Annotated in this window: 427 protein-coding genes, 8 tRNA genes, 6 rRNA genes, 2 other RNA genes, 6 pseudogenes, 2 riboswitches and 1 other annotated feature (2 of these 452 only partly in view); of the genes and pseudogenes, 168 read left to right on the forward strand and 281 right to left on the reverse strand. The window is 36.8% G+C overall.

Annotation, left to right across the window (positions count from 1 at the left end):
* The 8 genes from NSS74_RS22050 to NSS74_RS22085 all read right to left on the reverse strand — a co-directional run.
* Positions 1–618: the 5' portion of a response regulator transcription factor gene (locus tag NSS74_RS22050; protein WP_002143716.1), read on the reverse strand. Its footprint begins 60 nt before the window's first position; only the first 618 of its 678 coding nucleotides appear in the window; the start codon lies at positions 616–618; the stop codon falls past the left edge of the window.
* Between the two features lie 382 nt (positions 619–1000).
* Positions 1001–1355: a transfer-messenger RNA gene (gene ssrA / locus NSS74_RS22055) on the reverse strand.
* 125 nt (positions 1356–1480) lie between these two features.
* Complete coding sequence (smpB, locus tag NSS74_RS22060) at positions 1481–1948, reverse strand: SsrA-binding protein (protein WP_002034685.1); 468 nt, start codon at positions 1946–1948, stop codon at positions 1481–1483.
* Positions 1949–2040: 92 nt separating this feature from the next.
* Entirely contained in the window at positions 2041–4473 is a 2433-nt protein-coding gene (gene rnr / locus NSS74_RS22065; protein WP_418904573.1) for a ribonuclease R, read from the reverse strand.
* Between the two features lie 222 nt (positions 4474–4695).
* Positions 4696–5436 carry an alpha/beta hydrolase gene (locus tag NSS74_RS22070; protein WP_162836430.1) on the reverse strand — a complete coding sequence of 247 codons (741 nt, stop codon included), beginning with the start codon at positions 5434–5436 and terminating at the stop codon, positions 4696–4698.
* Between the two features lie 161 nt (positions 5437–5597).
* Complete coding sequence (gene secG / locus NSS74_RS22075) at positions 5598–5831, reverse strand: preprotein translocase subunit SecG (RefSeq protein ID WP_002016062.1); 234 nt, start codon at positions 5829–5831, stop codon at positions 5598–5600.
* A gap of 94 nt (positions 5832–5925) precedes the next feature.
* Positions 5926–6618: an LrgB family protein gene (locus NSS74_RS22080; RefSeq protein WP_002129877.1), complete on the reverse strand. Its 693-nt coding sequence runs from the start codon at positions 6616–6618 to the stop codon at positions 5926–5928.
* Complete coding sequence (locus NSS74_RS22085) at positions 6615–6992, reverse strand: CidA/LrgA family holin-like protein (protein ID WP_002016064.1); 378 nt, start codon at positions 6990–6992, stop codon at positions 6615–6617. The genes NSS74_RS22080 and NSS74_RS22085 overlap by 4 nt, the downstream gene beginning before the upstream one ends.
* Positions 6993–7278: 286 nt before the next feature.
* Between NSS74_RS22085 and NSS74_RS22090 the strand changes: the two genes are divergently transcribed.
* Entirely contained in the window at positions 7279–8229 is a 951-nt protein-coding gene (locus NSS74_RS22090; RefSeq protein ID WP_340814327.1) for a nucleoside hydrolase, read from the forward strand.
* Between the two features lie 50 nt (positions 8230–8279).
* Here NSS74_RS22090 and eno read toward each other — a convergent pair whose 3' ends face one another.
* The 11 genes from eno to NSS74_RS22145 all read right to left on the reverse strand — a co-directional run bounded on the left by eno (position 8280) and on the right by NSS74_RS22145 (position 18811).
* On the reverse strand, positions 8280–9575 hold the full coding sequence (gene eno, locus NSS74_RS22095; protein WP_000103948.1) for a phosphopyruvate hydratase: 1296 nt from the start codon (positions 9573–9575) through the stop codon (positions 8280–8282).
* Between the two features lie 30 nt (positions 9576–9605).
* Complete coding sequence (gene gpmI, locus NSS74_RS22100) at positions 9606–11135, reverse strand: 2,3-bisphosphoglycerate-independent phosphoglycerate mutase (protein ID WP_002129880.1); 1530 nt, start codon at positions 11133–11135, stop codon at positions 9606–9608.
* The gene (gene tpiA, locus NSS74_RS22105; RefSeq protein WP_002159914.1) at positions 11132–11887 is read right to left on the reverse strand and encodes a triose-phosphate isomerase; all 756 of its coding nucleotides are present in this window, start codon (positions 11885–11887) and stop codon (positions 11132–11134) included. The genes gpmI and tpiA overlap by 4 nt, the downstream gene beginning before the upstream one ends.
* A 32-nt stretch (positions 11888–11919) precedes the next feature.
* Entirely contained in the window at positions 11920–13104 is a 1185-nt protein-coding gene (locus tag NSS74_RS22110; RefSeq protein WP_002016070.1) for a phosphoglycerate kinase, read from the reverse strand.
* Positions 13105–13243: 139 nt separating this feature from the next.
* Positions 13244–14248: a type I glyceraldehyde-3-phosphate dehydrogenase gene (gene gap / locus NSS74_RS22115; protein WP_002016071.1), complete on the reverse strand. Its 1005-nt coding sequence runs from the start codon at positions 14246–14248 to the stop codon at positions 13244–13246.
* 26 nt (positions 14249–14274) lie between these two features.
* Entirely contained in the window at positions 14275–15303 is a 1029-nt protein-coding gene (cggR, locus tag NSS74_RS22120; RefSeq protein WP_002089545.1) for a gapA transcriptional regulator CggR, read from the reverse strand.
* Between the two features lie 135 nt (positions 15304–15438).
* Positions 15439–15684, reverse strand: a complete 246-nt coding sequence (locus tag NSS74_RS22125; RefSeq protein ID WP_002143722.1) for a glutaredoxin family protein — start codon at positions 15682–15684, stop codon at positions 15439–15441.
* 9 nt (positions 15685–15693) lie between these two features.
* The gene (gene rpoN / locus NSS74_RS22130) at positions 15694–17001 is read right to left on the reverse strand and encodes an RNA polymerase factor sigma-54 (protein WP_002129881.1); all 1308 of its coding nucleotides are present in this window, start codon (positions 16999–17001) and stop codon (positions 15694–15696) included.
* Between the two features lie 510 nt (positions 17002–17511).
* Positions 17512–17778, reverse strand: coding sequence for a hypothetical protein (locus NSS74_RS22135; RefSeq protein WP_002143723.1), 267 nt, complete (start codon positions 17776–17778; stop codon positions 17512–17514).
* A 400-nt stretch (positions 17779–18178) separates the two neighbouring features.
* A tRNA-Arg gene (locus NSS74_RS22140) sits at positions 18179–18254 on the reverse strand.
* A gap of 356 nt (positions 18255–18610) precedes the next feature.
* Positions 18611–18811, reverse strand: coding sequence for a hypothetical protein (locus tag NSS74_RS22145; protein WP_002129884.1), 201 nt, complete (start codon positions 18809–18811; stop codon positions 18611–18613).
* A gap of 911 nt (positions 18812–19722) precedes the next feature.
* Between NSS74_RS22145 and NSS74_RS22150 the strand changes: the two genes are divergently transcribed.
* The 8 genes from NSS74_RS22150 to clpP all read left to right on the forward strand — a co-directional run bounded on the left by NSS74_RS22150 (position 19723) and on the right by clpP (position 24321).
* Positions 19723–19929, forward strand: a complete 207-nt coding sequence (locus NSS74_RS22150; protein WP_000216167.1) for a DUF1657 domain-containing protein — start codon at positions 19723–19725, stop codon at positions 19927–19929.
* Positions 19930–20035: 106 nt separating this feature from the next.
* Positions 20036–20524, forward strand: coding sequence for a YhcN/YlaJ family sporulation lipoprotein (locus tag NSS74_RS22155; RefSeq protein WP_002143725.1), 489 nt, complete (start codon positions 20036–20038; stop codon positions 20522–20524).
* 28 nt (positions 20525–20552) lie between these two features.
* On the forward strand, positions 20553–21029 hold the full coding sequence (spoVAC, locus tag NSS74_RS22160) for a stage V sporulation protein AC (RefSeq protein WP_002034730.1): 477 nt from the start codon (positions 20553–20555) through the stop codon (positions 21027–21029).
* Entirely contained in the window at positions 21030–22046 is a 1017-nt protein-coding gene (spoVAD, locus tag NSS74_RS22165; protein ID WP_000938981.1) for a stage V sporulation protein AD, read from the forward strand. It abuts the gene before it with no gap.
* The gene (spoVAE, locus tag NSS74_RS22170) at positions 22043–22393 is read left to right on the forward strand and encodes a stage V sporulation protein AE (protein ID WP_000575919.1); all 351 of its coding nucleotides are present in this window, start codon (positions 22043–22045) and stop codon (positions 22391–22393) included. The genes spoVAD and spoVAE overlap by 4 nt, the downstream gene beginning before the upstream one ends.
* Positions 22394–22402: 9 nt before the next feature.
* Positions 22403–22609 (forward strand): DUF1657 domain-containing protein, encoded by a 207-nt coding sequence (locus NSS74_RS22175; RefSeq protein ID WP_002034728.1) that lies wholly within the window; start codon positions 22403–22405, stop codon positions 22607–22609.
* Positions 22610–22629: 20 nt separating this feature from the next.
* Positions 22630–23499, forward strand: coding sequence for a DUF421 domain-containing protein (locus NSS74_RS22180; protein ID WP_002016080.1), 870 nt, complete (start codon positions 22630–22632; stop codon positions 23497–23499).
* Between the two features lie 240 nt (positions 23500–23739).
* Positions 23740–24321 carry an ATP-dependent Clp endopeptidase proteolytic subunit ClpP gene (gene clpP, locus NSS74_RS22185; protein WP_001049163.1) on the forward strand — a complete coding sequence of 194 codons (582 nt, stop codon included), beginning with the start codon at positions 23740–23742 and terminating at the stop codon, positions 24319–24321.
* Between the two features lie 523 nt (positions 24322–24844).
* Here clpP and NSS74_RS22190 read toward each other — a convergent pair.
* From NSS74_RS22190 to NSS74_RS22305, 24 genes are all read right to left on the reverse strand, one after another.
* Complete coding sequence (locus tag NSS74_RS22190; RefSeq protein WP_002016081.1) at positions 24845–25093, reverse strand: HPr family phosphocarrier protein; 249 nt, start codon at positions 25091–25093, stop codon at positions 24845–24847.
* 23 nt (positions 25094–25116) lie between these two features.
* Positions 25117–26067: a DNA-binding protein WhiA gene (gene whiA, locus NSS74_RS22195; RefSeq protein WP_002016082.1), complete on the reverse strand. Its 951-nt coding sequence runs from the start codon at positions 26065–26067 to the stop codon at positions 25117–25119.
* A gap of 88 nt (positions 26068–26155) precedes the next feature.
* Positions 26156–27109: a gluconeogenesis factor YvcK family protein gene (locus tag NSS74_RS22200; RefSeq protein WP_002016083.1), complete on the reverse strand. Its 954-nt coding sequence runs from the start codon at positions 27107–27109 to the stop codon at positions 26156–26158.
* A gap of 3 nt (positions 27110–27112) precedes the next feature.
* On the reverse strand, positions 27113–27994 hold the full coding sequence (gene rapZ, locus NSS74_RS22205) for an RNase adapter RapZ (RefSeq protein WP_002016084.1): 882 nt from the start codon (positions 27992–27994) through the stop codon (positions 27113–27115).
* Positions 27995–28014: 20 nt separating this feature from the next.
* Positions 28015–28473, reverse strand: coding sequence for an NUDIX hydrolase (locus NSS74_RS22210; RefSeq protein ID WP_002124062.1), 459 nt, complete (start codon positions 28471–28473; stop codon positions 28015–28017).
* A 215-nt stretch (positions 28474–28688) separates the two neighbouring features.
* Positions 28689–29495 (reverse strand): DUF368 domain-containing protein, encoded by an 807-nt coding sequence (locus NSS74_RS22215; protein WP_061673727.1) that lies wholly within the window; start codon positions 29493–29495, stop codon positions 28689–28691.
* 160 nt (positions 29496–29655) lie between these two features.
* On the reverse strand, positions 29656–30612 hold the full coding sequence (trxB, locus tag NSS74_RS22220) for a thioredoxin-disulfide reductase (protein WP_002143727.1): 957 nt from the start codon (positions 30610–30612) through the stop codon (positions 29656–29658).
* An 84-nt stretch (positions 30613–30696) separates the two neighbouring features.
* Entirely contained in the window at positions 30697–32208 is a 1512-nt protein-coding gene (locus tag NSS74_RS22225; RefSeq protein ID WP_002143728.1) for a tetratricopeptide repeat protein, read from the reverse strand.
* A 145-nt stretch (positions 32209–32353) separates the two neighbouring features.
* Positions 32354–32860, reverse strand: coding sequence for an acyltransferase (locus NSS74_RS22230; RefSeq protein WP_002139159.1), 507 nt, complete (start codon positions 32858–32860; stop codon positions 32354–32356).
* 53 nt (positions 32861–32913) lie between these two features.
* Positions 32914–33561: a pyrophosphatase PpaX gene (gene ppaX, locus NSS74_RS22235; protein ID WP_002089567.1), complete on the reverse strand. Its 648-nt coding sequence runs from the start codon at positions 33559–33561 to the stop codon at positions 32914–32916.
* A gap of 66 nt (positions 33562–33627) precedes the next feature.
* Positions 33628–34440, reverse strand: coding sequence for a prolipoprotein diacylglyceryl transferase (gene lgt, locus NSS74_RS22240; RefSeq protein WP_002034719.1), 813 nt, complete (start codon positions 34438–34440; stop codon positions 33628–33630).
* Positions 34441–34464: 24 nt separating this feature from the next.
* On the reverse strand, positions 34465–35394 hold the full coding sequence (gene hprK / locus NSS74_RS22245; RefSeq protein WP_002016091.1) for an HPr(Ser) kinase/phosphatase: 930 nt from the start codon (positions 35392–35394) through the stop codon (positions 34465–34467).
* A 156-nt stretch (positions 35395–35550) separates the two neighbouring features.
* On the reverse strand, positions 35551–35931 hold the full coding sequence (locus tag NSS74_RS22250) for a phage holin family protein (RefSeq protein ID WP_002089574.1): 381 nt from the start codon (positions 35929–35931) through the stop codon (positions 35551–35553).
* Positions 35932–36117: 186 nt separating this feature from the next.
* A complete protein-coding gene (gene uvrA, locus NSS74_RS22255; protein ID WP_002016096.1) occupies positions 36118–38988 on the reverse strand; it encodes an excinuclease ABC subunit UvrA in 2871 nt (956 codons plus the stop codon).
* A gap of 5 nt (positions 38989–38993) precedes the next feature.
* Positions 38994–40970 (reverse strand): excinuclease ABC subunit B, encoded by a 1977-nt coding sequence (gene uvrB, locus NSS74_RS22260; protein ID WP_002016097.1) that lies wholly within the window; start codon positions 40968–40970, stop codon positions 38994–38996.
* A 151-nt stretch (positions 40971–41121) separates the two neighbouring features.
* The gene (locus NSS74_RS22265; protein WP_080118320.1) at positions 41122–41553 is read right to left on the reverse strand and encodes a DUF4362 domain-containing protein; all 432 of its coding nucleotides are present in this window, start codon (positions 41551–41553) and stop codon (positions 41122–41124) included.
* A gap of 47 nt (positions 41554–41600) precedes the next feature.
* Positions 41601–42221 (reverse strand): hypothetical protein, encoded by a 621-nt coding sequence (locus tag NSS74_RS22270; RefSeq protein ID WP_016102252.1) that lies wholly within the window; start codon positions 42219–42221, stop codon positions 41601–41603.
* The gene (locus NSS74_RS22275) at positions 42218–42979 is read right to left on the reverse strand and encodes a MerR family transcriptional regulator (RefSeq protein ID WP_016102253.1); all 762 of its coding nucleotides are present in this window, start codon (positions 42977–42979) and stop codon (positions 42218–42220) included. Before NSS74_RS22275 ends, NSS74_RS22270 begins: the two co-directional genes overlap by 4 nt.
* A gap of 100 nt (positions 42980–43079) precedes the next feature.
* Positions 43080–43307, reverse strand: coding sequence for a hypothetical protein (locus NSS74_RS22280; RefSeq protein ID WP_002034710.1), 228 nt, complete (start codon positions 43305–43307; stop codon positions 43080–43082).
* A gap of 16 nt (positions 43308–43323) precedes the next feature.
* On the reverse strand, positions 43324–43644 hold the full coding sequence (locus NSS74_RS22285; RefSeq protein ID WP_229193955.1) for an ATPase: 321 nt from the start codon (positions 43642–43644) through the stop codon (positions 43324–43326).
* A gap of 68 nt (positions 43645–43712) precedes the next feature.
* Positions 43713–43934, reverse strand: coding sequence for a hypothetical protein (locus NSS74_RS22290; RefSeq protein ID WP_201063983.1), 222 nt, complete (start codon positions 43932–43934; stop codon positions 43713–43715).
* A 17-nt stretch (positions 43935–43951) separates the two neighbouring features.
* Complete coding sequence (locus NSS74_RS22295; RefSeq protein WP_016102256.1) at positions 43952–44341, reverse strand: hypothetical protein; 390 nt, start codon at positions 44339–44341, stop codon at positions 43952–43954.
* A gap of 11 nt (positions 44342–44352) precedes the next feature.
* Complete coding sequence (locus tag NSS74_RS22300) at positions 44353–44550, reverse strand: helix-turn-helix transcriptional regulator (protein WP_002016109.1); 198 nt, start codon at positions 44548–44550, stop codon at positions 44353–44355.
* 124 nt (positions 44551–44674) lie between these two features.
* Positions 44675–45697, reverse strand: coding sequence for a YeiH family protein (locus tag NSS74_RS22305; RefSeq protein WP_002068312.1), 1023 nt, complete (start codon positions 45695–45697; stop codon positions 44675–44677).
* A gap of 152 nt (positions 45698–45849) precedes the next feature.
* Between NSS74_RS22305 and NSS74_RS22310 the strand changes: the two genes are divergently transcribed.
* The 4 genes from NSS74_RS22310 to abc-f all read left to right on the forward strand — a co-directional run bounded on the left by NSS74_RS22310 (position 45850) and on the right by abc-f (position 49612).
* Positions 45850–46743: a LysR family transcriptional regulator gene (locus NSS74_RS22310; protein WP_002034705.1), complete on the forward strand. Its 894-nt coding sequence runs from the start codon at positions 45850–45852 to the stop codon at positions 46741–46743.
* Positions 46744–46794: 51 nt separating this feature from the next.
* Entirely contained in the window at positions 46795–47163 is a 369-nt protein-coding gene (locus NSS74_RS22315) for a MerR family transcriptional regulator (RefSeq protein WP_002016114.1), read from the forward strand.
* Positions 47164–47167: 4 nt separating this feature from the next.
* Entirely contained in the window at positions 47168–47713 is a 546-nt protein-coding gene (locus NSS74_RS22320; protein ID WP_002016115.1) for a flavodoxin family protein, read from the forward strand.
* 264 nt (positions 47714–47977) lie between these two features.
* Positions 47978–49612: a ribosomal protection-like ABC-F family protein gene (gene abc-f / locus NSS74_RS22325; RefSeq protein WP_340814331.1), complete on the forward strand. Its 1635-nt coding sequence runs from the start codon at positions 47978–47980 to the stop codon at positions 49610–49612.
* 283 nt (positions 49613–49895) lie between these two features.
* Here the strand turns inward: abc-f and NSS74_RS22330 are convergent, their stop codons facing one another.
* From NSS74_RS22330 to NSS74_RS22375, 10 genes and pseudogenes are all read right to left on the reverse strand, one after another.
* On the reverse strand, positions 49896–50207 hold the full coding sequence (locus NSS74_RS22330; protein WP_144512976.1) for a heavy metal-binding domain-containing protein: 312 nt from the start codon (positions 50205–50207) through the stop codon (positions 49896–49898).
* 65 nt (positions 50208–50272) lie between these two features.
* Positions 50273–51988, reverse strand: coding sequence for an ABC transporter ATP-binding protein (locus NSS74_RS22335; RefSeq protein WP_012261982.1), 1716 nt, complete (start codon positions 51986–51988; stop codon positions 50273–50275).
* A 128-nt stretch (positions 51989–52116) separates the two neighbouring features.
* The gene (locus tag NSS74_RS22340; RefSeq protein ID WP_012261983.1) at positions 52117–53301 is read right to left on the reverse strand and encodes a PDZ domain-containing protein; all 1185 of its coding nucleotides are present in this window, start codon (positions 53299–53301) and stop codon (positions 52117–52119) included.
* A gap of 95 nt (positions 53302–53396) precedes the next feature.
* Positions 53397–54833, reverse strand: a complete 1437-nt coding sequence (locus tag NSS74_RS22345; protein ID WP_012261984.1) for a S41 family peptidase — start codon at positions 54831–54833, stop codon at positions 53397–53399.
* A 118-nt stretch (positions 54834–54951) separates the two neighbouring features.
* Positions 54952–55845, reverse strand: a complete 894-nt coding sequence (gene ftsX / locus NSS74_RS22350) for a permease-like cell division protein FtsX (RefSeq protein WP_002089596.1) — start codon at positions 55843–55845, stop codon at positions 54952–54954.
* The gene (gene ftsE, locus NSS74_RS22355) at positions 55835–56521 is read right to left on the reverse strand and encodes a cell division ATP-binding protein FtsE (protein ID WP_002016128.1); all 687 of its coding nucleotides are present in this window, start codon (positions 56519–56521) and stop codon (positions 55835–55837) included. The genes ftsX and ftsE overlap by 11 nt, the downstream gene beginning before the upstream one ends.
* A gap of 323 nt (positions 56522–56844) precedes the next feature.
* A complete protein-coding gene (gene cccB / locus NSS74_RS22360; RefSeq protein ID WP_002016129.1) occupies positions 56845–57168 on the reverse strand; it encodes a cytochrome c551 in 324 nt (107 codons plus the stop codon).
* A gap of 456 nt (positions 57169–57624) precedes the next feature.
* A protein-coding gene (gene prfB / locus NSS74_RS22365; protein WP_100248371.1) for a peptide chain release factor 2 occupies positions 57625–58723 on the reverse strand; the annotation gives its coding sequence in 2 pieces (ribosomal slippage) (positions 57625–58650 and positions 58652–58723; 1098 coding nt in all).
* A 143-nt stretch (positions 58724–58866) separates the two neighbouring features.
* Positions 58867–61374 carry a preprotein translocase subunit SecA gene (gene secA / locus NSS74_RS22370; RefSeq protein WP_002034761.1) on the reverse strand — a complete coding sequence of 836 codons (2508 nt, stop codon included), beginning with the start codon at positions 61372–61374 and terminating at the stop codon, positions 58867–58869.
* Between the two features lie 254 nt (positions 61375–61628).
* Positions 61629–61733 (reverse strand): annotated as a pseudogene (locus tag NSS74_RS22375) (helix-turn-helix transcriptional regulator); the annotation flags it as partial.
* On the opposite strand from NSS74_RS22375, the gene NSS74_RS22380 reads away from it, so the two are divergent.
* Positions 61693–62061, forward strand: coding sequence for a VOC family protein (locus NSS74_RS22380; RefSeq protein WP_227590941.1), 369 nt, complete (start codon positions 61693–61695; stop codon positions 62059–62061). The pseudogene NSS74_RS22375 and the gene NSS74_RS22380 sit on opposite strands and share 41 nt — an antisense overlap.
* A gap of 103 nt (positions 62062–62164) precedes the next feature.
* Here NSS74_RS22380 and hpf read toward each other — a convergent pair whose 3' ends face one another.
* From hpf to NSS74_RS22415, 7 genes are all read right to left on the reverse strand, one after another.
* The gene (gene hpf / locus NSS74_RS22385) at positions 62165–62707 is read right to left on the reverse strand and encodes a ribosome hibernation-promoting factor, HPF/YfiA family (protein ID WP_002034758.1); all 543 of its coding nucleotides are present in this window, start codon (positions 62705–62707) and stop codon (positions 62165–62167) included.
* A 320-nt stretch (positions 62708–63027) separates the two neighbouring features.
* The gene (cspC, locus tag NSS74_RS22390; protein WP_002034757.1) at positions 63028–63225 is read right to left on the reverse strand and encodes a cold shock protein CspC; all 198 of its coding nucleotides are present in this window, start codon (positions 63223–63225) and stop codon (positions 63028–63030) included.
* Positions 63226–63351: 126 nt separating this feature from the next.
* A complete protein-coding gene (locus tag NSS74_RS22395) occupies positions 63352–64056 on the reverse strand; it encodes a ComF family protein (RefSeq protein WP_340814332.1) in 705 nt (234 codons plus the stop codon).
* Positions 64056–65405 (reverse strand): ATP-dependent helicase ComFA, encoded by a 1350-nt coding sequence (gene comFA, locus NSS74_RS22400; RefSeq protein ID WP_340814333.1) that lies wholly within the window; start codon positions 65403–65405, stop codon positions 64056–64058. The genes NSS74_RS22395 and comFA overlap by 1 nt, the downstream gene beginning before the upstream one ends.
* 130 nt (positions 65406–65535) lie before the next feature.
* The gene (locus NSS74_RS22405; protein WP_340814334.1) at positions 65536–66849 is read right to left on the reverse strand and encodes a C40 family peptidase; all 1314 of its coding nucleotides are present in this window, start codon (positions 66847–66849) and stop codon (positions 65536–65538) included.
* A gap of 264 nt (positions 66850–67113) precedes the next feature.
* Positions 67114–67428, reverse strand: coding sequence for a winged helix-turn-helix transcriptional regulator (locus NSS74_RS22410; protein ID WP_002089608.1), 315 nt, complete (start codon positions 67426–67428; stop codon positions 67114–67116).
* A gap of 162 nt (positions 67429–67590) precedes the next feature.
* Positions 67591–68433, reverse strand: coding sequence for a DegV family protein (locus NSS74_RS22415; RefSeq protein ID WP_002143753.1), 843 nt, complete (start codon positions 68431–68433; stop codon positions 67591–67593).
* A 238-nt stretch (positions 68434–68671) separates the two neighbouring features.
* Between NSS74_RS22415 and NSS74_RS22420 the strand changes: the two genes are divergently transcribed.
* A complete protein-coding gene (locus NSS74_RS22420) occupies positions 68672–69307 on the forward strand; it encodes a YigZ family protein (RefSeq protein ID WP_061689030.1) in 636 nt (211 codons plus the stop codon).
* A gap of 74 nt (positions 69308–69381) precedes the next feature.
* On the forward strand, positions 69382–70509 hold the full coding sequence (locus NSS74_RS22425; protein ID WP_002016146.1) for an LCP family protein: 1128 nt from the start codon (positions 69382–69384) through the stop codon (positions 70507–70509).
* A 53-nt stretch (positions 70510–70562) separates the two neighbouring features.
* Here NSS74_RS22425 and wecB read toward each other — a convergent pair whose 3' ends face one another.
* The gene (wecB, locus tag NSS74_RS22430) at positions 70563–71678 is read right to left on the reverse strand and encodes a non-hydrolyzing UDP-N-acetylglucosamine 2-epimerase (protein ID WP_002034751.1); all 1116 of its coding nucleotides are present in this window, start codon (positions 71676–71678) and stop codon (positions 70563–70565) included.
* A gap of 75 nt (positions 71679–71753) precedes the next feature.
* Positions 71754–73124 (reverse strand): UDP-glucose dehydrogenase family protein, encoded by a 1371-nt coding sequence (locus NSS74_RS22435; protein WP_340814335.1) that lies wholly within the window; start codon positions 73122–73124, stop codon positions 71754–71756.
* Positions 73125–73574: 450 nt separating this feature from the next.
* Between NSS74_RS22435 and NSS74_RS22440 the strand changes: the two genes are divergently transcribed.
* The 3 genes from NSS74_RS22440 (at position 73575) to NSS74_RS22450 (ending at position 78531) form a co-directional block, all read left to right on the forward strand.
* Positions 73575–74648, forward strand: a complete 1074-nt coding sequence (locus NSS74_RS22440; RefSeq protein ID WP_012261991.1) for a glycosyltransferase family 4 protein — start codon at positions 73575–73577, stop codon at positions 74646–74648.
* A gap of 208 nt (positions 74649–74856) precedes the next feature.
* Complete coding sequence (locus tag NSS74_RS22445) at positions 74857–75594, forward strand: polysaccharide deacetylase family protein (RefSeq protein WP_012261992.1); 738 nt, start codon at positions 74857–74859, stop codon at positions 75592–75594.
* A gap of 258 nt (positions 75595–75852) precedes the next feature.
* Positions 75853–78531, forward strand: coding sequence for a PRD domain-containing protein (locus tag NSS74_RS22450; RefSeq protein ID WP_340814336.1), 2679 nt, complete (start codon positions 75853–75855; stop codon positions 78529–78531).
* A gap of 159 nt (positions 78532–78690) precedes the next feature.
* Here NSS74_RS22450 and exsM read toward each other — a convergent pair whose 3' ends face one another.
* Positions 78691–79104: an exosporium regulatory protein ExsM gene (exsM, locus tag NSS74_RS22455; RefSeq protein WP_002144845.1), complete on the reverse strand. Its 414-nt coding sequence runs from the start codon at positions 79102–79104 to the stop codon at positions 78691–78693.
* A gap of 352 nt (positions 79105–79456) precedes the next feature.
* Between exsM and NSS74_RS22460 the strand changes: the two are divergent.
* The 3 genes and pseudogenes from NSS74_RS22460 to NSS74_RS22470 all read left to right on the forward strand — a co-directional run.
* Positions 79457–79582 (forward strand): annotated as a pseudogene (locus NSS74_RS22460) (IS607 family transposase); the annotation flags it as partial.
* Positions 79579–80736 carry an RNA-guided endonuclease InsQ/TnpB family protein gene (locus NSS74_RS22465; protein WP_445661829.1) on the forward strand — a complete coding sequence of 386 codons (1158 nt, stop codon included), beginning with the start codon at positions 79579–79581 and terminating at the stop codon, positions 80734–80736. The pseudogene NSS74_RS22460 and the gene NSS74_RS22465, both read left to right, overlap by 4 nt.
* A 155-nt stretch (positions 80737–80891) precedes the next feature.
* Positions 80892–82073 carry a chromate transporter gene (locus tag NSS74_RS22470; RefSeq protein WP_340814337.1) on the forward strand — a complete coding sequence of 394 codons (1182 nt, stop codon included), beginning with the start codon at positions 80892–80894 and terminating at the stop codon, positions 82071–82073.
* 40 nt (positions 82074–82113) lie between these two features.
* Here NSS74_RS22470 and chbG read toward each other — a convergent pair whose 3' ends face one another.
* The 8 genes from chbG to NSS74_RS22510 all read right to left on the reverse strand — a co-directional run bounded on the left by chbG (position 82114) and on the right by NSS74_RS22510 (position 88584).
* Positions 82114–82818 (reverse strand): chitin disaccharide deacetylase, encoded by a 705-nt coding sequence (gene chbG, locus NSS74_RS22475; RefSeq protein ID WP_340814338.1) that lies wholly within the window; start codon positions 82816–82818, stop codon positions 82114–82116.
* Positions 82819–82866: 48 nt separating this feature from the next.
* Complete coding sequence (gene celF, locus NSS74_RS22480) at positions 82867–84192, reverse strand: 6-phospho-beta-glucosidase (protein ID WP_000145757.1); 1326 nt, start codon at positions 84190–84192, stop codon at positions 82867–82869.
* Between the two features lie 3 nt (positions 84193–84195).
* Positions 84196–84519 carry a PTS lactose/cellobiose transporter subunit IIA gene (locus NSS74_RS22485; RefSeq protein ID WP_000989054.1) on the reverse strand — a complete coding sequence of 108 codons (324 nt, stop codon included), beginning with the start codon at positions 84517–84519 and terminating at the stop codon, positions 84196–84198.
* A gap of 183 nt (positions 84520–84702) precedes the next feature.
* A complete protein-coding gene (celB, locus tag NSS74_RS22490) occupies positions 84703–86010 on the reverse strand; it encodes a PTS cellobiose transporter subunit IIC (protein ID WP_012261997.1) in 1308 nt (435 codons plus the stop codon).
* 16 nt (positions 86011–86026) lie between these two features.
* Positions 86027–86329, reverse strand: a complete 303-nt coding sequence (locus NSS74_RS22495; protein ID WP_002089627.1) for a PTS sugar transporter subunit IIB — start codon at positions 86327–86329, stop codon at positions 86027–86029.
* Positions 86330–86638: 309 nt separating this feature from the next.
* Positions 86639–86956 carry a PTS lactose/cellobiose transporter subunit IIA gene (locus NSS74_RS22500; RefSeq protein ID WP_002016162.1) on the reverse strand — a complete coding sequence of 106 codons (318 nt, stop codon included), beginning with the start codon at positions 86954–86956 and terminating at the stop codon, positions 86639–86641.
* A 9-nt stretch (positions 86957–86965) separates the two neighbouring features.
* A complete protein-coding gene (celB, locus tag NSS74_RS22505) occupies positions 86966–88267 on the reverse strand; it encodes a PTS cellobiose transporter subunit IIC (protein WP_340814342.1) in 1302 nt (433 codons plus the stop codon).
* A gap of 14 nt (positions 88268–88281) precedes the next feature.
* Positions 88282–88584 carry a PTS sugar transporter subunit IIB gene (locus tag NSS74_RS22510; protein WP_002139105.1) on the reverse strand — a complete coding sequence of 101 codons (303 nt, stop codon included), beginning with the start codon at positions 88582–88584 and terminating at the stop codon, positions 88282–88284.
* 224 nt (positions 88585–88808) lie between these two features.
* On the opposite strand from NSS74_RS22510, the gene NSS74_RS22515 reads away from it, so the two are divergent.
* The 5 genes and pseudogenes from NSS74_RS22515 (at position 88809) to NSS74_RS22535 (ending at position 93630) form a co-directional block, all read left to right on the forward strand.
* A complete protein-coding gene (locus NSS74_RS22515) occupies positions 88809–90026 on the forward strand; it encodes a dicarboxylate/amino acid:cation symporter (RefSeq protein WP_002139104.1) in 1218 nt (405 codons plus the stop codon).
* 413 nt (positions 90027–90439) lie between these two features.
* Positions 90440–90586: pseudogene (locus tag NSS74_RS28010) on the forward strand (IS607 family transposase); the annotation flags it as partial.
* Positions 90583–91740 carry an RNA-guided endonuclease InsQ/TnpB family protein gene (locus tag NSS74_RS22525; RefSeq protein WP_372488497.1) on the forward strand — a complete coding sequence of 386 codons (1158 nt, stop codon included), beginning with the start codon at positions 90583–90585 and terminating at the stop codon, positions 91738–91740. The pseudogene NSS74_RS28010 and the gene NSS74_RS22525, both read left to right, overlap by 4 nt.
* Before the next feature lie 156 nt (positions 91741–91896).
* Positions 91897–93054, forward strand: coding sequence for an acyltransferase (locus NSS74_RS22530; RefSeq protein WP_340814345.1), 1158 nt, complete (start codon positions 91897–91899; stop codon positions 93052–93054).
* A gap of 195 nt (positions 93055–93249) precedes the next feature.
* Positions 93250–93630, forward strand: coding sequence for a VOC family protein (locus NSS74_RS22535; protein ID WP_340814347.1), 381 nt, complete (start codon positions 93250–93252; stop codon positions 93628–93630).
* A gap of 57 nt (positions 93631–93687) precedes the next feature.
* Here NSS74_RS22535 and NSS74_RS22540 read toward each other — a convergent pair whose 3' ends face one another.
* The gene (locus NSS74_RS22540) at positions 93688–95688 is read right to left on the reverse strand and encodes a YhgE/Pip domain-containing protein (protein ID WP_340814348.1); all 2001 of its coding nucleotides are present in this window, start codon (positions 95686–95688) and stop codon (positions 93688–93690) included.
* A gap of 135 nt (positions 95689–95823) precedes the next feature.
* On the opposite strand from NSS74_RS22540, the gene NSS74_RS22545 reads away from it, so the two are divergent.
* The gene (locus NSS74_RS22545) at positions 95824–96708 is read left to right on the forward strand and encodes a LysR family transcriptional regulator (RefSeq protein WP_002129960.1); all 885 of its coding nucleotides are present in this window, start codon (positions 95824–95826) and stop codon (positions 96706–96708) included.
* A gap of 67 nt (positions 96709–96775) precedes the next feature.
* Here the strand turns inward: NSS74_RS22545 and NSS74_RS22550 are convergent, their stop codons facing one another.
* Positions 96776–97861, reverse strand: coding sequence for a transcriptional regulator (locus tag NSS74_RS22550; RefSeq protein ID WP_340814349.1), 1086 nt, complete (start codon positions 97859–97861; stop codon positions 96776–96778).
* Positions 97862–97950: 89 nt separating this feature from the next.
* Positions 97951–98100 (reverse strand): hypothetical protein, encoded by a 150-nt coding sequence (locus tag NSS74_RS22555; RefSeq protein WP_002016173.1) that lies wholly within the window; start codon positions 98098–98100, stop codon positions 97951–97953.
* Between the two features lie 252 nt (positions 98101–98352).
* Between NSS74_RS22555 and cydA the strand changes: the two genes are divergently transcribed.
* From cydA to NSS74_RS22570, 3 genes are all read left to right on the forward strand, one after another.
* On the forward strand, positions 98353–99708 hold the full coding sequence (cydA, locus tag NSS74_RS22560) for a cytochrome ubiquinol oxidase subunit I (protein ID WP_159147259.1): 1356 nt from the start codon (positions 98353–98355) through the stop codon (positions 99706–99708).
* A complete protein-coding gene (locus NSS74_RS22565; protein WP_002089640.1) occupies positions 99701–100726 on the forward strand; it encodes a cytochrome d ubiquinol oxidase subunit II in 1026 nt (341 codons plus the stop codon). The genes cydA and NSS74_RS22565 overlap by 8 nt, the downstream gene beginning before the upstream one ends.
* Before the next feature lie 219 nt (positions 100727–100945).
* Entirely contained in the window at positions 100946–102304 is a 1359-nt protein-coding gene (locus NSS74_RS22570) for an arsenic transporter (protein ID WP_340814351.1), read from the forward strand.
* Between the two features lie 251 nt (positions 102305–102555).
* Here NSS74_RS22570 and thiC read toward each other — a convergent pair whose 3' ends face one another.
* Positions 102556–104316 carry a phosphomethylpyrimidine synthase ThiC gene (gene thiC / locus NSS74_RS22575; protein WP_002068339.1) on the reverse strand — a complete coding sequence of 587 codons (1761 nt, stop codon included), beginning with the start codon at positions 104314–104316 and terminating at the stop codon, positions 102556–102558.
* A 112-nt stretch (positions 104317–104428) separates the two neighbouring features.
* Positions 104429–104544, reverse strand: a riboswitch (TPP riboswitch).
* 71 nt (positions 104545–104615) lie between these two features.
* Positions 104616–106277, reverse strand: a complete 1662-nt coding sequence (gene lldP / locus NSS74_RS22580; RefSeq protein WP_002016180.1) for an L-lactate permease — start codon at positions 106275–106277, stop codon at positions 104616–104618.
* A gap of 287 nt (positions 106278–106564) precedes the next feature.
* On the opposite strand from lldP, the gene NSS74_RS22585 reads away from it, so the two are divergent.
* Positions 106565–106882 (forward strand): DUF4870 domain-containing protein, encoded by a 318-nt coding sequence (locus tag NSS74_RS22585; protein WP_340814352.1) that lies wholly within the window; start codon positions 106565–106567, stop codon positions 106880–106882.
* A gap of 146 nt (positions 106883–107028) precedes the next feature.
* Here NSS74_RS22585 and NSS74_RS22590 read toward each other — a convergent pair whose 3' ends face one another.
* Positions 107029–107520: a metal-binding protein gene (locus NSS74_RS22590; protein WP_012262000.1), complete on the reverse strand. Its 492-nt coding sequence runs from the start codon at positions 107518–107520 to the stop codon at positions 107029–107031.
* A gap of 50 nt (positions 107521–107570) precedes the next feature.
* Positions 107571–107936 carry a YkvA family protein gene (locus NSS74_RS22595; RefSeq protein WP_002016186.1) on the reverse strand — a complete coding sequence of 122 codons (366 nt, stop codon included), beginning with the start codon at positions 107934–107936 and terminating at the stop codon, positions 107571–107573.
* Positions 107937–108486: 550 nt separating this feature from the next.
* On the opposite strand from NSS74_RS22595, the gene NSS74_RS22600 reads away from it, so the two are divergent.
* From NSS74_RS22600 to NSS74_RS22625, 6 genes are all read left to right on the forward strand, one after another.
* Positions 108487–110415, forward strand: a complete 1929-nt coding sequence (locus NSS74_RS22600) for an LTA synthase family protein (protein WP_012262002.1) — start codon at positions 108487–108489, stop codon at positions 110413–110415.
* Positions 110416–110990: 575 nt separating this feature from the next.
* Positions 110991–111875, forward strand: a complete 885-nt coding sequence (locus NSS74_RS22605) for a D-amino-acid transaminase (protein ID WP_002016184.1) — start codon at positions 110991–110993, stop codon at positions 111873–111875.
* Between the two features lie 211 nt (positions 111876–112086).
* Positions 112087–113832, forward strand: a complete 1746-nt coding sequence (locus NSS74_RS22610; protein ID WP_002167372.1) for a C40 family peptidase — start codon at positions 112087–112089, stop codon at positions 113830–113832.
* 362 nt (positions 113833–114194) lie between these two features.
* Entirely contained in the window at positions 114195–115406 is a 1212-nt protein-coding gene (locus tag NSS74_RS22615) for a NupC/NupG family nucleoside CNT transporter (RefSeq protein WP_340814354.1), read from the forward strand.
* Between the two features lie 260 nt (positions 115407–115666).
* Complete coding sequence (locus NSS74_RS22620) at positions 115667–116422, forward strand: diguanylate cyclase domain-containing protein (protein WP_201053373.1); 756 nt, start codon at positions 115667–115669, stop codon at positions 116420–116422.
* The gene (locus NSS74_RS22625; protein ID WP_340814356.1) at positions 116419–117720 is read left to right on the forward strand and encodes a glycosyltransferase family 2 protein; all 1302 of its coding nucleotides are present in this window, start codon (positions 116419–116421) and stop codon (positions 117718–117720) included. Before NSS74_RS22620 ends, NSS74_RS22625 begins: the two co-directional genes overlap by 4 nt.
* A gap of 155 nt (positions 117721–117875) precedes the next feature.
* On the opposite strand, the gene NSS74_RS22630 is transcribed toward NSS74_RS22625, so the two are convergent.
* Entirely contained in the window at positions 117876–118010 is a 135-nt protein-coding gene (locus NSS74_RS22630) for a hypothetical protein (RefSeq protein ID WP_002068447.1), read from the reverse strand.
* 306 nt (positions 118011–118316) lie between these two features.
* Positions 118317–119831: a glycine betaine transporter OpuD gene (gene opuD, locus NSS74_RS22635; protein WP_340814358.1), complete on the reverse strand. Its 1515-nt coding sequence runs from the start codon at positions 119829–119831 to the stop codon at positions 118317–118319.
* A gap of 677 nt (positions 119832–120508) precedes the next feature.
* Here opuD and NSS74_RS22640 point away from each other — a divergent pair.
* Together NSS74_RS22640 and NSS74_RS22645 are read left to right on the forward strand one after the other, a co-directional pair.
* Entirely contained in the window at positions 120509–121387 is an 879-nt protein-coding gene (locus NSS74_RS22640) for a cell wall-binding protein EntA (RefSeq protein ID WP_002167369.1), read from the forward strand.
* An 85-nt stretch (positions 121388–121472) separates the two neighbouring features.
* On the forward strand, positions 121473–121775 hold the full coding sequence (locus NSS74_RS22645) for a DUF3910 family protein (protein WP_002034795.1): 303 nt from the start codon (positions 121473–121475) through the stop codon (positions 121773–121775).
* Positions 121776–121966: 191 nt separating this feature from the next.
* On the opposite strand, the gene NSS74_RS22650 is transcribed toward NSS74_RS22645, so the two are convergent.
* Genes NSS74_RS22650 through NSS74_RS22660 form a run of 3 tightly spaced genes read right to left on the reverse strand, consistent with a single transcriptional unit; the run spans position 121967 to position 125407 of the window.
* Positions 121967–123346 carry a zinc ribbon domain-containing protein gene (locus NSS74_RS22650; RefSeq protein ID WP_078421823.1) on the reverse strand — a complete coding sequence of 460 codons (1380 nt, stop codon included), beginning with the start codon at positions 123344–123346 and terminating at the stop codon, positions 121967–121969.
* Between the two features lie 13 nt (positions 123347–123359).
* On the reverse strand, positions 123360–124913 hold the full coding sequence (locus NSS74_RS22655) for a hypothetical protein (RefSeq protein WP_340814361.1): 1554 nt from the start codon (positions 124911–124913) through the stop codon (positions 123360–123362).
* A gap of 5 nt (positions 124914–124918) precedes the next feature.
* Positions 124919–125407, reverse strand: coding sequence for a zinc ribbon domain-containing protein (locus NSS74_RS22660; protein WP_340814363.1), 489 nt, complete (start codon positions 125405–125407; stop codon positions 124919–124921).
* 158 nt (positions 125408–125565) lie between these two features.
* On the opposite strand from NSS74_RS22660, the gene NSS74_RS22665 reads away from it, so the two are divergent.
* Both NSS74_RS22665 and NSS74_RS22670 read left to right on the forward strand, forming a co-directional pair.
* A complete protein-coding gene (locus tag NSS74_RS22665; RefSeq protein WP_215588618.1) occupies positions 125566–127185 on the forward strand; it encodes an SWIM zinc finger family protein in 1620 nt (539 codons plus the stop codon).
* Complete coding sequence (locus NSS74_RS22670) at positions 127169–129925, forward strand: DEAD/DEAH box helicase (protein ID WP_002129993.1); 2757 nt, start codon at positions 127169–127171, stop codon at positions 129923–129925. Before NSS74_RS22665 ends, NSS74_RS22670 begins: the two co-directional genes overlap by 17 nt.
* A gap of 64 nt (positions 129926–129989) precedes the next feature.
* Here the strand turns inward: NSS74_RS22670 and NSS74_RS22675 are convergent, their stop codons facing one another.
* Positions 129990–130475, reverse strand: coding sequence for a VanZ family protein (locus NSS74_RS22675; protein WP_002143802.1), 486 nt, complete (start codon positions 130473–130475; stop codon positions 129990–129992).
* A gap of 111 nt (positions 130476–130586) precedes the next feature.
* Here NSS74_RS22675 and NSS74_RS22680 point away from each other — a divergent pair, with 111 nt between their 5' ends.
* Together NSS74_RS22680 and NSS74_RS22685 are read left to right on the forward strand one after the other, a co-directional pair.
* Positions 130587–130811, forward strand: coding sequence for a DUF1659 domain-containing protein (locus NSS74_RS22680; protein ID WP_002016256.1), 225 nt, complete (start codon positions 130587–130589; stop codon positions 130809–130811).
* 21 nt (positions 130812–130832) lie between these two features.
* Entirely contained in the window at positions 130833–131048 is a 216-nt protein-coding gene (locus NSS74_RS22685) for a DUF2922 domain-containing protein (protein WP_002034804.1), read from the forward strand.
* Between the two features lie 20 nt (positions 131049–131068).
* Here NSS74_RS22685 and NSS74_RS22690 read toward each other — a convergent pair whose 3' ends face one another.
* Positions 131069–131467 (reverse strand): DUF4359 domain-containing protein, encoded by a 399-nt coding sequence (locus tag NSS74_RS22690; RefSeq protein ID WP_002034805.1) that lies wholly within the window; start codon positions 131465–131467, stop codon positions 131069–131071.
* Positions 131468–131661: 194 nt separating this feature from the next.
* Between NSS74_RS22690 and NSS74_RS22695 the strand changes: the two genes are divergently transcribed.
* Entirely contained in the window at positions 131662–132168 is a 507-nt protein-coding gene (locus NSS74_RS22695; RefSeq protein ID WP_340814367.1) for a competence protein ComK, read from the forward strand.
* Between the two features lie 54 nt (positions 132169–132222).
* Here the strand turns inward: NSS74_RS22695 and NSS74_RS22700 are convergent, their stop codons facing one another.
* The 47 genes from NSS74_RS22700 to nuoA form a co-directional block, all read right to left on the reverse strand.
* A complete protein-coding gene (locus NSS74_RS22700; protein WP_002034807.1) occupies positions 132223–132693 on the reverse strand; it encodes a sigma-70 family RNA polymerase sigma factor in 471 nt (156 codons plus the stop codon).
* 213 nt (positions 132694–132906) lie between these two features.
* Positions 132907–133575: a Yip1 family protein gene (locus NSS74_RS22705; RefSeq protein ID WP_098635171.1), complete on the reverse strand. Its 669-nt coding sequence runs from the start codon at positions 133573–133575 to the stop codon at positions 132907–132909.
* A 127-nt stretch (positions 133576–133702) separates the two neighbouring features.
* Positions 133703–134902 carry an ABC transporter permease gene (locus tag NSS74_RS22710; RefSeq protein ID WP_340814368.1) on the reverse strand — a complete coding sequence of 400 codons (1200 nt, stop codon included), beginning with the start codon at positions 134900–134902 and terminating at the stop codon, positions 133703–133705.
* Positions 134899–135579: an ABC transporter ATP-binding protein gene (locus NSS74_RS22715; protein ID WP_016121077.1), complete on the reverse strand. Its 681-nt coding sequence runs from the start codon at positions 135577–135579 to the stop codon at positions 134899–134901. The genes NSS74_RS22710 and NSS74_RS22715 overlap by 4 nt, the downstream gene beginning before the upstream one ends.
* Positions 135576–136760: an efflux RND transporter periplasmic adaptor subunit gene (locus NSS74_RS22720; RefSeq protein WP_340814369.1), complete on the reverse strand. Its 1185-nt coding sequence runs from the start codon at positions 136758–136760 to the stop codon at positions 135576–135578. The genes NSS74_RS22715 and NSS74_RS22720 overlap by 4 nt, the downstream gene beginning before the upstream one ends.
* A gap of 249 nt (positions 136761–137009) precedes the next feature.
* Complete coding sequence (locus NSS74_RS22725; RefSeq protein WP_340814370.1) at positions 137010–138344, reverse strand: MFS transporter; 1335 nt, start codon at positions 138342–138344, stop codon at positions 137010–137012.
* 19 nt (positions 138345–138363) lie between these two features.
* On the reverse strand, positions 138364–139398 hold the full coding sequence (locus NSS74_RS22730) for an ABC transporter substrate-binding protein (protein WP_340814371.1): 1035 nt from the start codon (positions 139396–139398) through the stop codon (positions 138364–138366).
* Positions 139395–140177 (reverse strand): DUF3919 family protein, encoded by a 783-nt coding sequence (locus NSS74_RS22735; RefSeq protein WP_340814372.1) that lies wholly within the window; start codon positions 140175–140177, stop codon positions 139395–139397. Before NSS74_RS22735 ends, NSS74_RS22730 begins: the two co-directional genes overlap by 4 nt.
* Positions 140178–140243: 66 nt before the next feature.
* The gene (locus NSS74_RS22740; RefSeq protein ID WP_002034822.1) at positions 140244–141674 is read right to left on the reverse strand and encodes a HAMP domain-containing sensor histidine kinase; all 1431 of its coding nucleotides are present in this window, start codon (positions 141672–141674) and stop codon (positions 140244–140246) included.
* Between the two features lie 11 nt (positions 141675–141685).
* On the reverse strand, positions 141686–142357 hold the full coding sequence (locus tag NSS74_RS22745; protein ID WP_002166430.1) for a response regulator transcription factor: 672 nt from the start codon (positions 142355–142357) through the stop codon (positions 141686–141688).
* A 112-nt stretch (positions 142358–142469) separates the two neighbouring features.
* A complete protein-coding gene (locus NSS74_RS22750) occupies positions 142470–143300 on the reverse strand; it encodes an SGNH/GDSL hydrolase family protein (protein WP_340814373.1) in 831 nt (276 codons plus the stop codon).
* A 99-nt stretch (positions 143301–143399) separates the two neighbouring features.
* A complete protein-coding gene (gene tagU / locus NSS74_RS22755) occupies positions 143400–144308 on the reverse strand; it encodes a polyisoprenyl-teichoic acid--peptidoglycan teichoic acid transferase TagU (protein ID WP_445661830.1) in 909 nt (302 codons plus the stop codon).
* 133 nt (positions 144309–144441) lie between these two features.
* Positions 144442–145464: a UDP-glucose 4-epimerase GalE gene (gene galE, locus NSS74_RS22760; RefSeq protein WP_340814374.1), complete on the reverse strand. Its 1023-nt coding sequence runs from the start codon at positions 145462–145464 to the stop codon at positions 144442–144444.
* Positions 145465–145701: 237 nt separating this feature from the next.
* Positions 145702–147024 carry a UDP-glucose dehydrogenase family protein gene (locus NSS74_RS22765; protein WP_147740010.1) on the reverse strand — a complete coding sequence of 441 codons (1323 nt, stop codon included), beginning with the start codon at positions 147022–147024 and terminating at the stop codon, positions 145702–145704.
* Between the two features lie 61 nt (positions 147025–147085).
* Entirely contained in the window at positions 147086–147874 is a 789-nt protein-coding gene (locus NSS74_RS22770; RefSeq protein WP_088291057.1) for a glycosyltransferase family 2 protein, read from the reverse strand.
* Positions 147875–147906: 32 nt separating this feature from the next.
* Entirely contained in the window at positions 147907–148713 is an 807-nt protein-coding gene (locus tag NSS74_RS22775; RefSeq protein WP_340814375.1) for a glycosyltransferase, read from the reverse strand.
* Positions 148714–148729: 16 nt separating this feature from the next.
* Positions 148730–149944, reverse strand: a complete 1215-nt coding sequence (locus tag NSS74_RS22780) for an O-antigen ligase family protein (RefSeq protein ID WP_088291055.1) — start codon at positions 149942–149944, stop codon at positions 148730–148732.
* A 2-nt stretch (positions 149945–149946) separates the two neighbouring features.
* On the reverse strand, positions 149947–151365 hold the full coding sequence (locus NSS74_RS22785; RefSeq protein ID WP_088291054.1) for a flippase: 1419 nt from the start codon (positions 151363–151365) through the stop codon (positions 149947–149949).
* 47 nt (positions 151366–151412) lie between these two features.
* Entirely contained in the window at positions 151413–152072 is a 660-nt protein-coding gene (locus NSS74_RS22790; protein ID WP_340814377.1) for a sugar transferase, read from the reverse strand.
* A gap of 18 nt (positions 152073–152090) precedes the next feature.
* Positions 152091–152969: a UTP--glucose-1-phosphate uridylyltransferase BpsC gene (bpsC, locus tag NSS74_RS22795; RefSeq protein ID WP_131246486.1), complete on the reverse strand. Its 879-nt coding sequence runs from the start codon at positions 152967–152969 to the stop codon at positions 152091–152093.
* A gap of 250 nt (positions 152970–153219) precedes the next feature.
* Entirely contained in the window at positions 153220–153987 is a 768-nt protein-coding gene (locus tag NSS74_RS22800; RefSeq protein WP_088291051.1) for a tyrosine-protein phosphatase, read from the reverse strand.
* A gap of 109 nt (positions 153988–154096) precedes the next feature.
* Positions 154097–154801, reverse strand: a complete 705-nt coding sequence (locus NSS74_RS22805; protein ID WP_340814378.1) for a CpsD/CapB family tyrosine-protein kinase — start codon at positions 154799–154801, stop codon at positions 154097–154099.
* Positions 154791–155534, reverse strand: coding sequence for a YveK family protein (locus NSS74_RS22810; protein WP_340814379.1), 744 nt, complete (start codon positions 155532–155534; stop codon positions 154791–154793). Before NSS74_RS22810 ends, NSS74_RS22805 begins: the two co-directional genes overlap by 11 nt.
* Positions 155535–155809: 275 nt before the next feature.
* Positions 155810–156487, reverse strand: coding sequence for a CpsD/CapB family tyrosine-protein kinase (locus tag NSS74_RS22815; protein WP_002143847.1), 678 nt, complete (start codon positions 156485–156487; stop codon positions 155810–155812).
* 365 nt (positions 156488–156852) lie between these two features.
* Complete coding sequence (gene fabZ / locus NSS74_RS22820; protein ID WP_000931959.1) at positions 156853–157287, reverse strand: 3-hydroxyacyl-ACP dehydratase FabZ; 435 nt, start codon at positions 157285–157287, stop codon at positions 156853–156855.
* Between the two features lie 645 nt (positions 157288–157932).
* Positions 157933–158934: a rod shape-determining protein gene (locus tag NSS74_RS22825; RefSeq protein ID WP_002130035.1), complete on the reverse strand. Its 1002-nt coding sequence runs from the start codon at positions 158932–158934 to the stop codon at positions 157933–157935.
* A 161-nt stretch (positions 158935–159095) separates the two neighbouring features.
* Entirely contained in the window at positions 159096–159368 is a 273-nt protein-coding gene (gene spoIIID / locus NSS74_RS22830) for a sporulation transcriptional regulator SpoIIID (RefSeq protein WP_002089714.1), read from the reverse strand.
* Between the two features lie 309 nt (positions 159369–159677).
* The gene (locus NSS74_RS22835) at positions 159678–159812 is read right to left on the reverse strand and encodes a hypothetical protein (RefSeq protein WP_002016211.1); all 135 of its coding nucleotides are present in this window, start codon (positions 159810–159812) and stop codon (positions 159678–159680) included.
* Between the two features lie 293 nt (positions 159813–160105).
* Positions 160106–161089, reverse strand: a complete 984-nt coding sequence (locus tag NSS74_RS22840; protein ID WP_215588637.1) for a M23 family metallopeptidase — start codon at positions 161087–161089, stop codon at positions 160106–160108.
* A 162-nt stretch (positions 161090–161251) separates the two neighbouring features.
* Positions 161252–161956 (reverse strand): ABC transporter permease, encoded by a 705-nt coding sequence (locus NSS74_RS22845; protein ID WP_002143850.1) that lies wholly within the window; start codon positions 161954–161956, stop codon positions 161252–161254.
* Entirely contained in the window at positions 161956–162798 is an 843-nt protein-coding gene (locus NSS74_RS22850; protein ID WP_002143851.1) for an ABC transporter ATP-binding protein, read from the reverse strand. Before NSS74_RS22850 ends, NSS74_RS22845 begins: the two co-directional genes overlap by 1 nt.
* Positions 162799–162977: 179 nt before the next feature.
* A complete protein-coding gene (locus NSS74_RS22855) occupies positions 162978–163985 on the reverse strand; it encodes a LytTR family transcriptional regulator DNA-binding domain-containing protein (RefSeq protein WP_002143852.1) in 1008 nt (335 codons plus the stop codon).
* 102 nt (positions 163986–164087) lie between these two features.
* Complete coding sequence (gene spoIID / locus NSS74_RS22860) at positions 164088–165107, reverse strand: stage II sporulation protein D (protein WP_002130041.1); 1020 nt, start codon at positions 165105–165107, stop codon at positions 164088–164090.
* A gap of 253 nt (positions 165108–165360) precedes the next feature.
* The gene (gene murA / locus NSS74_RS22865; protein ID WP_002068497.1) at positions 165361–166665 is read right to left on the reverse strand and encodes a UDP-N-acetylglucosamine 1-carboxyvinyltransferase; all 1305 of its coding nucleotides are present in this window, start codon (positions 166663–166665) and stop codon (positions 165361–165363) included.
* A gap of 39 nt (positions 166666–166704) precedes the next feature.
* Positions 166705–167409 carry a YwmB family TATA-box binding protein gene (locus tag NSS74_RS22870; protein ID WP_002139032.1) on the reverse strand — a complete coding sequence of 235 codons (705 nt, stop codon included), beginning with the start codon at positions 167407–167409 and terminating at the stop codon, positions 166705–166707.
* Between the two features lie 51 nt (positions 167410–167460).
* Positions 167461–167697, reverse strand: a complete 237-nt coding sequence (locus NSS74_RS22875; protein ID WP_002016201.1) for a DUF1146 family protein — start codon at positions 167695–167697, stop codon at positions 167461–167463.
* A gap of 208 nt (positions 167698–167905) precedes the next feature.
* The gene (gene nuoN / locus NSS74_RS22880; RefSeq protein ID WP_002143854.1) at positions 167906–169420 is read right to left on the reverse strand and encodes an NADH-quinone oxidoreductase subunit NuoN; all 1515 of its coding nucleotides are present in this window, start codon (positions 169418–169420) and stop codon (positions 167906–167908) included.
* Between the two features lie 7 nt (positions 169421–169427).
* Entirely contained in the window at positions 169428–170930 is a 1503-nt protein-coding gene (locus NSS74_RS22885; RefSeq protein WP_002143856.1) for an NADH-quinone oxidoreductase subunit M, read from the reverse strand.
* Positions 170927–172789: an NADH-quinone oxidoreductase subunit L gene (gene nuoL / locus NSS74_RS22890; RefSeq protein WP_215588639.1), complete on the reverse strand. Its 1863-nt coding sequence runs from the start codon at positions 172787–172789 to the stop codon at positions 170927–170929. Before nuoL ends, NSS74_RS22885 begins: the two co-directional genes overlap by 4 nt.
* 29 nt (positions 172790–172818) lie before the next feature.
* Positions 172819–173133, reverse strand: coding sequence for an NADH-quinone oxidoreductase subunit NuoK (gene nuoK / locus NSS74_RS22895; protein WP_000100081.1), 315 nt, complete (start codon positions 173131–173133; stop codon positions 172819–172821).
* Positions 173126–173650, reverse strand: a complete 525-nt coding sequence (locus NSS74_RS22900; protein WP_001012819.1) for an NADH-quinone oxidoreductase subunit J — start codon at positions 173648–173650, stop codon at positions 173126–173128. The genes nuoK and NSS74_RS22900 overlap by 8 nt, the downstream gene beginning before the upstream one ends.
* Positions 173647–174066 (reverse strand): NADH-quinone oxidoreductase subunit NuoI, encoded by a 420-nt coding sequence (gene nuoI, locus NSS74_RS22905; RefSeq protein WP_002016193.1) that lies wholly within the window; start codon positions 174064–174066, stop codon positions 173647–173649. Before nuoI ends, NSS74_RS22900 begins: the two co-directional genes overlap by 4 nt.
* Before the next feature lie 25 nt (positions 174067–174091).
* Entirely contained in the window at positions 174092–175093 is a 1002-nt protein-coding gene (gene nuoH, locus NSS74_RS22910) for an NADH-quinone oxidoreductase subunit NuoH (protein ID WP_002143859.1), read from the reverse strand.
* Positions 175093–176193: an NADH-quinone oxidoreductase subunit NuoD gene (nuoD, locus tag NSS74_RS22915; protein WP_002143861.1), complete on the reverse strand. Its 1101-nt coding sequence runs from the start codon at positions 176191–176193 to the stop codon at positions 175093–175095. Before nuoD ends, nuoH begins: the two co-directional genes overlap by 1 nt.
* A gap of 3 nt (positions 176194–176196) precedes the next feature.
* On the reverse strand, positions 176197–177660 hold the full coding sequence (locus NSS74_RS22920) for an NADH-quinone oxidoreductase subunit C (RefSeq protein ID WP_340814382.1): 1464 nt from the start codon (positions 177658–177660) through the stop codon (positions 176197–176199).
* Positions 177657–178175 (reverse strand): NADH-quinone oxidoreductase subunit NuoB, encoded by a 519-nt coding sequence (gene nuoB, locus NSS74_RS22925; protein ID WP_088040472.1) that lies wholly within the window; start codon positions 178173–178175, stop codon positions 177657–177659. Before nuoB ends, NSS74_RS22920 begins: the two co-directional genes overlap by 4 nt.
* On the reverse strand, positions 178166–178534 hold the full coding sequence (gene nuoA / locus NSS74_RS22930) for an NADH-quinone oxidoreductase subunit NuoA (RefSeq protein ID WP_000179270.1): 369 nt from the start codon (positions 178532–178534) through the stop codon (positions 178166–178168). Before nuoA ends, nuoB begins: the two co-directional genes overlap by 10 nt.
* 306 nt (positions 178535–178840) lie before the next feature.
* Here nuoA and NSS74_RS22935 point away from each other — a divergent pair, with 306 nt between their 5' ends.
* The gene (locus NSS74_RS22935; RefSeq protein WP_215560116.1) at positions 178841–181570 is read left to right on the forward strand and encodes an EAL domain-containing protein; all 2730 of its coding nucleotides are present in this window, start codon (positions 178841–178843) and stop codon (positions 181568–181570) included.
* A gap of 17 nt (positions 181571–181587) precedes the next feature.
* On the opposite strand, the gene NSS74_RS22940 is transcribed toward NSS74_RS22935, so the two are convergent.
* The 19 genes from NSS74_RS22940 to NSS74_RS23030 form a co-directional block, all read right to left on the reverse strand.
* Complete coding sequence (locus NSS74_RS22940; protein WP_061688678.1) at positions 181588–182241, reverse strand: DUF975 family protein; 654 nt, start codon at positions 182239–182241, stop codon at positions 181588–181590.
* A 44-nt stretch (positions 182242–182285) separates the two neighbouring features.
* Entirely contained in the window at positions 182286–183071 is a 786-nt protein-coding gene (locus NSS74_RS22945; protein WP_002016277.1) for a DUF975 family protein, read from the reverse strand.
* A gap of 184 nt (positions 183072–183255) precedes the next feature.
* Positions 183256–183657 (reverse strand): F0F1 ATP synthase subunit epsilon, encoded by a 402-nt coding sequence (gene atpC / locus NSS74_RS22950; RefSeq protein ID WP_002016279.1) that lies wholly within the window; start codon positions 183655–183657, stop codon positions 183256–183258.
* A 20-nt stretch (positions 183658–183677) separates the two neighbouring features.
* On the reverse strand, positions 183678–185087 hold the full coding sequence (gene atpD / locus NSS74_RS22955) for a F0F1 ATP synthase subunit beta (protein ID WP_002016281.1): 1410 nt from the start codon (positions 185085–185087) through the stop codon (positions 183678–183680).
* A 245-nt stretch (positions 185088–185332) separates the two neighbouring features.
* Positions 185333–186193, reverse strand: a complete 861-nt coding sequence (atpG, locus tag NSS74_RS22960; RefSeq protein WP_012262046.1) for a F0F1 ATP synthase subunit gamma — start codon at positions 186191–186193, stop codon at positions 185333–185335.
* A gap of 205 nt (positions 186194–186398) precedes the next feature.
* Positions 186399–187907, reverse strand: a complete 1509-nt coding sequence (atpA, locus tag NSS74_RS22965) for a F0F1 ATP synthase subunit alpha (RefSeq protein WP_002016284.1) — start codon at positions 187905–187907, stop codon at positions 186399–186401.
* 11 nt (positions 187908–187918) lie between these two features.
* The gene (gene atpH, locus NSS74_RS22970; protein WP_002130060.1) at positions 187919–188461 is read right to left on the reverse strand and encodes a F0F1 ATP synthase subunit delta; all 543 of its coding nucleotides are present in this window, start codon (positions 188459–188461) and stop codon (positions 187919–187921) included.
* Entirely contained in the window at positions 188458–188964 is a 507-nt protein-coding gene (gene atpF, locus NSS74_RS22975; RefSeq protein ID WP_002016287.1) for a F0F1 ATP synthase subunit B, read from the reverse strand. The genes atpH and atpF overlap by 4 nt, the downstream gene beginning before the upstream one ends.
* A gap of 129 nt (positions 188965–189093) precedes the next feature.
* Positions 189094–189312, reverse strand: coding sequence for a F0F1 ATP synthase subunit C (gene atpE / locus NSS74_RS22980; RefSeq protein WP_000052064.1), 219 nt, complete (start codon positions 189310–189312; stop codon positions 189094–189096).
* 56 nt (positions 189313–189368) lie between these two features.
* Positions 189369–190088, reverse strand: a complete 720-nt coding sequence (gene atpB / locus NSS74_RS22985; protein ID WP_000399874.1) for a F0F1 ATP synthase subunit A — start codon at positions 190086–190088, stop codon at positions 189369–189371.
* Between the two features lie 7 nt (positions 190089–190095).
* The gene (locus NSS74_RS22990) at positions 190096–190488 is read right to left on the reverse strand and encodes an ATP synthase subunit I (protein ID WP_002016288.1); all 393 of its coding nucleotides are present in this window, start codon (positions 190486–190488) and stop codon (positions 190096–190098) included.
* Positions 190488–190712, reverse strand: a complete 225-nt coding sequence (locus NSS74_RS22995; protein ID WP_002089742.1) for an AtpZ/AtpI family protein — start codon at positions 190710–190712, stop codon at positions 190488–190490. Before NSS74_RS22995 ends, NSS74_RS22990 begins: the two co-directional genes overlap by 1 nt.
* A gap of 26 nt (positions 190713–190738) precedes the next feature.
* Positions 190739–190852 (reverse strand): DUF4024 domain-containing protein, encoded by a 114-nt coding sequence (locus NSS74_RS23000; protein WP_000232963.1) that lies wholly within the window; start codon positions 190850–190852, stop codon positions 190739–190741.
* A gap of 375 nt (positions 190853–191227) precedes the next feature.
* Positions 191228–191857 carry a uracil phosphoribosyltransferase gene (gene upp / locus NSS74_RS23005; RefSeq protein ID WP_000517533.1) on the reverse strand — a complete coding sequence of 210 codons (630 nt, stop codon included), beginning with the start codon at positions 191855–191857 and terminating at the stop codon, positions 191228–191230.
* A 272-nt stretch (positions 191858–192129) separates the two neighbouring features.
* Complete coding sequence (glyA, locus tag NSS74_RS23010) at positions 192130–193371, reverse strand: serine hydroxymethyltransferase (protein WP_002143868.1); 1242 nt, start codon at positions 193369–193371, stop codon at positions 192130–192132.
* Positions 193372–193624: 253 nt separating this feature from the next.
* Positions 193625–194197 (reverse strand): TIGR01440 family protein, encoded by a 573-nt coding sequence (locus NSS74_RS23015; protein WP_002143870.1) that lies wholly within the window; start codon positions 194195–194197, stop codon positions 193625–193627.
* A 66-nt stretch (positions 194198–194263) separates the two neighbouring features.
* Positions 194264–194707: a ribose 5-phosphate isomerase B gene (rpiB, locus tag NSS74_RS23020; protein WP_000869917.1), complete on the reverse strand. Its 444-nt coding sequence runs from the start codon at positions 194705–194707 to the stop codon at positions 194264–194266.
* Between the two features lie 96 nt (positions 194708–194803).
* The gene (locus tag NSS74_RS23025) at positions 194804–195244 is read right to left on the reverse strand and encodes a low molecular weight protein arginine phosphatase (protein ID WP_002143871.1); all 441 of its coding nucleotides are present in this window, start codon (positions 195242–195244) and stop codon (positions 194804–194806) included.
* Between the two features lie 311 nt (positions 195245–195555).
* Positions 195556–196053 (reverse strand): PTS sugar transporter subunit IIA, encoded by a 498-nt coding sequence (locus NSS74_RS23030; RefSeq protein WP_002016294.1) that lies wholly within the window; start codon positions 196051–196053, stop codon positions 195556–195558.
* Positions 196054–196440: 387 nt separating this feature from the next.
* Here NSS74_RS23030 and NSS74_RS23035 point away from each other — a divergent pair, with 387 nt between their 5' ends.
* Positions 196441–196827 (forward strand): DoxX family protein, encoded by a 387-nt coding sequence (locus NSS74_RS23035; RefSeq protein ID WP_002068579.1) that lies wholly within the window; start codon positions 196441–196443, stop codon positions 196825–196827.
* 167 nt (positions 196828–196994) lie between these two features.
* Positions 196995–197606: a flavin reductase family protein gene (locus tag NSS74_RS23040; protein ID WP_002034901.1), complete on the forward strand. Its 612-nt coding sequence runs from the start codon at positions 196995–196997 to the stop codon at positions 197604–197606.
* A 439-nt stretch (positions 197607–198045) separates the two neighbouring features.
* On the opposite strand, the gene NSS74_RS23045 is transcribed toward NSS74_RS23040, so the two are convergent.
* The 14 genes from NSS74_RS23045 to spo0F all read right to left on the reverse strand — a co-directional run bounded on the left by NSS74_RS23045 (position 198046) and on the right by spo0F (position 211879).
* Positions 198046–198324 (reverse strand): DUF3935 domain-containing protein, encoded by a 279-nt coding sequence (locus NSS74_RS23045; protein WP_002034899.1) that lies wholly within the window; start codon positions 198322–198324, stop codon positions 198046–198048.
* Between the two features lie 232 nt (positions 198325–198556).
* On the reverse strand, positions 198557–199105 hold the full coding sequence (locus NSS74_RS23050) for a manganese efflux pump MntP (RefSeq protein ID WP_002016298.1): 549 nt from the start codon (positions 199103–199105) through the stop codon (positions 198557–198559).
* Between the two features lie 77 nt (positions 199106–199182).
* Positions 199183–200223, reverse strand: coding sequence for an L-threonylcarbamoyladenylate synthase (locus NSS74_RS23055; RefSeq protein WP_002016299.1), 1041 nt, complete (start codon positions 200221–200223; stop codon positions 199183–199185).
* Positions 200224–200331: 108 nt separating this feature from the next.
* On the reverse strand, positions 200332–200790 hold the full coding sequence (locus tag NSS74_RS23060) for a mechanosensitive ion channel protein (RefSeq protein WP_002034898.1): 459 nt from the start codon (positions 200788–200790) through the stop codon (positions 200332–200334).
* A 49-nt stretch (positions 200791–200839) separates the two neighbouring features.
* The gene (gene spoIIR, locus NSS74_RS23065; RefSeq protein WP_002130069.1) at positions 200840–201700 is read right to left on the reverse strand and encodes a stage II sporulation protein R; all 861 of its coding nucleotides are present in this window, start codon (positions 201698–201700) and stop codon (positions 200840–200842) included.
* A 400-nt stretch (positions 201701–202100) separates the two neighbouring features.
* Complete coding sequence (gene prmC / locus NSS74_RS23070; RefSeq protein WP_002143879.1) at positions 202101–202952, reverse strand: peptide chain release factor N(5)-glutamine methyltransferase; 852 nt, start codon at positions 202950–202952, stop codon at positions 202101–202103.
* Positions 202952–204019, reverse strand: coding sequence for a peptide chain release factor 1 (gene prfA / locus NSS74_RS23075; protein WP_002139009.1), 1068 nt, complete (start codon positions 204017–204019; stop codon positions 202952–202954). Before prfA ends, prmC begins: the two co-directional genes overlap by 1 nt.
* 229 nt (positions 204020–204248) lie before the next feature.
* Positions 204249–204833: a thymidine kinase gene (locus tag NSS74_RS23080; RefSeq protein WP_002016305.1), complete on the reverse strand. Its 585-nt coding sequence runs from the start codon at positions 204831–204833 to the stop codon at positions 204249–204251.
* Between the two features lie 110 nt (positions 204834–204943).
* On the reverse strand, positions 204944–205189 hold the full coding sequence (locus NSS74_RS23085; RefSeq protein WP_000643447.1) for a type B 50S ribosomal protein L31: 246 nt from the start codon (positions 205187–205189) through the stop codon (positions 204944–204946).
* 690 nt (positions 205190–205879) lie between these two features.
* Positions 205880–207151 carry a transcription termination factor Rho gene (gene rho / locus NSS74_RS23090; RefSeq protein WP_002016308.1) on the reverse strand — a complete coding sequence of 424 codons (1272 nt, stop codon included), beginning with the start codon at positions 207149–207151 and terminating at the stop codon, positions 205880–205882.
* 504 nt (positions 207152–207655) lie between these two features.
* A complete protein-coding gene (glpX, locus tag NSS74_RS23095; RefSeq protein WP_002016310.1) occupies positions 207656–208621 on the reverse strand; it encodes a class II fructose-bisphosphatase in 966 nt (321 codons plus the stop codon).
* Between the two features lie 183 nt (positions 208622–208804).
* Positions 208805–210094: a UDP-N-acetylglucosamine 1-carboxyvinyltransferase gene (murA, locus tag NSS74_RS23100; RefSeq protein ID WP_002034893.1), complete on the reverse strand. Its 1290-nt coding sequence runs from the start codon at positions 210092–210094 to the stop codon at positions 208805–208807.
* 347 nt (positions 210095–210441) lie between these two features.
* The gene (locus NSS74_RS23105) at positions 210442–211299 is read right to left on the reverse strand and encodes a class II fructose-bisphosphate aldolase (RefSeq protein ID WP_002016312.1); all 858 of its coding nucleotides are present in this window, start codon (positions 211297–211299) and stop codon (positions 210442–210444) included.
* A 211-nt stretch (positions 211300–211510) separates the two neighbouring features.
* Positions 211511–211879, reverse strand: a complete 369-nt coding sequence (spo0F, locus tag NSS74_RS23110) for a sporulation initiation phosphotransferase Spo0F (RefSeq protein ID WP_000398592.1) — start codon at positions 211877–211879, stop codon at positions 211511–211513.
* A gap of 202 nt (positions 211880–212081) precedes the next feature.
* Here spo0F and NSS74_RS23115 point away from each other — a divergent pair, with 202 nt between their 5' ends.
* Positions 212082–212606 (forward strand): DUF2529 domain-containing protein, encoded by a 525-nt coding sequence (locus NSS74_RS23115; RefSeq protein WP_002143880.1) that lies wholly within the window; start codon positions 212082–212084, stop codon positions 212604–212606.
* A gap of 32 nt (positions 212607–212638) precedes the next feature.
* Here NSS74_RS23115 and pyrG read toward each other — a convergent pair whose 3' ends face one another.
* From pyrG to NSS74_RS23155, 8 genes are all read right to left on the reverse strand, one after another.
* Entirely contained in the window at positions 212639–214246 is a 1608-nt protein-coding gene (pyrG, locus tag NSS74_RS23120; protein ID WP_002016314.1) for a CTP synthase, read from the reverse strand.
* A 257-nt stretch (positions 214247–214503) separates the two neighbouring features.
* Positions 214504–215031, reverse strand: coding sequence for a DNA-directed RNA polymerase subunit delta (rpoE, locus tag NSS74_RS23125; protein ID WP_002143883.1), 528 nt, complete (start codon positions 215029–215031; stop codon positions 214504–214506).
* Between the two features lie 165 nt (positions 215032–215196).
* On the reverse strand, positions 215197–215826 hold the full coding sequence (locus NSS74_RS23130; protein WP_002034889.1) for a TetR/AcrR family transcriptional regulator: 630 nt from the start codon (positions 215824–215826) through the stop codon (positions 215197–215199).
* A gap of 64 nt (positions 215827–215890) precedes the next feature.
* Positions 215891–217030: an acyl-CoA dehydrogenase AcdA gene (acdA, locus tag NSS74_RS23135; protein ID WP_002016320.1), complete on the reverse strand. Its 1140-nt coding sequence runs from the start codon at positions 217028–217030 to the stop codon at positions 215891–215893.
* A gap of 22 nt (positions 217031–217052) precedes the next feature.
* Complete coding sequence (locus tag NSS74_RS23140; protein WP_001009066.1) at positions 217053–218183, reverse strand: acyl-CoA dehydrogenase; 1131 nt, start codon at positions 218181–218183, stop codon at positions 217053–217055.
* 72 nt (positions 218184–218255) lie between these two features.
* Positions 218256–219107: a 3-hydroxybutyryl-CoA dehydrogenase gene (locus NSS74_RS23145; protein WP_340814385.1), complete on the reverse strand. Its 852-nt coding sequence runs from the start codon at positions 219105–219107 to the stop codon at positions 218256–218258.
* A gap of 49 nt (positions 219108–219156) precedes the next feature.
* A complete protein-coding gene (locus tag NSS74_RS23150; RefSeq protein ID WP_080118323.1) occupies positions 219157–220440 on the reverse strand; it encodes an acetyl-CoA C-acetyltransferase in 1284 nt (427 codons plus the stop codon).
* Positions 220441–220449: 9 nt separating this feature from the next.
* Positions 220450–222561: a heterodisulfide reductase-related iron-sulfur binding cluster gene (locus NSS74_RS23155; protein WP_002130078.1), complete on the reverse strand. Its 2112-nt coding sequence runs from the start codon at positions 222559–222561 to the stop codon at positions 220450–220452.
* 390 nt (positions 222562–222951) lie between these two features.
* On the opposite strand from NSS74_RS23155, the gene cls reads away from it, so the two are divergent.
* From cls to NSS74_RS23170, 3 genes are all read left to right on the forward strand, one after another.
* Positions 222952–224145 (forward strand): cardiolipin synthase, encoded by a 1194-nt coding sequence (cls, locus tag NSS74_RS23160; protein ID WP_012262052.1) that lies wholly within the window; start codon positions 222952–222954, stop codon positions 224143–224145.
* Between the two features lie 33 nt (positions 224146–224178).
* Entirely contained in the window at positions 224179–225132 is a 954-nt protein-coding gene (uvsE, locus tag NSS74_RS23165; RefSeq protein WP_002143890.1) for a UV DNA damage repair endonuclease UvsE, read from the forward strand.
* Between the two features lie 128 nt (positions 225133–225260).
* Positions 225261–227939 carry a DUF4084 domain-containing protein gene (locus NSS74_RS23170; RefSeq protein ID WP_340814387.1) on the forward strand — a complete coding sequence of 893 codons (2679 nt, stop codon included), beginning with the start codon at positions 225261–225263 and terminating at the stop codon, positions 227937–227939.
* A gap of 16 nt (positions 227940–227955) precedes the next feature.
* Here NSS74_RS23170 and NSS74_RS23175 read toward each other — a convergent pair whose 3' ends face one another.
* Both NSS74_RS23175 and NSS74_RS23180 read right to left on the reverse strand, forming a co-directional pair.
* Positions 227956–228102: a quorum-sensing peptide PapR gene (locus NSS74_RS23175; protein WP_340814388.1), complete on the reverse strand. Its 147-nt coding sequence runs from the start codon at positions 228100–228102 to the stop codon at positions 227956–227958.
* Between the two features lie 88 nt (positions 228103–228190).
* A complete protein-coding gene (locus NSS74_RS23180) occupies positions 228191–229048 on the reverse strand; it encodes a helix-turn-helix domain-containing protein (RefSeq protein ID WP_044438295.1) in 858 nt (285 codons plus the stop codon).
* 170 nt (positions 229049–229218) lie between these two features.
* On the opposite strand from NSS74_RS23180, the gene NSS74_RS23185 reads away from it, so the two are divergent.
* Positions 229219–230979 carry a M4 family metallopeptidase gene (locus tag NSS74_RS23185; protein ID WP_340814390.1) on the forward strand — a complete coding sequence of 587 codons (1761 nt, stop codon included), beginning with the start codon at positions 229219–229221 and terminating at the stop codon, positions 230977–230979.
* Between the two features lie 38 nt (positions 230980–231017).
* On the opposite strand, the gene NSS74_RS23190 is transcribed toward NSS74_RS23185, so the two are convergent.
* From NSS74_RS23190 to NSS74_RS23205, 4 genes are read right to left on the reverse strand one after another with little or no spacing between them, the layout of a single operon-like run.
* Positions 231018–231620 (reverse strand): response regulator transcription factor, encoded by a 603-nt coding sequence (locus NSS74_RS23190; RefSeq protein WP_002089785.1) that lies wholly within the window; start codon positions 231618–231620, stop codon positions 231018–231020.
* Positions 231617–232747 (reverse strand): sensor histidine kinase, encoded by a 1131-nt coding sequence (locus NSS74_RS23195; protein WP_002143897.1) that lies wholly within the window; start codon positions 232745–232747, stop codon positions 231617–231619. Before NSS74_RS23195 ends, NSS74_RS23190 begins: the two co-directional genes overlap by 4 nt.
* Complete coding sequence (locus NSS74_RS23200) at positions 232748–233482, reverse strand: ABC transporter permease (RefSeq protein ID WP_002143898.1); 735 nt, start codon at positions 233480–233482, stop codon at positions 232748–232750.
* The gene (locus NSS74_RS23205; protein WP_002143899.1) at positions 233479–234381 is read right to left on the reverse strand and encodes an ABC transporter ATP-binding protein; all 903 of its coding nucleotides are present in this window, start codon (positions 234379–234381) and stop codon (positions 233479–233481) included. The genes NSS74_RS23200 and NSS74_RS23205 overlap by 4 nt, the downstream gene beginning before the upstream one ends.
* Positions 234382–234538: 157 nt before the next feature.
* Between NSS74_RS23205 and map the strand changes: the two genes are divergently transcribed.
* The 3 genes and pseudogenes from map to NSS74_RS23220 form a co-directional block, all read left to right on the forward strand.
* On the forward strand, positions 234539–235333 hold the full coding sequence (gene map / locus NSS74_RS23210; protein ID WP_016121123.1) for a type I methionyl aminopeptidase: 795 nt from the start codon (positions 234539–234541) through the stop codon (positions 235331–235333).
* A gap of 527 nt (positions 235334–235860) precedes the next feature.
* The gene (locus NSS74_RS23215) at positions 235861–237258 is read left to right on the forward strand and encodes a M28 family metallopeptidase (RefSeq protein ID WP_002143900.1); all 1398 of its coding nucleotides are present in this window, start codon (positions 235861–235863) and stop codon (positions 237256–237258) included.
* A 328-nt stretch (positions 237259–237586) separates the two neighbouring features.
* Positions 237587–237756 (forward strand): annotated as a pseudogene (locus tag NSS74_RS23220) (type I methionyl aminopeptidase); the annotation flags it as partial.
* Positions 237757–237943: 187 nt separating this feature from the next.
* Here the strand turns inward: NSS74_RS23220 and NSS74_RS23225 are convergent.
* The 3 genes from NSS74_RS23225 to NSS74_RS23235 all read right to left on the reverse strand — a co-directional run bounded on the left by NSS74_RS23225 (position 237944) and on the right by NSS74_RS23235 (position 247641).
* The gene (locus NSS74_RS23225; RefSeq protein WP_340814396.1) at positions 237944–243958 is read right to left on the reverse strand and encodes a Cna B-type domain-containing protein; all 6015 of its coding nucleotides are present in this window, start codon (positions 243956–243958) and stop codon (positions 237944–237946) included.
* 1575 nt (positions 243959–245533) lie between these two features.
* Positions 245534–247204, reverse strand: coding sequence for an arginine--tRNA ligase (gene argS, locus NSS74_RS23230; RefSeq protein ID WP_012262060.1), 1671 nt, complete (start codon positions 247202–247204; stop codon positions 245534–245536).
* Positions 247204–247641: a DUF1934 domain-containing protein gene (locus NSS74_RS23235; protein ID WP_002089794.1), complete on the reverse strand. Its 438-nt coding sequence runs from the start codon at positions 247639–247641 to the stop codon at positions 247204–247206. The genes argS and NSS74_RS23235 overlap by 1 nt, the downstream gene beginning before the upstream one ends.
* Positions 247642–247843: 202 nt before the next feature.
* On the opposite strand from NSS74_RS23235, the pseudogene NSS74_RS23240 reads away from it, so the two are divergent.
* A pseudogene (locus tag NSS74_RS23240) lies at positions 247844–248830 on the forward strand (S66 family peptidase).
* A gap of 25 nt (positions 248831–248855) precedes the next feature.
* Here NSS74_RS23240 and NSS74_RS23245 read toward each other — a convergent pair.
* Entirely contained in the window at positions 248856–249218 is a 363-nt protein-coding gene (locus NSS74_RS23245; RefSeq protein WP_002130097.1) for a YxeA family protein, read from the reverse strand.
* A gap of 234 nt (positions 249219–249452) precedes the next feature.
* On the opposite strand from NSS74_RS23245, the gene NSS74_RS23250 reads away from it, so the two are divergent.
* On the forward strand, positions 249453–250490 hold the full coding sequence (locus NSS74_RS23250; protein ID WP_002130098.1) for a PTS sugar transporter subunit IIC: 1038 nt from the start codon (positions 249453–249455) through the stop codon (positions 250488–250490).
* A gap of 540 nt (positions 250491–251030) precedes the next feature.
* On the opposite strand, the gene speB is transcribed toward NSS74_RS23250, so the two are convergent.
* From speB to NSS74_RS23270, 4 genes are all read right to left on the reverse strand, one after another.
* On the reverse strand, positions 251031–251903 hold the full coding sequence (gene speB, locus NSS74_RS23255) for an agmatinase (RefSeq protein WP_002016350.1): 873 nt from the start codon (positions 251901–251903) through the stop codon (positions 251031–251033).
* Positions 251904–252121: 218 nt separating this feature from the next.
* Complete coding sequence (speE, locus tag NSS74_RS23260) at positions 252122–252949, reverse strand: polyamine aminopropyltransferase (RefSeq protein WP_000424693.1); 828 nt, start codon at positions 252947–252949, stop codon at positions 252122–252124.
* Positions 252950–253135: 186 nt separating this feature from the next.
* Positions 253136–254299 (reverse strand): MFS transporter, encoded by a 1164-nt coding sequence (locus tag NSS74_RS23265; RefSeq protein ID WP_002143906.1) that lies wholly within the window; start codon positions 254297–254299, stop codon positions 253136–253138.
* Positions 254300–254304: 5 nt separating this feature from the next.
* Positions 254305–254712, reverse strand: coding sequence for a MerR family transcriptional regulator (locus NSS74_RS23270; RefSeq protein WP_002016353.1), 408 nt, complete (start codon positions 254710–254712; stop codon positions 254305–254307).
* A gap of 150 nt (positions 254713–254862) precedes the next feature.
* On the opposite strand from NSS74_RS23270, the gene NSS74_RS23275 reads away from it, so the two are divergent.
* Both NSS74_RS23275 and NSS74_RS23280 read left to right on the forward strand, forming a co-directional pair.
* Positions 254863–255588 (forward strand): glycerophosphodiester phosphodiesterase, encoded by a 726-nt coding sequence (locus NSS74_RS23275; protein WP_002034922.1) that lies wholly within the window; start codon positions 254863–254865, stop codon positions 255586–255588.
* 100 nt (positions 255589–255688) lie between these two features.
* Complete coding sequence (locus tag NSS74_RS23280; protein ID WP_002143907.1) at positions 255689–257740, forward strand: transglycosylase domain-containing protein; 2052 nt, start codon at positions 255689–255691, stop codon at positions 257738–257740.
* A gap of 32 nt (positions 257741–257772) precedes the next feature.
* Here the strand turns inward: NSS74_RS23280 and NSS74_RS23285 are convergent, their stop codons facing one another.
* Positions 257773–258282, reverse strand: coding sequence for a YwhD family protein (locus NSS74_RS23285; protein WP_002016357.1), 510 nt, complete (start codon positions 258280–258282; stop codon positions 257773–257775).
* Positions 258283–258307: 25 nt separating this feature from the next.
* Complete coding sequence (locus NSS74_RS23290) at positions 258308–258982, reverse strand: site-2 protease family protein (protein ID WP_002016358.1); 675 nt, start codon at positions 258980–258982, stop codon at positions 258308–258310.
* 112 nt (positions 258983–259094) lie between these two features.
* On the opposite strand from NSS74_RS23290, the gene NSS74_RS23295 reads away from it, so the two are divergent.
* Positions 259095–259280 (forward strand): 2-hydroxymuconate tautomerase, encoded by a 186-nt coding sequence (locus NSS74_RS23295; protein WP_001147171.1) that lies wholly within the window; start codon positions 259095–259097, stop codon positions 259278–259280.
* Between the two features lie 39 nt (positions 259281–259319).
* On the opposite strand, the gene NSS74_RS23300 is transcribed toward NSS74_RS23295, so the two are convergent.
* The 6 genes from NSS74_RS23300 to NSS74_RS23325 form a co-directional block, all read right to left on the reverse strand.
* A complete protein-coding gene (locus tag NSS74_RS23300) occupies positions 259320–260624 on the reverse strand; it encodes an HD domain-containing protein (protein WP_002143908.1) in 1305 nt (434 codons plus the stop codon).
* 145 nt (positions 260625–260769) lie between these two features.
* Positions 260770–261708, reverse strand: coding sequence for an ABC transporter substrate-binding protein (locus NSS74_RS23305; protein WP_002138981.1), 939 nt, complete (start codon positions 261706–261708; stop codon positions 260770–260772).
* Positions 261709–261909: 201 nt separating this feature from the next.
* Positions 261910–262722 carry an ABC transporter ATP-binding protein gene (locus NSS74_RS23310; protein WP_002034935.1) on the reverse strand — a complete coding sequence of 271 codons (813 nt, stop codon included), beginning with the start codon at positions 262720–262722 and terminating at the stop codon, positions 261910–261912.
* A 15-nt stretch (positions 262723–262737) separates the two neighbouring features.
* Positions 262738–263754 (reverse strand): FecCD family ABC transporter permease, encoded by a 1017-nt coding sequence (locus tag NSS74_RS23315; protein WP_002143910.1) that lies wholly within the window; start codon positions 263752–263754, stop codon positions 262738–262740.
* Positions 263751–264806: a FecCD family ABC transporter permease gene (locus NSS74_RS23320; RefSeq protein WP_000388282.1), complete on the reverse strand. Its 1056-nt coding sequence runs from the start codon at positions 264804–264806 to the stop codon at positions 263751–263753. Before NSS74_RS23320 ends, NSS74_RS23315 begins: the two co-directional genes overlap by 4 nt.
* A gap of 237 nt (positions 264807–265043) precedes the next feature.
* Positions 265044–265268, reverse strand: coding sequence for a DUF1450 domain-containing protein (locus tag NSS74_RS23325; protein WP_000526075.1), 225 nt, complete (start codon positions 265266–265268; stop codon positions 265044–265046).
* Positions 265269–265557: 289 nt separating this feature from the next.
* On the opposite strand from NSS74_RS23325, the gene NSS74_RS23330 reads away from it, so the two are divergent.
* Complete coding sequence (locus NSS74_RS23330) at positions 265558–266253, forward strand: RsfA family transcriptional regulator (RefSeq protein ID WP_002016365.1); 696 nt, start codon at positions 265558–265560, stop codon at positions 266251–266253.
* A 127-nt stretch (positions 266254–266380) separates the two neighbouring features.
* Positions 266381–267226, forward strand: coding sequence for a lipoate--protein ligase family protein (locus tag NSS74_RS23335; RefSeq protein WP_002034931.1), 846 nt, complete (start codon positions 266381–266383; stop codon positions 267224–267226).
* Positions 267227–267295: 69 nt separating this feature from the next.
* On the opposite strand, the gene pta is transcribed toward NSS74_RS23335, so the two are convergent.
* Complete coding sequence (gene pta / locus NSS74_RS23340; RefSeq protein ID WP_000067219.1) at positions 267296–268267, reverse strand: phosphate acetyltransferase; 972 nt, start codon at positions 268265–268267, stop codon at positions 267296–267298.
* A 278-nt stretch (positions 268268–268545) separates the two neighbouring features.
* Between pta and hemQ the strand changes: the two genes are divergently transcribed.
* The 4 genes from hemQ (at position 268546) to gerQ (ending at position 271825) form a co-directional block, all read left to right on the forward strand.
* On the forward strand, positions 268546–269289 hold the full coding sequence (hemQ, locus tag NSS74_RS23345) for a hydrogen peroxide-dependent heme synthase (RefSeq protein ID WP_001287592.1): 744 nt from the start codon (positions 268546–268548) through the stop codon (positions 269287–269289).
* Positions 269290–269484: 195 nt separating this feature from the next.
* Positions 269485–270762 (forward strand): serine hydrolase, encoded by a 1278-nt coding sequence (locus NSS74_RS23350; protein WP_040963142.1) that lies wholly within the window; start codon positions 269485–269487, stop codon positions 270760–270762.
* Positions 270763–270937: 175 nt separating this feature from the next.
* A complete protein-coding gene (gene cwlJ / locus NSS74_RS23355; protein WP_000538158.1) occupies positions 270938–271360 on the forward strand; it encodes a cell wall hydrolase CwlJ in 423 nt (140 codons plus the stop codon).
* A gap of 27 nt (positions 271361–271387) precedes the next feature.
* Positions 271388–271825 carry a spore coat protein GerQ gene (gene gerQ, locus NSS74_RS23360; RefSeq protein WP_002143914.1) on the forward strand — a complete coding sequence of 146 codons (438 nt, stop codon included), beginning with the start codon at positions 271388–271390 and terminating at the stop codon, positions 271823–271825.
* A gap of 31 nt (positions 271826–271856) precedes the next feature.
* Here gerQ and NSS74_RS23365 read toward each other — a convergent pair whose 3' ends face one another.
* From NSS74_RS23365 to NSS74_RS23375, 3 genes are all read right to left on the reverse strand, one after another.
* Positions 271857–272225, reverse strand: a complete 369-nt coding sequence (locus NSS74_RS23365; RefSeq protein WP_002016371.1) for a DUF423 domain-containing protein — start codon at positions 272223–272225, stop codon at positions 271857–271859.
* A 63-nt stretch (positions 272226–272288) separates the two neighbouring features.
* On the reverse strand, positions 272289–272576 hold the full coding sequence (locus tag NSS74_RS23370) for a YwdI family protein (RefSeq protein WP_001198367.1): 288 nt from the start codon (positions 272574–272576) through the stop codon (positions 272289–272291).
* A 6-nt stretch (positions 272577–272582) separates the two neighbouring features.
* Complete coding sequence (locus NSS74_RS23375) at positions 272583–273575, reverse strand: potassium channel family protein (RefSeq protein ID WP_002143915.1); 993 nt, start codon at positions 273573–273575, stop codon at positions 272583–272585.
* Between the two features lie 95 nt (positions 273576–273670).
* On the opposite strand from NSS74_RS23375, the gene NSS74_RS23380 reads away from it, so the two are divergent.
* The 3 genes from NSS74_RS23380 (at position 273671) to NSS74_RS23390 (ending at position 276484) form a co-directional block, all read left to right on the forward strand.
* On the forward strand, positions 273671–274954 hold the full coding sequence (locus tag NSS74_RS23380) for a purine/pyrimidine permease (RefSeq protein WP_002143916.1): 1284 nt from the start codon (positions 273671–273673) through the stop codon (positions 274952–274954).
* Between the two features lie 205 nt (positions 274955–275159).
* Positions 275160–275981 (forward strand): Cof-type HAD-IIB family hydrolase, encoded by an 822-nt coding sequence (locus NSS74_RS23385; protein ID WP_002143917.1) that lies wholly within the window; start codon positions 275160–275162, stop codon positions 275979–275981.
* A 209-nt stretch (positions 275982–276190) separates the two neighbouring features.
* On the forward strand, positions 276191–276484 hold the full coding sequence (locus tag NSS74_RS23390) for a DUF3817 domain-containing protein (RefSeq protein ID WP_000953390.1): 294 nt from the start codon (positions 276191–276193) through the stop codon (positions 276482–276484).
* 38 nt (positions 276485–276522) lie between these two features.
* Here the strand turns inward: NSS74_RS23390 and NSS74_RS23395 are convergent, their stop codons facing one another.
* Genes NSS74_RS23395 through NSS74_RS23415 form a run of 5 tightly spaced genes read right to left on the reverse strand, consistent with a single transcriptional unit; the run spans position 276523 to position 280988 of the window.
* Complete coding sequence (locus NSS74_RS23395) at positions 276523–277200, reverse strand: uracil-DNA glycosylase (RefSeq protein WP_340814401.1); 678 nt, start codon at positions 277198–277200, stop codon at positions 276523–276525.
* A 19-nt stretch (positions 277201–277219) separates the two neighbouring features.
* Positions 277220–278212 (reverse strand): ABC transporter permease, encoded by a 993-nt coding sequence (locus NSS74_RS23400; protein ID WP_002089839.1) that lies wholly within the window; start codon positions 278210–278212, stop codon positions 277220–277222.
* A complete protein-coding gene (locus tag NSS74_RS23405; RefSeq protein WP_002089840.1) occupies positions 278205–279122 on the reverse strand; it encodes an ABC transporter ATP-binding protein in 918 nt (305 codons plus the stop codon). The genes NSS74_RS23400 and NSS74_RS23405 overlap by 8 nt, the downstream gene beginning before the upstream one ends.
* Positions 279119–280000 carry an SGNH/GDSL hydrolase family protein gene (locus NSS74_RS23410; protein WP_016102326.1) on the reverse strand — a complete coding sequence of 294 codons (882 nt, stop codon included), beginning with the start codon at positions 279998–280000 and terminating at the stop codon, positions 279119–279121. Before NSS74_RS23410 ends, NSS74_RS23405 begins: the two co-directional genes overlap by 4 nt.
* A 10-nt stretch (positions 280001–280010) precedes the next feature.
* Positions 280011–280988, reverse strand: a complete 978-nt coding sequence (locus tag NSS74_RS23415) for a LacI family DNA-binding transcriptional regulator (protein WP_340814403.1) — start codon at positions 280986–280988, stop codon at positions 280011–280013.
* Between the two features lie 98 nt (positions 280989–281086).
* Here NSS74_RS23415 and NSS74_RS23420 point away from each other — a divergent pair, with 98 nt between their 5' ends.
* Positions 281087–281713 (forward strand): YczE/YyaS/YitT family protein, encoded by a 627-nt coding sequence (locus tag NSS74_RS23420; protein ID WP_159147346.1) that lies wholly within the window; start codon positions 281087–281089, stop codon positions 281711–281713.
* A gap of 29 nt (positions 281714–281742) precedes the next feature.
* On the opposite strand, the gene NSS74_RS23425 is transcribed toward NSS74_RS23420, so the two are convergent.
* The 3 genes from NSS74_RS23425 to NSS74_RS23435 form a co-directional block, all read right to left on the reverse strand.
* On the reverse strand, positions 281743–283038 hold the full coding sequence (locus NSS74_RS23425) for a homoserine dehydrogenase (protein ID WP_002130122.1): 1296 nt from the start codon (positions 283036–283038) through the stop codon (positions 281743–281745).
* 141 nt (positions 283039–283179) lie between these two features.
* Positions 283180–284085 (reverse strand): homoserine O-acetyltransferase MetA, encoded by a 906-nt coding sequence (gene metA / locus NSS74_RS23430; RefSeq protein ID WP_002143920.1) that lies wholly within the window; start codon positions 284083–284085, stop codon positions 283180–283182.
* A complete protein-coding gene (locus NSS74_RS23435; RefSeq protein WP_340814404.1) occupies positions 284069–285367 on the reverse strand; it encodes a bifunctional O-acetylhomoserine aminocarboxypropyltransferase/cysteine synthase in 1299 nt (432 codons plus the stop codon). The genes metA and NSS74_RS23435 overlap by 17 nt, the downstream gene beginning before the upstream one ends.
* 91 nt (positions 285368–285458) lie before the next feature.
* Positions 285459–285563, reverse strand: a riboswitch (SAM riboswitch).
* Between the two features lie 319 nt (positions 285564–285882).
* On the opposite strand from NSS74_RS23435, the gene NSS74_RS23440 reads away from it, so the two are divergent.
* Positions 285883–287112, forward strand: coding sequence for a chloride channel protein (locus tag NSS74_RS23440; RefSeq protein ID WP_012262067.1), 1230 nt, complete (start codon positions 285883–285885; stop codon positions 287110–287112).
* A gap of 43 nt (positions 287113–287155) precedes the next feature.
* Here NSS74_RS23440 and NSS74_RS23445 read toward each other — a convergent pair whose 3' ends face one another.
* The gene (locus NSS74_RS23445; RefSeq protein WP_002143922.1) at positions 287156–287851 is read right to left on the reverse strand and encodes a YjjG family noncanonical pyrimidine nucleotidase; all 696 of its coding nucleotides are present in this window, start codon (positions 287849–287851) and stop codon (positions 287156–287158) included.
* Positions 287852–287958: 107 nt separating this feature from the next.
* Here NSS74_RS23445 and NSS74_RS23450 point away from each other — a divergent pair, with 107 nt between their 5' ends.
* The gene (locus NSS74_RS23450) at positions 287959–288630 is read left to right on the forward strand and encodes a transcriptional regulator YeiL (protein WP_002034954.1); all 672 of its coding nucleotides are present in this window, start codon (positions 287959–287961) and stop codon (positions 288628–288630) included.
* A gap of 64 nt (positions 288631–288694) precedes the next feature.
* Here NSS74_RS23450 and NSS74_RS23455 read toward each other — a convergent pair whose 3' ends face one another.
* From NSS74_RS23455 to NSS74_RS23465, 3 genes are all read right to left on the reverse strand, one after another.
* Entirely contained in the window at positions 288695–289321 is a 627-nt protein-coding gene (locus NSS74_RS23455; RefSeq protein ID WP_002143924.1) for an FMN-dependent NADH-azoreductase, read from the reverse strand.
* Positions 289322–289512: 191 nt separating this feature from the next.
* Positions 289513–290160, reverse strand: coding sequence for a response regulator (locus tag NSS74_RS23460; protein WP_002016393.1), 648 nt, complete (start codon positions 290158–290160; stop codon positions 289513–289515).
* Between the two features lie 20 nt (positions 290161–290180).
* Positions 290181–291752 carry a GAF domain-containing sensor histidine kinase gene (locus tag NSS74_RS23465; RefSeq protein ID WP_340814406.1) on the reverse strand — a complete coding sequence of 524 codons (1572 nt, stop codon included), beginning with the start codon at positions 291750–291752 and terminating at the stop codon, positions 290181–290183.
* A gap of 134 nt (positions 291753–291886) precedes the next feature.
* On the opposite strand from NSS74_RS23465, the gene pdxK reads away from it, so the two are divergent.
* The gene (gene pdxK, locus NSS74_RS23470) at positions 291887–292711 is read left to right on the forward strand and encodes a pyridoxine/pyridoxal/pyridoxamine kinase (RefSeq protein WP_002016397.1); all 825 of its coding nucleotides are present in this window, start codon (positions 291887–291889) and stop codon (positions 292709–292711) included.
* 111 nt (positions 292712–292822) lie between these two features.
* Here pdxK and NSS74_RS23475 read toward each other — a convergent pair whose 3' ends face one another.
* The 8 genes from NSS74_RS23475 to NSS74_RS23510 all read right to left on the reverse strand — a co-directional run bounded on the left by NSS74_RS23475 (position 292823) and on the right by NSS74_RS23510 (position 302117).
* Entirely contained in the window at positions 292823–293878 is a 1056-nt protein-coding gene (locus NSS74_RS23475; RefSeq protein WP_340814407.1) for a diguanylate cyclase, read from the reverse strand.
* A gap of 147 nt (positions 293879–294025) precedes the next feature.
* Positions 294026–294229, reverse strand: coding sequence for a YbdD/YjiX family protein (locus NSS74_RS23480; RefSeq protein ID WP_002130134.1), 204 nt, complete (start codon positions 294227–294229; stop codon positions 294026–294028).
* A complete protein-coding gene (cstA, locus tag NSS74_RS23485) occupies positions 294222–296297 on the reverse strand; it encodes a carbon starvation protein CstA (protein ID WP_002089870.1) in 2076 nt (691 codons plus the stop codon). The genes NSS74_RS23480 and cstA overlap by 8 nt, the downstream gene beginning before the upstream one ends.
* Positions 296298–296419: 122 nt before the next feature.
* Entirely contained in the window at positions 296420–297136 is a 717-nt protein-coding gene (locus NSS74_RS23490; RefSeq protein WP_002089871.1) for a LytR/AlgR family response regulator transcription factor, read from the reverse strand.
* Positions 297137–297344: 208 nt separating this feature from the next.
* Positions 297345–298544, reverse strand: coding sequence for an MFS transporter (locus tag NSS74_RS23495; protein ID WP_002016404.1), 1200 nt, complete (start codon positions 298542–298544; stop codon positions 297345–297347).
* Between the two features lie 154 nt (positions 298545–298698).
* On the reverse strand, positions 298699–299439 hold the full coding sequence (locus NSS74_RS23500) for a WecB/TagA/CpsF family glycosyltransferase (protein WP_002016406.1): 741 nt from the start codon (positions 299437–299439) through the stop codon (positions 298699–298701).
* Between the two features lie 21 nt (positions 299440–299460).
* Positions 299461–300570, reverse strand: a complete 1110-nt coding sequence (locus NSS74_RS23505) for a glycosyltransferase family 4 protein (RefSeq protein ID WP_002089874.1) — start codon at positions 300568–300570, stop codon at positions 299461–299463.
* A gap of 95 nt (positions 300571–300665) precedes the next feature.
* Positions 300666–302117 (reverse strand): O-antigen ligase family protein, encoded by a 1452-nt coding sequence (locus tag NSS74_RS23510; protein WP_016102330.1) that lies wholly within the window; start codon positions 302115–302117, stop codon positions 300666–300668.
* Positions 302118–302612: 495 nt separating this feature from the next.
* On the opposite strand from NSS74_RS23510, the gene NSS74_RS23515 reads away from it, so the two are divergent.
* From NSS74_RS23515 to NSS74_RS28020, 3 genes and pseudogenes are all read left to right on the forward strand, one after another.
* Positions 302613–303245 carry a trimeric intracellular cation channel family protein gene (locus NSS74_RS23515; protein WP_002016412.1) on the forward strand — a complete coding sequence of 211 codons (633 nt, stop codon included), beginning with the start codon at positions 302613–302615 and terminating at the stop codon, positions 303243–303245.
* Positions 303246–303486: 241 nt separating this feature from the next.
* Positions 303487–303864 (forward strand): annotated as a pseudogene (locus NSS74_RS28015) (protoglobin family protein); the annotation flags it as partial.
* On the forward strand, positions 303862–304668 hold the full coding sequence (locus NSS74_RS28020; RefSeq protein WP_370458378.1) for a methyl-accepting chemotaxis protein: 807 nt from the start codon (positions 303862–303864) through the stop codon (positions 304666–304668). The pseudogene NSS74_RS28015 and the gene NSS74_RS28020, both read left to right, overlap by 3 nt.
* Before the next feature lie 91 nt (positions 304669–304759).
* On the opposite strand, the gene NSS74_RS23525 is transcribed toward NSS74_RS28020, so the two are convergent.
* Complete coding sequence (locus NSS74_RS23525; RefSeq protein WP_061690315.1) at positions 304760–306073, reverse strand: ArnT family glycosyltransferase; 1314 nt, start codon at positions 306071–306073, stop codon at positions 304760–304762.
* Between the two features lie 366 nt (positions 306074–306439).
* Between NSS74_RS23525 and NSS74_RS23530 the strand changes: the two genes are divergently transcribed.
* The 6 genes from NSS74_RS23530 to NSS74_RS23555 all read left to right on the forward strand — a co-directional run bounded on the left by NSS74_RS23530 (position 306440) and on the right by NSS74_RS23555 (position 312813).
* Positions 306440–306952, forward strand: a complete 513-nt coding sequence (locus NSS74_RS23530) for an acyl-CoA thioesterase (RefSeq protein ID WP_000412118.1) — start codon at positions 306440–306442, stop codon at positions 306950–306952.
* A gap of 218 nt (positions 306953–307170) precedes the next feature.
* A complete protein-coding gene (locus tag NSS74_RS23535) occupies positions 307171–307899 on the forward strand; it encodes a glycosyltransferase family 2 protein (RefSeq protein ID WP_002143936.1) in 729 nt (242 codons plus the stop codon).
* A gap of 6 nt (positions 307900–307905) precedes the next feature.
* Entirely contained in the window at positions 307906–308250 is a 345-nt protein-coding gene (locus tag NSS74_RS23540) for a DUF2304 domain-containing protein (RefSeq protein WP_061673839.1), read from the forward strand.
* Positions 308251–308481: 231 nt separating this feature from the next.
* Positions 308482–309462 carry a glycosyltransferase family 2 protein gene (locus tag NSS74_RS23545; protein ID WP_061690314.1) on the forward strand — a complete coding sequence of 327 codons (981 nt, stop codon included), beginning with the start codon at positions 308482–308484 and terminating at the stop codon, positions 309460–309462.
* A 93-nt stretch (positions 309463–309555) separates the two neighbouring features.
* On the forward strand, positions 309556–310977 hold the full coding sequence (locus NSS74_RS23550) for an oligosaccharide flippase family protein (protein ID WP_002191338.1): 1422 nt from the start codon (positions 309556–309558) through the stop codon (positions 310975–310977).
* Between the two features lie 282 nt (positions 310978–311259).
* Positions 311260–312813, forward strand: coding sequence for an ABC-F family ATP-binding cassette domain-containing protein (locus tag NSS74_RS23555; RefSeq protein WP_016102337.1), 1554 nt, complete (start codon positions 311260–311262; stop codon positions 312811–312813).
* A gap of 23 nt (positions 312814–312836) precedes the next feature.
* Here NSS74_RS23555 and NSS74_RS23560 read toward each other — a convergent pair whose 3' ends face one another.
* On the reverse strand, positions 312837–313718 hold the full coding sequence (locus NSS74_RS23560; RefSeq protein WP_016096444.1) for a TetR/AcrR family transcriptional regulator: 882 nt from the start codon (positions 313716–313718) through the stop codon (positions 312837–312839).
* A gap of 299 nt (positions 313719–314017) precedes the next feature.
* Between NSS74_RS23560 and NSS74_RS23565 the strand changes: the two genes are divergently transcribed.
* Positions 314018–317134: an efflux RND transporter permease subunit gene (locus NSS74_RS23565; RefSeq protein WP_061690313.1), complete on the forward strand. Its 3117-nt coding sequence runs from the start codon at positions 314018–314020 to the stop codon at positions 317132–317134.
* 25 nt (positions 317135–317159) lie between these two features.
* Here the strand turns inward: NSS74_RS23565 and msrB are convergent, their stop codons facing one another.
* The 6 genes from msrB to lytS all read right to left on the reverse strand — a co-directional run bounded on the left by msrB (position 317160) and on the right by lytS (position 323374).
* Positions 317160–318125, reverse strand: coding sequence for a peptide-methionine (R)-S-oxide reductase MsrB (msrB, locus tag NSS74_RS23570; RefSeq protein WP_061690312.1), 966 nt, complete (start codon positions 318123–318125; stop codon positions 317160–317162).
* Positions 318126–318216: 91 nt separating this feature from the next.
* A complete protein-coding gene (locus NSS74_RS23575; RefSeq protein WP_002089894.1) occupies positions 318217–319260 on the reverse strand; it encodes an AI-2E family transporter in 1044 nt (347 codons plus the stop codon).
* A 334-nt stretch (positions 319261–319594) separates the two neighbouring features.
* A complete protein-coding gene (lrgB, locus tag NSS74_RS23580; protein ID WP_000168872.1) occupies positions 319595–320287 on the reverse strand; it encodes an antiholin-like protein LrgB in 693 nt (230 codons plus the stop codon).
* A gap of 34 nt (positions 320288–320321) precedes the next feature.
* Complete coding sequence (gene lrgA / locus NSS74_RS23585; RefSeq protein WP_002068680.1) at positions 320322–320753, reverse strand: antiholin-like murein hydrolase modulator LrgA; 432 nt, start codon at positions 320751–320753, stop codon at positions 320322–320324.
* Positions 320754–320886: 133 nt separating this feature from the next.
* Positions 320887–321627 carry a LytR/AlgR family response regulator transcription factor gene (locus NSS74_RS23590; RefSeq protein WP_002130151.1) on the reverse strand — a complete coding sequence of 247 codons (741 nt, stop codon included), beginning with the start codon at positions 321625–321627 and terminating at the stop codon, positions 320887–320889.
* Positions 321605–323374 (reverse strand): two-component system sensor histidine kinase LytS, encoded by a 1770-nt coding sequence (lytS, locus tag NSS74_RS23595; RefSeq protein WP_061673846.1) that lies wholly within the window; start codon positions 323372–323374, stop codon positions 321605–321607. Before lytS ends, NSS74_RS23590 begins: the two co-directional genes overlap by 23 nt.
* 328 nt (positions 323375–323702) lie before the next feature.
* Between lytS and NSS74_RS23600 the strand changes: the two genes are divergently transcribed.
* Entirely contained in the window at positions 323703–325001 is a 1299-nt protein-coding gene (locus NSS74_RS23600) for an MFS transporter (RefSeq protein WP_002089901.1), read from the forward strand.
* Positions 325002–325120: 119 nt separating this feature from the next.
* Here NSS74_RS23600 and NSS74_RS23605 read toward each other — a convergent pair whose 3' ends face one another.
* Both NSS74_RS23605 and NSS74_RS23610 read right to left on the reverse strand, forming a co-directional pair.
* Positions 325121–326689, reverse strand: a complete 1569-nt coding sequence (locus tag NSS74_RS23605; protein ID WP_149191113.1) for a BCCT family transporter — start codon at positions 326687–326689, stop codon at positions 325121–325123.
* Between the two features lie 363 nt (positions 326690–327052).
* A complete protein-coding gene (locus tag NSS74_RS23610) occupies positions 327053–328123 on the reverse strand; it encodes a nitric oxide synthase oxygenase (RefSeq protein ID WP_012262084.1) in 1071 nt (356 codons plus the stop codon).
* A 218-nt stretch (positions 328124–328341) separates the two neighbouring features.
* On the opposite strand from NSS74_RS23610, the gene sodA reads away from it, so the two are divergent.
* Positions 328342–328968, forward strand: coding sequence for a superoxide dismutase [Mn] (gene sodA, locus NSS74_RS23615; protein WP_061690311.1), 627 nt, complete (start codon positions 328342–328344; stop codon positions 328966–328968).
* Between the two features lie 88 nt (positions 328969–329056).
* On the opposite strand, the gene NSS74_RS23620 is transcribed toward sodA, so the two are convergent.
* A complete protein-coding gene (locus NSS74_RS23620; RefSeq protein ID WP_187770540.1) occupies positions 329057–330001 on the reverse strand; it encodes an NAD-dependent epimerase/dehydratase family protein in 945 nt (314 codons plus the stop codon).
* Positions 330002–330044: 43 nt separating this feature from the next.
* Positions 330045–330635: an AmiS/UreI family transporter gene (locus NSS74_RS23625; RefSeq protein ID WP_061673851.1), complete on the reverse strand. Its 591-nt coding sequence runs from the start codon at positions 330633–330635 to the stop codon at positions 330045–330047.
* A gap of 523 nt (positions 330636–331158) precedes the next feature.
* Between NSS74_RS23625 and NSS74_RS23630 the strand changes: the two genes are divergently transcribed.
* Positions 331159–331560: a hypothetical protein gene (locus NSS74_RS23630; RefSeq protein WP_002143948.1), complete on the forward strand. Its 402-nt coding sequence runs from the start codon at positions 331159–331161 to the stop codon at positions 331558–331560.
* A gap of 118 nt (positions 331561–331678) precedes the next feature.
* On the opposite strand, the gene NSS74_RS23635 is transcribed toward NSS74_RS23630, so the two are convergent.
* The gene (locus tag NSS74_RS23635; RefSeq protein WP_149191115.1) at positions 331679–332497 is read right to left on the reverse strand and encodes an endo alpha-1,4 polygalactosaminidase; all 819 of its coding nucleotides are present in this window, start codon (positions 332495–332497) and stop codon (positions 331679–331681) included.
* A 297-nt stretch (positions 332498–332794) separates the two neighbouring features.
* Here NSS74_RS23635 and NSS74_RS23640 point away from each other — a divergent pair, with 297 nt between their 5' ends.
* From NSS74_RS23640 to pelG, 5 genes are read left to right on the forward strand one after another with little or no spacing between them, the layout of a single operon-like run.
* On the forward strand, positions 332795–334018 hold the full coding sequence (locus tag NSS74_RS23640) for a nucleoside-diphosphate sugar epimerase (protein WP_061690308.1): 1224 nt from the start codon (positions 332795–332797) through the stop codon (positions 334016–334018).
* Positions 334018–334938, forward strand: a complete 921-nt coding sequence (locus NSS74_RS23645; protein WP_002035014.1) for a tetratricopeptide repeat protein — start codon at positions 334018–334020, stop codon at positions 334936–334938. The genes NSS74_RS23640 and NSS74_RS23645 overlap by 1 nt, the downstream gene beginning before the upstream one ends.
* Positions 334922–336754, forward strand: coding sequence for a DUF2194 domain-containing protein (locus NSS74_RS23650; RefSeq protein WP_061690307.1), 1833 nt, complete (start codon positions 334922–334924; stop codon positions 336752–336754). Before NSS74_RS23645 ends, NSS74_RS23650 begins: the two co-directional genes overlap by 17 nt.
* Before the next feature lie 3 nt (positions 336755–336757).
* Positions 336758–338179: a GT4 family glycosyltransferase PelF gene (pelF, locus tag NSS74_RS23655; RefSeq protein WP_061673855.1), complete on the forward strand. Its 1422-nt coding sequence runs from the start codon at positions 336758–336760 to the stop codon at positions 338177–338179.
* Positions 338167–339624, forward strand: a complete 1458-nt coding sequence (pelG, locus tag NSS74_RS23660) for an exopolysaccharide Pel transporter PelG (RefSeq protein WP_002167287.1) — start codon at positions 338167–338169, stop codon at positions 339622–339624. The genes pelF and pelG overlap by 13 nt, the downstream gene beginning before the upstream one ends.
* Positions 339625–339673: 49 nt before the next feature.
* Here pelG and galE (NSS74_RS23665) read toward each other — a convergent pair whose 3' ends face one another.
* Complete coding sequence (gene galE, locus NSS74_RS23665) at positions 339674–340690, reverse strand: UDP-glucose 4-epimerase GalE (RefSeq protein WP_340814415.1); 1017 nt, start codon at positions 340688–340690, stop codon at positions 339674–339676.
* A gap of 183 nt (positions 340691–340873) precedes the next feature.
* Positions 340874–341521, reverse strand: a complete 648-nt coding sequence (trhA, locus tag NSS74_RS23670; protein WP_002016441.1) for a PAQR family membrane homeostasis protein TrhA — start codon at positions 341519–341521, stop codon at positions 340874–340876.
* 164 nt (positions 341522–341685) lie between these two features.
* Here trhA and NSS74_RS23675 point away from each other — a divergent pair, with 164 nt between their 5' ends.
* On the forward strand, positions 341686–342246 hold the full coding sequence (locus NSS74_RS23675; protein ID WP_002035007.1) for a DUF1836 domain-containing protein: 561 nt from the start codon (positions 341686–341688) through the stop codon (positions 342244–342246).
* 45 nt (positions 342247–342291) lie between these two features.
* Here NSS74_RS23675 and NSS74_RS23680 read toward each other — a convergent pair whose 3' ends face one another.
* Together NSS74_RS23680 and NSS74_RS23685 are read right to left on the reverse strand one after the other, a co-directional pair.
* Positions 342292–343737, reverse strand: a complete 1446-nt coding sequence (locus tag NSS74_RS23680) for a DEAD/DEAH box helicase (RefSeq protein WP_061690305.1) — start codon at positions 343735–343737, stop codon at positions 342292–342294.
* A gap of 229 nt (positions 343738–343966) precedes the next feature.
* The gene (locus NSS74_RS23685) at positions 343967–344998 is read right to left on the reverse strand and encodes an acyltransferase (RefSeq protein WP_061673858.1); all 1032 of its coding nucleotides are present in this window, start codon (positions 344996–344998) and stop codon (positions 343967–343969) included.
* A 238-nt stretch (positions 344999–345236) separates the two neighbouring features.
* Here NSS74_RS23685 and guaC point away from each other — a divergent pair, with 238 nt between their 5' ends.
* Positions 345237–346220 carry a GMP reductase gene (gene guaC, locus NSS74_RS23690; protein WP_061690304.1) on the forward strand — a complete coding sequence of 328 codons (984 nt, stop codon included), beginning with the start codon at positions 345237–345239 and terminating at the stop codon, positions 346218–346220.
* A gap of 138 nt (positions 346221–346358) precedes the next feature.
* Positions 346359–348176 carry an oligoendopeptidase F gene (pepF, locus tag NSS74_RS23695; RefSeq protein WP_215600831.1) on the forward strand — a complete coding sequence of 606 codons (1818 nt, stop codon included), beginning with the start codon at positions 346359–346361 and terminating at the stop codon, positions 348174–348176.
* A gap of 36 nt (positions 348177–348212) precedes the next feature.
* Here pepF and NSS74_RS23700 read toward each other — a convergent pair whose 3' ends face one another.
* From NSS74_RS23700 to NSS74_RS23730, 7 genes are all read right to left on the reverse strand, one after another.
* Positions 348213–349091, reverse strand: coding sequence for a radical SAM/SPASM domain-containing protein (locus tag NSS74_RS23700; RefSeq protein ID WP_002016446.1), 879 nt, complete (start codon positions 349089–349091; stop codon positions 348213–348215).
* Between the two features lie 184 nt (positions 349092–349275).
* Positions 349276–350844 (reverse strand): recombinase family protein, encoded by a 1569-nt coding sequence (locus tag NSS74_RS23705; protein WP_340814417.1) that lies wholly within the window; start codon positions 350842–350844, stop codon positions 349276–349278.
* 15 nt (positions 350845–350859) lie between these two features.
* A complete protein-coding gene (locus tag NSS74_RS23710) occupies positions 350860–351012 on the reverse strand; it encodes a hypothetical protein (protein ID WP_162531939.1) in 153 nt (50 codons plus the stop codon).
* A gap of 30 nt (positions 351013–351042) precedes the next feature.
* Entirely contained in the window at positions 351043–351819 is a 777-nt protein-coding gene (locus NSS74_RS23715) for a recombinase family protein (RefSeq protein ID WP_340814419.1), read from the reverse strand.
* 263 nt (positions 351820–352082) lie between these two features.
* Positions 352083–352829 (reverse strand): rolling circle replication-associated protein, encoded by a 747-nt coding sequence (locus NSS74_RS23720; protein ID WP_340814421.1) that lies wholly within the window; start codon positions 352827–352829, stop codon positions 352083–352085.
* 181 nt (positions 352830–353010) lie between these two features.
* Positions 353011–353466 carry a hypothetical protein gene (locus NSS74_RS23725; RefSeq protein ID WP_000229936.1) on the reverse strand — a complete coding sequence of 152 codons (456 nt, stop codon included), beginning with the start codon at positions 353464–353466 and terminating at the stop codon, positions 353011–353013.
* Positions 353467–353740: 274 nt separating this feature from the next.
* Positions 353741–354634 (reverse strand): ankyrin repeat domain-containing protein, encoded by an 894-nt coding sequence (locus NSS74_RS23730; RefSeq protein ID WP_340814422.1) that lies wholly within the window; start codon positions 354632–354634, stop codon positions 353741–353743.
* A 247-nt stretch (positions 354635–354881) separates the two neighbouring features.
* On the opposite strand from NSS74_RS23730, the gene NSS74_RS23735 reads away from it, so the two are divergent.
* From NSS74_RS23735 to NSS74_RS23745, 3 genes are all read left to right on the forward strand, one after another.
* Positions 354882–355106 carry a helix-turn-helix domain-containing protein gene (locus tag NSS74_RS23735; protein ID WP_000163334.1) on the forward strand — a complete coding sequence of 75 codons (225 nt, stop codon included), beginning with the start codon at positions 354882–354884 and terminating at the stop codon, positions 355104–355106.
* A 164-nt stretch (positions 355107–355270) separates the two neighbouring features.
* The gene (locus NSS74_RS23740; RefSeq protein ID WP_000401553.1) at positions 355271–356575 is read left to right on the forward strand and encodes a hypothetical protein; all 1305 of its coding nucleotides are present in this window, start codon (positions 355271–355273) and stop codon (positions 356573–356575) included.
* Positions 356523–357743, forward strand: a complete 1221-nt coding sequence (locus NSS74_RS23745) for an SIR2 family protein (RefSeq protein ID WP_000923739.1) — start codon at positions 356523–356525, stop codon at positions 357741–357743. The genes NSS74_RS23740 and NSS74_RS23745 overlap by 53 nt, the downstream gene beginning before the upstream one ends.
* Positions 357744–357872: 129 nt before the next feature.
* On the opposite strand, the gene rlmH is transcribed toward NSS74_RS23745, so the two are convergent.
* From rlmH to NSS74_RS23860, 23 genes are all read right to left on the reverse strand, one after another.
* Entirely contained in the window at positions 357873–358352 is a 480-nt protein-coding gene (rlmH, locus tag NSS74_RS23750; RefSeq protein ID WP_002130178.1) for a 23S rRNA (pseudouridine(1915)-N(3))-methyltransferase RlmH, read from the reverse strand.
* A gap of 59 nt (positions 358353–358411) precedes the next feature.
* Positions 358412–358597 carry a CxxH/CxxC protein gene (locus NSS74_RS23755; RefSeq protein ID WP_002035001.1) on the reverse strand — a complete coding sequence of 62 codons (186 nt, stop codon included), beginning with the start codon at positions 358595–358597 and terminating at the stop codon, positions 358412–358414.
* 53 nt (positions 358598–358650) lie between these two features.
* The gene (locus tag NSS74_RS23760) at positions 358651–359838 is read right to left on the reverse strand and encodes a S1C family serine protease (RefSeq protein WP_061690302.1); all 1188 of its coding nucleotides are present in this window, start codon (positions 359836–359838) and stop codon (positions 358651–358653) included.
* 63 nt (positions 359839–359901) lie between these two features.
* A complete protein-coding gene (locus NSS74_RS23765) occupies positions 359902–360696 on the reverse strand; it encodes an MBL fold metallo-hydrolase (RefSeq protein WP_002143955.1) in 795 nt (264 codons plus the stop codon).
* The gene (locus tag NSS74_RS23770; RefSeq protein WP_340814425.1) at positions 360680–361516 is read right to left on the reverse strand and encodes a two-component system regulatory protein YycI; all 837 of its coding nucleotides are present in this window, start codon (positions 361514–361516) and stop codon (positions 360680–360682) included. The genes NSS74_RS23765 and NSS74_RS23770 overlap by 17 nt, the downstream gene beginning before the upstream one ends.
* Positions 361497–362834: a YycH family regulatory protein gene (locus NSS74_RS23775; RefSeq protein ID WP_002143957.1), complete on the reverse strand. Its 1338-nt coding sequence runs from the start codon at positions 362832–362834 to the stop codon at positions 361497–361499. Before NSS74_RS23775 ends, NSS74_RS23770 begins: the two co-directional genes overlap by 20 nt.
* A complete protein-coding gene (walK, locus tag NSS74_RS23780) occupies positions 362831–364666 on the reverse strand; it encodes a cell wall metabolism sensor histidine kinase WalK (RefSeq protein ID WP_002143958.1) in 1836 nt (611 codons plus the stop codon). The genes NSS74_RS23775 and walK overlap by 4 nt, the downstream gene beginning before the upstream one ends.
* A 3-nt stretch (positions 364667–364669) precedes the next feature.
* The gene (walR, locus tag NSS74_RS23785) at positions 364670–365377 is read right to left on the reverse strand and encodes a cell wall metabolism DNA-binding response regulator WalR (protein WP_000971867.1); all 708 of its coding nucleotides are present in this window, start codon (positions 365375–365377) and stop codon (positions 364670–364672) included.
* A 282-nt stretch (positions 365378–365659) separates the two neighbouring features.
* Positions 365660–365732, reverse strand: a tRNA-Phe gene (locus NSS74_RS23790).
* 41 nt (positions 365733–365773) lie between these two features.
* Positions 365774–365849 (reverse strand) — tRNA-Asp (locus NSS74_RS23795).
* 22 nt (positions 365850–365871) lie between these two features.
* A tRNA-Glu gene (locus NSS74_RS23800) sits at positions 365872–365943 on the reverse strand.
* A gap of 13 nt (positions 365944–365956) precedes the next feature.
* Positions 365957–366032 (reverse strand) — tRNA-Lys (locus NSS74_RS23805).
* 154 nt (positions 366033–366186) lie between these two features.
* Positions 366187–367476: an adenylosuccinate synthase gene (locus tag NSS74_RS23810; protein WP_002034994.1), complete on the reverse strand. Its 1290-nt coding sequence runs from the start codon at positions 367474–367476 to the stop codon at positions 366187–366189.
* A 215-nt stretch (positions 367477–367691) separates the two neighbouring features.
* A complete protein-coding gene (gene dnaB / locus NSS74_RS23815) occupies positions 367692–369053 on the reverse strand; it encodes a replicative DNA helicase (RefSeq protein ID WP_340814426.1) in 1362 nt (453 codons plus the stop codon).
* Positions 369054–369080: 27 nt separating this feature from the next.
* A complete protein-coding gene (gene rplI, locus NSS74_RS23820; RefSeq protein WP_002130186.1) occupies positions 369081–369527 on the reverse strand; it encodes a 50S ribosomal protein L9 in 447 nt (148 codons plus the stop codon).
* Positions 369524–371497: a DHH family phosphoesterase gene (locus tag NSS74_RS23825; RefSeq protein WP_061675567.1), complete on the reverse strand. Its 1974-nt coding sequence runs from the start codon at positions 371495–371497 to the stop codon at positions 369524–369526. The genes rplI and NSS74_RS23825 overlap by 4 nt, the downstream gene beginning before the upstream one ends.
* 78 nt (positions 371498–371575) lie before the next feature.
* The gene (locus NSS74_RS23830; RefSeq protein ID WP_340814428.1) at positions 371576–372511 is read right to left on the reverse strand and encodes a YybS family protein; all 936 of its coding nucleotides are present in this window, start codon (positions 372509–372511) and stop codon (positions 371576–371578) included.
* An 80-nt stretch (positions 372512–372591) separates the two neighbouring features.
* Positions 372592–372825: a 30S ribosomal protein S18 gene (gene rpsR, locus NSS74_RS23835; protein ID WP_000918874.1), complete on the reverse strand. Its 234-nt coding sequence runs from the start codon at positions 372823–372825 to the stop codon at positions 372592–372594.
* A gap of 44 nt (positions 372826–372869) precedes the next feature.
* Complete coding sequence (gene ssb / locus NSS74_RS23840) at positions 372870–373409, reverse strand: single-stranded DNA-binding protein (RefSeq protein WP_016121164.1); 540 nt, start codon at positions 373407–373409, stop codon at positions 372870–372872.
* Between the two features lie 26 nt (positions 373410–373435).
* Positions 373436–373726, reverse strand: a complete 291-nt coding sequence (gene rpsF, locus NSS74_RS23845) for a 30S ribosomal protein S6 (RefSeq protein WP_001233782.1) — start codon at positions 373724–373726, stop codon at positions 373436–373438.
* A gap of 191 nt (positions 373727–373917) precedes the next feature.
* Complete coding sequence (ychF, locus tag NSS74_RS23850; RefSeq protein ID WP_002089951.1) at positions 373918–375018, reverse strand: redox-regulated ATPase YchF; 1101 nt, start codon at positions 375016–375018, stop codon at positions 373918–373920.
* A gap of 115 nt (positions 375019–375133) precedes the next feature.
* The gene (locus NSS74_RS23855; protein WP_000436054.1) at positions 375134–375331 is read right to left on the reverse strand and encodes a DUF951 domain-containing protein; all 198 of its coding nucleotides are present in this window, start codon (positions 375329–375331) and stop codon (positions 375134–375136) included.
* 20 nt (positions 375332–375351) lie between these two features.
* On the reverse strand, positions 375352–376209 hold the full coding sequence (locus tag NSS74_RS23860) for a mechanosensitive ion channel family protein (protein ID WP_002016466.1): 858 nt from the start codon (positions 376207–376209) through the stop codon (positions 375352–375354).
* A gap of 260 nt (positions 376210–376469) precedes the next feature.
* On the opposite strand from NSS74_RS23860, the gene yyaC reads away from it, so the two are divergent.
* Complete coding sequence (gene yyaC, locus NSS74_RS23865; RefSeq protein ID WP_002089953.1) at positions 376470–377066, forward strand: spore protease YyaC; 597 nt, start codon at positions 376470–376472, stop codon at positions 377064–377066.
* Between the two features lie 20 nt (positions 377067–377086).
* On the opposite strand, the gene spo0J is transcribed toward yyaC, so the two are convergent.
* The 10 genes from spo0J to rpmH all read right to left on the reverse strand — a co-directional run bounded on the left by spo0J (position 377087) and on the right by rpmH (position 386143).
* Positions 377087–377938 carry a stage 0 sporulation protein Spo0J gene (gene spo0J / locus NSS74_RS23870; protein WP_170935246.1) on the reverse strand — a complete coding sequence of 284 codons (852 nt, stop codon included), beginning with the start codon at positions 377936–377938 and terminating at the stop codon, positions 377087–377089.
* Complete coding sequence (soj, locus tag NSS74_RS23875) at positions 377931–378692, reverse strand: sporulation initiation inhibitor protein Soj (RefSeq protein ID WP_002016469.1); 762 nt, start codon at positions 378690–378692, stop codon at positions 377931–377933. Before soj ends, spo0J begins: the two co-directional genes overlap by 8 nt.
* 186 nt (positions 378693–378878) lie before the next feature.
* Positions 378879–379751, reverse strand: coding sequence for a nucleoid occlusion protein (gene noc / locus NSS74_RS23880; protein WP_002016471.1), 873 nt, complete (start codon positions 379749–379751; stop codon positions 378879–378881).
* Positions 379752–379856: 105 nt separating this feature from the next.
* Positions 379857–380576 carry a 16S rRNA (guanine(527)-N(7))-methyltransferase RsmG gene (rsmG, locus tag NSS74_RS23885; RefSeq protein ID WP_002016472.1) on the reverse strand — a complete coding sequence of 240 codons (720 nt, stop codon included), beginning with the start codon at positions 380574–380576 and terminating at the stop codon, positions 379857–379859.
* A gap of 22 nt (positions 380577–380598) precedes the next feature.
* Complete coding sequence (mnmG, locus tag NSS74_RS23890; protein ID WP_002016474.1) at positions 380599–382488, reverse strand: tRNA uridine-5-carboxymethylaminomethyl(34) synthesis enzyme MnmG; 1890 nt, start codon at positions 382486–382488, stop codon at positions 380599–380601.
* Between the two features lie 58 nt (positions 382489–382546).
* Positions 382547–383923, reverse strand: a complete 1377-nt coding sequence (mnmE, locus tag NSS74_RS23895; RefSeq protein WP_002034990.1) for a tRNA uridine-5-carboxymethylaminomethyl(34) synthesis GTPase MnmE — start codon at positions 383921–383923, stop codon at positions 382547–382549.
* A gap of 227 nt (positions 383924–384150) precedes the next feature.
* Positions 384151–384768 carry an RNA-binding cell elongation regulator Jag/EloR gene (gene jag, locus NSS74_RS23900; protein WP_002130196.1) on the reverse strand — a complete coding sequence of 206 codons (618 nt, stop codon included), beginning with the start codon at positions 384766–384768 and terminating at the stop codon, positions 384151–384153.
* Positions 384765–385532, reverse strand: coding sequence for a YidC family membrane integrase SpoIIIJ (gene spoIIIJ, locus NSS74_RS23905; protein WP_002089960.1), 768 nt, complete (start codon positions 385530–385532; stop codon positions 384765–384767). Before spoIIIJ ends, jag begins: the two co-directional genes overlap by 4 nt.
* 52 nt (positions 385533–385584) lie before the next feature.
* On the reverse strand, positions 385585–385932 hold the full coding sequence (gene rnpA, locus NSS74_RS23910) for a ribonuclease P protein component (protein ID WP_002089963.1): 348 nt from the start codon (positions 385930–385932) through the stop codon (positions 385585–385587).
* A gap of 76 nt (positions 385933–386008) precedes the next feature.
* Positions 386009–386143 carry a 50S ribosomal protein L34 gene (gene rpmH / locus NSS74_RS23915; RefSeq protein ID WP_002068706.1) on the reverse strand — a complete coding sequence of 45 codons (135 nt, stop codon included), beginning with the start codon at positions 386141–386143 and terminating at the stop codon, positions 386009–386011.
* Positions 386144–386706: 563 nt separating this feature from the next.
* Between rpmH and dnaA the strand changes: the two genes are divergently transcribed.
* The 9 genes from dnaA to rrf (NSS74_RS23960) all read left to right on the forward strand — a co-directional run bounded on the left by dnaA (position 386707) and on the right by rrf (NSS74_RS23960) (position 400406).
* Positions 386707–388047 carry a chromosomal replication initiator protein DnaA gene (dnaA, locus tag NSS74_RS23920; RefSeq protein ID WP_002016481.1) on the forward strand — a complete coding sequence of 447 codons (1341 nt, stop codon included), beginning with the start codon at positions 386707–386709 and terminating at the stop codon, positions 388045–388047.
* Positions 388048–388229: 182 nt separating this feature from the next.
* Positions 388230–389375, forward strand: a complete 1146-nt coding sequence (gene dnaN, locus NSS74_RS23925; RefSeq protein WP_002034988.1) for a DNA polymerase III subunit beta — start codon at positions 388230–388232, stop codon at positions 389373–389375.
* Positions 389376–389503: 128 nt separating this feature from the next.
* Positions 389504–389716, forward strand: a complete 213-nt coding sequence (gene yaaA, locus NSS74_RS23930; RefSeq protein ID WP_002016484.1) for a S4 domain-containing protein YaaA — start codon at positions 389504–389506, stop codon at positions 389714–389716.
* 12 nt (positions 389717–389728) lie between these two features.
* Positions 389729–390856, forward strand: a complete 1128-nt coding sequence (recF, locus tag NSS74_RS23935) for a DNA replication/repair protein RecF (RefSeq protein ID WP_340814430.1) — start codon at positions 389729–389731, stop codon at positions 390854–390856.
* 38 nt (positions 390857–390894) lie between these two features.
* The gene (gene gyrB / locus NSS74_RS23940; protein WP_002034986.1) at positions 390895–392817 is read left to right on the forward strand and encodes a DNA topoisomerase (ATP-hydrolyzing) subunit B; all 1923 of its coding nucleotides are present in this window, start codon (positions 390895–390897) and stop codon (positions 392815–392817) included.
* Positions 392818–392905: 88 nt separating this feature from the next.
* On the forward strand, positions 392906–395377 hold the full coding sequence (gyrA, locus tag NSS74_RS23945; protein WP_002016488.1) for a DNA gyrase subunit A: 2472 nt from the start codon (positions 392906–392908) through the stop codon (positions 395375–395377).
* Between the two features lie 243 nt (positions 395378–395620).
* Positions 395621–397172 (forward strand): 16S ribosomal RNA (locus NSS74_RS23950).
* Between the two features lie 146 nt (positions 397173–397318).
* Positions 397319–400240: ribosomal RNA gene (locus NSS74_RS23955) — 23S ribosomal RNA — on the forward strand.
* A 50-nt stretch (positions 400241–400290) separates the two neighbouring features.
* Positions 400291–400406 (forward strand): 5S ribosomal RNA (rrf, locus tag NSS74_RS23960).
* The 16S, 23S and 5S rRNA genes sit together here, the layout of an rRNA operon.
* Positions 400407–400441: 35 nt before the next feature.
* Here the strand turns inward: rrf (NSS74_RS23960) and NSS74_RS23965 are convergent.
* Entirely contained in the window at positions 400442–401443 is a 1002-nt protein-coding gene (locus tag NSS74_RS23965; RefSeq protein ID WP_002009610.1) for a YaaC family protein, read from the reverse strand.
* 115 nt (positions 401444–401558) lie between these two features.
* Between NSS74_RS23965 and guaB the strand changes: the two genes are divergently transcribed.
* From guaB to NSS74_RS24000, 7 genes are all read left to right on the forward strand, one after another.
* Positions 401559–403022, forward strand: a complete 1464-nt coding sequence (gene guaB, locus NSS74_RS23970; RefSeq protein WP_002107266.1) for an IMP dehydrogenase — start codon at positions 401559–401561, stop codon at positions 403020–403022.
* Between the two features lie 113 nt (positions 403023–403135).
* Positions 403136–404443: a serine hydrolase gene (locus NSS74_RS23975; RefSeq protein WP_149191117.1), complete on the forward strand. Its 1308-nt coding sequence runs from the start codon at positions 403136–403138 to the stop codon at positions 404441–404443.
* A gap of 160 nt (positions 404444–404603) precedes the next feature.
* A complete protein-coding gene (gene pdxS, locus NSS74_RS23980) occupies positions 404604–405491 on the forward strand; it encodes a pyridoxal 5'-phosphate synthase lyase subunit PdxS (protein ID WP_002009615.1) in 888 nt (295 codons plus the stop codon).
* Between the two features lie 18 nt (positions 405492–405509).
* Entirely contained in the window at positions 405510–406100 is a 591-nt protein-coding gene (pdxT, locus tag NSS74_RS23985; protein ID WP_061675963.1) for a pyridoxal 5'-phosphate synthase glutaminase subunit PdxT, read from the forward strand.
* A 54-nt stretch (positions 406101–406154) separates the two neighbouring features.
* Positions 406155–406375, forward strand: a binding site (T-box leader).
* A gap of 51 nt (positions 406376–406426) precedes the next feature.
* Complete coding sequence (gene serS / locus NSS74_RS23990) at positions 406427–407701, forward strand: serine--tRNA ligase (protein ID WP_002009617.1); 1275 nt, start codon at positions 406427–406429, stop codon at positions 407699–407701.
* A gap of 154 nt (positions 407702–407855) precedes the next feature.
* Positions 407856–407948: transfer RNA gene (locus tag NSS74_RS23995), tRNA-Ser, on the forward strand.
* Positions 407949–408114: 166 nt separating this feature from the next.
* On the forward strand, positions 408115–408510 hold the full coding sequence (locus tag NSS74_RS24000; protein ID WP_002029297.1) for a DUF3797 domain-containing protein: 396 nt from the start codon (positions 408115–408117) through the stop codon (positions 408508–408510).
* A 35-nt stretch (positions 408511–408545) separates the two neighbouring features.
* Here the strand turns inward: NSS74_RS24000 and NSS74_RS24005 are convergent, their stop codons facing one another.
* The 3 genes from NSS74_RS24005 to NSS74_RS24015 all read right to left on the reverse strand — a co-directional run bounded on the left by NSS74_RS24005 (position 408546) and on the right by NSS74_RS24015 (position 410515).
* Complete coding sequence (locus NSS74_RS24005) at positions 408546–409214, reverse strand: deoxynucleoside kinase (RefSeq protein WP_002009620.1); 669 nt, start codon at positions 409212–409214, stop codon at positions 408546–408548.
* Positions 409215–409216: 2 nt separating this feature from the next.
* Positions 409217–409852, reverse strand: a complete 636-nt coding sequence (locus NSS74_RS24010) for a deoxynucleoside kinase (protein WP_002009621.1) — start codon at positions 409850–409852, stop codon at positions 409217–409219.
* 123 nt (positions 409853–409975) lie between these two features.
* Positions 409976–410515: an isochorismatase family cysteine hydrolase gene (locus tag NSS74_RS24015; RefSeq protein WP_002009622.1), complete on the reverse strand. Its 540-nt coding sequence runs from the start codon at positions 410513–410515 to the stop codon at positions 409976–409978.
* Between the two features lie 106 nt (positions 410516–410621).
* On the opposite strand from NSS74_RS24015, the gene tadA reads away from it, so the two are divergent.
* The 19 genes from tadA (at position 410622) to rsmI (ending at position 426723) form a co-directional block, all read left to right on the forward strand.
* The gene (tadA, locus tag NSS74_RS24020; RefSeq protein ID WP_002029304.1) at positions 410622–411116 is read left to right on the forward strand and encodes a tRNA adenosine(34) deaminase TadA; all 495 of its coding nucleotides are present in this window, start codon (positions 410622–410624) and stop codon (positions 411114–411116) included.
* 78 nt (positions 411117–411194) lie between these two features.
* An RNA gene (gene ffs / locus NSS74_RS24025) (signal recognition particle sRNA large type) lies at positions 411195–411459 on the forward strand.
* A 132-nt stretch (positions 411460–411591) separates the two neighbouring features.
* Positions 411592–413280, forward strand: a complete 1689-nt coding sequence (dnaX, locus tag NSS74_RS24030; RefSeq protein ID WP_340814431.1) for a DNA polymerase III subunit gamma/tau — start codon at positions 411592–411594, stop codon at positions 413278–413280.
* Positions 413281–413305: 25 nt separating this feature from the next.
* A complete protein-coding gene (locus NSS74_RS24035) occupies positions 413306–413632 on the forward strand; it encodes a YbaB/EbfC family nucleoid-associated protein (RefSeq protein WP_170935248.1) in 327 nt (108 codons plus the stop codon).
* A 14-nt stretch (positions 413633–413646) separates the two neighbouring features.
* Complete coding sequence (gene recR, locus NSS74_RS24040) at positions 413647–414243, forward strand: recombination protein RecR (protein WP_002009629.1); 597 nt, start codon at positions 413647–413649, stop codon at positions 414241–414243.
* A 14-nt stretch (positions 414244–414257) separates the two neighbouring features.
* On the forward strand, positions 414258–414479 hold the full coding sequence (locus NSS74_RS24045; protein ID WP_002009631.1) for a YaaL family protein: 222 nt from the start codon (positions 414258–414260) through the stop codon (positions 414477–414479).
* 262 nt (positions 414480–414741) lie between these two features.
* The gene (locus tag NSS74_RS24050) at positions 414742–415011 is read left to right on the forward strand and encodes a pro-sigmaK processing inhibitor BofA family protein (protein ID WP_002009632.1); all 270 of its coding nucleotides are present in this window, start codon (positions 414742–414744) and stop codon (positions 415009–415011) included.
* Between the two features lie 219 nt (positions 415012–415230).
* Positions 415231–416782 (forward strand): 16S ribosomal RNA (locus tag NSS74_RS24055).
* 146 nt (positions 416783–416928) lie between these two features.
* Positions 416929–419850, forward strand: a 23S ribosomal RNA gene (locus NSS74_RS24060).
* Between the two features lie 50 nt (positions 419851–419900).
* Positions 419901–420016, forward strand: a 5S ribosomal RNA gene (gene rrf / locus NSS74_RS24065).
* 199 nt (positions 420017–420215) lie between these two features.
* Positions 420216–420395, forward strand: coding sequence for a sigma factor G inhibitor Gin (locus NSS74_RS24070; protein ID WP_002130199.1), 180 nt, complete (start codon positions 420216–420218; stop codon positions 420393–420395).
* A 79-nt stretch (positions 420396–420474) separates the two neighbouring features.
* Positions 420475–421896, forward strand: a complete 1422-nt coding sequence (locus NSS74_RS24075; protein WP_340814434.1) for an aminotransferase class I/II-fold pyridoxal phosphate-dependent enzyme — start codon at positions 420475–420477, stop codon at positions 421894–421896.
* A gap of 1 nt (position 421897) precedes the next feature.
* Positions 421898–422524 (forward strand): dTMP kinase, encoded by a 627-nt coding sequence (gene tmk, locus NSS74_RS24080; RefSeq protein ID WP_002009634.1) that lies wholly within the window; start codon positions 421898–421900, stop codon positions 422522–422524.
* 35 nt (positions 422525–422559) lie between these two features.
* Complete coding sequence (holB, locus tag NSS74_RS24085) at positions 422560–423543, forward strand: DNA polymerase III subunit delta' (protein WP_159147370.1); 984 nt, start codon at positions 422560–422562, stop codon at positions 423541–423543.
* A gap of 5 nt (positions 423544–423548) precedes the next feature.
* Positions 423549–424376: a PSP1 domain-containing protein gene (locus tag NSS74_RS24090; RefSeq protein ID WP_002009637.1), complete on the forward strand. Its 828-nt coding sequence runs from the start codon at positions 423549–423551 to the stop codon at positions 424374–424376.
* Between the two features lie 14 nt (positions 424377–424390).
* Positions 424391–424741 (forward strand): DNA replication initiation control protein YabA, encoded by a 351-nt coding sequence (gene yabA / locus NSS74_RS24095; RefSeq protein WP_002009639.1) that lies wholly within the window; start codon positions 424391–424393, stop codon positions 424739–424741.
* A gap of 120 nt (positions 424742–424861) precedes the next feature.
* Positions 424862–425602, forward strand: a complete 741-nt coding sequence (locus NSS74_RS24100) for a tRNA1(Val) (adenine(37)-N6)-methyltransferase (protein ID WP_002029328.1) — start codon at positions 424862–424864, stop codon at positions 425600–425602.
* Positions 425589–425879: a GIY-YIG nuclease family protein gene (locus NSS74_RS24105; protein ID WP_002130207.1), complete on the forward strand. Its 291-nt coding sequence runs from the start codon at positions 425589–425591 to the stop codon at positions 425877–425879. Before NSS74_RS24100 ends, NSS74_RS24105 begins: the two co-directional genes overlap by 14 nt.
* Positions 425848–426723, forward strand: a complete 876-nt coding sequence (gene rsmI / locus NSS74_RS24110) for a 16S rRNA (cytidine(1402)-2'-O)-methyltransferase (RefSeq protein WP_340814436.1) — start codon at positions 425848–425850, stop codon at positions 426721–426723. The genes NSS74_RS24105 and rsmI overlap by 32 nt, the downstream gene beginning before the upstream one ends.
* Before the next feature lie 20 nt (positions 426724–426743).
* On the opposite strand, the gene NSS74_RS24115 is transcribed toward rsmI, so the two are convergent.
* Positions 426744–427028 (reverse strand): AbrB/MazE/SpoVT family DNA-binding domain-containing protein, encoded by a 285-nt coding sequence (locus NSS74_RS24115; protein WP_000843037.1) that lies wholly within the window; start codon positions 427026–427028, stop codon positions 426744–426746.
* A gap of 521 nt (positions 427029–427549) precedes the next feature.
* Between NSS74_RS24115 and metG the strand changes: the two genes are divergently transcribed.
* From metG to trpE, 34 genes are all read left to right on the forward strand, one after another.
* The gene (gene metG / locus NSS74_RS24120; protein WP_061689480.1) at positions 427550–429532 is read left to right on the forward strand and encodes a methionine--tRNA ligase; all 1983 of its coding nucleotides are present in this window, start codon (positions 427550–427552) and stop codon (positions 429530–429532) included.
* Between the two features lie 165 nt (positions 429533–429697).
* Positions 429698–430465, forward strand: coding sequence for a TatD family hydrolase (locus NSS74_RS24125; RefSeq protein ID WP_002009645.1), 768 nt, complete (start codon positions 429698–429700; stop codon positions 430463–430465).
* Positions 430466–430725: 260 nt separating this feature from the next.
* Entirely contained in the window at positions 430726–431283 is a 558-nt protein-coding gene (gene rnmV, locus NSS74_RS24130; RefSeq protein WP_002029323.1) for a ribonuclease M5, read from the forward strand.
* Positions 431280–432158: a 16S rRNA (adenine(1518)-N(6)/adenine(1519)-N(6))-dimethyltransferase RsmA gene (gene rsmA, locus NSS74_RS24135; protein WP_002091590.1), complete on the forward strand. Its 879-nt coding sequence runs from the start codon at positions 431280–431282 to the stop codon at positions 432156–432158. The genes rnmV and rsmA overlap by 4 nt, the downstream gene beginning before the upstream one ends.
* A gap of 110 nt (positions 432159–432268) precedes the next feature.
* On the forward strand, positions 432269–433132 hold the full coding sequence (gene yabG, locus NSS74_RS24140; RefSeq protein ID WP_002009651.1) for a sporulation peptidase YabG: 864 nt from the start codon (positions 432269–432271) through the stop codon (positions 433130–433132).
* 238 nt (positions 433133–433370) lie between these two features.
* Positions 433371–433634, forward strand: a complete 264-nt coding sequence (veg, locus tag NSS74_RS24145) for a biofilm formation stimulator Veg (RefSeq protein WP_002009653.1) — start codon at positions 433371–433373, stop codon at positions 433632–433634.
* A 91-nt stretch (positions 433635–433725) separates the two neighbouring features.
* Positions 433726–433905 carry an acid-soluble spore protein SspF gene (gene sspF / locus NSS74_RS24150; protein ID WP_002094215.1) on the forward strand — a complete coding sequence of 60 codons (180 nt, stop codon included), beginning with the start codon at positions 433726–433728 and terminating at the stop codon, positions 433903–433905.
* Positions 433906–434101: 196 nt separating this feature from the next.
* Complete coding sequence (ispE, locus tag NSS74_RS24155; RefSeq protein WP_149190073.1) at positions 434102–434971, forward strand: 4-(cytidine 5'-diphospho)-2-C-methyl-D-erythritol kinase; 870 nt, start codon at positions 434102–434104, stop codon at positions 434969–434971.
* Positions 434972–435025: 54 nt separating this feature from the next.
* On the forward strand, positions 435026–435874 hold the full coding sequence (purR, locus tag NSS74_RS24160) for a pur operon repressor (RefSeq protein WP_002091587.1): 849 nt from the start codon (positions 435026–435028) through the stop codon (positions 435872–435874).
* Between the two features lie 123 nt (positions 435875–435997).
* Positions 435998–436372 (forward strand): RidA family protein, encoded by a 375-nt coding sequence (locus NSS74_RS24165; RefSeq protein WP_000869819.1) that lies wholly within the window; start codon positions 435998–436000, stop codon positions 436370–436372.
* A gap of 152 nt (positions 436373–436524) precedes the next feature.
* Positions 436525–436818: a septation regulator SpoVG gene (spoVG, locus tag NSS74_RS24170; protein WP_000454042.1), complete on the forward strand. Its 294-nt coding sequence runs from the start codon at positions 436525–436527 to the stop codon at positions 436816–436818.
* A 325-nt stretch (positions 436819–437143) separates the two neighbouring features.
* Positions 437144–438523, forward strand: coding sequence for a bifunctional UDP-N-acetylglucosamine diphosphorylase/glucosamine-1-phosphate N-acetyltransferase GlmU (gene glmU / locus NSS74_RS24175; protein WP_002091584.1), 1380 nt, complete (start codon positions 437144–437146; stop codon positions 438521–438523).
* Between the two features lie 18 nt (positions 438524–438541).
* Positions 438542–439495, forward strand: coding sequence for a ribose-phosphate diphosphokinase (locus tag NSS74_RS24180; RefSeq protein ID WP_002091580.1), 954 nt, complete (start codon positions 438542–438544; stop codon positions 439493–439495).
* 72 nt (positions 439496–439567) lie between these two features.
* A complete protein-coding gene (gene pth, locus NSS74_RS24185; RefSeq protein ID WP_002144538.1) occupies positions 439568–440128 on the forward strand; it encodes an aminoacyl-tRNA hydrolase in 561 nt (186 codons plus the stop codon).
* Between the two features lie 70 nt (positions 440129–440198).
* Positions 440199–440423 carry an anti-sigma-F factor Fin family protein gene (locus NSS74_RS24190; RefSeq protein ID WP_002091576.1) on the forward strand — a complete coding sequence of 75 codons (225 nt, stop codon included), beginning with the start codon at positions 440199–440201 and terminating at the stop codon, positions 440421–440423.
* A 105-nt stretch (positions 440424–440528) separates the two neighbouring features.
* Positions 440529–444059 carry a transcription-repair coupling factor gene (gene mfd, locus NSS74_RS24195; protein ID WP_061675097.1) on the forward strand — a complete coding sequence of 1177 codons (3531 nt, stop codon included), beginning with the start codon at positions 440529–440531 and terminating at the stop codon, positions 444057–444059.
* 135 nt (positions 444060–444194) lie between these two features.
* On the forward strand, positions 444195–444731 hold the full coding sequence (gene spoVT, locus NSS74_RS24200; protein WP_002009670.1) for a stage V sporulation protein T: 537 nt from the start codon (positions 444195–444197) through the stop codon (positions 444729–444731).
* Between the two features lie 231 nt (positions 444732–444962).
* Entirely contained in the window at positions 444963–446564 is a 1602-nt protein-coding gene (locus NSS74_RS24205; RefSeq protein ID WP_002029318.1) for a putative polysaccharide biosynthesis protein, read from the forward strand.
* Between the two features lie 12 nt (positions 446565–446576).
* A complete protein-coding gene (mazG, locus tag NSS74_RS24210) occupies positions 446577–448037 on the forward strand; it encodes a nucleoside triphosphate pyrophosphohydrolase (RefSeq protein WP_002009675.1) in 1461 nt (486 codons plus the stop codon).
* Between the two features lie 14 nt (positions 448038–448051).
* Positions 448052–448327, forward strand: coding sequence for an RNA-binding S4 domain-containing protein (locus NSS74_RS24215; protein ID WP_002009677.1), 276 nt, complete (start codon positions 448052–448054; stop codon positions 448325–448327).
* A gap of 58 nt (positions 448328–448385) precedes the next feature.
* On the forward strand, positions 448386–448694 hold the full coding sequence (gene yabP, locus NSS74_RS24220; protein WP_001059101.1) for a sporulation protein YabP: 309 nt from the start codon (positions 448386–448388) through the stop codon (positions 448692–448694).
* A complete protein-coding gene (gene yabQ, locus NSS74_RS24225; RefSeq protein WP_002091573.1) occupies positions 448691–449344 on the forward strand; it encodes a spore cortex biosynthesis protein YabQ in 654 nt (217 codons plus the stop codon). Before yabP ends, yabQ begins: the two co-directional genes overlap by 4 nt.
* Complete coding sequence (gene divIC / locus NSS74_RS24230; protein WP_002091572.1) at positions 449341–449700, forward strand: cell division protein DivIC; 360 nt, start codon at positions 449341–449343, stop codon at positions 449698–449700. Before yabQ ends, divIC begins: the two co-directional genes overlap by 4 nt.
* 87 nt (positions 449701–449787) lie before the next feature.
* Positions 449788–450273 (forward strand): S1 domain-containing RNA-binding protein, encoded by a 486-nt coding sequence (locus NSS74_RS24235; protein WP_002009683.1) that lies wholly within the window; start codon positions 449788–449790, stop codon positions 450271–450273.
* Between the two features lie 159 nt (positions 450274–450432).
* Positions 450433–450506, forward strand: a tRNA-Met gene (locus NSS74_RS24240).
* A 13-nt stretch (positions 450507–450519) separates the two neighbouring features.
* Positions 450520–450591 (forward strand) — tRNA-Glu (locus NSS74_RS24245).
* Positions 450592–450852: 261 nt separating this feature from the next.
* The gene (spoIIE, locus tag NSS74_RS24250; protein ID WP_002091571.1) at positions 450853–453324 is read left to right on the forward strand and encodes a stage II sporulation protein E; all 2472 of its coding nucleotides are present in this window, start codon (positions 450853–450855) and stop codon (positions 453322–453324) included.
* Between the two features lie 203 nt (positions 453325–453527).
* Positions 453528–454958, forward strand: a complete 1431-nt coding sequence (gene tilS / locus NSS74_RS24255) for a tRNA lysidine(34) synthetase TilS (RefSeq protein WP_002107305.1) — start codon at positions 453528–453530, stop codon at positions 454956–454958.
* Complete coding sequence (hpt, locus tag NSS74_RS24260; RefSeq protein WP_002124550.1) at positions 454955–455497, forward strand: hypoxanthine phosphoribosyltransferase; 543 nt, start codon at positions 454955–454957, stop codon at positions 455495–455497. Before tilS ends, hpt begins: the two co-directional genes overlap by 4 nt.
* Positions 455498–455582: 85 nt before the next feature.
* A complete protein-coding gene (gene ftsH, locus NSS74_RS24265) occupies positions 455583–457484 on the forward strand; it encodes an ATP-dependent zinc metalloprotease FtsH (protein WP_002091565.1) in 1902 nt (633 codons plus the stop codon).
* A 221-nt stretch (positions 457485–457705) separates the two neighbouring features.
* Entirely contained in the window at positions 457706–458494 is a 789-nt protein-coding gene (locus NSS74_RS24270; protein WP_002009692.1) for a type III pantothenate kinase, read from the forward strand.
* A 6-nt stretch (positions 458495–458500) separates the two neighbouring features.
* A complete protein-coding gene (gene hslO, locus NSS74_RS24275) occupies positions 458501–459376 on the forward strand; it encodes a redox-regulated molecular chaperone HslO (protein ID WP_002009693.1) in 876 nt (291 codons plus the stop codon).
* A gap of 117 nt (positions 459377–459493) precedes the next feature.
* Positions 459494–460417 (forward strand): cysteine synthase A, encoded by a 924-nt coding sequence (cysK, locus tag NSS74_RS24280; protein ID WP_002130221.1) that lies wholly within the window; start codon positions 459494–459496, stop codon positions 460415–460417.
* A gap of 223 nt (positions 460418–460640) precedes the next feature.
* Positions 460641–461373, forward strand: the 5' portion of a protein-coding gene (trpE, locus tag NSS74_RS24285) for an anthranilate synthase component I (protein ID WP_061689483.1). Its footprint extends 665 nt past the window's final position; only the first 733 of its 1398 coding nucleotides appear in the window; the start codon lies at positions 460641–460643; the stop codon falls past the right edge of the window.

Here is a 461373-nt window from a genome sequence, read left to right on the forward strand (position 1 = left end):
GCACTTTAACTTTTTTCTTACATACCCAATATATAAATCCACTACATTGGGATTGACTACTACGTTATATCCCCAAACCTGGTTCAAAAGCATTTCACGGCTCAATATTGTATTTTTATTCTTGATTAAAAATACAAGTAAATCGTACTCGCGCTTAGTAAGCGTGAGATTTTTACCACCTTTTTTTACAATATGGCTAGATGCATCAACAAAGAGATCTTTAAACTGAAAAAAGTTTGTCTCATTTTGCTGGATACAGTCACTTCTCCTTAAAATAGCTTGAACCCTTGCTACTAATTCTTCTTTCACAAATGGTTTTCTAATATAATCATCTGCTCCTGCTTGTAGCCCTGCTATGCAATCCTTGCTAGAAATATTGTCGGTCACAATAATTATCGGTGTCGTTTTAACAAGTCGTATTTGTCTACAAATTTCTGGCCCCGATATACTTAACGAATCCCAATCCAATATGATAATATCCCAATCTTGTTCATATACTATATTTAAACCTTGGTTTTCATTGTGAAGTTTTAAAATGAAATAGCCCTCTTGCGTTAGACCGCTTACGATTTTCTTTGCAAAAGACCGTTCATTCTTAATTACTAACACCTGCTTCACCGATGGTTCACCTCTACTTCAATATAACTTAGTTGGATAAAAAGTTATCCCCAAAAAATAATTTAAGACTTATAAATATTAAATCCCTAAAAAAAGCCGTTATAACGGTTTATTAGGAGAACTCTATATAATCTTACAATAGATATGGATGAAAACACAAAATATATGAAGATTTAAATACATATTATTTAATCATTAAGAGCAACTATATTATCTAGTTGCTTATTATCAATAACTATTCATTCAGTTTCTGTTTCAAGGGTACCGTCCTCAACTTAAGCATTTTATAAAACCACAAAACAAAAAGAACCATCCCCCCGCCACTCTGGCAAAGTTATGGTTCATATCATACAAAATAAAAAACCACCAAACAGTTATGTATTGGTGGAGACGGTGGGAGTCGAACCCACGTCCAAAAATATCGGCACTTAAGCTTCTACGAGTGTAGTCGATATATTAGCATTTCGCGAACTCTTCGGCCTATCGACAGGCTTCCAAGTTGCTAGTCTGATTGTTCTCTTCCTTCGCCCTCAGACGGCGAACTCCGGCGTAGTCCACTTAGTTTGAGTCCCTTACCCTACCACATGGACGATGGAGGGAGGAACCTTTAGTGCAATTAAGCAGCTAAAGAAAGATTGTTTTGTTTGCCAATTATAGGCTTTGACGTTTTAACGAGGCCGATCCCCTCGACTCGCAACCTAAGCTCGAACTATCCCTGTCGAATCCGTAACGTCCCCATGATAAAAATGGAGCATACGAAGAAATATCGTGATAGCTACTAAGAGCTGTTTTTCAATGTGCAACAATCTTACATAAGTTATTATATCATACGCGCGCCGTTTTACAAATGTAAATATCTGTATTACATCTTTTGACGATCACGGAACACGCGTGCAATTTCACGTTTAGCTTCTTTCTCTTTTAAATCGTGACGCTTATCATATTGCTTCTTACCTTTTGCTAAACCAAGTGCCATTTTCGCAAATCCATTTTTCAAATAGATTCTAACTGGAACTAATGCATATCCTGTTTCTTTTGCGTAACCTGCTAGCTTATCAATTTCTTTTTTATGAAGAAGTAACTTCCTTGTACGTAGCGGATCGTGATTGAAACGATTCCCTTGTTCATATGTATTAATATGCATATTATGAACCCATACTTCACCGTTATGTATACGTGCAAACGCATCTTTCAAGTTCACGCGTCCAGCGCGAATCGACTTAATTTCCGTTCCTTGAAGGACAAGCCCTACTTCGTATGTTTCTTCGATGAAATAATCATGAAATGCTTTTTTATTTTGCGCAATAACCTTACCTGTACCCTTTGGCATATAACGTCCCTCCTCTATTTTTACCATTGTAACAAATGTAAACAAAAAGCGAAAGTGGCTCGCTCAGAATGTAAGGCGAAGCCACTCTTTTCTTACTTGCGCTTTTTCTTTTTCTTCTTGAATCCTGGTACATTTTCAAAGAATCCTTTTTTCTTCTTACCATTACCATTACTATTACCATCTTTTTTCCCTGGCTGACTAGCGGATGTGGATGCAGATGCAGATGCAGATGCTTTTCCTTTTCCTTGTCCACCACGATCAAACTTTCTTCCTGTGCCGCGTTCACCACCGCGCTCATTACTACGTTCGCTACGTCCACCGCGTTTCTTTCTGCCTGTTCTTGGCTGTTCAATCACAACTGGACGATCTTTGAACTTACGACGAGGTGTGCCTTTCATGCCAACGATTTCAAAGTCGATTGCGCGCTCGTCTTTATTTACGTTAATAACACGAATTGTAATTTCGTCACCGATGCGGAATACGTTACCTGTACGTTCTCCGATCATCGCAAAATGTTTTTCGTCATAACGGTAGTAATCATCTGTTAAATAGCTAACGTGTACAAGACCTTCAATTGTATTTGGAAGCTCTACGAATAAACCGAAGTTTGTTACAGAGCTAATCATACCGTCATACTCTTCACCGATCTTATCGACCATATACTCTGCTTTTTTCATTTCGTCTGTTTCACGCTCTGCTTCAACAGCGCGGCGTTCCATATTAGAAGAGTGCTCTGCAATCTCAGGTAAGTTTTCACGCCATTTCGCTTGCGTTTCGTTGTCTACTTTACCATTAATGATGTATTCACGAATCAATCTATGAACAATCGTATCTGGGTAACGACGAATTGGCGATGTGAAATGCGTGTAGAACTCAGTTGATAAACCAAAATGTCCTAAGCTGTTCGAGTCGTAACGTGCTTGCTTCATAGAACGAAGCATAACTGTTGAAATGACTATTTCTTCCGGCTGACCTTGAACCATTTCAAGAATTTGCTGCAATGCACGAGGGTGTATTTCATTCGCACGTCCCTTTACTGCATATCCGAAGTTTGTTACAAACTCGAAGAAACGCTCAAGCTTATCTTCTTTCGGATCTTCATGGACACGGTACATAAACGGTACGTTCATCCAGTGGAAATGCTCCGCTACTGTTTCGTTCGCAACAAGCATAAACTCTTCAATTAACTTCTCTGATACAGAACGATCACGCATTACAACATCAGTCGGTTTTCCTTCTTCATCTACTAGTACTTTCGCTTCTTTAAAGTCAAAGTCAATCGCACCACGGCGCATACGTTTTTCACGTAAAATTTGTGCTAACTGCCCCATTTCTTTAAACATTGGCACTAGCGGCTCGTAACGTTCAATTAGCGCTTCGTCTTCATCTTCTAAAATGCTTCTTACGTCAGCATACGTCATACGCTCTGTCGTTTTAATTACACTTTGGAAAATCTCGTGTTTTACAACATCACCTAGATTGTTGATTTCCATTTCACAAGATAGTGTCAGACGGTCTACTTTCGGATTTAATGAACAAATACCGTTTGATAAACGATGCGGAATCATCGGAATTACACGGTCTACAAGATATACACTCGTTGCTCTCTCTGCTGCTTCAACATCAATTGGAGAACCTTCTTGAACGTAATGACTTACATCCGCAATATGAACACCAAGCTTATAGTTACCGTTCTCAAGCTTCGTTACTGTAACAGCGTCATCTAAGTCTTTCGCATCCGCACCATCAATTGTAACAATCATTTGATCACGTAAATCACGACGATCTTTTATATCTTCTTCTGAAATCGTTTCTGGTACACTGTTTGCATGCTCCATCACTTCTTCAGGGAATGCTAAAGGTAAATGATGTTTATGAATGACAGATAAAATATCTACTCCTGGGTCATTTTTATGACCTAGAATTTGAATAACTTCACCTTCTGCGCTTAAACGGTTCTCTGGGTAGCCCGTAATTTTCACAACTACTTTATGGCCTTCTACAGCGCCCATAGATGCACTTTTCAAGATAAAAATGTCACTTGTCCAGCGTTTATTATCAGGTATAACAAATCCAAAGTTCTTTGACTCTGTATATGTACCAACTAGTTCCTTCGTTCCACGCTCTAAAATACGAACAATCGCGCCTTCTTGGCGTGATCCACTTGATTGTGCGCTAACACGTGCTAATACTGTATCACCATGAAGTGCACCATTTAATTCTGTCGGCGGGATGAAAAGATCATCATCTCCTGTTTTCTTCTCTTCTGGAACGACGAACGCAAAACCACGTGCGTGCCCAATTAATTTACCGCGTACTAAATTCATTTTTTCTGGAAGACCGTAGCGGTTACTACGTGTGCGGATAACAAGCCCCTTCTCCTCCATCATTACAAGTGCCTTTACGAAATCTTTAAAGCCCTCAGAGCCTTCGATTCCAAATGCCGATTCTAATTCTTGTATCGTTAACGGTTTATACGCTTCTTCCCTCATAAATAATAACAACTTATCAATATGTTCTTGCATGATTTCTTCCAAGCAGAAATACCTCCTTTAAACCCTTATATTATTTAGTGTATCCGAAAGATGGGGGATGTATAAAGTGAAACTTTAATCATCTCCCAATGATTTTTTACAGCTTTCATAAAGTGTAACTTTAACCAGTGGTTTTTTGTCCGTCCCCACTGATTATTAGCCCACAAATAGCGGGATAAAAATTCCCTTATGAAAAAAAGAGGCAACTAGACCTTACCAATCTAGTTGCTCCAAGAAGTTATATACATCCTCATGTAGCACATCACGTTCTTTATCAAGTGTAATGACATGCGTAGAGTCTTCATACCATTTAATGTCTTTTAACGTAGATTCTACACCGTTATAAATAATGTTAGCACTATCTGTATTAATCATCTCATCATGACGTGCTTGTACAACGAATGTTGGAGCATAAATCATATCAACATTATTGCGTACGTCACGAATCAACTCCTGTAATGCTTTTAATGTATTCATTGGTGTCTGTTTAAATTCAAACATTTCCTGCTCAATTCGTTCTGGTGATTTTTGCTCACGCTTTTTATATTCGCGGGCATATGCCAATATACCTTGGTACATAATTTCTTCACTTTTAATGTACATCGGTGCACACATTGGTACAACACCTAAAATCGGTAATGTATAAGCAAGTTTTAATGAGAATACTCCGCCTAATGATAATCCAACCGCAGCTATTTTCTCGTAACCTTGATCTTTTAAATGCTGGTAGGCATTCATTACATCTTTCCACCAGTCTTCAGGACCTGTATGAACAAGCTCTTCTGGTGGTACACCGTGTCCTTTATAAATTGGCGCATGACAAGTATAGCCTTTCTTCTCTAAGAAACGCCCTAGCATGCGTACGTCAGCTGAGTTCCCTGTGAATCCATGTAATAATAAAACAGCGCGGTCTCCACCTTCAAATGTAAATGGTTTTGGAGATGCTAATTTCATCATGTACTTCTCCTCTTTCTCTTCTGTAATCTAGTCGTATTCTTTCTATTCTTAGTGTACCATATTTATAATTCTATAATCTAATTAGAAACTTTTTTTGAATAACAAATCAAAAAAAGAAGAACCATTAGCATAATCCGCTAACGCTTCTTCTTTTAATTTTATAAATTTAAGTACGTAACACCAATTGTTAGTACGAAGAATAGTACAGCTAAGACAACTGTAACACGGTTTAATACCGCTTCAATTCCACGTGCTTTTTGCTTACCAAACAATTGCTCTGCACCACCTGAAATAGCGCCTGAAAGGCCTGAGCTATTACTAGACTGCATAAGTACCATAACAATCATTAAAATCGATACAATAATAAGTAAAACTGATAATAACGTATGCACTTGGCGTACCTCCTACAAAGATTCAGTTATTTTAAATGTAGCATAAATCCTATAGAAAAGCGAGAGCTATAGAATCGCTCTCGCTTTTCTTCTATTACATGAACATCATTGCGAATAACGGTCCAAGCAAACATGTCAAAATTGCTGTTAATGTCATTGTTACCGATCCAATAACACCTTCATGCTCATTATTTTTCATCGCTCTCATAACACCCATAATATGAGACGCACATCCAAAGCCAATCCCTTTACCAACTGAGTTTGTAACACGGCTCCATTTTAATAAAATTGGTCCTGAAATCGTTCCAGTAATCCCTGCGATAACGACGAATGCTGCTGTTAAGGACGGGACACCACCAACTTGTTCAGATACACTCATCGCAACTGGCATTGTCACTGATTTTGGTAAAGAAGATAAAATTAAGCTTTTATCTGTTCCCATAAGTGTGGCGATAGCAAAATCACTTGCAATAGCAACTGTTGTACCTACTAATACACCACCAGCAATTGGTACAACATATTTTTGCAGAACATGACGTTGTTTATAAAGCGGGATTGCAAATGCTACAACACCTGGTCCTAGTAGCTTCGCAATCCAGCCACCACCACTTTCCATATAATTTTGATATGGTATATCAAGCATTATAAATAAGAAAGCCATTAATCCTGTTGCAACAAGCATTGGAATGGTAAATGGTGTTGGAAATAATTTGTAGATTTTTTTAGATAATTGATATAATAGCACCGTAAAAAGAACCCAACCGATTCCGATTAATATTTGGCTCATTGTGTCTCTTTTTCCTTTCTATTCGCAAGATATTGTCCTGTATGTCCTGCGACAATAATAATTAAAAACGTACTCGCTACAACTGTAATGAAAAGGGAAATTCCTTTACTCATAAAAAAAGCACCGTAATTCATTAAGCCAAGCGTTGGCGGAATTAATAAAAACGGCATAATAGCAACGAGTGTTTCTGCTCCTAAATCAAACCATTTCACTGGAAGTACTTTTAGGCTAAGCAAAACAAGTAGGAGGAACATCCCAATCAAACTTCCTGGAATCGGAAGATTCAACATTTCTTGCACCCAATTTCCAACCATATAAAATACATAAAGAGCAGCAATTTGGACAAGAATCTTTGTAAGTTTCATGTTCATCATCCCTCATGTTTATACGATCTTCTGTTAATATCCTTATCATAGTATAAATTGTAAAAACCTGCAATTTATCAAATCGACAACGAAAACCCACTATATTATACGCTTACACCCTTGATATGACTGCGTTTCCTAATGTGATTTATGTCAAAAACCTTGACCTAATATATAAAGTTTATATTTTCTGAATTTTGATGGTTATTATTTTAATAAAACAAAATCCTTCACTCCATTTTTATTCTGCCTTCTCTCTAGCACACATATATATATAAAGATAGGTGGTGAACGCATGTCTAAAAAAATTCTCATTTTTTGTGATCCTGGAATCGACGATGCGATAGCCCTCCTCCTCGCATTCTTTATCGATGAAATTGAAATTATTGGGATTGTCGCTGATTACGGCAATGTTCCAAAAGAAATGGCCGTACAAAATGCTCATTTTCTTAAACAAAAATCAAGAAATAGAGATATGAAAATATTTGGTGGTTCAGACCGTCCTCTCAATGGAGGTCCACCCGCTTTTTTTACTAATATTCACGGTAAAGAAGGGTTAGGCCCAATCATCCCAAATGAAAAGTTACAAAACGGGGAAATGGAGAATTTTTTTGAAGTTATCCCTCTTATCGAGCAGTATAAAGACGAACTAATCATTGTAAGTTTAGGGCGACTCACTTCCCTAGCTGCTTTATTTATTTTATGTAAAAACTTAATGCAGCAAATTAAATCTTATTATGTAATGGGTGGTTCCTTTCTGCACCCAGGTAATGTAACTCCCGTATCAGAAGCGAATTTTTATGGCGATCCAATCGCGGCTAACATTGCATTACAATCTGCATCCAACATGTACATATACCCGTTAAATGTAACTCAGTATTCCATCGTTACACCTGATATGGCTGAATATATTGAGGCGAAAGGAAAGGCTTCTCTCGTCAAACCTCTATTCGATCATTACTACTATGGATATTACGAAAAAATTTTACCACAATTAAAAGGCTGCCCTTTTCATGACACGATACCGATATTAGCTTTACTTGATAATTCTATGTTTACCTACTACAAATCACCAATTACCGTCATGACCGAATCTTACGCTCAAGGAGCAAGCATCGGTGATTTCCGCTCTTTAGTAGGATCAAGCCCATTCACCAATCGGCCCTCGCAGCAAATTGCTATCGATTTTGATTATAATCTCTTCTTTAAATACTTCATGTCACTTATGACAGACGAACAATTTTAGCAAAAAAAAACAGACCGTGATTTCTCACGGTCTGTCGTTATTTTCTACAATTATCGTTTGATGTTGTAGAAAGATTTGATACCATCGTAAACAGCGATTTCGCCTAGTTCGTCTTCGATGCGTAGTAATTGGTTGTACTTAGCAATACGGTCAGTACGGCTCATAGAACCAGTTTTGATTTGGCCAGCGTTAGTTGCAACTGCGATGTCAGCGATTGTAGCATCTTCAGTTTCACCAGAACGGTGAGATACAACTGCTGTGTAACCAGCACGTTTAGCCATTTCGATAGCTTCGAAAGTCTCAGTTAAAGTACCGATTTGGTTAACTTTAATTAAGATTGAGTTAGAGATACCTTTTTCGATACCTTCAGCAAGTTTTTGCGTGTTAGTTACGAATAAGTCGTCACCAACTAATTGTACTTTATCACCGATACGCTCAGTTAATAATTTGTGACCATCCCAGTCGTTTTCGTCTAAACCATCTTCAATAGAGATGATTGGGAAGTCTTTGCAAAGCTCTTCGTAGAAATCAACCATTTCTGCAGAAGTTAAGCCAGTACGGCCTTCGCCTGCAAGGTCATATTTACCAGTTTCTTTGTTGTAGAACTCAGAAGAAGCAACGTCCATTCCTAAGAATACGTTCTCGCCAGCTTTGTAACCAGCTTTTTCGATAGCTTCGATGATGACTTCTAATGCTTCACGGTTAGAACCAAGGTTTGGAGCGAATCCACCTTCGTCACCTACTGCAGTGTTAAGACCTTTGTCATGTAATACAGCTTTAAGTGCATGGAATACTTCAGCACCCATACGGATTGATTCTTTGAATGTTGGAGCACCAACTGGTAAGATCATGAACTCTTGGAAGTCAACGTTGTTATCAGCGTGAGAACCACCGTTGATGATGTTCATCATTGGAGTTGGTAATTGTTTTGCATTGAATCCACCAAGGTAACGGTATAATGGAAGACCTACGAAGTCAGCTGCTGCGTGAGCTACTGCCATAGATACACCAAGGATAGCGTTAGCGCCTAGTTTACCTTTGTTTGGAGTGCCATCTAATTCGATCATAGCACGGTCGATACCAGCTTGGTCAGTTACGTCGAAACCAACGATTTCTGGAGCAATTGCTTCGTTAACGTTGTTTACTGCGTTAAGAACACCTTTACCAAGGTAACGAGATTTGTCACCGTCACGTAATTCTACTGCTTCGTGCTCACCAGTAGATGCACCACTTGGTACGATAGCGCGTCCGAATGCGCCGCTTTCTGTGTAAACTTCTACTTCTACAGTTGGGTTACCACGAGAGTCAAGGACTTCGCGAGCATAAACATCAATAATTGTTGACATAATAAATTCTCTCCTTTTTATATAAGCAAATTATTTAATAATTGTTTTACCTGTCATTTCTTTCGGTTGTTCCACATTTAAAAGTGTAAGCATTGTTGGGGCGATATCTCCTAAAATACCACCTTCACGAAGCTCTACATCATTTTTTGTAACGATGAAAGGAACCGGGTTAGTTGTATGAGCTGTCATTGGTCCACCTTCAGCAGTTAACTCCTGATCGGCATTACCATGGTCAGCAGTAATAAGTGCTACACCATCTTTTGCAAGAATCGCTTCTACAACTTTTCCTAAACATTCGTCAGTTGCTTCTACTGCTTTAATTGTTGGTTCCATCATCCCAGAATGGCCAACCATATCACAGTTTGCAAAGTTAAGAATGATAACATCATGTTTATCATTTTCGATGTCATTTACTAAAGCGTCCGTTACTTCATAAATGCTCATTTCAGGTTTCAAGTCATATGTTGCAACCTTCGGTGAGTTAATTAAAATACGCTCTTCTCCTGGGAATTCAGCCTCACGACCACCGCTAAAGAAGAATGTAACGTGCGGATACTTTTCAGTTTCCGCGATGCGAAGTTGCTTTAATCCCGCTTGCGCAACAACTTCACCTAATGTGTTATCAAGGTTCATTGGCTTGAATGCCACGTAACCATCTACAGTTTCACTGAAATGTGTCATACAAACGAACTCAGGAATGTGAGGTACTTTTTCACCACGATCGAACTCACGGAAGTCTTCGTTTGTAAATACACGAGCAATTTGGATTGCACGGTCTGGACGGAAGTTATAGAAGATAACTGCATCATCATTATTGATTGTTGCAACTGGCGTGTCATCTTCGTTAACAATTACAGATGGCAATACGAATTCATCATGAATACCATTTGCATAAGAGTCTTCTACACACTCTTCTGCTGATTTATAAGTAGGGCCTTCACCATTCACCATAGCACGGTAACATTTTTCTACGCGATCCCAGCGCTTGTCACGGTCCATGGAGTAATAACGACCAGAGATAGTCGCGAATTGTCCTACTCCTGTTTCTTTAATTACTTCATTTGTTGCATCGATATAACCTTTTGCTGTTTGTGGTCCAACATCGCGGCCATCTAAGAAGGCATGGATATATACTTTCTCCACGCCTTCTTTTGCTGCTAAGCGAAGAAGAGCAAACATATGGTTCATGTGACTGTGCACACCACCATCAGAAAGTAAACCGAATAAATGAAGAGCAGTACCTTTTTCTTTCACGCTTTTAATTGCATTTTGGAAAGTTTCGTTCTGATCGAACTCACCTTCACGAATTGCAACGTTTACGCGTGTTAAGCTTTGATATACGATGCGGCCAGCACCGATATTTAAGTGACCAACCTCTGAGTTACCCATTTGACCTGCTGGAAGACCTACTTCCTCACCAGAAGCTGTAAGCGTTGTGTGAGGGAATTTGTTCCAGTAACCATCAAAATTAGGTTTCTTAGCTTGTGCTACAGCATTCCCGTAAGTTTCTTCACGTAGTCCGAAACCATCAAGAATGATTAAAGCTGTTGGCTTTCTCATTTTACCGCCCCCAGAAGACCTAAGAACGAAGCAGGCTCTAAGCTAGCACCGCCAACTAAAGCGCCGTCGATGTCAGATTGTGCCATATACTCTTTAATGTTTTCTGGTTTTACGCTACCGCCGTATTGAATACGAACAGCTTCTGCAGCTTCTGGAGAAACAGCTTCTGCAACAACTTTACGGATGTGCGCACATACTTCATTTGCATCTGCAGAAGAAGAAGATTTACCTGTACCGATAGCCCAGATTGGCTCATAAGCGATAACAGTTACTTTAACTTGCTCTTCTGTTAAACCTGCAAGTGCTTTTGTTACTTGACCTGCTACTAGATCAAATGTTTTTCCGCTTTCGCGCTCTTCTAAAGTCTCACCACAACAAACGATTGGTGTTAAACCATGTTCAAATGCTGCAAGAGTCTTTTTGTTTACTGATTCGTCTGTTTCAGCAAACATTTCACGACGCTCAGAGTGGCCAAGTACTACGTAGCCTACTTTTAAGTCGCTAAGTGCTACTGGGCTAATTTCGCCAGTGAATGCACCATTTTTTTCGAAGTGCATGTTTTGTGCACCTACTTGTAAGTCAGTTCCTTCAGCCTTAGCTACTAAGCGCTCTAAGAATAGAGCTGGAGAGCAAACTACTGCATCAACAGCTGAAGCTGCTGGGATTTGACCTTTAACTTCCTCTACGAAGCTAACTGCTTCAGCTAGAGTTTTATTCATTTTCCAGTTACCTGCGATAATTGGTTTACGCATGCTTTGCACCGTCCTTTTTCTTTGGCTGCTACTTATTTGTCGTTAAGACAAACTACACCTGGAAGCTCTTTACCTTCCATGAATTCTAATGACGCACCGCCGCCAGTAGAAATGTGGCTCATTTTATCAGCCATACCGAATTTTTCAACAGCTGCTGCAGAGTCACCACCGCCGATAACAGAGTATGTATCTTCTGCATCTGCTAATGCTTGCCCTACTGCTTTTGTACCTTCTGCGAATGGAGTCATTTCGAATACACCCATTGGTCCATTCCATACAACAAGCTTAGAGTTTTTAATTACATCTGCATAAATTTCACGTGTTTTAGGACCGATGTCCACGCCTTCCCATGTAGAAGGGATAGAGTCGATACCAACGATTTGAGTTGTTGCAGTTTCAGAGAATTCCTCTGTGATTACAACATCAACTGGCATATAGAAGTTTACGCCTTTTTCTTTTGCAAGTTGCATAAATTCTTTAGCTAGTTCAATTTTGTCGTTTTCACATAGAGATAGACCAATTTCATGACCTAATGCTTTAACGAATGTGTAAGCAAGTCCGCCACCGATGATTAAGTTATCTACTTTGTCTAATAGATGACGAATTACACCGATTTTATCTTTTACTTTCGCACCACCGATGATAGCTGTGAATGGACGTTCTGGGTTAGAAAGTGCTTTACCTAATACATCTAACTCTTTTTCCATTAATAAACCAGATACTGCTGGTAGGTAGTCTGCGATTCCTGCTGTAGAAGCATGAGCACGGTGAGCTGCACCGAATGCATCGTTTACGAAGATATCAGCAAGAGCTGCAAATTCTTTCGCAAGTTCTGCATCGTTCTTTTCTTCGCCCGCATAGAAACGTACGTTTTCAAGAACTAATACGTCGCCTTCGTTCATTGCTGCAACCATTTCTTGTGCAACTGGTCCGAATGCTTCGTCCGCTTTTTTAACATCTTTACCAAGAAGCTCGCCTAAACGTGCTGCTACTGGAGTAAGACGTAATTCTTCTACTGCTTGACCTTTTGGACGGCCTAAATGACTTGCTAAAATTACTTTCGCACCTTGCTCTATTAAATATTGAATTGTAGGAAGAGCTGCACGGATACGAGTTTCATCTGTAATTTTGCCTTCTTTCATAGGTACGTTGAAATCAACGCGGCAAAATACACGCTTACCTTTTAAATCTACGTCACGAATTGATTTTTTGTTCATTGGATTTCCCTCCGACTACTAGTTAGGATTGACAAAACCCATTCAAAAGCTTAACACATTTGCTTCTAAAACGAAAGAAGAGAGAGAGGGAACAAACCCTCTCCCTCGTTTTGTCATTGATTGCTTATATACTTAAGAATTAAAGACCTTTAGAAGTCATGTATGCAGCTAGGTCTACTACGCGGTTAGAGTAACCAGTTTCGTTATCGTACCAAGAAAGTACTTTAACCATGTTACCTTCCATTACCATTGTAGATAATGCATCGATTGTAGAAGAAGCTGTACATCCGTTATAGTCGATAGATACTAATGGCTCTTCGCTGTATCCAAGGATACCTTTTAATTCGCCTTCAGAAGCTGCTTTGAATGCTGCGTTTACATCTTCAACTGTTACTTCTTTGTCAAGTTCAACAACTAAGTCAACAAGAGAAACGTTAGCAGTTGGAACACGTACAGCGCCGCCGTTTAATTTACCTTTAAGTTCTGGTAATACTAATGCTACAGCTTTAGCAGCACCAGTAGATGTTGGGATCATGTTTTCAGCTGCTGCACGAGCACGACGTAAATCTTTGTGTGGTAAGTCTAAGATTTGTTGGTCGTTAGTGTAAGAGTGAATTGTTGTCATCATTCCGCGTTTTACGCCGAATTTTTCGTTTAATACTTTAGCGAATGGAGCTAGACAGTTTGTAGTACAAGAAGCATTAGATACTACGTTGTGGTTAGCTGCATCGTATTGTTCGTGGTTAACACCCATAACTACAGTGATATCTTCGTCAGAAGCTGGAGCTGAGATGATAACTTTCTTAACTGATCCACCTAAGTGTTTCTCAGCGTCTGATTTTTTAGTGAAACGGCCAGTAGATTCTACTACTACTTCTACTCCGTAGTCGCTCCATGGTAATTGAGCTGGGTCACGCTCAGCGATAACTTTAATTTCTTTACCGTTAACAACGATGCTGTTTTCGTTAGCAGATACTTCTGCATTTAAAGTTCCGTGAACTGTATCATATTTTAAAAGGTGAGCTAATGTTTTAGCATCTGTTAAGTCGTTGATTGCTACTACTTCTACCTCAGAGTTGTTAAGAGCTGCGCGGAATACGTTACGTCCGATACGTCCAAATCCATTAATACCAATTTTAGTCATTTAAATTTCCTCCTTGGGGGATTATATTAAAGGGTAATACCCTTTGTTAATTGTTTTGCTGCACCTTCATCTGTAATTAGAATTGAAGTGTGCCCTTGCTTTATTACAGCCTGTATTGCTTTTGCTTTTGAAGAACCTCCAGCGACTGCGACAACGTGAGATACATGTTGTAAATCTTCAAGTTGCATACCAACTGTTCTTACTTTATGAACAACATTTCCTTGTTCATTAAAGTAGTAACCGAAAGCTTCGCCAACTGCTTCGCTTGCCTGAATCTTTAACCAATCTGCTTCTGAAGTATTTCTGCGACGTGCCATTGTTAACGCATCACCAATTCCATGAATGACGATATTGGAAGATCGAATCAACTCAAGAACTTCTTTCACGGAGGGCTCTGTTACAATAGACGCATATGCTTCGCTACTAACGTGATCCGGAACATACAATAAGCGATAATTACTCATCGTATTTTGTGCCATTTTGGCGCAAATGGTATTGGCTTCTAACTCGACACCTTCTCCAATTCCACCACGTGCTGGGACAAATAGCATATGTAAATCTTTGCAATCAAGTTGCATCATGTCCGCAGCAGCAGCTAGCGTAGTTCCTCCAGCCACAGCAACGATATTATTCACTGTCAGACGGTCTTTTATACAAGTCACACAAGCACGGCCCATCTCCAGTTTGACCCAAGGTGATTCATCACTATCACCAGGGACAACGAAAACTTCATCCAAGTCTAATGTTTCCTTAAGTTGTTTTTCTAAAACCTTTAACCCGGAAATTTCTTTCATAAAGTCTTCCAAAGCAAGAACTAAAGCTGTTCCTTCTTCTGTCAAAGTCATTCCAGAAGAAGCGACGTGAACTAAGTTTTGTTCTTTCAAAACTTGAACTTCACTTCGCAATACTCGTTCTGTCATACCGAGACTTGCAGATAAGTTTCTTCTTCCAATCGGCTGCATAAGCCTAATGTACTGAAGCACTTGCATTCTCGTTTGCATAACAGGTAGCAGATCAGGTAATAATTTTTTTGTGTTCTGAATCCATGAGCGCATATCTTTTCTCCTCACTGCATCGGTTCATTTCCCTTCGTGGTCACTTTATGTCCCGTAGTGACATTTTGTGTCCCACTTAGGTTAAAAAAATAATCCCTGCTACGTGTATTATTGTAACAGGAGACAGAAACTTATTCAACTCTTAACTGCATTCTTTATATAGTTTATTATGACACCTTTGTGAATGTTACCATATTCCACTTGTCTTCCGCCTATTTCTACAACAGGAATCATTAGATGGTATTTCTCTAAAAGGTCATTATCTTCATATATATCTATTTCCTCAATTTGAAAAGAATATTCATATTGTACTTCTTTTAAAACTTGTTTCGCCTTCACGCAAAGACCACAATCTTTTTTTGTATATAGTACAACCTTCATCTTCTTCACCTATCCAATTGTTTTTCTTAGAGACGAAGCAGGAATATGCATTTGTTCTCTATACTTCGCAACCGTTCTTCGAGAAATAACGATTTCATGCTCTTCTTCTAATAATTTTGAAATCTTTTGATCCGAAAGTGGCTTTTTCTTATTTTCTGCTCCAACAAGCGTTTGAATGAATTGTTTCACACGCTTTGTAGAAACCGCCTCATCTTCCGTCGTAGAAATAGAATTACTAAAGAATGATTTCATCTCAAATAAACCGTACGGCGTTTGCACATATTTATTACGCGTTGCACGACTAATTGTAGACTCATGCACACCTAACTCTTCCGCCACCTCTTTTAATGCAAGTGGTTTTAAATACTCTGGACCTCCCCAGAAGAAATCATGCTGTTTTTCCATAATAATATTCATCACTTGTAAGAGTGTTTGTTTTCTCTGTTTCAAACTGCGCATAATCCATTGCACATGCTGATACTTCTCCGATACGTAAGAAGCCACTTCACTTTCACTATTATTTAGTAACGCACTATACTCAGAGTGAATTTCAATTCTTGGCATATTTCTCTCATTCATCTGTAAAACGAGATGATCGCCATCTTTTTTTACCGCCATATCAGGCACAATATAAAGTGGTTTATCAGAAGAAAATGCAAGACCTGGTTTCGGCTGCAATGATGTAATACAGTTCACCGCATCCTGTAATTCCTCGTTGGTACACTTCAACACTTGAACGAGCTTTCGCCAATCTTTCTTAACGAAATAATTAAAATGATCATCTATAATTTCTTCCGCTAACCCATTCCTTCTTTGTAAGCGCTTCAATTGGATTGATAGACATTCCTGAATATTACGCGCACCTACCCCTGCTGGCTCTAACGATTGAACAAGCTCCACGGAACAGTCCACTACATCAATTGGCGCAGAAAGAAGCTCTGATAACTCTTCATTTGTTTCTTGTAAATAGCCATTTCCATCCATGTTCATAATAATGAAAGAAGCTGCTTTTCGCTCTTCTTCATCTATTTTATAATACTGTAGTTGATTTAATAAATGTTGCTGAATCGTTGTAGAATCCACACTGTAGATTTCCATTTGATTCTCGACTTGTTTGCGGGTACTTTTACTTGTGTTAGAGCTCTTTTTCTTCTCCCTCTCAAAACCACCTAACTCAATAAGGGGATTCTCTAACGATTGCTCATACAAAAACTCCGATAATTCTTGTACATTATACTGGAGCATTGTAATCGCTTGCCTTAACTCTTGTGTCATTGCCAAACGTAAGCTTTGTTCTTGTAAAAGACTTGCCTTCAAACTAATCTCCCCCTTGTTTCTATTGTACAATAAGTTTGGTAAAAGGAGAATCCTCACGCAGACACCCATTCCAAAATATTATTAATTTATATGTATTAATGAGATTTAGATCTTACAACCGAAATTTGAATAATATTGAAAGAAAATAATAACGCATAAAAATTATTACCACATACTAATAGTAAATCTTATTATCAGATATAACAAGTGATAATAAAAAAAGGTCTGAACTTATACTTGTAAGTTCAGACCTTTTTTACAATGGCGAGTACATATCGAATATTACACGTTTCTTCACCATTGTCGCATTTTCATTTGATAGATTAATTCCGTTCGTATCCTCTACGAGTACCACACGCACCAAATTCACAGCGTTGCGATTTGCTATAAAGATACTTTCTTGTTTATCTGCTTTGTGTAATTTTCGAATTGTGACTTGGATTACCTCTGAGTTCTTTTTCCAGGGTCTATTCGTACAAGTGAACAACATTTATGACATGTACTTTTTACTTAACTGCAATAAATACCTAGCGATGCCGTTATCTTATAAACTTCATTGAAATTTTCATCTTCCATGAAGACCTCCATGATTTCAGGTATTCCTTTTGCATACGCAACTAACATTTCGAATGCATCATCTTTCGTTATCTTGTGACGAGTCACACTACTGTTGTGATGTTCCATCGTTACATAATAGACCTTTTCTCCGCACTCCTCTTCTTCAATACATGTAAGAAACGATTTTATTTCAAATAGCTTGCGAGAACCTTTTTTCATTCTTCTTCTCCTTCATAACGGTCAAGAAAGTCCGATAATGCCAACGAAAGATGATCACTTTTATTAAACTTCAGCTTACTGGCAAAGACGGCTAGCCTGCCCCTATTGCTTTGTGAATCACTACTATCTTACGTGTCATATCTTCGTTCAGCAACTTAACAATACGCTTGTGCAATATATCTCGTTACAATTTCTTTTAGTGCTAAAATCTGTTCTGATTTGAATTGCATTTCACTCTTTAATTCTTTTCATAACGAAAAACCCCCTATACACGATTATTTCTAATCACATACAAGGGGTTTTTTTAGATTTGCTATTAATTTTCAACACGTTCTTCACGCTATTATGTGCTATTTACTCAATACTTTTAAATAGAACACATCACAACAACAATACATAACGCGCCCAGAGGGATTCGAACCCCCGGCAGACGTGGTACCGGAAACCACCGCTCTATCCGACTGAGCTATGGGCGCATGAGATTATGATAATATCAACGGTTTGCTTCCGTCTTCTTCCGATTTGTTCTTACCGAAAGTTAAACGTAGGATACGAACACCAACACGTAGACGTTCGCTTCTTTACATATGGATATTATATCCTGACGCTAACCTAATACGCAAGCATAAAAACCTCTTCTACACTAGCTTTAGCGCGCAGTTTTCCTTCTTTCGTTCCCCCTTAATCTACTTAAATCGAAATAGAACGCATATAGGCTCATAACTTCATCATATTAAATCTAATCGTCTAGAATTACATCTCTCGGCATCGCACTTTTCGCATATAGTCTATAAAAAAAAGACAGGCGAAGTGATGCCCGCCCATCTCCGCACTATTTTATATATTTTGATCGCAGGCTAAATATATCTTCCCCTTCACGAATGCCTGCCGATCCCTTCCTCACATTTTTTACGACAGTCCAATTCGGGTTAGTTTCATCACCTATGTTCTGTACTGTAAAGTTGCCGTCACCATATTCTCGGTGACCTTCTGCCAATTTCTCCGTTAAATCATTCTCTTTTGATCTCACCATCTTTGCGCCATCTCCCTTTTTATACAACCCTCTTAAACTGTCCAACCGATCACACGTCCAGTCAATTGGAGATCCTCGTTTTCCGCTTCGATTAATTTTAACACACTGTCGGGGGTAAGTTCCGATAACGGCTGCCCAATCGCATTAGAAACGTTATTTTCTTTGATAGTAGAAACTCGGCGAGGATTGGGTAAAAGACAATTCGCTGGGCTACGTCAGGACTTCGCGAGAGATCAACCCCCTGATTTAAAAATCACAAATACTATCTCTAAGGGACTCCTGCGACGGCTCAGCGGGGTGGCTTGGAGGGTTCGGAAAATTTTCGTTTGGGTTGGCTTGTGGTGAATAGCGTATTCATTTTGATGAATGACGAATACAACATAAATGACTTTTGTTACTTTCGACTTTCTCTTCTAAACGTTGATTTAAAAGAATTCGCAAGACTTTCGATGAACAAAACAATTCGTAAATGTTTTATGCATTAAAAGAAACGTTGATTTAATAACGTTCTTCTTTCGTGAATGACTTCGATTGAATGAATAAGATAATGAAGATATTATTTTTTTAAAACTGGATACATCTTTTTTTTACTATACAAGAAAATTTTATTTTAAATTGAAAATAACTACAAGAATAGAAATATATATATTTTATCGATGTGTTTTTTGTGAATAATTAGAAATTTAGCCTCATGTAATTTTCAGTTACTTTTTAATCTTCAACAGGTAACATACCTACATCATGAATTACATATCATCCTCTTCCATCTTATAAAGCGCCACTATAACAAAGAATTCATTGACGCTTGAATCAAAGCTTCAACTTCAAAAACCTAAATTTTCCAATCATAAATTCACCCAAACCCACAAATTATAATCTTTGAATTGATATTCCAAAGGGGGCTTCATTCAATGACTGTAATTACAAAACTAAAGCAAACTGTTTCTGGATTAAAAAGTGCACAAGCTAGCTTAGAGGGATTCGCTCTTGATACGGATAACCAACAAGCAAAGCAACTTTTCCAAACAGCTGCGCAGCAAACACAAACAATTATTGATTCTTTAAACCCACGTGTTGAAGAAGTCCAGCAAGAAGAACCACAATACACACAGCAATAACCAAAGGTGCCATTGTATCTAATGGTACACAATTTGAGAAAAAGGGTGATATGCAATCATCCTTTTTTCTCAAATTACATAATGCAATAGAAATGGAATGATTATAATGCGAAAACTCGGAATCATAACCGCGTTATTTATGCTCCTATTCGGTTCACTTACCGGATGTGATAATAGCCCGTTAGATAAAAAAGTAAAGAAAGAAGAAGCTAAGCGAACAGATGAGAAAAAGGGCCCTAAATTAACAAAAATGAGTACAGAATCCTTTAATCAATCTATATCGCAAGAAGCTAAGAAAAAAGCTCTCACTATAGAGGGAATTACAGAAGCCACCGCAGTTAATACAAATTTAGATCTTTACATAGCCGTTAAACCTGAACATCACGAAAGATTTGGTTTAAAGCCTTTAAGAAGTAAATTAAAAAAGAAGCTAAGTGATGAAAACCCTACTTTCGATATTCGTGTAAGTACAGACAAAAAGATCTTTATGCTCATAGAAGAACTTGAAAACAAAATTAAGAAAAAGAAAGTGAGTAAGGATGGCATTAAAGAACAGTTAAAACTCATTCAATCAGAAATGGGATCTAATATTTAAGCTTTCTAAAAGAGAAGGAAGGATTCAAATGTCTAGTAAAGATAAAAATTTAACACCTGTACAACAAGAATATAAAAAATTCGAACAACAGCGCGAACCGAAGCGCCCCGTTTTAAAAAATTGTATAAAAGCTTTTTTCGTCGGGGGATTAATTTGTCTAATAGGCCAACTGATTTCCACCTTTTATATTACGTACTTTGATTTCACTGAAAGATCTGCCGGGAACCCTACCGTTGCAACTCTTATTTTTATCTCCATGCTACTAACGGGATTTGGCGTCTACGATCGCCTCGGACAATTTGCTGGTGCTGGTACCGCAGTTCCCGTTACTGGATTTGGTAACTCTGTTATTGCCGCGTGTATTGAACACCGTACAGAAGGGTTCGTTCTCGGCGTTGGTGGTAACATGTTTAAACTAGCAGGATCGGTCATCTTATTTGGCGTATTTTCAGCTTTTGTCATCGCTCTTATTAAAACGATTCTCTTTCAATGGGGAGGGCTGTAAATGTTACAAGGACACCGAACATGGGTATTCGAAAACAAACCAGTTATCATCTCAACAGGTGTAGTCGGTGGCCCATTTGAGGCAAATGGAAAAATTCCTGAAGACTTCGATACCCTGCATGAAGATTTATGGCTCGGACAAGATTCTTACGAAAAGGCGCATAAAATTTTATTTGAAGAAGCTTGTAGCCGCGCTACCGAAAAGGCAAAGCTCCGTAAAGACGATATTCAATTCGTACTCGCAGGGGATTTAATTAACCAAATAACTCCAACGAGCTTTGCATGCCGCACACTCGGAACACCTTATCTCGGTTTATTCGGCGCCTGTTCTACCTCTATGGAAGGCTTAGCACTCGGCGCAAGTATCGTAAATGCAAAAGGTGCAAAGTATTTATTAACTGGGGCATCAAGTCATAACGCTGCGGTAGAAAAACAATTCCGCTATCCAACTGAATATGGTGGTCAAAAACCTCCTACGGCTCAGTGGACAGTGACCGGTGCAGGCGCGGCTATTTTAAGCGACACTGGATATGGTCCACAAGTAACATCGGCCACCATTGGACGAGTTATTGATATGGGACTAACAGATCCTTTTAATATGGGTGGTGCGATGGCGCCAGCTGCTGTCGATACGATTGAAGCTCATTTACGCGAACGACAAATTGACGCCTCTTATTACGACTTAATCGTAACAGGTGACCTTGGACATGTCGGTCGCGAAATCGCTTACGACCTACTACATAAACATGGAACAAAGGTAAAGAGCGAGCAATTTCAAGATTGCGGAATCATCATTTATAGAGAAGGTCAACCTGTCATAGCTGGTGGAAGTGGTCCCGGCTGTTCAGCAACAGTCGTATACGGACATTTATTAAACCGAATGAAAAGAGGAGAATTCAAGAAAATACTTGTCGTTGCGACAGGCGCTTTACTATCTCCACTTACATTCCAACAAGAAGAAACGATTCCGTGCATCGCTCACGCTGTTTCGATTGAATTTGGAGGTGCAACGCAATGATTTTTTTCTGGGCTTTCGTCATTGGTGGACTCATATGCGTAATCGGACAGCTTATGTTTGATGTCGGCAAACTAACCCCCGCTCATACGATGGCAACACTCGTTGTTGCTGGAGCTATATTAGATGGATTCAATCTGTATGAACCATTAATCGACTTTGCAGGCGCTGGGGCAACTGTACCTATTACAAGTTTCGGTAATGCCCTCGTTCATGGCGCGATGGAGGAAGCAGCCAAACATGGCATCGTCGGCGTTATTACCGGCATGTTTAAAGTAACGAGTGCTGGTGTATCAGCTGCCATTATTTTCGGCTTCATTGGAGCATTGCTATTCAAACCGAAAGGATAAGGTGTTCGTATGACAGTTATCGCTAGCGTTAAAACCTGCCTTGCCAGTGTAAGGGGCGCTCAAGCAAGTTTAAGCTCCCTTTCACTAAATTCACAGGACGCGGAATCAAAACGTGTATTTCATGAATGTATGTTAGAAATGGACAGCATCATCACCGATTTACAGAATAGAGTTTCAGTATTAGAACGTGAAGAACCTCAATATAAAGGGTTTTAAGTAGACTGGAGGAAATGACTATGTCTCACCTGCCGGAATGGACACTTGTCATTCTTCGCTCTGTATTCATATTAATTATTTTATTCGCTATTACGAAATGGTTAGGAAAAAGACAAATCTCTCAGCTCTCCTTTTTTGAATACATAGCCGGAATGACAATCGGTGACATCGCTGCCCAAGTATCTACAGGGCTTGATTCAAAATTTTTCCACGGCGTCTTTGCGATACTCATTTTCGCTGTGGTACCTTTTTTCACTGGAATCCTCTCTTTAAAGAACAAAACAGCTCGAGATTTTTTTGAAGGAAAATCTACCGTATTAATAAAAGATGGCAAAATACTTGAAGATAATTTAAAGAAAGAAAAGTATACAAGTGATGAATTACTTGAGCTTCTCAGAGGAAAAAATGCGTTCAGCGTAGCTGATGTTGAATTTGCTGTACTAGAACCGAGCGGTGAATTAAATGTATTATTAAAGAAAGATCGCCAACCACTTACAGCAAAAGATATCAGCTTAAAAGTGCCAAACGAAAAAGAACCGCAAACTGTTATTATGGATGGAAATGTATTAGATGAACCTCTTTCTGCTAGCGGGCATAATCGCGCTTGGTTACATTCTGAGCTAGAAAAACTCGGTGTTGTCATTGAAAATGTCTTTCTTGGTCAAGTTGATTCATACGGACAACTTACTATCGACATCTATAATGATAAACTCCAAATGCCTTCTCCTCAAAACAAGCCTTTACTATTGGCATCCTTAAAGAAATGCAATGCAGATCTTGAATTATTCTCTTTAGAAACGAAATCAAAATCAGCGAGTGATATGTATAGTAAAAACGCAAAACAAATCGAGAAAATCTTAAATAAAGTAACCTATCTGTTAAAAGAATAAAAAATGAAAGAACGCTTCTATACAAAAGGCGTTCTTTTGCCTTTCCCACACCATTAATCACGTTTAAATTTATGTAATTCGGTTATGATGTTGAAGATACATAAGCAGGGAATTTTAAAAACATAGCGAATAAATCATGATACAACTACATATTTTTTGATTTAAAGTGGTTTCGTTTGACCTTCATTGACCATAATTGTATTATAAGACTAAGAAAGCTTTTAAAGGAGGAAATAACAGATGAATTTAATTCCTACAGTAATTGAACAAACAAATCGTGGAGAACGCGCTTACGATATTTACTCTCGACTATTAAAAGATCGCATCATTATGCTTGGTAGCGCAATTGATGACAACGTAGCAAACTCAATCGTTTCCCAGCTTTTATTCTTGGAATCTCAAGATCCAGAAAAAGATATTCACATTTACATCAACAGCCCTGGTGGTTCTATCACAGCTGGTATGGCAATTTACGATACAATGCAGTTTATTAAACCACAAGTATCAACAATCTGTATCGGTATGGCTGCATCTATGGGTGCATTCTTACTTGCAGCAGGTGAAAAAGGAAAACGTTACGCACTTCCAAACAGTGAAGTTATGATTCACCAACCACTTGGCGGAGCACAAGGTCAAGCGACTGAAATCGAAATCGCTGCAAAACGTATCCTATTCTTACGTGAAAAATTAAACCAAATTCTTGCTGACCGCACAGGTCAACCACTTGAAGTTCTACAACGCGACACAGACCGCGACAACTTCATGACAGCAGAAAGAGCTCTAGAATACGGCTTAATCGATAAGATCTTTACAAATCGTTAATACTTAAAAGCGGAAGTGGCTCGTTCAGAATCGCAGGGCGTTGGAGCTTTTACATCCGAGGCGCTTTTTGCCTCGAATGTAAAAGCGAAACGACCGGAGATTCTAGCCACTGGAGCTGGATATACTTAAAAGCGGAAGCGGCTCGTTCAGAATGAGAGGGGGATGGAGCTTCTGACAAAGAGGTGCTTTTTACCTCGACGGAAGAAGCGAAGCCACCGACCATTCTAGCCGCTGGAGCTGGATACATCTATAAGCGGAAGCGCCCTATTACAGGGCGCTTTTTTTATTATGTACAAGGGTATCACATACCCCACCTAGTATCTAATCCAATATATCGGTGATTTTTCAATTTTATCGACCACAACTCAAATTATATCGGCGTTTCGACACAACTTATCGACTTACCGACCATTCCCGACAAGCGCGAACCAGCTATATACCCACCGATCATTCGTTATCACACCAACCACGCACCCCACAAACAGAAAAATAAAAAAAGCTATCGCACATTCGCGATAACCCTTTATTGTACATATGCAGTTAATGCTTCCAAAGCCTCTTCTGCATCTGAACCTTCTGTTGTGATTGTAATCATGCTACCAGTTCCGATTGCTAAGCTCATAATCCCCATTATGCTCTTTGCATTCACTGTCTTTCCATCTTTCTCGATGAAGATATCCGCATGAAAGCGATTTGCCTCTTGTACAAACAACGCAGCCGGACGTGCTTGTAAGCCGTTTTTTAATGCCACTTTAACCAGTTTTTGAACCACAGCTCCATTTCCCCTTTAACCTTTTATTTTTTTGCTACTGTTTCCCCCGCGCGTAATTTCTCTGCAATTTCATCGATTTTACGCAAACGATGATTAATACCCGATTTACTAATTTTCCCCCCGGATACCATCTCACCTAACTCTTTCAATGTTACATCTTGATAATCTCTTCGTAACTGTGCAATTTCTCTTAATTTATCTGGCAAAATATCAAGCCCCACCGTCTCATCAATATAGCGGATGTTCTCAATTTGCCTTAGCGCTGCACCAATTGTTTTATTTAAATTAGCTGTTTCGCAGTTAACTAAACGATTTACTGAATTACGCATATCGCGAACAATTCGAATATCTTCAAATCTTAAAAGTGCATTATGAGCACCTATAATATTTAAAAACTCTGTAATTTTTTCAGCTTCTTTCAAATACGTAATGTACCCTTTTCTTCTTTCCAACGTCTTACTATTTAAATCAAATCCGTTCATCAGTTCACATATAGAATCATTATGTTCCTTATATAACGAAAAGATCTCTAAATGATAAGATGATGTTTCTGGGTTATTTACTGAACCACCTGCTAAAAATGCACCGCGTAAATACGATCGTTTACAACATTTCTTCTCGATTAATTCCTGCGATATATTTCGAATAAACGAAAAGTCATCTCGAACAATGTGAAGATCTGCTAATATTTCGCGAGACTTCTCAACAAGCCGCACGATATATACATTATTTTTCTTCAATCGCATTTTTTTACGAACAAGTAATTCTACCGTCACATCATATCCTTTTTTCAAAAGCGTATAAATCCTTCTTGCAATTGCTGCATTTTCCGTTTGAATATCGATAGATAGGCGACGGTTTGAAAAAGAAAGCGATCCGTTCATTCGAAGCAACGCCGATAATTCTGATTTCTCGCAGCATTCCTTCATTTCAAGGTTGGTCAACTCTTTCTTTGTTTCTGATGCAAATGACACAGTCAACACCTCCTTATACTATTACTTTGGAACAAAAATCTTGTCCTATATGAATGAGGAGCGTTACCTCAAATGAGGCAACGCACATTTATAACAATGAATATAAAATAGAAGCTAACTTTAATGTATCATGTCTTACAACACGATCATCATATTTCGCTAATCGATCTTGAATGATTTCGATATTATGTTCAGCAAAACGATTTGTATCCAGTGCAACTGGTTCCGACATCTCTTCCTCATATAACTTACGTAATTCACGAGGAATATCACGATTATTTACAATCGCAGTGTCGATAAATGGTTTACCTAAATGATCATGTAACGCCTGCACATGATCAAATGCAGTATAACCCTTCGTTTCGCCCGCTTGCGTCATAACATTACATACATATACCTTCTTCGCTTTTGCAGCAAGAACAGCGTCTCCAATTTTGTTAACAACTAAATTCGGTAATATACTTGTGTACAGACTTCCTGGACCGAAAACAAGCAAATCAGCTCGTTTAATTTCCGTCAACGTTTCACATAACGGTTCTACATCTTCTGGAGTTAAAAAGACACGATTAATCTTCTTCCCGAAATGAGGAATCTTTGATTCACCTGTTACAATTTCTCCATCTTCTAATTCTGCATGAAGTACCGCACTTTGATTCGCTGCTGGTAATACACGTCCTCTGACATTTAATACTTTACTCGTTTCCGTAATCGCGTGGTAAAAGTCTCCTGTAATCGAAGTCATACCTGCCAATAGTAAATTTCCTAACGCATGCCCTTTCAGTCCGTCTCCAGTTGTAAAACGGTGCTGAAATAAAGCCTCCACTAATGGTTCTACATCCGATAACGCAACAAGTACGTTACGAATATCACCTGGAGGTGGAATTTCTAGCTCATCACGTAGTCTACCTGAACTGCCTCCATCGTCGGCTACTGTTACAACTGCTGTAATATCAACAGGATATTGTTTTAATCCCCTTAATAAAACAGAAAGTCCAGTTCCACCTCCCATGATAACAATTTTAGGTTTTCTCTCTTTTTTCATCCCTTAATGGCCCTTTCTCTTCTCCACATCACGATGAGATACATGAACGCTATACTCTGGTTTCAAATGTTTCCCAAGGTACTCTGTAAGCGTAACAGAACGATGTTGCCCACCTGTACATCCAATCGCAATTACAAGTTGACTCTTACCTTCTCTTTTATAATGAGGCAGCATGAAAGTGATAAGATCCGTCAATTTCTCTAAAAACTTATGTGTTTCATTAAATTTCAACACATACGACGAAACTTCTTCATCCAGTCCTGTTAATGGCTTCATATGTGGAATATAATATGGATTTGGTAAAAAACGAACATCAAATACTAAATCAGCATCAATTGGAATTCCGTACTTAAATCCAAATGACATAACATTTACACGAAATGCTTGCTCAGTTTCTGTTGAGAATAAGTGAACAATTTTTTCTCGTAATTCTTTCGGTTTCAAATCAGATGTATCAAGCACAATATTCGCTCGTGCCTTCATATCAGTTAAGAGACCACGCTCAGCTTCAATTCCCTTTAACGGCAAGCCAGTTGGCGCAAGTGGATGCGAACGTCTCGTTTCTTTATAACGAGTTACAAGTGTGCTATCTTTCGCATCTAAAAATAAAATATGAGGAATAATCCATGTACGTTCTGATAAATCATCAAGCGCTCCCCATAAATATTCAAAAAACTCTCGGCCACGTAAATCAATACCGAGTGCCACTTTATTCATTTTACCTTTTGAATCTGCCATAAGTTCAATAAACTTCGGCAATAACATCGGTGGTAAATTATCTACACAAAAATATCCTAAATCTTCGAAACTTTGTAACGCTACCGTCTTTCCAGCTCCAGACATCCCTGTAATAATTACCATTTTTATATCATTATTCTCTGTCATCGTATCCTCTCCTTGCAGGTTTAACTCGGATCTAATCGATATGAAAGCAACTCAAAATCTGGGGTATATACAAATGTACCGTAGATTATACCATTCCCTTTAATTAAATAATCAATAATGTGATAATCTCCTGGTGCCATTGCTAAATCATCAATTTTATCAAATGTATGCCAACCAATGATGCCTTCTTCGCTCTCTAATTTGTTTTCTCCTGCAAAATCTGTTGCTAAAAAGGAGAACATCATCCATTCAGAAACAACTTTATCACCTTCTTGGATGACAAAAGTGAAGACCCCTTTTAATGCTGGATTCTTTAAATAAATACCTGTTTCTTCACGATACTCGCGAACAACGGTATCTCTTACTGTCTCACCACGCTCCATTTTCCCGCCCGGTGCAACCCACCAATTCCGGCGAGGTTTTTGGAGTAAGAGTACTTCATTATCTCTAATTAACACACAGTTTGTCACTCTTTGCATGTTTCTTCACCTCAGCTACTTGCAGCAAAATTTCTCACTGCATACTCATTTCATTATACTATCAAAAACAGTTTGCTACAACGAAGGTGCCAGTCCCCTTTCGCTAAGCAATTGTAAAAATTCTTTCTGTAACAAGCAATCAAAATACCTTACTTCCCATGAATAGCACATAAAAATCCCCTTAACGATTTTTATCGTTAAGGGGATTAAAACACTTATTTCTTACCGAAATAAGTAACAACCGCAAATCCTAAAATAAAAGTAATAATTGAACTTACAATTGAAATTCCACCAGTCGGAATGCCAGGGAACACAATGACAATCGACCCGATAACGAGCCCAATAATTGCCGCAAATGTCATACTTTTATAACGATCTAACAAATAACTAATTCCTTTACTACTTACAACAAATCCGGCCATCACGCCGGCACCGATAACCACGATTAACGGTAAATTGAGTGTAGTTAAAGCGTTAATTGCTGTTGGATACACACCAATAATTAATAAAATAAATGATCCACTAATTCCAGGAAGAAGCATAGCCATACTAGCCATCCATCCTGCGAAAAATAAACCAATTGCATTTAAAATTGTTAACGTCGTAATCGGGTCAGCTGCCTGATCTGGTTTAAAGAATGCTGTTATTGCAACAAGAATTGCTGCAATTATTAATAAGACAATATGACTACCTTTAAACGTTGCCTTTGCATCAGCTTCTCTCATTAACATCGGTAATATACTAATAATTAAACCGAGAAAGAAAAATTGAGTCGGTTCATAATGATTTGCTAATAAATATTTAATAACGTGACTTAACGTTAGAAAAGCTGCCGCTACACCAGCTGCAAGTGGGATTAAAAACGCTAAATGTTTTTTCCATTCACGACTAAAGAATCCGCTAATTGCTGCGAGCAATTGTTCATAAATTCCCAACACAACAGCGATTGTTCCGCCGCTCACACCAGGAATTAAATCACTAACGCCCATACAAAATCCACGATATATATTACGCCATTCCATACTGAATAAATTCCTCATTTCTTATAGTAATTTTTCCCGTAAATTCTAGTATAACAATAAGAATCATTATATTCTTAATTGTTTTTGACAATAGTTTGACATTTGGACAAAAAAAGAAAGCCACCTATCGGTAGCTTTCTTCTCAAAAGGAAAAATAACCTTATTTTTCTGTTACAGTCTTTAGTTCCTCTACTAACTCTTCTATATAATGCTGTGCACTCTGTGCTGCAATACTACCATCGCCTGTTGCCGTTACAATTTGACGAAGCATTTTTTCACGAACATCACCAGCTGCGAAAATACCAGGAACTTTCGTTTCCATACGCTCGTTCGTTTCAACATAACCATTTTCATTTGTAATACCTAGCTCAACAAACGGTTTTGATAATGGTAACATACCGATGTATATGAAAACGCCGTCAGTTTTAACTTCTTGTTCTTCTCCGCTGTTTACATCTACAAGTGTTACGCTTCCTACTTTACCATTTGCATCGTTAATTTCTTTTATAGTGTGATTCCAAATGAAATCTACTTTCTCATTTTGGAAAGCACGATCTTGTAAAATTTTCTGTGCACGAAGAGTGTCACGACGGTGAACGATCGTTACTTTTGATGCGAAGCGTGTTAAGAACACACCCTCTTCAACAGCAGAATCTCCGCCGCCAATAACAACAAGTTCTTTCCCTTTAAAGAATGCACCATCACATACTGCACAATATGATACACCGCGGCCGCCAAGTTCTGTTTCACCTGGCACACCAATTTTTTTATACTCTGCACCGCTTGAAACGATAATTGCACGTGCTTTATATTCTTTTTTACCAGCAATAATTGTTTTGTACTCTTTACCATCGATGATTGCTTTCACATCACCGTATGCATATTCAGCACCAAATTTCTTCGCATGCTCAAACATTTTATTTGATAAGTCTGGTCCTAAAATAGACTCATAACCTGGATAGTTCTCTACATCTTCTGTATTTGCCATTTGTCCACCTGGAATACCACGCTCAAGCATCAGTGTGCTTAAATTCGCACGAGATGTATATACCGCAGCTGTCATACCAGCTGGTCCTGCACCAATAATAATGACATCATAAATTTTTTCTTCTGACACACTATTCACTCCCATTCATTCATACACATTAAGTTACCCTCATTATACTGTTAGCATCATTTTTTTCCCAATGATTTGCCTACCCTACGTGTGCGTGCGCTTAACAGCCTGCACATACTTTCGTACAGTCGCTACAGATACATTATATACATCACCAAGCTCTGCCTGTGTCATCTTATTTCTTTGTTCGCCGCGCACAATGTATTCAATTGCCGCTGACCAACCGTACACATTTGTAAAAGTCGCTCCAGATGTATATAAACGTATGAACGTGCAAAACCAAAAATTCAAACACTCTTCGATTAATTCATCGTCTTTTTTCGTATAATTGTATAATGCATCCGCGATTCGTACGCACTTTTCAAATTGCTGTAAATCAGCTGGGATGCTTTTATGACTATTAAGTAAAAAGAAATATTTTGCAAGTTGCGATACGATTGGAACACCATTTTTCGCTTGCGTTACATCAAAGAAGAATCCAACCTTCTCTGGTGTTGACAATTCATTCATTAAATATAAAGCTAGCATTTTCTCTTCTAGCGTCGTACTTTGCTGAAATGATTTTCGTAACTCTTCAAATAAAAGATTTTGTCCTTCATCTGCTAAATTCAGTGCATTCCACGGTTCTTTTCCTTTTTTATCAGGATGCAATTCTACAACATGTTGCCACATTTTTTCAGCTACTTGCTGTTCCTTCACCATATACGCAGAGTATGCAAACCAGTAATAAAAACTGACGTCTCCTTCGTACCCTTGACGCTTTAATACTTTGAACCATTTATATGCAGGTTCAAAATGACCAATTGTTGCAAGCGTTGTTCCAAGTTTCAAACGATGCTCAAATGAAATTGGATATACCGAAACTAACTGCCCCGCTAATGACTCTACTTGCTTATGCTCTCCAATTGAATATAGAAAAATAAGCGTATTACAAAGCGCATGCATATTACCAGGATTTTTCTCTAAAATCATTTCTGTTAACTTAAGCGCTTGATCTACATTACCTGATTGAAAATGTGCAATCGCTAAATTATTATGTCCTGACCAAAATTCTGGATATTCTTTCGTAACAACTTCTAGTGTAGCAATCGCCTCTTCTAATTGTCCGTTACGAATGTAGCGGTTCGCTTCTTCTTGCATAACAATTAGCTCATCTTCATCCTCAATCTCTTCCGCACCCATTGCATCTTCTTCCATAATCTCAAGCAATTCTAATGTATCTTCTACAAATTCCTTCTCTTCCGCAACTTCTAAATATCGCTCTGCATACTTCTTCGCCTGTTGAAACAAGCCCATATATGCATAATTATTTGAAATAAAATAATAGCATTGCTCAAGTTCAGGATTGGATCTAACAAGCTTTAGAAATATCTGATTCGACTCTTGATATTCACCAGATTCAGATAATGCTATTGCTAGTTGGCATAAAATAAACGGCTCCTTCTCGCTTTGTGCTGCTCTTCGAAAATATTTAATTGCATCTTGCAATTTTTGCCCTTTATAAGCCCTCATCCCTTTTTTATAAAAGAAGTCCGCTAACTGATTAAAAGAGATAACTTGTCCGTTCTCCTTATATATTCTTTGATTTTTCCCCATATATCCTCCAGTTTTTTGTTTTCTTCGTTCACACATTCTTCTATCTATAAGTATAAACGATTCCGTAAAAAACAAAACAGTATATTATAATCAATTATTTCCTTTTTATTCATAAAAAGAGAAGGGAAATGTTACATTTTTAACATCAACCTTCTCTAGTGGCCATTTCCTCTTTCGTATAAATAATACGCATCGGATTCCCGCCTACGAAAGCGCCGCCTGGTACATCTTTATGGACAAGTGTGCCTGCAGAAACGATAGCTCCATCTCCAATTGTCACACCTGGTAAAATTGTCGTATTCGCTCCAATCATAACTTCATTCCCTATGACGATTTCTCCGAGCCGATACTCACGAATTAAATATTCATGCGCTAAAAGCGTTGTATTATAGCCGATAATTGAATTGTCTCCCACAGTAATCTTTTCTGGAAACATAATATCTGGCATTACCATAAGTGCAAACGACGTTTTCTTTCCTACTTCCATCCGTAAAAACGTGCGATATAACCAATTCTTTACGGATAAAAATGGCGTGTAACGTGCGATTTGGATGATAATAAAATTTTTCATTACCTTCCAAAAAGAAACTGTTTTATACACATTCCACAATGAATTTTCTCCTGAAACAGGATAGCGCGTTGTCCGTCGCACTGAACTCTCTCCTCTACTTATATAAAGTGACACTTTAACCGGCAGGAATCTTACTACCCGTTAATGCGGGACAAAATCGGTAGTAAATCACTCATTTTATCTAGCACATAATCTGGTTTATACGCTTCTAAATACGCTCTACCTTTCAATGTCCATGAAACCGCTACTGTTTTCGTACCTGCATTTTGTCCACCGACGATATCATGATGATTATCACCAACCATCAATGTTTCTTCTGGCTTTGCATCTAATAATTTCAATGCTTTTTGAAGTGGTTCTGGATGTGGTTTCACATGTTCCACATCATCAATCGTCACGACAACATCAAAAAACTGATCAAGTTTCGAAAGCTTTAATCCCATTTCAACCGTCTGTCTCGCTTTCGTTGTAACGATGCCGATCTTATAACCTTGCTTCTTCAATTCTTGAACTGTTTCATATACAGTTTCATACTCTTCCACTAATTCATCATGATGCTCATGATTAAATTGACGATAACATGTAATCATCTCTTCAACCTTACTTGCATCAATCTTACTAAAAGTATCATGCAAAGATGGACCGATAAATGGCAATACATCTTCACGCTTATACTGATTAGAATAATAGTGATTTAACGTATGTAAAAAAGAAGAGATAATAAGTTCATTTGTATTAATTAACGTTCCATCTAAATCAAATAACACTGTATTTATTTTCATCGTCCTTAATCCTTTCATTACCTGAATATGAAAGAAGCAGCATCTTATATAAGATGCTACTTTTCTCTAATTTTCTAAATATCTTTTATCAGCTTGCCCCATTTTTCGTCTCACAATAATGAAAATGATAGAAATAACAACAATTCCAATAGACATTACTTGCGCAATACGAAGTGGTCCTAACATTAAACTATCTGTACGCAAACCTTCTACGAAGAAGCGTCCCACTGAATACCAAATTAAATATGTGAAGAATAATTCACCACGGCGTAAATTCACTTTTCGTAACGCGAGTAGTAAAATAACACCTGCAAAGTTCCATAATGATTCATATAAAAACGTTGGGTGATAATACACACCATCAATGTACATTTGATTAATAATGAAATCTGGTAAATGAAGACCTTCCAAAAACTGTCTCGTTACTTCATCACCATGCGCCTCTTGGTTCATAAAGTTTCCCCATCGGCCAATTGCTTGTCCTAGTAAAATACTCGGCGCAGCAATATCCGCTAACTTCCAGAATGAAAGCCCGCGTCGTTTCGCAAAAAGGATTCCTGTAATAACAGCCCCGATTAAACCACCATGAATCGCCAAACCACCTTGACGAATATTAATAATTTGACTCGGATTTTGCGAATAATATTCCCATTCAAAAATGACATAATACATTCTCGCAAAAAGAATGGCAATTGGTACTGCGATTAATACAAGGTCGATAAATGTATCTTTGTGAATACCAAGCCTTTCTCCCTCGCGAGTTGCTAGCCAAAGACCTAATAGCACACCTGTACCGATAATAACCCCATACCAATAAACAGGGAACGGCCCAAGTTGGACTGCTATACGGTCAAGCTGTGGTACAGAACCTAACAGCATATATATGACCTCCCTCTCCAGAGTCTACTCTTGATTTCCTAACTCAATCGCACTCATTAATCGTTCAGAGAACTGTTGTGCCGCATTGACTCCCATACGTTTTAATCTGAAGTTCATCGCTGCTACTTCAATAATAACAGCCAAGTTTCGACCAGGACGAACTGGAAGTGTAATCTTCGTAAGTTCTGTATCAATAATCTTCATCTTCTCTTCATCAAGACCTAAGCGATCATAATTTTTCTTTTGATCCCAAATTTCAAGATTAATAACAAGTGTAATACGTTTATAATTTCGTACTGCCCCTGCACCGAATAACGTCATTACGTTAATGATACCTAGACCACGAATTTCTAATAAGTGCTCAATTAAATCAGGTGAGCTCCCTACTAATGTATCTTCATCTTCTTGACGAATTTCTACGCTATCATCCGCAACAAGGCGGTGACCACGCTTTACAAGTTCAAGCGCTGTCTCACTTTTCCCGACACCACTTTGACCTGTAATTAAAACACCAACACCATAAATATCTACTAACACACCATGAACAGCTGTTGTTGGCGCTAACTTACCTTCTAAATAGTTTGTTAAACGACTTGATAATCTCGTCGTCGTTTGAGCAGAACGTAATAAAGGCACGCCTGATTCACGTGATGCTTGTAATAACTCATCCGGTACATCTTGATTACGAGTTACAATAATACAAGGCGTCTCCTCAGTACAAAGCGCTTTCATTCTCTCTTGCTTTTGCTCTGTCGTTAACGTATCAAAGAACGTAAGCTCCGTTTTTCCAAGAAGCTGCACGCGATCAGCTGGATAATATGTAAAAAATCCTGCCATTTCAATTCCAGGTCGCGATAAATCACTCGTATCAATCGGACGATGAATCCCTTCTTCACCACTTACTAACTCCAATTGAAATTGTTCAATTAAATCTTTTGTCCTTACTTTCGGCATATGTATAAACCTCCACTCCGCTGCGGGTTCAGTCTCATTTGATGTAAAATTCCATTCTATCGGATATTGTACCATTTTTTTCTTGAAACAAGAAACTCGGTTTCTAATAAATAGAAAAAAACATTTCATATGAATCATGAAATGTTTTTCTTTTTGTCATTTTCTCTTTTTTTCATGTAATGGTTCAACAATTACTTTTTCAATTATCATATTAAAAATAGAAATACAAATTGCCGCAACAATCGCTACACCAAATCCAGATATATTAAAGGCGTCCCCTAATAACGAATCCGTCATCTTTAACGTAATCGCATTAATAACAATTAAGAAGAAACCGAAAGTTACAAGAGTAATCGGTAGCGTAATTAAAATTAAAAGCGGCTTTACAAATACGTTTAAAATCGCCAATATAATACTCGCAATAATTGCAGTTTGTATATTTGCTATGTAAAATGCGTCTGGTGCAACCCCTTTTAAAAGTCCGGATACAGCGATTAACACAACGCTATTTACAAGAAGTGATACAATCCATCTCATTTCCTTACACATCCTTTTAACATATATATTTCATCATACGCTAATAGATAATAAACGCAAGTAACATACATACACTTATATCAACTTATTCTATCCTTCATGCTTGTATACCTACTAACAACCTTACCAGTTTTCCTTAGTGAAATAAAAACCAAGTGCAATTCCCACTCGGTTTTTATTAACAACTTATTGTGATAACTCTACTTCTTTTATTTTCTCTTTCATTCTTGCTTTATCACGATCTAAAATCTCTTTTAAATACTTACCTGTATAAGAGCGCTCTTCTTTCACTACTTGCTCTGGCGTTCCAGAAGCAACGATTTGTCCGCCTTTGTCTCCGCCTTCTGGTCCAAGGTCAATAATATAATCAGCTGTTTTAATAACATCTAAATTATGCTCAATTACAAGTACCGTCTCACCACTCTCAACAAGACGTTGCAACACTTCTAGAAGGCGTGCAATATCATGTGCATGTAAGCCAGTCGTTGGCTCATCTAAAATGTATAACGTACGCCCTGTAGAACGACGATGTAATTCAGAAGCTAATTTCACACGCTGCGCCTCACCACCTGATAACGTCGTAGCTGGTTGTCCTAATTTCATATAACCAAGCCCTACATCTACAAGCGTTTGAAGTTTACGCTTAATTTTCGGGATATTAGCAAAGAACTCTACCCCATCTTCAATTGTCATCCCTAACACTTCAGAAATATTCTTATCTTTATATTTCACTTCTAACGTTTCACGATTGTAACGTTTACCGTGACAAACTTCACACGGAACATACACGTCTGGTAAGAAATGCATTTCGATTTTAATAATTCCATCACCACGGCACGCTTCACAACGGCCGCCTTTTACGTTAAAGCTGAAACGTCCTTTTTGATACCCACGTACTTTCGCTTCATTCGTGTGCGCAAATACATCACGAATATCATCAAATACGCCAGTGTATGTCGCCGGATTTGAACGTGGTGTACGCCCGATTGGTGATTGATCAATATCAATCACTTTATCTAACTGCTCAAGACCTTTAATTTCTTTATGAGCCCCTGGCTTCGCTTTCGCTTTATATAGCTTTTGAGCTAATGATTTGTATAGTACTTCATTAATTATCGTACTTTTTCCAGAGCCAGATACGCCTGTTACTGCTACAAATGTTCCTAGAGGGAATGACATTTTCGCATTCTTTAAGTTATTTTCTTTCGCACCGACAATCTCCACTTTACGTCCGTCACCTTTACGTCTTTCAAGTGGTACCGGAATAAACTCTTTACCGCTTAAATATTTCCCAGTTAATGAATTCTCGTCTTGCATAACTTCAGCTGGTGTACCTGCTGATACAACTTGACCACCATGAATACCTGCACCAGGTCCGATATCAAGTAAATAATCAGCAGCCATCATCGTATCTTCATCATGCTCAACAACAATTAACGTATTTCCTAAATCACGCATTTCCTGCAATGTACGAATAAGACGATCATTATCACGCTGATGCAAACCAATAGAAGGCTCATCAAGAATGTAAAGTACGCCAGTAAGGCGAGAACCAATTTGTGTCGCTAAGCGAATACGCTGCGCCTCACCACCTGATAAAGTTCCTGCGGCACGACTTAACGTTAAATAATCTAAACCGACGTTCACTAAGAACCCAACACGTTCCTGAATTTCTCTTAAAATTAAATGAGCAATTTTTTGTTGTTTCTCCGTTAACTCAACAGTTGAGAAGAACTCCTGTACTTCTTGAACAGAATATTTCGTTACATCGGCAATCGTTTTATCACCAACGAAAACAGCTAGACTCTCAGGCTTTAAGCGTCCACCTTTACACTTCGGACAAGCTTGCTCTGCCATATATTTCTCCATCTGCTCACGAATATAATCAGAACTCGTCTCACGATAACGACGCTCAATATTCGGAATAACACCTTCAAATAAAATTTCATTTTCCTTTACTTGACCAAATTCATTCACATAGCGGAAATAAAGCTTCTCTTCCCCGCTTCCGTACAGCACTTTATCAAATAAATCCTTCGGTATATCTTTCACCGGCATATCCATATCGATGCCGTAATGATTACACACAGATTTTAATAATTGCGGGTAATATTGTGAACTTGTCGGTTCCCAAGGAGCAATCGCATGTTCATTTAATGATACATCCCAGTTCGGAATAACAAGTTCTAAATCTACCTCTAACTTCGATCCAAGTCCATCACAAGAAGGACACGCGCCGAACGGACTATTAAACGAGAACATGCGCGGCTCTAATTCTCCGATTGAAAAACCACAATGTGGACAAGCATGATGTTCACTAAATAGAAGTTCTTCCTCTCCCATTACATCGATTAAAACTCGGCCCCCGCCAAGCTTTAAAGCACTTTCTAGTGAATCTGCAAGTCGGCTTGCAATTCCTTCTTTCACAACAATACGGTCAATAACAACTTCAATTGAATGCTTCTTATTTTTTTCTAAAGTAATCTCTTCCGATACATCCAGCATCTCTCCATCAACGCGCACACGAACATAACCTTGCTTCTTAATATCTTCTAATACTTTCGCATGCGCACCTTTACGCCCTGACACGATAGGCGCTAGCACTTGTAACTTCGTACGTTCAGGATATTCAAGAACACGGTCTACCATCTGTTCCACTGTTTGTGATGTAATTTCAATTCCATGATTCGGACAAATCGGCGTACCAATTCGTGCAAATAATAAACGTAAATAATCATAAATCTCCGTTACCGTTCCAACCGTTGAACGAGGATTACGACTCGTCGTTTTTTGATCAATTGAAATCGCTGGAGATAAACCTTCAATCATATCAACATCCGGCTTATCCATTTGCCCTAAAAACTGGCGCGCATACGCAGATAAAGATTCCACGTATCTACGCTGCCCTTCTGCATAAATCGTATCGAATGCTAACGATGATTTCCCCGAACCAGACAATCCCGTCACAACAACAAGCTGATTTCTCGGAATGGTTACGTCAATATTTTTTAAATTATGCGCTCTAGCACCTTTTACAACAATAAAATCTTTACTCACTCTTTTCACCCTTCCGCTTTTAATTCTAATAGTAAATCTCTTAATTCAGCTGCACGCTCGAAATCTAATGCCTTTGCTGCTTCTTTCATCTCTGCTTCCATCTTCGCAATTGTATTTTCACGTTCTTTTTTCGTCATCTTCTTAGCTGGTGTTGCTTCATATATTTCCGTATCCTCAGCTGCTGTTGTCGCACGAATAACGTCACGTACTCCTTTTTGAATCGTTTTCGGCGTAATACCATGCTTTTCATTGTAAGCTTCTTGTATACTACGACGACGCTGTGTTTCTTCAATTGCAATTCCCATTGATCTCGTTATGCGATCTGCGTACATAATAACGCGGCCGTTTGCATTACGCGCCGCACGACCAATTGTTTGAATTAATGAACGCTCTGAACGTAGGAACCCTTCCTTATCTGCATCTAAAATAGCTACAAGTGATACTTCTGGAATATCTAATCCTTCTCGTAATAAGTTAATACCGACAAGTACATCAAACTTACCAAGGCGAAGATCACGGATAATTTCAATACGCTCTAATGTTTTAATTTCAGAGTGAAGATAATTCACTTTAATTCCTACATCTTTTAAATAGTCCGTTAAATCCTCTGACATTTTCTTCGTTAAAGTCGTAATTAATACACGTTCATTTTTCGCAATCCGGTCATGGATTTCTCCTAATAAATCATCTATTTGTCCTTCAATTGGTCGTATATCAATTGGTGGATCTAAAAGCCCTGTTGGACGAATAATTTGTTCTATTGCTTTCGGTGACTGCTCTAACTCGTACGGTCCTGGCGTTGCCGAAACGTAAATAACTTGATTCGTTTTCTCTTCAAACTCATCAAACGTGAGCGGTCTATTATCTAAAGCTGATGGCAGACGGAATCCATGATCAACAAGCACTTGCTTACGTGCTTGGTCCCCGTTATACATCGCTCTTACTTGCGGAACCGATACGTGCGACTCATCCATAACGATTAAGAAATCCTCTGGAAAATAATCTAAAAGCGTATACGGCGTTGAACCTGCTGGACGAAGTGTTAAATGACGGGAATAGTTTTCAATCCCTGAACAAAAGCCCATCTCGCGCATCATTTCTAAATCATAACGCGTTCGCTGTTCTATGCGCTGCGCCTCTAACAACTTACCGTTATCATTTAATTCTTTTAAACGCTCTTCTAATTCTTTTTCAATATTTTCAATAGCGACCTTCAGCTTTTCTTCACGTGTAACGAAGTGAGATGCCGGGAAGATTGCTACATGATCACGTTCTGCTAATACTTCACCCGTTAATGCATTTACTTCTCGAATACGATCTATTTCATCCCCAAAAAATTCAATTCGAATACAATGCTCATCAAGTGATGCGGGGAAGATTTCAACTACATCTCCGCGCACACGGAATGTACCACGCTTAAAATCAATATCATTACGTCCATACTGTACATCAACAAGTTCACGAAGCAATTGATTGCGGTCCTTTTCCATACCAACTCGAAGCGAAACAACTAACTCGCGGTATTCTTCCGGAGAACCTAAACCGTATATGCACGAAACACTCGCAACGATAATAACATCATCTCTTTCAAATAAAGAAGACGTTGCCGAGTGGCGTAATTTATCAATTTCATCGTTAATTTGCGCATCTTTTTCAATAAACGTATCCGTATGTGGTACGTACGCTTCTGGCTGATAATAATCGTAATAACTAACAAAATACTCCACAGAATTGTTAGGAAAGAAATCTTTCAGCTCACTATATAACTGTCCTGCTAACGTTTTATTATGAGCCATTACAAGTGTTGGCTTCTGCACTTCTTTAATGACATTTGAAATCGTAAATGTCTTACCCGTTCCTGTCGCTCCAAGCAACACTTGCTTTTTCTTTCCACTATTAATTCCCTCTACAAGCTTCTCTATCGCTCCCGGCTGATCACCTTGCGGGGAATACTCTGAGATAATTTCAAATGGATGTTCCAACTAAAAACCGACCTCCTCATAAAAATCTGTATTATTATTTTACCACGAATGCCCATAAAAAACCTAAAAAAACGAACAGATATTCGGTAAAGTTTTCGACAAGTTATATATAGAAAAAGGAAGGAATAAATACTTCCTTCCTCTACTAACTCTATTTTTTAAGTACATATAATAAGTCATATCCATTGCGCCCATTTTCATTCGTACAATCTATTAACCTATATGAAGTTTCTGATTCACGTTGCTCTTTAACAATCCTTTTACAACTATCTTTATGTAACCCTTTATGGTCACCAGCAAATTGATCTTGTCTATTATCTAACACATAAAGTATATCTTTCTCACTATGCTCTAACGTTTGAAAAATCGGGTCACCTTCATGTGTATACTGTACAATTCTTATTTTATCAACTTCCCCTTGTTCCACATTCCAAACGAACTTCTCGAATTTATCTAGATTAGAAATTTCCGCCCCCTTTGCAACGACATCATTCTTCTTATCAATTGCACTGTTAGGTTGTGAACATGCTACTAAACTAAAGAGAAATAAGCATATAAAACCTGTTCTTTTTCCTATCGTTATCCTCTCCTATACAAACTATTGGTATACTAGAAAAAAGCTACTTTCCTCTATGAAAGTAGCTTCTTATTTCCTTTCTCCTTCTTCGGAAAAATAACATATGAAAATGAAATCGCAGTATCCGCTAAAAGAATAATAGCCCACACTTGGCTTACACGGCTTGCTGCTTTATTTAAAACGATTCCTGACTCTAACCAATTCCCCCACTGTTCTACTGGAATAAGCCCATACATGAAGAAAAAGAATATATGAACAGCAATAAACAAAATAAGATGTAAAATCCAATTTTTTATTTCCTGCTTCGCATGCGCCATCCCTGTTACTTCAAGTGGTTCTTCGATAATAGGCGCCGGTTCATTCCGCCACTTCGCAACTAATTTTTGTACATATATATCTAATTTCTTCAAATCCTTTTTCCCATAAAAAACTGCATATAATAAAATGATTACCGTAATGATTTGAAAATTAGAGAACTTCCCTGTTTGATAGTAGTCCACTACTCCTAAAGTTAAAATAAACACTTCATTTACAAGTAGCACAATCCCCATAATAAAACTTGCCTTTTTCAAGCGAAATCCATACCTTAGTAAAAAGAATCCGATAGCTGATAACCAAAATACAATCTCTGCCCCAATTAAAAAATACCAACGATATTCTGCAAGTATACTCATTTATCCCTCTCCCTTTCGTCATATATACGAAAAGCCTCATCCATATATAATAGAAGCTCTTCTTCAATTGGATACATACTCATTTTCTGTGAATCTTCTTTTGACTTTCTTACTTCCCACAATTTATCTAAAAATGCTTCATCACCATTTGCCATCTCTAAACACTTCTGCATTAATTTCTTTGTTGCGCCTTGTACCTCATCACATGATGCTTCCTTACCGTCTTTCATAAAGTTACGTAGTTGCTTTAATAAATTTACCCATTCTAAAACATTCGGGTCTTCTTCACTCATGTTCGGCAAATTATGAAGCAACTTTTGTTCTCCCTTAGAAAAAACTTCATTTTGAAACATCTCACGTATTCGCGGAGACTGTTTCGAAAGCTGAATGAGTTCAAACATAACTTTCCAATCCAGTTCTCCCTCCACATCTACTGAATAAACAACTGCCTGTAAAATACGTTCCATTCGATTAAATTTTTTCTGTTCTTCCTGTACAAATCTAAGTTGCTTTTCAAGCAATACTTTTAAATTGAGCTCATCCGTTATTAACATATTCGTAATCTCTTTTAATGAAAAACCCATTTCTTTTAAAAATAAAATTTGCTGCAAACGAACAACATCTCTCTCGCTATATAACCGATGTCCTCCATCAGTTTTCCCACTCGGCTTTAATAAATCAATTTGATCATAATAACGTAACGTCCTTACTGTAACCCCTGTTTCCCTCGTTAGTTCTTGAATTGAAATCAACTCCATCACCTCTTCTCCTTCATTATAAAAGGTGACGTAACGTAACTTTCAAGTAGTTTGTAAAAAAAATACAAAAAGCTATTTATACCTTTTGTATAAACAGCTTTTATGGAAATAACCCCTTTTGTATAGCACGCCCACAAAATAAAATAATTGCCCCTACAACAACACTTGTTGCTGTTTTATGATAATGCGCTAAAATTAATAAATAGTATGATAAACCTACAGCACCAATCATAATACATACACTTGGCACTGGATTACGAGAGAAGTTTTGTATTCCCCAAAACAAAGCAAAAATAGCCGTAGCGACACATAATACCGGTAATCCCATCCCAGTTCCCCTTTTTCTATCTATTCCTTGTTGCTAACACACTCGTCGATGCCATACTTATTAATAAACCCAAAATAGCAATATATAATAACTCATTTACATGTACTACTTGCCTATCTAAATACTTATTTACACAAAGATACATAATGAACAAAAAAACGCAGCTTGTAATACAAATCGTAAAATATGACTTCATATTGTTCACAACTCGCTCATCAATTGACGGTACTCTCTCTTCTTTCAAACGCTTCTGTTCTCTATATTCCGAAATGCCATATAAAATGACTAGTGCTACATTCGATATGAAGATCGTTCCCCACGTAATACTTAAAATCATTAAACTCACATTTAAAACAAGACCCGCTAAAAACAAACTTCCTATGAACCGTATAATATCTTACTTACTCATACATGATCAGCCTCTTTTTGATTTCTATATTTCCATTTCGGCCAATAGTTCACAAAGAAATAAACAAACTGTCCTAATACAAATAAAACAAACGGCATGCCCGCATTTCCATAAATAATTAAATTATACAAACTCCATACCGCTAAACTCATTGTTAAAAACAACCCTAAATATTTAAACGCTTTATCCGATTGAAATCTCTCAAATTCATCTTGCATTTTCATTCCTCCTATCGTTATGCTCGTTTTCCCGCCATTACTCCTATGATGAGACTACCAGCAAATAAGAAACTACATACAATGAATATTTCTGGAATCGGTATAGTAATTCGCCCTATCGCTTTGCTTGCAACAATATAAACAATAAGCAAAAGAAATGCGAATATAAATGAGACATTTACATACTTTTTTATATTTTCATTTACCCGCTCATCTATATCTGGAAGTTCTTCTTTTTTGTACTTCCGCTTTTTGTAATTCGTATACAATATCAGAAATACAATTGCTAAAATGTTACTAACTATAAGCGATAACATCGGTATGGATGGGTCCATAATACGAACTAAAACGTCCCCTCCACATAATCCTAAGACCGTAGCGATATACAACTTTTTAGTATCGTTCATTTTCTCTCCCCTTACTCCAGCGTAAATATTTCCTCCACCTTCATTCCAAAATATTTGGCGATTTTTAGGGATAACTCTAGACTTGGGTTATAGTGGTGGTTCTCAATCGCCACGATTGTCTGCCGCGTCACTTGCATCGCCTTTGCCATTTCAATTTGCGTTATATGATGTTGTTTTCGCAATTCTTTAATTTTATTTTTCACACCCATAGGCTCCACCTTCGAAAGTAAAGATATCTTTACTTTAATTATAAATATTTTCCAAATCTAAGTAAAGATATCTTTACAAAAAAAGGTAAAAAAAAGAGACATCTATAAGATGCCTCTTTTTTTGCTACATAAATCCTAACGCATACACAAGAACATACCCAAGAACAGATAAGCAAACCGAGCCAATCAACCCTGCCACAAATGCCCTACTTCCTAATTTGCGGAACGTTTTAAACTCTACATTTAAACCTAGCCCTGCCATTGCCATTGCAATAAGCATGTACGCAATTACTACAATATACCCGGCAACAACTTCTGGGATAATCCCAATCGAATGCACCGCACTCATTGCTAAAAATCCGAAGATGAACCAAGGAATCGGAAGGTCGCGCCACGATCTTTTTTCCTTGCTTTCCTCGCTCTTACCAAACCATAATCCAATTAAAATCGCTACTGGCACAAGCATCGCTACGCGCGTTAACTTCACAATAACCGCGATGTCTACAGCCGTGCTACCTCCTGGCGCTGCAGCCGCGATAACGTGAGCAATTTCGTGCAGCGTCGCACCTGAGAACACCCCGTAACCGTAGGGTGAGAAGCCAAGCACTGGGTATAATAGCGTATAAATAAGTGTAAATATTGTACCTAAAATTGCAATAATTGCTGCCCCAACTGCCGTTTCCTCATCTTTCGCTTTCACTTGCGGTGCAATTGCCACGACCGCTGCAGCTCCGCAAATTGCCGTCCCACATGCTGTTAAAATTCCAAGTTTCTGTTCTACTTTAAATACTTTCGTTAGTCCATATACAACGAAAATTGTAAATGTAATAACAACCGCTGCGATGACCAATACTTTCGGCCCCGCCTTCGCAATATCTACAAGATTTAACCGCATTCCAAGTAAAATGATCCCAAAGCGTAGCAACTTCTTACTCGCAAAGTTCGTTCCCACTATCGCTTCTTGAGGAATCCCGATTGCCGCGCGCCAAACCATCCCGATTAGAATAGCGATTACTAATTGTCCCATAATATTTAAAAATGGAAGCTCTGCTAAATATTTCGCGGCGATTGCGATTAATAACGTAATCCCAATACCTTGCGAAAATCCAAAGCCCTTCTTCTTTTGTATAACAAGTGTTTGTTCCACTTTGTACCACCCCAATAATCGTATTGGAACATGCATGTTCTTTCTAGTTACATTATAAGAGAGTTTTAATAATAAGTTTAATATCAATATTGAATCCCTATCATCAGAAATACTTATGATAAAATAAAAGCAAAAATAAAGGGGCCTAACAAATGAACGTCGACATTTTAAAGATTTTTGTTACTGTCGTTGAACAAAAACATTTTTCGCGTGCTGCGGAACTATTAAACCTTTCACAACCTGGCGTTAGTATGCACATTCGCAACTTGGAAAATGAATTTGGGACTACACTTATTCAGCGCTCCCCAAAGCACGTCCAAGTTACGGAAGCTGGAAACATATTATACATACACGCAAAGCAGATGCTCTCACTTTATGAAGATGCAAAACAGGAAATTAATGCGCTGCATAACGTCGTAACAGGAACACTTCGCATCGGCGCTAGCTTTACAATTGGCGAATACTTACTTCCAAAAATACTTGCGCGCTTTGCCAATGAAAATGCACACGTCGAAGTTCATACATTTATCTCCAATACGGAAGAAGTTTTGCAAAGCCTCCGCTCTAATCAAATTGATATCGGCTTAGTGGAAGGCCAAGTCGTGTACGCTGACGTAGATGTTGAAACTTTTATGCAAGATGAAATGAAACTCGTCGTCCCGCCAAACCACCCATTGCTCCATATCAAGGGGATTAACGAAAATGCATTGCAAGACCAAGTCTGGGTATTAAGGGAGAGCGGCTCTGGCACACGTGCCTATAGCGATCGATTTATACACCAACATCATTTAAAAATGAAACGCTTCTTTACATTTAGCAGTATTCAAAGCGTGAAGGAAGCCGTTGCAGCCGGTCTTGGCATCGCCATCCTTTCAGATTGGACTGTTCGAAAAGAACTATTAGCAAAAGAACTATTCCACATCCCTGTTCCGAACGAAGAGCTAATCCGTCCATTCTCCATCGTGCGCGGCAAATATTTTATCCCGTCTAAAGCTATTCAAGTCTTTTTAAAACACGTAGATTCTTTTGCGAAAAAACAGAGTTGACCTTCACATTAGTGTGAAGGTTTACAATACATGTAAAAGGAGTGAAACGCATTGCGAATTGGAGAGTTATCAAAAGAAACTGGGGTTAGCGAAAGGGCACTAAGACATTATGAAGAAAAGGGATTACTCCCTTCGAAACGCCTAGCAAATGGCTACCGTGATTTTGATGAAAGTGCAATCGAAAAAGTAGAGCTGATTCAAATGTACTTGCAAATCGGCTTAAATTTAGAAGAAACAGAACGCATGCTACGTTGCCTTGAAATCGAGCCCCATCTTTACGAAAATCCGTGTAGTAGTATCCTTGCACTTTACGAAGACAAACTTGATGAGGTAACGAAGCAAATCACATTACTTTCCAACATTCAAACGAATTTACAAAAACACGTTTCACTCCTAAAACAAGCAAAAGAAAAGGGATGATTACATGTTTGTTATACATGGCAGTTCAAGACAAAACGGAAATACGGAAGCTTTAACACATATGGTGATTGATGGGATTGAAACAGAACAAATTTACTTGCGTGATCATATCGTCCACCCAATCATAGATCAGCGCCATGATGTAGAAGGATTTCAACCTGTAAATGATGACTACGAGCAGTTAACCAAACGCATGCTAGAGCACGACACGATTATCTTCGCTACACCGCTATACTGGTACGGAATGAGCGGCCACATGAAGAACTTCGTTGATCGCTGGTCACAAAGCTTGCGTAATAAATCTCTTCATTTCAAAGAAAAAATGAAAGGCAAAAAAATGTACGTTGTCATCGTTGGCGGAGACAGTCCAAAACTGAAAGCATTGCCGCTTATCGCCCAGTTTCAATATATCTTTGATTTTGTTGGTTCATCATTTGAAGGGTATATTATTGGGGATGCGAATGGACTAGATGAAATCAAGAACGATGCTGAAGCGCTGGCAAAAGCACAATTGTATAATAATAAATTCAAAAATAGCACACAGAAATAAGTTTGACAAATCCATTTGTATGCGCATACAATAAAAATAATATTATGAAAGGAAGGTACTTTGACCAATGAAGTTCTAATTCTCTTATTTATTTCATCCATCACAAATAGTGAACAAAAATGATGAAAACTAGCAGAGGATTAGTCTGTCCATTTGTCGATACTTTCTTTCGATACGATCATGTAAAAAATCGTTTATTTATGTACGATTTTTACATTGAAGGGCGACATTTATCCTCTCTAGTGAAACTAGGGAGGTTTTTTTATGACTATTTTAATCGCACGTAATATCGAAAAGAGCTTTGGTGATCGCACCATATTTACGTTACCATCACTAGAAATTCAAGCAAACGATCGTATAGGAATTGTCGGAGTCAACGGAGCTGGAAAATCTACGTTATTACAAATATTAAGTAAAGAAATAGAAGCTGACAAAGGCACAGTAACTCATCATAGTTCTATCGCCATTATCCCACAGCTTAGCGAGGGGATACCGGAAACCGCTTCTTCCCTCGCTAAGGGCAAATGGAATATTTCAAACGTCGCAAATTCAATGAGCGGCGGTGAACGAATGCGCCTAAAGATCGCCCATGCCCTCGAACAAGATGCAGGCATTCTATTTGCTGACGAGCCAACAAGTCACTTAGATATGTTCGGTACAGAGCAATTAGAAAAGGCACTTTTATCTTATAAAGGTGCACTTGTTTTAATATCGCATGATCGTGATCTTTTAGATGCCATATGTACAAAAATCATCGAAGTTGAAGACGGTACTATTCAAGAATATAAAGGTAATTATTCAAACTATCGAAAGCAAAAAGAACGTGAGCGAATACAAAAGGAAGCAGAATATGATCAATATATACAAGAAAAAAATCGGTTAGAACAGTCAATTTCACAAAGAAAGCAACGTGCTTCTAGCATGACAAAAATCCCAACACGGTTCAGTTCATCTGAATCTAAACTTTATAAGTGCAGCGGGGCTCATGGGCAAGAAAATGTTAGCAAAGTAGCGAAAGCACTAGAAAAACGCCTTGAAAAGTTGGAACAGAAAGAAAAACCGAAGGACTTTTCTCAAGCTCAGTTTGACGTACAATACCACACACCAATTCATAGTAAAGCAGTTGTTCAATTTAATAAAACAACGAAGAAAATAGGCGATCGCACACTATTTAAAAATATGAATGGAACAATTGTCCCTGGGGCAAAACTTGCTATTTTAGGGGAAAACGGAAGCGGAAAAACAACTTTGTTCAAAATGCTTCTCGCGAACGAGCGTGGCATTCAGCTTTCGAAAAGTTGTAAAATTGGATACTTTGAACAAACATTATCTATTTTAAAAACAGATAAAACAATTTTAGAAAACGTTCTAGAAGAAACAAACTATACAGAATCGTTCGTTCGAACAATACTTGCAAGGCTCCTATTCCGCCGTGAAGATGTTCATAAACCTGTGCACATCTTAAGTGGTGGAGAACGCATGAAGGTTGCACTCGCAAAAGTATTTTTAGGAAACTATAATATGCTTCTGCTCGACGAACCGACAAACTATTTAGACTTGGCAACGCAAGAAGAATTAGAAAGCATGTTACAGGAGTATCCTGGTACAATACTTTTCATTAGCCATGACCGTGCCTTTATTCGTTCTGTTGCAAACCATATTCTACAAGTAGATGAGAGCGAACCAAGAATATTCCACGGCAATTACGAGCAATACACAAAAAGAACCACCCAAGCTTCTGTAAACGTTACTGAACAAGAATTATTGCGATTACAAACAAAATTAACAGAAATCATCAGCCGGATTTCTATCCCAAATCAGCATGATGACATCACATTTCTCGAACAAGAATACGAAAAATTATTAGTTCGAATTCGGCAGTGTAAAGAAGCGCTCTAATGTCTTCCCCATATATCGACGGGACCTTCCACATTTCCCAAGAAATATCGAGGCTTCGACATAGAATATCACCCTACCTATCATGTTAGACACAATAACAACAAAAAGCCGTGCACCAGCACGGCTTTTCACTTTATCCCGCTATTTGTGGGCAGTAAGACTCCCACCTCAAAATTCGGCTTGAGCAAAGAAATTAGGTGGGAGCCCTGCTGCCCGTAAACGCCCGATTGGTGAGGGCTAATAATCAGTGGGGGATGAACCCCCCACTGATTAAAGTTTCACTTTATATACGGATAGCAGTCCCGCTCACCGCAACCATTAGCATTCCTTCGCGAACTACTTCGTAGTCCACATCGATACCAACAATGGCGTTCGCATTTTTTTGTCTTGCGAGAGTTTTCATCTCTTCCATTGCAATGTCGCGCGCTTCTTTTAATTTACTTTCGTAGGCGCCTGCGCGACCACCGACAACGTCACGGACAGAAGCGAAAAGGTCACGCACGATATTCGCACCCATGATTGCTTCGCCATTAACGATATCGATATACTCAATAATTTCTTTCCCTTGAATTGTAGAAGTTGTTGTTACAATCATGCTTTATAGCCTCCCATATAAGATTTCCACTTACTTATGGTGCACTAATTCAGCAGAAATTATATTTACGAACTAAACTGCGCCTCATACAATCGGCTGTAACCCTCGCCTCGTTTGATTAGTTCCTCATGTGAACCTTGTTCTGCAATACCGTCTTTATTTACAACGACGATGCGATCTGCATTTTTAATCGTTGCAAGCCTGTGAGCGATAACTAATGTTGTACGGCCAACAGATAGTTCTGCAAGTGATTTTTGGATAGCAAGTTCTGTCTCTGTATCTAGCGCAGAAGTTGCTTCATCTAAAATTAAAATTGGCGGGTTCTTCAAGAACATACGGGCAATTGCTAAGCGCTGCTTTTGTCCTCCTGAAAGTTTCACACCACGCTCACCGATAACTGTATCTAAACCGTCTGGTTGCGAGTATATTAAGTCCTCTAGCTGAGCACGTTTTACCGCCTGCCAAATTTCAGACTCTGAAGCTTTTAAGTTTCCGTAAGCGATATTTTCACGAATTGTTCCTGAGAATAAGAAAACATCTTGCTGTACAATTCCGATTTGCTTACGAAGTGACGATAACGTCATCTCTTTGGTGTCAATGCCATCAATTTGAATTGATCCAGATGAGTGTTCATAAAAACGAGGTAATAAACTACATAGTGTTGTTTTCCCTGCCCCTGATGGTCCAACGAAAGCAACTGTTTCACCTGCATGTATTTTCAAACTAATATCGTTTAAAATCGGCTCTTTATTTTCATATCCGAACGTGATGTTATTGTATTGAATATCGCCGTGTACATGTTTAACTTCTATTGCATCTTTAGAATCTACAATATCCGGCTCTGTTTCCAGAAGTTCTACATATCTTTTAAAACCAGCGATTCCTTTCGGATAACTTTCAATAACCGCATTAATTTTTTCAATTGGGCGGAAGAAAATATTCGTTAATAAAACGAATCCAATAAATCCACCGTACGTTAATTCACCTTGCAGAACAAACCATGTACCACATATTAATACAAAGAGTGTTACAAGACGCATCAGCATATAACTAATCGATGAATTTAACGCCATAATTTTATACGCCATTAATTTTGTTGTACGGAAACGAGCATTATTTACAGCAAATTGCTCTTTCTCAAACTTTTCATTTCCGAATGCTTGTACAACGCGGATACCACCTACATTGTTCTCGATACATGCATTGAAATCAGCAACGTCTGAGAATAAACGTCTAAACGTACCTGTCATTTTTTTATTGAAGTAAAGTGCCAACCATAATAAGAACGGGATTACGAAGAATGTTAGAAGTGCTAACTTCCAGTTAATCATCATCATAAATGAAAATGCTCCAACTAAAGTCATAATGGCAATGAATAAATCTTCTGGTCCATGGTGAGCAATTTCCCCAATTTCCATTAAATCGTTTGTAAGACGTGAAATTAAATGACCTGTTTTATTATTATCAAAAAATCTGAATGATAGCTTTTGAATGTGATCAAATAATTTCTGCCTCATATCTGTTTCAATGTTAACCCCAAGCATATGTCCCCAATATGTAACGACATATTGCAAACCTGCATTTAACACATAAACTACGAACAAGCCGAAACAAGCCCATAAAATAAGCGTCCAATTTTGTCCTGGTAATAACTTATCAATAAATTGATTTACGATAAGCGGGAAACCAAGTTCGAGTAAACCTGCAATAACTGCACAGGAAAAATCGAGTACGAATAAACCTTTGTACGGTTTATAGTAAGAAAAAAATTTACGTAGCATATCTTTCCTCCCTTTTCCAAATTAAAAGACTCTCTAAATGATAACCATTATCAAATAATTATTCAAGTTATCCGTCTATGAAACTAAAAAAACCTTCATCTATATTTGATGAAGGTTTCCATTTTATTTTATATAGCTTCCGAATCCCACTCGTGCTCTTGCTGAACAAATACAACACCTAATTCATGATGTCCCCCGGCGTATAATGCTGTTTGAGCAAGACGAAGCTCACCATTTGTATCTACTACTTCTAATTTACAAAACGCTCCGGTCGTCTTCGTTTGAAGCGCGTCATAAAACTCTTCGGTACTTCTTGGAATGATTCCATTTACTTTCGTAATAACTTCTCCAGGCTTTAAATTCATCTCTGCCCCAATTGTATTAGGAATTGTATCTAACACAACAAGTCCATCATTACGTGCGGCAAAGTATGCTGGTCTTTTCTCGTCTGCAATTTTCTCTTGCATCGAGATTGTAAAGCGTCCAAGCATTGCGACTCCCATCGCGATAATTGCGAATACGTGCCACCAGTAACTTGCGATACCTAAAACGAGTACGAGCCCCGCTAAACCATAGACACGTCTTCCTGTAAATAATAAAGCTTCCGTCGGCTCATAACTTCTAACCTTTCTCATAAATCCAATTAAAAATGGAACGAGGAATAAAGAGTATGTAGTCGAACCTATTGAAACGACAGGCCACCAAGAAATAAATCCTGTCACCGCGTCTCCTGGTATAAGAATAAATACTGGTACAAGCCATAAACGATTGGATTCATGTAGTCCAATTCGTAGCCCACGCTTACCTTTGTTAATTTTTGGCGTAGAATAACGAACTGCATTTTTAGAGATTAATAAACCCTCTACAACGAGCATAACGCCTAGTAAAATAGCAAGGGATACAATCGTACCCTCTTCACCTTCTCCAAGCTGTAAGAAGGAAACTGGCATCTTAGACGATAACAACACGAGTGCAATCGCGATTCCGAAAGTATAAGCTACAGATAAATATCGATACATAGCAGTTAATCCAAATAATAACGTCCAAAGTAAAACTGCCCATAAACTCGCTTTTGAAACAACAAGCCCGAGTCCAATCGTAATAATAGATACGATTAATCCGTACCCAATACCTGCAAATAGAGTTGTTCGTAGTTCAAACCAAATATCATATACTTTAAAAGAAAAATCTTTTCGTTCTCGTAATATACGTAAGTATCCAACGAAGATACTACTAATTAAAAATACATAGACAGCAGGGTGTAAGAAAAAACGTCCAACTGCTCGTAGTATTTCAAAAAGCCATGCCTCCACGAATTCATTCACCACCATTTATATCATTTTTTCTTTTTATCTTATCATATTTAACACATAAAAAAATACAGGCATCAAAGTGCCTGTATTCTTTCTTATTTCGCTATTAATTTCAATGCCGTCTGTAATTGTAAATCATTTTCTCCAGAACGGATTTTTTCAATGATTTTAGTTTGAATCGCTTCAGCTGTCTTTTTATCGAGTTGTCCTGTTGCTTCCATCTCATTCGCATTCTGGAATGCTTTTAGTGCTGATTCTGTCTCTTTGCTAAAGTATCCATCTTCACGTCCTGGTACATATCCTAAGCTCTTAAGCATTTCTTGCGCGTGTTTTACTTGTACATCATTTGAATTGTATGAAAGTGTCTTTTCAATTTGAATTGGTGTTGCATGATAATAATCTGGTTGCTTCACTTCTACAGTTGGCGCGATTCCTTTTTTATGAATCCAATTGCCATCTGGTGTTAACCATTTAAACATTGTTAATTTAATGTTGCTGCCATCTTTAAATGGAACAGCCTGCTGAACAGTACCTTTACCAAACGTTTTTTCACCAATTAAATCGTATCCTTCTCCTTCTTTTAGCGCACCAGCTAAAATCTCTGAAGCAGAAGCACTTCCGTTATCAATTAATACTGAAATTGGATATGACTTTCTCTCTTTCAGTTCCGTAGAGAATTTCTTCTTCTCACCATTTCGCTGTTCTACTTGTAGCATTGGCTTTTTATCTGTCATGATGTCTCCTAGTATATCTTCTACACTATTTAAATAACCGCCAGGATTACCACGCACGTCAATAACTAAGCCTTTTATGTTTTTCTTCTCTAGCTCTTTTAACTGATCCTTAAATTCTTTCGCAGTATTTTCAGCGAAAGAAGTAATTTGCATATAACCGATATCTTTTCCGCTATCTTGCTTTACGGAACTAAATACAGTGAAAATCGGAATCTTTTCACGCTTAATTTTAAATTCTATCGGATCAGCCACTCCTGCGCGCTTAATTTCAATTGCAACAGTCGTTCCTTTTTTACCACGAATTTTTAATACTGCTTCTTCACGTGATAAATCTTTCACACTATTTCCATCTACAGATAAAATTTGGTCATTCGGTTTAATTCCTATCTTTTCTGCTGGTGAACCTTTAATTGGCGATACGATAATAAGCTTACCGTCCGTCTTGTTCACTTCAGCTCCAATCCCTTCAAGTTCAGGATCCAGTGACTGACTAAACTGTTTTGCCGTTTCTTTATCCATATACGTGGAATAAGGGTCCTTCAGCGTAGACAACATTCCCTGTATCGCACCTTCGACTAATTTGTCGTCTTTCACGTCTTCCACATAACGTGAATCAATTAGTGCATACGCCTCATTAATCTTTACCAAATTCCCTTGCGCTGTGCCAGCATTACCATTCGATACTGTTTGCGTTACATACGCTGGGTTTATCCCAAACCAGTACATACCACCAAACATCCCGCCAGCACCAATTAAAAATGCAACAACCATTCCAATAATTGCAACTCTACGTTTCAATGCGGAATTCCCCTTTCCAGAACACACAGGTGGTGTAGCAAAAGGCATCACACGATGTGTGATGCCTTTACCTATTTCTACTATATGATAAGCTTGTACGAATTATGTTTGCAACTTTTTATACTTTTAAGAAGCGACGAATTGACATTACACTTCCCCACATACCGATTAATGCACCGATTAACATTAATAAACCAGCTAATTGGAATACGAATGGGTTGTATGGTAGAAGCTCGAAAATTGTTCCGCCAAGTTTTTCATTAAACACACCTTGCAACGAATTATACATAACTAAAATTAGGCCAATTGGAATAATTGATCCTAATACTCCTAGGAATAATCCCTCTAACAAGAACGGCCAACGAATAAACCAGTTTGTTGCACCAACAAGTTTCATAATTTCAATCTCAGTACTACGAGCATAAATTGTAATTTTAATTGTGTTAGAGATTAAGAACATCGCTGTGAATAGAAGACCCGCAATTAACGCAATCCCGATGTTACGACCAGTTTTTACAGTATCAAATAATTTTTCAACTTGACCTTTACCGTATTGAACATTACTTACAAACTGCATTTTCTCAATCTTTTTCGCAATTGTTGCCGTATCTGTTGGTTCTTTCGCCTTTACAACAAATACGTTTTTCAGTGGGTTATCTTGCTCAAATAACTCGAACGTTTTTCCACTATCGCCTAAGCTTTTAATTAAACGTTTCAACTCTTCTTCTTTAGAAGAATATTTAATAGAATCTACTTTCGCAATTTTACTCATATCTTCTTCTAATTTCTTTTGATCAGCTTCTTTTGCTGCTGGATCAACATGCACACGAATTTCTACATCTTGCTCTACTTTCGTCGCAAAATGGTTCATATTCATAATCGCTGTCAAAAAGACACCTACAAGTAATAATGTAACTGTTACTGCACTTACAGAAGCAAATGTCATCCATCCGTTACGGGATAGATTTTTCACACCTTCTCGCAAATGTCGACTAAGGGTTTTAGCCTTCATATCCGTATCCTCCCTCAATCTCGTCTCGAACAATTCTTCCGCCTTCAATTGCAATTACACGATGACGAATTGTATTTACGATATCTGCGTTATGTGTCGCCATAACAATCGTTGTACCACGCTCATTAATACGTTTGAAAATCTTCATAATATCAAGAGCTGTTTCAATATCTAAGTTACCTGTTGGCTCATCGGCAATTACAACCTTTGGCTTATTTACAATCGCTCTTGCAATCGCCACACGTTGTTGCTCTCCGCCCGAAAGCTCATTTGGAAGTGCATCGGCACGCTCTTCAAGACCAACAAGACCTAACACTTCTGTAACGCGCTCACGAATCGCTTCCTTCTCTTCTTCAATTACTTCTAAAGCAAACGCAACATTCTCATATACCGTTAATTTAGGTAGCAATTTAAAATCTTGGAAAATTACGCCTAATTGACGACGGAAATACGGAACATCTCTTTCTGCTAATGTTTCAATTACAAGTCCATTTACATTAATTGATCCTGTAGATGGCTTCTCTTCACGATACATCATTTTAATAAATGTAGATTTTCCGGCTCCACTCGGTCCAACTACGTATACGAATTCACCTTGTTTAATGTTAACTGTGAGACCAGCAATGGCTTTCATACCATTTGGGTACTCCTTATAAACATTCGTCATTTTTATCATTATTTATCACCCAATACTTAATGATTTTTTTAGAAATACTTTTCTGTACATTTGAAAATAAAAGAAAAACCTTTATTTTCATTCGACCATTCTTGTTGAAGGTAGCTTCCATACATGCTTTTTATTAGCAACGCTACTCTATGTAATATATTTCATCAAAATTCTACAAACCCCATTGTAACATCAATCGGTTTCCAATTCGGATACAATTTTGTTACAGTTATGTTACATCCTAATAAAAGGTAAACGAGCTCATGTAATTACTTAACTCGAAACACTTTTCGGTCAAGTTATACAATCAGCTCGTTTATTAATTACGTTTCTTATTTATGCTCCGCTAACCATTCAGCTACTTTTTTCGCATCTTCACCTTGAATAATTCCTGGTGACATTGAACCGCGGCCTTTTTCAATAATCTTTTCAATCTCTGCTGCGTCATATTTCTGTCCTACTTTTCGTAAATCTGGTCCAGTTGCTCCTGATAAATCTTTAGCGTGACAACCTATACAACTTTTTTGGTAAATTTGCTCTGCGCTATCTGTGCTTGCAGATTGTTTTGATGGTTTACTCTCTTCTTTATTTCCACATGCTCCTAAAGCAAAAACGACTGACGTCCCCAGCGTAATAGCCAACAATTTCTTTTTCACTTCTATCGCTCCCCATTGTTGATATTCTTTTCATTCATAACTAGGCAATAGTTTTCATAACACATTCAATATTCATTATAAGCATTATCTTTATATAGAAAAACTAAGGTGTATTTCATATTTTTCACAAATATAGTGAGAAGCCTAATAAAATAAGCTTTCATAAATTGTTTCAATTCTGTGAACACCTTAGAAAGTTCTATAAAGAGCCTTTTTCTCCAATCAAAACTGAGAAATTCTATATAAAGTCCTACTCTATTACCTCTTTGTTTTACTATTCTCTACCTTTTACAAAACAATATACGGCATTGTATTCTACATATAATCTCATCAAAAAGAGAAGTTGTCGTTTCCAACTTCTCTTCCTCTTTATTTCATCAATATAAATAAGATAAGCCTCTTTATATCCTCTTGGACCTCAGCATGTGCCAACAATTCTGTTGGCTTTTTCTCTTATTAAATACGAGAACGTAAATACGCATCAATAAACGGATTAATTTCCCCATCCATAACTGCTTGTACGTTACCAACTTCTGTATTTGTACGATGGTCTTTCACAAGAGAATACGGGTGGAATACGTAAGAACGGATTTGGCTTCCCCATCCAATTTCTTTTTGCTCCCCGCGAATCTCATCTAATTGTGCTTGTTGTTCTTCTAATTTCTTTTGATATAATTTCGCTTTTAGCATTTTCATCGCATGCTCACGGTTTTTAATTTGAGAACGCTCTGACTGACATGTTACAACCGTATTTGTTGGTAGATGAGTTATACGAACTGCTGAATCTGTCGTATTAACGTGCTGTCCACCTGCACCACTTGCACGATACGTATCTATTTTCAAATCTTCTGTACGCACTTCAATTTCAACTTCATCATTGAATTCAGGTACAACTTCACAAGATACGAACGATGTATGACGACGACCTGAAGAATCGAACGGTGAAATACGTACAAGACGATGTACACCTTTCTCCGCTTTCAAGTAACCGTAAGCGTTATGACCTTTAATCAATAATGTAACACTCTTAATACCAGCTTCATCGCCCGGTAAGTAATCAACCGTTTCTACTTTAAACCTACGTTTTTCAGCCCAGCGCGTGTACATACGTAATAACATAGAACCCCAGTCTTGTGACTCTGTTCCACCCGCACCTGGGTGTAATTCTAAAATAGCGTTATTTTTATCATAAGGATCGCTTAATAGTAACTGCAGCTCGTACTCATTCATTTCTTGAATTAAAGTTTTCACTTCAGATTCTAGTTCCTCATGTAAATCTTCATCATACTCTTCTTTAAGTAAGTCATGCGTCATTTCTAAGTTTTCGAACGTCTCATCTAACTGACGGAACCTTCCAACCATATCTTTCAGCGCATTCGCTTCATTAATTACAGCTTGTGCGCCTTGTTGGTCATCCCAAAATCCTGCGCCCATCATCGTTTCTTCTAATTCTGCAATTTGTTTTTCCTTAGTAGGAAGGTCAAAGAGACCCCCTAAAAGCCGCTAATCTCTTAGCCATTTTTTCTAATTCTTGCCTAATTTCTACTAATTCCATTTCCTTCACCTCTATGTAATTGCTGTTACTTTCATATGAAAACAAGGGAAACTCTCTCCGCTTATTACGGAGAGAGTTTAATCCTTTTCATTATACATTTTTGATGTAAAAATTTGCAAAGCAGTCTAAATTACAGTTTCTTATTACTGCCCAATGCCACAACAGTTTTTATATTTCTTGCCACTACCACATTTACATAAATCGTTGCGTCCCATTTGGTCACCTTTTACAACCGGTTTTTTCTTCGCGTCTTCGCCATCGCTTGATGGATGAACAGCTTCACCTTGAACAACTTCTTGACGCTCTAAGTTTTGCTCAATTTCAGCTTTCATAATGTAACGAGAGATTTCCTCTTCAATAGAAGCGATCATCGACTCGAACATTGCGAATCCTTCCATTTGGTATTCACGAAGTGGATCGATTTGTCCGTAAGCACGTAAATGAATACCTTCACGAAGATGATCCATTGCATCGATATGATCTGTCCACTTCGTATCTACAACACGGAATACAACAACCTTTTCGAATTCACGCGTCTGCTCTTCAGGTAGAAGCTTCTCTCTTTCGTTATAACGCTCTAACAATTTCGCGATAATTGATTCGCTCATTTCTTCTGGAGCAAGGCGACGTAACTCTTCTTCTTTTACATCTCCTTCTTCAAGAAGGTTCGTATTTAAGTAATCGACAAGACCTTTAATGCTCCAATCTTCTTCGATTTCTTCTTGCGTATGAAGTGCAACAGCACGTTCTATCGTAGATTTCATCATACCTTCAATAATACTGCGTAAGTTCTCTGAATCCATTACTTCTTGACGCTGTTTATAAATTACTTCACGTTGTTGACGAAGTACATCGTCGTATTGCAATAGCTGCTTACGTGCATCATAGTTATTTCCTTCCACACGTTTTTGTGCAGATTCTACAGCACGAGAAACCATTTTACTTTCGATTGGCTGTGAATCATCCATACCAAGGCGATCCATCATCGCTTTCATATTGTCAGAACCGAAGCGGCGCATTAGTTCATCTTCCATTGATAAGTAGAACTGTGTTACACCAGGGTCCCCTTGACGACCAGAACGACCACGTAACTGATTATCAATACGACGACTTTCGTGACGCTCTGTACCGATAACTGCTAGGCCAACGTTTCTAATATCGTCGCCTAACTTAATATCCGTACCACGACCAGCCATATTCGTCGCGATTGTTACAGCGCCTTTCATACCAGCTTCTGCAATGATATCTGCTTCACGCGCATGGTTTTTTGCATTTAAGATATTATGACGTACACCTTTACGTGTTAACATTTTTGAAATAAGCTCTGACGTTTCAATTGCAACTGTACCAACAAGAATAGGTTGCCCTTGCTTATGACGATTTACAATATCCTCAACAACTGCATTGAATTTACCTTCCATTGATTTGAAGATTAAATCAGCACGATCATCACGAATAATATCTTTATTCGTTGGAATTACGATAACATTCATATTGTAAATACTACGGAATTCTTCTTCTTCCGTTTTCGCTGTACCAGTCATACCAGATAATTTTTCGTACATACGGAAGTAGTTTTGGAACGTAATTGTTGCAAGCGTCATACTTTCATTTTGAATTTCTACGCCTTCTTTTGCTTCAATAGCTTGATGTAAACCTTCGCTATAACGACGACCTTTCATAAGACGACCAGTGAATTGGTCTACGATTACGATTTCGCCTTCTTGTACAACATAATCTGTATCAAGGTGCATAACAACGTGTGCACGAAGCGCCTGATTAATATGGTGAAGAAGTGCTACATGTTTTAAATCGAATAAGTTATCGATATGGAAAGCTTTCTCAGCTTTCGTAATACCATCTTCTGTTAACATTACATTTTTCGTTTTCACATCAAATGAATATTCTTTTTCATTTTCTAATGTACGAACGAATGCATTTGCAAACATGTATAGCTCTGCTGATTTTTGAGCTTGTCCCGAAATAATAAGCGGCGTACGTGCTTCATCGACTAAAATAGAATCGACTTCATCGATGATAGCAAAATTAAGTGGACGCTGAACGCACTGCTCTCTATATAACACCATGTTGTCACGTAAGTAATCGAACCCAAGCTCGTTATTTGTGCTATACGTAATATCAGCAGCATAAGCAGCTTGTTTCTCTTCACGTGACATACTATTTAAGTTAATCCCTACAGTTAGGCCAAGGAACTCATGAAGTTGTCCCATTTCGCTCGCATCACGTTGCGCTAAATATTCATTGACTGTAACAACGTGAACACCTTTTCCTGTTAATGCGTTTAAATATACAGGTAAAGTAGATGTTAACGTTTTACCTTCACCTGTTTTCATCTCAGAGATATTTCCTTCATGTAAGGCGATACCACCCATTAGCTGTACGCCATATGGACGCATTCCAAGAACACGATTCGCTGCTTCACGAACAACCGCAAAAGCTTCAGGAAGTAGATCATCTACTGTCTCACCTTTTGTTAGACGTTCTTTAAATTCAATCGTCTTTCCTTTTAATTGTTCATCAGTTAGCGGCTTAATAGATGATTCTAATGCATCAATTTGCTCCACTGTCTTCTGCATACGTTTAATTTGGCGTTGGTTGACATCAAATACCTTTTTTAAAATACCGATCATAGGAAATACGCTCCTCTTTTATTAAAATAAAACTTCCGATTGCTTTCTTTTTCTCTTTACAATCAGTCGTTATAAAAATCAAATTTATGTTATGCCAATTTTTCTCCTAATTTAAAAAGCTAAAATGTATAAACCTAATGATAATTGTAACACTTGTCTTATAACTATGACAACAATCGTCCAAATGTCGAGCCGTAGATTCAGAAAAAGTTTTTATTTTATTTTATTTCTTCCAACAAACTACTATCTCTTCGTTACAAATTTTGTATTAAATCTAAGTAGTATTCTTTCAAGTTCTCTTTTAAAGAAGATGGCTCAATTATTTTTATAGTTTTACCAAAACTAGCTAGATATGAAATGAAAGAAATAGATCCGAATTTCACGTATAAAGAAAGCCAAGAACATTATATTACCCATTCCGTTTTACAAATTGGCACTAATAAAATTATGATTGCAGAACAGGCAGTGGATTCCACACGCCCTTGGCAATTAAGTAATAGCTCATCATTATGCATTCAATCTAAAGATTTCCAAACCATTGAAGCACTCTATCACAATCTAATTCAACATGATGAGGTTTATATTTTAACACCTTTTGAAAAAAACTCCTTCAGCCCTGGTTACGCCATTGTGCGAGATCCTTTTGGAATAGTAATACAATTGACCGTTACAAAACATGACTTCTAAATTTCATTACGAATAAGCCATTTAAATTCATATCAATATTACAAGATAGGAAGGCAAAAACATATAAAAAAAGCGCAGCCATTTCGGCTGCGCTTTTGAATGATTATTTAGTTTCGATTAAACCATATTTCCCATCTTTACGGCCATATACAACATTAGTTTCATTTGTATCAGCATTTGTGAAGACGAAGAAACTATGTCCTAGCATATCCATTTGCAAGATCGCTTCTTCAACGTCCATCGGTTTTAAATCGAATCGTTTTGTACGTACAAGTTCTAATTCATCCTCTTCTACCGCATCCAGAACAGCTACTGCTTCTGGAAGGATAAAGTTAGTTTTCACAGAACCTTTCTCACGTAATTTACGGTTTACTTTTGTTTTATGTTTACGAATTTGTCGCTCAATTTTATCAACTACTAAATCAATCGCAGCGTACATATCGCTATTTGTTTCTTCTGCACGAAGTAATAAATCTGTAAATGGAATTGTTACCTCGATACGTTGCTTGTCAGAGTATACTTTTAAATTAACCTTAATCTCTGGGAATGTATCAAAATAACGTTCTAATTTACTTAGTTTTTTCTCTACATATTCCTTTAATGCTGGAGTTACTTCAATATTTTCACCACGAATGTTGAATTTCATAGATGAATTCCTCCTTTCAAGCCTATGTACTATAATTTCGACATTGGCTTAAAAACTCCTTCTAATTTTTTTGAAAAATTAGTGAAATTGCGATTTTTTTATCGTTTTTTGTTGAAATGAAAAGATGCATCGTTTCTATCTTTATTTTATCCTATTAACATCATGAATAACGAATGTAACTGTGGACAATTAGTTACAGAAAAGAAACAACTTTTTGACAACTTACCCACAACAAAAAAGCCCTTGTTACGAGCAAGAGCTTTCGCCATCTATATAATGCTGCTAAAAATACAGCTCTATCTTTTCCAAAAACTTAATTTTTACAGTTTCACAACATTATCCGCTTGTGGCCCACGTGCTCCATCAACAATATCAAACTCCACTTGTTGACCTTCTTCTAACGACTTATACCCATCTTGTTGAATAGCAGAAAAATGAACAAACACATCGTCACCATCCTCACGCTCAATAAACCCAAATCCCTTTTCTGCATTGAACCATTTTACTCGTCCTTGCATGTTCATTCCATTCCCTTCACTCTTAAAATCAGGGCATTCGCCCCATATTCTGACTATAGCGAATGACAAGACTGTAAGTCAAAGAAGACCTGTCGTCTTTTTATTACTCCTTTCGACATTCACATATTAACCTCTGCAAAGCGTCAAACAAGAAACCTCTCTCGCTCCTCGATCATACAAAAGGCTTCCAATTTGCCTAACAGTAATTCCTGTCGTATACACATCATCCACGATTAAAACATGTTGCTCATGAAACATCTCTTCTCCCTGAAAATAAAAAGGATTAACTCCCGATATCCTTTCTTTACGCTTCTTCTTACTTTGTTTTTCTGTTTCTATTCTTCTTAATGATGTACAAAACATTTTGATAGGCAAACAAGAAGCTAGTAACTCCGCTTGATTAAAACCACGCTCGTATTCTCGCTCTTCACTAAGAGGAACCGGAATTGCAACTGAAACATTCGCAAAATATTTTTGAAAAAGACTTCGAAAAGGCTGATGAAAAATATGCACTAATTCAGCATCTCCTCGAAATTTAAACTGTGCTAATATTTCTTTCATCCCTTCATCATACACATGCAACGAACGATTTATGAGAGACGGAAACCCCTGCTCGTTCGTCCACCTTATGCAGTCCATACAAATATCCCCGTTTTTATATTCAGCTGGTACAAGTTCTAAAGGCCGACCACACTCCTTGCAAATATCTCCTATAATATAGGAAAGTTTTTGCTCACATCTATCACATATATACTTTTTATGAGGCTTAACAAAAAAAGTGTACCAACTAATCGCATATGAAATATACTCATCACAAAGTAGACAATGCATCAATCTATCAATCCTTGTTCTTTAGCATTCTTATTCATACTTTGAATATGTTTTTTCGCACGCACCATCGCCTCTGTCTTTCCATAATGAAAATAGATAACATCTCCATGCGGTTCATCAGAGCTTCTGCCAGCACGCCCTGCAATTTGAACGAGAGCACTTTCTGAAAATATTTCTTCCTCAGCTCCTAAAACTGCAACTTGTAAATTTTTCACAGTTACTCCTCGTTCCAAAATCGTCGTTGTAACTAATAAAGGGATTTCTCCTTTTCTGAAAGCTGCTACCTTCTCTTTTCTCGCCGAATCTTCTGCATGCACACCGTCAATTTGATTGTTTAATGATTTTAATAACTGGCTAATTTCTTCTACATATCGCACATGAGGAACAAATAGAAAAATGGGGTATCGTTTCGATAAGTACAGATTTAACCATTGTAATAAAGCACGAGGAATTTTTTTACGTATAAGACCCTTTTTCCAATTTCCGCACCACCGAAATATCGGAACTGGCAATGGATGACGATGGTATCGTCCTGAAATAATAACCCCTTTTTGCTTACCACTTCGCAACTTACGCTTCCACTTTTCATCTGGAGTTGCAGTTAAATAAATACGTGCTGCCTTCTCTTTCATCGCTTCGTTTACTGCATACTGCAACATCTTATCTGCATGATACGGAAAAGCATCTATCTCATCTACAATCATGACATGGAACGCCCTATAATAACGTAACAATTGATGTGTAGTTGCAACGATTAACGCCGCATCTTTTTCTCGGTCTAAACTCCCTCCGTATAAAGCAGCTACATTTATATTTGGAAACACTTCTTGTAATCTTGGTGCTAATTCAAGTACAACGTCCGTTCTCGGCGTTGCAATACAAACTCTTTCTCCCTTTTGTAGTGCCTCTGCAATTCCGCGAAACAACATTTCTGTTTTTCCAGCCCCGCACACCGCCCAAATAAAAAATGATTCTTTCTGCTTAACAGCGTCAACGACACTTTGCGCAGCTAACTCCTGACCGTCAGACAAAATGCCTTCCCACTGTAACGGATTCAAATAACTTTCTCCGCTTATTTCAGCAATCCCGCGAACAAGTACAGTACATTCACTTACCCTGCCCATCGTTATACATTTCCGGCAATACGTACATACTTCATTGCACCTTTTACATAGCAATGATGCAAATAGTCGCTGCTCTATATTTCCGCAGCGCTGACACATATATTTTGAAGACTTCTTAATTACCCCTTGTACACAAACGACGTCTCGATTCCTTTTCAAATGATCCAATTTATCCTGCAAATCTGAAGAGAGTTCTTCTAACAGTAACTGTCTACCAGCTAACATCATCAATAGCCACCTCCAGCACTACTATAAATCCTGCTCTTTATCTCGTAAAAACTCAAAAAAGCCGATAACCTACTTATAAAATAGTAAGCTATCGACTTTATACACGTTTTTTATTCAATTATAAATCCTATAATCTACCGTAACCTAAGAAATGTTTTTGGTTGTAGCTACTGCTTAAGCTAGCGTAAGCAATCCCTTTATCACCAGCATGAATCATTTGGTCGTTACCAACGTAAATACCGATGTGAGATGGACCTGCTTTATAAGTACCTTGGAAGAATACTAAATCTCCAGGTTGTGGGCTACTTACTTTCGAAACTGAGTTCCAGTAACCTGCAACGTCTTGACGACCTACACCATAAATGTAAGAAATAAATCCACTACAGTCAAAACCACCGTTTGATGGAGATGCACTTCCCCAAACATATGGCTTACCTAAGTATTGTTGCGCTTTACCAATTACGCCAGGAGCCGGAGTTGGACCTGGTACTGGCTCTGGTTTTTTATTTTCTTGTTTAGGTGTCTCTTTTTTAGGCTCTTCTTTTTTAGGCTCTTCTTTTTGAGCTTGTCCACCATTGTTTGCTGGAGCGGCTTGCTCTGCTGGCACTGCAGCAGGTGCTTGTTGAACTTGTGCTTCTTTAGCAGCTTGCTCTGCTTGTTTTTGAGCAGCAGCTTCTTGTGCAGCTTTTTCTTGCGCTTCTTTTTCAGCGATTTGTTGTAATTTTAATGCCTGTTGTTCAAGCTCTTTCAATTGACCTTCCGTACTTGTCATTGTAGTTACAACTGTATCCATTTTACCGCTTAAATCGTTTACTGCTGTTGCTTTTTTCTCTTTTTCAACGTCAAGTTCTTTCTTAGCAGTTTCAATTTGAGCTTGTGCTTCTTTTAATTCTTTTTGTTTTTCTTTTACTGTCTCAACATCTTTTTTCACGCTCGTTTGATCTTCTTGTTGTGTTTTCATGATATCTTCGTCAGATTCCATAATTTTAGACACAGAAGCTAAACGATCAACTAAATCTGCAACGTTTTTAGAGTTTACAAGAACTTCTGTTACAATGTTCGTATTTGGCTGTTCTTGTAGTGCAACTAAACGTTTTCTTAATAACTCTTCACGTTTTGCAATCTTTGTTTGTAGTTCTGCAATATCTTTATTTTTATTTTCGATTAATTGCTCAGTATCAGAAACTTTTTTTGTTGTTTCATCAAGTTTTGAAGCGTTCTCTTGAACAGACTTATCCAAACCTTGGATTGTTTTGTTTAAGTCATTCATTTGTTTTTGTAATTCATCACGTTCTTGTTGTTGTTTATGTAAAGTATCATTTTGTGTGTTAATTTGTGATTTCACGTCAGAAATTTTATCTTCTGCAAATACATTTGGTGTTAGCCCAGAAAACATTAACCCTGCAACTAATGCGCAAGATGCCATTTTTAGCTTTTTCATTTTATTTTTTACACCGCTTTCTTTTTTTCATTTTCCGTATATAACCTATTAAAATTTATACCATAATTCGGGAGTTTTTTTGCTAATGTTACGGTTTTGTAAAATAAATGTAATATTAAATTTATCTCTATAGCAAAGTATATCTAAATTTGTATATATATGTAGAATTTCAAGAGCCTTACACCGTTTTTTATAGGATTGAAAAAAAACGTAAGGGAACCCCTTACGTTTTGAAAATACTCCAATATGAATGAAATAGAAACATTACTTCATCCATTTCTCAGCCCAATTTTGGACCTCATCCATAACACTTTCCAACGCTTTCCCTTTATCAGTTACACCGTACTCTATTCTAACTGGTACTTCTGGGTAAACATTACGAACTACAATACCTTCGCCTTCTAATTCCTTTAAACGTTCTGACAACATACGATCGCTCATATTCGGTATAATATCTGCGATTTCTCTGAAACGTTTCGGCTCTTCGAGCAAAGATTTAATAATTAAGCCAGTCCATTTCTTACTAAGCATTGTAAAAGCTGACTCAAACTTTGGACATAAACAAGAATTATGCTCCATATGTTTCACCTCTCTTCTATTATAATATAGTTTCTTGTAAAAAGTAAGTAATAAAACTTTCCTCATTATTTAATTTTACATACATTTTACCATTTCCAAATATTAACTTGTCAAATCCCCGTAAAAAAACCCTCTTCAAGTAAGAGAGCTTTTATATCTTTATCACTTCGTATACCAACCTAAACCAAGCGCACCTTCACCTAAATGCGTCCCAATTACAGCTCCGAAATAACTCGTACGAATTGTAACATGAGGGTATATCTCTTCTAATTCTTGTTTCCATTCATTAGCTTCCTCTTCACGATTCGCATGAATAATAACAGCTTCCATAGGCACACCTTTATTCGCCTGCTCATCAAAGATTTCAACGATACGCTTTAACGCTTTTTTACGCGTACGAATTTTTTCGAATGGAATAATTACTTTATCTCTAAAGTATAATACTGGTTTTACTTGTAACAAACTACCGATGAAAGCTTGTGCACTATTTAATCTTCCACCACGTTGTAAATGATGTAAATCATCCACTACAAAATAAGCATCCATCGTTTTCTTCATTTCATCAAAGCGAGCGATAATCTCTTCTGGGGCTTTCCCTTCACTTACTAATTTTGCCCCTTCACGCACGTAAAACCCTTGTACTTCACAACTAATTTCAGAGTCGTACGTATATACATCAATACCATCTACCATCTGTCCAGCTGCCGTTGCTGTTTGATATGTACCACTAATTCCACTGGAAAGGTGAATGCTAATAACTGCATCATATTCTTTAGATAACTCTTCATATAACTCTAAAAACTTTCCAATTGCTGGTTGCGAAGTTTTCGGAAGTTCCTCTTGTTCACGTACCTTTATATAAAAATCATTTGCTGAAACTTCAGCCTCTTCTTGATAAGATTCCGTTCCAAACACAACGTTTAATGGAATCATATATATATTGAGTTCGTCACGAATATGCTTCGGTATATATGCTGTACTATCGGTAACAATAGCTGTTTTCATTTTCGTACCTGCCTTATAAAAAATTTTTATCCCCTAATTTTACACGAAAACTAGAAAAGGTGCATCCATACATAAAAATGCCGGTTAGAAACTACAATCACTCGTTCGACAAATTACAACAAAAAGATAAAATACTCACCAAAAATTTCAACATATTTGTAAAAAATGTTTGAATATAAAAACGCTCGCTTTTAAAATGTAAAGTACTAGTTATTTTGAAAGATAGGGGCGTATACCATTGTTATTACAATATTTAACAATAAAAGGCTATGGAGAGCACGAAATTGTGATTCAAAAATCAAGATTCATTTGCTATGTGAATCGCGCCACAACGGAAGAGGAAGCTCAAACATTTATACAAAAAATAAAAAAACAGCATTGGAATGCAACACATAATTGTTCCGCATATTTAATCGGTGAACAAGATCAAATTCAAAAGGCAAACGATGACGGCGAACCGAGCGGCACAGCTGGTGTACCTATGTTAGAAGTATTAAAAAAGCGAGGTCTAAAGGATACTGTCGTTGTCGTCACGCGCTATTTTGGTGGCATTAAACTTGGTGCTGGTGGATTAATTCGTGCATATGGAAAATGTACAAGTGAAGGACTTAATCACGTAGGCGTTGTTGAGCGAAAACTAATGCGCGTTATGGAAACAGAAATTGATTACACATTGCTTGGCAAAGTTGAAAATGAATTACGTAATTCAGAATATAACATTAAAGATATACATTATCTAGAAAACGTCACATTCGATACGTATGTAGAAGAAAATCGAAAACAAACATTTACAGATTGGATGATTGAATTAACAAACGGGAAGTGTACAATTAAAGAAGGAGATATGTTGTACTTAGAACAAGGTGTTATCTAAGAATAGCTAACTTATCGCCTTTAAAGATTAATGTAGTGAATTAATTCCCTACAAATGAACTAAGGAGATTATATATGGAAGAACGTTATTATCATCTCCAAAATAGCAGAATAAAAAAGAAACGTAGAAGAAAGTTTTTCTTCTTTCTTATTTTCGCATTTTTATTTGGTAGCGTAGGACTTTATATGTTAAATTCCTACACTTCTCTCATGGGGATGTACAGTGGATTTAGCCGTGAAAAATCTAAATTACGAGCAGAAGATGTGGAAATCACAAAAAAACCTTTCACAATACTAATTATGGGTATTGAGGATTACGCAACAGATGGTCAAAACGGCCGAACAGATTCACTCATGTTCGCGACAGTTAATCCCAACTCAAAAAAGGTTTCACTTATGAGTATCCCACGCGATTCTCGTGTTAAGATTGTTGGCAAAAATAAAGAAGACAAAATTAACGCTGCCCATGCTTACGGTGGAGAAAAAATGGCAATCGACACCGTCGAAGAGTTTTTAAAAGTTCCTGTTGATCATTATATTAAAATTGATTTCCAAGGATTTAAAGGTATCGTTGATGCTGTTGACGGTATTACCGTTGATGTCCCCTTCGATTTCTGGGAACGCTCTGACGTGGATTACTATAAAAAAATCCAATTTAAACAAGGTCAACAGAACTTAAATGGTGAAGAAGCACTCGCATACGTCCGTATGCGAAAGCAAGATCCTAACGGTGATTATGGTCGAGCTGCTAGACAAAGACAAGTACTGGCTGCTGTTGCCCAAAAGCTAAACTCTGCTTCTACCGTATTTAAAATTAAAGATTTAACAAAGGTAGTTGGAAAATATATAAAAACCGATATTCCTATTTCAGACGGACTTGCTCTTTACAATAAAATCTCTGGATTCGACCCTTCTACAATACAAACGTTAAAACTTGAAGGAGAAGACAGAAAAATTGGCGGTATTTATTACTTCCTTCCAGATCCAATCAGTGTAGAGACTGTACGTAACGAAATTGAAAAGGAAATAGGAGAAAAAGCAAAAGTTCCAACAGAGACTACGAAAAATGAGAATACAAATTCCGATTCAAATTCTAACTCCAGCGCAAAAGCAAAGAAGGAGCCGAGTGAGAACAAAACACCACCTCCTCCTCCCCCTTCTACAAATGCTCATGCAGAGTGGATTATGAGGAATCATGAATAAAAAAAGAGCCAAATCGTATACGATTTGGCTCTTTTTATTTCACGCAATTGTTGTTACTTCTTAAAGTGTTGTAAAATCGCTTCTACAATACGCTCAGATGCACGACCATCGCCGTAAGGGTTAGATGCTTTCGTCATCTTATCATGAGCTTCTTTATCAGATAACAACTCATCAGCAAGACCAAAGATTGTCTCTTCATCTGTTCCTGCTAATTTCAGCGTACCTGCTTCGATACCTTCTGGGCGTTCCGTCGTATCACGAAGGACAAGGACTGGCACACCTAGTGATGGTGCTTCCTCTTGTACACCACCAGAATCAGTTAACATTAAGTATGAACGAGCTGCAACGTTATGGAAATCAATTACATCTAACGGCTCAATTAAATGAATACGGCTATGCTCGCCTAAAATATCATTCGCTATTTCGCGAACAACAGGATTCATATGAACAGGGTATACAACTTGTACATCTTCGTGCTTATCAACAAGACGCTTAATTGCACGGAACATATTGCGCATTGGTTCTCCTAAATTTTCACGACGGTGTGCTGTCATAAGTACAAGACGATCATTTCCAAGTTTCTCTAACACCGAATGGCTATAAGTTTCTTTTACAGTTGTCTTCAGTGCATCGATCGCTGTATTTCCTGTTACGAAAATGCGTGACTCATCTTTATTTTCTTTTTGTAAGTTCGTTGCTGATTTTGTTGTAGGTGAGAAATGAAGATCCGCCATTACACCTGTTAGTTGGCGATTCATCTCTTCTGGATATGGAGAATACTTATCCCATGTACGAAGTCCTGCTTCAACATGTCCTACTGGAATTTGATTATAGAAAGCAGCTAAGCTTGCAATAAATGTCGTCGTTGTATCACCATGCACAAGTACGATATCAGGCTTCGCTTCTTTCATTACTTTATCTAAACCTTCTAAACCACGTGTTGTAATATCGATTAACGTTTGACGATCTTTCATGATATTCAAATCGAAATCTGGCGTAATTCCAAAGATATTTAATACTTGATCTAACATTTGACGGTGTTGTGCTGTTACAGTCACAATTGATTCAATCTTTTCTGGGTGCTTTTGCAACTCTAATACAAGAGGGGCCATTTTAATTGCTTCTGGTCGTGTCCCGAAAATTGTCATTACTTTTAAACGTTCAGTCATTTCATTGCCTCTTTTCTTTCACTAGTTAAAACTTCTATTATCGCATATAAAAATATGCATGTGAAAATACATTTTTTAACGAGCCTGAGAAACATTACTATTACAGACGTCTTTTCGCCCAACTGAGTAATAATCTAATCCATGCTTCTCGGCATCCTCATTAGTATAACAATTTCTCCCATCAAATAGAATAGGTTCCCTCATAAGCTGTGCATACTTTTCTAGCGGATAATTTCGAATTGATTCCCATTCTGTTACGATAAAAACTGCATGCGCCTCTCTAATCGATTCATCTATACACTCAGCGTATCGTATCGTATTTCCAAATAAACTTCTTACATTTTGAATAGCTTGTGGGTCATATAAAACCACATCCGCACCCATATTAATTAATTCTTCTATCATAATAAGAGATGGTGCTTCCCTAATATCGTCAGTATTCGGTTTGAATGCTGCACCAAGAACCGCAATTCGCTTCTTCTTCATACCTATAATTTTCTTCGCTTTTTCAACTAACAACAACTGTTGTTTATTATTCACTTCAATGACTGCTTTCAACAAGCGAAAATCATGAGAAACATTCCCTGCAATTTGCACAAGTGCTTTCGTATCTTTTGGAAAACAAGATCCTCCATATCCGATGCCTGCATTTAAAAAAGATGCACCAATTCTCTTATCCATCCCCATCCCTGTAGCTACATCTACTATATCTGCACCCACTTGCTCACATATATTAGAAATTTCATTAATAAAACTAATCTTCGTAGCTAAAAAAGCATTAGATGCATATTTAATCATCTCAGCACTTCGAATATCTGTAATATACGTTTGTAAGCTTAATTTGCTGTACAAATTCTCTACTTTCCTTGCCGCTTCTTCACTACATGATCCAATTACGATACGATCACCATGAAAAAAATCATAAATACCAGAACCTTCTCTTAAAAACTCTGGATTCGATACAATATATAATTCATGTCTACCTTGTAGTTTCCCCTCAATCCATTCTCTCATTACATCATTTGTCCCTACAGGAACCGTACTTTTCGTAACAACAATAATATCGTTATTCACATATGTTCCAATATCATCACAAGCACTACGAATATACGTTAAATCTGCTGTTCCATCTAATAAAGATGGCGTTCCAACTGCAATAAATATAAACTCTACATCATTAAATGCCGTTGATTTACTTGCTGTAAAAGTTAAATGATTATTCTCGTATGCTTCATTTATTAATTCATTTAATCCACATTCATAAATAGGTAACTCGCCTTGTTTAATCCGTTCAATTTTCCCACTATTTATATCGAAACATGTGACTGAATGTCCCAATCTCGCCAATCCTACTCCTGTAATCAATCCAACATATCCGGTACCTATTATCGTAATTTTCATTTTCTTTTCGCACAGGAATATACATAAGAAAATATACGAATACACAGAACTCCCCCTGCGCTTCCCCCTCTCACACTAAGAATGAGAAAACTCTTTCACTTCTTTATTATATGAATCGTTTTTTTATTATTTTTTAAGATTTTGTAAAGTTAAATGATGCAATATATACAAAATGTAAATTCCCACAATTTAACACGGAACTTACTCATTTTACGTGCAACACTTATAATACTGAAACAAAAGTCATCGCTATATGAGAGGGGAGTACAATGTCATATTACAAGACACAATATGAGATCAACCTTCTCTAAGGACACAACATTCCATATCCAATTGTCATATATTCTATTCACTGCCCTTTACAGCCAAAAGAAAAAAAGATTGAATTCTAATCTTTTTGTGATACCATATGTTATGAGCCTGTAAATAAACATCATAATTTTCAGATAAATAAGATTGAAAAAATTACGTTAAACTATAAAGGGTGGGGTATTAATGGACTCACAAGTGATTTATGCCATTTTGGCATCTTTCATCACTGTACTCGTCGTTACTCCTTTAGTTATTAAATTAGCTTTCAAAATAGGAGCAACAGACAAGCCAAATGCGCGTAAAGTACACCAAAAAATTATGCCTCGTCTTGGCGGGTTAGCAATTTTCATCGGTGTAGCCGTAGGATTTGTTGTCGGTGGATTGTACGAACAAAGAATGTTATCGATAACTTTAGGTGCTATCATCATTGTTATCATCGGGATTTTAGATGATATGTACGAACTATCTGCGAGGGTAAAATTCGGTGGACAACTATTAGTTGCCATCATGATTGTCAAAAGTGGATTATTAGTGCAAGTATTATATATTCCAATTTTCGGAGATACTGAACTCGGATGGCTTGCTTATCCAATTACTGTATTTTGGATTGTAGGTATTACAAATGCCATCAACTTAATTGATGGATTAGATGGATTATCCGCAGGGATTTCATCTATCGTACTTGCAACGCTAGCATATATGGCCTTCACTAGCCCATGGGGTACTGGAGCAGCTATTATATTACCTCTAGCACTGATTACATTAGCAAGTACAATTGGATTTTTATTCTACAACTTCCATCCAGCAAAAATTTTCATGGGAGATACAGGAGCACTATTTTTAGGATACTGTATTTCTGTTATATCGTTACTTGGATTATACAAAAGCGTAACGTTATTCAGTTTTATCGTTCCAATCATTATTTTAGGTGTACCTATATTTGATACGACATTTGCAATTATCCGCCGTATCGTAAATAAAAAGCCTATTTCAGCACCTGATAAATCGCATTTACATCACCGTTTGCTTGCAATGGGATTCTCTCATCGTAAAACGGTACTAATTATTTACGCATTGGGTATTTTCTTTAGTGTAAATGCAATTATTTTCAGTAGTGCAACATTATGGTTATCCATTATTCTTCTTTTCATTTTAATCTTCTTTACAGAAATCATTGCTGAAGTAATCGGTCTTGTACACGAACGTTACAAACCAATTATTTCCTTCTATAAAAAAGTGAAAAAACGCGAAGACTAATTGTAGTATAGCCTTTACTATTATGAAATATTCAAATAGCATCCTCTTTTCATAAGAGGATGCTATTTTTTATTTTTTAATCCTTATTCCCCATTTCCAAAATATAGATTGTTTGAGAGTGCCTCTATTGGAGAAAGATATACGTATAACGAAAAAAGTATCAAATTTTCATTTTTACATCTTGATTGTCAAACTGAGGGTGAATGTTATGATCAAGCGATTACTTCAATGTATAATTTTATTTTTAACTATTACTATGTACGCATCATCGAATACAAAAGCAACTACAGACATTCAAGTAAAAGATTACCAAAGTACTCAAACTACCTCTCCTACAACAAAAATTGCGTACTTAACATTTGATGACGGACCAAATAAATACACACCACAAATTTTAAATATTTTAAAAGAGAAGAACGGAAAAGCAACTTTCTTCGTTATTGGCGGAAAGGTGCCACATTATAAAAAAACGATGGAGCGATTGATTAAAGATGGACATTATATCGGTCTCCATAGTATGTCACATGATGTAAAACGTCTTTATACTGGCGATCCATCTGTTTTAATTGCAGAAATGGAGCAAACCCAAAACATTGTCCAGCAAGTTACACATTTAAATACACATCTCGTTCGGGTCCCATACGGTAGCATGCCTTACTTAAAAAAGAATTACCGTGACGCACTCGTATCTGCCCAGTATAAAATGTGGGATTGGACAATTGATACATATGACTGGAAAAGCTATGATAATCCTTCCGCAATACTAGAAAGAGTACGAAATCAAAGCGATGAACAAGTAGAGGTTATTTTAATGCATGATTCTAGTGTCACAGTGCAAATACTCCCAAAAGTAATTGATTATTTACACTCACAAGGATATAAACTACTTCCCTACAATCCATCTTCCCATCTTGAAGTGAATTTTTGGAAAGACACAAGATTGTAACAGCTTTAGTGCCTATGTACTAAAGCTGTTTTACCCCGCTATTTGCCGGCCAGTAAGACTCCCACCTCAAAATTCAGCTGGAACAAAGAAGTTAGGTGGGAGTCGGGCTGCCCGTAAACGCCCGATTGGTGAAGGCTAATAATCAGTGGGAATGAACAAAAACCCCACTGATTAAAGTTTCACTTTATTTTTCTCTTCCCACACTTCTCATTTTTGTGTAGAATTTTAAATAGTGATGAAGTTTCGAGGTGAATAGAAATGAAACGAATAGATCTCATTTTTAACGCAATACAAAAAGGGAATTATACAGAAGGTATAACAGCATCAGAACTCGCTACACTTCTACAGCTAGACCGTGCAAATGTTAGTAGCGATTTAAACAAGCTTGTGAAAGATAATCGTTTATTAAAAACGATTACACGCCCTGTCCGTTTTTATATAGAAACGAACACTTCATTGGAAACGCATTCAACAAAGGGCACTTCATTAGATACATTTGCTATTGAAAATACAAGCCTAAAAATTGCAATTGAAAAAGCAAAAGCTTCTATTCTCTATCCTCCAAACGGTATGCATACTTTACTACTTGGAGAAACAGGTGTCGGAAAATCGATGTTCGCTTCTTTAATGCACGAATACGCAATTGAAGTGGAACAACTTCCAAAAGATGCACCTTTTATCGTCTTTAACTGTGCTGATTATGCAAACAATCCACAACTACTACTTGGACAGTTATTTGGGATAAAAAAAGGAGCTTACACAGGTGCCAGTGATCAAAAAGGGTTAATTGAAAAAGCACATGAAGGAATCCTCTTCTTAGATGAAGTACATCGCCTTCCTCCAGAAGGACAAGAGATGCTCTTCACATTTATTGATCGCGGAGTATACCGCCGCCTTGGAGAAACGGAAAATGAACGTAAAGCACGAGTGTTGATTATTACTGCAACAACCGAAGAACCAAATTCATTTTTATTAAAAACATTTACAAGACGTATTCCGATGACCGTTACGCTTCCACCACTTCGTGAGCGAACACATAAAGAACGGTTTGCTTTACTACAACTATTTTTTACAAATGAAGCAATTCGTCTAAGGAAAGAGATTCATGTTAGTCCAAATACAATGCGTGCTTTCGTCTTTTACAATTGTCCAAATAACATCGGTCAATTGAAAACGGACGTACAAATTGCCTGTGCGAAAGCTTATTCTGATTTCGTAACAAAAAAACGTGATTCTGTCTGTGTTTCAAGTACAGATTTACCTTGGTATATGAAAGAAGGATTATTTATTGAAAGAAAGAGCCGTCATCTATATCAAATACCAAATGAAACATTTGTATTTACAGGTGATGAAGGTTGGAGTAAACATACAATAAAACCCGAAGGAAGTCGCTCTTCTATTTACGATTATATTGATTATAAATATGAAGAACTTCAAGCACGCGGCATTGAAGAGGAAGAATTAGAATTACTAATAGAAAATGATATTCAAAGCTTTTTCGTCCAATACTTTAACCAAATATCTAAAAAAACAAGTCATGAAAATGTTTTTAAAATTGTGGATCGTAATATCGTTTCCGTATGTGAAAAAATTGCGGAACTAGCTGAAAAATATTTATCTAAAACTTTCGATGAAAAAGTATTTCTCGCTTTAAGTTTACATGTACAGACAACTCTACAACGTTTACAGGGCGGGAAACAAATTCACCACCCACAATTAAATCAAATTCGTACGAAATATAAAGAAGCTTTTTCCGTAGCTATGCAATGTATTCAGCTATTAGAAGAAGAATTACAAATAACAATACCTATTGATGAAGCTGGCTTTTTAACAATGTTCTTCGTTGTTGATCCAATTCCTGCCTCACAAACAGAAGTAAAAGTATTAATATTAGCACACGGTAATGGTATCGCAACAGAAATGGCAAACGTTGCAAACGAACTTCTCGGTATTGATGAAGTAACTGGTATCGATATGCCCTTGCATGAATCACCAAAAGACTTCTTAGAGCGTGTTAAAGTGTATATGAAAACACTTCAAAATGTAAACGGGCTTCTCTTACTTGTTGATATGGGATCTCTCGCTTATATTGGTGATATATTAGAAACTGAATTCAAAATTCCTGTACGTGTTCTTTCCATGACGAGCACACCACACGCACTAGAAGCAGCTCGAAAAGCTCAGCTTGGCTATTCATTAGATGCACTATACGAAACAGTTAAGAACTTAACGCCGTTCTATTTAAACGTACAGGAAGAAAAGAAAAAGCCACTATCGCCAATGAAATCCGTGATTTTAACAGCTTGTTTAACCGGCGAAGGAAGTGCTTTAGCAATTCAAAAAATGTTAGAGAACTATTTACGCTTTGATAAAGACTTAATTGAAATTATTCCGATTAGCATCGTTCATGAAAAAGATTTAACGAAAATGATCGAGAACATAAAAAAAGAGCGTAATATCATTTGTATCGTCACGAATTTCGATATGCAAATACCTTGCTTAACATATCATTTCCAAGACATTGTGAACTACACAGCTATTCAACCAATTCAAGAATTGATTACGTATGAAGAAACATATGCAAAAATGGCTGATATTCTTGAACAACAAATGCAGCGTAACGATGGAGCATTACTTATTAAAACAATTCGTTATGCATTAAATACAATTCAAGAATTGATTTCTTTACAGCTAACTCCCGACAGTTTAATGGGTGTGATTTTGCATATGAGCTGCATGGTTGACCGTCTTCAAAAAGGTGAAAGTCTCCTCCCTCATCCTGATAAAGAGAAACGAAGACAAGATGAGTACTGGATGTATATGAAAGTGAAAAAAGCATTGCAACCTATTGAAAATACATTTGAAATACAAATCCCAGATGACGAAGTATTTTATGTAATGGACTTCTTCATCAAAAATCAACCTGTAAAAAGTTAAACTAGGCAATATTTTAGAGTAGTACCTAATACGTAGTAAGTGAAATTATATCGGCGATTCGACATAGGATATCGACTTACCGACAATAATTGATAAACATGGCACCCATTATAATTAGAAAAGGCTGTTCCAAAATGTTTTTTTGGACAGCCTTTTCTCTTACTTCTTTACTTCCCTTATTCTCCCTCTTATTTCTCCCTTTTTATTAGATTTCGTATTAACATTTACATATACATTTGCTTGCATTATCTCTTGAAACAAGCTGTCAAGTGCTCTCCCCTGTAAAGGCCCTTCAAAATCCTCCACTTTAGCTACACCAGTAACGACTCCTTCATTCACACTAATTCCTTGCTCTAACGGACCAAACAAACTTAAAATAACTGGACCAATTTGATTCGCTTTTCCTAAATGAATTTGGCATGACGTGATTTTTTTTATGTTTTTTAATATGACCCGATATTGCAACTTCTTTAAATCTTCACTAAAAATGAGCTCTGTTACACCGTAAGCTTCTGTATTTACAGGAGGTACTTCCCTCTTCCCTGTTAACCTAGCAAAGAAATGTGTTGTCATACGGGCATTCTCCTCATATAAATTTCCCAGCACCACTTCTACTACTTTATGGTTTAGACATAATCATTTATGACTTTTTCAAATTTTAATTACAACTAAAAGATTCACAAAATCTTTACATAGAAATCATTTCATTCACTTTACTGCCTCTTGTATAATGCACTTAGAAAAACATTCTAGGAGAATTATACAGTAATCGAAAAAGCGAACGATTATAGACATATGTATTAAAATGTAATTATGTAACAATATGAACCAAAAGAATTTCCAGAAGTTTTCAACGTACCTATTAGACCATTGCAAAGTTGGGATAACCAAGTTGTTTTAACTGCTTACCAAAACCCAAAAGGTAAATAAAAAATTATCTCCACAAGAAGAACTTGTTCAAGATTTGATATCTATCATTCATGTATGTAGTTGTAGGGTATATGGATTGAGAAAATACAAAAAGAACATGGTGGGTGATAAAAAGTTATGAGAAGAGCCTATTTGATAGAGATTAAACCGACAAATGAACAAATAACCAAGATCAATCAAACGATTGGGGTATGTAGGTATGTTTACAATCTGTATATCTCTAAAACCAAAGAGAGGTATGAATCCGAGGGAAAGTTTCTGAGTGGATATGACTTTTCTAAATGGTTAAACAATGTCTATACAAAAGAATGTGATCAATGGATTAAAGAAGTATCTAGTAAAGCGATAAAACAGGCAATTATGAATGGAGATACGGCTTTTAAAAGATTTTTTAAGGGCTTATCTGGATTTCCCCGTCATAAGAAAAAGAAGAATCAAGATGTGAAGTGCTATTTTCCTAAAAACAACAAAACGGACTTGGCAGTAGAAAGACATAGAGTAAAAGTCCCAACGATTGGTTGGGTGAGATTAAAGGAGTATGGTTATATCCCGAAAAATGGGATTGTAAAAAGTGGAACGATATGTAAAAGGGCAGGGAGATATTTTGTATCTGTGCTTTGCGAATTGGAAGAAAGAGCAACGAAACCAACACTTAATGAAACAGGTTTAGGTATTGATTTAGGGTTGAAGGATTTCGCTACACGTAGCGATGGTATCGTTCATGAAAACATCAACAAAACAATAAGCGTAAAAAGGATAGAAAAGCGGTTAAAACGTGAGCAACGCTCTTTATCGCGTAAATTTGAAAATGTAAAAAAGAGAGGTGAAACATCTGCTACGAACAAAAGAGCGAATATAGATAAAAACATTCTTAGGGTGCAAAAACTACATGTTCGGCTAACCAATATCCGACTAGAGTATGTAAAGTCTATTGTAAATGATGTGGTGAAAACCAAGCCAACGTTTATTACAGTGGAAGATTTGAATGTGAAAGGTATGATGAAGAATAAACATCTATCTAAAGCAGTTGCTGGGCAATGTTTTTATACATTTAAAACATTGCTATTGACGAAATGTGAAGAATATGGAATCAAACTACGTCAAGTAGACAGGTTCTATCCATCGTCAAAGTTATGTTCGTGCTGTGGTCAAAAGAAATTATACTTAAAGCTATCTGACCGGGTATATACATGTGAATGTGGAAATGTAATGGATAGAGATTTGAACGCATCAATCAACCTTTTACAAGCAAAAAAATATACAATACTAACGTAAATAAATTGTATATATGTACGGTGGGCTACATCGGAATTTACGCCTGTGGAGTGTTATAGCAAACTGTAGTAGCGAATGATTGGCGAGACAGGACACATAGAAGCAGGAATACTCTAAGAATATACATTTGTCTATATCTTTAGTAGCAGGAAATTTTGAAAAATAATAACTACTCTTTCCAATCATTAATAGAGATTTTTCTCGTATCATTTAAATTAGGACTTACTTCATTTGGTGGTCCCGTCGCCCATCTTGGTTATTTTCATCATGAATACGTGCAAAAAAGAAAATGGATGGATGAACGAAGTTACGGAGACTTAGTAGCGCTATGTCAATTCCTTCCTGGCCCTGCTAGCAGCCAAGTCGGTATGGGAGTTGGCTTATTACGCGGCGGATTATTAGGAGCTATTATTTCATGGATCGGATTCACTCTCCCATCTGTGCTCGTTTTAGTTTTCTTCGCTTCATTTCTTAACCAATTCGAGCTTGGAAGTACTGGCTGGATTCACGGACTGAAACTTGTAGCGGTCGCAATTGTCGCTCATGCAATATGGGGAATGGCTCAAAAGTTAACACCAGACCGAAACCGTGCAACAATCGCAATTGCAACTGCCGCAATCGCCCTATTATGGCCAAGTAGCTGGACACAAGTAATTCTCATTATAGTATCTGGTTTCATCGGTTGGTTTTTATATCGTGGCCAGCCAGTTAGCCAAGCTCATAAAATAAACGTACCTATTTCAAAAATGGTAGCCATATCTTGTCTCGTCTTATTCTTCGGACTATTAATACTGTTACCAATGTTACGACCATACTCTTATTTCATCTCTTTATTTGACAGCTTCTATCGCTCTGGTGCACTTGTATTTGGCGGAGGGCATGTCGTACTTCCTCTTCTTGAAAGTGAGTTTGTACAAAACGGGATGATGACAAAAGAACAATTTCTTGCTGGATACGGATTAACACAAGCAGTGCCAGGGCCACTATTTACATTCGCTTCTTATATAGGAGCAGTGCTAAATGGAACCGCCGGAGCAGTTGTTGCAACGATCGCTATCTTTCTTCCTGCCTTCCTGCTCGTTGTTGGCGTTTTACCATTTTGGGACAGTGTAAGGAGAGTATCTTACATACAAGGTGCACTACTTGGAGTAAACGCAGCCGTTGTCGGCATTTTACTTGCAGCTTTTTATGATCCAATTTGGACGAGTACAATTATGAATTCTGTAGATTTCGTTTTTGCTTCTCTTCTATTTTGCTTACTCGCTTTTTTGAAAACACCACCTTGGGTTATCGTTATAATCGGGGCCTTCGGTGGATATGTTCTATCCATTTTGTAAGCAAAAAAAACGACGGCCCCATTTAGCCGTCGTTTTCCTATTAAAATTTCACAAGCTCCATTCCCTCAGGAAGCTCACTCTCCGTTAAAATACGCAACTCTTTCACGCGATCCATTACGTAAGAAGAACGTTTCACAAGCTCTGGGTCAATATAAGCTGGATGCACCATAATTTCTACCGTTTGCTCGTCCTGCACTCTTTCCTTTAACTTCACAAAGTAATCTTCCGTCACACCGTCAGCGTAAAAGTCACTGTAAAACACATCTGAAAATGGGCGCACCGCTCGCTCTTCTTCACAACGACGAATTGGAACATTATATTTACTTGCTAATCTCTCAAGAACGTCGTGTAAAAGCGGTAATCCATGCACGTGATGATGACTATCTAAATGAGTTGGTGTTAATCCGTAAGATAAAAACTTCTCAATTTGAGCAGTCCATTCTTTTTCTACCTCTTCTGGATTTATATTTCCTTCCCATACAACACTTTGTTTATGAAACAATCCATCGCTACTTACAAGTGATGGAACGTCTTTAAGAAGTGGTTCTCCTGCCGTTAATACGAGATGAACTCCTATCCCTAACGTTTTATACTCTTTCGCTAAGCGTACGGCATGCTCTGTCCCTGGCATATTCATCATCATCGTCGTTGAATTTACAAGTCCATTTATATGTCCATCAATAATGCCGTAATTTGTACCTTCTGTAAGACCAAAATCATCTGCGTTTACAATTAACTTAATCATCGTAATACCTCCTAATAGAATAAAAAAAGCGGGCTAAATAGCGCCGCTTTATTTCTCTACCTTTTTGAAGAACTGCGGAAGATATTCTTTATGTGCTTCCAACATTTCATCTAAAATTTGTTTTGCAACTTTATCTGATGGTACAAGTGGATTAATTGTCATAGCAAGCAGCGCTTTATGATAATCTCCTGTAACAGCAGCTTCAATTGTTGTGCGCTCAAATGATTTAATTTGTTGTACTAAACCGCGAACTGGTACGGGAAGATCTCCGACCGCAATTGGTTTTGGACCCTCTTTCGTAATAATACAGTTCACTTCAACAGCAGAATCATGTGGTAAGCTTGCAATTGTTCCATTGTTTCGTGTATTAACAGGCTGGATATCACCTTTATTATTGTAAATAGACGTAATTAAGCTACATGCTGCGTCACTATAATAAGCGCCGCCACGTTTTTCTAATTGTGGTGGTTTAATATCTAAGTTCGGATCTTTATATAGCTCGAATAAATCGTCTTCTAATTGTTTTACTACTTCTGCACGTGTACCTTTTTCAACCGAAGCTTCTTTCTCTTCTTCTAACATTTCACGTGTTTTGTAGTAATAACGATGGTATGGACATGGAATTGCACGAAGACCGCGAATAAAGTCTGGCTCCCAGTTAAGTGCTGCAATATTTTCCATCGTAATTTGCTTTTCTGGATCTGTTACAAGCTCTAACACACGATCCATTACACTTACGCCATCTAAATATACATCTAATCCGTATACCATGTGATTTAAACCTGCGAAATCAACGTGTACCCGGCTTGCATCTACTTCAAGTAATCTCGCAAGACCCATACGAATTCCAATTGGAACGTTACACAGACCAACTACTCGTTGAATGTTCGTGTAGCGAAGGACAGCTTCTGTTACCATACCAGCTGGGTTCGCAAAGTTAATTAACCATGCATTCGGACAAAGCTCCTCCATATCCTTACAAATATCTAAAATAACAGGAATCGTTCTCAGCGCTTTGAATAAACCACCAGGACCATTCGTTTCCTGACCAATTACATCATATTTTAATGGGATTGCTTCATCTTTTGCACGAGCTTCTAATAAACCTACGCGAAGCTGCGTTGTTACGAAGTCAGCATCTTTTAATGCTTCACGACGATCAAGTGTTAAATGTACCTCGATTGGTAAACCAGATTTTTTCACCATACGTTTCGCTAAGTTACCAACGATTTCCAACTTTTCTTTTCCTGCCTCAATATCTACTAACCAAATTTCACGAACAGGAAGCTCATCATAACGTTTAATAAATCCTTCAATTAATTCTGGTGTATAACTAGATCCACCGCCGATTGTAGCAATTTTAATTCCAGTCATGCTTTATTCCCCTTTCGCTTCTAACTTTTTATAAAGATCAATAAATTCTGCCGCTAATTCTTTTACCGTAATAGAATTCATTAAATGATCTTGCGCATGAATTAAAAGAACACTAATCTCTGTTTTTTCCCCTCTTGCTTCTGATTGTATGAGCTCTGTTTGGAAATGATGCGCTTCATTAATCGCTTCTTTCGCCTTTACCATCGCTTCATCAGCTTCTGCCATTTTCCCCTGTTTGGCGAATTGCAGTGCCTCCATTGCAAAGCTTCGTGCATTACCGCTATTTAAAATCAATTGGAATGGAATTTGTTCTGCTGTAGTCATCATAATTACCGCCCTCTCTATTATGGTTCAACCGATTTAAATACCCCTTCAGTTTGAACATTGCTATTAAATTATTATTTTATGAATGATAGTTTGGTGTTCTTGTAGATGGGTCTCATCTTTTTGAACATGATATAAAGGTGATTGTTCTCACAGATAATGTTACCTGTGAGAACAATTACTATGTTACATAGGTACAGAGTTGTTATTTCCTTGTGCTGCTGCTTTTTCAGTACGAACAACAGAACGGTCAGATAATACAACGAATGGATAGTAGATTACCATCGCAATTACAAAGTTGAATAACTGTAGAATTGCACCTGAAAGATGTCCACCTGTTACAAGATAACCACTAATAATTGGTGGTGTTGCCCATGGAATCATCACAACTGTTTTTGGTACCCAACCAATAGATAGAGCTGTATAAGAAGTAATTACTAATACAATTGGTGTTAGGATAAACGGTAAGAATAAAATTGGATTTAAAATAATTGGTGTACCAAAGATTACTGGTTCGTTAATATTGAATGCACCTGGTCCAATTGATAAGCGAGATACACCGCGTAATTGTGCACTTTTTGCTACAAGTAATACGACCACTAAGAACGCTAATGTTGCACCAGAACCACCAAGATATACAAAAGTATCAAAGAATGGTTTTGTAATAATGTTTGGAACATCAAATGCAGATGTACCACCTTGGAATAACTTCATATTTTTCTCTAATGCCGGTAAGTATAATGGCTCAATAATACCACCAACGATATTTGGCCCATGTAAACCGAAGAACCAAAGAAGATGAACAAGGAGTACAATGACAATTGCACTTGGTAATGTCCCTGCTAAACTTTGCAGTGGTGATTGAATCGTATTAAAGATAAATTCATGAACACTTGTACCAGCTAATTTCACTGCTAATTGAATACCTGCAACTGCTGTTAAGATAACAAATGCTGGAACTATAGCTGCGAAAGATCTTAAAACTGCTGGTGGTACTCCATCAGGCATTTTAAAAGTAATGTTTCTTTGTACAAAGAAACGGAATACCTCAGTAACAAGGAGTGCCACGATAATTGCTACAAATAGCCCTTGTGCCCCTGTCCAAGCTAAGTTCAATCCGCCTTCTTTCGGTGTTGTTGGCGTAAGAATAATTAACGCACCAAATGAAATAATACCTGCTGACAAACCATCAACGCCGTAAGATTTTGCTAAGTTATAACTTGTTGTAAATGCTATGATTAGTGCTAGAATTGCGAAAGAACCAGTCCACATTCCACCGCCAACTTGTTTCCACGTTTCACCAAACAAACCTTTCATGAACTCTTGGAAAGCTTCAGACGGAAAACCATTAATTAGTGATGCCAATGCACCAACTAAAATAAGTGGCATAACTGCAATAAATCCATCACGGATCGCAGCTAAGTGACGTTGCGATCCGATTTTACCAGCGACAGGAACAATATACTTCTCCATAAATGCAATAAATTTTTGCATTTCGCTTCCCCCCTAATTATTTTTTAAGTGTTAATGCGTGATCTAAAACTGCTTCTCCATTCATCATGCCGTAGTGCATTGAGTTAATAACATCGACTCCAACATTTTTCTCATCGGCAAGCGTTTTCATTGTAGAAAGCATGTAACGAACTTGTGGTCCTAGTAATAATACATCTGCTTGATCGATATTGTTTTTTACTGCATCCCCAGATACAGCCCAAATTTTACCTTCTAGACCACGAGCTTTTGCAGCCGCTTCCATTTTTGTAACTAGTAAACTTGTAGACATCCCTGCTGAACAACATAATAAAATATTCATTTATAAATCCCCCTTGTGTAGTATAAAAATTTTATGTTTTATTTATTTTTCTTTACGCTATTTATTATTGCAATTAGCGTGCCAACTTTTCAAAACGCCTAAAATCAGCGTTTTTTCGAGTGATTTCTTTGTGTGTTACCGCTTTCAATCAGTGTGTCCCCCAGAAAACACACAGTGTGTTATAAAACACCTCACTTTTAACACATAACTGTATGAAAATAGATTAGTGTTTAGTTGTCTAGTTGTGTTTAAACAAAAAAAACACTAAATTATTTTTTAACACATAAAAAAACCTTGCCTAAGCAAGGTTCATTCATCCACCGACATCTTCCTATATAATTCTACAAACTCACTCGCCAATTCCTTCACCGTAATTGCGTTCATTAAATGATCTTGTGCATGCACCATCAAAAGGGTAACTTCGGTTTTTTCCCCGGCAGCCTCTTTCTGTATGAGCTCTGTTTGTAAGCGATGCGCCTCTTGCAATTCATTTAAAGCTTCTTGTAGTTTCGCTTCTGCTTCCTGAAATTCACCGCGCTTTGCACAATCAATTGCTTCCATTGAGCAGCTTCTCGCATTACCACCATGTAAAATTAAGTGAAAAGCTTTCGTCTCTATCGTATCCATTTTAGTTCTTTACTCCCCCTTTTCTTCCGCTACTTTTTGTTTATCCCATATTTTTAAGAACGGTAAGTAAATAAAGAATGCAAGTGCAAAGTTAACAAGTTGTAAAACAACACCTGAAATTTTCCCGCCTGATCCTAAATATCCACTAAAAAGAATAGGTGTCGTCCAAGGTACCGCCGCTCCGCTCGGACGTGCGACCCATCCCCATTCCATTGCAAAGTAAGAAACAATCGTTAACACAACTGGAACCAATATAAATGGAATAAGTAAAATTGGATTCATTACAATCGGCATACCAAAAGTTACCATTTCATTAATATTAAATATACCAGGCGCAATTGACAATCGCCCTAAACTTTTTAATTGCTGACTTCGCGCAAATAGTAACATTCCTACAACTAAAGCGAGTGTTGCACCAGAACCACCCATATAAATCCATAAATCAAAAAACTGTGCGGTAATCGTATTCGGTACATCTTGCCCTGCTTGGAAAGCAACTCGGTTTTGATCCATTAACGACAACCAAACGGGGCTCATTACACCACCAACAATAGTAGCGCCATGAATTCCACAAGACCAAAGAACATGAACGAGAATAACTGCTATTATTGCGCCCCAAAGACTAGCACCAAGTACACTGAGTGGTTCCTGTAAAATTTGCCCCACAATATTATGGATACTGCCAAAAGAAGTATTTTCTATAATTAAGCGCAAAATCCAAATAACCGTTACAACAATAAAACCTGGAACAAGTGCCGCAAATGAACGTGTCACAGCTGGTGGAACTGTCTCCGGCATCTTTATAATCATCTTTTTTTGTACAATAAACCGATAAAGTTCAGTAGATATAATTGCAATAATCATCGCTACAAATAAACCTTGGCTTCCCATTAGCGCCGCTGGGATTGCTCCATCTACAATCACACTTTCCTTCGTGCTTGGTATAATATATGCAACTTGAAATGGAGTTGCAAGCAAGAAGGTTACAAGCGATAATGCACCAGATGCTAAAGCATCTACTTTATAATACTCACCAAGTCTGTAAGCGATTCCAAAAACAGCTATTAAAGCCATTATATTAAAAGTTGCACTAACTGGATACCCTAAAGCTCTCTGCCAATTCTCACCAAATAAACCTGCCATAAAATCATTATATCCTGGTATTGGTAATGCACTAACAATAAGGAAAAATGATCCAATAATTAAGAAAGGCATCGTTAAAATAATTCCATCACGAATAGCCTGCAAATGCCTCTGCTCTGCAACCTTTCCTGCCACTGGCATCACATATTTCTCTAAAAACCCTATCATCTATCCCACTCTCCTCATGGTTTCATGGACAAAGCTGCTTGTAAGATAGCCTCTCCATTACAAAGTCCGTAATGGACGGATTGAATGACATCAACAGGTATTCCCTTCTCCTTACATAATTCTTTCATTTTCGGTAATAAATAACGTACTTGCGGTCCAAGTAAAAGTACATCTGCAGTATCAATATGATTTCGCACTTCTGAACCTGATACAGCCCAAATCTTTACCTCTATCCCTCTTGCCTCTGCTGCTTTCTCCATTTTTGTAACAATCAAACTGGAAGACATTCCCGCTGCACAGCAAAGTAAAATATTCATCTCGCTCCCCTCCCCCTTTTTCCAAACCTAAGTTATGGTGTAGCCCTTGCCACCACTAGGTTACAAATATATATGTCTAGATTTCTAACTGTATGCCGAGCTTAAAAACAAAAATTTCTCGGTTTTCACGCTATTCCATCTATCCGTATTTTCCTAGTAAAGAAGTCTCTAACTCGCTATAATGATTCAGTATGATTTTTTATAATCGATAGGAGGGTATATTTATGAAGGCATATCGCTTTCCGCTTATTTTATTATCTTCTATCCTAATTGGTGGTTTCATTGGTTATTTCATGGGTGCCGATGCAGTTGCTTTAAAGCCGCTTGGTGACATTTTCTTAAACTTAATGTTTACGATTGTTGTACCTTTAGTATTCTTTAGCATCGCGTCATCTATTGCTAATATGGATGGATTAAAACGTTTCGGTAAAATTATGTCTAGTATGGCTGGAACTTTCTTATTTACAAGTATTTTAGCTGCTATTTTTATGATTATTATCGTGAAAGTATTCCCGCCAGCACAAGGTGTTGTATTAGAACTAACGCAGCCTGATAAAGCTGAAAAAGCAGTTAGCGTTGCTGATCAAATTGTTGGTATCATAACAGTATCAGACTTTTCAAAGTTACTATCTCGCGAGAACATGTTAGCTCTTATTTTCTTCTCTATCTTAATGGGGGTTGCAACTTCAGCAGTTGGTGAAAAAGGGAAACCATTCGCTACATTCCTACAAGCTGGTGCAGAAATTTCAATGAAAGTTGTATCTTTCATTATGTACTACGCTCCAATCGGACTAGCTGCCTACTTCGCAGCATTAGTTGGTGAATTCGGACCACAACTTCTTGGAACTTACTTCCGAGCAGCAATGGTATACTATCCAGCTTCTCTTATTTACTTCTTTGTATTCTTTACATTCTATGCGTACCTTGCAGGTCGCAAACAAGGTGTACAAGTATTTTGGAAGAACATGGTCTCTCCTACAGTTACATCACTTGCAACTTGTAGTAGTGCCGCAAGTATTCCATCGAACTTAGAAGCAACGAAGAAAATGGGTATTTCTTCTGACGTTCGTGAAACAGTTGTCCTTCTTGGATCTACACTTCATAAAGACGGATCTGTTTTAGGCGGGGTATTAAAAATTGCTTTCTTATTCGGTATTTTCAACATGGAATTCGAAGGACCGAAAACATTAGCAATCGCACTTGTCGTTTCTCTATTAGTAGGAACAGTAATGGGTGCTATTCCAGGCGGCGGTATGATTGGGGAAATGTTAATCGTTTCTCTATACGGATTCCCACCAGAAGCATTGCCAATTATCGCAGCAATTAGTACAATCATCGATCCTCCTGCAACAGTGTTAAACGTAACAGGAGATAACGCTTGTGCCGTAATGACAGCTCGCCTTGTAGAAGGTAAAAACTGGATCAAAAATAAATTTGCTTAATATATAGAAAGAGGATGCTCCTAACAAGCATCCTCTTTTTTGTTGTGATAGATATATTGGAATAATCGTTGATATATTTAAAGTTGTGATACATATATTTCGAAATAATCCATTCCGCCACAAATTTGTTATAATCTTCACAAATACTCCACACCTATCATCCATTCTCCGTACTATAATCATGTATGGAAAAGGAGTTAAATACAGTTATATGAAATATACAAAAATATATTATAATTTACCTATGCAGTAATATAAAACAAAAGAGTTTGCTGAAATAATCAATGTCTCTGTAAGAACTTTACAGATGCGGGGGAATAAGGGTGTATTGACCACTTACTGAAACCCTAAAGAAAAAACATTATACAGATAAACAGTATAAAGACTACCTGAGATAGGTTCATACGTTTTTGGTAGAGACTATTGTTGTAACGAATGAAAAATTATCTTCACAGGAAGAGCCTATTCAAGATTTACTACCTATCTTTCATGTATGCAGTTGTATAATTTACGGGTTAAGGAAATACAAAAAGAAAATACCGGAGGATGAAGATTTATGAAAAGAGCATATCTAATAGAAATCCATCCGACAAAAGAACAAATAACCCAAATAAATCAGACGATTGGTGTGTGTAGGTATGTTTACAACCTGTATATCTCTAAAAACAAAGAGTTGTATGAAGCAGAAGGAAAGTTTCTAAGTGGGTATGACTTTTCAAAATGGTTGAACAATGTCTATACAAAAGAATGTGATCAATGGATAAAAGAAGTATCCAGTAAAGCTGTAAAACAAGCGATTATGAACGGGGATAAAGCTTTTAAGCGATTTTTTAAAGGTTTATCTAAATTCCCACGATATAAGAAAAAGAAAAAACAAGATGTGAAGTGCTATTTTCCTAAAAACAACAAAACTGATTGGACAGTAGAAAGGCATAGAGTAAAAATCCCGACAATGGGTTGGGTAAGGTTAAAAGAATATGGATATATCCCTAAAAGTGCAAATGTAAAAAGTGGCACAGTATATCAAAGAGCAGGAAGGTACTTTGTATCTGTTCTTTGCGAATTGGAAGAAATAAAAGCAAAGCCAACACTTAATTCAACAGGTTTAGGGATTGATTTAGGAGTGAAGGATTTTGCTACACGTAGCGATGGTATCGTTCACAAAAACATCAACAAAACAATAAAAGTAAAAAAGATAGAAAAACGATTAAAGCGTGAACAACGCTCTTTAGCACGTAAATTTGAACATCTAAAAAAGAGAGGTGAAAAATCTGTTACTAATAAAAGAGTGAATATAGATAAAAATGTTCTTAGAGTACAAAAGCTATGTGCTCGATTAGCGACTATTCGAATAGAGTATGTAAAGTCTATTGTAACGAATGTGGTGAAAACCAAGCCAACGTTTATTACAGTCGAAGATTTGAATGTGAAAGGTATGCTGAAGAATAAACATCTATCTAAAACAATTGCCAAGCAGTCTTTTTATACTTTTAAAACGTGGCTTTTGACGAAATGTGAGGAATACGGAATTGAATTACGTCAAGTAAACCGGTTTTATCCCTCGTCAAAGTTATGCTCATGTTGCGGTCAAAAGAAAGCAGATTTAAAACTGTCTGACCGGGTATATACATGTGAATGTGGCAATGTAATGGATAGAGATTTGAACGCAGCGATCAATCTTTTACAAGCAAAAGAATATACAATACTAACGTAAATAGATTGTATATATGTACGGTGGGCTACATCGGAATTTACGCCTGTGGAGTGTCACAACGAACTGTAGTAGCGAGTTAGTGGCGAGGCAGGGCACGGAGAAGCAGGAATACTCTGAGAATATATTTGTCTATATTTTTAGTAGCAGATGGATACAATGACTCAAAGTGCACCAGAATTCAAAGTTTTGCAAAGCATTGCATTTCTTGCTGTCGTTTTGCAAAGTTCCTTATTATATACAATGAATCAAGGAAATGTCTTACTCGAGCAATCCCTCATTATGGGCATGCTATTTAATCTTGCAAAATTTTCAGCACCTGCATTCATATTTATCGTCGGCTTCCATTTAATTCGGCAATATACGAAGCAACTCGTTTACAAAGAGTATATTTATGAAAAATCCACACATTTACTCATCCCTTATTTCTTTTGGTCTATTCTTTATCTATTAACAACAAACGATGTCATTACACTACAAGGCGGAATAAAAAGTTTATTACTCGGAACAGCTGCACCTCATCTTTGGTACGTTATTATGATGTTCCAAATTCACTTATTGTTCCCGTTACTATGCACACTATTTTATTGGTTTCAAAAACGAACAGAAAATAAAAAAGACATATATAAATATATGACCATTTTCGCTTGTCTATATTTCTTCTTAATGTGGTATTCTTCTCACTACATTTTTAATGGAGAGAAACTGACTAGTTCAACCATTTTACATTATACAGATCGTTCCTTCTTCTTCTACTCATTCTATTTCGTCATGGGAGGAATAGCTGCTGTATCATTAAAAACTTGGCGTATATTTGTCATGAAACATATTCCGCTTATCACAATACTATTTTTCATCTTATTTTTATTCATCAATTATGAGTTATTTAGTTTTTACGGCGCCAATTCTATTCATTTAACGGTTTCTACTTATTTAAAACCGTCCATGTTTTTATATATTGTTTGTGAAATTATGATACTGTACGTGTTATCTATTACAATTGTACAGCGACGTGGTTTCTTATATAAAGCTTTACGTTTTATCGGGAATTACACGTATGGCGCTTATCTAGCTCATTTTTTCTTCTTACAACTATGTACAAAATTTCTTTCTTTATTTACATTGCAAGAAAACACAATATTATATAGCCTATTATTATTTATACTAACGGCCACATTCTCTATTTCAGCAATGGTCATTTGCAGCATACTACCATTTCATACGTGGATTACAGGGCCTTCCCCTACAACAAATATGAAATGGGCGAAGATTGTACTTCGGAAAAATCACGAAAAGGTATTCAAACCATATCTTTGATATAATAAAGTGAAACTTTAATCAGTGGAGGGGTTCTTCATCCCCCACTGATTATCAGCCCTCACCAATCGGGCATTTACGGGCAGCCCGATCCCCACTTAACTTCTTTTCTTTTGCTGAATTTTGAGGTAGGGGTCTTACTGCCCGTTAATGCGGGATAGTATTTCATATAAGAAAAGAAAGCAGGAGACACCTATGATCAATCAAATTGGACAAATTATGTTATATGTAAATAACCAAGATAAATCAGTACAATTTTGGACAGAAACAGTAGGATTCCAAATTATTGCGGAAGAGAATAACGGACAAGGGTTTCGCTGGATTGAAATTGCGCCGGCAAAAGAAGCCGGAACAAGCATCGTCCTTCACGATAAAGCGTTAATCGCGAAGATGCAACCTGAATTAAACTTAAATACCCCTTCACTTATGTTCTTCTCTAATAACTTAGATCAACTGTATAAAGATCTTTCTGAGAAAAATGTTACAGTTGGACAAGTTGTAGATTTACCTACAGGTAGAGCATTCAACTTTGCTGATAATGAAAATAATTACTTTGCGGTAATGGAAAAGAAATAAGAAAAAGCTATCCGAAAAGGTCGTAATAAAACCTTTTATCCGGATAGCTTCTTTATATTATGAAACTTGCTCTGCATTCGTTTCCTTATGCCGTATATGACTCGTGATCCAAGCAATTCCGCCAGCAACAACGAGATAGCATAACAATATTAAAATTTGCATTTGTAATTGCGACCAATCGCCTAAAGAAATCACATCTTGTAACCCTCTAAGAGAATGAGACATTGGGAGAAATTGTCCAATTTTGCTAAGAACAGCTATATTTAATTCTCCTGGGAAAGTACCCCCGCTCGTCGCTAATTGCAGGACGAGAAGCGTTACTGCTAAGAACTTTCCAACAAGACCAAATACCGTTACTAACATAAGAATAAATGTCATGAACGTAAAGGAAATAATAATACTTGATAAAACAAAGAGTGGCACACTTGCAACTTCTAATTTCATAACTCCTAGCACAGCCACATCCACAAGTAATGCTTGAATAAGTCCAATTAAATATACCAATCCTAGTTTATTAATAAAATGTACTGTTCCGCTTACCTTCATATTTTGTCTACGGCCAAGAGGTAAAATATTCGATGCCATAATTCCGCCAACATAAAATGCCAGTGATAAAAAGTATGGTGCAATACCTGAACCGTAGTTAGGCACATCAGAAACTGTCGACTTCACTAATTGAACCGGCTCTGAGAACATCGTATTGCGTGCATCATCATTGCGAACATCCGCTATCTTCTCTGCGCCCTCTCCCAATTTCGTAGAAAGTTCTTTCGCACCATCGTCAAGTTTAACAAGTCCGTTCGTTAACTTATCAGCACCATGATTCAGCTCTGTTCCGCCACTCGCAAGGTGATTTACACCTTCTTGTAATGATGTAAATCCATTTCCCCACTTCATAAATCCATCAGCTAAATTCGAAGTACCATCTGCTATCTTTTTCGTTCCAGCGGTAGCTTCGTTTAACTTAACTCCGAATGTATTCATGCCTTCCTCAATCTTATGCTGACCATCAGTAAGCTTCCGCGCACCTTGTGTCAATTGTTGTTGGCTATTATTTAAAGTGTTTGTTGCTTTAGCTAATCCGTTAGAAGTAGCAATGATCTTTTGAAAAGCAGGATCTTGCTGCACTTCTGGATGACTTTTCACGTACTCTTCTAATTGTTGTTTTACACTATTTGCTGCATTGTCCGCTTTCACTTGCCCTTCAGCAAGTTTCTCACTTCCGTTCACCCATTCATTTGTACCAGCACTTAATTCACTAACTCCTGATTGTAAAGACTTCTCACCCTGTGCTAGCAGCTCCATACCATTATGAAGTGATGTCGCTCCCTGACTAAGCTCATTTGCTCCCCCAGTTAAGGCCGATTGGCTAGAAGCAAGTTTTTCACTTCCCTCTTTCACTTTTGATGTCCCGTCACTTAAACGATGAATACCATCTGCAAGCTGATTCGCCCCATTTTTTGCATCCGTCGTTCCTTCATGTAACTTCTCAGCGCCATTTCTTGCATCACTCAACCCTTGTGCCAAATCTTGAAACTTTGAAAAGACACCTTCTGTATAAGATTTCGTAATACTATTTGAGATTTTTGTTTTCATATTTTCAACAGCTGTCGTTCCAATTTGAGCTGCTACAAAGTTTTTCCCTGGATTTACTTTGTACTGCAGCCTCGCCGGCTCTGGTTTCTCATCCATTAGTGTACTTACCTTTTTAGAGAACTCCTCCGGAATCGTAACCACCATATAATACTTATCTTCTTTTAGCCCTTCATCAGCATCTTTTTCTGATACGAAATGAAACTCCAATTCCTTATTCTCTTTTAAATTTTTAACAAAATCGTCTCCAGCCTGGATTGTTTTTTCATCCATCACAGCACCCTTATCTAAATTAACAACTGCAACAGGTAATTTATCTAATTTTCCGTACGGATCCCAATATCCAGCTAAGAAGAATCCTGAATAAATTAAAGGAACGATTAATAAAAAAATTAAAGCGATACGTCCATGTTTATGGTTCCACATCGCCTTCCAATCTTTAAATATAAGTTGAATTCCCTTCATGAAACATACTCCTTCTCCTAATTTAACACCCTTCGAATGGTTTAACAGATTTACTATACACGTCACTTTCCATACTGTATAATACATCTTTAATTATCAATTCATTCCTTTTGGTCTATAGAAAGGAGATTCGAAGTGGAACTTCTTCAATTAAAATACTTTCAGACAGTCGCACGACTAGAACATATGACAAAAGCAGCTGAAGAATTGCATATCGCGCAGCCTTCACTCAGTAAAACAATCGCTAGACTAGAAAAGGACTTAGGCGTCCCCTTATTTGATCGCCAAGGTCGACAGATTACATTAAACTCTTTCGGCAAAGTATTTTTAAAACGAGTAGAGCGCATTTTTCATGAATTAAGTGAAGGGGAAAGAGAAATTAAAGATTTAGCTGAATTACAACAAGGCTCTATTACACTTGCAGTTTCTATTCCAAGAATATTACCCGAGCTACTCGGTTCTTTTTTACTAGAACATCCTAACGTTCGATTCCAACAATTTCTCGCATCTACTCCTTCTATGAAACGGCAACTAGATAATATGGAAATTGATTTTTGTATCTCCTCTGTACCAATTGAAGGCGAGGAAATGGTTTGGGAACCACTTATCACAGAAGAAATTTTCTTAGCTGTTCCTTCAGGACATCGGTTATCAAACCGCGAAAGTATCTATTTGCATGAAGTAAAAGACGAATCGTTTATTAGTATGAACACTGGTTACGGATTTCGGCACTTAACAGATGAATTTTGTAAAAAAGCTGGTTTCACTCCACATATCGCTTTTGAAGTAGATGAACCAACCGTGATTAGCGATCTCATTAAGCAAGGTCTTGGCATCGCCTTTGTCCCAAGTTTAACTTTATTAAAAAACTCTACTTTAGCATCAAATAAGTTACGTATTATTGAACCTAATTGCGAACGAACTATCGGCTTAAGTTGGTCGAAGAAGCGCTATTTATCAAACACCGCCCAGCAATTTCGTGAATTCGTGATTGATTACTTCTCCAATATTAGGGCGTAAAATTATATCGCTTTACAAACAAATAACGACACAAATAGAAGGTACCATCCCCATAGGATGGCACCTTCTATTTTTTACTCTTATCCAATTCCATTTCCGCTAAAAGCGGCAATACGTTATCGAAAATATGCGTATTATTATTCTCACCTGTTACATATCCACCATAATATCTACTAAATACATTATCATTTCGGAATGTAGTCATCCGCTCATATAATTCCTTCGCAAACTTTGTATCACCTGTTTGTAGTACGTACAAAATTGTTAATCCGTAAGATGCTGGTGATTCATAGTTCACAGCTTGTTTTCCCGTTTCTAAGTTATAACGACCGTATAACTTTCCATCTTCGCGAAATTTCTTCTTTATAAATTCCAAATAAGCATCTGATGAAAGACTGCCTAAACTGCGATGATAAGCAACGTATGATTGATCAATAAGATTCACTTCTTTATCGTACGTAAATGTCCCATCATCTTTATACTCTTTCGGGAATGCCCAGCCCTGCCTTGGGTAATCCGCTAAAAACTGAACAACTTCCTGATACTGCTGTGCAGAAATTTTTCCATACTTTTTCATATAAGAGAATGCATGCGGATTTATGTAAGATGTTGTTGCAAAGTTATTTTGTTTTCCTGTATCTGCATCGTAATAATCAACGTAATAATTACCTTTTTTATTATAACGAAGTACAGAATCACTCAATTGATCTGCAAGGTTTTTATAGCGATCTTCCTTGTATATTTCATAAGCACGATATAATTGTTCTATAATACGAAGATCATCGATAAGTGCATTAGTAGCTGACTGCATTTCTCCCTTTTCAGAGATTTTCCATATAACGATGCGATCCTTGTGTACAAAGTTATTTTGAATAACCTTCACTTGTTCATCAAATAAAGCTTGCTCATCTTTATCAAGTGTATATTGTAGCCATAACCCTGCAGATTCTGATAAAGCTTCACGGCCCTTCGCTTCACCCTTACCTGCCTTTGTATCCTCTAAGCGATACGTTGCAAGTGTTCCATTTTCATTCACCATATGTCGTAAAATAAAATGCTCGGTACGATTTCCTTGTAAAGCTGACCAAAATACAACTCCACCTAAAGCGATTAAGAGAATAACCCCAATCCCTATATATAAACGTTTTCGCAAGCTTTTCACCTCCTTTTAAGGCTAACCTTAATTTTACCAGAACATACGCAAATATAAAAAAGACAATCCTTTAGATTGTCTCTCCCACCTTATCCTTCGCAAGCCTCTTTAGAAGGTCTATATAGCGATTCCACAAGTCGATCATATTCACGACGCGTAATTTCTTTATTATACAACTTTAATAACAAATCTCTATGCTCTCTTGAAAATGCCATTTTTTTAATGACTTCAGGATACATAAAACACCCTCTCCATTTCACATAAACTTCTTCATCCCGGAAATAGAACTTACGTTCGCATAAAAGATTATAAAAGATTCAGCCCTAAAAAACAAATAAAATATTACTAAACATCAATTTCTTTCTTTTTAGAATATTTAAACACTATATTACCGTACTCATTTTTTAAATACATATATATTTTTAGTAGTTTTTTGAATAAATTTTCCAATTCAATCAGAAAATAATGGCAAAAAGAAGGGGAGTATACATATGGATACCGTAACATTAGCAAGGGCATTTTTTGGTTCTTCATTAGCATTCCACATTATCTTTGCAACGCTTGGAGTCGGGCTTTCTTTAATGATTTTTATAAGTGAAATACTCTATCACTGGAAGAAAGATTCCGACTATGCCATTATGGCAAAAAGATGGACAAAGGCTTTTGCTATCCTTCTCGGTGTAGCAATTCCAACTGGAACAATTGTTGGTGTACAAATTTCACTTCTTTGGCCTGGTTTCGCCAAAATTGTTGGGCAAGTTATTTCCGTTCCATTTCAAATTGAGATTTTCGCCTTCTTTTTAGAGGCTTTATTCATGTCTATTTACGTATATGCGGCTGATAAACTACCTCCAGTTATGAGATTAATCTCGCTATTTTTCGTTATGATTGGCGCCACTGCATCCGCCGTGCTTATTACATCGGCAAACACATGGATGAATACACCTGCGGGCTTTTCAATGAATCCAGATGGCTCAGTTTTTAACGTTGATCCGTGGAAAGCTTTCTTTAATCCGAGCTTTGGCACAAGTGCATTCCACGTCGTTATTACGGCCTATACAACTGGAGCAGCTGTTATCGCTTCTATCGCTGGATTTAAATTATTAAAGAAAAATTTAAGCGCTCGTGAAATTGCTTACCATAAAAAAGGATTACTGTTAGGGCTTGTCGTTACATTTATCACAGGTGCTACGATGTGGCTTTCAGGACACGAATCTGCTATTGCCTTACATAAACATTCACCTGAAAAACTAGCATCTGCTGAAGCTTTGTTTGAAACAACATCACACGCGCCTTTATCGATTGGCGGGATTGTGGACCCTAACACACTTGAACTAAACTATGCCCTTGAAATTCCGAACATGCTTAGCTTATTAGTGGGACTAGACCCTAACACCGTTGTAAAAGGGCTAAATGAATTCCCGCAAGAAACGTGGCCACCATTTTACACACATACACTATTCAACTTAATGGTCGGCACTGCTGCCTTTACCTTTGCAGTTGCAGCTATTGCCCTCTTATATTGGTACTTTGTTTACCGAAAAAAAGGAGTAGAGTTACCGAAGTGGCTTCTTTGGGGAGCTGCCGCCTGTGGACCCGTTATGTTGCTCGGTATTGAATTCGGATGGATTTTTAGTTGTAGTGGTCGTCAGCCATGGACAATTTATGGCATGCAACGCACGGTAGATGCTTCTACGCGCGCTGATTTCGTCGGTCCTTTATTTGTTTTATTCATCATTTTATATATCGGACTTGGTATTTTAACCGTCTTTGTACTACGGACATTCTTTAAGAAACATCCGTTAAAGAATGATTTACATCACGAAGGAGGCGATTCTCGTGCATGAGGAAAGCATTGCAATCATCATCTTATGGGCTCTTATTTTCGTATATAGCATATTAGGATCTATTGATTTTGGAGCTGGTTTTTGGGGCATGGTATACGCTAAACACCCGACGCTTGCTGCCAAGCTTGCTAATCGGTACTTATCACCAACTTGGGAAGTAACGAATACGTTTCTTGTCTTTGTCGTCGTTGCTTTTCTCGGTTTCTTCCCAAAAGCGGCCTTTACCCTTGCAACCGTTATGTTTGTACCAGTTATGTTAATTTTAGTACTCGTTGCGATTCGTAGTACATTTATGGTATTTGCTTACTCCCTGCCAAAATACCAACACCTTCTTCGGATTATTTCAGGTATTACCGGGCTCTTAATCCCAGCTCTATTAATTACCGTTCTGCCAGTTACAGAAGGTGCCTATATTACGATGTCTGAAGGAAAAGAAGTGCTCCTTTACGGAAAACTTCTTTCTAGTCCCGTTATTTATTGTTATATGCTCTTCGGACTAACTTCGGAACTATTTCTATCATCTCTCTTTCTTGCTGATTTTGCTAGGGAACAAGGTTCTGAAGATACGTACCGAATTTATAGAAGAAATGCCATCATACTTGGTCCTGCAACGCTCGTGACTGCTATTATCGCTCTCGTTGTAATGGACCCTGAAACACACTGGCTTATGCAAGGACTAATAAAGCAATTCCCATGGTTTACAGTCTCTATCATTTTATTTGTTATCGGATACTCTTCCCTTTGGTGGACAAATAAGAAATATGGCACACTAGGCTTTCCTCGCATTGCAGTTTTAGCTGTCGTCGCTCAATATGCATTTGCAAGCTACGCTTACGGCGTCGCCCATTTACCTTATATCATTTACCCGGACGTAACTGTATTTACAAGCTTTACGACGGTCGAAACATTCTATGCACTTCTTATTCTTTACGCAATCGGGATTGCAATTTTACTACCAGGATTTATTTTCTTCTGGAATTTATTCTTAAAAGATCGAACATTTTTAAAGGAAAAATAGTAAATTAGGGGCATTCACACATAGAATGCCCCTAATTTATTAGACTCCTCTCCTAATAGTTATTACACTACTACTTATACTTGCCTTATTGCTCAAAATACACATATTCACTAGATTAAGGTAGATGCCTAGTTCTTCTTATTTTATTTTGAATATAATGCTATATAAACTTGAGACAAGCTACATTTGTTCAAGGGAAAATAGAAAGGTAGGTTAAATATGAGCATTGAAATATGGATTACTATTATTGTATTCTTCTTAACGATGATTATTATCTTTTGGCGCCCTCGTGGTTTAAATGAGGCGTGGCCGGCAGCAGTCGGCGCTAGCATTATCCTCATTACTGGACTTGTATCAAAACCAGACGTCATAGACATTATAAGTAAAATCGGCGGTGCCTCTATAACGATATTAGCGACCATCGTTATGGCGGTTATATTAGAAAGCTTCGGCTTCTTCCACTGGTCCGCAGCGAAACTCGCAAATTTAGCGAAAGGTTCCGGACGACGCCTATACTGGTACATTCAATTACTATGTTTTCTTATGACTCTTTTATTTAATAATGACGGTAGTATTTTAATTACAACACCGATTTTGATTTTACTTCTGAAAAACCTTCAATTAAAACCTCATCAACAAATCCCTTATTTATTAAGCGGTGCTTTAATTGCCACTGCATCTAGTGCACCAATCGGTGTAAGTAATATCGTAAACTTAATCGCATTAAATATTGTTAATATGACTCTTTATATGCATACAGCTATGATGTTTGTACCTGCAACACTAGGACTACTGTTTATGTCATGGCTCATGTATACAGTTTTAAAGAAAAAACTTCCAGAAAGATTACCTGTTTCTTCATATGATATTGAAGAAATTTTCTTCACGAAAAACTTCCATCCGTTAAAAGGACAAAATTCTGTTAATACGAAACAAAAACGTACGAAATTCATGTTAAAAGTATTAGGCTTCGTCTTCCTTATGCGCTGTCTTCTATTCGTTGCATCCTTCTTATCGATTCCAATCGAAATTGTTGCCGTACTCGGTTCACTCGTTCTTCTCATCTGGAGATGGTACTACTTACGAACAAACCCAGTCGATATTTTGAAAAAGACACCGTGGCACATTTTAATTTTCGCTTTCTCTATGTATGTAATTATTTACGGGCTTCATAACGCAGGGTTAACAGCGGCACTTGTAAGTTGGCTCGAACCAGTTGTAAGTCAGCATCTACTCTATGCCAGCTTTGCAATGGGCGGACTCGTTTCCCTCCTCTCTAACGTCTTCAATAACCACCCTGCACTTATGATTGGTACAATCACATTAACAGAAATGGGACTAGATCCAGTCACATTAAAAACTATCTATCTCGCAAATATCATCGGTAGTGACATCGGTTCACTATTATTACCAATCGGTACACTAGCTTCCCTCATTTGGATGTATATCTTAAGACAAAACAAAATTAAAGTGAAATGGAAAGATTATTTAAGCGTATCTCTCATCGTAATCCCACTCACAACAGTCGTCACATTATTCCTCTTATACTACTGGGTACAATTATTCTTCACCTTATAAAGTGAAACTTTATAAGGTGGGTGGGTGTTCATCCCCCACTGATTATTAGCCCGCACCAATCGGGCGTTTACGGGCAGTTTATCTCCCACCTAACTTCTTTGCTCCAGCCGAATTTTGAGGTGGGAGTTTTACTGCCCACAAATAGCGGGATAGACGACAGAAGCCCCCTTTGCTACCGTCTTAGCAAAGGGGGCTTCTTCTATATTTAAGTTAGGTACAGTGTGATCAATCAAGTAAAGAGGTGTAACGTATTATTGATATAAGTGACTACCAGTTTCTTTGAATTCTACCGCTTTCTCTTTCATTCCTTTTTCAATTGCTTCTGTCGTTTCTAAGTCATTTTCTTTCGCATATTCACGAATATCATGTGAAATTCTCATACTACAAAACTTTGGGCCACACATTGAACAGAAATGCGCTGTTTTCGCCCCTTCTGCTGGCAACGTTTCATCATGGTACTCCATCGCGCGTTCAGGATCTAAAGATAAATTAAATTGGTCGCGCCAACGGAATTCAAATCGTGCTTTTGAAAGTGCATCATCACGCTGATGAGCCGTTTTATGCCCTTTCGCAAGATCGGCTGCATGCGCAGCGATTTTGTACGTAATAACCCCTTCGCGAACATCATCTTTGTTCGGTAAACCTAAATGTTCTTTCGGGGTTACATAACAAAGCATCGCCGTTCCAAACCAGCCGATCATCGCAGCACCAATCGCTGAAGTAATATGATCATAACCTGGTGCAATATCTGTCGTTAACGGCCCAAGTGTATAGAACGGCGCACCCTGACAAATATCAAGTTCTTTCTCCATATTTTCTTTAATTAAATGCATCGGTACATGCCCAGGTCCTTCAATCATAACTTGCACATCATGTTTCCAAGCGATTTTTGTTAATTCACCAAGTGTCTCAAGCTCAGAAAACTGCGCTTCGTCATTTGCATCTGCAATAGAACCTGGACGTAATCCATCTCCAAGAGAAAACGAAACATCGTACTGCTTCATAATTTCACAAATCTCTTCAAAGTGAGTATATAGGAAGTTTTCTTTATGATGGAATAAACACCACTGCGCCATAATCGAACCACCGCGCGAAACAATACCTGTCATACGCTTTGCAGTAATTGGAATGTAACGAAGTAATACACCAGCGTGAATCGTGAAGTAATCAACGCCTTGCTCCGCCTGCTCAATTAACGTATCACGATACACTTCCCACGTTAAATCCTCTGCAATTCCGTTTACTTTTTCAAGCGCTTGATAAATTGGCACAGTTCCAACTGGTACCGGAGCATTACGAATAATCCACTCACGTGTTGTATGAATGTTTTTACCTGTAGATAAATCCATAATCGTATCTGCACCCCAGCGAGTCGCCCACGTCATCTTCTCTACTTCTTCTGCAATAGAAGACGATACAGCAGAGTTTCCGATATTTGCATTTACCTTCACGTGAAAATTACGTCCAATTATCATCGGTTCCGCTTCAGGATGGTTAATGTTCGCCGGCAAAATCGCACGACCTTCTGCAATCTCCTTACGAACAAATTCAGGCTCTACCCCTTCACGAATCGCAACATATTCCATCTCAGACGTAATAATGCCATTACGCGCATAATGCATTTGCGAAACATTTGCACCTTGCTTCGCTCTAAGCGGCTTACGATCCATTTGCGGGAAAACAGGTGTATGTTTTGAAGCCACTTTCACACCGTCATCCTCAGGTTTAATTTCGCGTCCTTCATAAGCTTCCACATCACCACGCCCCAAGGTCCAAGAGTGGCGCGGCGCCTGCAACCCTTTTTCCAGCTCCACTTTATACTCTGGATCTGTATAAGGTCCACTCGTATCATACACACGGATTGGCGGATTTTGAACACCGTTCGTATCGCTTTGTTCAATCTCGCGCATTGGTACTTTCATACCTTCACGTGTTCCATCCACATACACTTTCTTACTTCCTGGTAAACTCGATTTCAATTCAATTTGCTCAGCTGAAACAGACTGTTTCATAACCTTTGTTGCCCCCCTGTTCGTGACAAGGACGAGATATGGCCAGCGCATGCCAAAATAAAAAGAGCCAGGTCCATAAAAGAATAAGGACCTGGCTCATAAAGGCATAATTATGTAAAGCCGTTAACTTCCCTACGCTGGTACGAGCCAGATCAGGTCCAAAGGGTTAAGAAGTTCACACGCTTCTCTCTCAGCCTACGCATACGTTAGGCACCCCTAGTTTATCACTGATTTAATTTTCAATACTTTCCCATCATACACTATAATCTGAAAAATGCAAAGTTTATTTCTTTTGTTGTTTACGGAATCATCCAAGTTAAATAATAAGCCTGCACATACGTCATAATCCCAACAATAGTAACGAAGAATAAACTATGCTTCAATGTAAAGCGGAACAAATCTGACTCTTTCCCAGCAAGTCCAACTGCCGCACAAGCAATCGCAATTGATTGCGGAGAAATCATTTTACCTGTTACACCGCCCGTTGTATTTGCTGCAACAAGAAGCACTTCAGATACACCGACTTGCTGCGCTGTAATTGCTTGTAAATTCGAGAACAGTGCGTTCGCTGACGTATCTGATCCTGTTAAGAATACGCCAATCCATCCTAAGAATGGTGAGAAGAACGGGAATAATCCGCCAGTTCCTGCAAGTGCTAACGCTAATGTAGAAGATAGACCAGAATAATTTGCGATAAATGCGAATCCTAATACGAATCCAATAGATAAAATTGGCATTTTTAGTTCGTTTAACGTTTCTTTAAATGTTGCTACTGCATCTTTTGCACTCATTTTCAAAATAAAGATAGAAATGATACAAGCAATTAAAATTGCTGTTCCAGTCGCTGATAAAATATCTAATTTCAAGATTGCTTCATAAGGTGTTGGTTTATTTACAATTGGCTCTGCTTTCATTACTAAATTGTGCAAGCTTGGAACTTCAAATTTAAATACGAGACTTTCTAAAGCGCCGCCCGGAGCGAATAACGCTTTAAAGAAACTCTGGCTCCAGATGACTACCATCACAGTCAAAATAATGAACGGAGACCACGCTTTTACTACTTTTCCTACCGTTAGTTTCGGCATAGATGTCGCCGTCGTCGTTGCTGCTACTTCACTATTCGCTTGCTTAGTTTGATAAATTTCTTTCGGCTGCCAAACTTTTAAAAATAGCGATAAACTTACTAAACTTACAAGCGCTGACGTAATATCCGGAAGTTCTGGTCCTAAAAACGTCGCTGTAATAAACTGTGTAATTGCAAATGAACTACCCGCTACAAATAAAGCAGGCCACGTTTGTTTTACTCCTTTAAAGCCATCCATTAAAAATACGATAAAGAACGGAACAAATAAAGATAAGAACGGTAATTGATGCCCAGCCATTTGTCCAATTTTATGCGGATCAATGCCTGTCACTTGTCCAGCAACTGTAATCGGAATCCCCATCGCTCCGAACGCTACTGGTGCAGTATTTGCGATTAAACAAAGACCTGCTGCATATAAAGGATTTAGCCCAAGGCCTGCCAGAAGCGCTGCCGTAATCGCTACTGGTGCACCAAATCCTGCTGCCCCTTCCAAAAATGCTCCAAATGAAAATCCGATTAAAATAACGAGTAAACGATGGTCATTCGTAATGGATAATACAGATGCACGAATGACATCAAATTGACCTGTTTTCACAGAAATTTTATATAAAAATACTGACATAATGATAATCCACGCAATTGGCCATAATCCGTATAAGAAACCGTATCCGGTCGCTGCCATTGCCATTGTGAATGGCATTTTATACGCAAATAACGCCACCAAAATCGTTAATACAACTGTAATAAATCCTGCCACATACCCCTTCATGCGGAAAACCGCTAAAGCTAAGAAAAAAAAGATGATTGGAATAAGTGCGACTGCTGCTGAAATCCAAATGTTACCGAACGGATCGTAAACTTGTGTCCATGTGTTCATTGTTCTCTCCCCCTAAAGAATCCCCTTTTAAATAAGATATAACCTTATCAATAGACTACCAGGTCATCATACCTTTAAGTCTAAAAAATACAAAACGTTTAAGAAAACGTTTTCAATAATTTTATCACAACAATTTTCATTTAAAAAGATTTTTTTGAAAATTTCATTATTTAAAAAGGAAATCTTACAAAAGCGTCACGTTTTTGTAATGTTAATCGATAGGAAGGTTGCCAAATTTATCGCATACTAAAAGTATAACAACGGACATTACTTATGAGGTGATATATATGAACGGAAACAAAATATTAGCAGCTTTATCATACTTTAGTGTATTATTTGCACCTATCTTATTCCCTATTATCGTGTGGATTGTGGGCGATTCTGAAACGAAACCACATGCGAAACGTGCTCTATGGACACATATCGTTCCAAGCATCGCTTCATTTATTGGATTAGTTATTTTAGGAATTATGGGCATCGGATCTGGTCAACCAGACGTAACACTTGGAATTGGAGCAATCATCGTCTTATGCATTTGCGGAATCATTAGCTTATACTACTTCATTTGGAATATCGTGAAAGGTATTAAAGTACTGAAAGCTTAGTTTTAAACAAGCGTTTGATTAAAAAGAAACTGTCCAAAAATTGATGTCGCATGATCATAAATGAAATTTTATCGGCGATTCAACAAGAATAACCTACCTATTAATAACAAAAAAACCGTCCCAAAATACCTTTTGGGACGGTTTTTTTATCTTTTGCGTTTCTTCTTTTTTCTCATCATTTTCTTTCGGCGCGTATTCGCTTTATCCGCTATAATGTGGAGCGTACTCGCCACAACAATCCCCATTACAAACGTTACAATTTCAACCTCGTGTTCCTTCGCAATTTCTATTAAATTTCCACCGAATGCGATTATATTTAATAGGAATAAAAACGGAGAAAACACGATTAACATGTATGCAATACGAATAATATCACCAATTATAATCGTATGTGTGAAGAAGGAACGATGGGGCATTACGCTCCTATATGGATACCAAAAAATGCGGAGGAATCCCCATTTATTATACGCATTACTGTACGTATCTAAATCCGGTGTTAGAAATGAAGTACCTACTAAAAAGCCAATTGCAAAAGTTAATAAAAAATCAAAACTTGTTAATCCATACGAAAAGAGCACAAACAAAACAACCGGAAGGGATATTAAGTTTATTTTCGTATGCGTTCTTCCTGATGGCATAATGCACTTCCTCGCTTACGTTCGCCCTGTCATCCTATGACAGTTCTCACCTATTGATCTAATTTTTGATCGATAAATGATGTGTCTATATCCGAACCAAACCATTCTGCCAACTTCACTCGTGCCTTATCTTTCACATCTTCATTTACGTATATCGATGCTTGTAATAGTGCGGCCATTAACGCACCTAAATCATCCGTATAACCGACTCCAGCAATGAAATCTGGAATGGCATCAATCGGTGCAATGAAATAAGCAAGTGCTCCGATTACAATAATTTTCACTCGTTTTGGAACATCCGGTCTTTGCAACACGTAAAACAACAATAAACTCGCATAGATTACCGACTGCCCTGCCTGCTTCGCAACATGTTTTATTTTCTTCCAAAACGCTTCAACTGAAAATTTTTGTTTCATTCAAAAGCCTCCCTATTTTCAAAAGAAATAAGCTACAATATGTTATGTTATCAGTAAAAGTTCATCAAAATTACACATAATCTATCAATGAAATTTCATTGTAACAAACAAAACCAAAAAGAACAAGTGTTCGTTAATTTTTTCGTATTTTCCTTCATATAATAGTTTTCTAGACAACCACTTAAAGATTTCTATTCCATATTTCTCAACCAAAAAACTTTCAATTCCGCTTAACATTCTTTTCTATTTTTGTTATATTTTCTAGTTGACGAGCCTATAAACGAATGTTAAAGTTTTCTCTGGTAGTGACAAATCACATACAAAAAATGTAAAATGTTATAGTGTTTCTCAGAAATGAATTTTGTTGTATAATACAGAAATGACGTTATGCTTATGAGCAGCACAAGAAACCAAAAAGGGTATGCATAGTTAAAGTCGTATATGGGTGAATATAGAAACTCTAATTATGACCAAGAAAACTATGTATTTTTTATTTTAACATTTTTCGCTCCAAAATCGACCAAGCCTGATAGAGAAAGGGTGGAAATGAATGAAAGAAACCATGAAATCACAATTTCAAAATGTGCGTTTCACTTTATTCGTAGCTTTGGCCGTATGGCTAAAAACCTACATCATTACACGCACTAGCTTCGATTTAAAACTTGAATCTTTCATGCAAGAATTCATTTTATTCATTAGTCCATTAGCAGCATCATTACTGTTTGTGGGTCTTGCATTATTTGCAAAAGGGAAAAAACGTAACTATATAGCACTAGGAATTAACTTTATCTTAACGTTCATTCTTGTTGGTAACGTAATGTTCTACGGATTCTACAATGACTTCGTTACTTTACCAGTATTAGGACAAACGTCTAATTTCGGAAGTTTAGGTTCTAGTGTGAAAGAATTATTTAACTACAAAATCATCCTTGCATTTGCGGATATTATCGTATTCTTCGTTCTATTGAAGAAGAAGAAAGATTTTGCACCGACAGAACGTGTAGCACGTCCGATGCGTTCTCTATACTTCGTGTCAACGGTTGCTATTTTCTGCGTAAACCTAGGATTTGCAGAAGCTGAGCGTCCAGAACTATTAACACGTTCATTCGACCGCGTTATGCTTGTTAAAAACCTAGGATTATATGTACACCAAGCATACGATCTTGGCTTACAAGCAAAATCAAGTTCACAAAAAGCGTTTGCTGATAGTAGTAAATTGCAAGAAGCAGAAAACTATGTGAAAACAACACAAAGTAAACCAGATCCAAATATGTTTGGTACTGCAAAAGGGAAAAACGTAATTGTTGTCTCTCTTGAATCATTACAAACATTCTTAATTGGTGCGCAAGTTAACGGACAAGAAGTTACACCATTCCTAAACCAATTTGCGAAAGAAAGTTATTACTTCGATAACTTCTTCCATCAAACTGGGCAAGGTAAAACGTCTGATGCTGAATTCTTAGTAGATACTTCAATGTATCCACTAGACCGTGGTGCTGTATTCTTCACACACGGTAATAACGAATATACAGCAACTCCAGAAATTTTGCGTCAGCAAGGATATCACACATCAGTATTCCACGCGAATAACGCAACGTTCTGGAACCGTAACATTATGTATCCGGCACTTGGTTATGATCGTTACTACAACGAGCTTGACTACAAAATTACGCCAGAAACAAAATTAAATTGGGGATTAAAAGATATCGAATACTTCGATCAATCTATCGATATGTTAAAAGAAGTGAAGCAACCGTTCTATACTCGCTTCCTTACTTTAACAAACCATTACCCATTCACTTATGATGACAGTACGAAATTAATCGATGAATACAATTCTGGTGATGGCGTATTTGACCGTTACATGGTAACTGCTCGCTATTTAGACGAAGCAATGAAACACTTTATTGAGCGTCTAAAAGCAGAAGGTATTTACGACAACTCAGTTATCGTATTCTACGGTGATCACTATGGTATTTCTGAAAACCATAACCGTGCAATGGCACAGTTCTTAGGAAAAGAAGAAATCACTACATTTGACCATATGAACTTACAAAAAACACCGATGTTTATTCACGTTCCAGGTCAAAAAGAAGGTAAAACAATTTCAAAACCAACTGGTGAAATTGACATTAAGCCAACAATTCTAAACCTACTTGGTGTAGATTCTACGAATCAAATTCAATTCGGTCATGATGTATTCTCACCAGAAAATAAAGGATTCGTTGTTCTTCGTGACGGTAGCTTCGTTACAGATAAGTACATGTACACGAACAGTACATTCTACGACCGTACTACTGGCGAAGTTGTGCAATTACCGAAAGAAGAATCTCAACCACTAATTGATCGTGCCCAAAATGAATTGAACATGTCTGACAAAATCATTGAAGGTGACTTACTTCGCTTCTCTGAAAGTAACAAGATCAAAACTGGTGAAGTAAAGACAGCTATTAAAGAAGAAAAGAAGAGCGCTGAGTAATCTCAGCCTCTTTTTTTATTTTCTGCTATCCTTCCTCTCCTATTCATTAACTTTAAAATTACATAACCTTCACCTAATATTTACACCACATTAACGAAACATCTTTATAATAAAATATGTAAACAAGGTTCCACATATTTCTTATCTCTCATCTTCAATAAGATCCCTTAGAGAAATGTGTGCATCATTTGTTTTCAACTTTCTTATAATTGTCTTTCCAAGTGTTTTGTTTGCATAAATGAAACCTTTAAAGACGATGTCCCTATGAATGATAGCTACCCTCCTTGTGCAGCATTCCATACGAATGTTGCTTTTTTTTTTCAAAAAGCAGGATTCTTATTTCTCATTTCCGAATTTGTATATACAAAATGCTATAAAGTGAAACTTTAATCAGTGGGTGTTTTGTTCATCCCCCACTGATTATTAGCCCTCACCAATCGGGCGTTTACGGGCAGTTAATGCAGGATAAATCACCACTACTTCTCTGTGATTTACAAAATACATATACGTCATATGTATAGAATTGCTTACATAAAAATTACTATAGTGATTTTTATTCATGTACTAACGAAAGGATGGGACGAAAATTGGCATACGAAAGATTTGTACTATGGAATGATGCAGTTATTGATACAACAAAACATCGCGCGTACATAGAACTTGAAGAAAGAGGTTTACAATTTGGTGATGGCGTCTATGAAGTTATTCGCCTTTATAACGGAAACTTTCACTTATTAGACCCACATTTAACAAGATTATATCGATCCCTTGAAGAAATAGAATTATCACTTCCTTTCTCAAAAGCCGAACTCATCATCTTACTCTACAAATTAATTGAAAACAATAATTTCCACGAAGACGGAACAATTTACTTACAAGTATCTCGTGGTGTACAAGCTCGAGCACATGCATTTTCATATGACATATCTCCGACAATCTATGCTTATATTTCAAAAAAAGAAAGACCATCTTTATGGATTGAATACGGTGTACGTGCTATATCAGAACCTGATACACGCTGGCTCCGCTGTGATATTAAATCGTTAAATTTATTACCAAATGTATTAGCTTATACGAAAGCTGAACGCAAAGGTTGTAAAGAAGCACTTCTCGTACGAAATGGTATTGTAACTGAAGGTAGCCACTCTAACTTCTTTCTTATAAAAAACGGAACACTGTATACGCATCCAGCCAATCACCTTATTTTAAACGGCATTATTCGTCAGTACGTCCTTTCTTTAGCTAACACTCTTCAACTTCCTGTAAAGGAAGAGCTTTTCAGCGTTCGCGATGTTTATCAAGCAGATGAATGCTTCTTTACGGGAACGACTATTGAAATTTTACCGATGACCCATCTCGATGGAACTGCGATTCAAGATGGTCAAGTTGGCCCTATCACCAAATTACTACAAAGGTCATTTTCTCAAAGCCTTTTAAAATCCAACAGCACATCTTCCTAAATACGAATAATCTTCTCATTTTCCACATCAAATATATGTATTTAAATGGAAATCAAGGTGCAGATTTATACCTTGATTTTTTTTTTGTAACCTTTTTGTCATATTCAGATTACCACATAAGTCTTGACAGTAATCGACATGCTCTTTAGAATTTTTAACAGTTGGTAAATATTTCTTCACTACATTACAGACAGAAAGGAATCGACAAATTATGAAAAAATACCTTGCCGGTCTTGCGGCAGTGTCTGTAGCAGGAGGAGCAGCCCCTACACTTGATAGCGTTCAAGCTGCCCCTGAACAAAATACACAAAAAGCTGCTACACAAACTGTCCAAGCTTCCGCATCAAACAATTCATCATATACGGTGAATGCTAGCGTACTACACGTTCGTGCAGGATCAAGTACTTCTCACGACGTCATCTCTCGCGTTTATAATGGTCAATCATTAAACGTAATTGGAGAAGAAAATGGTTGGTTCAAAATTAACGTTAATGGACAAACTGGTTTTGTTAGTGGCGAGTTTGTATCAAAAAACGGAGCAACGAATAACAATGTAAGCACAGGTGGAAACAATAAAGTTACTGCTGATGTATTACGTGTACGTACAGCTCCTAACACTTCTAGTTCTGTTTCAGGACGTGTATATGAAGGACAAACTTTAAACGTAATTGGAGAAGAAAATGGTTGGGTGAAAATCAACCATAACGGACAAACTGGTTATGTTAGTAGCCAATTTGTATCAGGCGCTTCTTCAAATACTGGCTCTACAAGCAATAACAACAATAGTAACAATGAAGCAACTGTTCAACCAGCAAGTGGAAACTATACAGTAAATGTATCTTCCCTTCGCGTTCGTACAGGTCCTAGCACTTCTCATCCAACTGTAGGTTCTGTTAAACAAGGACAAGTAGTACAAGTTGTAGGCGAAGTTCAAGATTGGTTCAAAATCAATTACGCGGGACAAACTGCTTACTTAAGCAAGGACTACGTAACAAAAGGCGGTTCTAACGAAAACGTCACTCAAGGTAACAACCAAGAGCAAAATAATAATGGAACTGTTCAAACTGGTGGTACTTACGTTGTTAACGCAACATCTCTACGTGTTCGTACAGGCCCTGCAGCTTACCATAGTGTAATTGGCGGCGTGTTAAATGGTACAACATTAAACGTAGTTGGATCTGAAAACGGCTGGTTTAAAGTAAACTACCAAGGAAAAACAGGCTATGTTAGTAGCGAATTTGTAAAATTCGTTAAAGGTGGCACAGCTACTCCTGAACAACCGAAACAGCCTGAACAGCCAAAACAACCTGATCAAGGTGCAATTGGCGACTACTACATTAATGCTTCTGCGCTAAATGTACGTAGCGGCGAAGGTACAAATTATAGAATCATAGGCGCACTCCCACAAGGACAGAAGGTTCAAGTAATCTCTGAAAACTCTGGATGGAGCAAAATTAACTACAACGGTCAAACTGGTTACATCGGAACACGTTTCCTATCTAAAACACCAGTTGGTGGCGCAGTAGATAATAAGCCTAACGACAACCAAAATAACAATCAAAATAATAACAACAATAATAATACTAATAATAGCGGTGACAGTTCTTCTCTACTTGCATACGCGAAATCTATGCAAGGCGTACCATACGTTTGGGGCGGTACTTCTGCTAATGGTGTTGACTGCAGTGGTTACATCTACCACGTATTTAAGAAATTTGGTCATAACATTAGCCGCCAAAGTGTTGCTGGATATTGGAGCAGCTTACCACAAACTTCAAGTCCACAACCTGGAGACTTAATTTATTTCAAAGATACTTATAAAGCAGGTCCTTCTCACATGGGTATCTACCTTGGCGGGGGATCATTCATCCAATCCGGAGATAAAGGTGTAGCAATCGCTTCATTAAACAACTCTTATTGGAAAAGCCATTTCTTAGGGTATACGAAAGCACCTTAAGTTATAGTTTCAGAGCCTTCTAGTTTACTAGAAGGCTCTTTTTAAAAGACTCAACATAGTAATCCCCTTTCATTCTCTCTACGAAAAAATTATGCGTTCATTCTCCTATTTCATACACTATATTCTATTGAAATTGCCCAAAACGTTATCATAATGAATATATTTCAACAAAAAACATAACCTATTTCATGTCTATTCATTTTATATGTGTTTTTTCAAAGAATTTTCTTTTTATTTAAACTTTTCGTTAGACGTTTGACCTCCGATGTCCATTATGATAAGTTACTTAAGATGTTATATTCGCAAAAGTATAGACAACTGGTTTATACACTTTTTTACTATGAGGAAGGAGCATACACTGCATGAATGTTTTATGGGGAATTGGCGGCGTGATTGGAGTATTAGCAATTGCTTTCTTACTATCTTCTAACCGCAAAGCTATTAATTGGCGCACAATTTTAATCGCGCTAGCATTACAAATGACATTTTCATTTATCGTATTGCGATGGGATGCTGGAAAAGCAGGCTTAAAAGTTGCTGCTGACGGCGTTCAAGGATTAATTAATTTTTCTTACGAGGGAATTAGGTTCGTTGCTGGGGATTTAGTCAACGCAAAAGGCCCTTGGGGATTTGTTTTCGTTATTCAAGCACTACTTCCAATTGTATTTATTAGTTCATTAGTTGCAATCTTATATTACTTAGGTATTATGCAGAAATTTGTTAGTATCGTTGGTGGTGCATTAAGTAAACTTCTTGGAACTTCTAAGGCAGAAAGCTTAAATGCAGTAACAACTGTATTTTTAGGACAAACAGAAGCACCAATTTTAATTAAACCATACTTAGCACGTTTAACTAACAGTGAATTCTTCACTATTATGGTAAGTGGTATGACCGCTGTTGCCGGATCAGTTCTTGTCGGCTATGCAGCAATGGGTATTCCGTTAGAACATTTATTAGCAGCTGCAATTATGGCAGCTCCATCAAGTTTATTAATTGCAAAACTAATTATGCCAGAAACAGAAAAAGTAGATAATAACGTTCAACTTTCAACAGAGCGTGAAGACGCAAACGTTATCGATGCAGCTGCACGCGGTGCATCTGAAGGTATACAACTTGTTATTAACGTAGCTGCAATGCTAATGGCTTTCATCGCATTAATCGCTTTATTAAATGGCTTATTAGGATTGGTTGGTTCTTTGTTCGATATTAAACTTAGCCTTGATTTAATCTTCGGTTACTTATTATCACCATTTGCAATCTTAATCGGGGTTTCTCCAGGTGAAGCTATACAAGCAGCAAGCTTTATCGGTCAAAAACTTGCAATCAACGAATTCGTTGCATACGCAAACTTAGGACCACACATGGCAGAGTTCTCTGCAAAAACAAATATGATTTTAACATTTGCAATCTGTGGTTTTGCAAACTTCTCTTCTATCGCAATTCAATTAGGTGTAACAGGAACGTTAGCTCCTACTCGCCGTAAACAAATTGCACAATTAGGGATTAAAGCAGTTATCGCTGGTACACTAGCGAACTTCTTAAACGCAGCAGTCGCAGGTATGATGTTCCTATAAACTCATGTAAAGTCTCCTCTTTTAAAGAGGAGGCTTTTTTATATAACATAAATATAATTTTCGTATATATTAAATACTTTATGTATAGATGTATAGACGCTATGTTACAATAATTAGTATGTCTGTTTATTTTTTCTTATAAAAGAGGGATACTACTTGATGTATCTCGCCCCAAAAAACTTCCAGCTACATGGTCATTTCTTAATAATTGTGCATACTACAAATATCCAGCACGAATTATTTTTAAGGAGGAAAGTTTCGTGAAAGATAAGTCCTATAAAGTCCTCTCTATGTGGATTTTACAAATTTTATTTTATTTTACTACTGTACATGTGACGAAATATGAGCACGCGCTCATTTTTACAATTATATATGTCATCATAAATGTACTATTCTTATTTTTACCTGATAAAACAGCATTTATTTTCTTCATACTGGGAACAATCATTTCAGTATTCTATTTATTTTATCAAGCGTGGCTTCACTTATGGAGTACATCAGATCAATGGGAATATATTATTACCCACTTCCTGATGGCAGCTAACTTCTTCATTGTTTATATTTCAACCCATCTATTAAAAAAGGTTATCCTTAAAAATAAAGAGTTAACTGAACGGGTAAGAGTGCTTGAGCAATACATTGGAGAATCAAAATTATTAACAAGACAAGAATTCGAAAGACGACAAGCTTTATTAACAACTGCGATGAATCGTCGTAATGAAACAGGCATTATCATTTTCTTTGATTTCACTTCCTTTAGTAAATATACGAAAGAAAGTGTCATGGATCGTGTAGCTTCATTATTAGTTGATACAGTCAGAGCTGACTTTGACCTTGCTGCTGAATATGACAGCAACACATTAGTTATTTTATTACAAAATACAAATGAAGCCGGTGCTGACATTGTAATGAACCGTCTACATCCAAAAATGGCACAATGGCTTGCTGCTGAAGCAATTCAAGATATTAAAATAAAACGAGAACAAATCAATACAAAAGGACATATCACATTATGATGACACTCGTTATGCTTCTTTTATTTATTTTGTTTTGTGTACTTGTTTTCTGGATCAGCATCACATTTTCAATTAAATATGTATTGATTTTTACGGCCTTCCTATTCTCTGGTTTACTCGTTTATTACTCTTTCTTAACAATTGCGGGTTTAATTCATCGAAATAGTAAACGAAAAGATCGTACGCTAGAACATTATCCAAGTGTAGATATTTTAATACCTGCCCATAATGAAGGGGTTGTTATTAAAGATACATTAGAAGCAATGGCAAAGATTGAATACCCAGGCAAACTAAACGTTTATTTATTAAACGATAACTCTCAAGATGAAACACCTGAAATTGGAGATGATTTCGACAAAGCTTATGCTCATATTCATCACATTCGTGTACCACCTGGCGAACCGAAAGGAAAATCGCGTGTATTAAACTACGGCCTTAGCATTTCGGATGGTGAATATTTCTGTGTTTACGATGCAGATAATCAACCTGAACCACATGCACTGCGAATGCTCGTAGAACATGCTGAAACAACAAAGGATGCCGTTGGAGCAGTTGGACACGTTCGTACAGTAAATGAGAAAAGAAACTGGCTTACACGAATGATTTCATTAGAATTTCAGATTTTCCAGCTCCTTATGCAATCTGGACGCTGGCTATTATTCCAAACAGGTTCACTAACCGGAACAAACATGCTTCTTCGTCGTTCCGCATTAGAAGAACTTGGCGGCTATGATCCTTATGCAATTGCAGAGGATGCCGAATTAACATTAAGAATTACCCAAAAGGGCTATCTCTTACCAATCGTCCCGGAATCGATTACATGGGAACAAGAACCTGAACATTTAAAAATCCTTATAAAACAGCGGACACGTTGGCTTCAAGGAAACTTATACATTTTAGAAAAAATGTTTTCTTCGTTAAGCTTCTTTAAAGGAAAACTTCTCGTCCATTCCTTACAACAAGTTTTAGTGTATGTCGTATTTTGGCTATTCCTAATCATTTCAAACGTTTGGTTTGTAATTGGACTGCTCGGCATATTCCAAATTCAATATAGCATTCCATTACTATTTATGTGGTATGTCGCATATATTACATATGTTTCTCAATTATTTAGTGCCCAGAGCGTCGAACGAACCTTTACACCGACCAATATTTTCATAAGCGTCATTATGTACTTTACGTACGCACAGCTCTTTACGTATTTGTTTATTCGCAGTCTCATTCTTTACTTACGTGCAAAGAGCAAGAAACAAGTAATTGGTTGGGATAAAACAGTACGATTTAAAAAAGAAAAATAGATTTCATTAAAAAATAAGCACAGAGCGCCGTATGCTCTGTGCTTATTTTTTACCGTAATACTATATATATCAGACAATACCCCTTAGCTGAAAGTTATTTCACGTCCATCCCCCAACGAACGATCGACCTTCATTTATATACGAAAAAGTGATTGCTATTTTTGTAGAACCAATTGCTTCTCTTGATGCTCTTTACGAGTTTCAGTCTTTGGTTCCGTGCTTTCTTGGGCATTTCGATGTGCCACACGTTTCAAACAAATATGCTTCCACTTTCTTTCGTAACGTTTCATTATTCTAGTTGTCCCCCTTGAATGCGCTTTAAAACTATTTGAAATCGCTTACAGGAAATAATATAGCACATATACATAAAAGTAACAACACATTTCCGACATATTTTTGTCAAAAATATGAATATAATGTGTAAAATATCGGATATTGTCGAACTATATCGATTTTTCTTTTTAAATTACCGATATCTATAGTATTCCGTAACAAAGTAATGCTTTTCCTACAATAGTATAGAACAGTGAAAAAGGACTGCCGAATGTCGGCAGTCCTAATACTATTTATATATACAGAATTTTTTTCTTCTATTATTAATGTTGTTTCATGCGTCCTTCTTTTTGCAACTCTTTAAATAGTGCTGCAATCATAAAGAAAATAACAAATACGAACGGGAAGGCCGCAATAATCGACGCAGTTTGCAGCGCCTCTAATCCTCCGACATACAATAAGATCGAAGCTAACGCCGCTAGAACAATACCCCAAACCATTTTAATACGATTTGGTGGGTTTAAGCTACCATGTGTCGTTAACATCGCTAGAACAAACGTAGCAGAGTCTGCCGATGTAATAAAGAATGTTGAAATAAGTAAAATAGCTAACACACATAAAGCCGGTCCTATACTACCCATTTGGTCTAACATAGCAAACAATCCTACTTCTGTGCCCATTTCTTTAATTTGTCCATATATATTTGCACCATCAAATAGCTCCATGTGAATACCTGTTCCTCCGAAAACAGAGAACCAAAGCGCACCAATTACTGTTGGTACGAGTAACACACCAACAACAAATTCACGAATTGTACGCCCGCGTGACACACGAGCAATAAACGTACCTACGAATGGTGACCATGCAATCCACCATGCCCAGTAGAAAATTGTCCATGACTGAATCCATTGATTTCCGCCTTCATTTAATGGACTTAAACGGAAACTCATACTTGGCAATTCTTGAATGTATGAACCGATTGTTGAAGTGAAATAATTCATAATAAAGTTTGTTGGACCTGCAAATAATACAATTATCATAAGTGCAAACGCTAAAATAATATTCGCATTACTTAAATATTTAATTCCTTTATCGAGTCCCGTTTGCGCAGATAGCATATAAAGAACAGTTACAATTCCGATGATTACTAGCTGTGTCGGTAATGAGTTTGGAATGGATGTTAAATAACTAACACCACCCGCAATTTGCTTTGCCCCAAGTCCTAATGATGTCGCCACACCAAATACTGTTGCAAACACAGCTAGAACATCAAACATATGGGCAATACGGCTATGTTCACCGCCTTTAAATAGCGGACCGACCGCCGCACTAATTGTACTTGCTCTTCCTTTTCTAAATGTAAAATACGCAATACATAATGCTACAAGTGCATATAATCCCCACGGATGTAATCCCCAATGGAAAAATGAGAAACGAAGTGCAAGGCGTGCACTCTCTTCAGTCGCACTCTCTCCAAACGGAGGTGTGTATAAATGGTTCATCGGTTCTGCGACGCCCCAGAAAACCAAACCGATTCCCATACCGGCACTAAATAACATAGCAAACCATGTCATATAACTATAATCAGGTTCATCATCATCTTTACCTAAACGAATCGAACCGTACTTAGAAACAATTAAGAAAATAGCAATTCCTAAGAAAATAGAAACGGAAATAATATAGAACCATCCAAACTTACTAACTAACGCAGCTTGAATTACAGTCGTTACATTTCCTAAGCTACCTTTTCCAATAATAGATTCGGGAATAATCCCCCAAAGTGTAAATGCAATACATAATGTTAATGAGACAATAAATGTTTTCGTCAGTTTCCTCATCAAATCCCCCTTCGTATGTTTCATTTCTTGTAAAAATCATAAATTCCGATATGTTAAATCGGATAGAAAACCATAGTTTTTTGTGGTGATTTTCTTTCGGCTCTCTCAAGTTTGCCTTCACCAATTAGAGTTCTTATGGACAGCCTTACCTTCCGTACAACCTTTCCACTCTGCAAGAGCTACAAGATTGGAATACTACTGTCAAATTGTGTGAGAAAAATACGGATGGGAAGAGATTTTCCCAAAAAAGGATGTGTTACAGTTTTAAAAAAGGGCAGATTTATTCTTTACAACCCTTTCTTCTTGTAACAATTATGCGGTTTTTTGCTAGTATATAGCGCGTGTTTATAACTTCACAAACGAGATGTTTATGTTTATATAACTATATTACCCATAAAACGGTAAAATACTCAAGGAATGTAACTGTATAGTAATCATTATGTAACACCCCTGTAATATTTTTATTTGCACCGAAAAAAATATGTTGTATTAAATATTTTGAATATAACTAGAAACCTACTAATTATATGGAATGAAAAACGCTTTCCTCTCATTCTAGCTATATTACAAAGTGTTAACGACTTATTACGAATGGTTTGTAATTGTGTGTTTTCCAAAAATCCGAAAAAATCTGTTGCTATAATGAGGACACGAAAACAAACGCAATGGAGGCTATCATGAAAAAATTAATTGGAATAGCAACAGCAGCAGTTTTTGGTCTTGGGATTTTCACCGCATCTGCTAATGCAGAAACTGTTGTAACAACAGACGTACTAAACGTACGAGAAAACCCTACTACTGAATCAAAAGTTGTCGGTAAATTACAGAATGGTCATAAATTAGATGTTCTAAATACAGAAAACGGATGGTCACAAATCAAATTAGATGGTAAAGACGCATTCGTAAGTGCAGAGTTTACAAAGAACTCTTACTATGTAACAGCTAACGTATTAAATGTACGTGCTGAAGCGAACACAAACTCAGAAATTCTTGGAACGCTTAAGAAAGACGATATGATCGAAACAACGAACCAAGTACAAAATGAGTGGTTACAATTTGAATATAATGGGAAAACAGCTTATGTTCACGTTCCTTTCTTAACAGGTACAGCACCTGTTATCGAGAAACAAGAACAACCTGCTCCTGCTAAAACTGTAGCACCAGCTAAAGCTCAAGCACCTGCAGCACAAGCAAAACCAGCTGCTAAGCCTGCTGTGAAAGCTGCTGAGACTAGCACACCTTCTGGTGGTCGTGAGTTAACAGTTGTAGCTACTGCATATACAGCTCACCCAAGTGAAAACGGTGGCACATACGGCGGCCGTGTATTAACTGCAATGGGTCATGACTTAACAGCGAACCCAAACATGAAAATGATCGCTGTTGACCCGAAAGTAATCCCATTAGGATCTAAAGTATGGGTAGAAGGTTACGGAGAAGCTATCGCTGGAGATACTGGCGGTGCAATTAAAGGTAACCGTATCGACATCCTACTTGGATCAGATAGCGCTGCTCAAAAATGGGGACGCAAAACTGTTAAAGTGAAAATTTTAAAATAACCAATGACTGCTAAATTACAGCCGGTTCTCTTTATTGAGAGCTGGCTTTTATTTTTTATATAATACATATAAGGAGGTGACGTCCATGAATTTACAAGCTAAGGTAGACTGGGTCGGTACACCAAAGCCGTACATATATAAAGATGATGTAACATATGATGCAATCGCAATTGACTTCTCACTAACAAACGATGACAATCGCTATAAATTAATTGTGCTCAAGTCTGAAGAAAATACACATTACAAACTCGTACAATACGGAATAAAACCAGGCTCTCAAAAACCATTCCCTATTGATATTCCATTCGAGCAAGAAATGCTACCGCTCATAAAGCAAATATTAAATGATCCATATGTACAAGCGATATTAAAGGAAGCCCGCTTCTAATTGCAAAAAAGGATATCACCTATTAGAATTTCCCAACTAGGTGATATCCTTTTTACTTTCCCTTGAACACGAGTAGAGAAAATTATATCAACGGTTCAACATGGAATATCGATTTACCGTCAAAGATTGACAATAACGGCAAGCTACCTAAAGAAAGAGGCTGTTCAAAATTGAACAGCCTCTTTCTTATATTAATGAGTCGGACCAGATACTTCCTCTGATTTCAGCGTATTATTCGCTCCAAGAGAATGGTACAATATCTTTCCATTTCCATTAACAGTAACGATATGGTCATTATTAAAGCTCTTGAATTTTACAGAGCCGTCACCGTAACGAATATGATATTCTTCATATGTCGTTACTTTATATTTCGTTGCACTTTGACGTTCTACATTGCGAATATTCATTGTCAATAAATCTTCTGTAATTCCTTTTTTGTGTAGATATTGTAAGTAATCACGGTCTTCCTTATACGATTTCCCGCTCTTATCATAATCATTTTCAATTAAACTAAAATCGTTTAATGCAATTGCACGCACGTTATTATAAATATGATTTTGTACAAAATCTCCAACCGCTGAACTAGAAGCTTCTTTTGGGAACTTTAAGTAATATGTACTTTGATCTCCAACTTTAATACTTTCAGATTTCATCACACCAAATTCAGCGTTTTTCTCTAAATGTACTTCTACCGTTTCATCCGTTGGTACAGGACCAAGTTTATAACTTCCGTAATTTAACTTTCCACGTTTCTTGCCATTAACAAATACAGTTGCATCATTTTCATCAGATGAAATGGTTACATAATTTCCTTCAAGTGATAAATTCACTTCTACTGTCCCATTCTTTTCATCTGCTAAATCCACTTCTTTTTCTGTCTCTAATTCAGCAAGTTCCGTCTTCGCCTTTGCCTTTACAACATAAGCACCCGGGAAGTATGGACCTAATTCTTTCGAAGTTTTATCACTAGAAAGCTCTGTTTCTTTTTTATCATTCACATATATTTCAGCATTCTTTGCAGTTGTGCTAACATTCATGTAATACGACTTCATGCTGAACTTATACTTCGGATACAAGAACCATTCTTTCCCGTCTTCTATAATTTTCCCATCTTTAAAAGATGCTTTATCACTTGCTAACTTTTGATCTACTGTCTCTCTTTGCAAATATGATAACAGTTCTTTATTATAAGAAGGATTCTCTTTTAAATAACGGATATACGCCTTAATATCTTCTGTCTTAACCTTTAAGGTTGGATCGTCTACTTTCAAAATCTCATCGATTGCATTCACATCTTTATTTTGGAATGCTTCAATCATTGCATTTACTTGCTTTTCCTTCGAAAACTTGCTCGCACCGAATTTATATGCGCCAAACAAAATAGCAAAAACAATGACAAAACCTATAAGTAAAAACATGTTCTTCTTACTTTTCACTGACTTTGTTTCTCTACGCATTTCTGAGTGAGAAGAAGCTGTTTGATCAGCAATTTCTTCTACTTTACTTCCGCAATCAGGACAAAAGTTCAAATGATCCGCAACTTGTTTATTGCATGTTCCACAAAACTTCAAGTATTTCTCCCCCTTATTTTTTCACTAATTTCATACCCGCGAATGTTAATACGTAAGAAATAAGAAAACTACCTACTATTAAATATAGCGTGTTACTTTGAATAGATAATATCGGTCCAGAAATTCCAGCGAACTCCTTCATAATTTCCTTACTTCCTGAAGCTGTAATATGAATTTTTGCTAATCCATTTATACAAAGCATCATCACTGTATAAACAGCACTAAACACTGCTATAGTTACGTACATATTTCGCATACGATATTGAGCCAATTTCATTCCAGCCCTAACTAGTAGAATACATGGTAGAAGAATTAATAATCCCCACCAATGTAAATACGAATTAAAATCATCAATATCTTTTATACGATCAGCACTAGCACCATTAGCGATTTCCAGGTCTTTTAAAGACGTACCCTGTATTGATATGCCTGACATATACGATACATGCAGTGGCCCTTTTTCGACTGAATATCTATGCATTTCTCTCTCCATATTTCCCCACTCAATTTCAGTTGGAGAAAGGTGGGCCATATTCCACATGAAAGGTGTTGCTTCTAAAGAAAGTAATACTTTATACGCCTTCTCTGGAAAATCAATTGGACCCATTGATTTTGAACTACTAAATAAAATCGTAATAAGTATAATACCAAATGTAATAAGTAGTCCTTTCAAAACAGTCACTATACTATAATAAATAGACGTTACATACGGGACAAACTGACTAGTAGAAGAAAGCATACGATGCGGTCCTGCTTCAATACTCATACCAATAAAGCTGAATAATAGGCCAAATATAATACCAAACAATAAACTAACAACATGAGAATATACAACATCAATAGTCATCGTTTGATAGAAATAAGAAATAGATGTAGAAGAACTTGCTATAAAGCTTACAATACATAAGAAAATACCGTATATCATGCCAATTACACATGATGTCATGAACTTCTCTCGCCAACTAATTGAAGGTTTGTTTCTTTCAACAAAAAATCCACTTCCACCTAATATAAGTGCCGGAATAGTTACCAAGATGAATAATGGCATATGAAGAAGGAATGACATCGTGTATGCCCCGCTCCCGCTAATTTCAATACCTATTAAATGACACATTAAAATTAATGGTGCTATACCAATAAATGATTGATTAATGGTAGTCATATTCAACATACCATCCGTATTTCTAACCGCTGTCTCCACTACATCATTTATAGCAGAATCTATTATTAAACTGCCAATGAAGCCTGCAATGAACATACATACAATTGCAAAAGCACCACCGAATAATCCTTTTTTCAGCATACTTCCTGATGCATTTACATGTAATTGCGCTCCTGCATTTGGTAATTTCATGTTCGATTCTTTTCGGGCGACTCCTAATAAAGAATCACCGCATTTCTCACAATATGTAGCATATTCTTTACTTTCCTGTCCACATGTTCGGCAATACTTCGAAGATTGCGGGACTAACATAACATGGCTATCTATACTATCCGTACTTGAGCCGTCATGTGTACAATAGTTTACTGCCTCAGGCTGTTCTAAACCGCAAATTTTACAATACATGTTCCTCACTCCTTACTTTGCTTCATACCACATGCTGGACAGAATGTAGCTTCCGTTGCAATTTGTTCACCACATGAAGAACATGCTTCTTTTTCAATATTTTTTGATTGAAGGAGTAACTCATTTTCTTTACCACACTGCCCGCAAAATTTATCATTTAATGATAATGGACCACCGCAACTACACTGTCCTTTTTGTTCTTGTCTCTGTAAATTAGAAATTTGTCTGCGCGTGTTATAAATAGCAACATCAAGCTCTTGCACTGGTGCTACAATAGCTTTCAACAAATCTATTCGAACTTCATCATCACGAAGTTGCATATATACCGTTTGACCAAGTTCAAGTAAAATTTCAGTTTTTCCTTGTAACTTCTCTTGTGTAATCTTCTTTAATTGCGCCATTTCCTGTGCTACTTGCAACTTCATCTTGCCTTGCTCAATTCCCTCTTGCAACTTATTCATGCCATTACCAAACTTCGATTGTAAATCTGACAAACAAATTCTCTCCTTTTAATTACATAGTAATATACAAAATTAACATTATATATATTACCATGATTTTCTAATTGTGTAATTAGAATTTCATTTTTTCTGTTTTGAGCATTTTTTGTTTATAATGGTAAAGGAAAGAAATCTGTGTACGGAGGAATATTATGCTGCAAGACTCAATTAAGAAAGATGAAATTATGATGATTGCGAATGAGTTCGTTCAAGGGCTTGATCCACAGCAAGTTGCTGATCAAGAGCATGTCGCTACAGCTCGGCAACTATATCGTAGTGGTGTTGTCTATAACGTTGACTTTGATGGCTATACGCTATCCGGAACTGTAAATGCTGAAGGCAGTGTATATAGTGTTCACATTCCGATTCGTAATGTCACTGAAAGCTATTGCGATTGCTTCGCGCCAACGCAATGTCAGCATATGCTTGCTGTGTTACTATCTGCAGCTTCTAGTTTTGGGCAAGTAGGAGATGTATTAACTTTATTCAAAAATAATACAAAACCTTCTCTTCCTCCTATTCGAACTGCACGACAAGTATTGCAATCATCAGCTTTTGAAGAAATGGATTATAAAAGTTGGCAAACATACTTTGAAAATGAATATGAATCATTTAAAAAAGAACAAGCGCGGCTCACTTATAAACAAATGTATTTTCTTATGAGTCTTTTTACAGACTTCTATACAAAATTAGAACGGAAAGCTCCGCGCATCGTTGCTATTCATGAATTATTTAAGTTGCACGCGGCACTTTATTGCTTTCAAAAATTATTAGAAGAAATTCAAGAATTTGAAGCAAACAAACTATATTCTTATCACCAACCAGTTAACGTCGTTCGCCTATTCGTTGATAAAGTTGAATCTACCGTTAGGGACCTAAAAACAGAGACGATTCCAGAAGAATCCAAACCGATTTTAGAAGAAACAGCGCGGCTCATACATGAATCATTCTTCTCTACCGATGCCTATACACAAGAGCGATTCTTCATTTATCGTCACGTATGGGGTGAACTGTTAAGAACAGAGGAGCAGCTACAAGAAGAAAAAAAACGAATCGATACTAAAATCAATCCACTTTCCAAAGCATTAGCATCTTCTCACCTGCTCTTTTTAAACGGTGAAGATGTATCGGCAATGGAATTACTGGAAAAACAGCCTTCTTCTGTTGTGAGCCTTTACTTCTATTGGTTAGAAGAGTTATTAAGTGCGATGGAGTGGGACCGCGGGAAAGATTGGCTTTCCTTTACTTATAAACAAGTAAAAGAAACGATAACGGAACAAGAAAATACCGTCTTCATACAAGATATCGTTCGATTATTTGTGATGATGTATGAGACATATGCAACGCATACGAATGAACAAGCGGGATTAGAAATGATTTTACAAGAACTATTACCGTATAGTTTCACAAATTATGAACAATATGTACTTGCGAAGAAACAATATCATGCATGGACGGAACTTCAGCTCTTATATGGATTCGAAGTAATCGAACTTTTGAAAGAACCATTGAAAGATATTGAAAAAGAAGCGCCCGAAGCAGCACTTCCTCTTTATCACCATGCCGCAATGGAAGCAATTGAAGAGCGAAATCGCAAATCATATAAACGTGCCGTTCGTTACTTAAAGAAATTACGTATGCTTTATAAACGACTGAAGCGAACTGATGAATGGGATGCTTTCATTATTCATATCGCTAACTTACATTCACGTCTGCGTGCGCTACAAGAGGAATTACGGAGAGGAAAATTAATCGATGATCATACAAACTGAAGTAACAATTAGGCTCCAGCACGTTAGTCAAGGTTGGTTCCTTTGGGGAGAAGATGATAGCGGTACGCTCTTATCCGTAGCAACTTGGAAAAAAAATGCATTCGCATGGCACTCTACTTCTTTCTACGGAACGTTTTTAAAAGAAGCAACGTATGAGGGAAAACAAGGCGTTATGTTAACGAATGCACAGGCATTTGAATACATCGCAAATAAACCGATGAATTCATTTGCAAATATGCAAATGAACGGTCCTATTACGGCACTTACAAAGGACGCAAGTGAATTATGGGACGCTTTCGTCAGCGGCAGCTTCGCACCTGACATGAAGCATTGGTCTCAGCAGCCATCTTGGAAAGTTCAGAATACTTCAATTGAAGATGACATGTTAGCATCTCTTTTCTCTGCCGCTGTGAACGAAAGTATTTTGCAAGATGCTCGCTCAAATGACGGATGGGAAGATGCAAAGAGACTATACGAACATTACGACTTTACGAAAAGGCAATTGGAAGCAGCACTACATGAAGAGGATTGGCTTCGAAAAATTGGTTACATTGAAGATGACCTTCCATTTACAGTCGGCTTAAGACTACAAGAACCGCAAGAAGAACTTGAAATGTGGAAGCTTGAAACAATCGTTACACCAAAACGTGGTGCACATCGCATATATGTATATGAAAGTATCGATTCCTTACCAAAACGATGGCACGATTACGAAGAACGGATCCTTGAAACACAAGAAGGATTCAGTAAGCTCGTACCGTGGCTAAAAGAGGACGACAAGTTCCGAGAAGAACTCTTTGAAACGGAAGCTTGGAACTTCTTAACCGAAGCAAGTAATGAATTACTGGCAGCAGGTATTACAATTTTACTACCATCATGGTGGCAAAATTTAAAAGCAACAAAACCGAGGTTGCGTGTACAGCTGAAGCAAAGTACAGCACAAACACAGTCTTTCTTCGGCATGAATACGCTCGTTAATTTCGACTGGCGCATTTCAACGGACGGAATTGATTTATCAGAAAGCGAATTTTTCGAACTCGTTGAACAAAACAAACGTCTTTTCAATTTAAATGGTCAATGGATGAGACTTGATCCTGCCTTTATTGAAGAAGTAAAAAAACTAATGCACCGTGCCGATAAATATGGACTTGAAATGAAAGATGTGTTGCAGCAACATTTATCTAATACGGCAGAAACAGAAATTGTAGAAGACGATAGTCCGTTTACCGATATTGAAATCGAGCTAGATGGATATTACGAAGAGCTTTTCCAAAAACTTCTACACATTGGAGATATTCCAAAAGTAGATGTACCATCTTCGCTACAAGCAACACTCCGTCCGTATCAACAACACGGTGTTGAGTGGTTACTATACTTACGAAAGCTTGGATTTGGAGCGTTATTAGCCGATGATATGGGACTCGGAAAAAGTATTCAAACGATAACTTACTTACTATACGCTAAAGAAAACAATCTCCAAACAGGTCCTGCATTAATTGTGGCACCAACATCAGTCCTTGGAAATTGGCAAAAAGAATTTGAGCGTTTCGCACCAAGCTTACGTGTTCAGTTACACTATGGAAGTAACCGATCTAAGGATGAGTCATTTAAAGATTTTCTTCAATCAGCAGATGTTATATTAACTTCTTATGCATTAGCTCAGCTTGATGAAGAAGAACTTAGTACGTTATGCTGGGACGCTGTTATTTTAGACGAAGCACAAAATATAAAAAACCCACATACGAAACAGTCGAAAGCAGTAAGAAACCTACAAGCAAATCACAAAATTGCTTTAACCGGTACACCGATGGAAAACCGACTTGCTGAGCTTTGGTCTATTTTCGACTTTATCAATCATGGGTATCTCGGAAGCTTAGGACAATTCCAGCGCCGCTTCGTCACACCGATTGAAAAGGACCGCGATGAAGGAAAAATCCAGCAAGTTCAGCGGTTTATCTCGCCGTTTTTACTGCGTCGTACGAAGAAAGATCAAACGGTCGCATTAAACTTGCCAGATAAACAAGAACAGAAAGCTTATTGTCCACTAACTGGCGAACAAGCTTCCTTATATGAACAACTTGTTCAAGATACATTACAAAATGTAGAAGGATTAAGCGGAATTGAAAGACGCGGATTTATATTACTTATGCTGAACAAGCTAAAACAAATTTGTAATCACCCAGCCCTTTATTTGAAAGAAGAAGAACCACAAAATATCGTCGAGCGCTCTATGAAAACAAAAACGGTAATGGAGCTCATCGAAAATATAAAAGACCAAAATGAAAGTTGCTTAATCTTCACTCAGTACATTGGCATGGGGAACATGCTAAAAAGTATGTTAGAAGAAACATTCGGTCAGCGCGTCCTCTTCTTAAACGGGAGCGTACCGAAGAAAGAGCGTGACAAGATGATTGAGCAGTTCCAAAACGGAACGTATGACATCTTCATCTTATCGTTAAAGGCCGGCGGAACAGGATTAAACTTAACTGCCGCCAACCATGTTATTCACTATGACCGTTGGTGGAATCCAGCTGTAGAAAACCAAGCAACAGACCGTGCTTATCGCATCGGTCAAAAACGCTTCGTTCACGTTCATAAGCTTATTACAACGGGAACACTTGAAGAGAAGATTGATGAAATGTTAGAACGAAAACAATCATTAAACAACGCCGTCATTACAAGCGATAGTTGGATGACCGAACTATCAACCGACGAACTAAAAGAATTACTTGGCGTATAAAGTGAAGGCTTTTACGGGCAGTTAATGCGGGATAAATGAAAAAGGAGCAAATCTCTAACTGAGATTAGCTCCTTTTTCTATTCCAAAACCAATTGCTTATTATAATTCCTGTTAACCCGCCGCACGTATCAAGCAATGAATCTTGCCACATCGGTGTACGGTCCCCCGTAAACCATTGATGAATTTCATCAAATGTTGCATACCCCGCAACGAAAAGGAGGGCGTATGCAAAGCACCTTTTTCTCGAATGACCCGATCGATGAAAAGCATAATACGTCAATGAACCGAGCATAAAGAACACCATAAAATGAGCACCTTTACGAAGGAAAAACTCAACAAATCCACCTACACCTTTATTTGCGATACTAACAGGTGTACCTCCCCCATAATCGATAGATACCCATGAAAAATGCTCTTTCACAAACTCAGCATTTACATATTGCTCAATATCCGAGCGCATATCCTGTTTTTTATATGGCTGTGCTGAAGAATAGAAAATAATCCCCATCCATAGTAATACAGGAATCCAAAATAACCATTTACGATTCATTCTCCCGAAAACCCCTCTCTTAGTCTTTTAAGAGTACCAAAAAAAAGAAAAAATTTCACGCCAAAACATGACATTTACACCCTATTTATAAAGTGAAAGGGGGTGATAAACATGGCAGTTGAAACAATCGTAATGGATTTAACTTTACGCCTTGTATTAAACGGAGGATTAGACAAAAACGGTAAAACAGTTTTTAAGAACAAACAATTCAAACGTGTGAAAACAAATGCAGATTTAGGAAAAGTACATGAAGTAGCACGTGCTCTTGCTTCACTACAACAATCATCACTTCACGCTGTACAACTTGTAAGCACGTCAGATCTTTCTAATCTATAATTAAAAAGGAGGGAATAAAGCATGCAAGTACTAGAGTTAATTTTCGTGAAAGAAGATGGAAAAACAGTTGCCTTTTCTATCGAAAATCCCATCACACCAGTAAATGAACTAGTCGTAAATCAAGTAATGGATACCATTCTTTCTTCATCTGTATTTTCATCAATTAGTGAAAATACTCGTAAAAAAGGGGCTCGCCTCATAGAAAAAAACGTATCTGAAGTTCAGATTACTCCGTAAATCAAAAAGACGAATCTGCATTATTTTGCAGATTCGTCTTTTTTCTTCGGCATTTCAATTGGAATAAAGATGTTTGAAAAACCAACACAAACATACTTATAATTCTCTCCGCCTAAATCAAACTCTGTCGTATATGTTGAGAAGAAAATATAATCATTTCGCTTTGTATAATGCTCAATTAATAATCCAACTTGTGGTTCAACATACTTATTTGCTAATTTCTTTCCCGCTGATGCTAGATCGCCAAGTATACCCTCTTTGTTTTCTTTCTCAACCTCTTCTAGCTTCTTACTCACATCATTACGCTTCATAAATTGTTTTGCTGCCCAATCCGTATATTCTCCCTTACCCGGATTACTGTTTGCTAAATAAACTAAGAGAACAACAGCTAGAGCCATAATAATATACTTTTTCTTCATGCTATATCACCGCCTACTCTTTTCTATTTTCATATATATGTACAAGCGATGCAAATTAGAAAGACTATCATCTATTGATTGTAAACGAACCGTAAAAATTTACAATACGAAACAAAAGATTAATAATAATTTTACATAATTCGTATATAATTATATTCGGAATAACAATTTTTATAAGGGAGGATTTTAGAATCATGGATAATGAGAATGATATTTTTATTTCTAGTTCTACAATGATGCTCGAACCTTGCAAACACCCTTATTACCGGACAAAAATTATCGACAGTAGCGGAAACCCTCTGCACTCTTGCCAAACAGCTATCCAACTCATAAAGAAATCTTGTCTAACACATGTTCATTCTACTTATCAAGGTAGACGTCATGCAGTCCAAATAAACTTTAAGCTCAAACAAAATGTTCCAATTCCAATTAATCACAAAGAATATATTTGCGTTTTCCCAACAGAATCTCCTTCTTCTCCAAGCTGCATTTGGTTGTTCTATAACCATATAGATGAGATAGAGTTTTCCAAAAAAACTAACAAAGCTAACATTCATTTTTTTAACGGAACTACCATAACAATACAAATAGGTTCTCATAAGTTACAGCAACAATTTTTGAAAGCTGGACATGTATTATCCCGAATGAACATAAAAGATTCACTACACTCAAAAACCCTCTTGCCACATTTACTGCCTTAAAATAAATAGAATGGAAGGCAATATTTCTCTTGCCTTCCATTCTACTTATTATTCTTATCCCCTTACACTATCCCTCATTTTCTCAAGCGCTTGTCGATATACCCATCTCACTTGATAGTACGTCATCCCCATTTCAGAAGCTATCTCCCCCATATTTTTCCCTGTAAAAAATCGCTCTGAAATGATGTGCTTCTCCTTCTCATCTAACACACTCATAAAGTCCTTCGCTCTCGTTCCCACATCTTCACACTCAAATCGTTCCTCATACTCATCGGTGCATACATACCTCTCTTGCACTACACATTCTTTCTCCAATCTTCCCAATATATAACCACGTACTGTTACGACAGCATAAGCAGGAAAACTCCCTTTCTCCTCCTCATACCTTTCATAAGCATGCCAAAGACCAATTAAACCACATTGATAATACTCTTCATAATCTTGGTAAATATTTAACCTCTTTATTTGATTTACAATCATACCTTCATACAAAACAACCGTATCTGCAAAAGTCGCTGGCTTCACACAGTGCCCGTTTCTAAAAGGTATACCTCTTAAGTATTCCGCGGTACCTCTACAATATAAAATGAGAAAGGAAATTTCATTGTGGATAATTTCAAATACTGCTGCTGGAATTTGAAATTACACTAGGCAGTATTTTAAATTCTGTTTGAGGTATTTGAAATAGGAGTAAAAATAAAAAAGGTGACTCTAGGAAGAGTCACCTTTTTTATTTTATTATTGGAACATACCTTTTACCGCACCAAATCCAATAGTTAAGATAAAGAAGACAACCATAAGAATTGTTGCTTTCTTTTTACTTAAACCAGCCGTAATTTGAAGACCTAACCATGTAATAACAAATCCCCAAATTGTGAACACTTCAATATTATTTGCAATACCTTTTGCAACACCACCGCTTGAAGCGAAAATCGGTCCTAAACCAGTATACATTTCTTGTCCTGATCCGCCTAAAACAAGTGCTAAAACTGTGTTTATTAATAAACCAAGTAATGAAATAATGCTTGAGTACACACTGATTGTTAATAATTTCTTATAAGAAGTATCATTGCTCATTAACATCATAAATATTTTATACACTGCTGCACTAATAAAGAAACTAATCGCCATACCAATAGCACCAAATACTGCACCCGTACCAAACGACATTATAGGTGTAACGCTAACACCCAAATCCTTATTCATCTTAATCGCCTCAGGGGTTAGGGAGTACACATAAGCAGCAAGGCCTGCAACAAGTCCACCTAATAAAACAAGTATCCAAAATGCACCCCATACCGCATTACTCGTCTTCATTCTCTCAAACTGTAAACCAGGAGAAGTAATCATTCCAAATAATGATGGCTTCTCTCCTTCAACCTTTTGCGTATTCAAATTCGCTTCCATTATAACGCCTCCTTCTATTTATATAACCCGTTCTAACGGGCGGTTCACATCCTCATTTAGAGGCTACGAACCGCCCACTAGAACGGTAATGTGTAGTAGAGACTCCCTTCTCTACTACACTAATAATTTACTCATAACGAAGTGCTTCAATTGGATCTAATTTCGCAGCTTTGTTCGCTGGAATTAATCCGAAGATAATACCTAGTGTCATAGAGAACAATACTCCCCCAACGACAACTTCCCATGAAACGAGCGGTGGCCACTTCGCAAATGTGGAAACGATATATGCCCCGCCATACCCAAGACCAATTCCGATTAAACCACCTAGAAGCGTTAGCATAACTGCTTCAATTAAAAACTGTAATAAAATTTTACTACGTGTTGCTCCAAGTGCCTTACGCACCCCAATTTCACGTGTACGCTCTGTTACAGATACGAGCATGATGTTCATTACACCGATACCACCAACGACTAATGAAATACCAGCGATACCGCCGATGATCATCGTCATAATATTAGTCATTTTTGAAATACCTTCTTGAAGTTCTTTTAAATTCATAACCTCGTATTTACCAGTTGCATCACTCGGTTTACGACTATTTAAGACATCTGCAGCTTTTTTACCTGCTTTTTCTAGATTATCTACATTTTTTGCTTGAACAGAAATATTTTGAATTTCATCTTTTCCATACAGTGTCGGCCATAATGAAATTGGAACTAGTGCTTCTGATGGTCCCATTCCCATAAACTCGTTATCTGATTTATAGACACCAATAATTTGCATCGGTTGACCTTTCATTTCAATAATTTTACCGACTGGATTGGCATCCTTAAACACCTTTTCTTCCATTTGTTTACTAATCATGACAACATTATTACCTTGATCCACATCTGATTCTTGTAAAGAACGTCCCTTTAACAACTTTACTTTATTTACTGCAAAGTACTCACTGTCTAATCCAGTAATATTCACCATTTCTATTTTATCTTCAATATCAAGTGGTTCCATACTTGAATTTGTTGTTACAACATGTGCGATATCTGGAATTTTTTTAATTTCAAAAATATCTTCTTCAGTTATCTTCGGTGCTTCTATCATCCCCATACCAAAAGGATCATTCATATCGGCACTATAATGAATCGGAACCGTTTGATTACCTGACCCAACAAATTGAGATTTCAGTGCAGCTTCCCCGCCTTGCCCAATCGCAACGACGGTAATAATAGAACCAACACCGATAATAATTCCAAGCATCGTCAGAGCTGAGCGTAGTTTATGAGCTAAAATAGAAGATAAGGCAATTTTCATACTATCTAGTAAGCTCATACCGCACACCTTCTATCTTCTGTAATTTTCCCATCTCGCAACACAATACGGCGGGAAGAATAAGCAGCTACTTCCTCTTCATGCGTAACCATAACAATCGTCGTACCTTCTGCATTGAGCTTCGTGAAAATATCCATAACTTGTGCACCAGACTTCGTATCAAGTGCACCTGTCGGCTCATCGGCCATAATAAACGTTGGATTATTTGCAATCGATCTCGCAATCGCTACACGTTGCTTCTGTCCACCTGATAACTCACTAGGTAAATGATGGACTCTATCTGATAATCCAACTTTCCCAAGCGCTTCAAGGGCTCTCTGACGACGCTCTGCTTTCTTCACCCCACCGTAGATGAGCGGAAGTTCAACGTTTTCCACTGCGGAAAGACGCGGCAGCAAATTAAAGTGCTGGAACACAAAGCCGATATATTCATTACGAATTAAAGCTAGTTTTGACTCGTCTGCTGTTAAGATATTCACATCATTCAACATATATTCACCTTCTGTTGGACGATCTAAACAACCGATAATATTCATAAGCGTTGATTTACCAGAACCAGACGGTCCCATAATAGAAACGAACTCACCGCTTTGAATTGTTAAACTAATACCATGTAAAATCGGCACTGCCAATTTTCCTTGATAATATGTTTTAGCAATATTATTTAACGTAATCATTTCTCTTTCACTTCCATTCCGTCATACACGTCGTCGGAAGGATTTTTAACCACCTTTTGCCCCACTGTTGCGCCTTCAGTAATCTCTGTCCAATCTCCATCAGTAGAACCTTTTTTCACATTTTGTTTACGAAGCTTTCCTTTGTCTTCGATATAAACAAATGCATCTTCGCCTTTTTCTACAATGCTCTTACTTGGAACAGCAATCATCGTCTTATTCTCTAAATTTACTTGCAGAGAAACGTGATAACCTGGAGATAAACCATCTTGGCTATCAAGACTTGCTTTATATGTATATTGAGACATATTTTGAGTTCCCTCACCAGCGGCTTGAGCCATCTCTGCACTCGTTGGGAATTCACTTACTTCCGTAATCTTACCTGTCCACTTCTTCTTATTATTTGCTTTCGCAGTTACAGTGAACGTTTGATCTTTTTGAATTTGTGACTTTTGAAGCTCTGTTAAAGTCCCTTGAACCTGGAACGGGTCTTTAGAAGCAACTTGTAAAAACGCCTTTCCTTGACCACCTAATGCCTGAGATGAACTTTGTGCCGCATCTTTGTCTAACTTTTGTACAACACCAGTGAAATTACTATAAATCGTAAGTTCTTTCTGTTTTTTACTTAACTCTTCTTTTTGTAACTTCCCTTTTTCTTTCTCAAGATCAGTTGTTTTCTGAGCCATTTCTAACTCACTCACTTGCTCTTCCATTGGGTCTGTTACTTCTTTCCCAGCCCCACTATCTTTTACCTTCTTAATTTCTTTCTTCAATGAATCAATCTTCTTTTTCCCTTGATCATAACGCATATCAGCCATCTTCTGATCAAGCTCAGCTTGCTTCATTTGAAGATTAATTTCTTCATTATCATAAGAGAATAATTTCGTTCCTTTTTCTACCTCTTGTCCTTCTTTCACTGCAATATCTTTCACTTTTCCTTTAGTCGGATCTGCATAGAAACTTTCAATATTCCCTGGCTTCACCTGACCCGAAATTAACTTCGTATTATTAAGCTTACGCTCTGTCACTTTCTCAAAGCTCACAGCCTCATTCGTCGCTGTACCTTTCTTCTTACCTTGCATAACAAAAATATTAACTGCTGCTACAATAACAATTAGTGCAATAACTCCGATGATAATCCATTTCTTCTTCTTGTTTGGAGTACGAACCGTATTTGGTAACATATTCTCTCTCCTTTTATATCTTAATAGTTTAATAGATATTTAATTGTATAAAACTTTCGGAAAATTGCATCCCCACTTACATTGTTACACTCATTTTACAAAGTTTTACACAATCATTTATATTGTAACAAAAATACCAATGATTAGAAATATGACATTCTATCTTTTAAGATAGTTTTAAGGAAAGGTTTCCTTATATAAAAAAAAGCGATCCAAAATAATGATTGGATCGCTTTTCTAAATAAACTATTACGCTACTTTAGGAGTTTTTCTCTCATGTCCACGTTGAACGATAAATAAGAATACTGTTGATAAAATACCGCCTGCTAATAGTAAGATGAAGCAGCCATCCCAGCCAGAACGATCAACAATAACACCAATTGCTGCGTTTGCTACAAGACTTCCGCCTACATAACCGAACAGACCACACATACCAACTGTTGTACCTACTGCAAATTTCGGTACTAATTCCATCGCACTTAAACCGATTAAAAACTGTGGTACGTAAATTAAACAACCGATAATAGAAACTGCAATACTTACAACAAGTACGCTAGATGCTTGCCAATATACAACCGTACCAACAACAACTCCGGCCATACTCATAATACATAATGGCATACGTTTTCCTTTAAATAACTTATCACTTAAAAGACCAACGATTAATGAACTTGGAATTGCCATACCTTCAAAAATCGCGTATGCAGCATGCGCTTCTGCTTTTGAAAAACCTTTAACTGTCGTTAAATAAAGCGGAACCCAGTTAATAACACCGAAACGAATTAAGTAAACAAATGCATTTGCAATACATAAATACCAAACGAACTTATTTGTCACTACATATTTCATTAAAATTTCTTTTGGTGACATCTTATTAGCATTATCTGCTTTTTCAAGATTTTCATAATCATTACGATACTCATCAATTGGAGGAAGACCTTCAGATTCTGGTGTATCCTTCGCATTAATCCAAACAAGAACTGCAATTACCATTGCGATAATCGCTGGGAAAATAAATACCCCGCCCTGCCAATGATTTTCACCGAAAATACCTACACCAATTCCGACAAGGGGCGGTACTAGCATTCCACCAACGTTATGTGAAATATTCCAAATACCTGTTTTCGTACCACGTTCTTTCTTCGAGAACCATTTCGTCATAACGATACTACAAGGTGGTGCTCCCATACCTTGTACAATACCATTTAAGACAAGTAATGTAACAATCATCCCAAATGAAGATGCAAAGCCGAAGCAAATATTTACAAGCCCTGATAAGAATAATCCGACTGCGATAAAGCGCTGGGCGAAAGCTTTATCGGATAAATTCCCCATAAAGAACTTACTAAATCCATAAACAATTGCCATTACTGAACCTAGCAATCCAATTTCAGCTGTACTAAAACCATATTCTTGTACTAAATACGTACTTGATAACGTAAAGTTACTGCGAACTAAATAATAAGCAGCATACCCAACTGAAATTCCCATTAGCACACGAATACGTAATAATTTGTATACCCTGTCAATCATATCTGCCGGCAATCTCTCAATTGCAGGTGCTGGCTTAAGCCATTTAAACATATTCTTTCGTCTCCTTTTCTCACCGCTGAGAGAGACGCTGTCTATTCCATATCTCGATTATTCCACTATTTGATATATTTTTGTTCGTCCTTCTAACTGGCTGACCTTCTATCTCTTTCTGATTCTTCGCAAACATCGTTGGTACGCCAAACGAAACTTTTTCTAAAATGTGCCCCGCTTCTTCTGATAAACAATAATCAATAAATAAGTCCGCTATAAAACCACTCGGTGCACGCTTCAATTTCGAAATCGCATTAACAGATAAGCCTGTTTGCTCAGGTTCATTACTTACAATAGGAAAGCCTTGTTTCTGAAGCATTCTCTGATCTCCCGCAAAATTGATGCCTATCATATATTCACCGCTCGCAACCAGTTCTGCGGGCATATAACCATTCACCGTTACTTCACCAACTTGCCTTGCAAGATTCTTAACATACTCTTTCGCTTCTTCTTCACCTAAAGTATCAATAAGTGATTGAAACAAAGTATATGCTGTGCCGGAAACATTTGGATCAGGCATTGCAATCTTACCCGTATATACCGGATCTAATAAATCTTGCCACCTTGATGGATAGGGAAGACCGAGCGGCGCTATTTCTTCATTCCACCGCTCTTTATTAATCGCGATTGCCAGTTTCTCCACTTCATAACCGTACCAATAGCCATCTTTATCTTTAACAGTCTTTGAAATACGATTCGCATGCTGGGTCGTAACAGGAATAGAAAGGTTCTTTTGCTTCATCATCTGATGCGCATCTACTGTACCGCCAATAATAATATCCGCCTTCGGATTTCCAGCTTCCTCTTCTACTCTCCGAAGAAGTTCTTCTGTCGATAGACGAATAAATTCATATGTACACCCGCGTTGTTTACAAAATGACGAAAGCAAAGCTTCACCAACTTCCTCGCGGGCCGCTACATACGCAACGAGATGACGATCATCCAAAATAGGGAGACCACTTTTATTATATTTAATAGAGGTTGTATCTCGAGAGCAACTAGACATCGCTCCTCCGATTACTAGCAAAAAGAAGAAAAAGGCTATCTTTCTCATGACACACTCTCCTTTACAAGGGATTCTGCTAGGGAGCCCTTCATATACATGACATTCCCGTTATTATCACCGAGATATTGCACAACAAAGTACGATGGATACACAGAAATAGTTAGAATATCCTCCCGCTCATTCTTTACACGTTTGCCTGTTTTATAGGCAGTAATATAAGCAATCGGCTCATTCTGTGATTGTAATAATTTCTGAATTTCTCCGTAATCTGTAATTTGCTTTGCGTATCGAATAGAATCAAATATTTGCGTAAGATCTATAGTACGTATTACATCCCCTTGCCTCACTACAACTTCCTTTGCCTCCGCAAAGAAATTACTAATGCGCTCTGGTGTATAATACAGACTTAACAAATACGTTTGAAATGCTGAGATCATCGGATCCGTGCCATTCTTTCCGTATACATTAGCCTCGTACTGGAACAAGTCACCTACTGCAAAAGTACGTTTATGTCCATTCAAGTACGTTACTTCTCCAGTAAATACTTGTTCTTGATTCCTCGCTTCTCTCGGTTCTATTCGAATTCGGTCAAAGAATGAAACAATCGTATGCAAACGAACTTCATCCGTTACAACAATTTCTCCCCACTTCTCATGCCTTACTTTCACTTCAGTAGGAAGGGATTCATTCACTCTTTGTAAAACGGCTTGTTTGTCATCCACAATTGTGATTCGATTATATATTTGCTTCTCAATAACATAAAACAAAATAAGAGAAACGATCATACAAAAGACAAACATAAGAATTTGAAATGATAGCCTTTTCATTTCTGCCTACCTCCAAGATAAAAAAACGTTGTTTCGAAAATACCGCATAATTGTTTCATAAATGTATCATTTAACCGCTTTCAAGTTTTTTATGTCTTCCATCCGTCTCGGAAGTAAAAATGTAATGCATATTGTAGTTCCCATTTCTTCACTACTCTCAATTCGCATACTTCCGCCTTGCTTCTTCATAATCTCCTGACAAATGTATAAGCCATAGCCATTCCCGTAACTTGAAGGAAGCACCTTACCTTCCGGAGACTCATTCCATTCTGCAAGCACACCTTCATCCATACCAATACCATCATCATGAACAAAAACTTTCGCTTCCTGCTCATTTATAATTACATTCATACGAACTTGCGTAGCATCACTATATTTAATCGCATTATCAAGCACATTCAAGAAAATTTGCTTCGTCTTATCAAAATCCGCAACGACGTGTACTTCTGTTAACTCATTCATAACTTCAATTTCAAACTGCTGCAACCTAAGTTTCACAATCGAAACCGCTTCTTCTGCCAATTCTTTAATATTCACGACTGTAGGTGACACTTCAAACGTACTCTTCCCGTACTTTGAAGACTTAAGTAATTCCTCTACAAGTGATAATAGACGCTCACTTTCTACAGACACATAACGGAGGCTCTCCTGCACATCCTCCTTCGACTGCAACTTCGGAATTAAATCCACATAACCGATAATCGCTGTTAGCGGTGTTTTCAGCTCATGCGTAATGCGGTCCAAGAAATCTTTCTGTTTCTCTTTCTCTTCCTTCAGCTGCTTAATATGCAGCTCAATCCCATCAGCCATCGCATTAAAGGACGCTGAAAGCTGCGCAATTTCCACATACTCATTCAGCTCAATCTTACTTTCATAATCTCCATTCGCAAGCCGATATGCCATTTGCCTTAACTGATCAATTGGTTTATGAAGAGACTTCGCCAAACGAATCGCAAAGAAAATACCAGCAGCTACTAAACAAAGCGACGTCATTAAAAACGTCCAACTCACATTTGTTAAAACTTCCTTCTCATCCGTTAACTCATTTATAAAACGAATACTCCCAATGACATCGTTTCCATAATAAACCGGACTTGAAAACAAAAGAATCGGAGCTGGGTCTCCCTCCTCGAAAACATAAGATTTCTTTCCCTTCAAAGAACTCTCAATGTCAATATTCCGATGAAGTAACGCTCCTTTTTGTGTATCTGCAACAACATCTCCATTCTTCCCAATCATCTGCACCCGGACATCCATTCGCTTCGCTAAATACGAAGCAATTAAAAGCGAATTAGGACCTAACGTCTCAACTTCTGCTTCTTTCTCTAAATAATTCATCGTATAAATTTGCGCTTCCACACTTAACTTTTCTAAGGAATCTGCCGCATTATGATACACATTCTTCTCCAGTGCAATATAAACAACCGCATACAAAAGAACAAGAATTGGAATCAACAACCCAACTATTCCAAACACCATATTTCGTTTTAAAGACATATCATCACCTTTTAGCAATCAAGCTTATACCCAACACCATAAATTGTCTTAATATACTCCCCGCTCGCGCCGAGTTTCTTCCGAAGCCTTTGCACCATAATATCAACCGCTCTCGTATTTCCGATATACTCAAACCCCCATACCTTCTCTAATAGCTCATCTCTCATGAATACACGCTGCGGATTCGAAACAAACAACTGACATAAATTAAACTCTCGGTACGTTAACTGAATCTCCTGCCCACTCACATGAAGCTTTCGTTCCTTTGGACAAATAAGTAAATCACCAGCCCCAATCACCTCATGATTTAAAGGAACCTCCTTCTTCTTCACGCGCCGCGCCATATTCTTCACCCGAAGAATAAGCTCCGCATAATTAAAAGGCTTCGTCACATAATCATCAGCTCCAAGCTGAAGACCAAGTAACTTATCATTCATCTGACTCTTCGCTGTCAACATAAGCACCGGAATATCACGCTCCTTCTCTCTGAATAAACGTAACAACTCATACCCATCCGTATCAGGAAGCATCACATCTAAAATAAGTACATCCGGCTGCTCATTCCATCTCTCTAAAGCTTCTCTCCCATCAGCCGCCGTCAATACTTCATACCCTTCCATCTCTAACTGCATCCGAATCAAATTACGAATACTCGATTCATCATCTACTACAAGTATTTTCATCATTCTCCTCCTTCCACCCTGTATTATAGTACAGTTTAGTATAGCAAAAATAAAACAAAAAAAGAGAGGGTATTGTCGAACATATTTTGTCGACGATACCCTCTCTCATTTATTATTTAGCCACAAAATAATCCGTTACATATTGTGCCCAAACTTCATGTCCCTTAGCACTTGGGAAACCGAACTCTGTTTGTAAGTACGGTAAAATCGCTTTCGTTGTTGCATCAGGCCAAGCTCCCCAATGATCAACATATGTATAACCATTTTGCGTTGCAAATTGTTTTAAAGCTTCAATCGCTTTCGGATAATTCTTCGCACCATACACTGGGTTTGATGGTTGAATCATAATTGTAGCGCCTTTTGCACTAGTAGAAAGTGCTTGCACAAACTTCTGTGTACTCGCTACAGAATTTCCATTACCAGTTTTTCCGTTGTCGGTAATAAATGGTGGTTCAAATAAAATTACATCCGGATTGTCTTTCGCAATCTCTTTATCGCGTTTATTCGTGATTAATTCCTCTGTACTTTCACCCTTATATTCCTTTAACGTCACATTCCATAACCCTTTACCGTAAGAAGCCTCTAAATTAGCAGTGAACTTAGCTACCCAAGCATCTTTTTCAGATGAAGAAGCTTCATCACCAACAATAACAAGATTTACTGCCTTCTTATCCTGAGCAGCTTTCTTTAACTTCTCTTTCACTGCATCTGGCAAGTTCTTTGCGTATGCTTCATTAAAAGATGACTTTGCATCTTGTTTTTTCTCTTCTTTTTTCTCTTCCTTCTTCGCTCCGCTATCTTTCACTTCAGCCTTTGTTTTCGTTACTTCACTCGTTTGCCCTGTTGCATTCGCAACCTTCTTATTCCAATATAGTTTACCGCTCACAACCGAAGCAATAAACAATACAAAAATAAATAGGACAACTACTGCTTTCTTATTCATCGATTCACCTCATCTATTAATCTCACAATATATAATACTAATATAAATCTACGCAAAAATAAACCCAACTCCTTCCAAAGGAGTTGGGTTTATTACATATTACTTAGCCAATTCAAGATGTGCTTTTAACTTATTCGTTAAATCTTGTTTTGCTGCATCTGGAACATAGTAGTACCAAATACCGTCAGCGGCTTTGTGACCGTCACCTGGGATTTGGATATCCTCACTGTTCTGCAGACAATTCTTATAATTCTTTTGCATATCAAACATTTGATCTTGCGTTAAGTTTGTTTTCACATTCTTTTGAATCGCTGTAAGTACATCACCATAACTGGATAAAGAAGAGAAGCTTGCGCCTTTCTTAATAACAGCCTGCATCACTTGACGTTGACGCATTTGACGACCGAAATCGCCGCGAGGGTCTTCTTTACGCATACGTGTGAATGCTAGTGCTTGGTCACCTGTTAGGTGAATATTTCCTTTTTGGAAGTGCTTCCCTTCAAGAGAGAACTCTAAATCATTATTAACATCGACACCGCCAACTGCATCTACGATATCTTTAAATCCTTCCATATTCACTTCAATATAGTAATTGATAGGAACATTTAAGAATTTTTCTACAGTCGCTACAGACATATCTACGCCACCAAATGCATACGCATGGTTAATCTTATCACTTTTCCCTTTTCCAACGATTTCTGTATATGTATCACGAGGGATACTTACTGTTTTCATTGAATTATTTTTAGGGTTTAACGTGATGACCATTAAAGAATCTGAACGGCCTTTATCTTCACCGCGTTCATCCGCTCCTAGTAATAGGATAGATACAGGCTCAGAATTACTAATTTTTTCTTCTTGTTTATTACCTTGATCACGCTTTAATGGTTTATGAACTTCATCTAATGTTTTTGAAACAGAAGAGTATATATTATAAGCGTAGACTCCTCCACCTATAATTAGTACTCCTATAATCCCTAATATCCAAAATAGGATTTTCTTTTTCATAGTTTTAACCTTCCTTCTTCAGGCGCTACTATCAAATTATTATGATGTCAAAATACATTATACATGCAATTGACTTTTGAAGCCAAAGCATATTGATAACTTGATAAAAATTTCGCACCATTTAACGAATCTTCTAGTTAATAACTTCTTGATACCCATTCTTATTCCCAGATTGCCATCTCCAAGAGTCTGCACACATTTCTTCTAATCCGCGTAGTGCTTCCCATCCTAATTCACGCTTCGCTTTCGATGCATCTGCAAAACATACTGCAACATCACCAGAGCGACGCTCCGTAATTTTATAAGGAACTTCTTTGCCCGAAACCTTTTCAAATGCTTCAACCATTTCCAACACACTATAACCAGTACCTGTACCGAGATTGTATGCATCTATCCCAGTAGTGCCAAGTACCTTTTCAAGCGCCTTTACATGGCCATTTGCTAAGTCTACAACATGAATATAATCACGGACACCTGTGCCATCTTTTGTTGGATAGTCATTTCCAAATACACTTAATTCCTCTAACTTCCCTACTGCTACTTGCGTTACATATGGCATTAAGTTATTTGGAATTCCGTTTGGATCTTCTCCAATACGTCCACTTTCATGTGCACCAAATGGGTTGAAATAACGAAGTAATGCAATACTCCATCCTACATCCGCAAATGCTACGTCACGCATAATTTGTTCAATCATTAATTTCGTTTGACCATATGGATTCGTTGCACTTAATGGAAACTCCTCCGTAATTGGTGATGTTTCTGGAATACCATACACTGTTGCAGACGAACTGAAGATCATCTTCTTCACATCATGCTTCTGCATCACTTCACATAGCATTAGTGTGCTTGTAATGTTGTTATGATAATACGTTAACGGAATTTCTACTGATTCCCCTACAGCCTTAAAGCCTGCAAAGTGAATAACAGCTTCAATTGTATTTTCTTCAAAAATCGTATCAAGTGCTTCTCGATTTAAAATATCTTCTTTATAAAATTTAAACTGTTTTCCTGTTATCTCTGTCACTCGATTTATAGACTCTGCTGAGCTATTCGAAAGATTATCTACTACTATAATTTCGTAACCGTTTTTTAGTAATTCTACGCATGTATGACTACCAATATATCCTGCTCCACCTGTTACAAGTATTGCCATAATTACAAACCTCCCCTTTACTAAGAAGTATCATTACACTAAACACATAGGAATTTTATTTTATAAAAAGCAAACTATATATCCACAAATGTAAATTGTAGCCTCTTATAATTAAAATTAACCAAGTTATTATTAATAAATAACTTGGTTAATAATAACTAGGTTAATAAAAATAATTCTTTTATTTAAAAACAAGCTATTCTTAAAGCTACTTATTTCTTCAAATTAGAATATATATTATAAAACAACCTTTTCTCGAACTATCGCTGGTCTTCCTACTGAATAGTAGTCTACATCAAATTTCTTTACATATTCTAAACCATGACAATTACGTCCATCAAAGATGATAGGTTTTTTCATTAATTCAATATATTTTTCAATAGGGAATGCTTTTATATCATCCCATTCGGTTACAATAAGCGTTACATCCGCATTTGTTACCGCCTCTTCAACAGAAGATACATACTGTACTTCGTTAGGTAATATTTTTCTTGCGTTTTCAATTGCAATTGGGTCATAGGCTACAACTTTCGCTCCCAATTCTACTAAATCACTTGCAATAACAATAGACGCGGCTTCTCTCATATCATCAGTATTTGGTTTAAAAGCTAATCCAAGCATAGCGATTTGCTTGCCTTTTATATCACCTAATATATCCTTCACCTTTTCAACTAGAGATGCTTGTTGGTTGTTATTCACTGTAATAACTGATTTTAACAAGTCAAAATCATGCTCTACATTACCAGCAATTTGTATTAAAGCATGTGTATCTTTCGGAAAACAAGAACCACCATATCCAATACCTGCTTTTAAAAATTGTGTACCGATTCTTTTATCTAATCCCATACCATTTGCCACATGCTCTACATCTGCACCTAATTTTTCGCAAATATTAGCAATTTCATTAATAAAGCTAATCTTTGTCGCTAAAAATGCATTTGCTGCATATTTAATCATTTCAGAACTCTTAATTGATGTTTTAAAAACTGGTACGTTAAATGGTCTGTTTACTTCTTCCATAATATTTGCAGTTTCTGCATCATCCGTGCCAATAACTATTCGATCTCCATAGAAACTATCTTGAATTGCCGAACCTTCTCTTAAAAATTCTGGATTCGATACCATGCTGATTTTTACATCTGCTTTTAAATTTTGATGTATTAAATTTTTCACATGATCATTCGTTCCAACCGGAACTGTACTTTTAATTACTACAATCGTATCCTTTGTAAGGTTGTGCGCAATATCTAATGCAACTTGTTCTATATATTTTAAATTAGCTGAGCCATCTGCTCGCTGTGGTGTACCTACCGCTATATAAATAATATCGGCCTTTTCAACTCCCTGGCGACAGTCTGTTGTAAATAAAAGTCTATTTTCTTTAATATTTTTACTCATTAATTCATCTAAACCAGGTTCATATATCGGTGAAATTCCTTCTTTCATTTTCGCAACTTTACTTTCATCAATATCAATACATGTTACGCGATGCCCAATATCCGATAAACACACTCCTGTTACTAGTCCTACATAACCTGTACCAAAAATAGCAATATTCATTTTATATCCTCCTTAGTTATTAACAAAAAAAAGCCTTTTTGAAAAAAAGACTTTTTAAAACTTATTTAACAAAGTGCTTTACAACTCCGTTTAACGCATAATTTCCAAAACACCAAGCAGATTTCAAAATACTCAATCCTTCGATTTCTCTATATAACTTCCAATTCATTTTAGCCATTTTGAATTTTTTACTAGAAATAGAGTTTTCAACTTTTCTATACTTAGATAAAACTTCATCTAAACCATAGGCATAATGGCCTTGTCTTAATATTTTCAGCCATGTTGCAGTATCCTGACGGGTTCTAATGTTAGGCATTTGTACTTTCCCCAACTTCTCAATATCCAACATAACCGTTAAACATCCAATTATTGTATTTTTTAATAATCCATTATAATTAATTTTCTCTGGCACATGCACAACCTTATCAGTGAGAGTACCATCTTGATTCATAATTTGATAACTAGTAAATGAAAAAGCTATATTATTATTCTGCATAAAAGCTAATTGCTTTTCTAGTTTTTCTGGTAGCCATAAATCATCACTGTCCAAGAATGCTATGTACTTTCCTTTTGCACAATTAATACCAGTATTCCTCGCTATCGCCGCTCCACCATTTTCTTCCAATTCAATTAACCGGATGCGATCGTCTTTTTTTATTTCTTCTTTTATTAATTCACAAGTATTATCTTTTGAAACATCATCTACAATAATCATTTCCCATTTTTTGTAAGTTTGAGATTGAACTGATTGAATTGTTTCTTTAATAAAGGAACTTGCGTTATAAGATGGGGTAACAATTGAAACAAGTGGTTGAAACTCTTTTTTAATCTCCCTTGAATTTACTTCCATTTTAATACTGCTCCTTTAAATCTATTTTGATATTACTGTTTAAAATCTAACAATTCTTTTAAACTTTTTCTAAATGAAGAAATGGGTTTTTCAGTTATAGAAAATTTTCTTAAGAGAAAGACAGTTAACATACATATAGCAGGTATAGTCCCTCTCATCCTCTTAAATAACGGTCCTTTCCCTATAAACGTCCTAGAACTAATTAACTTAGTTTCTGATGTTTTCTTTTTATGGAAAACAATAATTTGATTAATATAAGATACCTTGTATTTCTTTTGTAGCAGATCAGCCAATAATATATTCTCTTCCCCTGATGGATATTGCGCACCTAATCCAAATCGTTCATCAAAATTCAAATTTTCTTTTTTAACCTTATTCAGATTGATAAAGAATTCTATAGATGAGATTTTTAAAACCCCACGAAAGTCTAAAACATCTACTGAATTCTGTCGGTAGGCCTTATAATATTGCTCACTCTCTGGATCAAAAATTTGAAAACTTAGTGCCTCAACATCTCTATTTTCAAATTCTTTCACGACCAATCCAAGCGCATTTTCAGGATACCAACAGTCATCATCTGAAAAAGTTACAATCCCCCCTGTAATATGCTTTATCCCTTCATTTCTAGCAAAGGATAAACCTTTTCTATTTAATTTAATTTGCTTGTACTTAAAGTTACTTAGTGTAAGAATTTTTTCTAATTCATCATGATTACCTTGTGTAACAAAAACTACCTCAAACTCTTTGTATATTTGTTTATTCAAACTAACAATTAGTCTTTTGAACTCTTCTTCTCTCTCCCCTAATGTTGGAAGTATTAAGCTAATTTTATTGTTCACCAGCTACTGTACACCTCTACTTAATAATAGGTTTACCATTATTTTTATTATTGATTTTTTCCACATTCAAACACTTCCATAGTATAGCTAAATATAAAAAGAATGCTTCATTAATTATTACTGATAAAGTCATCATAAGAATAAAGTATCCCACTAATGTCGTAAGTAAATATGGATATTTTTTATACAAACTATTTTTTAATACTGTAAACATTATAAAAAGGCAAAAGATTGTATACAACGTGATACCAATTAATCCTGATTCCGTAAGAACTTCTAGAAAAGTATTATGCATATACATTTCTTTACCATAAAAATACAAATTATATTGTGGGAAGTTAAAAGCCCCGATCCCAAAAACTGGAGAATCTAACATATAACCTAATCCCCTTGACCATAAATCTAAGCGTCCACTTCCTCCATCACTTGTTGTAGAGTTTGCACGCTCAAGTATAATTGACAATAAATCGATGGAGAACCAATTTTCTACTATATAAAAAATAATAGGCGTTATTAATAACGCAATAAAGGATAACTTAAATAATACTTTGGGTTTACTTGTTAGCACATAAATAACCCCTACAAAAAATAGTGCTAAAAATGCTCCTCTTGAAAAAGTCAAAAGGCACGTGGTAACAGATAGCATTAATCCTATCTTGTTCTTCAAACCATCTAAATTATGGATATAAAAACATACAAAAAGCATATTATAAAAGACAAAAAGATTCGGATCACTTAAAAGTCCAACTAATCGGGGCGTATTACGATCCATTAATAAGCCATATACTTCAATTTGATTACCAACAAGATGAAAATTTAAACTCACAATTCCAATTAAGTATAAAATTATACTTATAAGATTAAATAAAATCCCTGCACTAGCTATACTTAATTGAATCTCGTTTATGGAGTAACCATCCAAAATAAACTTAAACATGAAATAACTTCCGAATATAATTATAACTCCCAGTATCATTCTGAAGCTGGCATTTGGAAATTTAGCAATTATCGCAGTACTACTATAATAAAAATAAAACAAAATCATTATTACTTCATATGTATATAATTTATGCATATAAAATCGATGTAAACTAAAAATCAGTACAAAAGCTATAAGAATCATATACGGTTTTAGCGAAAATCCAATATCTAAACTATATCTTCCTAGCATAACTGAAAAGACCAGTAAAAAAAGGAGAACCGTACTTCTTTTTTTATCAACTACTTTCATAATCAAACCTCTACATTTCTTTTCTTTTGAATATACTTCATTAATCTGGCTCTTAGTTCCTTATCTAGTAACACAATTAATGATACTACTGATAATAGATTGATTAGAGCTGCGGTTATAGGAAACGTATTTAAATAAAAAGCTGATGTTAATGTAAAAGCTATAAATACCGAAAAATAAGGTACCATAATTTTTATTATCAATTCTTTTTTATTAGGATTAAACACAATAAATCCTAATAACATAATTATTTCTATAGAAACTGCAGCAGTGGCACCACCTACCACTCCAAATTTAAGACTAAAAACATAATATAAAACTATTCCTAATAATACAGCTAAAAATTGTGTAATAGTACGTTTTGATTGAAGATTTCTTGTCGTTAAACCATCTGCTAAAGGAAAATTAAAACTTTGTAAAAATAACATAAGAGATAAAATTTTCAATCCAATTGCTGCTGCCCCCCACTCTTCACCAAATACAATTTCTACTATGATGTTAGATAAATGAAATAATGGAATACAAAGGCATATGCCCATTAAACCCATTATCTTTACTTGTAAAAAGTTTAATTCTTTATGTTTTATTAAATCTTTTGAATTATAATACCTAAATAAAACTGGATAAAAGGCCCCTGCAACTACCCCTGGAATCTGATATAATGCTGCTGGAATCCTATAAGCAACTGAAAAATTACCTAGTTCATTTAATGATACTGTTTTCTCTAATACTAATGGTCCCAGTTGAGGTAATATCATAATTAATAATCCACTAATAATAAATGCAGGTACTCCAGTTAATAAATTCTTATCAAATTCACTTGAAAAACGCAAAGAATTTTTAGTAAACAACATATATAACCCATATATTCCAGCTATAACATAAGAACATCCATATAAAAATGCAATACTATTAAGGTCAAACTTGCATAGCATTCCTAACACAACAAAGAAAACTGATAATACTGCTGATAACGTCCTAATTTTGGCAATTTGCTTCATTTCTTCTTTAAGTTGAAAATATACTACCGATATACTTTGCATAGATAAACCAATAACAGTTGGCAGTACTAGTAGAAACATTACTTTTGAAAGATTACCTTTACTATAAAGAAAATATATGATAACAGTTGATGCTAATAAAGTGATAATCAGTAACATCACCCTCATTTTAATATAAGTTGACATCACTATAGAATCATCTTTTTTTCCTTTTGAACCTTCTCTTAAAACAACATTACTTAATCCTACATCAGTAAAGTACCCCGCGACCATAGAAAAGGCAACCGCTACACTAAATGCACCGTATTCTTTTGCTCCCAAATAGCTTGCTAAGATAATTATTGAAAAAGCATTAACTGCTCTAGTAAATGCTGTACTAAAAAATAAGTAAAATATATTTTTTATAATTGAACTATTCAAGCATCTTCACCACAATCTTTGTTCTTTTTAAACCAATATAATACTTATTATCTGGCGCCGTCACCTGTAATAACAACTCTAACTGTTTTAATAATAATTTTAAAATCCAAGATTATACTTGCATGATTGATATAATAAACATCTAAGTTTAATTTTTCTTTCGGCGTAACTTCATAACCACCATTTACTTGTGCCCATCCAGTCAATCCTGGTTTGACTTCTAATCTTTTCTTAAATCCAGGTATATCTCTTTCAAATTTCTCCGTAAATATCGGTCTTTCTGGTCTCGGTCCTACAAGAGACATCTCACCCTTTAAAATATTAAATAATTGTGGTAACTCATCAATCCTCGTTTTACGAATAAATAATCCTATTTTTGTAACACGTGGATCATTCTTTTCTGCCCACTTTGCCCCATTTTTTTCTGCATCATTCCGCATGGAGCGTAATTTAATAACTCTAAATCTCTTCCCGTTCAATCCTAATCTTTCTTGTAGGTAAAAAGGAGACCCTGGAGATTCTAAAACAATAAGTATACTAAATATCAATATAACAGGCATCAATACAATTAATCCTACTAAAGAAAACATAAAATCTAATAAATACTTAATTCCTAAAAAGATTTTAGATTGATTACTTTCTACTTGAATAGTTTGAGCATCAGATGTAATTCGATACTCCCTCGCTATATTTTCACCAGTCTTCATATTCCCTCTCCCCTACAATTATTTGATTACTTCTTTATGTACTAGTTCATCCATATATTCCATGAGTTGTTCTTTCAATTCTTCATTTTGAAGTGCCATCTCAATCGTCGTCTTAATAAACCCAAACTTCTCTCCAACATCATAACGAGTTCCTTCAAAGTCATACGCAAACACTCGTTGAATTTCATTTAAACGCTGAATCGCATCTGTTAATTGAATTTCTCCACCTGCACCTGTTTGTTGATTCTCAAGAAACATAAAAATTTCTGGTGTTAATACGTAACGGCCCATAATTGCTAAATTCGATGGTGCCGTGCCTTCTTCTGGTTTCTCTACAAATTGACGTACTTGATAACGACGATTATTTTGTTCAACTGGATCAATGATGCCGTAACGATGTGTCTCATTTTCTGGTACTGTTTGTACACCGATTACAGATGATTGTGTACCTTCATATTGATCCATCAACTGACGTAAACAAGGTGTTTCAGCCTGTACAATATCATCACCCAGTAATACCGCGAATGGCTCGTTTCCAATAAATTTACGTGCGCACCATACTGCATGTCCTAACCCTTTTGGTTCTTTTTGTCTTATGTAATGAATGTTAATTTTTGAAGAAGCTTGTACTTTCTCAAGCATTTCGTGCTTCCCTTTTTCTAAAAGGTTTTGTTCTAACTCAAAAGAATGATCAAAATGATCTTCAATTGCACGTTTTCCTTTTCCAGTAACAATAATAATATCTTCAATCCCTGATTCTATCGCTTCTTCTACTATGTATTGAATTGTTGGTTTATCGACGATAGGTAACATTTCTTTCGGCATTGCTTTCGTTGCTGGTAAAAACCTTGTCCCAAGACCAGCAGCGGGTATAATTGCTTTTCTGACTTTTTTCAAATCTAGTCCCCCCAAAAGAACATTGTTTCATCTATATGTAGCAATAACAAAAACCCTACCTATAAAGTCATTTTTATAACTCCATAGGTAGAGTTTCTAATAGAACTAAATTTATGGGCATCCAACCCATCCTCACGCCATACTCCCGACGACAAGCGTCTAAGGTAGGTTCGAAATAAAAATTTCTACCCACAGCACGACCGAGTGCCCCCATTGATAATGGTTAGGAGACATCACCCAAACTCTTCAATTAAAAAATACCAAACAATTTTTTACGACGAATTTGTTCTGGATCTTCTTTATAAATTGCTTTTCCGCTAATTAATAAATACGGATTCTCTTTTAAATCACTCATAACGTTCATTCCGAATTCTTTTCCGATTAATTCGTAACTTTCCGCTAGATGAAATCCTCTTGATGTTGTGTTATGTGCATCTGACGCGATCATATGCGTTAAATTATGTTCAACAAGTTGTAGTGAGAATTTTTTTATCTTTTTGCCGAACTTCCCCAGCAAACTTCCTGCCGTCACTTGTGTTAATGCACCCTTACTTACAAGGCTGTATAACTTATCTGGCCGCTCGATTAACTCGGCATTGCGTTCTGGATGAACGATAATTGGGATCATTCCTTTAACACGTAGTTCATATAATAGTTGCTCTGCATAGCGAGGTACGTGATTGGATGGAAACTCAATTAATATGTATTTATTCGTTTCGTTTAAAGTAACGATTTTACTAGCTTCATAGTCTTCTAATAAATCACCATATAACCTGACCTCTTGCCCTGGTAAAATTTTCAGTGGAATTTCATTTTGTTGTAGTTCATCATTTAGTTGTTTTACTTGATGAATAATTGAAGTACTTTCATTTGTATATTTCCCGTTTTGATGGTGTGGTGTTGCGACGATTGTATGTATTCCTTCTTGGACAGCCTTTTGTGCCATGGCCAGACTATCTGTTACTGTTTGTGCACCATCATCGATGCCAGGTAAAATGTGACAATGTAAATCAATCATTTGTTTCATCCTCCCTCTCTCATATAAAAATCTTTTTTCCTTTGAATATGAGTTATCTCATATTCAAAGGAAAAAAGGAGATATGTTCTTGCCATATCTCACTTTTTAATTAGTTCGCACCGTAGTAATAATATAAGCCTTGCTCACGTTCACGATCGTTTAGAACAACGCCTAACAATTTACCTTTTGCAGATTCTAATAATCCTTTTGCTTTTACCGCTGTTTCTTTTTCTGTCGATTCACTACGAACGACAAGAATAGATGCATCACATACATTCGCCATAATTTGTGCGTCTGTTACAGCTAAAATTGGCGGTAAATCAAAAATAACTAAATCGTACATACTATACGCTTGCCCAAGAAGTTCTTTCATCGATTTCGAACCTAACAATTCCGCCGGATTTGGTGGGATTGGACCACACGCTAAAAAGTGTAAATTATCAACTAATGTCGTTTGTACACACTTCTCTAACCGTTCACTATGTGATAATACATTCGTTAATCCGAAAATATTATCAACTTGGAACATTTGATGCATCGCTGGTTTACGCATATCTGCATCAATTAATAATACTTTCTTTCCTTGTTGAGCAAAAACAACTGCCATATTCGCTGTTGTCGTCGTTTTCCCTTCACTTGGGTTAGCAGACGTTACCATTAACGAATGTAAATTCGTATCAACAGATGCAAATTCGATATTCGTTCGAATATTACGATATTGTTCTGAAATTGGTGATTTCGGTTGTTGATGAGCAATTAATTGACGACGTTGACGATGATTTTGTTTCTTTTTAAATAAACTATTAAGAGCCAATTGTTTGTCCCCTCACTTTTCTTGATGATGGAGCATGTGATTTCACGCTTGCTGTTTCTTCATCCATACGTGCTACAATACCTAACACCGGTAAGCCCAGTAAGCTTTCTACATCTTCTTCTTTTTTCACTGTGTTATCTAAGTATTCTAGTAAGAATGCAAGACCAACTGAAGCCATTAATCCAACAACGAAAGCAATTACTACGTTTAACATCGGGCGTGGTTTAATTGGAGATTGATTTTCCGCAACTTCTGCTTTTGACAATACAGTTACGTTATCAACATTCATAATTTTTGCAACTTCACCTTTAAATACATCTGCTGTTGCATTTGCAATATCACGAGCTAACTTCGGATTTTTATCCTCCGCTGTAACAGAAATGACCTGTGAGTCTTTTTCGTTTGCAACATTAATCTTTCCTGTTAAAGCTTGTGCAGTCATATTTAAATGTAATTTTTCATTCACTTGGTCTAAGACTACTGGACTTTTAATAATGACCTTATATGTATTCGTTAATTGAATATTTGTTTGAATTTCACCAGCTTGAATCATTGCACCTTCTTGCTTTTTCTGGTTAACAAGAATTTGCGTTGAAGATTGGTAGATTGGTGTCATGAAGAAGAAGCTAATGATAGCACTTACAATAGCTGCACCAAAGGCGATTACGAGGATCATTGCTAAACGTTTTTTTAAAATATAAAATAACTCTTTTAAACTAATTGTTTCTTCCATAAGTCCCTCCAACTTTCTAAAATTTGCACATAAGAAAAATTATAACATATAATCTTACATTTTTTTATTTTAGTCATATCTATGTTCTTTTGTTATTTGAAAACATATATAATCTTACAAAATAATCTTAAATATGACAACACATTCCATCAATTTTACAAAATTCCTATTATATCATTTTTTTTATATAATTAAATATATAATTTTAAAATAATTCAAAAAAACTGGTAACAACACTTACCAGCTTTAAAAATTACTATTTTACACATTATTTTCTAATAATATCCATATTGTTTTTGTTCTTCCTTTTTATCATTTAAAACGACGCCAAGTAGTTTTCCAGATGCTTTATCTAATATTTGTTTCGCCTTTATCAGTTTATCTTTTTCTGTTTTTTCACTACGAGCTACTAATACAACTCCATCGCATTTGTTTGCAAGTATTTGCGCGTCTGTAACCGCCAGCACAGGAGGCGTATCGATTAGAATGACGTCGAACATCTTATATGCCTCTAAAAGCATTTCGTCCATTTTACGGTATCCTAGTAGTTCTGCAGGGTTTGGCGGAATTGGGCCTGCTGGCATGACATATACATTATCTATATCTGTTTTTTGAATACATTGCATAAACGAAGCCTGTCCTGATAATAAATTTGTTAAACCATTTGGATTGTGAACCGCAAATAAGTTTTGTAATGTCGGCTTACGTAAGTCCGCCCCAATTAACAATACTTTTTTCCCTTGTTGACCGAAAACAACTGCTAGATTAGAAATAGTCGTTGTTTTCCCGTCTCCTGGATCTGCTGAAGTGACAATAATAGAACGAATATGGTTATCTACAGATGTAAATTCAATGTTCGTACGAATGTTACGGTATTGTTCTGTAATACGTGATTTAGGCTCTTTATGTGTAATTAATTGTCGTAATGGTTTTCTTTTCTTTCTTCCGAACATGTTCTAGTCTCCTTTTTCAAAATGCGACCTTTTCCCTTTTTCTCTTTTATGCTCGATATGCTACGCCTATTTTTCATTTACTTCTACCGTTAAATTTCCCCATTACTTTCCTCTACAGTTCATCATAACGAATCATAATAACCTTTGTCCTATCTCATAACCTCTATAATGTGACAACGACATCTCTATTTTTGTCGCACTATCATTTATCTTAATTTCAAGATATTCACATCGCTATTATATACAAACTTCCATTCATTTACAATTAAAATTCTGATTACTCTGCATTTTAATATTTCAAACAAAAAATATAGTAATTAAAAAAATCCTTCTGCATATTACAGAAGGATTTTTTTAATTACTATCTATTCTTTCTTATCACCAATTGCAAATGTAATTTCAGCTTCGCATGCAACTTCGCCATCTACTGTTGCGATTGCTTTTCCTTTTCCGATTGGGCCACGTACGCGCGTCATTTCTACTTCTAAACGAAGTTGATCACCTGGGCGCACTTGTTTTTTGAAGCGGCAGTTGTCGATGCCTGCGAAGAAAGCAAGTCTCCCGCGGTTTTCTTCTTTCTTTAATACAGCAACTGCACCAACTTGCGCTAATGCTTCTACAATAAGTACACCAGGCATAACTGCATAATCTGGGAAGTGCCCATTAAAGAACTCCTCGTTTGCAGATACATTTTTAATTCCAACCGCTCTTTTTCCCTCATCCACTTCTAATATTTTATCAACAAGTAAAAACGGATAGCGGTGTGGAATGATTTCTTTAATTTGTTCTATATTTAGCATGTAACAATCGCCCCTTTTGTAATATTGGTCTTACCACTTGGACATATTGTTATTATCCCATTTTGTTTATTATTTGTCATTATAAAGTGAAACTTTAATCAGTGGGGGGTCCATCCCCCACTGATTATTAGTTGAACCAATCAGGCTTTTACGGGCAGTTGATCTCCCACCTAACTCCCTTGCATTCGCCGAATTTTGAGGCGGGAGTCTTACTGCCCGTTAATGCGGGGTAAAGTACTACTTTACTTCCAATTATAAAAAAATGCATACACTCTATTCCATTAAAATAGTTGCACTTCTCAGCAACTGACACGGAGGTAGAAAAGAGTGTATGCCCAAATTAGGGAAAGGCAATATGTATTTGAACATTTTTTGCCTTAATGTCGTATTCGACTCATTATATTACAAACGTTTTCAAATATGAAAATATTAAATTTAACCATATATATGAATATTTTACCTGTTTTCTCTATTTTTCTTTATTTTCCTTCCATTTTCTCAATAAATTAAAAAAATATAAAAATATAAAGATATAAAAAAATAAAAAGGACCAAGGTTTGATACCTTAGTCCTTCTCACTTTATCCCGATTGGTGAAGGCTAATAATCAGCGGGGGATGAACCTCCCACTGATTAAAGTTTCACTTTATTTCAATGCACGACGTGGTAATTTATCGATATTCTCTAACATAATACCTGTACCAATAGCAACACATTGCATTGGGTTTTCAGCGATTAATACTGGTACCTTTAATTCTTCTGCTAGAAGCATGTCGATACCGTGTAATAAAGCTCCACCGCCTGTTAGAATAACACCGCGGTCGATAATGTCCGCAGATAGTTCTGGTGGTGTGCGCTCTAGTACGCCTTTTGCAGCTTGTACAATGATAGCTGCGTCTTCTTTTAGTGCTTCTGTAATCTCTTCAGAGCATACTGTAATTGTACGTGGTAAACCTGTTACCATGTCACGTCCGCGAATTTCAAGCTCTTCACTACGTGCACCTGGGAATACTGTACCAACTTTAATTTTAATATTTTCTGAAGTACGTTCTCCAATTAATAGCTTATACTTACGTTTAACGTAGTTTAAGATTTCCATATCAAACTTATCGCCAGCCATTTTGATAGAGGAAGAGGTAACAATATCACCCATAGAAAGTACGGCAATATCTGTTGTACCTCCACCAATATCAACAACCATGTTTCCGCTTGGCTGGAAGATTTCCATACCAGCACCAACTGCGGCTACTTTTGGTTCTTCTTCTAAAAATACTGTTTTACCACCTGAACGTTCAGCAGCCTCACGAATTGCTTTTTGCTCTACAGATGTGATATTTGTTGGACAGCAAATTAAAATGCGAGGTTTTGAAAAGAAGCTCTTCACGTCCAATTTGTTAATGAAATACTTTAACATTGCTTCTGTAATTTCGAAATCTGCGATTACACCATCTTTAAGCGGACGAATTGCTACAATATTACCAGGTGTACGTCCCACCATACTTCTTGCTTCTTCACCTACTGCTAATACTTTTCCACTATTACGATCAATTGCCACAACAGATGGCTCATTTAATACAATACCCTTACCTTTAACATGAATTAATACGTTAGCCGTACCTAGGTCAATTCCGATATCTCGCGCAAACATTCCCGTCATTTCCTCCTCGATATTCAAAATCAGGTTACACCCGAATTCTTTTACACCTAATTTCTGATTTTATCATAAATTTAACAGAAACGTAATATTCGCAAAAAGAATTCTTCTGAAAAATATTACCGAATTCACAAGGAATGTTTGCTATTTTAGATTTATTGGCGCACAGGGTTTTCTGTATCTTCTTTTCGGTACTTTTGCTTTGTTGCTTCTCCACCTCTTAAATGACGAATAGACTTATGATAATCAAGAATTTCTTTCACTTCATTTGCCAGCTCTGGATTAATTTCTGGCAAACGTTCTGTTAAATCTTTATGGACTGTACTCTTTGATACCCCAAACTCCTTTGCGATTACACGCACTGTCTTTCTTGTCTCCACGATATACTTGCCAATCTTGATAGTTCTCTCTTTGATGTAATCGTGCACACCACTCGCCTCCCTAAATTGGATGTGAGAAGTGTGAAATGAGACTCGCTGCATACGACTATGAAGTAAATGTGAGTGCTGTTTGTAAGCGTTAAACATTCTTGGATTTATAATGAAATGATTCACGATTTCTCACCTCAAACACTCTCTTTGCATTGGTTTATACCATTGTATTGCCCGCACTACTGATATATGCTACATGTTCACTATTTTTGCGGACTAAGTTAAGAAAAATTACGTTTTTTTGTGAGAAATACGTTAACGATGACAATTATGGCGAAAAAAAGTGACACCTCTTTATAAAAGGTGTCACTCTTCTCTTTCATATTCTTCTTCTAACAACTGATGGTGGGGGACTTCTTTCTTACCGGCAATATAATAATATAAAGCGAATAAAACAAACAATAAAATGATAGCAATCGACAGAACAGATAAAAATGACACAGTATCCCCTCCCTTTTGTAATATATATTCGAGAATCTCGTCATTTTTCCTTGTTATTGCAACTTTTTTCTCGAAATTGATTATTTTTATATAAAAATAAAGTGAAGCTTTAATCAGAGGGGGTTTTGTTCATCCCCCACTGATTATTAGTTGAACCAATCGGGCGTTTACGGGCAGTAAGACTCCCACCTAACTTCTTTGCTCCAGCTGAATTTTGAGGTGGGAGTCTTACTGCCCCAAATAGCGGGATAAAAAAATCAGCTCTCCTAATGAGAACTGATTTTTTTACTTTATTATTCTTGTGAAGAAGAACCGTTAGATGATTCTGTAGAACCATTCGTTGATTTTTCTTCTTTTTGAGATTTTTCATCTTGTTTGCCGTTCGTCTCTTTATCACTAGTCGAACCGCTTGTTGATTTCTCTTCTTTTTGAGATTTCTCATCTTGTTTGCCGTTCGTCTCTTTATCACTAGTCGAGCCGCTTGTTGATTTCTCTTCTTTTTGAGACTTATCTTCTGGTTTCGTGCTTGTTGACTTTTCTTCTTTTTGAGATTTGTCATCAGCTTTTTTACCAGAAGCATTTGTCGCCTTTGCAGCACCTGCATCAGCTTTAATTTCTGCTACTGATTTATTTAAATAACGCTCAGGGTTCACAGCCACATTGTCTTTACGTACTTCAAAGTGAACGTAAGAACCTGCATCTTTATTCATTGCATTTAGACCTGATTTTCCTAACACTTCACCTTGCGCGACTCTTGCACCTTTTTCTACTTTCAAACTGCCTAAGCTTTGATAAGATGCTGCTACACCATTTCCACTATCTACTGTTACAACATAACCAAGAAGTGAATCTTTTTCAGCTTTCGTTACTGTACCACTTAAAGCAGCTGTAACATCAAATTCTTTTCCGTTTTTCGCAGCAATGTCAATTCCTTTATTCGGGGAATATGTGTTGTTATAAAAGACAAGTGCTTTTTCTTGTTCCGCCTCTGATGCTGCATCTTCATAGAATTTCTTCTGTACTACTACTTCTGCATTTACTGCAGCTGGCATTTTCACTACTTCTGAAGATTTTGTTACTGGTACTGCCGGATCTTCCGTTTGTGTATACGGTGTTGCTTGATCTTGGTTCGGAGCTTTCTTTGGATTAGCTCCCTGGAACCATAGCGCAACCATTAAGATTACCGCTGCACAAGCAATGTATAGTGCCGGAAACACCCATCTTTTTTGAAATAAATGTACTACTTTTTGCGACTTTTTACTATTTCTTCCTCGCATTCCATCATCACCTCAGCAATCATTTTGAACAATATTCACTCATCCTATACTACCTATAACTAATTACTTTTCGACAAAATCTGTAAAAATATGTATAGGAATTGCGAAATTTCCGAGGAAATGATAGAAAAAGGAAAAAACTGAGCACTTTTGGCTCAGTTTTTAGTCTAATTGTTTCTTTTTATATACGATTAAACATACAATAAGCGAAATGATAAGCCAAACTGCAATATTTAATACATGCCCACCAATACTACTAAATCCTGCCCCACCTACTAAGCTGTTAATTGCTTTTACAATATGAGATGTTGGAAGATATTCAATCATCGTCTTAATTATTTTATTTTCAACTAGTGACTCAAATTGTACAGCTAAATACATCGTCATTAAAATAGGCATTCCAATTAATGATGTTTGTGGTACAGAAGATGCAAGTAATCCGATCATTGTTCCAAGCACGATAAATAAAATAGTTCCACATAGGAATATCAATCCTACCAATGGAAGATTGATATTTAACTGATCTAAAATGAATAAATTTGCAATACAAATGACCATCGTCAGACCCGCTGTTAATAAACTCTTTCCAAGAAGAACTTCAACAGATGATGCTGGGGATAACATTAACACACGTAGTGTATGTTTTTCTTTTTCTTCTGCAATTACCATAGATTGAACAAAGCCTGCGACAAATAGGAAGGCCGTTATAGTAGTAGTGCCTAACATTTCCTTTCCCGCTCCAAATCTGCTAAATAAAAATGAAAATATAATTGGTAAAAATGCCATTAACAACACTTGTGAATTCGTCTTAAAATCTTGTACTTCTTTTCTAAAAATAGCTGATACACGTCTCATTGAAAATGTCATTATAATCCCCTCCCAGTAACTTCAATAAAGATATCACCTAAAGTTGGTTCGTGTGAATGAATGGATAGTAATTCTCCTTTGTTCATCCATTCTGAAATACGTTTTGCACCTAATTCGTCTTTTTTCACTGTTTCTTTTTGTTTATCTTTTAACACAACTTGTATTTGATCTTTCGCGTACTTTAATCGCAAGTTTTCTGGTGTATCAAGCGCTACAATTTCTCCGCCGCACAGAAAGGCAATACGGTTACAAAGCGTCTCTGCCTCGTCCATGTTGTGCGTCGTTAAGAAAATGGTTGTTCCTTCTTTATTTAAGTCTTTTAAGATTTTATGAATGTTTTGCACATTTACTGGATCAAGTGCAGATGTTGGTTCATCTAAGAAGAGGATATCTGGTTTATGAAGAATTGCTCTCGCTAGTGTGACACGCTGCTTCATTCCTTTTGATAATTTTTTCACTTGTGTTTTTTTATCATCCAATAAGTTCACTTGTGCTAACACTTCATCAATTCGTTCTTTTTTGCAATCGTATAAGTCACAAAATAATAGTAAGTTATCATAAATGCTAAGTCTTTCGTATAAGCCGCTATTGTCTGTTAAAATGCCGATTCGTTTGTAATCGATGCTGCTTGGTCCTGTAATGTCTTTCCCCAACACTCGTACCGTTCCAATACTATGAAGCAATTGAGATGTTAATATTTTTACGGTTGTCGTTTTTCCAGATCCACTCGGTCCGAGGAATCCAAAGATTTCTCCTTGCTTTACCTCAATATTTACATTTCGAAGGGCCGTTTTTCCATCGAAACTTTTCATTACATCTTTCATTTCAATTGCCAATGTCATTTCGTCATCCCCTTTGTTTTTCTTTTATAGATGAAATTTACTTTCGCAAGTTTCGATTTGATTGTTTCGCTTTTCTTGACTCAATCATATGAAAAACAAAGGGTTTACGCAGTAAAATACCAGTAAAAGGAGTATTTCTACTGTTGAATGAATCGTATTTTGAGCTTATCGGAGCATTTTTATATCCCAATTACACCTTTTAACTCATCCATTCTTCCTTTTGAAAGCGGGATTGAACTTTTTCTTTCGTCATCCAAAATTAAACTAAAACTATTACGTGTCCACGTAATGACTTCTCGTACTCTTTGTAAATTAACGAGGTACGAGCGATGACATCTGAAGAACCCGAATCCTGTTAATCTCACTTCTAGTTCACTTAATGTTAATGCACATACGAAATCACCTTCGCGCACATGAATATGTGTCACTCCATTTTGTGTTTCAATGAAATGGATTTCCATCGGATCCAGTAAAATGATTTTATCATTCACTTTCGCTGGTATCCTTTCTAATTTCATTTGCGGAATCATTTGAATGACCTTTTCTTCGTCAACTTCTTTCACTTCTTCTTGCTCAATTTCTACCTTTTTCACACCATTGTTATTTAATATGTATACATCTTCTGTTAGCGAGAGCGCATCTGATAAAAAAGATGACGTAATAAAAATCGCCTTTCCTTGCTCTTTCATTTTCATAATCGCTTTTCGAATAATAATCGTACTCTCTGTATCGACATTTTGCTCCGGCTCTTCCAAAATAACTAAATCTGGATTATGAATCATAACTCGCCCGATATGAAGGCGACGTTTCTCTGAAAATGACAGTTTTTCTATTTTAACGTTCAACTTATCTAGGAGACCGACATATTGTACTACTTCTTCCATACTCATGTTAGATTCATAAAGCCCTAATATAAACTTGAAGTACTCCCTCACCTTCAAACGATCGTATGCTTCATCTTTCAAAAAACAAAAGCCGATGCGGGAATAATTCTTCTTTCCAATCGCTGTGCCTTCAAATAGTACATTGCCAGTTGAAGCTGCTTCTTCACCGATAATGATGCGGTGCAACACTTTAGCTGTATGATTATTGCATTGCAAAACAACACATTGTCCTTTTTCAACCTCCAGTTCAATTGCCGGTAACTGGTTCGTCTTCCCTACCTGTTTCAACTCCAGTAGCGCCATTCTGTCTCCCCCAAATGTTTTTCCCTAATTATACCAAATGATTAATGGAAGATTATGATATTTTAAACAAAAAAGAAGTAGGTATCAGGAAACCCCTGACACCTACTTCTTCACCATCAATTTTCCTTCATAATCATTCATCGTCTTTATTTCAATGCCTTTATAGTAATGAGCGACTATCTCTGTATATTTCTTACCTTCCGCTGCCATACCATTCGCACCGTACTGGCTCATACCGACGCCGTGACCGAATCCTTTCGTTGTAACGGTGATGTTATCCCCTTCTTGTTTCCACGTAAAGTCTGAGGAGCGTAAATCTAACTTTTCACGAACTTGTTTTCCTGTTAATGTTTTCCCTTGGAACTCTACATCCTTTACTCGCTTTCCTTCCGTAAGGTCTTTAATATTACCAACCTTTCCGTTTGCTAGTACTTTCACACCGAGACGTTTTTGAAAATCAGCTACTGTGAATTTTTGCTCACTCGTAAATTTTGGAGAGGCTTGATCCCACGGACTATCTACGCTTTTCAAGTACGGATAATCATTTCCCCAATAATCAGCTGCATTTTCTGTTCGTCCGTTACTCGTTGAGAAGAAGGATGCTGAAATTGGTTTTCCATCATACGTTAAAACTTGTCCTGCGGTTTGCGAAACGGCTTCCTCAATTTTCTTTAAATTATTTTCGTAGTTATTACCCCATTGTTTCTTCAATTCCTCTTTGCTTTTGTACACTTGATCTTTCACTGTATCTATCACATCCGCGTTGTTTTTCTTACCTCCGCTTAGCATACGCTGCACTACAAATGTTCTTGCTGCTAATGCCTGCGCCTTTAGCGCCTCTATTTCAAAGCTGGCATTCATCTCAGAAGCTACTACACCGGCCACATACTCCTCCATAGGTAATGTTTCTACCTTCTTCTGCTGATCACGATATACAGCAACTTGAACCGCTGTATCCACTTTCCCTGGAGCTGGTATACTTTCTATCGCTGGAGGAGTTTTAGAAGCTGCTTCTTCCCCTACTTTTGCTTTCGCAAACGGAATAACAAGAGCAGCAGGTACAATGATAACGAGCGCTATTAAGAGCGCTACTGTAATGAAAAGTGGCTTTGAAAATTTCATCCTATTCCCCCAATATAAAGTTGGATTCCTTTCATTCTTATGGAAATACGGGATCTTTTAGAACATACTTGGGGGTATCGATATAAAGTGAAACTATAATCAGTGGGGTTTTACTGAACGCAAATAGTGGAATAAAACAAAAATTTTCTAAATATTTTCACTGAGACGTGCATAAGTATGGAATTTATTGACTATAACAGTAATAACCCAAAAAAAATAGCCCCTATGTCAAAAGACATAGAGACTACTTCAATTAAGCGTGAAGATCAGAAACTTCTTGTTCTTTCACTTCTTCTACTTTTTCGTTTACACGTTCAATAGTTGCACCTAATGCAGCTAATTTCTTATGGAAGTCTACATAACCGCGGTCAAGATGTTTTAACTCTGTTACACGAGTATAACCTTCTGATACTAAACCAGCTAAGATTAATGCTGCTGCAGCACGTAAATCAGTTGCGCCAACTTCAGCTCCTTGCAAGCTACTTGGACCGTTCATAATTACAGAACGACCTTCGATTTTAATATCAGCATTCATACGACGGAATTCTTCAACGTGCATAAAGCGGTTTTCGAATACCGTTTCTGTAATCATACTTGTTCCATCAGCATGTAGTAATAATGCCATCATTTGTGATTGCATGTCTGTTGGGAAACCTGGATGAGGCATAGTTTTAATATCAACCGCTTTTAACTTATCTGGGCCGATAACACGTACACCTTCATTTTCCTCAATAATTTTAACACCCATTTCTTCCATTTTCGCTGTAATTGAGCGTAAATGTTCAGGCACAGCATTTTCAATTAAGATGTCTCCACCCGTAATTGCCGCTGCAACCATGAATGTTCCTGCTTCAATACGGTCAGGAATAATAGGGTGGTTTGCACCATATAATTTTTCAACGCCTTCAATACGAATCGTTCCAGTTCCAGCTCCGCGTACTTTCGCTCCCATTGCATTTAAGAAGTTAGCTAAGTCAACGATTTCTGGCTCTTTCGCTGCGTTTTCAAGGACTGTTGTCCCTTTTGCTAATGTAGCTGCAGACATAATGTTTTCTGTCGCGCCTACGCTTGGGAAGTCTAAATAAATTTTAGCTCCTTTTAGTTCGCCCTCTACGTGTGCCTCAACAAATCCGTTACCAACTTTTACTTTCGCTCCCATTGCTTCGAAGCCTTTTAAATGTTGGTCAATTGGACGTGAACCAATTGCACATCCACCAGGAAGTGCAATACGAGCACGACCGTTACGTGCTAATAATGGTCCCATTACTTGAACAGATGCACGCATCTTACGTACATACTCAAATGGTGCTTCAATGTTTAATTCTTTAGAAGAATCGATTGTTACTTGGTTATTTTCAAATACGACTTCAGCATTTAAATGACGTAATACCTCGTTAATTGTGTATACATCAGATAATACTGGTACTTCAGATAGTACATTCTTTCCGTCACTCGCTAATAGGGCTGCAGCGATTATAGGTAATACAGCATTTTTTGCGCCCTCAACACGCACTGTGCCGCTTAACCGCTTTCCGCCACGGACGATGATCTTTTCCAAATTATTCCCCTCCGTGTCCTTTTTTCAGTATCTATTCACTCAATACTCAGAAGTTATGATCGGTGTGCCAACCACAATTGTATCTTTGTTGTTTGTAGAACGTATTGCTATTTGCACATTTATTTTCTCTCTATTTGTTGAAAGAGCGTCATTCCACTTTTTATTATATGCGGAGACTGATACAAATGCTCTTTCTTCTATCTGTTCGATCGCTCTTGCTGAAAGATCTTTCAAAACCTGATTGGTTTTATTTTGCAAAACACCTTCAATCTTATCATTCAGTACACCTTGAACACAAGTGTAAATTATAGGTTTTTCACTAAAAATTTTATCCATGTTCTGAACGTACTTCGGGTCCCATTTCGCCCCGCTCACTTCAAAAATAATAAAAGTGTTTTCTTTAGTATTTTCCTTACTCCAAGTTACTACTATTCGTTCTTCATGTGAAGAAGATTTTTTATAGGATGTAGCCTTATATCCATCTGGAGATTGTTCTAATTCCCAACTTTCGATGTTTGCCTCTTCCTTCACATCGTTTAACAATTTTTGAAACGTATGTATATTAGAAATTGTTTTCGTTTCTCGCGCTAACCATGACCACCGCTCTACTTTTGCATCGTTCTTCTCTAAAGCTGCAATCATGCTCTCCATTTTCTGTTCGTCGCTTATAGGTTTCATCTCTTTATATCCAACCAAAAATAAAACAACACTTACGATAACGATAAGAATGGCTTTAAACTTCAATTTCATCCCCTCCTATCCCCATTGTTAACGGAGATATGAGGTTCTATACACTTACTTTACTAAATACGTTAAACTCTTTGAATAGCCTAAATAATCAAGGAAAAAGTTACTTACAGATGTCCCAATTGCAATTGTAATTAGGATAAGTAATACTCTCGTCTGCATCACTTTTCCAGACTTCATTAAGCGCTCAATGTGAATACCTTGTAAGGCCCACCACGTAATGGTAATAAACAATAAATGCGAAACAATGGCAATCAGTGCTTGTTGCCCTAAAAGATGTGCCAAAAAATCGACCCCTTTTTTTGCTTGGCTACTACTTACGCAAAATGTAAAAAACGATACCATAAATAAGTAGGAGCCACACTTTTTCAAACGCAAATAAGCATCTTACATCGTAATTTTCTCTCGGAAAACATATACCTATAGACGTTTTCATTTGCTGTTACTCCAAAATAAAAAGCGTAGAGTACGGACTCTACACCTTTTATTTCCACTATTGTACCACGTTCCCCAAGAAGAAGAAATCCTTCATTAATGGAAAATGTTCATAAAAGAAATTGTAACCAATCATCGGCATAATCCCTAGTATTACAATTGAAATTGCGCAAAGACTCATGACAATCTTTATATTTAACGGTAATCGGAGCTTTTCTTCTGTCTCTCCCTTGCGGAAAAACATTTGCTGTAATATTCGGAAATAATATATGAATGAAATAACCGTCGTCCCCATCATAATAGAAGCTAATACGTAATGAGCAGGTTCAACATGAAGTGCCCCTAAAAAAATGTTAATTTTTCCGATGAAACCTGCTGTCCCCGGTATTCCAGCTAACGATAAAATAAAGACCGTCATCACTATAGCTGTAAAGGGGGATCGCTTATATAACCCTGTAAAAATCGTCATGTTTTCCTTATCATTTTGTAAGATTAATCCGTGGATGATTGCAAATGCTCCTATATTCATAAGCATATATGCAAGCATATAAAACCACATACTATCCATCGTAAACTGCGATAGCGCTACAAGAGGGACTAGCAAATACCCAGCATGCGCGATACCTGAATAGGCAAATAGACGTTTTACGTTGTATTGCTTTAATGCTACTACGTTCCCAACAATCATCGTAATACTAGCTAGTACCGCAATGTATATACTCATACGCCCGTACAAAGATTGTGCGTCTCCTTGGATTGCCACACCTGCAAACACCATAAGAAACAAACGCGTAATGAGTAGAAAACCAGCAATTTTAGAAATCGTTCCGAGAAAAGCAGTGACAGGTGTAGCCGCTCCCTCATACACATCTGGTGCCCACATATGAAATGGCACTGTTGCAATTTTGAATGAGAGTCCAACGAGCAAAAGTAGAAATGCGAGGGCTAACAATAACTGAATGCCCCCGGCCAATCCTTGCGTAAATGCCTTTTGCATTTCCACTATGTTGGTCGACCCTGTAATACCGTATAAATAGCTCATTCCAAAGAGTGTAATTGCTGTTCCAATTCCTCCGTTAATGACATATTTCATTGCAGCCTCATTCGATGCGCGGTTTCTTTTTCGGATTCCTACTAAAATATAGGAAGAAAGCGAAAGCAACTCTAAACCAACGAACAATGTGATGAAATCAACGCTAGAAGCCATGAACATCGCTCCAAGAAGCGCCATTAAAAACAAATAATAATATTCTCCTTTATCTTGAATAGGCTCCTTCTTGTCATCGCTTATTGCCATACATAAAACGAGAGCTGCTCCGCCTAATAACAACGTTTTAAATCCTTTTGAAAATCCATCTAGTACAAACGATCCATTTAAAATATCTCCTGCCGGTTCGCTATATAGCGTCATTAATGACACTATCGCTAACAAGGCAGCGGCAATTGCACCAATCGCAACGTACCTATGGTTCAGCTTAAAAAACAAATCACATATGGAAAGAAGGATGGCTGCCCCGAGAATAATGAATTCTGGTACCATGAGATGCCATGATAAGCTAAGTAACGTGTTCATATCCATCCTACTTCACCCCCAATGTTTTCAATGTAGTTTGAAGTGGATCCCCTAGTAGTTCTGGCATTACCCCAATTGCAATAATACAAACGATAAGCACTATAACAGGAATGTACTCCCATCCGTGTATATCAGATTTCGCTTCCCATTCTTTCTTACCAAATGTCACTTGAAGTGTCGCTCTTAATACGTATACAGCGGTTAAAATAATTCCAAGTACACCTGCGGCGGCGATAACCGGTTTCCCTTGGAATAAACCGAGAAAGGCAAGGAATTCGCTAATAAATCCAGACATCCCTGGCATTCCAAGCGATGCCATACCGCCCGCTAAGAAGAAACCACTAAGCACTGGAACACTTTTTGCGAGTCCACCAAGTGCTGTAATATCCGAAGTCCCGAAACGCTCTTCAATAATGCCAAGCAAGAAGAAGAGCAAGGCCGCAATTAAACCGTGAGACACAACTTGGAACAATGCCCCTTGTGTACCTGGTGCATTTAACGCCGCAAGCCCCATTAATACAATGCCCATATGCGAAATACTAGAGTAAGCAAGTACCTTTCTAAAGTCCGTTTGGATGAGTGCTAGAAAGGCCCCATACAATAAATTAATTACCCCTAAAATCGCAATTAGCGTTGCAAAATCACGAAAATATTCTGGGAATAATCCTTTCCCGAAGCGAACAATACCGTACGCGCCAATCTTCAGCAAAACCCCCGCGTGAAGCATAACTACAGCGGGATGCGCTTCTATGTGTACATTGACCATCCAGCGATGCAAAGGGAAAACAGGGAGTTTAATCGCAAAAGCAATCATTATGGCAAGAAACAAGCCGAACTGTACGCTACTTGAGACAGCCATTCCTCCCCCAGCGCCTACACTCGTTAATATTTCTTTAAGCTCCGCAATATTTGTTGTACCTGTTTTCGCAAATAAAACCGAGAAAACGATAAGTAAAATAGCTGATCCAATACCGTTATATATTAAATAACTATATGCAGCCTTTTCACTCGACAATTTCCCCCACTTGCCAATTAATAAAAACATTGGTGGCAACGTAATCTCAAAGAACATGAAGAACAACATTAAATTTTGAGCAGCGAAGACACCGAGCATACCTATTTCTAACATGAGTAACAGCATGTAGAATGCTTTCAAATTTCTTTTAATAGAAAATGCCGCAATAGCTGCAAGCATCGCTAGAAGGGCTGTGAGCACCATCATTACAAGCGATAAACCATCAATGCCGAGCTCGTAATAAATTGAAAACCACCTTTTGTCCACTGCTGTGAAATCCCCAAATTTAATCCATTTCACTTTTTCATCAAATATCGATAAGCTCTTTCCTGAAGCGTATGTACAAGCAAGGACGGTAGCAATTCCAAATGGAAGCGCCGTTCCGAATAAACCAAGCGCCTGCACTGTACGCGATTCTCGTTTCGGCGTTAATAAAAGCAAGAGAATTCCTAAAAGCGGGGAAAAAATGAAGAACGTTAATAGCAATCCATTCACCGTAAATCCCCTCCCGTATATAACAAAATAATTAGGAGCACTGCGAGCGAAACTGCTGTTACAGTTCCATACACTTGTACATTCCCGTTTTGAAGCCGCGATCCTAGTCCACTCATACCTTTAACGAGTCCAGCAATTAAAACTGCGATTCCTTCTACAACGTATACTTCAAATAAGCGAAGCACATGAGCGATTCCTTTCGTAATAGGAAGTACTGCCGCATTGTATAGTTCATCCACATAATATTTTTCTTTCAAAAGGTTATAAAAAGACGTCCCTTCTCCGCCGGCCCAATCTCTAGAGATAGATTTCTTGCCATATATGAAATATGCGAGGGCAATTCCCGCAAATGAAACGAGCGTCGCAACAACCATAATCCAAACAGGTCCATGCACTTCCTTCACCTGGAATCCTATATCTTTCGTAAGCCAATCCCCAAGAAACGTTCCGAACCACGGTGTATTTATATAACCGGCCACTACCGCAAGAACACCAAGGACAATCATCGGATACGTCATGGTGCGAGGTGATTCATGCACCTCTTCCTTCGTCTTCGTTTCCCCTGTAAAAACAAGAAAGTATAGACGGAACATATAAAACGCTGTTAGAAATGCCGCAATTACTGCTAAAACGAATAGAAAGTAATTGCCATTCATCCAAGCCGCCGCTAAAATTTCATCTTTACTAAAAAATCCGGAAAGCAGAGGAACACCACTAATTGCAAGTGTGCCTATTAAAAATAGTGCACCGGTTACTTTCATCTTTTTCTGTAAACCGCCCATTTTATTAATGTTTTGCGTATTGACTGCATGAATTACACTTCCTGCTGCCAGAAACAATAACGCTTTAAAAAAGGCGTGTGTCGTTAAGTGAAAGATACCAGCTACATAACCAGCCGAGCCTAGCGCAAGCATCATATACCCGAGCTGACTAACTGTAGAGTAAGCAAGAACCCTCTTAATATCAGTTTGCACTAGACCGATAGAGGCCGCAAAGATTGCGGTGAAAGCCCCAACGATTGCCACAGTTTGCATCGCTACCGCACTTGCTGAAAATAGCGGGAACATCGTCGCTACTAAATATACGCCGGCTGCAACCATCGTTGCCGCGTGAATAAGCGCCGAAACAGGCGTCGGTCCTTCCATTGCATCTGGCAACCATGTATGAAGCGGGAACTGACCCGATTTCCCCATCGCACCGATAAAAATTAATATCGCCGTTATTGTAATCATAGAAGGAGAGAGGTCGCCCGTATGAATCGCTTTAAAAATCGCGTCATATTCAAAACTACCTGCGTGCCAAAAAATTAATATCATCCCAATAAATAGCCCAACATCCCCAATGCGTGTCATAATAAAAGCCTTTTTCGCAGCAGCCTTCGCTTCTTCTTTAAAGAAATAAAAACCGATAAGTAAAAACGAACCAAGGCCGACTAACTCCCAAAATATATAAAGCTGTAATAAATTCGTCGATATAACTAGCCCAAGCATCGCAAAGGTAAAGAGCCCTAAATATGCATAAAAGGTTGGTAATCTGGTGTCACCTTTCATATAACCTTTTGAGTACACATGTACAAGAAAACTCACAAGTGTAACGATAAACAACATTAAAGCCCCTAATGCGGTAACTTCAAAACCAAATGATATATCTATATCTCCTACCCTAAGCCATACCCACTTATGCTTCACTGCCTCGGATGAAAATCGTTCTATTAGTACCACTACCGCGGATATAAAGGAGAGAAAGGTAAAGAAAATACCTAGTACACTACTTCCCTCTCTAATTTTCTTCCCGAACACAATAAGTAACAAAAACGAAACAAGCGGGAAAAGCGGTATGAGCCATGCATAATCGATCATTGTTTCCTTCCCCCTTTTCGGTCACAATGCTATCCTTTGAGCGTATCCATCTCATCTACATGAACTGTCGGGCGATTACGGTACAAAGCAATCAAAATTGCAAGACCTACCGCTGCCTCCGCTGCCGCTACAGACATCGTAAACAGCGAAAAAATTTGTCCTGTTAAATTCGGAAACAAGCCTAATTTACTAAACGCTACTAGATTTAAATTGGCGGCGTTTAACATCAATTCGATACAAACTAGTACAATTACTGTATTTCGCTTTGTTAAAGCTCCAAATAAGCCGATGCAAAACAAAATAATCGCAAGTGTTAAATACGCAGAAGCCGGAACGCTACTCATGGGAATCCTCCTCTCCCTCATCCTTCTTCGCAAGGATAATCGCTCCTACAAGTGCTACAAGTAAAATAACTGAGGTTAATTCGAATGGAATAATATATTTTGAATAGAGAAGTGTACCGATTTGAAGTGTGTTATTTTCATGGAGAGGTAAACTTCCTTGTGTGCTTTGATTTGAAAAATCGATACTATTAACAGCGAAATACATAACTGCTCCAAATGCTACAACCGCAAAGAAGATAATCCATTTTCGAAGAGTAAGGCGCGATTCATTTTCCGCGTTATGTTTCGTTAACATAATGCCAAAAATCATAATAATAGTGATTGCACCAGAGTAAAGTAAAATTTGTGCCACTCCGATAAATTCGGCTGATAAGAGAAAGTACAAACCCGCAATGCTAAGGAACGTAAGCACAAGGGCCAGCATCATATGCATTACTTTCGTTAAATTCAGCATAAGAACGCCGCCAATAATCGCAGACAAGGATAATATAAAGAAAGCTACAAACTCGCCGTTCATGCTTTATTCTCCTTCCTGATGTTCTCGTCGTTCTCGTCAAGCCACTGCAAATTTTTAAATAAATCATCACGTGAATACTCTGCAAGTTCAAAGTTATTTGTCATTACAATCGCCTCTGTCGGGCAAACTTCTGTACATAAATCGCAAAGAATACAAATTTCAAAATTAATATCATACGTGTCGATAATTTTCCCTTTTTTCGTAGGATCAGGATGTTTTTTTCCTGTTAATTGAATGCAATCTGTCGGACAAATGTTGGAACACTGATTACAAACAATACATTTCTCTGGATAAAACTTTTGAATACCTCGAAATCGGTCTGGTAATGGCAACGGTTGATTTGGATAATCATACGTCACCTTTTTCTTACTCAAATTACTAAGCGTATATTTTAACCCTTTAAATAGTCCTTTCATCTCTTACTGGCACCCCCTTTATAGATTAGAAGAATAGCTCCTTAATCAATGCCGTTAAGAAAATATTTGCAAGTGCGATTGGTAATAATATTTTCCAACCAAACTCCATTAACTGGTCACCTCTTATGCGCGGGAACGTAACGCGGAACCAAATTAATAGAAAGACCACACTGCTGAATTTCAAAGCAAACCATACGGCTCCTGGAATAAACCCAAGGAACATAACTGGATTCCAGCCTCCTAAAAAGAGTACTGTAATTAAAGATGACATCCCGAAGAAATACACATACTCTGAAAGCATGAAAAACGCCCAGCGAAAACCTGAGTATTCCGTATGGTATCCTGAAACAAGTTCTGACTCCGCTTCGGGTAAATCAAACGGTGTCCTATTTAACTCTGCAACTGCCGCGATTAAGAAAATGACGAAACCGATTGGCTGTGCGAAAATGTACCATACCTTTTCCTGCGCCGCTACAATTTCATTCAAGTTAAGACTACCAGCTAACAAAACGACGCCAATTACACTCATCACAAGTGGAATCTCATAAGAAATCATTTGCGCTGCCGCACGCATCCCTCCTAAAAGGGAATATTTATTATTTGATGCCCATCCCCCAGTTACGACGCCGATCGTCGTAATCCCAGAGACAGCAATGTAATACAGCAATCCTACGCCAATATCCGCAAACTGAAATTTATCAGTAAACGGGATAACCGCAAGCACCATAAATGCTGGTGCGAATGCAATAACAGGAGCTAATATAAACAACGGTTTATCTGCAGCTTTCGGAATACTATCTTCTTTTAATAATAGTTTCAAAACATCAGCTACCGTTTGGAGTAAACCGAACCGGCCCCCAACTTGGTTTGGTCCAATCCGTCCTTGCATAAATCCCATCACTTTCCGTTCTGCCAAAATACCGTATGTAACGAAGCCAAGGACTGCAAATAATAGAAGCACCGCTAACCCGAAAAAAATGAAGAAATTCGTCCAGCTTGAAGGTGATTGTAAGAGCGTCTCAATCATTAGCCGTCAACCTCCCCAAGTACAATATCAACCCCACCTAAAATCGTAATTAAATTGGCGATGTTTTCACCTTTCAATAACTTCGGTAAGATTTGCAAATTATAAAAAGACGGTCTGCGAAATTTCAAGCGGTACGGCTCTTTCTTTCCATCACTAGCAATATAACAGCCAATCTCTCCCCGCGGTGACTCTATACGGACGAACGCTTCTCCCTTAGGTGCTTTAATAATTTTCGGCACTTTCGCCAGCACAGCGCCGTCTTTCGGGAACTGCTCGACTGCTTGCTCAATAATTTTTAATGACTCCTCAATTTCCTTCATCCGGCAAACGTAGCGGTCCCAAGCATCTCCCGTGCTCCCAACAGGAACATCAAAGTCAAAACGATCATAAATAGAATACGGCTCATCTTTGCGAAGATCCCAGTGGACTCCCGTGCACCGCAAATTTGCGCCGCTTAATGAATACGAGATCGCCTCTTCCGCGCTATATACGCCAACGCCTTTCACACGATTTAAGAAAATTTCATTTCCGCTAACAAGGTCGTGATACCCTTCCAACTGCTCCCTCATATACGGAACAAACTCTTTCACCTTTTCAATCCAGCCGTCTGGCGCATCCCACTTCACGCCGCCGACTCTCATATAGTTGAAAGTAAGCCTTGCACCGCACAATTCACTTAATAAATTTATAATCATCTCTCGTTCACGGAAGGCATATAAAAATGGACTAACCGCTCCTATATCAAGCAGGTTCGTTCCCCACCAGACGAGATGGCTCGCAACCCTCCCAAGCTCCATCGCAAGCACCCGTAAATATTCAGCACGCTCTGGAATCTCAAGATCCATCATCGTCTCTACAGCGTGGCAAAGGACGTAATTATTCGTCATTGCTGATAAATAGTCCATTCGATCTGTATACGGGATAATTTGTGTATATTGCAAGCTCTCAGCTATCTTTTCTGTTCCGCGATGCAAATATCCGATAACCGGTGTAGCCTCTTTAATAATTTCCCCGTCAATCTTAATTACAAGCCGAAACACACCATGTGTACTCGGATGCTGCGGCCCTACATTTAAGAGCATCTCTTCCGTACGAATCACAAGCTACACCTCCACATCATACGGTTCATAATCCTTCCTAAGCGGATACCCCACCCAATCATCCGGCATTAAAATGCGAGATAAATTAGGATGACCTTCAAATACAATACCGAGCAAATCATACGCTTCGCGCTCCGGCCAATCTGCCCCTTTCCAAAGCGGCGTCACCGATTTTACTTGCGGCGCTTCCCTATCCAGCTTTACCTTCACTGCTACTGACTGTTTCTTTCCATATGAAAATAAATGAACGTATACTTCCATATGTGTCACAAAATCCGTCGCATGTAGCTCTGACATATAATCAAAAGCAAGTCCCTCATGCAATCGCATTAACTCCATCACTTCATAATATTTCGAAGGCTCCGCCACAAGCGTTGGAACATCTTTTGAAAGCTTATTAATATAGGAATCTACTAATGCATATTCTCCTAACCTCTCCTTAACAACCTCCACATAGCGATTTAAATATGGTTGGTTAACTGATGGTTCTTCCTGCTGCAGTTCGTCTTCTATCTTATTTACAGATCCCTTTGCCCTTGCCGCAGCAGCGGCTTTCGCGGCTGCAATTGCCTTCGCTTTCTCATCTCCAGAATCCCCCTCACCTTGTGAGGCTTTCTGCTTCGCTAACGCTGCTGCTTTTGCTTTTGCAGCTGCTACAGCCTTTGCCTTCGCTTTAGCTTTTTCTTCGTCCGTTACTTCTTCTGATCCTTCTCGCTTCTGCTTTGCTAATACCGCTGCTTTTGCTTTTGCGGCTGCTGCAGCTTTCGCCTTTGCTTTGGCTTTTTCTTCGTCCGTTACTTCTTCTGATCCTTCTCGCTTCTGCTTCGCTAATACCGCTGCTTTTGCTTTTGCGGCTGCTGCAGCTTTCGCCTTTGCTTTGGCTTTTTCTTCGTCCGTTACTTCTTCTGATCCTTCTCGCTTTTGCTTCGCTAATACCGCTGCTTTTGCTTTTGCGGCTGCTGCGGCTTTCGCCTTTGCTTTGGCTTTTTCTTCGTCCGTTACTTCTTCTGACCCTTCTCGCTTTTGCTTTGCTAATACCGCTACTTTTTCTTTTGCGGCTGCGGCTGCTGCAGCTTTCGCCTTCGCTTTGACTTTTTCTTCATCCGTTACTTCTTCTGATCCTTCTCGCTTTTGCTTCGCTAATGCCGCTGCTTTTGCTTTTGCGGCTGCTGCAGCTTTCGCCTTTGCTTTGGCTTTTTCTTCATCCGTTACTTCTTCTGATCCTTCTCGCTTTTGCTTCGCTAATGCCGCTGCTTTTGCTTTTGCAGCTGCTGCGGCCTTTGCCTTCGCTTCTTCTACATTAATCCCCTTATCTTTTGGTAGCGCTTTCTCTTTTTCTCGATGTTCTCCTTCAAGTTTAGACATTTCCGCCCCATGTTTCGCAGCAAGACGTTTTCGCGCTTCCTCTTTCGCATGACGGGCTGCTTCTCTTTTCATGCTTTCTAAGTCTTTATTTGGATCACTCATTTATTCGTCACCTGCTTCCCGGTCCTCGCCTCGTAACGAATTTTTTCTTTTAATTTATTAATTCCATAAATTAAAGCAGCAGGATTTGGAGGGCATCCAGGAATATACACATCAACTGGTACAATTTGATCTACACCTTTCACAACAGCATACGAATTCACATACGGACCACCGGCCGTTGCACAAGATCCCATCGCAATTACCCACTTCGGTTCAGGCATTTGATCATATAGGCGCCGAACAATAGGTGCCATTTTCTTCGTTACCGTTCCTGACACAATCATGACGTCCGATTGTCTTGGTGAAGTCCGAAAAAATGACCCAAATCGATCTAAATCGTAATGTGATGAGCCTACTCCCATCATTTCAATCGCACAGCATGCCAGTCCAAATGTCATCGGCCATAAAGAGTTGCTCCGCGCCCATCCCTTCAACTGTTCCAATGTAGAAAAAAAGATATTCCTTTCTAATTCCGCTCGCTCCTGTGGGTTTAATTCCTCAAAATTTATAACCATTGTAACACCTTCTTTTTCCAAGCATACGCTAATCCAACTAGCAACATCACAACAAAAATGAGCATTTCAATCAGTGCAAATAAACCAAGCTTGTCATATGCAACAGCCCATGGGTATAAAAATAAAGTTTCTACATCAAAGATGACGAACAATAAAGCGAAAATGTAATAACGAGCATGAAACCGAATATTTGCATCATGAAAAGGCTCAATTCCACTCTCATACGTCGTCGCTTTCGCTGCACTCGGTTTGTTTGGACGCAGCATTTTCCCTAATGTAAGAGCCACTACCGGCAGCAATATACCTAATAGCAAGAAAATCAAAACGATCATATAACTATTTTCATATACACTTGCCATTGTGAAACCCTCCCCCCTGAATTAAGAACAAGTTCACATAGTAAACAATATGTCTTACTTGCATCATTTATTATTTTTAAATTTTTCTAAATAATGCAACTATTTAATTCATTATAGCAAACTTCAAATTCCTATGTCGATATATTGGGAACAGAAACAACAATTAATACTTGCTGAGCAAATCTATTTTTACAACTCATTATAAATGTGTAAAATAAATATAGAAATTCTATATGTTTTCAAGCAATCATAAAAAACATAAACTACAAAAAGGTGGTTCTTATGTATATACAGTGGGTGATATAAATGAAAAAACAAACACATGTAAGTATTCTTATAAGCATTTCATTGTTGTATATAGCTATTCATTACGTATCAATGTCCTTTTTATATGAGTACGCACTCCCATTTCAAATATTAACTGGAATAAGTACCATATTAATTGATATTACAATTTGCAGTTATATATTTTATTTTTCAAATATAAAACAAGGGTTATCTCGTTTGTTTTGGATAACATTAACTATCGGATCCTTCTCTTATTTCATCGGCGATATAGTAGTTGCTTATCAACGCTTAATTCTGCATGACTACTATACATTCGTTGATCCATCAGACTTTTTTTACTTATTATTTTTAATTAGCTTTGCATTTGCCTTTCTATATGAAATTATTTATGGCCGAGATTTATTGGAACAGCTTTTTACGATATGTGATATTTGTATTATTGTTACTGCTCAATTTACTTTAAGCTACTATTTACTTATTGAAAGAACCATTCATATTTTTACAACATCATATATCGACATGTTTGTTCAACTCACGTATCCAATGGCTGATTTACTCTTTCTTTTAATAGGAATCAACCTTTTATTCAGACCATTATCCTTACTACCAAAGCAAGTTGGTGCTCTTCTTGGCAGTGCTTTAATTTTGTATGCTACTACGGATTCTATTTATGCTTATATAAAATACTTCCAGCCTGAGCACTCTATGTTCACAGTTGCTCCATTCTATCAAGTAACCTTATTATTGGTAGCAATCGCTTGTATACTTCACACAAAAGAGCCCGAAAAACAAGAACAAATATTACTAACGCCTCAATTTGGTGAATCAATCCGATTATCATTACCGTATATTTCTGTCGTGATGCTTATTGTTTTTATATTGGTCGAAAATGTTTTTGCACCTATCGTAGTAATTGGACTTATGGTAACTTTCGCCTTCGTTCTCATACGCCATATGTTAGTTCGAAGACAAAATAAAATATTATTGCTAGCACAAATGCAATTCAGCTTAGAACTCGAGAAACAAATCGAACTACGTACAGAAGATTTAGTAGAACAAAAAAATGAGTTATATCATAACCAACAAATGTTTAAATCTTTATACGAGCATCATCCAGATCCAATTTTCACATTAGATTTGTACGGTAATTTTCTCAATGTGAACAACGCTGGAACTACTTTACTCGGTTATCAAACGAATGAATTATTAAACCAACCATACTATTCACTTATGTATGAAGAAGATTTAGAAGAAATCATTACTGCCTTTCATCACGTGAAAAAAGGGAAATCTATTTCTTTAGAAATACGGGCATATCATAAAAATAGAGATATTTACTACTTACATGTTACAGCTGTTCCCATCTTTTTAAAGGAACATATTTCTGGGGCCTATTTAATGATTAAAGATATTACAGAAAGCAAGCAGCAACAAGAGCAAATTAATTTCCTAGCATATCATGATACTTTAACGGAACTTGCAAATCGCCGTTCATTTCATCTGCAGTTAGAACAAGCAATTGTACGAGCAAAACTATCGAAAAGACCTTTTGCTGTTATGTTTCTCGATTTAGACCGTTTTAAAGTTATTAACGATACTCTCGGTCACCGGGTAGGAGATCTTCTTTTAATTGCTGTAGCAAAAAGACTAGAACGAATATCGACGTCAAATATGAAACTTGCTCGGTTAGCTGGGGATGAGTTCACAATTCTTATAGAAGATTATAAAGAAGATAGAGATGTACAAAAAATAGCTGACATGATTGTACTATCTATGAATGAGCCATTCGAAATTGAAAATCAACATTTACAAATCTCGCCAAGTATCGGGATTGCAATATACCCAGAAGCAGGCGAAGATCCGTTATCTATTTTACAACATGCTGATATGGCCATGTACGAAACCAAAAATAAAGGAAAGAATGGTAGCTCACTTTATACGAAAGAGTTATATAAAAAAATGGAGCGAAAAGCTCGAATTGAAAAAGATTTACCACTTGCTTTAGTAAATAAAGAATTCTTTCTCGTCTATCAACCACAAGTTGACATTACAACGAATAAAATCATCGGTGCCGAAGCCTTAATCCGTTGGAAACATCCACTATTAGGTGACATTTCACCATGTGAGTTCATTCCAATTGTGGAAGAGACTCCGCAGGTCATCCCACTTGGGCATTGGGTGCTACGAGAGTCTTGTCGTCAACTAAAAATATGGCAAAGTTTTGGATACACAAACTTAAAAATGAGTGTCAATTTATCAGCCAAAGAATTTCAACAAAATCAATTAATCGAAAATATTTCACAAATACTAAAGGACGTTAAAATTGACCCGAAAGATGTAACACTTGAACTAACAGAACGAATTGCGATGATTGATGAAAAAGAAACATTATCGAGACTAAAGCAATTAAAAGAATATGGTATTCAAACGTCCATTGATGACTTCGGTACCGGCTACTCTTCTCTTGCTTATTTATCAATTTTCCCTATCGATACATTAAAAGTACCAAAAGAATTTACACAACTAGCCGATCATCGGCCTGAAGAAAGAGCCATCGTTTCCACTATCCTTTCCCTTGCAAATACTTTAAATCTCTCTGTCGTTGCTGAAGGAATTGAAACAGAAAAACAGCTTAAATTTCTGCAAAAAAACAACTGTAAATACATGCAAGGTTACTATTTCAGTAAACCTCTAACAAGTAAACAGTTTATAAAATTTCTACAAAAAACACCCAGTATGAACCAATAGTTCACACTGGGTGTTTTTTAAAGTGTCGGAATTCTTTTTTCGTAATATTCTTCTGCAATCTCTTCGTAAAAAGCTGCTGTCGTTGTATAAAAATATGGAATCAACCATAAAAATCCAATCCCTAATGTAATACAACTTAATATAAACCAGCCAATAAAACTTAAACATAAAATGAAATACTCCATCTTATGTCCAGCCATCATACGACGACTTTCTGTAATAGCTTGATTTATTGAATACTCAGGATGATCATTTATAATAAAATACGTCATCGCATAAGAAAATGATTTAATAATGCCTGGAATAATAAATAGTAAACACCATAAGAAAATATAAATGTTCACTACTATATATAATAAAAATGACTTTATAAACTTACTTCCTTCTGTAAACCATCTAAATATATGCCCAATACGCGCTTCTTTTTCACGAATTATATGCAGTGCTAAACAATAACCCCCTAGCGTTAAAGGCCCCACCAGCAATATTGTAATAACCTCTATTGAAAGTGAGCTGTTCACTTCTTTCCACTCCCAAACCTGAGAGAGAAGGAACTGAATACTAAAACTAAAAGCTGAAGTAAGAATCGAAATAAGTAATGTTGCCCCAACAGCTAAGCCCCATTTTCCTTCCAGTGAATCTAGCGCTTCTCCTTTTAAATCACTAATCATACTTAACCTCCTATACGTAATAATTCTATTAGTATAGCACGTCCCTACTGCAATTCACCTTTTGCAATATAGCGATAAAAATGCGCTGTCGTTGTACCTACATATGGACTAAGCCAAAGAAATCCTATTCCAAGAGTAAGAATTGCTAAAATAGCCCATCCTATGAAGCTAAGCCATAAAAGAAATAAATCTAGTTTATGCCCCTTCATAAAGTTCTTACTTTCTTTCATCGCCTGTGAAACGCTATAATCTGGATTTTCAACCATAACATAATACGTCATCGCATAAGAAAAATACATCACAATCATTACAACAATCGAAATAGCTAATAGTACAAAGAAAGCGATTGTTAACGATACATTCCCTTCCTCACCAAAAAACGCGAATACACCTAGTAACAACATCGGAATCCACGTACCTGTATATAACAAAATCGCAAGCATAGCCCACATTGTTTTCATCATTCTTTTAAAGCCACGAAATCCTTCAAATAAATAATCTACTCTAGCATCTTCTCGTTTACTAATTTGTAGCAACACATTCGTATAACCGTATGATGTAATACCATAAGATGCATTACTCAAAATGATCATTATGCAATAAAAAATTCCAAATGTAATACCTGCCCCGACTGATATTGCTTCCTCTTCAATTGAACCCGCTAAACCAACAACTAAGAAAAATATAATAATTCCTGGAATTAAAAGTATAAGCATTGCAGCCATTGAAACAACATAACTTAAAATAATATGTAAAATCGTTGATCCAACACCTAGTCCCCATTTTCCCTTTAAAGAGTACAATGCTTCTCGTTTCATTTCACCGATCATTTGTTCATCTCCTTTATGAAATATAAATTGTTATATATTTTCTACTTATACAAACAATAATATAATTATACCAATTTTGTAAGTTTATTCTATATATTAAATTGAGTTTCAGCTTCGACATTTAAATAAAACACATCTATGCATAACAAAAAATCCGTAAAGGCAAGAGCCCTTACGGATTTTTTTACTTCATATCAGAAACGTTTAAACGGTTCACAGCACGCTGCAAAGCCATTTCTGCACGTCTAAAGTCAACATGCGCTTGTTTATCTTGCATACGTTGCTCAGCGCGACGTTTCGATTCATTTGCACGATGGATATCGATATGGTTTGCTTCTTCAGCAGATGATGATAACACAGTTACTTTATCTGGACGAACTTCGATAAAGCCACCGCTTACTGCTACATAATCAGTGTGCCCACCATTTTTCAGACGGACCGCACTAATTTTTAAAGGTGCAACAGTTGGAATGTGACCTGGTAAGATCCCCATTTCCCCACTCTCTGCTTTTACGCTTACCATTTCTACTTCTTTTTCGTAAACCGGTCCATCAGGAGTTACAATACTGACTGGAAATGTCTTCATAATTCGTCCCTCCTAAGGCCTTACGCCATCATTTTCTTCGCGTTTTCAATAACTTCTTCAATGCTACCAACAAGACGGAACGCATCTTCTGGAAGGTCATCATATTTTCCTTCTAGAATTTCTTTGAAACCACTAACTGTATTTTTTACAGGTACGTAAGAACCTTTTTGACCTGTAAACTGTTCAGCTACGTGGAAGTTTTGTGATAAGAAGAATTGAATACGACGAGCACGATGTACAACTAACTTATCTTCTTCAGATAACTCATCCATACCTAAGATAGCGATGATATCTTGAAGCTCTTTATAACGCTGTAAAGTTTGCTGTACTTGACGAGCTACTCCATAATGCTCTTCTCCTACGATTTCTGGAGAAAGCGCACGAGATGTAGATGCTAATGGATCTACGGCTGGGTAAATACCCATTTGTGTTAAACGACGCTCTAAGTTTGTTGTTGCATCTAAGTGAGCGAACGTTGTAGCTGGTGCTGGATCCGTATAGTCATCGGCTGGTACGTATACCGCTTGGATAGACGTGATAGATCCTTTATTTGTAGATGTAATACGCTCTTGTAATTGACCCATTTCTGTTGCAAGTGTTGGCTGGTAACCTACCGCAGATGGCATACGACCAAGAAGGGCAGATACTTCAGAACCCGCTTGCGTGAAACGGAAGATGTTATCGATGAACAATAGTACGTCTTGTCCTTGCTCATCACGGAAATGTTCAGCCATTGTTAAACCTGTTAATGCAACACGTTGACGTGCTCCAGGTGGCTCGTTCATTTGTCCGAATACCATCGCAGTTTTCTTAATTACGCCAGAATCGCTCATTTCGTGGTATAAGTCGTTACCTTCACGAGTACGCTCACCTACACCAGCGAATACAGAGATACCACCGTGCTCTTGTGCGATGTTGTTAATTAATTCCTGAATTAATACTGTTTTACCTACACCGGCACCACCGAATAGACCGATCTTACCACCCTTAATGTAAGGAGCAAGTAAGTCTACTACTTTAATACCAGTTTCAAGAATTTCTACTTTAGTAGATAACTCTTCGAATGCAGGCGCTTGACGGTGAATTGGATCACGACGTACATCCGCAGGAACATCACCATCTAAGTCAATTGCATCACCTAATACGTTAAATACACGACCAAGTGTTACATCACCAACTGGTACAGAGATTGCTTTACCAGTATCTTCTACTTCTGTGCCACGAACAAGTCCATCTGTGGAAGACATTGCAACTGTACGAACTGTGTCATCACCTAAATGAAGTGCAACTTCAAATGTTAAGTTAATGCTTGCTCCGTTTTCGTTGCTTTGTTTTACCGTAAGGGCGTTGTAGATTTCTGGTAGCTTTCCGCCATCAAACTTAACGTCTACAACCGGACCCATGATTTGCGTAACGCGCCCTTTATTCATCGGGTTCCCTCCTAGCTTTCTTTTAATTAGCCAGCTTTCTAAGAGAAGTCGGCTTTTAATTTTTATTAGTTTATAGCTTATGCGACTCTCCTGTTCTGGACGAACCGCTTCCGCTTTTTATTGAATCTAGCTCCAGCGGTTAGAATGTTCGGTGGCTTCGCTTTTTCCTGCGAGGCACAAATCGCCTCTACGTCAAAAGCTCCATCCCCCTCTCATTCTGAACGAACCGCCTACGCTTTTTAATACTATTCTAACGCTGCTACTCCACCAACGATTTCCGTAATTTCTTGCGTAATCGCTGCTTGACGCGCACGGTTGAATGAAAGTGTAAGTGAATCGATAACTTCCATTGCGTTGTCTGTAGCACTCTTCATTGCTGTCATACGCGCCGCGTGCTCACTTGCTTTACCGTCTAGTAATGCACCGTACACTAAGCTTTCTGCGTATTGTGGCAATAATACTTTTAAAATTTCTTCTTCAGAAGGTTCGAATTCATAAGCTGTCGTCGGTTTATCAGACGCCACATCCGTAAGCGGTAAAATTTTATTTTCCGTTACTTCTTGTGAAATTTTACTTACATAATGATTGTAGTAAATATACAGCTCATCATAAGCACCATCTGCGAACATCGCAATTGCTCGAGAAGCAATATCTTTAATATCAGTAAATGATGGGTGGTCAGATAATCCAACTACTTCATCAATGATGTTAAAGCCGCGACGTTTTAAATAATCACGTCCTAGTCGTCCAAGCACAATAATTGAATATTGGTTTGAATCCATATTATGACGTTCACGAATTACGTTACTTACTGTACGTAATACGTTACTGTTATAACCACCTGCTAGTCCGCGATCAGATGTAATAACGATGTACCCTGTACGCTTTACAGGACGCGAATTTAGCATTGGATGATTAATCCCTTTACTTCCTTGCGCAATGCTCGCTACTACTTCTTGAATCTTTTCCATATACGGAACGAAAGATTTAGCATTTTGTTCTGCACGGTTTAACTTAGATGCAGATACCATCTCCATCGCTTTCGTAATTTGACTCGTTTTCTTTGTCGAGTTAATCTTCGCTTTTATATCGCGTAAAGATGCCACAGGTTTTCACCACCTTTTTTCCGGAAGTTGGCACGATTAGTAAGAATCCTCTTCCTAATCTACGTTGCAAGATATTCTTGCTCATGATTGAAGGAAAAGAATAGGTGCACCTACTCTTTTCCTTTACATAACCGTCAGCAATCTCAAAAGCTGAGATGCCTTTTATATGATCTAGCTAAGCCACAGTCGACTTCACTTTTAATTATTATTCAGAAGCTACGAATACTTTTTTAAATCCGTTAATTGCTGCTGCAAATTTGTCGTCATCCGCAAGTTTCTTAGTTGTGCGAATTTCGCTTAATAAGTCAGTTGCATTTGAATCTAACCAAGCATGGAATTCTTCTTCGAAACGAGTGATATCTACTACTGGGATATCATCTAGGAATCCACGTGTTAAAGCGTAAAGAATGATAACTTGTTTCTCTACACGTAACGGTTTGTGTAATCCTTGTTTTAATACCTCAACTGTACGAGCACCACGGTTTAATTTCGCTTGTGTTGCTTTATCAAGGTCAGAACCGAACTGAGCGAACGCTTCTAACTCACGATAAGATGCAAGGTCAAGACGAAGTGTACCTGATACTTTACTCATCGCTTTAATCTGAGCTGATCCACCTACACGAGATACAGAAGTACCCGCATCGATTGCTGGACGTACGCCAGAGAAGAATAGGTCAGATTGTAAGAAGATTTGTCCATCCGTAATAGAAATTACGTTTGTTGGGATGTAAGCTGATACGTCCCCTGCTTGTGTTTCGATGAAAGGTAGTGCAGTTAAAGAACCGCCGCCTCTTGCATCACTTAATTTTGCTGCACGCTCTAATAAGCGAGAATGTAAGTAGAATACATCCCCTGGATATGCTTCACGACCTGGAGGACGACGTAATAGTAATGAAAGCTCACGGTAAGCCGCTGCTTGTTTTGATAAGTCATCATATACTACTAATACGTGTTTACCATTGTACATGAACTCTTCACCCATTGTTACACCAGCGTAAGGAGCTAGGTATAATAATGGAGCTGGTTGAGAAGCTGATGCAGTTACAACGATTGTGTAATCTAATGCACCGTGCTTACGTAGTGTTTCTACTACGTTACGTACTGTTGATTCTTTTTGTCCGATAGCTACATAGATACAAATCATATCTTCATCTTTTTGGTTAATGATCGTATCAAGTGCAACTGCTGTTTTACCTGTTTGGCGGTCACCGATGATTAACTCACGTTGACCACGGCCAATTGGTACAAGAGCATCGATTGCTTTAATACCTGTTTGAAGTGGCTCATGAACAGATTTACGATCCATTACACCTGGTGCTGGACTTTCGATTGGACGAGTGTTTGTTGTATTGATTGGGCCTAAACCATCAACTGGTTGACCTAATGGGTTTACAACACGACCGATTAGTTCTTTTCCTACTGGTACTTGCATGATGCGACCAGTACGACGAACTTCGTCACCTTCACGGATTTCTGTGTAAGGTCCTAAAATAATGATACCTACGTTGTTTTCCTCTAAGTTTTGTGCTAGTCCCATAACGCCATTAGAGAACTCTACAAGTTCACCAGCCATAACGTTATCAAGACCATGAGCACGCGCAATACCGTCACCGACTTGGATAACTGTACCAACATCACTAACTTCGATTTCAGACTGATAGTTCTCGATTTGTTGCTTTATCAGTGCGCTAATTTCTTCAGCTCTGATGCTCATGTGCTTCACCCCTATCTATTCTTCATTAATTCACGCTGAATACGTGCTAATTTTCCTTGTAAGCTTCCGTCGTAAATGCGATTTCCAATACGTACTTTAATGCCGCCTAGTAAATCTTCATCCACAACATTTTTCACGCGAATTGCATCTTTTCCTGTTTTTTTTGCAAATGCTTCTGCAATGTTAAGTTTTTCTTCTTCCGATAGAAGACGAATAGAATATACAGTTGCATCCGCTACGTTACGTTCTTCATTAGCAAGAACAACATATTCATTTGCAATTTCAGGTAGGATATCAATACGCTTGTTATCAATTAAAATATATAACGTATTTAAAATAGATTCAGAAACAGATGCGAATACGTTTGCAAGAAACGTTTTCTTCTGCTCTTTTGAAATGTTCGGTTGCGTTAAAAAGCTATGTAGTTCTCCGTTCTTTGTAAAAACGTTTTGTACAAGGCGTAATTCCTCTTCAAACATTTCTAATACGTGTTTTTCTTTTGCAATTTTGAAAAGAGCGACAGCATAACGTTTTGCTACAATCCCATTGCTCATCGCGCTTCTCCTACTTCTTTAATATAATCGCGAATTAACTTCACTTGATCTTCTTCTTTTAATTCTTTTTCAATTACTTTAGAAGCAATATGAACAGATAAAGAAGCAACTTGTTCTTGTAAAGCAGCAATCGCTTGCTCTTTTTCGCGTTGAATTTCTTGTACAGCAGATGTTTTAATTGATTCTGCTTCTTCTTTCGCAGCAGCAACAATAACATCCTTTTGATCTACAGCTTGTTTCTTCGCTCTTTCGATTAACTCTTGTGCTTCAACACGCGATTGTTTTAACATTTCACGTTGTTCTTCTACTAATTTCTTCGCTTCAGCATTACTTCTTTCTGCAGCGTCGATTTCATTAGTAACATGCTCTTCACGTTCTTTCATAATTCCCATTAAAGGACCCCACGCGAATTTGCGTAGCATTACTAATAGAAGTAAGAAAATGAACAATGTATAAGCAATCGTTCCAAATGGAATGGAAGCCCCTAATAATAAAGTTGGCACAAGGATTCACTCCCTTCAAAATATCTAAATTGATCATATGAAAAAAAAAGACATACGTTTCGTTCATAAAGCAATGGCGAAGAAAGTTCGGAAAAACACTCTTCGCCATCTATGTAAGGGGAGTCTCCCTTATTTGTTCATTACGATGAAAGCAATAACTACACCGATAATTGGAAGTGCCTCAACTAATGCAACCCCGATGAACATAATTGTTTGAAGTGCGCCTTTTAATTCTGGTTGACGAGCAACACCTTCGATTGTACGTGATACGATAAGACCGTTACCAATACCTGCACCTAATGCTGATAAACCAATTGCAATTGCAGCTGCGATTACACCTAAACTCATTTAATTTGTCCTCCTTTGTATTATAAAAAAATAAATTTTTTCTTACTTAAATTATATTAATGGTCATGGCTTACTTTATGAGCCATATAAACCATCGTTAACATTACGAAAATAAATGACTGGATTGAACCAACGAATACGCTGAATCCCATCCATGCTAACATCGGTACAAGTGCACCTAATGCTCCTAAGAATGATGCCCCACCTAACTTAGCAAGTAATCCTAATAAGATTTCACCTGCGTAAATGTTACCAAATAAACGAAGACCTAACGTTAATGTGTTAGCAAACTCCTCAATAACCTTTAATGGGAATAAGAATTTCATAGGTTGGAAATAACCTTTAACATATTCTTTCGTACCCTTCATCTTAATTCCATAATAATGGGTGAGGGTAACTACCATCACGGCTAATGTTAATGCAACTGCTGGATCAGACGTTGGTGATCTCCACCATGCAATATGTTCGCCAGCCTCAACTGTTGAATACATGAATGGTAAACCAAGGAAGTTCGATACGATGATAAACATGATGAGCGTAACGCCAAGCGTTAAGAAACGTCCACCTGTTTTCCAATCCATCGTACTATTGATAATCCCTTTCACGAAGTCAAACACCCATTCCATGAAATTTTGCATCCCGGTTGGGCGAAGCGCTAAGCTGCGAGTTCCGATAACAGCGATTAAGAAAACAATAACTGCTGCTACAGTAACCATCATAACTGATGACAAATCGAACGTTAAACCTAGAAATTCAACTAATTTACCGTGTTCCACTAGTAATTCACCTCTCTTCCCTGCTCGTATACTCTAAATAAAGAAAATCTATGATCATGACAAGGTATCCTGTCAGCAATCCTACACCTAAGCCCCACATCGCAATTAACTCTTGATATTTGGCTGCAAATAAAATTAATAACCCAATCGTGGCGAATCTTGAATATGTACTTACCGCTGTCGCCTTAAACTTCACGTTTTCTCCATTTGTTACGCGATCTAATAGCTTGTCTGTTCTACGTGCAATGATGCGCAAACTAAGAAAACTGAAAATCGTTCCGATAATCAGTCCAAGAAATACATCCTTGTAAGAGGTAATTCCCCATCCTAGCACTAGAAGCGCAAGCAAGTAGTACATATATTTCTTTTGTCGTTGGACAAGTCCATGTACGTCTATCATCATTGCTCTCCCGAATAGTAATGTTGAATGAGTCGAATCATTGCGTATACCCCTGTTCCTAACCCGAGTAATAACCCTATAATAAGAAACAACGGAAACGTTCCAACCTTATTATCAATCCATTGCCCACCAAAGATTCCGATAAGAATAGAACCAACTAACTGAGCAAGTATTCCTGACATTAAAGCATACGCTTTTATATGGCTGCGATCGTTTTTTTGCAAGGATTCATCCCTCCAATATGTAACCCTCATTCACGATGTGTTAATAATAACTCATTTTTCTGCATAAATTCTATACAAAATAAAAAGTTTACATTTTCGTCACGGAATAGATGCATTTTTGTCACTGAAAGCCCTACCATCTATCCCCGTTGTTAGCATACAATAGGGTATTAACAGTGTCAACGAGAAATCGTAAAAAATCAAAAAATTTGAGTATTAGGCATTTCCTCCCAAAAATGAAAACGTTCCCCTTCTAAATACTGGTTAGAGATATGCAATTTCTAACAGTTTTCTCTTTATAATAGAAGAAAATGTTCACAAGTTTGTCACTATTATATTTTTAAGATATAGCGCTTTCCTTCCATAATATAGTGTCCCCGAGACGTAAGACTTCTATATTATATGTGATGTGTATATAACTTATGTTGTATATACCCTGTATATTTATCTCCCCCTCCCCCGTGCGCTGAGGGCGAAAAAAAAACGAGCGGGGAATCCCCCTCTCGTCTGTTGTCTTACTTCGTTCCGAATAAACGGTCACCAGCATCACCAAGACCTGGAACTACATAACCATGGTCATTTAACTTCTCATCTAATGCCGCTACATAAATATCAACATCAGGATGCTCTTCCTGCACTACTTTTACTCCTTCTGGAGCAGCTACGATACACATTAATTTAATTTGCTTTGCACCGCGCTTTTTCAGAGAATTAATTGCTTCAGCCGCAGAACCACCTGTTGCTAGCATCGGATCTAGTACGATAAAGTCACGCTCTTCTACATCCGTTGGAAGTTTCACATAGTATTCTACCGGTTGCAATGTTTTAGGGTCACGGTATAAACCAACGTGTCCTACTTTTGCTGCTGGAATTAATTTCAGAATTCCATCAACCATTCCTAAACCTGCACGTAAAATCGGAATTAAACCAAGTTTTTTACCAGCGATCACTTTTGTTGTCGCTTTGCTTACAGGCGTTTCAATTTCAATGTCTTCAAGTGGAAGGTCACGAGTAATCTCGAAAGCCATTAAGCTTGCTACTTCGTCCACTAATTCACGAAAATCTTTCGTACCTGTATTCTTATCGCGAATATATGTAATCTTATGTTGAATTAACGGGTGATCAAATACATACAGTTTTCCCATGTGAATCTCTCCTTTAGATGATATTCATGCGTTTACACGCTTCTTTACACTATTTACGATTGTAAAGAAAACGCTACTAATATTCAAGGGCAAATTTGGCAAAATCATGATTTTGCGATGAATCTATCTAGTATCTTTACCAATTATGGGAGCTGTATCCTTCATTATATCGCCAAAATTTATTCATCATTTGTATACATACTTTAAAAATAATATATGTCCACAAAAAAGACTGCCAAAACAATTACGTTTCAGCAGTCTTTTTCAATCTATTATAGATCTGTATACATTGAGAATTTGCTCGTTAACGCTTCTACACGCTTACTTGCTTCTTCTAATGCAACTTCATTCTCATGATTTTTTAATGTATAAGCAATAAGTGCCGCAATTTCATCCATTTCTTCTAAACCGAAACCACGAGATGTTACAGCTGCTGTACCGATACGTACGCCGCTTGTTACAAATGGGCTTGCTGTTTCAAACGGAATTGTATTTTTGTTCACTGTAATACCAACTTCATCTAATACGTGCTCTGCTACTTTACCTGTAATTTCCAAGTTACGAACATCAATTAAGATTAAATGATTGTCTGTTCCACCAGAAACAAGTGTAAGTCCTTCCTTTTGAAGGCCTTCAGCTAAGCGGTTCGCATTATTAATGATATGTTGTGCATATGTTTTAAACTCATCTTGTAGTGTCTCACCAAATGCAACAGCTTTTGCAGCAATTACGTGCATAAGTGGGCCACCTTGAATACCAGGGAAGATTGATTTATCAATTTGTTTTGCAAATTGCTCTTCACATAAAATCATACCGCCACGTGGGCCACGTAATGTTTTATGTGTTGTCGTTGTAACGAAATGTGCATGTGGTACTGGGTTTGGATGTAAACCAGCAGCTACTAAACCAGCGATATGTGCCATATCAACCATAAAGTATGCACCCACTTCATCTGCAATCTCACGGAATCGTTTGAAATCGATAACACGAGGATATGCACTTGCACCTGCAACGATTAATTTTGGTTTATGTTCTTTCGCTTTTGCTAATACATCATCGTAATTAATACGGTGAGATTCAGCATCCACGCCATATTCTACGAAATTATATTGTACTCCACTGAAGTTAACAGGGCTTCCGTGTGTTAAGTGACCACCATGAGATAAATTCATACCAAGTACTGTATCGCCTTGCTCTAAAATCGTAAAGTATACTGCCATGTTCGCTTGTGCACCAGAATGTGGTTGAACATTTACATGCTCTGCGCCAAAAATTTCTTTCGCGCGATCACGTGCGATATCTTCTACTACGTCTACGTGTTCACAACCACCATAGTAACGTTTTCCAGGATATCCTTCAGCATACTTATTCGTTAGAACAGAACCTTGCGCCTCCATTACTGCTTCACTTACGAAGTTTTCCGAAGCAATTAACTCGATCTTTGAACGCTGTCTTCCTAGTTCTGCCTCAATTGCAGCAAATACCTTTTCATCTTGACGTTTTAAATGATTCACCAAAATCCCCCTTTTCTGAACGAATTACATCAATTCCCAATAGTTTTTTCTCATTTATTCAGAAAAAACGAAAATTCAGGTTGTAATTCTTTCGAACCTTCATGTTTTCAACTACATTCTAACATGACTTTCTATATCATAAAAGAAAAAAAAAGACCAAAATTGGTCTTTTCTTTCTTCTATTATAAAGTCAGACCACATACCTTTTACCTTTCGATATACAGCTGTTATAAGACTTTATAATTTTTCATGTTTAACGGCAAGGAATAGCTTCTTCATTTGCCGAATAAACGGCACGTGCTCCACCTATTAGTTTCCCACGTGTTTTCGCCATCGTTACATGCGCACTTCCTATTTCCTTCACACTTGTACGAACCGGTACAGCTACATGCTTTAAATGCATACCGATAAATGTATCGCCGATATCCATTCCTGCATCTGCTTTAATAAACTCAATTACTACCGGATCTTTAAAATTGTGATACGCATACGTCGCTAATGCACCACCTGCTGATCTAACAGGCGTAACTGTTACAATTTCAAATTGATATTTCATCGCTACATCTCTCTCAACTACTAAAGCACGATTTAAATGCTCACAACATTGAAACGCCAATTCAATACCTGTTCTCTCTTGAAATTGTTTTAACTCAGAAAAAATCGCCTCTGCCACTTCCATCGTTCCTGATGTTCCAATTCTTTCACCTAGCACTTCGCTCGTGCTACACCCCACTACAAAAATTTGACCACTTTGCAGCGTGGCTTGTTCTTGGAAATCAGAAAGCGACATTTGTAGCTGTTCTCTTACCTTTACGATTTCTGTCATTACGCCTCTTCCTTTCACAGGTTGGTTCACCAAATTATATTTCATACTACTTATAGTTAGAATCTATTACTTTGTTTCGTACGTTTTAATTTTTCCTACTCGGTTTTCGTGACGGCCACCTTCATAGTCAGTTGTTAGCCAAATTTTCGCGATATCACGCGCTAGACCAGCTCCAATTACACGCTCGCCCATCGCTAACATGTTAGTGTCATTATGCTCTCTCGTCGCTTTCGCACTGAAAGTATCATGAACTAATGCACAACGAATACCATTTACTTTGTTTGCTGCGATTGACATACCAATGCCTGTCCCGCAAACTAAAATACCACGATCCACTTCACCATTCGCGACCATTTCTGCTGCTGGAAACGCAAAATCAGGGTAATCAACAGAACCAGCTTCACATTCACAACCTAAATCAATATATTCAATATTTAACTCTTCTAATAAACTTACAAGTTCTTTACGGATATTCATACCGCCGTGATCAGATGCTACTACTACTTTCATTTTTACCCCTCCGAAGTTTCAATCAATTATCTTCATTTCACACTCGCTACCTTAATGGAACAAAGTGATCTCCAATATCGTATTATACACGAAACATCAACCTTCTGAATGCTTTTTCAGTAAAGTTTGTACAAGTTTTTCCATCTCTTCTAACGTTTCTTTATAAATAGAAAGCGATCCGCCAAATGGATCTGAAATATCCTTACTTATACCCTTAGTTAATCCATATAATGTATCCAATTTCTTTTCCACGCTCGGATAATACCCAAGTACAATTTGCTTATGGTTTTCCGTCATTGTTACTACAATATCCGCCCAATCAACCAAAGTATCGTTTACCTGCTGCGCGGCATGATCGATTACAATTCCTTTTTCAGCTAAAGCTTCCTTTGCATGTATCGACACATCGCTTCCAGGATAGGCGAAAACACCAGCAGATTGCACTTCAAATTTACCTTCTCCATAATGACGAAGCAAAGCCTCAGCCATCGGACTACGGCATGTATTTCCAGTGCAAACAAATAACACCCGTTTCATCTAAACCCACCCCTTTTTTTCTGTTTCCTACATTTATCCCGATTGGTGAAGGCTAATAATCAGCGGGGGATGAACACCCTCCACTGATTAAAGTTTCACTTTATCATAGCGTACATTAGAATAGAACAAAAGAAATGTGAGCATACGAAAGGCGCATTTCTCTTATATTTTTTCTAAGAAAAATGCGCCTTATCCACATATATGAAACCCTATTTCCAAGTGCCCAAAGTATTTTACCATACATAATGAACACACTACGAAACAAAATAAGGAATCCATTTCATATGAAACGGATTCCTTCTATCAAATAATTATTTCATTGTAACTTTCATTACTTCTGTTGAACCTTTTGTAGCTGTTACACCTACAGTTGTCTTAATAGACTCAGCTGCATCTGTGTTTGTAATAACGATTGGAGTAATTGTGCTTTTCGCTTTTTCACGAATTAATTCTAAGTCGAATGAGATTAATTTATCTCCAGCTTTTACAGCTTGTCCTTCAGAAACGTGAGCTTCGAAACCTTCACCTTCCATTTTTACAGTTTCTAATCCAACGTGGATTAAAATTTCTGTACCGTTTTTCGCTTTAATTCCAATAGCATGTTTCGTGTGGAATAATTGTACGATTTCACCATCAACTGGAGATACAACTACACCTTCAGTAGGATCGATCGCAACACCGTCACCCATCATACGACCAGCGAATACTGGATCTGGTACTTCTTCAATATTTTTCACTGCTCCAGTTAATGGAGCTACGATTGTTTCTTCATTTGTTTTTGAACCAAAACCGAATAATTTTTTAAACATAGGATAGTCCTCCTTATAATTTACCTAAAAGTTTATAGGGCAATCTCTATTCAAGATCGAAATACACGTAAGACTTCATACTTCGAATGTTATACTGTAAAAACTCTTTCGAAATAAATCATGTCATTACTACTAGACTCTTATTGTAGCGCTTCACAAAATTCCAGTCAATTCTGATTGTCTGAATAACAATGAGAAGTTAACTTCTACTTATATTTTCTCTTTTTTTCACTTACTTGTCTAGAGGTCTTTACTACATTTTATTTTTTGTTGTTAATTTGTAAAATTCCTTTCAAATTTTTGTTGAAATCCACTTGACTAAAGTAAGTAACTATTTTATTATTACTTACATAAGGTAAGTTAATAACTTTTAGGAGGTTTTTTAAAATGATGGATATCGGTCTTCTTATTATTCGTCTTATTATAGGAATTACATTCATGGGTCATGGTGCTCAAAAATTATTTGGTTGGTTCGGCGGTTACGGCTTAAAGGGAACTGGCGGCTGGATGGAGTCAATCGGCTTACGTCCTGGTGTATTTATGGCATTTATGGCTGGCGCAACTGAACTATTAGGTGGTTTCTTATTCGCAGCAGGTATTTTCACTGTAGTTGGTTCATTATTTATCGTAGGAACAATGTTAGTAGCAATTTTCACAGTTCACGGAAAAAATGGTTACTGGGTAACACAAAACGGATTCGAATATAATTTAATGTTAATCGCTGTCGCTATCGGTGTAGCTTTAATTGGACCTGGCGCTTACGTTTTACTTTAATATTTATCTCTATTTCAAGATATTTACCAAAAAAGAGATTACTTCAGTACAATCGAGGTAATCTCTTTTTTTTACATCATCAAAAAAATATTATTTTCAGCAGGAGATTCCCATTGATATCTTGTAAAGGAACAATAAGTATTCATATTTAGAAAGGGGATTACAACATGTTATCCATTAATCCAAACGAACAAACTGAAAAAGATAATTACAAATTACTAACAGGAAGTATCATTCCACGTCCTGTTGCATTCGTTACTTCTGTAACTAAAGATGGCGTATTGAACGGTGCGCCATATAGTTATTTCAATATCGTCGCTGCCAATCCACCACTTATCTCAGTTTCAGTACAACGCAAAGAAGGAAAACCGAAAGACACTTCCAGAAACGCAATAGAAAAAGGGGAATTTGTCGTACATATTTCTGATGAATCTTACGTAGAAGCGATCAACGAAACAGCAGCGAACCTACCTCCTAATGAAAGTGAAATCGAATTAGCAAAACTAACACCGATTGACAGTGATGTCATTTCAGTACCAGGGGTTAAAGAAGCAAACATTCGAATGGAGTGCATATTAGAACGCGCTATCCCACTCGGCGGAACCGAAGACTCGCCAGCTTGTGACCTACTAATCGGCCGCGTCGTTCGCTTTCACGTCGCTGAACACTTATACGAAAACGGCCGAATTCACGCCGAAGAACTAAAACCAATAAGCCGCCTAGCAGGACACAACTACGCAAAACTAGGAGAACAATTTGAATTAGTGAGGCCTATCTAAAAGTGGAGGCGACTCGTTCAGCTCTGACCAGCTAAGGTTCTTTCGTCCTAAAGGCGCTTTTTGCCTTTCGGGCGGAAGGTTCTTAGATGCGAAGAGCTAGTCGCCGGAACTGGATATCACACCCTAAAGGCGGAAGCGGCTCGCTCAGAATGAGAGGGGGATGGAGCTCCTTCCTGCGAGGCGCTTTTTGCCTCGCAGGAAGGCGCGAAGCCACCGACAATTCTAGCCGCTGGAGCTGGATACATTTAAAAGCGGAACCGACTGCCCAGGCCCGGTGGCTAAGGTTCTTCCTCACAGAAGATGCTTTTTATCTTCTCGTGGGGAAGGTTCTTAGACTCAAGGGCCTAGGAGGTGAAGCTGGCCACTGGAACTGGCTACCACCGAAAAGCTCCTGCTTCATCACTCAAACATAAACCCCCCGCTGAAAGCGGGGGATTTTTTATCGTAATTCTTCGTTCTTCTCCTCTAATGCCGGGAATTTCTCTTTTTTAGATCTACCAAGCTTTATTACAAAGAAATATAAGGAAAGTAACGTAATAAGGAAAACAATTAAAAACGGGTACGGAGAATAAAAAGTACGCGCCGCCTCCGATTTTCCTGCAACAAACTTCAATGACTCAATATCTAAAAACTCAGCAAACATTTGTACACCGAGCATACTGAACCAAAAAACAAAAAAACTAATAATAATACCAAAAACTTGCTTCAATCTCGTCATTCATCTCATCCTTTCTATATTTGTAATTTTTTAGTGTGATTAATATAGTACAAACGAAACTATGCACAGAAAGGAACTATCTCACCATTCACGAATTAACTTAATCCAACCTAACATCGAAATTTGCAAAATAACCCCCAATATTATAAGTCTTCTTAGCCATCGAGGAAAGAAGGTTAAAAGCTTAACATACCATTCCAATAGCTTGTTCATAATTCCCTCCTACATAAAATTATATAGGAAAAAGGAGATACAATCCAAACCCAACAAGAATAATACCACCTACTATTTCACCGTATGTGCCAAGTATATTTTTGGCATGGCTACCAAGCAATAAACCCATCCAAGCCAGTAACATACTTATTAGTCCGAACAATAATATCGTAATAATTGTCTCTGCTCCGTAAATTCCAAGACTAAGACCTACTGAAAAACTATCTATACTGACACCAAATGCAAATACAAATAAACTAATTCCAATTGGAGCAGTTCTAGTCTCTTCCCCTTCTAAAATAGACGAATATACGATATAGAACCCTAGCCCAATTAATAAAATAGCTCCTGCAAAATTTGCGACATCCCCATACCTCTCTGATAGAAAACGTCCTAGTACCATTCCGATAAATGGCATAATAATATGAAATATCCCAATCGTCATACCTATATAAAGGATTTGTCTTAACTTTAATGTTACCATCCCCATACCGAGGCTCACTGAAAATGCATCCATCCCCAGGGCAAATGCCATAATTATTAAAGGTATTAATTGTTCAAGTGTCATTCATATCCCCCCTCGGACGTGCTACTTCACAATATGCTTATCCGAGGAGAAATATTCTGTTTGCTAAAGGTACATTATCATTCAATAATAATCTGATGTCCCGCAGCTTTTGTTAAACGATTCATAATTGCATTTCCTATGCCTTCATTCGGGAATGATTCACTAAAAATAACATCTACTTCACTTGCATCAAACGTTCTAAGCACATCATATAACTTAGTCGCAACGCTGGCTAAATCGCTTCGCACACCACAAGACAATACAACATCTGCACTATACACATGCTGATACTCTTCTGTCGTTAATACACCTACTTTAAATCCTTCTTTCTTTTTCTCATCCACAATACGTTGAATAAACTCACGGGACCCTTCAACAATACTAAGTGGCGCTTTCGGTGCATAATGTGTATATTTCATTCCAGGTGATTTTGGTTTTTCTTTCTCATCCTTTAAAGCTGGATCTAAAGAAACATTTCCTATCACGGCCTCTAATTGCTCCTTCGTAATCCCACCTGGACGTAAAATCGTCGGAACCTCGCTCGTACAATCAATTACAGTTGATTCAACGCCTACTCCTGTTGCCCCGCCATCAACAATACCAGCAATTTTCCCATTTAAATCTTCATACACATGAGAAGCTAACGTTGGACTTGGGCGTCCTGAACGATTCGCACTCGGTGCTGCAACAGGCACGTTTGCCTCTTCAATAAGGGCGAGCGCTACTGGATGATCTGGCATCCTCACTCCGACTGTATTAAGTCCTGCCGTAACCCTCTCTGAAATCCCTTTTTTTCTCGGTAAAATGATTGTTAATGGTCCTGGCCAAAAATGCTCCATTAACTTTTCTGCAACCGGCGGAATTTCTCTTACGATACCATCTAACTGAGATTTTGTTCCTATGTGGACAATCAGTGGATTATCGCTCGGCCTCCCTTTCGCTTCAAAAATTTTCGCTATCGCTTCATCATCCATTGCGTTTGCTCCTAACCCATATACCGTTTCCGTTGGGAAGGCCACCGCTTCATTTTCTCTTAATAATCTCGCTGCTTCTTTTAATTGTGGATAATATTTTTTTCTTTCCACAACATTATCCACAACCCACATATTTGTATGCATTTTTTCCCACGTCCTTTTCTACCATGAAATACTTGTCTATTTTTAGTTTACTATGAGATTTATCCAAAAGACAAACAAGGTTTATCCACAAAATGTGGATAAACCTTGTTAATCCGTGGATAACTTTGTGAATAGCTGACAATTTAGTATTATTGCATTTAGCTCTTTTATATTTTTACAAAAGTGTTCTAACTGTCGAATTTCCTCTGGCACTTCCTCTTTCTCTACAATGACAAAGTTAAAAAACTGAAAGATGGTCACAGATTGTGGATGATTTGTGAGTAAGTACAATTGTCGAATATCTTTTTCTTTCATATACTGCAAAAACATCTCGAAAAAATATAAGAAAGTCTGTTTATCCACATTAGGTGTGAATAAACAAGAACGGATAAGTGCATTTTCTCCACTTTGTTCATATCCAATTACCGCTCGTATTTCTCCCGCCTCTTCCAAGATCATAAATTGTGCGTACAACTCATTTATTTTATCATCTTTTTTATTAGCTTGTCCGAAAAAAGAATGTAATCTTTCTACATCTGCTTTCGTAGCAAAATACACGTTCTTCATAGTAAATCCCTCCTCATTGATATATATGAGGAAGGATTTATTAATAGCACTATTTAGAGAATAAAGATGTAAAAGCTTCGACGATAAATAATTTAACCTCTGGTTTCTCTTCCTCTTCTACTGTTACATATTCATTTTGCTTTTCTTGTTTTTGCTCCACAGGTTTCTCCACTTTTTCCACAGTTTTTGTTTCTACTTTTTTTACAGGCTGTTCTTCTACTTGTGTTTCGTGTTTTACTACTTTCTTTTCCTGTGCTGTTACTTTTTCAGCTTTTTCCGGCTTTACTACTTTCTTTTCTTTCACCTTATCCTCTTTCTTCTCCGGTACATCCACTACTTCCTCATCTAGTTGTCTCACCTGCTCCTCTTCAGGAGATTCAGCTTTCACAACATGTTCTTCTTTCCTTACAGCTGTACCACTTGAAAAATCTAAGAAACACATCGGTGGAAATAATACACACCACCAGTTTGCACCTTCACCTTTTCCAATTGTAATAAGTACCGCTTCATATTCTCCTGCCGGATAAATAAAATTCCCATATACCTTTGTAGGAAACTTCACATTCTTACCGAATTTCACTTGAAACGCCTCTTTACTTCCTTCTCTTTTCAGTGTATTTGCCACTGTCTTTTCAATTTCAGGAATATGATTTTGAATTACTTTTCGAGCTTCTTCAAATGACGTTAAATCCGCTACCCATCCATCAATTTGCGCTTTTACTTCATCGCGTACTTTACGCTTTAACGCCTGATCTTTATCGGAATCACTATTAGCTAAAATACGTAATCGAACGGCCTCTTTCGGAATAACAGTAGGCCCTTTTGCATCAGCTTTCATATATCCAAACTGCACAAGTAACTGTGCACCAATTAATAATAAAAGAAAGTAAGCAATAACTTGTTTTTTCATTTCCTCCACCGTCCCCTCTAGAAACAGTGTGGACAGACTTTCATCTTTCTAAACTATTAAATTCGAAATCTATATGAATTTTTGTAACTAATCAGCCACTCTATGAAAAACCGACAGAAAAACATTTTTTTAAATAGACGAGAGGGACTGGCTATGTACAGGAGCGGTCAGGGCCTTTTCCTGCCACGCGCAAAGTTTTAAAACAAAGAAAGCTAGCAAAGTGTATGTCCATTTTTATCTTCGTGGCAGCAATCTATATGCTGAAAAATGAAAATAACTTTCTATAGGTAATAAGAGGCGTATTTTCTCTGGAATAATACCCCTTACCAAAATTCTAAATAAAATGTATGGCTGAGTAGTTACGAATTTTTCATACAAAAAATAGAGTAAGGCTTATGCCTTACTCCATCTCTGCAAATACCATGCGATCTTTTCCATTAATATCAAATACAACTTCAACTTGAGCGCGCGGGAAAGTTTGCTGTAATAATGCTTTCACATCTTCACCTTGCCCTACACCAATTTCAAACGCCACAATCGCCTTTTTCTGTAATACATTCGGCAATTCTTCCATAAAACGACGATAGAAATCTAGTCCATCTTCACCACCAACAAGCGCACGCTTCGGCTCATGCTCCTTCACAACAGTAGAAAGACCACGCCAATCTTCCTCTGGTATGTACGGAGGATTGGAAACAACAACATCTAACTTCTGACCTGTTTCATAAAACGGAGACAGTAAATCGCCGTGATAGAAAGTTACATCCGCCCCTAAAGTTTTTGCATTTTCTTTTGCAACTTCAATCGACTCCTGTGCGATATCTACTGTATACACATGAAGATTTTTATTTTCTAAAGCGAGCGTAATAGAAATCGCTCCACTACCTGTTCCAATATCCGCTATGTGAAGCTCCTCATTACCGAAATGGCGCTCAATTCTCTCTAGCACTCCAACTATAAGTTCCTCTGTTTCCGGTCTTGGTATCAATACCTCTTCATTTACAAAGAATGATCGGCCATAAAACATTTCATAACCGAGCATATATTGGATCGGAATACCTTCTACATGGTTGTGGATAAATTCTGCAAAACTTTTCTCTTGTTCCGCAGTTATTTCTTCACGCATATTCATGAGCATTCCGGTTCTGTTTGTCTTTAATACATGACAAAGGACAATTTCTCCCGCATTTTCATCTCGTCCATTTTCCTGTAAAAAAGAAGAAGCCCATTTCAGGGCTTCATAGACACGCATTACTCAGCTGCCTCCATCTTTTGCGCCTGATCTTCCATCACTAAGGCATTGATGAAATCATCTAACTTACCTTGTAGGATTTGATCTAGCTTTTGAATCGTTAAACCGATTCGATGGTCTGTAACACGGTTTTGCGGGAAGTTATACGTACGAATACGCTCTGAACGATCTCCCGTACCAACAGCTTGTTTACGGTTTTGATCATACTCAGCTTGCGCTTCTTGTCTAAATTTATCATAAACACGTGCGCGTAATACTTTCATCGCTTTTTCTTTATTCTTAATTTGTGATTTCTCATCCTGACAAGATACAACTACACCAGTCGGTAAATGTGTTAAACGTACCGCTGACATCGTTGTATTAACGCTTTGTCCACCAGGACCACTAGAAGCAAACGTATCAACACGAACATCTTTTTCATGAATATTAATTTCTACTTCTTCTGCCTCTGGTAGTACAGCTACAGTTGCTGTAGATGTATGAATACGTCCACCAGATTCCGTTTCAGGAACACGTTGTACACGGTGAGCACCATTCTCGAATTTCAGCTTCGCGAAAGCACCTTTACCATTAATCATAAAGATAATCTCTTTATATCCACCTAACTCTGTATAGCTCGCTTCGATAATTTCAGTTTTCCAACCTTGCACCTCAGCATAACGGCTATACATACGATATAAATCACCAGCAAATAAAGCTGCCTCGTCACCACCAGCAGCGCCACGAACCTCAACGATAACGTTTTTATCATCATTAGGGTCTTTTGGAACAAGTAAAATTTTCAGACGTTCTGATAATGTTTTCTCTTGTCCTTCTAATTCAGAAACCTCTTCTTTTACCATATCACGCATATCAGCGTCTAACTTATCTTCTAACATTGCTTTTGCATCTCGTAATTGCTCACGAACATCTTTATACTCACGGTACACCTCTACCGTGTCCTGAATATCAGATTGCTCTTTTGAATACTCACGAAGCTTATTTGTATCGCTAATAACCTCTGGGTCACTTAACAATTCATTCAACTTCTCATAACGATTTTCTACAGCTTGCAAACGATCTAACACACCATTCACCTCTACATCCTAGTATCTAATACAAATAGTATATGGTACTTAATCAAAAAAACGCAAATTATATTTAAAAGCGCAAGTGGCTTGTTCAGAATCGCAGGACATTGGAACTCTCGGCCTTGAAGCGCTTTTGCTTCGAGCGAGAGAGTGAAATGGCCGGAGATTCTTGCCACCAATCTTCATCTATTTTCGAAAAAAACCCGCTCTACATAGCGAGTTTCACTTATCTTTGTTTTGTAGGTACTGCATGACAATGACGACAACGTGGTTCATACGATTCTGAAGCCCCAACTAAAATAATTGGATCATCAAATGCCGCTGGTTCTCCATCGATTAAACGTTGCGTACGACTTGCAGGAGATCCACATTCAGAACAAACTGCCTGCAATTTAGTTACATGTTCAGCAATCGCCATCAGCTGAGGAACTTGTCCAAATGGTAGACCACGGAAATCTTGGTCTAATCCAGCTACAATGACACGATAGCCACGATTTGCCAATACTTGCACCACTTCCACAATGTCCCCATCAAAAAATTGTACCTCATCGATTGCAATAACATCCATTTCTTCTGTTACATGGTTAAATATATCTTTTGAAGCTGAAACAGGAACTGCTTTAACCTTTAATCCATTATGTGATACAACATCTTCTTCACTATAACGATTATCAATACATGGTTTAAATACAATCGCATGTTGTTTCGCAAATTGTGTACGGCGTATACGGCGGATGAGCTCTTCTGATTTCCCAGAAAACATACTCCCGCAAATCACTTCAATCCAACCATTTTGATTCATTAAGTACATTGAGCTCTCCTTTCATCTACTTTCCTAATCCAAAGTAGGGTAAAGGTTTAATATTTTCGCAAAAAAAACAGACAAGCGAATACATACACTTGCCTGTTTTATGTTCTTTATTACTTGATGCCGTATTTCTTATTGAAGCGGTCAACACGTCCGTCTGCAGTAGCAAACTTCTGACGTCCAGTGTAGAATGGGTGAGAATCAGAACTGATCTCAATTTTTAGTAATGGATAAGTGTTACCATCTTCCCACTCAACAGTTTCGCTAGAGCCTTTTGTAGACCCGCTTAAGAATTTGAAGCCAGTGTTCGTGTCCATAAATACAACTTTATTGTAATTTGGATGGATTCCTGCTTTCATTCTTTTCATCTCCTTCCGCCCTGAATCATTTTCGAAACAGAGTTTTTCATCTTCAGCTGCTTACACAACTATATTGATGAAACACATATGATGAAATTATAACAAGGCTAACTCCATTTTGCAACTACCTGTTTTTGTCTTTTTAAAAATTAAAAGCACAAGCGGCTCGTTCAGAATCCAGGTCACTTCAAGCTCTCGACCAAGAAGCGCTTTTTGCTTCGACCGAGAGAGCGAAATGGCCGGAGATTCTAGCCGCTGGAGCTGGATATACCTAAAAGCACAAGCTGCTCGTTCAAAATCCAGGTCACTTCAAGCTCTCGACCTTGAAGCGCTTTTTGCTTCGACCGAGAGAGCGAAATGGCCGGAAATTCTAGCCGCTGGAGCTGGATATACCTAAAAGCACAAGCTGCTCGTTCAGAATGAGAGGGGGATGGAGCTTCTGACGTAGAGGCGCTTTTTGCCTCGTAGGAAGACGCGAAGCCACCGACCATTCTAGCCGCTGGAGATGGAACTAGATACACCTTAAAGCGCAAGCGGCTCGCCCAGAATCGTAGGGCACTTCAAGCTCTCAATCCAAATATGATTTCCATCTTAAAAAACAAATTTTTTCCATATATTACTCTCTAATATTCCCTTAAAAACATAAAAAACTCGCTTACTACGAAATAAGCGAGTCCCCATCTCTTCCCTTTACTTAGTGGTTACATACCTTTTTGAGTCTGCAACAATGTTTTGTAAAAATTCTTCATTTGTCTTTGTTTGACGAAGTTTACGTAAGAAGCCTTCAACAAAGTCTGGTGTATCACGCATTGTTTTACGAATACCCCACAGCTTGTCTAAATGTTCTTTCGGAATTAATAGGTCTTCTTTACGCGTACCAGAGCGACGAATATCAATCGCTGGGAAGATACGGCGCTCAGCTAATGAGCGATCTAAGTGAAGTTCCATATTTCCAGTTCCTTTAAACTCCTCGTAAATTACATCATCCATACGAGACCCTGTATCAACAAGCGCTGTTGCTAAAATCGTTAGGCTACCGCCCTCTTCGATATTACGCGCAGCCCCAAAGAAACGCTTCGGTCTATGAAAAGCAGCAGGATCAATACCACCCGATAAGGTTCTACCACTTGGCGGAATAACAAGGTTGTAAGCACGCGCTAAACGGGTAATACTATCCATTAAAATGACAACGTCCCTTTTATGTTCTACAAGACGCATTGCACGCTCTAATACAAGCTCCGCTACTTTAATATGATTCTCTGGCACTTCATCAAAAGTAGAACTTACAACATCACCTTTAACAGAACGTTCAATATCTGTTACTTCCTCTGGACGCTCATCAATTAAAAGTACAATTAATTCTGCTTCCGGATGATTTGTTGTGACACTGTGTGCAATTTCTTTTAACAGACTTGTTTTACCAGCCTTTGGAGGCGCAACAATTAAACCACGTTGTCCAAATCCAACTGGTGCGATTAAATCCATGATGCGTGTCGGTAACTTTTTCGTTTCCGTCTCCAATTTCATTTGGCGATCTGGGTATAACGGTGTTAATGCAGGGAAATGTACACGCTCTTTTGCTGAGTCTGGATCATCTCCATTTACAGCTTCAACTTGTAGCAATCCAAAATAGCGCTCATTTTCTTTCGGAGGTCGTACTTTACCAGAAACCTTATCTCCATTACGTAAATCGAAACGACGAATTTGCGAAGCCGAGATATAAATATCTTCTGAGCTTGGAGAATAATTGATAGGACGTAAGAATCCAAATCCTTCTGATTGAATAATTTCTAATACGCCTTCCATGAAAAAGAAACCTTCTTTTTCTGCTCGAGCTTTTAAGATAGAGAAGATTAGCTCTTTTTTCGTTAACTTGCTGTAATACGAAATCTTAAATTCCTTCGCAAGCTCGTATAACTCTTTTAATTTCATGTTTTCTAATGCTGCAATTGACAAATTCATTCAGACACCACACTTTAACTTTATTCTCTTTTCACATGGGTAAAGGGAAAAATACGGAAGGCAAATAAATAATAATGAAAGGCAATAAGTTCAAGTAGGATAATATTCACTATTGTAACCCTTTTATCTAGTTTTAATCAATACGTTGAAACACAAATACAAGAAGCGAAGACAAGAAAATTTGTCTTCGCCTTTTCATATTTCTTTCTTTTTTCTACTCACCTGATTTTAAGGCAGAATAGATAAGGCATTTCTGCTTTTATTTAATCCAGTTCCAGCGGCTAGAATCTCCGGTCATTTCACCCCTTCCTGTGAGGCAAAAAGCGCCTCTTCGTCAGGAGTTTGAAGTGCCCTGCGATTCTGAACGAGCCGCTTGCACTTTTTATTTAATCCAGCTTCAGCAGCTAGAATGGTCGGTGGCTTCACTTCTTCCTGCGAGGCAAAAAGCGCCTCTACGTCTGAAGCTCCATCCCCCTCCCATTCTGAACGAGCTGCTTACGCTTTTTATTTAATAACCAAATTCGGTTTTTTATTTAAGCTATGGCGGCCGTCTACGAAGCGTACTGTGCCTGATTTTGCACGCATAACAAGGGATTGTGTTGTTCCGACGCTACCTTTAAATTGAACGCCTCGTAATAGTTCTCCGTCTGTTACACCTGTTGCTGCAAAGATTGCATCGTCACCTTTTACTAAGTCTTCCATACGAAGGATACGATTGATATCTTCAATACCCATTCTTTTACAACGAGCTAGTTCAGCTTCGTTTTGAGGTAAGAGCTTCCCGTGAATTTCTCCACCTAAGCATTTTAATGCGACCGCAGCTAATACACCTTCAGGTGCTCCACCAGAACCGAATAGAATATCTACACCAGTACGGTCAAATGCTGTATTGATTGCTCCAGCTACATCTCCATCGTTAATTAATTTAATACGAGCACCAGCTTTACGAATTTCTTCGATAATTGCTTGATGACGTGGACGGTTTAAAACTGTCGCTACAACATCTTCGATATCTTTATTTTTCGCTTTCGCAACTGCACGTAAGTTGTCGATAATAGGTGCGTCAATATCAACTGCACCAACTGCTTCTGGACCAACCGCTATTTTATCCATGTACATGTCAGGAGCATGTAACAAATTGCCGTGATCTGCAATTGCAATAACAGCAAGCGCATTCCAGCCGCCAGCCGCTACGATATTTGTCCCTTCTAAAGGATCAACTGCAACGTCTACGCGTGGTCCATATCCTGTACCCAATTTTTCTCCGATATATAGCATTGGCGCTTCATCCATTTCACCTTCGCCAATTACAACTGTACCTTTCATCGGAATTGTATCAAATACATCACGCATAGCAGATGTTGCTGCACCATCTGCCTCATCTTTTTTTCCGCGCCCCATCCAACGCGCTGATGATAATGCCGCAGCCTCTGTTACACGTACTAACTCCATAGATAAACTTCTTTCCACGATAATCCCTCTCCTTTAAGCCTTTATATTTCTGCCGTATTTTGTGAACCTTATTTTTCTATAAAGTGTACTTCCGTTAGTAGTGATTCTTCGCTCCCCATTAACGGAAGTATCACCACCTTATCCCGATTGGTGAGGGTTAATAATCGACGTGGGATACCCCATACTGATTAAAGTTTCACTTTATGCATTCTTCATTTCTTCAATTTCTTGCTTTGTCATTTGTTCTCGCCAAATGTTTGCACCAAGCCCTTTAAGCTTGTCTACTATATTTTCGTAACCTCGATCAATATGATCAAGTCCCGTTACTTCTGTAATGCCATCTGCCATTAAACCCGCAATAACAAGGGATGCACCAGCTCGTAGGTCACTCGCTTTCACCTTCGCACCTTGCAATAAAACTGGTCCAGTCACAATTGCTGAACGGCCTTCTACTTTAATTTGCGCGTTCATACGGCGCAATTCATCAATATGCTTGAAACGTGCGCTGTAAATTGTATCAGTTACAACTCCTGTTCCATGCGCTTTTGTTAAAAGCGTTGTAAACGGCTGTTGTAAATCCGTTGGAAACCCTGGATATACAAGCGTTTTTACATCAACTACTTTTAACCTTCTATTGCCGTTCACTGTAATTTGGTCATCGTTCGTTTCAATTTGAACACCAGCTTCTCTTAGCTTCGCAGTAACGGATTCTAAATGCTGAGGAATAACATTATCAACTGTTACTTCTCCTCCTGATGCTGCTCCTAAAATCATATACGTACCAGCTTCAATACGGTCTGGAATAATAGTGTGGTGACAACCGTGCAGTGAATCCACACCATCAATTCGGATTACGTCTGTACCAGCACCTTTAATACGTGCTCCCATACTCGTTAACAATGTAGCTACATCAATAATCTCTGGTTCTTTCGCTGCATTTTCAATAACAGTTCTACCTTTCGCTCGTACAGCCGCTAGCATAATATTAATCGTAGCTCCTACACTAACAACATCTAAATAAATACGTGCCCCACGTAGTTCGTCTGCTCTTAAATAAATGGCACCTTGTTCATTTGTAACATATGCCCCTAACGCTTCAAACCCTTTAATATGCTGATCAATCGGTCGTGGCCCTAAATGACATCCACCTGGAAGCCCAATAACAGCTTTTTTAAAACGGCCAAGCATTGCACCCATTAAATAATAAGAGGCGCGCAATTTTTTCACTTTTCCATTTGGTAAAGGCATCGCAACCATGTTAGAAGGATCGACTACCATCTCTTCTTCCTGCCCATAAGTTACTTTCCCTCCAATTTCCTCTAGTAAGTCTCCTAACATTTTCACGTCCGAAATATTAGGAACACCCCCAATAGTTACTGGAGTATCTGCTAAAATTGTCGCTGGAATTAGTGCAACAGCACTGTTCTTTGCACCACTCACACGAATCGTTCCATTTAAAGCTCTTCCGCCTTCAATTAGCAACTTTTCCATATTGAGCTCCCTTCTTGTGAATGTATTTATCTTCTACTTCTTTATAAGAAGTAGAAGATTCCCCCTTAAGAATCTCAATCACTCTTTCCATCCTGAAACTCAATAAGTAGAAAACCATCACCTGTAGCTCCCCTGCTATACAAATAGATGAAGATTAACTATTCATCGAATCAAATTACTCAATTCAGATACTTACCACATTTATTAATAGGACTATGCACATTATTTTCTATATTCGCAAACCAAAAATTCACTTTATAAAATCTTTAGACTTGTTCGCGCTTTCATTATACAACGAAAGGAAACCGTCTAAAAGACTAGACGGTTTCCAAAACGGAATTTTATTCTTACGCTTTACCGTTAGAACCGAACTCACGCATTTTACCAGCAACAGTTGCTTTGATAGCGTCGCGGCCAGGTCCAATATATTTACGAGGATCGTAAACTTCTTGGTCTTTGTTTAATGCTTCACGAACAGCTTTTGTAAACTCAATTTGGTTCTCAGTGTTTACGTTAATTTTTGAAGTACCTAAAGAAATAGCTTTTACGATATCAGCAGTTGGGATACCAGTACCACCGTGTAATACTAAAGGTACGCCAGTGAAGTCACGAACTTGTTCCATTTCAGCGAATCCTAAGTTAGGCTCACCTTTGTAAGGACCGTGTACAGAACCTAAAGCTGGAGCTAGGCAATCGATACCTGTTGCTTCAACAAGGTGCTTACACTCTGCTGGATCAGCGTAAATTACGCCTTCAGCGATGATGTCGTCTTCTTGTCCGCCAACTGTTCCAAGCTCAGCTTCAACAGATACGTTACGAGCGTGTGCGTATTCTACCACTTTTTTAGTAGTTTCAACGTTTTCATCGAATGGGTGGTGAGAAGCGTCGATCATTACAGATGTGAAACCTGCATCAATTGCTTCTTTACATTTTTCGAAGCTTGAACCATGGTCAAGGTGAATCGCTACAGGAACAGAAATGTTCATTTCTTCGATTAAAGCTTTAACCATAGCTACAACTGTTTTGAAACCAGTCATATGACGAGCTGCACCCTCAGATACACCTAAGATTACAGGAGATTTTTCTTCTTCCGCAGCAGCTAAGATAGCTTGAGTCCACTCTAAGTTGTTCATGTTGAATTGACCAACTGCGTATTTTCCTTCTAGTGCTGTGTTTAGCATTTCTTTCATAGAAACTAAAGGCATGGTGAATCCTCCTAAAAAACGTTTTTTGTATCCGATAAATTCTTATCGCTGGTAGTATGACCAGAATAAGGTAAAATATGTATATTTACATACCGGACTTCTTTCTACACTCAATAGGATAACAACTTGTACTCAAAAACTCAACTGTATTCACCTGCTCAACAGTCCATGTAAACGCTTTTTTCCATATTTTTTATAAAAAATTCACTTTTTACGCCTCTACAGCAAGCTGATCTCTCACTGCTTGACGAATCTCATCAATATCAAACGGTTTAGCAAAGTGCATTAAAGCTCCTAAATCTTTCGCTTCTTGAATCATATCCAATTCTCCATAAGCAGTCATTAAAATCACTTTAATACTCTCATCAATTTCTTTTACATGTTTTAAAATCTCTATACCATCCATACCTGGGATTTTCATATCTAACACTACTAAATCTGGATTATCTTTTTTCACGATATCTAAAGCTTGAAATCCATTCGCTGCTTGGAACGTCTGATAACCTTCTTTTTGGAACACTTCATGCAATAAAACACGAATGCCATATTGATCATCAACGATTAAAATTTTCCCTTCCATAACTCCCAACCTTTCTGTGTAAGTACAAGATTTAAAGCTTCTTATATCTTATCGGTTTATTTTCGCTACTCTTTGCCAAATCCCTTCCTATTCTTTCTTATTTTACCGTTTACTATTTCGTTATGCTACCCTACGATTTCCCCTTTCTAAAAAAAATGAGCTATAATGGGAACCGGCTAGCACGAAAGAAAGGAGCAACAACATGTTAAAAATTTTCTCGACTCAATTAAGTGGATATTTCTCCAGAATTTCTCAAAAAGAGGAAATGAATATAGAAGATAGCGCTCGTCTACTTGCCCAGGCGTTAGTTGGCGACGGCTTCATTTACTTGCATGGTACAAACGAAATGGAGGGTATTGTTTCAGAAGCATTATTTGGCGCCGAACCAATGAAACAAGCAAAACGTTTAATAGAAAACGGTGAACCGGCGGCAGTGACTTCTGCGGACCGCGTACTTCTTATTAGTCGTTTTTCGACAGATGAAGAAATTATAAAAACCGCGAAAAAACTTCATGAAGAAGGCCAATCTATCGTTGGAATCTCGGCTATTCAAGAAGGTGTTGAATCACTGGAACAATATACAGATGTACATATTGATACAAAGCTGTTAAAAGGTCTTATTCCAGATGATGAAGGTAACCGCTATGGGTTCCCAAGTTTAATTATAGCTTTATTTGCTTATCACGGATTGAAATTTACAATTGATGAAATGTTAAACGAATATTAAAAAAAGCGCCCTATTTCAGGCGCTTTTTTTTATTACTTGCTCTCTTTATTCGTAATAGAAGCACTTACGAAGTCATGGAACAATGGTTGTGGACGGTTTGGACGAGATACAAGTTCTGGATGGAACTGTGCTGCCACGAACCAAGGGTGATCTTGTAATTCAATAATTTCCACTAGACGACCGTCTGGGCTTGTACCAGAGAATACAAATCCTGCTTTTTCCATATCTGGACGGAATTGATTGTTGAACTCATAACGATGACGATGACGCTCATATACAACCGGCTCATTGTAAGCATTGTAAGCATTTGTTTCTTCAGCAAGCTTACATGGGTATAGACCAAGGCGAAGTGTACCACCTAAATCTTCTACATCTTTTTGTTCTGGTAATAAATCGATAATTGCATAAGGTGTGTCAGGATTAATTTCAGAAGAGTTAGCTCCTTCTAATCCTAATACGTTACGTGCAAATTCGATTGATGCAAGTTGCATACCTAGGCAAATTCCTAAGAATGGAACTTTGTTTTCACGGGCATATTGAATTGCAACGATTTTACCTTCTACACCACGATCGCCGAAGCCACCTGGTACAAGGATACCATCTGTATCGCCAACTAATTCTTTTACGTTCTCTGCTGTTACGTGCTCAGCATTTACCCATTTCACTTCTACATCTGTGTCGAATGAATAACCTGCATGACGAAGCGCTTCTACAACAGAAATGTATGCATCTTGAAGCTCTACGTATTTACCAACAAGAGCGATTTTTGTTTTCTTAGAAAGGTTACGTACTTTATTAACTAGCGCAGTCCAATCTGTCATATCTGCAGCTGGATTGTCTAACTTCAAGTGATCACAAACGATTTGGTCCATGTTTTGTTCTTGAAGAGATAATGGAACCGCATATAAAGTATCTGCATCGCGTGCTTCGATAACTGCTTTTGTATCGATGTCACAGAATAATGCAAGCTTGTCTTTCATGTCCTGAGAAACAGGTAGTTCTGTACGAACAACGATAATATTTGGTTGAATACCTAAGCTGCGAAGCTCTTTAACGCTATGTTGCGTTGGTTTTGTTTTCATTTCACCCGCTGCTTTTAAGTACGGGATTAACGTACAGTGAATGTACATTACATTGTCACGACCGATGTCGCTCTTAATTTGACGAATTGCTTCTAAGAATGGTAGAGACTCGATATCACCAACAGTTCCACCGATTTCTGTAATAACAACGTCGGCATTTGTTTCGCGACCAGAACGATATACACGTTCTTTAATTTCGTTAGTAATGTGAGGAATAACTTGAACTGTTCCTCCTAAATATTCACCACGACGCTCTTTTTGAAGAACTGAAGAGTAAATTTTACCTGTTGTTACGTTGCTGTATTTATTTAAGTTGATGTCAATAAAACGCTCATAGTGACCTAGGTCTAAGTCCGTTTCTGCACCATCATCTGTTACGAATACCTCACCGTGTTGGTAGGGGCTCATAGTCCCTGGGTCTACGTTAATGTATGGATCAAACTTTTGAATAGTTACGTTTAAACCACGATTCTTTAAAAGTCTTCCAAGAGATGCTGCTGTAATACCTTTACCTAAAGACGATACTACACCGCCTGTTACAAAAATATACTTAGTCATGAAAAAGCTCCCTCCTATTTTGCTGTTATATAATCACCGTTGCAAAGCGCAACGTATGTAGATAACACTGTATCCATCTTATTGTTAGACTCTTTTTATTTTCTAAACAAAAAACAAAAAAGAAAATTGCTCCCCTCATCACATAAAGTAATAAGTAGGGAGCAATTTTCTTTTATATTTACACTTTAAAAGTATTATCGTCTTTTTTTAAAGAGCCCAAAAATGATTCTACATGGACGATAATGAAAAGTCAAGAACTACCGCTCTTCCTCTTCTTCTTCTTCAGTTTCATCATACTCAAGTTCTTCTTCTGCGAAGTCTTCATTATCTTCTTCTAAATCATCAAGATCATCATCTTCATCATCTGCGTCTTCGTCTTCAAGAACTTTGTCCAAATCTACTACATCTTCTTCTACTTCTTCTTCTACTTCTTCTACATCATCTTCTTCAATGTAGTCGTCAAAACCGTCTTCTTCAACTTTGCGTTTCTTCTTCGGTTTTGGCTGAGGCAGAATTTCTTCATCAATTTGCTCATATGGGTACCAGCTACGTAGCCCCCAACGATTTTCTCCTAAATTAATGAAACGTCCATCGATGTTTAAATCTGTATAAAATTGTGCGAGTTTCGTATTAACTTGCCCTTGAGATAGTCCCAGCACTTGAGCGATTTCTTGAACCAACTCGTTGAATGTCGTTGCTTGTCTTTTATTCCCTAAAACACTATGTACAACTTCAATCATTGAACATTCTTTTAGCTCTTCTGGTGAATATTGCTTAAAACCCACTTATGCGGCACTTCCTTTCTTCAAATATAAGCTTATATATAACGGTCTGCTTAAAAAAATCCATACTATTCATTATAAACAAAAGTCGCACAAATATGCTACAAAAAAAACGGGAAACTTTTATCGCGCTATTTACGGGCAATAAAATTATAATTTGTCCATTCTTTATTTCGGAGACATATGTGCTCCTTGCAGTACATACCTAATTTGCATTTCTGTATATTCTTCGAGAGTATACAGTTTTTGCAGGGCCCAACGTCTAAATCCCCACATTTGTCCTTGTATGAAAATATTATGTGCAAGAAGCTGTATTTCCTTTTTATTTAGTGTAAATGTCCCATTTTCCGTACACTGCTCTAAAATATCCTCAAACATCCCGACCATTTGAAACTCTTTTTCTAATACATATGGGAGTGATTCCTTCGGTAAAAAACGTACCTCTTGATACATAATTAATACTTCTTCTTGCAATTCATCCATCACTTTAAAATAATTCATTATCGCTATCTTTAAGCTTTCTATACTTCCCTTCTCTGTACACACTACTTCCTCTAACCGCTCTTTTACATGTTCATAAATACTATCACAAACTAAATATAATACATCATCTTTTGTGCGAATATACTCATAAAGTGTTCCGATACTAAATCCAGCCGCTTTCGCAATTTCTCTCGTTGTTGTACGCGGGAATCCTTTTTGCTTAAACAGCTGCACCGCACCTTTAATCATTTGTTCACGTCTTAACGCAACTAATTTTTCATCTTTCACTGACGCATGTACATTATGTTTAACCATCCCTTCACCTCTCTCTATTATTTTTGGAAGTAAAAAGCGTAGGAAAATACCTACGCTTTTGTTCCTACTTCGTTAACATACGAGAAATTACAAGCCTTTGAATCTCTTGTGTTCCCTCATATATTTGTGTAATCTTTGCATCGCGCATATAACGCTCTACTGGATAATCTTTCGTATAACCATAACCACCAAATACTTGTACCGCTTCAGTCGTCACCTTCATCGCTGTATCACCTGCAAATACTTTTGACATCGCTGACTCTTTCCCATACGGAAGCCCTTCAGATTCAAGCCAAGCCGCTTGATATGTTAAAAGACGCGCTGCCTCTACATCCGTTGCCATATCCGCAAGTTTAAAGCCAATTCCTTGTTGCGCCGCAATTGGCTTCCCAAACTGATGACGTTCTCTTGCATATTCTACAGAAGCATCTAAAGCGGATTGTGCAATACCGACTGCTTGTGCCGCAATACCATTACGGCCGCCATCTAATGTCTGCATCGCAACTTTAAATCCTTGGCCCTCTTCCCCTAGTAAATTCTCTACAGGAATACGGCAGTCTTCAAATATAATTTCAGTTGTTGGCGAAGAACGAATCCCCAGCTTACTTTCCTTCTTCCCAACCGAAAATCCTAGCGTATCACTCTCCACAATAAATGCACTCGTGCCGCGCTGCTTCGAATCAGGATCTGTTAATGCAAAAACAACATAAATATCAGCAATACCGCCATTTGTAATAAAGATTTTCGAACCATTTAAAATGTAATGGTCTCCATCTCGTTTTGCAGTCGTCCTCATTCCACCAGCATCTGATCCAGAGCTTGGTTCTGTTAAGCCATATGCACCAATTTTCTTCCCTTCAGCCATTGGGCGCAAAAACTTTTGTTTTTGCTCTTCCGTTCCAAATTTAAAAATTGGCCATCCAGCAAGTGAAGTATGTGCAGACAACGTTACACCTGTAGAAGCACAAACGCGGGATAATTCTTCAACGGCAATTACATACGCCAAGTAATCGCTTCCAATTCCGCCGTATTCTTCAGGCCACGGAATACCGGTTAAACCAAGCTCTGCCATTTGATCGAATAAAGCGCGATCAAATCGCTCTTCCTCATCACGCTCTGCTGCTGTCGGTGCTACTTCATTCCTTGCAAAATCCCGAACCATTTTTCTTATCATTTCATGTTCTTCTGATAATTTAAAATGCATTCCCGTCTCCCCCTCTGCCTTTTTATAAAGCTCGACTAATTACAAGCTTTTGTATTTCGCTCGTTCCTTCATATATTTGCGTGATCTTCGCATCACGGAAAAATCTTTCTACTGGATAATCTTTCGTATAACCGTAACCGCCAAATACTTGCACCGCTTCAATCGCAACTTCAACGGCCGTCTTAGAAGCAAATAATTTCGCAATAGAAGCTTCTTTACCGCATGGTAACCCTTGTGCTCTTAGCGATGCCGCTCTGTATACAAGTAATCGCGCTGCTTCTACGCTAGTCGCCATATCTGCAAGTTTGAATCCGATTCCTTGCTGCGCCGCAATTGGCTTGCCGAATTGCTCGCGCTCTTTCGCATAATCAATCGCACATGCAAGCGCCGCTTCCGCGATTCCTAATGCCTGTGCTCCGATCCCAATTCGTCCAACATCTAAATTCGCCATTGCCACCTTAAATCCTTGTCCTTCTTCACCAAGTAAATTCTCGGCCGGTACTTTCATATCTTCAAACGTAAGTTGTACTGTACGAGAACCAAGAAGACCCATCTTATGCTCATCTTTTCCGATGATTAAGCCTGGTGTATCTTTCTCTACTATAAATGCAGAAATACCACTTTTCCCCGCCTCTGGATTTGTAGAAGCGAATACAATGTATGTACTTGCTTCACCACCATTTGTAATAAAGACTTTCGATCCATTAATGATGTAGTGATCGCCCTTTTTTACAGCTCTTGATTTCAAACTACCTGCATCTGATCCTGCATTCGGTTCTGTTAGAGCAAATGCGCCTAAATATTCACCAGTCGCCAATTTAGAAACATATTTCTGCTTCTGTTCTTCTGTTCCGAAGTATAAAATCGGATTCATTCCAACTGACGTATGTACAGCTAAAATTACACCAACCGTTGCACTTACCTTTGAAATTTCCTCAATTGCTAGAATGTAAGAAATAAAATCCATTTCTGCCCCGCCATATTTTGCAGGTGCTGGAATACCCATTAGTCCAAGCTCACCCATCTTTTGCAAAATCTCTTTCGGGAACACCCCTTGTTCCATACTAGGAACAAAGGGAGCTATTTCCTTCTGTGCAAAATCTCGAACCATTTTCCTCATCATTTGTTGCTCTTCAGTAAAGTGAAAATTCATGTACTTCGCCTCCGTTTGCTATATATCTTTTTAACAATCTGGTAAGACCACTACTTCAATAAAGGGAGGCCTTTATTCGTAAACGTAGAAACCACGACCCGTTTTACGTCCTAACCATCCTGCATTCACATACTTACGTAATAATGGACATGGGCGATATTTACTATCTCCTAATCCTTCATGCAACACTTCCATAATGTATAAACACGTATCTAAACCGATAAAGTCAGCTAACGTAAGAGGTCCCATCGGATGATTCATACCGAGTTTCATTACTTCATCAATCGCTTCTTTCGTCGCTACTCCTTCGTATAACGTATAAATCGCTTCGTTAATCATCGGTAATAAAATACGGTTCGATACAAACCCTGGGAAATCATTTACTTCAACTGGCACTTTCTCGATTTTTTTCGTAATATCCTCAATCGTTTCGTACACTGCATCATCTGTAGCTAAACCACGAATAATTTCAACGAGTTTCATAACTGGAACTGGATTCATAAAGTGCATGCCGATTACTTTCTCAGGACGTTTCGTTACCGCTGCAATTTCCGTAATTGGTAACGATGACGTATTCGTCGCTAAAATTGCGTGTTCTGGAGCGATTTCATCTAAATTCGCAAAAATTTTCTTTTTAATATCCATTTTTTCAACAGCTGCTTCAATAATAAGATCAGCTTCTTTGACACTATTTAAATCGAGCGTCCATGTAAGACGATTTAAAGTCGCATCTTTCTCTTCTTCCTTCATACGGCCTTTTTCTACTTGGCGGGCTAAATTTTTCGAAATAACAGCTAGCCCTCTATCTAATTGCTCTTGCTTTAAATCTTGCACTTTCACATCATAGCCTGCCATTGCACACACTTGTGCGATACCTGAACCCATTTGCCCTGCACCGATTACAACAATCTTTTGTACACTCATTTTTTCTTCCCCCTTAATTGTTAATAAACTATATATCTTCTAATCTTAATTAGTGAACTTCAATCATCACTGCATCACCTTGACCGCCACCGCTACAAATAGAAGCAATTCCAATTCCGCCGCCGCGCTGCTTCAGTGCATGGATAAGTGTAACGATAATACGTGCTCCGCTCGCTCCAATTGGATGCCCCATTGCTACAGCACCGCCATTTACATTCAATTTTTCCGGATCGATCCCTGCGATTTCTGTACTTGCAATTGCTACAGCCGCAAATGCCTCATTGATTTCAAATAGATCTATGTCTTCAATTGTCTTACCTGTCTTTTTCAGCAATTCATTAATTGCATAACCTGGCGTTCTTGGGAAATCCTTCGATTCTACCGCAATCGCCGTATGCGCCAAAATTGTCGCTAATGGTTTTCTTCCTTCTTGCTTCGCTCTGTCCTCGCTCATTAATACAAGTGCAGCACCGCCATCATTTAGTCCCGGAGCATTACCTGCTGTCACCGCTGACGTCTTATCAAATACAGGCTTTAATTTCGCTAATTTTTCAATCGTTGTATCCGCGCGTGGCGCCTCATCCTTAGCCACGACGATAGGATCGCCTTTTCTTTGCTGAATTGTTACTGGTACAATCTCCTCTTCAAAACGCCCTTCTTTATGTGCCGAAACCGCACGTTGATGGCTACGATATGCCCATTCATCTTGTGCTTCGCGAGAGATTCCATCTTCCTTCGCAACTTCTCCGCCATAAACACCCATGTGTATACCTGAAAATGCGCACGTTAAACCGTCTGCAACGTTTAAATCGATAACTTCGTTGTTACCCATTCTGTATCCCCATCTTGCCCCTCGTAAAATGTAAGGGCTGTTACTCATCGATTCCATTCCACCAGCTACAATCAGTGATTGGTCACCAGTGCGAATAATTTGATCTGCTAACGTAACTGCGCGAAGCCCTGATGCACAAACTTTATTTACTGTTTCTGTCTGCACTTCCCAAGGAATGCCGGCCGCTCTTGCTGCTTGGCGTGATGGAATTTGTCCTTGCCCTCCTTGGATAACCGTTCCAAATATAACTTCTTCAACATCACTAGCGGAAACATTCGCCCTTTCAAGCGCTGCCTTAATTACGATTCCTCCAAGCTCTGTTGCTTTCACGTCTTTTAAAGTTCCTCCAAATTTTCCAACCGGTGTTCTTGCAGCACTTAAAATAACTGTTTTACTCATGTTTCTTTCCCCCATTTCTTTTTTTAGCACCGAGCGCTCGCTCGGTATCCTTGCGCCTAGAAGAGGTGCAATTATTGCACCTCTTTCTAAATTTGAATGTATTCCTACAAACTACATTGCTTCTTTCTTCTGTCCGATAACTGAGCGTTCTAAAATCTCTGTTACGTCCAAAGTTTGAACTGTTTCTTCAACTTCTTTCGCTTTCGTGCCGTCACTAATCATCGTTAAGCAATACGGGCATCCTGTACCGATAATTGACGGCTGTACAGCTAGCGCTTGTTCTGTACGAGCAACGTTAATACGAGAACCTGTCGTTTCTTCCATCCACATTAGGCCGCCACCCGCACCACAGCACATTCCCGTTTCACGGTTACGCGCCATTTCTACAAGGTTTACACCTGGAATTGCTTTTAGAATATCGCGCGGCGCTTCGTATACTTCGTTGTATCTTCCTAAGTAACAGGAATCATGGTACGTAACTGTCTCTTCAATAGAATGGACAGGTTTTAAACGACCTTCCTTCACCCACTGGGCTAGTAATTCTGTATGATGATAGACTTCTGCTTGTAAGCCAAAGTCCGGGTACTCATTTTTAAAAGTGTTATAAGCATGAGGGTCAATCGTAACGATTTTCTTCACTCCTGCTTTTTCAAATTCTTCAATATTTTTAGTCGCCATTTCCTGGAATACAAATTCATTTCCAAGGCGGCGCGGTGTATCACCAGAGTTCTTTTCCTTATTACCAAGAATTGCGAATGAAATGCCTGCTTCATTCATTAGCTTCGCAAATGATATCGCAATCTTCTGACTGCGATTGTCATACGAACCCATTGATCCGACCCAGAATAAGTATTCAAACTCTTCGCCAGCTTTTGATTTCTCCTTTACAGTTGGAACTGTTACTTCATCGTCACCTTGGCGCCATGTTTCACGCTCTTTACGGTTCAGTCCCCACGGATTACCTTGACGCTCAATGTTTGTCATTGCACGCTGCGCTTCCGCGTCCATTTTTCCTTCTGTTAAAACGAGATAGCGGCGTAAATCAATAATTTTGTCAACATGCTCATTCATAACTGGGCACTGGTCCTCACAGTTACGGCACGTTGTACACGCCCAAATCTCTTCTTCTGTAATAACGTCTCCGATTAAACTTGGGTCGTACGCTAGCGCTGTAGCCGCTGATTCTTGTTGTCCTTTTCCAGCTGCCATCATCGCTAACTGATTTCCTTGTGTATTATTAAAAGCAACAACTGGAACCCACGGTGCTTTTGATGTTACCGCTGCTCCTTTATCAGTTAAATGATCACGAAGTTTTAAAATTAAATCCATCGGTGATAACATTTTCCCTGTTCCTGTTGCCGGACACATATTTGTACAACGACCACATTCGACGCAGGAATATAAGTCGATAAGTTGATTTTGTCTAAAGTCTTCAATTTTACCAACACCGAATGTTTCTTGTGTTTCATCTTCAAAATCAATTTTTTCAAGTTTTCCCGGATTTGAAAGACGACCAAAAAACACGTTAACTGGTCCAGCAATTAAATGCGCATGTTTTGATTGTGGAACATAAACTAAAAACGTTAACAAAATTAGTAAATGCACCCACCAAGAGAAATAGAACACTGAAATGGCTACGGTTTCATTTAATCCCGAGAAAACGTAAGCGATTGCAGAAGCGATCGGTTCACTCCATGAAAGCTCCTCGCCGTGCCATATAATTCCCATCCCATTACCAAGTAGCACAGAAATCATTAAGCCACCAATAAAGATAAGAACAAGGCCTGATTTAAAATTACGTTTCAAACGAACAAGCTTTTCAATATAGCGTCTATGAAAAGCCCAAAAGACTGCAATTAAAATAACGAGTGTGACAATTTCCTGGAAGAATGTAAATGCAGGGTATAGTGGTCCAAGTGGAAGATGCGATCCTGGTGCAAGTCCTTTCCAAACGAAGTCAATTGCTCCAAATTGGACAAGAATAAATCCGTAAAAGAACATAACGTGAATGATGCCGCTCTTTTTATCTTTCAGCAGCTTTTTCTGACCGAAAACATTGACCTTAAGAAGATCCCAACGCTCTTTAAAACGACGGTCAAATTCGATCTTTTTTCCTAATTGTATGTAGGCCATCCTTGTTCGTATAAGATATACAAACAAATACCCCGCATAAGCAATAACAGCAATGGCAGCCAGCCAATTAATGATTAGTAAGCTATTCATTTTATGCTACCCCTCTCTTTGTAAGCTCTCTTTATTTTTTAGAATCTTCTAAAATATATAATTTTCTGAATTATATCCCCTATTCCCATTATATAATGAGTGAGCATTCAGTCAACAGTTTTTTGTTATACAACAACACATTTTTTAATAAAGCTGTTTATTTCGGTGAAACTATAAAGTGAAACTTTAATCAGTAGAGAGCTGTTTATTCCCTACTGATTATTAGCCCTCACCAATCGGACTTTTACGGGCGGCCGAATCCCAACCAACTTCTTTGCTTTAACCCAATTTTGAGGTGGGAGTCTTACTGCCCGCAAATAGCGGGATACAGTGAAATTTTGATTTGTAAAAAATTGATGGTGAAAAGACCGTGAAGGAGGGAATTTACTTATGTTTTTCTTATCTCTCTTGTTATTAGGCAGCGCTCTCTGGATTACAATCGACCTTTCATATGGGAGAATTGTTCATTTAAAGCGTGTACGTTCTCGTTCTTTCCCTTTACGTCAAAGTGATTTTCGCCTTTATACATACGGAAATGATCTATACGATGCTCTCTTTACTGATATAAAACAAGCTAAACACCATGTGCACGTTTTATTTTTTATTGTAAAAAACGATGATATAAGTCGTACGTTTTTAAAGTTACTTATCGATAAAGCACAAGAAGGAATTGAAGTAAGACTTTTACTCGACCGGTTTGGAAGTCATTATTTATCAAAAGAAGCGATTTACTCCCTACAAAAACATGGTGTCTCTTTTTCATTTTGTCATAAAGTGAAATTTCCTTTTCCTTTCTTTTCTGCAAATCAAAGAAACCATAGAAAAATTACAGTTATTGACGGGAAAATTGGTTATATTGGTGGATTTAACATTGGCGAGGAATATTTAGGGCATAATCAAAGGTTAGGGTTATGGCGAGATTATCATTTACGTCTTACAGGAGAAGGGATACAAGATTTACAAAAACAATTTTTACATGATTGGCTCGACGATACAGACCAAAATTTATTAGATTCATCTCTTTATTTTCCTATGCAACAACCAGGGACCATTCTACATCGTTTCATCCCTACTGATGGTGCCTATTTACAAAATACATTTTTACATTTAATCGAAAGCGCGAAAAAAGAACTCTTTATCGGTACACCATATTTTATTCCTGGAAAAAAAATTATGAATGCATTATTAAAAGCGCGAAAACGTGGGGTTCAAATAACTATTCTCGTTCCACAAAAAGCTGATCACGCCCTCGTTCGAGAAGCAAAATTCCCATATTGCCGAAAGTTAATACAAGCTGGTTGTAATATTTACGCTTTTCAGCAAGGATTTTTCCACGCAAAAATTATTATAGTAGACGATCATACTTGTGATATCGGAACTGCTAATTTCGATATGAGAAGTATATATATTAACCATGAAATCAATTGCCTTTTATACGATAAACATTTCATACAAGAAGTAAAACGTAAATTCGAGGAAGATTTGGAACGCTCCTTATTACTTTCCTTCGAAGATGTCAATCCTCTCTCCATTATCGATAGAGGAAAGGAATGGATAGGAACGCTACTCGCGTTCTTTTTATAGAGAAATTTCAAGGGCCAATGAGGTGCATCACATATGATAATTCGATTTGGATATGTCTCACATGCTACGGCATTATGGGACTGTTCGCCTGCCAAAACAATGACATTTACAAGCTGGAAAAAGCTAAAAAAACAAGAGCGTGAAGATAAATTATATAATGTTACACTGCAAAATCTAGAACACACAATACGCATCCTTCATTACAATATTGCACACGAAATTCCATTATATCGTTTATCATCTTCTATCGTCCCGCTTGCAACACATCCTGAAGTTGAATTTGATTACATTCAAATATTTGCTCCACTATGGCGTAAAATAGGAGCATTAATTCAAGAACACAATTTACGCGTAAGTTTTCACCCAAACCAATTCACACTATTTACAAGCGACAAACCACATATTACAACTAATGCAATTACAGATATGACCTATCATTATAACGTGTTAAATGCTATGGGAATTGCAGATTCTTCCTACATTAATATCCATGTAGGTGGCGCGTATGGAAATAAGGAAAAGGCAATCGAACGTTTTCATGAAAACATACAAAAACTCCCTTACCATATAAAAAGACAAATGACCCTTGAAAATGACGATAAAACGTATACAACTTCTGAAACTTTGGCTATTTGTCAAAAAGAAAAAATCCCTTTCGTGTTCGATTATCATCATCACATAGCGAACCTTTGTAATGAACCGCTAGAAGAATTGCTTCCTATGATATTTAAAACTTGGTCACATACAAATGTCCTTCCTAAAGTTCATATTTCTTCTCCTAGATCAGAAAAAGAATTTAGGGCCCACGCAGATTATATTGATTTAGAATTTATTAAACCCTTTTTACACATTACAAAAAAAATTAATCATAATTTTGATATTATGATTGAAAGTAAACAGAAAGATTTAGCAATGCTACAATTAATATGTGAACTATCCTCTATAAGAGGAATAAAAAGAATAAATAGCGCAACATTGCAATGGTAAATTGTAATGTTGCGCTATTTTTTTCAAAAAAAGTAATTTTCCTAGTAAAAAACACCCTATTTTATATGCTATGATTGGAATTAGCATTTTCCACCTGCGATTCAACTTTATTGAAACGGAGTCATAATATGATTAATCAAAAAAAATATGTACACTTTGTCATGATGTATATAATTATATTTTTTCTTTGGATATTCCTTATTCCTAAGAGCTTGAATATAAAAGAAATTGGCATTCTCTTCTTATTTTGTTTTGCTACACTCTTTTCTTGCTATTGCCTATATAAAGCAATTAAGAAAATGAAGCGCGGTGACAAACTATTTTGGGTTTTAGTACTATGCACTTGCCTATGTGGATTGACAATGGAGATAACTTTATTTCTTCATTCACTTTCTATATATGATCAAGTCATATTCTCATATAAGGCGTTGCCCTTTTTCATCGTACAATATATTTTACTCTTCTCTGGCTTTGCTATAAAGTTCATAAAACATTACTCAATTAGAGGCCTTGCTCAATTTTCATTCGATAGCATCTTTATTGTTATTATGAATATTTATTTTACCTTAACTTTTATTTTGGATCTTTCAAGCTTTCGTATGTTAACAACAGATACCTGGGTTTTAATTGGATACTTTATTGCACAATCATTAGTAATTTACGCCGTTATTAGCCTATATAGAAGAGAACAATATTCTTCTAGCAGAATTTCATTAATTATCGGCTTTACTATCATACTTGTGTACGGATATATACATCTGTTTCAATTAAACGCAGGGATGGAAACTTCTTCTGAAGTCTCTTACTTAATACATACTGCTTCAATTTTATTAATTGGTTTGTCTTCCATACTATACATTTTAGATAAACCAATACAGCATAAAACGAAAACAAAGTATTATCGATTTGATTATGTGCGCTTTATATTACCTTATTTTAGTATAATCATTACTTTTTCTTTTATTGTCTTTCAACCTTGGGATGATAAATTCATGTTAATCGGTCTAGTATTATCACTCATCTTATTATTCCTACGACAACTTTATATGTGGAAAGATAATCAAGCACTAATCGATACGTATGAACAGTTGACTACACAACTAGAAGGCAAAGTGGAAGAAGGCGTATCTGCCCTATCAAAAAGTGAACAACGTTATAAATCTTTATTCGAAGATCATCCTGATGCTGTTTTTTCTTTAAATATGAATGGGATTTTTCAACAATCTAATAAGGCTTGTGAAAGTTTATTTACAGCCTATTATTGTGAAGTAACAAGCTATTCTCTTCAACACTTCATTGATCCACAAGATCATGAATTATTGAAGAAATCTTTACAAATTACAAAAGAAGGTAGACCACAAACTCTAGAAATTCGTACAAAAGAAAAAGAAGGATATTATTATCACCTTCACATTACATTCATCCCTATTTTTATAAATAAGGAAGTTGTTGGGATGTTTGGTATAGCACGTGATATTACAACTTTATATGAAAAACAAAAGCAAGTAGAGCATATGGCTTTCCATGATGCACTTACAGGACTACCGAATCGCCGGAAATTCGAAAAAGATTTAAAAACGATTTTAAATACAGCTCAAAACACCACTAATGACGTTGCGGTCATGTTCCTCGACTTAGATCGATTTAAAAAAATTAACGATCGACTCGGCCATGATGTCGGAGATTTATTATTAATTGAAGTAGCAAAAAGATTACGTGGATGTTTGCGTTCAAAAGATATCGTTGCCCGCCAAGGCGGAGATGAATTTACGATTCTATTACCAGATATGTACTCTGAAAAAAGTGCTTCTTTTATGGCTGAACAAATTTTAACTATTTTAAATAAGCCTTACTTTATTAAAGATGAAGAACTTTCTGTTACACCGAGTATCGGAATTGCGATGTACCCTGACTACGGAACCGATGTAACCGAATTAATGAAAAATGCAGATATGGCTATGTATCGAGCAAAGGCTAATGGAAAAAATAGATTTATTTTCTTCTCAAAAGAAATGAGTATTGCGCAAAATGAAATACACTTCCTAGAAGGTGAACTTTCAAAAGCTCTACAACAAAATGAATTTTTCCTTGAATATCAACCACAAGTAAATACAAAAACAAAACAAATTATCGGTTTTGAGGCATTAATTCGCTGGAAACATCCAAAACTCGGAATTGTATCGCCTGCCCAATTCATTCCTCTAGCAGAGGAAACAGGATTTATTATTGAACTTGGTAATTGGATTTTACGTACCGCCTGCTTAGAAGCAAAAAAGTGGCATAACCAAGGATTTTCTCACTTAAAGGTTGGTGTAAATTTATCTGTTGTTCAATTCAATCACGCAGATTTAATATCAACTATTTCAAAAGTCTTGGAAGAAACCGAACTAAAGCCGGAAGCGCTAGATATTGAGATTACAGAAAGTATCGCGATTAATCAAAATCATTCTGTAATTGCTAAACTAGAAGAACTTCAAAATCTTGGTATTCAAATTTCAATTGATGATTTTGGAACTGGTTATAGTTCTTTAGCTTATTTAACGAAATATCCAATCAATACATTAAAAATTGCTCGAGAATTTATTTGTGGAATTACAAATAGCCCTTTAGAAGAAGCGATTATCGCTTCCATTATTAAGCTATCGAAAGAATTAAATTTAGAGGTTATTGCGGAAGGTGTAGAAACAGAAGAACAATGGAAGTTTTTACACGAGCAAAACTGTGACCACATTCAAGGATTCCTCTTTAGCAAACCTGTTTCTAGTAAAGATGTTTGGATGTTACTCCATAAAAAAACAACCGTCTAAGTAAGACGGTTGCTTTTTAATACTCAAAAGGCATATCTGAAGCTAATTGTACCTCTTGATCATTATGAGAAATTACTTGGCTTTTCTCTAAAGCTATATCTGCTAATGAAATACCCCATGCCATCGCTAACGTTAATAGACTACCAATAAGTAGTTTTTTCATATTCCATCACCCACATTTTTCTTTTAATATATCATGAAAATTTATCCATATCGTATGCAATTATGCATATCTATTTTTTAGGTCGTTTTTATTTCTTCATTTTTTTTATAAGCGTTTCTTTATACGCATGCATTTCTAATATATCGAAAAAGAAACAAGCTTTTTCATAAGCATCTTCAATCTCTGCCCCATCATACTCTAGCTTTTCTAAGCATTCACCTTTTTGATAGTATAACTGTCCAATCAATGCCATACTATTAATTCGACATGATATTTCAATGGCTTTATTTATTTGATAAAGTGCTTCTTCATATTGATTATCTAAGTATAATGTTTTTGCATGATTATGTCTTACCTTCACATCAAACTCTTTATTTTCAGGCAATGCCTCTAATTGCTTTAATATACCTTCAAATAACTCCATACCCTTCTTAAAATAACCATTTTCAGCATAAATATTTGCAATTGCATTTTCTATATAAAGTTTTTGATACACGTCTATTCCAGTTAACTGTTGATTTAGTAGCTTTTTTAGCTCCAGAATACAATATTCATAATCAATCTTCTTTAGCACATACGCAGATACATGATATTGCCATTGAAGAAACTGCTGAAACTCAGGATGATATTCTTCCTTTTTCAGTTCATTCCATACTTTATTATATATTTCTTTATATTTCTTTTGCTTACAAAGCATAATAATTTGATCTTTTAACTGCTTTTTCCTCTCGATATCAGAATAAATGAGTACCTCATAAAAATGAATAATGGGAACTTGTAACTTTGCTGCAATACCTTGCAATATATCCATACTTGGGTATACCGCGCCCGACTCAATTCTGCTCACCTCCGATTGATGACATACATTATCGGAGAGTTGTTTCTGTGTTAATCCTCTCATTCCCCTAATTTTCTTTATTTCGCTTCCTAGTTTTTCTGCGTGCATACTTGCTCACCGTCCCATTATAACAATCTAATTTTTTAAGTTGTCATACCACTACAATAATGTGCATTCGACAATTTTTGATATGAAATAATGCATAATATATATAAAATTCGGCAAATTCCTCATACAATTCATCTCACATACACAATACAAGATTAGGAGTGTTATAGATGAATTATAGAAAACTTGCTAGTGCTTTCGTTACATTCGGTCTTCTTTGTCCTTTATCAACAGAAGTTATTCACGCTCAAGAATTAGATAAAAATGAAGTAAAAGTTGAAATTGCTCAGCCTGGTTTAACAATCGGAAAATTAACACAACCTCAAAACGATACAAAAGAGAATATTGCTAAAAAGTATTTAAAAGGTGAGGTAAATGGGGCTAAAGCTCAACAAGAGCAAGTTACTACTGAAAAGAATGTCGATTTTCAACCTACAAATAAAGAAACAAAAGAAAATCAAACCGAATTACGCCTTGCACAAACATACAAAAACTATAAAGTATATGGTCAAGATCTCATTGTAAAAGTAGATAAAAATGGAGTAATTACAACTGTTAGTGGTAAAGTTTCCCAAAATTTAGACCAACAACTTAATCTTACTATAACAAATTTTTTGTCGAAAAATGAAGTAAAATCTAAATTACGCAATATACTTCAAATTCCAAGTGATGCGACAGAAACAGAATTTTCTAGCGAAACGGTAGTTTATAAGAAAAAAGATGGCTACTATACATACGCAACGGTCCTTACATTTACTTATGAAAACAATGAACAAGTTATAAACGGAAATGCAATCATGGACTTACAAACTGGTGAAGTACTTTTCCAAGAAAAGTTTATTAAAAATAAAGAGAATAAAACTATTAATCAAGTAACAGCACCTAAACTATCACCAGCGAAAGAACAAGGAACTGGGAAAAATGCGCTACAAGAAAATGTATTATTTAATATTGCGAAAGGCTCTGATGGAAAATTTTATTTAGCTGATTTATCCCGCGGAAATGGTATTTATATTTACAACGCAAACTACGCTGATTCCCTTGGTGGCGATAGCCAAGCTGGTTATCCAGGGACACTTATTTCAAGCGATAACTCTAACTTCTTAGATAAAGAAGCAGCTGGTGTTATGAAAAATATGAGTGATATTTACGACTATTTTAAGAAAGAACATAATCTGAAAAGTTACGATAATAAAGACTCAAAAGTTGTTGCTAGCGTCCACGGATTTGATTCTACTGAAGTTAGTGATGGTGTAAAAGAAAACTATGTAAATGCATTTTGGCATCCAGGTTGGAATCAAATGGTCTTTGGTGACGGGCTAAATGGAAAATTAACCTCTGCTCTTGACGTAACAGCTCATGAATTTGGACATGCTGTATTTAGTGGTACGACGAAAAATAAAATTGTGCGATATCCAAGTGCTGAAACATCTGCGCTAAATGAAGGTCTAGCAGATTTTTGGGGTACACAAATAGAATATTACGTAAAGAAAGATAAAGGAAATTGGATTATGGGTGATACGTTAGGTGGTCTAACAATTCGTGACATCCCAGGGGAAATTGGTGACGGCGGCAACAAACTATACACAAACTTAAAAGATTTCTATAATGATGGAAATGATCAAGAATCTCACGTGAATTCTGGAATTATCAGCCATGTATTATATCAATTAGCTGAAGGTAAAACGTATAACGGTATATCTGTTCAAAGACAAGGAAATGAAAAAGTAAGTAAAGTTGTTATGCGTGCATTGCAAAACTACGCAACTTCAGCAGAAGATTTTGAATCACTTCAATCTCACATTGTACAAGCTGCAAAAGACTTATATGGTAATATGACAGCAACAGAATTCGAAAAGGCTTTCCAAGCACATGGATATAAGGCTCTAGCAAAAATTAGTAAAGTAGTAGAAGTACAACAAGGAAAATAAGCAAAAAAGAAGTTTACCACTCATAGGTAAACTTCTTTTTATATCCATCCCTTTTCTTCCGCAATTGTAATTGCCTCAATTCTATTTTTCGCTTCCAGTTTTGCTAATACTTCAGAAATATAATTACGCACTGTACCAGGCGAAAGATAGAGCATCTTAGCAATTTCATTTGTAGTCTTTCCTTCTTTCGCAAGTACCAGCACTTCTTTTTCACGATCTGATAGCGGATTTTGTTCCTGCCATAAGCCAAACATTAGCTCCTGCGAAATTTCTCGCTTCCCTTTCATGACATTTCGAATTGCTGAAGCTAAGTCCTCGCTTGGGCTATCCTTTAATAAATACCCGTGAACACCAGTTTTCATTGCCCGTTCAAAATAACCTGGTCGTGCAAATGTTGTTAAAATCATTACTTTACAAGGTGACTTTTCCTTCTTCAGCGCTTCAGCAACATCTAAACCACTTTGAATCGGCATTTCAATATCCATAATACTTATATCAGGCCTTAGCGATTCGATTAATTTTAACGCCTCTTCCCCATTCGCAGCCTGACCAACTACTTCAATATCATCCTCTAGATCAAGCAGGGCTCCTAACGCACCACGAAGCATTCGCTGATCTTCTGCAATAATAATTCGAATCATGCCCTCACCTCATCTTTTCCTGTTCTAATAACAACTGGTACTTTTACTATTAATAGTGTCCCTGGATTTATCGTACCCAGTTCAACAAACCCATCAATAAGGGCGATCCGCTCCTTCATACCGCGAATACCGTTTCCATCATGATTTTGATTTTCCAAACCTACGCCATTATCCTCTACTTTCAAAATCAGTTCACCTTGCGATTCTAATACAGATACAATGCACTCCGTCGCCTTACTATGCTTTACAATATTCGTAACTGCCTCACGCAAACACATTCCTAAAATATTTTGTTCAATTGGTGATAACGAACTAGAATTAGCTTCTTGTTTTACTTCTAATTCAATATTAGCCGCTTGTAAAATTGCTTTTATTTGCTCAAGTTCTTCTTCCACTGTAATCATACGCATATCAGAAATTAACTCGCGCAGTTGTTTTAAAGCAGTACGAGATGTTTGCGTAATCTCCTTCGCCTCTATACTTGCGCGTTCTGGATTCTTCACAATCAATTTCTCCACAAGCTGACTTTTTAAAGTAATAAGAGATAACGTATGCCCTAACGTATCATGAAGATCTCTTGCGATTCGCTGCCGTTCCTCACGTTTTACTAAGTCTTTAATTTGTTCGTTTGCTTCGTTTAGTTGATTCCTTAACATCTTTTTCTGATTAAAATTACGCATTCCAAATGGCGTAAGAAGCATTAAAATAAACATCGGAACGATATTCACTAAACTCGGGATTGTTAGTTGATTAACATTTACAAATATAAAAGCTCCAAGCATTACAACTAATAAACATAACAACACACGAAATGCCTTCTTACTTGGCGCAAATCCCATCGCACTCGCCGTAAAATATCCGAACAATATCATGAAGGGATTATAAAATAAAGCAAATGAGAATGTGAGCACCATTTGAATACACGCCCACAAAATGAACGTTTTGTTAACAAAATAAAGTTGACGGTATGTGACGGTGAAGACTATCAACATACCGATCCCTATTACAAGCTTCCATCCTGATACTTGCGTTAAATTATAGATTGGAAATAATAAATACACGAGCCACATATACGGGAAGAAACCCATCTGTTTCGGAAAAACTTCAAACCTCTTCTTCTCTATCATTTATACCGCTTCCTGTCTTTTTCTTATATATATTGATACTACAACAAATATAAGGAAATAACCTCCTAGTACCGCGATATTTTCCCATCCAATTGATTTTCCAGCTACAATATCCCATGCCCCGCTACCAAAATGATATGTTGGTGTCCATTCTCCAATGGTTCTTAATACTTTTGGGAATACTTCAATTGGCATCCATAATCCGCCAACTACAGCTAAGCTCATATTTAAAATATTAGCCAGGCCAGCAGCTGCATCCGCCTTTTTGATCGAACCTATTACTGTTCCGAGTGCTAAAAATGGTGTCACGCCTAATAATAACCATAATCCGGCACCAATCCATTGGCCTATCGTTAACTCAACATTATTAATTAATATTCCTGCCATAAAAATAACTAAGATTGAAAAAGCATTCACTACTGTTTGAGCAATAATTTTAGCTGCTAAATATGCGCCCTCTGGAAGCGGTGTAATTTTTAACAAATGTGTCCATCCTTGCCCTTTTTCCTGAGAAAGTCTCACACCGAAACTAAAAAGGGCAGTCCCTACAATACTGAAAGTCGCCATTGAAATTAAATAATGTGCTTTCCATGCATCTCCGTTTTGCGGGACTTGAATAACATTTGTAAAGATGTAATAAAACATAACTGGCATTAATAATGAGAAAAAGATGAATAATTTATTGCGGAACGTACGTAAAACCTCTATTTTACATTGCATCCATAGTGCTCTCATGCGATTTCCCCCTTCTGATTTGCGACAAACTGTTCAAATGCTTCATCGAGGCTTCCACGTTCAACTGAAACGTCTGTTACAGGTAGATTCCTCTGATAAATTGCTTGTAAAGTGGCATCTGTATCTTCCGTCGTTAAAGTGAAGCGCCCTTCATTTGACTGTACTTCTGTTACATGCGGTAATTCCTTTAGTAAACTCTTAGGAATTTTCTCTTTCGAATAAAACGAGATTGTTTTTCGAGAAATCGTCGCTTTCATCTCATCTGGTGTGCCATCTGCGATAATCTTTCCGTTCGCAAATAATAAAATTCGATCTGCTAGTGCATCCGCTTCTTCTAAATAATGTGTTGTTAAAATAATCGTTTTCCCTTCACTTGCTAACTTTCGAATCGTTTCCCAAAACACTTTTCGAGACGTAATGTCCATCCCTACAGTTGGTTCATCTAAAAATAATAAATCTGGATTTCCCGCAAGTGCGAGTGCAAAATTCAACCTTCTCTTTTGACCACCTGATAACTTTTCACATCTTTGCTTTCGCTCTGATTCTAAATTCGATAGCTGAAGTAATGTTTCTTTCGCTACTGGATTCGTATAATAACTACGGAATAACTCAATTGCCTCTTCTACTGTGATGCTGTCAATAACGCTTACTTCTTGCAACATCGCACCGAGGCTATTACGAACATCTCTATGCTTCGGGCTCTTTCCAAATATCGAAACATTCCCTTCTGTCGGATCTTTTAATCCGAGCATCATTGAAATTGTCGTTGTTTTCCCCGCACCATTTGGGCCGAGTAATGCTACTATTTGCCCTTTATTTACATGAAATGAAACGTTATTTACTGCTTTTTTATGTTTAAATGTTTTAGAAACACCATTTACTTCAATAATCTTTTCCATCTCTCCACCCCCGCCGTTTCTTATATTTACATTGTATGCGTTGGAAAAGTTAGGAAACAGTATGATGCGTCATGACATCCATATGACAATTGTCATGTATTCTTTATGAGAGGAATCAGCCTGCATACCGCATGCGAGTAGCAGTACAAAAACAAACATGATACAATCGGATAAGACATATATTCGAGGAAGGACAGTGGTTTTCATGATTATTCGTAATGAACAAGATTTAGAAGGTTTACGAAAAATCGGCCGCATCGTTGCACTTGCACGCGAAGAAATGAAAAAACAAGCGAAGCCAGGTATGACAACGAAAGAGCTTGATTTAATTGGTAAAAAAGTATTAGACGAGAACGGTGCTATTTCAGCGCCTGAAAAAGAATATAAATTCCCAGGTGTAACTTGCATTAGTGTAAACGAAGAAGTTGCTCACGGTATTCCAAGCGATCGCGTATTAAAAGAAGGCGATTTAGTAAACGTAGACGTATCGGCTGCACTTGACGGATATTATGCAGATACAGGTATCTCATTTGTTCTTGGCGACGATGAAGAAAAAGAAAAACTTTGCCAAGCAGCAGTAGACTCATTTTGGGAAGCAATGAAAAAAGTAAAAGCTGGCTCAAAACAAAATCAAATTGGTCGTGCTGTTTCTAACTTTGCACATAAAAGTGGATATAACGTTATTCAAAACTTAACTGGTCACGGTATTGGTCTTAGCTTACACGAAGCTCCAAACCACATTTTAAGCTACTATGATCCAATGGATAATGCGCTTCTAAAAGACGGCCTTGTTATCGCTGTAGAACCATTCATCTCTATGAAAGCTGATCATATCATTGAGCGCGGTGATGATGGTTGGACATTCGTTACACCAGATAAAAGCCTTGTTGCACAATGTGAACATACAGTTGTCGTCACTCGTGGCGAGCCAATTATTTTAACTCAACTATAATCAAAAATAGCCGTTTTGTAGATTCCTTCTACTAAAGCGGCTGTTTTTGATTATGTAACATCCCTATAAACAGAAAGCTTATAAAAATAAAAAGGTGATACATCAAAGTATCACCTTTTTAACGGGGTGAGGCTGTCCAAAAGTACGGAAAACTCTTGAACAGCCTCGTATTTTCATATGGATGCCTTACATATATCACTGATGATAATTATGAAATGCGGAAACATAGTTATCATCACATGATTCAAACAAAAGAAAAGAAATCCTATAACGGATCTCTTTTCCCTACATAATCTAAAGTTTGGGTACACTAGATTCATGCAATGTAGGAGCCTTCAAAACAGAAAGCGATCCTTCATTTAAAATGATAGCATACATATCTCCGCTAAAAATATGCAAATATGCATATAGCGTTTTTTATTTCTCAACATACATTTATTGAAAATTCATACATATAAAGGTAAAATATAGTCGTTATCCGTCTTCTTTTGTCAGTCAGAGAGAATAGAAGAATGGGAGAGGAAAAAATGAGAAAATCACTGAAACAAAAAATAGTAAGCTCCTTGCTTGCTGTATCACTCGCCGTTAGCTTAGCTCCAATCGGGCAAGCAAAAGCTGATTCCACGTCAGAAATTACACAGACTCCACCTATTACAAAACAAGTTGATGCAAACCGCGCCATCGAGCATATCCGTTTCTTATCCGAAACAATCGGTCCCCGTCCGGGTGGTACAAAATCAGAAGAATGGGCTTCTCGCTATGTTGGTATGAAGCTTAAATCAATGGGATATGAAGTAGAGTATCAGCCCTTTCAAGTGCCGGATCAATACGTTGGATTTATCGAATCACCATTAGGGACAAAGCGTAATTGGCAAGCTGGTGCTGCTCCAAATGCACTAATTTCTACAGAAGCTGTTACAGCTCCACTTATCTTTGTTCAAGGTGGTACAAAATTAGACGATATTCCAAATGAGGTAAACGGAAAAATTGTTTTATTCGAAAGAGGTGCAACAGTAGCAGATTATAATAAACAGGTTGAAAATGCTGTTAGTAAAGGGGCAAAAGGTGTTCTTTTATACAGCTTAATTGGCGGACGCGGAAACTATGGACAAACTTTCAATCCTCGCTTAACTAAAAAACAGTCTATCCCTGTCTTCGGTTTTGCTTATGCTCAAGGAAATGCATTTAAAGAAGAAATCGCTAAAAAAGGAACAACAATTCTTTCCCTAAAAGCGAGACATGAATCTAATTTAACATCTCTAAATGTTATTGCTAAAAAGAAACCCAAAAATAGTACAGGTAATGAAAAAGCTGTCGTTGTAAGTTCACACTATGATAGTGTCGTTGGAGCACCTGGGGCAAATGATAATGCTTCTGGTACAGGATTAATATTAGAACTAGCTCGTGCTTTTCAAAATGTAGAAACTGATAAAGAAGTCCGCTTTATCGCTTTTGGTTCTGAAGAAACTGGTTTACTCGGTTCTGAATATTACGTAGAAAACTTATCACAAAAAGAACGTAATCGTATTTTAGGTGTCTTCAACGCTGACATGGTTGCAACAAATTATGATAAAGCAAAGAATTTATATGCAATGACTCCTGATGGCTCAACAAACATTGTAACAGTTGCTGCCTTACAAGCAGGTAAACAATTAAATAATGATCTCGTTCTTCAAGGGAAATTTGGCTCTAGTGATCACGTACCATTTGCTGAAGTTGGTATTCCTTCTGCACTATTTATTTGGATGGGCGTAGATAGTTGGAATCCATTAATCTATCATATTGAAAAGGTATATCACACGCCTCAAGATAACGTATTTGAGAACATTTCACCAGAACGTATGAAAATGGCATTGGAGGTCATTGGTACAGGCGTCTATAATAGCCTTCAACCTACCGTGAAAACAGGACAAAAAGCTGCTTAATACTATTTCAAGCCACCGATTAATCGGTGGCTTTTATTGAGAAAAAATAAATATGCATAAAAGCATATTTATTACATGGTATTATCCTGTATAATTAAAATCGTAATATATAAATAGAAACACATTTATTACATAGCATTATCATGCAGAATAAAAATTGTAATAATATTGATTACATCTAATAAAGAGTTTTTCTAATTATAAGAAAATTATTCTTGCAGTTGTGTGAACTTTAACTTGAATTTCAGGAATTAATGTTTTTATTCCTGAAATAAACGTTGCAGCAGCTACTCAAGAACAAAGCTTTCCAAAATACTATTTCTAAATTAGCCATAAGAATGGCTATGCATTCATCTAAAACTTAATGGAACATGGTCATTGACCTTAAATTACATGAGATAGGACACCACATTCTAAGCTTATGATAATAGACTTCTTAAAAGCAGCTTTATTATCGCTTTAGAGCCGCTTATCTCTATGAAAGCTGACCATATTATTGGGCCGTTGATTGAGTCCAACTTGAAACTGTTCTCTTTTTTCTATAAAAAAAACCCTTCAGGTTGCATTCTTCCCTTCACTTTATCGTGAAGTTTTTGAATACTTACCTAAAGGGCGTAATATCAATAGTAATTTTTCAACTTGTCTGCTACTCAGATTACGGTTTAATCAATAATCTAAAGCTTTTTTATTCTTTTATTCGCTGACGAGCAAATAGAATTCCACCTAAAAGGAACAATACCATACCGCCAAGAATTGAAATCATTTCTGCTGATGTTCCTCCTGTGTTAGGAAGTAATGTTGGCTTATCATTTTCTGTAGTAGGTGGAACTTTTGAATCGCTATTTTTGTCTGTATTTGTGTTTGGATCTGTACCTGGATCTTTTGGATTTGTGCTTGGATCTTTTGGATCTGTACTTGGATCTTTTGGATCTACACCTGGTTCGTCCTTGATTTTTGTATTCGTGATGTCATAACCATTTACTTCGGATTTGTATCCCGCTACTGGTTGTTCTTTCACTTCATACTTGTACGCCTTACCTTCAGCATCATATGCTGCTAAATCTTTAAATTCATATTTCCAATCACTTGCTGTACTCACTTCTTGTGTTGCGATTACTTGGCCACTTTGTAGTAAGTCTACTTTAATCATTGAAGGACGTTCTTTCGCATTATCGTCTTTCCACGTTTTCGTTCCTTCTACTTTTGTTTGACCAACCTTTGTATTCGTGATGTCATAACCATGTACTTCTGTTTGATATCCGTCTACTGCTTGTTCTTTCACTTCATACTTGTATGCTTTTCCGTCTGCATCATATGCTGCTAAATCTTTAAATTCATATTTCCAGCCTGTTGCTTTGCTTACTTCTTGCGTCGCAATCACTTTACCGCTTTGTAGTAAGTCTACTTTAATTGCTTTCGGACGATCTTTCGCATTATCGTCTTTCCACATTTTTGTTCCTTCTACTTTTGTTTGGCTTACTTTTGTATTCGTGATGTCATATCCTTTGACTTCGGATTGATATCCATCTACTGGTTGCTCTTTCACTTCATACTTATATGCTTTTCCTTCAGCATCATATGCCGCTAAATCTGTAAACACATATTTCCATTCGCTTGCTGCGCTCACTTCTTGTGTTGCGATTACTTGGCCATTTTGTAGTAAGTCTACTTTAATCATTGAAGGACGATCTTTCGCATTATCGTCTTTCCATGTCTTCGTTCCTTCTACTTTTGTTTGGCCTACTTTTGTATTTGTGATGTCATTACCTTTGACTTTTGATTGATATCCGTCTACTGCTTGTTCTTTCACTTCATACTTGTAAGCTACACCATTCTCATCATATGCTGCTAAATCTTTAAACGCATATTTCCATTCGCTTGCTGCGCTCACTTCTTTTGTTGCGATTACTTGGCCATTTTGTAGTAAGTCTACTTTGATCATTGAAGGACGATCTTTCGCATTATCGTCTTTCCATGTCTTCGTTCCTTCTACTTCTATTTGGCCTACTTTTGTATTTGTGATGTCATTACCGTTTACCTTAGATTTGTATCCGTCTACCGGTTGTTCTTTCACTTTATACTCGTAAGCTACACCGTTTGTATCGTATGCTTGTAGGTTTTCAAATGTGTACTTCCAATTTGTTGCTGCTGTTACTTCTTTTGTGTTTACTACTTTACCATTTTGTAGTAAGTCTACTTTAATTGCTTTCGGACGATCTGTTGCGTTGTTATCGTTCCAAGTCTTTGTTCCTTCTACTTTCGTTTCGCCTACTTTTGTATTTGTGATGTCATATCCTTTGACTGCGGATTGATATCCATCTACTGCTTGTTCTTTCACTTCATACTTATATGCCTTACCTTCAGCATCGTATGCCGCTAAATCTTTGAATTCATATTTCCAGCCTGTCACTTCTGTTACTTCTTGTGTTGCGATTACTTGGCCATTTTGTAGTAAGTCTACTTTAATCATCGTCGGACGATCTTTCGCATTATCGTCTTTCCACGTTTTCGTTCCTTCTACTTTTGTTTGACCAACTTTAGTATTCGTGATGTCATAACCATGTACTCCTGTTTGATATCCGTCTACTGCTTGTTCTTTTACTTCATACTTGTATGCTACTCCGTTTGCATCGTATGCTTGTAGGTTTTCAAATGTGTACTTCCAATTTGTTGCTTTGCTTACTTCTTTTGTGTCTACTACTTTACCATTTTGTAGTAAATCTACTTTAATCATTGTTGGACGATTTTTCGCATTATCGTCTTTCCATGTTTTCGTTCCTTCTACTTTCGTCTTGCTTACTTTTGTATTCGTAATGTCATATCCTTTGACTGCGGATTGATATCCGTCTACTGGTTGTTCTTTTACTTCATACTTATATGCCTTACCTTCGGTATCGTATGCCACTAAATCTGTAAACGCATATTTCCATTCGCTTGCTGCACTTACTTCTTTTGTATCGATTACCTTGCCATTCTGTAGTAGGTCGACTTTGATTGTTTCTGGACGCCCTTCACCGTTTCCGTCCTTCCATACCTTCGTTCCTTCTACTTTTGTTTGACCAACCTTTGTATTCGTGATGTCATTACCGTTTACTTCTGTTTGATATCCGTCTACTGCTTGTTCTTTCACTTCATACTTGTATGCCTTACCTTCGGCATCATATGCCGCTAAATCTTTGAATTCATATTTCCAACCTTTTTCCGCTGTTACTTCTTGCGTTGCGATTACTTGGCCATTTTGTAGTAAGTCTACTTTAATCATCGTCGGACGATTTTTCGCATTATCATCCTTCCACGTTTTCGTTCCTTCTACTTTTGTTTTGCCTACTTTTGTATTCGTGATGTCATTACCGTTTACTTCCGATTGATATCCGTCTACTGCTTGTTCTTTCACTTTATACTCGTAAGCTACTCCGTTTGCATCGTATGCTTGTAGGTTTTCAAATGTGTACTTCCAATTTGTTACTTCTGTTACTTCTTTTGTGTCTACTACTTTACCATTTTGTAGTAAGTCTACTTTAATCATCGTCGGACGATCTGTTGCATTGTTATCGTTCCAAGTCTTTGTTCCTTCTACTTTCGTTTCGCCTACTTTTGTATTTGTGATGTCATTACCTTTGACTTCCGATTTATATCCATCTACTGCTTGTTCTTTCACTTTATACTCGTAAGCTACTCCGTTTGCATCGTATGCTTGTAGGTTTTCAAATGTGTACTTCCAATTTGTTGCTTCTGTTACTTCTTTTGTGTCTACTACTTTACCGTTTTGTAGTAAATCTACTTTAATCATCGTCGGACGATCTGTTGCGTTGTTATCGTTCCAAGTCTTTGTTCCTTCTACTTTCGTTTCGCCTACTTTTGTATTCGTGATGTCATAACTGCTTACGCTAGATTTATATCCCGCAATCGGTTGTTCTTTCACTTCATACTGATAAGCTACTCCACTCGCATCGTATGCTTCTAAATCTGCAAATATATATTTCCAACCCATTACTGCTAGTACATCTTGTGTTTTGATTACGTTACCGTTTTGTAGTAAGTCTACTTTGATCATTGCCGGACGGTCTATTGCATTTCCGTCTTTCCACGTCTTTGTTCCTTCTACTGTCAATTTTGCTACTTTTGTGTTTGTAATGTTGTAGCCATTTACTTCCGATTTATATCCCGCTACTGGATGCTCTTTTACTGTGTACGTATAAGGAACACCATTTGCATCATATCGTGCTAAGTCTGCAAATGTATAATTCCAACTGGTTGCTTCTGTTACATCTTGTGTTTGAATTACATTGCCATTTTGCAATAAGTCTACTTTGATTGTTGTTGGTCGATCTGATGCATTGTTGTCATTCCAAGTTTTCGTTCCTGCTACTGTTGTTTTTGCATCTTTTGTATTCGTAATGTCATATCCTTTTACTTCGGATTGATATCCATCTACTGCTTGTTCTTTCACTTCATACTTGTACGCTTTTCCTTCGGCATCATATGCCGCTAAATCTTTGAATTCATACTTCCAACCGCTTGCTTCTGTTACTTCTTGCGTTGCGATTACTTTATCGTTTTGTAGTAAGTCTACTTTGATTGTTTTCGGACGATCCGGTGAATTGTTATCCTTCCACGTTTTCGTTCCTTCTACTTTTGTTTGACCTACTTTTGTATTTGTAATGTCATAACCTTTTACTTCGTATTGATATCCGTCTACTGCTTGTTCTTTCACTTCATACTTGTTTGCCTTACCTTCGGCATCGTATGCCGCTAAATCTTTGAATTCATATTTCCAACCTGTTGCTTCTGTTACTTCTTGTGTTGCGATTACTTGGCCATTTTGTAGTAAGTCTACTTTAATCATCGTCGGACGATCTTTCGCATTATCATCCTTCCACGTTTTCGTTCCTTCTACTTTCGTCTTGCCTACTTTTGTATTCGTGATGTCATAACCTTTTACTTCTGTTTGATATCCATCTACTGCTTGTTCTTTCACTTCATACTTATATGCCTTACCTTCGGCATCATATGCCGCTAAATCTTTGAACTCATACTTCCAACCGCTTGCTTCTGTTACTTCTTGCGTTGCGATTACTTGGCCATTTTGTAGTAAGTCTACTTTAATCATATTCGGACGATTTTCCGCATTTCCGTCCTTCCATGTTTTCGTTCCTTCTACTTTGGTTGTTTGTACCACTTTTGTATTTGTAATGTCATAACCATTTACTTCTGTTGTGTATCCATCTATCGGTTGTTCTTTTACTTCATACTTGTACGCCACTCCATTTGCATCATAGACTGCTAGGTTGTCAAATTTGTATTTCCAACCATCTGCCGCTGTTACTTCTTTTGTGTCTACTATTTTCTCATTTTGTAGTAATTCTACTTTGATTGAACTTGGACGATCTTTCTCGTTATCGCCTTTCCACATCTTCGTTCCTGAAACAGATGTAGTTTTCACTTTATTTGGAATATCCAGTTCGACTCCATTTTCATCATCTGATTTTATTTCAAACTCTACTTTTTTCTGAGGATCGAAATCAATATAGTCTGGAGCTGAAACCTCTTGTACATAATATTTACCTGGTGATAATTGAGGAGTTTCAACTATCCCTTTTTCATTTGTTTTATATTCGCCCCCAACTTGTTCACCAGACTCTTTATACAACTTAAACGAAACATTCGGGATTACTTTTTCTTTATTTCCTTCAATATGTTTAACAATTTTCAGCTTTCCTTTTGGAACCTTGTTACCGGTAGCACCACCGCTAGCTTCCATATTTTCGACTGGGTAACTGCCCGATTCATTAACTGGCTCTTTGTTCCAAACTTGGTAATCAATCGTATAATCATTCTTAAAAAACTCTTGCTTCTTCCCTGCTTCCGTTATAGTAGAGCTATAACCAATCGAAAAGGCGGCAAGACGTGCTTTATCCTTATTAAGCACAACTTTAAATGATCTGTCACCAGTAAAGGTAATCGTTCCGTAACCTTGCTTTTCAAACTCTTGTAGCGTTAAATATCGATTACCTAGGTAATTATCTACACTTATATAGAAACTATCCTTATTAAGTGTTTGACCTTCCTGTAAATTATCAGTCACAACAATATCACGACTTAACTCTTCTTTATTTAAATTTATATTCAAGAACCAACGTACTTCATTGTCCTTACCTGAGTTCATATCACCAGTTTTATAAAAAAACGGTGGCTTTCCAGGATCTGTGCCACCACCACTACTTGGACCGGTAATTGTTACAGACTGCTTATCTACAGTTGTACCGAAATTAGTTTCAATCTCTTTCTTTTGATCCGTTCCTACATTAGTAGCTTCCACGAAAAAGTTTAAATACCCTTGAATATTTTCATATGTATCCACTTTATCATTAAATGTACATACCACAGTACCTGCTGTAACTTTACAAGTACCATAGTCATTTAATGGAAACTCTCTATCTAATCCTTTTAATTCTGGAGGCAGTGTTAATGTTAGTGTGTCTCCAGGCTTCAGCCTAAGTCCATCTTTTTCACTGAAGTTTACAGTTACTTTAGTCCTTTCTGTGGTACTTAGATTTGTTTTACCAATCTGAAAACTATCCACAAGTCCTGCTGTGTTTAGCTCTTGTGCATTTGCTACTATAGGTAAAAGACTTTGACCTATAGTAAACATAAAAATCATTATAATCGAAAAAATCGAAGTAACTCTTTTTAAATACATATTTTATGTTATCCTCCTATAAAATTAAAAATAGATAGATCCTGGTACAAGCATACTATGACAAAGATTCTACTATTCAATGTCATTAAGCCACTTTACTAAAACTTGTTTGACAGCTATTATCATCTTTTTCTCTTTTTCAATCCTTCTACTACTTAAAAAATTGCAGTTTGACTTTTATATAGATTCATCTAATTTCTCCGACATTTTATTTATCGTATATACTGTTTAACAAAAACAGATACAGGACAAATTTTGATAAAGGAATTCAAATTACAAATACCCATGAACGAACAAACAACTTCAAAGTCAGAAGAAGACCACTCAACAAGCACTCACGATAAAACTCATGACGGTCATTGTCTTATTATGCTGTAGAGTTTCCGAAATTTCTCCATACCAACGCAAACGTTTGCTCTATAAATGCAAAAATTTCATTGTCGACAAGTATGGAAGAGCTACTTCACAGTAAATATGCATTTGGTCAACTTCCTTACTTATCCTCATAAAGAATAACAAGAAGTACAATCTATAATCGAATTTAGCATATCAGCCGAAGAAGGTTACGACTGTGAAACATGCTAGGATACTCGTATTCTAAAAGATGTTATTGAAGATGCATTTTCTGCCATTATAAGTTGAGGTGAAATTGGCCATATGTTAAAACGTTTTGTGTTTAGTTACACAGCCGACCTACACACCGAAACAAGTAGAACAAGAATCGTTCCACCGCCAGCATTATATAATTAAAAACGCTCTGGATGAAGTATTGTTTGCCTATGCAAGATGAAAGTCATATTCTCCAAATTTGAATACAGTGGACCGAATTTGGGGGTAACTAAAAAAGAGTATGATTGTCAACTGATTTCATGTAAATCGTATAGAAATACGAAATTCAGCCTTTTCATTTTTGGAGTATATAAATGAGTGTCGAGAAAAAAACCTTTTCCTAATGGGTTCCATGGCTATGTCGAAGAATTAAAATGAGCTTATATATGATGATAATATCAAAACCGAGAAATTTATATCCTTTCATTATTTTTTATCAAATCATGAAACCTTTAATTGTACTATATGTACTATTTTAAACATACCACCCCTAGTTTCTTGACTAAGTTGGAAGTTTTCAAGATTAATTACTAATTGTTTAAATACTTGGTTAGATGAATTGTTCTTTTAGTATTTGGCATAGCTGTAACAATGTTTTTTACAACAATCACACCATTTTCTAGTAACATTCCACCAACTAATAATACATATATGGATTTTTGATAATCTTACCCCCAACAGTCTATTATTCTAGAATCGTTCCTAAAAATCAATAGTTAATTGGTATTTTACTATTTTCACTCCATCACCATAACATATATTTGTCACATGTATTTAGATTAGAAAATTGGCACAGAAAAAGAGATAGCTTTGCCATCTCTTTTTCTGTTTCAACTTCCCCTTATCAAGCCACACGACTTTTCGGTGCTCTTCTTTCTTTGACTTCTGATCAGTCTATAGACTGATCAGAAGTTTATATATCAACTTGTATATCAATTCTAAACAAAAATAGACATCTTTTCTTTATTACATTTTTTCTGGTGCAGATACTCCTACGATTGCTAATGCATTTTGAAGTGTCGTGCGTACTGCTTTCATTAATTCGTAACGAGCTTTACTTAATTCTAAGTTATCTTGGTTTAATACTTTTTCTGCATTGTAGAAGCTGTGTAATGCTGCAGCTAATTCAAATGCATAGCTTGTAATGCGGTGTGGCAGACGTTTTTGCGCTGCATCCGCAACTACAGCTGGGAATTCACCAAGTTTTTTCAGTAACTCTACTTCTTTCTCAGAAGTAACAAGTTTGTAATTTACGTCTCCGCCTGTAGCTAATCCTAACTCTTCACCTTGACGAAGGATACTGCATACACGAGCATGTGCATATTGTGCATAGTATACTGGGTTTTCATTAGATTTTGATACAGCTAAGTCCATATCGAAGTCTAAATGAGAATCACCGCTACGCATTGCGAAGAAGTATCGCATTGCGTCCACGCCTACTTCTTCCATAAGCTCACGAAGTGTAACTGCTTTACCTGTACGCTTACTCATTTTCATTTTTTCACCATTTTGGTACAGTTGTACCATTTGGATGATTTCTACTTCAAGTGTTTCTTTATCGTAACCTAGTGCTTGAATAGCAGCTTTCATACGAGGAATGTAACCGTGGTGGTCAGCACCCCAAATGTTGATTAGCTTATCGAAACCACGCTCTAATTTATCACGGTGATAAGCGATATCTGGCGTTAAGTATGTGTAAGAACCGTCATTTTTAATTAATACACGGTTTTTGTCGTCACCGTAAGTCATTGAACGGAACCAAGTTGCTCCGCCTTCTTCAAAGATTTCGTCACGCTGTTTTAATACAGCAAGAGCCTGATCAATTTTTCCGTTTTTGTATAATGATGTTTCTGAGAACCACACATCGAAGTTAACACGGAAGCTTGCTAAATCTTTTTGAAGTTTTGCTAACTCATATTTTAAACCGTATGAACGATAGAATTCATAGCTTTCTTCTGCATCAGCTTTTGCATAACGATCGCCAAACTCTTCAGCTAAGCGTTTACCGATTCCAATGATGTCCGCACCATGGTAACCGTCTTCTGGCATTTCTTTCTCTAAACCTAAAGCTTGCATGTAACGAGCTTCAACAGAAAGAGCTAAGTTATGAATTTGGTTACCAGCATCATTAATGTAGTACTCACGAGATACATCATATCCTGCTTTTGCTAATACGTTACATAAAGTGTCACCTACTGCCGCACCACGCGCATGTCCTAAGTGAAGATCGCCTGTTGGATTCGCAGATACGAACTCAATTTGTACTTTTTCACCTTTACCAGTATTCGTTTCACCGTATGCTTCACCAGCGTTGACGATTGTTGGGATTAAGTCTGTTAAGTAGCTATTATCCATGTAGAAGTTAATGAAACCTGGACCAGCGATTTCAATTTTTTCAATAGAAGCTTTTGCTTTATCGAAGTTTGCAACTAAGTCTTCTGCAATCATACGAGGTGCTTTTTTCGCAACGCGTGCAAGTTGCATTGCCATATTTGTAGAGAAGTCACCATTTGTTTTATCTTTTGGAGATTCTAATACAACGTTTGGAATTTGTTCTTCTGTCGCTAGTTCTGCCTTTAATACAGCAGCTTGAATTTCTTCTTTAATCAATCCTTTTACTTGTTCTAAAGAATTCATTATTTTGCCTCCTTCAAATTAAGTGTAATTGTATATCTGCCAGCTTCTTGTTCACTTAGAAGCAATGCGTACGTTAAGAAGAGTTGTCCTTTTTTCTTTTCATCCGACCATTTAAAAAGAACGTTATCAGTTTTCGTTTGCAATGCAAACGTACCAAGTTCACTCGTATACGTACCAGTTGTCCATTCACCTTTCACATGCGTCTGACGCATAGAAATAGCACCTGAACGCATAATGAGAACTTGTTCATCTTGAATTTTAATAATTGTTTTCACTTCGCCTTGTTCGTTCGGCTCTTGGAATGTTATATATGTACCTTGACCTTTTACATAGTATTGACCATTTGCTTCAAAAGCAACGGTTTCCTTCCTCGCCCCTTCACGGATTTCTGTTACGAAATGAACGTGTACCGGCAAGCCTGCAAGTTGTTTCTTCACGTCTTGCACACCCTTCAAATGTTATAGATATTAAATACTACTTATAATAAATCACTTTTCCTATCATATCAAAAAAAGACTCTGTCTGTCTGCTGAAAAATCAGGAAAACTCCTTTTCAAAAAATAATTCACCTTCACTTTATTTCATATGTTAAAATATTTTTTAAATCTAAATATTCTTTCATTTAAAGGGGTGAATTTGGTGCTACCAACAAAATTAAAAAAAGGTGATGAAATAAGGGTTATTTCACCATCTTGTAGTTTAAGTATTGTCTCAAATGAAAACAGAGACCTTGCTATAAAAAGATTAACCGACATAGGCTTTCAAGTTACATTCTCAAAATATGCTGATGAGATAGATCGATTCGCTTCCTCTTCTATTTCTTCACGAGTTCAAGACCTCCACGAAGCATTTAGAGATCCTAATGTAAAAGCTATTTTGACGACACTTGGCGGATACAACTCTAATGGTTAATTGAAACATCTCGATTATGATTTAATTCGAGAAAATCCGAAAATTTTCTGCGGTTATTCTGATATTACCGCTTTAAGTAACGCGATTTATGCTAAAACAGGCTTAGTTACATATTCAGGTCCTCACTTCTCTTCATTTGGAATGGAGAAAGGGCTCGATTATACGACCGATTACTTTTTAAAGTGCTTAACTTCTCATGAACCTATTGAAATACTACCAGCTGAAACTTGGAGCGATGACTCTTGGTATATGGATCAAGAAAATCGAGAATTTATTAAAAATGAAGGATATGTTTCAATTCAAGAAGGGGAAGCGATGGGAGATATTATTGGTGGCAATATGAGTACATTTAATTTACTGCAAGGTACACCATATATGCCAAGCTTACAGGGCAAAATTTTATTTCTTGAAGAGGATAGTTTAACAGGAAAATCTACCCTAAAAACTTTTGATCGATATTTACATTCTCTTATGCAGCAACCTGACTTTGAACATGTAAAAGGCATTCTTATAGGACGAATGCAAAAAGGAGCAGAATGTATGATAGAGGACATTCAAGAAATGATTGCTTCAAAGCCTGAACTTGCTCATATCCCTATTATTGCGAATGCCAGTTTCGGACATACAACTCCAATCTTTACTTTCCCAATTGGCGGAAGGGCAAAAATCATTTCTAATAAAGAAAGTTCAGCTATCACCATTTTAACGCACTAAAAAAGGAGCGAACGATTCGCTCCTTTTATGGTTTTTCTATTTTTTGCAACGCTTTTTGCGGGATTGATTCTTTCGAGATTTCAGCCCATCCTTTTCCCTGCATACCTTTTGCATAAATTTTTATAAAAGCACCCGTATGCAATTCACGGTTCACCATTCTTTTAATAACTTGTAACTTTCCATCTTCTGTATACCCTTTAAATGTATACAAATATTCATCGTCTTTTTTCTCACTTTTATCTATAACAGCATAATAATCTTGTATTTCTTTATTTGAAAAGAAGTTGTCTACAAAAGCATGCACACCTTCTGTTTTCGTGTTTAAATAATATGCTGTTCCACCTAAAATAATGGCGAACACAGCTAAAACTTTAATTACCAATTTCATAAATGCGCCTCCTGTTTGCACTGCTTTCTCACTAGCCGTATGTCTATACCTGTATTATACGAAAAAAGGCATACTATACTCTATCGAAATGCCTTACACTTTCCTTACATTATTGTAAGAGTTTTTCACCTTACAGCGATTTCCCAATAAAAAATTTTTCCGTTTAACAAACTTTTATATTATTATTGAATGATACAAATTTTTATTACAAAAATCAAAGGAGACAATTTTCAAATGGCTATCTTGCAAGGTTTAGCACTATTACTTGTTGTACTTTGTCTATTTACACTTTTCAGTTACCGTGCGCCTTACGGAATGAAAGCAATGGGCGCTTTAGCTAATGCAGCAATCGCAAGTTTTCTTATTGAAGCATTTCACCGTTATATTGGTGGAGAAATGTTTCATAATGACTTTTTACAATCAGTAGGAGTAGCTTCTGGTAGCATGAGCGGTGTCGCAGCGGCAATTTTAGTCGCATTAGCAATCGGTGTCTCACCCGTATACGCTGTTTTAATCGGTATCGCTACTAGCGGATTCGGTATTTTACCAGGATTTTTCGCTGGATACGTTTGTGCCTTCGTCGTGAAGTTTCTCGAAAAGAAATTACCAGCTGGTGTAGAGTTTTTAGCAATCCTATTTATCGCTGCACCAATTTCACGCGGAATGGCCATGCTTATGGATCCACTCGTTAACGCAACACTTGGTAAAATCGGTTCTATGATTTCAGTTGCAACTACAGAAAGTCCTATCATTATGGGTATTATGCTTGGTGGATTAATAACAGTTATTTCTACATCTCCATTAAGTTCTATGGCACTAACTGCAATGCTTGGATTAACTGGTTTACCAATGGCAATTGGTAGTCTTGCCGTAGCAGCTTCTGCCCCAATGAACTTCATTTTCTTTAAACGACTAAAAATCTGTTCAAAGAAAGATACAATCGCCGTGGCAATCGAGCCGTTAACACAGGCCGATGTTGTCTCAGCAAATCCAATTCCTATCTATATGACAAACTTTGTTGGCGGTGCGCTTGCCGGTATTATTACGTCGCTGTTCCAGCTCGTTAATAATGCACCAGGGACAGCATCACCAATTCCAGGACTTCTCGTACTGTTCGGATTTAATGATGTAATAAAAGTAACGATTGCTGCCGTATTATGTGGAATCGTTACCACTATTGTTGGATACGTCGGTTCCATTGTGTTCCGCAAATATCCAATCCGTTCTGCTGATGAAATTCGCGGAATTACTTCGGAAGAGAAAGTTGCGTAAAGAAAGGGAGCTATTCTCATCGTTTGAGAATAGCTCTTTTTTATGTCGCATGACGGTAAGTGAAATTATATTGAACACAACTCCGCATATATCGACTTAACTACTAAATAAGACAATAATAACCTACCTATTAATAAAAGAAGCCGGCTCAAAACACTTTTTGAGTCGGCTTCACTTTTACTTTATCCAGCTACAGCGGCTAGAATGATCGGTGGCTTCGCTTCTTCCTTCGAGACAAAAAACGCCTCTACGTCTGAAGCTCCATCCCCCTCACATTCTGAGCGAGCCGCTTGCGCTTTTATTTTATCCAGCTACAGCGACTAGAATGATTGGTGGCTTCGCTTCTTCCTTCGAGGCAAAAAACGCCTCTACGTCTGAAGCTCCATCCCCCTCACATTCTGAGCGAGCCGCTTGCGCTTTTATTTTATCCAGCTACAGCAGCTAGAATCTCCGGCCATTTCACACTCTCGTTCGAAGCCAAAAGCGCTTCTCGGTCGAGCGTTCCAATGACCTGCGATTCTGAGCGAGCTGCCTACGCTTTTATTTAACCCAACCGAGCAGCATTTCCCGCACGAATTTGCTTGCTGCGATTGGTGTTTGATCACTATGATCGTAGACTGGAGCTACTTCTACTAAGTCTGCTCCGACTACTTTTATATTTGAATTTGCAATTGCTACGATGGACTCTAATAGTTCTTTAGATGTGATACCTCCAGCTTCTAATGTTCCTGTTCCAGGAGCGTGAGCTGGGTCTAATACGTCGATGTCAATTGTGACATAGACTGGGCGTCCTGCAAGTTTCGGTAATACTTCCTTTAACGGTTCTAATACGTCAAATTTATATAAGTTCATACCTACTTCTTTTGCCCATTCGAATTCTTCCTTCATTCCAGAACGAATACCGAAAGAATATACGTTTTCCGGACCAATTAAATCGCACACTTTACGAATTGGTGTAGAGTGGGATAAAGGCTCTCCCTCATATGACTCACGTAAGTCAGTATGAGCATCCATATGGATGATTGCTAAATCCGGATATTTTTTTGCCATTGCCTTAAAAATTGGCCAAGACACTAAGTGCTCTCCGCCGAGACCTAGTGGAAACTTACCGGCATCTAATAGTTTTGTTACATATTCTTCAATCATGTCTATGCTGCGCTGTGGATTCCCAAATGGTAATGGGATATCACCCGCATCAAAATATTTTACCTCTTCTAGTTCACGATCTAAATACGGACTATATTCTTCAAGACCGATTGATACTTCACGAATACGTGCAGGGCCAAAGCGAGATCCTGGACGGAAACTTACTGTCCAATCCATAGGCATCCCGTAAATAACTGCCTCTGACTCTTCAAAACTTGGATGACTTTTAATAAATACTTTACCTGAATAAGCTTCATCAAAACGCATATTCTTTTCCTCCTTATGTGGAACTTAAGGTATCCCAACCTTTCACTATTTCTCAAATTTGGAGCGCATTGCTCCTCTTTCTCGATTTACCTGGGCCTTCTTGTTATCACAAGAAGACTACTTCATTTGTAGCAGTGTAAGTAACTAGCATGTTCAAGCCTTCTAGACAAACACCTTAAATGAGTTACTTACACTTTATTTATTTCAATTTAACGCTCTTACTTAATTAAATCGCCAACAAATTTCGGTAATGCGAATGCTGCATTGTGTAATTCTTTTGTGTAATATTTCGTTTCGATTTCATGGAAACGCTCTTCACTTACTTCTAATGGATCATGTTTTTTAGATCCGATTGTGAACGTCCAAAGTCCACTTGGATACGTCGGAATGTTTGCTGTGTATAGACGAGTAATTGGGAAAATCTCTTTTACGTCTTTAAACACAGTTGTAATTAGTTCTGGTGTAAACCAAGGGTTGTCCGTTTGAGCAACGAAAATACCATCTTCTTTTAACGCTTTAGAAATTCCAGCGTAGAAGCCTTTTGTAAATAGGTTTACTGCTGGGCCTACTGGCTCAGTAGAATCTACCATAATTACGTCATATTCATTTTCGCTTTCTGCGATGTGTAGGAAACCGTCTCCTACTTTTACTTCTACACGCTCATCATCTAATGCGCCTGCAATTGATGGTAAGTATTGTTTAGAGTACTCAATTACTTTTCCATCAATTTCAACAAGAGTTGCTTTCTTTACGCTTGGGTGTTTTAATACTTCACGAATAACACCACCATCGCCACCACCTACTACTAATACGTTTTCAGGGTTTGGATGTGTAAATAAAGGTACGTGCGCTACCATTTCATGATAAACGAACTCGTCCTTTTCTGTTGTCATAACCATGCCATCTAAAATAAGCATGTTTCCGAACTCTTCCGTTTCAACCATATCAAGTTTTTGAAATTCTGTTTGCTCCGTATGTAATGTGCGGTTAATACGCGCCGTAATTCCAAAATGCTTTGTTTGTTTTTCAGTGAACCATAGTTCCATCGTACAATCACGCCTTTCAATGCAAATTTATAATAGGGACATCATTAATGTCCCCTAACAAAAATAAAACAAAACATCCAAAAAGTATAGTTAAAAGTACAAAAATACCGAAAATATATTTTAGTCAGAGGGTTCTAACATATATGTGAAAAGGGATTGCTCTGTAATAGGAAAGAAAACCCTTTCTTAAGAAAGGGTTTTTGTCTCTATTTCTACCGGTTTACGAATCGGAATTAAGATCATTACGCAACCAACTAACACAACAATTCCACCGACTAAAAACGGACTTTGTGGTGAAACTGTATGACCGATGACTCCTGATAAAATTGGAGCAATCGCGCCCCCTAACCAACGAACGAAGTTATAAACACCTGATGTAACAGATCTTTCATAAGGTGAAATATCCATTACATAACTTGTAAATAACGCGTTATTTAAGCCTGATGCTAATCCTGATAGAACGATTAACACGATTTGTAACCACATAATTTTAACGAAGAATAGTGCAATTAAGAAAATCGCAAATACGAGTAAACTACCTTTTAACAATGCTTTTGGTTCATATTTACCTTCTAGCTTATGCGCTAAAATTGCTGATCCGTAAGCTAATGCTAATCCCCATCCGCAAAATACAAATCCTAATTGAATAGCAGATAAATGCATAATAAGTGGCGAATATGCTAACACGACGAAAAATCCGTAGTAATATAACATCCCGGAAATGGCACCTTGCATAAACGGTTTATACTTCACCAGGTTAAGTAATTCTCCTACGCCTGCCGCTTTACGCTTCACTTTTCGCTCCGGCTCTTTTACAAAAAAGAAAACTAAAATAAATGCTAAAGAAATTAAAATACTCGTCGCAAAAAATGGGTAACGCCAAGAATGTCCACCTAATATACCGCCTAACAATGGGCCACCTGCCATCCCTAAACCGATAGCTGCTTCATATAATCCTACTGCTTCATGAACTTCTTTACTTAATGCAATTAATAATGTCATCGCCGTTGCGAAGAACATCGCATTTCCTAATCCCCACCCCGCGCGGAAAAGAGATAATTGAGCAATCGTTTGCGATATACCACATATAAATGCAAATACAGTTACAATCGCAAGACCGATCGTCATCATTCGTTTATCACCAAATCTTGATGCAAATATTCCAGCTGGTAACATCATAATTGCCATCGTTAAAATATAAGCTGTAAATAACATCTCGACTTGCCAATGCGAAGCACCAATTTGTTCAGCAATACTTGGTAAAATTGGGTCGACTACTCCTATACCTGAAAAGGCAAGGAAGGTAGCCACCACTGTAATCAATCTCCCTAATTTTTGTTTGCTCTCCATTTTGATTACTCTCCTTTTGTATTCTCTAAAAATGTAACTGCACGGCTTAAACTATCCTCTAGCTCTGCCTTAACACGCTGCATTTGCTCCATTTTTTCGTCTAACGTTTGCACTTGTTTTTCAAGCATCTCTTTAATTTCTTGAATCACTTCACGGTCACGCGGATTCTCACTATTTCTTCTTTGTTCCATTCTTTCTTTTAACGATAAGAAATGTTGCATTTCTTGAAGCGTAATTCCTAGTACTTCTTTCGCTTCCACAATCCTTTTAATTCTCGCAATGTCCTCGTCTGTATACAGGCGAATATTCCCTTCACTGCGTTCTGGGGGATGAATTAAACCAATTTCCTCATAATAACGAAGTGTACGCTTTGTTAAACCAACTTGCTTTGTTACTTCATCGATTTTATACATGTGTATTCCTCCCTTCATCGATTATTACATTTTACGTTAACGTTAACTTTTGTGCAACTGTTATACTTTTGTAAATGTTTGTCATATGAATTGTATTTTTCTCAAAGCAGTTTCATAATAAAAGAAAAGAGATGATAAGGAGATTTCCACATGAATAAACCACTTATTTTCGCTCATCGCGGGGTAAAAGGAACACACCCAGAAAATACGATGATTGCCTTCCAAGAGGCTGAACGCATTAGTGCTCACGGAATTGAACTTGATGTTCATCTATCAAAAGATGGTGAACTAGTTGTTATTCATGATGAAACGGTGGACCGCACAACAAATGGCGTGGGACTTGTTTCTGAGAAAACTGTAGAGGAATTACAAGCTTTAGATGCTGGTAGCCATAAAGATCCTTCTTTTCATGAGGCGAAAATCCCAACATTACGAGAAGTATTTATTTGGCTCTCTACAACAAATTTACAACTTAACATTGAATTAAAAACAGATGTTCTTCATTATCCAAATATTGAAGAAAAAGTTGTTGCTCTTGTTCGTGAATATCATCTATCCAATCAAATTGTATTTTCATCATTTAACCACGATTCCGTTTCATTATTAGCAGAAATTGCTCCAGAAATTCCAAGAGCGATTTTGTACGATACACCACTTGCAGATCCTATTGCTGAAGCAAAAAGGCGCGAGGCGACTGGATTACATCCAAACTTTCAATTATTAACGAAAGAGTTTGTCCAATTAGCACAGGGGCAAGGATACGTTTTTCGTCCTTACACTATTAATGAATATAAAGATTTACAAACTATGATTGACTATGGTGTAGATGTCATCATTACCGATTGGCCAGCACGTGCCTTTGAGCTCCTTTCTTAATTGAAGGGGCTTTTTTGTTTTCAAAATTTCATTGTTTAAAATAAACGAAAACCCTCAATACTAATACAATAATGCTTGTATTAATGAGGGGCTGAAAAAGATGGATCAAACTATGAATCCAAAACTTAAAAAATATAAACGTCTTTTCTTCACCGTAATGTTTTCTTGTGTTCTTTTTTTCGTTTTTTCCTTTTTTATTATCATTATAGCTGCAAAAATTATGGGGCCTCCCCCTGTTGCAGTGCCGCAAACGAGTGTCTTTTACGCTAATGATGACACTGTTATAGGACAAAGTAATGAAACACAAAAGCGCTATAATGTATCTCTTGATGAAATTTCTCCTTATGTAAAAGAGGCAACACTATCTATTGAAGATCAACGATTCTACAAACATCATGGATTTGATATAAAGCGCATTGTTGGTGCCATTGTTGCCGATTTAAAAGCAATGGCAAAAGTACAAGGTGCTAGTACTATTACACAACAGTATGCTCGTAACCTATACTTAGATCATGATAAAACGTGGAAGCGTAAACTATTAGAGGCAATGTATACCGTTCGCCTTGAAGTGAACTATAATAAAAATCATATTTTAGAAGGATATTTAAATACAATTTATTACGGGCATGGTGCTTACGGAATCGAAGCTGCTTCTCGCCTGTATTTCGATAAAACTGCAAAAGAATTAACATTAGCAGAAGCTAGTATGCTCGCAGGCATTCCGAAAGGACCTAGCTTTTACTCTCCCTTTTTAAAAGAGGAGCGTGCTAAAGGGCGTCAATCTCTCATACTAGATGAAATGGTAGAACAAGGTTATATTACAAAACAGCAAGCTGCCTCGGCAAAAAAGGAACCGCTAACTTTCGCCTCATTAGATACGAAAAAAGTGGCAGAGGTCGCACCTTATTTCCAAGATGCTGTACAAGCTTCTCTTCTTCGGGATATCGGATTAGATGAGCAAGCCTTACAGCGAGGTGGCTTACGTATTTATACAACGCTAGACCCTAAATTACAATCTGTAGCAGAGCAAGCTGTAAAAAATCATATACCTGAAACAACAAACATCCAAACTGCCCTCGTCTCTATGAATCCAAAAACGGGTGAAGTGGCTGCCCTTGTTGGTGGAACTGATTATAATACGAGTCAATTTAACAGAGCTACACAAGCCGCTCGTCAGCCCGGCTCTACATTTAAGCCATTCCTATATTACGCAGCCTTAGAACGAGGATTCACCCCTGCTACGCGCTTAAAAAGCGAATACACTGTATTCACTTTAGGTGACGGTGTTTCCAAATATAAACCGAAAAATTATAAAAACTATTATGCAGACGACTTTGTGACAATGGCACAAGCACTCGCTGTTTCTGATAACGTATATGCTGTGAAGACAAATCTATTTTTAGGCGAAGACATTCTTACAAAAACAGCGAAGCAATTCGGTATTACTAGCGCATTAAAAGATGTTCCGTCTCTTGCTCTCGGCACATCTCCTGTAAAACCAATTGAAATGGTCAATGCTTATAGCATGTTTGCAAACGGCGGGAAAGAAGTAAAACCAATCTTTATAAGGCGCATCGTTGATCATGAAGGAAATATGCTATACGACGCTCATTTAGAAAGTAAACAAGTTCTAGATAAAAGCAAAGCCTTTGTGATGGAAGAAATGATGGCAGGTATGTTTAATAAAAAACTAAGCAGTTATGCCGCTGTGACCGGTCAATCGATGTTATCAAAACTATCAAGAACATATGCTGGAAAGTCTGGTTCTACAGAAACTGATAGTTGGATGATTGGATTTACCCCGCAGCTCGTAACAGGGGTTTGGATTGGATACGATCAACCTAAATCCATTTCAAACGTAGCAGAACAAGGATACGCAAAAAAAATATGGACCGATACAATGGAAAAAGGATTAGATGGACAGCCTAAACAAGAGTTCAAACAACCAGCAGATGTTGTTGCAGTCGATGTTAATCCTGAAAACGGTAAGATTGCTACAAAAAATTGTCCCATTTCTGTGAAAATGTATTTCGCAAAAGGTACAGAGCCAACAGAGTATTGTATGGATCACGTTGATGATAAGGAAGAGTTCGAAAAGGTTAGTGAAGAGAAGAAAAAGGCGGGTTGGTGGAAAAAATATCTCCCGTGGTAAAAAAATAGCTGACGGAAATCCGTCAGCTATTTTTATTCGCCTAATAATGCGTGGCGCAATTCTTCACTAGATTCGTTCCAAATTGCTTCATTATGCTCTTTTAAGAATGTACCAAGTACTTTTTTAGATGATTCATCCATATGATCAATCATGATGTGACGCTTTAGTGATTTATCCATTTTATTTACATGCTCTGGAAGTGATTTATATCCGCGGCGAATTTCACGATCAACTGTCATTTCACAGGCTGTTGCACCTGCGTAATAAGCACCGTTTGGTGTTCTTTCAATTGTTACCCAAACAAGCCAAAACGGTTTTCCGTTTGGAACTTCATCTTTATTTGTTAAAAACTTAATTCCTTTTTCTACTGTACTACGCGCATGCATCGCACCGATATCAACGAACGCAGTTTTCTCTAATACATCAACAAATACAGGAGAAATATTTTCTAAACTTAATGCCCCAACGCCAAAACCACCATGTCCATCTGTTGAATCATTTTTCACGATATTAAAACCGATTTTTTTCTTTTTCTCTGTCATATGTAAACTCCTCCTCGCTTAATGATTAAAAAAGCCTGAAAATAGGCGCAATGATATTTTGTAAAAATACTAATACATATGGAATAACAACATTGAAAATAGGTTGAATTGTGTAATTGCTAAGCGGTGTAATAACAAGAATTAATAACGCAATTGATCCATACTTTTCATACTGTGTCATTTTCGCACGAATATTTGCTGGTGCTAAATCTTCCACAACGCGATAACCATCAAGTGGCGGGATTGGTAATAAATTAAATACAAGTAAAACAATATTAAGCATAATAAAAATTTGGAAAAATTGATCCAGCGTATCTGCTACTGCAAGTGGCATCGCATCTAACACACCAAACGTTATTAAGCTATACCAAATAATTAAACCAATTGCACTTAAGATAAGATTACTTATCGGTCCCGCAATAGAAACTAATATTCCCGCAAGACGCGGTCTTTTAAAGTTATACGGATTAACAGGTACTGGTCTTGCCCAACCGAATCCAAGAATTAGTACAGCAATCATACCGATAGGATCTAAATGAGCCATCGGTGATAATGTTAAACGTCCTTGCTTTTTCGCTGTATCGTCTCCAAATTTATATGCAACATACGCATGTGCAAATTCATGCACAGATAGCGCAATAATAATTGCCATTGCTACCAATGGAATTTGTTGCAATGGGTATCTAAATAACTGATCCATAACTCATCTCCTCTTCCATATGTCAAAAAAAGAAATTATTTGTTTTTCCGATTGTTCTTCCTCATAATCCGCTATAATAAGAGTGTAACTTACATAAAAGGAGCGATTATACATGCCATACGTAACAGTGAAAATGCTAGAAGGACGCACAGAAGAACAAAAGAAAGCTCTTGCTGAGAAAGTAACAGCAGCAGTAAGCGAAACAACTGGTGCTCCTGAAGAAAACATCGTTGTTTTCATCGAAGAAATGTCTAAAAACCATTATGCAGTTGGCGGAAAACGCTTAAGCGACAAATAATTTCAAGTTTTTTCATAAGAAGCAGCTCTTTGCTGCTTCTTATTTCTTTCCTTCTAACAACTCGATAATTCTCTCTTTATATTTTCCTTTTCTTCCATCTTCATAGATTAAATCATGCGGATAGAATAGCTTTTGATCCGTTCGCTTCTTACCTGTAATCGCCTCAACAATATCCGATTCACGCGAAAGCTCTCTAAGTTCCCCGTTCGGCATAAGAAGTAAGATTGGCAGACGCTCTTCTTCTTCTCCTGCGCGGTAAAAGTCATACGGTAAATCCGATGTTGAATCCACAACTAAGTAATACTCTGGATCGAGTCCAATCTTTTTAAATAAGCTACTTAGCTCCATCCAATTATCTAAACCGTGCTTATCTGTAAACTCTACATATTTAAATAGATTTCGATTCATAAAACGGCGGCATAAGTCACTTAAAATCGGATCTTCTTCGTCTTGCCATACTTGGAAGTAATAATACATTACGTTCTCGTCTAACTTTAAATAATCCTCTACTGTCACTTCTTCTTCAAATAAAGAATAGAAATGAACAGGATGATTTTTAAACGCATAATACTTCTCATGCAGTGATTTAGCTCGGTGTAAAATCTTCGTTAAAATTACTTCTGCACTACGTGTTACCGGATGAAAATATACTTGCCAATACATTTGATAACGGCTCATAATATAATGCTCTACAGCATGCATACCACTATTTTTAATGACAACTTGATTACCGTACGGGCGCATGACACGCAGTATACGTTCCATATCAAAGTTTCCATACTTTACACCAGTAAAATATGCATCTCTTAATAAATAATCCATACGATCGGCATCAATTTGGCTCGAAATCATACTAATCGCTAATTTATTAGTAGATGTTTTCGCAATTACATCTGCTACCTTTTGCGGGAAATCCTTATCCACACGGCTTAACACACGATTAATTTCCGTATCACCAACGATAATCTTTTGCGTAAATTTCTCATGATCTAACGAAAATACTTTTTCAAACGAGTGAGAAAATGGGCCGTGACCGACATCATGAAGTAATGACGCACATAAACATAACAATCTATCTTCAGCATTCCAGTTCGGTCTGCCATCAAACACATCATCAATCATACGACGAATAATTTCATATACACCTAACGAATGAGTAAAGCGACTATGCTCTGCACCGTGAAATGTAAAAAATGTCGTACCAAGCTGCTTAATACGGCGCAAGCGTTGAAATTCTTTCGTTCCGATTAAATCCCAAATAACGCGATCACGCACGTGTACATATTTATGTACTGGGTCTTTAAACACTTTTGTTTCGCTGAGTTTGTCGTTTAAATATACCACTTTCCGACATCCCCCTTTCTTTACTGCATTCTTACTATATATTATAAACGATATAGGAAACAGAAAGAAATGAAAGACTATATTAATTCCTGTTATATAAAGAAAAATCACCTTTACCAAAGCAAAGGTGATTTTTCTTTATATATTATTTTCCTAAAATGAACTCAGTAACTTCGTCTAGGATCATTTCTTTACCTAGTGGGAAGTATCCTTTGTTTACATCTTCATTACTGATTGTAAATACATGGTTGTTTTTAACAGCGTTCATATTTTTCCAAATTGATTCTTCTTGGAATTCTTTTAGACGCTGAGAACCGTCACCAGTTGTAAATACGAATAAGTAATCTGGGTTGTAATCAATTAAAGCTTCTTTTTGTATTTGTACTAACGGTTTATCAGTTGGTGTACCTTTAACTGCTGGTAATTTTAAATCACCAAAGATTACGCTACCGTAACCGTAGTCACCGTATACACGGAATGCATTTGGATATGCAGCCATTTTCATGAATGTTGCATCGCCAGTTTTAGCAACGATTTTATCATGTAATTTGCTTGCTTTTTCATCATACTTTTTGAACCATTCTTTTGTTTCTTTCTCTTTACCGAAGATTTGACCTACTTCTTCGAATTTTGGACGCCATTGGTCTAATGGAGTTTTTAACATAACTGTTGGTGCAATTTTAGATAATTGATCATAAATCTTTTCTTGACGATTGTTTACAATAATTAAATCTGGTTTTGCAGCAGCCACTGCTTCGATGTTAATTTTATCGCCCCACGCAGAACCAACCGGTTTTACATCTTTCAATTTCTTCTCAATATGTGAATCAATTTTTTCTTGTGTTGTATTTGCAGTAATAATCGGTTTCATACCGAAAATTAATAATTCTTCTGTTGAACCACTAAGGTCAGCAATTTTCTTTGGATTTGCAGGAATTTTAATTTCCCCTTTTGCGTGTTGTACAGTGCGCTCTTCAGTTTTCGCATCTGCTTTCTTTTCTTCTTCTTTGTTAGAACAAGCTGCAAATAGTACAGAAGTAACAACTAGTACCATTGCTAATAGTGCCATTTTAAAATTCTTCATATTCCGACTCCTTCTAGCTGTATTTCTCTTATAATTTGCATGTAACTATAAGAAACAAAACAACATTTAATTAATATATTTTTATTAATTGTTGTTTATAACCCGTTCTAACGGGCGTTCAACTTCCCATCCGTGGGTAAGAAGCTCAACGTCCATTAGAACTCCCCCTCTCACCTCTTTAAGAGGGGGAAATTCTATTAATTATGCTTTTTTACGCAATTGATTATTAATCATCGCTAAATCGTATGTTAAACAAATTGGTTTACAGTTTACTGGACATGGAACGATTTGCGCTTCAATCTCAAATACGTTACGAAGTGTTTCACTCGTCATAACTTCATCTGGCGTTCCTTGTTTCATTAACTTACCTGCTTTTAATGCAATCATATGATCAGAGAAACGAGAAGCATGATTTAAATCGTGAATAACCATAACAATCGTTCTGCCTTCTTCTTTGTTTAACTTCTTCAGTAAGTTTAATATCTCAAGTTGATGAGCCATATCTAAGTATGTTGTTGGTTCATCTAACACAAGTAAATCTGTTCCTTGTGCAAGAGCCATCGCAATCCATACACGTTGACGTTGACCACCTGATAAAGCTTCTGCTGGACGATTTGCGAATTCTGTCATCCCCGTCACTTCAAGTGCCCAATGAATGTAGCGATAATCCTCTTCTTTCAATGTTCCAAATCCTTTTTGATGAGGAAAACGTCCATATGAAACAAGTTCAAACACAGTAAGGCCTGTTGGCACTTCTGCAGTTTGTGGTAAAATCGCCATTTTCTTTGCGATTTCTTTCGTTGGCTGTTTCTCAATTGCTTTTCCATCAAGATAAACAGTACCTCGTTTTGCTTTCAAAATACGAGAAGCCGTTTTTAATAATGTGGATTTCCCACAACCATTTGGTCCAATAATCGTTGTAATTTGTCCTTCCGGAATTTCAACTGTTAATCCATCTATAATTAACCCTTCATTATACCCAACAGATACCGCATCAACTGCTAAAGTTGCCATACAAAAAGCCTCCCTTTATTTTGTCCTCATAAGTAAATATATGAAATATGGTGCGCCAATTACAGAAATAACAAGACCGACCGGTATTTCTGAAGTTGGTAACACACTTCTTGAAATTACATCTGCAAATAAAAGCAAGAACGTTCCTATTAATGCAGCCGTTGGTAACATAATTTGATGTTTACCACCAACGAGGCGTCTCGCTAAATGCGGAGCCATTAAACCGATAAAACCAATGCCTCCCGCCACCGCAACAGATGCACCAGCTAAACAAACTGCAATAAATAATAATTTACGTCTTTCCTTTTCTACGTTTACACCAAGGCCAACTGCTGTAGAGTCGCCTAAATTCATTACATTTAATATGTGCGCTTTACTAATGGCAAGTGGTAAGAAAATAATCATCCATGGGAGTACACTTAGTACGAACTTCCAATCTGTTCCCCATAAACTTCCTGCCAACCAAATCGTTGCAAAACGGAAGTCGTTAGATGTCATCTTCATAGAGAAAATTAAACTAACCGCACCAAATCCGGCTGCAACAGCGATACCAACAAGAATTAATCGAGTTGATGAAACACCGTCTTTCCATGCTAGTAAATAAATAATAATCGCTGCTAATATCGCACCAACTAGCGCGAAGAATGGAAGGATAAATACAGATAAAAATGTACCAGTTCCAACTTTTCCAAAGAAAAAGTAGACGAATACAACAACTGTTAATCCCGCTCCGGCGTTAATACCTATAATACCTGGATCAGCAAGTGGGTTTCGTGATAGCCCTTGCAAAATTGCACCTGACATAGCTAATGCAGAACCAACTAATATAGCAATAACCATACGCGGCATACGAAATTCAAATAAAATAACAGATTGATCTTCTGCACCCAATCCAACCAATGACTTTAATACATCTATTGGAGGAATTTTAAATGTTCCTGTATTTAAACTTATTAAAAATACACCAACAATTAATCCTACTAAAATCGTTAAAATAGAAACGTTCTTTTTTGTTAAGACGCTCGTCCTCACATCTTTCCTCTCCCTTCATTACGTGCTAAGTAGAGGAAGAATGGCACCCCAATTAGCGCTGTAATTGCTCCAATTGGCGTTTCAAATGGTGGATTAATAACGCGAGATAACATATCTGCACATTCAATTAGCAATCCACCTAAGACCGCAGAACATGGAATAACCCATCTATAATCTGAGCCTACAAGGAAACGAGTCATATGCGGAATTACAAGTCCAACAAATCCAACTGATCCTGCCATAGAAACCGCAGAACCTGTTAATACAAGAACAAGTACTGTTCCGATAAATTTAATTAATGTCGTATTCTGACCAAGTCCAATCGCAATTTCTTCACCAAAGCTTAAAATTGTGATATATCTCGACATCATAATTGCTATAATGAGACAAACAAGACCAATCGGTACTAACATATTAATACTTTGCCATTTCACTCCGGCAACACCGCCTGCATTCCACATACTTACCTCTTGGGCAAGGTTGAAATACAATGCAATTCCAGATGAAATTGCCCCTAATAAAGCACTAATTGCTGCACCTGCTAAAGCTAATTTTACAGGCGTTAATCCACCTGGTGAAGAAGACCCAATACCATATACAATGCTCGCTCCAAACGCAGCTCCAATAAAAGATGCGATAACAAACATTAAATAAGGTGAATTAGGGAAGAATGCATACATAATTGCAATTCCGAATACAGCACCATCTGTAATCCCCATTAACGATGGAGATGCAAGTGGATTTCGTGTCATACCTTGCATAATTGCACCTGATACCGCTAAAAAAGCACCTGCAACTACGCCCCCTATTGCTCTAGGCATGCGAAGTTCTTGAATTACGTTATGGTGCGTTATGGAACCATCAAACTGAAATACAGCTTGCCAAACGGTCTTTAAACTAATATCTGCTGCACCAAACGAAATAGAAACTGCCATACTTAAAGCTAACAAAATTGTGCCTGCTATTAAAATAATAGAAGCAACGAGCGGTCTGCTCTTAATCTCTTTAACATTCACATCTTGCTGTTCTATACTCCTTGCGCTCGCTTCCATCCCTCAACCATCCTAACCAACAACATATATTTAATAAAATGAAATTTATTCTCAAATAATAATAAAAAAATTAGGTGAATTGACCTTTTTCGTGATAATGATTATCAGAATCAGACACTTTCTATTCTACCTACCACGTCAAAAGACTGTCAACCATTATTTTGAAATACGAATTCATACAAAACGCTATCTTATGGACATAAAAAAAGAAGAGTAATCTGTTCACTCTTCTTTTTCTTACTTATTTAATTTTGCTTCAATTTTTACAATTAATTCGTCTTCTGTTGGAGCCGCAACTGGACGATTATTTACAAACGCGAATGATTTTTTACGACCAGGGCCACAGTAAGACTGACATGCAACCTCAATCGTTGCACATGAATCTACTTTTTTTAACTTCGGAATCAACGTTTTAACGTTCGTTGCCTGACAATCATCACACACACGAAATTCGTTTCCCATTATATATAACACTTCCTCTATTTTAAACTTTTCACAAGTACATTTAAAAATAAACACTAAATGGTATTTTACCGCTCTTTGAAGCTTGTTGCAAGTCTCCGGGCGTAGCTCTATTCCTATATAAAGCTACCTATTTTTTATATTTTCTCCTTCAAAAGCTTTCATCATTCATAGCCATATTTCTTCTCTTCATTGAAATCTACCATATTTTTAAAAGCTTTGTATAAAAGCTCATTTTTTTGCCCATTATAAAAATAGGAAGTTCATAAAAAGAAAGGGAGTTGAATCTATGAAAGTAAGACAAGATGCTTGGACAGACGAGGACGATTTATTACTTGCTGAAACGGTGCTTCGCCATGTTCGAGAAGGAAGTACTCAATTAAATGCTTTTGAAGAAGTAGGAGATCAGTTAAATCGCACATCTGCTGCTTGTGGTTTCCGCTGGAATGCTGTTGTTCGCTATAGCTATGAACAAGCTCTTCAACTAGCAAAAAAACATCGTAAAGATAAAATGCGTGCTGCGGGCGGTGAACAGACAAAAAAACGTTTGCTTTACACACCACCAGCTTCAGCGGCGGCGATAACTGATTATGAAGAACACGTACCGTATGAAACAGCTGTTCAATATACAGAAGCTACTCCATATCAAAAGCCGACTGTCCCTGCTCCAAAAAGCTCAATAACAATGCAAGATGTTATTTACTTTTTACAAACAGTTGGATCTTCAAATATAAAAGTAACAGCTCTTGAAAACGAGAATACGAGATTGAAACAAGAAATTAAAACGCAAATCCTGCGAAATGAAGAACTAGAAAAGAAACTAGAAAAATTAGAACAACAATCTCATACTGTACAAGAGGATTACGAAACACTTATGAATATTATGAACCGTGCTCGTAAATTAGCAGTAATGGATGATGAGGAACGCTCACAAACATCTTTCCGCATGGATCGAAACGGTAACTTAGAAAAAATTGCAGAATAAAAAGGATGCATGCAATGCATCCTTTTTATTCTTTCACCTCTAAACTTCCCTTTATATATGAAAAAACCCCTTTCTACATTTTTTGCTATAATAGAGATTGTCATTTTAAAAATAAGGGGTTAGTTATATGAGCAATTCCCGTTCGATTTTATCTCAGCCAGAGTGGCGTATTGTAGATCAGTCTAGTTTAGGACCAACTTTCCATGCACTTCAGTCATTCGCAATGGATGACACGTTATGCACAAGTATTGGAAATGGTCTATCCGCTGCAACAATGCGCTCTTGGGTTCATCACAATACAATTGTTCTTGGCATTCAAGATTCACGCCTACCACATTTAGAAGAAGGTATTTCCTTTTTAAAAGAAAACGACTTCAATGTTATCGTTCGTAATTCTGGTGGACTTGCTGTCGTACTTGATGAAGGTGTTTTAAACGTATCACTTTTATTCCAAGAAACAGAAAAGGGTATCGATATCGACCTTGGATACGATACGATGTGGCATTTAATTAAGGAAATGTTAAAAGATTACGATGTTACTATCGAAGCAAAAGAAATTGTTGGTTCTTATTGTCCTGGTAGCTACGATTTGAGCATTCGCAATCAAAAATTTGCTGGTATTTCTCAGCGTCGTATTCGCGGAGGCGTTGCTGTACAAATTTACTTATGTGCGACAGGAAGCGGATCTGAGCGTGCCGCACTCGTTCGTGATTTTTACAACGTAGCAATTCAAGGCGAAGAAACAAGATTTACGTATCCCGAAATTGTACCGAGTACGATGGCTTCACTATCTGAATTACTTGGCGAAACAATTACAGTGCAAGATTTAATGATGCGCCTTTTAAAAACGTTGCAACAATTCACTCCAAAGTTAACATCATCTCAGCTAACAGTAGATGAAGTTCCTTTATATGAGACGAATTTACAACGTATTATTGACCGTAATAATAAGGCACTTGGTTTAGAAAAATAGAAACCAAAAAGACCACCCTCATTTCAAAAGAAATAGGATGGTCTTTTTTCATATTAATTCGTTATAGAATTAAAGTGCTTGAGCTGCTGTAATTAAAGCTAACTTGTACACTTCTTCTTCGTTACATCCACGAGACAGATCATTTACAGGCATATTTAAACCTTGTAAGATTGGTCCTACTGCTTCGAAGTTACCTAAGCGTTGAGCGATTTTGTAGCCGATATTACCAGCTTCTAAGCTTGGGAATACGAATACGTTAGCATCACCTTTAATTGTAGAACCTGGAGCTTTCTTCTCAGCTACAGATGGTACGAATGCAGCATCGAATTGGAATTCTCCATCTAAAGTTAATTCAGGAGCCATTTCTTTTGCAATGCGAGTTGCTTCTACAACTTTTTCTGTTTCTGGAGATTTCGCAGAACCTTTTGTAGAGAAGCTTAACATAGCAACGCGTGGGTCAATACCGAATAGTTCAGCAGTTTTCGCACTTTCGATACCAATTTCAGCTAAATCTTGGCTGTTTGGTGCAATGTTAATTGCGCAATCAGCGAATACATACTTCTCTTCTTCACGTACCATGATGAATACGCCTGAAGTTTTTGTAACGCCTGGTTTTGTTTTAATAATTTGAAGTGCTGGACGAACTGTATCAGCTGTAGAGTGAGCTGCACCACTTACTAAACCTTGTGCTTTGCCCATGTATACAAGCATCGTACCGAAGTAGTTTTCGTCTTTAAGGATTTTGCGAGCATCTTCTTCTGTTGCTTTACCTTTACGGCGTTCAACGAAAGATGCTACCATTGCATCCATTTCTTCGTATGTAGCTGGGTCATAAATATCAACGCCTGCTAATGTTAAGTTCATGCTAGCTGCTTTTGCGCTAATTTCTTCTTTATTACCAACTAAGATTGGTTTTACTAACTCTTCTTTTGCTAAACGCTCTGCAGCGCCTAAAATTCTTTCATCAGTTCCTTCAGGAAGTACGATAGAAATGCCTTTTCCTTGAACTTTTTCTTTTACTGTTGTAAATAAGTTGCTCACGAATAAACCCTCCTACATATGTTAAAAAACTCTATCTTTAAGAATACTGCTTTTCCTCTATATTTTAAACTTATAGCTCCCAAAAAATAGATAAAATGAAAATGATTATATTTTCATAAAATTCAGCATAGAAATAAAGCCCCTTTAAGCCTTATCTCCTCCTATTTTCAAGTAAATTTAAGTGTGACAATTTTATGCGCTGAAACTTTATGTAGATGTTTTTAATCCTATATATGCTATAGTTAACGTGTAAAATATCATTAACTGAGGTGAATAGAATGAGTGAAGCAACAACAACGTTAGATGGCTGGTATTGTTTACATGATTTACGTTCTATTGATTGGGCAGCATGGAAAACATTATCTAGTGACGAACGCGGACAAGCAGTGTCTGAATTTTTAAATGTCGTTGAAAAATGGAACGAAGTAGCTACTGCAAAAAAAGGCAGTCATGCAATGTATACAGTTGTTGGTCAAAAAGCAGATATTATGCTTATGATCTTACGTCCAACAATGGAAGAGTTAAATGAAATCGAAACAGAATTAAATAAAACAACATTAGCTGAATATTTAGTTCCTGCATATTCTTACGTATCTGTTGTTGAACTAAGCAACTACCTTCCAGCTGATGAAGACCCATACCAAAACCCACAAATCTTAGCTCGCTTATATCCTGAGTTACCAAAAGCAAATCATATTTGCTTCTATCCAATGGACAAGCGTCGCCAAGGTGATGACAACTGGTACATGCTTCCTATGGAAGAACGTAAAAAAATGATGTACAGTCACAGTAAAATCGGTCGCCAATACGCAGGGAAAGTACGCCAAGTAATTTCAGGATCAGTCGGATTCGACGATTTCGAGTGGGGCGTAACATTATTCGCTGACGATGTTCTTCAATTTAAGAAGCTTATATATGAAATGCGCTTCGATGAAGTAAGTGCCCGTTACGGTGAATTCGGTACATTCTTCGTTGGGAACATTTTACCAGACGAAAAAGTAGAGAAATTTTTACACATATAATAATGAAAAAGGAACGAATTTCGTTCCTTTTTTTATTATCCTCTATATTTACCCACAAAAAACTTCTTTTCTCTGCAAATTTGAATAAAAATCGACAAATTCTTTTCAATTTCCTTACAAAATTGTAACCTTTCTATATCCAAATTTATGCTAAAATGGTACGAGCTATATGCTAATAACGATGCGAAGGTGATAATGTATATGAAGAAAATCTTGTCTATTTTACTAGTGTCTCTATTGTCAATTTCTTCCTTAGGAGTAACAACATCCCATGCAGAAGAAAAAATACATATAGAGGCAGCTGCTGCACTGCTATTTGATGCGGATACAGGAAAAATACTGCATGAACAAAATCCAGATGAATTACTAGCTATCGCTAGTATGTCAAAATTAATTGTTATTTATGCCGTATTAGAAGCAATTAAAGAAGGAAAAATCACTTGGGATACGAAAGTAACTATTTCTGATTACGCTTATGAAGTTTCACGTAATAATGAATTCTCTAACGTGCCGTTCGAAAAAGGACGTCAATATACTGTAAGAGAATTATACCATTCTATCGTTATCTTCTCTGCAAATGGATCTAGTATTGCTTTAGCAGAATTACTTGCAGGAAGTGAAAAGAACTTCTTAAATCTCGCAAATGAACATGCGAAAAAACTAGGGTTAAAGAAATATAAATTTGTAAACGCTACTGGGTTAAATAACGCTGATTTAAAAGGAAAACATCCTGAAGGAACTGATCCGAATGGAGAAAACTCCATGTCAGCTCGCGATATGGGTATTCTTTCAAAAACAATTATTACAAAGTATCCAGAAATGCTAGAGGATACAAAACAAAGATTTAGAAACTTCCCAGATAATCATCCAAAACCAATTCGTATGGAAAATTGGAACTGGATGTTACCAGGTGCTGCTTTCTCTTATGAAGGAGCAGATGGTTTAAAAACAGGAAGTTCCGATACAGCTGGGTATGGTTTTACCATTACAGCAAAACGCGGTGATTTACGTCTTATATCTGTTATTATTAAAACGAAATCAATGGACGAACGTTTCACAGAATCTCGCGCATTAATTGAATATGGATTTAATAACTTCGAAAAACAGAAATTAAAAATAGATAAAAACAACAAAATTTCTGTAGTAAAAGGAAAAGAAGACTACGTAACAGTTGCACCAGAAAAAGAAGTGACAGTAGTTACTACAAAAGGTAGCAAATCATCTTACAAAATTTCTACTGAAGCAGATAAATCACTTGCTGAAGATGGGCATTTAGTTGCTCCTATTAAGAAAGATGCAAAGGTAGGTTCAATCGTCTTAGAACCAACTGATAAATATGGTTTCTTAGACGGAAATAAAAGTATAAAAGTTACTGCAAAAGCGACTGAAGAAGTAGAAAAAGCAAATTGGTTCGTATTAACAATGCGTTCAATTGGCGATTTCTTCTCAAACTTATGGTCTAAAGTATTTTAATGATGAAAAGCTAGCTCACGCTAGCTTTTTTTATTTTCCCCTCTAGATGTAAAACTTCGTTTGGTTGTCATATCTGCGTCCTTTTTCTCATACGTATGAACTAGTAATTGTTCCACACTTCATCTAGAAATGAACCTCTTTCTACAAGGCATTCCAAAAAGAGAGGTGACACATAATGGGTGTTATCGCGTATAACGAAGAAGATGTTAAGTTATTAGCTAGACTGATGCGTGCTGAAGCCGAAGGAGAAGGCCAACAAGGGATGTTAATGGTCGGAAACGTTGGGGTAAATCGTGTCCGCGGAAATTGTTTAGATTTCAAAAAAATACGTAATTTACGTCAAATGGTTTATCAAAATCCTGGTGGTTTTGAAGCAACTCAAAAAGGGTATTTTTATCAACGAGCGAGAGAACAAGATATTGCCTTAGCCCGCCGGACAATTCAGGGACAACGTTTTTGGCCCGCCAACTTCGCCTTATGGTTCTTTAGACCTGAAGGTCCTTGCCCACCAACTTGGTATGACCAACAAAATTCTGGTCGCTTTAAAAAACACTGCTTCTTCCAACCATCTGGTGGAGATTGTCCAGGCGTATATTAAGGAATGAAAATGAGGAGGGATTTTTGAATGACACAGCAACAAAACCCGTACTACGGAACAGGTTTTTATCAACCATCTGGAACTTATGTGCAACCGCAACAAATGACCCCACAGCAGCAGCAACAGCAACAACAACAGCAAGCGATGCAACAACAAGCTGCTCAAGCTCAACTTGCAGTTTCTCAAGGTATGTTACCACTAGAGCAATCGTATATTGAAAACATCCTTCGTTTAAATAAGGGTAAGCCAGCTACAGTTGTAATGACTTATGAACGCGGTAGTTCGCTTGGTACACAATCTTATACAGGGATCATCGAGGCAGCTGGCCGTGATCATATCGTAATTAGTGAGCCGAAATCTGGAAAACGCTTTTTACTACTAATGATTTATTTAGATTATGTAGAATTCCCAGGAGAAATTACGTATTTACCTGGTCAACAAGCAACTTATGCTCCAAGACCATAAAAAAAAGCTGGCGAATGCCAGCTTTTGTTTTTTATAACCCTTTTACAACTGCAGTTCCGACTAGAATCCACGCCACAATAAACGCTACACCACCAAGGGGTGTAATTGGGCCAAAGAATTTAATACCTGTTGTACTTAATGCATAAAGACTGCCTGAGAACATAATAATCCCAGCTACCATAAGCCAACCCGCAGTGCTTAAAAGTGATGATTGCATTTTGTCCATTAATAGAGCAACTACGAATAAGCCACCTGCATGAAACATTTGATATGTAACGCCCGTCTTCCACACTTCTAACATTTTTGCAGAAATTTTATTTTCTAAACCATGTGCTCCAAAAGCCCCTAATGCAACAGATAGCCCCGCTGCAATACAACCTAGTAAAAAGAAAATTTTCATCTTAATTCCCCTTTTTATTTTTATCATAAGCAATTTTCACATATAATCCAAACGATTTAATCCCTAAAAATCAAATAAAGAATTACCATTTGCACCTTCTTCTTTTATATACACAGGTTCTCCAGAAACTGGCATAACCGGTTGAACTGTTGTTATAGGCTGAGATCCGATTATTTGTGATTGAACTTGTGGTTCTCTATACGTAGAAGGCTCAACTTGTTCATCTAATAATAAATCACATAATGCACGCACAACTAATAAATGCTCTTTTGATTTTTGTCCTTCACTACTTTTTGCCTTTGCAATTTCACTCGCCATTTTATTTAAAACCTTATCGCTAGATACTTGCATTCTTTGTCACCTCTTACTTTGTAGTTCTTTCTCAAATTGCCCCAGTTTCTCCACTGAACCAAATACTATTATCATATCATGTTCTTGCAGTTTTTCCTGCCCCGTTGGATTATGGATAATATACCCATCCCTTAAAATCGCTAAAATTGTTACATCAAATTGATTTCTCACATTACTCTCTAATAACGATTTACTAGCTAAGATAGAATCTTTACCAACTTGAATTTCTTCAATTACAAATGATTGCTCTATTCCATACAATACTGTATCAATATAATGAACTGTTAACGGATTCGCAATACCTTTTGCGATATGAATCCCTGCCATACTAGATGGATTAATAACCTTATTTGCACCAGCGCGCCGTAATTTCTCTTCTGTTTCTGGCTTTTCAGCTCTTGCTACAATTTTAATTGTATCATTAAGCCCTCTTGCCGTTAATGTAATAAATACATTTTCAGCATCGTTTGCTACGATAGCAACTAGACCGGCTGCCTTCGAAATTCCGGCATTATGTAACACTTGATCTTCAGTTGCATCCCCATGTACATATAAAAGCTTTTCCTGTTCGAATATACTTTCATCTTTATCCACAACTACAAATGGGATTTTCTTTTCCTTTAATTCATGTACAACTTGAAGCCCTACTCTTCCACAACCACATACTATAATATGCTTTTGTAACTGTGCTATTTGTTTATCCATCTTCTTCCTCCGCACTGCATGAAATAAGTTACCCTCAATGATCATAGCTGCAACTACCCCCATTGCATACGTAACGATACCGACGCCAACAGGTATAATAAGGAGCGCAAAAAATTTCCCCGCCTGTGTTATAGGCACTACATCACCATATCCAACCGTTAATACAGTAATCATCGTCATCCAAAATGCTTGAAACAAGCTAATCTCTTCAATTGTCATAAATCCTATCGTCCCTAGAATTACAACAAAGGTCATACATATAACTGCTATCCATAATTGCTTACGTGCATTCATATTATATTTCAACTCTTTTCTCTATCTACAATCTTTGCCAAAGGAAATGAAATACCTATATACTAGAAACGGAATCTATGAAAGAGGTTGATATAATGAAGCTATTTCTTTCTGCCTTACAATGGGCACTATTTATTTTAGCTGGAAGTCTTATTGTACCAATTAGTGTCGCAACTAGTTACGGCCTTGACGGCACTGAAGCTATCGCGTTTGTACAAAGAACATTATTTGTTCTCGGTTTTGCCGGCCTACTGCAAGCTATATTTGGGCATAAACTTCCTATTCAAGAAGGTCCCGCAGGCCTTTGGTGGGGAATTTTCTCCCTGTATGCAAGTTTAGGCGTCGTATTATTTGGATCAAGTAATGAAACACTTAAGGTCCTTCAGTACGCTTTCCTACTAAGCGGAATTATTTGTATTATTCTTAGTGTTTTTGGACTTATCGATAAACTAGTTCGCTACTTTACACCTACAGTAATTGGAACGTATTTATTCCTTCTTGTCGCACAACTTAGTGGCTCCTTCTTAAAAGGTATGTTTGGCCTTGATGGACAACATACGGAAGTACAGCCAAAGGTATTTATTCTTTCACTCATTGTTATTTTACTATCTTTTTTCATTATGAAGCTACCTATTATTGGACGATATTCCGTTCTTTTCAGTATCGTCTGCGGCTGGATATTATTTGCGTGCTTCGGATTATCTAATCCAGTAACACCTGTGACAGATATAATTCGTCTTCCATCTCTATTTGTTTTTGGAATGCCTCGCATTGAATGGAACATGGCAATTACGGTAGTTTTCGTCACACTATTACTTCTAACAAATATGTTAGCAAGTATTCGCGTTGTACAAAAGGTTGTTTCTAAGTATGAAGAAGGTGCTGCTCCAGATCGCTTCAAACAAGCTGGCATTATAACAGGAATAAATCAATTGCTAGGCGGTCTATTTTCAGCCATTGGTCCTGTTGCCATTTCTGGATCCGCAGGATTTATTGCAACGACAAATATTTATAAACGCCTCCCATTTATGTTAGGGTCAAGCTTTATCATTCTTGTTAGTATATTCCCAAAGATTACTTCATTCTTTGCAGCAATCCCCGTCGCAGTTGGGTATGCTGCGATTTACCCTGTATTTGCAAGCATGATTGGTCTCGCCTTTCGCGAATATGACACTGTACAAAATAAAGAAAAATTATTTAAAGTAGCAGGTCTTTCAATCTTTACGGGAATCGGAGTTATGTTCGTTCCAGCCGGAGCATTTTCTACGCTGCCGCCATTTTTAGCATCTTTTTTAAGTAACGGTCTTGTTCTTGGATCTGTAATGGCTATCTTGCTGGAAATACTATTTTCTCGTTCGCACGAAAAACAACTATCGTAAATTGGAAAACTTCCATTATTGCACTCTACCTTTAGAGTTGTTACGATAATGATAAATTATCATGGGCAACACGCTCATGATAATTTATACTAACAATGCAGAACTTCTCCTAATTTCATGTAAAGAGGTTCGATGTCTTACTATATATTCCCCAATATCTTCATAAAAATTTATTTCTATTCCAACAAAGAAAGGGATTTTCTATATGACTTATAAAATGATTGTTTTAGATTTAGATGATACTTTATTACGCGACGACCATACAATTTCCCCTCGTACGAAAGAGGCTTTAATGACAGCACAAGAGCAAGGAGTTAAAGTTGTACTTGCTTCTGGGCGCCCAACGTTTGGTATGCGCAATGTTGCAAAAGAACTTCGTTTAGAGGAATACGGTAGCTTCATTCTATCTTTTAACGGCGCAAAAATTATTAACTGTAAAACAAATGAAGAAATCTTCAGTAGCACGCTATCTCCTGAAATCGTTCACAACCTATTTGAAATTAGTAAAACTGAAGATGTATGGATTCATACTTATATTGGCGATGATATCGTAACAGAAGAAAATAATCCTTATACTAAAATTGAGGGCGAAATTACTGGCATGCCGATTATTGAAGTAGATGATTTTAAAACTGCTGTTAAAGAACCTGTAGTAAAAGTATTAATGAATAAAGAAGCTGAACGCCTTGTTGAAGTAGAAAAGAAACTACAAAAACAACTAGAAGGTCAATTAAGCGTTATGCGCTCTAAACCATTCTTCTTAGAATTTACTGAACATGGTGTTACGAAAGGAACGAGCTTAAACCAATTAATCCAAAAACTTGGTATTAAACGCGAAGAAGTTATCGCAATGGGCGATAGCTATAACGACCAAGCAATGATTGAATTCGCTGGTCTTGGCGTTGCGATGGGCAATGCACCAGATGATATTAAAGAAATTGCAAATTATGTAACAGATACAAATATGAACGATGGCGTTGCAAAAGTTGTAGAGAAATTCGTTTTAAAAACGGAAGTACTTGTTTAATATTTTCATTCATAAAACCTATTTGAAGTCAAACACTTCAAATAGGTTTTTATTTAAATTGCAATGCTTTTGTGACTATATTTTGAACTTTGCACTATTCTCGTAGTGTAAACTTTCTTTTTGTATATAATTAAACAAAATAGACTATTTCATTTTGAAAAAGAATACAAATTTACTATATACAAGCGTACATTAAAGGAGGCTACTTCATGTTATCTACACCAATCGGAAGATTAAGAGCAATCGGCTTAATTGAGGGGATTTCTTTCCTATTACTATTATTTGTAGCAATGCCATTAAAATATTTTGCAGGGTTTGCAACAGCTGTTAAAATTACAGGCATGGCTCATGGCGTTTTATTTATTCTATTCATCTTTGCAGTAATTCAAGTAACAATCGTACACCGTAAATCAATTTTATGGGCACTTGGGGCATTCGTTTCATCAGTTATCCCATTCGGTACTTTTGTACTAGATGCAAAACTAAAGAACGAACAACAATAATAAAAAGGTAGTTAACAACTGTTAACTACCTTTTCTATTTATAAATTTGGAATTTCCCAATCAATTTCTCTTTCGCCCATATTAGCTAAAATCGTATTTACTTTAGAGTACGGCTTACTTCCAAAGAAACCTCGTCTTGCTGATAATGGACTTGGATGTACAGACTCGATAATACGATGACTCGTATTCGTAATTAACTTTTTCTTCGCCTGAGCATGGCGTCCCCATAATATGAAAATAACTGGCTTTTCACGTTCATTTAATAGCTCAATTACGCGATCTGTGAAATGCTCCCATCCTTTTCCTTTATGAGAATTCGCCTCACCTTGACGAACCGTTAACACAGTATTTAATAGTAAAACCCCTTGCTCCGTCCATTTTACTAAATAACCATTATTCGGAATTTCATAACCGTATTCATCTCGAAGTTCTTTGTACATATTTAGCAATGATGGCGGCGTTTTAATACCAGGTTGTACCGAAAAGCTTAAACCATGCGCTTGATTCGGTCCATGATATGGGTCTTGTCCTAAAATAACGACCTTTGTATTTTCATAACTTGTATACTGAAGAGCGTTAAAAATATCTTCTACCTTTGGATAAATCACATGCTCCTCATACTCTTCTTTTAAAAAGTTAGCTAAATTTTGATAGTATTCTTTCTCAAATTCTGGCCCCAGTAATGGTCCCCAATCATTCTGCAAAATGTTTTCCATGCCTTCACTTCCTATCCAATTAATTCACCATATCCTGCCTTGTAAATACTACAAACGAAATGATAAGAGATACTACTGCCCAAACCGTTAAATTTATTAAAGAAAATCCCATTGATAATCCTTGTAATGCAGGCAGTTTTCCTGATAAATAATCCGTTAGCGATAAGTTGACACTAAAAATGTATTTCGCACCTTCCCAAGACGTTGCGAATGAACTTAAAATGCCGCCTGCAATTAACGCAGCTAACATAACGCCCATACCAGCTGGTGTATTACGAATTAAAACAGAGACCATAAATGATATAGTTCCAACAACGATAGCAACAAACCAAGCTAGTCCGTACGCCATTAAAATGTATTGCCACTGCGGAATAAGGTGTACAAAGTTTGTATTTAACGTTTCCTTATCAATGACGAATCCTGTTAACACAGGTAAATTCCATCCAGAGTATCCAAATACAAGCCCTGATAATGCGTAAGCAAACAAACCGACAAGAAGCAATATGAGCGAAATGAAAAATAACATCGTCACATATTTACTAAGGAGTATTTTCCAGCGCCGAATTGGCCTCGTCAGAAGCATTTTCATCGTACCATCGCTTCGTTCTCCTGAAACAATATCAATGGCGACAATCATAACGAGCAATGGAATAAATAAGGTTATTCCTTGTTCAATAAACGCCCTCACAAATGTCGGTGCTCCTGGCGCAGTCGGATTAATATTATGATCTAAATAATATTGTTGTTGTTCCACTCTTACTTTTAACCAATCTCGCCATTCTTCTGGCAATCTAGAATTGTTCAAGCGGTTTTGTGAATCAACAATTTGTTGCTGTAATGATACTTTCCAATCGGTCGTACCAAGCCTTTTTTGCGTCGTTTCTATTTCACGATACTGAGCATACACAAAAAGTGGAATCAAGATTGCTAAAATAAGCATGACAACAACAATTCGTTTCTTACGATAAATCTTTTCTGATTCATTTAAAACTAGATTCGCAAATTCACGCATGTTGCTCACCCCTTGTGAGTTCAATAAATAAATCTTCTAGCGTAAATACAAGCTCTTTGACGCTATGTACATCTATCCCGTTTTCTACAAAATGCTTATTCCAAACATTAATAGACGCAACATCCATACGACATAATAAACGCTCATCTTCTACACTAACTTCCTCTATCTCTTCAGCAGCGTCTAACATGTCTTTCGCTTTGGAAATCGGTGTAACGACCCATTCCACACGATCACTCGCTGTTTTGATCAACTCTTCAATAGGTGCAACTGTTATCATTTTTCCTTTATGAATAATAGCAACACGGTCGCATATCAGTTGCACTTCACTTAGCAAGTGACTCGAAATAAATACACTCATATTTTCTTCTTTTACAAGCTTATGTATAAATTCCCTAAGTTCTCTAATCCCAGCTGGATCTAAACCATTCGTCGGTTCATCTAATATGAGCAATTTCGGGTTTCCAAGTAGCGCCTGTGCAATTCCAAGGCGCTGCTTCATACCAAGGGAGTATGTTTTTACCTTATCGTGAATACGCTCATCTAAATGAACCATTTTTGCAATTTCAATAATACGTTCATCTGATATATCACCAAGCATGCGCGCAAATTGCTTTAAGTTTTCCCATCCCGTTAAATATGTATAAAGCTCTGGGTTTTCAACTATACTTCCAATTTGACGCATCGCTTCTCTGAAATTTTCCTTAATAGAATAACCACCGATAGAAATAGTACCTTCTGTCGCTTTAATCAGTCCGACTAACATTCGAATTGTTGTCGTTTTCCCGGCTCCGTTCGGTCCTAAAAAGCCAAACACTTCTCCTTGTTTTACATCAAATGAAATGTCCTCTACAAGCGTCTTCTTTCCAATTACCTTCTTCAAGTCTCGTACAGAAAGTATCGTCGTCATTTTATCCCTCCTTGCTCTAGTTTTAATTTACTTACGACGTTTTGGACTAATCGCTCTGCCATATATGTGTAGCCTACTTCATTCGGATGAAAATGATCGGAGTATAATAAATCTTTCCCACGATTTTGGAATAAATCAAATGTCGGTGTAATATATACATTTTTATCATTTAATGCTAACTTCTCTAAAGAAGCATTCCAATCAACAACAATATTTGATGAACCTCTTAAATCTTCTACATCCTCAAAAGGATTGTATAAACCTAGCCAAAAAATAGGACTATCTGTGTTTAATTTACGAATTTCTTCTATAATTTTCTTCGCTTCATTTTGAAACGTTTCCGTATCAGGACGATACGTCTCTAAATCTATCTTTCCGAGCGATTCCCATCCTGGGAATAAATCATTTCCTCCAATTGTTAAAACAATTACATCTGCTTGCTTAATTGAATATTGAGCTCCGCTGCTTTCGATTTGTTTTAATAAATCAGGCATTTTCGCACCACTAACTGCCAAATTGCTTAGTGCAACTTTTTGTTTATAATCTTTTTGTAAATTCTCTTTCATTCGTCCAATATAGCCAATTCCTTCTTTATCACCAACGCCGCGCGTTAACGAATCACCTAAACTAACTACTTGTAACGTTCCGGTTTTCTTTTTCTCTTTTTCCACTACGTCAGTCTTCGTAATTAATTTTGAAGCTTTCGGATTTAATACATCATTTACACCCGAAACAAAACCGTATGCAAATAAACAGAAAGACGCAATTGTAATGAGTAGAATTACTTTTACTAATTTTGATCTCATATTAAAACCCCTTTTAGCCCCTATAGATTGTCCATAATTATACCAAACGAATTTTCGAAAAGCGATTTTCACACCTTCTCTATTATGTCGTTTCCCTATCTACCAAATTTGGTAATAACTCTACATGTTTCACATCTATTTCCTCATCATTAATCTTTTCATATAATAATTCAAATGCCTTTACACCAACATTTTTACTAGAATGCGAAATCGTCGTAATACCTAATATATTTGCCATCTCTTGATCATCACATCCGATAATCGTAATATCCTCTGGGATACGAATTCCTTGTTTTTTCGCCTCCGTTACCATTCCTGCAGCAATATGATTGCAAGATACAAGAAAAGCCGTCGGTTTTACAGACATACGAGCCCATTCCCTGACTACATTGCGCCCATCTTCCACCGTAAAACAGCCCTTAAACTTCCAGGCATCTAACGGTGTTACAACAATCTGTTGAAGTGAATCCTCATACGCTTTTTTTCGCCTCTGGCTATTAATACTATTACTTCTTCCAATGCAATATCCGATACGTGTATGACCAGCATCTATTAAGCTTTTCATCCCGCGCAAAAATACTTTGTAGTAATCAATATGTACACTCGAAATGAAATTCGAATCTATTTCTTCACACATCACAATTGGACCAAACTTCGTATACTCTTCAAGTTTTTCCTTACTATTTGTCCGTGAACATATAATTACTCCATCAAGCTTTTTCATTTTTAACATATGTAAAATTTCAAGCTCTTTTTCTTCGCTATAATTTGTCTGGCAAAGCATCATATTATAATTGTTCTTTGCGGTTTCCTTTGATATCCCCCCAATAATGGCACTGTAATATTGATCATTTACGTGCGGCAATAACACGCCAATTACATTCGTTTTTCCTTTCACTAAATGAATCGCATTCACATTTTGCGTATAATTTAATTCTTCAATAATCGCTAAAATCTCTTTTCGTTTCTGTTCATTCACATACGGATGATTATTGAGTACACGTGAAACAGTTGAAACAGATACACCAGCAAGTTCAGCAATCTTTCTTATATTAGTCATCTCATTCTCCCCTTCCCCTCAAAAATTCTCGCTTGACCTGGTAAGCTTTCCACAGTATATCCTTTCTTAGCAAATACATTTTGAAAGGATATACAACTATGCTTCGATTCAAACTAGAATATATATTTTTCATTGGCGGTTTACTCATTCTCGCCATCGGTATTAATATGATGACGACAATTACTTCCTTTGGACTTAGCCCTTATGATTCCTTCTTTATTGCACTATATCAAAATTTTGGGATAAGTATTGGTTTTTGGATTTTCATGATTAACTTTGTTTTTACCCTGATCGTACTCTTTTGGGACAAAAAACAAATTACAATCGGCACAATTGTCACAATGATTCTTATTTCTCTTTTTGTTGATTGGGTTGGTTCTATTACGACTATTATGGACATTATCCGCTCTCTTCCAAAATATATAACACTTGTTTGCGGAAATCTATTCGTCGGAGCCGGAATTGGTCTTTACGTCTCTACTAACCTTTGCGCAGCACCTCAAGAGGCCTTCGTTTTAACTGTTGCTGAGAAAAAGAAATGGACATTTAGAAGAACAGAAATTTCATTAGCTTTTTTATTTTTAACATTAAGCTTCTTATTAGATGGGCCAATCTATTTTGGAACAATTATCTTATCCTTTACAACAGGTTGGATTATTCAAGCTTTTATTCAAGTTGGTACGCAAATTTTAAATAGAAAAAAACCTATTAAGCAAGCCCCTTAATAGGTTTTTTCGTTTTATTAGAAGAGATACTACTTAGCATCTCCTTCAATTCGATAATTTGCTTTCACACAATCTATTTCTTCATACGATTGCAATGTATGTAGAATGTACTCATAATCCGCAAGAGAAGCACGATGCGTTACGATTACGATTTCTGCTTTCCCTTTCTCTTCAAGTGGCATTTGAATAATCTTTTCAAAACTAACACCGCGCTCAGAGAACAATGATGTGATTTTTGCAAACACACCAATTTCGTCTTTCACATGAAGTCTTAAAAACTTTTTCACAACAATTTCATCTGGCTCTTTTAGTACCTTTTGATATTGCGGGACTACCGCACTATTTCCGTTTACACCAAGCCTAATATTTTGCATTACAGCAACTAGGTCAGAAACAACAGCTGTCGCTGTCGGTAAACTTCCTGCTCCCGGTCCATAAAACATCGTTTCTCCTACCGCTTCACCATACACATAGACAGCATTATATTCATTTTGCACTGCCGCAAGAGGGTGTGCATTTGGAAGTAAAGTTGGCTCAACTGTAACCTCTAATTTCTCGCCATCTCGCTTTGCAAGACCAATTAATTTAATTGTATAGCCTAAGCTCTTACTATATTCAATATCTTCTGCTGTAATAGAAGTAATTCCTTTTACCTTCACATCTCCAAGCTCTACATTTGTAGAGAAACCGAGGGTAGCCAAAATCGTCATTTTTCTTGCTGCATCTAAACCTTCTACGTCTGATGTTGGATCTGCTTCTGCAAATCCAAGCTGCTGAGCTTCTTTTAACACGTCGTTATATGCTCTCCCTTCGTCTGACATTTTCGTCAAAATAAAATTTGTCGTTCCATTTACAATTCCCATTACTTTCGTAATAAGATCTGAGGAAAGTCCTTCTACGATGCTTCGTAAAATTGGAATCCCTCCAGCTACACTTGCTTCGTAAAATAAATCAGCCTTATTATCTTTTGCTACCGCTAAGAGTTCCGCTCCGTGTAACGCCATTAAATCTTTATTTGCAGTCACAACGTGCTTCCCGCTTTTTAAAGCTTGTAAAATATATGCTTTTGCATCATCAATGCCGCCCATTACTTCAATGACAACATCAATATTAGGATTATCTAAAATTTCATTCACATCTTGTGTTAATAGAGTAGAAGGCACGTCTACTTCTCTCTCTTTCTCAATGTTTTGCACCAATACTTTCGTTACTTTCACTGGACAACCTACTTGGTGTATAAGTCGTTCTTGATGATCTGTAATAATACGAACTACACCACTACCAACTGTCCCAAGACCTAATAACCCCACTTGAATGTCTTTCATAATACTGTCCACCCCTCAAAAATTGTGTTTAGATGCCATTATATAGACAAAAAATCTGAAAAACAACGTATTTTGAATATTAAGAAAAATAAAGGTTAATCTTTACAAATAAAACGCTACCACGTGTTATACAATCATTATTTACAATATATAAGGGGTTTCTTGATACACATAATAATTCAGCCAATTAGAGAATAATAAATTCCCATGACTCCTCCACCTAACAAGTGGCTTCTCATCTGGATTATTATGTTTAAAATAATTTTTTGGCACATCAATATTTAACCCTCTTTGGCAGTCCCGTTCGTATTCTTGCTTTAACGTATCACAACTGTATTCACTATGTCCGAGTGCGAAAACTTGCCTTCCCTCTTGCCCAATAGCAAGATGAACACCTGCTTCTTCAGAATTGGCTAATAACGTTAATTCTTTCACCTTTTCAATATCACTCTCTCTTACTTCTGTATGACGAGAATGCGGAGCAAAAAACACTTCATCAAACCCTTGTAACAATTTCACATGTTGCTCGCGAACCTCATGTTCAAATACACCAAACATTTTTTCCGCAAGAGGATACTTCGGCACACCATAGTGATAATACAAACCTGCTTGTGCCCCCCAGCAAATATGAAGCGTAGATGTTACATTCGTTTTTGAATACTCCATAATACGTCCAAGCTCTTCCCAATAATCTACCTCTTCAAAAGAAAGAGTTTCAACTGGTGCTCCTGTAATAATGAGTCCATCAAATTTTTCATCCTCAATATCACGAAATGTTTTATAGAAGCTCGTTAAATGGTCCTGCGCTACATTGCGAGACAGATGCGATTCCATATGAAGTAAATGCACATCTAATTGCAACGGCGTATTTCCAATTAAACGAAGTAATTGCGCCTCTGTTTCTTGCTTTGTGGGCATTAAATTTAATATAGCAATTTTCAAAGCGCGTATATCTTGTGTTACTGCTCGCTCCTTCGTCATTACAAAAATATTTTCCTTCTGCAATACTTTGCGAGCTGGTAAATCTTTATCAATTATGATCGGCATGTTGTTTGCCTCCGACTAGCGCCGCTTCTAAATCTGCAATAATATCAGAAACATCTTCTATACCGACCGATAAACGGATTAAATCAGATGTAACGCCAGCTAAACGCTGATTTTCTGCGCTTAATTGTCTGTGCGTCGTACTAGCAGGATGTATTACACAAGTTCTTGCATCAGCTACATGCGTTACAAGAGTTGCAAGCTTTACATTTGCGATAAATTCTTTTGCTGCTTCTAATCCGCCCTTAATACCAAATGTTAAAACTCCACTAGCACCTTTTTTCAAATACTTTTGTGCTAACGAGTAATTTTCATTACTATCTAATCCTGGATAATTCACCCATTCAATGCGATCATGATTAGCAAGCCACTTAGCAACTTCGAGAGCATTTTCACTATGACGCTCCATTCGTAAATGCAATGTTTCCAGGCCAATGTTGCTAATATATGCATTGAATGGGCTCATACAGTTTCCGTAGTCTCTTAATAACTGAACGCGTGCTTTCACAATATACGCTGCTGCTCCAAAATTTTGAACATAGCTTACGCCATGATAACTCGGGTCAGGTTCGACAAGCTCAGGGTATTTTCCATTTGTCCAATCGAAGTTCCCTCCATCTATTACAATCCCGCCTAGAGAACTTGCATGGCCATCAATATATTTCGTTGTAGAATGGACAATGATATTTGCCCCATGTTCAAACGCCTGGCATAAATAAGGCGTCGCTAATGTATTATCAACGATAAAAGGTACTTCTAATTCTTTTGCTGCTGCTGAAAGTTCTTTGAAATTCAAAACGTTCATTGCTGGATTTCCTAACGACTCTGCATAAACGAGTTTTGTCTTATCATTAGCAAGTGCCGCAATTTCATCTACCGTTAAATTAGGATTAAAGAACGTAACATCTATGCCCAGCTTTCGCAAACTCACTCCAAATAAATTAAACGTTCCTCCGTAAACAGTTGAAGAACAAAGCAAATGGTCTCCACTACTGCAAATATTTAAAACCGCAAGCATAATGGCTGCCTGCCCAGAAGCTGTTGCAACAGCCCCTACACCGCCTTCTAAATCTGATAACTTCTGCTCAAATGCAGCTAGAGTAGGATTTCCAATACGCGTATATATATATCCTTCTGCCTCTAAATTAAATAGTGCCGCTAAATCATCTGACGTATCGTATTTATACGTTGTACTTTGATAAAGTGGCAAAACACGCGGTTCACCATTTTTTGGCGTATAGCCACCTTGCACACAAATCGTTCCTTTCCCCCATGATTCTCCCATCTCTCATTCTCCTTTCTTTTATGCAAAATAAAAAACTGCCCCTTCCCTGAAAACAAGAAAGGAGCAGTTTGAAAACACGCTCTAAGGTTCTTTCTTATCTCTCAGGATTATTACCTGCAGGATTTGGCACAATTCCGTTATACGGCTGTTGCCAAGGTTTCATCGGGCCTGTCCCTCCACCTTTTCTTGATAAGACTATGCAATTACCGTTGATTTTATAGCAATAATTTCCTAATGTCAAACAGTTTTTCTGAATGTTCCAAATTAAATGTGAGGAATTTAATATAAACAATAAAAGAAATATATTCCATATTCATTTGAAAAAGACCTTTTAAAAACTCCGATCAATATATAGAATTAAATAAGTGGTTTAACCGCGTTCGTTTCAAATTTTCATGAGATTTCAATATATTGAATAAGCCAAACCCTCAAAAAGATACTATATATATTCAATTCATTTCACACTAGCACATTTAATCCTTTCTACATGAAAACTTACATAACGGAGGTACAACATGACAAATAAAAAGGACATGCACTATATACTCGTCCTATATGGCCTTCTTTTAGGCTCTATAGTAGGAGCTACGGTCTGGTTATTTTTAGTTACAATAAATATCGGAATTCACTTTATTTGGGGATACTTACCTACTATTTTCTCTTCTCCCCCTTATTACACCATTTGTGTAACAATCATCGGTGGTATCCTCGTTGGTTTCACACAAAAATACTTCGGTACATATCCACGTCTTATGCCGGAAGTGATGGTTGAATATAAAAAAACAGGTAGAATTGAATACCGTTTTGTACATAAAGCTACTTTAACTGCGATTATCGTTTTAATATTTGGAGCTAGTTTAGGACCAGAAGCTGCACTTGTTGGAATTATCGGTGGACTTTGTACATGGGTAGGAGATCGCTTTAATTTTGCTTTAAAGGGAATGAATGAACTAACAGAGGTTGGAATTGGTGCTACTTTAAGTGTAATTTTTAATGCACCATTATTCGGTTACTTAGCTCCGAATGAAAATGAGGGTGAACAAATTAACGAATTTTCTAAAGGAAAAAAAGCAATTGTATATTTAGCTACCACTTTTGCCGGTTTTTCCGTTTACTTATTACTTAGTAAACTCGATAATCGTGGATCCTTTATTGTTGATTTCGGGGAAGGGTCTCTTGCTCTTAATGAATGGGTCGCCTTTCTACCACTTGCTAGCATTGGTGCTATAGTTGGTTTCTTTTATTTCAAATTAGAATTCGCATTAGAGAAATTAATCCACCCCTTCAGGGAATACAAAGTATCACTTGGAATTATAGGCGGTATTTTATTAGGAGTTACAGGAACTTTTCTCCCGTACACGTTATTTTCAGGGGAACATCAATTAAAAGATTTAGTCGTTGAATGGAGCCATTTATCCTTCTGGGTACTACTTCTTTCAGGAGTTTTAAAATTATGTATTACTGCCGTTTGTTTAAATACTGGTTGGCGCGGCGGACATATTTTCCCAATTATATTTGCTGGATCAAGTATCGGATACGCTATAGCTTCTATTCTACCTATAGATCCAATATCTTCTGTAGCCATCGTCACGACAGCTATTTCAAGCTATGCATTAAGAAAACCAATAGCTATAACATTACTATTACTCATGTTTTTCCCGCTCAATTTATTATTACCGATGCTCGGGGCTGCGGCAATTGGCAATGCATTTCCGCTTCCTAAACATAACGAAACTACAAATTAATAAAAATAGGCAGTCGGGACAAAAGTTCCACTGCCTATTTTTGTTACACAAGCTGCTTTAATAGTGCGTATAATTCTTCAAAATTATGCACTTCATATGTTGGCATAATCTCGCTATCATTTGATTTCTTTTCTGGATTAAACCAACAAGTATCAATTCCTGCTACATATCCACCTTTAATATCGGCGCTTAACGAATCACCAATAATAAGCCCTTCTTCAAAAGCGAAGTTAGGAATACGTTCAAAAACATAATCAAAATACTCTTTCATCGGCTTTTGGAATCCCGTATCTTCAGAAACAAAAATATCTTTAAACAATGAATGTAATCCTGCATTACGCAAACGTTTATCTTGCGTTTTAGAAATACCGTTTGTCACTATATATAAATCGTACTTACTTTGAATTTGATTTATAAATTCAAACGCACCTTGCATGAGTTGGTTTCCTTCTTCTAAGTAGCTGCGATAATTATTTTCGAATAATATTCCATCTACTTCTTCCCCGTACTCTTTAAACAAAATGGAAAATCGTGTATTTATAATTTCATTTCGCGCTATTTCACCTTTTTCAAAAGAATCCCAAAGGCTTTTATTTATTTTTTTATAACGATCCTCTATTTCATCGGTTAAAAGAAGCCCCTTCTCTTCAAAAAGCATCCGTAAAGCGATTTTCTCAGCCTTTTGAAAATCTAGTAACGTATCATCTACATCAAATAGCAATGTTTTATATTTTTTCATAAACCCCTCACACTCTCTTTTCTACAAAAACAAATTTACATAAATCGTATCATTCTTCCTTGTAAAAATAATAGGAGATATCTCATACTACAAACAGGGGTGAAAATATGAAAATCAGCAAAAATGAGAAAGAAATTTATCAACACATGCAAATTCACCAATTTCATACTCTTTTTTCCTTTAATGTCTTACCATATGTAGAACTGCATTCTTTTCAAAAGAAAGAGATGATCTGTAATGAGGGAATCGACCTCCCTTATCTCTATTACTTAATTTCTGGGAAAGCCAAAATATATATGAGTCACAAAAACGGAAAGGTTTCATTAATTAACTTTATTCAAGCACCTTCGTTCATTGGGGAATTAGGATTAATTGGCGTAGAATCCGTTACGAAAGCGGTTGAGGTAATTGAAGATTGTATTTGCTTAGCGCTTCCCCTTAAAGATTGTCAGCATCTTTTATTGCAAGATGCTACCTTTCTACAGAAACTATGCAAATTTATTGGAGAAAAAACAATTACCCGAACGGAAAATTACGCCAAAAACTATAGTTATCCGTTTGAAAATCGATTAGCTGCGTTTATTCTATTAACGGAACAAAATAATTGCTATACAGAAAAACATACTGAGGCCTCAGAATACTTAAACGTCAGCTATCGCCATCTTTTATATGTATTAAACCAGTTTTGCCAGCAAAACTACTTAAAAAAAGAAGGAAGAACCTATTACATACAAAATCGAATTCAATTAGAGAAACTGGCTGACGAACTTAAAATATAAAAAAAGCAGCATTAACACGTAAATGTTATTGCTGCTTTTTTTCGAGTGACGATTATGTTTTTAATTAAAATTTACTTGCTACTTTAGCCGCTTCTTCAAGACCTGCTGTAATGATTTCTTCTGCTTTATCTGGGAATTGGTTATGTCCTTCAATAACTACTGTTTCCATGTTTGTTGCGCCGAAGAAGCCCATCATGCTTGCTACGTATTTAACAGCCATTTCTACTTCAGCTGCTGGTCCTTCAGAATATACGCCGCCGCGTGCATTTAATAACGCAATCTTCTTATCTCCAATAAGTCCAACTGGACCTTCTGGTGTATATTTAAACGTTTTACCAGCACGGTTTAAATAATCAATATACGTGTGTAATACAGCTGGAATCGTTAAGTTCCATAATGGGAAACCGAAAACTACTTTATCAGCTTCTAGAAATTGATTTAAATACTTATCAGCAACTGCTACCACTTTTTCTTCTTCTTCTGTTAAATCAAATCCTCTACTTGCTTTGAATGTACCATTAATCATATCTACGCCTACATATGGTAATTCTTCTTTATATAAATCAAGTTCTACTACTGTATCATTTGGATGTGCTTCTTTATAGTTTGCTAAAAATGCCTCGTATAATTTCACACTAACTGCTTGTTCCGCTGGGCGGTTGTTTGCTTTTACGAATAAAACTGTTGCCATTATTTCTTCCTCCTACTACTCACTCTTATGTTGTTATATATTACTTACGAAAAAGGGTACTCCCTTGTAATTGTTGTTGCTTACAAATACATTTTATCTTTATATCAAGACAATTACGTCCTCACATAGACGTATTTTTCCATAAAAAAAGTCCACCTTCTAAAGGCGAACTAGGTCTTACGACTTTTGTCTTATACAATTCCATTTTTCACTGCATATAATGCTGCTTGTGTGCGATCGGATAAATGTAACTTACTCAAAATACTACTCATATGAGCTTTTACCGTTTTTTCTGTAATAACTAAAACAGAAGCAATTTCTTTATTACTCATCCCTTTCGCCAATAACTGCAATACTTCATTTTCTCTCGCTGTTAATACATCCACTTGAACGGAAGGTTCTTCTTCTTTCTCTTCCTGTGGTAATGTTTGAGAAAGAAGGGCATTTGCTATATCTGGATGTAATTGAATATTACCTTTATACGCGCTTCGAATAGCTTCAACAAGCTGATCTGGTTCGATATCTTTTAAAATATAACCGCTCGCCCCAGCTTTTAGTGCCGGCAATACATGAGCTTGATCAGAAAAACTAGTCAATACAATTACTTTCACGTTTGGATATTCTTTTTTAATACAAGCTGTTGCCTCAATTCCATCCATCTCAGGCATATATAAATCCATTAATACGACATCTGGACTCGTTTCGCCTACTTTCACTAGCGCCTCTTTCCCATTATTTGCTTCACCAACTAATTCAAAATCTTCCTGTGTGCTTAGAAAAAATGCTAATCCTTTTAAAACAACTGTATGATCATCAACTAACAATACTTTTATTTTCACAAACTTCCCTCATTTTCACATCATAATGGTACATTTACTTTTATACTCGTTCGTTTCTTACTACTTACAATTTTAATTGTTCCACCAACTAATTCTACTCTTTCACGCATCGTAGTCATACCGAGTGATTTCTTCTCTTTTATATCCTTTTCTACAAACCCATTTCCTTGATCGACTATTTCTAATGATACATTTTTCTCCGTCACTTTGAAATAAATCGTCGCTTCTCTTACATTCGCATGCTTACTTACGTTATTTAAAGCTTCTTGTCCAATTCGCCATAGCGCTTCTTCTACTACACGCGGCAAATCACGTACACCTGTAACTTGTTCCCGAATTTTCAATCCTAAACTTTCACCATATTGCTTTAAAGCTGGTAATAACCCTTTCTCTAATCCAGCCGGACGGAGCTGCCAAATTAATGTCCTCATTTCTTTTAAGGCACCTTGTGCTAATTCACGCATCTCATACAAAGACTGATCTACCTTTTCATTTTGACCCTTTAAGACAGCTTCAGCGCCTTTCGTCATAAACGTTAATGAAAACAACTTTTGTGAAACAGAATCATGTAAATCTCTAGCTAAACGATTACGCTCTTCCATTCGTACAAGTTCGCGGCGTTTTTCATTTAATCTTAAGTTCTCTATCATTAATGAAATATGATTTGCTAACGCTTGTACTACATCTATCGTATTTATATCAAATTCTCCATTATTAGAACTTACACTTAATACTCCAAATATATGATCTTGAATATGTATCGGAATAGCGATAACTGCCCTATTGGGATGCTCTATAGTCCCAACCTGACGCTTTGACAAGACAGACTCTTCTTTTTCCAACGCTTCCTGTGCTGCTGCCCTCAAATCATCTTGTAGTTCACCTTTCTTATAAGAAGCTCTCACAGCTAGTTCATTTTCTTCTCTAATAAAGAATACAACTTGCTCCCATAGAAATAAGCTCCCTATTTGCATTACAATCTCTTCTGGTAATGCATTAAATTTATGAATTGTCCTTAAAGCTTGAATAAAGCGTTCTAACTTTACATAATAATGAGCCCTTCTCTTTTCATTTTCATACAGTTTTGTACGCTTTAATGCCGTTCCAATTTGAAAGGCAACTGATTGTAATAGTACTAATTCTTCTTCCGAAAAATGCGTTTTACCTGGGCTAGCTACATTTAACACGCCAAATTCATCTTCTCCCGCTTTTAGCGGTACTGTCGCATGATGTACAATCCCTTCTGTATCTCCCCAGTTGTATTCAATCGCATTATTAATTCTCTTACATTCAATAATATTAACTGCTCGCTCTAGTTTTCCTTCCACAAAGCGGTGTAAGCACCAGCAATTCCCCTCACACATCGGTCTTTTATTTTCGAATTTCAATCCCTCTGGTAATTGGTAATCAATTAATTTTGTATATCTACCATTTTCATCCGCAAGGAAAATCCATCCTGTCGTTAAACCAGTTACATTCAACAGCTTTTCCAGCACAGCTTGAAGTACGTGATATGTATCATTTGAGGTATTCAACGTTTCTGCAATCTCTTTTAATATAACTAATTCATTTGTACGATTCTCTTGAAACATAATTCGTCTCCTACATACAAGATTTTAAATAGTACTTAACATAAATCATCTACTTTTCACTTTGTACTTATTCGTAACATTGATATAATGGTGAAAACATAGTTTTCATTATATCACTTGAGGGGGCTTTCATAATGACATTGAATAAGGCACTTACTATCGCTGGTTCTGACACAAGTGGCGGTGCTGGTATACAAGCAGATTTAAAAACATTCCAAGAACTTGGTGTATACGGAATGACATCTCTTACGACAATCGTAACGATGGATCCACATAACGGTTGGGCACATAACGTATTCCCAATCCCAGCTTCTACATTAAAACCACAATTAGAAACGACAATTGAAGGCGTTGGCGTAGATGCTTTAAAAACGGGTATGCTTGGATCAGTAGAAATTATCGAAATGGTTGCGGAAACAATTGAAAAGCACAATTTCGAAAATGTAGTAGTTGATCCTGTTATGGTATGTAAAGGAGCGGATGAAGCGTTACATCCTGAAACAAATGACTGCTTACGTGACGTTCTTGTTCCAAAGGCATTAGTCGTAACGCCAAACTTATTTGAAGCATATCAATTAAGTGGTGTGAAAATTAATTCTCTTGAGGACATGAAAGAAGCTGCAAAAAAAATCCATGCTTTAGGTGCTAAATACGTACTGATTAAAGGTGGTAGCAAACTAGGCACAGAAACTGCTATTGATGTGTTATATGACGGCGAAACATTCGATCTTCTAGAATCAGAAAAGATTGATACGACAAATACACACGGTGCAGGTTGTACATATTCTGCTGCAATTACAGCAGAACTTGCAAAAGGAAAAACGGTGAAAGAAGCAGTAAAAACTGCGAAAGAATTCATCACAGCTGCAATTCGTCATTCATTTAAGATTAACGAATATGTAGGACCAACACATCACGGTGCATACCGCAAATTCGTTGCACCGAAAGAACTTGTCTAACATAACGCTTTTTATTAATAAATTTAAAAATAGATTAAAACCCACAGAACATTTATTGTTCTGTGGGTTTTAATTACTTTACAGAAATCTTTTAAAGTACTCCCCGAATTCCTATGATGCTGAACTAAACTTGTTTCTACCATTTCTTTTTGAATAATATAACGCATCATCCGCTGATTGAATAAATTGCTCAGGTGATTTTTTATATTCTGAAAGCCCAACAGAAACTGTAATTTTAATTTTTTCCCCATTTAGCAGTTGAAATGAATGCTTTTCAACTGCTAGTCGAATTTGTTCCCCTATACGAGTTCCAAATGCTACTCTCTTTTTTGGTAACAACAGAGCAAACTCTTCGCCACCCTTTCGAAAGACTAAATTTGGGAATGGTGCATTCTCTAACAAAATACGCCCTAGTTGTTTTAACACTTCATCTCCAGCAGGATGACCGTACGTATCATTTACATACTTAAAGTGATCAATATCGATAAGTAATAAACAAAGTGAATCATTTTTCATATGCTTACTATCAATATGACGATTCATCTCGAAATCAAACTGTCTTACATTTCCTAGATTCGTTAATGCATCTATCGTTGCATAATGCTTCATCGTTTGAAATAATTCATTGGATTGCAATACGTAACTTGCACTTACAAATGTGATGTATGCCGCTACAATACAACAAATTAAATATAATACCACTACATATATATCCTTAAATAAAATATAAAGTGGTAGTATTAAAATAGACAAACTGTACACATTAAACCATATCCATTTTGTAAATATAGAAATCTTCATCCGCCAAATGAGAGTAATGCCAATCCCTATTGCCACGATAGTATAGCAGGCCAATTCAGAGGCTAAAGAATATTCAGTAAAAAATACCCGTGTTATTAAAGTGATCATAACTGTTATACTACTAGCTATCGGGCCACCGATTATAATCGCCAAAACAACAGCTAAATAACGTAAATCCAACATAATATCTTCAATATGCACACCAAAATGCATCAATAATATACTTAATATTCCAGTTAAAATACCGACCAAACATTTCTGCCAAAAAGAGAATCCTTCTTTTAATGGCTTATCTCTTAAAAGCTGAGCACCTACAAAGATAAAGGACAGAATGATTGTCATATTTACAAATAGATCTCTAAACATAAAATAATCTCCCTACTTTTTCTTTTCCATCTATCCCTTTCTATATGTTATTGTATTACGAAATCCCTATAATTCCCAAACTTTTTTATTTTATTGTTCCACGTGGAACAGCAAAATAAAAAAGGAGACGAAATTTCGTCTCCTCCATTAACAACATCGCGATATCTTTCCTCCTTTTGCATTAAATCTAGCTTCTTGTGCCTCAGCAAAAAATTGCTTTTGACATAGAATTTTCTCTTCTGGATGATTTATTTTCATGTGATTTACATACGTTTCATAACTTGGAACTCCGACAAGTAAACTAATAAATTGCTTTCTCTTTCCCCATACGTTCCGTAAATTTTTAAGCATAGTTCCTCGACTCACTTTCATCTTTTGGAATATATGGTGCCTCTTTTAACGGCATTGGCTTATTTCTTAATACTTGAATCCAAATTCGAAGTGCAGAAATTAATACGGCAATTACAACTATCATAAAAATTCCACAAAGTGCCGCATCAATATAGTCATTAAAAATAATTTGTTTCATTTGTGCAACATTTTTAGCTGGAGCTAATACCTTACCATCATCTAATGCTCCCTGAAATACTTTCGCATGTGATAGAAATCCTATTTTAGGATTTTCATGAAATAACTTTTGATAACCAGCTGTCATCGTTACAATAAGTAATCCTATAGTCGGAATAAGCGTTACCCAAACGTATGCCTTTTTCCCCATTTTGAATAAAATTGTCGTTCCAAGTAATAATGCAATCCCCGCTAACATTTGATTTGCAATACCGAAAAGTGGCCATAGCGTATTAATTCCACCGAGAGGGTCAACCACCCCTTGATATAAGAAGTACCCCCAGCCTAATACGCATAACGTTGTAGCAACCACATTCGCTATTGTGGAATCTGTTTTCGCAAACGGCTTGTACACATGCCCTAAAATATCTTGAATCATAAATCGTCCTACACGTGTTCCAGCATCAATCGTTGTTAAAATAAATAGTGCTTCAAAAAGAATGGCAAAATGGTACCAAAATGCCATCATCGCCGTTCCACCTATTACTTGTGAAAATATATGTGCCATACCAATTGCTAATGTTGGTGCGCCACCTGTACGTGATAAAATGGTCTGTTCTCCGACGTTAACAGCAAGTTCTTTTAATTCATTCGGTGTAATAGCAAATCCCCACGAAGAAATAACTTGAGCCGCTTGTGATACATCTGTTCCGATCAGTGCTGCTGGACTATTAATTGCAAAATAAGTTCCTGGTGTTAATACACAAGCTGCAATCATAGCCATCGCTGCTACAAATGATTCCATTAACATTGCCCCATAACCAATTGGCTGTGCATGACCTTCTTGCTCAATCATTTTCGGCGTCGTACCTGATGAAACGAGAGCGTGGAATCCAGAGACAGCACCGCAAGCTATTGTAATAAATAAGAACGGAAATAAATTCCCGGAGAAGACAGGGCCTGTTCCATCAATAAACTTAGATACTGCCGGCATCTTCAAATCTGGAGCTACAATTAAAATACCAATTGCTAATCCAAGTATCGTTCCTATTTTTAAAAATGTACTTAAATAATCACGTGGTGCAAGGAGCATCCAAACTGGTAATGCCGATGCAATGAATCCATATACGATAAGCATAATAGCAATTGTTTCACCACTAAAAGTAAACATACTTGCAAGTGTTGGATTTTCTGCTACATACTGTCCACCAATAAGCGATAGGACTAGTAGAACAATACCGATTACTGATCCTTCCCCTACTCGCCCTGGTCTAATGTAACGCATGTAAACTCCCATTAAAATAGCAATTGGAATTGTTGCTGCGATTGTAAACATTCCCCATGGGCTTCCAACAAGTGCCTTCACAACTACTAAAGCTAATACTGCTAATAAAATTATCATAATACCTAAAATACCAATCATCGCAATTAATCCTGTAACAGGACCAATTTCATCTTTAATCATTTCTCCTAATGATTTACCATTACGTCTCATTGAAGCAAATAAAATTACAAAATCTTGTACAGCTCCGGCAATAACTACCCCAACAATAATCCAAATAGTCCCAGGTAAATACCCCATCTGCGCCGCCAAAATTGGTCCTACTAAAGGACCTGCCCCTGCAATCGCAGCGAAGTGATGTCCGAATAAAACCCATTTATTTGTTGGAACATAATCCTTCCCATCATTTAGCGTATGAGCAGGCGTTTGCCTATTATTATCTAGGCCAAAAACTTTCCTTGCTATAAATCTACTATAAAAGCGATAAGCAATCGCATACACTGATACAGCAGCAACTAATAGCCATACAGCATTAATTGTCTCACCTTGTGATAAAGCTATTACACCAAAAGCAGATGCTCCTACCGCTGCAATAACTCCCCAAAGTAAAATTGATTTCAATGTTTTCACGTACAATCCCCCCATTACTACTTCTTAGAGGAGATTGTACTAAATTTTCTGAATATTTAATTTAAATCCTCCTTATCATGAAGGATTTCTAGGCTATTATGTTAAAATTCTCTCATTACTTGTCATAGCTCAATTTTATTTCGAAGCCGTTTTACATAATTACGGCTTACTGGAATCGGTTGCTCATCATACCTGTCTAAATGCAAATTATACGTGCCATTATAATAAGGTTTAAGTTCTTGTACATATGACATATTAATTAAATAGCTTTTATGTACACGTAAAAAATCATATGCATTTAGTTTATTTTCTAATTCCTGGAGTGTGTATGTTGAAATATACTGATTATTCGTTGTATAAATTGAAACGGTTTTGTTTTCCTTATTTTTACTAATATATACAATATCCTCCGGGAGAATATATCTAATCCCCTCATGGCCTTCTATCGGCAGTTTACGCAAATGACTCTTTGCTTTCTCACCTTGTTCTTTTCCCATTTTATATAAAATGAATTGTAAATCTTCTTCACGAAATGGTCGTAATAAATAATAAAACGCTTGGAAACGAAAAGCTGTAATTGCCTCTTCTATATCCTCACCAATAAAAATAAATTTCGTATAACAATTCACTTCTCGTAACAAACTCGAATATTCAAAACCGGTACCATCCATTAATTGCGAATTTAAAAAAACAAAATCAGGTGTATGTTTTTTCATTATTAGCAAAGATTCTGTTCCAGTTTTCGCTTCAAAACATTCTACATTTCGAATATTTTCAGTAAAGTTCTCAACTAATTTTCTTCGCTCTTCTGTTTCTTCCATGATAAGTAAGATTTTCATTTATCCAGCCACCTAATTCCTTTGTCCATATGTCTTGTTGTATACATTCGCTTTAGCAAGAAACATTCCCTTTTTCTTACTATACCATTATTTATCTAAAAAAACAGAAAAAAGGAAACCACTTTGGTTCCCCTTTTCTTTTATCCCGATTGGTGCGGGCTAATAATCAGTGGTTGATGGACAAAACACCACTGATTAAGGTTTCTCTTTATACTAATTCCCTCTGTTTCGTTTCTTGACCAAGTATAACTACAGCAAGTGCCCCAATTAAAATTGATCCACAGAAAATCGTAAATATTAGCGATAGTGAAGCTTGTGAAGCAACTAAATACCCTACTAATAGTGGTCCAAGAATACCACCAATACGCCCAAATGCAGCTGCCATTCCTGCACCTGTACCGCGAATAGTTGTTGGATACTGTTCCGGTGTATAAGCGTATAATGCACCCCAAGCACCTAAATTAAAGAAGGATAGTAACATACCCGCCACTATTAATGCTGTTAATGAATCCGCAATTCCGAACACATAAGCACTACATGCTGTACCAATTAAATACGTAACCAATACAAATTTACGACCAAGACGTTCAATAAACCATGCAGCTGTGAAATATCCTGGAAGTTGAGCTAAAGTCATAATGAGTACGTACTGAAAACTTTTTATTAAACTAAAGCCTTTTAGTACCATTACACTAGGTAACCAAAGGAACATTCCATAATAGGAAAAGACCACACAAAACCATAGAATCCATAACATAATTGTTGCTTTACGATATTCTCCAGACCAAACCGATTTTATATTTTCAATAACAGATGGCCTTTTTGCAACCTTTTGGAACCTTGGAGAATCGGGTAAATTCCATCTTAAATATAAAGCATATAACGCTGGAACTGCACTTAATACCATAGCAACTTCCCAACCGTATTTAGGAATAACAAAATATGAGATAAGAGCTGCGATTAACCAACCACCAGCCCAAAAGCTTTCTAATAGTACAACTATTTTTCCACGTTCGTGCGCTTCAACACTTTCTGATACAAGAGTAGATGCAACTGGAAGTTCCCCTCCAAGTCCCATACCAATTAAAAAGCGTAAAACGAGGAACATCGCGAATGTCGTCGTTAAAGCAGTTAAACCACTACCGATAGAAAATAGTAATAATGTAATAATAAAGACTGATTTCCGTCCTATTTTATCTGATAGTATCCCAAAAAGGAGCGCTCCTACTGCCATACCAATTGAATTAACGCTACCTATCCAACCCATTTCTTGAGTACTTAATCCCCAATCTTTTTGGAGTGCTACGATTACAAATGAAAGCATTCCAACATCCATTGCATCAAATAGCCAGCCAAGCCCTGCTATACCAAGTAGCTTTCGCTTCGAAATTTCTTTTACCTTGCTCACAAGAAGTCCTCCTTACACAGGTGTCTTTACACATCATTTTACATGTGTGTATTGCATAAGTAAAATACTTTCTTATAAAAATTCTCCTTCATCATTCCCAAAAAGTAAAATGTTTATCAAAAATAAACAAATAAAAAAAAGTAGCGATGTTCCGCTACTTTTTTGAACGCATTACTTCTTTTAAAAATTCAGCTAATACTAACTGACGACGCCAACGTGTTGGATTACTACATAATCTGTAAAACCACTCTAAATGAATAGATTGAATCCATTTTGGCGCACGCTTTACCTCTCCAGCCCACACATCTAAACTACCGCCTACTCCAACAGCCATTTTCGTTTCTAAACGATGCTTATTGTTTTGGATAAAGTTTTCTTGTCTTGGAAAGCCAAGTGCAACAAGTAATAGATCTGGTTTTGCCTCTTGAATACGTGAAACAATATTCTCTTCTTCTTCTTGTTTAAAATATCCATCTTGTATCCCCACGATAGATGCAGCCGAATATGTCTTCGTTAAATGATCAGCCGCGGCTTGTACAACATGTGGTTTTGCACCTAATAAGAAAACAGATACTGGTTTATTCTCTTCTGATAACTTCGCAAATAAATTACACATTAAATCAAAACCTGCTACACGTTCTTTTACAGGTGTACCAAGCATACCACTTGCTTTTACAACCCCAATACCATCAGGTGTAATTAAATCGGTATTTAGTAATGTTTTATGGAACTCTTCATCCTTTTTTGCACACATAACAATTTCAGGATTTGCTGTTACTACCTGAAAAGTATGAGTTTGCTCCAATTCTAGTTGTTCCTTTAAATATTGGACCGTTTCATCCATTGTCATTGTAGAAAAAGGAACACCTAGAATATCAACCGTTTGTACTGCCATAATTAACTATCCTCTCTATCATTAAAGGTTTTTCGCTATTAATTGCTTATATGTTTCTTTCGTATCTTCATATAATTTTTGAAGTGAGAAGTTCATAGTAGCATGCTCATAAATATGCTTGCCCATTACTGATAACTCTCCAGTTTTCCACTTATCATACGCCTCTTCTAATGCCGATGCCAATGCTTTTCCATCACCAGTCGGTACAATCCACCCATAAGTTTCATCTGCAATTAACGGTTCGATTTCTCCAGCTCTAGTCACAATTGATGGTACACGTTGATTTGCCGCTTCTAATAAAACTAATGGAAATCCTTCGCTATGGGAAGTTAACAAATTGACATGTGATGAAGCAAATAATTGTTTCACATCTTGACGATGCCCTAAAAATTCAACTTTATCATTAATCCCTTTTTCAGTAGCTAACGCCTTTAGTTCTCTTTCTAACGGCCCGTCACCAACTAATAACACTTTAATTTTCTCCAATTTTGTTTGTTGTAACGCATCGAATAAAACTTCATGTCCTTTAACAGGATGCAAACGCGCTACTTGGATTGCCGTAAACACATCTTCATCAATATTAAACATTTCCTTTTTATTATAGCCATCTGCTTTTTCCTGATCATATTCAATCCCGTTATAGATAACATGCATCTTTTCATTTGAAATACCTAATGCGGCTAAGCTTTTTTTCAACCTATTCGTTACAACAAAAAATAAATCTATATTTTTTAAAGCTTTCAAATTTAATTTAGTAAAAATCCAGCCTTTTAAGCCTTGTTTAGTAAAGTCTTGAAATGGATCACTATGAATTGTCGTAACCCATTTTGCCGCAAATTTCTTCTTCATTAGAGAAACAAAGAAATTCGCCCTAGGACCGTGTGTATGAACTACATCAAATTTTTCTTTATTAATGAATTCACTTATGTTCTTTAAAATGGATAAATCATAGCGAGATTTTTGTGAAAACACATGAACTTTTATTCCTAGCTCTCTTGCTTCTTTCGCAACTATTCCATCTTCAAATACTGCTAATTCTACTTCACCATCCGGAAACTGATCGAGCAGTGAAATAATATGTGTTTTTCCTCCACCATCTTCTGCCCCTGCATTCATATGCAATATCCTCATATTTTTTCCTCCTTTAAATCCTCGCTACATTTCCATCTATCTTTATTTTACTGTACTAAAAAATAAAAGCTAACAAAAGTTAGCTTTTATTTTTATCATTCAATTTCTAAATCTACAATTAGACAAGCTAACACCACTACAAAGTAAATCCCTACTCCTGGTGCTGTCAAAATATGTCCTGCAATATATGCAATACCTAATGCTAATACTAAGCTTGCTGTAATCATTCCATATTTCACATTAAATATTTCCTTAAATCTTGTAACAAATGCTAGTAGGATTCTTACGCCGTAATAAATAAATGGAATCATCATTAACGCAAAACCAATAATTCCGAAATCATAAAACCAATCATGGAAGTCCATTTCGATTAGCTTCGGATCTGGCTCTTTTTGTTCATTATACTTAAAGTTACCTGCGTAACCCATTCCAAATAATTTTTGTGACATTGGCGCTTCTTTAAAGAACTGCTTATGTCGCTCTTCATATACTTGACGTCCACTGAAAATAAGATTTTCTTGATTTTCTTTCTTTTGCTCTTTCTCAAGCTCTTTCTTAACTTCAGCTTCTACCTTCGCCTTTTCTTCTGGTTTCTCAACTTTATGTTGTTTTTCTTCTTTTTTAATTTTCTCTTTAATTTCTTTTTCTTTTTGACCTTGCTGCGCTACATTTTGTTCTGATAAATAATTGTTATGAATACCCATATTTTGTGCTAATGGCGTCATTTTAAACGTTCCAACAACACCAGCCAATAGGAAAATAGCAATTAATCCATTAAGTACAAGAGACCTTTTGTTTGGATTTCTTCTATCAAATAATAATTGTAGTACGATAATCCCGATTGCTGCTGCTAACGTAGCACCAATTGAGCCCATCCCTACTTTCGTACCAACTTGAATTAACGAGTAAATCATTAAAAGCGATGGAATCCAATATAAAACGTGTTTCACGCTCTTTGTTTTTTGAATAGAATATAGTACCACAATAGGGAAAATAATAGCTAAGATTGACCCTAGTTCATTACCTGCATAGAACCACCCTCGGGAACCAACTTTCATCCATTGATAACTACCAAAGTCTGTAGATGTCGAAATAGAAATAACCATAATAGCGTTAATGATTAATGTTGAATACACAATACTATTTCTGACTTTGTCACTAATATTTACTTTCTTTTTCAATGATTTTAAAGCTAAAATGTATGATCCTAGCATGATATATATATATAATGCCTTCGCAACAAACTTAACTTCTTCACCAAGTACAATAGGATTCTTAACTAGTTTATTATTAATAAACCCTATCCCTAAAACTACTGCTAATAGTATTAAGTAAATTAAAAACTTCCTATTTTCCTTCTCTTTTGCCTGAATTAAAATGTAAATACCACCAACAGCCATAATAAGAAATCTTACCAAAATTCCAACAGTGGCATTTGACTTTAATAAAACGATGCTAAGAGACGTTAATAAATCTAAAACAGGCTGTAAAATAATAAAAAAGAGCAAAAAATGCTCAAATCTAACCCTAGCTTGATTTGCTAACATTCCAAGACCTCCATACAAAATCTTCACATTATCTTTTAATCATAGTTTTCTACTGTTTAAACACACCTAGCAATTATAACATAACTCATATTTAAATTGAGAACTATTTTTCATGCCAAAACTAGTCAAGTCCAGCATTATTAGTAACCGAAAACATTGTCCTTTAGCTATCCTTCCCTATCCCTATAAAAACTATCTAACACATATGCACTTATTTTCGACCGTACAGAAATATTTTTTTATCATTTTATACAAATGTACAAAACGGACTTATCTTATTGTACCATCCCTCCAACTAAGCTACATCAAAAAACTATACTATTAATCTTTCCACACTTTTTCGCTTTACTTTATTGCTACTTATCAAGCATTTTCAAACGCTTTCTTTAGCTATTTCATCCATTTTTCTACATGTAGCGAAAAGTAATTGTTATTTCCAAAACTTTAGTGTATATTTTTTCTCTGGAACATCTTTAAGAGGAAGGAATTAAAGCCATGTTATTAATCGATATATTTACGTTTCTTGGCATTATCGCCGCTGCCATTTCTGGTACATTAGTTGGTTTAAAAAAAGATCTAGATTTATTTGGTGTCCTTTGTTTAGCTGTAGCTACTGCGCTCGGCGGCGGTATTATTCGTGATATTATGATTGGTAACCTGCCTCCTGTCGCATTTGTAAAACCCATTTACTTTTTCGTAAGTGTACTATCAGCATTATTCACATGTATGTTTTTTGAGCGCATTAATAAACTTCAAGTCGTTATTATGCTTTCTGATGCTGTTGGTTTAGGGGTATTTACAGCTATTGGTGCAAATGCAGCAATGTCACATCACGTTGACGCCTCGTTTTTAGTCGTTTCAATGGGAGTTATTACAGGTATTGGGGGCGGTATTTTACGTGACATTTGCGCTCAAGATATCCCGTATGTATTCCGAAAAGAGATATATGCAATTGCTTCTATTCTAGGAGCAGTTAGTTTCTTAATTACACATGCAATGGGGGCACACATATTAGCTTTCTATGTCTGTTTATTAATAACATTCGTTATTCGTGTAGTCACCGTAATATATAATGTACATTTCCCAGTTTTCTTTAAAACACATGCAAAAATTAATAAAGGCCATTAAGAGAATTCTACATAGAATTCTCTTAATTTATATACAATTCCATATACTATAGAGTAATTGTATATAAAAATATATAATTACATTAGAATAAAGAAATGAAAACGTTTTATAAACAGGGGGAAGAATGATGCTTGGGGTTTTTAAAAAAAATAAAACAAACACCAGTATAATTGAATTAAGCAAAGGCCAACAAATCATATTTAACGTGCCTGCTAATTCTGAACTAAAAACTCAAATGGATATGCTACATATTTCAAAGGAAGATTTACAAATTGTTAAAGTATTACAGCCATTTATTTATGAGGAAATAGATTGGATAACAGAAAAATTCTACACCAACATCACAAAACAACCTAATTTAATTGCTGTTATTGAACGCTACAGCTCTATTCCCAAATTAAAACAAACTTTAAAGACACATATTAAAGAATTGTTCAGCGGGAATATGAATGAAGATTTTATTGAACAACGTGTTAGAATTGCAAAAAGGCACGTACAAATTGGTTTACATAGAAAATGGTATACCGCTGCTTATCAAGAATTATTCCGCTCCGTCATAAAGATTTTGCAAACGAAAATTTCAACGATAGACGATTTTTCTTATTCTATAAACGTAATAAATAAATTATTCACATTAGAACAAGAACTTGTTATTGCAGCTTATGAATCCGAATATGAAAGAATCCAAAAAGAACATGAAAAAGAAAAAGAACTGACAACTATGACGATTACACATATTGCAACAGAACTAGCGGCAGTATCTGAAAAAACAAGCTCTTCTATTCAACAGTTAACATCTAAATCAGAAAGTATCGTAGGAATTGCAAAAACAGGTACATCATTAGCTACGACATCAGAAGAAAAGGCCAATAAAGGAAAAGAACAATTAAATCTGCAAAACAAACGAATGGAAAGCATCCAAACGAATATGGAAACTATCATTACTGATACTCATGAACTTCTTGATATTTCTAACAAAATTAACGAAATCATTGATATTGTAAAATCAATCGCCGAGCAAACAAATTTACTAGCATTAAATGCTGCTATTGAATCTGCACGTGCTGGCGAATTTGGTAAAGGTTTTTCAGTCGTAGCGGGAGAAATCCGAAAGTTATCAGAGCAAACGAAAGAATCAATTTCCAACGTTACAAAACTCGTTGAAAAAACTAATGAACAAATTATCCACGTCTCTTCTTCCGTGGAACAAATAAGCTCTCTCGTATCTGAAGGGACAGATAGTATGCATGCGACAGATCAATATTTCCAAGAAATCGTAAAAGATATGTCTAACTCTAAAGAACAAAATAAAAAAATTGAAAATGAATTAGAGACTATATCACAAGTAATGAAGAGTATTCAAGACGATTCCTCAACAATGGCCTTAACAGCGGATAATTTACAACTAGAACTAAACCGATAAGACGAATCGATACAAAGTGGAGATTCTTCATCTCCGCTTTGCATTCATCCTTATCATCCATCTACAAAAAAAGAATCCAAAACGGATTCTTTTATTTTCTGAAAAATATTTTTTGGCAATAAAAATAACTCATATAAACACCAAAGCTTTGTAAAATAAACAAAGCTGGCATAATAATATTATAATATGTCATATCTACTCGGAAGAGCCTTAACGACACGTATCCGGTAATTAATAATACAAACAACATATATCCTTCATTTTGCTGTTTCTTAATTAGAAAATGTAATAAAGCTATGGCCATAAATAATGTCACCACTATATATATAAGCTTTTCACATTTAAAAATAATAGAATTTATTCCCTCGTCTGAAAGCTGGTTAATAACTGGTTTTAACAGTTTAAATCTTTCTACTTCCATTTCTTTTAACTCTTGATCAATGTGCTCTTTTACACTTTTATTTTTGGATGTTTTTTCTTCATTTTGACTTTTTCCAATTAAAACAGATTGAACATAAGTCTGATTAGAAATCGTATACTGTGACATTCCCATCATCTTGATACCATAGCTCACACCAAAATGAGTACTATAAAACAGAATAAGTATTCCCATCATTTTTAATAGTAATTTTTGTTTCGCCCCTGATTGAAATAATTCAATTAACAGCACATATACAACTATAAAAATAGGTAAAAATAACCCCATTGGGAAAATCATATTGCTAAGCGCAAATAAAATGGCTGAAATTACCCACATATAAGGATGGTCTAATCCCTTATATAAAAATATGTAACAAGCACAATAAAATAAAAATATTGCGAGTGATTCCGCCGTTAATACAGAACTCATAAATATATTTGGAATATATAAAGCGTAAAACATTGATGCAATACGACCACACTCTTCTCCAAAGACCATTGACGCAATGCGATAAATGAAAAATGCAGTTCCTGTACAAAATAAAATATTAAATAATTGTAAAGCGAATACCGTATCACCAAATATACGAATGATGATTGATTCATAAATAATAAAAGGTAACTGTGCTATATTCTCTATATTATTGCCAATTGCAATCTGCTTTGCAGACTCATACATAGCTTTCATATCACCTATCATTGGAACATCTACAAATAGAACTGTGATAAGTCTTACAACTGTAGATATGCTTATAAGAAAAACAAGAAATTGTTTATCTGTAAAACGATATTGCAAAATTGATGCTACTAACAAAATAAGAATAACAAAAATCACTAATACAATTGTTATACTTGTTCTACTTCCTCCAAAAAATTGCTTACTTGTTTCAAAAGCCGACCAACAACTATAGGCAAAAAATGCGAGCATCGCACCAATCATTATTTTACTGAAGAAAGACGAAAAATTTGTTCTTATATGATTCATATGTCCATTGCACCTCTATTTCCATTCATAACAAAACGATTCTATCATGAATAAGCACAAGGTTAATAGGGAATTTCTATGACAAATACATAGTCATTACTTTTTCACTTGCAATGTAAGCGAATCCTCTTTTACACTACATTTTATATATGATAAATTTTCTTTCAGTTACATGAATACAAATACAGAAATTTCAATAAAGTGAAACTTTAATCCACGGGGGTTTTGTTCATCCCCCACTGACTATTAGCCCGCAAATAGTGGGATAATCCTCTTTTGGAACACTTTACTTCATTAAATATCTAATATGGGTACTCCACTTACACATGTCACTCTGATTGAAAACAGAAAATAGGGGATGAATATATGGAAAAGAAATTCATGCGAGAATCAAAAGCAATTAAAACAACACGTGTTTTTCCTAACGATTTAAATAATCACCAAACACTTTTCGGGGGGAAATTATTAGCAGAAATTGATAGTATAGCTTCAATTGCAGCTGCGAGACACAGCCGCAAACATTGCGTAACAGCATCTATCGATTCCGTTGATTTTTTAACTCCAATTCACCAAGCAGATTCTGTTTGTTATGAAGCATTCGTATGTTATACAGGAAAATCTTCAATGGAAGTTTTCGTAAAAGTAATTGCAGAGGATCTACTAGCAGGCGAGCGTAGAATGGCCGCAACGTGTTTCATTACATTTGTCGCATTAAAAGACGGAAAACCTTCATCTGTACCACAAGTAATTCCTGAAACAGAGGAAGAACATTGGCTACATACAACTGGTTCAGAGCGTGCAGAAAATAGAAAAAAAGGACGTTTGAAAAGTAAAGAAATGGCCGAAGTGTTAACTTTAAGTAAGCCTTGGAATATGTAACATTAGGATTTTATCTTATACATGCACAGGTTTTTTCTTCCTTGCATGTATTTTTTATTATAATAAAGTGTTACGCCTTAGCATTTTTATTCGATGCCTGTTTCCTAAAATCACCCATCAGCTTTTCCTTTATTTTGTTATACTATTAATGGTATATTAAATAATGTTCGTTTAAAAATAACCATAGTATGATTAAGTATATAAGGGATGGTGCGATAATGTCTATTGAGGTACCAATTTCAATACCAAAAACGTTAATTATTATTCCAGCGTATAACGAGGAAGAAGCAATTACAGATACATTAACAAGATTATTAGAACTAAAACAGCATTTTACAGCATTAAGCATTTGCGTTATTAATGATGGATCAAAAGATAAAACAGCTCAAATCGTAAAAGATTTCCCTGTTCATCTTGTTAATTTACCATACAATCTAGGTATCGGTTCAGCTGTACAAACTGGATATAAATACGCCTATGAGAACGGATATGATATTGCGATTCAGTTCGATGCTGATGGACAACATAATCCTGATGATTTATACAAAATCATACAGCCTATTGCCGAGGATCAATGCGATATGGTGCTTGGTTCACGTTTTACAGAAAAAACAGCATATAAAGGTAGTATTTCCCGAAGAATCGGTATTTTTTATTTTACCGCTCTATTGAAAGTACTAACAAAACAAACATTTATGGATCCAACTTCTGGGTATCGTGCTATCAATCGAGAAGTAATTAAGATTTTTGCACACAATTATCCAAAAGATTATCCGGAGCCAGAAGTCCTTATTCATTTAAAAAAGAAAAAACTTCGCATTAATGAAATATCTGTAAATATGCAAGAGCGACAAGGTGGACAATCTTCCATCACTCCCCTTAAATCTGCATATTACATGGTTAAGGTAAGTCTTGCTATATTGATGCAAAAAATCGTGAAAGGTTGATAATAAATGCATATAATTACCTTTTCATTTATCTTTATTTTATTACTATTCTTCTTAATTATTAATTCCATTCGTCGTGGGACTTTAGAAACAAAATATGCTATTTTATGGATTTTTGTTTGTGTTGCAATGGCTATTTTAAGTTCTACGGATAAAATTATAAATTGGATTGGAAAACTATTAAAAGTAGATTATCCTCCGTCCATTTTATTCTTATTCGGACTATTATTCTGTTTTATCTTAATTTTTGACCTGACGAGAAAAATCTCCAAATTACACCATCAACTTGTAACATTAACGCAAGATTATGCATTATTAAAACAAAAATTAAAGATAACAGATAAAGAATAACTTCCTAACTAAATACTAATATATAAAAGCTCCTGAATTTTGCTTGAAAAATTCAGGAGCTTTTATCATTTCAAATTATTTCTTTCTAATTATACGAGGTACCACAATAGAAAGTTGATTTACAAAGTTTATATGCGTTAAACTTATACAGATGTTCTTGTAGTCTTCTTCCTTTCAAAAGACTTGTATATATGGTACAAAACATAAAAAATTTGAGGAGATAAAAACTCTATGATGGAACAAAAACAACTCGTTTCCGTTGTCATACCTCTGTATAATACGGAAAAATATATTGAGGAAACGATGCAATCAATACTAGATCAAACATATAAAAACATTGAAATTGTAATTGTAGATGATGGAAGCAAAGATCAATCACCTTCTATCGTAAAAAATCTTGTACAAAAGTACCCAGGACAAATAAAATACGTCCCTCAAGAAAATCAAGGTGTTTCTGTTGCTCGTAATACAGGAATTGAAAATGCTAGCGGAGAATATATTGCTTTTCTTGATAGTGATGATTTATGGCATCCAACAAAAATCGAAAAACAAGTTGAAAGCATGCATAAAAACAACATGAACGCTTGTTATTGTGGCTATATGAACTTTTACGAAGAGACTGGTGAAAAAGTTGAGCACACGACAAACTTTATTAAAGGTGATATGACAAAAGCTTTCTTAACGCATCAAGTTGTTGCTCAGACGAGCACTTGGATTTTCAAAAGATCTATCGTGATGGATCATAATATTCGTTTCACACCAGGATGTAGCTGGGGAGAAGACTTAGAATTTCTATTTAAATTAATGAGTGTAACAAATGTATGCTATGTAGATGAATATTTAACATATTATCGAATCTTATCCGAAGGAAATCTTTCTTCAAAGTATAAAGATTATGAATTAAAAACAGCAAAAGAATTAGAAGTATTTAATCGCATGAAGGATTGGGTTCATAATAAATCAAAAGACTTGATCGTGAATGATTCTACAGAACTTATTGAAATCCTTGAAACTTATCTATTCCCATATACAGTCATTAACAATGCTTGTATATACATTAAAGGAAGCTCTAAGTTAGATAAATCACAAGTTCAATTAATCAAGGGCGATATAAATAAATATTGTCGCAAAATTTATTCAAAAAATGGAAAACGAAGCAAAAAGCTATACGCAATGCTTTGGTTTGTACGAATAAAGTTTATGTTTTCTTAAATAAAGAATACGCTTTTAAACATACTTTCCGTAAACAAATCAAATTTACAAATAGGACGAAGTGCGTCCTGAAAAATAGAAAGGTCTTGTTCCATGAAAACAAATAAAATCCTTAAAAACGCCTCCTACCTATTTGTAGGAAATATTACTGTTCGATTTGTACTTGCTATTGCGACCATTTTCTTTGCAAGATATGTTTCACCAAAGGAGTATGGGATGTTTACAACTGCTTTAGCAGTTTCCGCTGTTATTTGTTATTTTACAGATGCAGGTTTGACACATACATTTATGCGTGAAGGAACGAGAAGCAACGCTAACATTAGCGTACTAATTAGTAGTTATTTACGTATTCGTTTAGTATTAGCTATCGTAATTTCTGTGCTCTTCGCTATTTTCGCTCAGTTCTTCTATCCTGATGCTTACTTACGTGCGATGGTATATTGGGTTGTACTGCCGACAATGTTTGGAGCCACTTTACAAGGTGTTGGGATGGCTTACTTCCAAGTAACAGAACGCATGCAATTTACAGCGATTATTTCTGTAATACAAGGTGTAACAGCCGCAGCTGCTCTTCTACTAGGAATGTCCTTTAAATGGTCACTTATGATGGTTGCTGCCATGTACGGGATATCCAGTCTCGTAACAGGACTCATCGCCTTTATAATGGTAATTCGCCATACAACAGTTCATAAGGGCTGGGATAAAGGTATTTTAGATCAATTGCTCATTTTCACAATCAATGGCATTATCATTATGCTTTTACCACAGTTAGGGCCCATTATATTAGAAAAAGTTTCAACGTATGAGCAAGTTGGATTCTTTGGAGCTGCTTCTAAAATACCTGCTGTCCTTTATCAAATACCTGGTGTAATTGCAGCGGCCTTTTATCCAAAGTTATTTGCTTTTGGAAATGAAAAGAATATTGATGAACATAGAAAACTATCTCAGTTCGAATTAAAACTTATGTCTTTCTTAGGAATGGGAATCTCGATTCCATTTATCGCCGACCCAAGTTTTTGGATTGTTACTTTATTAGGTGAAAAATATGCACCAGCCGGTGATGCTCTTGCAATCTTAGCCTTTATGGTCATTTTACAATCTATCAACTATCCACTTGCTGATAATTTAACAACTATTGGTCAACAGTGGAAGCGTGCGACAACGATGGGAATTGGATTAGCTGTCGCTATCGTAAGTTACATCGTATTAGGTAGCCAATTTGGAATGATGGGAGCTGCGGGAGCTGCTATCATTACTGAGGTTACTTTATTAATCGGATTTACTTTATTCGTTCGTAAAGGATTTACATTACTATTCAAAGGGATTGTATTTAATACACTAGCATTTATAATCAGTTACGCCCTATACCGCACAGTATTAATTAACTTACCACCACTGGTAGCTCTAACACTTACTGGTATATTGTACGGTATTATTGGCCTTGCAATTGATCCACAAATACGCGGGTTGATTTTAGGATTTGTAAATAAAAAGCTAGGTAAGAAAATAGCATAAAAGCCAAGTTCTTTTTCATCTTTATGAAAAAGAACTTGGCTTTTTATTTATTACCCTCTACATATAAAATCGTTTCTTTTGTTCCTTCATAACACCAGCTCTTCTCGACGACATTTTTCATATCCCACAATGTAATTAAACATCTTTCAATTACACTCTATATTTTCCCAGAAACAATGCAATGTTAATCTTGCAAAAATATACATTTTGAAAGGATAGCATTATACTCAAGAATTTAGTATCATGATTCAAGGTACTATTTCAAGTTGGACGGAGGATACTATGAGCTTATTAACAGTAGAAAAACTAGGCCATACATTTGGCGATCGCACATTATTTAAAGATGTATCCATGCGTTTACTAGCAGGAGAACATGTCGGATTAGTCGGTGCAAACGGTGTTGGTAAATCAACATTTATGAATATTATTACTGGTCAACTTATCCATGATGAAGGCCGTGTAGAATGGACACCTGGTACAAATTACAGTTACTTAGACCAGCATACAATTTTAACACCTGGTCGCACAATTCGTGATGTATTAGCTGACGCGTTTTTACCTTTATTTGAAAAAGAAAAAGCTTTAAATGAAGTTGCAGAAAAAATGGGAACGGCAACACCGGAAGAATTAGAGGACCTTCTTGAGCAGATGGCAGAAATCCAAGATGCTCTCGAAGCAGGTGGTTTCTATTTACTAGATATGAAAATCGAAGAGGCAGCAAGAGGTCTTGGAATTGATGCAATCGGTTTAGACCGTGATGTTTCAGCACTAAGTGGTGGACAACGTACAAAAGTATTACTTGCAAAGCTATTACTTGAGCAACCAGAAGTGTTATTACTCGATGAGCCTACTAACTATTTAGACGTTGAACATATTCATTGGTTAACTAATTATTTAAAAGAATATCCACATGCATTCTTATTAATTTCTCATGATACGGAATTTATGAACAAATGCGTTGATGTTATTTTCCATCTAGAATTTACAAAAATGACGCGCTATACAGCGACATACGAAAAATTCCTAGAGTTAGCCGAAATTAATAAAAATCAACATATAAATGCTTATGAAAAACAGAAAGAGTTTATTAAAAAGCAGGAAGACTTTATTGCAAAGAACAAAGCTCGTTATTCAACGACAGGTCGTGCAAAAAGTCGTCAAAAACAACTTGATCGCATGGAGCGTATTGATCGTCCTGAAACAGCAATTAAGCCAGAATTCTCATTTAAAGAATGTCGTGCAAGTAGCCGTTTCGTCTTTGAAGGTGAAAATGTAGAAATCGGATATACACACCCATTATTACCAAAACTAACAATGACAATTGAACGCGGTGAAAAAATTGCTATCGTTGGATGTAATGGTGTCGGTAAATCAACATTACTAAAAACAATTTTAGGAAAAATTAAACCTTTAAGCGGTAAAACGAGTCTTGGTGACTTCTTAGAGCCTGCATACTTCGAGCAAGAAGTAAAAGCTGATAATATAACACCAATTGATGACGTTTGGAACACATTCCCTAGTATGGACCAACATCAAGTTCGTGCAATGTTAGCGAAATGCGGATTAAAAAATGAGCATATCTCTCGCCCGCTAAATCAATTAAGTGGTGGCGAACAAGCAAAAGTTCGTTTATGTAAGTTAATGGGTGAAGAAAGTAACTGGATCCTATTTGATGAGCCAACAAACCATCTTGATGTTACAGCAAAGGAAGAACTTCAAAAAGCTCTGAAGGCATATAAAGGGACAATCCTTCTTGTATGTCACGAACCAGAATTTTATGAAGGCTGGATTACAAAAACTTGGAATGTTGAAGAATGGTCACAAAATAATTCTTAATTATAATAGAAAATCCTTGCGTTCTATATGCAAGGATTTTTTATATTATAGTATGCCGTAAGCCTCAATCGAAACTCATTTAAACTAGGATATACCGCTAAATTAGCAAGCATACCTCTAATGACTGGAATTCTTGGATTTTGCAATCTCATTTCTGCTTCTAAAACATCTAAAGTTACAAGTAACTCATCATTTTCTAATTGATCAGCTAATGTTCGTTTAAATACAATAATTTCACTTAGAAAATGTTCCTTCACCTGTTCCTTAATAAGCTCGGAACTACAAAGAAATTCTCCTAGTCTCTCTTCATGTAGGACAGGTTCCTCCGAAGATTCTAGAAGCCCCTCTACTAAATTGTCTATCCTTTTTAAAATAAAAGCTGAGACATAGGACAAATCAATTTCTGGTGCATTTAAAATAATTAATTCTAAATACCCACGGCATATCCCTTCCACCATAATTACTAGATCTAACAAGTATGGAATAACCTTTTCACCATAAATGGACAGTAAGCTATTCCGATAAAATGCATGAGACTCTAATTTCATCCTCATCATAAACTCTTCTACTTCTTTATTAAACGGAATTGCATTTTCTCTTGCATGCATAATAATAAATTCTTTATGTTTTTGCACATCAGTAAACTGACAATATAATTGTTTTTCAAATTTTTCACGTGGTAATAAAGATTCTTTTTCAATATCCAGCATTTTCTTTTGAATCTTGTCATAATAATATCGAAGTGTGGCCAATAATAACTCATCTTTTGATTTGAAATATAAATAAAAAGCTCCTTTTGATATACCACATGCGGTTACGATTTCTTGTACTGACGTTGCATTTACACCCTTAGTTGCAAATAACCTCATAGCCATCTCTATAATTAAGCGCTCTTTTTCTTTCATATTCTCTCTCCTAAATTTAATCTCGCATCTTATGTAAATTCAAACTTGATTTTATTCCACATTAACTGAAAATAAAACTCCCCATCTAAAATTTAATGGAGTAAATGGTTTATATAGAAGCCTTTCCATCTATAAAATCCGGTTAGTAAAAGCCAATGATCAGAAAAAGAATAGGAAACCGACTACTTATAGTTTGATTTTATTATACCATCTCTTTTCATTGACGACTGACCAATCGGTCAGTTATATTATGTATTAGACTGACCGATTGGTCAATATAATGAAAAGGGAGCGCAAACATGAACAAAATCATCAATTTCACGTTAAAAAATAAGTTCGCAGTTTGGCTACTAACCATTATTGTTACTATTGCGGGTATTTATTCTGGGATGAATATGAAGCTGGAGACAATTCCTGATATTACAACACCGATTGTAACAGTAACCACGGTTTATCCTGGTGCTACACCAGAAGAAGTAGCTGATAAAATTTCAAAACCAATGGAAGAGCAACTCCAAAATTTAAGCGGTGTAAACGTTGTTAGTTCATCATCTTATCAAAACGCATCTTCTATTCAGGTAGAATATGATTTTGATAAAAATATGGAAAAAGCCGAAACGGAAATTAAAGAATCGCTCGCAAACGTGAAACTGCCAGAAGGTGTGAAAGACCCGAAAGTCTCACGAGTAAACTTTAATGCCTTTCCTGTTATTTCATTAAGCGTAGCGAGTAAAAATGAATCTTTAGCTGCCTTAACAGAAAATGTAGAAAAAAATGTTGTTCCTGGATTAAAAGGACTTGATGGTGTCGCATCTGTTCAAATCGCAGGTCAACAAGTAGACGAAGTACAGCTTGTCTTCAAAAAAGATAAGATGAAAGAATTAGGTTTAAGTGAAGATACTGTAAAAAATATGGTTAAAGGTTCGGACGTATCGTTACCACTTGGCTTATATACATTTAAAGATACGGAAAAATCAGTTGTTGTCGATGGTAACATTACAACAATTAAAGCATTAAAAGAATTAAAAATTCCAGCTATCCCTTCATCACCGAATGGTCAAGGTAGCCAAAACGCTGGTGCTGGAACACAAGTACCACAGATGAATCCGGCCGCTATGAACGGCATGCCAACGGTTACATTAGAGGAGATTGCTGATATTAAAGAAGTTGGAAAAGCAGAATCCATTTCTCGAACGAATGGAAAAGAAGCAATCGGTATTCAAATTGTGAAGGCTGCTGATGCGAATACAGTTGATGTTGTAAATGCAGTTAAAGATAAAGTAAAAGACCTTGAGAAAAAATATAAAGACTTAGAGATTATTTCAACATTCGATCAAGGTGCGCCTATTGAAAAATCAGTTGAAACAATGCTTAGCAAAGCTATTTTCGGTGCTATCTTTGCGATTGTTATTATTATGTTGTTCCTGCGAAACATTCGAACAACACTAATCTCTGTCGTTTCTATACCACTTTCTTTATTAATTGCAGTTTTAGTAATAAAACAAATGGATATTACCCTTAACATTATGACACTTGGAGCAATGACAGTTGCTATTGGACGCGTTGTTGATGACTCAATTGTTGTTATTGAAAATATTTACCGACGTATGTCTTTATCAGAAGAGAAATTACGTGGGAAAGATTTAATTCGTGAAGCTACGAAAGAAATGTTTATCCCGATTATGTCTTCTACAATTGTAACAATCGCTGTATTCTTACCTCTTGGGCTTGTAAAGGGTATGATTGGTGAAATGTTCTTACCATTTGCTTTAACAATTGTTTTTGCCCTACTTGCTTCCTTACTTGTGGCAGTTACAATTGTGCCGATGCTAGCACATTCCTTATTTAAGAAGGAAAGCATGAGAGAAAAAGAAGTACATCATGAGGAAAAACCAAGCAAATTAGCAAACGGCTATAAACGTATACTTGAATGGGCGTTAAACCATAAAATTATTACATCAAGTATCACAGTCCTCCTATTAGTAGGCAGCCTTGCACTTGTACCAATCATCGGTGTCAGCTTCTTACCATCTGAAGAAGAAAAAATGATTATCGCAACGTACAAACCTGAGCCAGGTCAAACGTTAGACGACGTTGAAAAAATTGCAACGAAAGCTGAAAAGCATTTCCAAGATAAAAAAGACGTCAAAACGATTCAATTCTCATTAGGCGGCGAAAACCCAATGAGCCCTGGTCAAACAAATCAAGCGATGTTCTTCGTTCAATATGATAACGATACGAAAAACTTTGAAAAAGAGAAAGAACAAGTCGTTAAAGATTTACAAAAGATGTCTGGAAAAGGTGAATGGAAAAACCAAGATTTCGGAGCAGGTGGCGGTAGTAACGAAATTAAGCTATACGTTTATGGAGATAGCTCTGAAGAAATTAAGCCTGTCGTGAAAGACATTCAAAATATCATGAAGAAAAATAAAGATTTAAAAGACATAGACTCTAGTGTTGCAAAAACATATGCAGAATATACTTTAGTCGCTGATCAAGAAAAGTTAAGTAAAATGGGGCTAACTGCTGCTCAAATTGGAATGGGACTTTCTAATCAACATGATCGCCCTGTTCTTACAACAATTAAAAAAGATGATAAAGATATAAATGTATATGTAGAAACTGAAAAACAAAACTATGAAACGATCGATGACTTAACAAATCGTAAAATTACAACACCACTTGGTAATGAAGTTGCTGTTAAAGATGTTATGACTGTAAAAGAAGGTGAAACTTCTAACACAGTAACACATCGTGATGGCCGTGTTTATGCGGAAGTTAGTGCAAAACTAACATCTGATGACGTTTCAAAAGCATCTGCCGCTGTTCAAAAAGAAGTAGATAAAATGGATCTTCCTTCTGGTATAGATGTTTCTATGGGTGGTGTTACACAAGATATTCAAGAATCATTCAAACAACTTGGCTTAGCGATGTTAGCTGCGATTGCCATTGTATACTTCGTTCTTGTTGTTACATTTGGCGGTGCCCTTGCACCATTCGCAATTTTATTCTCGCTACCATTCACAATCATTGGTGCACTCGTTGCCTTATTAATCTCTGGCGAAACGTTAAGCGTATCTGCGATGATTGGGGCTCTTATGCTAATTGGTATCGTTGTAACGAACGCAATCGTGCTCATTGACCGTGTTATTCATAAAGAAAATGACGGCCTATCAACACGTGAAGCATTATTAGAAGCTGGTACAACACGCCTGCGTCCTATCTTAATGACTGCAATTGCAACAATCGGGGCTCTTATCCCGCTTGCATTAGGATTTGAAGGTAGCGGCTTAATTTCTAAAGGACTTGGCGTAACAGTAATTGGTGGATTAACAAGTTCAACGTTATTAACACTTCTTATTGTTCCAATCGTTTATGAAGCATTAAGCAAATTTAAAAAGAAAAAAGTAAAATAAAAAAATAACCTCGCTGACTGCGAGGTTATTTTTTATTCCCAAACAAGATTAGGAAATCACCATATCCTTCTTTTTCTAAATCTTCTTTTTGAATAAAGCGTAGCGCTGCCGAATTAATACAATAACGAAGGCCGTTTTGTCCTGGGCCGTCTGGAAATACATGCCCAAGATGTGAATCTCCTTCTTTACTTCTCACTTCCGTACGCGTCATATTATGGCTAACATCCATTTTTTCTTTCAAACTAGCTGACATAACTGGTTTCGTAAAACTCGGCCATCCACAGCCGCTATCGAACTTATCGAAAGAAGTAAATAATGGTTCCCCCGAAACAATATCTACATAAAGCCCTTCTTCTTTATGATTCCAATACTCATTTTGAAAAGGCGGTTCTGTCCCATTTTCCTGTGTTACATAAAACTGCATCTCGTTTAATCTTTCTTTTAAATGAGCATTATTCTTTGGCCAATGTTGTTTAATAAAAGCATCTCGACCTGAGCCTTTACGATATAACTCATAGCGAAATGTATTCTTCTTATAATATCCTTGGTGATATTCTTCAGCTGGATAAAACGTAGCAGCTGGCAATATTTTTGTCGCAATTGGCTTCGAAAAATGCCCATTTTTCTCGAGCTCTTCTTTTGAAGCCTCTGCCTTTTTATGTTGTTCTTCATTATGATAAAAAATCACCGTTTCATAAGACTGCCCGCGGTCGTGGAATTGTCCCCCTATATCAGTCGGGTCAATTTGTCTCCAATATATATTTAACAACTCTTCATACGGCATTTTATTTGCATCAAATGTAATTTGTACTGCTTCATAATGCCCAGTTGTTTCCGAGCACACTTCTTTATACGTTGGATCCTCTTTATGGCCACCTGTATAGCCTGAAACAACCTGTATAATCCCTTCCATCTCTTCAAATGGCGAAACCATACACCAGAAACACCCTCCGGCAAACGTAGCTAACTCTATCTTTTCATTTACGGCCATTATTTCACCCCTATTCTATCTTCTCCTTACAGTATGGCATAAGGAACGTCATGTTATAAAAGAAAAAGCATCGAACATCGATGCTTTTTCTTTACTTCACTTTATTTTTTTCAACGTCCTTCTCCATTTCATCACTTGTCACATCTAAGACATCTAATAAGAAAATGAAGATTGGAATACCGATAATAAGTCCCCACACACCTAAGAAATGCTCAGAGAAAATTAATACCATAAATGTGTAGAAGATTGGTAAGTTTGTTTTTTGTGACATAAACTTCGGATTTAATACATAACTTTCAAGCGCATGAATTACTGTTACGATAACTACAATATAAACGACATACATAATACCACCAATATTGTAAGCAATCATACAGAGTGGGAATAACGAGATAATAACACCCGCCACTGGAATTAAGCCAAGCAAGAAAATCATTAACGCTAAACCTAGTAATTGCGGGAATCCTAATATCCATAATGCAATAACAGATAAAACACAGTTAACAATTGCAATTAAAAATTGTGCTTCGATTACTTTTCCGAATGAACGTGCAAATTTCTTTCCGAAATACTCTATTTCGTTATAGAAAATTGCAAGTCGGCTTTCTTTAAATTTCGAAGTAAAAGCAACGATACGTGCTTTTTCAAGTAAGAAAAATAAGCTTAAAATTACAGAAAGTAAAACTTGAAGGCCAAATTTCCCAACATTCGTAATAGATTTATACAAAATGTCTACGCCTTGCCCTACATATTTAGAAAGCTCCATATGATTAACAGCATTAACTGCATACTTAATTAATTCACTATCAGGTGGATTTCTTAAAAATACATTAAATTGATAAATCAATTGTGAAATTTGTATTGTTAATACCGGTAAATATTTAAATAGCGTAATGGCAATTCCTGCCACCAACATTACATATAAAAGCGCTATAATAATTTTTCGATTAATTGGCATGAAATGATCTAATTTACGAGAAATAAACTTTTGGAATCGATCCATTAAATACGTCAACATAAACGTAATTAAAATTAAATTTAACATACTTTGCATCCCATACAATATGAGAGCAAGTAATACTAATACGATTAACCTCTGAAATCCTTTGCTTTGAAACAGGTTTTTTATTTGCATAATCGACGAGTACTCTCTCCTGTCCTATAAAGTAAAACGTTAACAAGTAGATCTCTCTCTATCCTCTACTTATAATTATCCTTTAATATTAAAGCCATTGCGAGCAATTTATATTCAACCCTAACCACCCGTTAATTGTGCTATATATTATGTTACTTCTTATTTTACAATACAATGACCTATTTCAGAACGCATTATACGTAGTATTAATGAAGATTTAAGGAAACTTTTATCCTTCAATAGGTCTTACCACTACTGTAACATAAAAAGCAAGCTATCAGTAGAAATCCGTCCTACAAATAACTTGCTTTTATATTTTTTTTAGTAAGTTTTATCATCCAATAAACGGCATGAACATTGGAATAACCACCACTGTTACGACACCAACCACTGTCACAGCGATACTGGCCATAGCTGCTTCTACTTCACCCATTTCGATACCTACTGCAACCCCTAACGCATGTCCTGCTGTTCCAAGCGCTAAACCTTTAGCAATCGGATGTTTAACTCTAAATGTTTTTAAGAATAAAGCTCCTAATGCGTATACGATAACAGCATTAAAGATAACTGCAAATGATGTAATTGCTGGAATACCACCGATACTTTCAGAGATTGGTAATGCAATTGCTGTTGTTGCTGCCTGCGGTAACATTGAGTTCATTACAGCTGTATCTAGACCAATTGCTTTTGCGACAATGAACACAACAACCACTGAACAAATAGATCCAACCACAATAGCCGATAAAATTTGCCACCAATATTTTTTTAACTTATCAACTTGTTTATATAATGGAATTGCAAACGCGATTGTTGCTGGTTCTAAGAAGAAGCTAATCATTTTTCCGCCAGTATTATATTCTTCAAAAGTAAAGTTACCTACTTTTAGAAAGACAATCCCTAATACCATCGCTACGAATAATGGTGTGAATAAGAAGAATCCTTTTGAATGCTTAAATAATAATGTTCCGATTCCGTATGCGATTAATGAAACGACGATTCCGAAATATGGAGTCATTGTGCTTGCCATGTTCATTCCCTCCTAACAATATATACTAAATTGGTTACGCAACTTTTCCGTGCTTGCGTCCTTTATTTACTACTTTCAATTCTTTCGTATCTTCTATTTCTTTATCGTCTTTTCCTAAAATAAATTGTGCAAATAATCCTGTTACAGCGAGTAAAATAATTGTTGCGACAACAATTACAGTTAAAATTTGTACAAAATATTGTCCCATTACACCGAGAGAATTAATAACCGAAATACCTGATGGAACGAAAAGGAATCCGATAATACCTGTTAAAGCCGTTCCGAATGATTCAACTTGTTCCAATTTAATAACTTTTAAACATAATAGGCTAAATAAAATAACTAATCCGATCACCGATGAAGGCATCGGAATTGGTAAATGCGTTGCAATAATATTAGAAACTAACATAATAGCTGAAAATATGAATGCTTGTGATAAGAAACTATATACTTTTTTCGTACTCATTTTGGCCACCTCTTTCGATTTGGTACCTTTATTGTATAAGATAAAAATAAAACTGTAAGCGTTTACATAACAGAACGTCAAATATACAAAATTAGTTACAAAAATAGGCAGACGAAATACAAAAAGCTGCTTCTTAAATACGAAGCAGCTTTTTAAGTTCTTTTGCATATGTACGGCTAACCGGGACTTTGGATCCCTCTTTCATAATTAAGTTATAAGTCGAATTAAACCACGGCTGTATCTCAGAAATATGATTAATATTAGCAACGAAACTACGATGAACACGCATAAAAATTGTTTGTGGTAATTTCTTTTCCAAAATGACAAGCGTATCATGTGTTACATATGTTTCTTTCATTGTTTTTACAGTTACTTTCCCATCTACAAGCCCTACATAAATAATATCTTCAATGTTAACAAGTACAATTGATTCCTCAATTGGTAATGCTAATTTATGCATCTCGGCCGTTACATCTACACTCTTTACATCTTGCTTTGTTTCTAACTTTATTTGCTTTTGTTTTTTATATTTCTTTAATGTCTGTACGATACGTTCTTCATCAAATGGCTTTAAAATGTAGTCTAACGCATCTACTTCAAATGCTTGCAATGCATATTGATCATAGGCAGTAGCAAACACAATTGAAGGTGGATTTTTCATTTTCTTTAATATATTTGCGATTTCAAATCCATTATCATCAGATAATTGAATATCTAGAAAAACAATATCTGGTTTGTTTTTCATTAATTCTTCTAATGCATCCTCTACACAATCCGCCTCACCAATTATCTCTACTTCTTTTGTTTTCTCTAATAAATATTTCAATTCATCCCGTGCTAACATTTCATCATCAACTACTAATACTTTTAACACTCCGTTTTTCCTCCTCTACTTTTTTCGGAATCACAAAGAGGATCTTTGTCCCTTGCTCTAATTCACTTTCAATTTGAAGCATTGTCTCTTTCCCAAATAACCCGATAAGTCGTTCATTAATATTATATAAGGCTGTTCCCGTCCCTTTCTTTGATGGAACTACCATTTTTCCTAATTGCTCTAGACGTTCACTCTCAATCCCTTGTCCATTATCCTTTACTTCAAAGTGAACCATCCCTTCTTTTTCAAACACATGTACCTCGACTTGGCACACTGGCTGCTTTTTCGGAAAAGCATGGCGCAATGCATTTTCAACTAATAGCTGAAGCACAAATGGTGGAACTAAAGTCACCTTTAGTGCCTCTTCAATGTACATCTTCACTTCATACTTATTCGGAAACCTCGCTTGCTCTAACGATAAATATGCATGTACATGATTCAACTCTTGTTCTAATGGAATAAGTAATTGTCGTGCCCCTTGCAAATTACAACGAAAATAAACGCTAAGCTGCAATAATAATTTTCTCGCTTTCTCTACATCTGTTCGGCATAAAGCTGATACTGTATTAATTGCATTAAATAAAAAATGCGGATTGATTTGTGCTTGCAACGCTTTTATTTCGGCATCTTGCAATAACTTACTTTGTAACTCAGCTTCACCTAACTCAAGCTGTGTGGAGAATATTTTCGCTAGCCCTTCCGCTAACTCTTCTTCAACACGACTTAATTGATTAGGGTTTTTAAAATAAAGTTTTAATGTTCCTATCGTATTTCCATGTGAAGTTAATGGAATAACAACTGCCGCTTGTAATGGACACCCTTCATGTTGACAATTAATAATCTCACGTGATTTTGCCTTCATTATTTTCCCTGTTTTTAATACTTCTTTTGATAAACCTGTTATTAAACTGTGTGAAGGAATATGATGATCTGATGCTAATCCAACGTGAGCTAAGATTTCCTCTGTATCTGTTAAGGATACCGCATCTGTTCCCGTAAAGCGGTGAATAATTTGTGCCACATGTTTACAAGACTCTTCTGTTAGCCCTTGGCGGAAATATGGTAACGTCTTATCAGCAATTCGTAATACTTTATGCGTTTGCAAAGCTTTTGCGTTTTCTTCTTGTCGTAAAATAGCTAGTATCATCGAAAGTAAAATGAAACTGCCAAAACTATTTACAAGAATCATCGGTAGCGCAATTGTTTTCACAACACTAAGTCCATCTTCTATAATTAATAGAATCATAAGCATTTCTAAAGTAACGATAAAAACACTTAAAATCGCAGAAAATTTAGGAGTAATAGTACGGTTATATTTTTTGAAAATGTATCCAATATAACCTGTTATAATCCCAGCCAAAATTGATGAAATTGCACAACTGAGCGCTGTCGTCCCGCCAAGCATATAACGGTGAATACCCGCAATCGATCCCACTCCAATACCGACGATAGGACCACCAAGCAATCCACTAATTCCAACACCCATAATACGTGTATTCGCAATTGTACTAGATGACGAAACACCTTGTAGCCAATTTTCTTTCATAATTGTATTCCCGGCAATTTCAATCCCTGTGTAATTGCTTACAATTGTAAACACTGAAAAAATACAAATAAGCTTAAGCTTATCTACATACCCATCTTGTCTATGAAGAAGGCGCCTGAACGTTTTAATATGAGAAAGTAAAAATCCTAAAATAACAATAAGTCCGACACGTTCAATCATCATAAGTACTAAATTTAGCATCTGTGATTCATTCCTTTTTATATTAGTTAGTTTTATTATGGGAAAATAATGAAGCGTGCGTCAAGGAGAATGAAATGTTTTTTGAAATATTTTACACATAACTATCCCCTCTTTATTTGACAATCTAACAGAAGAGTGCTAAAAATAAAGTAATATAATACAGTCCTTTAACCCAACCCCGTGAGGTTGAGAAGGAAGTCGGAATATACTATACGTATGGTCTTTTTTAGGGATACGTATGCTTTTTTGGCCTTCTCATCATATCAGGTGAGAAGGCCTTTTGTTATTCTTCCATAGCGACTGTAGAAGAAAATAAGGAGGATTAATGATGAACGTCACTACTGATGTACAATCAACAACAGAGGAGACGAAAGAGAAAAGATATAAAACATTGTTTGGTTCTGCGCTAGGATATGCAGCAGAAGGTTTAGACATGTTGCTCTTATCTTTCGTACTCGTCTACATTTTAAAAGAATTTCATTTAAGCCCTGTTGAAGGTGGAAACTTAACATTAGCTACCACAATAGGAATGCTAATCGGGTCTTATTTATTTGGATTTATTGCTGATTTATTTGGGCGTATCCGTACGATGGCCTTCACAATCTTACTATTCTCACTAGCAACAGCACTTATTTATTTCGCAACAGATTATTGGCAATTATTAATTCTTCGCTTTTTAGTTGGAATGGGAGTTGGTGGTGAATTCGGGATTGGGATGGCCATCGTAACTGAAACATGGTCTAAAGAAATGCGCGCTAAGGCGACATCCGTTGTTGCACTTGGATGGCAATTTGGCGTACTAGTCGCTTCACTCCTTCCGGCATTTATCGTCCCACATTTCGGATGGAGAGCTGTTTTCTTATTTGGACTCATTCCCGCTCTACTAGCTGTTTACGTCCGCAAAAGTTTAAGTGAACCGAAAATATGGGAACAAAAACAACGATACAAAAAAGAATTGTTACAAAAAGAAGCTAAAGGTAATTTAACAACTACTGAGGCAGAACAACTAAAGCAAATGAAAAAGTTCCCACTTCGAAAGTTATTTGCCAATAAAAAAGTAACGATAACAACAATTGGTCTTATTATTATGTCATTCATCCAAAACTTCGGATATTATGGAATTTTCACATGGATGCCAACTATTTTAGCGAATAAATATAACTACACATTAGCAAAAGCGAGCGGTTGGATGTTCATCTCTACAATCGGCATGCTAATTGGAATTGCAACTTTTGGTATTCTAGCCGATAAAATTGGCCGCCGTAAAACTTTTACAATCTATTATGTCGGTGGTACTATATACTGTCTCATTTACTTCTTCTTATTCACAGACTCAACATCATTGTTATGGGGAAGTGCACTGCTTGGATTCTTTGCCAATGGCATGATGGGGGGATTCGGAGCAGTTTTAGCTGAAAACTATCCTGCTGAAGCTCGCTCGACAGCAGAGAACTTTATTTTCGGTACAGGACGTGGGTTAGCTGGATTTGGACCTGTTATTATCGGCTTACTTGCTGCAGGTGGTAATTTAATGGGAGCATTATCTCTCATCTTCATTATCTATCCAATAGGTTTAGTTACAATGCTATTATGTGTCCCAGAGACGAAAGATAAAGTATTAGAATAGATTGAAACTGTACGAAATGTTTATCCAAATACTGTCCCCTCAGGAAAAGTATTTGGATAAATAGCAAAGAGGAAGCATCTCAAATGAAATGCTTCCTCTTCTTATATAAATACAATTATTTATTTTGATTTACTAGCTTTTTGGAACAAGAAGCTAGTTTTATCTTCTTCTTTTACAATACCTTGTTTTAACGCTAATTCCCCTGCGACTTTAGGCGCTAGCCATAGCATTGGGAATAACAGAATAGATACCGGAACAGCCGTCACTACAATGAAGGATTGTAAGGCGTTAATACTTCCCTCACCCATATATAAAAGAATCGCCGCAACTGCGCCCATAATAAGCGACCAAAAAACTCGCAAACTAATTCTAGGATCTCCATCTCCAGTCACTGCCATTGAAATCGAATAAGCCATTGAATCTCCTGTTGTCACTACAAATAAAATTGTTAATAAAAGAAATGCAGGTCCAATAATATTAGATAGTGGCAGTTGCTCTGTAATTGCAATCATAGCCGCTGGCATACCAGATTCACTTAATGCGGTCGAGATAGAACCAGGATTCATTAACTCATAAAACACACCTGATCCCCCTAGTATAGTAAACCAAAACGTTGTAATAATAGGTGCAATAATTCCAATTGCAACGATGATTTCTCGGATTGTTCTTCCTCTTGAAATTCGGCTCACTAAAATTGCCATCATCGGTCCATATCCAATAAACCATCCCCAGAAAAAGATTGTCCACGATCCTAACCAAGCTGTATCACCACGATATGTGCTCATTGGAATAAATTCATTTATATAAAATCCAAACGAAGAAACAAATGAATCGATAATAAATCCACCTGGTCCAAATAGTAATACAAATACCATTAATAGAACTGCTAACCTAACATTTAAATTACTTATAATTTGAATCCCTTTATCAATTCCTGTTACCGCAGATATAGTAGAAACAGCTACTACACAAACAATAATGGCTAATTGAGTAGTAAACACATCAGGAATGTTAAACAATGCTTGTAACCCATAACTTGCTTGTAGTCCTAAAAATCCGATTGGACCAATCGTCCCTGCAGCTACCGCAATAATGGCAAATACATCGATCATTGTTCCAAGCCAACTCTTTCGCAATTTCTCTCCAAAAATAGGATATAAAAGCGTTCGAGGTTTTAAAGGCATATCTTTATGATAATGCCCGTACATCATAACTACCGCACTAATTGTACCTAAAATCGTCCAAGCCAGGAAACCCCAGTGCATATAACTTTGTGCTAAAGCAGGCATTACCGCTTCTTTCGTTCCAGCAGTTATACCTTCATGTATTGGTGGCACCGTCATCAAATGGTACATCGGCTCTGCGGCTGCCCAAAAAACGCCACCTCCAGCAAGTAATGTAGACATAATAATAGCGAGCCATTTTGTCGTACTAATCTCAGGTTTTTCTAGCCCCCCAAGTTTAACTCTCCCATATTTTGAAAACGCCATACACATTGCAACAACAAATGTACCAATTAATAAAACCTGCCAAAAGGCGCCAAAATATTTAATTGAAGCTGCAAAACTGCTATTAATGGCTCCCTCTATGTAACTTTTATTTAAAATAACTGCAATTACAAATAATAAAAGTGAGCCACCACTAATAAGAAATACAGGCCAATCCGTTTTTCGACTCTTCATCCTCATTTACACTTCCTCCTTCCTCAGCAATCTAAAAAAACAACTTTATTATGTTTTCTTTTTTACACCCAAAACACAATGATTATATAAGCATAATAATTCATCAATTTCCTACACACTTATGTTGTCCCTAAAAATATGCTAAATCCCTTATTTAAAAGAAAATTTCTATTCCTATTACATAAAAAAGCAAAACAAAAGACCTTATATTTCTATAAGGTCTTCGAAACAGAAATTTGATTATAACATAAGGAACTCCTTGGTTCAAAAAGTCCTTTCCAAAAATAACCGATAGTAAAGGCTTCCATTTGCTACGTAACAGTAATTAAAAAAAATTATATTTTGCAGAAAAAAAAACTATACTAGCTATTATTTATGAAAGAAATTCGGCTTCAAAATTTCATTTGGATACGGTTTATGATAAATATGAGTGGTAGCTGGCGACAACGGTGGAATGAGCCACACCCAATTACCTGTTACAACCCGTCCACATGCCGCTTCCTGCTTCTCAAATTGTTGAAATTGTTGTGCAGCTGTATGGTGATCCACAATACTAACTCCTTGTTTTTTAAAAGAATGTAAAACAGCCACGTTTAATTCAATTAGCGCCTTGTCTTTCCATAACGTACCGTTTCTCGATGTATCGAGCTTCATCATCTCCGCAACAGCCGGAAGTAAATTATAGCGATCATGATCCGCTAAGTTACGAGCCCCAATCTCCGTTCCCATATACCATCCATTGAACGGGGCTGCCGTATAAGAAATACCGCCAATTTCTAAGCGCATATCTGAAATCATTGGAACCCCATACCATTTTGCTCCAAGTGACGAAATCGGGTATTCTGGGTGTTCAATTGGCACTTCTTTTACTTCTTCTCTCGGAATTTCTTTATATATAGGTGCCTTCCCGTTTATAGAAAACACAAGTGGCAATACATCGAAATTCGTACCTTCTCCTTGCCAGCCAAGTTCCTGACAAAAATCCGTAAACGCAGTGGAATGAGAGTCACCAATCACTCCCATTTCTGTTTTATATCCTGCATACCGAATCAATTGGTGATTATAAATTCGTATATTATTTTCTTCACCTTGATATTGCTTAAAAATTGTAATTGTCGGTTTAACTTTCCCATCGTTCGTTGCATATTTAATATGATGAATTAATGCATTGTATACACCTTCCTCATCATTTACTTCACGTGCATCTAATATGTGCATCTTACTCCAAAATAGTCTTCCGATACATCGATTACTATTGCGCCATGCCATTCGTGATCCATGAACAAGTTCTTCAAATGTATGCTCATACGTCCCCGTCTTCTCTATTTCAATTTGAATTTCTTTTATTCTCTCTTCTATGAATTGTTCTTTATTAAGCTCTTTATAGCAAACCGTAATAAAATGACTCGCTTCCTCTATTAATTGTTTCGTTTTACTCATAAACGATCTCCTTCTATTTCAACACAACGTTACTACTTTACAGTATAAGCAAAAAGAATAAGAGTCACAAATGAAAGTCGAAGTGTTACTTTTATTGTAATATTTTTCAGAAAATTAAAGAGATTACTATTGACTTGTATAAAAAATAGGTGTATTTTTGACTCAGGTAAATTATTTTTACCTAGACCAACTTTTTTAATAAGAAAGGAGGGAATGTTATGTCTTCATTTCAATTGCCAAAGCTTTCATATGACTATGATGAACTAGAGCCATATATCGATAGCAACACGCTTTCTATTCATCATGGAAATCACCATGCGACATACGTAAATAACTTGAATGCCGCTTTAGAAAACTATACGGAATTACATAATAAATCTTTAGAAGAGTTACTATGTAATTTAAAAACTTTACCAAAAGAAATTGTTACAGCTGTCAGAAATAACGGTGGTGGACATTATTGTCATAGTCTTTTTTGGGAATTAATGAGCCCGCGAGGTGGCGGTGAGCCTAATGGAGACGTTGCAAAAGTAATTGATTATTATTTCAATACCTTTGACAACTTAAAAGATCAACTTTCCAAAGCAGCTATTAGTCGTTTTGGAAGTGGCTATGGATGGCTTGTTCTGGACGGTGAGGAACTTTCCGTTATGAGTACACCCAATCAAGATACACCTTTGCAAGAAGGTAAAATTCCATTACTCGTCATCGATGTATGGGAACACGCCTATTATTTAAAGTATCAAAATCGGCGTCCAGAATTTGTTACCAACTGGTGGCATACGGTGAACTGGGACCGGGTAAATGAAAAGTATTTACAAGCAATTCAATCACAAACACATTAGTCGTGCGTATAAGGTAAATTTGGTAATGTAAAATTAGTATTGTCGAAATCCTCCAGAATCCCCCGGATTGCCACCGGGGGATTTATGATTATTTCATTGTATTTATGTAATAAAGTAAAACTTTTTCCGTCTCTAATTTCAACTCTCGGAACGGGAATCCTAATTCACGAGCCTTTCCATTATGTAACGTACAATTAATCACTCCATTATAAGGAGCTATATTATCTCCTACTTCTTGAATGAGCGCTTTTATCCCGGTATTCTCTTCTATGAAACGAATAACTTCTCTGGTAGAAACCACCCCGTTACTACAAGCATTAATTGGCCCTTCTATGTCCTTCATCCCGCACCAGGCTAAAAATTCTCCTGCTTCTTTTTCATGTATAAATGACAACTCTCCATCTACATGATCCACAACGATAGACTCTTGTTTCACAACATGTTCAACGTAAAATTGTAATCTTTTCGTATAATCGTTTTCTCCAATAACGACGGGAAATCTTACCGCAACGACTGGGAATGTTGCATGTTGAAATAAAACTGCTTCAGCTAATCGCTTACCTTCACTATAATTGAAATCATTCCTATCTCCATACGTAATTGTATACTCGTACGGATTGAAATTTTCTTCTAACAGGCCTAGCGCAGGCTCATAGACAGCCATTGAAGATGTCATAATGTATTTCTTCGTTTTTCCTTTTAGCACTTCACATATTATCTTCGCTGCATTCGAGCTATAGCATAAATTATCGTATACGATATCATAACTTTTACCTTCAAAACGCTCTTCTAGTAGCCTCTCATCTTCTCTATCTACAATCAGTCTTTTTACTGCACTTCCAAAGGGATCTTCAGTAACTCCCCTCGTCGCAATCGTTACATCATGTCCAGCTTGCAACAGTACTTCTACTAAATGTTTACCAAAAAATCTTGTTCCCCCTAGCACCAATACTTTTTTCACCTTCATCATCCCCGTTTTTACAAATTGTAAAATACTACCTCTATTATTATAAACGCTAAAATAAAAAAACATGGAATCAGTTTAACGATTCCATGTTTTTTCTACACACGATACATTAACGTACTCGATATTTAAAAATACAATAGCAGCAATATAAAATAGAAATTACTGATACATAAACCCATAGTTCATATATGAATCCCTCGCCCCATACTCCCATAAAATAAAAGAGTGAAGGCAACGTCAATGTTACCCACGATTGTACAAAAGCAATTCTGCCAAGATATTGATTGATATTCTTTTTTTGTGCATTTAATACAAAGAATAAATACCAAAGTAATGCCCACATAAACCATGTTAACGCATTAACAACATCGTGGAATTGAACAAATGAAACAACCATATAGAATAAAGCAATAATTGCTACCCAAATACAGAACCAGCCTAGTCCACTACTATCCATTCCTTTAATAAAAGTAACGCCTACATATAAATAAGTTAAACCAAATAAAAAAGTAGCTGCATATGAATATACCGTCCAATTACTTTGATCAGAAATCATAATTAAATAAAACGGTATAATAATTTGTAACGCTCCTACAAATAAATTAAAAACACCTGCACTTTTCATCTCTACTTTGCCTAATATGACAAGACTATTTAAAAATAAAGCTGCACCTGAAAGTAATAATCCTACGTAACCCATATATATTCGTGTGAAAATCTTTCCCTTTCACACTTTTAACCTCCCCACAATATAAAGTGATACTTTATCCTGCATTAACGAGCAGTAAAACCCCCACCTCAAAATTCAGCTAGAGCAAAGAAGTTAGGCGGGAGATCAACTGCCCGTAAAGCCCGATTGGTGAAAGCTAATAATCAGTGGGGATGAACAACCCCCACCCACTGATTAAAGTTTCACTTTATTATTTTTCTTCCTATTTAAAACTACATACATAATTTTTAATCTGAATAAGTTAGACTTCCTACCTTAAAAAACAACAAATTTAAAACGCTTTCAATAATAAATAACCCTATCAAAACATGAAATAGGATTCCTTGATTATAAACGTACTCTAACAATGATACAAGTGTTGGAATACTTTTCAATACTACGTTTTGAATTTCTATAAAAAATTAGTAGAATGATACATTTTCCCTATCTCATTCTATTAATTTTTTGCATAGAATATCGTACACTCATATTAATTTAGAAAGGTTTGATATTTATGCCTCTTCATTATCCAAATCATTTTGTTTTTCACTCCACAGGTGTATTAACAAGAGAGCCCGCAACTGTTTCAGCAGTAGTAAACATTGTAAATTTAGATGCATATTACACACACCATGTAACTATAGAGGTTTGGGATTGGTCTAACTATTCTAATCCTGTAAAATTACCTGTACTACTTGGTGAAAATACGGAAGTAGCATTCCCATATATTTTACAAGGCAACCACTTAGCAGTTTTTTATGCTGATTTAGATGACTCTATTGATTTGTATGAAATTCGTATTTCTTATCCTGGCCACTCCAATATTGTTGCAAATTGTTTTGGGCGAAGTATCCCGCCATATACAAGCCAAGAAGGTAATACAGTATACCATAAACAACTCGTTCGAATTCATTAAATCTCCCCCTATTATGTGAAAGGGGCTGGTCAGTAATACATTTATCTTTATAAGATAATCTTATTACTGACCTAAAGCGTGATAGTCAATCTTGATAGTTTCTCATTTTGAACACTTGCTATTTATCATAAATATCATTCGGATTTATTGTAGGAACAAATCCATTTGTAGAACTATATTTTTTAGATACATTATCTGGGGTCACGGTAAACGTTACAATTTTATTGCTTTGTTGTTTAAAATAACGCATCCAATTTTGACTCCATTCATCTTTCGCAATAACTTGTTTATTGAAGTCTTCCCACAATACACCATGTATAAAATTCAAGGATGTATTTTTGATTGTGTCAAATCCCCAATTCTGTATAAGAAGCAGGTTGGAATCAACACTTTTAATTTCTTTTAATAAATTTACATATGCTTCTCGAAATTTCCCTTGTGTAGACGGCTGATCATAAAAATAGTCATCAATATCACCAGCTGTATCTAAAAACACCCCATCCATTCCTTTTCCAATAACTTGCTGTTTCACCTTATTCACAACAATCCCACGGTAGTGTTCATCAGCTAAATTCATAATATATGTATCCCACTGCTCAATCTTCATTTTCTTACCATCTCTATAATAATAGTCTGATTCAACTACTTGCGATTTATGCCACGATTCTAATTCTAAAACACTAACATAGCCAAGAACTACCGTTCCTGATTTTTTTAATTGCTGAACCTGTTCTTTCGTAAATGCATATGGCTCTATAATAACCATGTCATACTTTGAAAGTCTCTCAATTACTTGCTCATTTGCTTCACCATAATAAATTTTATAACTTCGTACATTTTTTAAAACTGGTTCCACAACATTTGCTTGTGCGGATGTACTTGAGGAAAAAATAAAAGAAAATATAGCTAAAAAGCATACGGAACGTTTCCACTCCATAATAATATTACCCCCTATACAACTGTAATTTTCTATTGTTTTAAATGTTAATACAAATATAGTAATACCATAACATTCTACATTTTTTCAAACTCGATTTTTTATAAAAAATCCCAATAAATGCAATACATTAACAGAAATTAGAATTTATTTCACTTGAATTTACTACATCTCTGTTGATAAAATGATTTGGGCTTTATATATTATATATCTTAAAATAATTCTTTTAAATTATGTATTTTATTTCAGTGTACTATTCCTCAAAATTAAATTTGCAAATGAAAGAAGGGATTTTTTATGCACTATAGACAATCTAATATATTCCAAAAGATGATTGAACCTACGATTCTCTTTATTGCACTATTTTTTCTATCAATACTAACTGATTTTCTTACACCAACGTATGAATACTTCTTACTCTTATTTATTACATTAATTATCTCTAGCCGGTATGGCATATCTATTGCCATTTTCGCCTTTTTGGAAGCAATGATTTATATTTTTTTAAGCGGTATATATAAAGAAAATGATATATTGTTGTACTTTTATTCATTAGATTACTGGATAAGTTGGATTTTCTTACTTGTTATTAGTTTATGCTGTGGACTGATGAGTACTGCACAAAAAGAACGCTATGAAGATGTACATATGATAAATAATGAGTTGAAAGCTGAAAATAAAGAATTAAAATATGTCGTGAAACAATTGGATGAAACACGTATTACACTACGTTCTCGTGTACTTGAATCAAATAACCACTTATCTAAAATGTATCATATGTTTAAAGCTTTAAATCATACACATCCTGAAATTGTACTCGATGAAGGAATGAATGTATTAAAAATGTATTTTGGAGCAAAAAAAATTGGTATCTATCACGTTGATAACAATAAACAATCGCTTCGTATTAAATTAAGAGCTGAATCTGGTAAAAATACATTATCTCAATCTATTTTCGTTAAAAACGCTTCCTTAGTCATCAAAAATGCGCTAGCGCATAATCGACCTTTTTTCCGTACAGATGAGGATTTTCAAGACGCTCCACTTTTAGTTGGTCCCGTCCTATTCCAAGATGATGTACAATACGTCATTATATTAGACGAAATCGAGTTTTCAAAAGTAACTTCTGAGCAATTCGAACTTTTCACATGGTATTTACGCTGGATGGGTGATCGTTTACAAAACGCTTCTAACCTTTGGCTATCCAGTCAAGAGGATCGCACATTCCCTAAAACAAGCATTTATTATGAAGATGAATTTGAACATTTACTAAAAATAGAAAAGAAACGTTACGAAACATTATCTTATCCATATTCCTATTTTGAGTTCAATGCTCCACAAGATTATTTAGGAATGATAAATTCTATTTTAAAAGACCATTTGCGAGATATCGATATATTCGGTTATAGTATGACCGAGCAGAAAATCATGATTTTATTACCTGGCACTGAAGAACAGTTTTGTATACAAGTTCAAACTCGTATACAAAACGCTCTTTCTTCTAAAGGAGTGATAGTCTAATGATTTTACTCCTTCTTTATTTTATTTATGTTATTTTGGTTTTTCTTTTATTTCGATTTACGAAAAGTTTGATTACTAAAGATAAAAAAGGAATTATTGAATTTTGCTTGATTCTATCTCTTCTTTTCCCGCTTATCGGACTTATTGTATCAGCAATCATGTTATTACTTAATATAAGACGTTCCAAAACCGAATGGTTACAGCAATACTCTGATTATGTTGCCTTTCACGTTGATAATTACGAAGATATTTTGGAATCAGCAAAACAAGATATGGACTTAATTTCATTTTCTTCTGGATTAGAACTAGATAAGCCTGAATTACATAAACAACTCATTGTACAGTTAAGCTCCTCCTCTATCGCTAATGAAGGAGGCTTATTGAAAGAAGCCATTCACCATAAAGATCCTGAAACTGTGCATTACGCAGCAACTACTATTAATTTACTAAATGAACGGTACGAAAAACAAATCGAATACTTAAATAAGCAATTTCTACAAAATCCACAAAATGAAATTGCAAAAGAATTGGTTTCTAACTATTTAAGATATATAAACAGTGGTCTTCTTTCTAATCAGCAAAAAGAAAAAATAATCGCTGAATTTATGAATTTTATTACACAAGGTGTAGAACTATTCCCTAACGAACCTCTTTACCCTTTCCATCTTGGAAATCTGTTTCTACACACAAAACAATATGCAAAGTCTGAAGAACAATTTTTAAATCTTATTCATTTCTATCCTGAATCATATTACGGTTACGTTGGTTTACTTGAAATATATTATGAGCAACAGTTATGGGACGAGCTCTATAACTTAATCAATAATCTAACAGATGCAAAAAGAGTTCATATACTACCGCGTAAATATCAATTATTTGTAAGGCAGTTTGGAGGCGCACACATTGAAAAAGGGGATTAATATATATATCGGGATTATTAGTATCATTTTATTTCTCTTAATTTTATCCATCCTTATATATCGAACAGAAAATTTTTATCAAAAGTTTTCTGTTCCTAAAACTAAAGAAACAGATACTGTTAAAACACTCAAAGCAAAAGATGTAGCTCAAAATGGACAAAAAATGCAATTATACGTTTTAAAAACGGATAATACATTAGGGCAACAAGTCGAATTTAATACGAAGAAGGCAATGGATTACGCACACCTACACTATAAAGATATTACATCTAATGAAATTAAGGGACTTACTCCCTCTCCCTATACAGGGATTATTATTACAGGTGAAATAATGGAGCAACTTCCACAAGCTGATATTCAAAATTTTGTACAAATGGGCGGGAGAATTATTATCGCAAACCGACTTGATTCAGATCCTTCCTGGAACACATTATTTGGTATTACCCAAAAAGAAGGTTTCAAAGATGCGAAAGGATTAACCTTTGAAGAAGTTTTATTCCCTGGTTATCCAGATCTCTCAAGTTCTTCTCCATTGTTTACTCATAGCTCAATGAATATTACGCTAGATGAGAATACAACTAACACTTGGATTACAGCGGAAGATACTCCCATCCTTTGGACCAATGACTACGGTGAAGGAAAAGTCTTATATTGGAATACAACAGCATTGAACGATAAATTAGGTAGAGGTATGTTCGTTCAATCACTGGGTACTATTTTCCCGACTTTCGCTTCAGCACAACTTGGAGCGGAGATTATGTATATCGATGACTTCCCATCTCCGATTCCAAGTGGAGAACTAAAAAACTTAACGAAAGAAAAAATTTCTGTTGAAGAATTTTATAAAAAACATTGGTGGAAAAATATGAAGGATATCTCTGAAGATCTTGATATTAAATATACGGGTGTTGCCATTGGGACGTACCAAAATAAAGTAACGCCACCCTTTGAAGATTTCACAGGTAAAAATAGAAATACCTATTTATTATTTGGGAGAGAATTACTAAGTCACGGCGGGGAAATAGGCATTCATGGCTATAACCATCAACCTTTATTATTACCACCAGATCCAGTAGATAAAGCACTTGAATATGTTCCATGGAATTCAAAAGAGGATATGGAGAGCTCCTTAGATGTTCTGCAAAAACTCGTGTATAACTTCTTTCCAAACGAAAAATTAAAAACCTATGTACCACCATCCAATATTATAAATACAGCTGGATTAAGTGCATTAAACGACGCGGTTCCAACTATGGAAACAGTTGCTTCTCTATATGTGGGAAGTAAAAGTAACGGTAGTTTAATTCAAGAATTTGGACCAGATGAACATAATAAAAACATTTATCACTTCCCGCGCATTACGAGCGGCTATGCTATCACAGATGAAGAGCAATTTATCTTAACTGATGTTACCGCAAATTTAGGGGTTATCTCACATTTCGTCCATCCAGATGATATCCTTGATGAAAAACGCTCAGGTAATTTAACATGGGAAGAATTATTTAAAGCTTATAAAAAGACAATTAAAGAAATACGAGAAAGATATCCTTATATAAAAAGTATGACCCAAAGTGAAGCAACTGCTTCTATGAAAATTTATCAAACTGGTGACCTAGATGTTTCTTATGAAGATGATGCTGTTCACATTGCATATAAAGGGTTACCAAACCATACTTCAACAATTATACGTGTAGAAGAAGGTAAGAAAATACAACCTGGCTCATTCTCTTACGGTACAGTTAAAAAGCTTGATTCCCAAATTTATAGCGTTACGTTAACGAAAGCCAGCGCTACGATTCCAATTAAAGGAGCATAACAGATGAGAATAGGTTTGGTCGTTGAAGGCAGCTATCCCTTTGTAAGTGGAGGAGTAGCAAGCTGGGTTCAAATGATTATCCAGCAGTTTAAAGAACATGAATTTACGATTTTCGCGATAGTCCCTCAAGTAAAAACAGAAGATGAATATCAATATGAAATTCCAAGCAATGTAAAAGACATCATTCTGATTCCTTTACAATCAGAAAATGAAGCAAAACATATAAAAACTAATTTAACTAAACAAGAAGTACAGACACTTCAAAAATGGTTTACATTTCAAGCTAACGATACAACAGCATTACAAATATTAGGAAATAAACAAAAGCTAGGAACACTCCATTCCTTCTTCGAAAGCCGTGAGTTTTATGCAATTGTTAAAGAAAGCTATTTATATGAGGAAAGTAGTGGATCCTTCTTAAATTACTTTTGGATGTGGAGATCTATGTTCACACCAATCATTCAAATTTTACAAATTGATTTTCCTGAATTAGATCTTATTCATTCTGTATCGACAGGGTATGGTGGATTGCTTGGTGCTGCAATTAGTGCCAAGTCCGATATACCATTTATTCTAACTGAACACGGTATTTATTCTCGGGAGCGTGAAGAAGAAATACTACAATCTACTTGGATACCAATTGAATATAAAAAAAGATGGGTTTCTTTCTTTCATCACTTGTCTCATCAAGCATATGAACAAGCCGCTGATGTAATTACTTTGTTCGGCCGAAATAGTGCATATCAAAAAGAATTAGGTGCTCCGGCCCATAAACTAAAAATCGTTCCAAATGGCGTTACTTTATCTGACTATAAAGGGTTACGTAAACCAAAATACAATTCGGATAAACTCATCATTTCCGCTATTATACGAGTTGTGCCAATTAAAGATGTAAAAACAATGATTTATGCAGCTAAATTATTATTAGAAAAAGATATTCCATTTATATTTTACTTACTAGGTCCTGATACAGAGGAAGCAGAATATGCTCAGGAATGTCGTGATTTAATTCAACAATTAGGATTAGAAGAGCATGTAATAATGACCGGCAAAGTAAATATTAAAGATTACTTAAAACAAACAGATATTCTCGTATTAACAAGTATATCTGAAGGACAACCATTAGCTATGTTAGAAGGAATGGCAGCAGGATTACCATGGGTTGTTACAGATGTCGGCTCTTGTAAGGAATTAATTTACGGACAAGATGAAGATCCTTACGGACAATGTGGATTTGTTGTACCACCTGTATCTCCTGAACAAGTTGCCATTCATTTAGAGTGGTATTATCGTCACCCTGAATCCATTCAACAATTTGGGGATAACGGGCGCAATCGTATTGAAGCGCACTATCAATTATCAGGTGTCGTTGATAGTTACCGTAAGCTTTACTTAGAAAGAGGTAAAAAAACATGGCAGGGATAGGATTTCGTTTACAAAAATTATTCCAAGAAGACTACTATTCTTCCAGAATAAAAGCGTACGGATTTTCATTATTTGTTACAGCTGGTCCTTGGTTAGTCGTTATTTTAGCAGTAACAGCTATTCGATACATTTTAAGTTTGTTCCATTCTATTTCAATTGAGGAACAGCGCCTTTTTACAATTTCAATTTCATACTGCTTCATTTTTTCTCAAATCATATATGGTGCCTTGCAGCTCATCGTAACTAGATATGTGGCCGACCTTTTATACGAGCAAAAAGCTGATAAAGTATTTTCTTCCTTTTTAGGAATGACGAAAATCACACTTTTTTTAGCTATTATCTTATGGCTTTTGTTTGCAATTTTTACGCCATTAGCCTTGTATTATAAAATCGTGATGCTATTTTTATTTTTAGCTTTAAACATCATTTGGATTCAATCCATTTATTTAACAGCAGCTAAAGATTATCAGTCCATCGCTCTTGCATTTTTAATTGGTTCCATTTTCTCCTTATCTGGAATTGCGCTTATCGCTTACTGGCATCCAACACTTGGAATAGAACACGGATTGGCCCTATTACTTTTAATTTCTTTTACAATCGGGACTTTCATTACATTAGTGTGGTTAAGTATAGTTATTGTACGAATGTTTCCAAATAGTGATGCTACTGAACAATTTACCTTTCTTTCTTATTTAGATAAATATCCAGAACTATTTTGGTCAAGCTTACTTTACAATATTGGCATTTGGGTATGTAACTTTGTTATTTGGTTCGGAGAAGGGCGAGGAAATATTGAAAACACGTTTATTTATCATCAAATTTATGATACATCTGTTTTCTGGGCTTATTTAAGCATTATCCCAACCTATATTTTCTTCGTAGTATCCATTGAAACAAGGTTTTATGAACGGTATAAGAAGTTCTTCGGTTCAGTTAACAATGGGGCGACATTAAATACAATTTTACAATTAAAAGAATCAATGAACTTTGTCCTAAAGCAAGAAATGGAACGAATACTTCGTAATCAAGGTATTTTTTCTTTACTTATTATTTTTATAATATGGATGTTTAGTTCACAATCTGGGAACGTAACACTTGAATACTCTATTTTGCAGCTGACTATAATTGGTGCTTATGCAAACGGGATGGTCCTTGTTATCACATTACTACTCTTATATTTTGAAGATCGTAAAGGGGCATTTCGAACATCAGCCCTGTTCTTTTCTGCAAATTTGTTATTAAGTCTTCTTCTACTTCCATTTGGATTTAATGGTTACGGTATTAGTTTTGCACTCGGATCTTCTATTACATTCTTATATGCTATTTCTAGACTCTTTACTTACATTAAAGATATTGATTACTATACGTTTTGTCAGTCAAATACTCCTATAAAACGGCGAACTTTCTTTACTAAATTTGCTAATAAACTTAATGGAAATAAATAAATAAAAATGACCTTTTGCTCCCGCAAAAGGTCATTTTTTTATCTGTTTATTAAACTTCTAGATAGCCATTTTTGTTATTTGATTGCCATCTCCAAGAGTCTGCACACATCTCTTCTAATCCGCGTTTTGCTTCCCATCCTAATTCACGCTTCGCTTTCGATGCATCTGCAAAACATACTGCCACATCACCAGGTCGACGCTCCGTAATTTTATAAGGAACTTCCTTGCCTGAAACTTTTTCAAATGCTTCAACCATTTCTAATACACTATAACCAGTACCTGTACCGAGATTGTATGCATCTATCCCAGTAGTGCCAAGTACCTTTTCAAGCGCCTTTACATGGTAATTTGCTAAGTCTACAACATGAATATAATCACGGACACCCGTGCCATCTTTTGTTGGATAGTCATTTCCAAATACACTTAATTCCTCTAACTTCCCTACTGCTACTTGCGTTACATATGGCATTAAGTTATTTGGAATTCCGTTTGGATCTTCTCCAATACGTCCACTTTCATGTGCACCAAATGGGTTGAAATAACGAAGTAATGCAATACTCCATCCTGCATCCGCAAATGCTACGTCACGCATAATTTGTTCAATCATTAATTTCGTTTGACCATATGGATTCGTTGCACTTAATGGAAACTCCTCCGTAATTGGTGATGTTTCTGGAATACCATACACTGTTGCAGACGAACTGAAGATCATCTTCTTCACATCATGCTTCTGCATCACTTCACATAGCATTAGTGTGCTTGTAATGTTGTTATGATAATACGTTAACGGAATTTCTACTGATTCCCCTACAGCCTTAAAGCCTGCAAAGTGAATAACAGCTTCAATTGTATTTTCTTCAAAAATCGTATCAAGTGCTTCTCGATTTAAAATATCTTCTTTATAAAATTTAAACTGTTTTCCTGTTATCTCTGTCACTCGATTTATAGACTCTACTGAGCTATTCGAAAGATTATCTACTACTATAATTTCGTAACCGTTTTTTAGTAATTCTACGCATGTATGACTACCAATATATCCTGCTCCACCTGTTACAAGTATTGCCATAATTATAGTCCTCCATATTTCATTCATTATAAACTTCTCAAAGTATATCACATATTTCTTATCATATGTTTATTATGCGAACACAGAAACTTACATTTTATACCATGATTTTTAGTACAATATACGATTCAAATCAGGTAATAAAAAAACGCCACATAACAGACATTGCGTGGCGTTTTTTGATCAAATTACGTAACAATATACACTTAGAAAATGTGCAAGACTACCTAACAATACAAAAACATGAAAAATTTCATGGTGTCCCATATATTTAAACTCCAACCATTTTGGCTTCGCACCGTAAATAAACCCACCAATTGTATAAAAAATGCCTCCAAGTACTAAGAAAATAATACCTCCTGTACTTAGATTCTCAGCTAGCGGTGCAAAGAATAGAACAATTAACCAACCCATCAGAAGATAAATTGCTGTCGATAACCATCTTGGACAATTAAACCAAAACATTTTAAAAGCAATACCACAAATTGCCGTTGCATAAACTAAACAAAATAATAGTAAACCATTTGCCGAATTTAATGTAATTAAGCAAAAGGGTGCATATGTACCTGCAATTAATATGAAAATCATAGAATGATCTAGCTTCCTAAAGAAATAAATAACACGTTCACTGGCTACGACACTATGATACACAGCTGATGCCATATAAAGGACCATCATCCCGATACCGAATAAAATAACAGCTGTAATTGCAGCAACAGATGGCATCTTAACAGAAACTTTCACAAGCATAGCTAATAATGCAATAAATGATAATACAGCTCCTCCTAAGTGAGTAAATGCATTAACCGGTTCTCTTACATAAACATTCATATAAACACCCCTCATATAATTACATGTAGTTTTCATAACTACATGTAATTATATACGTATTATCCGTACGGGTCAACATTTACAATTCATTTGTTTCGTAATACCATATTTAAAGATATACTAAACATTAAGTTCCACTAAGTTATAAAAGTGAGGGGTTCTACGTGGAAAATATAAATAAATTACTTGAATCATTACATTTAGAAAAAAGTATTAAACTTGAGGATATCCCAAATGTCGACTTATATGTAGACCAAGTTGTCCAACTATTTGAGAATACTTATGCGGATACAACGAGAACTGATGATGAAAAAGTATTAACAAAAACAATGATTAACAATTACGCAAAAGGGAAATTATTCATCCCTATCAAAAATAAAAAGTATTCAAAAGAACATATGATTTTAATCAGCTTAATTTATCAATTAAAAGGAGCTCTTTCCATTAATGATATAAAAAGCTCCTTAGAAAATATAAATGCACCGTTAATAAACGATGATACATTCGAATTAAATACTCTATATAAAGATTACCTTTCTCTTACTGACACCAATGTGGAAAGCTTTAAGCAAGACGTGAATAACCGTGTTAAGGAAGTAAACGAGGTTTCTTCCTTAGAAGATCCAAAGCTAGAAAAGTTTTTATTACTAACATCCTTCGTGACTATGAGTAATATGTATAGACGTTTAGCAGAGAAACTAGTTGATGACCTCAAAGAAACTTAAACAAAAAAAAACTATCCACCTGTTAGAGGTGGATAGTTTTTTTGTTTACTTAATTGCTTCATGAACCTTTAATTGTTTCCCTTTAATCGTTGTGTTTTTCATATTTTTTAAAACAAGTGGTCCTTTTCCATTTAATATTTCAACGTAAGAAACATTGTCTTGTATTGTAATAATTCCTATATCTTCTGCTGTAACACCTTTAATTTTAGCAATTGTACCGACGAAATCTACCGCCCTAATTTTCTTTTTCTTCCCGCCATTAAAGTACAATTTCATAATTCCTTTGTTTAAGTCTGCATTTTTATCTTTCTTTATAATTGGTTTAGCATGTATCTTTTCCTCAAATACTGCTTTCCCTTTCATAACTTCTTCTTTTGAAGGTGCAAGTGCCTTTGGAATTTCAAAGCCAATGTACTCCTCAATCTCTTCTAAAAATCTATTTTCATACGGCGTCATGAATGTAATAGCTTTCCCGTTATTACCAGCTCGTCCCGTTCTTCCCGTACGATGTACATAACTTTCTTTTTCTAATGGAATATCATAGTTAATAACATGTGTAATATTATCAATATCAATTCCTCTAGCAGCTACGTCTGTCGCTACTAAATAACGGAACTTTCCTTTTCTAAAATCGTCCATAACTTCAAAACGATCTTCTTGTACCATACCACCATGTATTTTGTCACAAGGATAGTTAACCCGCCTTAACTGCTGAAATACGTGATCTACATTTTCTTGCGTACGGCAAAAAATAATACAGCTATCTGGATTCTCAATCGTTGTTACATCTTTAAGAAGTGAAAGCTTCTCCTCTTCTCTCATCTCAAAAAGTGTATGTTCAATTTTATCTGTTGTAATCCCGGTAGCCTTAATTTCAATATGCGTTGGCGAATCCATATACGTACGAGATAACTTTTCAACATCTTTTGGAAGTGTTGCTGAAAATAGCATTGTCATTCGTTTTTTAGGTAATTCGTCAATAATTGCCTCTACTTGATCGATAAAACCCATATTCAGCATTTCATCCGCTTCATCAATAACTAAATACTTCAAACAATCTAAAGAAAGGGTACCTTTTTCAATATGATCTAACACACGACCAGGAGTCCCAACTACAATATGTGTTTTTTGCTTTAACTCTAATTTTTGACGTGCAAATGGAGATTTACCATAAACTGCAGCGGCCTTAATTCTTTTGAAACGACCTATATTCGTAATATCTTCTTTTACTTGCACCGCAAGCTCTCTCGTCGGTGTTAAAACTAAAGCTTGTGGCTTATTCTCTTCCCACTCCACCATTTCACAAAGTGGTATGCCAAATGAAGCGGTTTTTCCACTTCCAGTCTGTGATTTCACGACAAGGTCTTTCTTTTGCAAGGCAACTGGAATAACCTCTCCTTGCACTTCCGTTGGATGTTCATATCCTAAACCAGTAAGTGCTCTTACAATTTCTTTACTTAATGCATAATCGGTAAAACTTCTTTTGCTCATGTAATAACCTCATTTTATTCTGTATTTAATAATTATATTTTTTATTCCCCTACATTTAATTATACTAAGAGGATATATCAAACTAATATTTTTAATTCGCTAAAATATCAACTTAACCTAAGTATAACTCTTTTTATATTGTTTTTTAAAACAACATAATAAAGGACAGTCTTAATAATAAGCCTGTCCACCTACATAACGGAAAATATTTTCTTTTCAGATTTTTTCTTTACGGAACTAGCCTTTTTACAACCGGTATTCTTTGCAATACTAAAGTTATTAACATACTAAGGACAAGTGTAATAATTACATTTATAGGTATTGCCAATATTGCATGTACATGTGCATTCACCTTTGGAATGACCATGTATAGATAATTATTTAATAAGAAAAAGTGAAGAATATAAATCCCAAGACTTGCTTGGTTTATGCCACGTAATAAAAATGGTAATTGTCTTTCTGAATTTTGGAAAGCATATTTGAAAAAGACAAATAACCCAATTGCCATAAGTACAACACCCGGAGCAAAATATTCATACCAATATTGATCCAGCTGTCCATTAGCTTTGACTGTATAATGATATGTAATAAAGAACGTACCAATAAATCCTGCAAGTCCTCCAATATAAGAAATATTTCTCCATTTTTTCACAATATCATAATTCGATAAGTAATAACCAAGTAGGAAATACCCTACATAATTTGTAACGTAAAATAGTTCGATATTAAAGTTGATAGGATAATAATAATTTACTAGCTTGACGATAACCGATGCATATAGCCATAAAATTAAAAAATATTCTATCTCTCTCTTCTTAGCATTTTTCACAAATACTTTCAGTAAAGGTGCGATTAAATATATTCCTACAATCATATATAGGAACCATAGATGTAACCCGATACTATTTGTTAAAAAGTACTTTATCCCTTGCTTTAAAGAAGCCGGAAAATATCCTACGCAAGCCCCATAGATATAAAATATAGCACTCCAACCTATCAAAGGTATAATCACTTTACTTGCACGTTTCTTTAAAAATTCCCCAATAGAAGTATCTTTTGTTCCCTTTAATAATAGCGCTCCACTAATCATTACAAAAATTGGTACACTAGCACGCGAAAGTGAGTCGTAAAAATTACCAGCCAGCCAACGCGATACGTTATTTGAATCTAATGTAGAAACATAACCAGCAGCAACGTGAATTGTAACAACCGCAATTGTCGCTAATACACGTAGCCAATCCATATATACTAAACGCCCCATAAAATCTCCCCTAAATCAATATATTTATCTACTATTTTCCATATATAATTCTACATTAAACTATTACATATTAAAATACATTACAACCATATAAACCCAATAACTATTAAATTAACTTTAATTTTTTAAATTAAACATTAAAACCTTTGACTTATTACTAAAAATACTGTAAATTATCATTTGGACGAACATTTTTAAAGAAACTAAATAAAATATTCGTATTTTAGGGGTGCAAATGATGGAAAATGTATTTGATTATGAAGACATTCAATTAATTCCTGCAAAATGTATTGTAAATAGCCGATCTGAGTGTGATACAACTGTCACTTTAGGAAAACATAAATTTAAATTACCTGTCGTACCTGCAAATATGCAAACGATTATTGATGAAAGAATCGCAACTTATTTAGCTGAAAATAATTACTTCTACATCATGCATCGTTTCCAACCAGAGAAACGCATCTCATTCATTAGAGATATGCAATCACGTGGATTAATTGCTTCAATCAGCGTTGGTGTTAAAGAAGACGAGTATGAATTCGTACAACAATTAGCTGCTGAGCAACTTACACCTGAATACATCACGATTGATATTGCACACGGACATTCTAATGCTGTAATCAACATGATTCAACATATTAAAAAACATTTACCAGAAAGCTTCGTTATCGCTGGAAACGTTGGAACTCCAGAAGCGGTAAGAGAATTAGAAAACGCTGGTGCTGATGCAACAAAAGTTGGCATTGGACCTGGTAAAGTTTGTATTACTAAAATTAAAACAGGCTTTGGAACTGGCGGTTGGCAGCTAGCTGCACTTCGCTGGTGTGCAAAAGCTGCAAGTAAGCCAATTATCGCTGACGGTGGTATTCGTACACATGGCGACGTAGCTAAATCAATTCGATTTGGAGCAACTATGGTTATGGTCGGTTCTCTATTCGCAGGTCATGAAGAGTCTCCAGGGGAAACAATCGAAAAAGATGGCAAACTTTATAAAGAGTACTTCGGTTCAGCTTCTGAATTCCAAAAAGGTGAGAAGAAAAACGTTGAAGGTAAGAAAATGTTCGTTGAGCATAAAGGTTCTTTAGAAGACACTTTAATCGAAATGGAACAAGATCTTCAATCTTCTATCTCTTACGCTGGTGGAACAAAATTAGACGCAATTCGTACTGTAGATTATGTAGTCGTGAAAAACTCTATTTTCAACGGTGACAAAGTATATTAATTTATAAATTTAACTAGAAGGACAAGCATTTTTTATGCTTGTCCTTCTTTTTCATGTATAAAAATGTAAAATATTTTCATTTCACTGAATTTTCTAGTATCATGTTTTTAGATACTTATAATAAGGGGGATATAACAAATGAAAAATGTAATTGAGAAACGCCTTATTCGCGCGGAAGTCTCTACTGAATTGACATGGGACCTTTCTGATTTATACGAATCTGATAAAGAGTGGGAAACTGCATTACGTGTATTAACAGCCGATATAAAAAAACTTGATGCATTTAAAGGACAATTACACACTAACCCCGCTACCTTATTAAATTGCCTACTTTTAGAAGAAGAGCTTTTAATGAAGCTAACAAAAATCGGCGCATATGCAAATTTAAAAGAATCCGCTGATCGTACAGATTCAGTTATTCAAGCGAACTCTTCCAAAATTTCCGCTCTAGGAACGAATGTACATACCGCACTATCCTTTATTCATAACGAAATTCTCTCATTTGAGGAGGGAACAATTGAAAAATATTTAACTGAGGAAATAAAACTTGAACCTTTCCGTAAATCATTACTAGAGATACTCAAAAAGAGGCAGCACACTCTCTCTCCTGAAACAGAAGAAGCTCTTGCTGCACTCGGCGAAGTTCATAGTTCACCCTACAAAATTTACGGCATGACTAAATTAGCCGATATGGATTTCCCTTCTATACAAGATGAACAGGGAAATGATTTGCCTGTATCGTTTGCATTATTCGAAAGCAAATATGAATTTTCTCCAAGCGCATATATACGTAAAAAAGCATATTCATCATTTGTTTCCACATTGAAACGATATAAAAATACAGTTGCAACAACATATGCTACTGAAGTAAAAAAACAAGTGGCGCTTTCTCGTTTGCGCAAGTACGAGTCCGTTACCCATATGCTTTTAGAACCTCAAAAGGTTCCACTTGAAATGTATAACAACCAACTAGATATTATTTATAACGAATTAGCGCCTCATATGCGCCGTTTTGCAGATTTAAAAAAGAATGTATTAGGGCTTGATCAAATGCTTTTCTGTGACTTACATGCACCGCTAGATCCTGAATTTAATCCAACAATCACTTACGAAGAAGCTGGCAAACTCATTCAAGATTCTTTAAAAGTATTAGGAAATGAATATAGTTCCATTATCGAAAAGGGCTTCAAAGAAAGATGGGTAGACCTTGCAGATAACGTAGGAAAATCAACAGGTGCCTTCTGTTCTAGCCCATACGGTTCTCACCCTTATATTTTAATTACATGGCAGGGTACGATGCGCGGGTGTTTCACATTAGCTCATGAATTTGGACATGCTGGTCATTTTTATTTAGCAAATAAAAATCAGCGTATTATGAATGTGCGTCCATCTATGTACTTCGTTGAAGCTCCATCAACAATGAATGAATTACTATTAGCCCAGCATTTACTTGCGACTACTGAAGATAAGAGAATGCGCAGATGGGTTATTCTGCAACTACTCGGCACATATTACCACAACTTCGTTACCCATCTACTTGAGGGAGAATATCAAAGAAGAGTATACGCTCTAGCAGAAGAAGGGCAAGCACTCACAGCTACAACTTTAACTGAAATAAAAACGAAGGTCCTTTCGACATTCTGGGGAGATTCCGTAGAAATTGATGAAGGCGCCGGTTTAACATGGATGCGTCAACCTCACTATTATATGGGCTTATATTCTTACACATATTCTGCGGGACTAACTGCTTCTACCGCTGTAGCTCAAATGATTAAAGAAGAGGGACAACCTGCTGTTGATCGCTGGATTGATGTACTCCGTGCAGGCGGTACAATGAAACCACTTGAATTAATGAAACACGCTGGAGTAGACATGTCAAAACCAGATGCAATCCGTAAAGCCGTTTCTTACGTCGGTTCCTTAATTGATGAATTAGAACGTTCTTATCAAGAATAAAAATAAGCCCTCGCTTTATGAGGGCTTATTCTATATTTACTTTCCAAATCTTTTGCGGTATCCGCACTTTCTACATAGTTCTTCTACTGCAACCCTTTTTGAAAATCCATCTACAATATTGTTCGCTCTTTCGCCTTCAATAATATTAGAGAATGAATCATTATTAATATTTCCAAGATTAATAATTCCCTCACCATCTAGACAACAAGGAATAACCGTTCCGTTCGCTAAGATTCCAGCCTGATTTCGAAGACCATGACAGAATCCTTTTCCATCATCCTCTTCTTCATGCAATGCCGGCCACTGGAATTCATAGTCCTGATTAATAAAGACACGTTCCGCAATTTTTATACCTTTTCCCGGTGTAAGCTTCTCTTCAATTTGATAAGATAGATCAAACTCATTTTCAATTATAGATAATAAATCCCTATTTTTTTGGATTTCAGCATTTGTTTTATTATCCTGAGTTAAATTCCATAATCTTAGTGAAACGATTAAGTCCGATTGACTTGTTGCCTCTCTAATGAAAGAAAGTATACTCCTTACATAGCCCTCTTTATCTTGCGAACCTGGGTGTCCATCAAAACTGTGCAGTGAAAAATTCATTTGTCTTAACGCAGGCTTATTTAACAGTCTATGCCTTCTCTTATTAATTAACGTTCCGTTCGTTGTAATATTAACTTTAAACCCTTTTTCATGGCTTAAATCTAATAGTTGATCTATTTTCGGATGGAGCAACGGCTCACCCTTCACGTGCAAATAAATGTAGTCTGTGTGAGGTTTAATTTGGTCTAATCTTTTAGCAAAATCCTCTACAGAAATGAATTGCTTCTGCCTTTCCGTCGGCGGACAAAAGCTGCACGCAAGATTACATACACTCGTAATCTCCAAGTAAAACTTCTTAAACTTCTTCACCTTTAATTCCTCACTTCTATGACTACTTATACTTTTTCCCTCTTCATATTACAGCATATTTTTTTAGAAATAGAAACATACTTATTTTAGGAAATCTACATACCATCTATTAATGTTTAAAAGACCATCGGTGATTTTTGTCCAATGGTCTTTTTTACTCTTTATATACAAATGAAAAATTTATTTATGATACGGTTCTCCCCTCTTTACTAACTAGTAAAGCGTCATCTTGATTATTACCGTAATCAAACCAATAGGTTATTTGCTTTATATCTGTACGATTGGATTGAACCTCTATTTTCTTAATTATAGCTCTTAATAAAGATTTTTTCAGTTCATAATTAGCATGTTTATATAAATCAGTAAAATTTTCAAGCGCCTTTATAACCATCTCTTTAGTAATTGGCACTTCAGCGCTTTCTACTTTTCTTTCTATTTTATATTTTTCAGCTTCAAGTTCATCTATCTCTTTCCGTAACGGGTCGGATAACTCCGTATATGTTTCTACCCGAATTTTCTCATCAAAGTAATCCTTATTAAGTTTAACTATACGGTTTCTCCTTCTTTTTAATTCTTCATTTATATACAATAAGTCACTTTTTATTCTTTCCATTCCCCATTCTCTTTTTTCTTGAATACGTTCAAGCGTCTTATCGACAATTGAGGGCATTGAAATTATTTTATTAACACATTGTATTACCTTATCTTCAATCTCTTCCTTACGAATAAGATTGCTTTTACAAGCCAACTTTCCTTTACTATGGAAAGTCTGACACATATAGTATAAATGATATCCTGAACCATCTCGCTTTTTAGTTTTATGCATTACCATTCCAGCCCCACATGATGGACACCTTAAAATACCAGATAACACAAACTCCCCGTTGAAATTACGATTTTTAGAAATACTCTCCTTATGAGCATAATTCACCCCTTGAACCTTTTTCCATAAGCCCTCAGAAATAATAGGTTCATGTTTCCCTTTTACCAGGTTATATTCATCTATTTTCTCTTTACTTGTTTCCTCAATCCTATTCTTCTTTCGTCCCCACCTACAGTATCCAATATATAATGGATTCTCTACAATCGTTTTAATCGTACATATACTAAATAGCTGTCCTCTTTTCGTTTTAAATCCCTGTTGATTTAGAATAACAGCAATTGCCTTGTATCCCTTTCCTTCAGCCCTTAAATTAAATACCTTACGTACAATTTCAGATTCTTCCTTGTTAACTTTTAATTCCTTATCTTCAACATTATAGCCAAGTACGTGCCCACCATTCCAGTGTCCTAATTCCGCACGCTTAGACATACCAGTTTTCACTCTTTGAACAATCATCGAACGCTCGTATTCAGCAAACGTAGCTAATAATTGAATAAATGCAGTTCCCCCCGTTGTAGAACTATCTAAATTATTATCACTTACTAACACATAACACTTTCTTGGCGCAAGAACGTCATCTATTAACTTAGTAACATCGCTTACTCTTCTAGATATTCGATCAACAGATTTAACCAATATACCTGTAAATTTATCCTGATAAAGGTCTTTAAATAGACGCTGTATTTCAGGACGATTATAGTTTTTACCTGAATAACCATCATCAATATAGACATCATAAACCTCATAGCCCTTATTTTTAGCATATTCTCTTAAACAATCTTCTTGTGCTCGTAGTGAAAAGCCTTCGTTGGCCTGTTCTTCTGTCGACACCCTAACATAGATAGCAATTTTACGCTTATTATAATCCATTATTCTTCCTCCTAATTAATTAACCAACGTTATTTTATTTGAATTTTCAATTATTATTAAACCTAATATTTCTATTAATTGGTTCCATTTCGTTTCTTCTACACTTGGAATAATCATGGTCCTTAATTCTTCCTGGCTACGATTAAATTCCATTTCTTCCTTTTCCAATCTTCTCACCCTTTTAAATTTTATTAATTTCTAAATAATAGGCTCATGTTTCCCCTTTACCTTTATATTCCTATAGCTGTACGTTCCCTGATAAAAAGATTTTCTATCAAGAATTCGCTTAACTTGTACTTTCGTAAATTTTTTTCCTTTTGCAGTAGTAAACCCCTCATTGTTTAATTCATTGGCTAAATCAGTTAATGACCACTTAGGATATATCTCTCTTAAGTTAAATACACGTTGTACAATTTCCGCCTTCTTATCGTCAATCTCAATATACTTTTGACCTTTCCTAGCTTTATAACCAAAAGCAGCCCTTCCTCCTGCATATCCACCTTCTTGAGCTTTCTTATTGCGACCACGACCTAGCTTAAGTGCAATTTCTAACCTTTGATATTGATCTAACAATTCCATTAATCCATTAATTAAAAAATCATTTGGATCTTTCTTATAGATACTATAATTAGGTTGTTCGATACTTTTCACATCGACCTTATGTTTATTAAATTCACGATGTACCAATACTTTTACGATATCAGAACGCCATAAACGGTTGGTATTTAGCACAACTACATAGTCTACTTTCTTAGTTTGGAGCATCGAAAGCATATTTTGGAATCCTTCTCTTTCTACTTCCATAGCTTCTTCGTCTACCTTCGCACCACTAATTCCAAGATCACTGTATATATCAATTAGAGTCCAATTATTTTCCTTACAAAACTTTCTTATCTCATCTTGTTGGTATAAAGCACTATAACCTTCCTTCGCCTGACCTTGAGTTGATACCCTGACATAACCAATAACATTCATATAAAATCCCCCTAGTGTAACGATATTTAAAATTAACGTAACGCCTATCTAAAAAAAAATAATATTGTTAATTTTTTACAACAAAATCATATTACTTCTTAATTGCAATTCCAACAAAAATTGACGCTTTTTTAAGTAACTTTATAAAATATCTTTTTAAACCTTTTCAAACTCCAAAATATTTTCTTAAATGTATCGTTATCACAGGGATTATAAGCTCTTTTTAAAAATATAGATTTTAAAACTAAATTTGTTTTTGATTTCTATCCTTTTTTATATATTTGAGTTTCTATACTACCAATAAATTCAACACTACATTTACGTTTATCAATCTGCTCTAAATTAGATTTATCTTTCCTTAAATGCTTCATAACGTTATTGTATTCACCCCTAATTACAGTAGGCTCAATAAGATTTTTACTTTTTATATATAGTCTTTTTCCAAAGGCTCTTTCATCAGCCTTGAATTCCTTTAAATTTTTGACTAAATACTTTAATAAAGGTGAATGAGAATATACAACTCCCAGTTTATAGATTCGTTCAATATAAACCTCCCCATGCCCCCATATTTTCTCAAAAGTTTTATTTTTTAAATCCTCTTTAGGTAATCTTGGTATATCAACCAAAAGATGATAATGAATAGTCCCACGCTTTTGAAAAGAACGTATAGCTATATATTTAAAATCACCATATCGCCAACGCATTCGTTTAATCCAATTATCAAAGTCCTTACTCGCTTCATTAATGGTAACCTCTTCTTTTTTATAGGTTAAAGTAATGAACATGTCATTAACCTTGAAGTTTGATATAACAATATGAATAAATTTATCAATTTCGCTATTTTTTAGTTTTCTTACTTTAGATAAGTTTCTCTCCTGTACATCCAAATATTTCTTCTCGTTAACGCTTCTACTTGTAGCCTTAACTTGAACAGTAGATATTGGTTTTTCATATTTAATTACTTTTACGTAATCCCCCAAATCAATCAATTTACAGTTATAACTCTCCATTCTATTCCTCCTTTTTTAACTTTCACTTAAACAAAGGAGGCAAATAAAAAAATATCCGAAAGGTTAATAAATTTTTTTGAAAAAATATCGAAAATGTGAACAAAATGTGAACAAGCCACCTGGATAATAGGTGACTTGTTATTTTTTACTTATTTGATTTTTTCACATTATATACTTCAAATTAATAATCTTCGTCAATCTCTAAAACTCCTGCTAAATTAGCACGTGCCGTATCACTTTTCTTTTCAAAATCCCTTAACTCTAATTCCAACCCCCTATTTTGTCCATATTCTACCAAGTTCCCGATATTAACAATCCAACTTCGCAAATTAGCAGATATGTATTTTTCTTTCTCAGTATACCCTTCAGGACTCTTTGCTATATTTCTTTCCTGTTCAGCAACCCAACTAATTACCTTTTCATCAGGAAGTTTCCTATCTTCCATAGATACATTTAACTCGTGGAAAACTTCGAGGGAATCGTTATAAAATTCTTTTTCAATTCCATCAGGTATATTATTAGACATACCTAGTTTAGAGCTTAAAAATAAAAGTATAATAACACCAATAATCCAAAAACTTCTTTTCTTCCATATCGGTTTCTTTAATTTTTCATCCACTTTATTTAATTCAACCAATTAAAAAACTCCCCTTTATGTATAATCAAGTAAATTTTCATTTATATAATCAAAAACCTTTTCAACCCCTAAAATTCCCCAACTAACTTATTTACAAATAATCTTCATACTTTCTCTCTGCTACGCAGAGGGACTTCGTCCTTACAAAATCAACAACTTGTTAGTTTTTTCATTTTCAACAATTTACCGAGAGAACTATATATACTTATTAAAATAAAGAAGCCTTCAAAAAATAAAAATTAATTAAATTAATAATTAGTTACATATTAAATAGTTACTTTTCCGCTCCATACTCTAATAAATATTTAATAATAACATTCGCCCCTTCTTCTTTTGCAATCATTAAAGGTGTAATACCATTTGCCGATTTTATATTCGGATTAGCTCCAGCTTCTAATAATATTTTCACTATATTATCTTGGTTAGACCGAGCTGCCCAAATTAAAGGTGGTTCTCCATGTCCTTCGTACAAATTAGGATCAGCGCCTTGCTTTAATAATCCTTTAACTCCTTCGATATCCCCCTCACCTGAAACCCGTGCCAATTTAGTTACTCCGTAATCATCTATTTCATTAATACTATCAGAAGAAACTGAAAGAACTGATGGGTTATCTTCTTTCTTAAATTCCTCTTTCACTTCATTCTGCAACTTATTTTCTTCTTCCTTAGCGTCCGAGGAATTAAATGAATTTAACGAATTACTTTTTATTTTATCCTTTATATTAAGACGTTCCGCTACTACCGAACGTATAGACCAATAATTTTTTTCTACGTTTTTAGTTGAATCATCATCTAGAACCTCTATACGTTCATTGTGTGACACTATCATAGTCGCAGTACTAACTAAAAGTTGTAAGCCTTTAAGTAGCTCTTTTTCCTCTTTACTAAACTTTGAAGGAGCTTTATCCATATCAATTAGTTGCTCACCTACCCACTGAACTCGCCCATCACTTTTAACGGGTTTATTCTCTTCAACAACATAATTAATCTCATTGAAAGCTTTAAGAGCATTATTATAAAATTCCTTATCCAGTCCTTTAGGCGTATCACTAAAATTTCCTAATTTTAAAATTAAAATTATAATAACTATTACACCAATTACCCAAATACTTCTTCGTTTCCACATAGGCTTTTTCTCTTTTCCCTCTACAGCTGATAATTCCTGCATTTTTCTCCCTCCTGTCACTTCATTAGAATCCATATTTTTACAATATTTTCTTCATATTTATTGTTTATCCTTCTTTAATAAGCATAAATTCGACAAATTTCATATTTTATTAATTACACCTTATCTTTCATTCACAAAAGGAACTTATTCTTACTAAAAACGGTACGCTAATGCGTACCACTTTTCTAAAAATTATATGGTATCTTTCTCCATAAAGTCAACTGATAAAGGCTGGGTGGGGATTAAGATGACTAAAAAAGTTATAGTAAAAATTCATGAAATAACAAAAGAAAAAGGAATATCCTTACGAGAATTATCAAGGTTAACTGATATCCGCCACGCTGCTTTAAGTGAATTAGCTAATCAAAAAAGGAAGAACATTAATTTTTATCATATTGAGAAAATCGCAAACACTCTAGAACTTAATGATATTAGGGATATAATCGACCTTACAGAGAATACAGAAAAATAAATTGTCGCCCCTTAATAAAACGGGCGACTTCTCTATAATTATGTATTTTAAATTTATAAATTCGCATTTTACGTTTTTATTAATTTATATTCCTATATTAAATATTCATCTCAACGTAAATTTTTTACATTATGCTATAATTTAGTAGTTAAGGGGGACTTAAAATGGAAATTGCAAATTCTATGTATGTTTTTAATGGATATAAATTTCTCGATTTTATTGACGTGGAAAATTTTAAAAAGGATGCTTCATCAATATATACTATTCCTGAAGAGATACAAAACATCGACTTTCCACAATATTATACTTATTTAATGGAGAATTTAGCTAAGCAACCTAAAGATGTCGGAAAAATTTTCTTTGAAAATATTCTATATAGTCATCTCAAAAATATTTTTGTTGAAAAGATTTCTTCACACCCAAACCTGGAAGTTAATTCTTTTAAAAAAAATATAAAGCACTTAATAAACGAAATTAATATTAATGGCTCCATACCTAATACATTTAATGACCAAATGAGTGAAACTGGGTTTTATTTAATGGATGTTTTAAATATAACTATCCCAAATAGTACCTTTATCGCAGGGCTTGATTATACCGAAAGTAATGGTATAGTAACTAATGCTAGGTTTTTATTTGTTGAAGTAGTTCCACAAGGTACAAAAGGTCCAGCATATTTTATTGCGGGAATTGAACTTGATTTTCAAAATAAAATTGCTTTAACAATGGTTAGAAATGTTTTAGGTTTAACAAAAGAAGATTCAAATACATCTACGACTATTCACCAAATTCACAAACAAGCTTCTCTTGAACTTCTTAAAACCCTTGGTGTATCCTTACAAAAACCTGTAGTTAATGATGATCGTCTAGGTATGTATAAGTTTTGCAAAGAACTAGATGACCGTCTATTAAAGGATATACGGGAAAATTTACATTCACAGACAGATAACACTGTTAAAGATAGTGTTAAAAAATTAAACAATGCCTTATTTAACAAAACAGATAACCTTAAGGCAACAGATAAGAGAGATTTAAGAAAGAAGATAAGCTCTTTATTATTATCTTATTATATTGAATATAAAATTGAGCCCCTTGCTTTAGTAAAAAAGGCAAAAAAAGATAAGCTTGTTGGATACCCTACCCGTATTAATTTTACATCTAGTAAATCTGGTAGGAGTTCCACTCAATCTTCTAATGCAAAATACCCAGTTTCAGCATCTGATATGTTTCACAGTCTCTATTTCAATTTTGAACAAGCATTAGGATTAGATAACTGGTCAATTTCCTGGTTTACCGACTATAATTTTATTGATGAAACAGATATAGATGTCATTCAAACGACAATCTATTCTACAAGCAATCAATTTAGAATCGTTTTCCTTGCCGGTAGACCCCTAAATAAGGAGGTAATTCATTATGTTATTAGAACAGTTAATTCATACCGTGAGCAACAAGCTACACATAAGTGAAGATGAGGTACTCGAAAAATTAAACACTTTAGCTGAAGTTGTAAAATCTGAAATTTTCCCAAAAGAGCGTTTGCTACATTATGACTTCGAAATGCCTGAACTTGATATTATTCTAAATGAATTATTACGAACAAGATTTATTTCAAAATATATTTCCTATGATTGTGAAATTACAGATTCAATTGATTTTGCCGTTAGTATTAACGAAACTTGCAAATACTGTGGACAAAGTCTAGCTAATTCAGAAAATCATATAATAAACGAAACCTATATGTTAAATTCTAACTTTTTAGAAGTAATTGGGGAACATAAAAAAGAGAATTTAAAAAAATACCTAATAGATGATTTTCGAGGTAACCTAGATAGATTAAAAAATCGAACTGATAAACTAATTCCTTTTCTTGGTGCAGGAGTATCAATTCCTTTTAATTTACCAAGTTGGGGAGAACTACTTCTTGAATTAGATAAGGGACTTGTAGACGCCAATCAAAAAAAATATAGGGATTTAATAAAACGCGGAGATTACCTCAAGGCTTTAAGTTTTTTAAAACTCTATTCTGTATTATATAAAACCGAACAAGTAATAAAAAAAGATATTAAGGAGATTATCAAATCTCGTTATATTAAGGAAAATAATAGTAACAACCATAACATCTTAGATATTTTAAAGTTAGATACACAATTTATTCTTACCACGAATTACGATAACATAGTATCTGATTATTTGAGGGATTATACTGGTGAGTTTATAATGCCACAAATATTAGGAAATGTTGATGATTTACAAGACTTAATGGATGAAGATTCACAAAAAGTAATTCACCTTCATGGTAATGTAGAAATACCTAATTCAATGATAGTTACAAAAGATGATTATGATAAGCTATATGCAGAGGAGAAAATAAAGTCTGTTCTCAATGGCGTTATGAGTAACAAAACATTATTATTTATTGGTTTTTCATTTGATGATGAATATTTTAAAGACCTTTATGATAAGATTTTTGCACAAATAAAAGGCGAACATTTTATTATAGTTCCAAATTTACATCCTTTTGATTCTGGGGAATTATTAGAAAGAAATTTAATACCTATAGGTATTAATGTAGATAAAACTAAAGAACATGATTTTGTAAAAGCTATAAAAACAGTTTTAGAAGAATTACATTAGAGCGCTTATAATAAGCGCTCTTTATTATTTATTCTCTATAACTCTTTTAATGTAATATATAATACCTATAGCTTTACAATTACAAATTTTAAAAATATGTAATTAAAAATTCAAACTTCTGCTTTACTATCACTTGTGATACGGTTCACCACGATTAATCCGAAACGCTCTATACACCTGCTCAAGCAATACTAATCGCATTAATTGATGTGGTAATGTCATCTTCGAAAAAGAAAGAGATTCGTTTGAACGCTTCATTACTTCAGAACTAAGCCCCAGTGATCCACCAATTACAAATGTGATCTTGCTCTTTCCATATGTAGCAAGGCGATCTATACTTACCGCAAATTCTTCTGATGATTTTTGTTTTCCTTCTATAGCTAACGCAATGACATGCGTATCATCAGAAATTTTATCCAGTATACGAATACCTTCTTTTTCTTTTACAATTAACATTTCTGCTGCACTTAAATTTTCTGGTGCCTTTTCATCTGGCAATTCAATTACTTCTACTTTTGCGTAAGAAGATAATCGTTTTAAGTATTCTGCTATACCTTGTTTTAAGTATTTTTCTTTTAATTTTCCGATTGAAATAATCGAGATATTCACATTTATTCCCCACCTTACAAACACGTTATCCACAGGACTTATCCACATATCCACAAATGTTACCCACATATTGTGTGAGAATCTGTGTTCGATACAACATATGTCGCCTCATTTTGACAAAATTCACATGTTTTTTTCTCTTCTTTAGAGTTATCCACATTGTTAATAACCGGTGCGACTTCACACTCATCCACAATGATATCTAATGCTAATTCAACATGTTCTAAACAACAAGGTAAATTCATATTCTTCACCTCACTTTTCTACAATAGAAAACAGGAGGTAGGCCCTCCTGTTTTTAATACTTTTGAATGCCTAATTTCACCGTTGTTGTCGCTCGTTTTGTACCTCGATAAAACGTAAGAGTCATTTTATCATTAATTTTTTTATTATATAAGGCCGTGCGGAACCCAATAATATCGTGCACCGCTTTTCCATCTACCGCCACAATAACATCATGTTCTCTAAGACCCGCATCCGTACCTGGTGAAGGACTTTTCACATCTAAAATGCAGACTCCTTCTGTTACGTTACCTGGTAAGTGTAATGTTTTTGACCAATAGTAACTCGGAATCTCATTTAATGATCTTAGTTCAATCCCAACGTAAGGTCTTCTTACTTTACCGTACTTTTCTAGTTCATTCATAATAGGAACAGCTCTCGTAACTGGAATAGCTAGTCCAATTCCTTCTACTTCTTTTGCTGCAATTTTCATTGAGTTAATACCTATTAATTGTCCCGCTACATTTACAAGCGCTCCACCACTATTACCTGGATTAATTGCCGCATCTGTTTGCAATACTTCTACTTGCCAATCGTAATGTCCATCTTGATCTAAATCTACAGGAACAATACGCTCATTAGCCGAAATAATACCTTGTGTGACAGTTCCGGAAAATTGTAACCCCAGTGGATTTCCAATCGCAATAACTGGTTCTCCTCTACGAACGGTATTAGAGTCGCCAATTTCAATCACTTTCTTCACATGCTTCGCATCTATTTCTAGTACAGCTAAGTCCGTGACTATATCGGTTCCTAATACTTTACCTGGAATTTTCTTACCGTCACTTAAGCTCACTTCAATACGATTCGCCCCAGCAACAACGTGGTTATTCGTTACAATATACGCATGTCCATCTGTTCTCTTATAAATCACACCAGAGCCTGTACCAGCTTCCGAATCAGCCTCTGAAAAATTGTCTCGTTGAATATTAATAACACCAACAACAGCCTCTGAAGCACGATCAACAGCGTCTACAAAGCTAATCTGTTTAACAGGAACATTTCCACTTTGAGCTTCAGCCATATTTTTTTCACTTGCTTCAGCTTGCGGAAGCTTACCTGCATGATTTGAAAATAAAGGAGCTCCAAACGCAAATAATGAAGCCCCTACAATTGTCCCCGCTATGCTAGAAATGACAATACCTTTATGTTTCTTTTTGCCTGCACGTTTAATACGATATTTTTCTTCATCAATAAAGGACATATTTGTTCACCTATCTTCCTGAAAACAACTATATTCACCTTTATTGTTTACTAAAATGAAGAATTATACGTATTGAATTTTCGTAGGCACTTTTTGATCCGTATCATGTATTTCAAAGGATTCTCCAACCCCAAAACCTTTTTCTTCTAATACTTGTGATACAGACATACGCGCTAATTCTTTCATGTTATTATCTAAGCTTAAATGTGCTAAATAAATGTGTTTTGTCTCATCTGTAATAACATCAGCCATCGCTAATGCAGCGTCCTCATTACAAACGTGGCCAACGTCGCTTAAAATACGTCGCTTAATGCTCCATGGATAGCGTCCCATACGAAGCATTTCCACATCATGATTGCTTTCAAACACGAAAGCATTTGCTCCCTTAATAACACCTTTCATACGGTCACTTACGTAGCCCGTATCTGTAATAAGAGCTAACTTTCTATTATTGTTATGAAAAGCGTAAAACATCGGTTCCGCCGCATCATGAGAAACACCAAATGATTCAACTTCAATATCCCCAAATGTTTTCACGTCTCCTACTGAGAAAATGAATTTTTGATCAGTTGGGATATTACCTATTAAATGTTCCATTGCATTCCATGTTTTCTCGTTCGCATAAACAGGTAAATCATATTTACGCGCCAATACACCCAATCCTTTAATGTGATCACTGTGCTCATGTGTTACAAGAATACCTGATATGTCATTTATATTCAGTTCAGCTTGTTTAAATAAAGCCTCTGTCGCTTTACCACTTAAACCTGCATCGACAAGCAGTTTTTTTTCATCTGTTCCTACATATAGCATATTCCCTGTACTTCCACTTGCAAGTACACTAAAATGCATGCTCATTCTTTCTCACTCCATTATGTTCTTCCGGCACTTGAGTTTCCCCTAATTCCATAACTTGTCCTTCAATTGCATTCACAAAAAAGTCCTTTTTTTGTTCTGTCTTTAAGTTCCATGTTGGAGCAAGCACTTGTATATTAGAAGAAGACTCCGCAAGAGTCGCATATCCAATCTGCGCCTCTTTCACGTGCGTATTTTCTACAATTTTATTTTTCAAATATATATTTTCTAAAGCTGTTTGAGCAGTAATAATTTCTTGTTCTTTCGTCTTTTCGCTTTCGCCCATTTCCTTCAAATCCGTTAACATTGTTTGTGTATATGAAATAAGCTCATTTTTTTCATTTAAATCTACAACAATCATCGCACGATTATTGTAGAAGATTGGTTTATCTTTATACTTTTGAAAGAAGTAAATTTTTGAGTCCTTTATTGCTCCAAACTCATATTTTTGTCCATCCAGCACATAATTTTTCAAAAACTCATTATACTTATCTTTTGACAATGATTTTGTATTTAAAAAAGGCTCTTTTAATTTACCCTCTATTTGATATTCCTCTTGCACATGCGCTGTCTGATTTTTTAAAGATTGCACATCTTCTTCTTTGAAACCCTTATTTTTTGCCATTATAAATGACTCTTTTTTCGGTTCTTTAGGGAAATTTCCCATAGTAATTTTTTCGGCTTTTAATTGTTGATCGATTTTCGTTTCCGTCACAAGTTCTAATTGATTACTATCTTGCTTTTGAATGAACTGAAAGATAAGAAAGAGGTCTAAAACAAAAAAGGTCACAATAAATATGGTTTTAATTCGATCCCAATCCATTTAGTCCCCCCTCACTCCACTCATATATTTGTTGCTTACCATCTTCTTCACATTTTACATACCATATCGGCTGTAAGACAGCGATTCTCACATCACTGATGGACGGTTCCAATGACATTTTATAACCAATACCAACATCCTGAATTGATTTTTTATCAATTTCTGGATTATTCTCTAATGATGTCATCACTGTACGACCTGATGCGAGAGAAGTTGTTTGTTGTTTACTAGGCAAAGTAATACTGAACTCAAAAAAGGGTCTTTCATACTGCATAATTTCACCTGAACCCCATACTTGTTTTAATTCCGCTATTCCATTTGCATTAAATACAGGCAAACCATCCTCATATAAACGGAATGAAGTTTTCCTCCCATTAATATAATCAAAACGATAGGACTTCAAGGATCCACTATGCCCACTTACAAAGTCAAAACTTTTTTGTAAAATTACCGCATTATCCGTAGATTTATCACCATGTACAGCGGAATTTTTATATTTCAACATTGCATCCGACTTATCAATTTCCATAGAACGGATGCCATCTGTAAATGTTTCCTTTGTTTTCTCAGAAATAGGACTTAAATAACGTGGATCACTAAATAAAGCATTTTTAAATGGATCCACTTCTAGTTTAGCTGTAATATACTCTGCCTTACTTAATTCCGTAATCCCCTCTGGTAAAAAAAGTTTTTTTGTATCATTTATTTGATACTCAAAATATGGTCTTGCTACTGTTATAAGTTGATTTTGAGCATTTATAATATCCTTTATATAAGCACCACTCAATGTTGCTTGATATATTTTATGAGGAGTATCATAGGAAACAAAGCTAACTTTAATTTCTTGGTCCTTACTTCTAGAAGGATCAATTATAATACGATTAAAACTTCTGTTACTTTCTATGTTTTTATCTTTAATATTAAACATATTTTTAATCGTATCTAACGGGATATTTGTAGGAAAAACAAATTCAATTTTTTCTTCTCCGTGTACATAAGACAGAAAATCACCTTTAGGGACTGTCCCCGTTATTTCCTCGAAATTATGTAATTCTCCGTTTTCAAGAATTTTATAGATCGAATCCACATTTTCCTTTTTTTCGCTTACATAATGATTTTTCTCTTTATGAATAACGACAGAGGATGGGCGAACAACCTCCGAAATCTTTATCGTATTTATCTCTTCGTTACCTTGAACGAACTTTGTATTTTGCATAGAAGTAGAATCAGGAACATATGTCCACAAGTTAAAAGTAAGAAATAGACTAATGACAACCAAATTAATTAGAACTATCGTTTTAAAGTTTTCCATACTCATTCCCAATCGTCCTCTTCATCTGTCGCCATTGGCAATGTGAAATAAATAGTTGTCCCTTTTCCTTCCTCACTTTTCGCCCAAACCGAGCCGCCATGTGCCTCAATCATTTCTTTCGCAATGGCTAACCCAAGACCTGTACCACCCATTTGTCTCGAACGCGCTTTATCTACACGATAAAAACGTTCAAATATTTTATCTACATTTTCTTTCGGAATTCCCATTCCTTGATCACTCACACTAATCTCTAATAACTCCCCGCGGTCACGTAGGCGATATGTTACTGTACCACCTTCTGGCGAATATTTTAGTGCATTGGAAATAATGTTATATAAAACTTGTGTAATTTTGTCTGTATCCATATCAATAAATCGAGATTTTTTAGAGAAAGATCGTTTGAAGCTTACATTTTGCTCTTTAGACATTTCAAAACGATCGATAACGTTATTAAAGAAATCAGTAAAGTCGACCCATTCCTTCATTAAGCGATGTTCTGTACTATCTAGTTTAGATAGTTGTAACAATGCATTTACAAGCCTGATCATTCTTTCCGTTTCTTCTTGTGTAACTGTTAAAAATTGCGGTGCAATATTGGGATCTTGCCATGCTCCATCAGTAAGTGCTTCTAAGTAACTGCGCATCGTTGTTAACGGCGTTCTTAACTCATGAGATACGTTCGCAACAAACTCACGGCGCTCTTGTTCTATCCGCTCCTGCTCTGTTACATCATATAATACAGCAATTAAACCATTTGCCTTCCCTGTTTCTTTTTGAATAACAGAGAAACTAGCACGTAAAATATATGGTTCATTTCTCGTACTAAAATCTAATAAAACTGAATCAGGCTCTTCATATAAATGATCCAGTGTAAATTCTTCTTGTATTCCTAGCACTTCTAACACTGATTGATCTAGCGCCGTTTCACGCGAAACATTTAACATCTTTTCCGCAGGATCATTTAATAAAATGATATCCCCTTTTCGATCAGTAGCAATTACTCCATCTGTCATATGTGATAAAACGGATGATAATTTTCGTCTTTCACTTTCTGTGGAGGAACGAGCTTGTTGTAATTTTTTAGATAAATTGTTAAAAGATAATGCTAATTGTCCAATCTCATCGTGACTATGCACCTTTACTTTTCGCGAATAATTTCCTTTCGCCATTTCAATTGCTTGTCTCCGCATATCTGAAATTGGTCTCGTAATTGTTTGAGCCAATAAAATTCCAAGTACAGCTGTTACTAATAAAGCAATTACTGTACCCGTTGCGAAAATTTGGTTGATGTCCTTCATTTGTTTATACACATCTTCCATAGATGCAACGATATGAATGACACCAAGTACCTCTCCGCCTGGATCTTTTAGAATAGGGGTAATCATAACTTGAACTCGATGACCTGTATTTCCATCTTTCTCAATCTTTGACTCTGGTTTCTTTTGTACCATTACCCGTTGTACAGCTGTATCTGCTGACGTTCTTCCTACCTTATTTTGCTTAGACCCGTCTGAAATTGCCATTAATTTTTTAGTAGAATCAATTACACTTACTTCTTGAATATCTTTCTTACGATCTGATGCGAATTTTTGAATCGAATCATTAATAGCTTTATCTACTGATTCTGTTTTAGGACGTTCTTTTACAAACTCTTGCTTCAGGTTATAAGAAAGTAGATTTGTTTGCTGCGTTAAGGAATCTTGAAAGCCTTTTACAAGGCTTTTTTCTAATTCCCTGACGAAATATACACCAATTACTTGCATTGCTATTAATATTAACAGCATATATATGAGCACAAATTTTAAATGAATAGATTGAAAAAAACCAACTTTCTTCATATACTATTCCTGTTCTGGGTCACGCAAGTAATACCCTACCCCACGTCTAGTTACAATTAAAGTAGGATGACTTGGATTATCTTCAATTTTTTCGCGTAAACGACGTACTGTTACGTCTACTGTACGTACATCTCCAAAATAATCATAACCCCAAACTGTTTGTAATAAATGTTCACGAGTCATAACTTGACCTAAATGCTTCGCTAAATAATGTAGTAATTCAAATTCACGATGTGTAAGCTCAATGCTTTCTTCACGCTTTGTTACACTATAAGCGTTCGAATTGATAACGATTGGTCCAATAACCATTTCGGTATTTTCTTCTTTCTCTGCAGCACCACCCTGCTGATGGCGACGTAAATTCGCTTTCACACGAGCAAGTAACTCCCTCGTACTAAATGGCTTCGTTACATAATCATCTGCCCCAAGCTCAAGCCCTAATACTTTATCAATTTCAGAGTCTTTTGCTGTAAGCATAATAATTGGCATTTCTGAGCTTTTACGTATTTCACGACATACCTCTAAACCGTCTTTTCCCGGTAACATAATATCTAATAAAACCATATCTGGCTGTTCTTCATTTGCTTTTTCAATCGCCTCATCACCATCATGCGCCATTACAATTTCAAAACCTTCTTTTTCTAAGTTGAACTTCAAAATATCCGCAATTGGTTTTTCATCATCAACTACTAAAATTTTCTTTCCCATCATCGTCTATTTCCTCCTTATAAAAATATGATCAATAATCCTCAAACATATTGGTGTTTCTATAGTATGTTCCTATATGACAACAATCTTAGCCTAAGTATTTCTCCTCTATTCTCATAGACTCATGTATCATCCACTTTTACACGGAATCCTATACGATCTATAGAAAAACCTCTAGCTTCAACTGCTAGAGGCTCCTCATTCTATTGTAAAATAACTACCCACATTTGTAAAACTGGACAAAATAAAAAGGATATTAAGTGGGCCCACTTAATATCCTGAGAGTGGCTCGGGACGGAATCGAACCGCCGACACGAGGATTTTCAGTCCTCTGCTCTACCGACTGAGCTACCGAGCCAAAACTATATATAAAACCACTAATGGTGGTATAAACAAAAGTGGCGGTCCCGACCGGGGTCGAACCGGCGATCTCCTGCGTGACAGGCAGGCATGTTAACCACTACACCACGGGACCAAAAATGAACATAAAAAAAACATGACCCGTACGGGATTCGAACCCGTGTTACCGCCGTGAAAGGGCGGTGTCTTAACCACTTGACCAACGGGCCACGAAAAATAAAATGGTGAGCCATGAAGGATTCGAACCTTCGACCCTCTGATTAAAAGTCAGATGCTCTACCAACTGAGCTAATGGCTCATACTCACCAACGTCATATTTTCGTGACGACAAGACATATCATAACATGCTATCTTTCATTTTTGCAATACCTTTTTTTATTTTTTTATAAAAAATAAGAAAAAACTCATAAAAATATGAGTTTTTTCTTAAAAAAATCAATTTTTTATATCAATTAAGCTTCGTATACGTTACGAACGATATTTGTTTGATTACGATCTGGTCCAACCGAGAACATAGATAATTGGATTCCTGTTAATTCAGAAACACGCTCTACGTATTTTCTTGCATTTTCAGGAAGCTCATCCAATGATTTCACAGCAGTAACATCTTCTGTCCAACCTGGAAGCTCTTCATATACAGGCTCACATTTCGCTAAAATGTTTAAGTTAGCTGGAACTTCATCGATAACTTCGCCATTGCATTTGTAAGCAACACAAATTTTAACAGTTGGAATACCTGTTAATACATCGATAGAGTTTAATGATAAATCTGTTAAACCACTAACACGACGTGCATGTCTTACAACAACGCTATCGAACCAACCTACACGGCGTGGACGACCCGTTGTTGTTCCGTATTCACGACCAACTTCACGAATTTGGTGACCGATTTCATCATTAAGTTCAGTAGGGAATGGACCATCACCAACACGGCTTGTATATGCTTTACATACACCTACAACGCGAGTAACTTTCGCAGGACCAACTCCAGTTCCAACTGTTACACCACCAGCAATTGGGTTAGAAGATGTAACGAACGGGTACGTACCGTGGTCGATATCAAGCATAACACCTTGTGCACCTTCAAATAATACACGATTATTGTTATCTAGTGCATCATTTAATACGACAGATGTATCGCATACGTAATGTGCGATTTGTTGTCCGTATTCGAAGTACTCTTCAAAGATTTCCTCTACGCTGAAACCTTCTGTATCGTACATTTTTTCAAACAAACGATTTTTCTCCACTAAATTACGCTCAAGCTTCTCTTTAAATGCTTCACGGTCTAAAAGATCAGCCATACGGATACCAATACGAGCAGCTTTATCCATATATGCAGGACCGATACCTTTTTTCGTTGTACCAATCTTGTTATCACCTTTACTCGCTTCTTCTAATTCATCTTGTTTTAAGTGATAAGGTAAAATAACGTGCGCACGGTTACTTACACGTAAATTATCAGTACTTACACCACGATCGTGTAAGTATTTCAACTCTTCAAGTAATGCTTTCGGATCTACTACTAAGCCATTTCCGATTACACAAATTTTCTCTTTATAGAAAATACCAGATGGAATTAAGTGTAATTTATATTTAACTCCGCCGAAAACAATTGTATGTCCCGCGTTATTTCCACCTTGATATCTTGCAACTACTTCCGCATGCTCAGAAAGAAAATCAGTGATTTTACCTTTTCCTTCGTCGCCCCATTGTGTTCCTACAACTACTACTGAAGACATTATTAAAGCACCTCCGCAATTTTCAAACGATCTATTCAAACAATATAATTGTACCAAAACAGAAAGAGAAGTCAACCAAAAAGCGAACATTTTTTTATCGAAAAACGTTTTCGTTCGTAAGAATTACATATTCACCTTATGAAAGCCCTATCTTTCATATAAAAAAAAAGAAACACATCTTATTATAAGAAATGTGTTTCTTTTTTATACTGCCTTTATGCGTGCGGTGCATGTCCATCCTCAAAGCGGCGTTCTAAGTTGACGAATTTATTAAATTCCTTAACAAACGCAAGCTCTACTGAACCTACCGGACCATTACGTTGCTTTGCAATGATAATTTCAATTGTATTTTTATTTTCTGTTTCACGATCATAGTAATCTTCACGATATAGGAAGGCTACAATGTCAGCATCCTGCTCGATACTTCCTGATTCACGAATGTCAGACATCATCGGACGTTTATCTTGACGAGATTCTACACCACGAGATAACTGCGACAAGGCAATAACAGGTACTTGCAATTCACGTGCAATCCCTTTTAATGTACGAGAAATCTCAGATACTTCCTGCTGACGGTTTTCTCCTGATTTCCCACTTCCTTGAATAAGCTGTAAATAGTCAATCAAAACCATCCCAAGACCTTGCTCTTGCTTTAATCTACGACATTTTGCTCGAATCTCATTTACTTTAATCCCTGGTGTATCATCAATATATATACCAGCATTAGAAAGGCTACCCATCGCCATTGTTAATTTCGCCCAATCATCAGAAGTTAATGAACCGGTACGAAGTCTTTGTGCATCAATATTTCCTTCTGCACAAAGCATACGCATAACAAGCTGATCAGAGCCCATCTCTAAACTAAAAATCGCTACATTTTCATCAGTTTTCGTCGCTACGTTTTGTGCGATATTTAGTGAAAATGCAGTTTTCCCTACCGATGGACGCGCCGCCACGATGATTAAATCATTTCGCTGAAAACCTGCGGTCATCTTATCTAATTCAGTAAATCCAGTTGGTATCCCGGTAACTTCACCCTTTTGATTATGCAAAAGTTCAATTTTATCATAAGCATCTACAAGAACATCTTTAATGTTTTGGAATGCTTTTGCATTTGTTTGGTGAGATACTTCTAATATTTTTTTCTCAGCCTCATTTAAAAGGCCATCCACATCATCTTCTCGCTCGTATCCATCCGATACAATATGAGTCGCCGTTCGAATTAAACGACGTAAAAGTGCCTTTTCAGCGATGATGCGTGCATAATATTCTACGTTAGCAGCTGTTGGAACAACTTCTGCTAACTCTGCTAGATAAGAAACCCCACCAACTTCTTCTAGTAATCCTTGATCAGCCATCGCTGATGTCATTATTACTAAGTCGATTGGTTCTCCCTTATCAGACAACCCAAGCATGACTCCAAAAATCTTTTGATGTTTCGTTCGATAAAATGAGTCAGGTACCAATAGTTCCGATGCTGACGTTAACGCATCCTGATCAATTAATATGGCACCTAAGACTGCCTGCTCAGCTTCTATATTATGCGGAGGGGTACGATCAGCCATTACATCACTCATGCGCAATCCTCCTTGCTTAATTTATTTTTATTGTTCACTAACATGAACTTTTACTGTTGCTGTTACTTGCGGATGCAATTTCACATTGACGTTTGTATAACCTAATGCACGGATTGCATCATCCATTTCAAATTTACGTTTATCAAGTTTAATCTTGTGTGACTTTTGCATTACATCTACAATTTGTTTACTCGTGATAGAACCAAATAAGCGGCCACCTTCTCCAGATTTCGCCTTTACTTCTACAGTTAATTTCTCTAATGTTTCTTTCAGCTCTTTTGCATTCTCAACTTCTGCTGCTGCATCTTTTTCCTCTTTGCGCTTTTGAGCATCTAAAGTTTTCATACTGCTGTTTGTCGCTTCGGCAGCTAACCCCTGTTTTAGTAAGAAATTATTTGCATAACCGTCTGGTACGTTTTTTATTTCTCCTTTTTTACCTTTACCTTTTACGTCTTTTAGAAAAATTACTTTCATGATTGTGTGCCTCCCTGTAAATAGTCATCAATAACAAATTGAAGCTTCTCCTCCGCTTCATCTACTGTAACATTTTTCATTTGTGTGGCTGCATTTGTTAAGTGCCCGCCACCTCCTAAATTCTCCATAATTAGCTGTACATTCAATTCACCTAAAGATCTACCACTAATTCCAATGAAATTTTCTCCACGTTTTGCAATAACAAACGATGCAATGATACCTGTCATTGTCAATAATGTGTCTGCTGATTGTGCAATAAGTACTTGGTCATAATATTCATCACCATCAACTTTAGCAATCGCAATTCCATTTTTATAAATGTACGCATTTTTAATGGCTTTTGCAACTCGTAAATACTGACCCATATCTTCTTTTAAAAGCTCTTGTACAAGTACAGTGTCTGCGCCATGCGAGCGTAAATAAGAAGCGGCATCAAATGTACGAGCGCCTGTACGGAATGTAAAACTTTTCGTATCAACAATAATACCAGCTAACAATGCCGTTGCTTCTAACATTGTCATCTTTAAATTTTTCGGTTGATACTCAAGTAATTCTGTAACAAGCTCTGCCGTTGAAGAAGCGTATGGCTCCATATAAACAAGTAATGGATCTTCAATGAAATCTTCCCCGCGGCGATGATGGTCAATAACTACTACATTTTCAATCTTGTGTAACAGTTTTTCCTCCATCACCATTGAAGGTTTATGCGTGTCAACAACAACAAGTAATGAATCATCATTTGCAAATTCCATCGCTTGCCCTGGTGTAATAAAATGTGACCATAACTCTTCATTTTGTTTCACTTTATCCATCAAACGTTTGATTCCTTTATCAGAATCATTTTCATCTAATACAATATATCCTTTGCGCTCATTTAATTGAGCTACCTTTAAAATACCAATCGCTGCACCAATCGCATCCATATCAGGAGCTCTATGCCCCATTATAATGACATTACTGCTTTCTAATACTAAATCCTTTAATGCATGCGAAATAACCCTAGCACGTACACGAGTACGCTTTTCAACCGGATTCGTCTTACCACCGTAAAACTTAACTTTACCCGTTGCTTGTTTAATAGCTACTTGGTCTCCTCCTCGTCCTAATGCAAGGTCTAAACCAGATTGAGCCATCGCTCCAAGTTCTGATAAAGGTAAATCACCTGAGCCAACACCAACACTTAATGTAAGTGGTATATTCCTTTTTGATGTTTCTTCACGCACTTGATCCAAAATACTAAATTTCCCTTTCTCCATTTGCGCTAAAATACTTTCATTTAGTACAACGAAGAATCTTTCTGAAGATGCACGTTTCAAATATGCACCATACTTAACGGCCCATTCATTTAGACGTGACGTCACAAGACTTGTTATATTCGTACGTAATTGGTCATCTAATCCTTGTGTAACTTCATCATAGTTATCTAAATAAATAACAGCTAAAACAGTGCGTTGATCTTCATACATCTTTTCAATTTCTGTTTGTTCCGTTACATCAAAGAAATAAATTAGCTTTTCTTCTTTCCTTACAAAAACACGAAACTTTCGATTATTTAAAGAAACTATATCGTCAGAAGTTTCCCCCTTAATAAAAAGGAGTAATGTTTCTGATACATCGTAAAGGTGCCAACCAGCTAATGCATGCTGCCCCAAACATGATGATAAATAAGGATTCGCCCAATCAATCCCATAATCCTTATTGTATAACAAAATACCAATTGGCATTTGGTTAAATGCTTCATTACTCACTTTCTTTACCCTTGTAATCATATCTGTCGTATGTTTTTCAAAATTCCTTTGAAAAGTAAGTTCGAATCGTATAACGAAAAAAAGTACAATACAAAAGATAAAGAAGGCTGATATCCCCATAATTAAATGAAAGTAACAGAGGAGTGAAATTAGCACGAATACAAAAAATGCCAATACGTAAACAGGATATAAAAACCACTGTTTCTTATAAAATTCAGGCATGTATACAACTCCTATAAAGTAAAACTAACTCACTTTCCAGTTAGTTAAACAAATTAAAATAGTGTAAGGAATATTATTTTATTCCCCTATTTTAGAACGCAATGAAATCCCTAAATCAATTATACCTAAGATTGTTACAAGAGGAAACATCATCGGAATAAACATGCAGACAATAAAACTAATAATAGGAACACCTTTAGTAAATCCTTTTCTATGTGCCAAAAAGGCGATAAATGTCAAACCTTGCAGTACGAGCAATAGTGCAAAGATTACATATAGGTTAGAAAATACCATATGTAAATATGATGTTGGTTCTACCTTTATAAAAGTTGCTAACAAAATAAATATGACGTAATACCAAATAATACTCTTTGGCAATTGTATGTCTTTAAATTTAGGCCAAAGTGTTACTTCATGCTTTAACTTTTTCAAAACACTACCTGATATCATAACTGTAATCCAAGAAAAACATACAGAAACCATTACAAGCAAACTTGGGAATAACGTTTGTAACACATCATTAAATTGTGCAAATAATTCTTTTTGCTCTTTACTAATAGGCATACCCGCAGCAGTAACTATCTTTTCACTTTGCGCCATACTTTCATTAAACATATTTTGCATTTGCTTCATTAAATCTATGTTAAAAAACTTTATACTCGCAACATAAATGAGCATAATACCAATTAAGTACGCAAGCGTCCCCGCCATTAAAGTTTCTACCGGCTTTTTTCGTTTTTTATACATATATCCTAAAACGATACCTATCAATCCAAACATAGTTGTCTTTACTAGGTTCATCGGCTGACTGACAATAACAGTAATAAAAAGCGCCGCAGTAAAAACTATAAAGGCGTTAGATAATCTATATCTTATCGTTAGCAATATAAATGGCAATGGCAACGCAAACGTTACAACTGTACCTAAAATTGGAACATACATAGATATAAGCAATAACATTGCATATATCGCTAACAGTGCTGCACCCTCAGTAATAAATTTCGTATTCTTCATCATCTAACCTCTCTTTCAAAAAAGAAAAGCATAGCAAAATGCACAGTAGAGTCCGACTCTACTGTGCATTTCATACGCTATTATTCACCAACATATGGTAAAAGTGCCATTTGACGAGCACGTTTAATTGCAACTGTAAGTTTGCGTTGGTATTTCGCGCTTGTTCCTGTTACACGACGAGGTAAAATTTTACCGCGCTCAGAAACGAAACGTTTTAATAAATCAACATCTTTATAGTCAATGCGAGTGATGCCGTTAGATGTGAAGAAACACACCTTACGACGCTTCGCACGTCCACCTTTGCGTCCTGCCATGTCTATTCCCTCCATTCTTTGTTAAAAATAGCCGATTCACACCATTAAAATGGTAAATCGTCGTCCGAAATGTCAATCGGTTGACCAACATTCGAAAATGGATCGTCATTCTTCGTAAATCCAGAGTTACCTTGATTACCTTGATTACCTTGATTACCTTGGTTACCTGAATTACTAGATTGACCAAATGGGTTAGAGCTTTGGTTACCGAAACCAGCTCCTGATGGTTGCTGATTGAATGAACCACGTTGCTCCCCACCGCCATTACGCGGCTCTAAAAATTGTACGCTCTCCGCAAGAACTTCTGTTACATATACACGTTTACCATCTTGTCCATCGTAATTACGAGTTTGAAGACGTCCGTCTACGCCTGCTAAGCTACCTTTTTTCAAATAATTTGCCACGTTTTCTGCTTGTTTACGCCATATTACACAATTAATAAAGTCAGCTTCACGCTCACCTTGTTGATTCGCAAATGCGCGATTCACAGCTAACGTAAAAGTAGCTACTGCAACACCATTGGGCGTGTAACGTAAGTCAGGGTCCTTAGTTAAACGACCAACGAGGATAACACGATTCATCAATCGAACCACTCTCCCTTATATATCAATTATTTTTCTTCTTCTTTAACAACGATATGACGAAGGATATCTTCGTTGATCTTAGCTAAACGGTCGAATTCGTTAATCGCCTCTGAGTTAGAGTTCACGTTTAAGATCATGTAGAAACCTTCACGTAAGTCGTTGATTTCGTAAGCTAAACGACGCTTACCCCACTCTTTCGTGTTAATGATTTCTGCACCATTGTTTGTTAAAACACCTGCAAAACGTTCAACTAAAGCTTTTTGAGCCTCTTCTTCAACGCCAGGACGAATGATGTACATAATTTCGTACTTTCTCATTACACTTTCACCTCCTTTTGGTCTAAACGGCCCATAATGGGCAAGGAGCAATTAATTTATAGTAATTACTCACGAGTTTAGATTATATCATAGTAAGTTATATGAATCAACTCACCAATACGTAAAAAACTTGGCAAACACATAATATATTTGCCAAGCTCATATCTTTATTTTTCCTAGGAAATATTAAATTAAACGTTGAAGCGGAAGTGCATAACATCTCCGTCTTTTACGATATACTCTTTTCCTTCTAAACGTACTTTTCCAGCTTCTTTTGCAGCTGTCATAGAACCGTTTGTCATTAAATCATCATAAGAAACTGTTTCTGCGCGAATAAATCCACGCTCAAAGTCTGTATGAATTACGCCAGCACATTGTGGTGCCTTCATACCTTGTTTAAACGTCCATGCACGTACTTCTTGCACACCAGCTGTGAAGTAAGTAGCAAGTCCTAATAAATCATATGCAGCACGAATTAATTGATCTAAACCAGATTCTTCAATGCCTAGTTCTTCAAGGAATACTTTTTTCTCTTCCTCGTCTAGCTCAGCGATTTCTTCTTCGATTTTTGCACATACAACGATTACTTGAGAATTTTCATTTGCTGCAAATTCTTTTACCATTTGTACATATTTATTGTCAGAAGGATCCATAATATCATCTTCACTTACGTTTGCTACATATAGCATTTCTTTCGTTGTAAGTAAATGAAGGCCTTTAACAATCTTCATTTGCTCTTCTGTAAATTCAACAGTACGAGCTGGTTTTCCCTCTTCAAAAGCTTCTTTTAAACGAACTAAAATTTCATGCTCATATACAGCTTCTTTATCTTTTTGTCTTGCTAACTTCGCAACTCGTTCGATACGCTTATCAACAGATTCCAAATCCGCTAAGATTAGTTCTAAGTTAATTGTTTCAATGTCATCAATTGGATCTACTTTTCCTGAAACGTGCGTAATATTTTCATCTTCAAAACAACGAACAACTTGGCAAATTGCATCTACTTGACGAATGTGAGATAAGAATTTATTTCCTAACCCTTCACCTTTACTCGCACCTTTTACGATACCTGCAATATCAGTAAATTCAAATACAGTCGGAACAGTTTTTTTCGGTTCTACTAATTCCGTTAATTTATTTAAACGCTCATCTGGTACTTCTACAATCCCTACGTTTGGATCGATTGTACAGAATGGATAGTTCGCAGATTCTGCTCCTGCTTGTGTAATTGCATTAAATAAAGTGGACTTACCTACGTTAGGTAATCCAACAATCCCAGCCGTTAATCCCATATTTTTCACTCCTATGTCTCAATCTTTCATCATTATAGATAGTAACGAAAAAAATGACAAGTTTCCACCAAATGAAAAAAAGCAACGGCTGTCTACTGCAGCCGTTGCTTTTTCACTATTCTTCGTGCTTCACAAGTATTTTTTTTACCTTGCGATCAAACTCTCTTCGAGGAATCATTACCGAATGGTCACACCCCTCGCACTTAACGCGGATATCCATTCCCATACGAATAATCTTCCAGCGATTTTCACCACATGGATGGGCTTTCTTCATTTCCACAACATCGTACAAGTTATATTGCTTTTGCTCCATTCTCTAAATCCCTCCCACTATTAAATTGCTTTTTCACTAACTAATTCTTCGCGACTATATAAAACCATACGTGGGTATGGAATTTCAATCCCATGTAAATCAAGGCGATTTTTAATCTCTTTGCGAAGAGCCCTCGCAATAACTGCATGCTGCATCGGCTCAACTTCAGCAATAACACGTAATACAACTTCAGACGCTGCCAATGTTTGAACACCTAGCAATTGAGGTGTTGTTACCATTTTCTCATATTTTCCTGGTAATTCTACTAATAAATCTTCAATAACTTGCTCCGCTCGTACTATATCACTTTCATAAGAAATAGATACATCAACAAATGCTACACTATTACTAACGGAAAAGTTCGTTACTTGTACAATACTACCATTTGGTATTATATGAATTTCACCTGTCCAGCTTTTCATCTTTGTTGTACGTAGTCCAATTTCCAAAACAGTTCCTTCAAATTGCCCTATTCTTACATAATCACCTACTGAAAATTGATCCTCTAACAAAATAAATAATCCTGTAATAACATCTTTAACTAAACTTTGTGCACCAAAACCGACTGCTAAACCAATTACCCCAGCACCGGCTAATAGACCTGATGCATTAATATCAAACACACCTAAAATCGCAATTAACATAATGAACATAACAACGTATGCCACAATATTTTCAAGCAACTTCGCTACCGTAACTGTACGACGTTCTGAAATTTGAATCGGCGAACGGCTTCCCATACGAAACGCATTTCGTACAATTGCCCTTGCAACTCGCACAACGATTGCACCAAGTATTAAAATAACGATTATTTTTAGTGACTTCACACCTATATTCGTCCAATCAATGGACTCAAACCATTTCAACGCTAAATCCATGTCCCTCTACCTCTCTAGCTAAAATTTCTTTTTAGTTATCCTTATTATTGTATCAGAACTCTCTCTGATTTCTGAAAAAAATTTATGACTTTAATTCCATTTGTTAACTTCCATTCAGGTATAAAATGAAACGAATATATATATACTAGTACTATTATTTCCATTTTCATTCACAGTTTGTAAAAAGTATGCACTTATAATTTTCCATTTCACACACCATATAACATATTGTGAAAATTTATTAAAAGGATGGGTGCTTCATGAATATTAGAAGTTTTCGCTTACCTTTTTTTGAAAAAGAAACTCAAAATGTTATGCATCATGACTTAGAAGCCTCTGAGACAATCAGTAATTTCTTACTTTCCCATATTCCCATTAAGACTAATATGCCACTCATTCTCGTTTGTATCGGAACAGACCGTTCCACCGGTGATGCACTTGGTCCATTAGTTGGTACTAAACTAGAACAAATTGAAATCAAAAACCTTCAAGTATTCGGCACACTAGACGAACCAATACATGCACTAAATCTAGAGGAAAAAATTCAGAATATACAGAAAGAAAACCCTACTTCATTTATTATTGCTGTTGATGCATGTTTAGGAAAATCTCAAAGTATCGGTTCTATAACTACCGGAAAGGGTCCCAGTAAACCTGGAGCTGCGATGAATAAGAAATTACCTGAAATTGGTGATTTGCATATTCATGGCATCGTAAATTTAAATGGTTTCATGGAGTTTTTCGTACTTCAAAATACAAGACTAAGTTTAGTTATGAAGATGGCCGATGTAATTGCACAAAGTATAAAAGAAACCGATCAAAAATTATCTGCATTAAAAAAAGCAAACCATCTATAAACAATAAGATGGTTTGCTTTTTAATTTCCCTTTGATAATAATTCTAAAATTCGATTTAAATCTTCTTTATTAAAAAATTCGATTTCGATTTTACCTTTTTCTTTTTTCGTTTCTTTAATTTTTACATCCGTACCAAACTTTTCTCTTAAAAACGTTTCACGCTCTACAAAAAATATATTTCTTTCTTTTTTCACTTGTTGTGTTTCACGTGAAACACGTTGATTAATTTCCTGGACAATTTGTTCCAATTGGCGAACATTCAGTCCTTCTTTTTCAATTCGCTTCAATAAAGATTTCAACTGTTCTTCATCTTTTATTGTAAGTAAAGTTCTTCCATGAGCCATTGAAAGTTGACCGTTTGCAATCATATCTTGAACGAATGAAGGGAGGCTTAACAAACGAGTATAATTTGCGATATAAGGCCTGCTTTTACCAAGACGTTTTGCTAATTGTTCTTGTGTTACATTTAGCTCGTTCATTAACATCTGATATGCCATTGCCTCTTCCATAGGATTTAAATCTTCTCGTTGTAAGTTTTCAAGCAAAGCAAATTCCATCATTTGCTGCTCATTTAATTGCCTTACGACAGCAGGCACTTTCTCAAGTCCGGCCTCTTTAGCAGCACGATATCTTCTTTCACCTGCAACTATTTCATATCCTTTAATACTCTTTCGAGCAATTAAAGGTTGCAATATACCGTGCTCTTTAATAGAAGCCGCTAATTCCTGAATCGCTTCTTTATTGAAATATTTACGTGGTTGATATGGATTCGGCCTTAATTCAGTTACTATAATCTCCTGAATTGTTTCTTCTTCTTTCACATCTAAATCTGGAAAAAACACGTTGATTCCTCTTCCTAATCCCTTAGCCACCTGCAATCACTTCCTCTGCTAAATCTAAATATACTTCTGCTCCTCTTGATTTAGCGTCATACTGCATAATTGGTTTTCCATGACTTGGTGCCTCACTTAAGCGAACATTACGAGGAATAATCGAACGATATACTTTATCTCTAAAGTATTTTTTCACTTCATCTATAACTTGAATTCCTAAATTTGTACGAGCATCCAACATCGTTAACAATACACCTTGAATTGCTAAATTTTTATTTAAATGCTTTTGCACAAGTCGAACTGTATTTAATAGCTGACTTAACCCTTCCAGCGCATAATATTCACACTGTACAGGAATAATAACAGAATCTGCTGCTGTTAATGCATTAATCGTTAATAACCCTAAGGATGGGGGACAGTCAATAATAATATACTCATATTCATCACGAATTGGCTGTAACGCTCTTTGCAAGCGTACTTCCCGGGAAATGGTTGGTACCAATTCAATTTCAGCACCAGCCAATTGAATTGTAGCGGGTAGAACATCTAAGTTTTCAGTTGCGGTTTTCCGTATGGCACCTTGAACATCTGCATCTTCTACAAGAACATTATAAATACATTGATCTAATTCAGACTTTTCAATCCCTACACCAGTCGTTGCATTTCCTTGAGCATCAATATCTACGAGAAGGACTTTTTTTCCTACTTGTGCCAATCCAGCCCCTAAATTAACGGATGTTGTTGTTTTTCCAACACCGCCTTTTTGATTAGCAATAGCAATGATTTTTCCCATGATGTCACCTACTTTCAACCTTTCTTTCTTATTCTAGAAACAATTACGTTTATTGTAACATGAAATAAAAGTTTTTCTTTTACGTCCTTATTAAACTTCAAAATTTATTTCTAAACTCCTTCTTGCTTTAACAAGAAAATATAGTAAAAGAGACCTCTCCAATAGGATAAGGTCTCTAGCACGTAATTATTTTTTCTTCGGAATTTTAATCGTAATTTGATAGTATTCATCAAACTCTTCTTCCGCAGAATTAACATTCAAACCACTATTAGCAACCATTTGTAATGATTGTCTAATCGTGTTCATAGCAATTCTCGCATCTCGACTTACTGCTTTTTGCTTCGCTTTGCGCTTTGGTTTTACTTCTTCTAGTAACTTTGCAATTCGTTCTTCTGTTTGCTTTACATTCAATTGCTTCTCCACAATCTCTTGCAAAACCTTCAGTTGTAATTCCTCATTTTTCAAAGGAATAAGGGCGCGAGCATGCCGTTCTGTAATACTTTTTTCTAATAATGCACTTTTGATTTCTTCAGGCAATTTTAATAATCGCAATTTATTTGCGACTGTCGATTGTCCTTTTCCAAGTCGTTGTGCCAATGCTTCTTGTGTTAAATTATGTAACTCAATCAGCTTTTGATATGCCACAGCTTCCTCGATTGCTGTTAATTCCTCACGCTGCAAATTTTCAATTAACGCTACAGAAGCTGTCTCAGTATCATTTAAATTCTTTATTATTGCAGGAACTTTTTCCCACCCTAACTTTGTTGCTGCGCGGAAACGCCTTTCCCCGGCAATAATCTCGTACTTATCATCCTCATACTGTCTCACAACAATCGGCTGGATAAGCCCATGTGTACGAATCGTTAATGCTAGCTCCTCAATACGTGCATCGTCAAAAACTGTTCGTGGTTGATAACGGTTAGGGGTAATGTTTACTATCGGAATTTCCTGTATTTCTTCATATACCTTTTTAGCTATTTCTTCATGGCTTTCGTCTTGTAATTCGAATTCGCTCTCTTTATCTCCAAAGCCAAATAAACGAGAAAACGTATTTTTCATACATATTCCACCACCTTTTAGGCCTATTGACTGTTCTACATAAAATGTTTCCTATGAAACATTTACGTTTTCATTTATATAATTTAATCTTACGTCTAATAAGATTTATTTTTCAATAGGTAATTTATTGGGCGTTCCCGGTTTGCGTGGATATTTCTTTGGTGTCTTGCGCTTTTTCTCGATTAATAAAATATTACGCTCGCTTTCTTCAAACGGTAATTGGAACGTAGACATTTCTTTCAATTCTCCGCCAAGTACCTCTAAAGCATATTTGCCATTTTCGATTTCTTCGTTCGCCGCTGCACCTTTCATTGCAATGAATGTTCCCCCTACTTTTACAAGTGGTAAACATAGCTCACTTAATACAGAAAGACGTGCAACTGCACGTGCCATTACAATATCGTATGCTTCACGTACACCTTCTTTTTTTCCAAATGTTTCAGCACGATCATGACAAAATGCAACATCACTTAATTCTAACTTTTGCGCTAAGTGATTTAAGAAATTAATACGTTTTTGTAATGAATCTACAATTGTTACTTTTAAGTGCGGGAAACAGATTTTTAAAGGGATACTTGGGAATCCAGCTCCTGCTCCAACATCACAAATAGAAAATGGTTTCGAAAAATCATAATAAAAAGCCGCTGTAACAGAATCAAAAAAGTGTTTTAAGTATACTTCTTCTTTCTCCGTAATAGCCGTTAAGTTCATTTTTTCATTCCACTCTACTAATGTTTCAAAATAGATTCCGAACTGCTCTAACTGTCTAGAAGAGAGGGAAATACCCTTCTCTTCTAGCATAGATTGAAATTGTTCTATGTTCATCTAGCAATATCTCCTTACTATGTTATTGGTTCGATACTCGTGCAATTTTTCCTTGTTCAATGTAAATAAGCAAAATTGAAACATCAGCTGGATTTACACCAGAAATACGTGAAGCTTGCCCCATTGAAAGCGGACGAACATCTTTCAATTTCTGTCTTGCTTCTGAGGCAAGGCTAGAAATCGCATCATAATCAATATCCACAGGAATTTTTTTGTTTTCCATTTTCTTCATACGTTCTACTTGCTGTAAAGATTTCTCGATATATCCTTCGTACTTGGTCTGAATTTCAACTTGTTCCGTAATTTCATCACTTAATGCTACTTCACTTGGTACTAAAAGATGAATATGCTCATATGTCACCTCTGGACGACGTAATAAGTCACTTGCACGTATTCCATCTTTCAATTCACTTCCGCCAATACTACGAATTAATTCTTGAACTTCAGGACGCGGTTTAATAAAAATACTCTCTAACCGTTCCTTCTCCTGTTCAATTTGTAACTTTTTATTTGTAAATCGCTCATAGCGATCTTCTTTAATTAAGCCAATTTCACGACCAACTTCAGTTAAACGAAGGTCAGCATTATCATGGCGTAATAATAGGCGATATTCTGCACGAGACGTTAATAAACGATATGGTTCATTTGTACCTTTCGTTACAAGGTCATCAATTAAAACACCAATATAAGCATCAGCACGACCTAAAATAACTTCTTTTTTACCTAAAGAACGACACGCTGCATTAATCCCAGCCATAAGCCCTTGTCCTGCTGCTTCTTCGTAACCAGAAGTTCCGTTAATTTGTCCTGCTGTATATAAATTTTTAATTTTTTTCGTTTCAAGTGTTGGCCATAGTTGAGTTGGTACGATCGCATCATATTCAATTGCATAACCCGTACGCATCATTTCAACATTTTCCAGGCCAGGAATTGTTCTAAGCATTGCACGCTGTACATCTTCTGGTAAGCTCGTCGATAAGCCTTGTACATATACTTCTTGTGTATTACGTCCTTCTGGCTCTAAGAAAATTTGATGACGTGGTTTATCATTAAATCTTACTACCTTGTCTTCAATTGAAGGGCAATATCTAGGACCTGTTCCTTTAATCATACCAGAATACATAGCTGAGCGATGTAAGTTTTCATCTATTAAACGATGTGTTTCTGTACTTGTATACGTTAACCAACATGGAATTTGATCCATAATAAATTTTGTCGTTTCAAAAGAGAAAGCACGTGGCTTATCATCACCTGGTTGAATTTCTGTTTTACTATAATCAATCGTATTACTGTTTACACGCGGAGGTGTACCTGTTTTAAATCTAACAAGATCAAAACCAAGTTCCTCTAAGTGTTCAGATAATGTAATAGATGGTTGCTGATTATTTGGACCACTTGAATATTTTAAATCGCCCATAATAATCTCACCACGTAAAAATGTTCCCGTTGTAATTACAACTGTTTTCGCTGTGTATTCAGCACCAGCTTGCGTAATTACCCCTTTACATACACCATCTTCAATAATTAAACGCTCTACCAGACCTTGAAACAACGTTAAGTTTGGTGTTTCTTCAATTGTTTTCTTTAATTCATGCTGGTAAGAGAATTTATCAGCTTGTGCACGAAGCGCGCGTACAGCTGGTCCTTTACCCGTATTTAACATACGCATTTGAATATGTGTTTTATCAATATTGCGTCCCATTTCTCCGCCTAATGCATCAATTTCACGAACAACAATCCCTTTTGCTGGTCCACCAACAGAAGGGTTACATGGCATGAACGCTACCATATCTAAGTTAATTGTTAACATTAATGTTTTTGAGCCCATTCGTGCTGCCGCAAGACCAGCTTCACATCCTGCATGACCTGCACCGATTACTATGACATCATATGAACCGGCATTGTATCCCATTGTTTATTCCTCCTAATAACCTCTATCTTACTAAATCATCTCTGATTAAAGTTTTACTTTATTTTCCTAAACAAAATTGAGAGAACAATTGGTCAATTAAACTTTCATGGACAGTATCACCAGTAATTTCACCAAGTATTTCCCACGCTCTTGTTAAATCAATTTGAACCATATCAATCGGAACACCATTTTCTATCGCTTCAATTGCATCGTTAATTGTTCTTCCTGCTTGTGTTAATAATCCGATATGTCTCGCATTAGACACGTATGTCATATCCGCAGAATCAATTGTTCCTTCAAAGAATAAATCAGCTATTGCCTTTTCAAGCTCATCTATTCCTTGCTCCTCAATTAAAGATGTTGTAATAACACGATTGCCTACCGCTAAATCTGTAACACGTTCCATATCAATTTCTTGCGGTAAATCTGTCTTATTTACAATGACAATGAAATCTTTTCCCTGTACGGCACGGAATAGATCCTCATCTTCATTTGTTAAAGCCTCGCTATAGTTCACTACAATTAACACTAAGTCTGCTTGGCTCATCATTTCCTTCGAACGCTCTACACCAATTCGTTCAACAATATCTTCCGTTTCACGAATTCCGGCTGTATCTATAAGTTTAAGTGGTACACCACGCACATTAACGTACTCTTCAATAACATCACGAGTTGTTCCTGCAATATCAGTTACAATTGCCTTTTTCTCCTGAACAAGACTATTTAATAGCGATGATTTCCCAACGTTAGGTCTACCGATAATCGCGGTAGAAATGCCTTCACGTAAAATCTTTCCTTGCTTCGATGTTTCTAATATCTTTGCAATTTCAGCACGGACATGTGTAGCTTTCTCAATTAAAATATTATGCGTCATCTCTTCTACATCATCATATTCTGGGTAATCTATATTCACCTCAATATGAGCTAATGTTTCTAATATTTCTTGACGCAGATGGCCGATTAATTTAGATAATCGTCCTTCCATTTGGTTAATCGCTACATTCATAGCACGATCTGTTTTCGCACGGATTAAGTCCATAACAGCTTCCGCTTGTGATAAATCAATACGTCCATTTAAAAAAGCACGTTTTGTAAATTCACCAGGCTCTGCCAGTCGTACTCCTTGCGCTAAAATAAGCTGTAATACTTTATTTACCGAAACAAGTCCACCATGACAGTTAATTTCTACTATATTTTCACGCGTAAAAGTCCTTGGTGCACGCATAATGGACACCATAACTTCTTCAATAACTTGATTTGTATCTAAATCGACAATATGACCATAATGAATTGTATGAGAAGAAACCTGTGTTAAATCCTTCCCTTTAAAAATACGATCGACTTTTTCAATCGCATCATCCCCACTTACTCGAACAATGGCAATTGCACCTTCCCCAAGTGCTGTGGAAATTGCGGCAATTGTATCAAATTCCATGTCCTTTCACCTCACTTGCTTATTTATCTCTATTTCAACATGAATTTTTTCCGTCACTAAATTATTAGGATACCATAACGAACCTATCTACAAAAGAATAATAACTCATTTTATTATGTCCTTATGTAAAAAACACTAAACTTATTCACAGTGGATAAGTTTAGTGTTTTTTAGTTATCCACATTTATTTTCTCCTCAAAAAAACCGGCACTCAATTGAGTAACCGGTCACTTGGAAGATATTACAACATACCGATGTGGTTCTTTCCCTTCAGAAGTTGTAATGATATTTTGATGATTAGATAATGCTTGGTGAATAATTTTTCGTTCAAAAGAAGGCATTGGTTCTAGAACAACTCTTTTTTTCGTACTCACTACTTGTTTTGCTAATCGATAGGAAAGAGTTTCTAACGTATTTTTTCTTTTACTACGATAGTTTTCAGCATCCAGTGTAATACCAATATATTGCTTTGTATTACGGTTCGCAACAAGCTTTGTTAAATACTGTAAAGAATTCAACGTATTCCCTCTTTTACCAATTAAAACACCAATGTTTTCACCAGAAATTGTAAATTCAACTTCGCGTCCTTTTACAATTTTTCTAATTTCAACTTCCACACCCATATTTTGAATAACATTTTTTAAATATTCTTCACATTCTTGGATTGGATCTTTTTTCAATACAACTTCTACAACAGCGGGGCGATTCCCAAATAAACCTAGGAACCCCCTCTTACCCTCATCGATAATATTTATATCTACTCGATCTTTCGAAGCATTTAATTGTCTTAAAGCATCTTGTACTGCCAGCTCGACTGTTTGTCCTTTAGCAGTAATCATACTCACTTGCTTGATCCTCCTGCCTTACTAGCCTTAATTTCAGGCCCTTTGATCATATACATTTGAGCGATACCAAAGATATTACCAACTACCCAGTACAATGATAGTGCTGCTGGGAAGTTAATTGCAAAGACTAAAATCATAATTGGCATAAGCCAAATCATCATTGCCATTTGCGGATTTTGTCCAGCCGTTCCTGCCATTGCAAGCTTTTGCTGAATAAACGTCGTAATAGCTGCAACAATTGGAAGGATATAGAACGGATCCGCCTGTCCTAAATCGAACCATAAAAATGTATGTTCACTAATTGCTGTTGTTCTCATAATCGCATGATAAAACGCGAATAAAATAGGCATCTGAACAAATATTGGTAAACATCCTGCTAATGGGTTTACACCATTCTTTTGATATAACTGCATCATTTCTTGTTGTAGTTTTTGCTGTGTTGCTTGATCTTTAGAACTATATTTCTCTTTTAATTTCACCATTTCTGGTTGTAACGCCTGCATTGCTTTCGTACTCTTCGTTTGTTTAATCATTAATGGTAATAATGCAAAACGAATGATAAGAGTTGTAACAACGATTGCTAAACCGTAATTACTACCAAATAATTCTGCAAAATACGTGATTAACTGAGAAAGCGGGTATACGAAATATTCATTCCAAATCCCAGTGCTTTTCGGTGTAATCGGCTGATTTGTTTCACTACAACCGGTAGCGATTGCCATTAACATAATAACCATGGCTAATAAACCTATTTTCTTTTTCAAAGCCTGCTCCTCCTTGTTTCGGTATGTATATAGTGTAATTCATTTCCTTACGCTACTTTTTTATTCTTTTCATACCAGAGCGTTTAAAGACATGAATTAAGCTTTTCTTTAACTCTTCATATGTCATCTCTGCACAAGGCTTCCTTGCTATTATAACAAAATCTTTTCCAGAATCTATCTCATCTTTTAATTCTATAATCGATTGGCGAATCATACGCTTAATTCGATTACGCACTACTGCATTTCCTATTTTCTTACTAACAGAAAGACCAATGCGAAAATGCGGCTGTTTTTCTTTATCTAATTTGTATACAACAAACTGGCGATTGGCATTTGATTGTCCTTTTTGGAAAACAGCCTGGAATTCATCATTCTTTTTTATACGATTTTTTTTCTTCATATCATTTGACACTCCTGTATTTCATCAGCGGAAACTCATTATTATTAGAAAAAAAGACCACTGAACGTTCAGTGGTCTACGCAGATAATACTTTTCTTCCTTTACGACGACGAGCTGCAAGCACTCTACGTCCGTTTGCTGTGCTCATACGGCTGCGGAAACCATGTACTTTGCTGCGCTTACGTTTATTTGGTTGGTAAGTTCTTTTCATTATATGACACCTCCCTGAGGAATATCTGTTAAAGACAGTCTAATAAATTATAGTAAATCAAATAGGAAAATGTCAATGGTTCTCGAAATTTTCATCAAATATTCATTTTCAACCTATTCACATACTTTTTCACAGTCCCTATATTTCCTTGTGGATAAATATTTTTTCTCTTTTTTATATCCACAAACTCTTTTTTTACTTTTACACAGTATATCGTGTTGTGGACAAGTTTATTCCACAAGGTATTGATTTTGTGGATAACTTTCTTAAATTCATTGCTATAGCTGCTTTTTTTTGATATTATAGTTGTGTTTTCACTTTGAATAAGTTTTCCACACCTTTATTTTATCCACAATTTGTGTATAACATGTGGATAGTTTAAATCACATGTGAGTAAATAGTTGTCCACATGTGTTATTTTGTCGAAAACTCTATCTCGGATACTAACGACGTTTTTATATTTTAAAATACGTTTCGTATAAATATGCATTAGAAATATTTACAGGTTGTACAATTGTTGCGCAACCTTATTCTTTTACCATCTTTGTAAAGGAGGGACACCTTTGGAAAATATCTCTGATTTATGGAATAGTGCCTTAAAAGAATTAGAAAAAAAGGTAAGCAAGCCAAGTTATGAAACATGGTTAAAATCAACAACTGCTCATAACTTAAAAAAAGATGTATTAACTATTACAGCTCCAAATGAATTCGCTCGTGACTGGCTAGAATCTCATTATTCGGAACTAATCTCCGAAACACTTTATGATTTAACAGGGGCAAAACTAGCTATTCGTTTTATCATTCCCCAAAGTCAGGCAGAAGAGGATATAGATCTCCCTTCTGTTAAGCAAAAACACGCCCATGATGAGTCTAATCACTTACCACAGAGTATGTTAAACCCAAAATATACATTTGATACATTTGTTATTGGCTCTGGTAATCGTTTTGCACATGCTGCTTCTTTAGCTGTAGCTGAAGCACCAGCTAAAGCCTATAATCCGCTCTTTATTTACGGGGGCGTTGGACTTGGAAAAACACATTTAATGCACGCAATTGGGCATTATGTAATTGAACACAACCCAAATGCAAAAGTTGTATATTTATCATCTGAAAAATTTACAAATGAATTTATTAATTCAATTCGTGATAATAAAGCTGTCGATTTTCGTAATAAATATCGTAATGTAGATGTCTTATTGATAGATGATATTCAATTTCTTGCTGGAAAAGAACAAACACAGGAAGAGTTTTTCCATACATTTAATGCGTTACATGAAGAAAGTAAACAAATTGTGATTTCAAGCGATAGACCACCAAAAGAAATCCCAACTTTAGAAGATCGCCTTCGTTCTCGCTTTGAATGGGGGTTAATTACGGACATTACGCCACCAGATTTAGAAACTAGAATCGCAATTTTACGTAAAAAAGCAAAAGCAGAAGGTCTTGATATACCAAATGAAGTTATGCTTTATATCGCAAATCAAATCGATTCAAATATTCGTGAACTAGAGGGTGCACTTATTCGAGTTGTAGCTTATTCATCTTTAATTAATAAAGATATGAATGCTGATTTAGCGGCTGAAGCGCTTAAAAATATTATTCCAAACTCTATACCTAGAATTATTTCTATTTCTGATATTCAAAAGGCTGTTGGGGGCGTCTATCAAGTAAAATTAGAAGATTTCAAAGCAAAAAAACGGACCAAATCCGTTGCATTCCCTCGCCAAATTGCGATGTATTTATCACGTGAACTTACGGACTCATCTTTGCCAAAAATAGGTGAAGAATTTGGTGGCCGCGATCATACAACAGTAATCCATGCTCACGAAAAAATTTCGAAGCTATTAAAAACCGATACTCAATTACAAAAACACGTTGAAGAAGTTAAGGATATTTTAAAATAGTAGTAGCTGAATAGTGTGAATAACTTAGCTTATTTTACGCACAGTCTATCCACATGTAGATAGACTGTTTTTACATCTTTAAACAGGGTTATCCACATATCCACAAGCCCTATTACTATTACTACTACTTTTTTATCTTTATTAAATAAATAAAATCTTATACTTACCGGAGGTTTTTCGTTATGCGTTTTACAATACAAAAAGACTATCTTGTAAGAAGTGTACAAGATGTAATGAAGGCAGTTTCTTCTCGTACAACAATTCCAATTCTTACAGGGATTAAAGTTGTAGCAACTGAAGAAGGAGTTACTTTAACAGGTAGTGATGCAGACATCTCTATCGAATCATTTATCCCAGTCGAAGATGCTGGAAAAGAAATTGTGGAAATTGAACAATCAGGAAGTATTATTTTACAAGCAAAATATTTTAGTGAGATCGTAAAAAAATTACCTAAAGAAACTGTCGAAATTTCTGTGGAAAATCATTTTATGACAAAAATAAAATCTGGAAAATCAGAGTTCAACTTAAATGGTTTAGATGCTGCTGAATATCCGTTATTACCACAAATCGAAGAACATCATGTATTTAAGATTCCAACAGATTTACTAAAGCACATGATTCGTCAAACAGTATTTGCAGTTTCAAGTTCTGAAACAAGACCGATCTTGACAGGTGTAAACTGGAAGGTATATAACAGCGAGCTAACTTGCATTGCAACAGATAGTCACAGACTAGCACTTCGTAAAGCAAAAATCGAAGGGTATAATATTGCCGATGAATTTCAAGCGAATGTCGTTATTCCTGGTAAGAGCTTAAGTGAATTAAGTAAAATTCTAGATGAATCTGAAGAAATGGTAGATATCGTTATTACGGAGTATCAAGTATTATTCCGTACAAAACATTTATTATTCTTCTCAAGATTATTAGAAGGAAATTATCCAGATACAACGCGTTTAATTCCAGCTGAAAGTAAAACCGATATATTTGTAAATACAAAAGAATTTTTACAAGCGATTGATCGTGCGTCGCTGTTAGCAAGAGATGGTCGTAACAACGTTGTTAAATTATCGACATTAGAACAACAGATGTTAGAGATTTCTTCGAATGCACCAGAAATCGGAAAAGTAGTAGAAGAGGTTCAATGTGAAAATGTAGATGGAGAAGAATTAAAAATATCTTTTAGTGCAAAATATATGATGGACGCATTAAAGGCTTTAGATAGTACAGAAATTAAAGTTAGTTTTACTGGAGCGATGAGACCGTTTTTAATTCGCACAGTAAATGATGATTCCATTATCCAATTAATTTTACCAGTCCGTACTTACTAAGTAAGGATTAAGGGTTGCTAGTGTAAAGGTACTAGTGACCCTTATTTGATTTGTGGGGTATTACTTTCCTAATGCTAGTTTATTTAGTACAATGAAAGAATGAACACTTTCAGAAAGTGAGCGATTTTATGAAACTTATTAAGATTTCAACAGAATACATTACACTAGGACAATTTTTAAAGTTAGCTGATGTAATTGATACAGGTGGCGCTGTGAAATGGTTCTTACAAGAATATGAAGTATACGTAAATCAAGAACTTGAAAATAGAAGAGGCCGAAAGTTATATGCAAATGATATTGTTGAAATTCCGGGAAGCGGAACTTTCCAAGTTCAGGCATAAAGGGGGATCCCTTTGTTTATTACAGAAATACAATTAAAAAACTATCGCAATTATGAGCATTTAGAGCTTTCCTTTGAGGATAAAGTCAATGTAATTATTGGTGAAAATGCGCAAGGGAAAACGAATCTGATGGAAGCTATTTATGTATTGGCGATGGCGAAATCTCATAGAACTTCGAACGATCGTGAACTCATTCGTTGGGATGAGGATTATGGTAATATAAAAGGTAGATTACAAAGGCGAAATAGTTCAGTATCCTTAGAATTAAATATTTCAAAAAAAGGTAAAAAGGCAAAGTTAAATCAGTTAGAACAACAAAAATTGAGCCAGTATATTGGTGAAATGAATGTTGTTATGTTTGCCCCAGAAGATTTAAATCTTGTAAAAGGAAGCCCTCAAGTACGAAGACGCTTTTTGGATATGGAACTTGGACAAATAGCTCCGGTCTATTTGTATGAATTAAGTCAATATCAAAAGGTACTCACGCAACGAAATCATTTACTTAAGAAGATGCAAGGGAATAGTAAAAATGAGGAAACGATATTGGATGTATTTACACTTCAACTTATTGAGCATGGTGCAAAAATTTTGCGAAAACGTTTTGAGTTTTTGCATTTACTACAAGAATGGGCTGCTCCAATTCATCGCGGAATTAGCAGGGGATTAGAGGAGTTAGAAATCGTTTATAAACCAAGTGTAGATGTATCAGAATCAATGGATTTGTCGAAAATAAAAGAAGTATACTATGAAAGTTTTCAATCTGTGAAACAACGTGAAATTTTTCGGGGTACAACTTTACTTGGTCCTCATCGTGATGATTTACAATTCTTCGTTAATAGTAAAAATGTTCAAGTCTTTGGTTCACAAGGACAACAACGAACAACCGCACTATCCCTAAAATTGGCTGAAATTGAATTGATATACTCAGAGGTTAAGGAATATCCAATTCTTTTACTAGATGATGTGTTATCAGAATTAGATGATTATCGTCAATCGCATCTGCTAAATACAATTCAAGGAAAAGTACAAACCTTTGTGACAACGACGAGTGTCGAGGGAATTGAACACGAAACATTGAAAGAAGCGAAAACAATTCATGTAACGAACGGCACGGTAGATTGTGAAATAGACAGAAAATAATTTCTGTTTAAATGGAAAAGTAGGTGATCTTTGTGTCAATGGAACAAAAGCAAATGCAGGAAAATGCATATGATGAAAGTCAGATTCAGGTGTTAGAAGGACTGGAGGCAGTTCGAAAGCGTCCTGGTATGTATATTGGTTCTACAAGTGGAAAAGGTCTTCATCACCTCGTGTGGGAAATTGTTGATAACAGTATTGATGAAGCTTTAGCAGGATATTGTGATGAAATTAATGTCAGTATTGAAGAAGATAATAGTATTGTTGTAACAGATGATGGTCGTGGTATCCCTGTTGGTATACAAGAAAAAATGGGACGTCCTGCTGTAGAAGTTATTATGACGGTACTCCATGCCGGTGGTAAATTTGGCGGTGGTGGTTATAAAGTTTCTGGTGGTTTGCATGGTGTAGGTGCATCTGTTGTAAATGCTTTATCAACAGAATTAGAGGTATTTGTACATCGAGATGGAAAAATACACTATCAAAAATATGAACGCGGGGTCCCAGCTGCAGATTTAAAAGTAATAGGTGAAACTGATCGTACAGGAACGATCACACGCTTTAAGCCAGATTCAGAAATTTTTACAGAGACGACAGAATACGAATTTGATACATTAGCGACTCGTATGCGTGAGTTGGCGTTTTTAAATCGTAATATTAAATTAACAATTGAAGATAAGCGTGAACATAAGCAAAAGAAAGAATTCCATTATGAAGGTGGAATTAAATCATATGTTGAACATTTAAATCGTTCAAAACAACCGATTCATGAAGAACCTGTATATGTTGACGGTTCAAAAGATGGGATTCAGGTTGAGGTTGCTCTTCAATATAACGAAGGCTATACAAATCATATTTATTCATTTACAAATAATATTCATACGTATGAAGGCGGTACACATGAGGTAGGTTTTAAGACTGCTCTAACACGTGTAATTAACGATTATGGTCGTAAAAATAATATTTTAAAAGATGCGGATAGTAATTTAACTGGTGAAGATGTTCGTGAAGGCTTAACAGCAATCGTGTCAATTAAGCATCCAAATCCACAATTTGAAGGACAAACAAAGACGAAACTTGGAAATAGTGAAGCGAGAACGATTACAGAGTCTGTATTCTCAGAGGCGTTTGAAAAGTTCTTACTAGAAAACCCCAATGTTGCACGTAAAATTATAGATAAAGGGACTATGGCAGCGCGTGCACGTGTAGCGGCTAAAAAGGCTCGTGAACTAACGCGCCGAAAGAGTGCTCTAGAAGTTTCAAGTTTACCAGGGAAGCTAGCTGATTGTTCTTCTAAAGATCCAGCAATTAGCGAAATTTATATCGTGGAGGGTGACTCTGCGGGCGGATCTGCAAAACAAGGACGCGATCGTCATTTTCAAGCGATTTTACCACTGAAGGGTAAAATTATTAACGTTGAAAAGGCACGTTTAGATAAGATTTTATCAAATGATGAAGTTCGTACAATTATTACAGCAATTGGTACAAATATTGGTGGGGATTTTGCTATTGAAAAAGCTCGCTATCATAAAGTTATTATTATGACAGATGCCGATGTTGATGGTGCACATATTCGTACCCTATTATTAACGTTCTTCTATCGTTATATGCGCCAAATCATTGAGTGTGGATATATATATATCGCACAGCCACCGTTGTTTAAAGTACAACAAGGTAAAAAAATTCAATATGCTTATAACAATAAAGAACTTGAAAAAATACTAGCTGAATTACCAGCTCAACCTAAGCCCGGGATTCAGCGTTATAAAGGTCTAGGGGAAATGAATCCAACTCAGCTGTGGGAGACGACAATGGACCCAGAAGTACGTTCGTTACTTCAAGTTTCCCTTCAAGATGCAATTGAAGCGGATGAAACATTTGAAATTTTGATGGGTGATAAAGTAGAGCCGCGTCGTAACTTTATCCAAGAAAATGCAAAATACGTGAAAAACCTTGATATTTAAGTGAGTAATGACAGGAATCTAAGTATTCCTGTCTTCTACATATAAATCAATGTATGTGTAACGGAAATGTAAGAGGAGGTGCTCGTTGATGTCAGACAATCAACAACAAGCACGAATTCGAGAAATTAATATTAGTCATGAAATGCGTACCTCATTTTTAGATTACGCAATGAGTGTTATCGTGTCTCGTGCATTACCAGATGTTCGTGATGGATTAAAACCAGTTCATCGTAGGGTTTTATATGCGATGAATGATTTAGGAATTACAGCTGATAAAGCATATAAGAAGTCGGCGCGTATTGTCGGCGAAGTAATTGGTAAGTATCACCCGCACGGTGATTCAGCTGTTTATGAAACAATGGTACGTATGGCACAAGATTTTAGTCAACGTTACATGCTTGTTGATGGACATGGTAATTTCGGTTCTGTTGATGGAGATTCAGCGGCAGCAATGCGTTATACAGAAGCAAGAATGTCTAAGATTTCTATGGAATTAATACGCGATATTACAAAGAATACAATTGATTATCAAGATAACTACGATGGTTCTGAAAGAGAGCCAGTTGTATTACCAGCGCGTTTCCCTAACTTATTAGTCAATGGTACGACAGGTATTGCGGTTGGTATGGCAACAAACATTCCACCGCATCAACTTGGAGAAGTAATTGATGGTGTGTTGGCATTAAGTCATAACCCTGATATCACTATCGCGGAATTAATGGAATATATTCCTGGGCCAGACTTCCCAACTTCAGGTTTAATCTTAGGGCGAAGTGGAATTCGAAGAGCTTACGAAACAGGTCGCGGTTCTATTATACTTCGTGCTAAAGTTGAAATTGAAGAGAAAGCAAATGGTAAACAAACTATTATCGTAACAGAACTACCTTATCAAGTTAATAAGGCGCGATTAATTGAAAAGATCGCAGAACTAGTTCGTGATAAGAAAATTGAAGGTATTACAGATTTACGTGATGAATCAGATCGAAATGGTATGCGTATTGTTATGGAAGTACGTCGTGATGCCAATGCCAATGTACTATTAAATAATCTATATAAACATACAGCACTCCAAACAAGCTTCGGTATTAATATGTTGTCTCTTGTAAATGGAGAGCCACAAGTCTTAAATTTAAAACAAAATCTATATTATTATTTAGAGCATCAAAAGGTAGTGATTCGTAGACGTACTGCTTATGAATTAGAGAAAGCAGAAGCGCGTGCTCATATTTTAGAAGGCTTACGAATTGCTTTAGATCATCTTGATGAAGTTATTACTTTAATCCGTAGTTCAAAAACAGCTGATATTGCAAAACAAGGTTTAATGGAACGTTTCGGCTTAAGTGAGAAACAAGCGCAAGCGATTTTAGATATGCGTTTGCAACGTTTAACTGGATTAGAACGCGAAAAAATCGAACAAGAATATCAAGATTTAATGAAGATAATTGCAGAGTTAAAAGCAATTTTAGCAGACGAAGAAAAAGTTCTTGAAATTATTCGCGAGGAATTAGCTGAAGTAAAAGAGCGTTTTAATGATAAGAGAAGAACAGAAATTACAATTGGCGGTATGGAAGCTATAGAGGATGAAGATTTAATCCCAGAACAAAATATCGCAATTACACTTACTCATAATGGTTATATTAAGAGGTTACCGGCTTCTACGTACAAAACACAGAACCGTGGGGGACGTGGTGTACAAGGAATGGGTACGAATGATGATGACTTTGTCGAACATTTATTAACAACGTCTACTCATGATCATATTTTATTCTTCACAAACAAGGGTAAAGTATACCGTACAAAAGGATATGAAATTCCAGAGTATAGTCGTACAGCAAAAGGTATACCGATTATTAATCTATTAGGGGTAGATAAGGGTGAGTGGATCAACGCTATTATTCCAATTCGTGAATTTGGTGACGACCAGTTCTTATTCTTTACAACGAAACAAGGTATCTCTAAGAGAACACCACTTTCATCATTTGCCAATATACGTACAAATGGTTTAATTGCAATTTCTCTTCGTGAAGAGGATGAATTAATCTCTGTACGCTTAACATCTGGTGATAAGGATATTATCGTTGGGACAAGTAACGGTATGTTAATTCGTTTCAATGAGCAAGATGTGCGTTCAATGGGACGTAATGCGGCTGGTGTAAAAGCAATTACATTAGGTGATGAAGATCAAGTTGTAGGTATGGAAATTGTCGAAGAGGATGTAAATGTTCTAATTGTAACCAAAAACGGTTATGGAAAGCGTACACCGATTGATGAATACCGTCTGCAAAGTCGTGGTGGTAAAGGTCTGAAGACTTGTAATATTACAGATAAAAACGGTAAGTTAGTAGCGGTTAAGTCTGTAACAGGTGAAGAAGACATTATGTTAATTACAGCAGCAGGCGTTATTATTCGTATGCCGGTTGATCAAATTTCTCAAATGGGACGTAATACACAAGGTGTTCGTCTAATTCGATTAGAAGATGAGCAAGAGGTAGCGACAGTAGCAAAAGCGCAAAAAGATGAAGAAGAAGAATCTAATGAAGAGGATTCGTCTGAAGAGTAAGAGTGGGGATTTCTCCCCCTCTTATTTTTTTATAATAATACTTGCATAGCAATAGGAAAGTGTATATAATAGGAAAAGTCAGCAAATGAGAGATACAAGTTATCGAAAAAAACTTGTTGACGAAAATAATATACTATGATATATTATGAAAGTCGCTGAAACGCGATGTTGAACTTTGAAAACTAAACGAAACAAACAACGTGAAACGTCAATTTTTATTTTTAGATGCTAGACAAACTAACTTTATTGGAGAGTTTGATCCTGGCTCAGGATGAACGCTGGCGGCGTGCCTAATACATGCAAGTCGAGCGAATGGATTAAGAGCTTGCTCTTATGAAGTTAGCGGCGGACGGGTGAGTAACACGTGGGTAACCTACCCATAAGACTGGGATAACTCCGGGAAACCGGGGCTAATACCGGATAATATTTTGAACTGCATAGTTCGAAATTGAAAGGCGGCTTCGGCTGTCACTTATGGATGGACCCGCGTCGCATTAGCTAGTTGGTGAGGTAACGGCTCACCAAGGCGACGATGCGTAGCCGACCTGAGAGGGTGATCGGCCACACTGGGACTGAGACACGGCCCAGACTCCTACGGGAGGCAGCAGTAGGGAATCTTCCGCAATGGACGAAAGTCTGACGGAGCAACGCCGCGTGAGTGATGAAGGCTTTCGGGTCGTAAAACTCTGTTGTTAGGGAAGAACAAGTGCTAGTTGAATAAGCTGGCACCTTGACGGTACCTAACCAGAAAGCCACGGCTAACTACGTGCCAGCAGCCGCGGTAATACGTAGGTGGCAAGCGTTATCCGGAATTATTGGGCGTAAAGCGCGCGCAGGTGGTTTCTTAAGTCTGATGTGAAAGCCCACGGCTCAACCGTGGAGGGTCATTGGAAACTGGGAGACTTGAGTGCAGAAGAGGAAAGTGGAATTCCATGTGTAGCGGTGAAATGCGTAGAGATATGGAGGAACACCAGTGGCGAAGGCGACTTTCTGGTCTGTAACTGACACTGAGGCGCGAAAGCGTGGGGAGCAAACAGGATTAGATACCCTGGTAGTCCACGCCGTAAACGATGAGTGCTAAGTGTTAGAGGGTTTCCGCCCTTTAGTGCTGAAGTTAACGCATTAAGCACTCCGCCTGGGGAGTACGGCCGCAAGGCTGAAACTCAAAGGAATTGACGGGGGCCCGCACAAGCGGTGGAGCATGTGGTTTAATTCGAAGCAACGCGAAGAACCTTACCAGGTCTTGACATCCTCTGAAAACTCTAGAGATAGAGCTTCTCCTTCGGGAGCAGAGTGACAGGTGGTGCATGGTTGTCGTCAGCTCGTGTCGTGAGATGTTGGGTTAAGTCCCGCAACGAGCGCAACCCTTGATCTTAGTTGCCATCATTAAGTTGGGCACTCTAAGGTGACTGCCGGTGACAAACCGGAGGAAGGTGGGGATGACGTCAAATCATCATGCCCCTTATGACCTGGGCTACACACGTGCTACAATGGACGGTACAAAGAGCTGCAAGACCGCGAGGTGGAGCTAATCTCATAAAACCGTTCTCAGTTCGGATTGTAGGCTGCAACTCGCCTACATGAAGCTGGAATCGCTAGTAATCGCGGATCAGCATGCCGCGGTGAATACGTTCCCGGGCCTTGTACACACCGCCCGTCACACCACGAGAGTTTGTAACACCCGAAGTCGGTGGGGTAACCTTTATGGAGCCAGCCGCCTAAGGTGGGACAGATGATTGGGGTGAAGTCGTAACAAGGTAGCCGTATCGGAAGGTGCGGCTGGATCACCTCCTTTCTATGGAGAATTGATGAACGCAGTTCATCAATAAACGTTGACTTGTTTTGTTTCGTTCAGTTTTGAGAGAACTATCTCTCAAGTTTAAATGTATGTTCTTTGAAAACTAGATAACAGTGTAGCTCATATTTTTTTAATTTTAGTTTGGTTAAGTTAGAAAGGGCGCACGGTGGATGCCTTGACACTAGGAGTCGATGAAGGACGGGACTAACGCCGATATGCTTCGGGGAGCTGTAAGTAAGCTTTGATCCGAAGATTTCCGAATGGGGAAACCCACTATACGTAATGGTATGGTATCCTTACCTGAATACATAGGGTATGGAAGACAGACCCAGGGAACTGAAACATCTAAGTACCTGGAGGAAGAGAAAGCAAATGCGATTTCCTGAGTAGCGGCGAGCGAAACGGAATCTAGCCCAAACCAAGAGGCTTGCCTCTTGGGGTTGTAGGACATTCTATACGGAGTTACAAAGGAACGAGGTAGACGAAGCGACCTGGAAAGGTCCGTCACAGAGGGTAATAACCCCGTAGTCGAAACTTCGTTCTCTCTTGAATGTATCCTGAGTACGGCGGAACACGTGAAATTCCGTCGGAATCTGGGAGGACCATCTCCCAAGGCTAAATACTCCCTAGTGATCGATAGTGAACCAGTACCGTGAGGGAAAGGTGAAAAGCACCCCGGAAGGGGAGTGAAAGAGATCCTGAAACCGTGTGCCTACAAATAGTCAGAGCCCGTTAATGGGTGATGGCGTGCCTTTTGTAGAATGAACCGGCGAGTTACGATCCCGTGCGAGGTTAAGCTGAAGAGGCGGAGCCGCAGCGAAAGCGAGTCTGAATAGGGCGTTTAGTACGTGGTCGTAGACCCGAAACCAGGTGATCTACCCATGTCCAGGGTGAAGTTCAGGTAACACTGAATGGAGGCCCGAACCCACGCACGTTGAAAAGTGCGGGGATGAGGTGTGGGTAGCGGAGAAATTCCAATCGAACCTGGAGATAGCTGGTTCTCCCCGAAATAGCTTTAGGGCTAGCCTTAAGTGTAAGAGTCTTGGAGGTAGAGCACTGATTGAACTAGGGGTCCTCATCGGATTACCGAATTCAGTCAAACTCCGAATGCCAATGACTTATCCTTAGGAGTCAGACTGCGAGTGATAAGATCCGTAGTCAAGAGGGAAACAGCCCAGATCGCCAGCTAAGGTCCCAAAGTGTGTATTAAGTGGAAAAGGATGTGGAGTTGCTTAGACAACTAGGATGTTGGCTCAGAAGCAGCCACCATTTAAAGAGTGCGTAATAGCTCACTAGTCGAGTGACTCTGCGCCGAAAATGTACCGGGGCTAAATACACCACCGAAGCTGCGAATTGATACCAATGGTATCAGTGGTAGGGGAGCGTTCTAAGTGCAGTGAAGTCAGACCGGAAGGACTGGTGGAGCGCTTAGAAGTGAGAATGCCGGTATGAGTAGCGAAAGACGGGTGAGAATCCCGTCCACCGAATGCCTAAGGTTTCCTGAGGAAGGCTCGTCCGCTCAGGGTTAGTCAGGACCTAAGCCGAGGCCGACAGGCGTAGGCGATGGACAACAGGTTGATATTCCTGTACCACCTCTTTATCGTTTGAGCAATGGAGGGACGCAGAAGGATAGAAGAAGCGTGCGATTGGTTGTGCACGTCCAAGCAGTTAGGCTGATAAGTAGGCAAATCCGCTTATCGTGAAGGCTGAGCTGTGATGGGGAAGCTCCTTATGGAGCGAAGTCTTTGATTCCCCGCTGCCAAGAAAAGCTTCTAGCGAGATAAAAGGTGCCTGTACCGCAAACCGACACAGGTAGGCGAGGAGAGAATCCTAAGGTGTGCGAGAGAACTCTGGTTAAGGAACTCGGCAAAATGACCCCGTAACTTCGGGAGAAGGGGTGCTTTCTTAACGGAAAGCCGCAGTGAATAGGCCCAAGCGACTGTTTAGCAAAAACACAGGTCTCTGCGAAGCCGTAAGGCGAAGTATAGGGGCTGACACCTGCCCGGTGCTGGAAGGTTAAGGAGAGGGGTTAGCGTAAGCGAAGCTCTGAACTGAAGCCCCAGTAAACGGCGGCCGTAACTATAACGGTCCTAAGGTAGCGAAATTCCTTGTCGGGTAAGTTCCGACCCGCACGAAAGGTGTAACGATTTGGGCACTGTCTCAACCAGAGACTCGGTGAAATTATAGTACCTGTGAAGATGCAGGTTACCCGCGACAGGACGGAAAGACCCCGTGGAGCTTTACTGTAGCCTGATATTGAATTTTGGTACAGTTTGTACAGGATAGGCGGGAGCCATTGAAACCGGAGCGCTAGCTTCGGTGGAGGCGCTGGTGGGATACCGCCCTGACTGTATTGAAATTCTAACCTACGGGTCTCATCGACCCGGGAGACAGTGTCAGGTGGGCAGTTTGACTGGGGCGGTCGCCTCCTAAAGTGTAACGGAGGCGCCCAAAGGTTCCCTCAGAATGGTTGGAAATCATTCGTAGAGTGCAAAGGCATAAGGGAGCTTGACTGCGAGACCTACAAGTCGAGCAGGGACGAAAGTCGGGCTTAGTGATCCGGTGGTTCCGCATGGAAGGGCCATCGCTCAACGGATAAAAGCTACCCCGGGGATAACAGGCTTATCTCCCCCAAGAGTCCACATCGACGGGGAGGTTTGGCACCTCGATGTCGGCTCATCGCATCCTGGGGCTGTAGTCGGTCCCAAGGGTTGGGCTGTTCGCCCATTAAAGCGGTACGCGAGCTGGGTTCAGAACGTCGTGAGACAGTTCGGTCCCTATCCGTCGTGGGCGCAGGAAATTTGAGAGGAGCTGTCCTTAGTACGAGAGGACCGGGATGGACGCACCGCTGGTGTACCAGTTGTTCTGCCAAGGGCATAGCTGGGTAGCTATGTGCGGAAGGGATAAGTGCTGAAAGCATCTAAGCATGAAGCCCCCCTCAAGATGAGATTTCCCATAGCGTAAGCTAGTAAGATCCCTGAAAGATGATCAGGTTGATAGGTTCGAGGTGGAAGCATGGTGACATGTGGAGCTGACGAATACTAATAGATCGAGGACTTAACCATATAATATGAAGCAAATGTTATCTAGTTTTGAAGGAATATACCTTCAATAGTTTGGTGATGATGGCAGAGAGGTCACACCCGTTCCCATACCGAACACGGAAGTTAAGCTCTCTAGCGCCGATGGTAGTTGGGACCTTGTCCCTGTGAGAGTAGGACGTCGCCAAGCAAGATAAAAACACGAGTCATTTGACTCGTGTTTTTTTATTTCCCATGAAATAGGTTGGATTCCGTTAGTAAAAATGCTGAAATATAGTAAGGGATTTTTTGAGCAGAAATATTGAGAAATTGATAAATAAACGGATAATCTTCAGATCCATAGCTTCCAAGTAAGTCATACCACCAATCTGTTTCATACCTAGAAATCATACTTAAATTATAGAGCAATAAATAATGAACAAGGAGCTCAGGCAACACTGGCTTAGAGTTTCTAGGGTCAGTCGTAAGTGGTAAATAATAAGTGTCAGTAAGATGCTCATAGTATAAAGGTGTACTATACATAGGATTCCATGATTGAATAGGTGCCGAAAAAAACAAATTTAATTCATTATTTTTCTCAGGTACGTGTTGTATTGATAAATGCTTACAAGTTGTTTCGATGTAACGAGAAAATCGCTCTTTAGTCATATGTAGTCGATCTAATATATTGACTGAAAAAGAGAGCTCATTTTTATTTGTTGAATCGATCTTATATAAAGTTGATACTTTTTGACTATAGCGCAACAAATTTTGTAATTCAGGAATATTCCCCATTAGCTCTAACATATTAAACTTCTCCGCTTCTAAGTGTTTCATGTGAAACAGTTGTTCTGCAACGTGAGTAAACAATCCGTTTTTCTGTATTTTCACCTCATCTTCTAAAAATTGATACCCCTGTTTTTTCCGTTTACGAGTCGTAACGCCATGAGCTAAAACAGTAGTTGATTCTGGGTAGTTAGGATCAATAGTTAACAAGCAAGCTTTAAACAGTTGGCTAATTCCATAAAATAACAACATTGGCTGAATCGAAAAGGGGGCCACCTTATATAATTCATAATAATTTTTCCCGTGTTCTAAGTAGTAAATAAAGGGATAACAGTTTTCAAAACTTTTTTTTTCAGCATCTTGTATGGAGGATTTTTCATAACAACGGGCAAGATAACGTTGTACATTTTGAGATGAAAAAAAGAAACTTAATTGCTGCCAAGTACAATGTGTTTGATGCATATATTACGCTCCTTTTATTGTCTAAAAATTCTAACATATATATACGTCCTTGACAGTATTTTAACCAATTGATAAGCTACTAATAATAATTTCTGGTATCATGGGGGGAACAATTATGTGGGAATCTAAATTTGTTAAAGAAGGTTTGACTTTTGATGATGTATTACTTGTACCAGCGAGGTCAGATATATTACCAAGAGAAGTAAGTGTTAAAACAGTTTTATCTGAAAGCTTACAGCTAAACATCCCGTTAATTAGTGCAGGAATGGATACAGTAACAGAAGCTGACATGGCTATTGCAATGGCTCGCCAAGGCGGTTTAGGAATTATTCATAAGAATATGTCTATTGAGCAACAAGCAGAGCAAGTTGATAAAGTAAAGCGCTCTGAAAGCGGCGTTATTTCAGATCCTTTCTTCTTAACTCCAGAACATCAAGTATATGATGCAGAACATCTTATGGGAAAATATCGTATCTCAGGTGTACCAGTTGTAAATAATTTAGATGAGCGAAAATTAGTTGGTATTATTACAAACCGTGATATGCGTTTCATCCAAGACTACTCAATCAAAATTTCTGACGTAATGACAAAAGAACAGTTAATTACAGCTCCAGTTGGTACTACACTGGAAGAAGCTGAAAAAATCCTACAAAAGTATAAAATTGAAAAGCTCCCTCTTGTTGATAATAACGGTGTATTACAAGGGCTTATTACAATAAAAGATATTGAAAAAGTAATTGAATTCCCAAACTCTGCTAAAGATAAGCAAGGACGCTTATTAGTTGGAGCAGCTGTTGGTGTAACGGCTGATGCTATGCTTCGTATCGATGCATTAGTAAAAGCTAGCGTAGATGCAATTGTACTTGATACAGCTCATGGGCATTCTAAAGGTGTTATTGAAAAAGTAAAAGAAGTTCGTGCGAAATATCCAGCACTAAATATTATCGCTGGAAATGTTGCTACAGCTGAAGCAACGAAAGCATTAATTGAGGCTGGTGCAAACGTAGTTAAAGTTGGTATTGGACCAGGTTCTATTTGTACAACGCGTGTTGTAGCTGGTGTTGGTGTACCACAATTAACAGCAGTTTATGATTGTGCAACAGAAGCTCGTAAACACGGTATTCCAGTTATTGCTGATGGCGGTGTTAAGTACTCTGGTGATATGGTTAAAGCTTTAGCAGCAGGAGCACACGTTGTTATGCTAGGTAGTATGTTTGCTGGTGTTGCTGAAAGCCCTGGAGAAACTGAAATTTATCAAGGTCGCCAATTTAAAGTATATCGTGGTATGGGTTCTGTTGGAGCGATGGAAAAAGGAAGTAAAGATCGTTACTTCCAAGAAGGAAACAAAAAACTTGTTCCTGAAGGTATTGAAGGACGAGTACCATATAAAGGACCTTTAGCAGATACAGTTCATCAATTAGTTGGTGGATTACGTGCAGGTATGGGATACTGCGGAGCGCAGAATTTAGAATTCTTACGTGAGAATGCGCAGTTCATTCGTATGTCGGGTGCAGGTTTACGTGAAAGCCATCCTCATCACGTACAGATTACAAAAGAGGCTCCAAACTACTCATTGTAATGTCTTATATACAAATAGACAGAGATTTGATATCTCTGTCTATTTTTTTTTGATTATGTTAGAATAACGGTTATGTGAGTACATAGATATTGGGGGTAGCAAAAGTGAAAGGTATGTTTTGCAAAAGATTCATTGCGTTGGTAACAGTGCTTACACTAGCTTTTGGCGTGTTTGCACCATATAGCAATGCGTCAGCAGAAACAGGAGCTGCTTTAAACATTGAAGCGGGTGCAGCGATTTTAGTTGAAGCGAATTCTGGGAAAATTGTATATCAAAAGAATGCAGATGAATTATTATCAATTGCTAGTATGACAAAGATGATGAGTGAATATTTAGTTCATGAAGCAGTGGATAAAGGAAAACTTAAGTGGGATCAAAAAATTAAGGTTTCTGAATATGCATATAAGATTTCACAAGATGCTTCATTATCAAATGTTGCATTAGAAAATGGTGGCCTGTATACAGTAAAAGAGTTATACGAGGCAATGGCAATCTTTTCTGCAAATGGTGCAACAATTGCATTAGCAGAAGCAATTGCAGGTAAAGAAGTAGATTTCGTAAAAATGATGAATGATAAAGCGAAAGAACTAGGATTGAAAAATTATAAATTTGTTAATTCTACGGGTTTAACGAACAAAGATTTAAAAGGGATGCATCCTGAAGGTACAACACCGGATGAAGAAAATAAAATGTCTGCGAAGGATGTTGCAACTTTAGCGCAACATTTAATTAAAGATTATCCAAAAGTGTTAGATACAGCAAAAATCCCGAAAAAAGTTTTCCGTCCCGAAAAAGAGAAATTTGGGATGTCGAACTGGAACTGGATGTTAAAGGGGTTAGTTAAAGAATATGACGGAGTAGATGGTCTAAAAACAGGATCAACTCCAGAAGCAGGGGACTGCTTCACTGGTACGGTTGAACGAAACGGTATGCGTTTCATTTCTGTAGTTATTAAAACAAGTTCTCATACAGCGCGTTTCGATGAGACGAAGAAATTATATGATTATGGCTTTGCTAACTTTGAAATGAAGAAAATGTATGAAAAAGGTTCTTCGGTCAAAGGAAAAGAAACAGTAAGAGTTGAAAATGCGAAAGATAAAGATGTAGCAGTTCAAACGAAGCAAGCTGTTTCACTTCCGGTGCCAAAGGGAAGTAAAGACGTTTATAAAACAGAATTTAAAGAAGGAAATAAGGGACAAGAAGCACCTCTGAAAAAGGGAGTTGCACTTGGACAAATGGTTGTAACGTCTAAAGAGAGTAATGATCCTGGATTTTTATCAGGAAAATCATTACAAGTAGACCTTGTAACAAAATCTGAAGTAGAAGAGGCAGGCTGGTTCACACGTTCTATGCGCGGAATTGGTTCTTTCTTTAGTGGTATGTGGAATGGTGCTATTGATACAGTAAAAGGTTGGTTTTAAAAGCTCCTCATTGTAGGAGCTTTTTCTTATCCCTATTTTTCATACCGACTTTATGAAAAAGTAGTGGACAAGCATCAGATAGTTAGTGGTAGAATGTAAGAGTATTCTTAATTTTCTTCTTTAACGGGGGAAAGCAATTCACCTAGGGGGGTTTTTGTACATGACAAATGTAACAGGGACAGAACGTGTAAAACGTGGAATGGCAGAAATGCAAAAAGGCGGCGTTATTATGGACGTAGTTAACGCTGAGCAAGCAAGGATTGCAGAAGAGGCAGGCGCAGTTGCTGTTATGGCATTAGAGCGTGTACCTGCAGATATTCGTGCAGCAGGTGGCGTTTCTCGTATGGCAGATCCAACAATTGTTGAAGAAGTTATGGGTGCTGTATCAATTCCGGTTATGGCAAAATGTCGTATCGGTCACCTTGTAGAAGCACGTGTATTAGAATCATTAGGGGTAGACTATATCGATGAGAGTGAAGTATTGACTCCTGCTGATGAAGTATACCATTTAAATAAACGTGATTACACAGTTCCGTTTGTATGTGGTTGCCGAGATATCGGAGAAGCTGCACGTCGTATTGCAGAAGGTGCAGCTATGCTTCGTACAAAAGGTGAACCTGGAACAGGAAACATTGTAGAGGCAGTGCGTCATATGCGCCAAGTCAATGCAGAAATCCGTCAAGTTGCAAGTCTACGTGAAGATGAGTTAATGACATATGCAAAAAATACTGGTGCTCCTTATGAAGTACTACTTGAAATTAAACGCCTTGGTCGCCTGCCAGTTGTAAACTTTGCAGCAGGTGGTGTAGCAACACCAGCAGATGCAGCGTTAATGATGCAACTTGGTGCTGATGGTGTATTTGTTGGATCTGGTATCTTCAAATCAGAGAACCCAGAGAAATTTGCACGTGCAATCGTTGAAGCAACGACTCATTATGAAGATTACGAACTAATTGCAAGCCTTTCTAAAGGATTAGGTAATGCAATGAAAGGTATCGAAATTTCAACATTATTACCAGAACAACGCATGCAAGAGCGTGGATGGTAATTAAAGGAGATCTTTAAAATGGTGAAAATCGGTGTACTAGGTCTTCAAGGTGCAGTTCGTGAGCATGTAAAATCAGTTGAGGCAAGTGGTGCAGAAGCTGTTGTTGTAAAGCGTATAGAGCAACTTGAAGAGATTGATGGTCTTATTTTACCAGGCGGTGAAAGTACAACAATGCGCCGTCTTATTGATAAGTATGCTTTCATGGAGCCTCTTCGTACATTTACGAAGTCTGGTAAACCAATGTTTGGTACATGTGCAGGAATGATTCTTCTTGCGAAAACACTTATTGGCTATGAAGAAGCACATATTGGTGCTATGGATATTACGGTTGAGCGCAATGCGTTCGGACGCCAAAAAGATAGTTTTGAAGCTGCACTTTCAATTAAAGGTGTGGGAGAAGACTTTGTTGGTGTATTTATCCGTGCTCCGTATGTTGTAAATGTAGCTGATGATGTTGAAGTACTTTCTATGCATGGCGAGCGAATGGTAGCGGTAAGGCAAGGGCCGTTTTTAGCTGCTTCTTTCCATCCGGAATTAACGGATGATCATCGTGTAACAGCATACTTTGTAGAAATGGTAAAAGAAGCGAAAATGAAAAAAGTTGTATAAGTAACTTGCAACTTGTATAAGATTATAGTAAATTGATGATAACAATTTTATAAAATAAGCGTGTTGATAGGAAGTAGTAACAAATGTTGTTTCTTATAGAGAGTCGATGGTTGGTGGAAATCGATAGAAACAGTTTGTGAATCCATCCTGGAATGGAATGTGGAATATCTTTTGATTAGTAAACATTCCCGGTGAAGAGCCGTTATTTCTACTTGAGAGGAAAGCGGTAATGCTTTCAACTAGGGTGGCAACGCGGGTTAACTCCCGTCCCTTTGTATAGGGACGGGAGTTTTTTGTGTTTTATAAAATAAAAGGAGGAGTATATAATGCTTGATATTAAATTTTTACGTACGAATTTTGAAGAAGTAAAAGCAAAATTACAGCATAGAGGCGAAGATTTAACGGATTTTGGTCGCTTTGAAGAACTTGATACGAGAAGAAGAGAGCTACTTGTTCAAACAGAAGAACTAAAAAGTAAACGTAACGAAGTATCTCAACAAATTTCAGTATTAAAGCGTGAAAAGAAAGATGCGGAAGCTCTAATTCTAGAAATGCGTGAAGTTGGGGAAAAAGTAAAAGATCTTGATAATGAGCTTCGTACAGTTGAAGAAGATTTAGAAAGATTAATGCTATCTATCCCAAATATCCCTCATGAATCTGCCCCAATAGGCGAAACAGAGGATGATAACGTAGTAGCACGTACTTGGGGAGAAGTGAAAGAATTTACTTATGAGCCAAAACCACATTGGGACCTTGCTACTGATTTAGGGATTTTAGATTTTGAACGTGCTGGGAAAGTAACAGGAAGTCGATTTGTATTTTACAAAGGTGCTGGTGCAAGATTAGAACGTGCTTTGATTAGCTTTATGCTTGACCTTCATACTGATGAGCATGGATATGAGGAAGTATTGCCTCCTTATATGGTAAACCGTGCAAGTATGACAGGAACAGGACAACTTCCGAAGTTTGAAGAAGATGCATTCCGTATTGAAAGTGAAGATTATTTCCTAATCCCAACAGCTGAAGTACCTGTAACGAATATGCATCGTGATGAGATTGTGAGTAAAGAGCAATTGCCGATACGATATGCTGCGTTTAGCTCATGCTTCCGTTCTGAAGCAGGTTCAGCTGGTCGTGATACACGTGGTTTAATTCGCCAACACCAATTTAATAAAGTTGAACTTGTGAAGTTCGTGAAACCAGAAGATTCTTACGAAGAGTTAGAAAAATTAACAAATGATGCAGAGCGCGTGTTACAATTATTAGAGTTGCCATATCGCGTTATGAGCATGTGTACAGGAGATTTAGGATTTACAGCAGCGAAGAAATACGATATTGAAGTATGGATTCCAAGCTATGGTACATATCGTGAAATTTCTTCTTGTAGTAATTTTGAGGCATTCCAAGCGAGACGCGCGAATATCCGTTTCCGTCGTGAGCCAAATGGTAAACCGGAACATGTTCATACACTAAATGGATCTGGTCTTGCAATTGGACGTACAGTGGCAGCTATTTTAGAGAACTACCAACAAGAAGATGGTACAATTATAATTCCAGAAGTTCTTCGCCCTTATATGGGAGGAAAAACAGTTATTAAATAAGTTAAAACATTCATCGGTATGAGTGATTGGTAATTATGGACGTTGTCAGCAGTGTCATAAAGGAGAGGGGAAGTAAAATTTCCCTTTCCTCATAATTTATTATAGTGGGGTTGACTAACTGTTTTTCTTTTGATATTATATTTGATGTCAATATGGAGGTATACCCAAGTCTGGCTGAAGGGATCGGTCTTGAAAACCGACAGGCGGCGAGAGTCGCGCGGGGGTTCGAATCCCTCTACCTCCTCCAGATATAATTGACAACAGCGCATATAAGTGGAGATTGGAGAACTCGTTACCAACACGTAACGAGTTTTTATTTTAAAACCAATCATAAAGTATGATGTAAGGATATAGTGTCCTTATTACACACTCATATTCCGATGATTATCTTCATAGATATGAAAGGAGTTAACATGGATCTTATTATACAAACGTTTCCTTTAGATGGAAAAACTTTATATTATGTACAATGTCCTGTCTGTAAGAACAATAGAATTTTAAACAGTGGTGCAAATGTGTCGCGCATTATAAGTGATGATACATTCCGTAAACTTTGTGGTTGCACTTGTGATGTAAAACAGGTTGCAAAAAAAGTAGAGGTACCAAAAGAAGCTGAAAAACCAGCTGTGCAAAAAGAAGTAACTCCAAAACGTACAGGGAAATTACTAACAGCAGTAATTAATGGGAAAGAATTGACTGTTAAAGAGATTGCTGAAACATATGATATTAGTACGAGTACTGTTCGTCAGCGTATTAATGCTGGAAAGCCAGAGAGTGAAATTATTGCTCCGACAAAAAAGAAAAAGTAATTTCATAGGAAAACCCGTGCATATGCACGGGTTTTTTATTTTACAAGTTTACGTGTTTGTTTTAAAAAATGTCCAATTTTTTTAATGATTGGTTCGATTGAATCGCCATCTTTTAAAATATCGTATTCATTAATGTTTAATCGTAAAACAGGGCATGAATTAAAGTTATTAATCCAGTTATCGTAACGTCCATGCATCTCTTTCCAATATTCAATTGGTGTTTGCTGCTCCATGGGACGTCCTCGTTCTTGAATACGATCGACAATATCATCAAAAGAACCTTCTAGGTAAATTAATAAGTCTGGATGAGGGAAGTAAGGAGTCATGACCATAGCATCAAATAACCCTTTGTATGTCTCATAATCAGTTTCAGTCATTGTACCCTTTTCGTAATGCATTTTTGCGAAAATACCAGTGTCCTCATATATAGAACGGTCTTGAACAAAACCGCCACCATATTCGAAAATTCTTTTTTGTTCTTTAAATCGTTCTGCTAAAAAGTACACTTGTAAGTGAAAGCTCCAGCGTGTGAAATCAGCATAGAACTTGTCCAAATATGGATTGGAATCTACTTTTTCAAAAGATGTACGATAACCTAAAGCGTTAGCCAATGCAGTTGTCATAGTTGATTTACCGACACCTACTGTTCCAGCAATAGTGATAACTGCATCATTTGGTATATCATATTTTTGCCTTAAATTCATTGTTATTTCGACTCCTTCAAGAGAGTATTTTGAAGAGCTGATAAGATGACATTTAAATCATCAGGATTTCTTACAAAATCCATATCGTCTCCATTAAATTTCAATACTGGAATATCTGGATGGTCCTTTTTGAAAGCATCCATTGCTGTTTCGTAATCTTTTGTAAGCTGTAGCAAGTAATTTGGATCCATATTTTTTTCGAATTCTCTTCCGCGCATGGCAATTCGTTTTTGTAATGTTTCTAGGCTCGCTGTTAAATAAACGATGACATTTGGCACAGGCATATCTTGCGTAAGAATGCGATAAATTTGCATGTACTTGTCATATTGAGAATCTTTTAATGTACGGGATGCAAAAATTAAATTTTTAAATATATGATAATCTGCTACTACAGGCTTTCTTTGATTCAAATACTTTATGTTAATATCCTCTAGTTGTTTGTATCTATTACAAAGAAAGAACATCTCTGTTTGAAAACTCCATTCGTCGATGTCTTCGTAGAATTTTCCTAAAAAAGGATTTTCATCAACAATCTCTTTTAGTAAGTGGAGTTGCATGTGAGTTGAAAGTTCCTTCGCAAGTGAAGTTTTTCCAACACCAATTGGTCCTTCAACCGTGATAAATGGTACTCCGGTCACGCTGTTTCCTCCTTTCAATCAGTGATTTACCGTGACTACTAAAAACACAAAACAGAATTATTGTAGCACAAGAGGGGAGCGAGCGGACTAATTTGATATAAAAAGTTAGAAAATAGATATGTATTAATTAAATTTTATTTGGGATGACGGTACAATATTTGCCTTTAATGTGGCTTCCATTATTTTTAAAGCATGTTCATTATCTTGCTCGTTATTAGAAGCGATGCAATCCCGTGGTACATAAAGTGTATAATTTCTCATATGGGCATCATTAGCTGTAAAAAGGATGCATATGTTCCCGGCAATTCCTGTTAAAATGAGATTTTCGATTTTTAAATAACCTAATAAAGAATTCAAAGGTGTTTCATAAAAAGCAGAGTAATGTGGTTTAATAAAAATGTAATCGTCAGTATGCGGAGCAATGGCTTCGATAATATTTTTACTATACTCATTTGTACAATGGGTGATAAGTTGATCAATATCAGATCTCCAAAGTTGATAGTGATCATTGATATAAATTATTGGATAGCCTAATGACTTCATGGTGTCCTTTAATTGTAAAATGGGGTTCTTTATAATTTCACATTTCTGTGCCAGGATGGGTCCGTGGGAGAATTGAAAATCATTAATCATATCGATAATGAGTAAGGCAGTATTTTTCATATGTAATTCCCTCTCTTTCTTCTTTAGGTTGGATTGAATTTGTAAAAGTTATCCCACCTGCAAGAAATGAAAAAGTGTATTTTATTTTTGGTGAAAGGACTATATTATGGAGCGAGATATATATTTTATGCAGTTAGCAATAGAGGAAGCGAAGAAGGCGGAGGCGATACAAGAGGTACCAATTGGTGCTGTAATTGTGCTAGATGGTGAAGTGATTAGTGTCGCACATAACTTAAGAGAAACTGAACAGAGATCAATAGCTCACGCCGAACTCTTAGCTATTGATGAAGCTTGCAAAAAATTAGGGACATGGCGTTTAGAAGATGCAACGTTATATGTAACATTAGAACCTTGCCCAATGTGTGCAGGGGGAATTGTTTTATCGCGTATAAAACGGGTTGTATATGGTGCGAGCGATCCGAAAGGTGGATGTGCAGGTACGTTGATGAATCTTTTAACTGATGAGCGTTTTAATCATCAGTGTGAAGTAGTGCCTGGTGTACTTGAAGAAGAATGTGGTACGTTGTTAACGATTTTTTTTAGGGAGCTTCGTAAGAAAAGAAAAGAAGTGAAAAAACTAGAGAAAAGTAATGGTAACTAACGTATTTGCATTTTGTAAAAAAACAAGTTATACTGATAATGCCTTATCCAAGGCAACCGAATATTGGTTTTAACTTTGCCGTGCTAAGCGGGGAGGTAGCGGTGCCCTATACTCGCAATCCGCTCTAGCGAGGCTGAATCCCTTCTCGAGGTTATGTTGCTGTAAGGTCTGCCTTAAGTAAGTGGTGTTGACGTTTGGGTCCTGCGCAACGGGACCCCGTGAACCTTGTCAGGTCCGGAAGGAAGCAGCAATAAGCGGGTTTTCTCGTGTGCCGCAGGAGTGCCTGAACCGAGCTAACTGCTTGAGTAACGCTTATGGTACGTAATCGACAGAAGGTGCACGGCAGTTATATATGTATACAAAACTCACCTTTATATAAAGGTGAGTTTTTTGTATGGAAAATAACTTTTGGAATCTATAAACAGAATGGGTTATAATAAATAAGATAATAACCTTTGAGGGAGGCCGTATTTTCGTGTCATACCAAGCGTTATACCGAACATGGAGACCGCAAAAATTCGAAGATGTAGTCGGTCAAAAGCACGTGACAAAAACGTTGCAAAATGCCCTTCTTCAAGAGAAAGCTTCACATGCTTATTTGTTTTCGGGTCCGAGGGGAACAGGGAAAACGACAATTGCAAAAGTATTTGCAAAGGCAATTAACTGTGAACACGCCCCGGTAGCTGAACCTTGTAATGAATGTCCTTCTTGTTTAGGAATTACACAAGGGTCTATTTCAGATGTATTAGAAATTGATGCGGCTTCAAATAACGGTGTAGATGAAATTCGAGATATAAGAGATAAAGTAAAATATGCTCCAAGTGCTGTAGGATATAAAGTATACATTATTGATGAAGTTCACATGCTTTCTATGGGTGCCTTTAATGCGCTTTTGAAAACTTTAGAAGAGCCGCCAGGACATGTTATTTTTATTCTGGCGACAACAGAACCGCATAAAATTCCAGCTACAATTATTTCGCGTTGTCAGCGTTTTGAGTTTCGAAAGATATCAGTAAATGATATCGTTGAGAGATTATCGACGGTCGTGACAAATGAAGGTACGCAAGTAGAAGATGAAGCGTTACAAATCGTAGCGCGTGCCGCCGAAGGTGGTATGCGTGATGCGCTCAGTCTTATTGATCAAGCTATTTCTTATAGTGATGAAACGGTGACGAGTGAAGATGTTTTAGCTGTAACAGGATCTGTATCTCAGCGATATTTGGGTGACCTGGTAGAATGTATACGTGAAAATGATGTATCAAGAGCGTTACGTATTATAGATGAGATGATGAGTAAAGGGAAAGATCCAGTTCGCTTTATGGAGGATTTCATTTACTACTATCGTGATATGCTTTTATATCAAACTTCACCACAATTAGAACATATGTTGGAACGGGTAATTGTAGATGATCAATTCCGTACGTTAAGTGAAGAAATGCAACCGGAAGTAATCTATGAAATTATTCATACCCTTAGTAAGGGACAACAGGAGATGAAGTGGACAAACCATCCAAGAATATTCTTGGAAGTTGTTATGGTGCAACTGTGTCAGCAGTTTATGATGCAAGCAAACGGCGTAGATCGTTTACAAGCGATTATGAATAGGATGCAGCAGTTGGAGAAAGAGTTAGAGCAAGTTAAAAAGAATGGCGTGCCAGCTGGCGTGCAGCAGGAAGTAAGAGAGACGCGGGCAACACCAAAACCGGTACGAACAGGGAGTATGAAAATTCCTGTTGGACGTGTGAATGAAGTGTTAAAGCAAGCGAAGCGTCAAGATTTAGAACAGTTAAAAGCTGCATGGGGCGAATTATTAGGAAGGCTCAAGTCACATAACAAAGTAGCATTTGCTGTTTTATTAGAAAATAGTGAACCAGTTGCGGCTTCGGATGATACCTATGTGTTAGCATTTCAATATGAGATTCATTGTAAAATGGCTAGTGAAAATCGAGAAGCGATGGATACATTGGAACAAACTCTTTTTGAATTGTTAAGTAAAAGGTTAAATATGATTGCTATCCCAAAAAGTGAATGGGGTAAAATTCGTGAAGACTTTTTACAACGCGAAGGCGGGGATTCTGAAGAAAGCCCAGAACAAAAAGAAGATCCTCTTATAGAAGAGGCTGTAAAATTAGTAGGGCAAGAACTTATTGAAATAAAAGAGTAATAATAATGAGGAGGAATTAATTATGATGCGTGGCGGAATGGGAAATATGAATAATATGATGAAACAAATGCAAAAGATGCAAAAAGACATGGCGAAGGCGCAAGAAGAGCTTGGCGAAAAAACAGTTGAAGGTACAGCTGGCGGCGGAATGGTTACTGTTATTGCAAATGGTCATAAGCAAGTTCTTGAAGTGAAAATTAAAGAAGAAGTTGTAGATCCAGAAGATATCGAAATGTTACAAGACTTAGTATTAGCTGCAACGAATGATGCACTTAAAAAGGTTGATGAACTTTCAAACTCTACAATGGGCAAATTTACAAAAGGCATGAACTTACCAGGTGGAATGTTCTAGGAGGATATTGATATATGCATTATCCAGAACCGATATCAAAATTAATCGATAGTTTTATGAAGTTGCCAGGAATCGGACCGAAAACAGCGGTTCGATTGGCATTCTTCGTGTTAGATATGAAAGAGGATGATGTACTAGGTTTTGCGAAAGCACTTGTGAATGCAAAGCGAGATTTAGCGTATTGTTCTGTGTGCGGACATATCACTGACCGCGATCCTTGTTATATTTGTGACGATTCGCATAGGGATCAATCGGTTGTTTGTGTAGTACAAGAGCCGAAAGATGTAATTGCGATGGAAAAAATGAAAGAATATCAAGGTGTATATCATGTTTTGCGTGGTGCCATTTCTCCAATGGAGGGAATTGGACCAGAGGATATTAATATTCCGCAGTTATTAAAGAGACTGCAAGATGAAACAGTACAAGAAGTGATATTAGCAACAAACCCTAATATTGAAGGGGAAGCCACAGCGATGTACATATCCCGCCTCTTAAAGCCAACAGGAATTAAAGTAACTCGTATTGCACATGGTCTGCCAGTTGGTGGAGATTTAGAATATGCAGATGAAGTAACACTATCGAAAGCTTTAGAAGGCCGTAGAGAGATATAAGAGGAGAAGGGAAAATGTTCTTTCAAAAAAAGGGTAAGTTGCGTAAAGAGTATGACGATAAGTTAATTGTATTATTAGAAAAGGTAAAGAATGAATGGCTACGTCAGAAGAGACTGGTTGAACAAAGTGTTGAGCCGTCTCAAGATGTACTTTGTTCTTTAAAAATAGCAGAGGCGAAATATTTTTTCTTGTTAAAAGAAGCAAAACGTCGTCCTGTGAAAATGGAACAATGGTAAAAGGTCCTGCTTTTTAAAGCGGGACCTTTTACTTTTTATCGATTTATTTGTGAGTAATAGGGCTACTTTATTTTTGGGATATAAAGAGGAGAAAGAAAAAATGGGAATGGAATTAGTTGTATCTAATTGCTAGTGCTTAGAAGAAAGATTACTGATTAAAGGTTATGAAGATGAAGTGGTAGGAGTTATGTTATAGATGTTCTTTTTTCTTGTCTTGTCCCATACAAATGGATATGTATAGGTCATTCATAAGGAGGAAAAAATGAATTCTACAATTATTATTGTTGGCATTCTTTCTTTAGTTTTTATTTTTCTTGTTTTTGGTGTTTCTGCTAAACCAATACGTTTTATAGGGAAAGCACTCTTTCATGTCACTTTAGGTATAGCGTTACTATTTATTGTGAATGTTGCAGGGACATATTTCGATTTTCATATTCCGATTAACATGGGCACAGCTACAGTATCAAGTTTATTAGGGGTGCCAGGTGTTGCTGCATTAGTGATTATTAAGCTATATATAATGCCAAGATAAAATTATTTTGGCATTTTTTAAAAAAGCGTTGACTTATCGATTAGTAATATGATAAATTAATAAGCGTCGTCAGGAACGAAAGAAAAAAGTTGTTGACAGATTCAAGTCGAAATGTTAAATTATAAAAGTCGCTGAAACGCGGCATTGAACTTTGAAAACTAAACGAAACAAACAACGTGAAACGTCAATTTTTATTTTTAGATGCTAGACAAACTAACTTTATTGGAGAGTTTGATCCTGGCTCAGGATGAACGCTGGCGGCGTGCCTAATACATGCAAGTCGAGCGAATGGATTAAGAGCTTGCTCTTATGAAGTTAGCGGCGGACGGGTGAGTAACACGTGGGTAACCTACCCATAAGACTGGGATAACTCCGGGAAACCGGGGCTAATACCGGATAATATTTTGAACTGCATAGTTCGAAATTGAAAGGCGGCTTCGGCTGTCACTTATGGATGGACCCGCGTCGCATTAGCTAGTTGGTGAGGTAACGGCTCACCAAGGCGACGATGCGTAGCCGACCTGAGAGGGTGATCGGCCACACTGGGACTGAGACACGGCCCAGACTCCTACGGGAGGCAGCAGTAGGGAATCTTCCGCAATGGACGAAAGTCTGACGGAGCAACGCCGCGTGAGTGATGAAGGCTTTCGGGTCGTAAAACTCTGTTGTTAGGGAAGAACAAGTGCTAGTTGAATAAGCTGGCACCTTGACGGTACCTAACCAGAAAGCCACGGCTAACTACGTGCCAGCAGCCGCGGTAATACGTAGGTGGCAAGCGTTATCCGGAATTATTGGGCGTAAAGCGCGCGCAGGTGGTTTCTTAAGTCTGATGTGAAAGCCCACGGCTCAACCGTGGAGGGTCATTGGAAACTGGGAGACTTGAGTGCAGAAGAGGAAAGTGGAATTCCATGTGTAGCGGTGAAATGCGTAGAGATATGGAGGAACACCAGTGGCGAAGGCGACTTTCTGGTCTGTAACTGACACTGAGGCGCGAAAGCGTGGGGAGCAAACAGGATTAGATACCCTGGTAGTCCACGCCGTAAACGATGAGTGCTAAGTGTTAGAGGGTTTCCGCCCTTTAGTGCTGAAGTTAACGCATTAAGCACTCCGCCTGGGGAGTACGGCCGCAAGGCTGAAACTCAAAGGAATTGACGGGGGCCCGCACAAGCGGTGGAGCATGTGGTTTAATTCGAAGCAACGCGAAGAACCTTACCAGGTCTTGACATCCTCTGAAAACTCTAGAGATAGAGCTTCTCCTTCGGGAGCAGAGTGACAGGTGGTGCATGGTTGTCGTCAGCTCGTGTCGTGAGATGTTGGGTTAAGTCCCGCAACGAGCGCAACCCTTGATCTTAGTTGCCATCATTAAGTTGGGCACTCTAAGGTGACTGCCGGTGACAAACCGGAGGAAGGTGGGGATGACGTCAAATCATCATGCCCCTTATGACCTGGGCTACACACGTGCTACAATGGACGGTACAAAGAGCTGCAAGACCGCGAGGTGGAGCTAATCTCATAAAACCGTTCTCAGTTCGGATTGTAGGCTGCAACTCGCCTACATGAAGCTGGAATCGCTAGTAATCGCGGATCAGCATGCCGCGGTGAATACGTTCCCGGGCCTTGTACACACCGCCCGTCACACCACGAGAGTTTGTAACACCCGAAGTCGGTGGGGTAACCTTTATGGAGCCAGCCGCCTAAGGTGGGACAGATGATTGGGGTGAAGTCGTAACAAGGTAGCCGTATCGGAAGGTGCGGCTGGATCACCTCCTTTCTATGGAGAATTGATGAACGCAGTTCATCAATAAACGTTGACTTGTTTTGTTTCGTTCAGTTTTGAGAGAACTATCTCTCAAGTTTAAATGTATGTTCTTTGAAAACTAGATAACAGTGTAGCTCATATTTTTTTAATTTTAGTTTGGTTAAGTTAGAAAGGGCGCACGGTGGATGCCTTGACACTAGGAGTCGATGAAGGACGGGACTAACGCCGATATGCTTCGGGGAGCTGTAAGTAAGCTTTGATCCGAAGATTTCCGAATGGGGAAACCCACTATACGTAATGGTATGGTATCCTTACCTGAATACATAGGGTATGGAAGACAGACCCAGGGAACTGAAACATCTAAGTACCTGGAGGAAGAGAAAGCAAATGCGATTTCCTGAGTAGCGGCGAGCGAAACGGAATCTAGCCCAAACCAAGAGGCTTGCCTCTTGGGGTTGTAGGACATTCTATACGGAGTTACAAAGGAACGAGGTAGACGAAGCGACCTGGAAAGGTCCGTCACAGAGGGTAATAACCCCGTAGTCGAAACTTCGTTCTCTCTTGAATGTATCCTGAGTACGGCGGAACACGTGAAATTCCGTCGGAATCTGGGAGGACCATCTCCCAAGGCTAAATACTCCCTAGTGATCGATAGTGAACCAGTACCGTGAGGGAAAGGTGAAAAGCACCCCGGAAGGGGAGTGAAAGAGATCCTGAAACCGTGTGCCTACAAATAGTCAGAGCCCGTTAATGGGTGATGGCGTGCCTTTTGTAGAATGAACCGGCGAGTTACGATCCCGTGCGAGGTTAAGCTGAAGAGGCGGAGCCGCAGCGAAAGCGAGTCTGAATAGGGCGTTTAGTACGTGGTCGTAGACCCGAAACCAGGTGATCTACCCATGTCCAGGGTGAAGTTCAGGTAACACTGAATGGAGGCCCGAACCCACGCACGTTGAAAAGTGCGGGGATGAGGTGTGGGTAGCGGAGAAATTCCAATCGAACCTGGAGATAGCTGGTTCTCCCCGAAATAGCTTTAGGGCTAGCCTTAAGTGTAAGAGTCTTGGAGGTAGAGCACTGATTGAACTAGGGGTCCTCATCGGATTACCGAATTCAGTCAAACTCCGAATGCCAATGACTTATCCTTAGGAGTCAGACTGCGAGTGATAAGATCCGTAGTCAAGAGGGAAACAGCCCAGATCGCCAGCTAAGGTCCCAAAGTGTGTATTAAGTGGAAAAGGATGTGGAGTTGCTTAGACAACTAGGATGTTGGCTCAGAAGCAGCCACCATTTAAAGAGTGCGTAATAGCTCACTAGTCGAGTGACTCTGCGCCGAAAATGTACCGGGGCTAAATACACCACCGAAGCTGCGAATTGATACCAATGGTATCAGTGGTAGGGGAGCGTTCTAAGTGCAGTGAAGTCAGACCGGAAGGACTGGTGGAGCGCTTAGAAGTGAGAATGCCGGTATGAGTAGCGAAAGACGGGTGAGAATCCCGTCCACCGAATGCCTAAGGTTTCCTGAGGAAGGCTCGTCCGCTCAGGGTTAGTCAGGACCTAAGCCGAGGCCGACAGGCGTAGGCGATGGACAACAGGTTGATATTCCTGTACCACCTCTTTATCGTTTGAGCAATGGAGGGACGCAGAAGGATAGAAGAAGCGTGCGATTGGTTGTGCACGTCCAAGCAGTTAGGCTGATAAGTAGGCAAATCCGCTTATCGTGAAGGCTGAGCTGTGATGGGGAAGCTCCTTATGGAGCGAAGTCTTTGATTCCCCGCTGCCAAGAAAAGCTTCTAGCGAGATAAAAGGTGCCTGTACCGCAAACCGACACAGGTAGGCGAGGAGAGAATCCTAAGGTGTGCGAGAGAACTCTGGTTAAGGAACTCGGCAAAATGACCCCGTAACTTCGGGAGAAGGGGTGCTTTCTTAACGGAAAGCCGCAGTGAATAGGCCCAAGCGACTGTTTAGCAAAAACACAGGTCTCTGCGAAGCCGTAAGGCGAAGTATAGGGGCTGACACCTGCCCGGTGCTGGAAGGTTAAGGAGAGGGGTTAGCGTAAGCGAAGCTCTGAACTGAAGCCCCAGTAAACGGCGGCCGTAACTATAACGGTCCTAAGGTAGCGAAATTCCTTGTCGGGTAAGTTCCGACCCGCACGAAAGGTGTAACGATTTGGGCACTGTCTCAACCAGAGACTCGGTGAAATTATAGTACCTGTGAAGATGCAGGTTACCCGCGACAGGACGGAAAGACCCCGTGGAGCTTTACTGTAGCCTGATATTGAATTTTGGTACAGTTTGTACAGGATAGGCGGGAGCCATTGAAACCGGAGCGCTAGCTTCGGTGGAGGCGCTGGTGGGATACCGCCCTGACTGTATTGAAATTCTAACCTACGGGTCTCATCGACCCGGGAGACAGTGTCAGGTGGGCAGTTTGACTGGGGCGGTCGCCTCCTAAAGTGTAACGGAGGCGCCCAAAGGTTCCCTCAGAATGGTTGGAAATCATTCGTAGAGTGCAAAGGCATAAGGGAGCTTGACTGCGAGACCTACAAGTCGAGCAGGGACGAAAGTCGGGCTTAGTGATCCGGTGGTTCCGCATGGAAGGGCCATCGCTCAACGGATAAAAGCTACCCCGGGGATAACAGGCTTATCTCCCCCAAGAGTCCACATCGACGGGGAGGTTTGGCACCTCGATGTCGGCTCATCGCATCCTGGGGCTGTAGTCGGTCCCAAGGGTTGGGCTGTTCGCCCATTAAAGCGGTACGCGAGCTGGGTTCAGAACGTCGTGAGACAGTTCGGTCCCTATCCGTCGTGGGCGCAGGAAATTTGAGAGGAGCTGTCCTTAGTACGAGAGGACCGGGATGGACGCACCGCTGGTGTACCAGTTGTTCTGCCAAGGGCATAGCTGGGTAGCTATGTGCGGAAGGGATAAGTGCTGAAAGCATCTAAGCATGAAGCCCCCCTCAAGATGAGATTTCCCATAGCGTAAGCTAGTAAGATCCCTGAAAGATGATCAGGTTGATAGGTTCGAGGTGGAAGCATGGTGACATGTGGAGCTGACGAATACTAATAGATCGAGGACTTAACCATATAATATGAAGCTAATGTTATCTAGTTTTGAAGGAATATACCTTCATCAGTTTGGTAATGATGGCAGAGAGGTCACACCCGTTCCCATACCGAACACGGAAGTTAAGCTCTCTAGCGCCGATGGTAGTTGGGACCTTGTCCCTGTGAGAGTAGGACGTCGCCAAGCAAGATAAAAACACAAGTCTTTTGACTTGTGTTTTTTTGTTTTTAAACAGTACATGAAAGAAGTAAAGGGAATACATAAGTAATACAAACACGTTGCCCAAGAATAAATCATATTATATAAAAAATTGATGTATATTTTCCGGAAATTTGTTAAGGAATAGAGGTATATAATATGTTTATTTAAAAAGGGAGGAAAGATTATGAAATTACCAAGTGAAATTTGCATCGTTTGTGAGACAAAAAGAGGGGAAGGAATATATGTATATAATAATTTAATATGTTACGAGTGCGAAAGAAATCTGGTGAATACTGAGACAACTGACCCGAAGTATATACATTATTTAAAACAACTGCGAAAATTAGAAGTATCATATTTTTAAATAGGCATTATGCCTATTATTTTTTTTGCCCTAATATCTGTATAATAGATACAGAATGAATAATAAGGAAGAGATATATATGAATCAAAATCGTATGCCTTTATATGAGGCGCTAATGGAATTTAAAGAAAGGCGACTATTATCTTTTCATGTTCCAGGTCATAAGAATGGTTTAAACTTCCCTCAGAAAGCTTCAGGGGGGTTTAAGGACATATTATCAATTGATGTAACAGAGTTAACAGGATTAGATGATTTACATAGCCCGTTTGAATGTATAGATGAAGCACAGCAATTATTAGCTGAAGTATATGGCGTGCACAAAAGTTATTTTTTAATTAATGGTTCAACAGTTGGAAATTTAGCAATGATTTTGTCTTGCTGCGGCGAACATGATATTGTCCTCGTACAAAGAAATTGTCATAAATCGATCATTAATGGTTTGAAATTAGCAGGGGCGAATCCGGTCTTTTTAAATCCATGGATTGATGAAGTACATAACGTACCAGTAGGTGTTCGTGATGAAGTTATTAAGGAGGCAATTACAAAGTATCCAAATGCAAAAGCACTTATTTTAACACATCCTAATTACTATGGTATGGGTATTGATTTAGAGGCAAGTATCGCTTACGCACATGCACATAAAATTCCTGTTCTAGTAGATGAAGCCCATGGGGCGCATTTTTGTATAGGGGACCCCTTCCCGAAGTCAGCATTAGTTTATGGTGCGGATATTGTGGTTCATTCCGCACATAAAACATTACCTGCGATGACAATGGGATCTTATTTACATATAAATAGCCGTTTGGTGAGCGAAGAAAAAGTTTCCTCCTATTTAAGTATGCTACAATCTAGTAGCCCATCGTATCCAATTATGGCTTCTCTTGATATAGCACGTTTTGCAATAGCAGTTATAAAGGAAGAGGGTCATGATGAAATCGTTGAGTTTTTACGCCGATTTAAAGAAGGATTGCGATCTATCCCACAAATAGCCATTTTGCAATATCCATCGCAAGATGAATTAAAAGTTACGGTGCAAACTCGCTGTCAGTTATCGGGGTATGAATTACAGTCTGTATTTGAAAAAGTCGGTATATATACGGAAATGGCAGATCCATATAACGTCCTATTTATATTACCGTTACAAGTAAATGAGGGGTATATGAAAGCTATAGAGATCATTCGATTAGCTATGCAGCAATATAAGGTAAAAGACAAGATAGCATCAATTCGTTATACTTATAAAGGGGAGATTTCCCCTTTACCGTATACGTATAAACAATTAGAGAGATACGAAACGAAGTTAGTATCTATAGAAGAAGCCGTTGGTATGATAGCTGCAGAAATGGTGATTCCGTATCCACCTGGAATTCCATTGATCATGTATGGAGAGAGAATTACTCAAGAACATACAAAGCAAATTACTCATTTAGAGAAAACAGGGGCTCGTTTTCAAGGTAGTACGAAATATATGAACGTGTATGATATAGAAAGTAGGTTTTAGGATGAAGGGATTATTTGTAACAATTGAAGGGCCAGAAGGTTCGGGTAAAACAACATTAATTAAAAGTTTATTACCATATTTTGAGCAAAAGGAACAAAAGGTAATGGCGACTAGAGAACCGGGTGGTATTGCAATTTCTGAAGATATTAGAACAATTTTACATAAACAAGAGTATACGATGATGGAAGCACGTACAGAGGCGCTCTTATATGCTGCTGCACGTAGACAACATTTAGTGGAAAAAGTTATGCCAGCACTTGAGGAAAACTATCTTGTACTATGTGATCGTTTTATAGATAGCTCTTTAGCATATCAAGGATATGCAAGAGGCTTAGGTATGGATAAAGTATTTGAAATTAATCGTTTCGCAACGGAAGATTGTATGCCTAGTTTAACAATCTATTTAGATATTGAGCCAGAGGTAGGTTTAGCACGAATTGGAAAAGATGCAGGACGTGAAGTAAATCGACTAGATATGGAAGATATCTCTTTCCATAAACGTGTGCGTGAAGGGTATTTACAAGTTGTAGAGCGTTTCTCTAATCGCATTGTATTAGTAAATGCTGATCAACCAATGAAAAAACTTATAGAAGAAGTTGTTCAGATTATAGAAGATAAATTGTTATAATAGAAGGAAAGAATGAAATAAGTGAGGTATGCAGTATGATAAATACGTGGGAGCAGCTTTCTGCTATACAGCCCATCGGTGTCAAAATGTTGATGAATAGCATTGCAAAAGAGCGTATATCCCACGCTTACTTGTTAGAGGGAGGGAAAGGGACTGGGAAGTTCGCCACAGCAATTCAAATGGCAAAAAGTTTTCTCTGTTCACAAAGAAATGGTGTAGAGCCTTGTCATGTATGTACGAATTGTCGCCGAATTGATTCAGGTAACTACCCAAACTTACATATTGTAAAACCCGATGGATTATCTATTAAAAAACAGCAAATTCATGATTTACAAGAAGAGTTTTCAAAAACAGGATTAGAAGCAAATAAAAAAGTATATATTATTGAGCATGCAGATCGTATGACAGCAAATGCAGCGAATACGCTCTTAAAGTTTTTAGAAGAACCAAGTAGTGATACAACAGCTATTTTACTTACTGAACAAAGTCATCAGATTTTAAATACAATCTTATCGCGTTGTCAAGTTGTTACGTTTAGGCCGTTGCCTACAGAATCTTTAATTAAGAGGTTAGAGGAAGAAGGTATTACAGTTTCTTTATCTACACTTGCTGCGCAGCTTACAAATAGTTTTGAAGAAGCTTTATTAATGTGTAATGATGAATGGTTTGCACAAGCGAGAGCTTTAGTGATAAAATTATGTGAAGCGCTCGAAAAAGATAAGGCCTCTATTTTTTTTGTACAAGAAAAATGGGGGAAGCACTTTGGAGAGAAAGAACAATTACAGCAAGGCTTAGATATGTTACTCCTTATTTATAAGGATTTATTATATGTTCAACTTGGAGAAGAAGATCGTCTTGTTTTTCATGAGCAGAAAGAGATGTTTGAATGCTTTTCTTATGCTCAGAAGCGCATTGTATCAGCTCTCTTTAATATATTAGAGGCAAAAAATAGAATCAACGCTAATGTAAATGCGCAGCTTGTGTTCGAACAGTTAGTGTTGCGGTTGCAGGAGGGATGACCGTTTTGTATGATGTAGTAGGTGTTCGCTTTAAGAAGGCCGGAAAGGTATATTACTTTGATCCAAATCAGTTCGATATCTCAGAAAATGAGTTTGTAATTGTAGAAACGGTAAGAGGTATTGAGTACGGAAAAGTAGTTATTACCAAAAAGCAAGTTGATGAAAATGACGTTGTATTACCGCTAAAAAAAGTTATTCGTATTGCAAATGAAAATGATCGTACCATTGTTGAAGAGAATAGGCATGCTGCGAAAGAAGCATATCAAGTTTGTCAACAAAAGGTAGGAGAACATAATCTTGATATGAAGCTTGTAGATGTAGAGTATACGTTCGATCGTAATAAGATTATTTTTTACTTTACTGCGGATGGTCGGATTGATTTCCGGGAACTAGTGAAAGACTTAGCGGCAATTTTTAGGACAAGAATTGAGCTGAGACAGATCGGCGTTCGTGACGAAGCAAAAATGCTTGGTGGTATTGGTCCATGTGGTCGTATGCTTTGTTGTTCTACTTTTTTAGGAGATTTTGAACCTGTATCCATTAAAATGGCAAAGGATCAAAATTTATCATTAAATCCTGCAAAAATCTCTGGTTTATGTGGTCGCTTAATGTGTTGCTTAAAATATGAGAATGATGAATATGAGGCAGCAAAGGAACAACTTCCTGATTTAGATCAACGTATACAAACACCGCACGGTACTGGCCGTGTTATCGGATTAAATATTTTAGAAAGATTAATTCAAGTGGAACTAGTAGACAAGGAACGGATAGTAGAATATACGTTAGATGAATTAATGAATAAAGGGGTCGTTTCGAGTCAAACCACAGATTAATGAGGTGGGTGCTTGTGGAGAAAAAGGATATTTTTGCATCGGTTTCTAGTATGGAAGAGCAAATTGGACATTTATACAAACAGTTGGGAGAATTAAAACAACATCTTGCAGAATTATTGGAAGAAAACCAACATATAAAAATGGAAAATGAAAATTTGCGACATCGTTTTGAAGAAGTGCAGAACAAGGAAAAACAAAAAACTCAAAAACGCAAAGAAATGAAGGCGAAGACAGATATTGGTGAAGGCTACGATAATCTAGCGAGACTATATCAAGAAGGTTTTCATATTTGCAATCTACATTATGGAAGTGTACGTAAAGAGGGAGATTGTTTATTCTGTCTGTCATTTTTAAATAAAAAGTGAGATTACCTTTCCAATATAATTGGAAAGGTAATTTTTTATACATGAGAGTAGAATGAAATTTATTTTTACATTAATAGAAGATGAAATAGGGTAGGTTAAGTGTAAGAAAGGGAGCAATATATGAATTTATATGAAGATGAGCGTTTAGATTACTTATTAGCGCAAGATATGAAGATTGTACAAAGTCCATCAGTATTTAATTTTTCTTTGGATGCTGTTTTACTTGCAGATTTTGCTTGGGTGCCAATTCAAAAAGGTAATTTACTTGATTTGTGTACAGGTAACGCAGTTATCCCTCTTTTATTAAGTACAAGGACAAAAGGGAAAATTACAGGTGTAGAAATTCAAGAGCGCTTATATGATATGGGAATAAGAAGCGTTCAATACAATAATTTAGCAGAAAGAATTCATTTAATCCATGGAGATTTGAAAGATATGCCGGAGAAACTTGGACGTCATCAATATGATGTTGTAACATGTAATCCTCCTTATTTTCAAACACCACAAACTTCTGAGAAGAATATGAATGAACATTTAGCGATAGCTCGTCATGAAATTATGTGCACACTAGAAGATGTTGTATACGCAAGTAGTCAGCTAGTGAAACAGGGTGGGAAAGTAGCATTTGTACATCGTCCAGGTCGTTTGCTCGACATCGTCACATTAATGCGTAAATACAAAATTGAACCGAAACGTGTGCGATTTGTTTATCCTAAGGCTGGTAAAGAAGCGAATACATTGTTAATTGAAGGAATTAAGGATGGAAATGCAGATTTAAAAATCTTACCACCTCTTTTTGTATATGAAGAAAATAATGAATATACAAAGGAGCTTCGTTCAATTTTATATGGAGAAGAATAAGCATTGTTTTTATGTGGTGGAGTGTTCTGATGGAAGTTATTATGCTGGATACACGAATCATATAGAAAAACGGATTCAGACCCATAATAGTGGAAAAGGTGCTAGATATACACGCGCTAGACTTCCAGTTGTTTTAAAATATGTAGAGGATCACGAGGATAAACGAACGGCTATGCAAGCTGAGTATCACTTTAAGCAGTTAACGAGGAAAAAAAAAGAAGAATATATGCAAAAAGGAGAACGCTATGTGGCAGCAAAAAAGCTTTCAGCAAAATGAAAAGGGAGTTTTATATTTAGTACCGACTCCAATCGGAAATTTAGAGGATATGACATTTCGTGCAATCCGAATTTTAAAAGAGGCAGAAATTATTGCAGCGGAAGATACAAGGCAAACGAAGAAACTTTGTAATTACTTTGAAATTGAAACACCAGTTATGAGTTATCATGAGCATAATAAAGGAGTAAGTGGACGGAAAATTTTAGATAAGTTAGAAGAAGGTAAGACTGTAGCCATTGTGAGCGATGCTGGTATGCCATGTATTTCAGATCCTGGTTATGATATCGTTGTAGAGGCTGTAGCAGAACAATATCATGTTATCCCGCTTCCTGGGGCAAATGCAGCCCTTACAGCATTGATTGCATCAGGACTTGAGACAAAACATTTTTATTTCTATGGTTTCCTGCAAAGAAATAAAAAGGGACGTAAGCTTGAATTAGAAAAACTACGCTATATTCCAACTACAATGATGTTTTATGAGGCGCCACATCGTTTAGATGATACTTTAATCTCTATGCAAGAAGTATTAGGAAATAGGGAAATCGTATTATGTCGTGAGCTAACGAAAAAATTTGAAGAGTTTATTCGTGGAACAATTGAAGAAGCGATTGAGTGGACGAAGCAAAATGAAGTTCGTGGTGAGTTTTGTATTTTAGTAGCAGGTTCAATAGAAGAACCTACTCCAGAAGAACAATGGTGGGAAGCTATTTCAGTATATAATCATATTGAACATTATATAAATGAAAAAGGTATGAATTCAAAAGAAGCGATAAAAACAGTCGCTAAAGATCGAGATTTGTCGAAACGAGACGTATATCAAATCTATCATGTGGATAAAAAATAAGCTTCTCATAATTGAGAAGCTTATTTTGCTGTTTCGATATAATCTTGAAGTTCGTTTAAGACTTGTTCAGCGCCTTCTTTACTTAAGATAATTTTACCTTCAGCTAAAGATAGGTTACCATCAGATACTTCACCAGTTACTTGGCAAGTCATGTTTGGTTTATATTTCTTTAAGATGATTTTTTCATCATCAACGTAGATTTCAAGAGCATCCTTTTCTGCAATACCTAAAGTACGGCGTAATTCGATTGGAATTACTACACGACCTAATTCATCAACTTTACGAACGATACCAGTAGATTTCATAATTCTTTTCCTCCTAAATAAATAGTTTATAAGTTTCGAGTCTATTTTTTTGATTCGTCATTTTTCGACAAAATACCCTATGGACATATGATACCAATCATTTACATTTCCGTCAATTATTAAATTCTATATTTTTAAAAAAGATTTATAGATTTTTATACTTCTTATATATGATAGAATGTAAGTCATTTCTACAATTGTTTTGTATTATTTTTTGTAATGTTTATACTTTTCGGGAAATATATTGTATATTTTTTTTGAATATGAGTAATAGATGATAAAGATATCGAGCATTAACTCGTTTTTATCCCGCTATTTGCGAGCAGTAAGACTCCCACTTTAAAATTTAGCCGGAGCAAAGAAGTTAAGTGGGAGTCGGGCTGCTCGTAAAAGCCCGATTGGTGTGGGCTAATAATCCATGGGGGATGAACCCTCCCCACGGATTAAAGTTTCACTTTATATATGAGTTTTTGATATACTGTTTATAAATACATATGAGGTTATTCGGGAGGTCCAAAACGATGAAAGAGGAAAATAAGTCCTTTTATATTACTACCCCAATTTATTATCCAAGTGGAAAGTTACACATTGGACATGCTTATACGACAGTAGCAGGAGATGCGATGGCACGATATAAGCGTATGCAAGGATACAATGTTCATTATTTAACAGGAACTGATGAGCATGGACAGAAGATCCAAAAGAAAGCAGAAGAACTAAATGTTACACCACAGGCATATGTGGATAACATTGTATCAGGGATTAAAGAACTTTGGGAGAAGATGGATATCTCTTATGATGATTTTATTCGTACAACTGAAGATCGTCATAAAGATGTTGTTGAGAAAATCTTCAAGCAGCTAGTAGATCAAGGCGATATTTATCTTGATGAATATGAAGGTTGGTATTCTGTACAAGATGAAACATTCTATACAGCGCATCAATTAGTAGATCCAATTATGGAAGGTGACAAAGTAGTTGGCGGAAAAAGCCCAGATAGTGGTCACGCTGTAGAACTTGTTCGCGAAGAGTCTTATTTCTTTAGAATGGGTAAATATGTAGACCGACTATTAAAGTTCTATGAAGATAACCCTCATTTCATTCAGCCGGAGTCCCGTAAAAATGAAATGATTAATAACTTCATTAAACCAGGATTAGAAGATTTAGCTGTTTCTCGTACTTCATTTGACTGGGGAGTTCGTGTTCCAGGTAACCCAAAACACGTTATTTACGTATGGGTAGATGCGTTGTCTAATTACATTACTGCATTAGGATATGGAACAGAAAATGAAGAGAAGTATAAAAAATTCTGGCCAGCAGATGTCCATTTAGTTGGGAAAGAAATCGTTCGTTTCCACACAATTTATTGGCCAATTATTTTAATGGCTTTAGATTTACCACTTCCGAAGAAAGTCTTTGCTCATGGCTGGATTTTAATGAAGGATGGGAAAATGAGTAAGTCAAAAGGAAACGTAGTAGATCCAGTTACACTAATTGATCGTTACGGATTAGATGCATTGCGTTACTACTTACTTCGCGAAGTTCCATTTGGATCTGATGGAGTATTCACACCAGAAGGATTTGTTGAACGAATCAACTTTGATTTAGCGAATGATTTAGGTAACTTATTAAATCGTACAGTAGCTATGATTGATAAATACTTTAACGGGGAAATCCCTGCATTTAAAGAAAATGTAACTGAGTTCGATGAAACTTTAGTGACATTTGCCAAAGATACATTGAAAAAAGTAGAAGAGGCAATGGAGAATATGGAATTCTCTGTAGCGCTAAGTTCCATTTGGCAATTAGTTAGCCGTACGAACAAATATATTGATGAAACGCAGCCGTGGGTATTAGCGAAGGATGAGAATGATGGCGAAAAACTTGCGTCTGTAATGGCCCACTTAGCTGAGGTACTTCGTCAAACAGGTATTATGCTTATGCCATTCCTAACAGTAGCACCAAGTAAGATGTTTGCTCAACTTGGACTTACTGAAGAGGCGCATAAATCTTGGGAAAGCCTATCTACAATTGGATGTATTCCAGCTGGAACAAAAGTAGAAAAAGGAAACCCAATCTTCCCTCGTTTGGAAATGGAAGTAGAAGTGGGGTATATTAAAGAACAAATGCAAGGTTCTGCTCCTAAAGTAGAAGAGAAAAAAGCAGAAGAACCAAAGGCAGAAGAAATTACAATTGATGATTTCTTTAAAGTAGAATTACGAGTAGCTGAAGTAATATCCGCTGAACCTGTGAAAAAAGCAGATAAGTTGTTAAAAATTCAGCTTGATTTAGGTACAGAGAAGCGCCAAGTGGTTTCTGGGATTGCTAAATTCTATTCCCCAGAAGAACTAAAAGGTAAAAAGGTTATTTGTGTAACGAATTTAAAACCTGTAAAATTACGTGGTGAATTATCACAAGGTATGATTTTAGCAGGTGAAGAGAATGGCGTATTGTCATTAGCATCAATTGACCAGAATTTACCAAATGGTACAAAAATCAAGTAATTGAGGCAAGAAAAGAGATGTTTCACGTGTAACATTGGTGAAGCGTCTTTTTTCTTTTTACATTCCGTTTTTTGCATTAAAATTGAAGTATTGTTATCGTTAAGTTAGAAAGAGTGTAGTTTTTCTATGAGAGAATTGATTTCAATATAAAAGGAGTTATTTATTATGTTGTTTGATACACATTCACATTTAAATGCAGAGCAATTTGAAGAAGATTTACAAGAAGTTATCGCGAGAATGAAAGAAGCGGGAGTTACATATACAGTTGTTGTTGGATTTGATGAAGTAACGATAAAGAAAGCAATTGAATTAGCAGAGGCTTATGATTTTATTTACGCTGCAGTTGGATGGCATCCTGTTGATGCAATCGATATGAAAGAAGAACATTTAGCTTGGTTAGAAGAATTAGCGGCTCATCCTAAAGTAGTTGCAATTGGGGAAATGGGATTAGATTATCACTGGGATAAGTCTCCAAAAGAAATACAGAAGGAAGTATTCCGTAAACAAATTGCATTAGCGAAAAAGGTGAAATTACCGATTATTATACATAACCGCGATGCAACTCAAGATATTGTTGATATCCTAGAGGAAGAGAATGCAGCTGAAGTAGGGGGCATTATGCATTGCTTTAGCGGTAGTGTAGAAGTAGCGCAGCGATGTGTCGATATGAACTTTTTAATTTCATTAGGTGGTCCAGTAACATTTAAAAATGCCAAGAAACCGAAAGAAGTTGCTATGGAGATTCCGTTAGAAAAATTATTGATAGAGACAGATTGCCCGTATTTAACACCACACCCATTTCGAGGGAAACGAAATGAACCTAGTTATGTAAAACTGGTAGCAGAAGAAATTGCGAATTTAAAAGGAATTTCTTATGACGAAGTAGCACAAGTAACAACAAAGAATGCCAAATCCTTATTTGGTGTTGAATAAAAAAGAATGGGGAGGCCCATTCTTTTTTTATTTTTTGAGAAGAGAGATAGTAGAAGTGATAAGAACCAACTATGTACTCATAACATAAGTGTAGAAATATTGCGGATAAATTAAGATGGAGATAGAAGTGTTACAATAAGGATAGTGAACAAAGATTTTTCTCTTCTACTTTTTAAAATGTACGATTGGGAAAATAATAATGGAAAAGTCGTCATTTTTTTGTTTTACTAAGTAGAGATGAAAAGAGTGTGGAGGCAAGCATGAAAATTAAAGAGATTATCGTTGTAGAAGGTAAAGATGATACAGTTGCGATTAAACGTGCTGTTGATGCGGATACAATCGAAACGAACGGTTCAGCAATCGGTGATCACGTTATTGAGCAAGTTAAATTAGCGCAGCAAAAACGAGGCGTTATTATTTTCACAGATCCGGATTATCCTGGAGAGCGTATTCGAAAAATTATTTCTGACAAGGTTCCTGGATGTAAGCATGCTTTTTTAACGAAGGAAGAAGCACTTGCTAAAAGGAAAAAAGGTGTTGGAATCGAACATGCTTCTAATGAGTCGATTCGCCGTGCTTTAGAGAATATACATGAAGAAATGGAAGCTTACACAAGTGAAATTAGTTGGAGTGATCTAGTCGATGCGGGCTTAGTGGGCGGAGAAATGGCAAAGAGTCGCAGAGAAAGAGTGGGTAAGCTATTAAAGATTGGTTATACAAACGCAAAACAGTTACATAAACGTTTACAAATGTTTCAGGTTTCAAAGGAATCATTTGCAGAAGCTTATAAGCAAGTAATACAGGAGGAAAAAAAATGAAGGATATCGCAACACCAAATCGTACGAAAGACATTGTTGAAAAGTATGGATTTTCATTCAAAAAAAGTTTAGGACAAAATTTTTTAATTGATACGAATGTATTAAATCGTATCGTTGATCACGCAGAAATCGGTTCAGAAAGTGGCGCAATTGAAATTGGACCAGGTATCGGTGCGTTAACAGAGCAATTGGCAAAGCGTGCTAAAAAAGTAGTGGCTTTTGAAATTGATCAGAGATTATTACCAATTTTAGACGAGACGTTAGCTCCATATAGCAACGTTACAGTTATAAATAAAGATGTACTAAAAGCAGATGTACATGAAGTGTTTAGTGAGCAATTTGAAGAAGGACAAGATGTAATGGTAGTAGCTAACTTACCATACTATATTACAACGCCAATTTTATTTAAATTGCTTGAAGAAAAATTACCGGTTCGTGGATTTGTTGTTATGATGCAAAAAGAAGTTGGGGATCGTTTAGCTGCTAAACCAGGAACGAAAGAGTATGGTTCTTTATCAATTGCCATTCAGTATTATACAGAGGTAGAAACAGTTATGACTGTACCGCGTACAGTGTTTGTGCCACAACCAAATGTTGATTCTGCGATTATCCGTCTTCTAAAGCGTCCTAAACCAGTTGTAGAAGTGACAGATGAAACTTTCTTCTTTGAAGTAGTACGAGCGAGTTTCGCACAGCGTCGTAAAACTTTAATGAATAATTTATCAAATAATTTAAATGGTTTCCCGAAAGATAAAGAGCTGTTGGATCGAATTTTGACAGAAGTAGGAATTGATCCGAAGCGAAGAGGCGAAACGCTATCTATCGAAGAGTTTGCAACATTAAGTAATGCATTAATTCTTCATAAATTGTCATAAGAATATGAAAGGGACAGTTCAACTTGAGCTGTCCCTTTTGTCACCTTTCCTTTCCTAAATTCATACTTTAAAAACAGGTAAGATGGCCTAACGAGTTTGGAGGTAGGAGAATGGATTTACATGTTGGAGAATTAGTTGAACGATATTCTCATAATAGGGATATTCTTTTTCGTATTATAGAAATAAAAGGCGATATGGCAATATTATTTGGAGAGGAAATTAGACTTGTGGCGGATGCACCACTTGCAGATTTAGTTAGTATAGATCAACGAGAACATAAAAATAGAGTGAAGCGTGAAAAAGAAACGATGGAGCGTACTTACCGGTTGTTTCAGCAAGATTACGTGTTGATGAAACAAAGACATGAACATAATTCAACTGGTGGATATACAAGTGAAGTGAATTATTTTCAAATGCCAGGACGTGTATTGCATATAGATGGAGATCCTTTATATTTGCGCAAGTGCTTAGATTTATATAATAAAATAGGCGTTCCTGTTCAAGGTATTCATTGTAAGGAAACGGAGATGCATGAAAAGGTTGTAGACTTAATAGATCATTTTCGCCCAGACATTTTAGTTATTACAGGACATGATGCATATACAAAGTCAAAAGGAGTTATGGGAGATTTAGCAGCATATAGACATTCTAGACATTTTGTACAGGCCGTTCGAGAAGTGCGGAAAAAGTATCCATCGTTAGATCAACTCGTTATTTTTGCTGGGGCTTGTCAATCACACTTTGAGGCGTTGATTCGGGCAGGTGCTAATTTTGCTAGTTCACCGTCTAGAATTAATATTCATGCTCTAGATCCTGTATATGTAGTTGGCAAAATTAGTTTCACTTCATTTATGGAAAGAGTAAATGTATGGGACGTTGTGCGTAATACAATTACTGGCGAAAAGGGACTAGGCGGAATTGAAACAAGAGGGATTTTACGAACAGGATTGCCCTTTCAACATTATGACGAATGAGCAAGGTACATACGTATCTTGCTTTTTTATGTGGAAATGATTTAAATGAGTCTGGATAAAAAGCGGCAAGAACGTGCAGACTATACAATGATACTTTTAGAATATAGTATTTCTTCTATCTATTTGAACGCATGATGCTTTTATAATGATATTGTCTGTGAATTGCGGTTAATAATTGGGATAGATATATCGTGTTTTAAGTGTTCAATCTAAATTACAGCGAGGTGTAGCAAAGTATATGTCAAAACGTTTAGATGAAATTAAAAGCGAATTAGATCACCATCTTGGACAGCGACTTATGTTAAAGGCAAATAGTGGGAGAAGAAAAACTGTGGAGCAATCAGGTGTACTTGCAGAAACGTATCGTTCTGTGTTTGTTGTACAATTAGACCAGCAAGAAGATGCATTGCAACGTGTATCTTATAGTTATGCAGATGTTTTAACAGAGACAGTAGAGCTAACATTTTACGATGAATCTCAAAATGAAGTATTTTATAATTAATGTATTTTTTGTTACATATATTCCCATAAATGAAAAGCTATATTATTTTGCATACTAATTATACCGTAGCAAAATAAGGGGGGACTCTGCATTGAGTAGACGAAGAGGAGTCATGTCAAATCAATTTAAAGAAGAGCTTGCAAAAGAGCTTGGATTTTATGATGTTGTTCAGAAAGAAGGATGGGGCGGAATTCGTGCGAAAGATGCTGGTAATATGGTGAAACGTGCTATAGAAATTGCAGAACAGCAATTAATGAAACGAAACCAGTAGTTGTAAGATACTTTCTATGCTACGGTAGCCGAGGAGAGATTCCTCGGCTTTTTGCACGCTAAAAGGTGCCATCATTTGACATAAGTAGTTTCATTCTGAATGCTTTTCGATATAATTAGGGAAGTGTCATCGTCTTACTATAAATTTATGGTAAAATAAACGATAAAAGATTGAGTACATAGAGTGGGTGAATAGATTGAAGCTACTAGTGAAAGCACCAGCAAAGATTAATCTGTCGTTAGATGTACTGGGAAAAAGACAAGATGGATATCATGAAGTGAAAATGATTATGACAACAATCGACTTGGCAGATCGTTTAGAGCTAACGGAATTAGCAGAAGACTGTATTGAAATTTTGTCCCATAATCGGTATGTCCCAGACGACCAACGCAATTTAGCTTATCAAGCAGCGAAATTATTAAAAGTGAAGTTTAATGTAAAAAAAGGTGTGTCTATTACTATTGAAAAAACGATTCCAGTAGCCGCTGGATTAGCAGGTGGAAGTAGTGATGCAGCAGCGACATTACGTGGCCTTAATAAGTTATGGAATTTAGGGCTAACAATCGATGAATTAGCAAAGCTTGGCGCAGAAATTGGATCAGATGTATCGTTCTGTGTATATGGTGGAACTGCTATTGCCACTGGAAGAGGAGAAGAAATTGAACATATAAAGACTCCGCCTTCTTGTTGGGTTGTTTTAGCAAAGCCCCACATTGGTGTATCTACTGCTGACGTGTACGGAAATTTAAAATTAAATCGTGTTACTCATCCAAATGTAGATAAAATGGTTGAAGTCATTAACCATGGCGATTATAAAGGAATTTGTGATACTGTTGGTAACGTTTTAGAAGATGTGACGTTTGCGATGCATCCCGAGGTTGCACGTATTAAATCACAGATGAAACGCTTTGGGGCAGATGCCGTATTAATGAGTGGAAGTGGCCCAACTGTATTTGGTCTTGTACACCATGATTCGCGAATGCACCGCATATATAACGGGTTAAAAGGATTTTGCGAGCAAGTATATGCAGTGCGTTTATTAGGAGAGCGAGAAACGCTTGAATAAAGACGTATAATACGTTATGATTTGTTTAGAATATTCGTGATTTGAGGTGAGAGTATGAAAATTAGACGAAGTACAAGATTGGTCGATCTGACGTATTACTTGTTACAAAATCCTCGTCAGCTAGTTTCTCTCACTTTTTTTGCTGAAAGGTATCAATCGGCTAAATCTTCCATTAGTGAAGATTTAGTTATTATTAAGCAAACGTTTGAACAACAAGGTGTCGGCACATTGCAAACGGTACCAGGAGCAGCAGGAGGAGTGAAATATATTCCTTATATAAGTGAAGAAGAGGCAAATCTGATTATTAACGAGCTTTGTAGCTTATTTGAAAACCCAGACCGTATTTTGCCTGGCGGTTACTTATATATGACGGATCTTTTAAGTAATCCTCGCCAGATTAATGGCGCAGGTCGTTTATTTGCTTCTGTTTTTGCTAGGCAACCAATTGATGCGGTTATGACGGTAGCGACAAAAGGAATTCCGCTTGCTTATGCAGTAGCGAACTACTTAGATGTACCGGTAGTAATTGCGAGAAAAGATAATAAGGTAACAGAAGGACCCACTGTTAGTATTAACTATGTATCAGGTTCCTCTAAGCGAATCCAAACGATGACTTTAGCAAAGCGTAGCCTTCCAGAAGGGTCCAATGTTTTAATTATTGATGACTTTATGAAAGCTGGCGGAACCATTCAAGGTATGATGAGCATGCTAGAAGAGTTTAAAGCTAATGTTGTTGGGATTGGCGTATTAGTAGAGTCTACGGATATTGAAGAAAGACTTATTAATAACTTTGTATCATTAATTCGTCTGTCAGAAGTTGATGTGAAAGAAAAAGCGATTCAAGTGGAAAAGGGGAATTATGCACTTGCACCATTTGATAAAGGGCTTGTAGAGGCTGAGTAAAAAGGTAAAGCAGATAGCTTTACCTTTTTTTATTCCTATTTATAAATTACAAAATAGATGGACAAACTGCCTTTGGTACACTATTTTTAAAGAGTAAAAATAAATAATAAAAGGGTGAAAAGTATGAAAGTTGTTCAAACAAGCAAAGCACCACAGGCAATCGGACCATATTCACAAGGGATTATTGTAAATAACATGTTCTATAGTTCAGGACAAATTCCGTTAACGGCAAGTGGAGAACTTGTAACAGGAGATGTAACAGTACAAACAGAGCAAGTATTTGAAAATTTACAAGCGGTATTAGCAGAAGCAGGTGCTTCATTTGATACAGTGGTAAAAACAACAGTATTCTTGAAGGATATGGATGATTTTAATGCTGTTAATGAAGTATACGGTTCTTATTTCTCTACTCATAAACCAGCGCGTTCTTGTGTACAAGTAGCAAAATTACCGAAAGATGTTTCTGTTGAAATCGAAGTAATTGCCCTAGTTAAGTAACTCTTTGTAAGCGATAACCTCTACTAATCCTTATATTCAACTACAATAAAAATTTTTATCTTAAAAATTTTTAAAAAATTAAAGGAAAAATAGAAATTTTGTGGAATTTATACAAATATATCGCTTATTTAGAAAAGGGTGGTGAACACAAGATGGAAGTGACTGACGTAAGATTACGCCGCGTAAACACAGAAGGCCGCATGAGAGCAATTGCCTCTATTACTCTAGACCATGAATTTGTTGTTCATGATATTCGTGTAATTGATGGTAATAATGGATTATTTGTAGCAATGCCAAGTAAACGTACTCCGGATGGAGAATTCCGTGACATTGCACATCCAATTAATTCTAATACACGCTCTAAAATTCAAGATGCGGTTTTAACAGAGTATCATCGTTTAGGCGAGTTAGAAGAGGTTGAGTTTGAAGAAGCAGGCGCTTCGTAAAATTCGAATGAAAAGGGCTTTTGAAAGAAAGTCTTATAATTTTGTAGCAAACTCCTGTAAGCATTTACAGGAGTTTGTTTTTTTTTTGAATAATACACGTTTCTAATTATAAAAATTCATATTTTGAAAAAATAAAGATGAAAAACTTCTAATTTTTTCAAAATCATTTAAAATAGTATAGCTTATTCCTTAAAAAAGATACTAAAGAGTAAAACATCTTATAAGAATTATGGTAAAATTTAATAGTTATAATGTGTTTCTTGAAATATATGATGATTTAGGATAATATCGTTAATGGATAAATAGGTTGCGATGGAGGGTCTATATGTCAAACAGATTTGCAGTGATTCTAGCTGCAGGTAAAGGCACACGTATGAAGTCCAAGCTATACAAAGTGCTGCATCCTGTATGTGGAAAACCAATGGTACAACATGTAGTCAATGAAGTATCTCAATTAGGATTGCAGAAACTTGTAACAGTCGTTGGACATGGTGCTGAAAAGGTACAAGAACAGCTAGGAAACGTAAGTGAGTTTGCATTACAAGCAGAACAACTTGGTACAGCTCATGCTGTCGATCAAGCTGCAAGTGTACTTGCAAATGAAGAGGGAACAACTTTAGTTATTTGTGGTGATACACCTCTAATAACTGCTGAAACGATGGAAGCATTGCTTCAGCAACACGAAGAAGCGGGAGCAATGGCGACGGTACTAACAGCGTACATAGAAGAGCCTGCTGGATATGGCCGTATCGTTCGTAATGAGAATGGTCATGTTGAAAAGATTGTTGAGCATAAGGATGCAAATGAAAAAGAATTAGCTATTAAAGAAATCAATACAGGTACGTATTGTTTTGATAATAAAGCTTTATTTGCTTCACTTTCTAAAGTTTCAAATGATAATGTACAGGGCGAATATTACCTTCCGGACGTTATTGAAATTTTAAAAAATGAAGGTCATATTGTATCAGCTTATCAAACAGAGCACTTCGATGAAACGTTAGGTGTTAACGACAGAGTCGCTCTATCGCAAGCGGAAATTATTATGAAAAATCGTATTAACAGAAAGAACATGGTAAATGGTGTTACAATTATTGATCCAAGTAACACATACATTTCTGCGGATGCAATTATTGGTAGTGATACAGTTCTTCACCCAGGAACGGTTATTGAGGGGAACACTGTAATTGGTTCTGATTGTGAAATTGGACCGCATACAGTAATTCGCGATAGTGAAATTGGAGATCGTACGGTAATTCGTCAATCTACTGTACATGACAGCAAACTTGGTACAGAAGTATCAGTTGGTCCATTTGCACATATTCGCCCAGATTCAGTTATTGGAGATGAAGTGCGCGTTGGAAACTTCGTAGAAATCAAAAAAACTGTTTTTGGTAATAGAAGTAAAGCTTCACACTTAAGTTATATCGGGGATGCACAAGTTGGAGAAGACGTGAATCTTGGTTGTGGTTCAATTACGGTGAACTACGACGGCAAGAATAAATTTAAAACTGTAATTGGTAACGGGGTATTTATTGGATGTAATTCAAACCTTGTTGCTCCTGTAACAGTTGAAGATGGTGCTTATGTGGCAGCAGGCTCTACAATAACAGAGAATGTTCCATCAAAAGCATTATCAGTAGCACGTGCACGTCAAGTTAACAAAGAAGACTATGTTGATCAATTGCTGAATAAGAAAAAATCATAATGTGGAGGGTTAATCTAGATGTCGACTCAATATCTAAATTCTAATTTGAAAGTATTCTCTTTAAACTCTAATAAGGAACTTGCTGAGCAAATCGCAAAGCATATTGGAGTAGGACTAGGAAAATGTTCTGTTGATCGTTTTAGTGATGGAGAAGTTCAAATTAACATTGAAGAAAGTATCCGTGGTTGCGATGTATTCATTATTCAATCTACAAGCTTCCCAGTAAACGAACATATCATGGAATTACTTATTATGATTGATGCATTAAAACGTGCATCTGCAAAAACAATTAATATTGTTATTCCTTACTATGGTTATGCGCGTCAAGACCGTAAAGCGCGTTCTCGTGAACCAATTACATCGAAACTTGTAGCAAACTTGCTTGAAACAGCAGGTGCAACTCGTGTAATCACTCTAGATTTACATGCTCCGCAAATTCAAGGATTCTTTGATATCCCGATCGACCACTTAATGGGTGTACCGATTCTTTCAGACTACTTTGAAGCAAAAGGCCTTAAAGATATCGTAATCGTATCTCCTGATCACGGTGGTGTAACGCGTGCTAGAAAAATGGCGGATCGCCTAAAAGCGCCAATCGCTATTATTGATAAGCGTCGTCCTCGTCCGAATGTATCAGAGGTAATGAACATTATCGGTAACATCGAAGGCAAAACAGCAATTTTAATTGATGACATCATTGATACAGCTGGTACAATTACATTAGCGGCAAACGCTCTTGTTGAGAACGGTGCTTCTGAAGTATATGCTTGCTGTACACACCCAGTATTATCTGGTCCAGCAATTGAGCGTATTCAAAATTCGAATATTAAAGAGTTAGTTGTAACGAACTCTATCGTATTACCAGAAGAGAAGAAAATTGATAAAGTACATGAACTTTCAGTTGCTCCATTAATCGGAGAAGCAATCATTCGTGTATACGAAGAAGAATCTGTAAGTGTATTATTCAATTAATTGGATAGAATGAGACGTAACCAAGCTTGGTTACGTCTTTTCGTATCGAAAAAAGAAAGTAGTGGTACAAGAATGAAATTAATAGTAGGACTTGGGAACCCAGGTAGAGAATATGAATTAACAAGGCATAATATTGGATTTATGGCAATCGATGAACTTGCAAAACGTTGGAGTATTTCTTTGAATGAACAAAAGTTTAAAGGGGTATTTGGCGCAGGTTTTGTTAATGGGGAAAAAGTAATCTTACTAAAGCCACTTACATATATGAATTTATCTGGGGAAAGTATCCGTCCACTCATGGATTATTATAAAATTGATGTCGAGGACTTCATTGTTATGTACGATGATTTAGATATTCCTGTAGGTAAATTACGCCTTCGCATGAAAGGTAGTGCGGGTGGACATAATGGTGTGAAATCAACAATTTCACATTTAGGAACACAAGAATTTCAACGTATCCGCATGGGAATCGATCGTCCGAAAAATGGGATGAAAGTAGTGGATTACGTATTAGGACGTTTTACATCTGAAGAAATATCTGGCGTTAATCAATCCATTGAAAATGCAGCAGATGCATGTGAGGAATGGTTAAATAAACCTTTTCTCCAAATCATGAATACTTTTAATAGTTAAGCGCACAATCTGGAATATTTTATTTTGTTTTATCCCATACTAGTAGCAATTGGATATTTAGGAGGCTAGTATGGAAGGTTATTATTACTGTAGACATTGTGGAAGTAATGTGGGCTCCATTATCGCAGAAAAAGTATATAGCGACGTTTTGTTTCAACTAACAGAGCAAGAAGTAGTGGATATGATTCATTTTCATGAGAATGGAAATATATATATAAAAACGATTTGTGAATCGTGTCAAGAAACGCTCGCATCTTATCCTGAGTATTATGAATATGAAAAATTTCTGCAATAAAATGTTGTCGCTTTGGCATGTCCAAAGCATTTTTCTGTTTTCTTTTTCCAAAATATTTGCATAAAATATAGTAACTTGCTCTTTATGTTGAGAGGAGTTTTGAAAATGATAGGTTTATTAGAGCAATTTTATAAAAATGAAGAAATACAATCGGTTATTAATGGGCTAGAAGATGGGTTGAAAGAACAACTTGTATCGGGTATGGCAACATCCTCTCGTTCATTATTAATGGCAGCTTTATATAAAAAGACAAAGCAATCACAACTTATCGTGACGCACAATTTATACCAAGCACAAAAAGTACATGAAGATTTAGTGGCGTTACTTGGTGAAAAAGATGTTTGGCTATATCCGGTAAATGAATTGATAGCATCGGAGGTTGGTGTTGCAAGTCCAGAATTGAAGGCACAGCGTATTGAGGTGTTAAATCGCTTAGCTGCAGGAGAGAATGGGATTATTGTAGCGCCAGTTGCAGGGCTGCGTAGGTTTTTACCAATAAAAGAATTATGGAAGCAAAGGCAAATTGAAATCAATCTAGGGCAAGAGATTGATTTAGATGCACTCTTGCATACTTTACACCATATTGGCTACGAGCGTAAGTCAATGGTAGAAGCTCCAGGAGAGTTCAGTTTACGCGGGGGAATATTAGATATTTACCCATTAACGGAAGAATTACCGTTTCGTATTGAATTCTTCGATACAGAAGTCGATTCTATTCGATTGTTTGATGTGGATGAACAGCGTTCTCAGGATAAAAAGGAAAGTGTTAAGTTCGGTCCAGCAACAGAGTTTTTATTTTCACAGGAAGAATTGAAATCGGGAATTAAGCATCTTGAAGAAGGTTTGACTAAGACGATGCAAAAGCTTTCCGATGATAAATTAAAGACTACTGTGCTTGAGACGGTTAGTCATGAAATTGAAATGTTGAAAAACGGGCAGAGTATAGAACAAATGTTTAAATATTTATCTATTTTCTATAAAGAACCTGCTAGTCTGATAGATTATTTACCAGAAAATGGTGTTGTAATTTTAGATGAGATTTCCCGTATTCAAGAAACAGCATCACATCTTGAAACAGAAGAAGCGGAATGGTATATCTCACTTCTTGGCGAAGGAACAATTATTCAGGATTTATCTTTCTCCCACTCGTTTGAGGAGTTTCTTCATAATAAAAAAAGAAGTTTTGTATATTTAACGTTATTCTTACGCCATATAGCACACACGCATCCTCAAAATATTGTAAATGTGACATGTAAAACGATGCAAGATTTCCACGGACAGATGAATTTGTTAAAAACTGAAATTGATAGATGGAATGAAGGTAATTTTACGACCGTTGTGCTTGGAACAGATGATGAACGTGTAAAAAAACTACAACATATTTTAAGTGATTATGATATTGATGCAGACATTGTAGAGGCGACAGATATCTTATTGCCTGGAAGGTTACAAATTGCTGTAGGTGATTTACATGCAGGCTTTGAAATGCCGATGCAAAAGTTTGTTGTCATTACTGAAAAGGAGCTTTTTCATAAGAAGGTTAAAAAATCACAACGTAAGCAAAAGTTATCTAACGCTGAACGTATTAAAAGTTATTCGGAATTAAAAGTTGGAGACCATGTAGTTCATGTAAATCATGGTATAGGTAAATTTTTAGGTATTGAGACATTAGAGATTAATGGTGTTCATAAAGATTATTTAAATATTAAATATCAAGGTAATGATAAGTTATACGTTCCAATTGAACAAATTGATCAAGTGCAAAAATACGTAGGGTCTGAAGGTAAGGAACCAAAAGTTTATAAATTAGGCGGAAATGATTGGAAGAAGGTCAAAACGAAAGTTGAAAAATCTGTACAAGACATTGCAGATGACCTAATTAAATTATATGCCGAGCGTGAAGCTTCGAAAGGTTATGCATATACACCAGATACGGCAGAGCAACAAGAGTTTGAATCTTTATTCCCATATCAAGAGACAGAGGATCAATTACGTTCTATTGAAGAGATTAAGAAAGATATGGAACGCGGACGTCCGATGGATAGGCTTCTTTGTGGTGACGTAGGATATGGAAAGACTGAAGTAGCTATTCGTGCGGCATTTAAAGCAATTATGGATGAAAAACAAGTTGCGATTTTAGTACCAACAACAATCCTTGCACAACAACACTATGAAACAATTCGAGAGCGTTTTCAAGATTATCCGATTAATATAGGGTTACTAAGTAGATTCCGTACACGAAAACAACAAAATGAAACGATTAAAGGTTTAAAAGATGGAACGGTGGATATTGTAATCGGAACGCATCGTATTTTATCTAAAGATGTTACTTATAAAGATTTAGGACTTCTTATTATTGATGAAGAACAAAGATTCGGCGTTACACATAAAGAAAAAATTAAACAATTGAAAGCAAATGTTGACGTGTTAACATTAACGGCAACTCCGATTCCACGTACACTTCATATGTCTATGCTTGGTGTGCGCGATTTATCTGTTATTGAGACACCACCAGAGAATCGTTTCCCAGTACAAACATATGTAGTAGAGTATAATCCAGCGTTAATGCGAGAAGCGATAGAGCGAGAGTTAGCAAGAGGCGGTCAAATTTACTTCCTATATAACCGTGTGGAGGATATTGAAAGAAAAGCAGATGAAATTTCGATGTTAGTTCCAGATGCTCGTGTAACATACGCACATGGGAAAATGAATGAAGGTGAATTAGAGTCTGTTATGCTATCGTTTTTAGAAGGGCAGCATGATGTTCTTGTAAGTACAACAATTATTGAGACGGGTGTAGATATTCCGAATGTAAATACATTAATTGTATTTGATGCAGATCGTATGGGATTATCGCAGTTGTATCAGCTTCGTGGTCGTGTTGGGCGTTCTAATCGCGTCGCGTATGCATACTTTGCATACAAACGTGATAAAGTGTTATCGGAAGTTGCAGAGAGGCGTCTGCAAGCAATTAAAGAGTTTACAGAGCTTGGATCTGGTTTCAAAATTGCGATGAGAGACTTATCAATTCGTGGTGCGGGTAATTTGTTAGGGGCAGAACAACATGGATTTATTGATTCTGTCGGATTTGATCTATATTCTCAAATGTTAAAAGATGCAATTGAGCAACGTAGAGGAACAGACGGAGTTGAAAATACCGTTAATGTTGAAATTGATTTAGAAGTAGATGCATATTTACCGGATGCGTACATTTCAGATAGTAAACAAAAAATTATGATGTATAAACAATTTAGAGGTATTTCTGCAATTGAAGATATTGAAGAGTTGCAGGAAGAGATGATCGACAGATTTGGTGATTATCCACAAGAAGTTGGTTATTTATTACAAATTGCAAACATTAAAGTGTTGGCAATGAAAGAACAAATTGAGTTAATTAAGCAAAATAAATTTGAAGTAACATTCCTGTTTTCTGAACAAGCGAGCCAAAATATAGATGGTGGAAAATTATTCATGCTAGGAAGTAGTTTTGGCCGTATGATCGGTCTTGGTATGGAGGGGTCACAATTGAAAATTGTGATGAAAACGAATGGATTAGAGACGTCGAAATGGTTAACAATTGCTGAAAATTTATTAAAAGGCTTGCCAGATGTAAAAAAAGAAGTAATAAATGCCTAATATAAGATAAAAAATACAATTCGACGTGCATAGAAGAACTAATGTGTAAAATACTATGTTTAATAGTTGGTGATTTTTACATGAACAGGTAAATTCACCACTTTGATCATCAGTAGAAAGTGAGGCAGCATTAGAATGAAAGCAACTGGAATCGTACGTCGAATTGATGATTTAGGCAGGGTAGTAATTCCGAAGGAAATTCGTAGAACTTTACGTATTCGTGAGGGAGATCCACTAGAAATATTTGTTGATCGCGATGGAGAAGTGATTTTGAAAAAATATTCTCCAATTAGTGAACTAGGTAATTTTGCAAAGGAATATACGGAAGCTTTATACGATAGCTTAGGACATAATGTGCTTGTATGCGATCGTGATTCTATTATCGCAGTAGCAGGCGCATCTAAAAAAGAATACTTAAATAAAAGTGTTGGCGATTTAATTGAGAAGACAATGGAAGAGCGTAAGTCTGTAATTATGACAGATGAAAGCGAAATTTCAATTATTGATGGAGTAACAGAAAAAGTGAGCTCTTATACAATTGGCTCGATTATTGCAAATGGAGATCCAATCGGAGCTGTCGTTATCTTCTCTAAAGAGGCTATTATTAGTGAAGTAGAGCATAAATCAGTAAATACAGCTGCAAGCTTTTTAGCGAAACAAATGGAGCAGTAGCAAAGTGTAATTTCTATAAGTAGCAATCTTTCCTAATTATGATATTTCTATTTGAGAAATTAACTACTTGGAGATATAAGTATATTGAACGAAGGTAGCGCTTTGCTACCTTTTTTCATTGAATATTTTTGCTGTTGAAAGAAGTCAGTGAATGTAAGGAATATGAAGGAGAGCCAGTTTTTCTTTGTGATATAATACGAGGGGTGAGAATAGAAAAAGGAGTTTTCTTGTATGGAAGCGAAGAAGTACCAAGCCTTTTGGCGTGGGGCTATTATATTAACAATCGCAAGTTTTGTTACGAAGGTATTAAGCGCTTTTTACCGTATTCCATATCAAAATATAGCGGGTGATGTTGGTTTTTATATTTATCAACAAATTTATCCGTTTTATGGATTTTGTTTGATTTTAGCTACTTATGGGTTTCCCATTATTATTTCAAAAATGGTCGCAGAAAGATTAGAACGAGGAAAACAAAAAGAAGCAGAAGAAATTATTTGTGTATCTTTTTGGTTTTTATTAGGAATTGGATTTATAGGGTTTTTCACATTATTCTTTGGGGCCGAAACAATTGCATCGGCTATGGGCGATATACATTTAGATAAATTATTACGCGTTATTTCGTTTTCATTCCTACTAATGCCATTTTTATCTGTAGCGAGAGGATATTTTCAAGGATTCAATAATATGATGCCGACGGCTGTTTCGCAAGTAATTGAACAAACGATTCGTGTTTCTATTATTGTATTTTTATCACTATTCCTTATTGCTCATGGATTTGATTTATATACAGTTGGTGCGGGTGCCATGCTAGGTTCAATTGCAGGCGGGCTTATTGGGATTATCGTACTTTTACTTTATATGCGTCATGATTTCCATGCTATTTTCTTCAAAGGATGGAAGGGAATTAGAAATAAAAAAGGGATTGTTCGAATCCTTTTTTGGCAGGGATTAGCGATTTGTGTTAGTAATTTAGTCCTTATTTTTATACAAATGGCGGATTCTATTTCCTTGTATACTTTGCTTATTCGTGCGGGAGAGCAAGTTGAAAATGCAAAGGTACTAAAAGGTGTTTATGATAGAAGTATCCCGCTTATGCAATTAGGTACTGTTGTGACAACTTCTTTCTCATTGTCACTTATTCCTATTATTACAGCGGCGAAAGAAAGAGGAGATCTTTCATTTATTCAAGAAAAGGTAAAGTTAGCAATGAAAATAACATTTGTTATTGGATCTGCAGCTGCTATTGGATTAACTTGTATTATTCAACCTACAAATATTATGTTGTTTGAAAATAGTGATGGATCAGATGTGTTATCGATTTTATCTTTATCTATTTTATTTAGTTCATTGTCAATTACAACTGCTTCCATTTTGCAAGGAGTGGGACAAACATTAAAACCAGCAATATTCGTTGTATTTGGAGGTTGTTTGAAGTTAGTTTTAAACTATATATTAATGCCGTATTTTGGTGTAAAGGGAGCTGCAATTGCAACTTTAGTTGCGCTTATTGTAATTGCCTTGCTAAATAGTGTGTTACTTATGCGAGCTGTATCGGAGCCGCTTATTGATAGGCGGAATATGTTAGGTGTAGCTATTAGTGGTATCGGTATGGGGTTTGTATTAATAATCTTTATGCGTATGTTGCGAATGTCCGGATTAGTAATTGATACAGGACATAGAGGAATTGCGACGCTTGAAGCGCTGTTAGGCGTAGCTATCGGTGGATTAGCATATATGTTTTTAATTTTAAAATTACGTGTATTTACAAAAGAAGAATTAGGAACCGTTATGAAACAAGAGAAAAAAGAAGGTTCATTGAAGAAGAGTGGATAGAGGTGACTGGTTGTGAGTGGAATCATTACTATTTTAGGATTAGGTGCTGGTGAGTTAGATCAGTTAACGATGGGTGTATATCGAAAGATAAAAGAAGCAGACCATATGTTTGTTAGAACGAAGGAACACCCAGTTATAGAAGAATTGGAGAAAGAAGCTATAAAGTATACGGCCTTTGATAATGTATATGAGGCACATGATACATTTGAAATCGTATATGAAACAATTGCGAATACATTGTTAGAACAAGCTAAAGGCGCAGAAATTATTTATGCTGTTCCAGGTCATCCGCTTGTAGCAGAAAGAACAGTTCAGCTACTTTTGGAAAAAGGAGAAGCAGCAAATATTGAAGTGCGAATTGAAGGTGGACAAAGTTTCCTTGATCCGATGTTTGCAAGTCTAAAAATTGATCCGATTGAAGGGTTCCAATTAATTGATGCTACATCATTTGAAAGAGGACAATTAGAATTACGTCAACATTTAATCTTTTGCCAAGTGTATGATGCATTCGTTGCTTCAGATGTGAAGCTAACGTTAATGGAGATTTTGCCAGATGATTACGAAGTGTATATCGTAACAGCTGCAGGGACTTCATTCGAGCAAGTGAAAAAGGTATCGTTATACATGTTAGATCACGAAACAGAATTAAATAATTTAACGAGTGTGTATGTACCGCCGGTTAAGGAACGTGCGTCCTTATATCAGCAGTTTGATGTGCTTAGAGCAATTATTGCTGATCTTCGTGGACCGAATGGTTGCCCATGGGATAAAAAGCAAACTCATCAATCTTTAAAGAAATACTTAATTGAAGAAGCGTATGAAGTGCTAGAAGCAATTGATGAAGAGGATGATGATCATTTAGTAGAAGAACTAGGTGATATATTATTACAAGTTATGCTTCATGCCCAAATTGGAGAGGATGAAGGTTGGTTCTCTATAGATGATATTATTCGGACTTTAGCTGAGAAAATGGTTCGTCGTCATCCGCATGTGTTTGGGGATACGGATGTAAATAATGCTGATGAAGTGATTGCAAATTGGGAAGAAATTAAAAAACAAGAAAAGGGATTCGTGAAAGAATCTGTTTTAGCGGGTATTCCAAAAAGCTTGCCACAACTAATGCGTGCTTATGAAATTCAGAAGAAAGCTGGAAAGGTTGGATTTGATTGGGTTGATGTGCAGCCGATGATAGAGAAGGCCTTAGAAGAATGGCAAGAATTCCAACAAGAAGTTGTAAACATGGATGAGAAAAAGATGCTAGGTGAATTTGGTGATTTACTATTTGCATTTGTGAATATAGCTCGTCATTATAAATTAGATCCAGAAGAAGCGTTACGTTCAACTAATGAGAAATTTATGGATCGTTTTTTATACATGGAAGCAAAAGTAGCTGAAATGAATAAGGAAATGCAAGATTTATCATTAGAACAGTTAGATATTTTATGGGAAGAGGCAAAACAAACAGAGCGTTAATAGGGGGATTTGATATGCGTCTAGATAAATTTTTGAAAGTATCACGTTTAATTAAAAGAAGAACATTAGCAAAAGAAGTGTCTGACCAAGGAAGAATTTCGATTAATGGCCAAGTGGCAAAAGCGAGTTCAGATGTGAAGGTAGAGGATGAATTAACAATTCGTTTCGGGCAAAAAATAGTAACTGTGAAAGTAAATGAATTGAAAGAAACAACTAAAAAAGAAGATGCAGCAAACATGTATAGTCTCGTTCGTGAGGAAAAGGTGAAAGCGGAAGAAGGCTTGTTCTAAAATAGGTTAGCCCTTCATACATTACTATTAGCTAGTATAAAGCTATGGGGGGATTTTCGTGAATAATGGTTACTCACCTATGTCTTCTAATCAACAAAATGTTTCGGTAGAGCATGATATTATTATGCGTGGTAGGCGTGTAATTGATATTACCGGTGTAAAGCAGGTAGAGAGTTTTGATAGCGAAGAGTTTTTACTCGAGACTGTAATGGGTTTTTTAACAATTCGTGGTCAAAATTTGCAAATGAAGAATTTAGATGTAGAAAAGGGTGTTGTATCAATTAAAGGGAAAGTTCATGAAATGCTGTATATTGATGAGAACCAAGGGGAGAAAACTAAAGGCTTCTTTAGTAAGCTGTTTAAATGAGCCTAACAATTCAGTTGTATACAATGCTTTCGATGATTGGAATGGGTGCTTGGATTGGTGCTTCTTTAGATACATACCAACGGTTTTTAAAGCGCCAAGAGCGTAAACGTTGGCTTGTATTTATACATGATATACTATTTTGGATTGTCCAAGCATTATTCGTTTTTTATGTATTACTGCGTGTAAATGAAGCCGAACTACGTATATATGTATTTTTGGCGTTACTATGTGGTTTTGCAGCATATCAAAGCTTATTGAAAGCACTATACATGAAGATGTTAAATTTTCTCATCTATATTTTTGTACAAACAACACAATTTTTTGTTCGAATTATACAGCTACTCATGATAAAACCTGTTATTATTATAGCACAGCTATTTATTGCATTTATATTATTCTTATTTCGTATACTGCTTTCAATTGGACATGTGTTATGGAAAATGGTGATTTGGATATTACTTTTCATATGGAAAGTTTTTTTCTCGCCTGTTCGGTTTATTGCTTCGCTCATATGGAAACTTCTCCCTAATCGTGTTAAACTTTTTATAATGAAGCATGTAGGGTTCCTGCAATATGTAGCAAAATTGAAGGGACATATCTTCCAATTATGGGTGCGTATAAAAAAGAAGTTAGGGGGACCTCGGAAATGAGGGAACTGAGACAAAGAACAATCGACAAACAGAGTCCAAATCCTGTTAAAGAACATATAATACAAACGGATGAGAACAGGAAGCGACTTTATCGCCGTTTAGCGGTTTTTCTTGTCTTTGCTTTTACAATTATTGCTAGTATTAGTGTGACGTTTTATCAACAAAACAGTTCCATTAAAGCAAAAGAAGCAAAAGTTAAGGACATGAAAAAAGAACTGGATTCATTAACGAAAAAAGAAAAGAATCTAAAAGATGAAGTTCAAAAGTTGAATGATGAAGAGTACGTTTTAAAGATTGCTAGAAGGGATTATTTCTTCTCCGGAAAAGGGGAGATAATTTTTCCTGTTTCTAAGTAGAGTATGTCTTATTGACACTGTATTTTAGGATTATATATAATAAAGTAAAATTTGACTTTTTAACCACTAAGGAGGAGCATTTTTTTTATGTCAATCGAGGTAGGCAGCAAGTTACAGGGTAAAGTAACAGGTATTACAAATTTTGGGGCTTTTGTGGAGCTGCCAGAAGGCTTAACAGGTCTTGTTCATATTAGTGAAGTTGCTGATAATTATGTGAAAGATATTAACGATCACTTAAAAGTAGGCGACCAAGTAGAAGTAAAAGTTATCAATGTTGAAAAAGATGGCAAAATTGGCCTATCTATTAAGAAAGCGAAAGAACGTGAAAAAACAGAAGGAGATCGTCCACGCGGTGAATACCAACGTGGTGGTGATCAACAACGTTCTGGACGTCCACAACGTAATAATCGTTCTTCCAACAGAGATAACCGCGGTGGCGGTAACGAACGAGCTCCAAAAGAAACATTTGAGCAAAAGATGGCACGCTTTTTAAAAGATAGTGAAGATCGTTTAACTTCTTTAAAGCGTAACACAGAATCTAAACGTGGTGGCCGTGGCGCACGTCGCGGATAATAAGTCCGTTTAATTCTTAACATATAGAGAGGTACCCAGAGTAATTACTCGGGTACTTTTTTATGTGAGAGAATATATTTTTAAAAAAGTTTTTGAGATGTATTGACTTTAAAATATATCTGATGTAATATACTAATTGTCCGTTAAATACGACGACATGGCGGTGTAGCTCAGCTGGCTAGAGCGTACGGTTCATACCCGTGAGGTCGGGGGTTCGATCCCCTCCGCCGCTATATTTAATTTAACGGCCCGTTGGTCAAGTGGTTAAGACACCGCCCTTTCACGGCGGTAACACGGGTTCGAATCCCGTACGGGTCATCTAAAAAGATCATGCAAATTTGCATGGTCTTTTTTTGTTAAATATAAATTAAGACGTACAATACTTCTACAAAATCACCCTATATTTTCTGAACATTCTTTCAACTCTCTTTAAATAAATTAAATACTATGTATATATGTAGATTTATTTCGAATAAAAAGTCGAACGATTATAAAAGTCAAAACTGTTGTTTTGACAAAAAAACCAATAATCATCTTTTATAATAACAGTAATTAAACTATGCAGGTGGTGTTAAAAATATGCCTAAAGCAGGAAGGAATACTATGAATACAAGTGCATTGGCGATGAATGAAAGTCAGCTTGGAACAATAAAGTGGACGAGTAAGTTGCGAATGAAGTTTGAAAAAGTTTTCTTTAGATGGGGATTCATTATTGCTGTTATTGGTTTTCTTTTGGGACGAGCATATATATTAACAAACATTTTACCGTTTGCATTGCCGTTTTTTGCTGCTGTTTATGTTATGAAGCGAGATAAAATGCCGCTCGCGTTCTTAGCCCTAATGGGGGGAGCACTTTCAGTTTCAATAGATAATTTATTTTTTACTTTTGCATCTATCTTTACCTTCTTTATTTATAATATCTTCTTTAGTCGGTTTACACGTAAAACTGTTGGACTTGTACCATTCCAAGTATTTATCTCCGCATTAACCGCACATTTAGTTGTTGTATATTTTGCACAGCAAACCGTCACCATGTATGATCTGCTCGTCAGTACGATCGAAGCGGGGCTTAGCTTCGTATTAACGATGATATTTTTACAAAGTGTTCCGCTTTTAGTGGAAAGGAAAGGGAAGCAACAAGCGTTAGAAACAGAAGAAATTGTTTGTTTAATTATATTACTAGCATCTGTTTTAACGGGCACAACGGATTGGTTTGTTTATGATGCTTCTATTCAACATATTTTCACTAGATATTTAGTATTAGTATTTGCCTTTATTGCAGGGGCAGCTACAGGGTCCACGGTAGGAGTTGTCACTGGGTTAATATTAAGTTTAGCAAATGTGGCGAGCTTGTCTCAACTTAGTCTCCTTGCCTTTTCAGGATTGCTTGGGGGATTGTTAAAAGAAGGGAAGCGTATAGGAGTTAGTTTAGGTTTATTAATTGGTACAAGCTTAATTACATTATATGTAGACAAGCAAACAAGTATTGTAACAACTTTAATTGAATCTGGTGTAGCGATTGTTTTCTTCTTATTAACACCAAAGCTTGTTATGGATCGTATTGCTAAATTTATGCCGGGTACACAGGAACATTCACAGGATCAACAACAATATTTAAGAAGAGTGCGCGATGTTACAGCAAACAAAATCAATCAATTTGCTAATGTATTTGCTGCTTTGTCTAATAGCTTTTCTGTATACGGGTATGTGGAGGAGGAAGATAAAGAAACAGAAGCTGATTTATTTTTAAGTACAATTACTGCAAAAACATGTCAAACATGCTTTAAGAAGGATCAATGTTGGGTAGTTAATTTTGATAAAACATACGATTATATGAAACAAATAATGAGTGAAACAGAAGAAGGAACGCTGCAGCATAATCGGAAGTTAGTTCGTGAATGGGACAAGCATTGTGTGAGAGGGAAGAAAGTAACGGATTTAGTAGCAGGTGAATTAGATCACTTCTATGAGGGGCAGAAATTAAGAAAACAAATGAAGGAAAATCGTAGAATTGTAGCGGAGCAATTACTAGGTGTATCAAAAGTGATGGAGGATTTCGCTAAGGAGATACAACGAGAAAGAGAGAACCATCAAGCGCAGGAGGAGCAAATTTTACAAGCGTTTCGTGATTTTGGTGTCGAAGTGGAGCATGTTGATATTTATTGTTTAGATAGAGGAAGTATTGATATTGAAATGTTGATTCCGGCTGCATCTAATGAACATGGGGAATGTGAGAAGTTGGTTGCTCCAATGCTTTCAGATATTTTAAAAGAGAATATCGTCGTTAAGCATGAAGAGAAATCCTCATATCCAAATGGGCACAGTTTAATATCATTTGGTTCAGCGAAGACGTATTCTCTTGATACAGGATTGGCCACAGCTGCAAAAGGTGGTGGGTTTATTTCAGGTGATTCCTACGCGATGATGGATTTGAGCGTTGGTAAATATGCACTTGCGATTAGTGATGGTATGGGAAATGGACAAAGGGCTCATATGGAGAGTAGGGAAACGGTAAAATTATTACAAAAGATACTTCAATCAGGTATTGATGAAGAAATAGCGATTAAGTCCATCAATTCGATTCTTTCTTTAAGGACGACAGAGGAGATGTATACAACGCTTGACTTGGCTATGGTAGATTTACGGGATGCGAGTGCGAAGTTTTTAAAGATTGGATCGACGCCGAGTTTTGTTAAACGCGGAAATAATATTTTGAAAATTGAGGCAAGTAATTTGCCGATGGGAATCATTGAAGATGTTGAAGTTGATGTGGTTGGTGAGCAATTAAAAACGGGTGATCTTCTTATCATGATGAGTGACGGCATCTTTGAGGGAGCGCAACATGTGGAGAATCACGAATTATGGATAAAACGTAAAATTAAAGAACTACAAACAGAGGACCCACAGGAAATCGCTGATATCATTATGGAAGAAGTAATTCGCTCTGGTGATGGTTATATAAATGATGATATGACTATTGTGGTGGCGAAAGTAAAGAAAAATATGCCGAAGTGGGCTACGATTCCAATAGTAGGAATGCAGGCGCAATAAAATAATCAAAAAACCTAGGTAGATGCCTAGGTTTTTTTGATTAAAAAGGTAATGTGATTACTTTGTTAAATATACAGGAGGGATGTAAGATAAAAATATGGATTTTGTACATCTTTTTTTTGCACAATGTTTGTAAAAGTTGTACCATTATATACAAGGTAACTAATGTTGTTGTTCTTGTTTAATGAAAGGTGATTGCGAAGTTGAAAGATGCATTTGTTGAAAAAGTAGATGACTTTGTAAAGCAGCATGATGTATTAAAGAAACATTCAACAATTGTTGTAGGGGTTTCTGGTGGTCCTGACTCTTTGGCTCTTTTATATTATTTGTTAGAAAAAAGGGCAGAAAAACAGCTAGAAATTGTAGTAGCGCATGTGGACCATATGTTTAGAGGTAATGAATCTTATGAGGATTTACAGTTTGTACAGGGTCTTTGCAAAGAGCTAGGAGTTATTTGTGAAACGCTAAGGATTAATGTGTCGCAATATCAACAGCAATATGGAATGAATGCACAAGTTGCAGCTAGAGAATGCAGATATGCATTTTTGGAAAGAATAATGAAGAAATATGATGCGAGATATGTAGCTCTTGGTCACCATGGAGATGATCAAGTAGAGACGATTTTAATGCGCCTTGTACGAGGGAGTACTCCGAAAGGATACGCAGGAATTGCAGTGAAGCGATCTTTTCATAATGGATATTTAATTAGGCCGTTACTTGGGGTAACTAAGGAAGAAATTGTTGATTACTGTAATAAATTAAAAGTTATTCCGCGTATAGATCCGAGTAATAAAAAAGAAGTATATACAAGGAATCGATTACGTAAATATGTCCTTCCTTATTTGAAAGAAGAAAATCCACAAATGCATGAGAAATTTCAAAAATTTAGCGTGCAGATGCAAGAGGATGAGGCTTATTTGCAGGAATTAGCTTTTGAGAAAATGAATAAAGTAATTACAAAAAAAAGCGATAAACAAATTAGCTTATCAATTCCTGCCTTTGAATCCATGTCTATGCCTTTACAAAGAAGAGGGATTCAACTAATATTAAACTATCTTTATGAATATAAGATTCCATCTTCGCTTTCTTCTATACATATTGACAAGGTGATTGAATTTTTTAAGCGGGCACAACCTTCAGGTTCACTAGATTTTCCAGGTGGTTTGAAAATTGTTCGCACATACGAAGAATGTGGTTTTGGATTTAAACAAGAAATTGTTTCTCCTTTTTCGCAAGATTTATCAGTACCTGGGACAATTATATTGCCGAATGGGGATAAACTTGTAACAGAGGTGAGCGAAGATATACCGAGTAACATGAATGAAACAGTATTTGTTGCTAAGTATAATGATATATCGTATCCACTTCGTATTCGGTCTAGGGAAAATGGAGATCGCATGTCAATGCAAGGTATGGATGGTACAAAAAAGATAAAAGCTGTTTTTATCGAAGCAAAAGTACCAAAAGAAAAAAGAGAAGAATGGCCGATCGTTTGTGACGCAAGTGGAAATATTATTTGGGTACCCTTGTTGAAACGATCTGCGTTTGCTACTTCGAAAGAGCTAGCAAAGAAGGGTAAATACATGATTATTCACTACAAAAGCAAGGAGTCTTCCGGGAGGATAATGAAATGATGAATCAAGATATCGAAAAAGTATTAATTTCTGAAGAACAAATACAAGAAAAGGTGCACGAACTAGGTGCAGTAATTGCAGAGGATTACAAAAATACAGTACCTCTTGCGATTGGTGTACTAAAGGGTGCAATGCCATTTATGGCAGATTTATTAAAGAGAACAGATACATATCTTGAAATGGATTTTATGGCTGTATCTAGCTACGGTCACTCTACAGTTTCGACAGGCGAAGTAAAAATCTTAAAAGATCTTGATACTTCGGTAGAAGGTCGCGATATTTTAATCGTTGAAGATATTATTGATAGCGGTCTTACACTAAGCTATTTAGTGGATCTGTTTAAATATCGTAAAGCGAAATCTGTAAAAATTGTTACTTTATTAGATAAGCCAACAGGCCGTAAGGTTGATCTGAAAGCAGATTATGTTGGATTTACTGTTCCTCATGAATTTGTTGTAGGATATGGATTAGATTATAAAGAGCAGTACCGTAATCTTCCTTATGTAGGAGTATTAAAACCAAGTGTTTACTCAAATTAATTAAATATAGGCGTTACAATTGTATAGGAAATTTTTTTTATGTTACGATTTACTATAGTGTTTATGCCGTGAGAGGAGGTTAGGAATGAATCGTATCTTCCGTAATACCATCTTTTATTTACTGATATTCTTAGTAGTAATTGGAATCGTGAGCTATTTTAATGGTTCGACGCAAAAAACGACATCAGTTAGCTACGATAAATTCATTACTCAACTTGAAAAAGGTGAAGTGCGTAATGTGCAGCTTCAACCGAAAAATGGTGTGTTTGAGGTAAAGGGACAATTCAAGACTTCTAGCCAAGGAGAACAATTTGTTACTTATGCACCAAATACTGAGGAATTACAAAAGAAAATTAATGATAAAGCGCAAGGGGCTGAAGTTAAGTATCAACCAGCAGAAGAAACAAGTGCTTGGGTAACGTTCTTTACTTCTATCATTCCGTTTGTCATTATCTTCATTTTATTCTTCTTCTTATTAAACCAAGCTCAGGGCGGCGGTAGCCGTGTTATGAACTTCGGGAAAAGTAAGGCGAAGCTATACAATGATGAAAAGAAAAAAATTCGTTTCAGAGATGTTGCTGGAGCGGATGAAGAGAAACAAGAACTTGTTGAGGTAGTTGAATTCTTGAAAGACCCTCGTAAGTTCGCTGAAGTTGGTGCCCGTATTCCGAAGGGTGTTCTATTAGTGGGACCTCCAGGTACAGGTAAAACTTTACTAGCACGTGCTGTTGCAGGTGAAGCAGGCGTTCCGTTCTTCTCTATTAGTGGTTCTGACTTCGTAGAGATGTTCGTCGGTGTCGGTGCATCCCGTGTACGTGATTTATTTGAAAATGCAAAGAAAAATGCTCCTTGTATCATTTTCATTGATGAAATTGATGCAGTAGGACGTCAACGTGGCGCTGGTCTTGGCGGTGGTCATGATGAGCGTGAACAAACGTTGAACCAATTGCTTGTTGAAATGGATGGATTCGGTGCAAACGAAGGTATTATTATCATCGCTGCGACAAACCGTCCTGATATTCTTGATCCAGCGTTATTACGTCCAGGTCGTTTTGACCGTCAAATTACAGTAGATCGTCCAGATGTAAATGGTCGTGAAGCTGTACTTAAGGTACACGCTCGTAATAAACCGCTTGATGAGAATGTCAACTTAAGAGCAATTGCAACTCGTACACCAGGATTCTCTGGTGCCGATCTTGAAAACTTATTAAACGAAGCTGCTTTAGTAGCTGCGCGTCAAGATAAGAAGAAAATTGATATGAGTGACATCGATGAAGCGACGGATCGTGTTATTGCAGGTCCAGCTAAGAAAAGTCGCGTTATCTCTGAAAAAGAACGTAATATCGTTGCATTCCATGAGGCTGGCCATACTGTAATTGGTGTTGTCCTTGATGAAGCAGATATCGTTCATAAAGTAACAATTGTCCCTCGTGGTCAAGCTGGTGGATATGCGGTAATGCTTCCGAAGGAAGATCGTTACTTCATGACAAAACCAGAGTTACTTGATAAAATCACTGGTTTACTTGGTGGCCGAGTAGCTGAGGAGATTGTATTTGGTGAAGCAAGTACAGGTGCTCACAACGACTTCCAACGTGCGACTGGTATTGCAAGACGTATGGTTACAGAATTCGGGATGAGTGATAAGCTTGGACCGATGCAATTTGGTAGCTCACAAGGTGGTCAGGTATTCTTAGGAAGAGACTTCCATTCGGAACAAAACTACAGTGATGCAATCGCACATGAAATTGATGTGGAAATGCAAATAATTATTAAAGACTGTTATGCTCGTGCGAAACAAATTCTTACTGAAAAACGAGATAAGCTTGATATTATCGCGAAAACGTTACTTGAAGTAGAAACATTAGATGCAGAGCAAATTAATCATTTATATGATTATGGCAGATTACCTGAGCGTCCAACATCTTCAGATGATGTGAAAGTAAACATCAATATGAAGAAAGACGATGAAGATACAGAAGATAAGTAAGAAAAAAGGAGTGACAATAGTCACTCCTTTTTTTTGTGGAATGAATTTAAGTGGCAAAAAAAATTGAATGAAACTATTATTAAAAATTGAAATAGAGAGTAATCTTTTTGTACAATGATGAGTATAGAAAAAATGATTATATAAGTATGTGTGATATGATGTTTTTATAAGTTTTATACATACTGCGCAAATATAGATTAAATAAGATAAGTGGTGAGAATATGATTTTTGTATTGGATGTAGGGAACACAAATGCGGTACTAGGTGTGTTTGAAGAGGGAGAACTTCGTCAGCATTGGCGCATGGAAACAGATCGTCATAAAACAGAAGATGAGTATGGGATGCTTGTAAAGCAGTTACTTGAGCATGAAGGTCTTTCTTTTGAAGATGTGAAAGGTATTATTGTGTCTTCAGTCGTACCGCCAATTATGTTCGCTTTAGAGCGTATGTGTGAAAAGTATTTTAAAATTAAACCGCTTGTAGTGGGGCCTGGGATAAAAACTGGCTTGAATATTAAATATGAAAATCCACGTGAAGTAGGCGCGGACCGAATTGTAAATGCAGTAGCAGGAATCCACTTATATGGAAGTCCGCTTATTATTGTTGATTTTGGTACGGCTACTACATATTGTTATATTAACGAAGAGAAGCATTATATGGGTGGCGTCATTACGCCAGGAATTATGATTTCGGCAGAGGCTTTATATAGCAGGGCAGCAAAGCTTCCTCGTATTGAAATTACAAAACCGGGTAGTGTTATCGGGAAGAATACAGTAAGTGCAATGCAATCAGGTATTCTTTATGGATACGTTGGACAAGTGGAAGGTATTGTTAAGCGTATGAAGGAAGAAGCTAAGCAAGAACCGAAAGTTATTGCAACAGGTGGATTAGCAAAATTAATTTCAGAAGAATCAAATGTAATTGATATTGTAGATCCGTTTTTAACGTTAAAAGGTTTGTATATGTTATATGAGCGTAATGCAAATTTACAACATGAGAAGGGTGAATAAATAAGTATGAAAGATTATTTAGTAAAAGCGTTAGCGTTTAATGGAGAGGTTCGTGCTTATAGTGTACGTACAACAAATACAGTAAGTGAGGCGCAAAAGCGTCATGATACATGGAGAACAGCTTCAGCGGCACTTGGTCGTTCTTTAACTGCGGGTACAATGATGGGTGCTATGTTAAAAGGCGAGCAGAAGTTAACGATTAAAGTAGAGGGTAACGGCCCGATTGGTCCTATTTTAGTCGATGCTCATGCAAATGGGGATGTACGTGGTTATGTAACGAATCCGCATGTTGATTTTGAAGGAACGGAACAAGGAAAATTACGTGTATATCAAGCGGTAGGTACAGAAGGGTTTGTAACGGTCATTAAAGATATCGGTATGCGTGAACCGTTTATTGGTCAATCTCCCATTGTTTCAGGAGAACTAGGGGAAGATTTCACATATTATTTCGCGGTTTCTGAGCAGACACCTTCTTCTGTAGGTGTTGGTGTTCTTGTAAATGGAGATGATAGCGTATTAGCGGCGGGTGGATTCATTCTTCAAATTATGCCAGGTGCGCAGGAAGAAACAATTTCATTTATTGAAGAGCGTCTTCAACAAATCCCGCCGGTATCACAATTAATCGAACAAGGTCTTTCTCCAGAAGAATTACTGTATGAAGTGCTTGGAGAAGATAAAGTGAAAGTGCTAGAAACAATGGATGTTCAATTTAATTGTACATGTTCACGTGAGCGTATTGAAAGTGTGCTAATTAGTTTAGGTAAAGCGGAGTTAGAACAAATTCGTGCAGAAGAAGAAGAGACGGAAGTTCACTGTCACTTCTGTAATGAACGACATAAATTCGCTAAAGAAGATATTACAAGTCTAATTGAGAAGCTGTAATAAAGAAGTTTAGGTGGAGAATCAGCCGCCCAAATAGATTGACAAACAGGGAATTTTCTGACAAAATCTAAATATAGATAAAACCAATAAAAATACTCGGTGTTAGGAGTGACAGGAATGCGAGTGGCACAATCAGTTTCAGAATTAATCGGGAAAACGCCGATCGTTAAGTTGAACCGCATCGTAGAATCAGACAGCGCAGATGTATACTTAAAATTAGAATTTATGAATCCGGGGAGCAGTGTTAAAGATCGTATCGCGTTAGCTATGATTGAAGATGCTGAAAATAAAGGATTATTAAAAGAGGGCGATACAATCATTGAGCCGACAAGTGGTAACACAGGTATTGGCTTAGCGATGGTAGCAGCTGCTAAAGGATATAAGGCAATTTTAGTAATGCCAGAAACAATGAGTATTGAGCGTCGTAATTTATTACGCGCTTACGGTGCTGAATTAGTATTGACTCCAGGACCTGAAGGAATGGGCGGAGCAATTCGAAAGGCAACTGAATTAGCAGAAGAACATGGGTACTTTATACCACAACAGTTCCAAAATCAAGCGAATCCAGAAATCCATCGTATAACAACAGGTCCAGAAATTGTTGAACAGATGGGGGATCAATTAGATGCGTTTATCGCAGGTATTGGTACAGGTGGAACAATTACAGGTGCCGGTGAAGTGCTGAAAGAGGCTTATAAAGATATCAAAATTTACGCGGTAGAACCTGCGGATTCACCAGTATTATCTGGTGGAAAGCCAGGACCACATAAGATCCAAGGAATTGGAGCGGGGTTTGTTCCGGAGACATTGGATGTAGAGGTATATGATGAAATTATTCAAGTGAAAACGGAGCAAGCGTTCGAATATGCGAGAAGAGTGGCTAAAGAAGAAGGTATTTTAGTTGGTATCTCTTCGGGAGCAGTCGTTTATGCAGCGACAGAAGTTGCGAAGAAATTAGGTAAAGGGAAAAAGGTACTTGTTATTATCCCAAGTAACGGTGAACGTTATTTAAGTACACCACTTTATCAATTTGAGTCATAATTGAATGTGATTTGAAAAGCATCCTTAAAAAAGGATGCTTTTTCTTTTTTGATTGGAAAAAGGAAAAGAGTGAATGACTAGAAAACTTCATGTAAAATAAGAAGTAGTATAATTAATTTATTTTCACTAGCCCTCAAGTATAATCATTCTCTATATAAATAATTTTATGTAGTTTGAGTTGATTGGCTTAAGAGGGTGGGATAACAGAAGACGGGGTGTTGATATGCAACGAAGAAAATCTTTAGCGCTTTCTATTCCATATCAGTTAGATTTCTTTAAGCAATATAAATTTCTTTCTCAGGATAAGCCGCAACATATTTTGTTAGAAAGTGGACGTGGTGGTCGTTATAACATTGTTGGGCTGGATCCAGTAGCGGTAATTCAGGGTAAGAATGAGACGTTACATATAAGTGAAAGTGGTAAGGAAACAATAGAGCGAGGGAATCCGTTAGATTTAATGCAAGCGTATATGGAGAAATGGAAAACGGATTATAATCCGGAGTACCCACCTTTTCAGGGTGGGGCAATTGGATACTTTAGTTATGATTGTATCCGTTATATTGAAAAACTTTCTTCTCTTGCGAAGGATGATATTAATATACCTGACATATTCTTTTTGTTATTTGATGACGTGTTTGTGTATGATCAACAGGAGAGAGTATTATGGATTATTACGCATTATGCAGATGAGTGTGAAGAGGCAGAAGAACGATTAAATGAATGGAAGGGTCTTTGGATGAAAGAAGCCCCCGAAGTGAATATGCCGTTTGAATCTCCTGAAAAGAAAAATGAAGCAGTCGCTTTTACGGAAGAGGGCTTTATGAAGGCCGTTGAACGTATTCAAGAATATATTGGAGCGGGTGATGTGTTTCAAGTAAACTTGTCGACAAGACAAGAAAGAACATTACAAACACATCCACTAGAAATATATACAAGTCTTCGTGAAATTAATCCAT

The sequence above is a fragment of the Bacillus sp. FSL E2-8868 genome (assembly GCF_038005505.1).
GTDB classification, from domain to species: Bacteria; Bacillota; Bacilli; order Bacillales; family Bacillaceae_G; genus Bacillus_A; species Bacillus_A mycoides.

Coding starts and splice junctions, on each gene's coding strand:
- smpB (WP_002034685.1), bottom strand. CDS start 1,948: ATGCCAAAGGGTACAGGTAAGGTTATTGCGCAAAATAAAAAAGCATTT.
- rnr (WP_418904573.1), bottom strand. CDS start 4,473: ATGCAAGAACATATTGATAAGTTGTTATTATTTATGAGGGAAGAAGCG.
- NSS74_RS22070 (WP_162836430.1), bottom strand. CDS start 5,436: ATGAAATTAGCATCTCCAAAACCATTTACATTTGAAGGTGGAGACCGC.
- NSS74_RS22080 (WP_002129877.1), bottom strand. CDS start 6,618: ATGAGCCAAATATTAATCGGAATCGGTTGGGTTCTTTTTACGGTGCTA.
- NSS74_RS22085 (WP_002016064.1), bottom strand. CDS start 6,992: ATGATGAACATGAAACTTACAAAGATTCTTGTCCAAATTGCTGCTCTT.
- NSS74_RS22090 (WP_340814327.1), top strand. CDS start 7,279: ATGTCTAAAAAAATTCTCATTTTTTGTGATCCTGGAATCGACGATGCG.
- eno (WP_000103948.1), bottom strand. CDS start 9,575: ATGTCAACAATTATTGATGTTTATGCTCGCGAAGTCCTTGACTCTCGT.
- gpmI (WP_002129880.1), bottom strand. CDS start 11,135: ATGAGAAAGCCAACAGCTTTAATCATTCTTGATGGTTTCGGACTACGT.
- tpiA (WP_002159914.1), bottom strand. CDS start 11,887: ATGCGTAAACCAATTATCGCAGGTAACTGGAAAATGAATAAAACTCTA.
- NSS74_RS22110 (WP_002016070.1), bottom strand. CDS start 13,104: ATGAACAAAAAATCAATTCGTGACGTAGATTTAAAAGGTAAGCGTGTA.
- gap (WP_002016071.1), bottom strand. CDS start 14,248: ATGACTAAAATTGGTATTAATGGATTTGGACGTATCGGACGTAACGTA.
- cggR (WP_002089545.1), bottom strand. CDS start 15,303: ATGCGCTCATGGATTCAGAACACAAAAAAATTATTACCTGATCTGCTA.
- NSS74_RS22125 (WP_002143722.1), bottom strand. CDS start 15,684: ATGAAGGTTGTACTATATACAAAAAAAGATTGTGGTCTTTGCGTGAAG.
- NSS74_RS22135 (WP_002143723.1), bottom strand. CDS start 17,778: ATGAAAAAAGGTTCTCGCAAGCTATTTGAAATAAAATCGTTTCTTACA.
- NSS74_RS22145 (WP_002129884.1), bottom strand. CDS start 18,811: ATGGTGAGATCAAAAGAGAATGATTTAACGGAGAAATTGGCAGAAGGT.
- NSS74_RS22150 (WP_000216167.1), top strand. CDS start 19,723: ATGACTGTAATTACAAAACTAAAGCAAACTGTTTCTGGATTAAAAAGT.
- NSS74_RS22155 (WP_002143725.1), top strand. CDS start 20,036: ATGCGAAAACTCGGAATCATAACCGCGTTATTTATGCTCCTATTCGGT.
- spoVAC (WP_002034730.1), top strand. CDS start 20,553: ATGTCTAGTAAAGATAAAAATTTAACACCTGTACAACAAGAATATAAA.
- spoVAD (WP_000938981.1), top strand. CDS start 21,030: ATGTTACAAGGACACCGAACATGGGTATTCGAAAACAAACCAGTTATC.
- spoVAE (WP_000575919.1), top strand. CDS start 22,043: ATGATTTTTTTCTGGGCTTTCGTCATTGGTGGACTCATATGCGTAATC.
- NSS74_RS22175 (WP_002034728.1), top strand. CDS start 22,403: ATGACAGTTATCGCTAGCGTTAAAACCTGCCTTGCCAGTGTAAGGGGC.
- NSS74_RS22180 (WP_002016080.1), top strand. CDS start 22,630: ATGTCTCACCTGCCGGAATGGACACTTGTCATTCTTCGCTCTGTATTC.
- clpP (WP_001049163.1), top strand. CDS start 23,740: ATGAATTTAATTCCTACAGTAATTGAACAAACAAATCGTGGAGAACGC.
- NSS74_RS22200 (WP_002016083.1), bottom strand. CDS start 27,109: ATGAAAAAAGAGAGAAAACCTAAAATTGTTATCATGGGAGGTGGAACT.
- rapZ (WP_002016084.1), bottom strand. CDS start 27,994: ATGACAGAGAATAATGATATAAAAATGGTAATTATTACAGGGATGTCT.
- NSS74_RS22210 (WP_002124062.1), bottom strand. CDS start 28,473: ATGCAAAGAGTGACAAACTGTGTGTTAATTAGAGATAATGAAGTACTC.
- NSS74_RS22215 (WP_061673727.1), bottom strand. CDS start 29,495: ATGGAATGGCGTAATATATATCGTGGATTTTGTATGGGCGTTAGTGAT.
- NSS74_RS22225 (WP_002143728.1), bottom strand. CDS start 32,208: ATGGGGAAAAATCAAAGAATATATAAGGAGAACGGACAAGTTATCTCT.
- ppaX (WP_002089567.1), bottom strand. CDS start 33,561: ATGAAAATAAATACAGTGTTATTTGATTTAGATGGAACGTTAATTAAT.
- lgt (WP_002034719.1), bottom strand. CDS start 34,440: ATGCTGTTAGGTTCTGTACCACAGCTTGACCGTATAGCAGTCCAACTT.
- hprK (WP_002016091.1), bottom strand. CDS start 35,394: ATGCCGAAAGTAAGGACAAAAGATTTAATTGAACAATTTCAATTGGAG.
- NSS74_RS22250 (WP_002089574.1), bottom strand. CDS start 35,931: ATGAGATGGATTGTATCACTTCTTGTAAATAGCGTTGTGTTAATCGCT.
- NSS74_RS22270 (WP_016102252.1), bottom strand. CDS start 42,221: ATGAGTATACTTGCAGAATATCGTTGGTATTTTTTAATTGGGGCAGAG.
- NSS74_RS22275 (WP_016102253.1), bottom strand. CDS start 42,979: ATGGAGTTGATTTCAATTCAAGAACTAACGAGGGAAACAGGGGTTACA.
- NSS74_RS22280 (WP_002034710.1), bottom strand. CDS start 43,307: ATGGGATTACCGGTATTATGTGTCGCTACGGCTATTTTTGCTTTGTTT.
- NSS74_RS22285 (WP_229193955.1), bottom strand. CDS start 43,644: ATGATTTTAAGTATTACGTGGGGAACGATCTTCATATCGAATGTAGCA.
- NSS74_RS22290 (WP_201063983.1), bottom strand. CDS start 43,934: ATGCAAGATGAATTTGAGAGATTTCAATCGGATAAAGCGTTTAAATAT.
- NSS74_RS22295 (WP_016102256.1), bottom strand. CDS start 44,341: ATGAACGATACTAAAAAGTTGTATATCGCTACGGTCTTAGGATTATGT.
- NSS74_RS22300 (WP_002016109.1), bottom strand. CDS start 44,550: ATGGGTGTGAAAAATAAAATTAAAGAATTGCGAAAACAACATCATATA.
- NSS74_RS22310 (WP_002034705.1), top strand. CDS start 45,850: ATGAACGTCGACATTTTAAAGATTTTTGTTACTGTCGTTGAACAAAAA.
- NSS74_RS22320 (WP_002016115.1), top strand. CDS start 47,168: ATGTTTGTTATACATGGCAGTTCAAGACAAAACGGAAATACGGAAGCT.
- abc-f (WP_340814331.1), top strand. CDS start 47,978: ATGACTATTTTAATCGCACGTAATATCGAAAAGAGCTTTGGTGATCGC.
- NSS74_RS22330 (WP_144512976.1), bottom strand. CDS start 50,207: ATGATTGTAACAACAACTTCTACAATTCAAGGGAAAGAAATTATTGAG.
- NSS74_RS22335 (WP_012261982.1), bottom strand. CDS start 51,988: ATGCTACGTAAATTTTTTTCTTACTATAAACCGTACAAAGGTTTATTC.
- ftsX (WP_002089596.1), bottom strand. CDS start 55,845: ATGAAGGCTAAAACCCTTAGTCGACATTTGCGAGAAGGTGTGAAAAAT.
- ftsE (WP_002016128.1), bottom strand. CDS start 56,521: ATGATAAAAATGACGAATGTTTATAAGGAGTACCCAAATGGTATGAAA.
- secA (WP_002034761.1), bottom strand. CDS start 61,374: ATGATCGGTATTTTAAAAAAGGTATTTGATGTCAACCAACGCCAAATT.
- hpf (WP_002034758.1), bottom strand. CDS start 62,707: ATGAAATTCAACATTCGTGGTGAAAATATTGAAGTAACTCCAGCATTA.
- cspC (WP_002034757.1), bottom strand. CDS start 63,225: ATGCAAGGACGAGTAAAATGGTTCAATGCAGAAAAGGGATTTGGGTTT.
- NSS74_RS22395 (WP_340814332.1), bottom strand. CDS start 64,056: ATGCATTGTCTACTTTGTGATGAGTATATTTCATATGCGATTAGTTGG.
- comFA (WP_340814333.1), bottom strand. CDS start 65,405: ATGTTAGCTGGTAGACAGTTACTGTTAGAAGAACTCTCTTCAGATTTG.
- NSS74_RS22405 (WP_340814334.1), bottom strand. CDS start 66,849: ATGAAAAAGCTAAAAATGGCATCTTGCGCATTAGTTGCAGGGTTAATG.
- NSS74_RS22410 (WP_002089608.1), bottom strand. CDS start 67,428: ATGGAGCATAATTCTTGTTTATGTCCAAAGTTTGAGTCAGCTTTTACA.
- NSS74_RS22415 (WP_002143753.1), bottom strand. CDS start 68,433: ATGAAAACAGCTATTGTTACCGATAGTACAGCATATATACCGAAGCAT.
- NSS74_RS22425 (WP_002016146.1), top strand. CDS start 69,382: ATGGAAGAACGTTATTATCATCTCCAAAATAGCAGAATAAAAAAGAAA.
- wecB (WP_002034751.1), bottom strand. CDS start 71,678: ATGACTGAACGTTTAAAAGTAATGACAATTTTCGGGACACGACCAGAA.
- NSS74_RS22440 (WP_012261991.1), top strand. CDS start 73,575: ATGGACTCACAAGTGATTTATGCCATTTTGGCATCTTTCATCACTGTA.
- NSS74_RS22445 (WP_012261992.1), top strand. CDS start 74,857: ATGATCAAGCGATTACTTCAATGTATAATTTTATTTTTAACTATTACT.
- NSS74_RS22450 (WP_340814336.1), top strand. CDS start 75,853: ATGAAACGAATAGATCTCATTTTTAACGCAATACAAAAAGGGAATTAT.
- exsM (WP_002144845.1), bottom strand. CDS start 79,104: ATGACAACACATTTCTTTGCTAGGTTAACAGGGAAGAGGGAAGTACCT.
- NSS74_RS22465 (WP_445661829.1), top strand. CDS start 79,579: ATGAGAAGAGCCTATTTGATAGAGATTAAACCGACAAATGAACAAATA.
- chbG (WP_340814338.1), bottom strand. CDS start 82,818: ATGATTAAGTTAATTGTAAACGCAGATGATTTTGGTCTTACAGAAGGT.
- celF (WP_000145757.1), bottom strand. CDS start 84,192: ATGACTGGAATTAAAATTGCTACAATCGGCGGTGGATCTAGTTATACA.
- NSS74_RS22485 (WP_000989054.1), bottom strand. CDS start 84,519: ATGATGACTACAGCAGAACAAATTCCATTCCAATTGATTTTAAATAGC.
- celB (WP_012261997.1), bottom strand. CDS start 86,010: ATGCAAAAATTTATTGCATTTATGGAGAAGTATATTGTTCCTGTCGCT.
- NSS74_RS22495 (WP_002089627.1), bottom strand. CDS start 86,329: ATGAATATTTTATTATGTTGTTCAGCAGGGATGTCTACAAGTTTACTA.
- NSS74_RS22500 (WP_002016162.1), bottom strand. CDS start 86,956: ATGGATACGATAGAGACGAAAGCTTTTCACTTAATTTTACATGGTGGT.
- celB (WP_340814342.1), bottom strand. CDS start 88,267: ATGATAGGGTTTTTAGAGAAATATGTGATGCCAGTGGCAGGAAAGGTT.
- NSS74_RS22510 (WP_002139105.1), bottom strand. CDS start 88,584: ATGAATATTTTACTTTGCTGTGCAGCGGGAATGTCTTCCAGTTTGATT.
- NSS74_RS22515 (WP_002139104.1), top strand. CDS start 88,809: ATGAAGGCATATCGCTTTCCGCTTATTTTATTATCTTCTATCCTAATT.
- NSS74_RS22525 (WP_372488497.1), top strand. CDS start 90,583: ATGAAAAGAGCATATCTAATAGAAATCCATCCGACAAAAGAACAAATA.
- NSS74_RS22530 (WP_340814345.1), top strand. CDS start 91,897: ATGACTCAAAGTGCACCAGAATTCAAAGTTTTGCAAAGCATTGCATTT.
- NSS74_RS22535 (WP_340814347.1), top strand. CDS start 93,250: ATGATCAATCAAATTGGACAAATTATGTTATATGTAAATAACCAAGAT.
- NSS74_RS22540 (WP_340814348.1), bottom strand. CDS start 95,688: ATGAAGGGAATTCAACTTATATTTAAAGATTGGAAGGCGATGTGGAAC.
- NSS74_RS22555 (WP_002016173.1), bottom strand. CDS start 98,100: ATGTATCCTGAAGTCATTAAAAAAATGGCATTTTCAAGAGAGCATAGA.
- cydA (WP_159147259.1), top strand. CDS start 98,353: ATGGATACCGTAACATTAGCAAGGGCATTTTTTGGTTCTTCATTAGCA.
- NSS74_RS22570 (WP_340814351.1), top strand. CDS start 100,946: ATGAGCATTGAAATATGGATTACTATTATTGTATTCTTCTTAACGATG.
- thiC (WP_002068339.1), bottom strand. CDS start 104,316: ATGAAACAGTCTGTTTCAGCTGAGCAAATTGAATTGAAATCGAGTTTA.
- lldP (WP_002016180.1), bottom strand. CDS start 106,277: ATGAACACATGGACACAAGTTTACGATCCGTTCGGTAACATTTGGATT.
- NSS74_RS22585 (WP_340814352.1), top strand. CDS start 106,565: ATGAACGGAAACAAAATATTAGCAGCTTTATCATACTTTAGTGTATTA.
- NSS74_RS22590 (WP_012262000.1), bottom strand. CDS start 107,520: ATGCCATCAGGAAGAACGCATACGAAAATAAACTTAATATCCCTTCCG.
- NSS74_RS22595 (WP_002016186.1), bottom strand. CDS start 107,936: ATGAAACAAAAATTTTCAGTTGAAGCGTTTTGGAAGAAAATAAAACAT.
- NSS74_RS22600 (WP_012262002.1), top strand. CDS start 108,487: ATGAAAGAAACCATGAAATCACAATTTCAAAATGTGCGTTTCACTTTA.
- NSS74_RS22605 (WP_002016184.1), top strand. CDS start 110,991: ATGGGACGAAAATTGGCATACGAAAGATTTGTACTATGGAATGATGCA.
- NSS74_RS22610 (WP_002167372.1), top strand. CDS start 112,087: ATGAAAAAATACCTTGCCGGTCTTGCGGCAGTGTCTGTAGCAGGAGGA.
- NSS74_RS22615 (WP_340814354.1), top strand. CDS start 114,195: ATGAATGTTTTATGGGGAATTGGCGGCGTGATTGGAGTATTAGCAATT.
- NSS74_RS22625 (WP_340814356.1), top strand. CDS start 116,419: ATGATGACACTCGTTATGCTTCTTTTATTTATTTTGTTTTGTGTACTT.
- NSS74_RS22630 (WP_002068447.1), bottom strand. CDS start 118,010: ATGAAACGTTACGAAAGAAAGTGGAAGCATATTTGTTTGAAACGTGTG.
- opuD (WP_340814358.1), bottom strand. CDS start 119,831: ATGAGGAAACTGACGAAAACATTTATTGTCTCATTAACATTATGTATT.
- NSS74_RS22640 (WP_002167369.1), top strand. CDS start 120,509: ATGAAAAAATTAATTGGAATAGCAACAGCAGCAGTTTTTGGTCTTGGG.
- NSS74_RS22645 (WP_002034795.1), top strand. CDS start 121,473: ATGAATTTACAAGCTAAGGTAGACTGGGTCGGTACACCAAAGCCGTAC.
- NSS74_RS22655 (WP_340814361.1), bottom strand. CDS start 124,913: ATGTATTGTAAAATTTGCGGTTTAGAACAGCCTGAGGCAGTAAACTAT.
- NSS74_RS22665 (WP_215588618.1), top strand. CDS start 125,566: ATGCTGCAAGACTCAATTAAGAAAGATGAAATTATGATGATTGCGAAT.
- NSS74_RS22670 (WP_002129993.1), top strand. CDS start 127,169: ATGATCATACAAACTGAAGTAACAATTAGGCTCCAGCACGTTAGTCAA.
- NSS74_RS22675 (WP_002143802.1), bottom strand. CDS start 130,475: ATGAATCGTAAATGGTTATTTTGGATTCCTGTATTACTATGGATGGGG.
- NSS74_RS22680 (WP_002016256.1), top strand. CDS start 130,587: ATGGCAGTTGAAACAATCGTAATGGATTTAACTTTACGCCTTGTATTA.
- NSS74_RS22685 (WP_002034804.1), top strand. CDS start 130,833: ATGCAAGTACTAGAGTTAATTTTCGTGAAAGAAGATGGAAAAACAGTT.
- NSS74_RS22690 (WP_002034805.1), bottom strand. CDS start 131,467: ATGAAGAAAAAGTATATTATTATGGCTCTAGCTGTTGTTCTCTTAGTT.
- NSS74_RS22695 (WP_340814367.1), top strand. CDS start 131,662: ATGGATAATGAGAATGATATTTTTATTTCTAGTTCTACAATGATGCTC.
- NSS74_RS22705 (WP_098635171.1), bottom strand. CDS start 133,575: ATGGAAGCGAATTTGAATACGCAAAAGGTTGAAGGAGAGAAGCCATCA.
- NSS74_RS22710 (WP_340814368.1), bottom strand. CDS start 134,902: ATGAGCTTACTAGATAGTATGAAAATTGCCTTATCTTCTATTTTAGCT.
- NSS74_RS22715 (WP_016121077.1), bottom strand. CDS start 135,579: ATGATTACGTTAAATAATATTGCTAAAACATATTATCAAGGAAAATTG.
- NSS74_RS22720 (WP_340814369.1), bottom strand. CDS start 136,760: ATGTTACCAAATACGGTTCGTACTCCAAACAAGAAGAAGAAATGGATT.
- NSS74_RS22725 (WP_340814370.1), bottom strand. CDS start 138,344: ATGTTTAAATGGCTTAAGCCAGCACCTGCAATTGAGAGATTGCCGGCA.
- NSS74_RS22730 (WP_340814371.1), bottom strand. CDS start 139,398: ATGAGAAAGATAGCCTTTTTCTTCTTTTTGCTAGTAATCGGAGGAGCG.
- NSS74_RS22735 (WP_340814372.1), bottom strand. CDS start 140,177: ATGAAAAGGCTATCATTTCAAATTCTTATGTTTGTCTTTTGTATGATC.
- NSS74_RS22740 (WP_002034822.1), bottom strand. CDS start 141,674: ATGTCTTTAAAACGAAATATGGTGTTTGGAATAGTTGGGTTGTTGATT.
- NSS74_RS22745 (WP_002166430.1), bottom strand. CDS start 142,357: ATGAAAATACTTGTAGTAGATGATGAATCGAGTATTCGTAATTTGATT.
- NSS74_RS22750 (WP_340814373.1), bottom strand. CDS start 143,300: ATGAATAAGAAAGCAGTAGTTGTCCTATTTATTTTTGTATTGTTTATT.
- tagU (WP_445661830.1), bottom strand. CDS start 144,308: ATGAAAAAGAAAATCCTATTTTGGATATTAGGGATTATAGGAGTACTA.
- galE (WP_340814374.1), bottom strand. CDS start 145,464: ATGGCAATACTTGTAACAGGTGGAGCAGGATATATTGGTAGTCATACA.
- NSS74_RS22765 (WP_147740010.1), bottom strand. CDS start 147,024: ATGAATATTGCTATTTTTGGTACAGGTTATGTAGGACTAGTAACAGGA.
- NSS74_RS22770 (WP_088291057.1), bottom strand. CDS start 147,874: ATGGAAGTAAATTCAAGGGAGATTAAAAAAGAGTTTCAACCACTTGTT.
- NSS74_RS22780 (WP_088291055.1), bottom strand. CDS start 149,944: ATGAAAGTAGTTGATAAAAAAAGAAGTACGGTTCTCCTTTTTTTACTG.
- NSS74_RS22790 (WP_340814377.1), bottom strand. CDS start 152,072: ATGAAGACTGGTGAAAATATAGCGAGGGAGTATCGAATTACATCTGAT.
- NSS74_RS22800 (WP_088291051.1), bottom strand. CDS start 153,987: ATGATTGATTTACATTGTCACATTTTACCTGGCATCGATGATGGTGCA.
- NSS74_RS22810 (WP_340814379.1), bottom strand. CDS start 155,534: ATGGAAGAAACAATTAGTTTAAAAGAGTTATTTTATATTTTAAAAAAA.
- NSS74_RS22815 (WP_002143847.1), bottom strand. CDS start 156,487: ATGTTCGGAAGAAAGAAAAGAAAACCATTACGACAATTAATTACACAT.
- fabZ (WP_000931959.1), bottom strand. CDS start 157,287: ATGCTAAATATAGAACAAATTAAAGAAATCATTCCACACCGCTATCCG.
- NSS74_RS22825 (WP_002130035.1), bottom strand. CDS start 158,934: ATGTTTGCGCGAGATATCGGAATTGACCTAGGTACGGCTAACGTATTA.
- NSS74_RS22840 (WP_215588637.1), bottom strand. CDS start 161,089: ATGCGAGGAAGAAATAGTAAAAAGTCGCAAAAAGTAGTACATTTATTT.
- NSS74_RS22845 (WP_002143850.1), bottom strand. CDS start 161,956: ATGACATTTTCAATGAGACGTGTATCAGCTATTTTTAGAAAAGAAGTA.
- NSS74_RS22850 (WP_002143851.1), bottom strand. CDS start 162,798: ATGACATTGGCAATTGAAATGAAAGATGTAATGAAAAGTTTCGATGGA.
- NSS74_RS22855 (WP_002143852.1), bottom strand. CDS start 163,985: ATGGCGCTACTGGAGTTGAAACAGGTAGGGAAGACGAACCAGTTACCG.
- spoIID (WP_002130041.1), bottom strand. CDS start 165,107: ATGAAATTTTCAAAGCCACTTTTCATTACAGTAGCGCTCTTAATAGCG.
- nuoN (WP_002143854.1), bottom strand. CDS start 169,420: ATGAACACGTTACTTAGCTTATCATGGCATCTCATGGTACCAGAATTC.
- nuoL (WP_215588639.1), bottom strand. CDS start 172,789: ATGATCGATTATGCATGGCTCATACCGCTTTTCCCGCTTGTTTCGTTT.
- nuoK (WP_000100081.1), bottom strand. CDS start 173,133: ATGAGTAGCGTTCCGGCTTCTGCGTATTTAACACTTGCGATTATTTTG.
- NSS74_RS22900 (WP_001012819.1), bottom strand. CDS start 173,650: ATGAACGGCGAGTTTGTAGCTTTCTTTATATTATCCTTGTCTGCGATT.
- nuoI (WP_002016193.1), bottom strand. CDS start 174,066: ATGAAAGGACTATTTAAAGGGTTAAAATATACGCTTAGTAATTTGAGT.
- nuoH (WP_002143859.1), bottom strand. CDS start 175,093: ATGATTGAGACGCTCTTACAATCACCTTCAAGCTGGACGAATTTCTTC.
- NSS74_RS22920 (WP_340814382.1), bottom strand. CDS start 177,660: ATGAGTGATCCAAATAAAGACTTAGAAAGCATGAAAAGAGAAGCAGCC.
- nuoB (WP_088040472.1), bottom strand. CDS start 178,175: ATGGTTATAAATTTTGAGGAATTAAACCCACAGGAGCGAGCGGAATTA.
- nuoA (WP_000179270.1), bottom strand. CDS start 178,534: ATGGCAAGTGTATATGAAAATAGTTATATGATCGTTTTGATTTTCTTG.
- NSS74_RS22935 (WP_215560116.1), top strand. CDS start 178,841: ATGAAAAAACAAACACATGTAAGTATTCTTATAAGCATTTCATTGTTG.
- NSS74_RS22940 (WP_061688678.1), bottom strand. CDS start 182,241: ATGATTAGTGATTTAAAAGGAGAAGCGCTAGATTCACTGGAAGGAAAA.
- NSS74_RS22945 (WP_002016277.1), bottom strand. CDS start 183,071: ATGATCGGTGAAATGAAACGAGAAGCATTGTACTCTTTAAAGGGAAAA.
- atpC (WP_002016279.1), bottom strand. CDS start 183,657: ATGAAGACATTTCCAGTCAGTATTGTAACTCCTGATGGACCGGTTTAC.
- atpD (WP_002016281.1), bottom strand. CDS start 185,087: ATGAATAAAGGGCGCGTTACGCAAATCATGGGTCCGGTTGTAGACGTT.
- atpA (WP_002016284.1), bottom strand. CDS start 187,907: ATGAGCATCAGAGCTGAAGAAATTAGCGCACTGATAAAGCAACAAATC.
- atpH (WP_002130060.1), bottom strand. CDS start 188,461: ATGAGCAATGGGATTGTAGCAAAACGTTATGCTGTCGCTCTTTTCAAA.
- atpE (WP_000052064.1), bottom strand. CDS start 189,312: ATGAGTTTAGGTGTAATCGCAGCTGCAATTGCAATTGGTTTATCAGCA.
- NSS74_RS22990 (WP_002016288.1), bottom strand. CDS start 190,488: ATGATAGACGTACATGGACTTGTCCAACGACAAAAGAAATATATGTAC.
- NSS74_RS23000 (WP_000232963.1), bottom strand. CDS start 190,852: ATGGTAGGGCTTTCAGTGACAAAAATGCATCTATTCCGTGACGAAAAT.
- upp (WP_000517533.1), bottom strand. CDS start 191,857: ATGGGAAAACTGTATGTATTTGATCACCCGTTAATTCAACATAAGATT.
- NSS74_RS23015 (WP_002143870.1), bottom strand. CDS start 194,197: ATGACAGAAATCGTAAAGGTAAGAGAACAGCTACAAATGTCGCTTTCT.
- rpiB (WP_000869917.1), bottom strand. CDS start 194,707: ATGAAAGTAGTAGTAGCATCTGATCACGGCGGTATGAATATCCGTAAA.
- NSS74_RS23025 (WP_002143871.1), bottom strand. CDS start 195,244: ATGAAACGGGTGTTATTTGTTTGCACTGGAAATACATGCCGTAGTCCG.
- NSS74_RS23030 (WP_002016294.1), bottom strand. CDS start 196,053: ATGTTTAAAAAATTATTCGGTTTTGGTTCAAAAACAAATGAAGAAACA.
- NSS74_RS23035 (WP_002068579.1), top strand. CDS start 196,441: ATGATGGATATCGGTCTTCTTATTATTCGTCTTATTATAGGAATTACA.
- NSS74_RS23040 (WP_002034901.1), top strand. CDS start 196,995: ATGTTATCCATTAATCCAAACGAACAAACTGAAAAAGATAATTACAAA.
- NSS74_RS23045 (WP_002034899.1), bottom strand. CDS start 198,324: ATGACGAGATTGAAGCAAGTTTTTGGTATTATTATTAGTTTTTTTGTT.
- NSS74_RS23050 (WP_002016298.1), bottom strand. CDS start 199,105: ATGACACTTGAACAATTAATACCTTTAATAATTATGGCATTTGCCCTG.
- NSS74_RS23055 (WP_002016299.1), bottom strand. CDS start 200,223: ATGCATACAAATATGTGGGTTGTGGATAATGTTGTGGAAAGAAAAAAA.
- NSS74_RS23060 (WP_002034898.1), bottom strand. CDS start 200,790: ATGAAGAACGTGTATTTTGCTACGAAAGCAGATGTAGAAAGATTACAT.
- spoIIR (WP_002130069.1), bottom strand. CDS start 201,700: ATGAAAAAACAAGTTATTGCTTACTTTCTTTTATTATTAATTGGTGCA.
- prmC (WP_002143879.1), bottom strand. CDS start 202,952: ATGCGTGTCTATGAAGCCCTGAAATGGGCTTCTTCTTTTTTACAGGAA.
- NSS74_RS23080 (WP_002016305.1), bottom strand. CDS start 204,833: ATGTACTTAATGAATCAAAATGGTTGGATTGAAGTGATTTGCGGGAGT.
- NSS74_RS23085 (WP_000643447.1), bottom strand. CDS start 205,189: ATGAAAGCAGGAATCCATCCAAATTACAATAAAGTTGTATTTATGGAC.
- rho (WP_002016308.1), bottom strand. CDS start 207,151: ATGAATTTGTCAATTGCAGCATTAGAAAACATGAAATTAAAAGAGTTA.
- murA (WP_002034893.1), bottom strand. CDS start 210,094: ATGGAAAAGTTGCTAATTGAAGGCGGAAGAGCTTTAAATGGAACGATT.
- NSS74_RS23105 (WP_002016312.1), bottom strand. CDS start 211,299: ATGCCTTTAGTTTCTATGAAAGAAATGCTAAACACAGCACTAGAAGGA.
- spo0F (WP_000398592.1), bottom strand. CDS start 211,879: ATGGAAGGGAAAATTTTAATCGTTGATGATCAATATGGCATTCGTGTT.
- NSS74_RS23115 (WP_002143880.1), top strand. CDS start 212,082: ATGTTAAAAATTTTCTCGACTCAATTAAGTGGATATTTCTCCAGAATT.
- pyrG (WP_002016314.1), bottom strand. CDS start 214,246: ATGACTAAGTATATTTTTGTAACAGGCGGTGTAGTATCGTCTTTAGGT.
- NSS74_RS23130 (WP_002034889.1), bottom strand. CDS start 215,826: ATGGTTAAACATAATGTACATGCGTCAGTGAAAGATGAAAAATTAGTT.
- acdA (WP_002016320.1), bottom strand. CDS start 217,030: ATGCATTTTAAATTATCAGAAGAACATGAAATGATAAGAAAAATGGTT.
- NSS74_RS23140 (WP_001009066.1), bottom strand. CDS start 218,183: ATGAATTTTCACTTTACTGAAGAGCAACAAATGATGAGGAAAATGGTT.
- NSS74_RS23145 (WP_340814385.1), bottom strand. CDS start 219,107: ATGAGTGTACAAAAGATTGTTGTAATCGGTGCAGGGCAAATGGGTTCA.
- NSS74_RS23155 (WP_002130078.1), bottom strand. CDS start 222,561: ATGAATAGCTTACTAATCATTAATTGGCTGGCTGCCATTGCTGTTATT.
- cls (WP_012262052.1), top strand. CDS start 222,952: ATGTTTTTCTTATCTCTCTTGTTATTAGGCAGCGCTCTCTGGATTACA.
- uvsE (WP_002143890.1), top strand. CDS start 224,179: ATGATAATTCGATTTGGATATGTCTCACATGCTACGGCATTATGGGAC.
- NSS74_RS23170 (WP_340814387.1), top strand. CDS start 225,261: ATGATTAATCAAAAAAAATATGTACACTTTGTCATGATGTATATAATT.
- NSS74_RS23175 (WP_340814388.1), bottom strand. CDS start 228,102: ATGAAAAAACTACTTATTGGTAGTCTATTAACGTTAGCGATGGCATGG.
- NSS74_RS23180 (WP_044438295.1), bottom strand. CDS start 229,048: ATGCACGCAGAAAAACTAGGAAGCGAAATAAAGAAAATTAGGGGAATG.
- NSS74_RS23185 (WP_340814390.1), top strand. CDS start 229,219: ATGAATTATAGAAAACTTGCTAGTGCTTTCGTTACATTCGGTCTTCTT.
- NSS74_RS23190 (WP_002089785.1), bottom strand. CDS start 231,620: ATGATTCGAATTATTATTGCAGAAGATCAGCGAATGCTTCGTGGTGCG.
- NSS74_RS23195 (WP_002143897.1), bottom strand. CDS start 232,747: ATGATAGAGAAGAAGAGGTTTGAAGTTTTTCCGAAACAGATGGGTTTC.
- NSS74_RS23200 (WP_002143898.1), bottom strand. CDS start 233,482: ATGAGAGCACTATGGATGCAATGTAAAATAGAGGTTTTACGTACGTTC.
- NSS74_RS23205 (WP_002143899.1), bottom strand. CDS start 234,381: ATGGAAAAGATTATTGAAGTAAATGGTGTTTCTAAAACATTTAAACAT.
- map (WP_016121123.1), top strand. CDS start 234,539: ATGATACAATCGGATAAGACATATATTCGAGGAAGGACAGTGGTTTTC.
- NSS74_RS23215 (WP_002143900.1), top strand. CDS start 235,861: ATGAGAAAATCACTGAAACAAAAAATAGTAAGCTCCTTGCTTGCTGTA.
- NSS74_RS23225 (WP_340814396.1), bottom strand. CDS start 243,958: ATGTATTTAAAAAGAGTTACTTCGATTTTTTCGATTATAATGATTTTT.
- argS (WP_012262060.1), bottom strand. CDS start 247,204: ATGAATTCTTTAGAACAAGTAAAAGGATTGATTAAAGAAGAAATTCAA.
- NSS74_RS23245 (WP_002130097.1), bottom strand. CDS start 249,218: ATGAAATTGGTAATTAAAGTTTTAGCTGTGTTCGCCATTATTTTAGGT.
- NSS74_RS23250 (WP_002130098.1), top strand. CDS start 249,453: ATGGCTATCTTGCAAGGTTTAGCACTATTACTTGTTGTACTTTGTCTA.
- speB (WP_002016350.1), bottom strand. CDS start 251,903: ATGCGTTTTGATGAAGCTTATTCAGGTAAAGTATTTATTAAAAGTCAT.
- speE (WP_000424693.1), bottom strand. CDS start 252,949: ATGGAACTATGGTTCACTGAAAAACAAACAAAGCATTTTGGAATTACG.
- NSS74_RS23265 (WP_002143906.1), bottom strand. CDS start 254,299: ATGGAGAGCAAACAAAAATTAGGGAGATTGATTACAGTGGTGGCTACC.
- NSS74_RS23270 (WP_002016353.1), bottom strand. CDS start 254,712: ATGTATAAAATCGATGAAGTAACAAAGCAAGTTGGTTTAACAAAGCGT.
- NSS74_RS23275 (WP_002034922.1), top strand. CDS start 254,863: ATGAATAAACCACTTATTTTCGCTCATCGCGGGGTAAAAGGAACACAC.
- NSS74_RS23280 (WP_002143907.1), top strand. CDS start 255,689: ATGGATCAAACTATGAATCCAAAACTTAAAAAATATAAACGTCTTTTC.
- NSS74_RS23285 (WP_002016357.1), bottom strand. CDS start 258,282: ATGACAGAGAAAAAGAAAAAAATCGGTTTTAATATCGTGAAAAATGAT.
- NSS74_RS23290 (WP_002016358.1), bottom strand. CDS start 258,982: ATGGATCAGTTATTTAGATACCCATTGCAACAAATTCCATTGGTAGCA.
- NSS74_RS23295 (WP_001147171.1), top strand. CDS start 259,095: ATGCCATACGTAACAGTGAAAATGCTAGAAGGACGCACAGAAGAACAA.
- NSS74_RS23305 (WP_002138981.1), bottom strand. CDS start 261,708: ATGAAGAATTTTAAAATGGCACTATTAGCAATGGTACTAGTTGTTACT.
- NSS74_RS23310 (WP_002034935.1), bottom strand. CDS start 262,722: ATGGCAACTTTAGCAGTTGATGCGGTATCTGTTGGGTATAATGAAGGG.
- NSS74_RS23320 (WP_000388282.1), bottom strand. CDS start 264,806: ATGGAAGCGAGCGCAAGGAGTATAGAACAGCAAGATGTGAATGTTAAA.
- NSS74_RS23325 (WP_000526075.1), bottom strand. CDS start 265,268: ATGGGAAACGAATTTCGTGTGTGTGATGATTGTCAGGCAACGAACGTT.
- NSS74_RS23330 (WP_002016365.1), top strand. CDS start 265,558: ATGAAAGTAAGACAAGATGCTTGGACAGACGAGGACGATTTATTACTT.
- NSS74_RS23335 (WP_002034931.1), top strand. CDS start 266,381: ATGAGCAATTCCCGTTCGATTTTATCTCAGCCAGAGTGGCGTATTGTA.
- hemQ (WP_001287592.1), top strand. CDS start 268,546: ATGAGTGAAGCAACAACAACGTTAGATGGCTGGTATTGTTTACATGAT.
- NSS74_RS23350 (WP_040963142.1), top strand. CDS start 269,485: ATGTATATGAAGAAAATCTTGTCTATTTTACTAGTGTCTCTATTGTCA.
- cwlJ (WP_000538158.1), top strand. CDS start 270,938: ATGGGTGTTATCGCGTATAACGAAGAAGATGTTAAGTTATTAGCTAGA.
- gerQ (WP_002143914.1), top strand. CDS start 271,388: ATGACACAGCAACAAAACCCGTACTACGGAACAGGTTTTTATCAACCA.
- NSS74_RS23365 (WP_002016371.1), bottom strand. CDS start 272,225: ATGAAAATTTTCTTTTTACTAGGTTGTATTGCAGCGGGGCTATCTGTT.
- NSS74_RS23370 (WP_001198367.1), bottom strand. CDS start 272,576: ATGCAAGTATCTAGCGATAAGGTTTTAAATAAAATGGCGAGTGAAATT.
- NSS74_RS23375 (WP_002143915.1), bottom strand. CDS start 273,575: ATGAATGCACGTAAGCAATTATGGATAGCAGTTATATGTATGACCTTT.
- NSS74_RS23380 (WP_002143916.1), top strand. CDS start 273,671: ATGAAGCTATTTCTTTCTGCCTTACAATGGGCACTATTTATTTTAGCT.
- NSS74_RS23385 (WP_002143917.1), top strand. CDS start 275,160: ATGACTTATAAAATGATTGTTTTAGATTTAGATGATACTTTATTACGC.
- NSS74_RS23390 (WP_000953390.1), top strand. CDS start 276,191: ATGTTATCTACACCAATCGGAAGATTAAGAGCAATCGGCTTAATTGAG.
- NSS74_RS23395 (WP_340814401.1), bottom strand. CDS start 277,200: ATGGAAAACATTTTGCAGAATGATTGGGGACCATTACTGGGGCCAGAA.
- NSS74_RS23400 (WP_002089839.1), bottom strand. CDS start 278,212: ATGCGTGAATTTGCGAATCTAGTTTTAAATGAATCAGAAAAGATTTAT.
- NSS74_RS23405 (WP_002089840.1), bottom strand. CDS start 279,122: ATGACGACGATACTTTCTGTACGAGACTTGAAGAAGGTAATTGGAAAG.
- NSS74_RS23415 (WP_340814403.1), bottom strand. CDS start 280,988: ATGACTAATATAAGAAAGATTGCTGAACTTGCTGGTGTATCTGTTTCA.
- NSS74_RS23420 (WP_159147346.1), top strand. CDS start 281,087: ATGCTTCGATTCAAACTAGAATATATATTTTTCATTGGCGGTTTACTC.
- NSS74_RS23425 (WP_002130122.1), bottom strand. CDS start 283,038: ATGAAAGACATTCAAGTGGGGTTATTAGGTCTTGGGACAGTTGGTAGT.
- metA (WP_002143920.1), bottom strand. CDS start 284,085: ATGCCGATCATAATTGATAAAGATTTACCAGCTCGCAAAGTATTGCAG.
- NSS74_RS23435 (WP_340814404.1), bottom strand. CDS start 285,367: ATGGGAGAATCATGGGGGAAAGGAACGATTTGTGTGCAAGGTGGCTAT.
- NSS74_RS23440 (WP_012262067.1), top strand. CDS start 285,883: ATGACAAATAAAAAGGACATGCACTATATACTCGTCCTATATGGCCTT.
- NSS74_RS23445 (WP_002143922.1), bottom strand. CDS start 287,851: ATGAAAAAATATAAAACATTGCTATTTGATGTAGATGATACGTTACTA.
- NSS74_RS23450 (WP_002034954.1), top strand. CDS start 287,959: ATGAAAATCAGCAAAAATGAGAAAGAAATTTATCAACACATGCAAATT.
- NSS74_RS23455 (WP_002143924.1), bottom strand. CDS start 289,321: ATGGCAACAGTTTTATTCGTAAAAGCAAACAACCGCCCAGCGGAACAA.
- NSS74_RS23465 (WP_340814406.1), bottom strand. CDS start 291,752: ATGTTTCAAGAGAATCGTACAAATGAATTAGTTATATTAAAAGAGATT.
- pdxK (WP_002016397.1), top strand. CDS start 291,887: ATGACATTGAATAAGGCACTTACTATCGCTGGTTCTGACACAAGTGGC.
- NSS74_RS23475 (WP_340814407.1), bottom strand. CDS start 293,878: ATGTTTAGAGATCTATTTGTAAATATGACAATCATTCTGTCCTTTATC.
- NSS74_RS23480 (WP_002130134.1), bottom strand. CDS start 294,229: ATGCTTAAAAATTTACGGAACGTATGGGGAAAGAGAAAGCAATTTATT.
- NSS74_RS23490 (WP_002089871.1), bottom strand. CDS start 297,136: ATGAAAATCTTACTTATCATGGAAGAAACAGAAGAGCGAAGAAAATTA.
- NSS74_RS23500 (WP_002016406.1), bottom strand. CDS start 299,439: ATGGCAGTACAAACGGTTGATATTCTAGGTGTTCCTTTTTCTACAATG.
- NSS74_RS23505 (WP_002089874.1), bottom strand. CDS start 300,570: ATGAGGATATTGCATATGAATGCAGGGGCAGAAGATGGTGGAGGAAAA.
- NSS74_RS23510 (WP_016102330.1), bottom strand. CDS start 302,117: ATGTTAGCAAATCAAGCTAGGGTTAGATTTGAGCATTTTTTGCTCTTT.
- NSS74_RS23515 (WP_002016412.1), top strand. CDS start 302,613: ATGTTATTAATCGATATATTTACGTTTCTTGGCATTATCGCCGCTGCC.
- NSS74_RS23525 (WP_061690315.1), bottom strand. CDS start 306,073: ATGAATCATATAAGAACAAATTTTTCGTCTTTCTTCAGTAAAATAATG.
- NSS74_RS23530 (WP_000412118.1), top strand. CDS start 306,440: ATGGAAAAGAAATTCATGCGAGAATCAAAAGCAATTAAAACAACACGT.
- NSS74_RS23535 (WP_002143936.1), top strand. CDS start 307,171: ATGTCTATTGAGGTACCAATTTCAATACCAAAAACGTTAATTATTATT.
- NSS74_RS23540 (WP_061673839.1), top strand. CDS start 307,906: ATGCATATAATTACCTTTTCATTTATCTTTATTTTATTACTATTCTTC.
- NSS74_RS23545 (WP_061690314.1), top strand. CDS start 308,482: ATGATGGAACAAAAACAACTCGTTTCCGTTGTCATACCTCTGTATAAT.
- NSS74_RS23550 (WP_002191338.1), top strand. CDS start 309,556: ATGAAAACAAATAAAATCCTTAAAAACGCCTCCTACCTATTTGTAGGA.
- NSS74_RS23555 (WP_016102337.1), top strand. CDS start 311,260: ATGAGCTTATTAACAGTAGAAAAACTAGGCCATACATTTGGCGATCGC.
- NSS74_RS23560 (WP_016096444.1), bottom strand. CDS start 313,718: ATGAAAGAAAAAGAGCGCTTAATTATAGAGATGGCTATGAGGTTATTT.
- NSS74_RS23565 (WP_061690313.1), top strand. CDS start 314,018: ATGAACAAAATCATCAATTTCACGTTAAAAAATAAGTTCGCAGTTTGG.
- msrB (WP_061690312.1), bottom strand. CDS start 318,125: ATGGCCGTAAATGAAAAGATAGAGTTAGCTACGTTTGCCGGAGGGTGT.
- NSS74_RS23575 (WP_002089894.1), bottom strand. CDS start 319,260: ATGCAAATAAAAAACCTGTTTCAAAGCAAAGGATTTCAGAGGTTAATC.
- lrgB (WP_000168872.1), bottom strand. CDS start 320,287: ATGGCAAGCACAATGACTCCATATTTCGGAATCGTCGTTTCATTAATC.
- lrgA (WP_002068680.1), bottom strand. CDS start 320,753: ATGAGTACGAAAAAAGTATATAGTTTCTTATCACAAGCATTCATATTT.
- lytS (WP_061673846.1), bottom strand. CDS start 323,374: ATGCTAAATTTAGTACTTATGATGATTGAACGTGTCGGACTTATTGTT.
- NSS74_RS23600 (WP_002089901.1), top strand. CDS start 323,703: ATGAACGTCACTACTGATGTACAATCAACAACAGAGGAGACGAAAGAG.
- NSS74_RS23605 (WP_149191113.1), bottom strand. CDS start 326,689: ATGAGGATGAAGAGTCGAAAAACGGATTGGCCTGTATTTCTTATTAGT.
- NSS74_RS23610 (WP_012262084.1), bottom strand. CDS start 328,123: ATGAGTAAAACGAAACAATTAATAGAGGAAGCGAGTCATTTTATTACG.
- sodA (WP_061690311.1), top strand. CDS start 328,342: ATGTCTTCATTTCAATTGCCAAAGCTTTCATATGACTATGATGAACTA.
- NSS74_RS23620 (WP_187770540.1), bottom strand. CDS start 330,001: ATGTTTTTTTATTTTAGCGTTTATAATAATAGAGGTAGTATTTTACAA.
- NSS74_RS23625 (WP_061673851.1), bottom strand. CDS start 330,635: ATGGGTTACGTAGGATTATTACTTTCAGGTGCAGCTTTATTTTTAAAT.
- NSS74_RS23630 (WP_002143948.1), top strand. CDS start 331,159: ATGCCTCTTCATTATCCAAATCATTTTGTTTTTCACTCCACAGGTGTA.
- NSS74_RS23635 (WP_149191115.1), bottom strand. CDS start 332,497: ATGGAGTGGAAACGTTCCGTATGCTTTTTAGCTATATTTTCTTTTATT.
- NSS74_RS23640 (WP_061690308.1), top strand. CDS start 332,795: ATGCACTATAGACAATCTAATATATTCCAAAAGATGATTGAACCTACG.
- NSS74_RS23645 (WP_002035014.1), top strand. CDS start 334,018: ATGATTTTACTCCTTCTTTATTTTATTTATGTTATTTTGGTTTTTCTT.
- pelF (WP_061673855.1), top strand. CDS start 336,758: ATGAGAATAGGTTTGGTCGTTGAAGGCAGCTATCCCTTTGTAAGTGGA.
- pelG (WP_002167287.1), top strand. CDS start 338,167: ATGGCAGGGATAGGATTTCGTTTACAAAAATTATTCCAAGAAGACTAC.
- galE (WP_340814415.1), bottom strand. CDS start 340,690: ATGGCAATACTTGTAACAGGTGGAGCAGGATATATTGGTAGTCATACA.
- trhA (WP_002016441.1), bottom strand. CDS start 341,521: ATGAATGTTTATGTAAGAGAACCGGTTAATGCATTTACTCACTTAGGA.
- NSS74_RS23680 (WP_061690305.1), bottom strand. CDS start 343,737: ATGAGCAAAAGAAGTTTTACCGATTATGCATTAAGTAAAGAAATTGTA.
- NSS74_RS23685 (WP_061673858.1), bottom strand. CDS start 344,998: ATGGGGCGTTTAGTATATATGGATTGGCTACGTGTATTAGCGACAATT.
- guaC (WP_061690304.1), top strand. CDS start 345,237: ATGGAAAATGTATTTGATTATGAAGACATTCAATTAATTCCTGCAAAA.
- pepF (WP_215600831.1), top strand. CDS start 346,359: ATGAAAAATGTAATTGAGAAACGCCTTATTCGCGCGGAAGTCTCTACT.
- NSS74_RS23705 (WP_340814417.1), bottom strand. CDS start 350,844: ATGGATTATAATAAGCGTAAAATTGCTATCTATGTTAGGGTGTCGACA.
- NSS74_RS23715 (WP_340814419.1), bottom strand. CDS start 351,819: ATGAATGTTATTGGTTATGTCAGGGTATCAACTCAAGGTCAGGCGAAG.
- NSS74_RS23720 (WP_340814421.1), bottom strand. CDS start 352,829: ATGGAGAGTTATAACTGTAAATTGATTGATTTGGGGGATTACGTAAAA.
- NSS74_RS23730 (WP_340814422.1), bottom strand. CDS start 354,634: ATGCAGGAATTATCAGCTGTAGAGGGAAAAGAGAAAAAGCCTATGTGG.
- NSS74_RS23735 (WP_000163334.1), top strand. CDS start 354,882: ATGACTAAAAAAGTTATAGTAAAAATTCATGAAATAACAAAAGAAAAA.
- NSS74_RS23740 (WP_000401553.1), top strand. CDS start 355,271: ATGGAAATTGCAAATTCTATGTATGTTTTTAATGGATATAAATTTCTC.
- NSS74_RS23745 (WP_000923739.1), top strand. CDS start 356,523: ATGTTATTAGAACAGTTAATTCATACCGTGAGCAACAAGCTACACATA.
- NSS74_RS23755 (WP_002035001.1), bottom strand. CDS start 358,597: ATGAATTTACCTTGTTGTTTAGAACATGTTGAATTAGCATTAGATATC.
- NSS74_RS23760 (WP_061690302.1), bottom strand. CDS start 359,838: ATGTCCTTTATTGATGAAGAAAAATATCGTATTAAACGTGCAGGCAAA.
- NSS74_RS23765 (WP_002143955.1), bottom strand. CDS start 360,696: ATGAGCATGCATTTTAGTGTACTTGCAAGTGGAAGTACAGGGAATATG.
- NSS74_RS23770 (WP_340814425.1), bottom strand. CDS start 361,516: ATGGATTGGGATCGAATTAAAACCATATTTATTGTGACCTTTTTTGTT.
- NSS74_RS23775 (WP_002143957.1), bottom strand. CDS start 362,834: ATGAGTATGGAAAACTTTAAAACGATAGTTCTAATTAATTTGGTTGTC.
- walK (WP_002143958.1), bottom strand. CDS start 364,666: ATGAAGAAAGTTGGTTTTTTTCAATCTATTCATTTAAAATTTGTGCTC.
- walR (WP_000971867.1), bottom strand. CDS start 365,377: ATGATGGGAAAGAAAATTTTAGTAGTTGATGATGAAAAACCAATTGCG.
- NSS74_RS23810 (WP_002034994.1), bottom strand. CDS start 367,476: ATGTCTTCAGTAGTAGTTGTAGGAACACAATGGGGCGACGAAGGAAAA.
- dnaB (WP_340814426.1), bottom strand. CDS start 369,053: ATGAGTGATGTAATGGCTGATCGTACCCCTCCGCATAATATAGAAGCT.
- rplI (WP_002130186.1), bottom strand. CDS start 369,527: ATGAAAGTAATTTTTCTAAAAGACGTAAAAGGTAAAGGTAAAAAAGGA.
- NSS74_RS23825 (WP_061675567.1), bottom strand. CDS start 371,497: ATGCCTGAATTTTATAAGAAACAGTGGTTTTTATATCCTGTTTACGTA.
- NSS74_RS23830 (WP_340814428.1), bottom strand. CDS start 372,511: ATGAAGAATACGAAATTTATTACTGAGGGTGCAGCACTGTTAGCGATA.
- rpsR (WP_000918874.1), bottom strand. CDS start 372,825: ATGGCAGGACGCAAAGGTGGACGTGCGAAGCGTCGTAAGGTGTGTTTC.
- rpsF (WP_001233782.1), bottom strand. CDS start 373,726: ATGAGAAAGTACGAAATTATGTACATCATTCGTCCTGGCGTTGAAGAA.
- ychF (WP_002089951.1), bottom strand. CDS start 375,018: ATGGGATTAACGGCTGGGATTGTTGGATTACCTAACGTAGGTAAGTCC.
- NSS74_RS23855 (WP_000436054.1), bottom strand. CDS start 375,331: ATGGAGCAAAAGCAATATAACTTGTACGATGTTGTGGAAATGAAGAAA.
- NSS74_RS23860 (WP_002016466.1), bottom strand. CDS start 376,209: ATGGATTTAGCGTTGAAATGGTTTGAGTCCATTGATTGGACGAATATA.
- yyaC (WP_002089953.1), top strand. CDS start 376,470: ATGAATATTAGAAGTTTTCGCTTACCTTTTTTTGAAAAAGAAACTCAA.
- soj (WP_002016469.1), bottom strand. CDS start 378,692: ATGGGAAAAATCATTGCTATTGCTAATCAAAAAGGCGGTGTTGGAAAA.
- noc (WP_002016471.1), bottom strand. CDS start 379,751: ATGAAAAATACGTTTTCTCGTTTATTTGGCTTTGGAGATAAAGAGAGC.
- rsmG (WP_002016472.1), bottom strand. CDS start 380,576: ATGAACATAGAACAATTTCAATCTATGCTAGAAGAGAAGGGTATTTCC.
- mnmG (WP_002016474.1), bottom strand. CDS start 382,488: ATGGGATACAATGCCGGTTCATATGATGTCATAGTAATCGGTGCAGGT.
- mnmE (WP_002034990.1), bottom strand. CDS start 383,923: ATGGAATTTGATACAATTGCCGCAATTTCCACAGCACTTGGGGAAGGT.
- rnpA (WP_002089963.1), bottom strand. CDS start 385,932: ATGAAGAAAAAAAATCGTATAAAAAAGAATGATGAATTCCAGGCTGTT.
- rpmH (WP_002068706.1), bottom strand. CDS start 386,143: ATGAAAAGAACTTACCAACCAAATAAACGTAAGCGCAGCAAAGTACAT.
- dnaN (WP_002034988.1), top strand. CDS start 388,230: ATGCGTTTTACAATACAAAAAGACTATCTTGTAAGAAGTGTACAAGAT.
- yaaA (WP_002016484.1), top strand. CDS start 389,504: ATGAAACTTATTAAGATTTCAACAGAATACATTACACTAGGACAATTT.
- gyrB (WP_002034986.1), top strand. CDS start 390,895: ATGGAACAAAAGCAAATGCAGGAAAATGCATATGATGAAAGTCAGATT.
- gyrA (WP_002016488.1), top strand. CDS start 392,906: ATGTCAGACAATCAACAACAAGCACGAATTCGAGAAATTAATATTAGT.
- NSS74_RS23965 (WP_002009610.1), bottom strand. CDS start 401,443: ATGCATCAAACACATTGTACTTGGCAGCAATTAAGTTTCTTTTTTTCA.
- guaB (WP_002107266.1), top strand. CDS start 401,559: ATGTGGGAATCTAAATTTGTTAAAGAAGGTTTGACTTTTGATGATGTA.
- NSS74_RS23975 (WP_149191117.1), top strand. CDS start 403,136: ATGTTTTGCAAAAGATTCATTGCGTTGGTAACAGTGCTTACACTAGCT.
- pdxS (WP_002009615.1), top strand. CDS start 404,604: ATGACAAATGTAACAGGGACAGAACGTGTAAAACGTGGAATGGCAGAA.
- pdxT (WP_061675963.1), top strand. CDS start 405,510: ATGGTGAAAATCGGTGTACTAGGTCTTCAAGGTGCAGTTCGTGAGCAT.
- serS (WP_002009617.1), top strand. CDS start 406,427: ATGCTTGATATTAAATTTTTACGTACGAATTTTGAAGAAGTAAAAGCA.
- NSS74_RS24000 (WP_002029297.1), top strand. CDS start 408,115: ATGGATCTTATTATACAAACGTTTCCTTTAGATGGAAAAACTTTATAT.
- NSS74_RS24005 (WP_002009620.1), bottom strand. CDS start 409,214: ATGAATTTAAGGCAAAAATATGATATACCAAATGATGCAGTTATCACT.
- NSS74_RS24015 (WP_002009622.1), bottom strand. CDS start 410,515: ATGAAAAATACTGCCTTACTCATTATCGATATGATTAATGATTTTCAA.
- tadA (WP_002029304.1), top strand. CDS start 410,622: ATGGAGCGAGATATATATTTTATGCAGTTAGCAATAGAGGAAGCGAAG.
- NSS74_RS24035 (WP_170935248.1), top strand. CDS start 413,306: ATGCGTGGCGGAATGGGAAATATGAATAATATGATGAAACAAATGCAA.
- recR (WP_002009629.1), top strand. CDS start 413,647: ATGCATTATCCAGAACCGATATCAAAATTAATCGATAGTTTTATGAAG.
- NSS74_RS24045 (WP_002009631.1), top strand. CDS start 414,258: ATGTTCTTTCAAAAAAAGGGTAAGTTGCGTAAAGAGTATGACGATAAG.
- NSS74_RS24050 (WP_002009632.1), top strand. CDS start 414,742: ATGAATTCTACAATTATTATTGTTGGCATTCTTTCTTTAGTTTTTATT.
- NSS74_RS24070 (WP_002130199.1), top strand. CDS start 420,216: ATGAAATTACCAAGTGAAATTTGCATCGTTTGTGAGACAAAAAGAGGG.
- NSS74_RS24075 (WP_340814434.1), top strand. CDS start 420,475: ATGAATCAAAATCGTATGCCTTTATATGAGGCGCTAATGGAATTTAAA.
- tmk (WP_002009634.1), top strand. CDS start 421,898: ATGAAGGGATTATTTGTAACAATTGAAGGGCCAGAAGGTTCGGGTAAA.
- holB (WP_159147370.1), top strand. CDS start 422,560: ATGATAAATACGTGGGAGCAGCTTTCTGCTATACAGCCCATCGGTGTC.
- NSS74_RS24100 (WP_002029328.1), top strand. CDS start 424,862: ATGAATTTATATGAAGATGAGCGTTTAGATTACTTATTAGCGCAAGAT.
- NSS74_RS24105 (WP_002130207.1), top strand. CDS start 425,589: ATGGAGAAGAATAAGCATTGTTTTTATGTGGTGGAGTGTTCTGATGGA.
- rsmI (WP_340814436.1), top strand. CDS start 425,848: ATGTGGCAGCAAAAAAGCTTTCAGCAAAATGAAAAGGGAGTTTTATAT.
- NSS74_RS24115 (WP_000843037.1), bottom strand. CDS start 427,028: ATGAAATCTACTGGTATCGTTCGTAAAGTTGATGAATTAGGTCGTGTA.
- metG (WP_061689480.1), top strand. CDS start 427,550: ATGAAAGAGGAAAATAAGTCCTTTTATATTACTACCCCAATTTATTAT.
- NSS74_RS24125 (WP_002009645.1), top strand. CDS start 429,698: ATGTTGTTTGATACACATTCACATTTAAATGCAGAGCAATTTGAAGAA.
- rnmV (WP_002029323.1), top strand. CDS start 430,726: ATGAAAATTAAAGAGATTATCGTTGTAGAAGGTAAAGATGATACAGTT.
- rsmA (WP_002091590.1), top strand. CDS start 431,280: ATGAAGGATATCGCAACACCAAATCGTACGAAAGACATTGTTGAAAAG.
- yabG (WP_002009651.1), top strand. CDS start 432,269: ATGGATTTACATGTTGGAGAATTAGTTGAACGATATTCTCATAATAGG.
- veg (WP_002009653.1), top strand. CDS start 433,371: ATGTCAAAACGTTTAGATGAAATTAAAAGCGAATTAGATCACCATCTT.
- purR (WP_002091587.1), top strand. CDS start 435,026: ATGAAAATTAGACGAAGTACAAGATTGGTCGATCTGACGTATTACTTG.
- NSS74_RS24165 (WP_000869819.1), top strand. CDS start 435,998: ATGAAAGTTGTTCAAACAAGCAAAGCACCACAGGCAATCGGACCATAT.
- spoVG (WP_000454042.1), top strand. CDS start 436,525: ATGGAAGTGACTGACGTAAGATTACGCCGCGTAAACACAGAAGGCCGC.
- glmU (WP_002091584.1), top strand. CDS start 437,144: ATGTCAAACAGATTTGCAGTGATTCTAGCTGCAGGTAAAGGCACACGT.
- NSS74_RS24180 (WP_002091580.1), top strand. CDS start 438,542: ATGTCGACTCAATATCTAAATTCTAATTTGAAAGTATTCTCTTTAAAC.
- pth (WP_002144538.1), top strand. CDS start 439,568: ATGAAATTAATAGTAGGACTTGGGAACCCAGGTAGAGAATATGAATTA.
- NSS74_RS24190 (WP_002091576.1), top strand. CDS start 440,199: ATGGAAGGTTATTATTACTGTAGACATTGTGGAAGTAATGTGGGCTCC.
- mfd (WP_061675097.1), top strand. CDS start 440,529: ATGATAGGTTTATTAGAGCAATTTTATAAAAATGAAGAAATACAATCG.
- spoVT (WP_002009670.1), top strand. CDS start 444,195: ATGAAAGCAACTGGAATCGTACGTCGAATTGATGATTTAGGCAGGGTA.
- NSS74_RS24205 (WP_002029318.1), top strand. CDS start 444,963: ATGGAAGCGAAGAAGTACCAAGCCTTTTGGCGTGGGGCTATTATATTA.
- NSS74_RS24215 (WP_002009677.1), top strand. CDS start 448,052: ATGCGTCTAGATAAATTTTTGAAAGTATCACGTTTAATTAAAAGAAGA.
- yabQ (WP_002091573.1), top strand. CDS start 448,691: ATGAGCCTAACAATTCAGTTGTATACAATGCTTTCGATGATTGGAATG.
- divIC (WP_002091572.1), top strand. CDS start 449,341: ATGAGGGAACTGAGACAAAGAACAATCGACAAACAGAGTCCAAATCCT.
- NSS74_RS24235 (WP_002009683.1), top strand. CDS start 449,788: ATGTCAATCGAGGTAGGCAGCAAGTTACAGGGTAAAGTAACAGGTATT.
- spoIIE (WP_002091571.1), top strand. CDS start 450,853: ATGCCTAAAGCAGGAAGGAATACTATGAATACAAGTGCATTGGCGATG.
- hpt (WP_002124550.1), top strand. CDS start 454,955: ATGATGAATCAAGATATCGAAAAAGTATTAATTTCTGAAGAACAAATA.
- ftsH (WP_002091565.1), top strand. CDS start 455,583: ATGAATCGTATCTTCCGTAATACCATCTTTTATTTACTGATATTCTTA.
- NSS74_RS24270 (WP_002009692.1), top strand. CDS start 457,706: ATGATTTTTGTATTGGATGTAGGGAACACAAATGCGGTACTAGGTGTG.
- hslO (WP_002009693.1), top strand. CDS start 458,501: ATGAAAGATTATTTAGTAAAAGCGTTAGCGTTTAATGGAGAGGTTCGT.
- cysK (WP_002130221.1), top strand. CDS start 459,494: ATGCGAGTGGCACAATCAGTTTCAGAATTAATCGGGAAAACGCCGATC.